The organism is Sorangium sp. So ce375, assembly GCF_051473855.1.
In the GTDB taxonomy this organism is placed as follows: Bacteria; Myxococcota_A; Polyangia; order Polyangiales; family Polyangiaceae; genus Sorangium.
In genome coordinates this window covers 9,463,108-9,924,480 of the sequence record NZ_CP150335.1, presented here as the reverse complement: position 1 = coordinate 9,924,480, position 461,373 = coordinate 9,463,108, and the positions used below count along the sequence as shown (strand labels likewise).

338 protein-coding genes, 1 tRNA gene and 5 pseudogenes (2 of these 344 cut by a window edge) are annotated in these 461,373 nt (G+C 70.9%); 160 read left to right on the top strand and 184 right to left on the bottom strand.

Features of this window, described 5'->3' with window-relative positions; genetic code table 11:
- Together WME90_RS37030 and WME90_RS37025 are read left to right on the top strand one after the other, a co-directional pair.
- Positions 1-511, top strand: the final stretch of a protein-coding gene (locus WME90_RS37030) for a hypothetical protein (RefSeq protein ID WP_437276785.1). Its footprint begins 2,186 nt before the window's first position; only the last 511 of its 2,697 coding nucleotides appear in the window; its start codon lies beyond the left edge, outside the window; it ends in the stop codon at positions 509-511.
- 648 nt (positions 512-1,159) lie between these two features.
- Complete coding sequence (locus tag WME90_RS37025) at positions 1,160-2,581, top strand: carotenoid oxygenase family protein (protein WP_437276784.1); 1,422 nt, start codon at positions 1,160-1,162, stop codon at positions 2,579-2,581.
- A gap of 292 nt (positions 2,582-2,873) precedes the next feature.
- Here the strand turns inward: WME90_RS37025 and WME90_RS37020 are convergent, their stop codons facing one another.
- The gene (locus WME90_RS37020; RefSeq protein WP_437276783.1) at positions 2,874-3,878 is read right to left on the bottom strand and encodes a hypothetical protein; all 1,005 of its coding nucleotides are present in this window, start codon (positions 3,876-3,878) and stop codon (positions 2,874-2,876) included.
- Between the two features lie 45 nt (positions 3,879-3,923).
- Between WME90_RS37020 and WME90_RS37015 the strand changes: the two genes are divergently transcribed.
- The 6 genes from WME90_RS37015 (at position 3,924) to WME90_RS36990 (ending at position 12,582) form a co-directional block, all read left to right on the top strand.
- Positions 3,924-4,889, top strand: a complete 966-nt coding sequence (locus WME90_RS37015; protein ID WP_437276782.1) for a LysR family transcriptional regulator — start codon at positions 3,924-3,926, stop codon at positions 4,887-4,889.
- Positions 4,890-5,364: 475 nt separating this feature from the next.
- Positions 5,365-7,131 carry a sialidase family protein gene (locus tag WME90_RS37010; protein ID WP_437276781.1) on the top strand — a complete coding sequence of 589 codons (1,767 nt, stop codon included), beginning with the start codon at positions 5,365-5,367 and terminating at the stop codon, positions 7,129-7,131.
- A gap of 1,160 nt (positions 7,132-8,291) precedes the next feature.
- The gene (locus tag WME90_RS37005) at positions 8,292-8,936 is read left to right on the top strand and encodes an RNA polymerase sigma factor (protein ID WP_437276780.1); all 645 of its coding nucleotides are present in this window, start codon (positions 8,292-8,294) and stop codon (positions 8,934-8,936) included.
- Complete coding sequence (locus WME90_RS37000; protein ID WP_437276779.1) at positions 8,929-10,281, top strand: FecR domain-containing protein; 1,353 nt, start codon at positions 8,929-8,931, stop codon at positions 10,279-10,281. Before WME90_RS37005 ends, WME90_RS37000 begins: the two co-directional genes overlap by 8 nt.
- On the top strand, positions 10,278-11,429 hold the full coding sequence (locus WME90_RS36995; RefSeq protein ID WP_437276778.1) for a hypothetical protein: 1,152 nt from the start codon (positions 10,278-10,280) through the stop codon (positions 11,427-11,429). The genes WME90_RS37000 and WME90_RS36995 overlap by 4 nt, the downstream gene beginning before the upstream one ends.
- Before the next feature lie 106 nt (positions 11,430-11,535).
- Positions 11,536-12,582, top strand: a complete 1,047-nt coding sequence (locus WME90_RS36990) for a DUF4215 domain-containing protein (RefSeq protein ID WP_437276777.1) — start codon at positions 11,536-11,538, stop codon at positions 12,580-12,582.
- A gap of 91 nt (positions 12,583-12,673) precedes the next feature.
- Here the strand turns inward: WME90_RS36990 and WME90_RS36985 are convergent, their stop codons facing one another.
- The 4 genes from WME90_RS36985 to WME90_RS36970 form a co-directional block, all read right to left on the bottom strand.
- Positions 12,674-13,609: a hypothetical protein gene (locus WME90_RS36985; RefSeq protein ID WP_437276776.1), complete on the bottom strand. Its 936-nt coding sequence runs from the start codon at positions 13,607-13,609 to the stop codon at positions 12,674-12,676.
- Positions 13,610-13,728: 119 nt separating this feature from the next.
- Positions 13,729-14,205 carry a hypothetical protein gene (locus tag WME90_RS36980; protein ID WP_437276775.1) on the bottom strand — a complete coding sequence of 159 codons (477 nt, stop codon included), beginning with the start codon at positions 14,203-14,205 and terminating at the stop codon, positions 13,729-13,731.
- A 10-nt stretch (positions 14,206-14,215) separates the two neighbouring features.
- Positions 14,216-14,959: a hypothetical protein gene (locus tag WME90_RS36975; protein WP_437276774.1), complete on the bottom strand. Its 744-nt coding sequence runs from the start codon at positions 14,957-14,959 to the stop codon at positions 14,216-14,218.
- On the bottom strand, positions 14,956-17,625 hold the full coding sequence (locus WME90_RS36970; RefSeq protein ID WP_437276773.1) for a TonB family protein: 2,670 nt from the start codon (positions 17,623-17,625) through the stop codon (positions 14,956-14,958). The genes WME90_RS36975 and WME90_RS36970 overlap by 4 nt, the downstream gene beginning before the upstream one ends.
- Before the next feature lie 271 nt (positions 17,626-17,896).
- Here WME90_RS36970 and WME90_RS36965 point away from each other — a divergent pair, with 271 nt between their 5' ends.
- From WME90_RS36965 to WME90_RS36945, 5 genes are all read left to right on the top strand, one after another.
- Positions 17,897-18,313, top strand: coding sequence for a hypothetical protein (locus tag WME90_RS36965; RefSeq protein ID WP_437276772.1), 417 nt, complete (start codon positions 17,897-17,899; stop codon positions 18,311-18,313).
- A gap of 92 nt (positions 18,314-18,405) precedes the next feature.
- Positions 18,406-19,215, top strand: a complete 810-nt coding sequence (locus WME90_RS36960; protein ID WP_437276771.1) for a ParA family protein — start codon at positions 18,406-18,408, stop codon at positions 19,213-19,215.
- Positions 19,190-20,035: a hypothetical protein gene (locus WME90_RS36955; RefSeq protein ID WP_437276770.1), complete on the top strand. Its 846-nt coding sequence runs from the start codon at positions 19,190-19,192 to the stop codon at positions 20,033-20,035. The genes WME90_RS36960 and WME90_RS36955 overlap by 26 nt, the downstream gene beginning before the upstream one ends.
- Positions 20,032-20,949: a hypothetical protein gene (locus WME90_RS36950; protein ID WP_437276769.1), complete on the top strand. Its 918-nt coding sequence runs from the start codon at positions 20,032-20,034 to the stop codon at positions 20,947-20,949. Before WME90_RS36955 ends, WME90_RS36950 begins: the two co-directional genes overlap by 4 nt.
- Complete coding sequence (locus WME90_RS36945; protein WP_437276768.1) at positions 20,946-22,253, top strand: hypothetical protein; 1,308 nt, start codon at positions 20,946-20,948, stop codon at positions 22,251-22,253. The genes WME90_RS36950 and WME90_RS36945 overlap by 4 nt, the downstream gene beginning before the upstream one ends.
- Positions 22,254-22,302: 49 nt before the next feature.
- Here the strand turns inward: WME90_RS36945 and WME90_RS36940 are convergent, their stop codons facing one another.
- The 4 genes from WME90_RS36940 to rfbB form a co-directional block, all read right to left on the bottom strand.
- The gene (locus WME90_RS36940; protein ID WP_437276767.1) at positions 22,303-23,250 is read right to left on the bottom strand and encodes a Gfo/Idh/MocA family protein; all 948 of its coding nucleotides are present in this window, start codon (positions 23,248-23,250) and stop codon (positions 22,303-22,305) included.
- An 88-nt stretch (positions 23,251-23,338) separates the two neighbouring features.
- Positions 23,339-23,746, bottom strand: a complete 408-nt coding sequence (locus WME90_RS36935) for a sugar 3,4-ketoisomerase (RefSeq protein ID WP_437276766.1) — start codon at positions 23,744-23,746, stop codon at positions 23,339-23,341.
- A gap of 19 nt (positions 23,747-23,765) precedes the next feature.
- Positions 23,766-24,671, bottom strand: coding sequence for a glucose-1-phosphate thymidylyltransferase RfbA (rfbA, locus tag WME90_RS36930; RefSeq protein ID WP_437276765.1), 906 nt, complete (start codon positions 24,669-24,671; stop codon positions 23,766-23,768).
- Positions 24,668-25,744 (bottom strand): dTDP-glucose 4,6-dehydratase, encoded by a 1,077-nt coding sequence (gene rfbB, locus WME90_RS36925; protein ID WP_437276764.1) that lies wholly within the window; start codon positions 25,742-25,744, stop codon positions 24,668-24,670. Before rfbB ends, rfbA begins: the two co-directional genes overlap by 4 nt.
- A gap of 494 nt (positions 25,745-26,238) precedes the next feature.
- Between rfbB and WME90_RS36920 the strand changes: the two genes are divergently transcribed.
- From WME90_RS36920 to WME90_RS36910, 3 genes are all read left to right on the top strand, one after another.
- The gene (locus tag WME90_RS36920) at positions 26,239-29,208 is read left to right on the top strand and encodes an acyltransferase domain-containing protein (protein ID WP_437276763.1); all 2,970 of its coding nucleotides are present in this window, start codon (positions 26,239-26,241) and stop codon (positions 29,206-29,208) included.
- Positions 29,205-29,495, top strand: coding sequence for an acyl carrier protein (locus tag WME90_RS36915; RefSeq protein WP_272104098.1), 291 nt, complete (start codon positions 29,205-29,207; stop codon positions 29,493-29,495). The genes WME90_RS36920 and WME90_RS36915 overlap by 4 nt, the downstream gene beginning before the upstream one ends.
- Before the next feature lie 132 nt (positions 29,496-29,627).
- Positions 29,628-30,917: a glycosyltransferase gene (locus WME90_RS36910; protein WP_437276762.1), complete on the top strand. Its 1,290-nt coding sequence runs from the start codon at positions 29,628-29,630 to the stop codon at positions 30,915-30,917.
- A 144-nt stretch (positions 30,918-31,061) separates the two neighbouring features.
- On the opposite strand, the gene WME90_RS36905 is transcribed toward WME90_RS36910, so the two are convergent.
- Positions 31,062-38,408 carry an SDR family NAD(P)-dependent oxidoreductase gene (locus WME90_RS36905; protein WP_437276761.1) on the bottom strand — a complete coding sequence of 2,449 codons (7,347 nt, stop codon included), beginning with the start codon at positions 38,406-38,408 and terminating at the stop codon, positions 31,062-31,064.
- Positions 38,409-38,828: 420 nt separating this feature from the next.
- On the opposite strand from WME90_RS36905, the gene WME90_RS36900 reads away from it, so the two are divergent.
- Both WME90_RS36900 and WME90_RS36895 read left to right on the top strand, forming a co-directional pair.
- A complete protein-coding gene (locus WME90_RS36900; protein WP_437276760.1) occupies positions 38,829-39,563 on the top strand; it encodes a class I SAM-dependent methyltransferase in 735 nt (244 codons plus the stop codon).
- Between the two features lie 100 nt (positions 39,564-39,663).
- Positions 39,664-40,350 (top strand): dienelactone hydrolase family protein, encoded by a 687-nt coding sequence (locus WME90_RS36895; protein ID WP_437276759.1) that lies wholly within the window; start codon positions 39,664-39,666, stop codon positions 40,348-40,350.
- Between the two features lie 17 nt (positions 40,351-40,367).
- Here the strand turns inward: WME90_RS36895 and WME90_RS36890 are convergent, their stop codons facing one another.
- From WME90_RS36890 to WME90_RS36870, 5 genes are all read right to left on the bottom strand, one after another.
- Positions 40,368-42,149 (bottom strand): hypothetical protein, encoded by a 1,782-nt coding sequence (locus tag WME90_RS36890; RefSeq protein WP_437276758.1) that lies wholly within the window; start codon positions 42,147-42,149, stop codon positions 40,368-40,370.
- A gap of 196 nt (positions 42,150-42,345) precedes the next feature.
- The gene (locus WME90_RS36885) at positions 42,346-43,743 is read right to left on the bottom strand and encodes an MFS transporter (RefSeq protein ID WP_437276757.1); all 1,398 of its coding nucleotides are present in this window, start codon (positions 43,741-43,743) and stop codon (positions 42,346-42,348) included.
- Between the two features lie 238 nt (positions 43,744-43,981).
- A complete protein-coding gene (locus WME90_RS36880; protein WP_437276756.1) occupies positions 43,982-45,787 on the bottom strand; it encodes a fatty acyl-AMP ligase in 1,806 nt (601 codons plus the stop codon).
- Entirely contained in the window at positions 45,784-46,050 is a 267-nt protein-coding gene (locus WME90_RS36875) for an acyl carrier protein (protein ID WP_437276755.1), read from the bottom strand. Before WME90_RS36875 ends, WME90_RS36880 begins: the two co-directional genes overlap by 4 nt.
- Positions 46,051-46,154: 104 nt before the next feature.
- Positions 46,155-47,156 (bottom strand): helical backbone metal receptor, encoded by a 1,002-nt coding sequence (locus WME90_RS36870; RefSeq protein WP_437276754.1) that lies wholly within the window; start codon positions 47,154-47,156, stop codon positions 46,155-46,157.
- Between the two features lie 150 nt (positions 47,157-47,306).
- Here WME90_RS36870 and WME90_RS36865 point away from each other — a divergent pair, with 150 nt between their 5' ends.
- Positions 47,307-48,782 carry a serine/threonine-protein kinase gene (locus WME90_RS36865; RefSeq protein ID WP_437276753.1) on the top strand — a complete coding sequence of 492 codons (1,476 nt, stop codon included), beginning with the start codon at positions 47,307-47,309 and terminating at the stop codon, positions 48,780-48,782.
- A gap of 63 nt (positions 48,783-48,845) precedes the next feature.
- Here WME90_RS36865 and WME90_RS36860 read toward each other — a convergent pair whose 3' ends face one another.
- The gene (locus WME90_RS36860) at positions 48,846-49,442 is read right to left on the bottom strand and encodes a DUF2231 domain-containing protein (protein WP_437276752.1); all 597 of its coding nucleotides are present in this window, start codon (positions 49,440-49,442) and stop codon (positions 48,846-48,848) included.
- A gap of 480 nt (positions 49,443-49,922) precedes the next feature.
- Here WME90_RS36860 and priA point away from each other — a divergent pair, with 480 nt between their 5' ends.
- Positions 49,923-52,355 carry a replication restart helicase PriA gene (priA, locus tag WME90_RS36855; RefSeq protein WP_437276751.1) on the top strand — a complete coding sequence of 811 codons (2,433 nt, stop codon included), beginning with the start codon at positions 49,923-49,925 and terminating at the stop codon, positions 52,353-52,355.
- A gap of 53 nt (positions 52,356-52,408) precedes the next feature.
- Here priA and WME90_RS36850 read toward each other — a convergent pair whose 3' ends face one another.
- Positions 52,409-53,014 carry a hypothetical protein gene (locus WME90_RS36850; RefSeq protein ID WP_437276750.1) on the bottom strand — a complete coding sequence of 202 codons (606 nt, stop codon included), beginning with the start codon at positions 53,012-53,014 and terminating at the stop codon, positions 52,409-52,411.
- Between the two features lie 332 nt (positions 53,015-53,346).
- Here WME90_RS36850 and WME90_RS36845 point away from each other — a divergent pair, with 332 nt between their 5' ends.
- The gene (locus WME90_RS36845) at positions 53,347-53,793 is read left to right on the top strand and encodes a helix-turn-helix domain-containing protein (RefSeq protein ID WP_437276749.1); all 447 of its coding nucleotides are present in this window, start codon (positions 53,347-53,349) and stop codon (positions 53,791-53,793) included.
- A gap of 12 nt (positions 53,794-53,805) precedes the next feature.
- On the opposite strand, the gene WME90_RS36840 is transcribed toward WME90_RS36845, so the two are convergent.
- Positions 53,806-54,444, bottom strand: a complete 639-nt coding sequence (locus tag WME90_RS36840) for an RNA polymerase sigma factor (RefSeq protein WP_437276748.1) — start codon at positions 54,442-54,444, stop codon at positions 53,806-53,808.
- A 653-nt stretch (positions 54,445-55,097) separates the two neighbouring features.
- On the opposite strand from WME90_RS36840, the gene WME90_RS36835 reads away from it, so the two are divergent.
- The 3 genes from WME90_RS36835 to WME90_RS36825 all read left to right on the top strand — a co-directional run bounded on the left by WME90_RS36835 (position 55,098) and on the right by WME90_RS36825 (position 60,278).
- Positions 55,098-56,015: a prephenate dehydratase gene (locus tag WME90_RS36835; RefSeq protein WP_437276747.1), complete on the top strand. Its 918-nt coding sequence runs from the start codon at positions 55,098-55,100 to the stop codon at positions 56,013-56,015.
- Between the two features lie 292 nt (positions 56,016-56,307).
- Entirely contained in the window at positions 56,308-58,413 is a 2,106-nt protein-coding gene (locus WME90_RS36830) for a hypothetical protein (RefSeq protein ID WP_437276746.1), read from the top strand.
- A gap of 749 nt (positions 58,414-59,162) precedes the next feature.
- A complete protein-coding gene (locus WME90_RS36825) occupies positions 59,163-60,278 on the top strand; it encodes a hypothetical protein (protein WP_437276745.1) in 1,116 nt (371 codons plus the stop codon).
- Positions 60,279-60,554: 276 nt separating this feature from the next.
- On the opposite strand, the gene WME90_RS36820 is transcribed toward WME90_RS36825, so the two are convergent.
- The 3 genes from WME90_RS36820 to WME90_RS36810 form a co-directional block, all read right to left on the bottom strand.
- Positions 60,555-62,558 (bottom strand): bifunctional metallophosphatase/5'-nucleotidase, encoded by a 2,004-nt coding sequence (locus WME90_RS36820; RefSeq protein ID WP_437276744.1) that lies wholly within the window; start codon positions 62,556-62,558, stop codon positions 60,555-60,557.
- A gap of 91 nt (positions 62,559-62,649) precedes the next feature.
- Complete coding sequence (locus tag WME90_RS36815; RefSeq protein WP_437276743.1) at positions 62,650-63,933, bottom strand: diaminopimelate decarboxylase; 1,284 nt, start codon at positions 63,931-63,933, stop codon at positions 62,650-62,652.
- Positions 63,934-64,154: 221 nt separating this feature from the next.
- A complete protein-coding gene (locus WME90_RS36810; protein WP_437276742.1) occupies positions 64,155-65,090 on the bottom strand; it encodes a protocatechuate 3,4-dioxygenase in 936 nt (311 codons plus the stop codon).
- 1,132 nt (positions 65,091-66,222) lie between these two features.
- On the opposite strand from WME90_RS36810, the gene WME90_RS36805 reads away from it, so the two are divergent.
- Both WME90_RS36805 and WME90_RS36800 read left to right on the top strand, forming a co-directional pair.
- The gene (locus WME90_RS36805) at positions 66,223-66,630 is read left to right on the top strand and encodes a response regulator (protein WP_437276741.1); all 408 of its coding nucleotides are present in this window, start codon (positions 66,223-66,225) and stop codon (positions 66,628-66,630) included.
- A gap of 63 nt (positions 66,631-66,693) precedes the next feature.
- Positions 66,694-67,593, top strand: a complete 900-nt coding sequence (locus WME90_RS36800; RefSeq protein WP_437276740.1) for a dienelactone hydrolase family protein — start codon at positions 66,694-66,696, stop codon at positions 67,591-67,593.
- A gap of 54 nt (positions 67,594-67,647) precedes the next feature.
- On the opposite strand, the gene WME90_RS36795 is transcribed toward WME90_RS36800, so the two are convergent.
- The 3 genes from WME90_RS36795 to WME90_RS36785 all read right to left on the bottom strand — a co-directional run bounded on the left by WME90_RS36795 (position 67,648) and on the right by WME90_RS36785 (position 74,220).
- On the bottom strand, positions 67,648-68,544 hold the full coding sequence (locus WME90_RS36795) for a Uma2 family endonuclease (protein ID WP_437276739.1): 897 nt from the start codon (positions 68,542-68,544) through the stop codon (positions 67,648-67,650).
- Positions 68,545-68,668: 124 nt separating this feature from the next.
- Positions 68,669-69,949: a hypothetical protein gene (locus tag WME90_RS36790; RefSeq protein WP_437276738.1), complete on the bottom strand. Its 1,281-nt coding sequence runs from the start codon at positions 69,947-69,949 to the stop codon at positions 68,669-68,671.
- The gene (locus tag WME90_RS36785) at positions 69,946-74,220 is read right to left on the bottom strand and encodes a VIT domain-containing protein (RefSeq protein WP_437276737.1); all 4,275 of its coding nucleotides are present in this window, start codon (positions 74,218-74,220) and stop codon (positions 69,946-69,948) included. The genes WME90_RS36790 and WME90_RS36785 overlap by 4 nt, the downstream gene beginning before the upstream one ends.
- Before the next feature lie 552 nt (positions 74,221-74,772).
- Between WME90_RS36785 and WME90_RS36780 the strand changes: the two genes are divergently transcribed.
- Positions 74,773-75,474, top strand: coding sequence for a thermonuclease family protein (locus WME90_RS36780; protein WP_437276736.1), 702 nt, complete (start codon positions 74,773-74,775; stop codon positions 75,472-75,474).
- Between the two features lie 590 nt (positions 75,475-76,064).
- Complete coding sequence (locus tag WME90_RS36775) at positions 76,065-77,405, top strand: cytochrome B6 (RefSeq protein ID WP_437283708.1); 1,341 nt, start codon at positions 76,065-76,067, stop codon at positions 77,403-77,405.
- A gap of 15 nt (positions 77,406-77,420) precedes the next feature.
- On the opposite strand, the gene WME90_RS36770 is transcribed toward WME90_RS36775, so the two are convergent.
- Positions 77,421-78,287, bottom strand: coding sequence for a GNAT family N-acetyltransferase (locus tag WME90_RS36770; protein WP_437276735.1), 867 nt, complete (start codon positions 78,285-78,287; stop codon positions 77,421-77,423).
- Positions 78,288-78,480: 193 nt separating this feature from the next.
- The gene (locus WME90_RS36765) at positions 78,481-79,404 is read right to left on the bottom strand and encodes an SGNH/GDSL hydrolase family protein (RefSeq protein WP_437276734.1); all 924 of its coding nucleotides are present in this window, start codon (positions 79,402-79,404) and stop codon (positions 78,481-78,483) included.
- A 418-nt stretch (positions 79,405-79,822) separates the two neighbouring features.
- Between WME90_RS36765 and WME90_RS36760 the strand changes: the two genes are divergently transcribed.
- On the top strand, positions 79,823-80,698 hold the full coding sequence (locus WME90_RS36760; protein WP_437276733.1) for a helix-turn-helix transcriptional regulator: 876 nt from the start codon (positions 79,823-79,825) through the stop codon (positions 80,696-80,698).
- 117 nt (positions 80,699-80,815) lie between these two features.
- Here WME90_RS36760 and WME90_RS36755 read toward each other — a convergent pair whose 3' ends face one another.
- The 3 genes from WME90_RS36755 to WME90_RS36745 form a co-directional block, all read right to left on the bottom strand.
- Entirely contained in the window at positions 80,816-81,946 is a 1,131-nt protein-coding gene (locus WME90_RS36755) for a polysaccharide deacetylase family protein (RefSeq protein WP_437276732.1), read from the bottom strand.
- 66 nt (positions 81,947-82,012) lie between these two features.
- Positions 82,013-83,254 carry a glycosyltransferase gene (locus WME90_RS36750; protein ID WP_437276731.1) on the bottom strand — a complete coding sequence of 414 codons (1,242 nt, stop codon included), beginning with the start codon at positions 83,252-83,254 and terminating at the stop codon, positions 82,013-82,015.
- Between the two features lie 823 nt (positions 83,255-84,077).
- On the bottom strand, positions 84,078-84,623 hold the full coding sequence (locus tag WME90_RS36745; protein WP_437276730.1) for a hypothetical protein: 546 nt from the start codon (positions 84,621-84,623) through the stop codon (positions 84,078-84,080).
- 336 nt (positions 84,624-84,959) lie between these two features.
- Here WME90_RS36745 and WME90_RS36740 point away from each other — a divergent pair, with 336 nt between their 5' ends.
- The gene (locus WME90_RS36740) at positions 84,960-85,439 is read left to right on the top strand and encodes an N-acetyltransferase family protein (RefSeq protein WP_437276729.1); all 480 of its coding nucleotides are present in this window, start codon (positions 84,960-84,962) and stop codon (positions 85,437-85,439) included.
- 342 nt (positions 85,440-85,781) lie between these two features.
- The gene (locus WME90_RS36735; protein WP_437276728.1) at positions 85,782-86,387 is read left to right on the top strand and encodes an HdeD family acid-resistance protein; all 606 of its coding nucleotides are present in this window, start codon (positions 85,782-85,784) and stop codon (positions 86,385-86,387) included.
- Between the two features lie 92 nt (positions 86,388-86,479).
- Here WME90_RS36735 and WME90_RS36730 read toward each other — a convergent pair whose 3' ends face one another.
- From WME90_RS36730 to WME90_RS36710, 5 genes are all read right to left on the bottom strand, one after another.
- On the bottom strand, positions 86,480-87,292 hold the full coding sequence (locus WME90_RS36730) for an HAD hydrolase family protein (protein WP_437276727.1): 813 nt from the start codon (positions 87,290-87,292) through the stop codon (positions 86,480-86,482).
- Between the two features lie 94 nt (positions 87,293-87,386).
- On the bottom strand, positions 87,387-88,781 hold the full coding sequence (gene zwf / locus WME90_RS36725; RefSeq protein WP_437276726.1) for a glucose-6-phosphate dehydrogenase: 1,395 nt from the start codon (positions 88,779-88,781) through the stop codon (positions 87,387-87,389).
- 228 nt (positions 88,782-89,009) lie between these two features.
- Positions 89,010-89,411 carry a hypothetical protein gene (locus tag WME90_RS36720; protein WP_437276725.1) on the bottom strand — a complete coding sequence of 134 codons (402 nt, stop codon included), beginning with the start codon at positions 89,409-89,411 and terminating at the stop codon, positions 89,010-89,012.
- Between the two features lie 26 nt (positions 89,412-89,437).
- Entirely contained in the window at positions 89,438-90,589 is a 1,152-nt protein-coding gene (locus WME90_RS36715; RefSeq protein ID WP_437276724.1) for a zinc-dependent alcohol dehydrogenase, read from the bottom strand.
- A gap of 381 nt (positions 90,590-90,970) precedes the next feature.
- Positions 90,971-92,515 (bottom strand): sigma-54 interaction domain-containing protein, encoded by a 1,545-nt coding sequence (locus tag WME90_RS36710; RefSeq protein ID WP_437276723.1) that lies wholly within the window; start codon positions 92,513-92,515, stop codon positions 90,971-90,973.
- 203 nt (positions 92,516-92,718) lie between these two features.
- Between WME90_RS36710 and WME90_RS36705 the strand changes: the two genes are divergently transcribed.
- The 3 genes from WME90_RS36705 (at position 92,719) to WME90_RS36695 (ending at position 95,202) form a co-directional block, all read left to right on the top strand.
- Complete coding sequence (locus WME90_RS36705; protein WP_437276722.1) at positions 92,719-93,954, top strand: RtcB family protein; 1,236 nt, start codon at positions 92,719-92,721, stop codon at positions 93,952-93,954.
- Complete coding sequence (locus tag WME90_RS36700; RefSeq protein ID WP_437276721.1) at positions 93,951-94,106, top strand: hypothetical protein; 156 nt, start codon at positions 93,951-93,953, stop codon at positions 94,104-94,106. Before WME90_RS36705 ends, WME90_RS36700 begins: the two co-directional genes overlap by 4 nt.
- 334 nt (positions 94,107-94,440) lie before the next feature.
- On the top strand, positions 94,441-95,202 hold the full coding sequence (locus tag WME90_RS36695; protein ID WP_437276720.1) for a high-affinity nickel-transport family protein: 762 nt from the start codon (positions 94,441-94,443) through the stop codon (positions 95,200-95,202).
- A 34-nt stretch (positions 95,203-95,236) separates the two neighbouring features.
- Here the strand turns inward: WME90_RS36695 and WME90_RS36690 are convergent, their stop codons facing one another.
- Positions 95,237-96,826, bottom strand: a complete 1,590-nt coding sequence (locus tag WME90_RS36690) for a cytochrome B6 (RefSeq protein ID WP_437276719.1) — start codon at positions 96,824-96,826, stop codon at positions 95,237-95,239.
- Between the two features lie 389 nt (positions 96,827-97,215).
- Between WME90_RS36690 and WME90_RS36685 the strand changes: the two genes are divergently transcribed.
- From WME90_RS36685 to WME90_RS36670, 4 genes are all read left to right on the top strand, one after another.
- The gene (locus tag WME90_RS36685; RefSeq protein WP_437276718.1) at positions 97,216-97,701 is read left to right on the top strand and encodes a cytochrome c-type biogenesis protein; all 486 of its coding nucleotides are present in this window, start codon (positions 97,216-97,218) and stop codon (positions 97,699-97,701) included.
- A 216-nt stretch (positions 97,702-97,917) separates the two neighbouring features.
- On the top strand, positions 97,918-98,766 hold the full coding sequence (locus WME90_RS36680; protein WP_437276717.1) for an MbnP family copper-binding protein: 849 nt from the start codon (positions 97,918-97,920) through the stop codon (positions 98,764-98,766).
- Between the two features lies 1 nt (position 98,767).
- Complete coding sequence (locus WME90_RS36675; protein ID WP_437276716.1) at positions 98,768-99,301, top strand: hypothetical protein; 534 nt, start codon at positions 98,768-98,770, stop codon at positions 99,299-99,301.
- Complete coding sequence (locus WME90_RS36670; protein ID WP_437276715.1) at positions 99,265-100,437, top strand: MbnH family di-heme enzyme; 1,173 nt, start codon at positions 99,265-99,267, stop codon at positions 100,435-100,437. The genes WME90_RS36675 and WME90_RS36670 overlap by 37 nt, the downstream gene beginning before the upstream one ends.
- 51 nt (positions 100,438-100,488) lie before the next feature.
- On the opposite strand, the gene WME90_RS36665 is transcribed toward WME90_RS36670, so the two are convergent.
- Positions 100,489-101,259, bottom strand: coding sequence for an SDR family NAD(P)-dependent oxidoreductase (locus tag WME90_RS36665; RefSeq protein ID WP_437276714.1), 771 nt, complete (start codon positions 101,257-101,259; stop codon positions 100,489-100,491).
- 121 nt (positions 101,260-101,380) lie between these two features.
- Between WME90_RS36665 and WME90_RS36660 the strand changes: the two genes are divergently transcribed.
- From WME90_RS36660 to WME90_RS36640, 5 genes are all read left to right on the top strand, one after another.
- Positions 101,381-102,073, top strand: a complete 693-nt coding sequence (locus WME90_RS36660; RefSeq protein ID WP_437276713.1) for a TetR/AcrR family transcriptional regulator — start codon at positions 101,381-101,383, stop codon at positions 102,071-102,073.
- A gap of 13 nt (positions 102,074-102,086) precedes the next feature.
- Positions 102,087-102,974 carry a phosphotransferase family protein gene (locus tag WME90_RS36655; RefSeq protein ID WP_437276712.1) on the top strand — a complete coding sequence of 296 codons (888 nt, stop codon included), beginning with the start codon at positions 102,087-102,089 and terminating at the stop codon, positions 102,972-102,974.
- A gap of 465 nt (positions 102,975-103,439) precedes the next feature.
- The gene (locus tag WME90_RS36650) at positions 103,440-104,654 is read left to right on the top strand and encodes a polysaccharide deacetylase family protein (protein ID WP_437276711.1); all 1,215 of its coding nucleotides are present in this window, start codon (positions 103,440-103,442) and stop codon (positions 104,652-104,654) included.
- 224 nt (positions 104,655-104,878) lie between these two features.
- On the top strand, positions 104,879-105,685 hold the full coding sequence (locus tag WME90_RS36645; RefSeq protein WP_437276710.1) for a hypothetical protein: 807 nt from the start codon (positions 104,879-104,881) through the stop codon (positions 105,683-105,685).
- Complete coding sequence (locus WME90_RS36640; protein ID WP_437276709.1) at positions 105,682-106,680, top strand: HupE/UreJ family protein; 999 nt, start codon at positions 105,682-105,684, stop codon at positions 106,678-106,680. The genes WME90_RS36645 and WME90_RS36640 overlap by 4 nt, the downstream gene beginning before the upstream one ends.
- A 73-nt stretch (positions 106,681-106,753) precedes the next feature.
- Here WME90_RS36640 and WME90_RS36635 read toward each other — a convergent pair whose 3' ends face one another.
- On the bottom strand, positions 106,754-107,923 hold the full coding sequence (locus WME90_RS36635; RefSeq protein WP_437276708.1) for an SUMF1/EgtB/PvdO family nonheme iron enzyme: 1,170 nt from the start codon (positions 107,921-107,923) through the stop codon (positions 106,754-106,756).
- 262 nt (positions 107,924-108,185) lie between these two features.
- Between WME90_RS36635 and WME90_RS36630 the strand changes: the two genes are divergently transcribed.
- Positions 108,186-110,879, top strand: coding sequence for a penicillin acylase family protein (locus tag WME90_RS36630; protein ID WP_437276707.1), 2,694 nt, complete (start codon positions 108,186-108,188; stop codon positions 110,877-110,879).
- A gap of 450 nt (positions 110,880-111,329) precedes the next feature.
- Positions 111,330-113,204, top strand: a complete 1,875-nt coding sequence (locus WME90_RS36625) for an ABC transporter ATP-binding protein (RefSeq protein WP_437276706.1) — start codon at positions 111,330-111,332, stop codon at positions 113,202-113,204.
- Positions 113,205-113,421: 217 nt separating this feature from the next.
- On the opposite strand, the gene WME90_RS36620 is transcribed toward WME90_RS36625, so the two are convergent.
- On the bottom strand, positions 113,422-114,408 hold the full coding sequence (locus WME90_RS36620; RefSeq protein ID WP_437276705.1) for an alpha/beta hydrolase family esterase: 987 nt from the start codon (positions 114,406-114,408) through the stop codon (positions 113,422-113,424).
- 270 nt (positions 114,409-114,678) lie between these two features.
- Here WME90_RS36620 and WME90_RS36615 point away from each other — a divergent pair, with 270 nt between their 5' ends.
- A complete protein-coding gene (locus tag WME90_RS36615; protein WP_437276704.1) occupies positions 114,679-116,661 on the top strand; it encodes a carbamoyltransferase family protein in 1,983 nt (660 codons plus the stop codon).
- A gap of 55 nt (positions 116,662-116,716) precedes the next feature.
- On the opposite strand, the gene WME90_RS36610 is transcribed toward WME90_RS36615, so the two are convergent.
- From WME90_RS36610 to WME90_RS36595, 4 genes are all read right to left on the bottom strand, one after another.
- Positions 116,717-117,544: an FkbM family methyltransferase gene (locus tag WME90_RS36610; protein WP_437276703.1), complete on the bottom strand. Its 828-nt coding sequence runs from the start codon at positions 117,542-117,544 to the stop codon at positions 116,717-116,719.
- 65 nt (positions 117,545-117,609) lie between these two features.
- Positions 117,610-126,090: an amino acid adenylation domain-containing protein gene (locus tag WME90_RS36605; RefSeq protein ID WP_437276702.1), complete on the bottom strand. Its 8,481-nt coding sequence runs from the start codon at positions 126,088-126,090 to the stop codon at positions 117,610-117,612.
- A gap of 35 nt (positions 126,091-126,125) precedes the next feature.
- On the bottom strand, positions 126,126-131,537 hold the full coding sequence (locus tag WME90_RS36600; RefSeq protein WP_437276701.1) for an SDR family NAD(P)-dependent oxidoreductase: 5,412 nt from the start codon (positions 131,535-131,537) through the stop codon (positions 126,126-126,128).
- A gap of 3 nt (positions 131,538-131,540) precedes the next feature.
- On the bottom strand, positions 131,541-138,110 hold the full coding sequence (locus WME90_RS36595; protein ID WP_437276700.1) for an amino acid adenylation domain-containing protein: 6,570 nt from the start codon (positions 138,108-138,110) through the stop codon (positions 131,541-131,543).
- Between the two features lie 904 nt (positions 138,111-139,014).
- Between WME90_RS36595 and WME90_RS36590 the strand changes: the two genes are divergently transcribed.
- The 3 genes from WME90_RS36590 to WME90_RS36580 all read left to right on the top strand — a co-directional run bounded on the left by WME90_RS36590 (position 139,015) and on the right by WME90_RS36580 (position 141,983).
- On the top strand, positions 139,015-139,167 hold the full coding sequence (locus tag WME90_RS36590; RefSeq protein WP_437276699.1) for a hypothetical protein: 153 nt from the start codon (positions 139,015-139,017) through the stop codon (positions 139,165-139,167).
- A 98-nt stretch (positions 139,168-139,265) separates the two neighbouring features.
- Positions 139,266-140,309, top strand: a complete 1,044-nt coding sequence (locus tag WME90_RS36585; RefSeq protein WP_437276698.1) for a hypothetical protein — start codon at positions 139,266-139,268, stop codon at positions 140,307-140,309.
- 75 nt (positions 140,310-140,384) lie between these two features.
- Positions 140,385-141,983, top strand: coding sequence for a hypothetical protein (locus WME90_RS36580; protein ID WP_437276697.1), 1,599 nt, complete (start codon positions 140,385-140,387; stop codon positions 141,981-141,983).
- Positions 141,984-142,013: 30 nt separating this feature from the next.
- Here WME90_RS36580 and WME90_RS36575 read toward each other — a convergent pair whose 3' ends face one another.
- On the bottom strand, positions 142,014-143,009 hold the full coding sequence (locus tag WME90_RS36575; protein ID WP_437276696.1) for an amidohydrolase family protein: 996 nt from the start codon (positions 143,007-143,009) through the stop codon (positions 142,014-142,016).
- 255 nt (positions 143,010-143,264) lie between these two features.
- Here WME90_RS36575 and WME90_RS36570 point away from each other — a divergent pair, with 255 nt between their 5' ends.
- Positions 143,265-144,080 carry a hypothetical protein gene (locus WME90_RS36570; protein WP_437276695.1) on the top strand — a complete coding sequence of 272 codons (816 nt, stop codon included), beginning with the start codon at positions 143,265-143,267 and terminating at the stop codon, positions 144,078-144,080.
- A gap of 130 nt (positions 144,081-144,210) precedes the next feature.
- Here the strand turns inward: WME90_RS36570 and WME90_RS36565 are convergent, their stop codons facing one another.
- The 4 genes from WME90_RS36565 to WME90_RS36550 form a co-directional block, all read right to left on the bottom strand.
- Positions 144,211-144,861, bottom strand: a complete 651-nt coding sequence (locus WME90_RS36565; RefSeq protein ID WP_437276694.1) for a LolA family protein — start codon at positions 144,859-144,861, stop codon at positions 144,211-144,213.
- A gap of 48 nt (positions 144,862-144,909) precedes the next feature.
- The gene (locus WME90_RS36560; protein ID WP_437276693.1) at positions 144,910-147,468 is read right to left on the bottom strand and encodes a cytochrome c peroxidase; all 2,559 of its coding nucleotides are present in this window, start codon (positions 147,466-147,468) and stop codon (positions 144,910-144,912) included.
- Between the two features lie 398 nt (positions 147,469-147,866).
- On the bottom strand, positions 147,867-149,327 hold the full coding sequence (locus tag WME90_RS36555) for a C45 family autoproteolytic acyltransferase/hydolase (protein WP_437276692.1): 1,461 nt from the start codon (positions 149,325-149,327) through the stop codon (positions 147,867-147,869).
- 1 nt (position 149,328) lies between these two features.
- Positions 149,329-150,153: a glycosyltransferase family 2 protein gene (locus WME90_RS36550; RefSeq protein WP_437276691.1), complete on the bottom strand. Its 825-nt coding sequence runs from the start codon at positions 150,151-150,153 to the stop codon at positions 149,329-149,331.
- A gap of 12 nt (positions 150,154-150,165) precedes the next feature.
- On the opposite strand from WME90_RS36550, the gene WME90_RS36545 reads away from it, so the two are divergent.
- The gene (locus tag WME90_RS36545) at positions 150,166-151,539 is read left to right on the top strand and encodes an MFS transporter (protein WP_437276690.1); all 1,374 of its coding nucleotides are present in this window, start codon (positions 150,166-150,168) and stop codon (positions 151,537-151,539) included.
- A 12-nt stretch (positions 151,540-151,551) separates the two neighbouring features.
- Positions 151,552-152,535, top strand: a complete 984-nt coding sequence (locus tag WME90_RS36540) for a phosphotransferase enzyme family protein (protein ID WP_437276689.1) — start codon at positions 151,552-151,554, stop codon at positions 152,533-152,535.
- A 60-nt stretch (positions 152,536-152,595) separates the two neighbouring features.
- Here WME90_RS36540 and WME90_RS36535 read toward each other — a convergent pair whose 3' ends face one another.
- On the bottom strand, positions 152,596-154,290 hold the full coding sequence (locus WME90_RS36535) for an adenylate/guanylate cyclase domain-containing protein (RefSeq protein ID WP_437276688.1): 1,695 nt from the start codon (positions 154,288-154,290) through the stop codon (positions 152,596-152,598).
- Between the two features lie 489 nt (positions 154,291-154,779).
- Positions 154,780-155,097 (bottom strand): hypothetical protein, encoded by a 318-nt coding sequence (locus tag WME90_RS36530; RefSeq protein ID WP_437276687.1) that lies wholly within the window; start codon positions 155,095-155,097, stop codon positions 154,780-154,782.
- 671 nt (positions 155,098-155,768) lie between these two features.
- Between WME90_RS36530 and WME90_RS36525 the strand changes: the two genes are divergently transcribed.
- The 3 genes from WME90_RS36525 to WME90_RS36515 are packed head-to-tail and all read left to right on the top strand — an operon-like array spanning position 155,769 to position 156,720.
- Positions 155,769-155,927 carry a hypothetical protein gene (locus WME90_RS36525; protein ID WP_437276686.1) on the top strand — a complete coding sequence of 53 codons (159 nt, stop codon included), beginning with the start codon at positions 155,769-155,771 and terminating at the stop codon, positions 155,925-155,927.
- On the top strand, positions 155,924-156,484 hold the full coding sequence (locus WME90_RS36520) for a sigma-70 family RNA polymerase sigma factor (protein WP_437276685.1): 561 nt from the start codon (positions 155,924-155,926) through the stop codon (positions 156,482-156,484). The genes WME90_RS36525 and WME90_RS36520 overlap by 4 nt, the downstream gene beginning before the upstream one ends.
- Positions 156,481-156,720: a hypothetical protein gene (locus WME90_RS36515; protein WP_437276684.1), complete on the top strand. Its 240-nt coding sequence runs from the start codon at positions 156,481-156,483 to the stop codon at positions 156,718-156,720. The genes WME90_RS36520 and WME90_RS36515 overlap by 4 nt, the downstream gene beginning before the upstream one ends.
- Before the next feature lie 53 nt (positions 156,721-156,773).
- Here the strand turns inward: WME90_RS36515 and dcd are convergent, their stop codons facing one another.
- Positions 156,774-157,337 (bottom strand): dCTP deaminase, encoded by a 564-nt coding sequence (gene dcd, locus WME90_RS36510; protein ID WP_437276683.1) that lies wholly within the window; start codon positions 157,335-157,337, stop codon positions 156,774-156,776.
- A complete protein-coding gene (locus WME90_RS36505) occupies positions 157,338-157,580 on the bottom strand; it encodes a hypothetical protein (RefSeq protein WP_437276682.1) in 243 nt (80 codons plus the stop codon).
- Positions 157,581-158,098: 518 nt separating this feature from the next.
- Here WME90_RS36505 and WME90_RS36500 point away from each other — a divergent pair.
- The 3 genes from WME90_RS36500 (at position 158,099) to WME90_RS36490 (ending at position 162,021) form a co-directional block, all read left to right on the top strand.
- Positions 158,099-159,187: an IS1 family transposase gene (locus tag WME90_RS36500; protein ID WP_437276681.1), complete on the top strand. Its 1,089-nt coding sequence runs from the start codon at positions 158,099-158,101 to the stop codon at positions 159,185-159,187.
- Between the two features lie 156 nt (positions 159,188-159,343).
- Positions 159,344-160,612 carry an nSTAND1 domain-containing NTPase gene (locus WME90_RS36495; protein WP_437276680.1) on the top strand — a complete coding sequence of 423 codons (1,269 nt, stop codon included), beginning with the start codon at positions 159,344-159,346 and terminating at the stop codon, positions 160,610-160,612.
- Positions 160,613-161,781: 1,169 nt separating this feature from the next.
- Positions 161,782-162,021 (top strand): hypothetical protein, encoded by a 240-nt coding sequence (locus tag WME90_RS36490; protein ID WP_437276679.1) that lies wholly within the window; start codon positions 161,782-161,784, stop codon positions 162,019-162,021.
- A 486-nt stretch (positions 162,022-162,507) separates the two neighbouring features.
- Here the strand turns inward: WME90_RS36490 and WME90_RS36485 are convergent, their stop codons facing one another.
- Positions 162,508-163,308 carry a hypothetical protein gene (locus tag WME90_RS36485; RefSeq protein WP_437276678.1) on the bottom strand — a complete coding sequence of 267 codons (801 nt, stop codon included), beginning with the start codon at positions 163,306-163,308 and terminating at the stop codon, positions 162,508-162,510.
- Positions 163,309-163,734: 426 nt separating this feature from the next.
- Between WME90_RS36485 and WME90_RS36480 the strand changes: the two genes are divergently transcribed.
- The 3 genes from WME90_RS36480 (at position 163,735) to WME90_RS36470 (ending at position 168,077) form a co-directional block, all read left to right on the top strand.
- Positions 163,735-164,208: a hypothetical protein gene (locus WME90_RS36480; RefSeq protein ID WP_437276677.1), complete on the top strand. Its 474-nt coding sequence runs from the start codon at positions 163,735-163,737 to the stop codon at positions 164,206-164,208.
- A 564-nt stretch (positions 164,209-164,772) separates the two neighbouring features.
- Positions 164,773-165,582, top strand: a complete 810-nt coding sequence (locus WME90_RS36475) for a class I SAM-dependent methyltransferase (protein ID WP_437276676.1) — start codon at positions 164,773-164,775, stop codon at positions 165,580-165,582.
- A gap of 584 nt (positions 165,583-166,166) precedes the next feature.
- Positions 166,167-168,077, top strand: a complete 1,911-nt coding sequence (locus tag WME90_RS36470) for a thiamine pyrophosphate-binding protein (protein ID WP_437276675.1) — start codon at positions 166,167-166,169, stop codon at positions 168,075-168,077.
- 45 nt (positions 168,078-168,122) lie between these two features.
- Here WME90_RS36470 and mscL read toward each other — a convergent pair whose 3' ends face one another.
- On the bottom strand, positions 168,123-168,572 hold the full coding sequence (gene mscL / locus WME90_RS36465) for a large conductance mechanosensitive channel protein MscL (protein ID WP_437276674.1): 450 nt from the start codon (positions 168,570-168,572) through the stop codon (positions 168,123-168,125).
- A gap of 458 nt (positions 168,573-169,030) precedes the next feature.
- On the opposite strand from mscL, the gene WME90_RS36460 reads away from it, so the two are divergent.
- Entirely contained in the window at positions 169,031-169,636 is a 606-nt protein-coding gene (locus tag WME90_RS36460; RefSeq protein WP_437276673.1) for a 5-formyltetrahydrofolate cyclo-ligase, read from the top strand.
- Positions 169,637-169,652: 16 nt separating this feature from the next.
- Entirely contained in the window at positions 169,653-172,286 is a 2,634-nt protein-coding gene (locus WME90_RS36455) for a hypothetical protein (protein WP_437276672.1), read from the top strand.
- A 427-nt stretch (positions 172,287-172,713) separates the two neighbouring features.
- On the opposite strand, the gene WME90_RS36450 is transcribed toward WME90_RS36455, so the two are convergent.
- Positions 172,714-173,043, bottom strand: a complete 330-nt coding sequence (locus WME90_RS36450) for a PilZ domain-containing protein (protein WP_437276671.1) — start codon at positions 173,041-173,043, stop codon at positions 172,714-172,716.
- 167 nt (positions 173,044-173,210) lie between these two features.
- Here WME90_RS36450 and WME90_RS36445 point away from each other — a divergent pair, with 167 nt between their 5' ends.
- A complete protein-coding gene (locus WME90_RS36445) occupies positions 173,211-173,387 on the top strand; it encodes a hypothetical protein (RefSeq protein WP_159397796.1) in 177 nt (58 codons plus the stop codon).
- A gap of 819 nt (positions 173,388-174,206) precedes the next feature.
- Complete coding sequence (locus WME90_RS36440) at positions 174,207-176,108, top strand: hypothetical protein (protein ID WP_437276670.1); 1,902 nt, start codon at positions 174,207-174,209, stop codon at positions 176,106-176,108.
- A 387-nt stretch (positions 176,109-176,495) separates the two neighbouring features.
- Here WME90_RS36440 and WME90_RS36435 read toward each other — a convergent pair whose 3' ends face one another.
- The 3 genes from WME90_RS36435 to WME90_RS36425 all read right to left on the bottom strand — a co-directional run bounded on the left by WME90_RS36435 (position 176,496) and on the right by WME90_RS36425 (position 180,551).
- A complete protein-coding gene (locus WME90_RS36435; protein WP_437276669.1) occupies positions 176,496-178,550 on the bottom strand; it encodes a M3 family metallopeptidase in 2,055 nt (684 codons plus the stop codon).
- A 272-nt stretch (positions 178,551-178,822) separates the two neighbouring features.
- Positions 178,823-179,962 carry an acyl-CoA dehydrogenase family protein gene (locus WME90_RS36430; protein ID WP_437276668.1) on the bottom strand — a complete coding sequence of 380 codons (1,140 nt, stop codon included), beginning with the start codon at positions 179,960-179,962 and terminating at the stop codon, positions 178,823-178,825.
- A gap of 76 nt (positions 179,963-180,038) precedes the next feature.
- Entirely contained in the window at positions 180,039-180,551 is a 513-nt protein-coding gene (locus WME90_RS36425) for a CAP domain-containing protein (RefSeq protein WP_437276667.1), read from the bottom strand.
- A 446-nt stretch (positions 180,552-180,997) separates the two neighbouring features.
- Here WME90_RS36425 and WME90_RS36420 point away from each other — a divergent pair, with 446 nt between their 5' ends.
- Positions 180,998-182,185, top strand: coding sequence for a hypothetical protein (locus tag WME90_RS36420; protein ID WP_437276666.1), 1,188 nt, complete (start codon positions 180,998-181,000; stop codon positions 182,183-182,185).
- Positions 182,186-182,189: 4 nt separating this feature from the next.
- Here WME90_RS36420 and WME90_RS36415 read toward each other — a convergent pair whose 3' ends face one another.
- A complete protein-coding gene (locus WME90_RS36415) occupies positions 182,190-183,233 on the bottom strand; it encodes an AraC family transcriptional regulator ligand-binding domain-containing protein (protein WP_437276665.1) in 1,044 nt (347 codons plus the stop codon).
- A 77-nt stretch (positions 183,234-183,310) separates the two neighbouring features.
- Between WME90_RS36415 and WME90_RS36410 the strand changes: the two genes are divergently transcribed.
- On the top strand, positions 183,311-184,336 hold the full coding sequence (locus WME90_RS36410) for a Rieske 2Fe-2S domain-containing protein (RefSeq protein WP_437276664.1): 1,026 nt from the start codon (positions 183,311-183,313) through the stop codon (positions 184,334-184,336).
- 92 nt (positions 184,337-184,428) lie between these two features.
- On the opposite strand, the gene WME90_RS36405 is transcribed toward WME90_RS36410, so the two are convergent.
- From WME90_RS36405 to WME90_RS36385, 5 genes are all read right to left on the bottom strand, one after another.
- Entirely contained in the window at positions 184,429-184,899 is a 471-nt protein-coding gene (locus WME90_RS36405; RefSeq protein WP_437276663.1) for a response regulator, read from the bottom strand.
- A gap of 408 nt (positions 184,900-185,307) precedes the next feature.
- Complete coding sequence (locus WME90_RS36400) at positions 185,308-186,690, bottom strand: sigma-54-dependent transcriptional regulator (RefSeq protein ID WP_437276662.1); 1,383 nt, start codon at positions 186,688-186,690, stop codon at positions 185,308-185,310.
- Between the two features lie 131 nt (positions 186,691-186,821).
- Positions 186,822-188,312 carry a sensor histidine kinase gene (locus WME90_RS36395; protein WP_437276661.1) on the bottom strand — a complete coding sequence of 497 codons (1,491 nt, stop codon included), beginning with the start codon at positions 188,310-188,312 and terminating at the stop codon, positions 186,822-186,824.
- 138 nt (positions 188,313-188,450) lie between these two features.
- Positions 188,451-189,455: a flavin-nucleotide-binding protein gene (locus tag WME90_RS36390; protein WP_437276660.1), complete on the bottom strand. Its 1,005-nt coding sequence runs from the start codon at positions 189,453-189,455 to the stop codon at positions 188,451-188,453.
- Positions 189,452-190,075: a glutathione S-transferase family protein gene (locus WME90_RS36385; protein ID WP_437276659.1), complete on the bottom strand. Its 624-nt coding sequence runs from the start codon at positions 190,073-190,075 to the stop codon at positions 189,452-189,454. The genes WME90_RS36390 and WME90_RS36385 overlap by 4 nt, the downstream gene beginning before the upstream one ends.
- A 147-nt stretch (positions 190,076-190,222) precedes the next feature.
- Between WME90_RS36385 and WME90_RS36380 the strand changes: the two genes are divergently transcribed.
- Positions 190,223-191,125 (top strand): LysR family transcriptional regulator, encoded by a 903-nt coding sequence (locus WME90_RS36380; protein WP_437276658.1) that lies wholly within the window; start codon positions 190,223-190,225, stop codon positions 191,123-191,125.
- 45 nt (positions 191,126-191,170) lie between these two features.
- On the opposite strand, the gene ahpF is transcribed toward WME90_RS36380, so the two are convergent.
- The gene (gene ahpF, locus WME90_RS36375; RefSeq protein WP_437276657.1) at positions 191,171-192,733 is read right to left on the bottom strand and encodes an alkyl hydroperoxide reductase subunit F; all 1,563 of its coding nucleotides are present in this window, start codon (positions 192,731-192,733) and stop codon (positions 191,171-191,173) included.
- 87 nt (positions 192,734-192,820) lie between these two features.
- Positions 192,821-193,384 (bottom strand): alkyl hydroperoxide reductase subunit C, encoded by a 564-nt coding sequence (gene ahpC / locus WME90_RS36370; RefSeq protein ID WP_437276656.1) that lies wholly within the window; start codon positions 193,382-193,384, stop codon positions 192,821-192,823.
- A gap of 133 nt (positions 193,385-193,517) precedes the next feature.
- On the opposite strand from ahpC, the gene WME90_RS36365 reads away from it, so the two are divergent.
- Entirely contained in the window at positions 193,518-194,480 is a 963-nt protein-coding gene (locus WME90_RS36365) for a hydrogen peroxide-inducible genes activator (RefSeq protein WP_437276655.1), read from the top strand.
- Between the two features lie 157 nt (positions 194,481-194,637).
- Positions 194,638-195,468: an EI24 domain-containing protein gene (locus WME90_RS36360; protein WP_437276654.1), complete on the top strand. Its 831-nt coding sequence runs from the start codon at positions 194,638-194,640 to the stop codon at positions 195,466-195,468.
- Between the two features lie 158 nt (positions 195,469-195,626).
- Here WME90_RS36360 and WME90_RS36355 read toward each other — a convergent pair whose 3' ends face one another.
- The 6 genes and pseudogenes from WME90_RS36355 to WME90_RS36330 form a co-directional block, all read right to left on the bottom strand.
- Positions 195,627-197,279: a hypothetical protein gene (locus WME90_RS36355; protein WP_437276653.1), complete on the bottom strand. Its 1,653-nt coding sequence runs from the start codon at positions 197,277-197,279 to the stop codon at positions 195,627-195,629.
- Positions 197,280-197,562: 283 nt separating this feature from the next.
- A complete protein-coding gene (locus WME90_RS36350) occupies positions 197,563-198,726 on the bottom strand; it encodes a prohibitin family protein (RefSeq protein WP_437276652.1) in 1,164 nt (387 codons plus the stop codon).
- 85 nt (positions 198,727-198,811) lie between these two features.
- On the bottom strand, positions 198,812-200,719 hold the full coding sequence (locus WME90_RS36345) for a PAS domain-containing protein (protein WP_437276651.1): 1,908 nt from the start codon (positions 200,717-200,719) through the stop codon (positions 198,812-198,814).
- A 115-nt stretch (positions 200,720-200,834) separates the two neighbouring features.
- The gene (locus WME90_RS36340) at positions 200,835-201,620 is read right to left on the bottom strand and encodes an ABC transporter permease (RefSeq protein ID WP_437283707.1); all 786 of its coding nucleotides are present in this window, start codon (positions 201,618-201,620) and stop codon (positions 200,835-200,837) included.
- Positions 201,621-201,625: 5 nt separating this feature from the next.
- Complete coding sequence (locus WME90_RS36335) at positions 201,626-202,432, bottom strand: ABC transporter permease (RefSeq protein WP_437276650.1); 807 nt, start codon at positions 202,430-202,432, stop codon at positions 201,626-201,628.
- A pseudogene (locus tag WME90_RS36330) lies at positions 202,429-203,367 on the bottom strand (ABC transporter ATP-binding protein); the annotation flags it as partial. The gene WME90_RS36335 and the pseudogene WME90_RS36330, both read right to left, overlap by 4 nt.
- Before the next feature lie 257 nt (positions 203,368-203,624).
- On the opposite strand from WME90_RS36330, the gene WME90_RS36325 reads away from it, so the two are divergent.
- On the top strand, positions 203,625-206,027 hold the full coding sequence (locus WME90_RS36325) for a protein kinase domain-containing protein (RefSeq protein WP_437276649.1): 2,403 nt from the start codon (positions 203,625-203,627) through the stop codon (positions 206,025-206,027).
- An 80-nt stretch (positions 206,028-206,107) separates the two neighbouring features.
- On the opposite strand, the gene WME90_RS36320 is transcribed toward WME90_RS36325, so the two are convergent.
- Positions 206,108-207,292 carry an FIST signal transduction protein gene (locus WME90_RS36320; protein ID WP_437276648.1) on the bottom strand — a complete coding sequence of 395 codons (1,185 nt, stop codon included), beginning with the start codon at positions 207,290-207,292 and terminating at the stop codon, positions 206,108-206,110.
- A gap of 133 nt (positions 207,293-207,425) precedes the next feature.
- On the opposite strand from WME90_RS36320, the gene WME90_RS36315 reads away from it, so the two are divergent.
- Together WME90_RS36315 and WME90_RS36310 are read left to right on the top strand one after the other, a co-directional pair.
- Complete coding sequence (locus WME90_RS36315; protein WP_437276647.1) at positions 207,426-208,181, top strand: PP2C family protein-serine/threonine phosphatase; 756 nt, start codon at positions 207,426-207,428, stop codon at positions 208,179-208,181.
- Positions 208,182-208,214: 33 nt separating this feature from the next.
- Positions 208,215-208,478 carry a hypothetical protein gene (locus tag WME90_RS36310; protein ID WP_437276646.1) on the top strand — a complete coding sequence of 88 codons (264 nt, stop codon included), beginning with the start codon at positions 208,215-208,217 and terminating at the stop codon, positions 208,476-208,478.
- Between the two features lie 69 nt (positions 208,479-208,547).
- Here the strand turns inward: WME90_RS36310 and WME90_RS36305 are convergent, their stop codons facing one another.
- The 4 genes from WME90_RS36305 to WME90_RS36290 all read right to left on the bottom strand — a co-directional run bounded on the left by WME90_RS36305 (position 208,548) and on the right by WME90_RS36290 (position 214,238).
- Entirely contained in the window at positions 208,548-210,605 is a 2,058-nt protein-coding gene (locus WME90_RS36305) for a PrkA family serine protein kinase (protein WP_437276645.1), read from the bottom strand.
- A gap of 264 nt (positions 210,606-210,869) precedes the next feature.
- Positions 210,870-212,069 carry a YcbK family protein gene (locus WME90_RS36300; protein ID WP_437276644.1) on the bottom strand — a complete coding sequence of 400 codons (1,200 nt, stop codon included), beginning with the start codon at positions 212,067-212,069 and terminating at the stop codon, positions 210,870-210,872.
- A 368-nt stretch (positions 212,070-212,437) separates the two neighbouring features.
- On the bottom strand, positions 212,438-213,427 hold the full coding sequence (locus tag WME90_RS36295) for an L-threonylcarbamoyladenylate synthase (RefSeq protein WP_437276643.1): 990 nt from the start codon (positions 213,425-213,427) through the stop codon (positions 212,438-212,440).
- A 160-nt stretch (positions 213,428-213,587) separates the two neighbouring features.
- Entirely contained in the window at positions 213,588-214,238 is a 651-nt protein-coding gene (locus tag WME90_RS36290; RefSeq protein WP_437276642.1) for a hypothetical protein, read from the bottom strand.
- 836 nt (positions 214,239-215,074) lie between these two features.
- On the opposite strand from WME90_RS36290, the gene WME90_RS36285 reads away from it, so the two are divergent.
- From WME90_RS36285 to WME90_RS36275, 3 genes are all read left to right on the top strand, one after another.
- Positions 215,075-215,920 (top strand): hypothetical protein, encoded by an 846-nt coding sequence (locus tag WME90_RS36285; protein ID WP_437276641.1) that lies wholly within the window; start codon positions 215,075-215,077, stop codon positions 215,918-215,920.
- Positions 215,921-216,617: 697 nt separating this feature from the next.
- Entirely contained in the window at positions 216,618-217,361 is a 744-nt protein-coding gene (locus WME90_RS36280) for a PaeR7I family type II restriction endonuclease (RefSeq protein ID WP_437276640.1), read from the top strand.
- A 5-nt stretch (positions 217,362-217,366) separates the two neighbouring features.
- Positions 217,367-219,061: an Eco57I restriction-modification methylase domain-containing protein gene (locus WME90_RS36275; protein WP_437276639.1), complete on the top strand. Its 1,695-nt coding sequence runs from the start codon at positions 217,367-217,369 to the stop codon at positions 219,059-219,061.
- A gap of 257 nt (positions 219,062-219,318) precedes the next feature.
- Here the strand turns inward: WME90_RS36275 and WME90_RS36270 are convergent, their stop codons facing one another.
- From WME90_RS36270 to dnaB, 3 genes are all read right to left on the bottom strand, one after another.
- Positions 219,319-222,249: a CehA/McbA family metallohydrolase gene (locus WME90_RS36270; protein ID WP_437276638.1), complete on the bottom strand. Its 2,931-nt coding sequence runs from the start codon at positions 222,247-222,249 to the stop codon at positions 219,319-219,321.
- Between the two features lie 70 nt (positions 222,250-222,319).
- Positions 222,320-222,748, bottom strand: a complete 429-nt coding sequence (locus tag WME90_RS36265) for a hypothetical protein (protein WP_437276637.1) — start codon at positions 222,746-222,748, stop codon at positions 222,320-222,322.
- Between the two features lie 149 nt (positions 222,749-222,897).
- The gene (dnaB, locus tag WME90_RS36260; protein ID WP_437276636.1) at positions 222,898-224,400 is read right to left on the bottom strand and encodes a replicative DNA helicase; all 1,503 of its coding nucleotides are present in this window, start codon (positions 224,398-224,400) and stop codon (positions 222,898-222,900) included.
- A gap of 442 nt (positions 224,401-224,842) precedes the next feature.
- Here dnaB and WME90_RS36255 point away from each other — a divergent pair, with 442 nt between their 5' ends.
- Complete coding sequence (locus tag WME90_RS36255; protein ID WP_437276635.1) at positions 224,843-225,811, top strand: PfkB family carbohydrate kinase; 969 nt, start codon at positions 224,843-224,845, stop codon at positions 225,809-225,811.
- 83 nt (positions 225,812-225,894) lie between these two features.
- On the opposite strand, the gene rplI is transcribed toward WME90_RS36255, so the two are convergent.
- From rplI to WME90_RS36225, 6 genes are all read right to left on the bottom strand, one after another.
- On the bottom strand, positions 225,895-226,347 hold the full coding sequence (gene rplI / locus WME90_RS36250; RefSeq protein ID WP_437276634.1) for a 50S ribosomal protein L9: 453 nt from the start codon (positions 226,345-226,347) through the stop codon (positions 225,895-225,897).
- Between the two features lie 10 nt (positions 226,348-226,357).
- Positions 226,358-226,678, bottom strand: a complete 321-nt coding sequence (rpsR, locus tag WME90_RS36245) for a 30S ribosomal protein S18 (protein ID WP_272104372.1) — start codon at positions 226,676-226,678, stop codon at positions 226,358-226,360.
- Positions 226,679-226,681: 3 nt separating this feature from the next.
- Positions 226,682-227,221 (bottom strand): 30S ribosomal protein S6, encoded by a 540-nt coding sequence (rpsF, locus tag WME90_RS36240; RefSeq protein WP_437276633.1) that lies wholly within the window; start codon positions 227,219-227,221, stop codon positions 226,682-226,684.
- A 109-nt stretch (positions 227,222-227,330) separates the two neighbouring features.
- The gene (gene pth, locus WME90_RS36235; RefSeq protein ID WP_437276632.1) at positions 227,331-228,002 is read right to left on the bottom strand and encodes an aminoacyl-tRNA hydrolase; all 672 of its coding nucleotides are present in this window, start codon (positions 228,000-228,002) and stop codon (positions 227,331-227,333) included.
- Between the two features lie 108 nt (positions 228,003-228,110).
- A complete protein-coding gene (locus WME90_RS36230; protein ID WP_437276631.1) occupies positions 228,111-228,794 on the bottom strand; it encodes a 50S ribosomal protein L25/general stress protein Ctc in 684 nt (227 codons plus the stop codon).
- Between the two features lie 198 nt (positions 228,795-228,992).
- Positions 228,993-229,937: a ribose-phosphate pyrophosphokinase gene (locus tag WME90_RS36225; protein WP_437276630.1), complete on the bottom strand. Its 945-nt coding sequence runs from the start codon at positions 229,935-229,937 to the stop codon at positions 228,993-228,995.
- Positions 229,938-230,111: 174 nt separating this feature from the next.
- On the opposite strand from WME90_RS36225, the gene ribF reads away from it, so the two are divergent.
- The 3 genes from ribF to WME90_RS36210 are packed head-to-tail and all read left to right on the top strand — an operon-like array spanning position 230,112 to position 234,415.
- Positions 230,112-231,113: a riboflavin biosynthesis protein RibF gene (gene ribF / locus WME90_RS36220; RefSeq protein WP_437276629.1), complete on the top strand. Its 1,002-nt coding sequence runs from the start codon at positions 230,112-230,114 to the stop codon at positions 231,111-231,113.
- Positions 231,114-231,144: 31 nt separating this feature from the next.
- Positions 231,145-233,376, top strand: coding sequence for a hypothetical protein (locus tag WME90_RS36215; RefSeq protein ID WP_437276628.1), 2,232 nt, complete (start codon positions 231,145-231,147; stop codon positions 233,374-233,376).
- A gap of 58 nt (positions 233,377-233,434) precedes the next feature.
- Complete coding sequence (locus tag WME90_RS36210) at positions 233,435-234,415, top strand: hypothetical protein (RefSeq protein ID WP_437276627.1); 981 nt, start codon at positions 233,435-233,437, stop codon at positions 234,413-234,415.
- A 38-nt stretch (positions 234,416-234,453) separates the two neighbouring features.
- On the opposite strand, the gene WME90_RS36205 is transcribed toward WME90_RS36210, so the two are convergent.
- The 3 genes from WME90_RS36205 to WME90_RS36195 form a co-directional block, all read right to left on the bottom strand.
- Entirely contained in the window at positions 234,454-235,383 is a 930-nt protein-coding gene (locus tag WME90_RS36205; protein ID WP_437276626.1) for a hypothetical protein, read from the bottom strand.
- Between the two features lie 116 nt (positions 235,384-235,499).
- Positions 235,500-236,894, bottom strand: coding sequence for a protein-disulfide reductase DsbD family protein (locus tag WME90_RS36200; RefSeq protein WP_437276625.1), 1,395 nt, complete (start codon positions 236,892-236,894; stop codon positions 235,500-235,502).
- A gap of 64 nt (positions 236,895-236,958) precedes the next feature.
- Positions 236,959-237,657: a tetratricopeptide repeat protein gene (locus WME90_RS36195; protein WP_437276624.1), complete on the bottom strand. Its 699-nt coding sequence runs from the start codon at positions 237,655-237,657 to the stop codon at positions 236,959-236,961.
- Positions 237,658-238,314: 657 nt separating this feature from the next.
- On the opposite strand from WME90_RS36195, the gene WME90_RS36190 reads away from it, so the two are divergent.
- From WME90_RS36190 to WME90_RS36170, 5 genes are all read left to right on the top strand, one after another.
- Positions 238,315-238,590, top strand: a complete 276-nt coding sequence (locus WME90_RS36190) for a hypothetical protein (RefSeq protein WP_437276623.1) — start codon at positions 238,315-238,317, stop codon at positions 238,588-238,590.
- Entirely contained in the window at positions 238,587-238,922 is a 336-nt protein-coding gene (locus tag WME90_RS36185; RefSeq protein WP_437276622.1) for a hypothetical protein, read from the top strand. Before WME90_RS36190 ends, WME90_RS36185 begins: the two co-directional genes overlap by 4 nt.
- A 205-nt stretch (positions 238,923-239,127) precedes the next feature.
- Positions 239,128-240,225, top strand: a complete 1,098-nt coding sequence (locus tag WME90_RS36180; RefSeq protein ID WP_437276621.1) for a hypothetical protein — start codon at positions 239,128-239,130, stop codon at positions 240,223-240,225.
- 112 nt (positions 240,226-240,337) lie between these two features.
- Positions 240,338-241,993: a DUF2254 family protein gene (locus tag WME90_RS36175; protein WP_437276620.1), complete on the top strand. Its 1,656-nt coding sequence runs from the start codon at positions 240,338-240,340 to the stop codon at positions 241,991-241,993.
- Positions 241,994-242,177: 184 nt separating this feature from the next.
- A complete protein-coding gene (locus WME90_RS36170; RefSeq protein ID WP_437276619.1) occupies positions 242,178-243,797 on the top strand; it encodes a serine/threonine protein kinase in 1,620 nt (539 codons plus the stop codon).
- Between the two features lie 75 nt (positions 243,798-243,872).
- Here WME90_RS36170 and WME90_RS36165 read toward each other — a convergent pair whose 3' ends face one another.
- Positions 243,873-245,429 carry a helicase HerA domain-containing protein gene (locus tag WME90_RS36165; protein ID WP_437276618.1) on the bottom strand — a complete coding sequence of 519 codons (1,557 nt, stop codon included), beginning with the start codon at positions 245,427-245,429 and terminating at the stop codon, positions 243,873-243,875.
- Positions 245,430-245,564: 135 nt separating this feature from the next.
- Positions 245,565-246,248 carry an FxLYD domain-containing protein gene (locus WME90_RS36160; RefSeq protein ID WP_437276617.1) on the bottom strand — a complete coding sequence of 228 codons (684 nt, stop codon included), beginning with the start codon at positions 246,246-246,248 and terminating at the stop codon, positions 245,565-245,567.
- Between the two features lie 1,371 nt (positions 246,249-247,619).
- Here WME90_RS36160 and WME90_RS36155 point away from each other — a divergent pair.
- Complete coding sequence (locus WME90_RS36155; protein ID WP_437276616.1) at positions 247,620-249,161, top strand: DUF1592 domain-containing protein; 1,542 nt, start codon at positions 247,620-247,622, stop codon at positions 249,159-249,161.
- A gap of 14 nt (positions 249,162-249,175) precedes the next feature.
- On the top strand, positions 249,176-250,774 hold the full coding sequence (locus WME90_RS36150; protein ID WP_437276615.1) for a DUF1552 domain-containing protein: 1,599 nt from the start codon (positions 249,176-249,178) through the stop codon (positions 250,772-250,774).
- A gap of 435 nt (positions 250,775-251,209) precedes the next feature.
- Here the strand turns inward: WME90_RS36150 and WME90_RS36145 are convergent, their stop codons facing one another.
- Positions 251,210-251,782 carry a hypothetical protein gene (locus WME90_RS36145; RefSeq protein ID WP_437276614.1) on the bottom strand — a complete coding sequence of 191 codons (573 nt, stop codon included), beginning with the start codon at positions 251,780-251,782 and terminating at the stop codon, positions 251,210-251,212.
- A gap of 490 nt (positions 251,783-252,272) precedes the next feature.
- Between WME90_RS36145 and WME90_RS36140 the strand changes: the two genes are divergently transcribed.
- Positions 252,273-253,145, top strand: a complete 873-nt coding sequence (locus WME90_RS36140; RefSeq protein ID WP_437276613.1) for a sulfurtransferase — start codon at positions 252,273-252,275, stop codon at positions 253,143-253,145.
- Positions 253,146-253,151: 6 nt separating this feature from the next.
- Here WME90_RS36140 and WME90_RS36135 read toward each other — a convergent pair whose 3' ends face one another.
- The 6 genes from WME90_RS36135 to WME90_RS36110 all read right to left on the bottom strand — a co-directional run bounded on the left by WME90_RS36135 (position 253,152) and on the right by WME90_RS36110 (position 258,503).
- Positions 253,152-254,279, bottom strand: coding sequence for an arginase family protein (locus tag WME90_RS36135; protein WP_437276612.1), 1,128 nt, complete (start codon positions 254,277-254,279; stop codon positions 253,152-253,154).
- Positions 254,280-254,301: 22 nt separating this feature from the next.
- Positions 254,302-254,955, bottom strand: a complete 654-nt coding sequence (locus WME90_RS36130) for a histidine phosphatase family protein (RefSeq protein WP_437276611.1) — start codon at positions 254,953-254,955, stop codon at positions 254,302-254,304.
- Between the two features lie 18 nt (positions 254,956-254,973).
- Complete coding sequence (locus tag WME90_RS36125; RefSeq protein WP_437276610.1) at positions 254,974-255,741, bottom strand: adenosylcobinamide-GDP ribazoletransferase; 768 nt, start codon at positions 255,739-255,741, stop codon at positions 254,974-254,976.
- On the bottom strand, positions 255,738-256,826 hold the full coding sequence (cobT, locus tag WME90_RS36120; RefSeq protein WP_437276609.1) for a nicotinate-nucleotide--dimethylbenzimidazole phosphoribosyltransferase: 1,089 nt from the start codon (positions 256,824-256,826) through the stop codon (positions 255,738-255,740). Before cobT ends, WME90_RS36125 begins: the two co-directional genes overlap by 4 nt.
- Before the next feature lie 232 nt (positions 256,827-257,058).
- Positions 257,059-257,131 (bottom strand) — tRNA-Ala (locus tag WME90_RS36115).
- Positions 257,132-257,333: 202 nt separating this feature from the next.
- A complete protein-coding gene (locus tag WME90_RS36110; protein WP_437283706.1) occupies positions 257,334-258,503 on the bottom strand; it encodes an acyl-CoA dehydrogenase family protein in 1,170 nt (389 codons plus the stop codon).
- A gap of 318 nt (positions 258,504-258,821) precedes the next feature.
- On the opposite strand from WME90_RS36110, the gene WME90_RS36105 reads away from it, so the two are divergent.
- The 3 genes from WME90_RS36105 to WME90_RS36095 are packed head-to-tail and all read left to right on the top strand — an operon-like array spanning position 258,822 to position 263,731.
- Positions 258,822-259,874 (top strand): RimK family alpha-L-glutamate ligase, encoded by a 1,053-nt coding sequence (locus tag WME90_RS36105; RefSeq protein WP_437276608.1) that lies wholly within the window; start codon positions 258,822-258,824, stop codon positions 259,872-259,874.
- Positions 259,871-260,626: an enoyl-CoA hydratase/isomerase family protein gene (locus tag WME90_RS36100; protein ID WP_437276607.1), complete on the top strand. Its 756-nt coding sequence runs from the start codon at positions 259,871-259,873 to the stop codon at positions 260,624-260,626. Before WME90_RS36105 ends, WME90_RS36100 begins: the two co-directional genes overlap by 4 nt.
- Before the next feature lie 12 nt (positions 260,627-260,638).
- Complete coding sequence (locus WME90_RS36095) at positions 260,639-263,731, top strand: ATP-binding protein (RefSeq protein ID WP_437276606.1); 3,093 nt, start codon at positions 260,639-260,641, stop codon at positions 263,729-263,731.
- 59 nt (positions 263,732-263,790) lie between these two features.
- Here WME90_RS36095 and WME90_RS36090 read toward each other — a convergent pair whose 3' ends face one another.
- Together WME90_RS36090 and WME90_RS36085 are read right to left on the bottom strand one after the other, a co-directional pair.
- The gene (locus WME90_RS36090) at positions 263,791-264,552 is read right to left on the bottom strand and encodes a Uma2 family endonuclease (RefSeq protein WP_437276605.1); all 762 of its coding nucleotides are present in this window, start codon (positions 264,550-264,552) and stop codon (positions 263,791-263,793) included.
- A gap of 95 nt (positions 264,553-264,647) precedes the next feature.
- A complete protein-coding gene (locus tag WME90_RS36085; RefSeq protein ID WP_437276604.1) occupies positions 264,648-265,769 on the bottom strand; it encodes an AAA family ATPase in 1,122 nt (373 codons plus the stop codon).
- 187 nt (positions 265,770-265,956) lie between these two features.
- On the opposite strand from WME90_RS36085, the gene WME90_RS36080 reads away from it, so the two are divergent.
- Positions 265,957-266,571, top strand: coding sequence for an RNA ligase family protein (locus WME90_RS36080; RefSeq protein ID WP_437276603.1), 615 nt, complete (start codon positions 265,957-265,959; stop codon positions 266,569-266,571).
- On the opposite strand, the gene WME90_RS36075 is transcribed toward WME90_RS36080, so the two are convergent.
- Together WME90_RS36075 and WME90_RS36070 are read right to left on the bottom strand one after the other, a co-directional pair.
- On the bottom strand, positions 266,560-267,168 hold the full coding sequence (locus WME90_RS36075; RefSeq protein ID WP_437276602.1) for a hypothetical protein: 609 nt from the start codon (positions 267,166-267,168) through the stop codon (positions 266,560-266,562). The genes WME90_RS36080 and WME90_RS36075 overlap by 12 nt on opposite strands.
- Positions 267,169-267,442: 274 nt before the next feature.
- Positions 267,443-268,009 carry a DUF2127 domain-containing protein gene (locus WME90_RS36070; protein WP_437276601.1) on the bottom strand — a complete coding sequence of 189 codons (567 nt, stop codon included), beginning with the start codon at positions 268,007-268,009 and terminating at the stop codon, positions 267,443-267,445.
- 389 nt (positions 268,010-268,398) lie between these two features.
- On the opposite strand from WME90_RS36070, the gene WME90_RS36065 reads away from it, so the two are divergent.
- The 3 genes from WME90_RS36065 (at position 268,399) to WME90_RS36055 (ending at position 273,926) form a co-directional block, all read left to right on the top strand.
- Positions 268,399-268,959 (top strand): hypothetical protein, encoded by a 561-nt coding sequence (locus WME90_RS36065; RefSeq protein ID WP_437276600.1) that lies wholly within the window; start codon positions 268,399-268,401, stop codon positions 268,957-268,959.
- Positions 268,960-269,307: 348 nt separating this feature from the next.
- Positions 269,308-271,809 (top strand): beta-glucosidase, encoded by a 2,502-nt coding sequence (locus WME90_RS36060; protein WP_437276599.1) that lies wholly within the window; start codon positions 269,308-269,310, stop codon positions 271,807-271,809.
- 362 nt (positions 271,810-272,171) lie between these two features.
- Positions 272,172-273,926, top strand: a complete 1,755-nt coding sequence (locus WME90_RS36055; RefSeq protein ID WP_437276598.1) for a protein kinase domain-containing protein — start codon at positions 272,172-272,174, stop codon at positions 273,924-273,926.
- A gap of 207 nt (positions 273,927-274,133) precedes the next feature.
- On the opposite strand, the gene WME90_RS36050 is transcribed toward WME90_RS36055, so the two are convergent.
- Positions 274,134-274,733: a hypothetical protein gene (locus WME90_RS36050; protein ID WP_437276597.1), complete on the bottom strand. Its 600-nt coding sequence runs from the start codon at positions 274,731-274,733 to the stop codon at positions 274,134-274,136.
- Positions 274,734-274,865: 132 nt separating this feature from the next.
- On the opposite strand from WME90_RS36050, the gene WME90_RS36045 reads away from it, so the two are divergent.
- The 3 genes from WME90_RS36045 to WME90_RS36035 all read left to right on the top strand — a co-directional run bounded on the left by WME90_RS36045 (position 274,866) and on the right by WME90_RS36035 (position 278,310).
- Positions 274,866-275,831, top strand: a complete 966-nt coding sequence (locus tag WME90_RS36045) for a hypothetical protein (protein ID WP_437276596.1) — start codon at positions 274,866-274,868, stop codon at positions 275,829-275,831.
- 134 nt (positions 275,832-275,965) lie between these two features.
- Positions 275,966-276,895: an alpha/beta hydrolase gene (locus tag WME90_RS36040; protein ID WP_437276595.1), complete on the top strand. Its 930-nt coding sequence runs from the start codon at positions 275,966-275,968 to the stop codon at positions 276,893-276,895.
- Complete coding sequence (locus tag WME90_RS36035; protein ID WP_437276594.1) at positions 276,892-278,310, top strand: pyridoxal phosphate-dependent decarboxylase family protein; 1,419 nt, start codon at positions 276,892-276,894, stop codon at positions 278,308-278,310. Before WME90_RS36040 ends, WME90_RS36035 begins: the two co-directional genes overlap by 4 nt.
- A gap of 42 nt (positions 278,311-278,352) precedes the next feature.
- Here the strand turns inward: WME90_RS36035 and WME90_RS36030 are convergent, their stop codons facing one another.
- The 16 genes from WME90_RS36030 to aroA all read right to left on the bottom strand — a co-directional run bounded on the left by WME90_RS36030 (position 278,353) and on the right by aroA (position 295,846).
- Positions 278,353-278,967, bottom strand: a complete 615-nt coding sequence (locus WME90_RS36030) for a PDZ domain-containing protein (RefSeq protein ID WP_437276593.1) — start codon at positions 278,965-278,967, stop codon at positions 278,353-278,355.
- 284 nt (positions 278,968-279,251) lie between these two features.
- Complete coding sequence (locus tag WME90_RS36025; RefSeq protein WP_437276592.1) at positions 279,252-280,856, bottom strand: FAD-binding oxidoreductase; 1,605 nt, start codon at positions 280,854-280,856, stop codon at positions 279,252-279,254.
- Positions 280,857-281,188: 332 nt separating this feature from the next.
- A complete protein-coding gene (locus tag WME90_RS36020; RefSeq protein WP_437276591.1) occupies positions 281,189-282,802 on the bottom strand; it encodes a SulP family inorganic anion transporter in 1,614 nt (537 codons plus the stop codon).
- 53 nt (positions 282,803-282,855) lie between these two features.
- Positions 282,856-283,524, bottom strand: a complete 669-nt coding sequence (locus WME90_RS36015) for a carbonic anhydrase (protein ID WP_437276590.1) — start codon at positions 283,522-283,524, stop codon at positions 282,856-282,858.
- A gap of 114 nt (positions 283,525-283,638) precedes the next feature.
- Positions 283,639-283,938 (bottom strand): hypothetical protein, encoded by a 300-nt coding sequence (locus tag WME90_RS36010; RefSeq protein WP_437276589.1) that lies wholly within the window; start codon positions 283,936-283,938, stop codon positions 283,639-283,641.
- 244 nt (positions 283,939-284,182) lie between these two features.
- Positions 284,183-284,608 (bottom strand): HIT family protein, encoded by a 426-nt coding sequence (locus WME90_RS36005; protein WP_437276588.1) that lies wholly within the window; start codon positions 284,606-284,608, stop codon positions 284,183-284,185.
- Between the two features lie 82 nt (positions 284,609-284,690).
- Positions 284,691-285,632, bottom strand: a complete 942-nt coding sequence (locus WME90_RS36000; protein ID WP_437276587.1) for a hypothetical protein — start codon at positions 285,630-285,632, stop codon at positions 284,691-284,693.
- A gap of 124 nt (positions 285,633-285,756) precedes the next feature.
- The gene (locus tag WME90_RS35995) at positions 285,757-286,704 is read right to left on the bottom strand and encodes a hypothetical protein (protein WP_437276586.1); all 948 of its coding nucleotides are present in this window, start codon (positions 286,702-286,704) and stop codon (positions 285,757-285,759) included.
- A 117-nt stretch (positions 286,705-286,821) separates the two neighbouring features.
- On the bottom strand, positions 286,822-288,285 hold the full coding sequence (locus tag WME90_RS35990) for an AI-2E family transporter (RefSeq protein WP_437276585.1): 1,464 nt from the start codon (positions 288,283-288,285) through the stop codon (positions 286,822-286,824).
- Complete coding sequence (locus WME90_RS35985) at positions 288,282-288,833, bottom strand: HIT family protein (protein WP_437276584.1); 552 nt, start codon at positions 288,831-288,833, stop codon at positions 288,282-288,284. The genes WME90_RS35990 and WME90_RS35985 overlap by 4 nt, the downstream gene beginning before the upstream one ends.
- 94 nt (positions 288,834-288,927) lie before the next feature.
- Entirely contained in the window at positions 288,928-289,320 is a 393-nt protein-coding gene (locus WME90_RS35980) for a hypothetical protein (protein WP_437276583.1), read from the bottom strand.
- Positions 289,321-289,509: 189 nt separating this feature from the next.
- Positions 289,510-291,528, bottom strand: coding sequence for a 30S ribosomal protein S1 (locus WME90_RS35975; RefSeq protein WP_437276582.1), 2,019 nt, complete (start codon positions 291,526-291,528; stop codon positions 289,510-289,512).
- Complete coding sequence (locus WME90_RS35970) at positions 291,494-292,654, bottom strand: hypothetical protein (protein WP_437276581.1); 1,161 nt, start codon at positions 292,652-292,654, stop codon at positions 291,494-291,496. The genes WME90_RS35975 and WME90_RS35970 overlap by 35 nt, the downstream gene beginning before the upstream one ends.
- 4 nt (positions 292,655-292,658) lie before the next feature.
- Complete coding sequence (locus tag WME90_RS35965) at positions 292,659-293,633, bottom strand: hypothetical protein (protein WP_437276580.1); 975 nt, start codon at positions 293,631-293,633, stop codon at positions 292,659-292,661.
- On the bottom strand, positions 293,617-294,429 hold the full coding sequence (gene cmk, locus WME90_RS35960; RefSeq protein ID WP_437276579.1) for a (d)CMP kinase: 813 nt from the start codon (positions 294,427-294,429) through the stop codon (positions 293,617-293,619). Before cmk ends, WME90_RS35965 begins: the two co-directional genes overlap by 17 nt.
- 40 nt (positions 294,430-294,469) lie before the next feature.
- Positions 294,470-295,846, bottom strand: coding sequence for a 3-phosphoshikimate 1-carboxyvinyltransferase (gene aroA, locus WME90_RS35955; RefSeq protein WP_437276578.1), 1,377 nt, complete (start codon positions 295,844-295,846; stop codon positions 294,470-294,472).
- Between the two features lie 166 nt (positions 295,847-296,012).
- On the opposite strand from aroA, the gene WME90_RS35950 reads away from it, so the two are divergent.
- From WME90_RS35950 to WME90_RS35930, 5 genes and pseudogenes are all read left to right on the top strand, one after another.
- Positions 296,013-296,915, top strand: a complete 903-nt coding sequence (locus tag WME90_RS35950; protein ID WP_437276577.1) for a nucleotidyltransferase domain-containing protein — start codon at positions 296,013-296,015, stop codon at positions 296,913-296,915.
- Positions 296,916-296,987: 72 nt separating this feature from the next.
- Positions 296,988-297,269: a cupin domain-containing protein gene (locus WME90_RS35945; protein WP_437276576.1), complete on the top strand. Its 282-nt coding sequence runs from the start codon at positions 296,988-296,990 to the stop codon at positions 297,267-297,269.
- 125 nt (positions 297,270-297,394) lie between these two features.
- Positions 297,395-297,691, top strand: a complete 297-nt coding sequence (locus tag WME90_RS35940) for an ArsR/SmtB family transcription factor (protein WP_437283705.1) — start codon at positions 297,395-297,397, stop codon at positions 297,689-297,691.
- A gap of 45 nt (positions 297,692-297,736) precedes the next feature.
- Positions 297,737-298,210 (top strand): ArsI/CadI family heavy metal resistance metalloenzyme, encoded by a 474-nt coding sequence (locus WME90_RS35935; RefSeq protein ID WP_437276575.1) that lies wholly within the window; start codon positions 297,737-297,739, stop codon positions 298,208-298,210.
- Positions 298,194-298,403 (top strand): annotated as a pseudogene (locus WME90_RS35930) (aquaporin); the annotation flags it as partial. The gene WME90_RS35935 and the pseudogene WME90_RS35930, both read left to right, overlap by 17 nt.
- Positions 298,404-298,836: 433 nt before the next feature.
- Here WME90_RS35930 and WME90_RS35925 read toward each other — a convergent pair.
- Positions 298,837-299,658 carry a hypothetical protein gene (locus WME90_RS35925; protein ID WP_437276574.1) on the bottom strand — a complete coding sequence of 274 codons (822 nt, stop codon included), beginning with the start codon at positions 299,656-299,658 and terminating at the stop codon, positions 298,837-298,839.
- A 584-nt stretch (positions 299,659-300,242) separates the two neighbouring features.
- Between WME90_RS35925 and WME90_RS35920 the strand changes: the two genes are divergently transcribed.
- The 3 genes from WME90_RS35920 (at position 300,243) to WME90_RS35910 (ending at position 303,500) form a co-directional block, all read left to right on the top strand.
- Positions 300,243-301,148: a hypothetical protein gene (locus WME90_RS35920; RefSeq protein ID WP_437276573.1), complete on the top strand. Its 906-nt coding sequence runs from the start codon at positions 300,243-300,245 to the stop codon at positions 301,146-301,148.
- Positions 301,142-302,572, top strand: a complete 1,431-nt coding sequence (locus WME90_RS35915; RefSeq protein ID WP_437276572.1) for a protein kinase — start codon at positions 301,142-301,144, stop codon at positions 302,570-302,572. Before WME90_RS35920 ends, WME90_RS35915 begins: the two co-directional genes overlap by 7 nt.
- 373 nt (positions 302,573-302,945) lie before the next feature.
- Positions 302,946-303,500, top strand: coding sequence for a hypothetical protein (locus tag WME90_RS35910; RefSeq protein ID WP_437276571.1), 555 nt, complete (start codon positions 302,946-302,948; stop codon positions 303,498-303,500).
- 20 nt (positions 303,501-303,520) lie between these two features.
- Here the strand turns inward: WME90_RS35910 and WME90_RS35905 are convergent, their stop codons facing one another.
- The 5 genes from WME90_RS35905 to WME90_RS35885 all read right to left on the bottom strand — a co-directional run bounded on the left by WME90_RS35905 (position 303,521) and on the right by WME90_RS35885 (position 307,758).
- Positions 303,521-304,675, bottom strand: coding sequence for a hypothetical protein (locus WME90_RS35905; protein ID WP_437276570.1), 1,155 nt, complete (start codon positions 304,673-304,675; stop codon positions 303,521-303,523).
- Positions 304,675-305,349, bottom strand: a complete 675-nt coding sequence (locus WME90_RS35900; protein ID WP_437276569.1) for a hypothetical protein — start codon at positions 305,347-305,349, stop codon at positions 304,675-304,677. Before WME90_RS35900 ends, WME90_RS35905 begins: the two co-directional genes overlap by 1 nt.
- A 78-nt stretch (positions 305,350-305,427) precedes the next feature.
- Positions 305,428-305,859: a hypothetical protein gene (locus WME90_RS35895; RefSeq protein ID WP_437276568.1), complete on the bottom strand. Its 432-nt coding sequence runs from the start codon at positions 305,857-305,859 to the stop codon at positions 305,428-305,430.
- A 112-nt stretch (positions 305,860-305,971) separates the two neighbouring features.
- Entirely contained in the window at positions 305,972-307,087 is a 1,116-nt protein-coding gene (locus tag WME90_RS35890) for a hypothetical protein (RefSeq protein ID WP_437276567.1), read from the bottom strand.
- Positions 307,084-307,758, bottom strand: coding sequence for a hypothetical protein (locus WME90_RS35885; RefSeq protein ID WP_437276566.1), 675 nt, complete (start codon positions 307,756-307,758; stop codon positions 307,084-307,086). Before WME90_RS35885 ends, WME90_RS35890 begins: the two co-directional genes overlap by 4 nt.
- Positions 307,759-308,246: 488 nt before the next feature.
- On the opposite strand from WME90_RS35885, the gene WME90_RS35880 reads away from it, so the two are divergent.
- Positions 308,247-309,356, top strand: coding sequence for a hypothetical protein (locus WME90_RS35880; RefSeq protein WP_437276565.1), 1,110 nt, complete (start codon positions 308,247-308,249; stop codon positions 309,354-309,356).
- Positions 309,357-309,443: 87 nt separating this feature from the next.
- Here the strand turns inward: WME90_RS35880 and WME90_RS35875 are convergent, their stop codons facing one another.
- Complete coding sequence (locus WME90_RS35875; RefSeq protein ID WP_437276564.1) at positions 309,444-311,042, bottom strand: ATP-dependent DNA ligase; 1,599 nt, start codon at positions 311,040-311,042, stop codon at positions 309,444-309,446.
- Between the two features lie 759 nt (positions 311,043-311,801).
- On the opposite strand from WME90_RS35875, the gene WME90_RS35870 reads away from it, so the two are divergent.
- On the top strand, positions 311,802-312,839 hold the full coding sequence (locus tag WME90_RS35870) for a D-alanine--D-alanine ligase (RefSeq protein ID WP_437276563.1): 1,038 nt from the start codon (positions 311,802-311,804) through the stop codon (positions 312,837-312,839).
- A 591-nt stretch (positions 312,840-313,430) separates the two neighbouring features.
- Here the strand turns inward: WME90_RS35870 and WME90_RS35865 are convergent.
- The 3 genes from WME90_RS35865 to WME90_RS35855 all read right to left on the bottom strand — a co-directional run bounded on the left by WME90_RS35865 (position 313,431) and on the right by WME90_RS35855 (position 320,550).
- A complete protein-coding gene (locus tag WME90_RS35865) occupies positions 313,431-317,465 on the bottom strand; it encodes a Kelch repeat-containing protein (protein WP_437276562.1) in 4,035 nt (1,344 codons plus the stop codon).
- Between the two features lie 54 nt (positions 317,466-317,519).
- Entirely contained in the window at positions 317,520-318,005 is a 486-nt protein-coding gene (locus tag WME90_RS35860) for a hypothetical protein (RefSeq protein ID WP_437276561.1), read from the bottom strand.
- Between the two features lie 151 nt (positions 318,006-318,156).
- A complete protein-coding gene (locus tag WME90_RS35855) occupies positions 318,157-320,550 on the bottom strand; it encodes an alpha-amylase family glycosyl hydrolase (RefSeq protein WP_437276560.1) in 2,394 nt (797 codons plus the stop codon).
- 569 nt (positions 320,551-321,119) lie between these two features.
- Between WME90_RS35855 and WME90_RS35850 the strand changes: the two genes are divergently transcribed.
- Together WME90_RS35850 and WME90_RS35845 are read left to right on the top strand one after the other, a co-directional pair.
- A complete protein-coding gene (locus tag WME90_RS35850) occupies positions 321,120-326,270 on the top strand; it encodes an AAA family ATPase (protein ID WP_437276559.1) in 5,151 nt (1,716 codons plus the stop codon).
- A 163-nt stretch (positions 326,271-326,433) separates the two neighbouring features.
- Positions 326,434-326,793 (top strand): immunity 8 family protein, encoded by a 360-nt coding sequence (locus tag WME90_RS35845; RefSeq protein WP_437276558.1) that lies wholly within the window; start codon positions 326,434-326,436, stop codon positions 326,791-326,793.
- A gap of 68 nt (positions 326,794-326,861) precedes the next feature.
- Here WME90_RS35845 and WME90_RS35840 read toward each other — a convergent pair whose 3' ends face one another.
- Both WME90_RS35840 and WME90_RS35835 read right to left on the bottom strand, forming a co-directional pair.
- A complete protein-coding gene (locus tag WME90_RS35840; RefSeq protein ID WP_437276557.1) occupies positions 326,862-328,049 on the bottom strand; it encodes a NosD domain-containing protein in 1,188 nt (395 codons plus the stop codon).
- A gap of 638 nt (positions 328,050-328,687) precedes the next feature.
- On the bottom strand, positions 328,688-329,269 hold the full coding sequence (locus WME90_RS35835) for a glycoside hydrolase family 16 protein (protein ID WP_437276556.1): 582 nt from the start codon (positions 329,267-329,269) through the stop codon (positions 328,688-328,690).
- A 590-nt stretch (positions 329,270-329,859) separates the two neighbouring features.
- Here WME90_RS35835 and WME90_RS35830 point away from each other — a divergent pair.
- Together WME90_RS35830 and WME90_RS35825 are read left to right on the top strand one after the other, a co-directional pair.
- Positions 329,860-330,627 (top strand): helix-turn-helix domain-containing protein, encoded by a 768-nt coding sequence (locus WME90_RS35830; RefSeq protein WP_437276555.1) that lies wholly within the window; start codon positions 329,860-329,862, stop codon positions 330,625-330,627.
- Between the two features lie 224 nt (positions 330,628-330,851).
- Positions 330,852-331,862 (top strand): sialate O-acetylesterase, encoded by a 1,011-nt coding sequence (locus tag WME90_RS35825; protein ID WP_437276554.1) that lies wholly within the window; start codon positions 330,852-330,854, stop codon positions 331,860-331,862.
- Between the two features lie 69 nt (positions 331,863-331,931).
- Here WME90_RS35825 and WME90_RS35820 read toward each other — a convergent pair whose 3' ends face one another.
- Positions 331,932-333,017 (bottom strand): sigma 54-interacting transcriptional regulator, encoded by a 1,086-nt coding sequence (locus WME90_RS35820; RefSeq protein ID WP_437276553.1) that lies wholly within the window; start codon positions 333,015-333,017, stop codon positions 331,932-331,934.
- A gap of 363 nt (positions 333,018-333,380) precedes the next feature.
- On the opposite strand from WME90_RS35820, the gene WME90_RS35815 reads away from it, so the two are divergent.
- Together WME90_RS35815 and WME90_RS35810 are read left to right on the top strand one after the other, a co-directional pair.
- Positions 333,381-333,722, top strand: coding sequence for a DUF2934 domain-containing protein (locus WME90_RS35815; protein WP_437276552.1), 342 nt, complete (start codon positions 333,381-333,383; stop codon positions 333,720-333,722).
- Between the two features lie 263 nt (positions 333,723-333,985).
- Positions 333,986-337,864 (top strand): protein kinase domain-containing protein, encoded by a 3,879-nt coding sequence (locus WME90_RS35810; protein ID WP_437276551.1) that lies wholly within the window; start codon positions 333,986-333,988, stop codon positions 337,862-337,864.
- Positions 337,865-337,909: 45 nt separating this feature from the next.
- On the opposite strand, the gene WME90_RS35805 is transcribed toward WME90_RS35810, so the two are convergent.
- Positions 337,910-338,497, bottom strand: a complete 588-nt coding sequence (locus WME90_RS35805; RefSeq protein WP_437276550.1) for a hypothetical protein — start codon at positions 338,495-338,497, stop codon at positions 337,910-337,912.
- 738 nt (positions 338,498-339,235) lie between these two features.
- On the opposite strand from WME90_RS35805, the gene WME90_RS35800 reads away from it, so the two are divergent.
- Positions 339,236-340,504 carry a pectate lyase family protein gene (locus WME90_RS35800; RefSeq protein ID WP_437276549.1) on the top strand — a complete coding sequence of 423 codons (1,269 nt, stop codon included), beginning with the start codon at positions 339,236-339,238 and terminating at the stop codon, positions 340,502-340,504.
- A 187-nt stretch (positions 340,505-340,691) separates the two neighbouring features.
- On the opposite strand, the gene purL is transcribed toward WME90_RS35800, so the two are convergent.
- Both purL and WME90_RS35790 read right to left on the bottom strand, forming a co-directional pair.
- Positions 340,692-344,621, bottom strand: coding sequence for a phosphoribosylformylglycinamidine synthase (gene purL / locus WME90_RS35795; protein WP_437276548.1), 3,930 nt, complete (start codon positions 344,619-344,621; stop codon positions 340,692-340,694).
- Between the two features lie 225 nt (positions 344,622-344,846).
- A complete protein-coding gene (locus WME90_RS35790; protein ID WP_437276547.1) occupies positions 344,847-345,344 on the bottom strand; it encodes a PaaI family thioesterase in 498 nt (165 codons plus the stop codon).
- Between the two features lie 690 nt (positions 345,345-346,034).
- Here WME90_RS35790 and WME90_RS35785 point away from each other — a divergent pair.
- The 3 genes from WME90_RS35785 (at position 346,035) to WME90_RS35775 (ending at position 348,697) form a co-directional block, all read left to right on the top strand.
- Entirely contained in the window at positions 346,035-346,715 is a 681-nt protein-coding gene (locus WME90_RS35785) for a DJ-1/PfpI family protein (protein ID WP_437276546.1), read from the top strand.
- A gap of 262 nt (positions 346,716-346,977) precedes the next feature.
- The gene (locus WME90_RS35780; protein WP_437276545.1) at positions 346,978-347,913 is read left to right on the top strand and encodes a hypothetical protein; all 936 of its coding nucleotides are present in this window, start codon (positions 346,978-346,980) and stop codon (positions 347,911-347,913) included.
- A 346-nt stretch (positions 347,914-348,259) separates the two neighbouring features.
- On the top strand, positions 348,260-348,697 hold the full coding sequence (locus tag WME90_RS35775; RefSeq protein WP_437276544.1) for a CBS domain-containing protein: 438 nt from the start codon (positions 348,260-348,262) through the stop codon (positions 348,695-348,697).
- An 18-nt stretch (positions 348,698-348,715) separates the two neighbouring features.
- Here WME90_RS35775 and WME90_RS35770 read toward each other — a convergent pair whose 3' ends face one another.
- Entirely contained in the window at positions 348,716-349,609 is an 894-nt protein-coding gene (locus tag WME90_RS35770; RefSeq protein WP_437276543.1) for a sigma-70 family RNA polymerase sigma factor, read from the bottom strand.
- A gap of 136 nt (positions 349,610-349,745) precedes the next feature.
- On the opposite strand from WME90_RS35770, the gene WME90_RS35765 reads away from it, so the two are divergent.
- Together WME90_RS35765 and WME90_RS35760 are read left to right on the top strand one after the other, a co-directional pair.
- Entirely contained in the window at positions 349,746-350,225 is a 480-nt protein-coding gene (locus tag WME90_RS35765; RefSeq protein ID WP_437283704.1) for a carboxymuconolactone decarboxylase family protein, read from the top strand.
- Between the two features lie 51 nt (positions 350,226-350,276).
- Positions 350,277-350,438 carry a hypothetical protein gene (locus WME90_RS35760; protein WP_437276542.1) on the top strand — a complete coding sequence of 54 codons (162 nt, stop codon included), beginning with the start codon at positions 350,277-350,279 and terminating at the stop codon, positions 350,436-350,438.
- A 20-nt stretch (positions 350,439-350,458) separates the two neighbouring features.
- Here WME90_RS35760 and WME90_RS35755 read toward each other — a convergent pair whose 3' ends face one another.
- On the bottom strand, positions 350,459-350,641 hold the full coding sequence (locus tag WME90_RS35755) for a hypothetical protein (RefSeq protein WP_437276541.1): 183 nt from the start codon (positions 350,639-350,641) through the stop codon (positions 350,459-350,461).
- 24 nt (positions 350,642-350,665) lie between these two features.
- On the opposite strand from WME90_RS35755, the gene WME90_RS35750 reads away from it, so the two are divergent.
- Positions 350,666-351,391 carry a LysR family transcriptional regulator gene (locus tag WME90_RS35750; protein ID WP_437276540.1) on the top strand — a complete coding sequence of 242 codons (726 nt, stop codon included), beginning with the start codon at positions 350,666-350,668 and terminating at the stop codon, positions 351,389-351,391.
- 32 nt (positions 351,392-351,423) lie between these two features.
- Here WME90_RS35750 and WME90_RS35745 read toward each other — a convergent pair.
- The 3 genes and pseudogenes from WME90_RS35745 to WME90_RS35735 form a co-directional block, all read right to left on the bottom strand.
- A pseudogene (locus WME90_RS35745) lies at positions 351,424-351,600 on the bottom strand (RNA polymerase subunit sigma-70); the annotation flags it as partial.
- Between the two features lie 47 nt (positions 351,601-351,647).
- Complete coding sequence (locus tag WME90_RS35740; RefSeq protein ID WP_437276539.1) at positions 351,648-352,601, bottom strand: DMT family transporter; 954 nt, start codon at positions 352,599-352,601, stop codon at positions 351,648-351,650.
- A gap of 267 nt (positions 352,602-352,868) precedes the next feature.
- Entirely contained in the window at positions 352,869-354,080 is a 1,212-nt protein-coding gene (locus tag WME90_RS35735) for a hypothetical protein (RefSeq protein WP_437276538.1), read from the bottom strand.
- A gap of 1,357 nt (positions 354,081-355,437) precedes the next feature.
- Between WME90_RS35735 and WME90_RS35730 the strand changes: the two genes are divergently transcribed.
- Both WME90_RS35730 and WME90_RS35725 read left to right on the top strand, forming a co-directional pair.
- Positions 355,438-361,404, top strand: coding sequence for an AAA family ATPase (locus tag WME90_RS35730; protein WP_437276537.1), 5,967 nt, complete (start codon positions 355,438-355,440; stop codon positions 361,402-361,404).
- Positions 361,401-363,575: a response regulator gene (locus WME90_RS35725; RefSeq protein WP_437276536.1), complete on the top strand. Its 2,175-nt coding sequence runs from the start codon at positions 361,401-361,403 to the stop codon at positions 363,573-363,575. The genes WME90_RS35730 and WME90_RS35725 overlap by 4 nt, the downstream gene beginning before the upstream one ends.
- 119 nt (positions 363,576-363,694) lie before the next feature.
- Here WME90_RS35725 and WME90_RS35720 read toward each other — a convergent pair whose 3' ends face one another.
- Positions 363,695-365,221, bottom strand: a complete 1,527-nt coding sequence (locus WME90_RS35720; RefSeq protein WP_437276535.1) for a hypothetical protein — start codon at positions 365,219-365,221, stop codon at positions 363,695-363,697.
- Positions 365,222-365,534: 313 nt separating this feature from the next.
- Between WME90_RS35720 and WME90_RS35715 the strand changes: the two genes are divergently transcribed.
- Positions 365,535-365,954 (top strand): GFA family protein, encoded by a 420-nt coding sequence (locus WME90_RS35715; RefSeq protein ID WP_437276534.1) that lies wholly within the window; start codon positions 365,535-365,537, stop codon positions 365,952-365,954.
- A gap of 63 nt (positions 365,955-366,017) precedes the next feature.
- Here WME90_RS35715 and WME90_RS35710 read toward each other — a convergent pair whose 3' ends face one another.
- Positions 366,018-367,364 (bottom strand): hypothetical protein, encoded by a 1,347-nt coding sequence (locus WME90_RS35710; RefSeq protein ID WP_437276533.1) that lies wholly within the window; start codon positions 367,362-367,364, stop codon positions 366,018-366,020.
- Between the two features lie 332 nt (positions 367,365-367,696).
- Between WME90_RS35710 and corA the strand changes: the two genes are divergently transcribed.
- The gene (gene corA / locus WME90_RS35705; RefSeq protein ID WP_437276532.1) at positions 367,697-368,908 is read left to right on the top strand and encodes a magnesium/cobalt transporter CorA; all 1,212 of its coding nucleotides are present in this window, start codon (positions 367,697-367,699) and stop codon (positions 368,906-368,908) included.
- A gap of 26 nt (positions 368,909-368,934) precedes the next feature.
- Here corA and WME90_RS35700 read toward each other — a convergent pair whose 3' ends face one another.
- Positions 368,935-370,044: a glycosyl transferase gene (locus WME90_RS35700; protein ID WP_437276531.1), complete on the bottom strand. Its 1,110-nt coding sequence runs from the start codon at positions 370,042-370,044 to the stop codon at positions 368,935-368,937.
- 183 nt (positions 370,045-370,227) lie between these two features.
- Here WME90_RS35700 and WME90_RS35695 point away from each other — a divergent pair, with 183 nt between their 5' ends.
- Entirely contained in the window at positions 370,228-371,301 is a 1,074-nt protein-coding gene (locus tag WME90_RS35695) for a PHP domain-containing protein (protein ID WP_437276530.1), read from the top strand.
- Between the two features lie 34 nt (positions 371,302-371,335).
- On the opposite strand, the gene WME90_RS35690 is transcribed toward WME90_RS35695, so the two are convergent.
- Genes WME90_RS35690 through WME90_RS35680 form a run of 3 tightly spaced genes read right to left on the bottom strand, consistent with a single transcriptional unit; the run spans position 371,336 to position 374,496 of the window.
- Positions 371,336-372,556 (bottom strand): DUF790 family protein, encoded by a 1,221-nt coding sequence (locus tag WME90_RS35690; protein WP_437276529.1) that lies wholly within the window; start codon positions 372,554-372,556, stop codon positions 371,336-371,338.
- Complete coding sequence (locus tag WME90_RS35685) at positions 372,543-374,030, bottom strand: DEAD/DEAH box helicase (RefSeq protein ID WP_437276528.1); 1,488 nt, start codon at positions 374,028-374,030, stop codon at positions 372,543-372,545. Before WME90_RS35685 ends, WME90_RS35690 begins: the two co-directional genes overlap by 14 nt.
- A 55-nt stretch (positions 374,031-374,085) precedes the next feature.
- The gene (locus WME90_RS35680) at positions 374,086-374,496 is read right to left on the bottom strand and encodes a 6-pyruvoyl trahydropterin synthase family protein (protein ID WP_437276527.1); all 411 of its coding nucleotides are present in this window, start codon (positions 374,494-374,496) and stop codon (positions 374,086-374,088) included.
- A gap of 162 nt (positions 374,497-374,658) precedes the next feature.
- Between WME90_RS35680 and WME90_RS35675 the strand changes: the two genes are divergently transcribed.
- Both WME90_RS35675 and WME90_RS35670 read left to right on the top strand, forming a co-directional pair.
- Positions 374,659-375,255, top strand: coding sequence for a YqgE/AlgH family protein (locus WME90_RS35675; RefSeq protein WP_437276526.1), 597 nt, complete (start codon positions 374,659-374,661; stop codon positions 375,253-375,255).
- Positions 375,256-375,564: 309 nt separating this feature from the next.
- Entirely contained in the window at positions 375,565-376,035 is a 471-nt protein-coding gene (locus WME90_RS35670) for a Dps family protein (RefSeq protein ID WP_437276525.1), read from the top strand.
- Positions 376,036-376,058: 23 nt separating this feature from the next.
- Here the strand turns inward: WME90_RS35670 and WME90_RS35665 are convergent, their stop codons facing one another.
- Entirely contained in the window at positions 376,059-376,916 is an 858-nt protein-coding gene (locus WME90_RS35665) for a CvfB family protein (protein ID WP_437276524.1), read from the bottom strand.
- A 60-nt stretch (positions 376,917-376,976) separates the two neighbouring features.
- On the opposite strand from WME90_RS35665, the gene WME90_RS35660 reads away from it, so the two are divergent.
- Complete coding sequence (locus WME90_RS35660; protein ID WP_437276523.1) at positions 376,977-377,768, top strand: penicillin-insensitive murein endopeptidase; 792 nt, start codon at positions 376,977-376,979, stop codon at positions 377,766-377,768.
- Positions 377,769-378,099: 331 nt separating this feature from the next.
- Positions 378,100-379,836 (top strand): hypothetical protein, encoded by a 1,737-nt coding sequence (locus tag WME90_RS35655; protein ID WP_437276522.1) that lies wholly within the window; start codon positions 378,100-378,102, stop codon positions 379,834-379,836.
- 68 nt (positions 379,837-379,904) lie between these two features.
- Here WME90_RS35655 and WME90_RS35650 read toward each other — a convergent pair whose 3' ends face one another.
- On the bottom strand, positions 379,905-380,912 hold the full coding sequence (locus tag WME90_RS35650) for an aldo/keto reductase (RefSeq protein ID WP_437276521.1): 1,008 nt from the start codon (positions 380,910-380,912) through the stop codon (positions 379,905-379,907).
- A 57-nt stretch (positions 380,913-380,969) separates the two neighbouring features.
- Between WME90_RS35650 and WME90_RS35645 the strand changes: the two genes are divergently transcribed.
- Both WME90_RS35645 and WME90_RS35640 read left to right on the top strand, forming a co-directional pair.
- Positions 380,970-381,881 carry a LysR family transcriptional regulator gene (locus tag WME90_RS35645; RefSeq protein ID WP_437276520.1) on the top strand — a complete coding sequence of 304 codons (912 nt, stop codon included), beginning with the start codon at positions 380,970-380,972 and terminating at the stop codon, positions 381,879-381,881.
- Positions 381,882-381,932: 51 nt separating this feature from the next.
- Positions 381,933-382,352 (top strand): hypothetical protein, encoded by a 420-nt coding sequence (locus WME90_RS35640; protein ID WP_437276519.1) that lies wholly within the window; start codon positions 381,933-381,935, stop codon positions 382,350-382,352.
- 39 nt (positions 382,353-382,391) lie between these two features.
- Here the strand turns inward: WME90_RS35640 and WME90_RS35635 are convergent.
- The 5 genes and pseudogenes from WME90_RS35635 to WME90_RS35615 all read right to left on the bottom strand — a co-directional run.
- Positions 382,392-382,529: pseudogene (locus WME90_RS35635) on the bottom strand (barstar family protein); the annotation flags it as partial.
- Between the two features lie 40 nt (positions 382,530-382,569).
- Positions 382,570-383,004, bottom strand: a complete 435-nt coding sequence (locus WME90_RS35630; protein ID WP_437276518.1) for a YciI family protein — start codon at positions 383,002-383,004, stop codon at positions 382,570-382,572.
- Positions 383,005-383,028: 24 nt separating this feature from the next.
- The gene (locus WME90_RS35625) at positions 383,029-383,694 is read right to left on the bottom strand and encodes a dihydrofolate reductase family protein (protein WP_437276517.1); all 666 of its coding nucleotides are present in this window, start codon (positions 383,692-383,694) and stop codon (positions 383,029-383,031) included.
- Positions 383,695-383,928: 234 nt separating this feature from the next.
- Positions 383,929-384,417 (bottom strand): hypothetical protein, encoded by a 489-nt coding sequence (locus WME90_RS35620; protein WP_437276516.1) that lies wholly within the window; start codon positions 384,415-384,417, stop codon positions 383,929-383,931.
- An 11-nt stretch (positions 384,418-384,428) separates the two neighbouring features.
- Positions 384,429-386,129: a DUF2330 domain-containing protein gene (locus tag WME90_RS35615; RefSeq protein WP_437276515.1), complete on the bottom strand. Its 1,701-nt coding sequence runs from the start codon at positions 386,127-386,129 to the stop codon at positions 384,429-384,431.
- A 399-nt stretch (positions 386,130-386,528) separates the two neighbouring features.
- Here WME90_RS35615 and WME90_RS35610 point away from each other — a divergent pair, with 399 nt between their 5' ends.
- The 7 genes from WME90_RS35610 to WME90_RS35580 all read left to right on the top strand — a co-directional run bounded on the left by WME90_RS35610 (position 386,529) and on the right by WME90_RS35580 (position 393,304).
- Positions 386,529-387,506: a DUF4202 family protein gene (locus tag WME90_RS35610; protein ID WP_437276514.1), complete on the top strand. Its 978-nt coding sequence runs from the start codon at positions 386,529-386,531 to the stop codon at positions 387,504-387,506.
- Entirely contained in the window at positions 387,503-388,612 is a 1,110-nt protein-coding gene (locus WME90_RS35605) for a CgeB family protein (protein WP_437276513.1), read from the top strand. The genes WME90_RS35610 and WME90_RS35605 overlap by 4 nt, the downstream gene beginning before the upstream one ends.
- Positions 388,600-389,328: a sugar phosphate nucleotidyltransferase gene (locus WME90_RS35600; protein WP_437276512.1), complete on the top strand. Its 729-nt coding sequence runs from the start codon at positions 388,600-388,602 to the stop codon at positions 389,326-389,328. The genes WME90_RS35605 and WME90_RS35600 overlap by 13 nt, the downstream gene beginning before the upstream one ends.
- Before the next feature lie 11 nt (positions 389,329-389,339).
- Positions 389,340-390,143 (top strand): TIGR04290 family methyltransferase, encoded by an 804-nt coding sequence (locus tag WME90_RS35595; protein WP_437276511.1) that lies wholly within the window; start codon positions 389,340-389,342, stop codon positions 390,141-390,143.
- Entirely contained in the window at positions 390,140-391,024 is an 885-nt protein-coding gene (locus tag WME90_RS35590) for a beta-xylosidase (protein ID WP_437276510.1), read from the top strand. The genes WME90_RS35595 and WME90_RS35590 overlap by 4 nt, the downstream gene beginning before the upstream one ends.
- A 367-nt stretch (positions 391,025-391,391) precedes the next feature.
- Entirely contained in the window at positions 391,392-392,258 is an 867-nt protein-coding gene (locus WME90_RS35585; protein ID WP_437276509.1) for a PIG-L deacetylase family protein, read from the top strand.
- A complete protein-coding gene (locus WME90_RS35580) occupies positions 392,249-393,304 on the top strand; it encodes a glycosyltransferase family 4 protein (RefSeq protein WP_437276508.1) in 1,056 nt (351 codons plus the stop codon). Before WME90_RS35585 ends, WME90_RS35580 begins: the two co-directional genes overlap by 10 nt.
- 78 nt (positions 393,305-393,382) lie before the next feature.
- Here WME90_RS35580 and WME90_RS35575 read toward each other — a convergent pair whose 3' ends face one another.
- From WME90_RS35575 to WME90_RS35535, 9 genes are all read right to left on the bottom strand, one after another.
- On the bottom strand, positions 393,383-393,853 hold the full coding sequence (locus WME90_RS35575) for a hypothetical protein (protein WP_437276507.1): 471 nt from the start codon (positions 393,851-393,853) through the stop codon (positions 393,383-393,385).
- Between the two features lie 68 nt (positions 393,854-393,921).
- Positions 393,922-394,305: a DUF4150 domain-containing protein gene (locus WME90_RS35570; protein ID WP_437276506.1), complete on the bottom strand. Its 384-nt coding sequence runs from the start codon at positions 394,303-394,305 to the stop codon at positions 393,922-393,924.
- 6 nt (positions 394,306-394,311) lie between these two features.
- Entirely contained in the window at positions 394,312-394,962 is a 651-nt protein-coding gene (locus WME90_RS35565; RefSeq protein WP_437276505.1) for a DUF3540 domain-containing protein, read from the bottom strand.
- Between the two features lie 7 nt (positions 394,963-394,969).
- Complete coding sequence (locus WME90_RS35560; RefSeq protein WP_437276504.1) at positions 394,970-396,061, bottom strand: pentapeptide repeat-containing protein; 1,092 nt, start codon at positions 396,059-396,061, stop codon at positions 394,970-394,972.
- Positions 396,054-399,203, bottom strand: a complete 3,150-nt coding sequence (locus tag WME90_RS35555; RefSeq protein ID WP_437276503.1) for a DUF2169 family type VI secretion system accessory protein — start codon at positions 399,201-399,203, stop codon at positions 396,054-396,056. The genes WME90_RS35560 and WME90_RS35555 overlap by 8 nt, the downstream gene beginning before the upstream one ends.
- Before the next feature lie 82 nt (positions 399,204-399,285).
- Positions 399,286-401,703, bottom strand: coding sequence for a type VI secretion system Vgr family protein (locus WME90_RS35550; protein WP_437276502.1), 2,418 nt, complete (start codon positions 401,701-401,703; stop codon positions 399,286-399,288).
- Between the two features lie 265 nt (positions 401,704-401,968).
- Positions 401,969-402,802, bottom strand: a complete 834-nt coding sequence (locus tag WME90_RS35545) for a hypothetical protein (protein WP_437276501.1) — start codon at positions 402,800-402,802, stop codon at positions 401,969-401,971.
- A 1-nt stretch (position 402,803) separates the two neighbouring features.
- Positions 402,804-403,268: an ABA4-like family protein gene (locus WME90_RS35540; protein WP_437283703.1), complete on the bottom strand. Its 465-nt coding sequence runs from the start codon at positions 403,266-403,268 to the stop codon at positions 402,804-402,806.
- 79 nt (positions 403,269-403,347) lie between these two features.
- Positions 403,348-404,019 (bottom strand): TetR/AcrR family transcriptional regulator, encoded by a 672-nt coding sequence (locus tag WME90_RS35535; protein ID WP_437276500.1) that lies wholly within the window; start codon positions 404,017-404,019, stop codon positions 403,348-403,350.
- Positions 404,020-404,217: 198 nt separating this feature from the next.
- On the opposite strand from WME90_RS35535, the gene WME90_RS35530 reads away from it, so the two are divergent.
- Complete coding sequence (locus tag WME90_RS35530) at positions 404,218-404,445, top strand: hypothetical protein (RefSeq protein WP_437276499.1); 228 nt, start codon at positions 404,218-404,220, stop codon at positions 404,443-404,445.
- A gap of 41 nt (positions 404,446-404,486) precedes the next feature.
- On the opposite strand, the gene WME90_RS35525 is transcribed toward WME90_RS35530, so the two are convergent.
- From WME90_RS35525 to WME90_RS35485, 9 genes are all read right to left on the bottom strand, one after another.
- Positions 404,487-405,452 carry a hypothetical protein gene (locus WME90_RS35525; RefSeq protein WP_437276498.1) on the bottom strand — a complete coding sequence of 322 codons (966 nt, stop codon included), beginning with the start codon at positions 405,450-405,452 and terminating at the stop codon, positions 404,487-404,489.
- A 124-nt stretch (positions 405,453-405,576) separates the two neighbouring features.
- Positions 405,577-406,587 carry a UDP-glucuronic acid decarboxylase family protein gene (locus WME90_RS35520; protein WP_437276497.1) on the bottom strand — a complete coding sequence of 337 codons (1,011 nt, stop codon included), beginning with the start codon at positions 406,585-406,587 and terminating at the stop codon, positions 405,577-405,579.
- A gap of 46 nt (positions 406,588-406,633) precedes the next feature.
- Positions 406,634-407,740, bottom strand: coding sequence for a CgeB family protein (locus WME90_RS35515; protein WP_437276496.1), 1,107 nt, complete (start codon positions 407,738-407,740; stop codon positions 406,634-406,636).
- Positions 407,737-408,873, bottom strand: coding sequence for a CgeB family protein (locus WME90_RS35510; RefSeq protein WP_437276495.1), 1,137 nt, complete (start codon positions 408,871-408,873; stop codon positions 407,737-407,739). Before WME90_RS35510 ends, WME90_RS35515 begins: the two co-directional genes overlap by 4 nt.
- Positions 408,870-410,006: a CgeB family protein gene (locus tag WME90_RS35505; protein ID WP_437276494.1), complete on the bottom strand. Its 1,137-nt coding sequence runs from the start codon at positions 410,004-410,006 to the stop codon at positions 408,870-408,872. Before WME90_RS35505 ends, WME90_RS35510 begins: the two co-directional genes overlap by 4 nt.
- Positions 409,997-411,205 carry a glycosyltransferase family 4 protein gene (locus WME90_RS35500; RefSeq protein ID WP_437276493.1) on the bottom strand — a complete coding sequence of 403 codons (1,209 nt, stop codon included), beginning with the start codon at positions 411,203-411,205 and terminating at the stop codon, positions 409,997-409,999. The genes WME90_RS35505 and WME90_RS35500 overlap by 10 nt, the downstream gene beginning before the upstream one ends.
- Positions 411,198-412,499 carry a TIGR04295 family B12-binding domain-containing radical SAM protein gene (locus WME90_RS35495; RefSeq protein ID WP_437276492.1) on the bottom strand — a complete coding sequence of 434 codons (1,302 nt, stop codon included), beginning with the start codon at positions 412,497-412,499 and terminating at the stop codon, positions 411,198-411,200. The genes WME90_RS35500 and WME90_RS35495 overlap by 8 nt, the downstream gene beginning before the upstream one ends.
- Entirely contained in the window at positions 412,496-413,626 is a 1,131-nt protein-coding gene (locus tag WME90_RS35490; RefSeq protein ID WP_437276491.1) for an SDR family NAD(P)-dependent oxidoreductase, read from the bottom strand. The genes WME90_RS35495 and WME90_RS35490 overlap by 4 nt, the downstream gene beginning before the upstream one ends.
- The gene (locus WME90_RS35485) at positions 413,623-414,741 is read right to left on the bottom strand and encodes an NAD-dependent epimerase/dehydratase family protein (RefSeq protein WP_437276490.1); all 1,119 of its coding nucleotides are present in this window, start codon (positions 414,739-414,741) and stop codon (positions 413,623-413,625) included. Before WME90_RS35485 ends, WME90_RS35490 begins: the two co-directional genes overlap by 4 nt.
- 493 nt (positions 414,742-415,234) lie before the next feature.
- Between WME90_RS35485 and WME90_RS35480 the strand changes: the two genes are divergently transcribed.
- The 5 genes from WME90_RS35480 to pssA all read left to right on the top strand — a co-directional run bounded on the left by WME90_RS35480 (position 415,235) and on the right by pssA (position 419,589).
- Complete coding sequence (locus WME90_RS35480; protein ID WP_437276489.1) at positions 415,235-415,591, top strand: antibiotic biosynthesis monooxygenase family protein; 357 nt, start codon at positions 415,235-415,237, stop codon at positions 415,589-415,591.
- Positions 415,592-415,922: 331 nt separating this feature from the next.
- Complete coding sequence (locus tag WME90_RS35475; RefSeq protein WP_437276488.1) at positions 415,923-417,326, top strand: selenium-binding protein SBP56-related protein; 1,404 nt, start codon at positions 415,923-415,925, stop codon at positions 417,324-417,326.
- Positions 417,327-417,332: 6 nt separating this feature from the next.
- Positions 417,333-417,971, top strand: a complete 639-nt coding sequence (locus WME90_RS35470; protein ID WP_437276487.1) for a hypothetical protein — start codon at positions 417,333-417,335, stop codon at positions 417,969-417,971.
- A gap of 81 nt (positions 417,972-418,052) precedes the next feature.
- Positions 418,053-418,523 carry an MgtC/SapB family protein gene (locus WME90_RS35465; protein WP_437276486.1) on the top strand — a complete coding sequence of 157 codons (471 nt, stop codon included), beginning with the start codon at positions 418,053-418,055 and terminating at the stop codon, positions 418,521-418,523.
- A gap of 139 nt (positions 418,524-418,662) precedes the next feature.
- The gene (pssA, locus tag WME90_RS35460; protein WP_437276485.1) at positions 418,663-419,589 is read left to right on the top strand and encodes a CDP-diacylglycerol--serine O-phosphatidyltransferase; all 927 of its coding nucleotides are present in this window, start codon (positions 418,663-418,665) and stop codon (positions 419,587-419,589) included.
- A gap of 12 nt (positions 419,590-419,601) precedes the next feature.
- Here the strand turns inward: pssA and WME90_RS35455 are convergent, their stop codons facing one another.
- The 3 genes from WME90_RS35455 to WME90_RS35445 form a co-directional block, all read right to left on the bottom strand.
- Positions 419,602-420,015 (bottom strand): hypothetical protein, encoded by a 414-nt coding sequence (locus WME90_RS35455; protein WP_437276484.1) that lies wholly within the window; start codon positions 420,013-420,015, stop codon positions 419,602-419,604.
- 464 nt (positions 420,016-420,479) lie between these two features.
- The gene (locus tag WME90_RS35450) at positions 420,480-421,967 is read right to left on the bottom strand and encodes a lamin tail domain-containing protein (protein ID WP_437276483.1); all 1,488 of its coding nucleotides are present in this window, start codon (positions 421,965-421,967) and stop codon (positions 420,480-420,482) included.
- 175 nt (positions 421,968-422,142) lie between these two features.
- Positions 422,143-423,528 carry an STAS domain-containing protein gene (locus tag WME90_RS35445; RefSeq protein WP_437276482.1) on the bottom strand — a complete coding sequence of 462 codons (1,386 nt, stop codon included), beginning with the start codon at positions 423,526-423,528 and terminating at the stop codon, positions 422,143-422,145.
- Positions 423,529-423,878: 350 nt separating this feature from the next.
- On the opposite strand from WME90_RS35445, the gene WME90_RS35440 reads away from it, so the two are divergent.
- A complete protein-coding gene (locus WME90_RS35440; RefSeq protein ID WP_437276481.1) occupies positions 423,879-424,712 on the top strand; it encodes a tetratricopeptide repeat protein in 834 nt (277 codons plus the stop codon).
- Between the two features lie 51 nt (positions 424,713-424,763).
- On the opposite strand, the gene WME90_RS35435 is transcribed toward WME90_RS35440, so the two are convergent.
- Together WME90_RS35435 and WME90_RS35430 are read right to left on the bottom strand one after the other, a co-directional pair.
- On the bottom strand, positions 424,764-426,020 hold the full coding sequence (locus WME90_RS35435; RefSeq protein ID WP_437276480.1) for a hypothetical protein: 1,257 nt from the start codon (positions 426,018-426,020) through the stop codon (positions 424,764-424,766).
- Between the two features lie 193 nt (positions 426,021-426,213).
- Complete coding sequence (locus tag WME90_RS35430; protein WP_437276479.1) at positions 426,214-426,726, bottom strand: hypothetical protein; 513 nt, start codon at positions 426,724-426,726, stop codon at positions 426,214-426,216.
- Positions 426,727-427,088: 362 nt separating this feature from the next.
- On the opposite strand from WME90_RS35430, the gene WME90_RS35425 reads away from it, so the two are divergent.
- Positions 427,089-428,555 (top strand): formylglycine-generating enzyme family protein, encoded by a 1,467-nt coding sequence (locus WME90_RS35425; RefSeq protein ID WP_437276478.1) that lies wholly within the window; start codon positions 427,089-427,091, stop codon positions 428,553-428,555.
- Positions 428,556-428,584: 29 nt separating this feature from the next.
- On the top strand, positions 428,585-431,587 hold the full coding sequence (locus tag WME90_RS35420) for a glycosyltransferase (protein ID WP_437276477.1): 3,003 nt from the start codon (positions 428,585-428,587) through the stop codon (positions 431,585-431,587).
- A gap of 489 nt (positions 431,588-432,076) precedes the next feature.
- Here WME90_RS35420 and WME90_RS35415 read toward each other — a convergent pair whose 3' ends face one another.
- From WME90_RS35415 to WME90_RS35400, 4 genes and pseudogenes are all read right to left on the bottom strand, one after another.
- Entirely contained in the window at positions 432,077-434,044 is a 1,968-nt protein-coding gene (locus WME90_RS35415; RefSeq protein WP_437276476.1) for an ATP-dependent nuclease, read from the bottom strand.
- 211 nt (positions 434,045-434,255) lie between these two features.
- Positions 434,256-435,692, bottom strand: coding sequence for a phosphorylase family protein (locus tag WME90_RS35410; RefSeq protein ID WP_437276475.1), 1,437 nt, complete (start codon positions 435,690-435,692; stop codon positions 434,256-434,258).
- Positions 435,693-435,802: 110 nt separating this feature from the next.
- Positions 435,803-437,053: a hypothetical protein gene (locus tag WME90_RS35405; RefSeq protein WP_437283766.1), complete on the bottom strand. Its 1,251-nt coding sequence runs from the start codon at positions 437,051-437,053 to the stop codon at positions 435,803-435,805.
- A gap of 537 nt (positions 437,054-437,590) precedes the next feature.
- A pseudogene (locus tag WME90_RS35400) lies at positions 437,591-437,782 on the bottom strand (helix-turn-helix domain-containing protein); the annotation flags it as partial.
- A 999-nt stretch (positions 437,783-438,781) separates the two neighbouring features.
- On the opposite strand from WME90_RS35400, the gene WME90_RS35395 reads away from it, so the two are divergent.
- Together WME90_RS35395 and WME90_RS35390 are read left to right on the top strand one after the other, a co-directional pair.
- A complete protein-coding gene (locus WME90_RS35395) occupies positions 438,782-438,958 on the top strand; it encodes a hypothetical protein (protein WP_437276474.1) in 177 nt (58 codons plus the stop codon).
- Positions 438,958-439,110, top strand: coding sequence for a hypothetical protein (locus WME90_RS35390; protein WP_437276473.1), 153 nt, complete (start codon positions 438,958-438,960; stop codon positions 439,108-439,110). The genes WME90_RS35395 and WME90_RS35390 overlap by 1 nt, the downstream gene beginning before the upstream one ends.
- 243 nt (positions 439,111-439,353) lie before the next feature.
- Here the strand turns inward: WME90_RS35390 and WME90_RS35385 are convergent, their stop codons facing one another.
- Positions 439,354-440,220 carry a hypothetical protein gene (locus WME90_RS35385; protein ID WP_437276472.1) on the bottom strand — a complete coding sequence of 289 codons (867 nt, stop codon included), beginning with the start codon at positions 440,218-440,220 and terminating at the stop codon, positions 439,354-439,356.
- 711 nt (positions 440,221-440,931) lie between these two features.
- On the opposite strand from WME90_RS35385, the gene WME90_RS35380 reads away from it, so the two are divergent.
- From WME90_RS35380 to WME90_RS35365, 4 genes are all read left to right on the top strand, one after another.
- Positions 440,932-442,383: a spondin domain-containing protein gene (locus tag WME90_RS35380; RefSeq protein ID WP_437276471.1), complete on the top strand. Its 1,452-nt coding sequence runs from the start codon at positions 440,932-440,934 to the stop codon at positions 442,381-442,383.
- A gap of 309 nt (positions 442,384-442,692) precedes the next feature.
- Positions 442,693-443,802: a M23 family metallopeptidase gene (locus tag WME90_RS35375; RefSeq protein WP_437276470.1), complete on the top strand. Its 1,110-nt coding sequence runs from the start codon at positions 442,693-442,695 to the stop codon at positions 443,800-443,802.
- 95 nt (positions 443,803-443,897) lie between these two features.
- Complete coding sequence (locus tag WME90_RS35370) at positions 443,898-444,215, top strand: hypothetical protein (protein ID WP_437276469.1); 318 nt, start codon at positions 443,898-443,900, stop codon at positions 444,213-444,215.
- 182 nt (positions 444,216-444,397) lie between these two features.
- Complete coding sequence (locus WME90_RS35365) at positions 444,398-445,168, top strand: hypothetical protein (protein WP_437276468.1); 771 nt, start codon at positions 444,398-444,400, stop codon at positions 445,166-445,168.
- 115 nt (positions 445,169-445,283) lie between these two features.
- Here the strand turns inward: WME90_RS35365 and WME90_RS35360 are convergent, their stop codons facing one another.
- From WME90_RS35360 to WME90_RS35345, 4 genes are all read right to left on the bottom strand, one after another.
- Complete coding sequence (locus tag WME90_RS35360) at positions 445,284-446,177, bottom strand: SDR family oxidoreductase (RefSeq protein WP_437276467.1); 894 nt, start codon at positions 446,175-446,177, stop codon at positions 445,284-445,286.
- 504 nt (positions 446,178-446,681) lie between these two features.
- The gene (locus WME90_RS35355) at positions 446,682-447,908 is read right to left on the bottom strand and encodes a glycosyl hydrolase 53 family protein (RefSeq protein WP_437276466.1); all 1,227 of its coding nucleotides are present in this window, start codon (positions 447,906-447,908) and stop codon (positions 446,682-446,684) included.
- Between the two features lie 291 nt (positions 447,909-448,199).
- Positions 448,200-451,469, bottom strand: coding sequence for a glycosyl hydrolase 115 family protein (locus WME90_RS35350; RefSeq protein WP_437276465.1), 3,270 nt, complete (start codon positions 451,467-451,469; stop codon positions 448,200-448,202).
- A gap of 806 nt (positions 451,470-452,275) precedes the next feature.
- Entirely contained in the window at positions 452,276-452,527 is a 252-nt protein-coding gene (locus WME90_RS35345; RefSeq protein WP_437276464.1) for a hypothetical protein, read from the bottom strand.
- Between the two features lie 432 nt (positions 452,528-452,959).
- On the opposite strand from WME90_RS35345, the gene WME90_RS35340 reads away from it, so the two are divergent.
- The 6 genes from WME90_RS35340 to WME90_RS35315 all read left to right on the top strand — a co-directional run.
- Entirely contained in the window at positions 452,960-453,958 is a 999-nt protein-coding gene (locus tag WME90_RS35340; protein WP_437276463.1) for an ABC transporter ATP-binding protein, read from the top strand.
- Positions 453,955-454,800: an ABC transporter permease gene (locus tag WME90_RS35335; protein WP_437276462.1), complete on the top strand. Its 846-nt coding sequence runs from the start codon at positions 453,955-453,957 to the stop codon at positions 454,798-454,800. Before WME90_RS35340 ends, WME90_RS35335 begins: the two co-directional genes overlap by 4 nt.
- Positions 454,801-454,846: 46 nt before the next feature.
- A complete protein-coding gene (locus tag WME90_RS35330; RefSeq protein ID WP_437276461.1) occupies positions 454,847-455,653 on the top strand; it encodes an ABC transporter permease in 807 nt (268 codons plus the stop codon).
- A gap of 327 nt (positions 455,654-455,980) precedes the next feature.
- Positions 455,981-456,823 carry a hypothetical protein gene (locus tag WME90_RS35325; RefSeq protein WP_437276460.1) on the top strand — a complete coding sequence of 281 codons (843 nt, stop codon included), beginning with the start codon at positions 455,981-455,983 and terminating at the stop codon, positions 456,821-456,823.
- A gap of 68 nt (positions 456,824-456,891) precedes the next feature.
- Positions 456,892-458,277, top strand: a complete 1,386-nt coding sequence (locus WME90_RS35320; RefSeq protein WP_437276459.1) for a sigma 54-interacting transcriptional regulator — start codon at positions 456,892-456,894, stop codon at positions 458,275-458,277.
- Positions 458,277-461,373: the 5' portion of a CHAT domain-containing protein gene (locus WME90_RS35315; protein WP_437276458.1), read on the top strand. The gene runs 77 nt beyond the window's last position; 3,097 of the gene's 3,174 nt are visible here — the first part of the coding sequence; its start codon is at positions 458,277-458,279; its stop codon lies off the right edge, out of view. The genes WME90_RS35320 and WME90_RS35315 overlap by 1 nt, the downstream gene beginning before the upstream one ends.

Genomic DNA, 461,373 nt, shown 5'->3' with positions numbered 1-461,373 from the left:
CGACCCCGCAGGCACCTCATGCGGTCAGTGTAAGATGTGTAATGAATCTGGCTCTTGTTCAGTGAATAAAAGCAATGGCATGTCTTGTGGTAGCGACGGGACCTGTCAGGATGGGGTCTGCAAAGTCAACGCCTGCGAGTATTCGTGGTCCGTGGTTGCTCCTGACTACACCTGCGCCGGTGGCGTAGTTATGAACATTGCCGGCTCAGTGGACAACTCCGGGAGCGTAACTATCAGCGCCACCAAGAGGGACGGCAGCGGCCTAGGTGACGGAACTTATTATGTTCGCGTGTTCGACCCCGACAGTGGCGATCCGGGACAGCATTGCAAATACTTCAACGTGACGAAGGCGGAGGTTGTGGTGTCTGGGTCTCCGACGAGAATCACGTTCCCGGCATTTGCGTCACTGCTGGAGTGCGGTGGGCTACACAAGGGCTATTGCGTCACGAAACTCGACGGAGGAGACGGGGCATTCTGGTGCAGTAACACGCTTGAAGCGCAGTATGAATAGGCCAAGGCGCGGCTACCCCGCTTGTGCGCACAATGCGCGCACGCCGCGCACAAGGTGACATCCATCTGCTGGGGCACCTGGGAGCATGGGCCGCGTGGGATATTGCTGAGCTCGACAGTGGCGTCCTTCGCGCTCGGTACGCCCCCGGTTGTGACTGGGGTGGATGCCTCAAACTGGGCCGGGTTATCTTCGGAGACCCGAGGCTCAGGCTCCGGGCGGGGGCTACCGCAAGCGGCGCCACCGCTTGAGCACGGCAGCAAGGCGGCTGCGGCCTCGGCGGATCCGCGAGAACGCCGTCCCGACGGGCAGCACGAGGCTCAGGGCAACCTCGCTCACCTGCTGCCCCTCCCCGCCGAGGATTAGCACCCGGCGCTCCCGGGGCTCCACCAGCCAGAGCAGTTCCAGGAGGGCGCGCGCCTCTACCTCGCCGTGGGGGGACGGCACCCGGCTGGCGACGTAGGCCCGCGGGTCGGCGACGGCGACCCTCGCCGGGCGGAGCCGCGCTCGCCGCTTGATCTGCGAGGCGCCGCAGCGTAGCGTCCGGGGCTGCGAGCTCGCCGTGGGTCGCGCGGGCGTCGGGGCGACTCCCCACGTCGCGAGCGCTTCGCTCGCCGGTCCAGGGCGCGCGGCGGCTGGGAGGTGAGCGCGATGGCCGAGACATCAGCACCGAGCAGGCCTTATCTCGAGGGGAACTACGCGCCGATCCTCGCCGAGATCGACGCTCCTGACCTTGATGTAACCGGCGAGATCCCGCGCGACCTCGAGGGCATGTTCGTTCGCAACAGCTCGAATCCGCGCTTCGAGCCGAAGGGGCGATATCACTGGTTCGACGGCGACGGCATGCTCCACGGCGTGCATTTCCAGGGCGGCAAGGCGACATACCGCAACCGCTGGATCCGGACGAAGGGCTTCCTCGCCGAGCAGGAGGCGGGGGGACCTCTGTGGACCGGCGTGACCGAGCGGCCGGATTTCACGAACCCGCGCGGGCCATTCAAGGACACGGCGAACACGGACATCGCGCTCCACGGCGGCCGGCTCCTCGCGCTCTGGTGGCTCGGGGGCGAACCCTACGCCATCGGGCTCCCCGGCCTGGAGACGTGCGGCACCGAGACCTTCGGCGGCCGCGTCCCCACGATGTCGGCCCACCCCAAGGTCGATCCGGTGAGCGGCGAGCTCCTGTTCTTCGATTACAAGCCCTTCCCGCCCTACCTGAGCTACGGCGTCGTCTTGGCCGGCGGCGAGCTCGTGCACCACACGACCATCGATCTTCCGGGGCCGCGGCTCCAGCACGACATGGCGATCACCGAGCGTTTCGCCATCTTCCTCGACATGTCGATGATGTGGGATCCGGCGAAGCTCGCCCAGGGACGCACGAAGGTCGGATTCTTCCGGGACAAGCCCACCCGCTTCGGCGTCCTGCCGCGCCGGGCGCAGGGGTCCGAGATCCGGTGGTTCGAGGCGTCCCCTTGCTATATTTACCACACCATCAACGCCTGGGAGGACGGCGACACGATCGTGGTGCTCGGATGCAAGATCGACGATCCGCTCGTCGACGACCCGGAAGCGCCGCCGCGGCGGGCGGCCGTGCCCGCGATCGGATTCCTGCGGCTCGAGCCGACCCTCTATCGATGGACCCTCGAGCTCGGGAGCGGCCGTGTCCGCGAAGAGCGGCTCGACGACGTGCTCACGGAGTTCCCGAGCATGGACAGGCGCCTGCTCGGCCGGCCGTCGAGGTACAGCTACAACCCGCGCCTCGCGCCCGCGCCCACGCTGCTCTTCGACGGTCTGGTCAAATATGATCACCAGACCGGCCGCTCGTGGACGCACGCCTATCCGCGCGGCTTTTACGGCGGGGAGGTCGCGTTCGCGCCGCGCGTGGGGGCGCGGGGCGAGGACGACGGCTATCTCGTCACGTTCGTCGTCGAGGAAGCGACCGGCGCCTCGGAGCTCCACGTGCTCGACGCGGCGAACGTCGACCGCGCCCCCATCGCCCGGCTGCGGATCCCGCAGCGCGTCCCGACCGGCTATCACGCCGCGTGGGTGCCCGCGGATCGGCTCGCGGCGAGGTAGTCGGCGAGGCCCTGCCCAGCCCGGACCCGAGCCGCCCCGGTGCTATCGCCGTGACATCGAGCGGCCCCGCGGCGCGTGAGACGTTCCGTCGGGCGTACCGAGCGCAGAACGCCGGAACGACGAGCCATCGTGCGGTCACGATGGCGACGCGTTCGTCTGCGCGATTGCCGGACGCCAAGGGACGCCCAATGCAAATGCAAGCGAGGCTTATGAGGTTCATTGCGAGCGCAGCCAGCGCCGCAGGTGGCCGCGCCGTTTGGCGCGACGAGCCGAATCCGACGAAGGACAGCGCCTAGAGGCGGCGGATCCAGGAGCGCAGCGCCGCGAGCCCGGCCTCGTCGACCACCTCGGTCCCGAGGGGCGGCATCGAAGGCCAGTCGGGATCGCGCCGCCGGGCGCGCTCCACCACGTCGCTCTCCTCGGGATCGCCCGGGTCGATCACCTTGCCCACGGCGGTGCGGTACGTGGCCGTCGCCTCGACGGAGGCGAGGTCGCCGACCCGGAGCGTGAAGTCGAAGCTGCGCTCCGGGTCGTAGCAGCGCGCGCCGTCGCTCTGCGGGCGGCGCTTGTTGTGGCAGTGGCTGCAGTTCGCGTGCAGCCACCCGAGGGCGGCGCGCGCCGCGGCGTCGCCGGGCAGCTCGACGGGCGTGGGCGGAGGATCCGAGAGCATCCCGCGGGCGGCGACCTCGTCGAGGTCGACCTCGCCGGGGCTCGCGGCGAGCTGGATCGCGGAGAACCCGAGCACGCGGCTCTCCGTGCCGCCGTGGCAGCCCATGCACTCGGCCGCCGCGGGCACGTCGTGTGATGTCCCGCGCGCGTCCACGGCGCCTCCGGGCGTCGCGAGCGCGTCGGTGCCGTCCGCGTTCCAGACGTAGGCGAGCGCGGCCCAGTCCTCGGGGGCGGAGCCCACCTTGGCGAGCACGCGGGTCTCGACGAGCACGCCGTCCCTGCGGAACTCCTTCCAGAGATGGGTCCCCTCGGGGAACTGCCATGCGTCCTGATCGCCGGTGTCGATCCGCGCGCCGGGCGGCAGCCGGATGAACCGGCGCTTCTCCGCGCCGTCGCTCCAGAGCCCGAATCCGGGCTCGTAGGCCACCACGTCGCTCGCCACCGTGCCCGCGGCGATATCGGCGTACAGGCCGGTCTGCGACAGCGCGGCCGGCAACGCGGACTGACGCGCAGGATCGGGCGCGTCGCATTGGCGGAAATCCTCGCAGCCCGCGGCGGCGAGGCCCGCGGCGGCGAGGCAGAGAAGGGTGGCTTGAGGGGGAATCCGGCCTCTCTCTCGGTTGGGCATGGCCGTATCTAGGCAGGCGCGGTGTGCCACCTCCAGTGATGGTTCGTGATAGATGTCATCATCGTGGTGAATCTATCGAGCATCGACCTCAACCTGCTCCACGTCCTCGCGGTCACGCTCGAGGAGCGCAGCGCGACGCGCGCGGCGCGGCGGCTCGGCGTCACGCAGTCGGCGGTCTCGAACGCGCTCGCGAGGGCGCGCGAGCTCCTCGGCGATCCGCTGCTCGTCCGCGACGGCCACGGCATGGCGCCGACGCCGGCGGCGGAGGAGCTGCTGCCGGAGCTCGCCGCGGCGATGGGGCAGCTACGGGCCATGATCGAGCACCGCCGGACGTTCGATCCGCGCACGTCGAAGCGGGAGCTCACGATCGCCTGCGCCGACAACGCGCAGATCGCGGACGTGCCGCCCGTCGTGGCGGCGCTCGCGCGGGAGATGCCGCTCGCGCGGCTTCGTGTGGTGAGCATCGATTACCTGGTGGCGGCGGGGGGCATGTCCGCGGGCGGGATCGACGCGGCGATCGGGCTGCGGAAGCGCGACCCTGGGCTGCGCGTCGCGCCGCTCTACCGGGACCCGACGGTCGGGATCGTCCGCCACGATCACCCGATCGTGCGCCAGCGTCTGACGCGGGGCTCCTTCCCGCGGCTCGGCTTCATCGACGTGCACATCCCGCTCGGCCGTCCGGGCCGGGGTCACGCCATCGTCGAGGAGGCCCTCCGCGCGCGGGGCCTGGTCCGCCGGATTGCCCTGGTGGTCCCCGGGTTCGCGGCTGCGGCGATGGCGGCGGCGGGCAGCGACCTGGTGGCGTTCATGCCTCGCCGCGTCGCCGTGGCGCTCGGGTCGCACCTCGCGGTCCGGATCGTGGAGCTGCCGGTGAAGGACCTCGGGCACGAGATGTGGCTCGCGTGGCATGAGCGGACACACAAGGATCCGGCGGCGGCGTGCCTGAGGAGGGTGATCCTCGATACGCTGCGCGCGGTGGACGGGCCTGTGGTTCGACCCGACCCGGGTTGAGGCAGGCCGTCGTCTACCTGGGCGAACGTACGCAGCTCCACGCCCGGGACTGCCTCACTGTCGGCGCCGCCGGAGAGCGCGAATGCGCAGTGGGCGGGTGATGATCGTCCCAGCGCCTCTTCCAACGGCCGCGACGGTGACGAGGGCGTGCGCGCTCCCCCGGCCGGGACGACAGCGCGGTGCCGCCGGTTCAAAGGCTCGCGCCAACGCCGCGGACGTGCCTTGTCCAAAGTAGGCCAAAGAAGGCCAAAGTAGAAAGGCGCGCGAGAAGCGGATTGGGCGACTAGGCGTAAGAAGTTGACGTTGAATCGTCGTGCGCTATAGCAGCGCCTTACATCTGCGGCTCCCAGGTCCCGCAACCCACGATAGCGGTGCGTCGAGGCGGGATTTCTCGGTGCGCCTTGTCGCGGACGCGACTTCGCGTCCACGTCCGCGTTCACGTCGACAGTCGATTCATCAAGAGAAAGGATCGGTCATGCAACACCCACGCATAGCCCGCCATCTCGGAGTGGTGCTCTACGCACATCTGACGCTGGGGTTGGCGGCCCCCGCGTTCGCGCAAGGGGGTGATACGCTCGTCTCTGTCGGCAGGCCGGACTCGCCTTTTTCGCAGAACAAGCAGAATGAACCGGCGGTCGCGGTGGATGCCAACCATCCGAACGTGGTCGCGGCCGGGGCGAACGACCTTATAGATTTGGAGGCGTGCAAGGCCGGCGATCCGACGACCTGCCCGTTCACCCAGGGGGTCGGCACCTCCGGGGTCTACTTCTCCTTCGACAGCGGCCAGACCTGGACGCAGCCGACCTACAGAGGCTGGACGGCCAGAAATTGTCTTGGACCCGGGGAATGTACACCGGATGTCGGGCCAATCGGCACGCTGCCCAAGTACTACGAGAACGGGCTGGTCTCCGACGGCGATCCGGCGGTCGCCTTTGGTCCTCGCCCAGGTCCGAACGGATTCTCGTGGAACAACGGCTCGCGTCTGTACTATGCCAATCTGACCGCCAACTTCAGCGCCGAGCGCGGCGAGCAGGCGTTCAGGGGCTTCGAAGCCGTCGCCGTGTCCCGCATCGACGGAGACCCTGCGCTCACTCCCGAAATAGTAGCCGACCAGAACAACTGGCTGCCTCCTGTCATCGCTTCGCAGCGTCAGAGCTCAACGACGTTCTCCGACAAGGAGCAGATCTGGGCCGACAACGCCGAGAGCAGTCCGTTCTTCGGCAATGTCTACGTCTGCTTTGCCCAGTTCCGAGGTCAACCGGGCGCGGCGGCGCCGCTGACAGTGATACGCTCGACCGATGGCGGCGATACCTGGGAGCAGAAGCAAGTCACCCCTGCGCACAACGTCCCGTCGACGATGTGGGGGCAGTCCGGCTGCACGATCCGCACCGATAGCACCGGCGTGGTTTATGTATTCTACGAGCAGTTCCAGTCACCCTTCCGGTTCTTACCTCCGCACGGCGCGCACATGCTGGTCAAGTCGTTCGACGGCGGGAGGAGCTTCACGAGGCCGCGGGAGCTCTTTCGGATCACCGATCCGTGCTTCTTTGTCGATCCTGTGATCGGCCGCTGCGTCATGGATGGCATCGCGGGCGCGCGCAATGATCTCGCTGGCAGTCCCAGCGTCGATATCGCGAACGGTGCTCCGACCGGGGACGACGCCACGGACGAGATCGTGGACACGTGGGTCGACGGCCGAGATGGCTTGAACTTTGAGCGTGTCATGCTCAGCCACTCGACCGATGGTGGGGCGACCTGGTCCGGTCCGACGGCGATCCAGAGCCCCGGCGACCGCGGGTACTATACTGCGCCTGCCCTCTCTCCCGATGGAACAGATCTCTACATCGTCTATAACGCATTCCTCACCCCGTTCCGCAACAACACGACAGATCCGCGGAGCCTCGTGGGCGTGGTGCTCCACGCCGACATCGGAGCGGGAGGCGCGCCGACAGGATTTTCTGAGTTGCATCGCGGTGCTTCAGGCGATCCCCGCGGCTCCAGCCAGAACGACCTCGTGGCCGAGTTTCTGGGCGACTACGTGTACGCGGCGGCGACGAGGGACTTCGGCGTCGCTGTCTGGAACGACGTGCGTGACGCCGCAGACTGCCCCGCGATAGACGCCTTCCGTCAGTCGCTGAGCAACGGCGGCACGGTTCCCACGCCGAGGCCCAACACCGACTGTCCGCTCACCTTCGGCAACTCGGATATCTTCGGAGGATCCTTCGCTGACCCGACGCCGTAGAACGCCGCGCCGAACGGCCCGCGCACGAGCCTCGGGTCGGCCGGTTCTGGTCCGCAGATCCCACCACGGACCATCTCTGCGAGGAGCGCGTCAGTGCACTGCATCGGTGGCGCGAACACGCTCGTCGAGGTCAGAAGGTGGCGCACCTGACGGTGATGTCGCCGTTGGCGTCCACGCTGCAGTTGAGGACATCCATGCACTCATTCGACTGGTCGACGCACTCAGTGCAGCTGGCAATGCCGCAGCCTTGGGGCAGGTCGCGGCACTCGTGCTGGGGGAACCCGCAGCCGTCGGGTTGGGTCTCGATACATATTTGTGCCGCCTTCTCGCAGAACAATTCGCCGCACGCGAAGCGCCCTTCAGGCGCGGGCCCACAGTTTCCGAGGCTCGACGTGCCCACGCCGGCGGAGTCCGCGAGACACGCGTTGTCGTAGACCTTGCCGTCGCAGCCGCAGACAGGTGGACCGCCAAGGTCGCTGCACGAAACGGGCACAGCACAGTAGCCCTCCGTCGGGCAGGAGGCGTCGGGCGGGCTCGTCCCGCACGCATGGTCGCCGAACAGGCAATGCGACCCCGGCTCGCAAGGCCCATTCACCCCACACGCCTCGCCAGCTGTCTCGGAGCCGGAGCTCCCGCTGGTGCCGGCGGTCGACGTGGACCCGCTGGCGCCGGCGGTCGACGTGGAGCTCGGGGTATCCTCAACGGTGACAGAGCCGCACGCCGCAAGCAGTGCGGCCGTCAGCAGCGCGACGGTGACAGCAGCCCATGATCTTCGCATCGATGATTGATGTGGCATACGTTCGCCCCAGGCAAAGCCTGCGCCAGGCGCGTTGTGCCCCGATCTCCGTTGTTTCTCCAGCCGGCGAACGAGGTTCGTGTCGCGTTGTGCCGAAGCTGGCCATGGCGTGCCCCAGTGCCTCCGGAGGGTGTCCACCGCCCGGGAGACTGAAAACCTGGGGCCGGCTGTGGAGGGCGTGTGGGAAGCGGCGCGACGGCCGTCGCCAGGACGACGCGAGCTTCGTCAGCGCCAGCGAGCTGCTCGGTCACCGCGCCCACGCTGGAGGTGAGCGGGGCGCCCTTCGCGAGGTGAACGCGGTGTTCGCCCCCGTCGCTTTTGTGAGCCGCCGCGACCCCCCTCGTGACCACCTATTCGAGCTCCCGTGCCCTTGCCCAGCTCAGCCCTCGCTCCCCGGCTCACGCTCGTCCGCCCGAGCCCCCTGGCCGATCTGGACGACGCCGGCCTCGCCCGCGCGGCGGCCGAGGGCCAGCCAGGCGCCGCCGGCGCGGTCTGGGATCGGTACGGCGCCCTGGTGCACGGCCTGCTCCGCCGCGTGCTCGGCCCGGGCGGCGACGTCGAGGACCACGCCCAGGAGACGTTCCTGCAGTTCTTCCGCGAGGTGAAGAACCTGCGGGATCCCGCGGCGCTGCGGCCGTTCCTCCTCGGCATCGCCGTGCGCGTCGCGCGATCGGCGCTGCGGCGCCGGCGGTTCCGGCGCTGGTTCTCGCTCACCGACAGCGGGGCGCTGCCGGACGGGCCGGCCGAGGGCGTCGACGAGGGCGCGCGCGAGGCGGTCGCGCGGCTCTACGCGCTGCTCGACAGGCTGGACGACAGGGCGCGGCTCCTCTTCGTGCTGCGCCACATCGAGGGGCTGGAGCTCGCGGAGACCGCGCAGGCGAGCGGGATGTCCCTGGCGACGACCAAGCGCCACCTGGTCAAGGTGACCGCGCGCGTCCACGCGATGGCCGAGCGAGATCCGCTCCTCGCCGCCTACGCCGTGCCCGCGGAGGAGGCGAGCGATGGCTGATCCGAGGCCCAGGGTTTCGCCGGAGGTCGCCCTGCGGCGGCTCGCGGGGCTGGCGCGCGACGCCGGAGCCGTGGAGCGGACCGATCGCGCGCTCGTCCGCGGGCGCGCGCGGCTGATCGAGGAGATCGAGCGGGTCGCGCCGCCGCGCGCGCCGCGGCGGGGCTGGGTCATCCCCGCCGCGCTCGCGCCGCTGCTCGTGATCGTCGGCCTGTGGGCCCTCCGCCCGGCGGCGCGGCTCGATTACCGGATCGACGGGGCCGCGCCCGCCGACAGCTACGTGGGCGCCGGCGAGAGCGGGGCCACGGCGCGCTTCAGCGAGGGGACGACCGTCCGCTTCGCGCCGGGGGCGCGCGGGCGTGTCGCCGCGGTCACGGCGCGCGGCGCGCAGATCCACATCGAGCACGGCGCTGCGCACTTCCGGGTCGTGCACCTGCCGGGCGCCGAGTGGATCGCGGAGGCGGGGCCGTTCACCGTCACCGTGACGGGCACGGAGTTCGACCTGAGCTGGCAGGACGAGCGCATGGATCTGACGATGCAGAGCGGCTCGGTCGCCGTGCGCGGCCCGCTGGCCGAGGGCGGCATCGCGGTCCAGGGCGGCCAGCGCCTGGTCGCGGACGTCGTCCGCGGAGAGCTCACCATCGCCGATCAGAAGACAGCCGCCGATCTGCGCGCGCCCGCGGGCGACGATCCGCGCGAGGCCGGCGCGACGGACGAACCCGAGGCAGAGGTCGATCCCGGTGCGCCCGGCGCGAAGGCCGATGTCGACACGAAGGCCGATGTGGACGCGAAGGTCGATGTCGACGCGAAGGCCCGCCCCGGCGCCACGGCCAGGCGCGGCGCGGGCGCCGTCGCCCCGCGTTCCGGCCAGGACCGCGCGCCCGCGCCGCAGAGCTACCGCGCGCGCGTGGCCCGCGGCGACTTCGCCGGGGCGATCGCGGACGCGGAGTCCCGGGGGATCGACGCGACCATCGCGGCGAGCCCGCTCTCCGAGCTCGCCGCGCTGGCCGACGCCGCCCGCTACGCGGGGCGAAACGATCTGGCGAAGCGGGTCCTGGTCGTCGAGCGCGCGCGGTTCCCCGGCTCGCCCGAGGCGCGCTCGGCCGCGTTCCTGCTCGGGCGCATGGCCGAGCCGAGCTCGCCCGCGGCGGCCATCGGCTGGTACGATCAGTACCTCTCCGAGTCGCCCGCTGGCTCGCTCGCGGCGGAGGCGCTCGGCCGGAAGATGGTCGTGGTGCGCGCCTCCCGGGGCGACGCCGCCGCCCGGCCGGTCGCCGAGGAGTACCTCGCGCGTTACCCGGGCGGGGCCTTCGCGGCCGCCGCGGCGGAGATCCTCGGTCGCCCATGAGGGCGCGCGGGCTCGCGCTCGCGCTCTGCGCGGCGCTCCTCGTGTCTCGGGAGGCGCGCGCGGCGGAGCGGACCGCCGAGGTGGTGCTGGTGCGCTCGCCGCGCGCCGGGAAGGTGATCGAGGAAGCCACGGTCCGCCTCGCGGGCGAGCTGCGCGCCGTGGGCCTCTCGGCCCGCTTCCTGGACGGCACGCCGGGCGTCGAGGGGCGCGCGGCGATCGAGGGGGCAGGGGGCGCGTTCGCTGCCATCGCCATCGTCGAGACCGACCGCGGCGCGGTCGCCGACGCGTGGGTCGCGGATCACACGACGAAGGAGACCATCGTCCGCCGCGCGGATCTCGGCGACCCCGACGCGACGAACGCGGCGAGCGATCTCGCCGTGCGCTCGGCCGAGCTCTTCCGCGCGAGCCTGCTCGGCCTGAGCGACGAGGAGCGGAGGAAGCTGCCGGAGCAGGTGGCGCGATGGATCGCCGAGGCCCCGCGGCCGGCGGCTCCCGCGCCCGTGGCGCCCGCGGCCGAGCCGGGGCGCGCGCAGGCGCCGGCCGCGCCCCGAGATCGACCCGCCGCGGCGGGCGCGCGCGCCGCACCGCCGCGGCGCGCGCCAGGCAGCGCAGCGCCGCGCGAGCGCGCCGCCCGGGAGCTCGGGCTGAGCCTCGAGGCGGGGCTCGCGGTGGTCGCCGGCGGCGTCGGCGCCGTGCCCGGCCCGTATCTCCGCGTCGAGTACGGCCTGCCGGCGGGGTTCTCGCTCGGCGGGACCTTGGTGCCGGCCGTCGTCGAGAGGCGCCTCGAGGCGCCCGCCGGGAGCGTGGCGCTCGGCCAGACGCTGGCGCTGGTCGGCGCCGCGTACGCTGCCGGCGCAGAGACGTGGGGGATCCATCCGGTGCTCGCGCTCGGCGCGGGCGTCTACGATCTGACGATCGACGGCCGGGCGAACCCGCCGCACCGGGACAGGCGTCAGCGCTGGCTCACCGTCGGGATCTCCGCGGGGGGCGGCCTCGGCGTCCGCGTCCTTCCGCGCCTGACCGCGCTCCTGAGGCTCGATGTCCTCCTGCTCGCGAGAGAGCCGGTCGTGACCATCGCGGGCACGGAAGTGGGCCGGACAGGGCGCCCGGCGCTCCTCCCGAGCCTCGGGCTCAAGCTGGGCTTCTGACCTGCGGACTCCTGCGGGAGACTCGATTTTCATGAGCTACGGAGAGCGCGTCACACCCACTTATCCGAGCGAGGCTTCGGGTGGCTTCGCATCGAGAGGGAGAACCATGAGCTTTCCTATTTCTGCGCGCCCGCGGCTCCTCGCCGCGGCGGCGCTGCTCGTCCTGCTCTACGCGTGCGACATCAGCAGGCTTGAAGGGCTCGATACGACGGAGCAGCGGGTGAACACGGAACCGTGCCCGCCTTCGAGCTTCTGTCCGGACCTGGGTAGCCAGGACGAGGGTGACCCGGACGAGGGTGACCCGGACGAGGGCTATCTCGGAGCGGGGGGAGCCCCGCCGGAGGTGGAGTGCGGCAACGGCGTGGTGCAGCGGCCGTCGGAGCAGTGCGACGACGGCAATACCGACGACGAGGACGGGTGCACCAGCGCCTGCACGCTCACCGAGTTCTCGGTCGACGCGGTGTGCGGCGACGGCGTTGTGCAGACCCCGGTGGAGCAATGCGACGACGGCAATACCGATGATGACGACGGGTGCGCCAACGACTGCCTGTTCAGCACCGTCGCGTTCGAGTACAGCGGCGTGGTCACCGCCGTGAAGCAGGCGGGCGCCGCCACTGACCCCCAGGGGCCGCGGGACACGGGGGTTCAGGTCGGCGATACCTTCAGCGGGATCTATTATTTCGATCCGCACATGCACGATTACGACGGCCATCCGGACTCGTCCCTCTATTCATTCTACAATGCGCCGGGCTTCTTCGGGCATCAGGCGCAGGTCGGTCCGCTGACCGTCACCTCGGCTCTGCACGCTCCCCAGGAGATCTCGTCTGGATCCCCTACGACGATCTCGCTCACCGACGGCGCCGTCGGTCGAGACGATAGCTACCAGGTGAACTGCTCGCTCAATGAAGTCGCGGGCCTCCCCTCATGGGATGTCGATCTCATTTCCCCTCACTGGAGCCTATCCCTATTGAGCCTGAGCGACCCGTCGGCGATCACGTCCACCGCGCTGCCGGACACGCCGCCTGATCTCAGCAAGTTCGAGGTGGCGAGCGTCGTCCTGAGGCTCACGTACCAGGCCACGCCTTCGCCCTTCCAGAGTACCATTTACATCACGGCCGAGCTGACCTCGCTCACGCGCGTGGCGAGCGACTGACCTCACGGCGCGAGCGGCGGCGCGCGCCGCCGCCCGGGCAGGCGCGCCGGCCACCGAGCGACGGCCGGCGCGACCCACCCCCTTCACCCGATCACGGCAGCACCGCGCGCCTCGGGCACTCGCCGTCGCCCTGGAAGTCGCCGAGCGTGCGCGCCTGCGCGACCACGTAGTCGTACGCCGTCTCGATGGGGCCGCCGGGCGCGCCGGCGAGGTTGTACTCCTCGCCGAACACGTCGGCGGCGTTCACCTGCTTGAGCTCGTCGAGCGTCGTCTCGCCGTCGCCGTCGAGATCGCTGTCCGCGATGTACTGCGCGTAGCGCTTTGTCAGCTCCACGCCCGCGGTGATGTTGTCGAAGAACCAGTGGTCGCCGTGGATGGTCGGCTTCACCGCGACCGTGCCGCTGGTCGGCACGCTGAACCCGTTGATCCCGTCCTCGGTCGCGCAATCGTCGAACGACGTGCCGGCCGAGAGGCCCCAGCTGAAGCGCACCCGGGCCGCGGGGACACACGCGTCGCCGGGCGGCGGGCACGACTGCCCATCCTCCTTCTCGATGAAGCCCTCGAAGAACAGCGAGTAGCCGCCCTCGACCATCCTGTCCACGTCGGCCGCCGTGGTGGGCGGAAGCGTCTTCACCCCCGGCTTCGCGTTCGGGAGATCGAACCCGAAGCGGTCCCAGCGCACCGCGCTCACGTCTTGGAACTCCGCGATCACGTACCTCGTCGCCGGGGCGTTCTTGAGGTCGAGCACGAACACCGAGTCATCGCCGAGCGTCTCCTCGGCGTCCGAGCGCGCGGCGCGCACGTTGCCGATCGTCACGAGGAAGCGCTCGTACGTGACCTTCCAGCCGTCCGCGATGTTCTCCTCCCCCGCGCCCGGCTCGAGGCCCTCGGGGATGGTGTCCTCCGGCTCCACGAAGATCTGCACGGCGCCGGTCTCGGACGTCGCGCCGCTGTCATCGCCGCACCCCGCGACGAGCGCGAGCGCACACGCCGCCACCACGAACCCTGTCTTCTTCAGTCTCTGCATGATCAAGCTCCTGAGTCGTCTCGAAATCCCGACGAGCGCGCCCAAGCGCGCCCGGCGAGCGCAGGCCCGCGCCGCTCGCGCGCCCAGCGCCCGCATCCCCCTCTGGCCTCGTGAGATGCTCAGGCCGCCGGCGGGGAGCTCTTCGGCGCCAGGATGAGCAAGGGGATGGGCCGGACCTCGGGCGAGGGCCGGATCGAGGCGAGGCGGACCACCTCGATCAGCGTGGCCTCCGCCACGCGGTGCACGGGCGCGCCGAGCTGGCCGCGCAGCGCGAACGCGTCGCAGTGCTCGTCGCCCTCGTGGCGAGGCGCGAGCGCGTCGCACTGGTCGTCGCCCCCGCCGGGCCGCGCGCCGAGCCGGTCGCCGGGAGGACGGCGATGCGCCCGGCGCGTCGACGCAGCGACGGCGACGGTTGCCGCGTGGACGAGCTCACCGTGCTCGCAGCGGGCGTGCCGGACGAGCAACGCGTGCGCCAGGCTGCACAGCTGGGCCGCGAGCGCGAGCGCCACGAGCCATCGCGCTCGCCACCGGCAGAGGCGGCTCCGGCCAGGCCGCCGCTGCGCTGCGGCCGTCACGCGGGCCGGACGGCGGCTCACGGAGATCGCCTCATGGCGACGTCGACCAGACGAACTGCGGCCGGTGTACCGAGATCATGTCGTAGCGCAGCCGCTGGTGCGCGGGCGACCCCGGCGCGATGGAGACCTGGGTCGCTCCTCCCTCGGCCAGGGCGTCGAAATCGACGCTCGCGAGCCACTCGTCCACGACGTCGAAGCGGACCGCGAGGCGGACCGGCTCCGCGCCGACGCTCGCGGCGACCGCGAGGCTCGGGACGGCGAGCAGCCCCTGGCGCTGCGGCACGGCGTCGACGTCCGCCTCGAAGTCGAGCGCCTCCGCGCCCCGCGTCGCGCGCCCGCGCAGGTGGACGGAGCTGACGCCGGGATCTTCGGGCGCCGGCGTGGGCGACGACTCGGTCGAGAACCAGTGGATGCCGTAGTTGAACGACACGCTCCGGATCTCGCCCTCGAAGCCGTGGACCAGGCCGAGCGGCTGCGGAGCGGGGTCGAGCAGGTCGACGCGCGTGATCGTGGTCAGCTCGGCGATCGCGGTCTCGCAGAGCGTCGACGCGCCGGACTCCGCGGCGCAGAAGTAGGCCGGGCCGAAGGCGACCGTCGCCTCGTCGAGCGCGATCGTCCACGCGCCCGCGGCGATCTCCCCGGGGACAGCGGCCTCGGCGTGCGCGGCGTACGTGACCTCGGGCTGGCCGGTGCCGGCGCAGGCGGACGCGGACGACCCGAGGAGGAAGGCGGCGAGGAGGGGGCGCGCGGCCAGCGGGAGGCTCGGGTCGTTCATAGCGAGAGCGTCACGTTCGCGAGGATCGAGCGCGGCGGTCCGGCGCTGATGTGCCGGGCCGGAAGCTCGGAGGGGATCGACGGCTGCGACGCGCCCGCGGCGCGCGGCCAGTACGACTTGAACGAGTACTCGGTGTCGGCGTAGTCGGCGTCGAGCAGGTTCTGCGCCTCGACCCCGACCTCGATCCAGGGGCCGCCCTGCGCGGCGCCGCGGCCGACACGCAGGCTCCGACGCAAGGAGAGGGACGCGTCCGCCACGAAGACCGGCGCCGCGACCTGCGCGTACGGCAGCGGGCGCGGCGAGAGGAACGTCGCGCCATAGCCGAGCCGCCCCTCGACGGGCGCGCCGGCGAGGGTGAAGAGCGGCCGCTTCAGCGCGAGGTCGGCGCGGACCACGACGGGCGGCACGAACGGGAGCTGCTGTCCCTTCACGTACGGCGGCGACGGGTTCGCGGGCGTCGGCGGGGGCGGCTCGTCCAGCGTGGCGTGGACGAACGTCGCGCTCACGCCCGCCGTGAGCGTGGGGCTCGGCGCCGCCTGCAGGTAGGCGACGAGCCCGCGGCGGGTCGTCCGGCCGATGCGCACGAGCGCGCCCTCGGCCGCGTCGAACGCGAGATCGTAGGAGAGGCGCGTCTCGTAGGCGGCCGCGGTCACGCTGAGGCCGCCGCCGGGGCGCAGCGTGGCGCCGGCCTCGTAGCTCCTCACGGTCGCGAACGGCGCGTTGTCCCCGTCCTCGAGCAGCCGCGCCTGCGGCGAGCGGTAGCCGTGCCCGTACGAGGCGGACACGCGCAGCTCGGGCAGCGGGTCGATCTCCAGCGTGGCCCGCGGGCCGGCGGCCAGGCCCGCCGCGGTGCGCCGGAACCCCTCGATGTGCGTCTCCTTCTGCGCCGCCGGGATGAAGTTGCCGATGCGGTCGTCCACGTCGAAGACCAGCAGGTCGGCGCGCAGGCCGCCGCGGAGGCGCGCGTAGCGCGACAGCTCGAGCAGCGCGTCGGCGTGGGCGCCGATCCCGATCAGCCGGATCGACGCGTCGATGCGCTGATCCCAGGTCTCGTTCTGGGGCGGCTGGAGGAGGTTCTGCGCTTGCTCGATGCCGTCGGTCTGCACCTCGGCGCCGACGGCGATCTGGCCGGTGAGCCAGGGCGCGAGCGGGATCCGCGGCGTGCGGTAGGTGAGGCCGCCGCCGAGCGCGGCGTCCTGGTTCGCCTGCTCGATGAGGTCGCCCCTGCCGACCCAGTCGGGCCGCCGGCGCGAGCGCAGCGTGTAGCCGGTGAAGTTCATCCGGCTCCGGTACCCGGACGTCGCGGCCCAGAGCCAGGCGCTCTTCTGAGAGCCGTCGTCGGAAGGCCGCTCGACGCTCAGCGCGACCTCCAGCCGCGTCGACGCGGCCGACTGCGCGCGCGCCGCGAGATCCGGGTAGGCGTCGTGGAAGTCGACGCGCCCCGCCTCGATGTCGTCGCGCCGGAGCACGCCGGCGAGGTTCGCGCGGCTGCCGTGGGCCGCCACGTGCAGCAGGGCCGAGTACTCGTCCGGCAGCGGCACGCGGTACTGGCCGACGGCGCCCCCGGAGATCGCCCCGCGCGTGCCGTCGCCGAAGCCGTCGGTCGCGCGCACCACCGCGGCCCCGAACGTGTCCTCCGACTCCGCCTCCGGCGCCCAGATCGCGAGCAGCCGCCGCGTGCCGAACGAGCCGAGCGTGCCCTTGAGCTGTAGCCCGCGCTCCTCGACGCCGAGGTCGAAGTACGCGCTCCCCGCGACCGCGAAGTCGCCCTGCTGCGGGTCGTACACGCCCTCGACGACGCGGAGCGACCGCACCACCTCCGGGATGATCACGCTGAGATCCGCGTAGCCCTGGCCGTGGACGTGCGAGCGCTGGTTCAGCGGGATCGGCCCGACCCGGAGCTCGACGTCCTGGCCGTGCTCGGCGTCGAAGCCGCGGAGGAAGATGCGCTGCGCGACCGCCTCGCCCTCGGGGTGCGCGACGTGGACGCCGGGCGCCGTGCGGAGCAGATCCGCGGCGGTCGCGTGCGGCGCGGCGGAGAGCGCGGCGCGGCCGATCCGGAAGTCGCTCGCGGCGCGGCGCGGCGGGTTCGGGCGGCCCTGCACGTGGATCTCGATCGGCTTGCCGGGCTCGGCCACCGCGTGCGGGCCCGCGACGCCCCCGGCGAACTCCACCGGCTTCGGCGCCGCCGGCGGGGGCGGCGGGGGCGCCGCCCGCTGATCCGCCGGCTCCGGCGCCTCCGCCGGCGCCGGCGCCGGCTGTTCCTCGTGGGGGCCCGGCGCGAAGTGGAACGGCACCCGGATCCGCGCCCGCACCGGCGCGCCGCCGCGCATGGCCGGCGAGAAACGCCACCGCCGCACGGCCTTCATGGCCGCGTCATCGAACGCCGCGCCGCCGGACTCGGCCACGACCGCGTCGCTGACCGTGCCGTCCTTCTCGACCGTCACGAACAGCGTGACCGTGGTGTCGACGCCCTCCGCGAGCCGATCGGGCGGGTACTCCGGATCCACGTGCTCGAGGATCTGCGGCGCCACGGGCGCTTCCGGGTGCGGCTCAGGCTGCCCGAGCGCCGCCGGCGCGGCGAGCGCGATGGCGGAGAGGCAGCAGAAGGAGAGCCAGCGTCCCCTCGACGCGAGGGCTCTCCGGATGTTGACGGCGTTCTCCATGGCGCTCGCGGCGGTGCACGTGCGCGGTGCGCCTGCGCGAGGCGCCTGTCTCTCGTCCAGACGCGCGCAGGAGCGACCGAGCTCAGGGCGACTACCACGCCGCACAGCGGTGCCGCAAGCGCCGCACCGCGAGCGCCGCGGCCGCGCAAACGGCGCAAACGACGGCGACGGAAGCGCGAGACGTCCCACGCGCGCGCGACTTCTCGGCGACCCATTGCGCCGGTCCAGCGGCGGTCTCGCCGCGGGGCGCGGGGCCGTGTATCGTCACGTCATGCCGAATGAGACGCTCGTCCAGGCGGTCAAGACCATCGTCGCCCTCGCGCGCGGGGGCGATCTCGAGGCGGCCTACCGGGGATACCGTGAACTCTTCCAGAAGCCGGAGTTTCTCAAGCACCGTCCCGAGGATCAGCGGCAGGTGCTGCGGCTCATGATCCTCGCCAAGGGCGTGCCGTCCACGCCGACCGACGCGATGATCGAGGCCCACCGCGCCGCGGTCCCCGCGCTGACCGAGCTCGTGTCGATCCACGGCGATCCCGGGGACCACGAGCTCCTCGGGCTCTGCCACGTCGTGCTCGGCAACCTCGAGAGCGCCGACAAGATCTTCCGCGCTGGCCTCACCATCGAGCGCGAGCGCAACCCCCAGAGCGATCTGTGCGGCACGCTGATGAAGCGGATCTCGCTCCTCTAGCGCGCGCTCGTCAGGGACGGGACTAGTTTCCAGCAGCTCCCGTCCTGGTAGGATGGCCCTGGGCGCAATGGCTGCGCGCCGTCAGGGAGTCCATGTACGTCATCGCGGTCGCGAGCCAGAAGGGCGGCGTGGGAAAAACCACGATTTCCCTCAACCTCGGGCTCGCCCTTGCGCGCGCGGGCAACCGCGCGTTGATCCTGGAGCTCGACGCGCAGGGGAGCCTCGGGCTGTCGCTGGGCCTCGCCGATCGCGCGCGGCCGGGCGTCGCGGAGCTGCTCACGGGCGCCGAGCGCCTCGAGTCGGTGCTGCTCCGGACGCGCGAGCCGCAGCTCCAGGTGCTCACGGTCGGCCGGGTCGATCCCACGACCGTCGCGGGCTTCGAGGACGCGCTCGCCCGCGGGCCCGTGCTCCCGAGCGTGCTCGCGCGGCTCTCGCCGGACTTCGACATCGTGGTCGTCGATTGCCCCGCGGGGCTCGGCAAGGTCACCACGCGGGCGCTGGAGGTGGCGACGCACGCGCTATTGCCGCTCCAGGCCGAGCCGCTCGCGCTCCGCTCGGTCGGCCAGCTGCTCGCGGTGATCGATCGCGTCCGCGCCGAGAAGAACCCGCACCTGTCGATGATCGGCATGGTGCTGTCGATGTTCGACCGGCAGGCGTCCGCGTCGCTCGACGTCGCCGAGACGCTCTGGACGAAGTTCCCCGACGGGATCATCCTCGATACCGTCATCCCGCGCGACGAGGCGTTCCTCGATGCGTCTCTCCGCGGGGCGCCGCTCCTGCTCATGCAGAAGCGCCCTCCGCCGCTCGCGCGCGTCTTCGATCAGCTCGCGAACGACGTGCTGGTTCGCCTGGACCCCACCTCGCCGGACGACGACGATGGCCCGATCTCGCTCCTCCTTTGATGTCGACGGCGCCGTCGTCACCGCGGCGGCGCTGGTCAAGCGGTCGAAGTCGCGGAGGCCGCGGGCGGCGTCGGTCGCGCCCGCGGCCGCGCCGCTCGTGTCGTTCGAGTCGCGGCCGCCTTCCTCGCGGGCGGAGCCGGAGCCGATGTCCTCGTCGCCGCTCTCTCCGTCGTTCGAGGAGCTCGCGCCGTCGAGCGATCTCCTGCCCCTGTCGAGCCCCCTGTCGAGCGCGGGCGTGGGCGGCGAGCTCGGGCTCCGGGGCGCGCTGCCCTCGTCGGCCGACGACGTCGACTCGCGGCGCGGCGCGTCGCTCGATCTGCGGCCTCTGGCCTCCCCGCCGTCGTTCGCGGCGTCGCGCGAGCCGTTCGAGGAGGGGCTCGACGTCGCCGTCGAGGCGCTCTCGACGGGCCGCGCGCCGCGCTTCCCGGACCTCGCGGCGGCGGGCGGGCCGGTCGCGCGCTGCGAGCGGGTGCTCGAGTGGATCGCCGAGGCGACGGGCGCCACGGACGTGTTCCTCGCGGACGCGGCCGGGCTCCCGTTCGCCGGCGCGATCCGCGACACGGAGGCGAGGCTCGCCGCCTCGGGCCTCATCGCGTCGGCGATCGGCTCGCTCGTCGCGGCGCTGCCCGGCGCCCCGTCGCAGCGCTTCGATCTCTGCGTGGGCGACGGGCCGTTCTTCCAGCTCATCGGGTTCCAGGTGCGCTCCGCCGCGTACATCGTCGGCATGATGCGCCCCGGCCCGCTCACGCCGCGCGAGGCGCACGCCGTCCGGATCGCGTGCCGGCACGCGCTCGACGCCGCGGTCGGGGTCGTCGGTTGAGCGCGGAGCACGGCGAGCCCTCGTTCGGTCGCGGCATCACGGCGGGCGCGGGCGCGCTGGACGACGACGATCCGCTCGCGCCGATCGCGCTCGACGGCATCGGCTACGGCGTCGGCGGCCTCGACGCCATCGTCGTGTTCCACCTCGGCGACGCGCGCGTCCACGCCGTGTTCGTCCGCGAGGGCGCGGCCCTCTCGCCCGGCGACGTGGCCGCGGGGCTGCGCGACGCGTACCTCGGGAGCCAGCTCGCCGCGCAGCGGCTCGTCCCGGAGCGCGAGGGCTCGATCCGGCCCGCCCGGGGCCGCGGCGCGCGATCGTCGAGCAAGCCGCCGCGCTCGCAGGGCCGCGCGGAGGAGCTCCCGGACCCGGTGGTCACGCTGGAGCTGAGCGGCCGGACCGTGCTCCTGCGCCGCGTCCGCGCGTGCGTCGTCGCGAGCCTGTTCGACGGCACGATGCCGCTCGGCATGGCGCGGCTCGTGGCGCAGCGGATCGCCGCGACGCTCGCGCCGGAGCTGCCGCTCGAGGAGCCGTCCGAGGAGATGCTGAGCGACCCGTCGGGGCTCTTCGAGGAGCCGCTCAGCGCGGACACGGTGGACGATCTCGTGCGGGGCGTCGCGCGCTCGGCGCCGCCGAGGGGCTCGTCCAGCATCCCGGCGCGCCGGACCGGCGGGACGCCGCCGCCCGCCGACGCGCCGTCGGCCGAGGCCGCGCGGATCGAGCGGCTGCTCGCGCTGCTCGAGGCGCGCGCGCCGGAGCCGCACGTGGCGCGGCTCCGGCTCGCCTTGCGCGCCGGGCTGACGCCGCTCGCGCTCGAGCACCCCGACGGGCTCGGCGCGGAGGCGATGGTGCTCGTCGAGACGGCGGTCGCGGACATCCTCGGCCTGGACCGCGCCGCGCTGCGGAGGCTCCTGTGACGGCGCTCCGGCACGGCCTGCGGGGCCGCATCGAGGGCCCGCTCGGCGATCTGGTCGGCCCGATCGTCCCGTACGGCCTGCTCCACGTGGCGGATCAGCTGGTGATCGCGCACTCGCACCACTTCGCGCTCTTCCTGGAGCAGACGATCTTCGACGCGCTCGGCGGGGAGAGCCGCGGCGTGCGCCGGCAGGCCGCGTTCGAGGCGGCGCACGCGCTGCTCGGCCCGCTGTACGAGGACCGCCACGGGGCGTCGCCGCGGGAGAAGCTTTCGCTCGCGGGCGAGCTGTTCGCCGCGATGGGGCAGGGCCGGCTGCGGTTCGAGGTGAGCGCGGAGGGCGGCTCGGTGCAGGCGCAGTCGCTCTTCCATGGGACGAGCTTCCTCGCGAAGTACGGCGGTCGGATCCAGAACCGGCTGGTGATGGACGCGTTCGCCTCGGGCTACTGCGCGGCCGCGGCGAGCCTCGCGTTCCCTTCGGACTGGGGGCGGCTCGACGCCGACGAGGTGACGTGCGTCGCGCGGGGCGACGCGGCCTGCACGTTCCTGCTGACGCGGCGATCGGAGCGGCCGCGCTTCGGCGAGGCGCTGACGCGCAAGCAGGTCGAGTCGGCGCGGGTGCGCTGGGAGCCCGACGGCGGGCCTCTCTCCCGGGCGCAGCGCGTGGAGGGCGCGATGCTCGAGGAGCTCGGGGCGCTGCGGTCCGACGAGCGCGGGCTCATCTCGGCGTACGGGGTGAACCTGGCGCTCTTGCCCGCGGGGTACCTCGACCAGAAGACGTTCGACACGGTGCACCTCATCGAGCGGCGGTCCCCGGAGCTCGTCCCGGTGTTCGAGGCGCTCGTGCGCGAGGCGGCGCAGACGGGCGCGTTCCACCTGCTCGGGGGGATGCTCTCGTCCGCGTCGTTCGAGGCGGCGTGTGGTCCGGTGGGCAGGGACCAGCACGAGCGCCTGGAGCAGCTGCTCGGGCTCGCCCGCACGCTCGGCTGGGGGGCGTTCTCCGCGCCGGAGTTCCAGCCGGGCCGGGTGCTGGTGCTGCGGGCGCCGATCACGCACGAGAGCGCGTATTACGCGATGAAGCACGGGTCCACGGCGCGGGGGCGGCTCCTGTTTCAGCAGGGGACGGCGCTCGCGATCATGCAGCTCCTGCACCGGGTGGATTTCGGGACGGAGCGGCCGATCGACGCGGAGACGTATGGTGGGCTGTTCAAGATGGGGACGCGGTTCCGCGCGCAAGAGACGAAGTCGCCGCTGAGGGGCGATGACGCGTGTGAGGTGCGGGTGGAGGCGGTCGAGGACAGGTGGTGACGTTCACGTCCGCCGAGCGCCTGGGGGCGCGGTCGGCGAGGCCGCGCGCTCAGAGCGCCGCGCGGCGCAGCTCCTCGAAGAGGATCGCGTCGGCCAGCAGATCCCTGGCGAGCTCGTCGTGCTCGCCGCGCGCGATGGCCTCGAAGACGCCGCGGAAGAACTCCGCGAAGCTGTCCGCCGGGGAGACGTCGACCGTCCTCCGATGGTTGCGCTCGCTCACGCCGAGCTGGATGGGCTGATCGGCGGGGGGCGAGAACGCACGGTCGATGGTCACGACCACGTCCGGGCCGAGGACCTCCAGGCGGTTCTGGTATCCGGTCGTCATCCCGTAATGGCCGACCATGGAGCGGCCGCCCGGAAAGGTCATGAGCACGCTGAAAGACGACTCGACCTCGCCGGCGCGCTCGACGACGCGGCAAGCGATCGACTCCGGCGCCGCGGAGGCGAAGAAGAGCCGCCCGAGGGTGACCGCGTACGGCCCGAGATCGAGCAGCGATCCGCCGCCGAGCGCGGCGCGGTAACGGTAGTTGTCCGCCGGCAGAGGAGGAAAGCTGAACGTCGCCGTGAGCCGCGTGGGCGAGCGGCCGGCGTCGCCGAAGATCCGGCGGACCTCGCGGTAGAGCGGGTGATACCCGTAGACCGTGGCCTCCGCGAGGCACCGCCCCTTCTCGCGGGCGAGCCGCACGAGGCGGCGAGAGGCCTCGGCCGACAGGCAAGCCGGCTTGTCGACGACGACGTGAAAGCCCCTCTCGAGGGCGCGCTCGGCGAGCTCCTCGTGGGTGGAGTTGATCGTCGACACGTACACGAGGGCGGCGTCGCTGCGCGCGAGCGCCGCGCTGTAGTCGTCGTAGCAGCGGCCCGCCGCGCCGGGCGGCAAGGCGACGTCGGCGCTCCGGGAGACCGACGCGACATCGATGTCGCGCACGCCGAGGCGCGCGAGAGCCGGCAGCACGCGCCTCCGCGCAAGGCTGGAGTTGCCGAGGAGCAGGACCTTCATTCGACGCTCTCCTCGCCGGTGCGCCGCCCGAGCCGGCCGCGGCGCAGGGCGCCGCGAGCGCCGCCCCGCGGCCTCGTCGCGCGCACCGTCACGCCCCCTTCACCTCCTGCGCGTACTCCTCCCAGGACCGGATCGAGCGGGACTTGTCGTAAAGGGTGCTCGCCAGGACGAGGACGACGGTGCCGGGCGCGAAGTCGAGCAACCGGATGAAGAGCATGGGCACGATGTGGACCCCTCGCGTGGGGGAGTCGAGCGCGAACCGCCGGCTCTCTACCCCGTCCGAGAGCTCGAGGACGAAGCGCCCCGCGAGCGGGACGATGACCTGCTGCGTGTCGCGGTGGGCGTGCCCTCCCCGGTCCTGGCGGACGTCGTACAGGTAATAGGCCCGCTTGATCTCGAACGGGATGTCCTTCATCCCTTCGATGAACGTCAGCGCCCCGCGCTCATCCACCACGGAGCGAAAATCGATCCAGCGTACGATATCGAGCCGACTCATCTCCACCCTTCCCGCTGTTTCACGCAGGCTCAACCGCTCCTGTGCCCTGGCGGCGCACGGGGGGGTCTCTCAAGAGATTGCGCAGGTAATCCGAATACTCGCCCGGCAGCTCGTCCGCGAGCGCGGCCAGCGCGTCCCTGCCGATGAAGCCCATGCGGTAGGCGACCTCCTCGGGGCAGGCGATCATCAGCCCCTGGCGCAGCTCGACCGTCTGCACGAAATTGGACGCCTGGAGCAGCGACTCGTGCGTCCCCGCGTCGAGCCAGGCGGTGCCCCGCCCGAGCATCTCGACCCTGAGCTCCCGCCGCGCGAGGTACACGCAGTTGAGATCGGTGATCTCGTACTCGCCGCGGGCCGAAGGCTTGAGCGACGCCGCGATGTCGCACACCTTGCTGTCGTAAAAGTACATCCCCGGCACGGCGAAGTGGCTGCGCGGCTCGCGCGGCTTCTCCTCCAGGCTGATCACGCGCCCTGACGCGTCGAACTCGACGATCCCGTGCCGGTGCGGATCGCTCACGGGGTACGCGAAGGCGACCGCGCCCACGTCGAGCCGCGCCGCGCGGCGGAGCGTCTCCGGGAACCCGGTGCCATAGAAGATGTTGTCCCCGAGCACGAGCGCGACGGGCTCGCCGGCCACGAAGTCGCGGCCGATGCGGAACGCGTCGGCGAGCCCGCGCGGCTGGTCCTGCTCGGCATAGGCGAGCGTGAGGCCCCACTGCCGGCCGTCGCCGAGGAGCCGCTGGTAGAGCGGCAGGTCCTCCGGCGTGCTGATCACGAGGATCTCCCGGATGCCCGCGAGCATCAGTATCGAGAGGGGATAATAGACCATCGGCTTGTTGTAGACCGGCAGGAGCTGCTTGCTCACGCCCCGGGTCACTGGGTGGAGGCGCGTGCCGCGGCCCCCGGCGAGAATGATTCCCTTCACTGGTCCGCTCCTCGCTTCGTGTAGTTCCGCTCGATCCAGCCGTGGTAATCGTCGCGCCGCCCGATCGCGGACAGCCACTCCGGGTTGGCGAGGTACCACTCGATGGTCTCGCGCAGCCCCTCTTCCAGGGAGAAGCGCGGTTGCCAGCCGAGCTCGCGCTCGATCTTCCGGAAATCGACCGCGTACCGCCGATCGTGCCCGGGCCGATCCGGTACGAACCGGAGGAGCCTGCTGTACGGCCGATAAGGCGATTCGGGGAAGCGGGTGTCGAGGTACGCGCAGATCTGATGGACGATCTCGAGGTTGGTCGGCTGATTGCCGCCGCCGATGTTGTAGCTCTCTCCGGCGCGGCCGCGCTCGAGGACGCGAAGGGTGGCCTCGCAGCCGTCGATGACGTAGAGCCAGTCGCGCACCTGGGCGCCGTCGCCGTAGACGGGCAGCGGCTTGCCCGTCAGCGCGTTCAGGATCATCAGCGGGATGAGCTTCTCGGGGAACTGCCTCGGGCCGTAGTTGTTGGAGCAGTTCGTGATGGTCGCCGGCAGGCCGTACGTGTGGACGTAGGCGTTGACCAGGTGATCGCTGGCGGCCTTCGACGCGGCGTAGGGCGAGTTCGGCGAGTAGGGTGTACCCTCGTGGAACGCGGCGTCGGTCGGCCCGAGGGAGCCGAACACCTCGTCGGTGGAGATGTGGTGAAAGCGCTTGCCTTCCGCGGCGCCGCGGCCGAGCCACGCGGCGCGCGCGGCCTCCAGGAGGCGCAACGTGCCGACGACGTTCGTCTCGATGAACGCCTCCGGGCCGGCGATCGAGCGGTCCACGTGGGACTCGGCAGCAAAATGAACGATGGTGTCGATCCGCCGCTCGGACAGGAGGCGCTCGACGAGCTCCCTGTCGCGTATATCGCCGTGTACGAAGGCGTGCCGCTGCTCCGGCAGCCCGGTCAGGCTCTCGCGGCGCCCCGCGTAGGTCAAGGCGTCGAGGGTGACCACCTGCACCCCGGGCCTCTCCGCCAGCACATACCGGATGAAGTTCGAGCCGATGAAGCCCGCGCCCCCCGTGACAAGGATGTTCTTCATGTCTGCACCTGGCGCGCGAGCGCCTTCCACGACACCTGAAAGCCAGCGAGGGCCCGCATCACCCGGCCGCAGACCAGCCGATTCGGGGCTGCGATCCGGCGTACGGATTCTGGTTCGGACCCAGAGTCTGTCAACCCTCGATCGCCTCGATCGGGCGTTTCACGGTCGCGGCGATCCCGCCGTGTCCCGAATCCCGCAATCGGACGGCGAAACACTCTCGTGCGCGTGCATGAAGCTTTGGCTTATTCATTGTGAAGTATTGTAAAGATTCCGGGAGGTTTCGTCGCGCCATTGGCCATGAAACGGAAGGCATCTCGCATACTTACGTGAACACGTAGCAAAAATTGCGCGAGGGGCCCCGCGGCGAATCCCTGCTTCCAGATCACTTCTCGTCTTGCGATGGAGATCGTTTTCGGGGAGACTCCGCGCGCGCTGGGCTTGGGCGGTCATTCCGTGGCCCGGGCGCATCGAGGCAAGGGAGCCAGTTGACACGAGTGGCATCCATCGCAGAGGAGCCGCCGATCCAGGCCGGCGACACGCCGGAGGCGCGCGGCGCGGAGGCCCGTGGGGCGCATTCGGCCCCTGTCGCGCCTGCTCGGGACACGGCGGAGCTGTTCCTCCTGTCCTCCTCTGACGGCGCGGGCTTGACGCGCGCGATCGACGCGCTCATCTCCCGCGCGGAGGCGGAGCCCTCGGTCTCCCTGCGCCGGCTGGCGCGCGACAATGCGCGCCAGCCGGTCGACGAGCGCCGCCTCGCGGTCATCGCGCTCGATCGCCGCGATCTCGCGAACAAGCTCCGGCGCGGCAAGGCCGCGCTCGCGCGCTCGGGGGAGGGGCGCCTTCGCGTGCGGAGCGGCATTTATTGTGGGAGCGGCGCTCCGGCAGGCCAGGTAGCGCTCCTCTTCCCGGGGCAAGGCTCCCAGTACGAGGGGATGCTGGAGCAGCTCTACCACCACTGGCCGGCCTCCCGCGCGTGGTTCGACGCCCTCGATGCGGCGTACGCGAGCGCGCGGGAGGCGCCGCCGAGCGAGATCGTGTTTCCGCGCGAGCCCGCGGCGAGCGAGGGCGAGCGGCTCGCCCGGGAGCGCCGGCTCGTCGATATGGAGCGCGGGGCGCAGGTGGGTTTGATCGCCAGCCTGGCCTCCCACGAGATGCTCCTCTCGCTCGGCGTGCGCGCCGACGTCATGGTGGGCAACAGCAACGGCGAGCACGCCGCGCTCATCGCGGCGGGCGCGATCCAGGTGTCGACCCGGCGCGGGCTCTGCGACGTCATCGCTCACATCGGCCTCAGCGGCCGGGCCGTGCCCGCGCCGCCGCTCCCCGAGCGCATGGTCGCGGTCAACGCCTTCGAACGGGGCCTCCTCGACGCGCTGCTCGCGCGCCACGAGGGCCAGCTGTTCATCGCGATGGACAACTGCCCGAGCCAGGTCGTGATCGCCGGGACCCTGCCGGCGGTGGACGCGGCGGTGGACGCGCTGGGCGGCGCCGGCGCCGTCTGCATACGGATGCCCTTCGAGCGCGCCTATCACACACCGCTGTTCGGCGAGTGGCAGCGCGCGCTGCGCGTCCATTACGATCGCTTCAAGACGGGCGTGCCCCATACGCCGGTGCGGTGCTGCGCCACCTGCAGCCCGGTGCCGGACGAGCCGTCTGCGGCCCTCGATCTCCTGGCCGCGCAATGGTCCTCCCCCGTGCGTTTTCGGCAGATGATCGAGGACCTGTACGACGGCGGGACGCGGACGTTCATCGAGGCCGGCCCGAACAACCGGCTCACCGCGTTCGTGGAGGACACCCTGCGCGGGAAGCCGCACCTGGCCGTCCCCGCCTCCTCCCAGCACCGGGGCGATACCCTGCAGCTGAAGCACCTCGTTGGCGAGCTGTACGCCCATGGCCTCGCCATCCGGGTCGAGCCGCTCGATCTGCTGTGTGATGCGGTGCTGCGGGGCACCCCCGCGCCGGTCGAGCCCGGCGGCCGCGAGGCGAGCCGCGGGCGAGCCCCCGCCCTGGAGCCGCGCGGATCGCCAGCGCGCGCCGCGCAGGCCGCGGATCCTGCGCGCCGCGCGCAGGCGATCCGCGCGCTCCATGCTGCGCTCATGGCCGAGGCCGGGGAGCGCGAGGCGCGCGTCCTCACGGCGGCCCGGCGTGCGACGCGGTTCGCGGGCGCCGCCCCGGCGCCGCTGCCGGCCGCGCGGCCGGGTGGACCGGCGGCGGCGCAGGCCGCGGCGGCGGCGCGGGCGGACTGCCCCCTGCTCGGCGATGTCTTGCGGCTCGACAGCCGCGAGCTGCACGCCGAGCGGCGCTTCGACTGGCGGCGCGACCCGTTCGTGCTCGATCACAGCCTCGGGCCGCCTTCACCGCAGCGCCGGGCGGGCGGGGCTCACTTGCCCGTGCTCCCGTTCACGCTCAGCCTGGAGATCCTCGCAGAGGCAGCCTGGCGGCTCACCGGCGTGCCGCCCGCGTCCTTCTCGGACATCCGCGCGGGGCGATGGCTTGCGCTCGACCGAGGGAGGCTCACGGTGGCGGTCCACGCCGAGCGCATGCCCGAGGACGGGGGTGATGCCCGGGTGCGGGTGAGGCTGTTCGAGGTCGGCGGCCCGCGGCGGCACCTGGCGTTCGAGGGCACGGTGCACGTCTCCGCCGCTCCTCTGCCCGCCCCGCCGCCTCCGCTCCCGCCCGAGCCAGGCGCGCTGCCGCCCCGCGTGTGGTCGGCGGAGCGCTTCTATTCGGGCTTCGCCTTTCACGGGCGCTCCTACCGCGGGATCGAGCGCGTCCTCGCGGTCGGAGAGCGCAGCATCGAGGCCGAGCTGGCGATCACCGCGCTGCCCGGGCTCGACGCCCTGGAGCTCCGGCTCGACCCGGCGCTCCTCGACTGCACGGGTCAGCTCGTCGCGTTCTGGCTCCTCGAGCGGGGGGAGCGCCAGTTCGGGGTGTTTCCGTTCGAGGCCCGGCGCGTCGTCTGGTATCGCCGGTCGCTGCCGCGGGGCGGGCGCGTGCGCTGCCGCGGGCACGTCCGCCTCGATCCCTCGGGCACCACGGAGGCGACGTTCGAGATGGTCGACGGCAGCGGGGCGCAGGTGGCCCGCGTCGAGGGCTTCCAGCAGCGGTTCGTGCGCTTCCCCGGGGCGATCCATCGCCTGCTGTTCGGCGGCGGGCCGCCGGAGAGCGGCGCACCGCGGGGGGCGCTGGAGGAGGCGGGGGCGACGGCCGGCGCCGTCGACGCGCTCGATCGCTCCTTCCTGAGCGCGAGCTGGGGTATCTGGGCGCGGGCGCTCGCGCACGTGATGCTCGACGAGCGTGAGCTCGACGCCTGGTATCGTCTCGGCGACGACGGCGAGCGCCGCGTCGCCAGCCTGCTGTCCCGCGTGGCAGCGAAGGACGCCCGCGCGCCGCGGCCGCGGCTCTCCGGTGGGCGTCCGATCCATGAACATCCCGAGCACGGGTTGGAAGCAAAGGAGCGAGAATGAAGGTGCGTACGAAGGCGGACGTGTGGCGTTGCGTTATCGAGACCGTCGAGGAGCTGATGGCGGATCTCGACCAGGAGCCCGGCGAGCTCACGCCTGACGTCACGTTGATGGGCGACCTGGGGATCAAGTCGATGGACGTGATCCACCTCGTGCTCTTGCTCAAGGACCGCATCGGCCGGTCGCTCACCTACAAGGACGTCTTCGGAGAGGACCAGCAACCCCCGAGCGATCTGTCCCTCGCGCAGCTCTCCGATCTCGTGTGCAGGGGACTTCGAATCACGGCGTAGCCTGCTGGATCGGCCCGGCGCGCCCTCTCGACTCGCCGCTCTCCCGGAGGGGAGCGGAGGGCGGAGCCGTCACGCGCCGCCGGGCCACGTCGGGAGAGGGGCCGCTCGAAGGAGACGGCCAGGAGAATTACGATGCATTACACGGTAGTCGCGAGCGGTTCACGAGGAGACGTCCAGCCGCTCGTCGCGCTCGCGGCCGGCATCAAGGCTGCCGGGCACGAGGTGCGGTTCGCCACACAGGTGGATTTCGAGCCGTTCGTCCGCAAGTGCGGGCTGGAGTATGTACAGCTCGGCGGCAGCGCGGAGGAGTTCTACTCCAGCCGCCTCGCCGTCGCCCTGCGCGAGCAGTCCGGTCACGCGGGCGAGTTCAGCAAGTTTCTCAGTGAAAATCTGCAAACGTACGTCGTCAACCACCTGCGCGAGTGCTGGAACGCCGTCCGGGGCACCGACGTGTTCCTGTGCTGGCCCTGGCTGCAGGTCGGCCCGTCGATCGCCGAGAAGATGGGCATCCCTTACGTCGTCGTCAGCCCCAATCCGGTCCCGCACATCCCGACGTGGGGATTTCCGAACCCGTTCCACGCGCCGGTGTGGAAGCTGGGGCCGCTCTACAACCGCCTGACCTGGCTCCTCGCCGAGTCCGTCTCACGCACGGGCTCGGACCAGATCAACCGGTGGCGAAAGGAGGAGCTCGGCCTGCCCCCGAGGCACTGGCGGGACGAGCTGCGGACGATCCGGAACACGAGCCACCTGTTCGGGTACAGCCCCGAGGTCCTCCCCAAGCCGCGGGACTGGGCGGACTGGATGCACGTCACGGGCTACTGGATCTACGATGAAGGCCGCGACTACCAGCCTCCCGAGGAGCTGAAGGAGTTCCTCGCGGCCGGGGACCCGCCGGTGGCCATCGGCTTCGGCAGCATCGTCGGGCGCAATCCGAAGCAGCTGACGCAGGAGGTCGTCGCCGCGCTGGAGCGCGCCGGGCAGCGCGGCATCCTGATCGCCGGGTGGGGAGGGCTCAAGGACATCAAGCTCCCGAAGACCGTCCTGAAGGTGAAGACGGTGCCCTACGACTGGCTGCTCCCGCGGGTGGCGGCGATGGTGCACCACGGCGGCTCCGGCTCGTCGGCGGCCGCGATGCGCGCGGGGATCCCATCGATGGCCGTGCCGTTCGGCTACGATCAGCCGCTCTGGGGGCAGCGGATCGCCGACCTCGGCGTGGGCGTCGCGCCGCTGCCGATCAAGAAGCTCACCACCGACAAGCTCGCCAAGGCCATCTCACGCCTGGCGCGCGACGGCGCGATGCGCGAGCGGGCGCAGCGGCTCGGGGAGAAGCTCCGCGCCGAGGACGGCGTCGGGCGCGCCGTGGCGGCCCTGGAGAAGACGGTCGCCGAGGCTCGCAAGCGCGCGCCGGGCCCGCGTCGGTAGGGCGGGGCGCGCGGGCAGGGGGCGCCCGCGCGAAGCCGCCGCCAAGCGGCGCCGAAGTCCGGCCATCCCCTGGCCGGACTTCGGGCGGGCGGACCCAGACGCTCGAGGCGCGCGGCGGCGCCGCCACGAGCGTCGAGCCGGCGGCTACCCGGCGTCGGAGGCGCTGCTCGTCGCGTGACCTGCCCGCGGCTCGGCCGGCAGCGCGGCGTCCTGGCCCGAGGGCGAGGTGCCGGCCGCGTCGCCGCCGTGACGCCACGGCCCCTCGCCGGCGACGACAACGACGTCGCCCTTGGGACCATACGAGAGCTCCTCGGAGAAGAAGCCGCACCCGGACTCCACGTCGACGGGCACGATCCCCTGCGCCGAAAGCCGCCGGAGGACGCCCTCGCCGGCCATCCCGACCTCGCTCCAAGGCCCCCATCCGATCGAGACCACCCGCGTCGCGGGCCAGCGCGCGTCGAGCTGAGCCGCGAGGCGGCTCATGACCTCGTTGGCGGCCGCGTAATCGGATTGACCGCGGTTCCCGAACCGCCCGGAGATCGAGCTGAACAGGACGCACCATTTCAGCTCGTCCGGGCGCAGCGCCTGCCCGAGGAGGAAGGTGCTGTCGGCCTTTGTGTCGAAGACCCGGTCGAACGAGTCGGGGCGCTTGTCGGCGAGGAGCTGGTCCTCGATGACGCCGGCGCCGTGGACCACCGCATCGATCCGGTCGAAACGACGGTACACGCCGGTGAGCAGGTCCTGGAAGCGATCCTCGTCGCGCACGTCGATCGCGTGGTACTCCACGGCGGCGCCGCGCCGGCGCAGGGAATCGAGCGTGGCGCGGCGCTCCCTCGCCTGCCGCTTGCTCCTGATCTCGGCCTCGATCGCGGCGGGCAGCAGGTCGCGCCCCGCGCTCCGCATGTCGAGGATGGCGCGCCGGCGCAGCGCCTCGACATCATCGCTGCCCTCGTCCTGGAGATCCCCCTCGGGGATCTCGGACCGCCCGACAAGGATCAGCCGGACGCCCGGACGGGCAAGCCGGGCCGCGATCGCCGCGGTGATGCCGCGCGCACCGCCGGTCACCAGGACGACCCAGCCGGGGCCCGGCTCCCAGTCGCGGCGCTCCCCGGCGAGCTCGAGCGGCGCGGGCGCGGTGGACACGACCGTCCGCTGGCCGTTCAGATAGCTCACCTCGAGATCGTCCGGCGCGCGCGACAGCTCGTCGAGGATGTGGCTCGCCATGGCGTCGCGCGGCAGCGCGTCGTCGAGCCCGACCACCTTGGCGACGGTGCGGGGGTGCTCCTGCGCCACGCACCGCAGGACGCCGTGGCAACCGGCGCTGGACGCAGATCCGTCGAGGCTGCCCTGCTCGAGGCTACCCCCGATCAGCGTGGCGGCCACGATCCGCAGGGGCTCGCCCCGCGCCTCGGCCAGCTCGCCGGCGCAGGCTTGCGCGGTGTAGAACAGGCTCTTCACCTGTACCCGGTTGCCGCGCCGGAACGCGGCGAGCCCGTCGACGGCGCCGCGGTGGAGGGACGCGACGTGCACGATCCCGCGCACGGCGCCGTGCTCGTGGCGCGCGGCGGCGACATGGCGCGCGATGCGCTCGGGCTCCTCGAGCGCATCGCGCGGGATCACGACCGGTCTGGCCCCGCGCTGCGCGAGCAGGGCGCACAGGCGCGCGCCGACGCCCAGGCCGTCCTCGGTCACCAGGAAGAGCCCCTCGAGCCGCGCCGGCGGATCGTCGGGCAGCGCCTTGCGCTCGGCGCGCATGACAAAGCGAGGGCACGCCCCCGCCCGCGCGCCGCCGGGGGAGGCGGAGCCCGGGAGGGGCACACCGCCGTCGGCGCCCTCAGCGGCCTGGCCAGGGCCGACGGCCTGCGCCGCCGCACCGAGGTCCGCGCCGGCAGCGCCAGCGCCGTTGCGCGGCCGCGCCGGTGCGCCCTCGCCCGTCTCGCCGGCGGGCAGCGCCGCAGCTTCGCTCGACACGACGTCGACGAGGCCGTTCATCGACCGGATCCGGGAGAGCCGGTCCATCGACGACCGGAGCCGCGCGGCCACCGGCTGCGGGAGCTCGCGCAGCAGCGTCTCCAGGATCTCGATCCGCTTGATGGAGTCGATCCCGAGCTCCCCCTCCATGTCCTGGTCGAGGCCGAGCATGTCCTCCGGGTAACCCGTCCGGCGGCTGACCAGGGTGGTGAGCGTCTTTCGCAGCGCCGCCGGCTTGAGCATCGCGGGCGCCTGGCCCCGCTCCTCCGCGCCCGCCGCCGCGAGCGCCGCGCGCGACGGCGTGGGCGCGCCGAGCGCCGCGGACGGCGGCGGAGGCGGCGACGCGCTTGGCGCCGCGAGCGGGGCGGCCTGGCCGTTCAGCCGCGGGGCCGGAGGCGGAGCGAGCGCAGCCCCGTCCCCGTCGCCGCCGAGCCGGAGGAGGAACTCCGTGGTGATCCGCTCCTGCATCGTCAGGAACCGGCGCATCGTCTCCTGGTGCTCGCGGTAGGCGAGGAGCGGGATGTCCCCGGCGCCGGGGCCGGCCTCCGGAAGCAGGTCGTCGACCTCGACCGTGGGGGCGGTGTCGTGATCGAGGAACGGGCGCTCACCGAGGAGGCCCGCGGGCTCGTCGGCGCGGCGGAGGCGCCCGCCGTCGATGCGCCACGCGGGGAGCGGAGCCTCGGGACGGTCGGCCGCGAGCGCGCGGAGGTCGAGCCGACCGCAGGGCCGCCCGGCGAACAGCGCCGGCAGGTCGAGCCTGACGCCAGCGACGCCGAGCGAGGCGATCGCCTGCAAGAGACCCTTCAGGCCGCCCCCGGCGCCGTCGAAGCCGACGGCCAGGTGCGGCTGCCCGTCGAGGATCCGCCGGACGAGGCCGGTCAGCGTGGCCTTCGGCCCGAGCTCGACGAAGGTCCGCGCGCCGTCCTCGTACATCCGCCGGACGTGCGCGACGAAGTCGACGGGGGCCTCGAGCTGCGCCGCGAGGAGCTCGCGGACGCCCGAGGGATCGCGCGGATACGGGCGGCCGCTCGCGTTGGCGTGGACCTCGATCTGCGGCGGCGCGATCGCCGTGCGCTCGAGGGCGGCGGTGAAGGGGGCCCGGACGGCGCGCATGAGGGGCGAGTGGAACGCGCTCGACACCGGGAGCCACTGCGCGCGGATGCCCTTCGCGGTCAGCGCGTCGACGGCGGCGCGCACCGCGCCCAGCTCGCCCGAGACGACGCACTGCTCCGGCGCGTTGTGGTTGGCGATGCAGACCGCCGGGAACGCCTCGAGGAGGGGCTCGAGCTCGGCCCGGGAGAGCATCACAGCCGCCATCGTGCCCGGCTCCGAGGGCACCTCTTCCATGAGCCGCCCGCGGGTCTCGGAGAGCGCGAGCCAGTCCTCGCGCGACAGGGCGCCCGCCGCGCGCAGCGCGGTCAGCTCGCCATAGCTGTGGCCGGCGAGCACGTCGGGGCGAAGCCCGAGGCGAAGCGCGATGTGCAGCATCCCGTCGCTGATCACCCCGATGGCTGGCTGCGCGATCCGCGTGGCCGTGAGCTCGCGGCGCTGCCGCTCCTTTGCTTCCTCGGAGAACGCGGCCGGCGGCAGGATGAAGCGGCTCAGGCGAGCGGGCAGGAGGCCCTCGAGGCGAAGGTCGGCGAGCTCGAGGGCGCTCCGCATCTCGGAGAAGTACAGGGCGACCTCGCGGCCCATCGAGGGGTACTGCGAGCCCTGCCCGGGGAAGAGGAACGCGGTCTTGCCAGCCTCCGGGCAGGGCGCGATCCGGAGGTGGATGTGGGCCGGCAACGAGCCTTCCGGCTCGCGCGCGGACTCGAGGTGGAGACGGAGGCGCGAGAGCACCTGCTCGACCGCGCCGAGGAGGTGCTCGCGGTCGTCCGCGACGATGTAGACGGCCGCGCGCGCGACGCCAGCAGCGCGCCGCGCGCGTCCATCGAGCGCCGCGAGCGCGCAGGTGAAGGCGACGTCGCGGAGGCTCACGGCGTCGCGCCCCGGCCGGAGCGCGCGCTGCAGCTGCTCCAGCTCGGCGACGAGCGACGGCGCGTCGGGGGCCTCGACGGCGACCAGCTCGTGAGGCCAATCGGCGGCCCCGAGGGCGGGCGCCGCGAAGTCGCCCTGGTACTCCTCCAGGACTGCGTGGAAGTTCGTCCCTCCGAAGCCGAACGCGCTCACGCCGACGCGTCGAGGCGCCGGCCCCGCGAGCCAGGGCTGCGGCTCGTCCAGCAGGACCATGGGGCAGTCCTCGGACGTGAGCGGATCCATCGGGGTGTCCACGCCGGCGTGGGGCGGCAGGACGCGGTGCCGGAGCGCGAGGAGCCCCTTGAGCACGCCGACCAGGCCCGCGGCGTTCCTTGTGTGGCCGAGGAGAGACTTCACGGACCCGATGGCGCAACGCTGGGGCGGCGCTCCAGCGTTGCGGAGGACGCCCGCGATCGTCTCGATCTCGGCGCGATCGCCGACGGCCGTGCCGGTGCCGTGCGCCTCGTACATCCCGATCGTGGCCGGATCGATGCCCGCCCGCCCGTAGGCCCTCTCGAGCGCGATGCGCTGGCCGGCGGGCTTGGGCGCGGTGAGCCCCATCCCCTTGCCGTCGCTCGAGCCGGCGACGGCCTGGATCACGGCGTCGATGCGGTCTCCGTCGCGCTCCGCGTCCGCGAGCCGCTTCAGGATCAGGACGCCGATGCCCTCGCTGATCACGATGCCGTCGGCCTTGGCGTCGAACACGCTCGCGCGGCCTCGCGGGGAGAAGGCCCTCGTCTTGCTGAAGGCCAGGTACCCGTGCGGGGTCTGCTCGACCTCGACGGCGCCGACGACGGCGACGTTGGACCGGCCGGAGACGAGCTCCGTGACCGCGAGATCGAGCGCCGCGAGGGACGAGCCGCAGGCCGCGTCGACGGTCATGTTGGGCCCGCGCAGATCGAACGAGTTGGCGACCCGCCCGGCGATGACGTTCGCGAGGATGCCGGCGTAGCTCTCCTCCGACCACGTGGGGAGTCGCGCGAGGGTCGCCTGCGCTGGGCGGCCCACGCTCAGCGGGAGGAGGCCGCGCGCCACGTACGCCTGCTCGAGATCGGCCGTGCCGTTGGCCGCGAAGATCACGGCGGTGTTCTCGCGATCGAAGCCCCCCGAGGTGTACCCCGCGTCCGCGAGCGCGCGTCGGGTCACCTCCAGGGCGAGGAGCTGGGCCACGCTGATCGACCCCAACGAGACGGGCGGGATCCCGTAGCGCAGCGGGTCGAAGGGGAGCTCGTCGATGAAGCCGCCCCACTTCGAGTAGATCTTGTCCTCCGCCCGCGGGTCGGGGTCGTAGTAGAGGCGATAGTCCCAGCGTTGCGGTGGGATCTCGCGGATGGCGTCGACCTTGCCGAGGACGTTCCGCCAGAGCTCCTCCGGCCGCTGCGCCTTCGGCAGCAGGCACGCCGCGCCGATCACGGCGATGCGCGCGGGCTCCGCCGCGCGGCGCGGCACGTGCTCCACCGAGGCCTGGACGAGGCCGCCGAGCGCCCTCCGGCTGCCCGAGGACACCTCCTCGTGCAGCGACGAGATCTCGACGATGTCCGAGCGCAGCGACGCGACGTCGCCCATCATGTAGAGGCCGCGGGCCGTCTGCCGCTCGTCGTCGGCCGCGTCGAGCTGGCCGCCCTCGCCGCGCTCGACCCCCTTGGACGCGATCCGCAGGCGGCCCAGCGTCAGCTGCTCGAGCGCCGCGCTGATCGCGGCCGCGGCCTGCCCCTCCCGCCGCATCCGGTCGTGGGCGGCCTGGAACTCGCCCACGAAGGGCGTGGGCGCGCAGCGGATGACGTGCCCCGGCCCCGTCTCGATCGTGACGGTGCCGTCGCAGGCGAGCGCCTCTCGCTGGAACCTCGGCGCGATCGCGCCGCTCGCGACCGCCTGCGCGGTGAAGAGGTACGCGGTCCCCATCAGCACGCCCACGCGGAGCCCGGCGGCCGCGAGGGGAGCGGCCATCGCCGACACCATCGCGGCCGAGCGCGCGTCGTGGATGCCGCCCGCGAACAGCACGTGGACGGCCTCCGCGTCGGGCGTCTTCTCGTCGAGCAGCGCGTCGATCATCGCATCCCACAGGGCGAAGCTGGTCAGCGGGCCGACGTGACCGCCGCACTCCGCGCCCTCGAACACGAACCGCCGCGCGCCGCGCTCGAGGAAGGTGCGCAGGAGCGCGGGCGTCGGCGCGTGGAGGTAGGTGGGGATCCCCTGCGCCTCGAGCTCGGCGGCCTGGTCCGGCCTGCCCCCCGCGATGAGCGCATGGCGGGGCCGGACCTCCGCGACGGCGGCGAGCTGCTCTTGTCGGATCTCCGGCGGAACGAAGCCGAGGATCCCGACGCCCCACGGGCGGTCGCCGAGCCGCTCCCGGGTCGCCCGGAGCAGCTCGTCCACCTGGGGGCGGCGCAACAGCGCCAGCGCGAGGAGCGGGAGCGCGCCGCCGTCGGCCACCGCCGCCGCGAACTCGGCCCGATCGCTGACCCGCGTCATGGGGCCTTGCACGATGGGATAACGGGTGCCGTGCGAGCGGGCGAGCGGGCCGTCCTGCGCGAGCACGTCGTGCTTTCGCGCGAGCTCGAGGTGCCCGGACGCGGCGCCTCGCAGCGCGCGGAAAAAGCGCCCTGTCGTCGCGTACTTGCGGGCGTACTCGGCCCCCCTGCCGGCGGCATGGCCGAGCGGCAAGGCGCAGCGGTCAGGCCGATCCCACCCGAGGAGCGCGCGCGCCCCGGCGACCCAGGCGCGGCGTCGCGCCTCGGGGTCGAGCTCCTTCCGCTCGAGCTCCTCCGCGAGCCGCACGACCTCCTGGCTGCCCGGCAGATCGGGGCGCGCTGCGATGCGGAGCGGCGCGCCCAGGCGCTCGCCCACGATCACGGTATCGGTGCTGCCCAGGCCGGACAGGCTCGCGCGGGCGCGCTCCGGCAGCGGCGATTCACGCAGCAGGAGGAGCTGGTCGTCGACGACGACACCCGCCGCGCCGGCGGCGCGGCAGGCGGCGGCGCTGTGCAGGCCGATCCCGCCCTGGACCAGGAACGGGCGCGGCTGCCGGGCCAGCCGCTGCGCGAGCAGGAACGCCGATTCCTTGCCGATGAAGCCGCCGCTCTCGCGCCCCTTCGCGAGCCAGCCGTCGAACGAGAGCGCGCCTGCGGCATCGAGCCCCTCGCCGTCCCGTAGCTCGAGCCACAGCGTGCGTCCGTCGCACGGCGGCAGGGCGGCGAGCGCCGCGCGCGCCGAGGCGTCCTGCCAGTCGCAGATCACGAGCCAGTGCGGGCGCGGCTCCAGCGGTGAAAGGAGCTCCGCGCTCGCGGCGATCTGGTCCGCGCGAAGGCGGAGCCCGACGGGGCAGCCCGGGGGCGCGTTGTCGACGAGGAGGCGGAGGTTCTCGCGCGCCAGCGGGAGATCCGGCTCGCCGCACAGCTCGCGATCCAGCACCGCAATGCCGCCGGCGCGCGCCGTGGCGACCGCGACGCCGGGATGGGGCCAATGGACTGGTGACAGCGATACGCAATAAAAATCACTCATGGAAGTCATGCAACGTCCACCAACGTCTGCCGAGGAACGGTAACGAATGAGGCAGCTCCGCTGCCTGGCGGGTCGTCAGCCTGCCTCCTCGGGACACAGCGACCCGCGGCGCCGCAACTCTAGCGGACCTGGCGTACCGGGCCACTCCAAGTCCATGCCGTGCCGCGCGGGTCGCTGGCGCTGCAGCTGTATTAAGAAACATGAAGAAGGCGACGCGCTCCCTTCACAAATGGGAAACGTTGCAGTATGCGGGTGCGCGCCGGTGGACGATTGACCGCGCCGCCCCGGTAGCGCGCTTGACAGGCCGGTTCGCGCCAGCCAAATAGAGCAAATCGTCGCCTTGGGGTGCCCGGGCACATGAGTGCGCGACGTCCCCGGTCGAGCGCGGAAGCTCCGGAAGGTTTCACGAGGTCGACATTCATGATCACTGATCAGATCCAAACGGTCGAGTTGTTGGATCATGCGCCTCCGTACTCGGAGGCCTTCCTTGCGGCGCGGGGGCTCGTGGGCCTCAACGTCGGGTGCGCCTTCTGGAACCTCAGGCCTGCCTGCGTGAACATCGATCTCCTGAAGGTGGAGACGCTCGGCGGCCAGGCGACCGAGTATGGCCGCATCGCGATCCTCGATAACCGTGCCCACTACCTCGAGTACGACGTCACGACGCCCATCCCCCTGCCCGACGCGTCCTTCGAGTGGCTCCACTCGGAGCACCTCATCGAGCACATCTCGCAGGAAGGCGCGATCCGGTTCTTGAAGGAGGCGCACCGCCTGCTGAAGCCCGGCGGGGTGCTCCGCATCTCCACGCCCGACCTCGCGATCTACGTCGAGGGCTACCGGGACCCGGCGCGGACGTTCTTCAACAAACACGCGCGGATCATCGAGCAGCTCGGCAGGATGTACCCCGAGGCGGGCAGCGATGCTTTCCCCGAGGTGCAGCGCCGGCCGGCGTGGATGGTGAACCAGATCTTCAAATACTGGGGTCACCAGTGGATCTACGACTTCGAGGAGATGGTGTACGTGCTCCGCGAGGCAGGGTTCGACGAGAAGTCGATCGAGCGGTCCTCCTTCCGGCGCGGGAGGGCCCCGAAGGTGGCCGAGATCGATCTCGTCATGCACCGAGACGAGACGCTGTACGTGGAGGCGATCCGGACCTGACCGAGCGCGGCGCCTCTCCCCGGGCGTGCGCCGCGCGCGCCGCCGGTCAGGCCCCCTCGGCGCCGCGCGCCCTGGCTGTTCTCATCGAACCAGGAGAACCATGCCTCAGAAGGTCTCGTTTCCTGCGATCCTCGGAGGGCAGGGCATGGGAGAGATCGCGCTGCCGGAGCGGGAGGACAAGGCGCCGGCGGTCGTCCTCCTTCACGAGTGGTGGGGGCTCAACGGTCATGTCCGCGCCACCATGGAGCGGCTCGCCGAGGCGGGCTTCGTCGCGCTCGCGCTCGACCTCTACCACGGCAAGGTCACCGACGATCCGAGCGAGGCGAGCCAGCTGATTCACGCGCTCGACTGGTCGCGCGCCCTCCTCGAGATCTCCGGCGCGGTCTATTATTTCCTGGCCGAGCACGAGCGCGTCAACGGCAAGATCGGCGCTGTCGGCTTCTCGATGGGCGGCGCCTTCTGCTTCGCCGCGGCCGCCACCATCCCGAGGCTCGCGGCAGCGGTGCCGTTCTACGGCATTCCTGGCCAGGCGACCGACTATACCAAGGTGAAGGCCCCGATCCTCGCCCATTTCGCGGCGCGGGACACGTGGGCGAAGCCTGCGCTCGCCAGGGCGATCCAGAAGGAGCTCACGGCGTGCGGGCAGCCGATGGAGCTCCACGTCTACGACGCGGACCACGCCTTCATGAACGACACGCGCCCCGAGGCCTACCACCCGCAGGCGGCCCACCTCGCGTGGGCTCGGACGATCGAGTTCCTCCGCACGCACCTCGGCTCGGCGGAGTGATCGTCCGAGCGAACCCCTCACCCCCCCGTGAACGCCTTCTGAAGATCGATCGCCTGGAGGACCCGCTCACCCCCCACGGGCGGCAGCTCGAAGCGCTCGAATCGCGTGTCGACCCACGTGACCCATACGAACCCCGGATCGTCGAGCGGCCGATCGAAGCGGAACTCGACCCGCTGGGGCCATTTGCCGTCCGGGGTGAGCGAGAGGACGGTCGCCGTCATCCCGGCGAGCTCGACCCGTTCGCCTGCTCGCATGGGCGACCGCGCGGTCCGGTGGATCGTGCTCATCGAGTTATGGAAGAACCCCTCCGAGAGCGTCGCGACGAGCGTTCGCTCATCGCTCCGCAGGAGGTGCATCGTCCCGAGGCTCGTCACCGCGAGCTGGCGAATGGTGGCCGGCATGCGCTCGCCCCGGATGAAGCGGGTGGTCACGCCGAGGCCCGCGGCGATGGTATCCGGCGCGTTCACGACGACGAGCGTGCGGTCCGCCATCTCCGCCGCGGGCGGCAGGCTCGCGGCGGCCCGCCGGACGAGGCCGTCGAGCATGCGGGCGTTCGAGAGCGAGCGAGGGATCACGAGGAGCGGTGCGAGGACGAGGTGGAAGGCGATCATCGCCGCCGCCCCGCCGCGGGCGAGCCTGCGCGCCCCGCGGCCGAGCCCCTCCCGGGGCGCCGTGATGAGGCTCGCGATGAGCCCGAACGCCCCGAGGCTCGAGAAGAGCAGCAGCCGGTCGTTCGGCCAGGTGGCGCAGGCGGGCAGGAGCGAGAGCACGGCCCCGGTGGCGAAGAAGCCGGACATGCGCGCTCGCGGGACGCCGGCCCAGAGGGCGGCGGCGACGAGGCCGACAAGGACGACGACGACGGCGACCGCGGCGGCGATATGCTGATCGGGGACGAAGATCCAGAGGCTGGACGTCACGAGGGTGAACTGCGCGAGCAGGAGCACGGGAAGCCGCTCGCCGACGGCGGCGATGTACGCGGTCGGCTCGTGGACGGGATCGACATACAGCCCCCCGGCCGCCGCTCCATAGCCGAGCGCTCGATAGGCGATGGCCCACACGATCGCGATCGCGGCGTAAGGCAAGAGGACGCGCGCCCTCGAGAGGAGGGTTCCGCGCTCGAGCCAGACGGCGTGGGCGAAGAGGTACGCGAGCGTCGCCGCCGCGGCCTCCGCGGAGAGCATGCCGAGCGCATAGGCGGCCGGGCCGAGGACGGCGCCGGGCTTCCAGCCGTCGCGCCTCCACCGGTCGTGTGCAAGGAGGGCGGCGAAGCCGAAGACGGCGGCCCAGAGGGCGTTCCGGTTGGCGATCCAGGCGACGGTGAACGCGTGGGCGTCGTCGATCGCGAACATCAGCGCGGCGAGGCCGGCGCAGACCGTGGCGCCGAGGGAACGGCGGTAAATGGCCGCCGCGAGGAGCGCCAGGATCGCGTAGAGGGCGAGGTTCTCGGCGTGCATCACGACGGACGCGTCCGGCCACAGGCGATAATCGAGGGCGTGGTTGAGGGACGCGACGGGCCGCAGGAACGCGAGGCGAAAATCGGGCGCCGTCCACCAGGGCGTCGCGCCCCGATCCATGGCCTGGTGGAGATGGCCCCGATCGGCGTCCTGGAAGCGGAAGATATCCCAATCCCCCCACGGGCCGCCCTGCGCCCGGATCTCGGGGTCGAAGGAGATACGGTGGATGTAGTCGTCCATCATGTAGCCCGTGCCGAGCGTGGGCGCGAAGAGGACAGCCGCGAGCAAGGCGACCACGAGGGGGGCGTGGCGCGAGGAGAGGAGGCGCCTCAGCCGATCGATCATCGGCTGGCACCAGGGCGAGAGGGGGCGCCGACGACGCGAGGCGAGACGACGATATCGAAAGAAGGGGCTCTTTCAGTAAGCCAGCTCATGCGCATATAGAATGCACCTGCAATCGATATGTCAAGTTCGATCCTCGTAGCAATACGAGGTCGAACTCCCGAGCAGGCGAGATCGCTACATCGGCGTTCGCGCCGCGTCAGTGCGCCGCTGCGTGCCGCGCGGGCCGCGCGTTCCACACGCGGGTCGCCAGCGCGAAGCCGACGAGCGCGACCGGGAGCATGGCAGCGGGCCATGGCATCCAGTTCCCCGGGTGCTTCGCCGCGTCGCCCGAGGGCAGGATGCTCCCGTAGAGGAACGATTGCGCCGCGGTGCCCAGGTAGACGAAGCCGTCGATGATGCCAGTCGCGACGCCCGCGTTCCTCTTGCCGCCGAAGTCCATGCTCGCGGTCCCGGACAGCATGCCGTGGACGCCGATCACGCAGAGGGACATGAACACCACCGTCCACCCGGCGATGGGGAAGCTCAGCGTGAAGAGGACGACGACCGCGCCGAACACGAGGCCTGCGTACAGCACCGAGGCCACGGGGCCCCGGCGCGACTCGAAGACATGATCGGAGATGAAGCCGGCGAACACGCCGCCCAGGATGCCGGCGATGCAGAGGAGCACGCCCCAGTGCGTCGACACGAAGCCCTTGAGCCCCGTCTTGTCGGCGAAGACGAGGTACCACTTCATGACGGCGTTGCGGAGGAAGCCGCTGCAGAACTCGATGGCGACGATGATCCAGATGACCCGTTGCGAGAACATGCGCCGCGCGACGTCGATCGCCCCCGATCGCTCGCCGGTGTCGCCCGAGGACGCGTCGGCGGTGTCGAAGTCCTGGAATCCCGCCTGGCCTGGCGTATCGCGGATGAGGAAGAGGTCGAGCGCCAGGAACCCGAGCAGCAGCAGGGCGGGGACGTGGAAGACCCACGGCATCGGCAGGTGTTTGGCGATGAACCGGCTCCAGTCGTAGGCGAAGTAGAGCCCGAGCGAGATCAGGATACCGAAGACGCCGCCGAGCATCCCGCGCTCGCGGACGTGGAACCAGGGCGCGTTGACCTTGACGATGGATACGGCGCCGAAGCTCTGGAAGTACATGTTGGCGGAGAAGAGCACCGTCATCGCGGTGACGGCGGTGGGGTGATCGAGCTGCCCTTCCTGGGCGAAGCGGACGGCCACGCCCATCAGCGCGTTCATGAGCGCGGATCCGCCCGCGGCGAGCAGGATGGTGGCGCGCCCGCCCCACCGGTCGGTGAGGGGCCCGTTCAACAGGAAGGCGACCCCGTAGACGGCCGAGCCCCAGCCGTCGATGTTCCCGAACTCATGCTTGCTGACGAGGTGCAGCGCGTCGAGCTCCGGCGCGTTGGCGGAGAGGTTGTACCGCCCCATGTAGAGGAAGGCGTACGTGAGCCCGAGCGGAAACCAGTTGAAGAACCGCCGGCGCCGGAACTCCTCCGAGTGCCCGAGATCGATCTTCGGCAGCCGCCGCATGACGACCGTGATGGCCGCGAGCAAGAGCAGGATCGGCAGCAGCTGATTGAGCCACGCAGGCATGGATGCCCTCCGCCTGCGGACGATAACGGCCCCCCGCATCAGCGGCCATGCCTTAGCGCTCCCCCCGATCGCCCGCTCGCTCGAACTCCGTCCCTGAGGTCGCGGCGCATGTGGTGACGCGTTGCTGTCCTGAGAGACATCCGACGGAGCCGCGGTCAGCCGCGGTCGGCCGCCGCGGGATCGATCTCCTGTCCTGAGAGCTGCCGGAGGGGGCCCTCCGCGAGGGCCCCCTTCAGGATCACCCCCCCCGCCCGCGGAAGATCGCGTGGCGGAAGAAGTTGATCTGGCTCTTGGCGAACTCCTTCGCCGCGTCCAGCCGGTCCCCGTCGCGCGACGAGCTGCGGATCAGGAGCTCCCCGTTCTCGTAGAGCTCCCGCGTCTTGCTCCGCTGGAGCTTCCCGCTGGAGGTCTTCGGCAGCACGCCCGCCCCGACCGCCACCACGTCATCGACCGTGAGCCCCATGGCCTGCTGGACGACGCGGCGCACCTCGCCCTTCAGCGCCTGCTTCTCCTGCTCGTCCGACGCCGGGGTCTCGAAGACGACGACCACGCGCTCGCGATCGTTGTGCGGCTTCATCGTCCCGAACGCGATCACGTTGCCCTTCCGGACCCCGGAGACGCGGCTCGCCTCCCACTCGAGATCCTGCGGGTAGTAGTTGCGCCCGTTGACGATGATGACCTCCTTCGAGCGCCCGCAGATATAGACCTTGCCGTCCGCGAGGTACCCGAGATCGCCGGTCCGCAGCCAGCCGCCCGCGAACGCCTCCTTCGTGAGATCCGGCTCGTTGAAATAGCCGGGCATCACGCTCGGGCCCCGCAGCCGGAGCTCCCCGACCTCGCGATCGCCGAGCGGGCGCGCGCTCTCCGCGTCGTCGGACGCGAAGACCCCGATCTCGTGCCCCTCGAACGCCGAGCCGCACTGCACGAGCGACGACGCGCCCTCGCTGTCGGCCGGGACGGGCTTCGCCTTGCCTTCCTTCCACAGCGTCTCGCCGTCCACCGCGTCGGTCTGCAGCCCGGCCCCGAGCGCGCTGAACGACACCGCCAGCGTGCTCTCGGCCATGCCGTACGAACAGACGAACGCCCTCTCGTCGAAGCCGACCGGCGCGAACTTCTCGGCGAACGCGCGCAGGTTGTCGGCCCGGATCGGCTCGGCGCCGCACCCGGCGACCCGCCACGTCGACAGATCGAGCCCCGCCATCTCCTGCTCTCGGATCCGCTTCACGCAGAGCGCATAGGCGAAGTTCGGCCCGAACGACACGTTGCCCCGGTGGCGCGTGATCGTCTCCAGCCAGCGCACCGGGCGCTTCAGGAACAGGAGCGGCGGCAGGAACGTGACCGTGTTGACGTAGTACAGCGGCGCGATCACGAAGCCGATGAGCCCCATGTCGTGGTAGAGCGGCAGCCACGATACGCCGGTGTCGACCGACTCGCGCACCGCCAGGCCGAGATCCACGATCGCCCGCACGTTCGCCGCCAGGTTCGCGTGCGTGAGCACCACGCCCTTCGGGCGCGACGTCGAGCCGCTCGTGAACTGGAGGAAGCACACGTCGTCGAGCTCGACCTTGACCGGCTTGAGCTCCTCGCGGGAGCCCCGGATGCCCTCCACCGCCACGATCTGCTCGAGCTCCGGCGCCTGCGCCTGGATCGTGCCGAGCATCCGCTTGATCTCGGCGCTCGTGAGCAGGACCCTGGCGCCGCTCTTCGCGACGGTGTGCAGCGTGTTCTCGAGGTAGCCGGTCAGCTTGCCGAGGCCGGTCGGCGGGTAGATGGGCACCGGGACGATGCCCGCGCGGATCGCGCCCAGGAAGGCGAAGATGAAGTCGGCGTTGTCCGGCAGGATCAACGCGACGCGATCGCCCTTGCGGAGCCCGAGCGCCTGGAGCGCGCCGCCGAGGCGCGCGCTCGCCCGCTCGATGCCCCCGTGCGTGAAGAACGGCTCGTTCTCGCTCGACTCCTCGATGAAGCGATAGCCCGTCTTCGTGCTCGCCGCTGCGTCCTCGATCGCCTGCGCGACCGTCCGCGGTTTCCAAACAGCCGTCATCCCGAGAGCCTTCCTTCGTTCTTGAGCCGGAGCTCGATGGCCGTGACGACGTCGGCGACCGTGTCGACCTCGCGCAACATATCGTCGGGGATCGAGAGGTCGAACTTATCCTCCATATCCGCGACGATCTCCATCACTCCCAGCGAGTCGAGGCTGAGATCGGCGACGAGATGGCTCGACTCCTCGATCTTTACCTCGCCGGCCGTGTGTCCTTCCAGGAGCTGGATGATCTCTGCCCGCAACGTCTCCCGTGTCCACGTCATCCTCCGTTCCTACCCCAACTGCGGCGTGGCGAGGAGGGGCTTGCTCGGCCGCGAGGCCGCACGAATGCGGCCCCGCGCTCCCTGAACAGGCGGTCGCGCGTGCATCAGGGACGGGCGGCGTCGACGATCTCGCGCAGCCGACTGAGCCCCTCGATCGCCCGCGCGCCGTACCACATGAGGTCCTTGCCGTCGCACCTGATCACGTGGCCACGGCGTGCAGCGGGGATGTCAAGGGAGCGAAATATTGCCGCGTCGGCGTCGCTGAAGGCGTGCGGCTCATCGGGGAGCAGGACGAGCTCCGGGGCGCGGGCGATCACCTCGTCGAGGGTCACGCGGGGGTAGCGGAGGTCGCGGCCCTGGACGCGCTCGGGCGGGAGCGGCGGCGCCTTGCCCAGGTCGGCCGCGAGCGGGTAGCGCCGGGGCCGATCCTCGAAGACGTTCTGCGCGCCCACGAGGTCGAGCATGTCGGAGACGAACGTGTCGCCATGGACGGTCATCAGCGGATCCATCCAGATCGGGACGAAGGCGCGGATCGGCGGGCGCTCGCGGCGCCTCGCCTCGGCCGCGGCGTGGGCGCGGTAGGCGGCCGCGACCTGCTCGCGCGCGGCCGCCGGCGGCCGCGACACGCCCGGGGCGCCGCCCTCCGCGTACGCCGCGGGCGCGGGAGCGCCGGGCCCCGCCGCGGCGTGCCCGAGCAGGCGCGCCAGCCGGGCGAGGTGCGCCATGCCGTCGGCGACCCGCTTCGGGAACGAGACGAGCACCCGGAGCCCCGCGTCGTCGAGGCGCTCGATGTCGCGCTTGCTGTTCTCCTCCTGGTTCGCGACGACGACGTCGGGGGCGAGCGCGGCGATGCGGTCGACGTCGGCGTCCTTCGTGCCGCCGACGAGCTCGATGCCCTCGACGTCCTCGGCGGGCGCGACGCAGTAGCGGGTGCGGCCGACGAGGAGATCCCGGGCGCCGAGCCGGAGGAGCGAGTAGGTGTCGCTCGGGACGAGCGACACGATGCGCCGCGGAGGGGTGCGCCACTCGTGCTTGCGCCCCCGGTCGTCGACGATGCGGATGAACGACCCGGCAAAGGCCGGTCCCCAGCCTGCGCTGAACGCCATGCGCCGGGTGTAGCCCGCCGCCGCGCGCGCTGCACGCGAACTGACGTGGACCGCGCGGCGCCGCGCCCGAGCGGCACGGCGCGGGGGCTGGACCGCGCGGCGTGCGTCCACTTAGTTGGCCCACGCGGGCGAAGTCTGCGACGACGGCTCGTGCAGATCGATCGCCTCGATGTGCGTCGCGGAGGCACGCTCCCGTACCCGCCTTCCGGCCTGCCCTCTCTTCCCCGCGGCGCCGCGCGCGAGGACGCTCCGCTGCGCCGGGCCGCGCCCCGCGGAGGGCGGCTGCTGCCGTGCCGGATCGGCCGCTACACGCTGTTCGATCACATCGGCCACGGAGGGATGGCCGATCTCTACCTGGCCCGGGTGCGCACGGACCTCGGCGCCGCGCGCCTCGTCGCCATCAAGGAGGTCGCCCCGCGGTTCGCGCACGACCCGCGCTTCATCGAGATGCTCGCGAGCGAGGCCAGGCTCGCGGCGGGGCTGCGCCACGCGTCCGTCGTGCAGGTCGAGGACCTCTGCCGCGAGGACGGCTCGCTCTTCATCGCGATGGAGTACGTCGAGGGCCTCGACCTGCGCGAGCTGCTCCGCCGCTGCGCGCGCCAGAAGGTGAAGTTCCCCGTCGCGTTCACGCTGCTGATCCTCGCTGAGGCGCTCCAGGCGCTCGCGTACGCCCACCGGAAGGGCGTCGTGCACCGCGACGTCTCGCCGTCGAACGTGCTGCTGAGCTTCGAGGGCGAGATCAAGCTCTGCGACTTCGGCATCGCCCGCGCGCACGAGCGCTGCGGAGGAGGGGCGATGGACGAGGCGCTGCAGGGCAAGGCCGGCTACATGAGCCCGGAGCAGGCCCGGGGCGAGGCGCTCGACGCGCGATCCGACGTCTTCGCGGCGGGCATCCTGCTCTGGGAGCTGCTCGCCGGCCGGCGGATGTACAGCGCGGGCCCCGGGGCGGCGCTCTCCAAGGAAGCGGCGCGGGGCGACCTGCTCGAGCTCGCGCGGCGCGCGTCGATCCCGCCGCTCGCGGAGCGCGGGCTCCCCGATGAGGCGGTGCTCCACGCGATCGTGGCGCGGGCGCTCGCGGCGGCGCCCGACGATCGCTACCCGAGCGCCGCGGCGATGCTCCAGGACATCGCCGCCTACGCGGCGGCGGCCGAGCTGACGGCCAGCCCGCTGCGCTTCGGGGCGTGGCTGCGCGACAACTTCGGCACGGAGCTCGTCGCGGCCCGCCGGGCGCGAGAGCGCGCGGTGCGCGCGCTGGAGCTCGGCCCGCCCGTGGTGATCGAGCCGATCGCGACCGCGGCCGCCACGCCGCGCGCGATCGAGGCCGGCGCGCACGGCGCGATGGCGGCGGCGGCGCCGGCGGCGATGGAAGCCGCCGCGCAGCTCGCGATGGAGGCGGCAGCGCCGGCGGCGATGGAAGCCGCCGCGCAGCTCGCGATGGAGGCCGGCGCGCACGGCGCAGAGCTTGCCGCGCGGGCCCTGGCCGAGCCGCCGTCGCCGTGGGCCGGGGTGCAGCCTCCGCTCGCTCGCCCGCGGCAGCGCTGGCACGTGCCGCTGCTCGTGCACGGCGCGCTGCTGTTCGCGCTCGCCGTGCTCGTCATCGCGGGCTGCTATCTCGCGGCGCGCTAGCGCCGGCTCGGGCGACGCGAACGTCGCACCTCGCCCCCGTCCGGCGCACCGCCGCCCGTCGCGTCAACCCGCGTGGGCGATCGGCGCTTCGGGCACGGGCACCTGCGCCTCCGGCCTCCGCGCGCACGCGTCGTTGCCGATGCCGACGCCGTAGCGGTAGATGAGCTCTCCGCCGAGCCAGCCGCTCGCCCCCGCGAGGCCGAACCCCGTTGTCGACAGCGCGATCCCGAGCGGCCGCAGCCCGACCGCCCGGGAGGCGAGCGAGGCGCCGTACAGGCCGGCGATCGCGAGGTTCATGGCGCCGTGGACGAAGCCGACCCGCTTCGCGGGACCGAAGGTGGTGCTCCAGTCGGCGAGCCCGGCGAAGGTGGCCACGAGCGCCCCGCCGAGGCCGATGGCCACGGTCGCGTCCGCTCCCCGATGGAAGCGCCGCTTGCGGCCGATGCCGGCGAGATCGAGCACGAGCCCGCAAGTCCAGGCGCCGAGGGGGATGGTCACGAGCACCGGGTGCAAGGGATGCCCGAGGAATTCGCCGTGCAGCACCTTGGCGACCGTGGGCGCTCGCCTCAGGACGGATTGGATGCCGCGCTGAAGCGGGTCGGCGATCCGGTCGATCCAGTCCTGCTCCTCGATTCCCCCCAAGACTGCGGTTCCGATCATGTCCCCTCCTCCGAGGCGCGTGGTCGCGCAGATGTCCAGCGCATGGCGCCCGCCCCGCCGGCCGTCCAGCGGTGAACCCCGGATCCCGAGCAATCGGCGGACCCCGCGGAAGCGAGTCGAGCGTTCCCATCCTCTCCCGCTCCCGCGGTGTGTGCCTCTGCGACGCGCGAGCAGGCCGCGCAGTTCGCTTCTGCAACGGTGCTCTACCGAAATTTCAGGTTCGAAATTGGCGAGCGCCCCAACTGAAGTGAAATACGTTCGGATCGCGAACATCTCGGATGGCACGGACGGTGCTCTATGTCCGGACAGCGCTGCCGGCGCGGCCTTCCCCCCCCCCGAGGCCCCGGCGGCGCGTTTTTTTTGGACTCTTTCCTTTGCGTGCCCGGCACGGGGCCCCCGCGTACGTCCTGCCTTCCTCGTCCCGGGCGGCGTTCTCTGGTATCTCGCCCGTGCCGCGCCGCGCGCGGCCTTCCCGGAGCGATGCCCCTCCTCGCCGACGTCGCGGTGCCCGTCCCGCTCTCGCAGGCCTTCACCTACGAGGTCCCTGCCGCGCTCGCCGGCGAGGTGCGGCCGGGGGCGCGCGTCCTCTGCGAGTTCCACAGGCGCAAGCTGCTCGGCGTCGTGCTCGCCGTGAGCGAGCGCAGCGCGGCCATCGATCCGTCGAAGATCAAGCCGCTCGCGGCGCTCGTCGACGCGCGCCCCGCGCTGCCGGCGGAGCTGCTCTCCTTCCTGCAGGAGCTCGCCGCTTACTATTTCGCGCCGATCGGCGAGGTCCTCCGCCTCGCGCTGCCGGCGATCGAGCGCGAGCAGGTGCGCGCGCTCAAGGCTCAGGCCGAGCTCGACGGCGTCCTCGACCTCGGCCGGGCCAAGCAGGTGGGCGGCCGCAAGGTCGCGTACGCGAGCGCGACCGACGTGATCGAGGAGCCCGGCACGCTCCGCGGGCAGGCCGCGGCGGTGCTCGCGCTGCTCCGGGCGAACGGCGAGCAGCCGGTCGCGCGCATCGAGGAGCGCTTCGGCAACGCGCGCAACGCCCTGAAGAAGCTCGCCGAGCGCAACCTCGTCGCCCTGGACGAGCGCGAGCCGCCGCGCGACCCGTTCTTCCGCCGCGCCGAGGAGCGCGACGTGCCGCCCGAGCTCAACGCGGCGCAGGCCGAGGCCGCTGCGCGGATCGACGCGGCGCTCGCGGCGCTGTCGCTGCCTGCGCCGCCCGGGGGAGGGGAGCACCGCGCGAGCGGTCAGCAGGAACCGCGGCGCGTCGCGCAGGAGCCGCGGCCGAGCGCGTTCCTCCTCTTCGGCGTGACCGGCTCCGGCAAGACCGAGGTGTACCTGCGCGCCATCAAGAGCTGCCTCGAGCGCGGTCGCGGCGCGCTCGTGATGGTGCCGGAGATCGCCCTCACCCCGCAGCTCGTCGCGCGCTTCCGCGCCCGCTTCGGCGACGAGCTCGCCGTGCTGCACAGCGGGCTGAGCGACGCAGACCGCCACGCGATGTGGGCGAGCCTCCACGGCGGCAAGGTGCGCGTCGCCATCGGGGCGCGCTCCGCGCTGTTCGCGCCGGTGCCGGACCTCGGCCTCATCCTCGTCGACGAAGAGCACGACGGCTCGTTCAAGCAGGAGGAGGGCGTGCGCTACCACGCGCGCGACATGGCGCTGCTCCGCGCGCACCGCGCCGGGGCGGTGTGCGTGCTCGGCTCCGCGACGCCTTCCATCGAGTCCGTCGCGCTGGTGCGCCGCGGCAAGCTCGTCGAGCTGCGCCTGCCGGACCGCGCGCACCGCGAGGCCAGCCTCCCCGAGGTCTCCCTCGTCGACCTACGCCGCTTCGGCGCCGGCCCCTCGGGCGACCCGCTGATCTCGCTGCCGCTGCACCGCGCGCTCGAGAAGACGCTCGCGGCGAAGGAGCAGGCGATCCTCTTCCTGAACCGCCGCGGCTTCGCGCCGAGCGTCGTCTGCGGCTCGTGCGGGACGCTGACCACGTGCGAGGCCTGCTCCGTCGCGCTGACGTACCACCGCGGGCGGCGCCGCGACGCGCGCCCGCCGTCGCCGGCCGGCGCGCCCGCGCCGATGGCGCCGCCCGACGAGCGGCCGGAGGGGGGCCGGCTGCGATGCCACTACTGCGACTACGCGGGGCCGCTGCCGGACCGCTGCGGCGCGTGCGGCGCGCGGAACCTGCTGCTCGAGGGGCTCGGCACCGAGCGGCTCGAGGCCACGATCGCCGGCTCGTTCCCGGAGGCGCGCGTGGCGCGCCTCGATCGCGACGTCGCCGGCAAGGACCGATCGCAGGCGATCCTCGCGAGGATGCGCGAGGGCAAGATCGACATCCTGGTCGGGACGCAGATGGTCACGAAGGGCCACGACCTGCCCAACGTGACGCTCGTCGGCGTGGTGAACGCCGACGCCGCGCTCGGGCTGCCCGACTTCCGCGCGTCCGAGCGCGGCTTCCAGCTGCTCGTGCAGGTCGCCGGGCGCGCCGGGCGGCGCGACCGCCCGGGCCGGGTGCTCATCCAGACGCGCAACCCCGAGCACCCGGCGATCGCGTTCGCCGCGGCGCACGACGTGCCCGGCTTCCTCGAGCGGGAGATCCGCGACCGCGAGGAGGTGGGGTATCCGCCCGCCACGCGCCTCGCGCTGCTCCGGATCGACGCGGTCGACGAGGGCGCGGCGCGCGGCGCCGCGGCGAAGCTCGCGGCGCACGCCCGCACCTGTCCGGAAGGGCTCGCCCGGCGCGTCGAGGTGCTCGGCCCGTCGGCGGCGCCGATCGCGCGCCTGCGCGCTCGTTACCGGTTCCGGGTGCTCCTTAGGGCGCGCGATCGCGGCCCGCTCCGGGGGGCGCTCGCGGCGCTGGCCGGGCTGATAAGGGACGGCCTGGACCGGAACGTTCGGGTGATCATCGACGTGGATCCTGTCGCCATGTTGTGAAGGCGATCCGCGTGGAGACGGGCGCGCTCGCCGCGCCCGCGGCGCGCTGCGCGCTATCTGAGTGCGGTGTGGCCGGGCGCGGTGTGGCCGGGCGCGGTGAGCTCGCCGAGCTCGTCGCGCGACGCGCGCGAGAGCCGCTCGAACTCCGCGCCCAGCCAGTCGAGGAACGCCGCGTCCCACGTCGGCCCCTCCGGGCGGGAGGCGACGGCCTCGGCGAGCTCGCGGTCCCAGCGGCCGTAGACGTCGCGGAGGAGCGCGTGCGCCCGGCGGCTCCCGGCGGACGCGGGATCCGCCTTGCCGTCCGTGCGCTCGGCGAAGGCGTCCTCGCAGAGGAAGTAGTTGCACGTCGCGGCCCGCCGCTCGGCGGGGACAGTGCAGCCGCGCGCGCCGTGATAGACGCACTTCGACTGCCGCGGGGCCGTGCGCGCCTCGCGCTTCCGCACGCGCCGGAGCTCGAGTCCGCGGCTCACGGGGACCAGGTTGCCGGCGGCGATCTGCTCGAGCAGCCAGCCGCGACCGGCGAGGGAGACGATGCGCCCGATGTCCGTCCAGTCGAGCTCTGGCGGGCTGACGCAGCACCCCGCGGGGCCTTGCGGGCACTGCGCGCACAGCGTCGAGTGCAGCCGGGTGTGCTCTCCTGAAAGCTCCAGACGGATCATCCAACCCCTTGCCGACCCCCGAGGGGCCGAGACACGCGCTCGCTACAGCGCACATCCTGCCAGCGGACTCGCCAGCAATGGCAGAAGCGCCCCGCGGTTGCAACCGACGCAACCGACGCTGACCCCGCGTCGGCCCGAGCGGCGACCAAGCGCCCCTCCTCACCGGCATAGCGCTCGCGAAGCGCGAGAACTCGCACTCCCGGGCGCTCTTGGAGGAGCTGAATCAGTTATAGTAAGTAATGGACATCGACGCGTACCCCCGCGCGAATGCCGAGAGAAGGGTGCGATCGTCCTTTTCCGGCCGCAGCGGGAGTTGATAGGCTGCGCCGGCCATGAGCGATGCGCTTCCCAAGGAGGTCGGTCGGGCCATTCGCGTGCTCCGGCAGCTGCACGGGCTCACTTACGCCGAGTTTGCCGAGAAGGCGCGCCTCTCGGCGACGTACCTGCGGCAGGTCGAGCGCGGCGAACGCGATCTCGGGCTCGGCGCGCTGGCGCTCATCGCACAGGGGCTCAACTGCGATGCTCGGCTCCTCCTGCCCGGCGACGGGAGGAGCCCGGTCTCCGCGGTCGTCGCCGATCGCTTCGATCGCGCGCCCGAGGCGCTCCAGGAAGCGCTCCTCTTCCTGCTGATCGAGCCCGACGACTCGCCGAAGAAGCAGGCCATCCTCGCGCTCATCAACGAGGATCCGGAGCGCGCGCGGCTCCGCTCCCGGCCTCGGTCGGAGGAGCGCGGGTCGCGGGGCTCCGCCCCCTCGTCATCGAACCGGCGCGGGCGATGAGCCCCTGGGCCCTCAGGGCCCGGACCAGATCGTGACGCGGGGTGGCCCTGCGCCGGACTCCGGACGGGCGCTGCCCCGCGCCTCTGTCCCGGGCATCGACGCGAGGCGCCGCGCGGCCAGGTGCTGAAACGCGGCGAGCGCTCGGCTCCGCCGTTTGTACGCCGTCGAGAGGGGGATTCCGGCCTGGCTCGCGAAGTCCGCCATGGGGACGCCCTCGATGTCGTGGGCCATGAGGATCGCGCCGAACTCGCCGTCGAGCTCGTGCAAGACCGAGCGCACGAACAGGCGATCGCACGCCGAGATGATCTGCTCCTCGGCCGAGGGCTCATCGAGCTCCGCGTCGAAGTCGTCCGGCAAGGGATCCTCCTTCCGGCGCCGCTCGCGCAGCCCGTAGTGGGATGCGGCGTGGACCGCGATCTTGTTCAGCCAGCGATCGGGCGGCCCGAGCATCGGATCGTAGTTCCCGAAGCTCTCGTGCGCCGCGAGCATGACGTTCTGCGCGATGTCCCAGCGATCGCGGCGCGGGATCCCCAGGAGGCGAAGCCAGCGGCGCACGAGCACGATCGTTTTCTTGTTGAAGATCCGCCAATAGGCCCCTTCCCTGTCGTTCGGCGGCCCTGAACCGTGGCCTCCACGCCCCGTTCCCGACATCGCGTAACGATCGTTATCACAAGAAACGTAACTTGCAAAAACTGGTCGACGCGATCGCAGGCAGAATTTGATCGAAAGAGTGGGCTGATGTGGGTCGAGGTGGGCGCCTCCTGTGGCGCCCTCCGCCTGCGGTTTGCGCGGATGCAGGCAGAATCGCTCGGAAAAGCGCCGCTTGACGATGGTTCCTGAGGTGTAACGATCGTTCCTCCCCAGGACCTGCTTGAGGCGGCCCTCTCCCGGACCTGCTTGAGGCGGCCCTCTCCCGGACCTGCTTGAGGCGGCCCTCTCCCGGACCTGCTTGAGGCGGCCCTCTCCCGGACCTGCTTGAGGCGGCCCTCTCCCGGACCTGCTTGAGGGGGCTCCTGTCGTCGTCGGCCACGCTCCGCGCTGGAGAGCTCCGGCCCGGGCCCTGCGGCTCGAGCCCCGCGGTCGGGCTCGGCGTCGGCCTTGTGCAGCGGAGGCAGCCGGGGCCTCCTCGCCGAGGGCGGGCGCGGCCGCTTTCCTCGCTGGACGCCGCTGCACCGCGCCGGTAGACAGGCGGCGCTCGATGCACAGCTTCCACAGAAGGATGCCGGCCTCACGGCGGAGCGGCGCGCCCTGCGGGGGGCGTGTCGCGATCGTCCGCGCTGGCGCCGGCGAGGCGCCCATTGCCCATGTCGGCTGACGCGGGGAAGCCGGGGACGGCGCGCGGCGACGCGGCGGCCCCTGGGGCAAGCGATGCGGCAGCGGTCTCGGCGCCGCGCCAGCGGATCGCCTACTTCGGGCGGCCAGGGACGTTCAGCCACGAGGTGGCGTCCCGGCGCTTCGGCGCGAGCGCGGATCTGACGCCCCGGCGCACCATCTCGGAGGTGTTCGACGCCGTGGCCGGCGGCGACGTGACCTACGGCGTCGTGCCGATCGAGAACGCGGTGGGCGGCCCGATCTACGACACCGTCGATCAGCTGATCGGCCGCGAGGGCACGGGCGCGGCGCTCTTTGTGTGCGAGGAGCTCTCGCTGCACGTCACGCTGTCGCTCCTCGGCAGAAAGGGCGTGGCCCCGAAGCGCGTCTATTCGCACTTCGTCCCGCTCAAGCACTGTGGCGACTGGCTGCGCGAGACCTACCCCGACGCGCAGATCCTCGAGGCCGAGAGCACCGCCGAGGCGGTCGAGCGCGCGGCGCAGGACGGCGAGGCCTTCGCGGTCGGCAACAAGGGCGCGGCGGCCATCTACAAGCTGGAGATCCTCGTGCCGAAGCTCGGCGTGAAGGGCGAGAACATCACGCGCTTCTTCATCGTCGGGAAGGCCGCGGAGCCGCCGGCCTCGGGGGGGCGGACGCTGCTCCTGTTCGGGCTGGACCACCGCCCGGGCTCCCTGGTCGCGGCGCTCTCCGCGCTCGGGAGACACGACATCAACCTCACGCGCATCGTCTCTCGCGCGCTCCCGGACAGCCCCGAAGAGTACCTCTTTCTCATCGAGTGCGAGGGCAGCACGGAAGAGCCCGCGTTCAAGGAAGCCCTCGCGCTGCTCGAGCAGCACGCGACCGGCGTGCGCTCGCTCGGCTCGTTCCGCGTCAGCCAGAAGTACGAGTAGGGCGGGGCGCCGGGCCGACGCGGTGGAGCCCGCGGAGCCGCGGGGGCCCGGGCGCGGAGGGCGGCGCGGCCGGCACGCCTGATGGCCGCGAGTCCACCGGGGCGGACGTGGGCCTGTCGCTCGTCGCGTAGGCGCCCCCACGCGCGGCGCCAACAACACCGCTGCGAAGCTGGGAATATCTTCATGCAGGGTATCCCGCGTGACTCATGCGCTCTTTTAAATATCCAGTGACCCCTCGCCTGTGACTAGAACGCTCAGGTGCGGTCTCGCACTCCTCAATAGGCAGGGTGACATGGATCTACATTGGCGATGGCTCTTCGTGGTGGTGCCGGCGCTCATGGGCTCTCTGGAAGCGTGTGATGTGGGCCCATGGACGTCGGAGTTGACGGTCGACAGCGGTGTGCAGAGCGGAGGGGCGAGCCAGAAGCGCCGCGGGATCGGCGCGAGCTGCGGCTGCGACGCGGACTGCGATGGCGAGGCGGCGGTCTGCATGCTGGGCATCTGCATGCAGCGCGCGGAGGGGCGGTGTACGGCGCCGAACAGCGAGGAGGGCTGCGCGCCCGGCGCTCGCTGCTTCAACACGGACGTCCTGACCGACACGGGGGTGTGTTATCCCCTCTACGATCCGGAGACCTGCGATGGCGTGCAGAGCCGTCATGGCCTCTGCTCTCCTCGGCGCGGCGAGGGGTGCAACACGGCCTGCGGCGGCGCGTGCGCGGCGGACACGGTCGGCGCCGGGGACATCGGCGCGGCCTGCGACTCCGACGAGGCGTGCTCGCTGTCCGGCGCCACCTGTTATCGTGACGAGGACCCCTCGGCGCCGAGCGGCTGGGTGGAGGGGTACTGCCTCGCCTTCGACTGCGAGAGCGACGACCAGTGTGGGCCAGGCGCGGGCTGCTTCGCCGCCGCGAAGGGCGGAGCGCCCGTGTGCATGAACACCTGCGGCAGCGATCTCGACTGCAGGCCCGGCTACGTGTGCCACAGCGTCGACGGCGCGGGCGGGTCGGCGTGCTTCGCCGGCTGCGACGCCGCGTCGACCTGCCCTGAGGGCACGACCTGCCTCGGGGAGCGCTGCGTATCGGACGATGTCGCGTGTTCACCCGATGTCCCGTCCGGCTGGTGTCCGGAGGGCAGCTCCTGCGATCAGGGCGAGTGCCGCAAGGGCCCCTCCGCCTGCGGGGCCGAGGGCGACGCGCTCGAGCCCAACGACGATCTGGAAGCCGCGGTGATCGCGCCCATGGGCGTCACGAAGGACCTCTCCCTGTGCGAGGGGGACGAGGACTGGTTCAGGATCGTGGTGCCGGAGCGGACCATCGTCCGCGTGGGCATCCGGTTCCGCCAGGCCGCCGGGGACATCGATCTGGTGGTCTATGACGGCGAGGGCCGCCTGCTCGGCTCGCGCGAAGGCGGGCAGTACCCGTACTCGTACCGCGATCAGGAGACGGACACCGAGTTTTATGGGTTCTACTCCGAGCGGGGCGGCGCCGAGTACTTCGTCCGGGTCCTCGGCTATGACGGAGCGCAGAACGTCTATGGCCTGGACGTGACATCGTATCCTTATGTCGACGGCCCGAGCTGCGTGGACGCCGGCTTCTCGTTCGACGAGTGCGCCGGCTTCGGCGAGCGCGGCGGCGGGCTCTTGCCGTTCCCGTTCGCCGATCCGGACGACTCGGTGGTCGGCGGCGGCTACGTCTGGGAGACGTTCAGCAACTACCGCTTTGCTCGGCGCGAGCTCATCATGCTCGTCCGGGATGCCCTCGCGGAGACGCTGCGGGCGTTCCCGGGCACGACGCCGCTCTCGCTGATCGACGTCTGCCAGATCAACGGCGTCACGCCGGGCTACGACGTCGACAGCCCGCGTCACCCCGAGTCGACGCACGACCAGGGCGGCAACATCGACATCGCCTATTTCCAGACGGATGGATCGAACGATGGGGAGATCATCTGCGGAGACGGGTCGACTCACGAGGATGGGTACTGCTCCCCGGCGGCGAAGACGAAGCACATCGTCGACCTCGAGCGAGAGGCGTTCTTCATGGCCAGGCTGTTCCGCTCGCCCCGCACGCGCGTCATCGGCGTGGACAAGGTCATCGCGCCGTTCCTGTCCAGGACCGCGGCCAGGCTGAACGCTCTTCCGGCCCGGGATCGGCGGAAGATCACCGACGACGAGCTCGAGAGCTTCTCGGACCGGATGGCGTACGGCGAGGGGTGGCCGTATCACCATCATCACATCCACCTCAGCATGAACTGGTGGCCGAGGAAGGCCGTGGCCGGCGGCGGCCCTGCGGAGGCGTCGTTCGCGGCGTCGCCCTCCATCCACCGTTCGCCCGCGATCGCGGCCGAGCAGCGGATGGTGTGGCCGCCGCTGCCCGATCGTGGTCGTGCGGTGAACGACTAGCACCGCATCACCAAGGTCATCCCTGCTCGAGCGTGAGGTCGTGGCGAGCTGCCGCTCCGCGTCGAGGGAGCTCGCCTCGCGGGGCGGGGATGGCGCCCGTGGTCGACGCGGCGGCCCGCGTCGTTCACGAGGCGGTCGGTTCATCTGCTCGGCCTGCCGGCGAAGCCGGAGGCGCGAGCCCGCTCACGCCCGCGCTTTCGCAGCTCTGTCTAGGCTGCAAGCACCTCGTACACATTGGGTGCTGACATCGCTTGCGGTAGAGCCCGCCCTCCTAGCCTCCTCAGATGACAGAAAGTTCCTTAACGCGTTAACGCGATCAGCCTCCCTGCTGGAAAAGTGCGCTGTGTCAACAACTCATTCAGGCATCGAAGGGACCGCGCTCACGCCACAGCCACTGGCGCTCGGGCCTCGTCACCCTGGGTTCTTGACGCGCTGATCCGTGTGAACGTTCACTTAACGCCACTGGCGCTCGGCCTCGCCACCCTGGATTCTTGGTGCGTTGATTCGTGTGAACGTTCACTTAACGCTGCTGGCGCTCGGCCTCGCCACCCTGGATTCTTGACGCGCTGATTCGCGTGAAACAGCGGAGGATAACTACATGAGGATAGGAATGTGGGTTCGGCTCGGGTCCCATCTTCCACGCTCCCCGTCGCCATGCTTTAATGCGCCCGTTCTTGGGAAGATGCTGCCTTTTAGGCGCCTTGTCCGGACGGACGGACAGGTCATCGGCCACCTGAGGAGAGCTGCTTATGAGCAAGGAACGAGATACCGAGACCCAGGGCCCGTCGTGCGGGGTCGTTGATCGTCGGCGTGCCCTCCTGGGGCTGGGGGCGATCGCCATCACCGTGTCGTGCGGAGATGGCGGCGAGTCGGACGACACCACCGGCTCCGGCACCGGAAGCTCCACGAGCTCCGGGGGCAGCGGGACCACGAGCGCGGGCACGGGAGGCGGCGGGCCCGACCCCTCCTCCACCACGGCAGGCACCGGTGGCGAGGGACCGGGCGCCTCCACCACGGCGGGCGTGGGCGGCTCGGGCGAGGGAGGCTCCGACCCGGGCGCGGGAGGCGCGGGAGCGGGAGGTGGCGGCGGCGGCGGCGACGGCGACGGCCTCAAGGCGCCGCCGTTCGATAATGTGCCGATGTGCAAGGCGGTCAACAAGACGGACGGCGCTGGCCAGGGCCCGTTCTTTATTCACGAGCTCGAAAAGAACGACGACATCTCCCTGGTCCGACAGGACATTCGCGGTCGCTACAATGAGAGCGCAGCGCCCGGCGTGGAGATGCACCTCCACCTGCGCGTGCTCGACATGAGCAAGCCCGACTGCGACGGCAAGGGCGTAGGCCTGGCCGGTGTGGAGGTCTACATCTGGCACACGGACGGGCAGGGGTTCTACAGCGGCTTCGGGACGAGGGGTGGCGCCAACGAGCAGAAGCCCGACGCGCCGTACGCGGGCAGGCCGGGGCAGAACGATCTCAACAACACGGACCGTTTCTGTCGCGGCGTGCAGACCACGGACGAGAACGGCGTCGTCTCGTTCCGGAGCATCTTCCCCGGCTGGTACAACGGCCGCGACGTTCACATCCACTTCGTCTGCTTCAAGAAGGGGTCGATGTCGAAGGGTCGCACCACGTACCAGGGTGGAGACCACATTTTCACGACGCAATTCTACTTCGATCCCGCCTTCACCGACTCCGTTCATACAAAGTACGATCCGTACAAGGCGCGCACCACCGGCAACCTGGCGAACTACTACCAAGGCGCCATCAAGGCCGACGAGGCGGGCAACAGCGGCCTTCGTGCCAAGGCCGTGATGGACGGGGACATCGTGATCGCTCAGATGCAGATCGCCGTGAATCCGGGCTAGCGCCCGCCCGAAGCCGACCTCCCACACCGCGCGCAAACCCGCAGGGGAGAAGCGCACCACCGGCTCCGGCTCCGGCCTGCTGCGCGATCCACAGGATCGCGCAGCGTCATTCCTCTCAGGACATCTGCAGGCCGGAGCGCGCCAAACGGTCGCTCACGTCGTTCATCGCGACGCAGCGCTCGCAGCGAATCGACGCGTATTGTTCGTCGTCGCCCACGAGGTATGCCTCGGGCGACGAGGTGCCAGCAACGTGAACGATCTATCCCGGAGGCCCGATCAGGGCACGACCGTGATCCGGTCGAGCGCGGGCGGGGAGATGGGCGAGCTCGCCGCGAAGTAGTCCCGCAGCGCGTCCAGATCCAGCGCGCCGCCGAGCCGATCGGTGCCGTCGTTGAGCACGGTGAAGCCGTCGCCGCCCGTCGCCAGGAAGCTGTTCACCGTTACCCGGTAGGTCCGCGTCGCCTCGATCGGGACGCCGTTGATCCGGATCGAGGCGACATCGACCTTCGCTCCGACGGGCGCGCTCTGGCTGTAGGTGTACGTGAAGCCGTTCGAGACCTGCAGGATCACGCTCCGCTGCACGCCCCCCGCGTCCAGCCGGAACTGCTGTTCCAGCAGCGTGTGGATCTGCGCCCCCGTGAGGGTCATCACGACAAGGCTGTTGCCGAAGGGCTGCACCGCGAACACCTCACCAAACGTGACCACCCCGTCGAGGGGCTCGCTGGGAGAGGCCGCGTAGGTGAGGTCCGTGCGGACGCCGCCCGGGTTCATGAACGCGATCTCGGCCCCGCCGGTCCTCGCGTCGCGCGTGGCGGCGAGCTGGGCGTCGGCGATGACCGCGCCCATCGTGAACAGCCCCGCGCCCATGGCCGGGACCGCGCGATCGAGGTTCGCGGTGATCGCGCCGACCTGCTCGTTGGCCAGCGGCGCCGCGAGGTCCTTGTAGCGCGTCACCAGGGTGTTCACCCCCGCGTCGGGCGCCTCGCGCGTCACGATGACGTTGTTCGCCGCCTTCGCCGTCACGTCGCCCGTGCTCTTGCTGATCTCCAGATCGATGTCTGTCACCAGCCGACCGAACGAGGCCGCGCTCGTCACGATCTTGTCGCCGAGGATGCAGTTGTACGCCTGGTGGGTGTGCCCTGAGGCGATCACGTCCACGGCGGGATCGAGGTTCATGGCGATGTCGACGATGGGGCCGGAGATGCCCGGGCACTCGTTGAAGCCGCCGGTGGGGAGACCTCCCTCGTGGAGCAGCACGACGATCGCCTCGATGCCCTGCGCCTGGAGCTCCGGGACGATGTCGTTCACCGTGTCGACCTCATCCATGAACGACAGCCCCGCGACGCCGATCGGCGTCACGATGGATGGCGTGTCCTCGAGCGTCATGCCGATGAAGGCGATCTTCACGCCGTCGAACTCGCGGACGTCGTAGCGCGGGAAGAGCGTCCTGCCGGTCGTCGTGTCCACGACGACGTTGGCAGAGAGGAACTTGAAGCTCGCGCCCGGGAAGAAGGTGCCATCCGCGCAGCCGTCGGTCGGGCTGCACCCGCCGTACTGCATCCGGAGGAGCTCCGCCGTGCCCTTGTCGAACTCGTGGTTTCCGACGCCGTTGATGTCGAGGCCGAGGAGGTTCATGGCCTCGATCGTGGGCTCGTCGTGGAACAGCGCCGACACGAGCGGGCTCGCGCCGATGAGGTCGCCGGCCGAGACCACCACGGTGTTCGGGTTCGTGGCGCGGAGCGCGGCGACTCGGGACGCCAGGTAAGTCACGCCGCCGGCGTCCACGGTGGTGCTGGTGGGGGTGCCAGGCACGGTGATCCTGCCGCTGCTGCCACCGGGGGGCTCCAGGTTGCCGTGGAAGTCGTTGAAGGCGAGGATCTGCACGCTCACGGTGTCGCCGCCCGCGCCGCCCGCGCCGCCGGAGCCGCCCGCGCCGCCGGAGCCGCCCGAGCCGCCGGCGCCACCGGAGCCAACCGCGTCGCTGCCGCCGGAGCCGCCCGAGCCGCCGGCGCCACCGGAGCCAACCGCGTCGCTGCCGCCGGAGCCGCCCGAGCCAGCCGCGCCGCCACCGGAGCCGCCCGAGCCAGCCGCACCGCCGCCACCCGAGCTGGTGCCCGTCGCGCCGCCGCTGCCGCTGGACGCCGCGGCGGGGGAAGTCGCCCCGTCATCGCCGCAGCTCGCGCTGGCGACCGGCGGCAGGCACAGCCCGGCTCCGAGGAGCGTGACCCGCCACGCTCGCGTGCATCGCCCGAGGACCCAGGAAGCTCCGCTCGATCTCATCTCTGCTCCTCCACGCCGCAGCGCTCGCCGCTCCATGCTCTCACATGCTGGGTTCCCGTGGAAACGGCCGTGTGAACGCCGCGCGGAGGGCTCATGGCCGGCCGCGACCGCGGCTCCAGAACGCGACGACGTCCTCGGGCAGCTCGCGCTCGCGCAGGACCTGGAGGGCGCCGGCGTCGACGCCGAGCACCGCGGGGATCCCGCGGCTGCAGTGGCGGGACCACATGCTCAGCGTGTAAGCCCCCGTGTCGCGGATGAGCACGAGATCGCCGGGCGACAGCTCCGGAAACGCGAGATCGCGGGCCAGCACGTCGCCGCCGAAGCAGAGCGGGCCGCCGAGGGTGCACGGCGAGAGCGGCCCCTCCTTGGGTGCGGCGTCGGGATCGAGCGCCACGAAGTCATGGTGCCAGTCGTCCGGGTGATAAGCGCGGCGCAGCAGGAAGTCGGCCCCGACATGCAGGATCGCGGTGCGCCCCGCCGAGTCCTTCTTCACGTACTCCACCCGCGAGACCGCGAAGCCGCAGCCCGCCTGGACCCAGCGCCCGAACTCGGTGATCAGCGTGGTCCCCTCCTCGAAGAGCGTCGGCGCCTCGATCCGCAGCGCGGCCGCGTAGTCCTCGAGCGCCGGGGGGCGGTCCGCGCTCCGGTAGGCGACCGGCAGACCGCCGCCGATATCCATGGTGCCGGCGGCGAGCGGCCCCATCGCGCGCCGGAGCTCCTGCCGCAGCGCCTCGACGCGGCGGATGCCGTCGACGAGCTGCGAGAGCGCGCACCCCTGCGAGCCGACGTGCACGTGCAGCCCGGCGAGCCACGGGTACCGCGCGAAGGCGGCGCGCACGGCGTCGGCCTGTTCAAGGGGGACCCCGAACTTGGACCGCCGATCCGCGACGCTGGTCAGGGCGATGCTGGAAGCCCCGACCTGCGGGTTGATCCGCAGCCCGATGCGGCTGGTCGTCCCCCGGGCGCGGACGAGCTCGTCGATGCGCTCGAGCTCATCGAGGTTGTCGGCGTTGATCCGCACGCCCAGGCGGAGGGCCTCCGCGATGTCGGCGCGGGACTTCGCGGGAGAGTCGTAGACGACGCGGCCGGGCGGGCAGCTGGCGGCGAGCGCGAGCTTCACCTCCTCGAGCGAGGCCGCCTCGAGCCCCGCGCCGCACTCGACCGCCGCCCGCAGGACCTCGACGAGGGGATTCGCCTTGATCGCCACGGTGTGAAGGGCGCCTGCCGGGAACGCCGCGCCGATCCGGCCGATGCGCGCCCGCATGCGCCCCAGGTCGTGGAACAGGACCGCGGGCTCCACATCCATCCCGAGGCGCCGCGCCTCGCGGAACGCATGCGCCATGCTCGCGGGATCCAGCCGGTCCGTGTCGCTCATGAAACCTCCCTACCGCAGTCTGGCGCCCTGGAGGGAGATTGTCCCCCCCCCACGCCGGTGCGGCGGACAGGAGAGGCGCGCTGTTTCTCGGAATTTCGCGACGTTCGGAAGCTCGGGAGGCAGAAGCGCAGGCGCCGTCCCGGCTTGCTCAGGGATCCCCGGGTCGAGCTGGGGGGCGGTGATGCACAGGCCCCCAGCTCGACCCGGGAACACCCGTGCGCTCAGGCGTTGACGATGATGTTCAGAATGCCGGTGACCAGCCCCGAGGTGTACGTCGTCCTCGGCATGGGCACGTCGCCTGGCGGCGGATTGAGGCTGGACGCCGGGATGTTCGTCGAGCGAGCCGCGTAGGCGGGCTCGTTCTGGAAGACCTCCGCGCTGAGGTCCGCATCGAAATGGAGCTGCGTCGTGATCAGCCTGGTCGCGGCTCCGTTGATGCGAGCGACCATGTTGACGTGGACCGGCCGCCCCGCGTCCCACCCGGGGTAGATCGACGTGAAGCCCACGATCCCGTTGCGGTCGGAGAGCTGCACGCCGCGGCAGAACCGGTCCAGGTTCTCCGGCGTACGGTCGGCGACGCCCGTGTACGACGTGGAGGGGGGTTGATTCTCGAAGCTGCTGTAGTGCCCATCCGCGTCACAGTGCCAGACGTAGACCTCGGCATCGGCGATGGGCTCGCAGTTGTTCCGGGCGTCGAGCAGGCGGATATAGAGCCGGAGCTCGCAGCCGGGGTGGTCGTCCCGGATGTCGCTGCGAAACAGGCTGATGTCGTTCGGGATCTCGCTGTCGTCGATGAAGAACGGACCCCCGATGTCCGTGGCGGTCAATCCGCAGCTGCCGGCGTGCTCGAAGATCGACGGAGCCAGCGCGTCGGCGCCGTCCGCGCCCACGCCGCCACCGGTGCCTGCGCAAGCGCTGCTCGAGCTCGCGCCGAAGGGGCCGGTGGTGCTGGTGCCGTTTGTGCCAGGGCGGCCCCATGCGTCTCCTCGGTCGCCGGTGCCGCGCCCGCTCAGGTCGCCGTCCGTGTCGCCGTCCTCGCGGCAGGACACGAGCACGGGCGCGATGATGGCGAGCGCCCCGAGCTTGACGAGGGGCTGCCGACGGTTGAAGACCCAGTCGAGCAGATCTCGCGGCACGGCTCCTTGCCTATTCCCCATACAACCGTCTCCTTCGATAAGTCGCTGATCTGACCCGTGGAATCACCGTGATTTGACTGGACAGGGATCGGCGCCCCGCCCTCGATCGAAGGGCGAATGAGCCCCAGCTGGTCGGCTGGGAGCCCCACGCCACAGCGCGGCATCGTCTGCTCGTCGGAGAGGACGAGGACGGTCTCGCCGTGGTGGGAACCTTGTGCTCGTCCGGCTCGCCGCCATGGCGAGCGGCGGGATGAGCGCGCCGAAGACGGGTCGAGGGGCACGGTCACCGAAGCTGCTCGAGGACAGGCTGCCCCACCCGCTGTTCACGGTGAGACAGGGCTTCAAGGACATACCGGCTTGCCCCTCCTAAGTAAGAACCGAGCGACGCGCCGAGGTACGCGGTCGCAGAGCGACGGACGGCAAACGGGAATATCGTCGCTCGATTTCGTCGTCAAAAGGATAGATTCATCTTCTGGACGCGGGAGAATCGGGCGCTTCGCTGTTGACGCCGAGTCGACTCGCGGGGGGCTGGTGAGGACAGGACCGAGCTCCCAGGGAGGATTTCACTCCGTATTGCTGAGCACGGACCGTGCCCTTGCCGCCGGGCTCGTCGCATCTCGTCCTTTTCCCGCCTCGTCTAGATATAGAGTGAAAGAGCCGGGGCTCTCATCGAAGCAGCCCTGGCGAATAAGTGCAGCGCGCGCAAGATCGCTGTGTGACTCAGACGAATTCCCGGACCGGGCCGATGTGATCACGCCGCGGGGCTCGAGGAGGGCCCATGCCGGCCCTGGGAGGCCGCCGTGGGGCACTTGACTGGCGCTGATCCCGTCGGTCGGAGCGGCGGCCGAGGGGGGCGGGGAAGGCTCGGGTCCTTGTGGTTGCCCGTGCTGGTCGGCTCGTGACAGCGGATGAGCCCGCTCGCTCGGGCTGCAGCCAGCCCCTGCCCGGGGGACGGCGAGGCGCGATCACCGCGCTCCCGCTCGGTGTGGGACCTCGTTGCGGGCGGTGGCGGTGCTGGCGCAGCCGGGCCCTGGAGGGCACGAGGGCCCAGCGTACAGGACACGCCCGGTGTCGGAAAGATGACAACCTCTTCTGATTTTGTCGATTGTGTTGTACTAGGCGCCCCCTCGAGAGCCCGAGCCGGACCCCCTGCATGACCCGCATCCTTCTCATCGACGACTCCGCCGCGATGCGGGCGCACATGCGAGCCGCGCTCGAGGGAGCGCCGGCGCTCGGTCCAGCGGTGGAGATCGCCGAGACGGCGAGCGGGTTCGAGGCGCTCCGGCGGATGCACGGGAGCGCCTACGACGCGGTGATCATCGACATCCAGCTGCCGGACATCGACGGCCTGGAGCTCATCCGTTTCATCCGGCAGAGCCGGCACCACCGCGACGTCGCGGTCGTCATCGTCTCGTCGATGTCCTCGTCGCGTGAGCGCGAGCGCGCGTTCCGGCTCGGCGCCCATGCGTTCGTCGCCAAGCCGTTCGCCCCGGAGACGCTCGCGTCCGCCGTCCGGCGGGGGCTCGCGTCGAGCCAGCTGCGCCTGCGCGTCGCGACGTAAGCGAGCGCGACGCCTCGCGTCGAGGCTTCCGGCGCAGCGCTCCGAGCTGGTAGGGTGCCGGCCATGACGCTCCTGTCCCACCTCTGCCGCTTCCGCCTGGCTGCGCCGCTGGCGCTGCTCGTCGCGACCGCCTGCTCTGCCTCGTCTCCCGCGCCCCATGTCGAGCCGCCGCCCGGGACCGCGGCGCCGGCGCCTGCATCGCCCGGCGCCGCGGACGGCCCGACCGGGCTGCTCTCGGAGGAGGACTTCAAGGCGCTCCACGAGCTCAGGACCGACAAGGCCCCGCCCGCGCGAGGACAGGCGGTCGAGGTGGCCGGCACGCGGGCGTACCTGAGCCTGCCGCGGGACGCGAAGCCGCCGATCCCGGGCGTCGTCGTCATCCACGAGTGGTGGGGCCTGAACGAGCACATCAAGCACTGGACCGATCGCCTCGCGGAGGACGGGTATGCGGCGATCGCCGTGGACCTCTACGGCGGCAAGGTCGCGACCACGCCGGACGACGCGATGGCGGCGATGAAGGCGGTCGACGAGGCGAAGGGGCTCGAGACGGTGCGCGCGGCGCACCGCTTCCTCACGACGGACGCGCGCGTGATGGCGCCGCGCACCGCCTCGATCGGGTGGTGCTTCGGCGGCGCGTGGTCGCTCAAGCTCGCGCTGAACGAGCCCGAGCTCGACGCGGCCGTCCTCTACTACGGCCGGCTCGTCACCGATCCCGCGCAGCTCAAGGCGATCAAGGCGCCTGTGCTCGGCATCTTCGGCAATCAGGACAAGGGCATTCCGCCCGAGGTCGTCAACGAGTTCGACAAGGCGCTCCACGAGGCCGGCATCGAGCACGAGGTGCTCCGGTACGACGCCGATCACGCCTTCGCGAACCCGTCGGGCGAGCGGTACAACACGAAGGCCGCGGCGGATGCGTGGGAGAAGGCGCGGCGGTTCCTGGCGGCGAAGCTGAAGGGGCAGTGAGCGGCGTGGCGGGGGCCGTTCGGTCGGGCGGCCTCCCCCTCGGCGGCCAGGCGCTCAGCGGGCCTTGAGCCGCTCTATCTCTGCGCGCGCCTGCTCCAGCTGCCTCTCTGTCTCCTCGCGCAGGCGCTGCTCTTCCTCGCGCAGGCGCTGCTCTTCCTCGCGCAGGCGCTGCTCTTCCTCGCGCAGGCGCCGCTCCCTGTCGAGCTCCGCGGCCAGCTCCTCGGCGACGCGCTGCGCGTCCTCCTGGTGGGCGATGACTTGATCGAGCATCCCGCCGAGGCGGGCGATCCTCTCATCGGCGTCCTCGAGAGGGGCGTTGCCCGCGAAGAAGCGGAGGCGCGTGCCGTCGAGCAGGAGATCGAGGCCGAGCACCTCGGACGCGAACCGGCCAGCTTGAGGCACGATCCGCTGGTAGGCGCGCGGTCGTGAGGGGTCGCCTTCCTGGGCCGCGGGCAGCCTGTAGGCGTGCAGGCGCAGGCGGGCGCGGTCGAAGAGGAAGTACTCGCGGATGCCGAGCCGCGCGTACCTGTCGACGTTGGTCTGGTGATCCTTCGTGCGGCTGCCGGCCACGTGGACCTCGATCACCAGATCGAGCCCCTTGCCCTCGTGGTCGACCACCCACTTCATCCGCTCGTGAGGCTCGACGTCGACGACGGCCAGCAGGTCGGGCGCGAACCCCGGCTCGCCCGGGTAGAAGACGGCGAGCTCGGAAGAGAGATAGATCTTGCGGGCGGTGCGGCGGAAGAAGCCGTCCAAGGCGTCCAGCGCGTCGCGCTTCGCCTTGCGGTGCGCGTCCCCCTCGGGAGGCATGAGCTCCAGCGGGACCTCGGCGGGGAGCATGTCCACGACGCGCGCGCGCTCGGCCGGGGTCATCCGCGCCCACTGCTCGCTCGTCGGCGCGCGCGGGTCCGCGGGGTCGAAGAGATAACCGGTAGGGAGGGCCTGAACCACACGCAAAGCCTAGCTCAACCCACCTCGCTCGGGGAGGCTTCGAGGGCGCCGCGCACCAAGGTGACCCCTTACGGTCACGCCTTGTTCCACGTTCGATTTTCAGCGGCAGCCGTCGCTCATCGCTTCACCGGAGCTCGCGCAACGCTGCGATGAGCTCCGACAGCGACGTCGCGTCGCTCCGATCGAGCGCCGCCGAGCCCGCGGCGAGCGCCTCGGCGAGCGCGCGCGAGCCCCCGGCCTCCGGCGCGGCGGCGGCGACGGCCGACTCGGCGTGCGCGATCTCCGTCACGAGCGCGCCGATCGCCGCCGGGTCGATCGCCGCGGCCCTCGCCGTCGTAGAGAGCGCGCCCGCGGCGCTCTCGACCTGCTCCACCGAGGCGCGCGTCGACGCGTGGAGCTCCGCCAGGCGCAGCCGATCGAGCAGCGCGCCGTACGCCGACTCCATCGCGGCGAGCTCGCGCAACGCGAGGGCCGCCGGCCCCTCCGCCGCCTCCGGGCCTGTCGCGTCGTCTTCACCGGGCGCGCCGGGCGCGCTGTCGACGGCGCCGGGCGCGCCCGACGCGCGCTGCTCCGCGATCGCGACGACCTCGGCGCGCGCCGCCCGCACCTCGCCGAGGAACGCCTCGATCGACGCCGCCGCCGGCGCGAGCGCGCCCGCGCCCAGGGTCGCGAGCGCCTGCGTGGCCTCGCGTGGACGCCGCCGCAGCAGCCTCCGGAGCGGCGCGTTGCACGCGACCCGCAGCGCCGCGGCCTCCGCGGCGGCGAGCACCCGCTGGCCCATCGACAGCTTCAGCGCGGCCTCGTCGCACGCGCGCGCGAGGTCCTCGGCCATCGCGCTCGCCTCCGGTCGCTGCGGAGGCCCCGGCCCGTCCTGCGCGCCGCCGCGCTTCGCCTCGAGCGCTGCGCGCGCGTCGTCCAGCGCGCCGACCGCGGCGCGCAGCCGCGCGACGGCGGCGTCGGCGGCCGCGGTCTCGGCGGCGAGGTCTTCTCCCTCGTCGTACGCGCGCCGGCTCGCCGCGAGCAGCCGGCGGCGCTCGTCGCCTGCGCGCAGCGCCGCGGCGCTCCGGCGGGCACGCGCCGCCCCGAGCGCCGCCGCGCCGCGCGCGCCGAAGGTCCACGCGCACGCCGCGGTCGCCCCGATGGCGGCCGCGGCGGCGATCCCCACAGCGGCCGTCGGGAGGGCCGCGCCTGCGCCCACGCCCACGCGCAGCCCGACCATCCCGGCCGCGAGCGCGCAGGCCGCCGCGCCCGTGCCGATCGCGCGCGCGCCGCGCTGGCGGGGCGCGGCCTCGAGCGCCGTCACGCCGATGTAGGCCACCGAGCCGAGCGCCACGAGCAGCAGGACGAGCGACAGCGGCGAGGTCAGCGTGACGAGGAGCCAGCCGAGCAGCGAGACGTCGATCATGGCATCGCGCCGCTCGCGAGCGTGACCTCCCGGTCCCTCGCGCCGATCGACCCCGGCGCGCTCGTCACCCGGAACGACGCGCCGTCCCACACGATCGTCGTCACCACGAAGCGCACCTCCCGCCCCGGCGGATCGCTGCGGAACCGGACGCGCCACTCGAGGCGCGCGAGCTCGGAGGTCGGCAGCTGCACCGCCGCGAGCCCGACCGCCGGCGCGAAGGTGCCGTCGCCGAGCGCCGCGTCCACCTGGCCGTCCCGCGCCGCGAGGGCGAGCTCCGCCGCGTAGTCCTCCCAGAGCAGGACGCGCAGCGCCCCGGGCCCGCTGAACAGCTGCAGCTCCTTCAGCTTGCGGGCGAGGCTCTCGGCCTCGGCGCCGGCCGCGGGGCCGCCGTCCCCGGCGAGCAGCCGGCCGATGCGCGCCGCCGACAGGAGCCGCGCCCACGCGCGCGGATCGTCGGGCCCCGGCGTGCCCTCCGCGGCGGCGACCTTGCGCTGGATGCGGAGCGCCTCGTCGACGCGCCCGCCGCCCGCGGCCGCCGCGGCGAGCCTCAGCCAGCCCTGGGGATCGGCAGGCGCGAGATCCGTGAGCGTCGTGTACTGGCGGTACGCCGCCGCGTACCAGCCGTGCCGGAGGTAGACGTCGCCGAGCATCGCGCGCGACGCGGGGCTCGCCGGATCGAACTCGACGACCTCCGAGTACGTGCGCAGCGCGTCCGCCTCGAAGCCGCTCGACGCGAGCACGTCGCCGAGCTCCAGCGCGAGCGTCGGGCTCATGAAGCCGCGGTCGCGCAGCCGCCGCCCGTAGGCGAGCGCCTCGTCCTTCCGCCCTGCCTCCGCGAGGAGGCGCACCCGCCGGATCTCTCCCTCCGGGTCGTCGGGCCGCTCGGTGAGCGCCTGCCGCACCACCGCGAGCCGCTCGTCCACGCTCGGGATCGCCGCGAGCCGCTCGTCGACGAGCGTCCAGCTTGCCTTGGGATCGACGCCCCCGAAGAGCGTGCGCCGCACCGCCGCGGAGATCGCGGGATCCACGCTCCGCCTGAGGAGCGCGTGCGCGATGAACCGCTGCGCCTCGGGCTCGCCGGCGAAGCGAGCGAGCAGCGCCTCGGCGCCGCCCTCGGTGGACACCCTCGCCTGGAGGAGCGCGAGGAGCGCGGCCCTCGATCGCCAGTCCGGCAGCTCGCAGGTCGTGAGCGCGCCCTCGTAGCGCGCGATGAGCTGCTCCGCCGTCGTGGCGCGGGCGAGGCGCTTCGACCAGACGACGATGCGCTCGGCGAGCGGCCGCCGCGCGGTGTCGCTGCAAGGCGCCATCGCGACCGGCGGGCGCCGCGGCGGCGGAGAGGTCCGGGAAGCGGGGCGCACCGCCGCGGGCGCTGCCTTGCGGGCCTTGTCCAGGCGCGGGATGGCGTCGGACGGCGCGCTTGCTACGCCGCCGCTCGTCCCCGTCGTGAACCCGAGCGTGCCGCCCGCCGGGGCGCTCATGGGTGCAGCTAGCCGGCGAGGGGCGGCCGGCTGGTTCGCCGCGGCCTCTTGCTTCAGCAGCTCCGGCTCCTGCTCCGCGTCGGCGTTCTCGGCCGGGCGCGCCGCCGTCGCGGCGGGCGCGGGGGGCGGGGCGTCGTCCCCCCCAGGGCTCTGGTCGCGCGCGTTGCCCTGCTCCGCGATCGCCGGCGCCATCGCTGGCGCCGGCGCTGCCGCCGCCTGCGCCCTCGCGCCGTAGCCGCCTTCCTTCGCCGAGCTCTCCTCGTAGGCCGCGCTCGGCTCGCTCCTCGCGCACCCGGCGGCGACGGCCGCGGAGGGCGGCGCGAGCAGCGCCGCGAGCTCGCGCTCCCGCTGGGGCGTCAGCGCCGTCAGCCGCTCGCCCCGCAGCGGCGAGCGCCGCCGCCGGATCCCCTGGTTCAGGTAGGCCTGCTCGCTCTCGAGCGCCAGCGTGCTCGTGAACGGCGTGATCAGCCCGTAATCGAGCCCGAGCTCCACCACCTTGCCGCGGTGCGCCTCGATGTCGTCGCCGTCCGCGAGCAGCCGCCGCATCTTCTCGGCCGCCCAGAAGCGCGGCACCAGCGCCGCGCCGACGCCCCGATCGAGCTCGATGGGGTGCTCGCGGGCGTACTCCTTCCCCGCGAGCCGCCCCTTCACGATCGCCTTCGTCGGCAGCGCGTGGTGCGTGCGCGCGAGCAGCACCACCTCCTCGCCGCGCGACACCTTGCCGCTCGCGGTGAGCATCGGCTCGTCGAGCCCTGCGCCGAGGTCGATCGAGAGATCGGTGATGGTCGGCGTCTTGATCGCGCCGGCGAGGCGCAGCACCTCGGACGTCGAGCCCTCGGCCTCGTCGATCCGGAACGCCTGTCCTCCTCCGGCGCGCGCGAGCTCGCGGAGCAGCGCGTGGTTCGCGTTCTCGCCGACGCCGACCGTGAAGAAGCGCGCGCGCGAGGCCGTGAGCGAGCGCCGGAGCCGCTCCGCGAGCCGCGCGCCCGTCACCTCGCCGCTCGTCGCGAGCCCGTCGCCGATGTAGATGACCGCCGGCTGCTCCTTGCCGTGCACGCGCCCGAGCGCCGACTCGAACAGGGCGCCGAGGTCGGTCGCGCCCCCCGTCGCGTGCTCGGCCAGCCGCGTGAGCGCGGCGGAGATCTCCTTGTCCGACGCCTCGGCCAGCCCGTCCTTCGGGTGCAGGACCGCAGGCGCCGAGTCGAGCGCGATCAGCGCGAAGTGGTCCGACGGCGACATCGCCCGCAGGATCGCCTCGGCCGCCGCCGCCTTCTGCTGCCGCGCCGACTCGTCCGCCGACGCCGACGTGTCGACCACGACGACGAGGTCGGCGGGCAGCTCTTTGAGCTCGGTCCAGTCCACGTCGGGCACGTACCGGGCCATCACGTAATCGGCGCGGTCCTGGCCCGCGGCGAAGCGCGACACCCGCAGCGCCGACGGCTTCGCCTTGACGGAGGCCTCGAGCTGGAAGTCCGCGCGCGGCTCGTAGCCGCTGCGCCGCATGCTCACCCGACGCCCGCCGTCCTCGATCACCGCGTCGGCGAGCGTCGCGATCTGCAGGCCCTGGCCGGCCTGGCCGAGATCCACGGAGAGGGAGAACTCGCCGATCTGCACGGGCTCGCTCCCGCGCATCGGGTAAACATAGGTCAGCTTGCCTGTCGGCGCGCCGAGCATCTCCACGTAGCGCAGCACGACGCGCCGGGAGCCGCTCGCGGGCACGGGGAAGATGCGGGCGCGGTAGCTGTGGCCGTCGACCCACTCGAGCAGCGCCGGCTCGTGGCCGGTCTGCACGGCGGTCTGGTACCGCTGCGCCGCCTCCTTCCGCTCGATGACCTCGCCCTCGACGAGCACGCCGTTGGTCTCCACGGCGAACGAGCTCACGATCGCCCGCTCGGGCACGGTGAACCAGTACCAGCCCTCGACCTGGCGTCCGCCGGGGTTCGAGAAGGTCTGGTCCACCTCGGTCTCGGCGAGGCCGTCGCGCAGGACGGCCCGCACGGCTTGCCGGCTTATCTCGAGCGTGCGCGCCTGCGTCCCTGGGGCGCCCTGCAGATCGACGCCGTAGATCCGGCCTGATCCGCTGCCCTCGCCCGCGAGCGGCCGGTGGTCGCCCATGCCTCCGGTCCAGTCCTCCCAGTAGGCGAGCGGCGCGACCTTGGGCGCGGCGCTGCCGGCGACGGTCGCCTGCTCCCCTGCGTGGACCTCGACGCGCCCGCCGGGGGCCGCGACCACGGCGAGCCCCCGCGCCACGTACACGCTCACGGCGTCGCCCGAGCGCCTCATCGACAGGCCGGCGTCGGCCGCCGAGACGTTGACGTCCCCCAGCGCGTGCGAGAGCCCTACGCGCCCCTCGGGCGGCGCGTCGAGCCACACCTCGCCCTGGGCGACCGAGAGCCCCTCTGCGCCGAGCGCGATCTCCGAGTCCGCGCGGAGGAACACCGCCGAGCCGTCCGCGAGCCGGACGAGCGCCCGCGCGCCCTTTCCGGTCGCGAGCTTGGCCCCGACCGGGACCGGGATCCCGGACACCACGGTCGATTTCCTGTCGCCCTGCGCGTTCGCCGTCAGCGTGACCTCCCCCGAGGAGAGCTCGAGCCGGGCGCCGATGGCGCTTGTCTTCTCGGGCTTCGTCTCGTGGCTCAGGACGAGCGCGGTCACGCTGGCGGCGAGCGCGAGCGCCCCGAGCGCGAGCCGGAAGCGCAGGCCGCGTCTGCGGCGCGCAAGCTCGGCCCCCGCCCTCGCTGCGCCCTCTCCTGCCGGCGCGTCGGCCGGCTCTACCTCTTCGTGCGACGACATCCAAGACCTCCTCGCCGCGGTGGCCCTCGCCCCCGGGAGCCAAGTGCGGGGCCGCATGCAGACGTCTCACCCCCCGCAGCGATCTACCGAAGCGATCGCGTCGGTCATCGTAACGGGAAAGCGCGGAGGAAGCGTAGCCCCATCCCGGAGCGGGACGGCGAGCCGCGCGCATCCGGCTGCGGTCTGGTCTGAGACGCGCTTCGAGCCGCCCTGACGCCAAGAGAAAAAAGCTCGTGAGGGCGCCGGAAGAAAGTTTGAAATCCGGCGCGCCAAGGGAGCGAAGGAGGAGAGAATTTATCCCTCTTTGTCTTTTTGCGTCTTTGCGTCTTTGCGTCTTTGCGTCTTTGTGTCTTTGCGTCTTTGCGTTCCTGTTCTCGCCATTCGATGCCTGCTTCAGGCCACCTCGTGCCCCGCGGGTCAGGCGCGGCGAGCGCTTTCAGAGGGCCAGGGCCCTCTCTATATCTTCATGGAACAGGCCGCCTGGACAGGGCGATAGTCCACGCGGTGCGCGAACGGCGGCTTCTGTGGGGCTTTCCATCATAGGAGGGGGCGATGGCAGGATTGCTTCCGGGGTTCCGGAGGTTCATCGACTACGTGTCTCTTGTCTCCCGGAGGCGGGGGCTGCGCCGAAATCTGCCGGGTGACCGCTTCCTCGCCGAGGTGGTGAGGACGGTCGACGGGGACACGCTCCGCGTGCGCGACGAGGAGGGCGTGACCTATCCTGTCCGCATGCTCTCGATCGATACGCCGGAGACACACTTCCTCGGCACCTCGCAAGGTTACTGGGCCGAGGTGGCCGCCGCGCGGCTCTCAGAGCTGCTCCCCGATGGCGCCGAGGTCGAGATCCAGACGGACGAACAGCCGTTCGACGCTTACGGTCGCGTGCTCGGATACGTCCTGTCGCGAGGTCGGCTCGTCAACCGGCAGATGCTCGAGGAGGGCCTGGCGACGACCTACATCGTCGCCCCGAACCTCCGTTACGCGCGAGAGCTCTCCGAGGCCGCGCGGCGAGCCTTCGCCGAGCATCGCGGCATGTTCGGCGACCGCGGCGTCCTGCTCCCGTACGAGTTCCGGTGGAGGATGCGAGGCCGGTCGAGCGCGGAGCTCGTCGGCAGCCTGTCCCGAGGCGAGGTGTACGATCTGGCGGAGCGGGAGCGCGTCCCCGCCTGGGATCGGGTGTTCTTCTTCGACGCGCGGGACGTCAGGGCGCCGTTCTTCCGCGCGACGCCGGGGCGGCGCGGAGGAGACGGCTGACAGGACTCCCATGTCGCGCGAGCTGGCCGTGGCGCCCTGGTCGCGCAGGCGGCCATGATGCCACGGATCGTGGCAGTTTGCCTCGCGTCGCCCGCTCCTCGACTGGACGGAGCGCGCTCGTAAGCCCCGTGCGCACCGCGATGCGCGATGGCGCGAGGTGTGCTCGTTTGCCGATCCGGGCGAGGAGGCAGGACTTCCCGCGCAAATTGCCCCGCTCCGCTCCTGGTCAGGAACGGAGCGCACATCGCGCACCCCCCCTGGCACAGAAGTCGCCTGCGGGCGGAATCGCTCATGGTGTCTCGGCTGTGTGCCCGGTGAGTCGCCATTCGTGTGCGCCGGGCGGGAGCTCCGCGCTGGGAGGCGGGGTGCTCGGCCGGCCATTCCTGACGACGTACCCTCGTGAAGGAGCCGCTCGTATGCCTGTGAAGAGAATGGATATCTCGTGCATGGTCGCGTGCACTGCAGCGCTCTCGCTCGGCCTCGTGCACTGCGCCTCGACGCCGGCGGCGGGACCTCTGGAGCCCGTCAGCACACGTGACGCGCCGCCGGGGACGGCCGAGGCGGTCGCGCCGACGGGCCCGAGGGCGCCCATGAACGCGAATCCGCCGCCCGGCCCCGCCACGCCGCGCACGAGCTACCTGCCTGTCGACGACAAGGAGCCGTTCGCCGCGCTGCTCGCCCGGATGAAGGCCGACAAGCCGGCGGTGATGAAGCGCCACCAGACGCTGCTCGAGGCGCGGTACGACCTCGCGAACCGCCCTGCGCCGGGGGTCACCATGTCGCGCGGCAAGCCCGTCCAGGGTGGCGTCCGGGTGAAGCTCGAGAAGGGGACGACGTGGGAATCGCTGGCGGCGCTCACGCCCGACGCCATCCGGGATCAGGGGCTCTGGCCGAAGGGCTTCCTGCCTCTTCCGCACCCGAACCAGCCGGAGGGGGGGATGGTCTTCCCGAAGCTCCAGATCGAGGAGCTGAAGCGCCAGACCGGGCGCGATCTCACGCGCTTCGATCTCGACTTCGATCTTCCGGATCACCTCATCTCCGAGTTTCCGGCGCCGATCTACCTCACGACGCGGCCTGACCTGGGCGACGTCTCCAAGGGGCAGCTCGTCACGATCGACAACTTCTACGAGCTCTTCAACGGCATCCTGAACCCGAAGCAGCTCGAGGGGCTCCGCCTCCTCGTCACGCCGTTCCCGCAGATGCAGTTCAACGCGACAGCGGACCGGCGCTCGGAGAAGGCGAGCCTCGGCGTCGCCTGCTTCGATTGCCACGCGAACGGGCACACGAACAACGCGACCCACCTCGTGGGCGACATAAGGCCGCAGGAGTTCCGCCACCGGGTCGACACCCCCTCGCTGCGCGGCGTGAACATCCAGCGCCTCTTCGGCTCGCAGCGCGCGCTCAAGACCGTCGAGGACTTCACCGAGTTCGAGCAGCGAGCGGCGTACTTCGACGGTGACATCGTCATCGCGGTGAAGAAGGGGATCAACATCCTGGACCGCGGGCACCAGGTACAGGCGATGTCCGAGTTCCAGGAGATCCTCGACTTCCCCCCGGCGCCGAAGCTCGCGCTGAACGGGCGCCTCGATCCCGCGAAGGCCACGCCGGAGGAGCTCCGCGGAGAGCAGGTCTTCCACGGCAAGGGCCAGTGCGGGACGTGCCATGCCGCGCCGTACTACACGGACAACCTGATGCACAACCTGCGGGCAGAGTGCTTCTTCAAGCCCGAGCTCATCAACGGCCGGATGGCCACCGCGGACGGCCCCATCAAGACCTTCCCGCTGCGCGGCATCAAGGACAGCCCTCCCTACCTGCACGACGGGCGCCTGCTCACGCTGGAGGACACCGTGGAGTTCTTCAACCTCGTGCTCGGCACGAAGCTGACGGCCCAGGAGAAGGCCGACCTCACGGCGTTCCTGCGGGTGCTCTAGCCAGCGGCGTCCCCCTCAGGCGCCGGCGAGCAAGAAGAGCCCGTACTCGCCGACGAGCGTGAACCCGAGCGACGTGTAGGCGGCGATGGCCGCGCGGTTCTCGGCTCCAGTGAAGAGGATCGCGCGCGCCGCGCCGCCGTCCCGCGCCGCGAGCAGCGAGCCCGCGACGGCCGCGCGCGCGTAGCCGCGGCCGCGCAGCTCCGGCGGAGTCCACACGCCGCCGACTTGCACCATGTCCGGCAGGCGCGCGTTGAAGAACGTGCACGACACCGTCTGTTCGCCCGCCGCCAGGACGTAGGCGTCACCGTCCTCGTGCTGGCGCGCGACCTGCTCGCGCGACGACGCGTCGAGCGCGGGGCCGGGCGACCAGCCGAAGAGCTCGATGGAGTAGGCGGCGCGCCAGCGGGCGAGCCGATCGACGTCGGCGGACTCGGAACGGCGGCAGAGCACCTCGCCGGAAGCCAGCGAGGCGGGCACGCGGAGCGCCCGGAGATCGAGGGCGAACAGCTTCTCGCGGCCGTCGCGGGCCGCGGCGTGCTCGGGCAGGCCGAGCGCCTCGCGGGCGCGCTCGACCTGCCCGTACGGGCCGGAGACACCGAGCCGCTTGGCGCGACCGGAGCGCTCGACGGCGGCGCGCGCGACGTCTTCCGTGTGGACGGGCGCCTGGACGAGCACGAGCCCGTTCCAGCAATGCGCGGCGACGGCGACGATGCGGTCCTGCTCGAACGCGGCCACGTAGGTGGCTTGATACGGTCTGCCGCGGTCGGAGAGGCCCGCGGCGCGCACGTTGGAGCGCAGAAACATCGAGCTGTCGGCATGCCGGACGAGGAACGTCTCGAGGGCGGCCTCGTCGCCTGTAGCGAGGGTCCGGAGGTTGACCATGACAGCGCGACGATAGCCGACCCGGCGTGGGAAGGGGCGGCCTCGAAGGGCCGCTACGCCGGATCCTGCGCGGCGCGGGTGAAGACCTCTGCGATGAGCCCGATGGCGCGCTCGTCGAGATCGAGGGCAGCCGTCAAGGGATCCTCGGCCGCTCAAGGTGCCGAGGGGCGCTCGCCTCCGGCCCGAGGCCGGCTCACCTCAGGTAGTCGGAGATCGCGTCGTACCAGACGCCCGCCATCCGGGCGTAACCTGCCTTGTTGGGATGGACCCCGTCGCCGAGCTCGGACGTGGGGAAATCCTTGAACTGATCGACGAAGATGACGTGCGCGCCCTTGCTGGCTCGCTCCTGGACCACCCCGGGGACCTTGGCGTTGTACGTGCTGACCGCGTTTGCGCCGTTCGGGAAAGGGATGATGTTGCTCACGACGATCAGCGCGTCGGGCGCGTTGGCGATCAGCTCGTCGATGAGAGCGCCCAGGCGGGTGTCGGCGCCGTTCGGGGTTTGATACATGTCATTGGTGCCGGCGTGGAGCAGCACGATGTGCGGCATGTCCCGGAGCCCCGGGGTCGGGATACGATTGGCGATCTGCTGGATGGTCTCTCCGCTGATGCCCTCGTGATTGCGGGGGAACGGCTTGCCATCGACCATCGCGGGGCCGTTCATCTGCTGCGTGCCCGTGAAGGTGATCTCGTGGCCGTCTTGCGTGGCGAGGTGGAAGAGCTCGACCCGGTATCCGCCGTCGAAGCCGAGGCCGAAGGTGATCGAGTCCCCGAGGGGCAGGACCTTGCAGGCGCCCGTCGCAGGGCAAGGCTGGAACCCTGTCTCCGGCGAGCCCCCGCTTCCGCTCGATGCTTCCGCCGAGCCGCCGCCGCTGCCGCCCGCGCCCCCGGCCCCTCCGGCGCTGCTCGAGCTGCTGGTCGAATCCCCACCGCCCGAGCTCGCGGTTCCCGTCGTGCTGCTCGCTCCGGCCGTGGTCGACGAGACCCCCGAGCCCTCACCCGCGCTCGTGGTCTGGGCGCCGCCGGAGGTAGCCCCTCCTCCGGAGCCACCCGAGCCATCGGACGACCCATCAGAAGCGCTGGAGCAGGCCAGGGCGTTGACCAAGAGAAGTCCCAAGAGCGGAATCCCGCGGGCGAAGCTACCGAATGCACCACGGCGGGCGAGCAGCGGAGAGGTAGAGGTGGACATGTGAGCACAGCTCCCGGTCGGTGACCAAAGGATAATTATGTTTTGGGCAGAATCGGCAGGGCTCGGCTCGATGCCACACACCCGCGCGGATTCTGCGAGGAAGTGGCAGGACGGTACGCAGCGCTCGCGGCGACGTCGTTCAAATTCTCGGCGAAGCTTTTCAGGATCCCGACGCGCGGGATCCGAGCCGTGCGTCACGCGCCACGGGCCACTCGCCACGGGTCACGCGCCACGGGCCACGCGCCACGCAGAGAGTAGAGGTGTGTGCTCGGACACACGCTCGGCGCACGAGGAGCTTGACCCCCGTGTTCCTCGACGTCGACGATGTTCCGGGGCGATCCTAGGCATGACAGCGGAGTTTTCAGCGAAGTACGGGGCAGCCCTCACCGGATCGGACTGGGTGGGGCTGCCGCTCCGGATCGGGCACGTGCCCGAGAGCGGCCGGCTCGAGGGACTCTCCGCGGAGAGCGATGCAATCTTGGTCTGGACGGGAGGCCCTTCGCAGGTCGCCATCCGCTTCGAGGAGCCGACCTCGGGCGAGGTCCGGGAGCATTCCTTCGAGCGGCTCTCGGGAATGATAGACCTCTTGCCTCGGAGGACCAGGCTTCACAGCGTCGAGTGGCTGGGGCGACCGTCGGTGTGCACCTCGGTGAACTTTCCCGAAGCGTCCATGTTGGCTCTTTGTGCGTCTCCGTCGGCCGTCCTGGTCCCGGAGCGGGGTCCGCGGTTCGGTCTGGTCGACGCCCATGTGGTCGACCTGGTTCATCGCCTGCAGGCCCAGGCCGAGGCGCACGAGTACTTTGGAGCCGTCTACGTGCAGTCGCTCTGCCTGACGCTGGCTTCCTACGTCTCGGCCCGCTACGGAGCGGGCGCGGCGGCGGAGAGCTCGCTGCGCAACGCGAGCCTCTCGAGGAGCCAGCGAACCCAGATCGAAAAGTTCGTGGACAGCGAGCTCTCCTCGAACTTCGGGCTCGTCGACCTGGCGGGGCTGGTGGGCTACTCGCCGGACCATTTCTCGCGCTTGTTCAAGCACGCCTTTCACCAGACTCCCCATCAGTACGTCATTTCGCGCCGCATCGAGAAGGCGATGGCGATGCTCCGGGACGAGCGGCTGTCCATCGCGGAGATCGCTCTGGAGTGTGGCTTCTCCAATCAGGGGCACCTCACGACGGTGTTCAAGCGCCGCACGGGGACGACGCCGGGCGCGTACCGAAGGAAGTGACCGCCGGCCGGCCAGGACCGGCGCGGGCGCTGGCTCGAAGGCAGAAGAGCGATGACCGGAAGGGATGCCCGAGCGCCGGGGGAGATCGGCGACATCCGATCTCCCGTCGGCCCACGATCACTCGCCCGGCGAGGCCGACGGGCCCTGGGCTTCGTCCTGAGATCCATCGAGCATCGGGCCCGGAACGACCGGCGCAACCACGCGCCGCAGGGCGAGCTGCTGCTGCAGCGCGTGCTTGGTCCGCAAGCCGCCCGACACCGAGCGGACGAAGCTCCGGTGGTCCTCGCCGAAGTCGATCCGGGGCACCGAGAACGGCGCGTCCGGCGAGCTCCGGAATCCGCCGACTGTCGCGTAGTCGCCAGGCGAGCTGGTGACGGCCCCCACGAAGCCGAGCCGGCGCAGCGTCGCGCACTCGCGAGGACCGAAGTCCGTCCCCACATGCCCGTTCGGATAACAGAAGATGGGGACCGGGCGCCTGGCCTCCGCGCGCAGGCGCGCCCAGGACTCGTGGATCTCGTGCTTCGATTGCTCCTCGCTCGCCCTGGAGAGCACCGGATGGGTGACCGTGTGCGGACCGAACGTGATGCCGCGCGCCTCGCACGCGCGGACGTCATCCCACGACATGGGCGCATAACGCGCGGGCGGGCGCGCCGGGAGCTCGACCTCGGCGGCGGCGGCGAGCCGCTCGATGGCGCGGAGCTTCTCGATCTCGGGGACACGCGTGCACCGATCCACGAAGCGCCGCGCGTGCTGCGCCCGCGGGGCGCCGTCGTTCAGGCGGATGATGTGGCGGAGGCCGGCCACCATCACGCTGAACTCACGGTGACGCGTCGTCTCGAACACGTACTCCACGCGGTGCCACCAGCACCACAGCGCGCCGTCCAGATAGCCTGTCACCACGAAGATGGTGGCCGGGCAATCGAGCTCTTCGAAGATCGGCGCGGCGACCGTCGCCTGATCGATCGTGCCGTCATCCATCGTGAAGGCGACGGCTCGATCGATGGGCGGCGCCTCGCCCGTGAGGCCCTGGAAGAGCCGCTCGAGCGACACGATCGGATACCGCTCGCTCCTCAGGAACTGCAGCGCGCGCCGGAGGGCGCGCGGATCGAGGCCCGTGATGCCGCGATCCGGGTCCGCGAACCGATGCATCACGAGGATGGTCGCATGGCCGTACATCATCGGCGTGAATGGGCGCGCCCCCCACGGCTCGGCCCGCAGATCCGAGGGCCATCGCGTTGCGTTCGACATGAGTCCTCCCCCTCGAGAGCCTTCGGCAGCAGCAGCAGAGTTCGGTGACGGCGCCGCCCCGCCTGCTCAGCTCGCGATCGCCGCCGGCGAGGGCGACGATGGGTGTTCGCCGTGAGGCAGCCGGTCGCCGAGGTACGCTGCGCTCGTGAGGGTGGACGGCGTCTGGCTCGCGCCCCAGACCCGGGCGAGCAGGGCGCTCGGGCGGACCGATGTGACGCGCCTCGGACGCCGCACGAGGAGCAGCGCGTACAGGTCCATGTAGCGCTCGGCCATCCGGACGGCGGAGTAGCGCCTCAGCGCGGTCATCCGGCCGCGCTGGCCCATCTTCGCGGCGCGCGCGGGATCGGCGTGGAGCTCCGAGAGCCTCGCGGCGAACGGCGCGACCTCGTCGGACGGCACGAGGAAGCCCGCCTCCCTGTCGATGAGCGCGGTGGACACGCCGCCCACGTCGGTCGCAACGACCGGCAGCCCCGTGGCCATCGCCTCCAGGAGCGCGATCGGCAGGCCCTTGGCCAGGGACGGCAGCGCGAACACATCGAACGCGGCGAGGAGCGCCGGCACGTCGCCGCGCTCCCCCGCGAACAGCACGCGATCGGACACGCCGAGCTCGCGCGCGAGCGCGACGAGCCGCCCGCGCTCGTCGCCCTCACCGACGAGCACGAGCCGACCGCTCCGGGGCAGCGACCTCGCGGCCGCGCGCACGAGCAGCGCGTGGTTCTTCACGGGAGCGAGGCGCCCGACGCTCCCGATGACCCAGGCGTCCTGCGGGATCGCGAGCTCCGCGCGCACCCGGGCCCTCGCCGCCGGATCCGGCCCGAACTCCCATAGATCGATGCCGTTCGCCACGACATGCAGCTTCTGCGGGTCGACCTCGCGCTGGCGGAGGGCGACCGCGGCGGTCGACTGCGACACCGCGACATGGGCGTCGACGAACGCGGACGCGACGCTGCGCAGCCATCGCCGCCCTCGCATGTCCTGAGACACCCCGTGGTTCGTGTGGATGGTGGGGACCCGGTGCATCCACCCGGCGGGCGCCGCGTAGATGAGCGGCAGGTGGTTGTGCGCGTGGACGAGCATGACGCCCCTCGTCGCGAACAGCGCGGCGAGGCGGGCGGTGAGCGTCGCGTCGAACCCGGGGCACTTCGGCACGAGGTGCACCTCGACCCCGCGCCGCCGGAGCTGATCCGCGCATGGGCCGTCGGGCTCTTCGGCGATCGCGACCGCCAGCACGTCGTGACCCGCGCCGCGCTGGAACCCCGCGAGATCGACGACCACCTGCTCTACGCCGCCGGCCTGGAAGCTGCTCACCACATGCGCGATGACGAGCCGCCGGGAAGCCCGCGATTCCGCGTGAGCAAGATCCTCGATGCCGACAAAAGCCTGTACAGCCATACCCCTCCCCATCGAATGGACTGCCGAGCATCCGACTCGCCTGCGCATCCAGCGCCGGCCACGCCTCGCTGTCGTCCCGTCGCGCCGTGGCCATCCGATACGGCAACGTCGTCCAGGGCATCATCGGCGCGGACCTGGGACCGTCGGTGCATCGACCTGGCGGACCGACACGAGCGCGATAACACGTCGCACGATTACATTGCGGACGGTAAGGGCGCGACTCAAATCACTATACGACGAATTCGCGAGCTGACAAGTAGATCATGCAATGAATGGCAAGGGCGAAGTACAGGGCTGTGCAGCCCGATAAGGACATGGGCGCGGCGCCGAACAGAGGAGATCCGTCCCAGTCTTCGACTGGCCACGTCCGTCGAGAGCGACGCCTCGCCGGGCGAGGAGCCCGGCGGGGGCGTGCGAGGGCGGCGGGGCCTCAAAACCGTCCGCGTTTCATTCAGTTGCAATTACAAGGATCGTCGCGGCCGGTCACGAAAGATGAGCCGCGCGTCGCGGGCCCGAGCACTGTAGAGGGCGTGCCGCGACCCGCACTGGGCCAATCTGCGACGGAGCGTGGGTGGCAGCCCTTCGCCCTAAGGCGGCGCCGGACGGCGATTTCGGAGCTTCGTCTCATCACGGAACGGGGGGACACCGCGATGGAGTTCGCTGGAGGGAGGATGCCTCGATGAAGAACACGAACGGCGCCCGGTGTACGCCGGCGGTGCTGCGCTGGCGGTGGCCGGCGTCAGCGGCTACGCGTCGGCGCTTCGCGGAGGTAATCGAGCAGCCGGGCCTCGTCGCTGCCGATCATCCGGTCGATGCCGTCCTCGCGGACATGGCGTTGGATCTGCAGCGCCCCCGCGGTCGTCCGCACGAGGATGGCGACGCGCCGGAAGCCGCCCATCACGATCGGCCGCAGCCGCTGCATCGCTGCCTCGAACTGCGGCTCGTTCCGCCCCGTCGCCGCGCGCAGGTCGACGAGCAGACACAGCCCGTTGCGGCCGGCTCGGTCCAGCGCGCGGCTCACCTCCATCCACCGTTCCTCGAACTGCGCGGCAGACTCCGACGGCAGCGCGCTCCGCGTGACCCGCGCGAGCTGCGAAGCCGGGTCGATCGTCACGGTGTAGTGCGCGTTGCGGAGGATCTCGAGCATAGCCCATGAGCATGATATCAGGATCAGAGAACCAGGGCAGCCGGCGGGCGAGCCGAGCGTCCTTGGGAGGCGCTGCCGAGCTCGCCGCTCCTGCTCGATCGTTTCGTCGGCGCTTCCGGGAAACCACGTCTCGGACACGTACCGGCAACATGCACGGCGAGCGCCTCTTGAATGGCTTTGACGCGCAGTGACAAATTCCGGAGGGCAGCAGCAAGGGCACGCGTCCAGCTGTCGAAGTCAGCCGTACGACACCTGCCCATGCTGTCCCTTCCTGAAGGATCGAACGGCTCCTCGCGCTCGCCGCGGCATCGAGCGCGACCCACAATGTGCGATGCAAGGTGAAGTCGCGATGTGTCACCCGCTTTCGATTGCTGACGAGTTCGACGATGTGCGATGCAAGGTGAAGCCGCGATGCGCCACCGGCTTTCCGATGCGGCGTGGGCCCGTGGCTCCTTCCGGCGAGGGTCTTGCGGCATGACGGATCTGCCTGTTGCCTTGCGGCCGCTCGATGTCACCGAGCTCGATGCGTTCCTCGATCTCGTGGTCTCTTCGTACGCCAGCGAGCGCGCGAGCGCCGTGGACGCCCGGCTGGAGGAGGCGCGGCGCAACGGGCGCTCCCAGGTGGAAGCGCTCCTGCCGCAGGGGCTCGCCACCCCCGACCATCACCTCTACTCGGTGCTGGAGGGGAGTGTTGCGGTCGGATACCTCTGGATCGGGATGAACGACGTCGACGGGTTTCGAAGCGCGTTCGTCTACGATATTCACCTTCGTGAGGAGGCCCGCGGCCGGGGCCTCGGGCGCCGGGTCATGGTCCTCGCCGAGGAGGCCGCCCGCGCCCTCGGCGGGCGGGATATGGAGCTCCACGTCTTCGCCCAGAACACGCGGGCGCGGCGGCTCTACGAGTCGCTCGGCTACCGGATGACGAGCCTGAGCATGAGAAAACACCTCGGCTGACGTCGAACGCGCTCGCCACGCGCGAGGCCCGGACGCGGCCGATGTCCCGGTGAGCGCTCACCTCCACGAAGCGCGCGCCGCCGAGGCTGCCCTCTCGGCCTCCTCCCTCTCTCCCTCTGAGCCCACGAGCGCACGCTGCCGCGCGTCGCGCGCCTGCGCACTTGCGCCACCGGGGCGGCGCGCACAAATGCTCGTAGAGGACGGAGACGGAGGACGGAGAAGGAGTGTCTGCCGATCGTCGACGAGCGGCTCCACGTCGTGGGGATCGTCACGTCGGCGAGGCGCCGGACTCTGCGCGCGAAGAAGGTCCGGACCCAGGAACAGAAAGAGGAGGGGACGAACATGGCTGATCGCTTGGAGGACCCTGGCCGCACGACGGGCTTCGGATTGGGATTGGTCGAGCTCCATACCTTGCGGGAGAGCCGCGGTTCGTTCATCGGGCTCGGCATTGCCCTCGTGGTGCTCGGCGCGCTCGCGATCCTCATGCCCATGATCGCCTCGCTGGTCACGGCGGTCGCCATCGGGGCCGTGCTGGTGGCGAGCGGCCTCTTCGAGGGAATCCACGCCATCCGGAACCGGCGATGGGCCAACTCCGGCTGGTCGATCCTGAGCGCCCTGGTCCAGCTCGTCGCGGGCGCCCTCATCGTGGCTTTCCCGGTGACGGGCAAGGTCACGCTGACCCTGATCCTGGCGGCGTTCTTCTTCGCCGAGGGCGTCCTCAAGATCATCCGCGCCCTCCAGCATCGCGCGATGCCCGCATGGGGTTGGCTCCTGTTCGATGGCCTGCTCTCGCTGGCGCTCGGGGTCCTGATCTGGTGGCGCTGGCCGAGCACGGCGGCCTGGGCGATCGGCCTGCTCGTCGGCGTCAACGTCCTCATCGGCGGCGCGTCGATGCTGCTGATCGGGCTCAGCGCGCGATCCCGGCCCATCGCCAGCTTGCGCGTCTGACCGGCTCGCGCCGGCGCCGGATGCGATGATCTCCAGCTCGCCTCCGGCGCCCGCGCTCGCGGGTGATCTCGTGCCCCGGAATCGCCTGACCCTTACGGGCCGCCGCTCGCCGGCAGGAGCCACGTCTCCACCGCGTGCGCGAAGCCCTCGTCGGCGTTCGACGTCGTGATGTGATGCGCTTGCCGCTGCACGACGGCGCGCGCCTGGCCCATGGCGATGCTGAGCCCGCTCTCCCGGAACATGAACACATGGTCCGGCATCCCGCCGATCGTGACGATGGCTTCGCCGGGGATGCCGAGGAGCGTCGAGAGCGTCCTCACGACCTCTCCGCTGTTGGCCCGCGAGTGCGTCACGTCGAGGAAGCGGGGCCGCTGGCGTGCCACCGAGAAGTGCGCGTCGGCGCCGTGGAGGTCCGACTCGCAGCGCGCCAGCACCCTGGCGTCGTCGCTCACGCCCGCGATCATGACCGCGCGGTTCACGGTACCTTCCCAGCGCTCGACGACGCGGGGCGCACATTGCACGGCCGCCTGCTCGCGCGCGACGTCCGGCGCGTCGCCGCAGCGCACCAGCCAATCGTCGCCCTGGTAGACCCAGACGTCGGCGCCGCGTCGCTCCAGGGTCGCGATGACGACCGCGGCCACGCCGTCGTCCAGCGTGTGCTGCTCGATCACGACGAGGTCCGGCCGAACCATCACGCCCCCGCCGAGCGCGGCGATCGGCGTCGTGATCCCGAGCCGCTCGATCAGCGCGCGCAGGCCGCGCGGCGGCCGCCTGCTGGTGAGCGCGAGGCCGATACCCGCCCCGCGGAGCCGCTCCACCGCCCGCTCCACCCTCGGGGTGAGCACGCCGTCCGGTGTGAGGAGCGCGCCTTCGACGTCGGCGAGCACCAGGAGAGCCCTGCTCATGCGGCGAGCGCCTCCCAGGCGGCGCGGACGAGCGGGTGGAGGCCGCCCTCCGCGGCGGCGGCAGCGCGCTCGGCCGAGCCGCGCCCGCGCGCCTTCACGCCGCCCTCCTCGCCGGCGCCGAGGCCACGGAAGGCGCGCGCCACCGGCCGAGGGCGGCGACGAGGCGGTCGGCTTCCGCCGGGCCCCACGTGCCGGGCTCATAGGGGGCGAGGGGGGTCGCCTCGTCCAGGACCGGATCGACGACGGCCCACTGCGCCTCCACCTCGGACTGGCTCGCGAACAGGGTCGGATCGCCTACGAGCGCGTCGCCGAGGAGCCGCTCGTAGGGCGCCAGCGCCTCGGACAGGTCGCTCGTCACGAGCAGCTCGGTCGGCTGTCCGATCATCTGCTCGCCGGGCGCCTTCACCCGCAGCCCGACGGCGAGCTCCGGCGCCGGATCGAGCCGGATGCGAACGTAGTCCGGGTCCGCGCGCCGGACGTCGCTGAACACGGCGTGCGGCGGCCGCCGCAGCTGGACGAGCACCTCGGTCGCCGTGACCGCGAGGCGCTTGCCCGTGCGTATGCAGAACGGCACACCCGCCCAGCGCCAGCTGTGGATGCGCAGCCGCGCGGCGCAGAACGTCTCCACCTGGGAGCTCGGCGCGACGCCCGGCTCGCCGCGGTACCCGCGGTACTGGCCGCGGACGACGTCCTCCGGCTCGAGGGGCGCGATCGATCGCAGCAGCCGGACGCGCTCCGCCCGCACCGCGTCCGCGTCGCCGGACGGGGGCGGATCCATGGCGAGGCACGCGACGACCTGCAGGAGGTGGTTCTGCAGCATATCGCGGATGCTGCCGGTGGCGTCGTAGAACCGGCCGCGGCCCTCGATGCCGAAGCTCTCGGCCTTTGTGATCTGGACGCTCTCGATATGGTGGCAGTTCCAGACCGGCTCGAGCAGCGCGTTCGCGAAGCGGAAATAGACGATGTTCTGGACCGGCTCTTTGCCGAGGAAGTGGTCGATTCGATAGATCTCCTCCTCCGGAAAGATGCTCGCGAGGGCGCGGTAGAGCGCCCGAGCGGACTCCAGATCGTGGCCGAACGGCTTCTCGACGACGAGCCGCCCGTGGCGAACGCACCCGGAGCGGTCGAGCGCCTTGACGACCTCTTCGAACAAGGTCGGCGGCACGGCCATGTAGTGGAGCGGCCGCTGGGCGGCGCCGAGCCGCTCGCGGAGGCCGTGGAACGTCGCCGGATCGGCGTATTCGCCGCTCACGTACGAGAGCCGCGCGCACACCTCGCGATAGACGCCGGCGTCGAACGCTCCGGCCCGCTCGAGGCTCTCGCGGACGCGGGCGCGGACCTGATCGAGGGTCCACTCGCTCCTGGCAACGCCGATGATCGGCACGTCCAGCCGGCGCCGGCGGATCAGCCCGGCCAGCGCCGGGAAGATCTTCTTGAAGGCCAGATCGCCTGTCGCTCCGAAGAGCACGAGCGCATCGGCGTCGCTCACGCCGCCCGCTCCGCGGGACCACCGGGCGCGCGCCGCATCGCCCCGATCGCCTTGTCGTTCATCCGTCCAGCGAGCATGCGCTCGGCTCCTCTCGTGACGGCCCTCGGGCCGCACGCGCCCGGTCCGGGCATCGCGTGTGCCACGCTGGCCCGGCACCCGAGCGCGCGCCGCCCGCGGCGAACGATCGGCCGCGTCGTCTCTACCCTCCGCGCCTCCTCGGAGCCTCCGTCACGCGTGCTGTGACGCCGCGCGCCTGCGCCTGCCTGCCCTGACGGCCCGCCTCTTGAACGGGTTGAGCACGAGAGGGAGGTTCTGGATCACATCGACCCGATCCGCGAGGAACAGCGCGATCCAGTGGGAAAGCCGGTGATCCGGGGCCGTGTACGCGACGCGGCGCAGCGCGCCGCTCGCGCCTCTCGGCGGCAAGGCCGTGCTGAACACCGGCGTGGGACGGGCGCGCCCTGGGTGCCTGAGCACCAGCCCCTCGATGGGCTGCTGCTCGGGCTCCAACCAGTGCGCGGACTCCAGGAGGCGGGGCGGCACCTCTCTCGGGACGCCCGGCCTGTCCTCGAGGCAAAGATCGACTCCCCAGTACGGCAGCTCCTTGGGCCGCAGGATCTCGGCTTCCATGATCACCTCCTCTTCGGCGAGAGAGCTCATTTGGCACCCCGCGGAATGAGCACGCATTTGATGATCCCGTCGGTCCTCGCCGCGAACACGCGGTACATCTCCGCGGCCGCCTCGAGCGGGGCGCGGTGGGTGATGAGCGCCTTGGGATCGATGTTCCCCCTGCGGATGTGCTCGAGCAGGCGGGGCATGTAGCGCTTCACGTCGCACTGCCCGGTTTTGATCGTCAGGCCCTTGTTCATCGCCGCGCCCACGTCGACGAGGTTCCACGGCGGCCCGTAGACGCCGATGATCGAGACCCTCCCGGCGCGGCGGACCGACTGGATGGCCCAGTTCAGGGCGATGGGCGAGCCGGCCTCCAGCATGAGCGCCTTGCCCAGCACGTCGTGCAGCACGGAGCCGTTCGCCTCGAGGCCGACCGCCTCGATGCAGACATCCGGCCCGCGGCCGTCGGTCATGTCCCGGAGGGTGGACACGACATCAGGCGTCTTGCTGAAATCGAGCGTCTCTGCCTGGTTGTACCGGCGCGCGAAATCGAGGCGGTAACCGACCGAGTCGACGGCGATGACCCGGCGCGCGCCGAGGATCCAGGCGCACCGCTGGGCCACGAGGCCGACGGGCCCGCAGCCGAAGACGGCCACCGTGTCCGCGGGGCCGATGTCTCCCATCTCCGCGGCCTGGTAGCCCGTGGGGAGGATATCCGAGAGAAAGAGCACATCCTCGTCCGAGAGGTCGTCGGGGATCTTCATGGGGCCGACGTCGGCGAAGGGGACGCGGACGCGCTCCGCCTGGCCGCCCTGGTAGCCGCCCGTGGTGTGCGAATACCCGAAGATTCCGCCGGTGATCGTGGTGAGCGGGTTCGTGTTCTCGCAGGCGGAGGTGCGCTCTCGCTGGCAGAAGAAGCACGTCCCGCAGGCGATGTTGAAAGGCACCACGACGCGGTCGCCGCGCTTCAGGGTCTGCACGGAGGGCCCGAGCTCCTCCACGACACCGGTGAACTCATGGCCGAAGATGGACCCGACACGCGTGTCGGGTACGTAACCGTGATAGAGGTGCAGATCGGAGCCGCAGATCGTGGCGCGACTCACGCGCAGAACCACGTCGTTCGGATGTTGAATCCGAGGCTCCGGACTTTCCTCGATTCGGACCAACCGCGGCCCATGGTATGTGAGCGCTAGCATTTGCACTACCTCCCGCCCTGCTCAATGGGCAATGCAAGGGGTGAACCAGGCGCGCGTGCTCGTGGGTGGACCTGACGTGGGCATCGGCGCTCCGGGCGCTCCGACGCCCCGAGCTTCAGGACATCGTTCTCTTCTTCTCTCTGTTCGCTCGCGGCGGCAGCTTCATCTTCTTCGGATCCTCGATCGCCCGCGGTCCTGACCGCTCCCGTGCAGCCTGCGCATGTGGCCGTTCGGGTCCGAGGATCGCTCGAGGTGACTTCTTGCTCGATCGAGCAATTGCCTAGCTGATTGCTCGATCGAGCAATTGCCTAGCTGAGGGCGCAGGGCATACCATTCCGTCTCTCCAGCCATCCATCTCCCGGGCCGCTTTCCGGTCCTGAGCTACGCGCCCTTGCGGAGGTGATAAGCCGCCATCTTGCGCTTGAGGGTGTTCCTGTCGACGCCGAGCGCGCGCGCCGCGCGCGAGAGGTTGCCCTTGTGCACCTCGAGGGCGCGCCCGATCGCGGCGCGCTCGGCCGACGCCACGGCCTCCGCGAGCGGCGCGACCACCTCGCCGGCTGCCGCAGCCTCCGTCGGGCGCGCGATCCCGCCCGCGCCGCCGCCCGCCGGCCGGGCCGCCGGCGACGCGATCTCCGGCGCGAGGTCGCCCACGTCGACCGTGTGATCGCAGAACACGCCCCACCGCTGCACCTCCGCGCGCAGCTCGCGCACGTTGCCGGGCCAGGCGTGCTGGTAAAGGTGTCTCAGCGCCTCGCGCGTCACCTTGAGCCCGCGCCCCTTGCGCCGCGCCCGCACCTCGTCGAGGAACGCGTCGACGAGCACCTCGATATCTCCACCCCGGGCGCGCAGCGGGGGGACCTCGATGATCGCGCCGCGGAGCCGGTAATACAGATCCTCGCGGAACGTCCCTTCCTCCACCATCGTTGCGAGATCGCGGTGGGTGGCCGCGAGGACGCGCACGTCGAGCTCGATCTTCGCCTCGCCGCCCACCCGCCGCAGGGTCCCGTCCTGGAGCACGCGCAGCAGCGACGCCTGCACCCGCGGCGACAGCTCGCCGATCTCGTCGAGGAACAGCGTCCCGCCGTGCGCCTGCTCGAAGACGCCGCGCCGCCGCCCCGCGGCCCCGGTGAACGCGCCCGCCTCGTGGCCGAAGAGCTCGCTCGCGAGCACGCCCTCGGCGAAGACGCCGCAGTTCTCCGCGATGAACGGGCCTCGCGCGCGCGGGCTGTGCTCGTGGATCGCCCTGGCCGCGAGCTCCTTTCCGGTCCCGGTCTCGCCGACGATCAGCACCGGCACGTCGGTCGCGGCGACCCGGGTGATCCGGGCGCGCAGGAAGCGCATCGGCTCGCTCTCGCCGACGAGCACCGTGTCGCGCGTGCGCGCCTCGGCCCGGAGGCGCACGACCTCCTCGCGCAGCGCGCGGATCTCGGGGAAGCCCTCGATATCGAGCCGGACCTCGCGCACCGGCCGCGGGTGCGGGTGCGGCACGAACGCCGCCGGGATCACCTGGAGCATGCGCGCCGGCAGGATCCCCGCCTGCACCAGGATGACCCAGAGCGTCTGCGCCTGCGGCGTGCCGGCCGAGAGCAGGACGTCCATCGCCCACGCCGCCGGCGGAAACGCGCGCTTGAGCTGCGCCGAGAGCTTCCCGAGCGCCCGGAAGAGCTTCGCGTGATCGGACGGATCGTCGACGTCCACGACCCGGAGCTCGATCCGCGGCGCCCGGGCGCGCGCCCGCTCGACGAGCGCCCGCGACGGCGCCTCGCCCGCCGGGATGGTGAGGACCACGATCGCGTCGTAGCGGCTCTCTTCCTGGTCCAGGAGCCGCAGCACAGGCCCGCGATCGCCCTCGGGCCTGCGGCCGTGGTGCGCCGGCGCCGGCCCGAGCGTGCCCGCGTCCGACCACGTGAGGAGGAGGCGATTCACCGGTGCACCGTACACCAGGCATGGTGCGCCGTGTATCAGCAACTCTGGTGCGCAGTGCACCATGTCGAGCCGTTCTGCCGGCGTTTCGGCCGGCCGCGCGCTGGCACGGAAGCCGCAGGTCTCTGCCGCATTCCCATGGGCATCCGCACCCGCGTTCGCGCCCGCGTTCCCGTCCGTCTTCGCCGCCTGCCCCGGAGATCTCGATGAAAGCCCCCGCCGACAGCGCCGTCCTCCCTGCCCATGCCCGCCTCGTCGCCCGCGACGACGTCTGGCTCGAGGGCAACGCCGTCCAGCAGCTCGCGCGCGTCGCGGCGCTGCCCGGCTGCGTCCGCGCCGTGGGCATGCCGGACCTGCACGCGGGGCGGGGCATCCCCATCGGCGCGGCCTTCGCCTTCGCGGACCGGGTCGTCCCGGAGCTCATCGGCGGCGACGCCGGCTGCGGCGTGCGGCTCGTCGCGACGTCGATCGGCCGCGCGGCGCCGGACGTGCTCGAGCGCCGCGCGCGGCAGGCGATGGAGGACGAGCCGCTCGCGGAGTGCGACCCGCGGGCGGTGTTCGAGCGGGTCTGGGAGCGCGGCGCGCGCGGCCTCGCCGAGATCGACGGCGTGCCCGAGGCCCTCGCGCGGCTCGCGGCGGCGGAGCCCGAGGACGGCCTGCGCCCGAGCGGCGACGCGTCGCCGTACCGCGCGGGGTACGAGGGCGCGCTCGGCTCGATCGGCGGCGGGAACCACTTCCTCGAGGTCGCCCGGGTCGGCGCGCTGCGAGATCCTGCGTCGGCGAAGGCCCTCGGCCTCTCCGCGGGGGAGCTCGTCGTCGTGGCCCACTCCGGCTCGCGCGGGCTCGGCGGCGCGCTCGGGCAGCGCTGGGGCGGCGCGGTGCTCCAGGGGGACGCGGCCGAGCCGTACCTCGGCGAGCTCGCCGGCGCGTGCCGCTTCGCGCAGGCCAACCGGCTCCTGCTCGCCTACCGGATGCTGCGCGCGCTCGGCGCCTCGCGGGCGTCGACGATCACGGGCGGGCTCGACCTCACCCACAACGACGTCGCGCGCGAGGCCGTGGGCGGCGAGCTGGCCTGGGTTCACCGCAAGGGGGCGGCGCCCGCCCGGGGCAGCGATTTCACCGTGGTGCTCGGGTCGCGCGGCGCGCCGTCGTGGGTGATGCGCGCGCGCGACGCCGAGGCGGGGCTGCGCTCCGTCGCCCACGGCGCGGGCCGCAAGATGGGGCGCGGCGAGGCGCGCGAGAAGATCGCGGCCAGGTACCGGCGGCGCGAGCTCGCCCGCACGGAGCTCGGCGGACGCGTTGTGTGCGACGACGCGGCGCTGCTGCTCGAGGAGCACCCGGACGCGTACAAGCCGATCGAGCCGGTGATCGAGAGCCTTGTGGAGGCCGGCCTGGCGACGCCTGTCGCGCCGCTCGTGCCGGTGCTCACGGTGAAGCGATGAGCCGGTCGTGGGTGCAGATCAGCGCGGGGAGGGGGCCTGTCGAGGTGCGGCGCTTCGTGGCGCGGCTCGCCGAGCGGGGAGAGCCGGTGAGGACGTACCGGGTGGGGCGGAAGCGCGCGCTCGAGGTGGCGGACGTGCGGCAGGCGCGGTGACGGGGATCGGCCCCGCGACCCTTCGCGGGCTCGCGGTGGCGGCGAGCGGCGAGATCATCAACGTCGGATCCGGGACGGGACGCCGGTGAAGAGTCGGGTGGACACCGACCTCTCGAGCTCAGGGCGCGTGCTCTCGAGGTGCGTCGAGCCGTCGGACTGGACGGCGGGGGCTCGCGCGTCGCCGATGTCGGGAGGGCGCGGAGGTTGCTAGGCGCGGAGGTCGCTGGGGTGGACCGCGACAAGCCCTCTTGAAGCGGGGCTGGCGCGCTTCTTCCGGTGGCTCGCCGCAGCGAGCGATCGATCAACAGACAGAAAGCCAGTGAAGGAACACTCGATGGTCTCCTTGCTCTCGATATTGGTTCTCGGGTTCTTCCTGGGGATGCGCCATGCGACTGACGCGGATCACGTCGTGGCCCTCACCACCATCGTCAGCCGTGAGCGCTCGCTACGCGCGGCCGCGCCCATCGGCGTGATCTGGGGCATCGGCCACACCATCACCATCCTCGTCGTGGGCGGCGCCATCATCCTCTTCGGCATCGTCATTCCCCCGCGCATCGGGCTGACGATGGAGCTCTCGGTCGGCTTCATGCTGATCCTGCTCGGCGGCCTGAACCTCGCCGTCTCCATGCGCAATGCCCGCGCCATCGCGCGCCGAGAGGCGCAGGCGCACGCGAGCAGCACCACCCCGCACGATCACGCGGAGGATGCTGGACACCACGCCACCGTGGCGCGTCTCGATCGTCGCCTCGGCCGGTTCGGCGCATATCGGCTCGTTCGCCCGCTCCTCATCGGCGTCGTGCACGGGCTCGCGGGCTCGGCCGCCATCGCGCTCCTCGTCCTCGGCACGATCCGCGATCCCCTCTGGGCGCTCGGCTACCTCGTGGTGTTCGGCGTCGGCACCATCGCCGGGATGCTGCTGATCACGACGGCTCTCGCGATGTCGTTCTCGTATGCAGCGCGCCGCTTCGACCGCCTCCACGGCGGGATCGGCGTCGTGTCGGGCTTTCTGAGCCTCGCGTTCGGCGCCTTCCTCGTCTACGACATCGGCTTCGTGCAAGGGCTGTTCACGAGCCATCCGCAGTGGACCCCGGGGTGATCCCCCCGCGCGCTCGCAACAGCTCGCCTGGCGGCTACAGCTGCCGCATGAAGGCGGTCAGATCGTGCTTCTCCTCGAGCGAGAGGTTCAAGCCGAGCACGATGTTGAAGAGCTCCACGGTGTCCTCGAGCGTCAGGCAACGCCCGTCGTGCATGTACGGCGGGCTGTCCTTGATGCCGCGCAGCGTGAAGGTCTTGATCGGGCCGTCCCCCGGCTCGTCCTTGAGGAAGCGCTCGAGGTGCAAGTCGTGCATCTGGTTGTCCAGATAGAAGGGCGCCGTGTGGCAGCTCGCGCATTGGCCCTTGCCGAAGAAGATCTGCTCGCCTCGCAGCTCGCTCGGGGTCGCCTTCGTGTGGTCCAGGCGGCCGGTATCCAGGACGAGCTTGGGCGCCGGCGGGAAATCCAGCATGTTCTGCAGCTGCGCCATGTGGCTGACCTGGATGCGGTCGAGGATGTTCATGCCCTTCTTCATGGCGTGGATCGGATCGCCGTTGAAGTAGGCCGTGCGCTGCTCGAACTCCGTGAAGTCTTCGACGGATCGCAGGCTCCGCTTCGAACCGTGGATCTGCTGGTTGAACACGCCGCGCAAGCTCACCGTGTCGAGGCGGAGGCGCCGCTCCTGCGGGCGCGTGTCCGGGTTCAGGTGGAACTGCCCCGTCGTATGGCCGTTGATGTGGCAGTCGAGGCACGTCACGCCGAGGCTCGGCTCACGGGTCTTGCGATCGTCGGTCGGGTTGAACTCCTCCTGCGGGAACGAGGTCAGGAGGAGCCGGAGCCCGTCGAGCTGCACCGGCGTAAGGATGTCCTTGAAGAGCCGGTAGTAGTTGTTGATCGACACCACCTCCCCGCGCGACACGTCGCCGAGCTCCGGCCGGTTGCTCAGGAAAATCGCGGGCGGGAACTCGGGCAGGAACGCCTCCGGCAGATCGAAGTCCACGTCGAAGCGCTCGAGCCGCGGGAACATCTCGATCTGCATCTTCGGGAAGACCTGGCCGCCGTTCGCCTGCAGGGGGTGGGGCAGCGACGGATACGGGAAGACGCCCTGCCGCTTGATCTCCAGGGGAGGCATGGCGGCCAGCTTCTCCCAGGTCAGCCCGCCCTGGAGGCGCGCCGTCGGGCCTACGCAGAGCGGCTTGCCGCGCGACATCGTGGCGGTGGGGTCGAGGTGGGGCGTGAGATCGTAGCGCTGCTCGAGGAGCTTTTGCTGAGCGCGCATGACATTGGGTTTGTTCGCGATCTCCCGCTTCATGATGGCGGCGGGATCCTCGTACGGTTTGTCCGCGTTCAGCGGATCCCGGTAGAAGTCGAACCCCGAGACCCTGCCCTGCTTCGGTTGGCCCAGGAATACGGGAGACGACGGGTCGGCGCTCCGCGCGTTGAAAATGTCGGAGAGGTCGTGGGCGGTCTTCCTCTGCTCCGGCCGTTGCACCGCGACGTGGCGAGCCTCCATCGCGCGGGCGATCGCGTCGGGCGGAGGCGCGGTCGCACCGCTCGTCTGCGCCCATCCGCTGGCGATACCGAAACCGATCAGCGATGTCGTGACGAGCGCGGCGACGCCGTGGCAAATCGGCCTCTCTGCGAGCACGGCAGCCGTCCGTGACAAGGCTGGTCGGATCTTGCGCATGCTCGTCCGTTTGCAACCGCTATACCGATCCTCGAGCGGTCTCGGGCGGCGCGGGCTACCTCGCGGGCAGAATCAAATGTTGATGGCCCCGACAAACCGCGGAATTTGAACAACCCGGCCGAGCCTCGGCCGGGCCGCTCCCGGGCTACTTTTTCGGTTTGGCGGCACTTTGCTTCGAGGCCCCGCTTGCGCTCTGCGCCGCGCGGCGACGAGCGCGACATCGTGTCGCAGGACGCTGGCGGCGGGTGAGGCTAGCCTGTTTCGCGATGATCCAGCGAGACCAGGGCGGGTCTGCCAGGGACCCGGCCCGTTTCCCTCACGGCGTGCGGAAGGTGAGCGGACCGGCGGGGCTCCGGTCGTTGCGGAGCTCGCGCTGGCGCCGTGTGGCAATGCTAGCCGTCGCCGTCGCGGGTGTGGCGTTGAGCGGCAGGGCCGAGCCCTCGCCGCCCAGCCAGGCCGCCGCCGAGCTCGTCGACTCGACCCCGGCGCCCGGCGAGAGGGCGCTCGCTGCGCGTCTGCTCGCGCCTTGTTGCTGGGATCAGACGCTCGATGTCCACGAGTCCGAGGTGGCGCGCGATCTTCGTCGCGAGATCCACGCGCGTCTCCGTCGGGGGGAGGTGGCCGACGCCATCGAGCAGGACCTGGTGGCGCGTTACGGCGAACGCCTCCGCGCTGCGCCCTCGTCAGGCACGCTGGGCAAGGTCGCGCTGGGGTTGATGCTGGGCATCGCGGTGACCTTCCTCGGGATCTTCGCCCTTCTGCGATCGTGGCGGAGCAGCGCAGCGCGAGCCGCTCCGTCCGGAGGCGCCATGGCGGCTGCCCGCGACGAGTACGACGAGCGCCTCGATCATGAGCTCCGCGAGCGCGACGCGTGAGCGCACCCGCCCTCCCGGTTGTGATGACGTGTGATCGAGGAGGGGCGCGCCGTTAACTTTTCACCTGGATGCGGCCGGCTCTCCATGAAGGACGGCCGCGGGGTGCGACAAATTGCTGCATCCCAGGAGAGCCGAGTTTCGCGTAAGCTGCGCTCCGGTGCGGTGGTGACGACTTTGTGACCTCGTAGCTTGAAAGGTTGTCCGATGGTTCGTTCAATGGCTCGTGCCACGCTCGTCAGCGTGGCCTGTCTTACGGCTCTCAGCGGGTGCGGCGGGAGCGATGAGGGCGTCCTCTCGAAGACATTCGCGCTGAGCTTCGCCGCCAAGGTCGGCGACAAACCGTTCTCCTGCGCCGGCACGTTCGATGGTGTCGGTACGACCGGATCGACGGTGAATCCGCTCGATTTTCGCATGTACGTCTATGACGTGCGGCTCGTTCGCGACGACGGGTCGGAGGAGCCCCTCTCGCTGGAGCAGGATGGCCAATGGCAGCGCGACAAGGTCGCGTTCCTCGACTTCGAGGACGGCACGGGCTCCTGTGAGACCGGCAGCCCGGAGACGAGGACCGAGGTTGTTGGCACCGCGCCCGCCGGCGAGTACGCCGGCGTCAGGTTCAACGTGGGTTTGCCCCCGGAGATGAACCACCTGGACGCGGCGACGGCCCCGGCGCCCCTGAACATTCCCGGTATGTGGTGGTCGTGGAAGGGCGGCTACAAGTTCGTGCGCCTCGATCTCGTCTCGACGATGAACCCGACGTACTTCTTCCACCTCGGGGGTACGAACTGCCAGGGGACCGTGAGTGAAGGCTTCTCGTGCGCCGCTGACAACCTCGCCGATATACGCATCGACGGGGTCGACCCGGAGTCGAGCGTCATCGTCTTCGATATCGCCAGGTTCTATGCTGAATCCGACCTCGACCACCAGGTCGACGGCACGACGGATCGCACCTCCGGTTGCATGTCGTCCGAGGGCGACCCGGAGTGCCTGCCCGTCTTCAAGGCGCTCGGAATGGCCTTCGATGGCGTGAGCCCGTCCGCTGCGCAAACCGCCTTCCGGGTGGAGTGAGATGGTCATCCTCAGAACAGCGACCTACCTGCTCGCGCCGCTCCTGGTCTGTGCGATCGCTGGCTGCGGTGCCTCCGACGAGGACATGGAGGACCCGAGCGACGCCGAGATCATCCCGGGCGATCCTCGCTTCGAGCGTGATCCGGCGCTCAACGTGGAGAACGTCAGCGCCGCCGTGGAGAAGCGCAGCCACAACATGGGGCAGAACTGCATGGGCTGCCACCAGCCCCATGGGCCTGGCAAGGGGCTCTTCACCGCCGCCGGGACGGTGTACGCGCCGTCGGGCACGCCGGTGACCGGCGGAACCGTCGAGCTCCGCACCGCCGGCGACGGTGAGGGAGATCTCGTGCTCTCCGTTGCCATCGACGGGAACGGGAACTTCTTCACGACCGAGCCGCTGCCCTTCCCGGACCAGGCGCTGTTCTTCTTCGTGCGGTCACAGGACGGCGAGGGGACGAACACCATGCCATTTCCAACCATCTCTGGAGCGTGTAATCTGTGTCACAACGAGCAGCGCCGCATTCTGCTGGAGTAATCCGCGCGAGCACGTCGGCGGCGCTCGTCGCGCTCGCGGTGGCGTCGTGCGGGGGCGAGACGGAGGAGACCTCGCCGGTCGACAGCTACGCGTTCGCCTTGCCCGTCGGCTTCCCGACGCCGTGGGTGCCGCCCGACAACCCGATGACCGAGGCGAAGGTCGCGCTCGGACGCGCCCTGTTCTTCGAGGAGCGCTTGTCGGGCAACGGGACCATGGCGTGCGCCTCGTGTCACGAGCGGGACAGGGGGTTTGCCGACGGCAAGCCTACCCCGACCGGCTCGACAGGGGACGCGATCCCGCGCAACGCGATGGGGCTGGCCAACGTCGGCTATTTCCCGCTGCTCACGTGGGGCAACCCCACGCTGTCGTCGCTCGAGGAGCAGGCGCTCGTCCCGATGTTCGGCGAGAACCCGGTCGAGCTCGGGATCACCGGTGCCGAGGACGTCGTCCTCGGCCGGCTCCGCGGCGACGATGCGTACAGGGCGGCGTTCGTCGCCGCGTTCCCCGGGGAGAGCGAGCCGATCACGTTCGATACCGTCGTGAAGGCGATCGCGGCGTTCGAGAGGACGCTCATCTCCGGGCGCTCCGCGTACGATCGGTATACCTACGGAGGAGAGGCGGGCGCGATGTCCGAGGCGGCGTTGCGCGGCATGGACCTCTTCTTCTCCGAGCGGCTCGAGTGTTATCATTGCCACAGCGGGATCAACTTCACGACCGCCTTCCGGAGCGCCGAGACGAAGCAGGCGGAGATGGATTTCCACAACACCGGCCTCTACAACCTCGGCTCGGACGGGGACTATCCGCCCGGCGGAGAGGGGCTGTTCGAGTTCACCGGCGACCCGGCGGACAAGGGGAAATTCCGCGTTCCTTCGCTGCGCAACATCGAGCTGACGGCGCCCTATATGCACGACGGGAGCGTGGCCACCCTGGAGGAGGTCATCGACCACTACGCCGCGGGAGGCAGGACGATCGAGGATGGGCCGTTCGCCGGCGTGGGCAGCGAGAACCCGAACAAGAGCACGCTCGTCAGGAAGTTCACCATCACGCCGGAGGAGAAGGCGGATGTCGTGGCCTTCATGAAGAGCTTGACCGATCCGGAGTTCGCAGCCCTGGCGGACGGCGCGCAGGCGCCATAGCCCGTCGAGCGCCACATTCGCCGCGAGTGGGCCCTTTACGGCTCCGCCCGGTCACATCGGCCGGCCCCCGCTCGCGCGGACGATCTCCCCCGTGACCGCGGTGTTCGCCGCGGAGCACAGGAACACGATCGTCGGCGCCACCTCCTCGGGCCGCAGCAACCGCCCCACGGGATACGCCTTCCCGCGCTGCGCGACGAGCTCCGGTGATACATGCGCGCTCATCTTGTCGGTCAGCGTCAGGCCCGGCGCCACCACGTTGGTCAAGATGCCGTGCGGCCCGAGCTCGCGCGCGAGCACGGACGTGAGCCCGTGGAGCGCCGCCTTGGCGGCGGCGTACGGCCCTGCGCCCACCACCCCGTCGAGCGCCACGCCCGAGGAGATGTTGACGATCCGCCCCCAGCCGCGGGCGCGCATCGAGGGCACCGCGGCCTGGATGGCCGCGAAGGCGCCGTCGATGTTGTCGTGGATGACGCCCTGCCACTCCGCGAGCGGGATGTCCTCGAAGCGCGGCGCTTCCCAGGGCAGGCGCTCGCTCCAGCGGACCGCGTTGTTGACGAGCACATCCACCTGCCCGAAGCGCGCCACGGTGGCCGCGACGGCAGCCTTGACGGACTCGACCGACCCGAGGTCGAGCTCCAGCGCGAGCGCCTCGCCGCCTCGCCGCTCGATCTCCTGGACGACCTCCCGGGCCTTCTCCCGCTCGCTCCGGTAGGTGAGCGCCACGCGGGCCCCCTCGGCCGCGAGCTGCAACGCCACCTCCCTGCCGATCCCCTGCGAGCCACCTGTCACCAGCGCGGCCCTCTTCTCCAGCCCCAGATCCATGCGACACCTCGCTTTCGACAGGAAGGTAGACGAAATGGAAGAAACTTCCAGGATGAATTTGGAAGAATCCTCCAGTTGGGCCGGCTGGCCAGCGGTGCGTGGCTGGGGTAGGGGAGGGGCCATGGCCGTGGCTCGACAGAACGGCGTGGCCCGCCGGGAGGCGCTCCTGGACGCGGCGCTCCGCTGCTTCGAGCAGCGGGGCGTCCTGCGCACCGGCATCGAGGACGTCCGCAAGGAGGCGGGCGCGAGCCCTTCGAGCGTCTACCACCTCTTCGAGGACTTCCCGGCGCTCGTGGCGGCGCTTCTGGAGCGGACCTTCGAGCGGCTGGTGGGGTACGTGACCGCGCGCGTGCTCGCCGCCAGGACGGCGCGCTCGGCGGTGCGGACGCTGGTGGAGGCGCACTTGACCTGGGTGTTCGACCATGAGGCCGAGGCGCGCTTCATGTACCAGGCGCTCGCGCTGGAGCTCGACGGGCATCACCGCGCCGCGCTCCGGGAGACCAAGGCGCGGCTCAAGGCGGAGGCGATGGCGCACCTCTCGGAGCTCGGCGTCTTCCCCGGGGCGCGCTCGTCCGAGGTGATGGTCGACGTCGTCCTGCTCGGGCCGGCGCACCAGGCCTGCCGCGTCTACCTCTCCGCGCCCGGCGCCGTGGACCCCACGTGGATGAGGGCGACCCTGCCCGAGCTCGCGTGCGGCGCGATGGGCAAGGTCGACCCGGCGCGACGGGCGGCGAGGACAGGGCAGCGCGCCGCCGGCGTGGAGCCGCGTCAGCGGGCCGGCGGGAGAAGGAAAGGCAAACGCGAGATCGGCTAGGCTCATCCGTCGAATGAGCATCGAGGACGACGCCCTCCTGGTGCGGGTGATGGGCCATCTCGGCCTGACCCGGGGTGCGCTGCTCGGCATCGGCGGTGAAGCCTGTGTGTTTGCGCTGGGCAGCGAGAGGATCGCGCGCATCCACCATCCCGGGGCCGTTCGAGACGCGGTCGTCCGGCGAGCCCAGTTGCTCGAGGGCTTCCACCAGACCGCGAGCGCGGTGCCGTTCTCGATTCCGCGTGTCCTGGAGATGACCGAGCTGCACGGCCGCCTCATCACCTTCGAGCCGCGGCTCCCCGGGCGGCCCCTCTTGCACGTGCTCGGCGAGGTGGCGGGCGCCGAGCGTGAACATCTCATCACCCGCTTCCTCGAGGCCTCGACGCGCCTGCGGGATCTGCGCGTGAGCCCTGCGTGGTACGGCGACCTCTGCGAAGCCGAGCCGATCCGGACGCCCTCGTACCGCTCTTACCTCGAGCAGCGCGCAAAGAAGAGCCTGGCCTGCGCCGGGAGCGCGTTCGACGGCCTCGATCCAGCGCGCCTGGCCGCCGCGCTGCCCGAGCCGGAGCGACCGAGCTTCGTTCACATGGACTTCTATCCAGGCAATGTGCTGGTCGAGGGCCAGGAGGTGAGCGCCGTGATCGACTTCGGGGGCCCAGCCATCGTCGGAGACGCTCGGCTCGATCCGCTGTCTGCCGTCATCTACCTCACCCCGTTCATCACCACGACGGCCACGGATCGGGATCGACGCCTCGCCCGGGAGTGGCTGAAGGCGCAACACCTGGACGCGCTGGTCGAGCCCGCCGAGCGATGGATCGCCGCCCGCTGGTCGTTCGCGACCGACGACGTGCGCTTGCACCGATGGTGTCGACGCGTGTTGCTCGGACACCAGGGGGATCCGTGAAGCGGACCGTTGGACGCTCGCGGCGGGCGGTCCCTCCGGCCGTCTACACGGGGCCGCTCGTCTGCTTTGCCGATCGTCCAGGCGGGGTGGAATACACCTGGCGAGTCACGGTGACAGCGATGCACATGAGGCCGACGCGAAGCCAGGTACGCTCCGGCAGTCGCCGCGTCGCTAGAAAGATACGGCGGAGCGCTTCGTTGGCGCGGCCCTCGCTACTTTTGGTAACGTGTGAGCCGCTCGCCACGTTGGGTGACGTGTGAGCCGTTCGCTACTTTTGGTAACATGTGCGCCGCTCGCTACGTTTGGTAACATGTGAGCCGTTCGTGCGATGCGTCGCCCCACATGCGCCTTGACCATTTGAGTTCTTCGCAGGAATTTGTATCCTTAACCCATATGATAAAATCATCACGATTCCTCCGCGTCGGAAATTTTCCTGCGTCATCGTCACTGGCGCTCAGTGCGCTGGTGTTGCTGGGCGCGCTGCACGTCAGCGGCTGCGGCGATGACGAAGGCGGTACCACCACCGACGGCACCACCGGTGGCCAGCAGACGACGAGCAGCAGCAGCGGCGGCACGACGGGAAGCACCTCCTCCGGCGGCGAAGGCGGGGAGGACGGCACCACCTCGGCGTCGACCGGGGGCGACGGCGGCTCGGGCCCGGCCGGCACCGGCGGCTCGGAGCCCAGCACCGGCGGCTCGGACCCCGGCACTGGCGGAACGGGTGGAGGAGGCGCGGGCGGTGGCGACGGAGGCGCGGCGCCCGAATCCGGCCTTCCGACGCCGCCAGGCGCCGATGTGCCGAAGCCGTCCGGCGCGGCGGGCGGGCTCAAGGTCATCGACTGGGCCGGCTTCGCGGGCGCCGTCACGTACAGCTTCGACGACGTGAACCAGACCCAGATCCAGAACTACGATGCGATGAACGCGCTCGGCGTGCCGTTCACCTTCTACGTCTGGACCGGCAAGCAAGAAGCGAACAATGCGGTGTGGAAAAAGGCGCTCATGGACGGGCACGAGCTCGCCAACCACACGAGGAGCCACGGGGCGAGCGACAACGGCTCTGATACGGACGCCGGGACGAAGGACATCAAGGACAAGTTCGGCATCACGCCGTATACGATGGCGGCCCCGATGGGCGCGGAGGCGTACGTCAACATCGCCCAGTCGCGCTTCATGATCAATCGCGGCGTGTCCGACGCCCTGATCGGCCCGAACGATAACACCAATCCGTTCAAGCTGCCCACCTACATTCCCCCGCAAAACGCCTCCAAGGCGCAGATGGACGCGGAGGTCACGAGCGCGCGAAGCGGCAAGAAGTGGCGCACCTTCTGCATTCACGGCTTCACCGGCGGCAGCGACGGCGCCTACCAGCCCATTCCGTTCCAGGCCTGGGTCGATCACGTCAAGGGTGTCAAGGAGTTCGGCGACGTGTGGATCGGCACCATGGAGACCATCGGCGCCTACTGGCGCGGCCAGAAGGCGATCTCGGAGGGCACCAACACAAAGAACGGGAACGACACGACGTACAACTGGACGCTCCCCCAGAACTTCCCGCCGGGCAAGTTCGTGCGCGTGACGGTCACCGGCGGCACGCTCAAGCAGGGCGGCGTCGCGCTCAAGTGGCACCCGAAGGGCTACTACGAAGTGGCGCTCGACGCGAAGTCCGTCACGCTGTCGCCCTGACGCGAGCCGCCCGAAGCCCCGCGCCGTCATCCTGGCATGAGCGCGCGGCTTCGGGCGAGCGGGCTCTTCAGCTCGTAGGCAAGCTGTTGATATCGACGTCGGTCTTCCACGAATCGGGCAGCTCGGGTAGAAGGCAGTTCTGTCGACCCGGGGCAGGTCCCGCAGCTGGGGCTTGACGTCTCCGAAGCGTTTGGATTTCCTCTCCCCCAACGAGAGCGCGTCCCATGCCTGACTCCAGCGGGAGCTTCGCTCGGTTGCTCCGCGAACCGGTCATTCATTTCCTCTTCATCGGCGCGCTGCTGTTCCTTGGACACCGGCTCATCGCCGGCGATCCGAGGGAGATCGTCGTCAGCGCGGGGCTGAAGGCCGACGTGGAACGGCGGTTCCGCGACGAGGTGGGGCGGGCGCCGACGGAGGCGGAGCTGACGGCGGCGCTCGACCGCTGGAAGCGGGAGGAGGCGCTCTACCGTGAGGCGCTGCGGGAGGGGCTCGACCGGGAGGATGCGGCGGTGCGCACCGTGCTGGCCGACAAGCTCCGAGCGCGGGCGGCTCAGCCCATGGCAGCGCGGCAGCCGACGGACGCAGAGCTGGACGCGTGGCTGGCTTCTCACCGGAGCCAGTACGAGATGCCGCTGCGGTACGATTTCGAGTTCGTAGCTTTTCCCAGGAGCGACTCGGCCGCAGAGGAGCAGCGGTCGAAGTATCGGAGCGCGCTGGCCGACGGCGCTGACCCGAGGACGCTCGGTCGTCCGATCGTGGGTGGCAACTTCACCCGCGACAAGCTCGCTGAGAAGTTCGGGCCTCAGGTCTCCGACAGCATTTGCAAGCTGCCGCTCGCGACGTGGCAGGCCCTGGAGACCGACGACAGCCTGCTGCTCGTGCGGGTCAACCAGGTAGATGGCGGGCTGCCCAGCCGTGAGTCACTGCGCCCGATCCTCGCCGTCGACTGGGTCTCCGCGATGAAGAAGAAGGCCGCCGACGAGTTCGTCGAGAGCGTCCTCGCGCGGTACAGATTCAAGGAGAGCCCTTGAATCGTCCGTCGCTGCTCCGGCTGGCTCGGCTCCTGCCGTTCTTGCTCGTCCTGCTCCTTTCGCCTGCCCCCGCGGCGGGGCACGCGCTCAACTCGGCGATGCTCTCGCTGACGGAGGTGGAAGGACACGACGGGCGGTTCCTCCTGCGCTGGGAGGCGAGCTCGTCCGCGCTCCAGGCCGATCTCGCGACGCCCGCCGTCTTTCCCCCGGCCTGCAAGCTCGACGGGGCATTCCTCGACTGCGGTCACTCCGGCCTGGTCGGCACCATCGATCTCCCGTGGCTCGAGGGCACCGAGACCAACGTGATGGTGGTGATCGAGTGGCGGAGCGGAAGCCGGCTCGTCCGGGTGTTGAACGGCAGCGACCCGAGCCTTTTGGTCTACGGCATCCCCGCCTCCGCCGGGCTCGGCGCGCTGAGGCCGATCGCGGTCGATTACACGTGGCTCGGTATCGAGCACATCCTGACCGGGTTCGATCACCTCCTCTTCGTCATCGCGCTCACGCTCCTCGTGCGCGGCGGTCGGAAGCTGCTCGGCGCCGTCACGGCCTTCACGGTCGCGCACAGCCTGACGCTGGCCTGCGCCGTGTTCGGCTGGCTGACGCTGCCGGCCCCGCCGGTCGAGGCGGCCATCGCGCTCTCGATCGTGCTTGTGTGCGGCGAGTGCATCCGGTCGACCGACTCGCTCACCCGCCGGGCCCCCTGGGCCGTCACGTTCGCCTTCGGGCTGCTCCACGGGCTCGGGTTCGCGTCGTCGCTGCTCGACATCGGGCTGCCGGAGAGGCATGTGCCGGCCGCGCTCCTGTTCTTCAACGTGGGCGTGGAGACAGGCCAGCTCGGCGTGATCGCGCTGGTGGTCGCGCTGCGCCTCCTCGCCGCGCGGGTCCCCACGCAACCGGCGACGGTGCGGCGCGGCGTGGTGTATGCGATGGGCGGAATGGCAGGCTATTGGTCGATCGAGCGTATCGTGGCGATGCTGACGGACGTCAGATTGTAGCGGAGCCCGCCGGCCGCGGCGTGGAGGCGGCCCCTTCGCGCTCCTCCGGCAGGCCCGGCAGGCACCTCGCCGCTCACCGCTTCTCGCCGCTGCCCGTCGCCGCGGGATCGCGCCCCGGCGTCGCGTCCACCGCGCCCGGACCGAGCAGCGTGCCGCACATCGTCTTGCACCGGATGTCGGTCGGCTTGCACTCGCACTTGCCTTGCTGCTTGAGCTCGAGCTTCCCGCGCATCTCGTCGACCGTGAACTGCGCCATCCGCTCGACCCGGGCCATGTCCCACCCCTCCTGGACCTGCCGGGGCGTCCGCGGCTCGGTGGCCTTGCCGTCGGGCTCGGCGCAGCAGCGGAAGCTCAGGAAGTAATAATAGAACCCCTCGTCGTGGGTGTAGATCTTCGGCCGGCACTGGTTGCGCACGCCCTTGTACCAGGGGCCGCCGGTGTGGACGCTGTCGAACTTGCCGCGCCAGCCGCCGCTCGTCTCGCTCGCCACGACCTCGTCGGTGTTCGCGGGCAGGTCCGCGACGCCATAGTCGCTGATGCACTCGGGTTGCGATCCGCTCCGCACGCCCTTCCAGAGGCGGGCCAGCTCGCCCGGGTCGCGCTTCGCGACCTTCTTCATGTCGGGATCGTCCCAGAGGTGGTCGCCGTTGCACTTCGTCGCGTCGCGCGAGTACCCGTAAGGGAACGGCTTCATCTCGGGGCCCTCGCACGCGAGCGTCCACTCCGACTCGGTGCAGAGGCGCTTGCCGACGGCGGCGCACTTGACCTGCGCCTGGTGGAAGCGGTTCATCACCTCGGGCCGCTCCCCCTTCTTGTTCGGCCACTCGTACGTGTCGATGCAATAACGCTTCTTCGTCTTGTCGCCGGTGCAGCGGGCGGGAGCGGGGGCGAACTCCTCGCAGATCGTCTTCTTGTTCGACTTGTCGTACCAGCTGCGGAGGCAGCTGTGCTCGACCTCGCTGCAGTACTCGCCCTCGACGAGCTTCATGTCGGCCGGGCACGCCTGCTCCTCCTCGGCGGCGCCCTCCCCGCCGGCCGTCCCCGCCTGGGCGGCGGGCGCGCCGGTCTCCGGGGTGGAGGTCGCCGCGGCTCCGGTCTCGGCCGTGGAGGGCGCGGCCGCGGGCGGGCGGCCGTCGTGCGCGCGCGGGGACGGCGGCGGCTGGGCGGGCTCCGGGGGAGCGCCGGAGCAGGCGGCGGCGAGCGTCAGGGCGGGGAGGGAGAGGGGGAGCAGGAGGCGTCGCATGCCGGGCGTCATAGTCGAGATCGCGGCGAGGGGAACCAGGCGTCGCGCGCTCGGAGCGACGCCTCGCGCCCCGGCGGCGCCGGAGACGGTCCGGCGGGGGCCGCGCGCGGGGGATCTGTCAGGCTGCGAGCTGATGACCGCCGCGGGATCAGGTCCTTGGCCATCTCGCCGCCTGCCGCGGCAGGCTATCGACGCGCACAGTTCGCCGATCCCGCCGAAGGCGCGTGATAGCGTGCGCCCGAAGGTGGAAGGAGTGTCGTTCATGGTGCGTACGGCTCGTCTCGGCTCGCTGGCTCTCGGTCTCGTCCTCGCCGCTCTGGCGGCGGCCGCTTCGTGCGGCGACGACGGCGAAGCCCCGTCCAGCGCGGCAGGCAGCAATGGCGGTGAAGGCGGCGGGGGAGCAACGGGGGGCGGGGGCGCGGCGGGCGGCGGCGCGGGGGGATCGGCGGCCGGCGGCGTGGCGATTCCCGATCTCGACGGGGAGGTCCGCGCGGTGACCGACGAGCTCGGGGTCCTTCACCTCGAGTGCGGGTCCGACAACGACTGCTTCGCCGCGCTCGGTTACTTCCACGCTCAGAACCGCTTCTTCTTCATGGATTTCATCCGCAACCTCGTCGAAGGGTCGCTCGGCGGGCTTGTGAAGGCGGGCGCGCGGGTGCTCGAGCAGGACTATCGAAATCGCCACTTCTTCACGACGCGCGAGGGCGAGCCGCTGGAGAAGGCGCTCTACGAGCAGGCGAGCCCGAAGGTGAAAGGGCATTTTGAGGCGTATGCGCGCGGCGTGAACGCGTGGCTCGCCGACATGCGCAGCAAGAGGAACGGCGCGACGCTGACCGTCGAGTACGACCTCGCGCTCATGGTGAAGGACGCGATCCGCGACTGGAAGCCGGAGGACAGCGCCGCCGTCGGGCTCTACGTGCTCAACGACCTCTCGAACAACAGCGAGGGAGAGCTCGAGCTCGCGGCGCAGGTACCGCTGTTCGACGCGGCGCTCGCCGCCGACCTGTTCTCGCCGGCGCCGGTGTTCGACGCGTCCACCGTGCCCGCCGCGCAGACGGCGGACCTCGTTCGGCCCTTCGCGCCGTCGGCCGTGTCGCGGCTCTCGCCGCACCGGGCGCTGTTCGCGGGCGCGGCGGAGCGCGCGGCGAAGCTCGGCGACGGCCGGCGCAAGATGGCGGGCGACGCCGGATCGAACAACTGGGCTGTGGGCCCGGGGCGCACCGAGAGCGGCCACGCCATCCTGGCGAACGATCCGCACCTGTTGCTCGGCAATCCGAGCATCTGGTTCCCCGTCGAGCTCGACGCCAAGAGCAGGGGCGACGGCGAATACCACGTCGCCGGCGGCACGTTTCCGGGCATGCCGAGCGTGATGATCGGACAGAACGAGTCCATCGGCTGGGGCGTGACCACGGCGTACTACGACCTGGCGGACGTCTACCTGGAGACGCTCACCGGAGATGGCAAGTCGGTCGCCTTCAAGGGGCAAGACGTGGCGATCGTCGAGAAGACGTTCTCGTTCAAGGACGCGGATTCGGGCGAGACGATCGAGAAGACCTTCCGCTGGGTGCCGCACCACGGGCCGATCGTGAGCGAGGACGCGGACGCCGGGACGGCCGTGACCATCCGCTGGCGCGGGCACGACGGCGGGACGGACCTCGACGCGTTCTTCGCCCTCGGGCGCGCCGGCAGCGTCGACGAAGCCAGGAGGGGGCTCGAGGCGGCCAGCTCCGCCAGCCAGAATTTCGTCGTCGTCGACACCGAGGGCAACATCGGCTGGTTCCCGTACAGCAAGGTGCCGGCGCGGCCCTGGGCGTCGCCCGAGGTGCCAGCGTGGCTGCCGCTCCCGGGTGACGGGAGCGCCGAGTGGGGCGATCCGGTCCCGCTCTCTTCGTTGCCGCAGCTCCTCAACCCGCCTTCGGCCGCGATCGCGACGGCGAACGGCGACATGACGGGCGCGAGCGTCGACGGCGATCCCACGAACGACGGGCAAGCCGCGCTCCAGGCGTGGGACAAGGCCGACGGGACGCGCGAGCAGCGGATCCTCGATCTGCTCGCCGAAGGAGGCGACGCGCATTCGCCCGACACCATGACGGCGATGCAAGGCGACACGTACTCGCTCTATGGCAGCTTCGTCGTGCCTGCCGTGCTTTCGGCGGCGGAGTCGGCGACGTTGACGGACGATGAGCAGGCCGTCGTCGACGCGCTCGCCGCCTGGGACACCACGTGCCCGACCGGGCTCGACGGTCACGATCCGGCGCGCGCGGGCAAGGTGGACGACGCGGCGATCGCCGCCGCGTCGATCGGCTGCACGGCGTTCCACGCGACGTTCTATGCGATCGTGGGCGAGGCCCTGGGCGACGAGGCGGCGGCCGCGGGCCTCGATGAGCCCGGGTTCGGGCTGACCGTCGTGGCGCGCGCGCTGCGCGATCCGGCGCGCTTGAGCTCGGGCGCCCTGCTCTGGGACGACGTGACCACCGACGGCGTGACGGAGACGCAGGACGACATCGTGCTCCGGGCGCTCACGAAGGCGGCCGCGTCGCTCGCGGTCCTTGGACCGGCGGACGACTGGCGCTGGGGCCGCGTCCACACGCTCTCGCTCCGCAGCATCTTCGATAACTTCGGCCTCGCCGTGTACAACTACGGGCCTTATGCCGCGCCGGGCGGGCTCTTCACCGTCAACGTCGCCAACCCGAGGACGCGCGCGCTCTCGCCGGACGGTAAAAAGCCCAGCTTCGCCTTCGTCAACGGGCCGTCGATCCGCCTCGTCATCGACGCGGATCCGGAGGGCCCGAAGATGCGGTTCGGGCTCCCCGGCGGGTCGGACCTCCACCGCGAGAGCGAGTTCTACAACAACCTCCTTCCGCAATGGCTCGACAACGAGCCTCTCGAGTTCCACTTCGGGCCGGGCGCGGTGACGGATCCGGCGAGCGTGGTGGACGTCTCGCCGGCGCGCTGACCCCTGCGTGAGCGCGCGGGTCGTCGCGGCCGCCGCCCGCGCCGGCGCGTGATCCGGATTCCCAAGATCCCGAGAACAACGATCACATCAGGGCCTCGGGAAACTAGCAGAAAGAGAAGAAAAACCGCAAGGGCGCGAGGGGCGCAAGGGAAGATACAAATATCTCATCTCTCATCCCTTGCGCCCCTTGCGCCCTTGCGGTTTTTTCTTTCCCGCATTCCCTTGCCCCTTGGAGCTTGGTCCCCGGCGGATCGTTGGGTTTCGCAATCCATTAAATTTAGACGACTTTCAACCTGTTCGGCCTTCTGGGCTCCGCAGGTTCTTGGGACACCGACGTTTCCATTGGAACGCGCAGAGAAGACCGTTGCGCCTAGGGCTATCCCCTGCTCGTATCCGGGCGCGCCCTAGCGCTCCTCCTGCGCTGCGAGGGGGCGCGAACGAGCATTGGCCGTGAAGCGATCCCTGATTCGTGACCTGCGCCGGAGTCTGAATTACCTCTCCCCCCACCGCGCGCGACTTTCCGTGTGTCTCGCGCTCACGCTCGTCTCGGGCGGCCTGCCCGCGCTCGAGCCGCTCGCGCACCGCGCGATCTTCGACCAGATCTCGGCGAGCGCTGGGGTCTTCGCCCCTGGGCGCGGGCCGGCCGCGCCCGAGGAGCAGGGCGTCCGGGCCCTCGCCTGCGTGACGCTCGCGCTGTGCGCGCTCGTCGTCCTCCGGCAGATCGCGGAGGGCCTGGGGGCGCTCGCCGTGTGGCGGGTGCGGCTCCGCATCAACCGCGACCTGCTCGACGAGACCACCGCGCGGCTGCACGCGCTGCCCCTCTCGTACCATCAGGAGAGGGGCGTCGGAGAGACCATGACGCGGGTCGATCGCGGCATCACGTCGCTCATGGACTGCCTCTCTTCGGTCGCGTTCCAGCTCGTCCCGGCGCTCGTCTACCTCGTCGTCTCGCTCGGGATCATGCTCCGGTTGAGCCCGCTGCTCGCGCTTGTCGCGGTCGGGTTCATCGTGCCTCCGCTGCTCTTCGGCAGGGCGACCACCGCGCGCCTCGTGGAGCGTGAGCGCGAGGTGCTCGACCGCTGGTGCGGTATCTACAACCGCTTTCAGCAGGTGCTCTCGGGCATCAAGACGGTCAAGGCGTTCGCGCGCGAGGCGGACGAGCACGCCCGGTTCATCGGTTCCGTCGAGGAGGCGCAGGGCGAGGTGCTCCGGAGCATCGGGCTCCAGACGCGGCTCTCCGCGGGCAGGAGCGTGTGCGTCAACATCGGCCGTGTGGCGCTGCTCGGCGTGGGGGGCCTGCTCGTCCTCCGCGGGGAGCTCGGCGTGGGCACGCTCGTCGCGTTCCTCGGCTATGTCGGCGGCCTCTATGGCCCTGCGCAGACGCTCCTCGGCGTCTACGAGACGGCGCGCCGCGCTGAGGTCGGCCTGGCGGCGATCTTCGGGGTGCTCGACGCCGAGGTCGCGGTCGCCGATCCGGAGCGCGCCGTGAGCCCGGAGCACATCCGGGGCGACCTCGAGCTCGACAAGGTGAGCTTCCGCTATCAGCGCGCCGCCGGGCGGGCGGTCATCGACGGGATCTCGCTCTCGATCCAGGCCGGCGAGTTCGTGGCGGTCGTGGGCCCGAGCGGCGCCGGGAAGAGCACGCTCGCCGATCTGCTCCTGCGGCTCCACGATCCGACCTCCGGGGCGATCCGCATCGACGGGCTCGATCTCCGGGCGCTGTCGCAGCGCGCGCTCCGGCGGAAGCTCGGCATCGTCACGCAGGAGCCGTTCCTCTTCGAGGACACCATCGAGGCGAACCTCCGGTATGGCTCGCCCGACGCGACGAGCGAGGCGCTCCGCGCCGCGGCGCGCGCCGCCAGCGCGGAGGAGTTCATCGAGCGGCTCCCTCTCGGGTATCAGACCCTGATCGGCCGTGGCGGAGTGGCGCTCTCCGGCGGCGAGCGGCAGCGCCTCGCGATCGCGCGCACGCTGCTGAAGGACCCGTCGGTCGTCATCCTCGACGAGCCCACGAGCAGCCTCGATATTGAGAGCGAGACCGCGGTGCAGCGGGCCATCGAGGGGCTCTCGCGGGGCCGCACCACGCTGCTCATCGCGCACCGGCTCTCGACCACCACGCGCGCGGACCGCGTCGTCGTCATCGACGGCGGGCGCGTCGTCGAGCAGGGCCCGCCCGCGGCGCTCCTCCGCCGCGGCGGGGCGTACCGCCGGATGATGGATCTCTGGCGGGCGCACGAGCCCTCCGGCGCGAGAGGCCTGGGCTGGGCAGGAGCGCTGGAGCCAGCGCTGCTCGAGGCCGCGGCGGTGCCCGGCGCGGTCGCGTGAGCAGCTCCCGAGGCGCCCGGTCAAAGCAGGATCCAGAGTTCGCCTCCGCACGCCGAGCGCGCCTGTCAGAGCGTCGAACTGACAAATCCAACATTGGGCCGGTATTTAGAGGAAAATTGAACAGGGAGGCGGGGAGACAGGGAGATAATTGGGACTTTATTCCCCGTCTCCCCGCCTCCCTGTGAATTCATCTCCTCGAAAAATTCGAGGGGATGCTTCAGAGCTCCGAGAACAGGCTCCAGAACGCGCCAGGGGCGAGCGCGTCCTGCCGGTCGTGGCCCTTGCCGCTCGTCTCGCACCAGATCACCGGATAGCCCGCGTCGCAGCCCTGATAACGAGCGCAAGGCGCGGGGGCTTCCGGCACCGGCGCGGCGTCAGCGTTGCAGTGGTTCAGCTCGAGGAGGCGATCGCGCTCGGCATAATTGTTGTCGATCGTGTTGTCCTTGTCGTCCGCATCATGGATGAAGATGCGCGCCACCCTCCCCACGCAATCGCGCGGCGTGCCGGGCGTGCCGCCCGAGACCGTGCCGGTCGCGCGGAGTTTGTCGCCGCGCTTGCACTCGAGCATGTTGATGAGCCAGGAGCCGCTGCTGTAGCCCGCCGCGAACACGCGCGACGTGTCCGCGCAGGTGTTCGCGAGCACGTCCGCCAGCATCTCATCGAAGAAGGTCAGATCCGGGCCATTCGACGAGGCATCCCAGCATATGCCGTCGGAGACGCCGGCGCCGCGCACCAAAATCGCGTCGTCGCCGGTCACGTTTTGCATCGGGACGTTGTTCGTGTCGCTCGAGCAGCCGTGGAACATGAAGACGACGGGATACGCGCGCGTCGGCTCGTAGCCCTCGGGCAGCCGCACCCACCAATGCCGATCGACCGACGCGATGTTCTTCGCGGGCTGCTCGACCCACTCGTTCAACGCCTGGCTCGGCGCGTCTCCGCAGCCCGCGCTCGGCGTCGCGCTCGCGCCCCCGCCGCCCCCAGCGCCTGCGCCGCCGGAGCCCCCGCCTGTCACGCCCGATGAGCCCCCGTCGCCTGCGCCGCCGCCGCTCGAGGCGCTGGCCGTAGCGCCCCCGCTGCCCGCGCCGCCACCTGCTCCGGACGTCCCGTCTGGCGAGATCGGCGAGTCGTCCCCTTCACAGCCCACCGCGCTCGCGGCGGCGAGCGACATGGCGAAAAGCGCGCTCCACCTGTTTCGGATGATCATCGAGCTCGGCTCCTTTCTCGTCGCCCCTGATCCGCGGCGAGCAGCCCGAGGATAACCGAATCGAAACGACAGAAAGTCGAACAATCGTGGTTCGGCGACATTGACGCCAGTCTGCGACCTCGCCATACAGATCGCTTCCTGCAAATGAGAGTAGCCCCGTTCGGCGCGTCGATTGCGCCGCTCGAATCTCGCATTGATCGCCGTGTCAGCGCGCCGATTTTGCACCATTGGTGCGCTTTACTTATCGCATTCGAAGGCTAACCTCCCTTCATGCGAATCCTTGGAATTAGCGGCGGCCACGAGCCGGACCACCTCGGTTATCCGAGACCAGCGTTCAATGCGGCGACGTCGCACGACGGCGCCGCCGTCCTCCTCGAGGACGGCGAGGTCGTCGCGGCGATCGAGCAGGAGCGGCTGAACCGCCTCAAGCATTCGAACAAGGCCCCTTTTCAGGCAGCTCGCTTCTGCCTGGAGAGCCGGGGGCTCCGCGTCGACGACGTCGATTACCTCTGCTTTTACATCAGCGAAGACTGGTGCAACGCCCAGGTGAAGCGCGGGCTCTTCTCCGCCGACCCCGAGCTGCGCACTGCGAACGACGTCATGAGGCGCCTCGTGCTCGCCGAGTTCGGCGTCGACGTGGCGCCCGAGCGCATCCAGTTCGTCAAACATCACACGGCCCACGCGATGAGCGCCCTGATCGGCTCGGGGTACGAGAGCAGCCTCGTCCTGACGCTGGACGGCTGCGGCGACGGCGAGTCGGGGTCCGTCTCCGTCGGCTCGGGCGGAGAGCTTCGCTCGTTGAGAGACATCCCGGAGCGGGACTCGCTGGGCAATTTCTACGTCCAGGTGATACGGTTCCTCGGATTCTCGTTGTTCGACGAGTACAAGGTCATGGGGCTCGCCCCCTACGGCGATCCGCGAAGGCACCGGGCGCTGTTCCAGACCATGGTGACGCTGCTCCCGGAGGGCGCCTGGGCCATCGACTTCGACAGGATCGTCGATCTCCACGGCGTGATCCGGCCGCGCGCGCCGCGGGAGCCGATCACGCAGGACCACAAGGACCTTGCCGCCTCGCTCCAGGAGGCGCTCGAGACCATCGTCTTCCACTGCCTGCGGCATTTCCAGAAGGAGACCCGGCAAGCGAACCTCTGCTTCGCGGGCGGCGTCGCGCACAATTGCACGTTGAACGGGAAGATCCTCCGCTCCGGGCTCTTCGAGCGGGTGTTCGTCCAGCCGGCCGCGCACGACGCCGGCTGCGCCCTCGGCTCCGCCATGGCTGTGCACATGCAAAAGGCCGCAGAGCGGCGGCCGCCCGCGATAAGCCACCTTTACTGGGGAAGGCACATCGGCGAGCGGGGCGAGGTCCGGAGAGCGCTCGACGCGTGGCGCGATTTCATCCGCGTGGAGGAGCTCGCCGACGCGCCGAAGGCCGCCGCCGAGCTGATCGCGGCGGGCAGCGTGATCGGGTGGGCCCAGGGGCGGTCCGAGTTCGGGCCCCGCGCGCTCGGGAACCGCAGCATCCTCGCGGATCCCAGGCCGGCGGCGAACAAGGACATCATCAACGCGATGGTGAAGAAGCGCGAGGAGTTCCGGCCCTTCGCGCCCGCCGTCACCGAGGAGGACGCGCGCGACTATTTCGATCTCGGCGGCGCGGAGACCATGCCCTTCATGATCTTCACGGTGCCCGTCCACGAGCACAGGCGACAGCAGCTCGGCGCCATCACCCATGTGGACGGGACCGCGCGGGTCCAGACGGTCTCCAGGCGCACGAACCCGCGCTTCTGGCAGCTCATCCGGGCCTTCGGCGACATCACCGGCGTGCCGGTGGTGCTCAACACCTCCTTCAACAACAACGCCGAGCCGATCGTCGATTCGGTCGACGACTGCGTGACCTGTTTTCTGACGACGCGGCTCGACAAGCTCGTCGTCGGCGACCACCTCGTCCACAAGGAGCCCGCGCCGCTGTCGGCCTATGCGGAGCTCGTCCCCTCGTTTCCGACCTTCGTGAAGCTGTGCTCTCTGCGAGGGCCCACGCCGGGCGGCTACGAGGTCGAGCGCGCGATCGTCACGACCTACAATGACGCCCGAACCCCTGTCTCCGCCGAGGCGTTCGAGGTCCTGTGGCGGGCCGACGGCCGGAAGCGGCTCCGCGAGCTGCTCGACGGCGTGGAGGACCGGGAGGCGGTGATCGCCGAGCTGATCGAGCTCTGGTCGCAGCGCGTGGTGCGGCTGCTGCCGGCCATCGGCCATTGACGGCGGAGGAGGGGGGGAGCCGCCGAGCGCCCCGCGGCCGGCGCTCCCCCGCACTCTACCGGTACCCCGCCATGGTGATGATCACGTCCTCGGGGCAGATCTGGTCGGTCTCCACCTCGAACCCGTGATCGCGCAGCATCCGCCGGACGCGCTCTCCTCTCCCGCCGAAGTCGTGAAGCTCGAGCACGACCGCCCGGATCCTGCCCCAGTCTCCGGGGCGAATGCCTTCCAGCACGTCGATCTCGGCCTTCTCGGCGTCGATCTTCAGCAAATCGATGCGCTCGATCCGCTCCCGTTCGATGAGCTCGGACAGCGTCGTGAGCTCGCACTCCACGCGCCTCATGCCGCGCCTCATCCACCAGGAATGACCGTCGATGAGCAGGGAGTTCACCGCGCGCGGAAGGTGCTTCATGTAGGCCGGCAGATCCGCGTGGTGCTTCTCTCGGATCCGTTCGTCGTAGATGGCCGCGAGCGTGGCCTGTTTGTCGTCGCTCGCCATCATGTCGTACATGCTCGAAATGGCGCTCTGGCGTGGCGCGTAGTGGAACGCCGCGGTGCCCGCGGCTCGACCCAGGCCGGCGCGGTGCAGGCGCACGCGCTCCGATCCGTACGATCCCAGGTTCATCCGGAGCAGCTCGAAGGTCTCGGGGATCGGCTCGAAGCAGTGGATCCGCGCCCGCCCGCCGGCGCGCTTCAGCACCTCGAGCGCGAAGAGGCCGATGTTCGCGCCGACGTCGATCACGGTCGCCTCTCCGCCGGCCAGGAGGCTCCGCACGCGAGGCCTGAAGTAGCCCTGCACCTGGAGGTGCAGCGTCCTCGCCATGTCGGGGACGCGATCGTGAACGACCCTCTGGTCCGGCAACTCGATTGCGAACGTCTTCATGTTGTCTCACCCAAACGTGGTGTGTCCGTCCCTCGCGCCGCCGCGCACACGAGCGCGGGCGCCGCTCACCCGCACGCGCGCGCGATCGCCCGCAGATCGTCGATGACGTCGTCAGCGACCCGCTGCACCGTCGCCGGCGCATGCACGTTCGCGCTGTAGCGCCACCGGAACGTCAGGGCCCCTCCGCGGACGAGGACGTGGCACTCGAACAGGTTGAACCGCAGGTTCGTCGCTGCCTCGTCGTACCCCGTGGACTCGCTCGCCACGCGGAGGATCGAGCCCTGCGCGGGTGGCTCGACGCGGCCCTGGTAGTTGAACAGGATCCCCGGGCGCTTCCGGAGCCGCCCGAGCTCCGCGCTGAGCCGGGCGTCACCGCCGAGGTACCTGAGGAGGTTATAGCCGTGGCCCCCGTTCGGGGTGCGATCGATCTGCCGGCTCGTGTCGAGCAGCGCGGCGAGGGGCTCTCGCTCGCTCGAGCGCCGGAGCACGAGCACCCGCTCGGCGCTCAGCCAGCCCACCGTGCGCGACGCGTCGAGCTCCGCGCGATGAGGTATCAGATCACGCCCCGAGTTCAGGACCATGATGTCTTGCCAGCTCCGGCCCGTCCAGGCGGTCACACCGCGGAGGACCGCGGCGATGAGCGCGTTCTCCGTGCTCACCCCGAAGCGCGCCGGCAGGTCCCGCAAGAGGACCTGAGCGTCCTGCTCGGGGAGCGACGCCCAGTGATCGCGGACCGACGCGACGGTATAGAGATGGCGCGTCGCCGGATGGTCCGCCGGGAGGGGGTCGATCTCATCCCAGGGCAGCGAGAGCCAGTAAGCGCGTTCGTTCGGCAGGATCTCGTCCTCGACCCACCGCTCGAGCGCGCGCGTCCAGCGGCCGGGCGAGGCGCCTTTGGGCGGCAGGCGGGGCGCGGACGCCGTCGCGAGCTGATCGTAGATGGATTGCAGATCCAGGGCGGCGATCATCATCGACATCCAGTCGACGACGAGGTGGTGCGCGTTCAGCCACAGCCGGCCTCGCCCCTGCTCGTCCCACCGGAAGAACACGATCCGGAACAGCCGCCCGTGTTCGAGCTCGTATTCATCCTGCATGCGATCGCAATGCCGCTCGAGCTCGGCCGGGCGCCGATCCTCCGGGACGCTGGAGAGATCCACGCAGGTGAACGGCGCCTCGGTCCAGGGCTCGTCGATCACCTGACGACAGCCGCTCGGAGCGCGCTCGAAGCGCGCGCGGAGCGCGTCATGGTGGTTCACGAGGATCAGCGACGCACGCGCGAGCCTGTCGAGATCGAGCGGCGCCAGCGCCTCGAGCAGCAGGTTCACGTTCCAGCGCGCCGGGCGGGTGCGCTCGCGGGCCTCCTCCAGGTACCAGCGCTGGAGGGCGGTGAGCGGCCGCTCCCCGATCTCTCGCTCGGCGCCCTCCTCCGCGCGGTCCGGGGCAGCGCAGGCGGTCACCAGGCGCGCGACCGTCTGGTGCTGGAAGAGCTGCCTCGGCGTGACGTCGAGCCCCGCCTCCCGCGCCCGCTCCACCAGCGCAATGCCAAGGAGCGAATCGCCGCCGAGCGCGAAGAAATTGTCGTCCACGCCCACCCGATCCAGCTTGAGGACGGCGGCCCAGAGCGCGGCCATGCGGCGCTCCGCCTCCGACGACGGCGCCCGGTACGCCGCGCTCGCCCCCTGGCGGTGCTGGAGGGCGAGATCGAGGAGCGCCCTCCGATCGACCTTGCCGTTGGCCGTCAGCGGCATGCGCTCCAGCGCGACCCACGCGCCGGGCACCATGTACTGCGGCAGCCTGGCGGCGACGGCGTCCTCCAGGACGCGAGGATCGAGCGCAGCGCCCCGCTCGGCCACGTAACACGCGACGAGGCGCCTGGCCCCGCTCGGGGTCGACTCCACGCACACCACCGCTCGCTGGACCTCGGGGTGCTGCGCCAGCGCGGCTTCAATCTCCCCGAGCTCGATGCGGTTTCCCTGGATCTTCACCTGGAAGTCCTCCCGTCCGATGAACTCGATGTTCCCGTCCGGAAGGAATCGCCCGAGATCGCCCGTCCAGTAGAGCCGCTCGCCCGTCTCCGGGTGCTCGAGGAAGCGCTCCGCCGTCTGCGCAGGATCCCTGTAGTAGCCGCGGGCGAGGCAGATCCCACCGACGTACATGCGGCCGACGACCCAGTCGGGACACGGCTGCATGCGCTCGTCGAGCACGTGGACTCGCTGGTTTCGGAGGGGCTTGCCGTAAGGGATGCTCTTCCAGGTCGGATCCACCTCTCCGATGGGATAGAAGATCGACCAGATCGACGTCTCCGTCGGTCCCCCTGCCCCGATGACCCGCGCCTCCGGGCAAGCGCGGCGGATCTGATCGGGCAGCGACACGGGGATCCAGTCGCCGCTCAGGATGACCCAGCGCAGCGAGGGATACGCCGGAGGAGCGCCGCCGAGGTGCTCGACGAGCATCTGAATCAGCGCGGGCACCGAGTTCCACACGGTGACCCGGTGGGTCTCGACAAGGCGCCGAAAGTAGGCCGGATCCCGCGCCCCCTGGGGCGAGGGGATGACCAGGGCGCCTCCCGCGCCGAGCAGCCCGAACACGTCGTACACGGAGAGATCGAAGTGAACGGCGGAGAGCGCGAGGGCGCGATCCGATGCGGAGATCTGGAAGCGCTCGTTGATCTCGAGGATCGTGTTCAGCGGGCCGCGGTGATCGAGCGCCACGCCCTTGGGCTTCCCCGTCGAGCCCGACGTGAACAGCACGTAGGCGAGATCGTCCGGGCCCTGGACCACCTCGACAGGGCTGTCGTCCTCCGACGCGAACGCGCTCTCGTCGTCGACCGCGATCAGGCGCAAGGCCTCGGGCCAGGCCAGCGAGGAGGCCAGACGCGCCTGCGTAAGGACGATCTCCACCTGGCCCTGATCCAGGGTCGTGCGGATTCGTTCCATGGGCCACTCCGGATCGATGGGCAGGTACGCCGCCCCCGATTTGAGGGCCGCAAAGAGTGCCACGATCTGCGCCCACCCCTTCGCCGCGGCCACCGCGACGGGCGCGTTCGGTCGGGCTCCGAGCGCGCGGAGGCGCCGGGCGAGCGCGCTGCTCTGCCGATCGAGCTCCCCGTAGGTGAGCGTCCTCTCGGGGCTGATGACCGCCGGCGCGGAGGGCCGGAGCGCCGCTTGCCGCATGAACCCGCTGTGCAGGAGGTCGCTCGAGACCTCCCGTGTTGTGTTGTTGACGCCGGCGCGGACAGCGCGCTGCCGCTCCGGGAGCTCGATGATCGCCGCCCTGGTCCAGGGTGCGTCGCCGCGAGAGAGGCGGTTCAGGAGCGCCTCGTACGCCTCCAGGAGATCTGACGCGAGGCCTTCGGGAAACAGATCGTCGGCGAAACCAGAGCTCAGCACGAAGCCCCGCTCGTCCTGCTGGATCTCGTGCTCGATGCAGGGCGCCTGCGGCTCGGATCCGCCTTGCTCGGACCGCAAGGGCGCGGGGACGCGCAGCCTGACGGCCGTCGCGCCGGGGTGACGCACGCCTCCGTCCGGCGCTCGCGTCCCGGACGCGGCGATTGCGATGACCTCGTCGAAGGACCGGGCGACGTCGACGAACGGCGCCTCGCCGCCGCGGCTCACCTCGAGCTGGCCGCTCCCCGCGCCAAGAGAGATAGACAGCGCGCCGTCCGGCGTCTCGCCCGGTGCGCTTACAATGACGGCCAGCGGCGACGTGCTCCACGCGGCGATCGTCTGCGCGAAGGCGGCGGCGACGGCCGCCCCTGGGCTCACGCCGAGGAGCGCCGCGCGCGCCTCGAGCCCGCGGAGGAGCTCGGCGTCGACGCGCCGGGCGTGTCGGACGAGCCGAGGAGGCGCCACCGCGGGGTCGCTGCGCACGAACGGGAGCGCGGGCGCCGAGAGCGCTGGGCGCGCAGCCGCCGCCGTCGCGGATGGGAGCGCCTCGCCGCGGAGGAGCGCCGAGAGCCTCGTGTCGGGCTCACGCGCCGCCTCGGCAAGGAGGCGCTCGAAGAGCTCGGCATACCGCGCGATCGTCCCCTCGCGGAACAGCGCCGTGTCGTACTCGATATGACCGCTCAGGGTCGCTCCGTCGTGCTGCATCGACAGGGTGATGTCGTACTGCGATGTCCCGGGATCGAGGTCGATCGGCGTCACCCGCGCCCGGCCCAGCGCGACCGGGGCGGGCACCTTGGGCTGGAACGCGAACATCACCTGGAACAGCGGGGTCCGGCCGAGGTCCCGCTCCGGTCGAACGGCGTTGACGAGCCGCTCGAAGGGGATGTCCGCGTGAGCGAACACGCGCACCGCGGTGCCGCGCACCCGCGTAAGGAGCGCGCTGAACGGCGGGTCGTCCCGGAGATCACCGCGGAAGACAAGGGTGTTTACGAAGCACCCGATGACGCCCTCGAGCTCGCGGTGATCACGCCCCGCGATCGGCGTCCCGACGAGGAGGTCCGACTGCCCGCTGAGCCGGTGGAGCAGCGCGAGGAACCCGGCCATCAAGGTCATGAACTGCGTCACGCCGCGCTCGCGACCGAGGTCCTCGACGGCCTCCGTCAGCGCTCGCGAGAGGCGGAAGTGGTGCCGCGCCCCTTGATATCGCTTCTCCGCGGGGCGAGTGTGATCCGTCGGGAGATCCAGCGTCTGGCTGGCCCCCGCGAGCTCGGCCTTCCAGAACGCGATCTCCTCGCCCCGCGCCGCCTCGTCCCAGCGCTGCCGCTCGTGGACCGCGTGATCGCCGTGCTGGACCGGGAGCGCTTCCCAGCGCGGGCGCTCGCCCGCCGAGATCGCTCCATAAGCGGCGGCGAGCTCGCGCACGAAGATCTCGTGCGACCAGCCGTCCGTCACGATGTGGTGCATCGCGAACGCGAACAGGTACCGCTCGTCGTCGATCCGCGCGAGCTCGGCCCGCACCAGGGGGCCTCTCGCGAGGTCGAACGGGCGCCCGGCCATCCGCCGGAGCCGCGCGAGCGCCGTCGCCTCGCGCGCGTCCGGAGCCAGCGCCCGGTGATCGATCTCCTCGAAGTCGAGCTGCGCCGACGGCTGGACGATCTGGACGGGAGCCCCGTCCACGACGCGGAACACGGTGCGGAGGGCCTCGTGCCGCTCGATGACGGCGTGGACCGCGCGCTCGAGGGAGCGCGCGCACAGAGGCCCCGCGATCTCGGCCGCTCCGCCGACGTTGTAGGCCCCTGTTCCGGGCGCCAGCCGGTCGAGGAACCAGAGCCGCGTCTGCGCGTACGACAGCGGGATCACCGCGCCCGGGTCGCGGCGGCGCAGCGCCGGGCGCGTCGACGGACGCGCGATCTGCTCTATCCGCTGGGCCAGGTCGGCGAGCATCGGCGCGTCGAACAGCCACCGGAGCGGCACCTCGGCGCCCGCTCGCTCGCGAATGCGGGAGACGACGCGCATCGCGAGCAGCGAATGGCCCCCGAGCTCGAAGAAATTGTCGGTCCTGCCAGGCGCGCGCCCGAGGAGCTCTCCCCAGACGGCGGCCACGAGCCTCTCCATTTCGGTCGCCGGCTCCTGCCGATCTCGCGCCGGCGTACACGCCAGCGCGTCCGGGCTGGGGAGCGCCTTGCGATCGATCTTGCCGTTCGGCGTCTGCGGCAGCCGGGGCAGCTCGACGAAGCGCGCCGGGAGCATGGCCTCGGGCAAGAACGCGCGCGCGTGCGCCCTGAGCGCCTCGGGGCTCACCCGCTCTGCCGCGGGCGCGTGCCCCGTCGCGGACACGTAATAGGCCACGAGCACCGCCTCGCCCACCGCGTCCCGGTGCGCCGCGCAGACGCACTCCCTGACGCCGGGGTGGCGCGCCACGGTCGCCTCGATCTCGCCGAGCTCGACGCGGAAGCCGCGGATCTTGACCTGATGATCGATCCGGCCGAAGAACTCGATCTGCCCCTCTTGCGTGATCCGCGCCAGGTCGCCGGTGCGGTACATCCGCGCGCCCGGCGCCGCCGAGAACGGGTCGTCCAAAAACCGCTCCCGGGTCAGGTCGGGCCGGCCGTGATAGCCGCGGGCCAGGCCTGCTCCGCCGATGTACAGCTCCCCGGCCACGCCGATCGGGAGCCGCTCGCGCCGCTCATCCAGGATGTAGATCCGCGTGTTGGCGATCGGGGCTCCCAGGGTGATCTCGTCGGGGTCGTCGACGCGCGCCGCCGCGGACCACACGGTCGTCTCCGTCGGGCCATACAGGTTCCAGAGGATGCGCACGCGCGCGGTGAGCTCCCGGGCGAGGTCCGGCGGCAGCGCCTCCCCGCCGGAGATCGCGCGGAGGTGCGGGCTGCCGGTCCACCCCGCCGCGAGCAGGAGGCGCCAGGTGCTCGGCGTCGCCTGCATGACCGTCGCTCGCGAGCTCTCCAGCGCTCGCAGGAGCGCGGCGCCGTCCCGCGCCTCGGCGGCGGACACGAGGACCGTCGTTCCGCCGGTGCTCAGCGGAAGAAACAGCTCCAGGACGAAGATATCGAATGACGCCGTGGTCACCGACAGCATCACGTCGCTGGCGTCGAGGCCGGGCTCGTCCCGCATCGCCTCAAGGAAGTTCACGACGCTGCGGTGCTCGACCTGTACGCCCTTGGGGTGCCCGGTCGAGCCTGACGTATAGATGACATAGGCGAGGTCCCGGCTGCGGGGCGGAGCCGCGAGCGGCTCCTCGGCCAGGCCGGAGTCCGCGGTGAGATCCTCGAAGAACGCCGTCCGCTGCGGCTCGCCGGCGAGCGGGAGCCGCAGCGTGCGCTGCGTGAGCAGGACGGCGGCCCCGACGTCGCGCAGGATATAAGCGATGCGCTCGCCCGGCAGCGCGGGATCCAGGGGCACGTAGGCGCCGCCCGATCTCAGGATCGCGAGCAGCCCTATGACGAGATCGATCGATCGCTCCATGCAGATCGCCACCGGGACGTCCGGGCCGACGCCCATAACGCGCAGCCGGCGCGCGAGGCGGGCCGAGGCGCGGTCGAGCTCTCCGTACGTGATCTCGTTATCCCCGAACGCGAGCGCGACGCGCTCCGGATGGCGCCGCGCCTGCCGCTCGAAGAGCTCGTGTACGCAGAGATCCTCGGGGAAAGGTCGCTCCGTCCGGTTCCATCGCTCGAGGAGCAGCGCGTCGTCCTCGTGTACGACCGGCAGGTGGAGCACGCGCGCGTCGGGGCGCGCGGCCGCCGCGCGCAGGAGCGCCTCATAACTCCTGAGCACCCGGTCGGCCGTCTCGCGGCGGAACAGATCGGTGTCGTACTCCAGATCGAGCCGGATGCCCTGCGGGCGATCCCAGGCCTCGACGGTCCAGTCGAACTTCGATGTCGTCACCGGCACCTCGACCGGATCGAGCGTGAGCCCCGTGAAGGCCGGCAGATCGGCCGCCGCGGTCTGCTGGATGAACAGGGTCTGGAACAGCGCCGCGTGGGACGTGCTCCTCTCGGGTTGCAGCGCCTCCACCAGCAGCTCGAACGGCAGATCGTCGTGCGCGAAGGCGTCGAGCGCGTCGCGCTTCGTCCGGCGGAGGAGCTCGACGAAGCTCGGGTTGTCCGAGAGGTCGGCGCGGAGCGCGAGGTTGTTGACGAACATGCCGGCGAGCGGCTCGAGCTCCCGCCGCGTCCGCCCGGCGACGGGCGACCCGACGACGACATCGAGCTTCTGCGTGACGCGACAGAGGAGCAGCTGGTAGGCGGCGAGCAGCGCCATGAAGAGGGTGACGCCCTCCCGCTGGCACAGCGCCTTCACCGCGGCGCTGAGCCGGGGTGACAGCGTGAGCGACGCCTTCGCTCCCCGGTGCGCCTGCGAGGCCGGGCGCGGCCGATCCAGCGGAAGCTCGAGGAGCGCCGGCGCGCCGTGCAGCCGCTCCTTCCAGTACGCGAGCGCTCGCTGGTGGCGCTCCTGGCCCCGCTGGCTCCGCTGCCAGACGGCGTAATCGCCGTACCGGATGGGCAGCTCGGGCAGCCGCGGCGCGCGCCCCGCGACAAGCTCGTCGTAGAGCGCGCCGAGATCCCGGAGCAGCACGCCGAAGGTCCAGTGATCGCTGGCGATGTGGTGAGTCGCCATGAGCAGGACGTGCTCCTCTGCGGTCAGGCGGAAGAGGGCTGTCCGGAGGAGCTCGCCTCGCTCGAGGGCGAACGGCGCGTGGGCGATCTCTGCGCACCGGACGGCGAGCTCGCGCTCGCGCTCCGCCGGATCCATCGTGGAGAGGTCCGTGACCGCCAGGGCGGCGCCGGACGGCGGCAGCACCGCCTGGTAGGCCTCCTCGGCGTCCTCGCCGAAGCGCGTCCGCAAGATCTCGTGCCGCTCCACGAGGAGCGATATCGCCCGATCGAGCGCCGCCACGTCGAGCGAGCCCCGGAGCCGCGCGGCCCCATGGAGGTTGTACGCGGCGCTTTCGGGCTCATACCGGTACAAGAACCAGAGCCGCTGCTGCGCGAACGACAGGGGGAACCTCGACCGCGTCCCCGTCCGCTGCGGCCCCGCCGCCGCTCCGTCTCCGGACGGGCGTTGTCCCTTCAGCTTCGTGACGAGCGCCTTGAGCTCCTCGGACGACAGGCCTTTGATCCGCTGCGCTAGCTCGCTCACTCGACGCTCCTCTCCTGGTTCCGGTGCGTTACGGCTCAGGACGGCTCGCCGGGCGCGGCGGCGTCTGCCATCGACTCGAGCATCGCGAGGCGCTCGGCGAGAGCGCTCGTGATCTTCTCGGCGAGCCGGGCGACGGTCGCCCCCTCGAACATGTCCTGTTTCGGCAGATCGACGTCGAACGCCTCCTTGATCCGCGAGAGGATCTGGATCGCCAGGAGCGAGTGGCCGCCGAGGCCGAAGAACTCGTCGTGGATGCCGATAGGCCGCCGGCCGAGCAGCTCTTCCCACTGCGAGCACACAACGCGCTCTATCTCGTCGCGAGGCCGCTCGTCGTCGCCGAGCGTCCGCTGCGGACCCCGGGAGGGCTCCAGCCGGGCGCGGCGCTGCTGCTCGGCGAGGGCCGGGAAGTCGCCCGGCGAGACCACGATCTGCTCGGGCCCGGTGAGGGCGAGGATCTGCTCGATGGCCCTCATGCCGTCTTCCGGGTCGATGCCGCGCGACGTCCTCTGCGACCGCGCGGCGAGGGCTGCTCCGGCGCCGCCGTGCACGCGCTGGAGGACGAAGCGGGTCACGTCGGCGATGACCCGCCCCTGCTCGTCGAGCAGCGTCACGTCCGCGGAGAGCACGCGGCCAGGCTCGGTCTCCTCCCGGCGCAGGCGAACATGGCTGAACAGCCTCGATGGCGTGGACGCCAGGCACACCACGCGGCCGTACCCCGCGGGCAGGTAGATCCCTCGAGGGTCGAGCACCGCGGTCACCGAGGTGGCCACGTCGAGCAGCGCCGGGTGCAAACCGACCACGGACAGGTCCGCCGCGAGCTCCGGGCGAAGACGGAGCTCGGCGAGCGCCTCGTCCTCCCCGACATGGAGCGATTCGAGGCAGTCCCAGCGAGGCCCCCACCGGAGCAAGCCGCTCGCGTTGACGGCCTCGAAGAGCTGCCGCGCGGCCGCCGGGCGGCAGCGCTGCCGGATCGCGTCGACCGGCGTGCGCTCGCGCGCCTCGTCGAGAGCGGGAGTCCAGCAGCCCGACGCGAGCCGCTCCCTGGCCTGGGCGGGGCCCTGCGCGAAGATCGTGAACTCGGTCCGCGTCCCGCTCTGCTCGCTCTCTAGACAGACGTCCTGCGGCGCCCCGTCCTCCACGCGGCACGGCGCATGGAAGCGGACCTCATGGAGCTCCACGGCGCCCATCCCCGCGAGCGTGGCCGCGGCCCGCGCCATTTCGAGCAGGGTCGTCCCGGAGACGAGCCCGGCGTGCTGCGTCCGGTGCTCCGCGACAGGCCAGTCGCGCGCCAGGCTGAACCGCTTGTGGAACGCCCGCGGCCCGGGCGCCGCGCCTTCCACCCGGTCGATCAGCGGGTGCAGCCCGCTCGGCGTCGACGTCGGACCAGGCGGCAATGGGCCTGGCCGCGTGATCCCGGCCCGCGCCGCCATACCGATCTGCTCCCAGCCGTCCCACGCGATGGCGAAGCTCGGGTTGCCGGTCGTGCTCTGGTGCGCCCCGGCGAAGGCGTCGAGGTACGCGTTCGCGGCAGCGTAGTCCGCCTGTCCGATCGCCCCGAGATGGGAGAACGTCGACGAGAACAGCACAAGGAAGGGCTGCTCTCGCTCCTGCCCGAGCTGGTCGGCGAGGTTCCGTGTCCCGGTGGTCTTCGGCGACAGCACCCGGCAGATCTCCTCGTTCGTCCGCGCCTGGAGCGGGCCGGCGCCCGGGATCCCGGCCCCGTGGAAGACGCCGTCGATTCGCCCGAAGCGGGCCCTCGCCTCCGCGAACGCGCGCGCCACGTCCCGCGGCTCGGCCACGTCCCCGGTGGCGACCGCGATCTCTGCCCCCTGCGCCGCCATGCGCTCCATCGCCTCGAGGACCTCGGCGATCGCGGCCATCGCCCCGTCGCGCTCCCGGTAGCTCGGCCAGTCCGATCGCGGCGGGAGCGGCGTCCTGCCCATCAGCACGAGCCTGGCCGACCAGGCGCGCGCGAGGTGCTCGGCAAGGCGCAGCCCGATCCCGCCGAAGGCGCCCGTGATCACGTAGACGCCCCCGCGCCGCAAGCGCGACGCCTCCGGGGCTGGCGACGGAGGGATCGCCTGGAACGCGGGGACCCAGCGCTGCTGGGCGCGCAGCAGCACGAGGTCGTGCTCCGGCTCGCCCGCGAGCTCCCGGAAGACGGCCCGCGCCCACGGCGTGGTGGTCTCCCGGTCCCGCGGCGGGATCACGTCGACGACGCGACAGCGGACGCCGGCGAGCTCGTTGCGCAGGCTGCGGCAAAGGCCGACGAGCGCGGCATGGTCCGGCGAAGGGGTCACCTCGCCGGCGATCGCGTGGGCTCCCCGGGTCACGATCGCGAGCTCGATCCCGGCCCTCGGCGGCGCGGCGCCGAGGCTCCGCGAGACGGCGCACACGCTGAGCAAGCCCCGCGGCAGGATCTCGTCAGCGCCCTTGCCCGGCTCCCCCAGCGCGCTCCACAGGTGGACGATGCGCCGGGGAAAGAGGCCTTGTCCATCGAGGGTCGAGAGCAGCGCCCGGAGATCCTCGTCGCTGTCCGGGCGCAGGGCGAACGCGAGATCGCCCGACGCGGCGAACGCCGGCCCGGGGCGGGCGGTGATCACGCGGGCGCCCGAGCCGCGGATCTGCGCTTCCAGCGCGCCCGCGGCCTCGTCTCCGTCGGTGAGGAGCAGCCACGGCCCTTCGTCCGCTGGACTGGATACCGGGGCGGCCTCGTGGAGACGGGACCAGCGGAGCCGGAACAGCCGCGCTCCTCCGGCGTCCTCCGCGCCCTCGGGGGCCGTCGTCTCCGCCGTGCTCGTGGACGGCGGAGGCACGCTGTCCTCGACCGCGTGGCGCCTCCGCTCGAAGGGGTAGGTCGGCAGCGGGACTCGGCGCGCCCGGGCGTCCGGGAACACCGCGTTCCAGCGCAGGTCGGCGCCGCGCGCCCACAGCTCGCCGGCCGCTTCGAGCAGCGCGCGCCGGCCCTTCCCGGCGTCGCCCGGCCCGGGCAGCAGCGGAACGGCCGCGCTCTCCGGGCTCCCCCCGAGCCCCGCGCGCACGAGCGAGCACAACGTCGAGCCGGGCCCGACCTCCACGAAGAGGTGCGGTCCCCCGCGCTCGAGCACCGCTCTGACCCCGTCGCCGAAGCGGACCGCGCGCCGCAGGTGATCGGCCCAGTACTGGGCGCTCCGCGCCATCGAGCCCGTCATCCACCCGCCGGTGACGTTGGAGAGAAGGGGAATCCGGGGCTCGCGCAGCGTGATCCCCGCCATGGCCCTGCGGAACTCGTCCAGGATCGGCTCGGTCGCGGCGGAGTGGAACGCGTGGGAGGTCTGGAGACGGCGTCCCTTGATCCCGCGCGCGCCGAGCTGCGCCTCGTACCTCGCGATGGCCGCCTCGGCGCCGGAGACGACGCACAGCTCCGGCCCGTTCACCGCGGCGAGCGACAGCGCGGGCGGCAGGCTCTCGAGCGCCGCCCCCTCGGACAGCGGCACCGCGAGCATCGCCCCGCTCGGCAGCGACTGCATCAACCGCGCGCGCACCGCCACCGCCCGGAGCCCGTCCTCGAGCGAGAACACCCCCGCGACGCAGGCCGCCACGAGCTCGCCGACGCTGTGCCCGAGGAGCGCGTCGGGGCGCACGCCCCACGATTCGAGCAGCCGCGCCGCCGCGTACTCGACGGCAAACAAGGCGGGCTGAGCGACCTCGGTCTCCCGGAGCTCGTCGGCCGGGCCGCTGAACAGCAGCGCTCGCAGGTCGCGGCCAAGGAGCGGCCGGAGCCTCTCGGCGCACTCATCCACCGTCTCCCGGACGATGGCGTGCTCCTCGTACAGCGAGCGGCCCATTCCAGGGTGCTGGCTCCCCTGTCCGGTGAACAGCATCACCACGCCGGCGGCGCCCGTCCGCGCCCCTCGCCCCGGCCCGGGCTGGCGCAGCCGCGCGATGGCGTCGGGCGACGAGGACGCGACGACGAAATCGCGGTGCTGGAACCTCCGCCTCCCCTCGAGCAGGGTGAAGGCCGCGTCGCGCAAGGAGATCTCCGGGTGCCCCTCGAGGTGCTCCGCGAGGCGCGATCGCACCTCCGACAGGGCCGCGTCGCTCCGGGCCGACAGCACAAGGATCTCGCTCTCTCCCGCGGGGGTCGGCTGGTAGGCGGGCCCTTCCTGGAGGACCGCGTGTACGTTCGCCCCCCCGATCCCGAACGAGCTCACGCCGGCTCGCCGAGGGCCGTTGTCCCTCGGCCAGGCGCGGAGCTCCGTGTTCACATAAAAAGGAGAGCTGTCGAAGTCGATCTCCGCGTTGGGCCGCTGATAATGGAGCGTGGCCGGGATCTGCGCGTGCCGGAGCGCCAGCACCGTCTTGATGAGCCCGACGATGCCGGCCGCCGTGTTCGAGTGGCCCACGTTCCCTTTCACAGATCCGAGGGCGCATTTGCGGAGCGGGGCGGCGGCGCGCCGGAAGGCCTGTTCCAGGGCGCGGACCTCGATCGGATCGCCCAGCGACGTGCCGGTCCCGTGCGCCTCGACGTAGCCGATGGTGTCCGGCCGGACGCCGGCCACCTCGTGCGCCATCACGATCACCGAGGCCTGCCCGTCGATGCTCGGGGCGGTGTACCCGACCTTGGCCGATCCGTCGTTGTTCGTCGCGGATCCGAGGACGATCGCGTGGATGAAGTCGCCCTGCTCGATCGCGTCCTCCAGCCGCCTCAGGACGACGACCCCGACCGCGTCGCCGAACACCGTCCCTGCGGCGTCGGCGTCGAAAGGGCGGCAGCGGCCGTCGGGAGAGCACGGCCCGCCCTTCTCGTAGAAGTACCCGCGCCGCTCCGGGAACATCACCGATGCCGCGCCCGCGATCGCCATGTCGCACTCGACGGCGCGCAGGCTCTGGCACGCTTGATGGACCGCCGCGAGCCCGGTGGAACACGCCGTCTGGACGCTGATGCTCGGGCCCTTGAGGTTGAGCTTGTACGCGACGCGCGTCGTCAAATAGTCCTTGTCGCTGGCGATAAGGAGCTGCATCGCCTCCGAGGACTCGAATTTGTGGAGCAGCGCGCGGTGGTGCGAGAGGAGATACGAGTTCATCTTCGCGCCGGCGAAGACGCCGATCCAGCCGGGGAACCGCTCGGCGTCGTAGCCTGCGCCCTCGAGCGCCTCGTACGCGCACTCGAGGAACAACCGCTGCTGCGGATCGATCCACTGCGCCTCCCGCCCGCTGTATCCGAAGAAGTCGGCGTCGAACCACTCCGGCCTGTCGAGGCAAGGTCGTGCCTTGATGTAGCTCGGGTCCCTCACCTGGGCGCGAGGGACCCCGGCGGCGAGCAGCTCCTCCTCCGTGAAGCGGGCGATGGACTCCCTGCCATCGCGCAGGTTTCTCCAGAACGCCTCCGGATCGTCCGCCTGCGGGAACCGCCCGCTCAGGCCGACGATCGCGATGGCGTCGCGCAGATCTCCGAGGTCCTGCATCGCTCACTCCTCCGGCTTGCCCTGGTGGGAGGCCCGCTCCGGCGCGAGCGCGCGCCGCTCCAGGCCTCGCTCGCGCTGCCGCCGGGCGCGCGCGGTGATGGCGTCGAACCGGCCGCTTTCTGCCGCGCCCGCGCCCGCGCCCGCGCCCGGCGCGGCCCCGGCCGCCGCGGCGTCCTCGCCTTTGGCCGAGGGGGGCGCGTTCACCCCGAGCTTCCTCAGGTAGGCCGCCTGCTGGGACACCGTCGGATGCTCGAACAGGTGCACCAGCGGAACATCGCGGTGGAAGCGCTCGCGGAGGCTGCGCGCCATGCTGACGAGCAGGAGCGAGTCGCCCCCGAGGTCGAAGAAGTTGGCGTCGTGCCCGACGTGCGGGCGCCTCAGCACCTCGGCCCAGATGCGGGCGATGGCGCTCTCCAGCCCGTCGCTCGCCACCGCGGCGGGCCTCGGCCTGGCCCGCTCCGCGCGCGGCGGCGCGTCCTCCGGGACCGGCTGCTGCGCGTGTTGCGCGCCCTCCGCCGGGCCAGGGAGCCTGTCGACGACGACCACCCTGACGGGCTGCTCCGTCCAGCGCTCTGCGATGTACGACGAGAGCGCTCGCGCGAGCCGATCGCGCGGCCGCTCCGGCCTCACCAGGGCGGAGCCGTGCGAGGGTGCGGCGCGCGTCGCGGCGTCGACCATGGCCGCCAGCGCGGCCGACTCGCGGGCCAGCGCCTCGATGGTCGTGTCCGAGTCCGAGATGGCCCCCCCGACGAGGCCGTGGATGTATTCGTAACGCGGGCCGACCTGGAAGAGGTGGGCGACCTGCGCGAAGTCGAATCCGCCCGTCTGGCAGAGGCCGAGCTGGTGATCCGGCGCCGTCGACTCGAGCAGATGGGCGATGACGCCGGCCTCCATGAGGCACAGATCCCGCGCCCGGCTGCCGTATACCGGCTCGATGGCGCCGAGATCCGCCACGAGGTACACGCTGAAGGCCGAGCTGTCGAACGCCTGCCCGTTGGGGCCCCCGTGGACCGAGCGATCGATGCGTGCGCCGGCCTGGATCGTGACCAGCTGCTCGCGCTCGGGGTGGAAATAATACGTGCCTCCGGGGACCCGCTCGATCCGATCCGGCTTCACGTACAGATACACGTGCACCGGATACAGGTTGCCCGCCGAGGCGTAGAGCTGCTTGCCGAGCGGATACCCTGGCAGCCGCACCGGAGACAGCTGCCTCAGGAAGCGCGCCAGGCGCTCGAAGGCGATGGGCTCGCTCAGGAACTGGCGATAGCTGCGCCGCCGCGCGAACGCCGAGAGCTCCTCGTCCGTGCGCGCGCGGGCGATCAGGGGGATGGCGGCCCCGGAGAGATCATCGCGCTGCGCCGGCTTGCTCAGCTTGAACTGCAGCTTCGCGATCGGATCCTGGAGCAAGGATATGTCCGAGTCCGCCGCGCCCTCCCGGGCCGTCACATACGCGACGACTCCGCCGCGCTCGCCCGCCGCGCTCTCCACCCTTGCCGCCGTGACGCTCGGGTGCTCGCGGAGCAGCTCCTCGAGCCCGGGCGCGCGCGCCGGATCGGCAAGGGCGCCCTGCCGAGGCGCGCCGACCGGCGCTTCCACGCCGGGCTCGCGCGCCGGATCCGGGAGCGCGCTGCGATCGACCTTGCCGTTGCTGGTGAGGGGGAGGCCGTGCACCTCCACGAAGGCGCTCGGCACCATGTAGTCCGGGAGCTTCGCGGCGATGAACGCCCGCAGCGCGGGAGCATCGAGCGCCCTGCCAGGGGCCGGAACGACATGGGCGATGAGCCGCTTTCCACCGCTCGCCGTGCTCCCGACCGAGACAGCGGCGCTCGCCACGTCGGGGTGCTGGAGCAGCGCGGCCTCGATCTCCTCGAGCTCGATCCTGTGCCCTTGAATCTTCACCTGGAAGTCTTCGCGTCCCAGGAACTCGATGTTCCCGTCCGGCAGACAGCGCCCCAGGTCGCCGGTCCAGTACAGCCGCTCTCCGGTCTCCGGGTGCGTCACGAAGCGCTCGCGCGTCCTCTCCTCGTCCCGCCAGTAGCCGCGCGCGAGGCCGATTCCGCCGATGTAGAGTCGCCCGGGCACCCCGTCGGGACACGGCTCCATCGCCCCGTCGAGCACGTGGAACCGCTGGTTCGCGAGCGGCTTGCCGTAAGGGATGCTCTTCCAGCTCGGATCCACGCCCGTGATCGGGTAGGCGATGGACCAGATCGACGCCTCCGTCGCCCCGCCGAGGCTCAGCACCGACGCGCCCGGGAACACCTCGCGGATGCGATCGGGCAGCGTCACGGGGATCCAGTCCCCGCTGAGGAGCACGGCGCGCAGGGGCGCGGGGGCGCCCGAGCGGAGCGCCCTGTGCTCGACGAGCATCTGCATGAGCGCCGGGACGGTGTTCCACAACGTCACGCCGTGCCGGGACATCAGCTCTTCCCAGTGGCCGGGATCGCGCAGCCGGGCCGGCTCGGGCAGCACAACCGCGCCCCCCGCCGCCCACAGGCCGAAGAGGTCGTAGACCGACAGATCGAAGGCGAGCGACGAGAGCGACAGGACACGATCCGAGGCGCTCACGCCGAGGCGCGCGTTCACGTCCGAGAGGGTGTTCACGGCGCCGCGGTGGTCGATCGCCACGCCCTTGGGCCTCCCCGTCGAGCCCGAGGTGAAGATGACGTAGGCCAGATCGTCGGGCCGCTGAACGGCCTCGAGGGGCGACTCGTCCTCTGACAGCCCGCCCGGCGCGTCCAGGGCCACGACGATCGTCCCCGCGGGCCACCGGGTTGGCTCCGCGAACCGCGCCTGGGTCAGGACGATCCGTACCTCGCCCTGCGCCAGGATTCCCCAGCTCCGCTCTCGGGGCCACGCCGGATCCACGGGAAGGTAGGCCGCTCCGGACTTGAGGACGCCGAGCGCCCCGAGCGCCTGCGCGATGCCCTTCTCGCAGGCGACGGCGACGAGCGTGTTGGGGCGCGCGCCGCGGGCCCGCAAGGCTCGGCCGAGGGCGTTGCTCTGCCGGTCGAGCTCCCCGTAGGTGATGCTCCCCTCGGGCGCGATCACCGCGGGCGACTCGCCGTCGGCCGCCGCGCTCTGGAGGAACGCCGCGTGGAGCAGCTCCTCCGGCGCGGCCCGCTGCGTCCGGTTCACCTCGGCGCGCGCCGCCTGCTGCGCGCTCGGGAGCGCGGCCCTCGCCCGCTGGAACGCCTCGTCGCCGCGCGCCATCCTGGCGAGCAGATCCAGATAGGACTCGAGCATCGCTTCGACCATCCCCTCGGGGAAGAGCGCCTCGACGACATCCCAGGAGAACACGAGGTCCCCTTGGTCCTCGGTCACCTGATGATCGAGCCACACCTGCGGCGTCTGGGTGATCATGAAGACCTCCTCGCCGAGCCAGGAGAACAGCGACTGCGGCTCGGCCCCTCCCTGGCCGAGCAGGCTCGTGAACACCACGGGGACGCTCGGCGCGCGCGCCTGGCGGAGCGCCGGGATCGCCCCCGCGCGCCGGTGCTCGATCGCCCTCCAGATCTGGTCCTGGGTGGCGCGGGCCAGCTCGGAGACCCCCCTGTGCCGGCCCACGTCGAAGCCGAGGAGCACCACCGTCGTGAAATCGCCGACGATCTCCGGGACGTCCTCGTGCAGCGGCGGACGCTCGAACGACGTCAGCGTGAGCGAGAACTCCGGGCGTGCGCTCCACTTCCCGAGCACCTGCGCGAACGCCGCGAGGACGACGGCCGAGGGCGTGAGGCGGCTCGACTTCGCCCGGCTCTTCAGCGATCCCCACGCGGATCGGTCGAGGCGCCCCCTGTGCCGCACGAACCGGGGCGGCGTGACGTCTCGAGGCTGCCTGGCGAGCGGCAGGTCGGGCGCGGGCGGGAGGCTCGCCACGCGCTCGCGCCAGTACGCGAGCGAGCGCTCGTGATCCGGTGTCTGTCGATGGCGCTCCGCGTCGACGATGCAGTCCCGGAAGGTCACGCCGAGCGGCGGGGGCTCGAGCTCGGGCTGCTCGTAGAAGCGCTCCAGATCGCGCGAGACGATCCCGCAGCTCCAGGCGTCGAGCGCGAGGAGATCCAGGTTGATGTGCACGCGGCGCCGGCCGCCCGGCAGGAGCGACACGCCCACGTCGAACAGGGGCCATTCCATGGGCGCGAACACGCGGTGGGACAGCCGATGACGGATGTCGTCGAGCGCCCGGCCGGCGTCGGCAGGCGACTTCGCGCGGAGGTCCCAGATCTTCGGCTCGAAGCGGGGCACCGTCCGCTGCACCCGCTGGAGCCCGTCTCCGGTGAACACGGCCCGGAGCATCCCGTGCCGTGTGATGACCCGGTTCCACGCCCGCGCGAAGCGCTCGAGATCCAGCCCATCACACTCCCGCTCGAGGTAGCCGTGACAGCCGACGCCCCCGAGGTCGAAGGCGCTCTCGCGCCCGACCAGATACGCCCGTTGAACGTCGGTCTGGGGAAAGGAATCTCCCGGGTCGTCGTCGCCCGGGCTGATGGCGCGGGACTCCGCCTCACGGCCGCCCGGCGAGGGCGGCTCGGCGAGCAGGCGCGCGAGCTCGGTCAACGTGATCCCCTCGATCAAGCTCACCGGCGAGATCTGCCTGCCGCTCTGCCCGGCGATGCGCTCCGCGAGCTGGATCGCCTTGACCGACTCGAGCCCGATCTCGACGAGCGGCACGTCCCAGCGCAGCTGCGCGGCGTCCACCTGGAGGATCTCTCCCACGAGCGCCCCGAGGCGCGCGGTACAGCTCGCTCCGTCGGGCTGCGCGCCTCCCGCCGCGGAGGCCCCGTCCTGGGCCGCGGCCGCGCCCGGCGCGCCGTCGCGCGCCGTCGCGCCGTGGAACACGCCGAGGATCTCCAGCTCACCGCGCAAGAAAGCCGCCTTGCACGCCCTCCGCTGCACTTTCCCGCTCGTGGTCTTGGGGAGGCGCCGCGGGGGGAGGAGCACGACCGCGTGTACCGGCAGCCCGAACTGCTGCGCCACGGCGCGCCGAGCGGCGCGCGCGAGCGCCTCGAGATCGAGCCCGCGCTGCCCGCGCTTGATCTCCTGGCAGACGACGATCGCCTCCGGCTCCTCGACAGGGAGGCTCAGCCCGTCCGCGAGGCCCACGGAGAAGGCGGCTCCCCCGTCGGGGGCAAAGGCCTCATGGGCGGAGCTCACCGCGAGCTCGATGTCCTGCGGATAGTAATTGCGCCCCCGGACGATGATGACGTCCTTGAGCCGCCCTGTGATGAACAGCTCCCCATCCTGCAAGAACCCGAGATCGCCGGTTCGCAGGAAGCGCAGGTCGCCTGCCTCGCGCAACCGGGCGCCGAACGAGGCGCTCGTCGCCTCCGGGTTCTTCCAGTAGCCGCTCACGACCGCGCTGCCTTCGACCCACACCTCGCCTACCTGCAGATCCGGCGCGGGCTCTCCGCTGGCTGGATCGACGATCGCGACGCGCGTGCCGGGCAGCGGCCGGCCGCAGCTCACGAGCTCCTGTGCGTCGGACTCCGCGGCGGAGCAGGCGCGCACCCGCCCTCGTTGCAGCTCCGTGGAGCTCACCTTGACGACGCGCGGCGGGCGCCTCGGCGAGACGCTGACCCCCAGCGTCGCCTCGGCAAGGCCATAAGAGGGTCGCAGCGCGTCGGGCCGGAATCCGCTCGGCGCGAAGGCCGCGGCGAACCGCGCGAGGGTCCCCGCGCGGACGGGCTCGGCCCCGTTGATCACCGTCTTCCAGGCGGAGAGATCGAGCCGGGAGCGCTGCTCTGGGGTCGAGCTCGTCACGCAGAGATCGAAGGCGAAGTTCGGAGCCGCGCTGTGGTGGCCGCGGTGGCGCGACAGCGCCTCGAGCCAGCGCATGGGCCGGAAGATGAACGACGCCGGAGGCATGCTGTAGCACCTCCCGCCCACGAAGAGCGGCAGCATGATCCCGTGGATCAGCCCCAGATCGTGGAAGTGGGGCAGCCAGCTGACGAAGGTGTCGCCGCGCTCGATCCCGAACCCCTCGGCGAGCATGCGGCAGTTCGAAAGGACGTTGCGATGGCTGACCATCACGCCCTTGGGGCTGGAGGTCGATCCGGAGGTGTATTGCAGGTACGCGACGTCGTCTGTCGTGCCGCGCGCGGCGCGCGTGCCTTGCGCGGCGCCCGCGCGTCCGGCGCACGAGGAGCACTCCTCCAGCGTGTGAACGGCGAGCCCGGAGCGCGAGGTCGACGCGCTCCGCTCCCGCGGCGTGGGTTCCGCGGCGAGCGCGCACGCAGGGGCACAGTCGGCCGTGATGGCGTCGAACCGAGACTCCACCTGATTCGGCCGCGGACGCGAGGTGGGGACAGCCACCATGTCCGCCAGCAGGCAGCCGAAGAACGCCTCGACGAACTCGAGCCCGGGGGGGAACAGGAGGAGGACGCGGCTCTTCGGAGGATAGTGCGCGCGGAGGAAGGCGGCGATCGTTCGAGCGCGGTCGTGGAGCGCGGCGAACGAGAGCGCCGCCGTCTCCTCCTCGCCTTCGTGGAGATGGATGTACGCGGGCGCGTCGCCGAGCTCTTCCGCGCGGCGAGCGAGCAGCTCAGGCAGTGACGTTATCGTGCTCCGAGGCCCAGACAAATCATCCTGTGCGGCGCTGGGCGCACGCCCAGAAAAAGTCATGCCAAGTGTCACGAACGGTTCCTTTCGGTGCAAGCGCGCAAGACCACCTGCGCGCGCCCAGGCGCTTCACCCATTGAATCGAGGCATGCGGCCCGCAGCGCATCGAAGGCTTTGCGGGAGATGCAGGGGGCGCCAATGGTCGAGATGATCCACCGGGCTCGGCGCTCGCGCCGCTGCGAGCCCGAGAGGATCGTGGGTTATGGGGAACGCTCGAGCAACGGGGCAGGTCATGCCACGAAGGAGAGGCCTTGTCTAGCCCACCAATCGACGGGACATGCCGTCCCCTGGCGGTGCGCAAGGAGCCGGTGCCGTGGTGATGCGCGAGGCGCGCTCACTCCATGATCGCCGCGCAGGGATCCAATTGTGAAATAGTGTTATTTATTGTTTAGAACGACGCCGGGCGGTGGGGCCGGTCGCATCAAGCGATCTCAAGCTGGAGCTGTTGCAAACTGGCGAACGGTCCGCGCGGCGCTCAGGCTTACTGTGGTGCCCGCGTTGATCGCTGATGACACGCACCGTGCGTGGCGAGCGGAAGCGTCGGTAGATCCAGTGCGTCGGACCAGGCTGGCCGTGCTCCGGAAGCAGGGCTGATCGGATCTCTTCGTGGCGCGCGACGGGCGCGTCGTCCACGAAGAGTCCGCGCGCGTTCATGCCTACGGAACGGCGCATCGCTCATGGAGTCTCTTCTCTTGTCGGCGGGCGCCGCCGTGCCCGCGGGCCGCGCCCGCCCGCTGCGGGTGCCCCGCGCGGTCCCTCGCGCGCCAGCGCTCACGCATCAGCTCGTCGAGCGGGCGTGCAGGGCGACGCAGCACGTCCGATCTGAGCCGTTGCGGCGGGGGCCGGCCATCTTAGAGGCTACCCGATGTCCGCGCACCTCCGCGTCGTTCGAGAGCCCCGTCCACCGGACCGCCCTGCCGGCGCGCAGCTCACCGCACCCGACATCCTGCGCAGGCGCCGCTGGCTCGACGGCGCCCACGCCGGGCTCGCGGCGACGCTCGCCCATGGGGCCGATTGAGGTATCCGTTCGGCAGCCTGCGCGCTGGAATCAGCCTGCGCCCGCGGAGGTCGTGGCCGCCACGCCGGCGCCGCCCGCGCTCGCCGGGAGCGCGCGCCGTGGCGAGCTCGATCTGCTGCGCGCTCGTCGCGTTCCTGGCGTTCTGCGCGCTCGCGGCGCCGTGCTCCGCCGACGACGCGCCGCCGATCACGGTCGTCGCCGGCGCGCGCGGGGCGCTGGCGTACCGGCTCTCGCAGGAGCTCGGAGCGGCGGGCCTGAAGGTACGGGTCGAAGCGAGCCCGGCGGCGGCTGGTTCCGGCGGGCTGCTCATCGTCATCCCCGAAGGCGACGAGGGAGCCATCGAGATCTGGTCGGAATCGGGCGGGCGCGCGGACCTTGTCGCGAGCGTTGCGCCCGACGGCCCGCTCGACACCCGGGTGCTCCGCGCGGCGGAGCTGGTGCGGGCGCTCCGGTCGACGGCCGGGGTCCCCGCCGGAGCCGTCGGACCGGAGCCGTCGGCCGTCGCGCCGGCTCCGGTCCAGCCCTCTCCCGTCGCGCCTCCTGCCGCGTTGCCCGGTGAGGCGTGGCGGAGCCCGCCGGTCCGCGCCTGGGCGCCGCCCTCGCCGCCGTTCGCGGTGCCCGCGGCGTCCAGGGCCCCGCCCGTCGAGGTCGGCGTCGCGATCGCCGTGGGATGGCAGGCGCCTGGCGCCTCGCTGGCGCTCGACGCCTCGCTCCGGATCTGGCCCTCGGCCCGGATCGGCGCCGGGCTCCTGGCGGACCTGGCGGTCATCGGTCCGGAGCTCGCGGCGTCGGAAGGCAAGGTTCGCTTTCGCTCCTCGCTCTTCGGCGCCGAGCTCGCCCTCGCGCCCATCGCGAGGAGCCGTCGGTTCGGACTCGTCCTCTCCCCCGGGGTGGGTCTCGGTTACGTGATCGCGTCCGGCGATGCGAGACCGCCCTATATCGACAGCGACGAGTCCACGTTCACCGCCCTCGTGTATGGGCGAGGCGAGGCGCGTTTCCGGCTCATCGACTCCGTTTATCTCACGGCGGGCGCGGTCGGCGGCGCGTCGATCCCGCCTGTCGACGTCCGGCTCGCAGGACGGGTGATCTCGACGTTCAGCCCGCTCGCGTCGTTCTCGCTCGGGGTCGTCGTCCAGCGGTGAGCCGCCGCCACGACCAGCGGCCATTCATAGGAGCAAGCCACGCCCACTTCCTCAATCGAGATCGGAGAGGCCTCCTTGAAACAGCTCCTCGTACCTGGATGCACCGTGCTCATGACGCTCGTCGCCGCGTGCGACAGAATCCCGCTCGATCCCATACGCGATGATGACGCCGGAGGTGGCGCGACGGGAGAGGGCGGTGCCGGCGGCAGCGGCGCCGGCGCCAGCGGCAGCGGCGGTGCCGGCGGCAGCGGCGGCGGCGGTGCCGGCGCCAGCGGCGGCGCAGGCGGCAGCGACGCCGCCGTCGGCAGCGGCGGCGCAGGAGCCGGCGGCGCCGTCGGCAGCGGCGACTCTCTGTGGAGCCGGCACTTCGCCGCGAACCCACGCCAACCCTTGGTCTGGGCGGGCAGCCGCATCGCCGTGGACGAGGCCGGCAACCTCGTCGTCGCGACGGCGGTCGCCGATGGTGTCGACTTCGGCGACGGTCCGCTCTCGACCGGGGGCAACCTGGTCTTCGCCCTCGCGAAATTCGACGACGAAGGAGAGCACCTCTGGCACAAGGAATTCTCCGGTTCCGTCTACCCCCGTGACGTCGCGGTCAACCAGGCGGGCCTCATCGCCACGACGGGGGTGTATTACGGGACGGGCGTCGACTTCGGAGGTGGGTTGCTGGTGGGGCAGGAGTCGGGCAGCGACGCCTTCGTGGCCGTCTTCACGGCAGACGGAGAACACGTCTGGTCGGCTCGAATCGGCGTCGAGGGTGATCAATGGGCGGACAGCCTCGCCATGGATGCAGCCGGCAACGTCGTCGTGGCAGGGACGTTCACGGGCCAGATCAGCGTCTGCGGCGCCTCGCTGACAAGCGTCGGTGACATGGACTCGTTCATCGCCAAATTCGACCCTGCGGGGAGCTGCCTCTGGAGTAAGCAGCTCGGTTACACGGAGATCCACAACGTCGCCCTCGACGCCTCGGGCAGCGTCGTTCTCGCCGGCAGCTTCGGCGACTATTTTGCCGAGGCGATCGATCTCGGCGGTGGGCCGCTGACCACCGCGGGCAGCGAGGATATCTTCGTGGCGAAGCTCGATGCTGCCGGTGAGCACGTCTGGAGCAAGCGGTTCGGCGACGCGTCGCTCCAGAGGGCGTACGGCGTCGCGGTGGACGGCCCTGGAAACGTCGTCATCAGCGGGACGTTCCTCGGGAGCGTGGATTTCGGCGCAGGTCCGCTGGTGAGCGCAGGAGGGTACGGTCCTCTCGAGCCCGGCTCTGTCACGTGGGGCGGCAACGCCTTCGTGACCAAGCTGAACCCGGCAGGCGAGCTCCTCTGGGCCAAGCGCCTCGGGCAGCACGGACCACAGGCGGCGCTGGACGTCGCGACGACCGTGGACGGCGAGCTCGCGATCACCGGCCTGGCGTACGGCGACGTCGACCTCGGCACGGGCCTGATGGACTGCACCTACGGCGATGCCTTCGTCGCGAAGCTCGATGCGACGGGCACGGTCCGCTGGGTGAAGCACACCGGCGGCAGGGGGCAACAGTACGGCTATTCCACGGCCATGGACGCGACCGGCGAGGTGTACGCCGCCGGGCCGTTCCTCGGCACCATCGACTTCGGCACGGGGCCGCTCGTGGCTCCGACGTCCACCCGGGCTATTTTCCTCGCGAAGTTCGGCCGCTGAGGCCGCGGACGGCGGTCCGCGAGACGGCGCTCAGCGCAGGCAGGCGCCGAGCCATCGCGCGGCGTTCTGTCCGAGGGCGGGGCCCAGGAGCTCGGGGGGCAGGTGAAGGCCCTGATAGGTGCCGATGGTGCGGGCCGATTGATGATCGGCGGTTTGACGAAAGAAGCGAAAATTGTCCTCTTTCAAGAGACCCATGTTCGACTCCACCTGCAGGTCCCACAGCTCCTTGGACATGGGGTCCAGCCCGCTTGTCACAAGGTCGGTCCCGAACAGGAAGCGCTCGGGCCAGCGAGAGAACAGCCTGAGGAGCTGGGCGCGCTCCCGCTCGAGGCTCGCGAACCCCTCTGTCGCCGGGCCGGCAGAGCCATGGCTCGTATCCACGAGGAGGCGCGGAAACGCCTGCATCAGCGACTCCATGCGCGCGAGGTCGGTGCGGCTGCCGCAGAGGTGCGCGCACACGAGCCGAAGGTCGGGGAAGGCGCGCAGGACCGCCTCGAGCTCGCTCCTGTAACGGACGGTGTTGGCATGAAGGAGAACTGGGAGCTCCTGATCCGCGAGCGCCTGCCACATCGCCTGGTGCGAGGGGTCGTCGAGCGGACGCTCATGGAAGAGGTTGTGCCCCTGGTAGAGCTTCACGCCGCAGGCGCCTCGGCGGCGCAGCTCGGCGAGGTACGCGAGGTCGTCGTGACCCAGATCCAGGGTGACGAAGGGAATGAGCTTTCCGCGGTGAGCCGCTGCGGCGTCGAGGACGACATCGTTGCCTGCGCGGTAGCCCGAGAGGCCAGAGCCGCCGCGGCCGCTGGTCAGGTCCGGGCTCGCCAGGACGACGGCGCGATCGATGTGGTGCTTGGCCATGTGCGCGAGCAAGGGGGCCACCGCGTTGGCCTCCGTCAGGTGCACATGGATGTCGATGACCTCCTGGCGGGCCGGCGGAGCCGGCGACGAACGGCACCCCAGGACGGCGGCGAGCGCAGCGCCCCACGCGATGCTCCGGAAGCGAGCCCCGCGGACAGCGCGCGAGCGCATCGAATGAGGGCGATGAGAACGGCGGCGACCACCAGAGCGATGAGAGGCGATTGAATGATGAGGATCCATCGCCGACAAGGATATGCCGTGGCAGGGGCGCCGCCATAAAAAAGGAGGGAGTCGTGAGAGCGTGAAAATGATGTGAGCTGATGGCTCGCTTGTGAGCCTGCTTTGCGCGAACGCTCGGTGTTCGCGCCTCCAGGGCGAAGTTTCGCCCTGGAGGTCGTTGTTCATTCGTGCCCAGTGGAGTTATCTATGTCGCTCATTCGTAGCTCGGTTCGTCTCATGGGGTTCGCGGCGCTCTACGCGTCTTTGCTTGGAACGACATCTTGCTCGCGCTGGCTGGACGACGGCGCGGGCCCAGGCGCCGAAGGAGGCGGCGGCGATGCCAGCGGCAGCGGCGGTTCCGGCGTCAGCGGCAGCGCCATCAGCGGCAGCGGCGGCAGCGGCGGCAGCGGCGGCAGCGGCGGCAGCGGCGGCAGCGGCGGCAGCGGCGGCAGCGGCGGCAGCGGCGGCAGCGGCGGCAGCGGCGGCAGCGGTATTGGTGGGGCTGGTGTCGGCGGGGCCGCGACCGGGAGCGGCGGACCGTCCGTCTGCGCAGACGACGCCTACGAGGCGAACGACGCGTCCACGTCTGCGGCTCCGCTCGCCTATGACGACACCGACGACAGCCTCGGTCCCAGCGCGTGGTTTTCCAAGATCGATTTCGTCCTCTGCCAAGGCGACGAGGACTGGTACCTGCTCGACACCACCTCTCTCGGGATCGAGGAGGTCAATTGGAGCCTCCGCGTCCTGGCCTCTGGGGCAGAGCTGTGCGGCGGGGGTTGTGAGCAGTATACTCCGCCCCCCGGCCCAGAGAACACGTTGATCGTGGAGGTCTACAGCGCTGCCACGATGGAGCTCCTCGGGGCTGAGGAGAGCGATCACGGACGGGTGTGGCTCGACGGAGGGGGCGCGGGTTCGGCGAACGATCTGCTGCTCCGCATCTATGGGCCGCCCGAGGCGAGCTACCCGTACGACATGAGCTTTGTCGCCAAGTCCTATGAAGGGGAGGACGAGTGCGAGTGCTGATCTTCGCCTAGCGCCGCGGCGCCGGCGCTCCTCTCTGCGCCCGTGTCCCAGGGGGGCCGGGCGGCTCGGCGCTGCCCCGCGCGCCGCGCGCCGCGCGCCGCGCGCCGCCAGGAGCGAGCTCGGCGCCCGCTCAGCCCTGCTTCGGCGCCTTCATCCGCGCCGGATCCACGCTCACGTCGCGCGCCACCTTGCCGAACGCGATGACGCTCCGGTCGCCGTTCCGCTCCTCGATGACCACGCGCCGCACCGACCACAGCTCCGGCCCCGAGACCATCTCGAGGCTGCGCACGTGCTTCGCGACCTCCTCGGCCCGCGGCCGCGCCGCCAGCGTGATCCCGTCCGCGCGGCTCGGGATCGACAGGTCGTAGCGCGCCCGCAGCCTCTCGAGGTCGCCGCCGAGCAGCACAAGGAGGTCCGAGAGCACCGCCCCGAAGCGCCCCGCCGCGCCGCGCCCCGCGCCCGCCGCGCCCTTCGGCGTCGCGAAGCCGAACCCCTCGGGCGTGATCCAGTAGGTGATCGCGTCCGGCGGCTTCAGCTCCCACCGGAGGCGGTCCGGCAGCACCAGCGTCATCTCGCCGTCGCTCTTCACCGCCGTCGCGAGCAGGCCGATGCTCCGCTCCTGCGTGAACGGCGCGACCAGCGTCTTCACCGACGCGCGCGCCCGCGTGATCTCCGCGAGCGCGTCGCCCACCTCGTCCGCCTCCGCGCGGCGCGCGTGGCTGCCGACCGACAGCGCCCCCCCGCACGCCGCGAGCCCCATCAAGAAAGATCGTCGCTGCATCCTCGCCTCGTCGCCTCGTCCTCTTCATGTCAGACGAGCGCGCCGCGCTCAATCCGCAATGGGCTTCGGCGTGTTGGCCCCGCTCTCCGGCAGGTCGGGCTTCGCGATGTAGTCCTTCGGGAGCTCGCCCGTCAGGCTCTTCAGCCAGACGACGATCTGCTCGACCTGGGCGTGGGACAGGTCCTTGCCGAGCTGGTGCTTGCCCATGAGCCGCACCGCCTCCTGCAGCGACGAGACCGACCCGTCGTGGAAGTACGGCGCCGTCATGGCCACGTTGCGGAGCGTCGGCACCCGGAAGACCATGAAATCGGCCTGCTTCTTCGTGATCTCGAAGACGCCGCGGTCCATCGTGTCGGGCCACGACCGCACCAGGCCGAGCTTCTGGAACATCGTCGCCCCGACGTGCGGGCCGAAGTGGCACGTCACGCAGCCGACCTCGACGAACGTGTTGAACCCTTCCTTCTCCGCGTTGGTCAGCGCCTCGGGCTCCCCTTCGAGGAACAGGTCCCACCGCCCGCGCGTGATCAGCTTGCGCTCGAACGCGCCGATCGCCTTCGCGGTGTTGTTGACGTTGACGGGCCACGGATCGCTCGGGAACGCCCTGCCGAACGCCTTCACGTACTCCGGGATGGAGCGCAGCGTCGCCTCCAGCCGCACCGGCGTCATCGCCATCTCGCTCGGGTTCATCATCGGCCCGTTGGCCTGCGCCTCGACGCTGTCGAAGCGCCCGTCCCACATGAGCGAGAAGAACCCCGCGGAGTTGTACACGCTCGGCGTGTTGCGGCGGCCGCTCTGGTGCGCGTGCCCGATCGACACCTTCGCGCCGTCCGCGCCGTAGCGATCGAGCGGGTGGCACGAGTTGCACGCGAGGTCGTGGTTCTTCGAGAGCCGCGTGTCGTAGTAGAGCATCCGGCCGAGGTTGATCTTCTCGTCGGTGAGCGGGTTGCTCGAGGACGTGATGACCGCCGGCAGCGGGTTGAAGCTCCCGAGCCGCTCCGGATCGATCTGCACGGCCGGCTCGGCCGGGGCCGCGGAGGCCCCCGGCGCCGCGGTGGCCGCGGCCGGGGCCGCTGCCGCCGGCGCGGGCTGCGCGCCGGACGCCGGGGAGGACGCCGACGCCGTCGTCTTCTGCACGAGCCAGGCGCCCACGCCCGCGCCCGTCGCGGCGACGAGCGCCGCCGCCGCCACGAGCGGGGCCGCCCTGCTGCGACGGCGCACGGAGGCGGTGGGCTGGTCGCCCGCCACGATGATCGTCTTCTGGAACGGCACGTGGGTGCCAGCGACGGCGCTCGACGAGGGGGGGCCGTCCGGGAGCCCGCGGATCAGCACGCCGCGGCCCGGGGTCAGGTGGTGGCCGCTCTGGGTCGCGTGGTGGCCGCTCTGGGTCGTGTGGTGGCCGCTCTGGGAGTGGAGGCCGCTCTGGGAGTGCTGGCCGCTCTGGCCGAAGGGCCCGCTGTGCGTGACGTGCTCGGGCCAGCTGCGGGGCGTGCCCACGGGCGTGGGCGGGCGCCGCGTCGCCATATCGCCGCCGTCCGGCCAGCTGCGGGACGTGCCCGCGGGCGTCGGCGTGCGCCGGGAGAGCTCGGCGCCGCTCTGCCAGCTGCGGGGCGTGCCCACGGGCGTGGGCGGGCGCCGCGTCGGCGCTTCGGGGTTCGGGGGCCCCTGCGAGGGCGGCGGCATGTCGGCCTGCAGCGAGTCGGGGAGGGGCCGCAGCATGCCCTCGTGGATCGAGATGCCGTGCGGCAGGAGCATCCGGCACTCGTCGAGCATCTCCGCCGCGCTCTGGAAGCGCAGGTTCCTGTCGATCTGGAGCGCGCGCTGGACGATCTCGGCGACCTCGTACGGCACCCAGGGCGCCAGGCTCTGGATGGGCGGCGCCGGCGTCGAGCAGATCGCGACGATGAGCTCGCCGAGCCCCCGCGAGTTCCTGTAGGGGGTGCGCCCGGCGAGCATCTTGAAGAGGACGATGCCGAGCGACCAGACGTCGGTCCGGCCGTCCACGTCCCGCAGGTTGCGCGCCTGCTCGGGCGACATGTAGATCGGCGAGCCGATCAGGTTGCTCGTGGCCGTGAGCTCCTTCTGTTGCTCGAAGCTGTCGTCCTGGATCTTGGCGACGCCGAAGTCGAGGAGCTTGACCGCGTACTCGCCCCCGTCGCGCCGCGCCAGGAACAGGTTGGCGGGCTTGATGTCGCGGTGGAGGACGCGCGCGTCGTGCGCCTTGATGAGGCCCATGCACGCCTGCGCCACGATGCAGACCGCGAGCTCGGGCGGCAGGGGGCCGAGCCGCCGGAGCATCTGGTCGACGTCCTCTCCGTTGAGCAGCTCCATCACGAGGAAGGGCAGGCCGGTCGCGCGGTCCCTCCCGCTATCGAGCACGCTCGCGATGTGCTCGCTGTCGATCGCGCCGGCCGCCCTGGCCTCGCGCTCGAAGCGGGCCATCACCGCCTCGTCCTGCGCGAGCTTGCTCGTGATCACCTTGACGGCGACGCGGCGGCCGGTGCCCAGGTGCCGTGCCTCGTAGACCGCCCCCATCCCGCCTTCCCCGAGCAGCCCGAGGATGACGTACCGTTGATCGAGGGTCGTGTTGATCAGGTTGATGTCCGTCATGGTCTGGTCGACCCGGTCGCCGCTCCGATGCCGCGACCTTGGCGCCCCGAATCGCATTGTCGGACGGAAGGTCGCTCTAGGCAATCTTGCGGTAAGGCCGCGCTGGATGAGAGGTGTCCCACCTCCGGTGTACGGGCGAGGGAGAGAGCAGGCCCTGAAACCACGTCGAAACAGTTGCGATTTCGCGTCGGGTGTGTCGTTGCCGCGCTGAAGTGAGGGCCGACGCGCGCGCGGCGCGTTCGTGCTCGACGGGCGCCGCGCTGCCGCGCTCGCTCGCCACGGGAGGGGCCAGCGCAGGTGCGGCGCCGATGTGCTCGCGACGGCGCGAACACGGCATGGAGGCGGCGCTGTCGCGCTTGCGGGAGGGACGGAGCCGTTATTAAGTGAGCTCTGTTTATTTAAGGAGCGTCGCTGCCCCGCTCACCGCCTTCGTGGGGTGAACCGGCGCGCTCCCAGGCGGCGTAGTCGCCGCTCGTGAGCAGCGGATCTTCGGGCAGGGCGCCGGGCTCGGTCGCGTCGAGCGCCGGGTCGAACGCGGGGTCGAGCAGGCGCGCGAGGTCGAAGCGCAGGAAGCGGCCGGCGAGGTGCGGGCCCTCGCTGACCCAGAGGACGCGCGCCGTCGCGTCCATGACGACGCCGTGGGTGGCGATGAGCGCGTCGATCGCGCGCCGGTCGCCGAGCGGCAGCGGCGCGCCGCCGGGCCCGCGCCGGTCGCGCAGGACGTCGATCGCCGCCTCGATCCTGGCGCCGTCGGGCAGCGCCGCGAGCCGCTCGTCGAGGCGCTTGCGCCGCGCGTGGGTCGAGGTCTCGGCCTCGACGCGGAGGTTGCGCGGATCGCCGGCGAGCGGCCCCTCGAAGTGGTTCGTGAGCGGGACCTTGCCGCGGCCGCGGCGCGCGTGGAGCTCCGCGCCCGGCGCCCGCTCGGCGATCGCCGTCTCGCCGCTCGCGTCGACGAGCATCACGAGGTGGGAGACCATCGGCGCGTGCGCCTCGAGGATCGCGAGCGCCTCGTCGACGCCCCGCGCGCGGCCGAGCACCTCGCGCATCGTGTGGACGACCGGCTCGCCTGCCGCGCGCGGCTCGCCGGCGCGCCCGCCGTGGACGACGAGCGCGAGGCCCTCGGCGTTCATCCCCGTCACCGCGCCGACGAGGCCGGGCCAGGACACCGAGGCGTACGGGATCTTCCCCTGCTCGTGGACGAGGAAGACCGCCTTGCCCTCGTCGAAGACGGGCCCGGCCTCGAAGTCGAAGTTGCGGGCGAGCAGCGCGTGCCCGTCCGCCGACGCGGTCCCGGTGAGCGCGAAGCTCGTGCAGCCGATGAGCGGCGAGTGCTCGAACGAGAGCGCGATGTCGTAGAGCGACTGGAGGAAGACGAAGCGGTGGTACGTCGGGAGGACGCCGTCGAACGGGTCGGGCGAGAAGGCGCGGGCCTGCGAGGCGATCTCGCGCCGGACGCCGTCGGTCATGCCGGCGTCCACGTCGCGGAACTCGAGGCGCGACAGGTCCATGATGAGCCACCGGAGCGGGGCGACGGGCACGAAGCGGCGGAACTGCTCGTAGAGCGTCGCCTCGTTCTGGACCATCTCCGGGTAGAAGAGCCGCCCGTGCTGGTGCCCGATCTCCTCCGGCGATCCGGAGAGGCGCGCCTCGAGGATCCGCCCGCGGCGGCGCACGTAGGCCGGGCCGAGCACGCGCAGCCCCCCCGGCCGCACCTCGGGCTCGCCGGCCGCCGCGCCGATCGGCGGCGGCTCGATCCGCGTCGCGGCGGCGATGCCGAGGTGCGCGAGGGCCGGCGCGGCGAGGAGCGCGGCGGCCGCGAGGAGCTTGCGGCGGTGGCGTGCGAGGCGCGACGGCCGCAAATCAGGGGGGCGACGTCGCCGGCTGCGACGGGTGGGGATCGAGCTCCGGGGCGAGCGCGCTCGCTCCGGCCGGGCGGCGCGGGTCCGGCGACAGCTCCGGCGCGGCGGGCACGTGGCGGAGCCCGCGCGTGAGCGCCAGCGTCGCGAGCACCCGGCGGATGATCCGCGCCGGGTCGCGCACGCTGTCGAAGTGGGTGAGCCGCTCGCCCTCGGGCGGATAGATGACCTGGATCGGCACCTCGACGAGGCGGACGCCGGCGGCCACCGCGCGCAGGAGGATCTCCGCCTCGAAGGCGTACCCCTCGTCTCGCCCGCCGAGCGACAGCGTCGTCCGGAGCGGGTAGCGGCGCAGGCCGCACTGGGTGTCCGCGAAGGGGCGGCCGGCGAAGAGGGAGAGGAAGAAGTTCGAGATCCGGTTCGAGATCTGGTTCGCGCGCGGCGCGCCTGCGCCCACGAGATCGCGGATGCCGAGCACCAGCGCCTCGGGGTCGGCGTCGGCCTCGATGAGGCGCCGCGCCTCCTCCGGCGGGTGCTGCCCGTCGGCGTCGATCGTGACCGCCACGTCGAAGCCCGCGGCGAGGGCGAACTCCATCCCCGTGCGCAGGGCGGCGCCCTTGCCCTGGTTCTCCGGGTGGCTCAGCACCGTGGCGCCGGCCGCGCGCGCCCGCTCGGCCGTCCGGTCGCTCGACCCGTCGTCCACCACGATGACGTTGCCGCCCAGGCCGCTCACCCGGAGCGCCTCCCGCGTGACGTCCCCAACGTTGCGCTCGGCCTGGTAGGCGGGAATGATGGCGCAGATCCGCATGAAGCAGAGCGCGATTACCATGGTGTGCCCTGGATGAACAGCGCCAGGCGCCCGGAGCACCGTCCGGGCCTGCTCCGCCGTCGGCCTGCGTTCCGCCGCGTCTGGATGAGCGAGGTCGTCTCGCTGCTCGGCGACTGGATGAGCTTCGTCGCGGTGAGCCTGCTCGCTCTGGGGGGTGAGGGGGGCGGGGTCGTGGCGCTCGCGCTGGTGATGGTGGGGCACCACCTCCCGATCGCGCTGTTCGCGCCGGTGGCGGGCGTGCTCGCGGACCGGCTCGATCGGCGGTGGCTGCTCGTCGCGACGAGCGTTGTGCAGGGGGCGCTCACGGTCGGCATGCTGGGCGCCGCGGTCCTCGGCAGCGTGATCGGGCTGCAGGTCCTCGTCTTCGCGCGCGCGTCGGTGGGCGCGCTGCGTTTGCCGGCGCAGAGCGCGGTGCTGCGCCACGTCGTCGAGGAGGACGAGCTGCTCGAGGCGAACGCGATCGCGTCGGCGACGTGGAGCGTCATGTTCGCGGTCGGGATGGCGGTCGGCGGCCTGATCGCGGGGCTCGGCCCTGCGGCGGCGCTCGCCCTGGACGCGGCGTCGTTCGGCCTGTCGGCGCTGTTCCTCCGCGGGCTCCCGCCGATGGTGGCGGAGGGGCGTGCGGAGGGCGGCATCCTGGCGGCGCTCGCGTCGGTGCGCCGCGACATGGTGCTCGCGTGGCAGCACGCGTGGGAGCGGCCGCGGCTGCTCGACGCGGTCCTCGCGAAGACGCCGGTCCACATGGCGAACGGCGGGGCGCTGCTCTTGCTCAACCTGCTCGCGACGCAGCTCCCCTTCGCGGGCACGGGCGCGCTCACGCTGGGGGTCCTCCAGTGCGTGCGCGGCGCGGGGACCGGGGTCGGCCCGCTGGCCGGCGTCGCGCTGGTCCGTCGCGGCCTGCGGGGCGAGCTCGCGGCGACCGGGGCCGCGTGGCTGACGTTCGGGGCGATCGCGGTGTTCGCGGTGACCCGCCACCCGGCGGCGCTGCTCGCGGTCGCGCTCGTGTGGGGCCTGGGCAGCGGGGCGAACTGGGTCCTGTCGAGCTCGGAGATCCAGCGGCTCTCGCCGGATCGCTTCGTCGGCCGGCTCTCGGCCATCGACAACCTGGCCCTCACGGTCGGCCTGTGCGGGACGTTGCTCGGCGGGGCGGTCCTAGTCGAGCGCGTCGGTGTGCCCGCGGCTTCCGCCTGGCTCGGCCTCGGCGCCGGCGTCGTCGCCTGGCTCGGGGTCCAGTGGGTGCTGCGCCGGCGGGCCGCGGCGGTCCCGGCGGTCCCGGCGGTCCCGGCGGTCCCGGCGGTCCCGGCGGTCCCGGCGGTCCCGGCGCAGCATCCCTTGCCGCCCGAGCCGGGGCCGCATCCCTTGCCGCCCGAGACCGAGCGCGGCTAGCCTCCCGCTCCGATGATCCCGGACGGTTGGGCGTCGCTGCGCGGCCTCTCGGTGCGCCGCTGCGAGGACGAGGGCCTCCTCAACGGCACCTGGCTGGCCGGCGACCCGCCGCGGTACGTGGTCCAGCGGGTGAGCCCTGTCTTCGCCCCCGAGGTCCACGACGACATCGAGGCGGTGACGTCTCACCTCGCCGCCCGCGGCCTTGCGACGCCGCGCCTGCTGCGCGCCGGCGACGGCGCTCTCTGGGCGCGGGATGGCGCGGGCGCGGTGTGGCGGGTGATGGACTTCGTCCCTGGCCGCACGCACCACCGGGTCGGCTCGCCGGCGCTGGCGCGCGCCGCGGGGGAGCTCGTGGCCCGGTTCCACCGCGCGGTGGACGACCTCGAGCACGTGTACCGCCACGTCCGCGCCGGCGCGCACGACACGGCGCTCCACATGGAGCGGCTGGACGGCGCGGCCACGGGCGGCGAGGGGCGGCGGCTGGCGGACGCCATCCTCGACGGCTTTCGCACGTGGCGGGGGCGGCTCGACCTGCCGGTCCGGCACTGCCACGGCGACCTCAAGATCTCGAACCTGCGCTTCTCCGAGGCGGGGGAGGGGATCTGCCTGCTCGATCTCGACACCCTCGCGCTCCAGTCGCTCGACGTGGAGCTCGGCGACGCGTGGCGGTCGTGGTGCAACCCGGTCGGGGAGGACTCGACCGAGACGCGCTTCGACCTAGACGTCTTCGCCGCCTCGGTCGCCGGCTACCGCGAGGCGCGGCCGCTCGGCGCGGAGGAGCGGGAGGCGCTCGTCGACGCGGCGGAGCGGATCGCCCTGGAGCTCGCGGCGCGCTTCTGCCGTGACGCCTTCGAGGACCGGTACTTCGGCTGGGATCCGGCGCGCTTCCCGACGCGGGTCTCGCACAACCTGCACCGGGCGGCGGGGCAGCTCTCGCTGGCGCGCTCGGCGCGGCGGCAGCGCGGGGAGATCGCGCGGCTGCTCGCGGAGGGCTGACGAGGCACGCGCGCCCCGCCGCGCCGAGCGCCTCGATGCGCTATGGCCGCTCGGCGCCCGTCACGGATCCGCCACGGAGTAGGTCATCACCGGCTGCATCCGGCCTTTGACCGTGATCTCGCTGATTGGACGTGTGTTGAAGACGTCCTTCACGAGGACGTGTGTGTCCTCGCTGAGGAGCACGCTCACGCCGAGCTCCTTTGTCGCGCTCTCCAGGCGCGAGGCGAGGTTCACCGCGTCGCCGATGACCGTGTACTCCATCCGGGCTTCGCTGCCGATGTTGCCGGCGACGACCTCGCCGGTGTGGATCCCGACACCGGTCTTCAGCGCCGGGATACCCCGCTTGGCGAGCCGCTCGTTGAAGCGCTCGAGCGCGGCGCGCATGCGGACGGCCGCGCGCACGGCGCGCACGGCGTCGTTCGGCCTGGGGACGGGCGCGCCGAACACCGCCATGATCGCGTCGCCGATGTACTTATCGACGACCCCGCCCTCGTCGAGGATGATGGCCACCATCTCGGTGAAATACTCGTTGAGGAGCCCCACGAGCTCATGGGCGTTCATCCTCTCGCTGATGGTCGTGAAGCTCCGGATATCGGAGAAGAGGATCGAGACGGTGAGCGTCTCTCCGCCGAGCTGCACCTTGCCGGAGAGCAGGTGTTCGAGCACGGACTCGGTCATGTACTTGCCGAAGGTGCTGCGGAGTTTGTCGCGCTCCTTGAGGCCGTCGACCATCGAGTTGAAGCCTGTCGCGAGATCCTCCAGCTCGTCGCCGGTATTCACCGCCTCCACATGGACGTAGTGCTGTTGCTCGAGCTGCTTGAGGGCGACGTTCACGCGGGAGAGCGCGCGCGACATCGTGGTCGCGAGGCGCGCGCCGAGGATCAGCGAGACGAGCGCCGCGAGGGTGAGCACCCCGGCCGCGAACATCAGGTTCTGGCGCACGATTTTCCGGACGTCGCTCACGTCGAGCGCCATGACGATCGAAAAATCGCCGGCCTTGCCCTGCAGCGATCGGGGCGCGAAGCGGGAGAGGGCCCAGAGCGAGCTCGCGTCCTCGACCCTCGTGGGGTGGGCCTCGTCGCCGATGACGGCGCCCTGGAGCAGCTCGGCCGGGAAGCGCGCCGTGCCGGTGATCCTCTTGCCCGACGGATCGACGAGCGCGATCTCCACGCCGAGCCTCGTCGCCGCTTCGTCGAAGTACGTGTGATCGATGGGGATGCAGGCGAGCAGCGATCCGGCGTCGCTCCTCGCGCGCTGGGCGATCATGTACGCAGGCGGCGAGCCTGCTTGTCCATCACACCCATGGACGAGCACGTCCCGCAGGTCGTCCATCTCGGCGATACCCGAGAGTCCCTCTGTGAGCCCGGGGACGTCGTCTGTGCTCCGCGGCGGCGCATCGAGCCCCCTCGCCGCGACCAGCTCGCCGAGCTCGTCGAAGGCGGCGATGGCGACGTTGGGATGAGCGGCGATGACGGCCTCGAGCGCCGTCCCCACGGCCGCCTCGTTCCGCAGCCGGAGCCCCTCGACCAGCTCGCGCGTACGGGACGCCTGGCGTGAGGTCGTCGAGATGGCGCGCTGCTGCTGCCTGAGCTCCAGCCGGAAGTTGCGGATCGCCCGCGGGACACGCTCGCTGATCTGCGCGATGAGCTGCCGGTGCATCACCCAGGACAACACGGGCAGGGCCGCGAGGGTCGCGAGCGAAGAGAGCGCGACGAGGACGGTGAGCTTGGCGCGAACGGTGCTGAGGCGGAACATGAAGACCGCCATCAAAGCAAAGTCCGCTCCCGGTGGACAGCGCTTCGTCCGGGTAGCGCGCCGATCACGTTGGAGTCCTGAGGAAATCAACAGAAGGGAAGAGCAACCGCAAGGGCGCAAGGGGCGCAAGGGGAAGGCAAGAAAATATCTCATCTCTGGTTCCTCTCGCCCCTTGCGCCCTTGCGGTTGCTCTCTTTCCCCCCATTGCTTGCCCTTGGAGCTTGCTTCACGGCAGATCGGTCGGGCCTAGCAGCCCATTGAATTCAGGCAAATTTCAACCTGTTCTGTGCTCTAGGCGATCACCGGCTGCTGGCGAGACCGCTGCGCGGTGCTCGTCATCGACGACGAGGCTGACAACCGCGGCGCAGCACCACCGGGTGGCGGCGACCACATCCACCGGAGATCGATGCCGTCGGCGTCAACCTGGACCGGCCTCTACCAGAGACGCCCATCGCCACCGAGCCTCGTGCTGGAGGGGTGCAGGCTGCATCAGCGGCCGATACACGCGTTCCGGATCTCTGCGACCGTCTCGAGGATGCCGTCGCGAATGCCCAGGATCTCGCACACATCCGCGGCCCCCGCGCGCGGGATCAAATCGTACATGTCGGCCGCGAACCTCTCGAGCTCCCGACATCCGTACGAGCTCTTGAAGAGCCCCTCCACGTACCGCTGTTCCCTCCTTTTCGCGGCATCGTAGTTTCGCAGTGAAGCTCCAATGCTGCACTCCGTGGGCACCGCGAGCACCGTGCTCGTCACGAGCGCCAGCGCCGCACCCAGGCCCGACATGACAACCTTGGCACGATTCATGATCGCCCCCTCCTCTGTGCTGGAGCAGAGATCGGCGCCTTGCCATTCCTGCTGCAACACACCCATCGCATAGGGTCGGCCCGAGGGCATTGCCAGCCGCTGGGTGCGTATCCGACGAGGAAGGTGTGGAAGAGGATCGGAGACGGCTGTCCTCGTCAGGACATCATCCGACCGGGCGGGCGGGAGATGTCGAGACGTGGGTAGGCGCCTCTCTGAGCAGGCGGCAGGACATGGGCGGGAGCCCGCTCGACCACGCCCCGGGAATTGGGGACATGGGCGTGGGCCTCACCGGTCGGGCGGCCAGCATGTCGGACATGGGCGGGTGCCTGCTCGACGAGGTAGTGCTCAACTTTGAGCGGGAGTGCTCAAAATAGCCTGATTCGCGTGGCGAACGTCGATCTCGGTCCGTAGCGTTCGACCCAAGGAAGTGCAGCCCGCGGCGATTGCCGTCGCCCGGGCTGCGTGGCCGAACCCCGTTACAGCGAGGTCCGACGATGCAGTTGTACCTGATCCCTCCCGATGGTGGGCAAGGCGAAGGTGCGCCCGCGCGCCGCCGCCGTGTTTCCCCCTGCCTTTCCCTGACCCCAACCCAGCGCAAGCGTCTCCGGGCGGCATTGCGCAGCCTTCGATCCGCGTACGGCTCGTGGTCCTGCTTGGCCGAGGTGATGGACATGTCCGTCATCGCGGTCGAGAGCATCGCGAACGGACGGGCCAACGGCTCGCCCGCTACCGCGCTGCGGGCTGCGAAGGCAGCGGGCGTCACCGTCGAGCAGCTGCTCGACGGGCTCGCTGTGGTCCACCGCTGCCCGACGTGCGGGAGGAGCGGATGAAGCCCCGGCGGAAGGGGGCGAAGAGCCAGCCAACCGCGCGACACCCGAAGAAGAAGCCGACGATCGAGGCGATCATGGCCGAGCGCGGCATCGTCCTGGCGACGCTCGCCGGCATCCCGAAGCGCGACCGCCGCGACGTGGAGGCCGAGGTGTTGCTCAACGCCTGGAACGCCGTCCGTCGGGGGCTCTACAGACCTGACCCGCGAGACAAGCCCAGGGACGCGCTCCGGAAGTGGCTCCACGGGATCGCGTGGCGCCTCGCCTCGCACTACATCCACAGCGCGTGGTCGCGGCGCGCCGTGCTCCATCCGTCGCCGCTCGGGTTGCTCCGCGAGCCCGTCGGCATCGACATGCACGCCCAGATCGAGGCGCGTGAGGTGCTCGACGCCATGACCGAGCTCCCGGACTGGCAGGTCGACGCGCTCCTCTCCGTCGACAGCCCGGAGAGCCTCGTCGCGTACGCCCGACGGCGCCGGATGAACCCACACACGGCGGCGTCCAGGCTCCGCATCGCTCGGGAAGCGCTCGCTCTGCGGCTCAAGAGGTGGTGCCGATGAGCAACCGCGAGACACGCCGCGCGCTGGCCCCGGAAGACCTCGCCTACATCGCGGAGCGGGCGCGCGCCCTTGATCCGTACATCGTCCACCCCTGGGACCGCAACCGGCTCTGGGCCGCCGTGCTTGTCGCTCAGATGAGCGCTACGACTCGCGCCGAATGCGAGGCCGTGGCCGAAGCGCGCGGCGCCTTGCAGATCCTCGACGCCATCGAGCGGCACTTTGTGCGTCGGGAGTAGGCTCCCCATCGGCGATGCGCTACGCGCGAACGTTTTCGTGTGGCGAGGCGATACTAGGTGGTAGAGCTTTGGCCAGAAAACATTCCGCTGTAGCCCTTCTCAGGCGTTCCAGCCGTCTGTTCAAATATCAACTGGCAAATTTTAAGCCCTGGCGTGAGGCGGATCCTCAGTTGCCCGTGGTTAAAAACCTCTAGTTGTATCTGCCCACTGAAGCCAGCATGAATAGTCGGCGCAGTAACGTGGATTCCGACCCCTAGACGCGCAAGCGAGCTCTTGCCCTCAACCCTTGCGGCAAGTCTCGACTGGTATGGCAGCTCTACAAATTCTCGAGTCCATGCCAAAAGGAACGCGCCAGGCTCTAATACATACCCGTCAGTGGCGATGGTGATGTCAGTCGTGCACTGTTGCACTACCGATTGGTAACTGTAACCATCTGAACCTGGGCATATGATCGGCTGCTCGATCCCTTTTGTGTTACTTGTGTTCCAGCGGCGCGCCTTAGAGTCGAGCGTGAGATCGAGGCTTGTAGACGCATATGACGAGGCGTCTGGCGCAGGTACAATCCGGATGGCGTTAGTGGATAACGCTACCTCGATCTCCCTGTCGGTGAGTATCATTTAGCATACCACCGCGTCTTCTTTGACCCACAACCTCCAATTGCCAGACACAGATTCGCGCGGCAGCTCGATAAGAGCTCGCTTGTCCTTGACAGCTAGCGGCCTAGAAGTCTGGAGGTAGCCGTTTGAGAAGGAGTTCTCATGCACCACAACCTCTTCGCTTCTGCCGTCTGCCGTCGTGACCTTGATCAGTCGTTCATTCGGGCCAGGTCCGTCCATGATCAACTCTGCTCTGATCTTCATGTCTCGAACTCCTCCTACTGAATGAGCGTCCGCTTCGACTAGCTCGGCACAGTCCCGCCGGACAGCAGCCCGCGACTGTCTGTACAGTCGCAGTCTACGGCCGACCGTATAGAGATGTCATCGGTGCGTTGCACTAATTTTCAGTACTTGGTTCGCGGAACATCTCTGGCACGATTTGTGCTATTTCCACAGACGAGCAGGATCGTCAAGGGGAAACTACTGCGACATTTGAGCCGGTCAGGTCGCTCGCTTGTAACGGTTCGGGCGCTCATCAGGACGACAGAGCCAGGCCGTTCAGCACGTTAGATATGACATTGTTCGTCGCACGGGCCGCCTGTTCCAGCAGCCATCGGCGGTTTTCCCCGGCGAAATCGCTATAATCAGAGGACTCTAGACGAAGGCGCCCTGCCCCCGGCTGGTCCCCGGAAGCAGGGCTGCGGAACGCCGAGCGGTAGGCCCGCCCTGCGCACGACGCACGTGCAGCATGGGCCCCCGTTCGGGGAGAGGCAAGGCCCTGCATGGCACACGTGCTGCCGATGGCGAAGCGCGTCGAGGTCGTGGCGCATCTTGTCGAGGGAGCGGGCATCCGGCCCACGTCGAGGCTCACCAGCGTGAGCCAGCCGGCGATCTTGTCGCTGCTGCTCCGGGTCGGCGAAGGCTGCGAGCGGCTCCACAACCGGCTCGTGCGCGACGTCGACTGCCGAACGGTCCAGGTCGACGAGATCTGGTCGTACGTCCAGAAGAAGCAGGCGCGGGTCCTGCCGGGCGACTCGCCCGAGGTCGGCGAAGCCTACGTCTTCGTCGGCATGGCGAGCGCGTCGAAGCGCGTGATCTCGTACCGCGTCGGGAAGCGCGACGAGGCGAATACGAACGCGTTCATAGCCGACCTGCGCGCGCGGCTGGTCACGATCCCGCAGTTGTACAGCGACGGATGGGCGCCCTACGTCGCCGCGGTCGGTGGCGCGTTCGCGCTCGTGGGCTCGGTCGACTACGCACAGGTCGTGAAGCGCTACAACCGGAAGGCGCGCAGGGACGACGAGCACCGCTACGAGCCGCCGCGCGACCCGTTCATCACGAAGACGCCCGTGTTCGGCGTACCCGACTTGCAGCGCGCGAGCACGTCGCACGTCGAGCGGCAGAACCTCACGATCCGCATGCACATCCGCAGGTTCACGCGACTCTGCAACGGCTTCAGCAAGCGTCTCCCGCATCACAAGGCAGCCGTCGCGCTGCACATGTTGTTCTACAACTTCTGCCGCCCGCACGAGGCGCTGCGCGTGACTCCCGCCATGGAGGCCGGGCTGACCGACCACGTCTGGAGCGTGGAGGAGCTCGTCGCCGCAGCGCTCTCCGAGGCGGCAGGGGAGCCGCCCAAGCCGAGGGCGCTCAAGCTCCCGGAGCCGCCCCCGGGGACGCCTACGACGCCCGCGCGGGCGCTGCCGAACGGTCGCGGGTTCCTCCGGCTTGTCGGGAGCGCACCGGCTCAGCCTGTGCCCCCTGCGGCGTCCGGAGCGGCTCCGGCGGAACCGGAACCCCCGCCGTCAGAGCCGCCTCCCTCGCCGAAAACGAGGCGGATGGTGCAGCTCTCGTTGTTCGACGACCCGTAGGTCCCGCTCCGCCCCCCGCCAGCAGACGGTCCGCGGCCGATCCACGGCCGGCGCCGGATTACTATGCGCTTGACGCAGGCGATCGACCATGTACTATGAGCCTTGAGCATGCGTCAGATGTCGAACTAGTACAAGTTCTGCGGCGTACGAGGCAAGATGGCCGACAACAAGGAACATGGAGCCCGTAAGGGTGACCAGAAGTTCAGGGACATTGAATTCAATGCGGGACGCGTCTTCACGCCGTCTGCGCCGATCGACCAGCAACGCCTGTTTGCTGGCCGCTTGAAGCAACTCAGGAAGACGCTAGACGCCATCGGCGCCAAGGGACAGCACGTTGTGCTTTACGGCGAGCGCGGCGTCGGCAAGACGTCGCTGGCGAGCACGGTGACCCACATTCTCAGCGGCCCGTCCAAGATTATGTCCGTACGGCAGAATTGCCATGAAGGGGACACGTATGGCAGAATCTGGAAACGGGCCTTCTCAACAGTCACGCTGACCGTGACTAAGCCAAGAATAGGCTTTTCAAACGACGTCATACAGGAGGTAAAAACCTTGGCATCGTCGCTTTCCGACGAGCCGGAGCCTGACGAAGTCATCATGGCTCTGAGGCAGATAGATGCCAAGATCGTGTTTATCTTCGATGAGTTTGACCAGATCGCCGACAAGCGCGTATCGAACGCGTTCGCAGAGACGATTAAAGCTCTATCTGATTACGCAGTCAGCTCCACGATCGTTCTGGTTGGCGTGGGCGACAGCGTCGATGCGCTGATCGCATCGCACGCAAGCGTCGAGCGCGCCATAGTCCAAATATTGCTTCCGCGGATGCGCTCGGACGAGCTGTCGGAGATTATTGCGAAGGCGATGGTCGCTCTGGGAACAACATGCGACGACGATGCCAAGGAGAGAATTGTTCGGCTTTCGCAGGGCTTGCCGCACTACGTACACTTGCTGGGCCTCCATTCAGTGCGCTACGCAGCCGAGCGCGGATCCACAAACGTGGGTCTCGACGATGTGAACCATGGCATAGAAGCGGCGTTGGCGGATGCGTCGCAGTCAGTTCTTGACGCCTATCTCAAAGCTGTATCGACGCCTCAAAAAACCTTGCTGTTTCGCGACATTCTGCTGGCGTGCGCTCTTACGGCAACAGACGAGCTGGGGTGCTTCACACCTGCATCGATCAGACCCTCGCTGAAGGTCATAGGGCAAGATCTAGATATCCCAGCGTTCGCTGGCCACCTGAACAAATTCGCTAGCGCGGGGCGCGGTGACATCTTGCAGAAAATAGGGGTGGCTCGCCGTTTTAGGTACCGGTTCAAGAACCCACTCCTACAACCGTACGTTGTAATGCGCGGCGTCGCAGAGGGGCTGATCTCGATCAAAGACGCCGAGCGACTTCTCGCCGCTCGCGTGCCGGCGCGGCAGTGACACGGCAGTCGCCCATGGCTGAGACGCTAGCGTCCGATTCCGGTTGGAGGTTCGTAGACCCAGCACGCGATATGGTCCAACGCGCCTTCGTCTATCTGCGCTACCTCGTCAGCAGCGCGGCGCGGAAGACGTGGCGCTCGCGGTCCGCTTGGATCATCTGTGCACTGACGGACGCCTGTCGCCGCCAGAGCCGCCCACCGCCCAGGGACCTTGGCACAAGGCGCCACGATCGATGTTCGATGGGTGGACCCCACGTTCTCCCACCTGAACATGCGATAGGCTGTTCAGCCCTGATCAGTTCAGTGATCAAATCGCTTGATCACAAACCTACATCGGGGTACATGACATCGGTGTTTGATCTATCCGTGCCGCGTACGCGGCCCACGGAGGGGATGAGGGCGTAGCGGAGAGCAGCACCACAAAAAACTTCGGGCCGCAAGGAGCGCGCCAACGCTACCTACGGCCCGGGCCGGTCTCAGTAACCGGCTTGCGCGACACCAACCGGCCCCATGCGGGGAAGGCTAGCGGCACCCAACAACCGCCACCTTACCCGCTTGAAGGGTGCCGCGCAAGCCCCCTTTGGCGACTTTCGCGTCGCAGCGGGGATCGGTGTGCCATGCGATCAAACGATCGCGTCTATAGAGCGTGAGTGGGTGTGCCGGTCGTAGTTACGGCTCTACGCATCGGTGCGCACGGACAACGGAGTCTCGCGACTTGGCGGGCTGGCTCCGCCGAGACAAGCCGTGGTTCACGCTATCGTGCAAGGAGGCCATCATATGGCCGCAGATGAGCCCCGCGCGGGCTACAGATTCGTCTACGTCTCCAGCTACTGGCACTGGGGACTGAAGCGCCGTGTGTATGCGTACGAGTTTGGCTACCGGGCCATTCGGCTGGAGGTGAGGATCGCTGGCCCTCACCGCCTGGCGCCGGACCGGCAGCCGAGTGCTCAGCATGCCACGTCGGCAGCGCCTGTTCCGAGGCGGAGGACCAGTAAGACGCTGCGCCGGTAATCACGCCGGTCGCGGATCGCACCGCCCGGTTGGCCTGTGGCTGACCGGGCGTTTTTGCGCGGTCGGTAGCGAGCGCTGACGGGCGACACCGCGCGCGTGGTAGCCTCATGACGACGGGCCGGAAGCGGACTGGCAGTGCGCCACACGAAGGAGCGTGAGATGAACTGGGGCGACGAAGAAGAGATCAGGGTTGATTTCATCCGGCGCATGACGCTGATGCGCGACGAGTACACTCAGTGGGCGGAGCAGCACGAGCGCGAAGCCAACGATGCGCGCAGGATCGGCAAGGACCCGAGAGAACCCCTTCGTGTCGCAGGCCAAGCGCGTCACGTTGCGAAGTGCTGCCAGGAGACCATCGACAGGCTGCTCGCAGCGCCGATGCCAGCGGAGGACGGATGAACCCGGACATGAACCGCCCGCAGAATGGCGACGTGGTGGAGCACGTCGCCGTGCCTGGGCTTACGGGCATTGTCCACGCCACGCTGTACGAGCGAAGCGGCGGTCTCCTGGTCATATGGACCGACAAGGAAGCCCCCAGGTGTATCTGGGTTCCATGCGCCCACGTTCGCCGCCTCCAGCGAGAGCCGTCCGAGGAAGAGCGTGCAGCCGAGGCTGTGTGGCGGCTTTCGGGCTCGGATCGGCAGGGGACCCGGTGACCGCTGTGTGCCGTCAAGGCTGACCGAGGCCCGTTGCTCAAAATTGAGCACTACCCTCGGCGAGGCTCCCGGGCATGTCGAACATGAGCGGGTGCCTGCTCGGCGGGGCTCCCGGGCATGTCGAACACGGGCCTGTGCCTGGCCGAGCAGGCGCCGGGGATGTCGCGACATCCTCGGCGCCCCGCAGCTCACGCCCCCGGCATGTCGCCGCGAGCCTCGCCGGCTACAGCTAGGGATCGGCGCTCACCACCGGCGCGGCCGGCGCTGAGGCGCTGGGCTCCGTGGGCGGGCCGGGTGGCGTGGGCGCGGCCTGCTCCGGCGCCGCGCGCCCGCGCAGGGCCCGCTCGCGATCGCCGTTGAGCTTGTCGACGTACGCGAACAGCCGCGCCTCGTGGTCCGCCGGCAGCTTGCTGCCCTCTTCCTGGATCTCGTCCCGCAGCGCCTCCCGGAAGCGCCCCAGCAGCCCGACCACGGCGCCGCGGAGCGGGCCGGTGGCCGAGGCGTTCTCGCCCGTCGCGAGGAGCGTGGCGCGCCTGCGCAGGAGCTTGTCGATCTCGTCCCCGGCGGCGACGAACGCCTTGCCCCAGTCGTGCAGGCTACCCCCACCGGGCGTGGCGACGGACTTCAGCTCCGCCTTGAGCCGGGTCAGCTCAGGCCGGTTCTCGAGCGCCGCCGAGGCCTCGTCCGCATAAGGGGCGCGCAGCACGTCGAGCTTCGGGACGAACGCCTGCTGCGCGGCGGCGGCCGCCGTCTTGAGCTCCGGCGGCAGCGAGGGGTGCGCCTCGATGGCCTTCGAGAGGAAGAAGATGGCCGCCCCGAGACCGTCGTGCCGGACGTCGGCCTCGGAGAGCTCCCGGGCGAGCGGCGCCTGGGTGCCAGCGGCCTCGGGGATCGCATCGATCTCCCTCTGCTTCGCCCGGAGCCGCGGCTCGTACAGCCTGCCCGTGGCCGAGAGCCGAAGCTCCTCGGCCCTCTCGTCGAGCAGGTCGCGCAGCGCGAGCTTCAGGTCCCCAATCGTGAGATTGCGCAAGGTCACCTCCGTGAATGGCGTGGTCGGCCGCCCCCTCGCCGCACGGGCGGTCGAGAGGGGAGCCAAGGATTATTGCTTGAGCGTCACAGGATAACGAACTTCTCGGCATCCGGTAGTCCGAATTCGATGGCTCGGAGACGGAGCGCCTGCGGGGGCGTCGAATTCGTGCCCAGAAGAGGGCGGATCTCGCGTATTTCGTGGCGAGGCCGCCCGGTCTGTTATCGTTTGTAATTGCTATTTCGATGTCTTTTGCTCAGCTTGCGGCCGCGGAGGAAAGCGATGGCTCCAGGTGGATGAGACGGGTGTGGCGGCGGTGCGCCGGCTGCGTTCTCTTGCTCATCGAGCTCCACGCCCAGGCATGGACAAAAGCCGCACGGTCACGTGCCCGGTCGACCACATCCCCGTCAAGCGAAGCCGATGCAAGGAATGAAAGAAGTGGACTGCTACGTTTTTACGGATGAGCCAAGAGGGGTCGTGTATGAACAGCTGGTAGAATTTTGTTGTAGGATGGCTCCGACGATGCTCCTGGTCGTACGGGATCCGCACCTAGATCCGGGAGATTCTATCAAGAGCCAGCTGGACCTCCTGAGCCCATTTCTTTTGGGTTCATCCCGGGAAAAAGAATGGCCTGGGACCGCGCTGTATGCCGACGAGGCTACTGTTTATCGGTACTCCTCTGGCGAGGGACTTCAGAAATGGCTGAAGCAACGAGCGGCCAGCTTGTTCAGCTGGATTCATCCCGACGCACCGGAGGACCCCTGCTTCCTCCGCCGCAACGGAGACGCGTTGCTTGTTACGATTTCGCATGAGCGCGAGGCATATATGTTGCTGTCTGCGGACGAGATCCAGATTGCTCGGCGCGGGTTCCCAGAGCTCGCATCCATTCTTCAAAAGGAGTGATGAGGCGCAGGCGGCGAGCGGCGGGGGCACCGTCACCACGTGAGCGGCGAGGAGACGGCGTACCACGACCAGCACCTGCCGCCTGCGGGACGGGCGGTTCATGACGAAGCTCATCGATGCAGGGCAGACGCGGATCGCGAGCAAGATGGATCCGGACTGGGGCCGGGGCCCGCTGACGCCGTACTACCACCCGGGCAGCACGAGCTTCGCGTCGAACAACGCCAGTAGATGGTCGGGAGTATCAACCGCGGGGCCTACCCGCCGATCGACCTGGGGCTTTGCACATACGCCTGGAGCAACCCCGTCCTCTTCATCGACCCGACCGGGCGATGGCCAGGCCAGCCGCGCTGCTGATGCGCTGCTCCCGAGGCAGCAGCGTCGCCCCGCGGCGCCGGTGAACGCGCGGTGTTTGCCGTTGGTACGTCCCGTGCTTGCGTCATCCGCACTCGCGCATCCGCGCCGCCGGCGCGCTCGCTGCCGGCCCTGTGCTCGCAGAGGAGCAGCGTCGACGGCGCGGGCTCGCCGCGCGCGACGCTGGCCTGAGGCCAGGGAGGTGCCATCGCCATGTCAGAACGCAAGCTCTTCTACCCGGAACGCTTCAAGACCGCTTCGCGGTATTACACGACCGGCCGCCCTGCCTATCCAAAGCTCCTGAGCCGCCGGGTGGCCCAGCTGGTCGGGCTCGATCGGGGCGCCAGCGTGCTCGATCTCGGGACCGGCCCGGGGTTCCTCGCGATCGACTTCGCGCCGCACGCCGGGCCGGTGACCGCGGTCGATCCATCACCCGAGATGCTCTCGGCGGCCCGGGAGAACGCCGCCCGAGCGAACGTGTCGATCCGGTTCGTCCACGGCAGCTCGTATGAGCTCGGGCCGCACCTCGGCCGTTTCAACCTCGTGACCATCGGTCGCGCCTTCCACTGGATGGACCGCGTCGAGACCATCAAGTCGCTGGACGCGCTGCTCGAGCGAGGCGGCGCAGTGGCGCTGTTCGGAGAGACCTACCCCGAGGTGCCGGCGAACCTGTGGCACAAGGAGTTCCAGGCGCTCATCGACAAGTACTCGACCGATGACCCAGCGCGCCCGCAGATCCGCGAGGCCGCGAAGAACGAAGCCGTGCTGCTCGACTCGGCCTTCAGCCACCTCGAGCGCATCTCCGTCCTCGAGCGGCGGGAGACGCCCGTCGAGCGCTTCGTCGATCGCGCGCTGTCGTTCGCGGCTACATGGCACGGCCGGCCGGGGTCGCGCGAGGAGGACCTGGCCGTCGACGTCCGCAGAGCCATCGCAAAGTACGCCGGCGCGGACGGCACCGTTCAGGAGGTCCTGGAGGGGCACGCGCTGATCGCCCGCCGCCCGCGCGAGGTGCTGGCCGACTGATCCGGCGGAGCCGCTCGAGCGGGGTATGCGAGACCGCCCCATCTGTAACGAGCAGACGGCAATCGGGCGCTCACACAAATGTGAGCAAGGTGGTTTGGGCGACCCGGAACAACGGCCTATCGAGATCGGTTCTTCTAACGAGCTCGCCTCGACCCTTTGCCCTACGCCCCGGCCCCGTTCTGTCCCGTCGCCGCCGAGCCTACCTCGCTGGCCACATGGATACCCTATGCGTGTCGGTATCCGCCATGTGGGTGATAAGGGGAGTTCCCCCATCCTGCTGGAACGATGGAACCGCCAAGCCGCCATAAGATGCCAAGATCTTTGGGTTTTTCTCGGTGGCCTTGGCGCGCTCGACGGTTCAAAAGACCCTGCGTTCAGCCAACGTACCCATCCCTGCCATGTGCTTGACATCGTGAAGGTTCCAAGTTTTCCTTGTTACCGCGGGGGTCAGGCACGTCGTCGACGTGTCAGGCGTCAGGCGCGCCGCCACGACGACACGTTCATCAGGCCCCCAGACGCTCCGAGCCCGGGGGGCGTCGGCGCGGTACCTCCGATACCCGCCAGATTCGTGAGGAGCCGATCTCATGATAGAGCCGTTCGTTCCCTCTGAATCGCCACAAGACCCTAGCCGCCGGTCGTCCGGGGCCAACTCCAGCATCCTGTCCATCCCCGACGTCGCGCACCTGCCGGAGCCTCAGCGCGAGACCGCCACCGCTCGCATCGTGAGCGCCCTGGCGGCTGCTGGTATCACGACGTATTTCGGTCTTCCCGGTGGGCCGGTGATGCCCGTCTTCGACGCCGTCCTCCGGTCTCCGGGCGTGACCTTGATCGAGTCGCGCCACGAGACCCACGCCGTGTTCGAGGCGATGGGCTACTGGCGCGCGACGGGGAAGGTGCCGGCGGTCGTTGTGACCTCGGGGCCCGGCGCCACGAACGTCGTAACCGGCGTCGTCGCCGCGCACCTGGAGGGCGTTCCGATGCTGCTCATCTGCGGCGACGTCGCCTGGGCGGCGTCCGGCGGGCGGCTCCTCCAGTCGCTCGGCCGCGAGGGCATCGGCTTCGAGGATATGCTCAAAAACGTCACCCGCGCGGTGGTCCGCGTGGCGCTCCCCCGCTCGGCGGCGTCCCAGGCCCTCGGGGCGCTCAGGGCGGCGACGAACCCGCTGAACCCCGGCCCTGCGCTGCTGATCGTCCCCATCGAGCACGGCGGCGCGCAGGTCGAGGTCAAGCAACGCTATGTCGAGGGCGTGCGCATGGCTGTCACGAGCCAGGTCAATGACGACATCGCGATCGAGGTCGCGAACATGCTCGCGACCGCGCAGCGCCCCCTCGTTGTCGTGGGCGCGGCGTGCCGGCGGTACGCGGGCGCGGTTCAGCGCATGATCGAGCAGCTCCGCATCCCCTTCGTGACCACGCCGCAGGGCAAGGGGATCATCAGCGAGCACCACCGCTTCTCGCTGCGCAACTTCGGAATGGCGTCTTCCTGGTGGGCGCGGCGGTACACCGCCCCGGGCGTCGACGTCGCGCTCGCGCTGGGCACGGATCTCGACGATGTTTCGGTGGGACCCACGCCGCCGATCGGCCCGGGCGGCAGCCTTGTTCACGTCGATCTCGACCCGACGGTCTTCAACCGGAACTTCCCCACCCGGCTGGGGATCAACGGAGACCTCAACCCCTTCGTCGAGCGCGTCCGCAGCCTCGCCCTCGAACTAGGGATCTCCAGCCGGAGCGCCGCGCAACTCCACGCCGAGGCGACCCAGGGCTCCCCCTTCGACTGCGAGGGCTTTCGGGGCGACGAGTCGCCGACCCTGGCGCCCCACCGCGTGATCCACGATCTCGAGGCCGCCGCCGGACCCGACGCGACGTACATCACGGACATCGGCGAGCACATGCTCTTTGCGCTCCACTATCTCACGGCCCATGGGCCGAAGAGCTTCAGCATCCACCTGGGGCTCGGGAGCATGGGCTCCGGGATCTGCTCGGCCATCGGCCATGCCATCGGCAACCCTGAGCGCCGGGTGGTGTGCATCTGTGGAGACGGCGGTATGCAGATGTCCGGGAGCGAGCTTTTGGTCGCCGCGAAGCACAAGCTCCCGATCGTGTACGCCGTGTTCAACGACGCGCGCTACAACATGGTCTATCACGGGTACAAGCAGCAGTTCGAGAACGAGGCCGCTTGGGAGACGCCGTGGGTCGACTTCGTCGGATGGGCGAGGTCGATGGGGATGCCTGGCGCGCGCATCGATCGGCCCGGGCAGATCACCAAGGAGCTGCTCGACACGCTCACGGCGCCGCGGCTCCCCGTCGTGCTGGACATCCGACACGACGCCTCGGTGCGCATCAAGGGAGCCGGGCGCGTGGAGTCGCTCCAGCAGATGTCCGCGACGCCGCCGCGCTCCGCCGGCTCGGGCTCCGCGTCGACGCGCTCCTCCCAAGCCAGGAGCGGCCCCTCGGCGGCGCACACAAAGAAGCGAACACCGTTCCCCGGCCTGTAGGGTCGCGCTCGCAGGGTACGCCGCCTGCCCGGGTGGCCTCGCGCGCTACGCGCCCTTCAGCGCCGCCGTGCAGTGCCCGCAGCGCACCGCCTTGATGGGGATGCTCATCGCGCACTCGGGGCACTCCTTCGTCGTCACCTCCTCCTCGTGCTTCCGGTGGAGCTTCCCCATGAGCCGCATCAGCATGAAGACGCAGAGGGCGACGATGAAGAAGCTCACAAGGCTGTTGATGACGACCCCGTACTGGAGGAGCACCGCGCCGGCCTTCACCATCTCCTCGGGGTTCGCGTACGGACCGGGCCCGCTCGGAGGCTTCAGGACGATGTAGTGCCGGCTGAAATCGATGCCGCCCGTCAGGAGGCCTATCGGCGGCATGATCATGTGATCCACGAGCGCCTTGACGATGTTGCCGAACGCCGCGCCGATCACGACGCCCACGGCCATGTCGACGACATTGCCACGAACCGCGAACTTCTTGAAATCCTCCCAGAACATCGCTTCCTCCGGCGTCGGGGGCTCTTGCTCTCGCGGCCGCCCGCTGTCGCCTCGCTGCAATCAGGACGTTGCCAGCCGCCTGCGCGGACCGCGCGGTGGCGCGGCCACCAGGTTCTACGCAGTCCCGCGACCAGCCAACAGCACGATCGATGCCACCGGGCTCGTCCATGCGCTCACCCCGGCTCGCCGCTCGCTTCCGCTTCCTCCGCGCGGTCTTCCCGCGGCTCGTGGGGTCGCCCGCTCCCTCGGCGCGCTCCCTGCCGCGCAGCGCGCTGCCGTCCCTCTCGGTCTCCAGCTCGCCCTGCTCCCGTCCGCTCTCGCAGCAAAGCGGGCCCCTCCCTGCGTGCAAGAGCGCCACACCTGAGGCCAACTGCGCCGCTCCACGCCGATTTCTCACACAGCGGTTCCCCGGCCCCGGGGGGCTCTCTAGGATGCGCGCCGGAGGAACCCACAGAGCCATGGACCCCGATGCCGAGGCCGCCCTGCGCTACCGCGCCAAAGCCGAGCTGCGGAAGCGCGCCCGGGCCGTCCGCAGCTCCATCCCACCCGAGGCCATCCTCGAGCGATCGCGCCGGATCCAGCGCGCGCTCGCGGAGCTGCCGGCCCTCGTCGCGGCGCGGCGGGTCGCGCTCTTCTACCCGATCGAGGGCCGCAACGAGGTCGACCTCCGGGAGCTCGATCCGGTCCTGCGCGCCCGCGGCGTCCGGGTGGCGTACCCCGCGATAGACCCCGAGTCGCGCGCCATGACCTTCCGCTTCGTCGCGGACCCCGAGGCCATGCAGGAGCGCGGCCTCGGCTTCCGCGAGCCCGACCCCGCCGACGAGGAGGCCGCTGCGCTCGACGTCATCGTCGTGCCCGCGCTCCAGATCGACCCTCGAGGGCACCGGATCGGCTATGGCGCCGGCTACTACGACAGCACCCTGCCGCGCTTCTGCCCTCCCGCGCACGGCGTCGGCGTGGTGTTCGACTTCCAGCTCGTCGTCGAGGTGCCGGCAACGCCGGGGGACGTCCCGCTCGGGACCATCGTCACCGACGCGCGCGTGCTCGACGCCGAGCCGATCTAGGATGCCCAGGGGACAGGTGGAGGAGGAAAGCGCGAGCGGCAGGTCCGTCCTCTTCGCGGCCATCGCCTCGGGCGCGATGATCGCCCAGCAGGTCGCCGGCCGGGCGACCCGGGACGCCCTCTTCCTCGCCAGCTTCGGCGCCGCCGACCTCCCCAAGGTCATGGCCGCCGGCGCGGCGCTGTCGTTCGTCGCCGTCCTGCTGCTCTCGCGCGCCCTCCTCCAGCTCTCCCCCGCGCGCGTCGTCCCTGCCACCTTCACCGCGAGCTCCGTCCTCCTCGCCCTGGAGTGGGCCCTCGCCCGGCGCGCGCCCGGCGCCGCTGCCCTCGTCTTCTACCTGCACATCGCCGTCTTCGGCGCGACCCTCATCTCCGCCTTCTGGTCGCTCGTCAACGAGCGCTTCGACCCCCACACCGCGCGCCACTCGATGGGGCGCATCGCGGGCGGCGGGACCCTGGGCGGCGTGATCGGCGGCCTGTTCGCCTGGCGCGCCGGCCACCTCATCGACGCCCCGACGATGCTCCTCGCCCTTGCCGCGGCGAGCGCGCTCACCGCGTGGGCCACCCACCACCTGGGCGCCGGCCTTACGCACGCGAGCGCCGCCGGCGCCGCCGGCGCGGCGGCGCGCACCGAGGTTGGGGCGGCGACCCAGGTTGGGGCGGCGACCCAGGTTGGGGCGGCGACCCAGGTTGAGGCGGCGACCCAGGTTGGGGCGGCGACCCAGGTTGGGGCGGCGACCCAGGTTGAGGCGGCGACCCAGGTTGAGGCGGCGACCCAGGTTGAGGCGGCGACCCAGGTTGGGGCGGCGGCGCACACCGAGGTTGGCACCGGCGGATGGGGGCTCGCCGCGCTGCGCGACAGCAGCCACCTGCGCGACCTCGGCCTGCTCGTCGGGCTCGGCGCCGTGAGCGCCGCGCTGTTCGACGTGGCCCTCAGCGCCGAAGCAGCCGCCGCCATGAGCGACCGCAACGCGCTGCTCTCGTTCTTCGCGCTCTTCCACCTCTCGGTCAGCCTGCTCTCGTTCCTCGTTCAGTCGCTCGCCGGCACCTTCTCGCTCGACCGGCTCGGGCTCGCCGCCACCATCGGCATCCTCCCGGCCGCGGTCGTCGCGAGCACGCTCTCCGTCGCCGTCGCACCGCGGCTCTGGGCCGCCTCCATCGTCCGCGCGACCGAGGCCGTGCTCCGGAACTCGCTGTTCCGGTCGGGCTACGAGCTGCTCTACACGCCCCTGCCCCCGGACCAGAAGCGGGCCATCAAGACGCTCATCGACGTCGGCTTCGACCGCATCGGCACCGCGGCGGGCAGCGGCCTGGCGATGGCCCTGCTCGTGCTCGCGCCGCACGGGTCGCTGCCGCTCCTGCTCGTTTTCGGCGCGGCGGCCGCGGGCGTCACGCTGCTCTTCACGCCGCGGTTGCACCGGGGCTACGTCGCCGCGCTCGAGGGCAGCCTGCGCTCCGGCGCCGTCTCGCTCGATCCGGCGAACGTCGTCGACGCGACCACCCGCCGCACCCTGAGCGGCGCCGTCGACGCGCTCAGCCGCGACAAGGTCCTCGCCGAGCTCGCCGCGCTCCGGAACGCGGGGGCGCGCCCCGACGCCGGGCGCGCCCCCCTCGACGGCGAGCGCGCGTCGCACCCCGGTCCGCCGCTCTCGGGCCGCCCGCCGCTCTCGGGCCGCGCGCCGCGCTCCGGTGACGCGCCGCCCTCCGGCCGGGCGCCGCTCTCCGGCAACGCACCGAGGCCTCCGGCGGGCGATCGCAGGGGCGTCGACGGGCCGCTCTCCGCGCGCGCCGCGTCGGCAGCGCTGGCGTCCGACCCGGTGCTCGCCGCCACGGCCGACCTCCGCTCCGGCGATCCCGAGCGGATCCGCCGGGCGCTCGTCCGCGAGCCGGACCCCGCGTTCGTCCCCCACCTCCTCCCGCTCCTCGAGCGCGAGGGGCTCAACTCGGAGGCAATCCGGGCGCTCCGCGCCGTCGCCTCCCGCGCCACCGGCCAGCTCCTCGACGCCCTCCTCGATCCGGCGGTGAGCGTCGCCGTCCGGCGCCGTATCCCGCGGGTGCTCCAGGCCTGTCCCACCCAGCGCGCCGCCGACGGCCTGATGCTCGGCCTCGCCGACGAGCGCTTCGAGGTGCGCTACCAGTGCGGCGTCGCGCTCGCGCGCCTCCTCCAGCAGCGCGCGCCGATCCACCTGCGGCGCGACGACGTGATCGAGGCGGCGATGCGGGAGATCGCGATCGGCCGCCGCGTGTGGGACGCCCAGCCCCCGAACGTCGCGCCGAACGCCGTGCCCCCGGTCGAGGCGCCGCTGGCCGAGCGATTGCTCGTCGAGCGGACGAGCCGCAGCCTGGAGCACGTCTTCCGCGTCCTCTCGCTCTGTCTCGAGCGTGAGCCGTTAGAGATCGCCTACAGGGCGCTCCACGCCGACGACGCCCACCTCCGCGGTACCGCGCTCGAGTACCTGGAAAACGTCCTGCCGGCGCCCATCCGCGACAGCCTCTGGCCGTACCTGGGCGCCCGCGCGCCTGCCCTCGCCGAGCCGGACGCCGTAGCGCCGCGCCTGCCCGAGCACGCGCTCGACGAGCTTCGCCGCTCCGCCGCGAGCATTCCGCGGGCGTCGATCTCCGCCGCGCGCCGGCGAAGAGAGCCACGCACGTAGAACAGGCCACGGCCCGTCGCTCCCACCGGAGCGACAAAAAGAAAAAGCGTCGCCGGGGCCCGGGGGGGGATAGGCCGCACCAGCAACGCTCGTCCATGAATTAGCAGCTCACGTGCCACCGCGAGAAGATCAAAATTCAGTGAAAATCCGCATAGATGTCCCGGGCGCACCCTCCCGGTGTTGCAGTCCTGCGATTTCACCCTTGCAGGCGAGCATCGTGTCGGGGACGTGCGCGCCGCGCTCCTTCCCATCCGCCTCCGGCACACGCGACGCAGAGCGGCGGTCTCTGGCACACGCGACGCAGAGCGGCGGTCTCCCGCACAGGAGACGGGTCCAGATCGGCGTTTTCGGCGCGGAAGCGCACTCCGGTGCGCTGAGCACCGAAAACGCCGAGATGGGCCCGTATCCGAAGCGGGTGACCGCCGCTCTAGTGGAGAGGCTCGCGGCGCTGGGCGCGCTGGTCGAGGTGCTCTGCGATGGTGAGCCGGTCGGCGTCGCTCATGACCACGAAGCGGACGGCGAGCAGGTTGTCGCGGTCCCAGACGGGGCGGGCGCGCAGCCGGATGGGGCGCCCGACGCCGAGGTCGAGCTCGAACGGGGTGACGGCCGGCAGCGCCCGGCCTGCCAGCGCGGGCGCGCGCTCGACGACCATGCCCGTGGGGGAGAGATCGATGGCGCGGCACCGGTGCCGGTGGCCATCGACGAGCGCCGAGACGGGGAAGTCGACCTGAGCGCGCGCGCCCTGCCTCCGATCCATGTGTGCCTCCTTGGGATCCTCGTGATGCGGCGAGCGTAGGTTGCGGGGCCCGCCCGGGCCAAACATCGGGCGGGCGAGCCGCGCGGTCCGCTCGCGGCGCGGGGGTGCGATCTCTGCGCGCGCGCGATCGGTGCGATATGCTGGCCCGGCGAAAGGAAGGTCTGGCGATGCCCACGTGCCGCGAATGCGATAGCGAGGTCGACGAGCTCAAGACGATCAAGGTCGGAAGCAAGAAGAAGAAGGTCTGTGAGGACTGCGCCGATCGCGCGGCGCAGGAGGGCGCGATCGCCGAGGAGAGCGAGGCGGTGGTGCAGCAGATGATGGGCTTCAAGGGCAGGCGCTGAGCGCTCTCCCGCTCGCCTACCCGCCGATTCCGGCCCATCCCCCCCGCCCGGCGAGCAGCGCGCCCACCGCGCGGACGCCCCCGATCTCCCCGTCGAACGCCGGCCCGTCGTCCCTCTCCGCGATCTCCCGCCAAATCGTGTCGCGCGCGTAGACCGCGCGCTGCGGCTCGCGACCGCGTGGACGAAGCTCACGGCGAGCAGCGCTGAAGCGGCGCTGAAGCGGCCCAGAAGAGCCGCGACCTCGCGCAGCCAGCCCTCGGCGCAGCGCTCGAGCCGGGCCTAGATCCGCTTCTTGCTTGCAACCCAGCCGTGTCGTCGAGGGATCGCGCGACCGCCACCGGGGCCCAAACGCCGCCGCCGAGGCAGTGAATGCGGGGGTTAGGTGGGCAAAGGTCGTCGATTGGCATGGATATAGGGGTCGTATTGAGCGTTTGCCAACATTTCTCGGGGGATTTCGTGTGTGTTCGAGCGAGCAAGCGACCACTTCTCTACACCTTCCTCACCTCGGCGGACGGGCTGTACATTGCGTTTCTGCATCGAAAAATTGCAACCTTGATGTGAAAAGCGGCTCAGGTGTGCGACCTGATTGGGCGTTGGTTTCGTTTTCGAAAGCATTTCGTCTTGACCCGTCGTGTTAATCCAGGAATAAGTTGTTTCACGAGAGCGCCGGTATCCGCCCCTCTGGTGCTGAATGGTCTGCACCGATGGTTCGCGGCGCGAAGGCATGCAGCGGGAGGCTCCTCTTCTGCCCCCTGATGCCTTCGCCCGTTACGGTCCTGTTCACCACAGGGGTTCGACGACGCCGGGGGAGATAAAGCCATGCATTCGATTTCTCAAGGCTTTGGGTCGCGGTCGTTTGCCGCCGGTAAGTTCATCGCCACCCTGATGGCGATGTCGATCGTCGGCGCCGGCTGCGCGCCGCTCGACGAGGACGTGACTGCAGAAGAGCTGGACGCGGAGGAGCAGGCCGCCGGTACGACGTATCAAGTCGGTCCCACGCGCACCTACAAGACCATCGGTGATGTAGCCAGCAGATTGCAGCCAGGCGATGTAGTGGAGGTCGACGGTAACGCGACGTACTCGGGCAACATCAGGCTCACGAAAAGCGGAACGCCGACATCGAAAATCACGATCCGCGGCGTGCGCTCCGGCGGGAAGCGCCCCGTCCTGAAGGGCGGCACCAACACCATCGAGGTCAATGCGAATCACGTCGTCGTCGAGGGGTTCGATGTCACGGGCGGCACGTCGAGGTGCGTCTTCCACCACGGGCACGATGTCACCATCCGTGACTCCGTGATCCACGATTGCCCGGCGCACGGGGTCCTGGGCGCCGACGGCGGTTCAGGTTCGCTGACGATGGAATACGTGGAAGTCTACAACGCCGGGGGCGGTACGACGAAGCACCCGGTCTACATCGCCACGGATGAGACCGCCTACCCGGGCTCCGTGTTCCGGATGCAGCACTGCTACGTCCACGATGCGATCGGTGGCAATGCGGTGAAGAGCCGCGCGGAGCGGAACGAGATCTATTACAACTGGATCGAGGGAGGGCTCTACAAGGACCTCGAGCTGATCGGACCCGACGGGCAGAATCCGGGGCTCAAGCGCGAGGACTCCGATGTTGTCGGCAACGTCTTCCGCAAGACGCACACGCAGTACGTGGTGCGCGTCGGCGGCGACGGCACGGGCGACACGAACGGGCGGTATCGGTTCGTGAACAACACGTTCCTGCTGATGGCGGGGTCGAGCGCGGCGATCCACCTGTTCGATGGCATCGAGAGCATCGAGCTGCACAACAACGTCTTCTATCGCGTCGGGGGCGGGAGCGTCGAGGTCTTCCGCGACGACGCGAGCTGGAAGACCGGCCGCCCGCTCATCAAGGGTGTCAACAACGCCGTGCCCACGGGCACGTCGGTGCCTTCCGGCTTCACGGGGACGCTGATCGTGAGCGATCCCGGCTTCACGGGCATCGGCAACCGCGACGTGACGCTGGCCTCGACGAGCCCGCTGCGGAACGCGGGGGTCAACTCGACGACGGGGATCTCGGGGTACGCGTTCCCGTCGCCGCTGGCGATGCCGCTGTTCCACCCGCCGAAGCGGGCGCTCCAGGCCTACGGCACCGCGGAGCGGCGGACGGCGGTGGGCACCTTCGACATCGGCGCGTTCGAGTATGGCACGGCGACCACGACGCCGACGCCCACGCCGACGACGCCGACGCCCACGCCGACGACGCCGACGCCCACGACACCCACGCCGGCGCCGGTGTGCCCGATCGTCGAGGCAAACAAATGGTTCAATATGGCGCTGCCGTCGGCCCAGCGGGGCACCTTCACGGCGTCCTGGGACGTGACGCCGAGCGCGTCGAAGATCGACGGCGTGATCGGCCTCTCGAGCGGCTCTGCGAGCACGTGGACCCATCTCGCCGCGATCGTCCTCTTCGGTGAGGATGGCAACGTCACCGTCCGGAACGGCGGTAGCTACCAGGCGCTCAGGGCGTACCCGTACACCGGCGGGACGACCTATACCGTCCGGATGGTGGTCGACGTCGTGGCGAAGCGGTACTCGGTGTACATCCAGCCGAAGGGCGGCGCCGAGGTGCAGCTCGCGAGCAACTACGCGTTCAGGTCCGAGCAGGCGAGCGCCGCGTCGCTCGCGAACTGGGCGATGACGCAGACGGTCGGTTCGGCCACGGTGTCGGCCTGTAACTTCAAGATACAGTGATCCCACGGGGGGCCGGCGCGATGAACGCCGGCGCTCCCTCGGGGGGGTCGTCCACGGGGGCCCGGCGCGAGGAGACGGCGTTCTTCGCGCGGCGCGGGGGCCCCGCCGGACTCACCTGAGACAAAGCTCCTCCGGCGAAGCCGGAGGAGCTTTGTCATTTCGGCTCGGACATCGGCCCTCCCCGCGCCGCGCGAAGAACGCCGTCTCCTCGCGCCTACGGAGGTCGAGGGGGGCGTAGGCGTTCACCAAGCTCCGCTCCCTGAGCGTGACCGAACGAGCTTGTTGAATGCCTCACGAATGCGCCGCTCGGTCACATGGCCAGAGAGGGAGTTTGGGGTGGTGCCGTGATGGGGGCGGCGCCGGGCGGCTCGGGGCCGCCCCGGAGGCTCAGGCGAGGCCGCTGCGCTGCAGCAGGGCGTCGAGGGTGGGCTCGCGGCCGCGGAAGCTCTTGTAGAGATCCATCGGGTCCTGCGTGTCGCCGAGCGCGAGGATCTGGCTCCGGAACGCGTCGCCCACCTTTCGGCTGAACAGGCCCTCTTCCTGGAAGCGGGAGAAGGCGTCGGCGTCGAGCACCTCGGCCCACTTGTACGAGTAGTAGCCCGCGGCGTAGCCCACCGGGTTCGAGAAGAGGTGCGAGAAGCCGGCGATCATCGCGTAACCCTCGGGCAGCGGGACGGGCGAGAAGCGGCCGAGGACCTCACGCGCGAACTCGACGACATCGCCGCGCTCAGCGGTCCAGTCCACGTGGAGCGCGAGGTCGATCTCGGCGAAGCCGAGCTGCCGCATCGTCACCGCGCCCGAGCGGAACGTGCGGGCCGCGCGCATCCGCTGGAGCAGGTCGTCCGGGACGGGCGCGCCCGTCTCGTGGTGGCGCGCGAAGAGGTCGAGCGCCTCCCGCTCCCAGCACCAGTTCTCCATGATCTGCGAGGGGAGTTCGACGAAGTCCCAGGCGACGTTGGTGCCGGCGAGGCTCCGGATCGGCACCCGGCTCGAGGCGTGGTGCATCATGTGGCCGAACTCGTGGAACAGCGTCTCGACCTCACGGTGGTTGAGCAGCGCGGGGCGGCCGTTGACCGGCGGGGTGAAGCTGCCCGCGAGGACGGCGAGGTGGCGCGCGTCCTCGCCGGCCGCGCGCCCGTCCTCGCCCGGCGCGCCCGTGACGAGCCCGTGCATCCAGGCGCCGTCGCGCTTCTGCTCGCGCGGCACGAAGTCGAGGTAGAAGGCGGCGCTCTGGGCGCCGCTCGGCTCGAGGAGCCGGTAGGCGCGGACGCTCGGGTGCCACGTGGGGGCGTCCTGCCAGGGCGTGATGCGCACGCCGTAGAGGCGGTGGGCGATCTCGAACAGGCCGGAGACGACGCGATCCAGCGGGAAATAGGGGCGCAGCGCCTCGTCGTCGAAATCGTAGCGGGCGCGGCGCAGCTTCTCGGCGTAGTAGGCGACGTCCCACGGCGCGAGCGGCGGCGCGTTCGGGCCCTCGATCTCGCGGCGGAAGGCGGCGAGATCCTCCTTCTCGCGGGCGAAGACCGCCTCGGTGCGCGCCCGCAGCGTGTCGACGAAGCGGCGCGCCGCGCCGCCCGTCTTCGCCATGCGGTCCTCCAGCACGAGATCGGCGAAGCTCGCGTAGCCGAGCAGCTTCGCCTTCTCGGCGCGGAGCTCGAGGATGCGGCGGATGAGCGGCCGGTTGTCGTGGTCTCCCTCGGTCGCCCGCGTGTTGAAGGCGCGGTAAAAGCGCTCGCGGATCGCGGCGTCGTCGAGGTGCGTGAGCACGGGGATGTAGCTCGGCGCCTGCAGCGTGAAGCGGTAGCCCTCGATGCCCCTGTCCTTCGCGCTCTGGCGGGCCGCCTCGACCGCGCTCGGCGGCAGGCCGGCGAGGCGGGCAGCGTCCTCGACCACGAACTCGAAGGCGTTCGTCGCGTCGAGCACGTTTTGCGAGAAGCGCAGGGTGAGCGTCGCGAGCTCGACGTCGATCTCGGAGAGGCGCTTCTTGCCCGCCGGGTCGAGCTCGGCGCCGCTCCGCCGGAAATCGTCGAGCGTCTTCTTCAAGAAGCGGCGCCGCGGGCCGGTCAGCGCCGCGGCCTCGGGCGTGGCCGCGAACGCCTTGAGCGCGCCGTAGACTCCCTCGTTGAGCGCGATGCCGCTCAGGAACTCGCTGACCTCCGGCTGGACGGCGTTGTAGGCGGTGCGCAGCGCGGGCGTGGTGGACGTCGATTCGAGGTGCGAGACGACGTTCATGGCGCGATCGAGCCGCTCGGTGACGGACTCGAGCGCGGCGAGGGTGTTGTCGTAGGTGCGGGGGCCGGGCGTCGCGACGAGCGCCTCGAGCCGGGCGCGGGCGTCCTGGAGCAGCGCGCGCACCGCGGGCTCGACGTGCTCGCTCCGGATGCGATCGAACGGGATCTCGAAGCCGAGAGTGAGCAGGGGATTGTCGGTCGCTTCGGTCATGATCGTTCCTGGTTGGGCTTGAGGGGCCGGCGGACGGGCGCGGGCCGGCGACGCTCGGCCGATCCGCGCAGCCTTCCCTTGGTAAAGGCGCCGGCGGGGATTGGCTAGTACCTCGTCGCCAAGTTCTTCCCTTGTTGCGCGGGAGGTCGCGCCGAGCCGAACGCCCGCGGGGACAGAGGCCCGCCGCGCGGAGCCCTCGAACGACTCGGGCGATCCGGCATCCGGCCCTGGTGCTGGCCGCGCGAGCCGCGGTCAACCGCGGCGAGGCGCGGTTACACGCCCAGCCACCGCGCGACCACCGTGGCGAGCACGTCCGACGTGCCCGAATGGATGCCTCCGCCGAGGGCGTCGTCCACGGCGGAGGGGAGGCCGCTCTCCTCGAGGTAGCCAGCGCCGCCGCGGAGCCGGAGATCGTCCAGCGCGAACGCCAAGGCCGAGTCCGCCGCGTGCCACTTGGCCAGCGCCGCCTCGGCCTGCCCGCGCTCGCCCTGATCCAGCGCCCATGCGGCGCGGTAGACGAGCAGCCGCGAGGTCTCCAGCCGCAGCTTCATCTGCGCGAGGCGGTGCGCGACGGCCTGGTGGCGCGCGATCGCCTGGCCGCCGATCTCGCGCTCGCGGGCGAAGCGGACGGCCTCGCCGAGGGCGCGCTCCATGGCGCCGAGGCGGAAGGCGAGGATGAGCGCGCGCTCGTAGGTCATCGCGATCTGGAAGACGGCGAGGCCGGCGCCGGCGCGGCCGAGGAGCGTGTCCTGGCCGACCTCGCAGCCGGCGAACGTGACGGGCGCGAGCCGCGCGCCCCGGAGGCCCGCGGTCGCGAGCAGCGGGCCGGGGACGACGCGCGCGGCGGCCTCGCCCTCGGCGCGGGGCACGAGCAGCGCGGTGAGGCCGCGCGCCGGGGCCGCTCCGGCGCGGCCGCCGGCGTCGCGCGCGATCGCGAGGTACACGTCGGCCCGGTCGGCCCAGGTCACGTACCGCTTCTCGCCGGTGAGCCGGTAGCCGGCGTCCGTGCGGTCGGCCCTGGCCTGCACCGACGCGACGTCCGAGCCGGCGCCGGCCTCGGTCGCGGCGACCGTCGCCATGCACGCGCCGCTCGCCATCCGCGGCAGCCACGCGCGCTGCTGCGCCGGGGTGCCCACCCGCGCGAGCAGGAGCGCCACGCCGAAGAGGTGCGCCCCCGCGGCGAGCAGGACGCCGCCGTCGCGCAGGGTCGCGCCGAGGCCCTCGTAGGCGAGCGCCGTCGTGACGAGGTCGAGGCCCTCGCCGCCGAGATCGCGGGCGATCGGCAGGCCGAGGGCGCCGCCGCGGGCGAGGACGCGCATGCGATCGTCCGGGGCCGCGGCGTCGGCCTCGGCGCCGAGGGCGCACATGCGGTCGCGGACGGCGCGCTGGGAAGGGGTCCACCCGAAATCCATCGCCGATGCGATACCAGAGCCGGCGAGGGGAGGGGAGGACGCGAGGCGGCGCGCGCCGCCCGCCCGCGCGCGGGGCTCAGTACGGACGCTGCCCGGAGAAATTGCCGGGAGGGTCGTAGTTGCACACCCAGATTTGCCAGGCGCCGCCGCCGAACGGCGAGTCGGTCGTGCAATCGGCGACCCCGCAGCCGAGCTGCAGGGAGTCGGCCCATACCACCTGGGTGTAATGGCCGCAGGTGGAGCTGCAGGCGTTGCTTGCAAGGTCGTAATTGGCGGACTCGTCGACCCACGAGGCGACAACGTCCTCCGGGGTGGGCGACGAGCCGGTCGTCGCATAGAGGTTCTCTCCATAATCGCTCGCGCTATGGGCGAACACGCACCGGGCGGCATAGGCCTGAGCCACCGCGGCGATCTCGGGCGACCACAAGAGAGGGGGCATCGGCTGATCGGCGGGTGGCTCGACGGCGGCGCGCGCCGCGTTGTGGGCCGCGGTCATCCCGGTCATCCTGGGCGGCTCGCCGGCGGCCTGGCCGCTCGCCGGGCCCTCGTCGTCGGACGAGGCGCCGCAACCGGCCGTCAGGGCGATCATGAGAGAGAGCTGAGCGAACCGGGGGGGCCGTGGGCCGAGCGTCATCACGGGGCCATTGTCCTACGGCTCGGCCGAGCTCTGCAACGGCGATTCGATGATGGCTGTGTGAACCCACGACGTGCCGTGTCATGCGTCGCCCGCTGCCCTCCCTGGACGGCCGAGTCCGGGCGTTCTCCCTGCCTTTGCCATCGATTTGAACATCAACAGATCTCGTCGTGGTTGGCTCGTATGCTGACGGGCATGGCCCTAAGGCGACGTCGAGAGGAGCAACAATTCCGCCGCATGGGCCTTGTCATGCGGGTCGATCTATGAGCTATTGTCGCGCTGCTTCGGAGGCGGCTGCCGTCCGAGCTCGGGGGCGAGCGTCCTCCCTCATGGGGTTTCACCGCTCTCCGTGGCAGCTTGGCACCAGCGGCACGCCCGACAAAGAACCAAGGAGTTTCCTGATGAATATCCGTGTGACGTGGCGAATCGCGGCATTCCCTCTGGCGCTGGCGGGGCTCGCCGTCATTCCGGCGATGGGGTGTGAAAAGGTCGCGGAGCTGCAGAGTGACGTCTGTTGTAGCGACTTCACGCCGGGCGCCGATCTCGCCACGGTGAAGTGGGGGCTCGATGGCGAGGCCGAGCTCAATTATGGTGCCTTCATGCAGTCCGTGTCGGACTTCACCGGTGCCGCGGGCGCCGTCGTGGGGGACGTGTCGAGCGCCTGTCAGGCGATCGCGCTGGATCTCGGCGCGGACGTGGCGACGATCACGGCGACGAAGCCGAGCGAGCGAGCGACGCAGTGGTGTGAGCTCGCCGTCGACATGCTCGGGGACGCGGCGGCCGGCCTGTCGTTCTCCGTCCAGCCGCCGAGCTGCACGGTCGACGCGAGCGTGCAGGCGAGCTGCGAGGCGAAGTGCACCGCCAACGTCGAGTGCCAGCTGACCCCCGCGGAGATCATCACGCGCTGCGATCCTCTTCAGCTCTCGGGTCGGTGCGAGGGAGCATGCACGGGCTCGTGCGAGGGGTCGGCCAACCTGGCTGTCAACTGCGCGGGAACGTGCGAGGGCACGTGCGAGGGCACGTGCGCCGGCGATTGCGCCGTGACGACCGACAGCGGCGAGTGCCGCGGGGCGTGCGAGGGCACCTGCACGGGCCAGTGCCGTGGCTCGTGCTCGTTCGAGGGCAGCGCGGACGTGCAGTGCAACGCCGATTGCTCGGGCACGTGCGACGTCACGTTCAAGGCGCCGAAGTGCAAGGTCGAGCTCGGGGATCCGCCGAGAGCCGAGTGCAAGGCGGAAGGGGAGTGCGGCGGCTCCTGCAAGGCGAGCGCGCGCGCGAAGGCCAGCTGCAAGGAGCCCGCGGTCAACATCGAGGGTGGGGCCGAGGCCGAGGCGGCCATCGCGACGCTCAAGGCGAACCTGCCGCGGCTCCTCGTCGTCGCTCAGGCGCGCGGCGAGCTGCTCCTCTCCAGCGCCGAGGGCGTGGCTCAGGCCGCGGGCAACATCGAGGCTACCGGCAGCGTGAAGGCGGGAGCGTGCCTCATCCCGGCCACCAATGCGATCAGGCAGGCGGTCGAGAACATCGAGGCGAGCCTCGGGGGCAGCGCCAAGGTGATAGCGAAGCTGCAGATCGGCCCCGCGGGGCCGTGAGCGCTCACCGCGGCTCCGCGCCCCTGGTCCGGGCGCGGAACGCCTCCGGCGTCACGCCGGTCCAGCGGCGGAACGCGCGGTGGAACGCGCTCGGCTCGGAATAGCCGAGCAGATACGCCACCTCGCCGATCGCCATGTCCGCATCGAGGAGCGCCGCGGCGCGGCCGCGCCGGACCTCGTCGAGCAGGGCGTGGACCGACGTCCCCTCGTCGCCGAGGCGGCGCTGGAGCGTGCGCGGGCTCATCCGCAGGCGCGCCGCGAGCGCGCCCAGGTCGGCCCCCTCGCGCAGCCGCTCGCCAAGGAGCACCCGCACGCGGTCGGACAGCGCGGGCGTCGCGGCGCCCGGCAGGCGCGCCGCGACGGCGCTCATGTGGCGCTCCAGGAACGCGGCGAGCGCCTCGTTCGCGTGCGGCAGCGGGCGGGCCAGCTCCTCCACCGGCAGGACGAGCTCGGTCGCCGGCGCCCCGAACAGCACCGGCGAGCCGAGCCGCCGCGCCTTCTCCTCCGGATCGCCCGCCGGCGCGTGGCGAAAGCGCACCGCGAGCGCCTGGATCGGGGCGCCGCACATGCGCCCGGCGTTCACGAGCGCGTCGAACGCGAACATCTCCGCGAGCTGGCCGTGGGCCGGCCGGTCGGGCCCGAAGGGCACGAACGCGAGGTGCGCGCGGCGCCCGCGGATCTCCAGCGTGTACCGCTCGCCCTCGTTCCAGATCTGCTGGTAGCGGAGCATCCGGCGGAACGACTCGCCGAGGGTCGGGCTGCTCATGGCCAGGAAGCCCAGCGCGTCGAAGTGCTCCGGCTCGAAGCGCGCCGCGAAGTCGAGGCCGAGGTGTGGATTGGAGGCGGCCGCCACGGCCGCCTCGATGAGCGCGTAGAACGCCGCGAGCGGCACGCGGGCGTCCGGATCGGCGAGCCCCGCGTCGGCGAGCCCCGCGGCCTCGAGCAGCGCCCGCCGATCGGCCCCGCGCTCCGCCGCGTGGTCCGCGAGCTGCGCGGCGGTGCGGGCCCATAGGGTCGGCGCGGGCGCCCGGGGAGCCTGGCGCCGCATGTCAGCCCTTGTGGCGCGCGCCGTCACTGCTCCCCGGCCGCGCGAGCCCCAGGCTTCCGGGCGATCGGAGGAGCATCATGCGAAAGCACGGCATCGAGGAAGGGCGCGGCGCGTTCGTCGAGGGCGCCTGGTACATCATCGCGGACGCTTCCTGTGTGGGCAAGCGGCCGGTCACCGTCGAGCGCTTCGGAGCGCGCATCGTCCTGTTCCGGGACGAGCGCGGCGCCCTGGTCGCGGCGCGGGCGCGCTGCCCTCACCGCGGCGCGGACCTCGGCCTGGGGCGGGTCGTGGACGGGGCGATCGAGTGCCCGTACCACGGCTTCCGGTTCGCCTCGGACGGGCGCTGCGTCGCGATCCCGTGCGAGGGACGCGGCGCGAGCGCGCGGGGCGCGGGCGATGCGCTCGCGCTGACCCGGTACGAGGCGCGGGAGCACCGGGGCTTCGTGTGGCTGTTTTGGGGCGAGCGGCCGGCCGAGCTGCCGCCGGTGCCCTGGTTCGACGGCCTGCCGCCGGACGAGCGGCACGCCCACACGGCGTCGATGGACTGGGATGTGCCGTTCGCGCGCGCGATGGAGGGCATGCTCGACATCCACCACCTGCCGTTCGCGCACCGCCCCTGGTCCCCCGGCGTCGGCGCGATGCTCGATCCCTGCGAGGTCCGCGTGGAGGGCGACGTCATCCACGTCGAGGCGGTGCTGCGCCACGACGACGGGGAGCCCTGGGACGGCCGCCGGGGGTGGAGGTTCGAGCTGGAGGTGCGCTTCCCGGGCGCGCTGCGCCTCTCGTTCGGGAAGCGCGTGGTGGGCATGGCGGGGTGCGCGCCGATCGACGCGGATCGGACGGCGATCGTGGGGCGGTACTACGTGCCGATCCCGGTGATCGGGCGGCTGCTTGCGTGGATCGGGTTGCGGACGGAGTTCTGGCTGATCCAGCCGGGCGATGAGCGGATGCTCGCGTCCTCGGAGCCGCGCGACGCGGATCTGGACGCGTGCCGTTTCGTGCGCGCGGACGCGGGGATCCTCGCGTGGCACAAGCTGCGGCGGGCGCGGCTGACGGCGCAGCGCTCGGGGGAGCCGCGCCGGCTGCCGGTCGAGGCGGGGTGAGGCGGGGCCGGTCCAGAGGTGAAGCGAAGCCCTCGGTGCCGGTCCAATCTCCTGCGATCGTCCGTGGGGCGGGGGTGTGGCTGCGAGGGGTGTCAGCCGCGCATCGAGGCGAGGGTCTGGACCACGAGCCGCAGGTCGTCGAGGTCGAGCGGCTTGTCGAGCACCGCGTCGGCGCCCAGACGGTAGGCTTCCGCGTGGGTCTCCGGGTCGCCGAAGGCGGTGATGAGGACCACCGGTGTTGCCCAGTCGTCGCGGCGCAGCCCGGCCAGCAGCTCGAGGCCGCTCGTGCCTGGCATCCGGATGTCGCTCACCACGACATCGATCGGGGCGCCGTCGCCGGAGGCCAGCGCCTCGCCCATCAACTCGAGGAGGTGCTTGGCGTCGCGTGCCTCCAGGACCTCGTAGCCGTCGCGGCGGAGGGAGGTGGCGAGGAGCAGCCGTAGCTCCCGGTCGTCCTCGGCGAGCAGCACGCGGACGGGGGGCGCGCCGGGGTGGACGCGCGGCACAGGCTCAGGCGCCGCATTCAGCATCGAGGCAAGACCGCGCATCGAGTCGGTGGGCATCGGGCTCTCTCCTTGATGAAGGGGCCTCCTTGCAGGCAGCGTGCCGCCCACGGCCGACCGGCGGGAACGGCCGGAACCGACCCGGGTTGGGGCGGCCGGAAAACCGACCGAGGTTGAGGTAGGCAGCCAGAACCAACCCGGGTTGGGGAAAACCGACCGAGGTTGAGGCAGCGTCGGAAAACCGACCGAGGTTGAGGTAGGCAGCCAGAACCAACCCGGGTTGGGGAAAACCGACCGAGGTTGAGGCAGCGTCGGAAAACCGACCGAGGTTGAGGTAGGCAGCCAGAACCAACCCGGGTTGGGGGGCCGGAAAACCGACCGAGGTTGATGCAGCGACCGAGGTTGATGCAGCGACCGCCGGAAAACCGACCGAGGTTGAGGTTGCCTAGGTTGAGGTTGCCTCGCGCCTCAGCCCCCCTTCGTCCCCCCGGCGCCCGGCTCCCACCGCTCCAGCTTCCGGTGCAGCGTCTTCCGGTCCAGCCCCAGGATCCTCGCCGCCAGCGTCTTGTTCCCGCCCGCCGCCTCGAGCACCCGCAGGATGTACCGCCGCTCCACCTCCTCGAGCGGCACCAGCTCGGACGGATCATCCCCCGCCACGAGCACGTGCGACGGGCGGTGCTCCCGGATCTTCGCCGGCAGGTCCTCCACCGTGATCTCCGGGTACCCCGTGAGCGCCACCGCCCGCTCCATGCAGTTCTGGATCTCCCGCACGTTGCCCGGCCACGAGTACGCGAGCAGCCGCTCGGCGGCCGCCGGCGACAGGCCGACCACCTCCTTGCCCCAGCGCGTGGCGAAGTCCTCCACGAACCGCTGCGCCAGCAGCAGCACGTCGCTGCCCCGCGCCCGCACGGGCGGCAGCTCCACGTGGAGCACGTTGATCCGGTAGTACAGGTCCTCCCGGAACCGGCGCGCCTCGACGGCCTCGTCCAGGTCGCGGTTCGTCGCCGCCACGATGCGCGCGTCGAACGGCACCTCCGCGCTCCCGCCCACCGGGCGCACCCGGCGCTCCTGGAGGGCGCGGAGCAGCTTCGGCTGCAACGCGAGCGGCAGCTCCCCGATCTCGTCGAGCAGCAGCGTCCCCCCGTTCGCCTCGACGAACAGCCCGGCACGCGCCGTACGCGCGTCGGTGAACGCCCCCCGCACGTGCCCGAAGAGCTCGCTCTCGATCAGCGACTCCGGCACCGCCGCGCAGTTGATCGCCACGAACGGCCCCCCCTTGCGGCGGCTCCGCGCGTGCAGCGCCCGCGCGACGACCTCCTTGCCCGTCCCGCTCTCGCCCGTCACGAGCACCGTCGCGTCCGCGTCGGCGATGCGCTCGATCAGGTCCTGCACGCGCCGCATCGCCGCGCTCCGGCCGATCAGGTCGGGGAACCCCCCGGGCCCGGCCACCGCGCGGCGCAGCCGCCGCACCTCGGCCTTGAGCGCGTGGTGCGCGATCGCCCGCTCCAGCGCCAGCGCCAGCGCCTCGATGTCGACCGGCTTTGTCACGTAGTCGTACGCGCCCGCGCGGATCGCCTGCACCGCGGTCTCGATGCTGCCGAACGCGGTGATCACCACGACCGGCACGTCCGGCCGGATCTCGGCCGCCCGGCCGCAGACCTCGATCCCGTCCATCCCGCGCATGTTCAGATCCGTCAGGATGACGTCGAAGCCCTCGTCCGCCTCGAGCAGCGCGAGCGCCTCCGCCGGTGAGGTCCGCGTCGTCGCCTCGACGCCGCGCGAGCGCAGGTCCGCCGAGAGCCACGCGCACATCGCCTCGTCATCGTCGATGATAAGCGCTCTCCTGCCCATCTTTCCTCGATGGCGCGCGCGCGCCCGCCATCTCTCCTCGATCGTTCGCGTAGTACAGCGCCTCGCCCGCGGCCAGCCGCGGTGAGGCGCCCGCCCCGTCCGGCGCGCCCCGGCCCGCCCTCAGCCCACCCTCAGCCCACGGCCGCCGGCCTCGCGTCATCCTGCCCGCTCGGCGCGAGGTACACCGTGAACGTCGAGCCCTTGCCGAGGTCGCTCTCCACGCCGATCCAGCCCCCGTGCTCGCGCACGATCCCGTAGGACACGCTCAGCCCGAGGCCGGTGCCCTCGCCGACGTCCTTCGTGGTGAAGAACGGCTCGAAGATGCGCGGGATGTTCTCGGGCGCGACCCCCTCGCCGCCGTCGGTCACCCGGATGGCGACGTGCTCGCCCTCGGCGCCGCCGTGGTCGGCCGGCGGCCGCGCGCGGGCGCGCTCCACCCGCACGGTGAGCTCGCCGCCCCGCTTCATCGACTGCATGCCGTTCATCACGAGGTTCGTGAGCACCTGCTGCATCTGCCCCGTGTCCACCTCGGCGCGCGCCAGACCGGCGTCCGCCTCGTCGAGGCGGAGCGTCACGCCCCGCTTGCGGGCGAGGGGCTCCAGCAGCGCCAGCGTCTGGCGCGCGATGTGCGCGATATCGGCCGGCGCCTTCTGCGCCACCCGGCGGCGCGCGAAGTCGAGCAGCTGCCGGATGATCTTCGTCATCCGGTCCGCCTGCTCGGCGATGATGCGCGCGCTCTCCGCCACCTCCTCCTGCGGCAGGCCGCGCGCGATCATCTTGGCGCGGCCGCCCACGACGTTGAGCGGCGTGCCGAGCTCGTGCGCGATGCCCGACGCCAGCTTGCCGACGGTGGTGAGCCGATCCGCGTGCCGGAGCTGCTCCAGCGCGGCGATGCGCGCGGTCGTCTCCCGGGCCGCGCGCTCGCGCGCCTCGGCCAGGTGGTCGCACATCGCGTTGATCTCGCGGGCGATCCGCCCGAGCTCGTCGCGCTGCGGCAGGAGCAGCGGCCCGCCGAGGTCGCCCTCGCCGATCCGCCGCGCCTTGTCGACGAGCCGCCGCGTCGGGCGCCCGACGAGGACCTGCCCGAAGGTCATCGCCAGGAGCCCGCTCAGCGCCGCGAGGGCCACGATGGTGGTCACCGTGTTGACCACGCTCGCATGCACGTACGCCTCTTCCTCCTCGAGCGACTCGGAGATCTCGATGGCGCCGACGCGCGAGGGCTCCACGGCGACCGGGGCGTACGTGTAGAAGCGCCCGCTCTTGTCGCCCTCGCGCTGGAGCCGGAACACCTCGGAGCCCCCCGAGAGCTCCTCGAGCTCGGCGGCGGGCAGCGCGGGCGCGAAGCGATCCCCGGCCGGCGCGTCGAGCCAGACCCAGCGGAAGCGCACGCCGTCCTCGCGCTCGTTCGCCTCGTCGAGCAGGCGGAGCGCCTCGTCCATCCCGGCTCGGCGCCACGTCTCGACCACCGCCGCGCGGAGCGCGATGCTGATGAGGTGCTCGTCGCGCCGCATGTCCGCCTCGAAGAGCGCGCGCTCGCGCCGGACGGAGAGGTAGCCGTACAGGCTCAGCACCGCGCACATGACGAGGACGAGGGCGAGGGTGAGCTTGCTGGCGAGCCGCATGGGGTCGCCGGGTAGGATGCAGGACGCAACGGAGTTCTCAAGTGCGCATCCGCGCGCCTGTCGGCCATGGGCCGCCCCGGATCTCCCCGGTGGGGCAAAACTCCCCTGGGCGGCCTCGCCGCGGGCCGCCGCGGGGCGTCACCCTCGCGCCACGTCCTCCCATGAGCCCGTCGCCGCGAGCTGCGGCGCCGGTACCGGCGCAGACCAGCGCAGCGGCACCGCGTCCTCCCTCCAGACGCCCCCGGCCACGCGGAACCGCAGGAGCCGCTGGGCGCCGGCGAAGGCCGAGAGCTCCGCCCCGTCCCAGATCACCTCGGCCTCTCCGGTCAGCGACAGCACCCCTCCGGACGCGAAGTCGACGAAGAGCACCCCGGCGCGCGGGTCGAGCGCCAGGTTGCCGAGCGTGTTGAACGCGAAATTGCCCGTGAAATCCGGCGAGGTCAGGACGGTGCGGCCGTCCTGCTCGGTCACGCGCACGAAGCCGGGCTTGCCGCCCCGGTGCGACACGTCGGCGCCCTCGATCGCGTCGCCCCCGCGCGCGAAAGGCGACGCGGTCGCGATGAAGAACGTGTCCGCGCGGCGGATCAGCGCCGCCGCGCCGGCGGACAGCGCCGCCCCTTCCGCCTGCGCCTCGCGCGGCGCGGCGGCCGCCTCGGGCTCCCTCACGAACATGGGCTCTCGCGCCTGGATGTACTGCGCGCAATTGCCGAAGCTCTGCCCGACCTCGACAACGAAGCCCCGCTCGTCGGCCGCGGTGATCGTCCCGTTCAGCCGGTTTCGACGGCGGGTCTCCAGCTGGACGCCGAGCAGGCCGACGGGCGCGCCGGCCACGAGGTGCGCGCCGAGCGGATCGCCGGCCGCTGGGCGAGCGTTCACCGCGAGCGTCCGCGGATCCGGAGATGCGATGAACCCCGGCCGCCCCGTGACGATCGAGGCCCACGGCCGGCGCTCTTCATCGAGGGCTCCGACGAGCAGAAAAGGCAGCTGCGCGAACAGCTCGCGGTGCTGGTCGGGCATGAAGTCCCGGATGATCCTGCGCCCGGCCTTCTCGGCCCGCTCGCGCGCCCCGGCGCGCGTCTGCACGGCCATCTCGCCCGGGTGATAGGGCGAGCCCTCCCTGGTCCACCCGGGCAGGGAGGTCACGAGAGCGCCCTCTTCATCGGCACGAAGCCGGGCAGCGCCTCCACGCGGGCGAGCCACGCGCGCAGGTTCCCGTACGGATCGAGCGACACGCCGCCCTCCGGCGCGTGCGCCGTGTACGTGTAGATCGCGACGTCCGCGAGGGTCGGCTCGTCGCCGGCCAGGAAGCGCTGGTTCGCGAGGTGCTGGTCGATCACCGTGAAGAGCTGCGCGGCGATCCCCCTGGCCTGCTCTGTATCCAGCTTGCGGCCGAACACGGCCGCGATGCGCGCCGCCGCGGGCCCCGACGCCAGCTGCCCGGCGGCCACGGAGAGCCACCGCTGCACGTGCGCAGCCGCCACCGGATCGCGCGGGAGCCAGCGCCCCGACGGGTCGTACCGCGTGGCCAGGTACACGAGGATCGCGTTGCTGTCGGCCAGCGTCACGTCGCCGTCCTCGATCACGGGCACCTGACCGAACGCGTTCTTCGCCAGGAACTCGGGCGCCTTGTGAGCGCCGCCCTTCAGGTCGACGTCGATCCTCTCGAACGGGAGCCGCAGCAGCGACAGGAAGAGCTCCACGCGGTGCGCGTGTCCCGAGAGCGGATGGCGGTAGAGGCGGATGGGGCTGTCAGAGAGGGGCATCGAGGTGTCCTTTCGGCTGGATGTCAGCGGGGAGCAGCGCGGCCCGCGGGGGCCTCCCCGCGCTCGCCGAGCCAGCATGCCCATTCCCGCCGCCAAGGGTAATGCTCGTCCTTGACAAGGGACCATTCCGGAAATTGGAATAATCCGATGGATCGCCTCGAATCCATGCGCGTGTTCGTCGCCGTCGCCGAGGGGGAGGGCTTCGCGCCGGCTGCGCGCCGGCTGTCCATGTCGCCGCCGGCGGTGACGCGGGCCATCTCCGCGCTCGAGGAGCGCATCGGCACGCGGCTCCTTCACCGCACCACGCGCGTCGTGCGCTTGACCGAGGCGGGCGCCCGGTACCTCGCGGACTGCAAGCGGATCCTGGGCGAGATCGAGGAGGCCGAGGCGTCGGCGGCCGGGTCTCACGCCGAGCTCCGGGGGCAGCTCGGCGTCACGGCGCCGGTCCTGTTCGGACGGATGTTCGTCGCGCCGGCGCTCTTCGATTTCCTGGCTCTCCATCGACGTGTGTCGGCGTGGACGCTGCTCGTCGACCGCATCGTCGACATGGTCGACGAGGGGCTCGACGTCGCCGTCCGGATTGCCCATCTGCCGGACTCGTCGCTGAGCGCGATCCGTGTCGGCTCGGTGCGGTGGGTGGTCTGCGCTTCGGCCGAGTACCTCGCCGCGCGGGGCGAGCCCAGGGCGCCGGCCGATCTGGCGCGTCACGACACCATTGCGTTCTCTTCGACGGGCTCGCCGGTGGAATGGTCGTTCGGGCCGGGCTCGCGGGTCGAGCGGGTCTCTCCGTCATCGCAGCTCCTCGCCAATACGGCCGACGTCGCCATTGCGGCGGCCGTGGCCGGGCGAGGGCTCGCGCGGGTGCTCTCGTATCAGATCGGCCCGGAGCTGCGCGCCGGGCGCCTCTCGATCGTGCTCGCTGCGCACGAGCCTCCGCCGGTCCCCATCCATGTCGTCCACCCGGAGGGCCGGCGGGCGGCGGCCAGGGTGCGCGCGTTCGTGGATTTCCTTGTCGATCGGCTCCGGTCCGAGGCGTGGCTGAGCGGCTGAGCTCGTGATCGCAGACCATCGAGCGAGCTCACCCGGAGGGCGCGTTCAGTCCGCCGGCGCGGTGGCGCGGATGAGGTGCTCGAAGGCCCCGAGGGCGGCCTTCGCGCCGTCGCCGAGGGCGACGACGATCTGCTTGAACGGCGTGGTCGTCATGTCGCCGGCGGCGAAGAGGCCGGGCACCGAGGTCTGCCCGCGGTCGTTGACGACGACCTCGCCGAGGCGGTTGAGCTCCACCGTCCCCTTGATGAAGGCGGTGTTGGGGAGGAGGCCGATCTGCACGAACACGCCCTCGATCTCGATCTGGTGCTGCTCCTTCGTCTCGGCGTGCTCCCAGCGGAGCCCGACGACCTTCTGCCCGTCGCCCACCACCTCGGTCGTGCGCGCGCGCGTGACGATCTCGACGTTGGGCATGCTCTTGAGCTTGCGGACGAGGACCGCGTCGGCGCGGAGCTCGGGGGCGATCTCGAGCAGGGTGACATGGCCGACCACGCCCGCGAGATCGATCGCCGCCTCGACGCCGGAGTTGCCGCCGCCGATGACGGCGACCCGCTTGCCCTTGAACAGCGGTCCGTCGCAGTGCGGGCAGTACGTCACGCCCTTGGTCCGGTACTCGGCCTCGCCGGGGACGTTCATGTCGCGCCACCGGGCGCCCGTCGCCAGGACGACGCTCTTCGCGCGGAGCGTGGCGCCGCTCGCCAGGCGCAGCTCGAACGGCGAGCCGGGCGTGATCGACTCGACGCGCTCGTGCTTGATGAGCTCGACGGGGTACGCGCGCACGTGCTGCTCGAGCGCCGCCGCGAGCTTGGGCCCGTCGGTCTCCACGACCGAGATGAGGTTCTCGATGGCGAGGGTGTCCATCACCTGCCCGCCGAAGCGCTCGGCGACGATGCCGGTGTCGAGACCCTTGCGCGCCGCGTAGATGGCCGCCGAAGCGCCAGCGGGCCCGCCGCCGACGATGAGCATGTCGAACGGCTTGCGCTGGTCGAGCGCCTCGACGCGCTTCTTCACGGCCGAGCCGTCGTCGACCTTGGCGAGGATCTGCTCGATCTCCATCCGACCCTGGCCGAAGGGCTCGCCGTTCAGAAAGACGGTCGGTACGGCCATGATCTTCCGCTGCTCGACCTCGCCCCGGAAGAGGGCGCCGTCGACGGCGACGTGGCGAACCCTCGGGTTCTTGGCCGCCATCAGGTTCAGCGCCTGCACGACGTCGGGGCAGTTCTGGCACGATTGAGAGAAGTAGGTCTCGAACCGGAGCTCGCCGTCGAGCCGCGCGATCTGCTCGAGCACCTCGGCGCTCACCCTCGGCGGATGGCCGCCGACGTGCAGGAGCGCGAGGATCAGCGAGGTGAGCTCGTGACCGAGCGGGAGCCCCGCGAAGATCACGCGCGGCTCCTCGCCAGGGGAGTGGATGCCGAACGACGGCACGCGCTCGGCGCCCTCGCGCCGCTCGTGGAGCTCGACGAGGGACGAGGCGCTCGCGACGTCGCGCAGGAGCGCGCGCATCTCCTCCGACCCCTGCGAGTCGTCGACGAAGGCGGTGACCGCGACAGGACGGGTCAGCCGTCCGAGGACGTCGCGGAGCTGGGTCTTGATGGAGTCTTCGAGCATGGCTGCGTTCCTTCCGGCGAATACGAGCGGGTCACGAGCGCTGTCGGGCGTCGCCGCGGCTCGCGCGCGCGGCGACGCCCGGACACCTCAGATCTTGCCGACGAGATCGAGCGACGGCTTGAGGGTCTTCGCGCCCTCGTCCCACTTCGCCGGGCAGACCTCGCCCGGGTGCGCGGCGACGTACTGGGCCGCCTTGACCTTGCGGAGCATCTCGGCCGCGTTGCGGCCGATGCCGAGGTCGTGGATCTCGCAGACCTTGATGATGCCCTCGGGGTTCACGAGGAACGAGCCGCGGAGCGCGAGGCCCTCCTCCTCGATGAGCACGCCGAAGTTGCGCGAGAGGGTCGTGGTCGGATCGCCGACGAGCGGGTAGTTGACCTTCTTGATCGCCGCGGACGTGTCGTGCCACGCCTTGTGCGCGAAGTGCGTGTCGGTGGAGACGCCGTAGATCTCGACGCCCAGCTTCTTGAACTCGCCGTAGAGGTCCGCGAGGTCCTCGAGCTCGGTCGGGCACACGAAGGTGAAGTCCGCGGGGTAGAACACGAAGAGCGACCACTTGCCGAGGACCGACTCGTGCGAGACGTCCACGAACTTCCCCTGCTGGAACGCGGTGGCCTTGAACGGTTTGATGCGGGTGTTGATGAGCGACATTCTCTTTTCCTCATTTCGAGGCGGAGGCGTCTCGTGCCTCCGCGCCGTCGAGGGGCAACGTGGTCGTTCTGCGCCCGCGGTGCCAATCGAATGATTTTATGAAACGTTCACTTTTTGTGATACTTACAGGGGCATGGACCTCGAGCAGGTGACGCTCACGCAGCTCCGCTACGCGGTGGCGGTGGAGCAGACCCGCAGCTTCCGCACAGCGGCCGAGCGCTGCCACGTCTCGCAGTCCGGGCTCAGCATGCAGGTCCAGAAGCTCGAGGAGCTCCTGGGTGTCGTGCTGTTCGACCGCAGCAAGAAGCCCGTCCTGGTGACCGAGGAGGGGGCGCGCGCCATCGCTCAGATGCGCGAGATCCTCCGGGAGACGGAGCGGCTCGGTCAGATCGTCGCCGGCGACGACGCTCCGGCCGGGCGCTACCGGCTAGGGATCATCCCGACCCTCGCTCCCACCGTGCTGCCCCTGTTCCTCGATCCCTTCGTGAAGGCACACCCGCGCGTCGAGCTGTTCGTCGAAGAGCTGAAGACCGAGGAGATCATCGAGCGGCTCGCGGCCGACACCCTCGACGCGGGGCTCGCTGCGACGCCGCTCCACGCTCCGGGGCTGAGCGAGACGCCCCTCGGACACGAGGCGATGGTCGCCTATCTCCCCGAGGGCGACCCGCTGCTCGACCGCAAGACCGTCACGCAGGCCAACCTCAGCGATCGCGAGCTGTGGGTGCTCCCGGAGGGGCACTGCTTCCGGAGCCAGGTGCTCTCGTATTGCAGGAGCGGCCAGGCGAGGCCCCCGCGCGGCGTTCAGCTCGAGAGCGGCAGCTTCGAGACGTTGATCGGCCTCGTCGACACCGGGCTCGGAGCGACCGTGCTCCCCGCGCTCGTGGCGCAGGGGCTGCCCGCCGAGAAGCGCCGCGCCCGCGTGCGGCCCCTCGCCCGGCCGATCCCGCTCAGAGAGATCGGGCTCGTCACGTCGCGAACCCAGCTGCGCAGGCGCGTCACCGAGGCGCTCGCGGCCGCGATCCGCGAGCACCTCGGCCGCGCGCTCGGGCCCTCGCCCCCGGGCGGGAGCGTGCTCGATCCGCTCCCCGAGGGCTGACGAGGCGGGTTCGGAGGGTATCCACGCATCGAGGTCATCCGCGCATCGACGATGAGGCGGCGTTCACTGCACAGCCGGCAGGAGCTCGTCCAGAGGCGGGCGCCAGCGCGCGGAAGGTGTTGACCGGATGCACGACCGCTGAGACGTTCGTGGCCGGATGATCGGCCCCGATGCTCCCCGCGGCTCTCCCACCGCGCCCGCGCAGGGCCCGCCTGCGGGGCTCGCGCCGCCCGAACGCCCCGGCTTCGTCGCGGGCCTCAAGGCCGTGCTGGGCGGCTACGGTTACCTCTTTCGCACGCCGGACCTCTGGCCGCTCGCGCTCGTCCCCACGGGCATCGCGCTCGTGCTCATGGTCGTGCTCTCCATCGTCGGCGTGAAGCTCGCGCCTTCGCTCGTCGAGCTGATCGTGAAGGAGCCGGGGACGGGGTGGGGCTGGACCGTGCTCATGGCCGCGCTGCGGATCCTGTCGCTCGCGGTGGTGCTCGTGGCCGCCCTCGCCATCTCGTTCGGGCTCGCGAAGCCGCTCTCGGGGTCCGCGCTGGAGCGGATGGTGCGCAGGGCCGAGGCCGATCTCGGGGCGCCCCCGTGGCCGGAGGTCGGCTTCTTCGCGGACATGGGGCGCGCGCTGCAGTCGTCGCTCGTGGCGCTCGCCTTCACGCTCCCGATCCTCGTCGTCCTCGGCGTCGTGGGTCTCCTCTTCGCGCCGGCGAGCGTCGTCGTCGTCCCGCTCCAGCTCGCGGTGACGGCGCTCGCGGGGGCCTGGGACCTCTGCGACTGCCCGCTGTCGATCCGCGGCGTGCCCGTGGCGGCGCGGATCGATTTCGTGCGCCGGAACCTCGCCGCGGTGATGGGCTTCGGCTTCGGCCTCGCGCTGCTCTCGTTCTTGCCTTGCGCGCTGCTCATCGTGCTCCCGGCCGGCGTCCTCGGGGCGGCTCGGCTCGTCGTCGCGCTCGAGCGGTGGGAGGCCACGGAGCGAGCGCCGCGCTGAGCTCGGGCGTGCGGCGCGCGTTCGCCGTTGCCGCGGGCCGTTCGAGCCGATGGGCGCGCCGTCCTCGTTCGAGAGTGCCGAGGGCCGTGAACCGTGACTGACCACGATCCGGTCGGGCGCGCCCGCGCTCCGGAGCGGGGATGTCCGTCGCGCCGTCGCTACATCCAGAGCCGCGCCACGATCCCGTACGTCCCCGGACCTGGCACACCCCCCTGGTTCGCTCCGCAGATCACGACCTTCTGGCCCGGGTAGACCGCGGCACGCTGGATGTCGCCTGAGTCGCCGACATACAAGGAGAGCACCCCGCCGACTCCGAAGTTGGGATCGAGCCTGCCGTCGCGCAGGTAACGCGCGAGCACCGGTCCGGGGGTGGCGCCCTTCGTCGCATTGCCCACGACCAGGATCCGGCCGTCGGGGAGCACGATCGCGTCCGTCGCCGCGTCGTCGCCGTCGGTGATCGGGAGCGCGACGACGCCCCCGGCGCCGAAGCTCGGGTCGGCCGCGCCGTCCGGGAGGAAGCGGCGGACCTCGAAGTCGGCGCTCCCGCCGTGGCTCGCGCTGCCGGCCACGAGGAGGCGGCCGTCGTCGAGGACGGCGATCGCCGCCGTGCTCTCGGCGATCCCGGACGCGCCGAAGACCAGCTGGCCGTCCGTCCCGAAGGTGGTGTCGGGCTGCCCGTTGGCGAGGAAGCGGGCGAGGATGCCGTCGGACTGGCCCCCCGCGTCCACCTCGCCCACGACGAGGATCCGGCCCTCGCGGTCGGCGACCACGGCCCTCGCGGTGGAGGCGCGGTCGAGCGCCCAGAAGCCGTTCGGCGCGGCAAAGGTGGTGTCGAGCGTCCCATTCGAGGAGACGCGCGCCACCATCATGCGCGCGTCGCGAACGCCGGCGACGAGGATCTTGTCGTTGGCCAGGACGAGCCCATCCACGACCGTCTCTTCGCCGCCCGTGTCGACGAGCGCCTTGCCGGTGTTGCCGAACTGCGGGTCCCCGGTCGCGCCGGTCGCGCTGACGCGCCAGAGGGCGATGTCACGCGGCTCCGGGGTCTCGTGCCAGCCGATCGCGATGATCTTGCCGTCGACCTGGCGCCCCACCGCGAACGACTGGGCCTCGGAGCCCGAGCTGCTCCCGATCCTCGTCGACAGCAAGGCGCCGCCGTTGAAGTCGGGATCCAGCGCGCCGGCGCTGGTCAGGCGCGCGATCTTCATCGACGAGCCGCCGAGGCCGCCGATGCCCCAGCCGGTCGCGAGGATCCGCTCGCCGACCACCTCGATATCGGTGAAATAGCCGCCGTCGTCGTTCCCGAAGCGCACCGGCGCGAGGCCGGTCGCCACGCCGAACGACTCGTCCAGGGAGCCGGGGCGGCCCGTCACGAGCGCGTTCGTCACGGCGGCGGTGCTCTCCAGGGCTCCGGAGGTCGCCTTCAGGGTGAAGGAGATCGTGTTGCCCAGGGCGAGCGGCGCCTCCGCGCCTATCACGACCTCTGCCTTCGTGTCCTTGGCGGCGACCGTGATGGGGTCGATGACGAGGCCCACAGCAGGGCTCACCGCCGCCACCGTCACCTCGCCATCGAAGCCGCCGGTGCGGCGTATCTCGATCTCGACAAGGTTCTTCCCCCCGAGAGGCACCGTGACGTTGGGTGTCAGGATGACGAGCGCGAGACCCATGACGTCAGGAGCGTGACCGCCGCCGCCGGCCTCGCCGCCGCCGGCCTCGCCGCCGCTCCCGCCGCCGCCGACCCCGGAGGTCGCGCCCGCGCTGGCTTGAAACGTCTGGCCGTCGGGTCTGCCCGTGTCTGGATCGTCGCTCACATCATGAATGCCAAGAATCTGCTGGCAGCCCGCGAGAGCGAGCGGGAGCGAGGACATGCTCAGAAGCGGGAGCAGGGCGGCGAGCCGCCGGAGAGGACGCATTGCCGCCATCGTCGCACCCCCCCTCGCGACGTCAACCCGGCTCCTCGGACCGGGCGGCTCGGCACGACCCTCCGCAGCCACCACAGCTGCTCTCGCACCGCGCCGCCGCGTCCGGCTCAGCTCACGAAATCGCCGTCTCTGGTCCCGAGCTGGCGGCGCCGCCCGGGCCGCCGCGAGCCGCTCAGGGCGCGCCGGCCGGCGCCTGCCCTGCCGGCTTCTCCGCGGGCTTCGCGCCCTTGCCGCCGTCGTCGCCGCCCGCGCCGGGCGCCGCCCCGCCGCCCGGCGCCGCCCCGGGAGCGGGCGCTGCCCCACCGCTCGTCGCGGCATCACCCCCTGGCGCCGTCTCCTCGAGCAGCGCGGCCAGCTTCTGCTCGGCGTCCTTGTCGAGCGCGCTCTTCATGTCGAACGTCAGCATCGGCAGCGGGCCCTGGTTCATCGCGGGCAAGCGCCCGTTCCAGCGCTCGAGCGCGCGGTACTGCAGCACCGCGGGCGTCGTCGACAGCCGGATGATCGTGTTCGCCTTGGCCTCGGCGCGCGCGCGGATGAGCAGCGCGTCCGCCTCGCCGCGGGCCCGCTCCCGCGCCGACTCGGCCGCGCCGCGCGCCGTCGCGATCGCCTGGTCGGCCTCCGCCCTCACCTGACGCACCCGGTTCTCGGCCTGGATCGACTTCTGCGTCGCCTCCATCGCCTGGTTGATCGCCGCGGCCACGTTCTCGGGCAGCCGGAGCGCCCCGTTGATCGTGAGCTGATCGATCCGGATGCCGTCCTTCGAGAGCACCAGCTCGAGCTCCTTCACCACGTCGTGGATGAGCTTCGTCTTGCCCGACCCGTAGATCTCCTGGACGGGCATCGTCGACGCGACCGAGTTGAACGCCTCGCGCACCGCGTTGCGAACGTAGCGGTCGGCGAGCCTCATCAGGTCGTTCTCGCGGAAGCGCAGGTACAGGTGCGGCGCCTTGTCCGGCTCGATGTGGAACGACATCCCGATGTCCGCGCCGACGTTGACGCCCTCGGAGGACGAGAACGTGATCGACTCGTCGACCGTGCGGCCCTCGTGCGACGACGCCGTCCAGACCACGTTCTGCACGCTCGTCGGAAACTGCACGATCTGCTCGGTCAGCGGGTTGTAGAACACCCAGCCGGTCACGACCGGGATGTCGTCGACGCCGCGGTTCGAGCCGGCCAGCTTGACCCGGATGCCCACGTGCGCGGCGTCGATCCGCGTCACCGTGGTGCACGCGACGAACAGCATCGCCAGGACGAGCAGGAGGCCGAGCGCGATGCCGCGCGCCGCGCCGGCCCCGCCGCCCGAGCGGCCGAACTTGATGGAGGGGATCTTCGCCATGGGCAGGGTTCTACCTCAACCGCCGCGCCTTACGAGGAGGGCGCTCGCGGCGCGGCGAGGGGCGCGAGGACGGGCGCGCCGCCGATCACCCGTCGCGCGGCGCGCGCGTCCCCTTCGCGTCGCCCGCGCGCTCGCGGCCCGCCCTCGGCCTGCGCCGCCGCTTGACCGACACCCCGCTCGACTGCATCGCGTAGAGGAGCGCCTCCCGGAGGTTCGACAGCGTCTTGATGTTCGACAGATCGAGCCCCAGCGACACCACCGTCTGCGCCACCTCGGGCCGGATGCCGACGACGATGCCCTGCGCCCCGAGCATCGCCACGGCGTCGATGAGCCTCAGCACGTGATCGGCGGTGGCGGCGTCCAGGGCGCTGACCCCGGTCAGATCGATGATCGCGTGACGGCAGCGGGTCCGCGCCACGGCCTCGAGCAGCACCTCCATCATCTGCTGCGCGCGCTCCTCGTCGAGGACGCCGAGCACCGGCATCGTCAGCACCCCCCGCCAGACCTCGATGATCGGCGTCGACAGCGCCCGGATCGCCTCCTGCTGCTGCTCGATGATCGCGAGCCGCTCGTTCAGCATGGCCTGCTGGCGCTTCTTCTCCGTGATGTCCGTCGCGCCGCCCGCCATCTGGAACGGCACGCCCTTGTCGTCCCGCTCGGCCATGCCGCGGGCGAACACGTCGCGGTACTCGCCGTCCTCGTGCCGCAGCCGGTACTCCACCTCGAACGGCCGCCGCTCCTCGAGGTGAGCCCGCAGCGCGGCCTGCATCGCCGCCCGGTCGTCGGGGTGCACGCGCTCGAAGAAGCTCGCGAACGTCCCGCCCCACGCCTCGCGGCGGACGCCGATCATCTGGAGCATACGATCGCTCCACTCCACCGTGTCCTCGCGGATGTTCCAGAACCAGACGCCCTCGTTCGACGCCTCCGCGAAGAGCCGGTAGCGCGCCTCGCTCCTCCGGAGGGCGGCCTCGGCGCGGCGCAGCTCGGCCACGTCGGTGGTGCCGCCGATCCACCGGAAGATGTTCCCCGCCGCGTCGCGCTGCGGCAGCGCGCTGACCACGTGCTCCCGGTAGGTCTGATCGCTCGCCCGCCGCAGGCGGAACTCCGTGTCGTACGGCTCGCCCGTCGTGAGGCTCCGGGTCCACGCCGCCACCGTCTTCGGGACGTCGTCCGGGTGCAGCACCGCGAGCCAGCCCTCGCCGATCATCTGCTCCTCCGTGCGGTCGAAATACTCGAGGACGGCCCGGTTCACGAAGTTCAGCTGGCCGTCCGGGCGCGCGGTCCACACCTGGAGGGGCATGGCGTTCCCGAAGAACCGGAGCTGCGCGTCCAGGTCGCTGAGCGGCGTGTCCAGCAGCGCGGCCCCGCTCGCAGGGCCGCCGGCCCCGCGCACCCGGCTCGGCGGCGGCGCGTCCCGCCCGTCCGGCTCCTCCGCCTCCTCCGGCCCCGCCCAGGAGGCGTCCCCGAGCGCGCGGAGGAGCGGCTCCTCCAGGTCGAGCGTGCGCTCCGCGCGGCTCTCCGCGATCCGCGCGCGCACGAGGCGGAGGAGCACCCTCCGCACCTCCTCCTCGATCCGGCCGCGCAGGTAGTCCTTCGCGCCGACCCTCGACTCGGCGAACCTCACCGACTCCGCCGACAGCTCCGTGACGTCCAGGAAGATCCCGAGCGGCGCGCACGGCCTCGGCGTGATGCGCAGCGCGAGGGTCGCGTCGAGCCGGTGCTCCTCCGCCTCTCCATCCGCGTCGACCCGCACCGTCACGGCGTGCGGTATCGAGACATCGAACGCGCCGCTCATGCTCCGCGTCGCCGCCGGGTCGCCGACCTCGAAGTCCACCGTGAGCCGCGACGGCCTGCCGAGGACCTCGAGATCCCGCTCCTCGCGGCGCCCGACCGGGAGGAGGGCGATCACCTGGCGGTGTATCACGTCCTCGGTCATCGCGAGATCGACGATGCTCCGACCCAACTCCTCGTGCGTCAGCCCTCCGTCCGTCACCGCGTCTCCTTCCCGATACCGCTCTCCCCCCGGTGTCCGTTGACCCTCCTCGCGCCAGGAGGGCAATCCTGCGACGTTAACGCGCCGCGCCGCTCGCAGGAAGCCCTCGCGGCGCTCAGCTCGACGCCGATGTATACCGGCCTATCGCTCGCATCCACACCCCTCGCGCGACGGCGCAGAAGACGAGCGCGCCGAGCGCCGCGGCGGCGGCCGTGCGCGGGGCGATGGTGCCGAGCATCGCCTCCGCCGGGTAGGTGGTCATCAGCGCGAGCGGGACGATCACGGTGAAGACGACGCGCCAGAAGCCGCTGAAGAGCGTGACCGGCCAGCGCGCGAAGTCGAAGATGGAGTTGAAGAGGTACGCCAGGTTGTCGAGGCGCACGACCCAGAACGCGGCGGAGATGACCAGGATGCAGATCGAGTAGAGCACCATCGTCGCCGTCACGAGCAGGCAGAGCGCGAGCGCGACGTGGGCAGGCGCGGGGGAGCGCCCCATCGCGGCGAAGGCATAGACGAAGATCGCCACCGCGGCCGCGGCGTCCACGACCTTGCGGATCTCGAACCGGGCGGTGGAGACGAGGAACTGCGCGTCGGCCGGCTTGAGCAGCGTGAAGTCGAGCGTGCCCTTCCGGATCTGGTCCACCACGCTGATGAGCGACGGGTTCACGGCCCCCTCGAGCACGCCCTTGAGGAGCGTGAACCACCCGACGACGACGAGCGCCCGCTCGTACGTCCAGCCCTGGACCGGCGGCCGGGCGGCGAGCGCGATGTGGAGGGGGACGAGCCCGACCACCGTCCACACGACGGTCATCACCGCGCCGAGCAGGAAATCCCACCGGTATTGCGCCCCGAGCGCGATCGACACCCGCAGCTGGGTCGCGAGCAGCCGGAGGTAACGCACGCCGCTCACCCGCCGAACGCCGAGAACCGCCGGACCCCCGCGCGCCACGCGACGAGCGCCGCGGCGGCGGAGGCGGCGGCGAAGGCCCATTGCGCCGCGAGCTCGGTGAGCGCCCGGCCCGGGCCGAGCAGGCCGGTGATGAGCTCGACCGGGAACGCGAGGCTGTACCGGAACGGCAGGACCCGCGCGAGATCGGCGAGCCACGAGGGGAACAGCTCGATCGGGACGAGGTAGCCGGCGAAGATCATGAAGGCCGCGAGGTAGACGTCGAACACCGCGGTCGAGCTGTCGATGACGAACGCGAGCGAGCCGATCAGCGCCATGGTGAAGAAGTTGATCGCCCAGGCGCCGACGAGGGAGACGACCCACAGCCCGAGCTCGAAGGCCGTCGGCTGGAGCCGCTCGCCCGAGGTCGTGGCGAGCGCGATGACCGCGATGGGCACGCAGAGCGCCGCCCGCAGCGGGAGCGCGGCGAGGTTGTCGGCGGCGTACGAGAAGAGCGGGTGGATCGGCTTGAGCAGGCGCTGCGAGAGGGCGCCGCTCTTGATGTCCATGTTCATCTCCCAGACGAGCCACGAGCCGGTCAGCTGCCGGACGATGAGGATGGCCAGGAAGTACGCCGAGAAGTCGCGCGACCCGAAGCGGCCGACAGGGGCGCTCGCGGCCACCGCCGACCAGAGCGCGAGGCTCACGAGCGGCATCGTCGTCGTGAGCATCCAGATCAGCATCTCGGCCCGGTACGCCAGCGCGGCCGCGAGCCCGACGCGGAGCAGCGTCGGGAACGCCCGGGCGGCCCTCCCGATCCCGCTCACGACGAGGCCTCGCGCGCCGAGCCCGAGGGCTCACCGCTCGGCTCCGCGCCTGATTCTGCGCCTGATTCCGCGCCAGCTTCCACGCCCGGCTCCACCCCCGAAAAGAGCTCGCGCATCACCTCTTCCAGGGGAGGATCCTCGACCGTGAGATCCGTGATGTCGGCCTGGCCCAGCAGCCAGGCCATGGCCTCGCGCAGCTCCGCCTGGGGGACCTGCAGCACCGCGTGGCCGGGGTCGAGCGAGAGGACGGCGCCCACCCGCTCCAGGAGCGCCCGATCGACCGGCTTCTTGAAGTGCAGCGCGACCCGCTTGTGGGGCCGCACACTGCGGACGAGCGCCGCCAGGTCGCCGTCGTACCGCAGCCTGCCCTTGTCGATGACGATGACCCGCGGACAGAGCGCCGCCACGTCGTCCATGTAATGGGACGTGAGCACGATCGTCGCCCCCCGCCGCTCGTTGTAGCGGCGGATGAACTCGCGGACGCCGAGCTGCATCGCCACGTCGAGCCCGATCGTCGGCTCGTCGAGGAACAGGATCTCCGGCCGGTGCAGCAGGGCGGCCGCGAGCTCGCACTTCATGCGCTCGCCGAGCGAGAGCTGCCGCGTCGGCTTCGTCGCGATGGCGGCGATGCCGAGCAGGTCTTCCAGCTCACCGAGGGTCTCCTTGAAATCCGCGTCGCCGATCCCATAGATCGCCCGGTTCACCGCGAAGGTCTCGGCGGGCGGGAGGTCCCACAAAAGCTGCTGCTTTTGGCCCATCACGAGGGTGATCCGCTTGAGGAAGGCGGGGTCGCGGTGCCGCGGGACGAAGCCAGCGACCTCGACCTTGCCGCCCGACGGGTGGAGGAGCCCGGAGAGCACCTTCAGCGTGGTCGTCTTCCCGGCGCCGTTCGGGCCGAGGAAACCGACGCGCTCGCCCGGCGCGATCGAGAACGAGAGGTCCTCGACGGCGTGGACGACCTTGGTGCGGCGCCGGAAGACCGAGCGCACGGTGGCCGAGAAGCCGGCGGCGCGCTCGTGGACCTGGTACGTCTTGGAGAGCGACTCCACCACGATGGAGCTCGACGCCTCTGCCATGGGCGGCGGAGACTAGCACCTCCGCGCCGGAGCTCCCGTGACGGTCGGCGCTCGACCTGGCGATCCCGTCGGCTAATCTCGACACGCAAGGGGGCAACTCGCGCCGGACTTCCCCTATGCCGCAGAGCTTCAAGGACGACACGATCCATGACCCTCCGCTCGCGGCGAGCGGCGCCCGGCCGGCTCCCGATCCCGCGGACGCCGTGGCGACCGGCCCGCGGCAGGTCCTCGCCGGCCGGTACGAGCTCCTCGGGCTGGTCGGCGTCGGCGGGATGGGGAGCGTGTACCGCGCCCGCGACCTGGAGCTCGAGGAGGTCGTCGCGGTCAAGATGCTGCGCCGGGAGCTCAGCGTCGCGCCGGAGGTGATCGATCGGTTCCGGCGCGAGGTGCGGCTCTCGCGCAAGGTGACGCACCCGAACGTGGCGCGGGTCTTCGACATCGGCGAGCACGAGGGCGACCGGTTCCTGACGATGGAGTTCATCGACGGCGAGCCGCTCGCGGCGCTCCTCGCGCGCGAGCGGCGGCTCGGCGTGACCCGCGCGCTGGACGTCGTGGAGGGCGTCTGCGCGGGCCTCGAGGCCGCGCACCGGGCCGGCGTCATCCACCGCGACCTCAAGCCGGACAACGTGCTGCTCGATCGCGACGGGCGCGTCGTCCTGACCGACTTCGGGATCGCGCGCGCGATCGCGCCGGACGGCGAGGCCGGCAAGACGCTGGGCGCGGTCATGGGGACGCCGGCGTACATGGCGCCCGAGCAGGTGCAGGGCGTCGCGGACATCGACGCGCGCGCCGACATCTACGCCCTCGGCGCGATGCTCTACGAGATGCTCACGGGCGAGCGCGCGTGGCAGGGCGACGCGCCGCTCGCCGTCGCCGCGGCGCGGCTCTTCACCGACGCGCCGGATCCGCGGCGCCGGCGGGCCGACCTGCCCGACGCGCTCGTGCACGTGGTGCTCCGCTGCATGGCGCGCGAGCGCGACGAGCGGTATGCGTCCGTCGAGCGCGTCGTGCACGACCTCGCCTCGCTCACCCGACCGGCCACGGTGGCGCCGCCGGCGTTCACACCGCCGCAGGAGCGGACGGCGATCTCCGGGGTGAGCTCGGCGTCGAGCTCCGGGGTGGGCGAGCAGGGCGGCAAGAGCGTCGCGGTCCTGCCGTTCGCGAACCAGGGCCCGCCGTCGGACGCATACCTGGCCGAGGAGCTGACGGACGATCTCATCGACACGCTCTCCATGACCCCGGGCCTGCGGGTGAGGCCGCGCGGCGCGCTCGGGCGGCGCTCGTCCCCCGAGCTCGATCCGCGCGAGATCGGGCGCGAGCTCGGGGTGCAGGTGGTCGTCGGGGGCTCGGTGCGGCGGCGCGACGGGACGGTGCGGATCAACGCGCGGCTGGTCTCCGTCGCCGACGGGTTCCAGCTGTGGGCGAAGCGCTTCGACCGCCCCGAGGCGGAGGTGCTGCGGATCAACGACGAGGTGGCCGAGGCGATCGCCGAGGCGCTGACGCTCGACAGCGCCGCCCCGAACCGCACGGCGCCGAGCGATCCCGTCGCGCTCGACCTGTTCCTGCGCGGGCGCCACGAGTACCGCAGGTTCTGGCCGGAGCACCAGGAGCGGGCGATCGCGCTGTTCGAGCAGGCGCTCTCGCGCGCGCCCGAGGACCCGATGATCCTGTCGGCCTACGCGCTCGCGCGCTCTCGCTTCTGGTTCTTCACCGACCGGGGCGGGGACCTGGCCACGGAGGCGGCGTCGCGCGCCGTCGCCGCGGCGCCCGGGCTGCCGGACGCGCGGCTCGCGATGGCGTCGGTGCGGTTCCAGCGCCTCGACGTCGTCGGGGCGATGCGCGAGCTCAAGGCGGCGCTCGCGTGCCGCTCGGGGAACGCCGAGGCAGAGGGCCTCATCGGGCACATCCTGCTCGAGTGCGGCGCCTTCGAGGAGGGCGCGCGGCGCGCGCGGTCGGCGCTGGCGCGCGACCCGGAGGTGGTGCTGGCCGCGCAGGCGCTGGCGCGCGCGTACACGCTGCTGGGCAGGTGGTCGGACGCCCACGAGGTGATCCGGGCGCACCCGACGGTGGGGAGCGGATCGGGCTACACCGTCCTCAGGATCCGCCGCGTGCTCTGGCAGCGCGACCCGGAGGTCGTCGAGATGCTCTCTCAGAAGCGCGTGAGCGAGGCCTTCCCGGACCTCCCCGCGCCGTTCGCGCAGGTGGTCGCGGACCTCATCGAGGGGCGGCTCTCGGATGTCCGGCCCATGCCGGTCGAGGGGGAGCGCCCGCCCGTCACGGCGCTGCGGCGCACGTCGTTCATCCGGCAGCTCCAGGCGGAGTTCGCGGCCTTCCTCGGCCAGCGCGAGCTCGCGCTCGCCGCGCTCGAGCTCTCGCTGGCCGACGGCCTGTTCGATCTGATCTGGCTCGAGCGCTGCCCGGTCCTCGCGTCCCTGCGCGACGATCCGCGGTATGCGGCCGTCCACGCGGAGGTGCACCGGCGGGCCTCCGCGGTGGTCGCGGTCTACCGCGAGCGCTGAGGCGCGGCGTTCGGCCGCCGTGGTTGCGGTCGACCGCGAGCGCCGAGGCGCGGCGCTCAGCTCGGCGCGGGAAAAAACGCTCAGCTCGGCGCGCGGAAGAGCGCGAGCACGCCGGTGTAGAGGGCGAGCTTGGCCTGACCTCGGGCCCAGGGCGCGATCTCGAAGCTCGAGTGCATGCCGGCGATCGGGAGGTCGGCGAAGCGCTGGCGCAGGATGCGCGCCTCGACGTCGGGCGTGCCGTACAGGCCCTGGCCGCGCCCGGCGCAGGTCAGGTAGAGCGCGAAGCGGGGGGCCGACCCGAGCGCGCTCCGGGACACCTGCCGGGCGATCCCCTCGAGCCCGGCGCGTCCGATGGCGGCGTCGCGCACGGCGAAGGCGAGGCGCGCGCCGGGCTTCGCCTCGTCGCCGAGCAGGAGCCCCCGCCGCGTCGGATCGATGCCGCGGACCGGCCGCAGCACGTAACGTACGGAGTGGGCCTGCGGCGCCTCGGCGGCGTCGCCGCGCGGCTCGCCTCCGTCGGCGCCCGGCTCCTGCGGCGGATCGGCCAGCGCGGCGAGGATGAGCTGCTGCGTGCCGGGCGGCTCGCCGAGCGCCGCGGTCGCGGCGGAGAGCAGGTCGAGCGCCGGCCGCCCGCCGGCGCGCAGCACGATGCCGCCGCTTGCTTCCTCGATGCGATGGAAGCCGGAGAGCAGCCTGGCGGCCGGCGACGCGTCGACGAGCGGCGGGGCGAACCCCGTGATGGCGAGGCCCGTCATCGGCCCCTCGAGGAGCTCGCCCTGCGACGTCACGCCGATCGCGGAGCCGGACGCCGTTCCGGCGCCGAACAGGCACGTGCTCGGCGCGGAGAAGGCGAGCGCCTCGATCCGCTCGGGCGCAAACGCCCCGGGCCGGGCGAAGAGGATGGCCGTCGCGCAGCGGTCGCCGACGGTGCGGGCGAGCGCCTCGCGCAGGAGGCGGCTCGGATCCTCGGCGCGCTCGGGCAGCGCGAAGGGGGTGACCTGCCCGCCGGACCACAGCACGCCGCTGGCGCCCGTGTCCCCCTCGATCTCGCCGCGCTCGCTGAGCACGCCCGCGGCCGGCACGACGCAGGCGGGGATGCCGCGCCAGGCGCCACGGACGAGCTCGGCGACGGCCGAGGCGCGCTGGGCGAGCTGTCCGGAAACGAAGAGGACGCCGCCCGACGCCGACGGGACCGCGCTTCGCAGGTCCGCCAGATGGTGAACAAGGCCATCCGGCCCACAGGTCGCGGAGAAGCTTCGTGCCATGGCTGGCCCACCCATCCTAACCGAGCCGCCGACCACTCGACAGGCCCCGCCCAAGAAGTTTATCGTGCGACAGTCGCGCCGGCGCTTCGGGGATTTCCTCACAGGACGGCGAGCGAAGGACCGGGCAAGCTCGATGAGGATCCAATCATTTGGCCGCACCGATGTCGGGCGCCACCGGCGCGCCAATGAGGACGCGTTCTTCCGGGACGACGAGCTCCGCCTCTACATCGTCGCGGACGGCATGGGCGGGCACGCGGCCGGCGAGGTCGCGAGCGCCGAGGCGGTCGAGACGATCTACGGCATGGTGAAGCGGGGCCTCCCCGCCATCGGCGACCCGAACGAGCCGCTGACGCAGCCCAAGGCGCGCGCCGTGCTGCGCATCCTCGAGGGCGCGATCCAGGCGGCGACGTACATGGTCTTCGCGATCGCCGAGCTCGATCGCGACAAGAGCGGCATGGGCACGACGATCAGCGCGGCGCTCATCGTCGGCGGCGCGCTCGTCACGGGCCAGGTGGGCGACAGCCGCATCTACCAGGTCCGCAACGGGACCGCGGTGCAGATGACCGAGGATCACACGCTGATCGCGTGGCAGATCAAGAACGGCCTCATCTCCGTGGACGAGGCCAAGAGCTCGCCGCACCGCAACGTGATCACGCGCGCGGTCGGCAACCGGGACTACGTCGAGGTCGACACCTCGATCGTCGCCGTGGAGGAGGGCGATCGGTACCTGCTCTGCTCCGACGGGCTGCACGGGTATCTCCACGCCGAGGAGGAGATCGCGACCATCGCCTCGAAGGGCGGCGACACAGCGGTCGACCTCTTCATCGACCTCGCGAATCGGCGCGGGGGGCGGGACAACATCACGGCGGTGCTGGTCGAGGTGGGCTGACGCGCCCGCTCGAAAGTCGGCTACGCTGCCCGCATGGCGCTGAAGGACAGACTGGTCACCGAGGGCATGAAGCTCGCCACGAACCCGAACGTGGCGAAGCTGATGCAGGACGAGCGGTTCATGCGGCTGTTCATGACGGCGATGAGCGTGCCCGGCCGGGTCTCCTCGTTCACCGCGGAGCAGAAGGAGACGTTCGCCAAGGCGATGGGCCTCGCGACCGTCGAGGAGGTCCGCGACCTCAAGCGGACGGTGGCCTCGCTGGAGCGCGAGCTCGCGAAGCTCAGGCGCGAAGGCTGAGCCCAGGGGGGCGGGAACGGTGGGGGTTCCGGCGGCGCGGCGCGCGAGGCGCCGCGCCCCCGAGGAGGGTCACTTCGTGTCGCCGCGCGCGTAGATGCTGGCCACGTAGTCGAGCACGTCGCGCGCCGAGACCTCGTTGTACCCGAAGTACTTGATCATCCGGGTCTTGATGATGTCGATCTTCTCCTGCGTCTCCTTGTCGATGACGCTCGACACGAGGGTCTGGAGCTTGATCGCGTCCTTCTGATCCTCGAACAGCTTGAGCTCGAGGGCGCGGCGCAGCCTGTCGTTCGTGTGCCACTCGAACTTCTTGCCGTCGACCGCGAGCGCGCCGATGTAGTTCATGATCTCGCGGCGGAAGTCGTCCTTGCGGTTCTCGGGGATGTCGATCTTCTCCTCGATCGAGCGCATCAGCCGCTCGTCGGGCTCGACGTCCTCGCGGGTGAAGCGGTCCTTCACCTTCTCCTTCAGGGTGTAGGCCTTGATCGAGTCGATGTAGTTCGCGGCGAGCTTCTGGATCGCGTCCTCGTCCGCGCTGATCGCCCGCTGCACCTCGTTCTTGACGATCTCCTCGTACTCGCGCTTCACCATCCCGATGCACTCGGTGAAGCGCTTGCGCTGCTCGTCGTTCGTGATGAGCGAGTGGTGCCTGAGGCCCTTCTCGAGCTCGCTCATGACCATGAAGGGGTTGATCGTCCCCTCGCCGAGGTCGTTGACGAGCGCGTTCGAGATCTTGTCCTGCACGTAGCGGGGGCTGATGCCCTCCATGCCCTCGCGCGACGCCTCCTTGCGGAGCTCCTTCACGGTGTCCTGCGTGTAGCCGGGCAGGACCTTGCCGTCGTAGAGCTTCATCTTCTGGACGAGCGAGAGGTTGTGCTTCTTCGGGTCCTCGAGCCGGGTGAGCGCGGCCCACATCGCGGCGACCTCGAGCGTGTGCGGGGCGATGTGCTTGCCGCGGATCTTGTCCTTGTTGAAGTCCTTCTCGTAGATCCGGATCTCCTCCGACACCTTCGTGATGTAGGGGATATCGATCTTGATCGTGCGGTCGCGGAGGGCCTCCATGAACTCGTTGTTCAGGAGCTTCTTGTACTCGGCCTCGTTGGTGTGGCCGATGATCACCTCGTCGACGTCCGTCTGGGCGAACTTCTTCGGCTTGATCTTGTGCTCCTGCGACGCGCCGAGCAGGTCGTAGAGGAACGCGACGTCGAGCTTGAGCACCTCGATGAACTCGACGATGCCGCGGTTCGCGATGTTGAACTCGCCGTCGAAGTTGAAGGCGCGCGGGTCCGAGTCCGAGCCGTACTCCGCGATCTTGCGGTAGTTGATGTCGCCGGTGAGCTCGGTCGAGTCCTGGTTCTTCTCGTCCTTCGGCTGGAAGGTGCCGATGCCGACGCGGTCCTTCTCGCTGAGCACGAGGCGGCGCACGCGCACGTGCTGCATCACCTTCGACCAGTCGCCGCCGTACTTGTCCATCAGGCGGTTGAAGATGAAGCGGCACGCCGGGTCGAGATCGCCCTCGGTGCGGACGTGGTGCTGCGCGCTCGACAGGCCGAGCTCGCGGAACGCGCGCTCGCGCCACGCCGGCGGGACGAGGCGCAGCGGCTCCTCGTGCATCGGGCACTTGAAGCGGGCGCTCTCCGTCCCGGCCATGCCGACGTCGTCGAGGTTCACCCAGTCGAACGTGTAGAGCGCGCCGTCGGGCGTCGTCGAGTAGTGCTCGATGCCCTTCTTGAGGAGCCGGGCGATCGTCGACTTCGACGAGCCGACCGGGCCGTGCAGCAGGATGACGCGCTTCTCCGGGCCGTAGCCCTCCGAGGCCGCCCGGAGCACGTGGACGAGCCGCATCAGCGGGATGTCGAGCCCGTACACGGCGTCGGCGCCGCCGTGCATCTCGTCCTTGAAGAAGTTGTACCGGATGAGCTTCTTCTTGTTGTCCGTGTACTCCTCGATGCCGTAGCGGATGATCATGTCGTACGCCCGCTGGAACGCGTTGCGCGTCACCTGCGGGTTCTGGCGCACGATCTGGAGGTACTCTTCGAACGTGCCCTCCCACGCGAGATCGCGGTAGAGCGCGAAGTCCTGCATCGCCGCGATCTTCTCAACCATCCCTGTCCGCAACTCGCCCATTTCGCACCCTTTTTCTCCAGGGCGACCGCGGGGCGGCCATGGCCGCCGGAGGTGCGGGGACAGATCTCGGCTCGCCGAGCTCCGCCCCCGTCTCGCGTCGCGCGCCCAGGGGGAAGAAGCCAAGCTTAACACCGATCACGGGGAGGCAAGTCACCGCGCCCCGAGGCTCCGTTCATCCCATCCGGAACGGGAGCGCGCGCGGAGCGGCCGGTCGCGCCGGTGGAAGGCCGCAGGAGGTGCGAGGGCGACCGCGGGGAGGCGACGTCAGCGAGGTGTGGCCCCGCCAGAGCGCGCTCCCTGCGCGCTTCCCCACGTAAGCCCGCCGCTCTCGACGACGCCGGGCCAGGAGTCGACGTACTCCGACGGCTCGCCTGGGGCGGAGATGTCGATCCAGAAGAGGCGCCCAGCGCCGGGGCGGCGCACGTCGACATGGACGAACTTGCTGTTCGGGTAGAACCCGCAGCCGACGTCGTCGAGCGTGCGACAGAACTGAAACAGCGCCGTGTTCGGGACGCCCATCACGTGGATGTCCATGGCGCGCCCCTCGGCGTGCTGGCTGTGATGTGTGCCGGAGGCCCTGCGCGCGCCCGGCGCGTCGCGCGTCGCCGGCGCGCGCGGCCTGTACCCGCTGTAGATGTGGATCCCGCGGCGCGGGAAGGCGTCGGCGATCTGCTGGAGCAGCCAGAGCAGGCGCGGGTGGACGACGCGGACCTGGGGCACCCACTCGAGCGCCCGCTGCCAGGTGTCGGCGTCGGGCTCGTCGGGCAGCTCGTCGCCCGGGTCGGGCGCTTCGGGCGGACGGGCCATGATCGACAGGCGATCGAGCGCGCCGGGCGCGACGGAGCCGTCGCAGCGCACGAGCTCGAAGGCGTCGTGCTGGCCGCCGTACCGGGCGAACTGGACCGGGCCTCGGCGGCAACGCCAGTCGGGCAGCTGCTTCTTCGGCAGATCCCAGAGCACGTCGAAGCCGTTCGAGGCGAGGCTCGGCCCGGTGGTCGCGAGGACCGGCGGGCTCACGATCGGATCGAGCGGGCGGAGCCACGCCGAGGCGGCCGGCTCGATGTGGAGGGGGCCGGGCAGCTCGAAGGGGGCGAACGGGGAGTAGGCGCTCGCGAACGCCGAGGAGCCGAGGGCGGGGTCGGAGAGCCCGCGCTCGCCGAGCGCGTCCGCGGCGTCCGGCCGCGCGCCGCCCCAGGCGAGCTGCCACCACGGCTGCTGCGACCATTTCCCGTAGGCGCTGCTCAGGTAGAGCCGGAACGGTCCGGGCCGCTCGACGGCGGCGTTGCGGAAGGCGCGGAGGAGCGGCAGCTCCGGCGCGAGCGTCTCGTTCAGGTTGAAGCTGGCGCGCCTGGGCGGCTCGTCGAGCAGGCCGGCGCTGGCGCGCTGCGGGGCGGCGACGAGCAGCGCAGCGAGGCCGAGGGCGGCGGCGATGCTGTGGACGGCGGCGCGGGACGTTGCCGGCATGGGGATCGACGAGGAGCGCGAATCGAGCGAGGGAAGGTAGCGCACCCGGCGGGCGGGCGACCCTGATTTGCCACAAACCTCCAGCTCGGGGGATGAAAACGCACCTACGGGGGCTCAGGGGCAAGCCACGGGGCTCATGGGCAGGTCGCGGGGCTCATGGGCAGGCCGCGGGGCCCAGGGGCGGGCCGCGGGGCTCAGGGGCAGGTCGCGGGGCTCAGGGGCAAGCCGCGGGGCTCATGGGCGGGCCGCGGGGCTCATGGGCAGGCCGCGGGGCTCATGGGCAAGCCGCGGGGCTCAGGGGCAGGCCGCGTCCCCGCCCGCGGTGCTCGCTCAGGGGACCGGCGCTCGCTCGGGGGACCGGTGTTCGCTCAGGGGGCGGCGGAGGCGCGCGTCAGCCTGTCCCGCACGGCGTCCCACGCGGGATCCTCGGGGACGGCGGCGATGACGATCACGTCGCAGCCGGCGTCCTCGAGCCGGTGGAGCGCGGCGTAGAGCGCCGCGGCGTAGCCGGCGGGATCTCCGGGGAGGAGCTCGGCGTGCGGCCCGGTCGCGGTGCGGCTGCCGTGCTCGATGGCGCCGGCGCGCGAACCAGCCCGCGCGGCGCGATCGAGCTCGCCGCGGACGGCGTGCGCGGGGACCAGCGCGACCCGCGCGCGCGGGGCGTAGTGGCGCGCGTGGGTCCCCGGGGACGGGGCGCGCTCGGCCGGGGCGGTGATCAGCGCGGCGGCCGCCTGGATCGGCACGAGGGCGGCGATCGCCTCGGCCGTGACGTGCCCGGGGCGGAGCACCCGCGCCGGCGAGCGCGTGACGTCGACGATGGTGGACTCGATGCCGACGTCGGTCGGCCCGCCGTCGACGATCGCGTCGATGCGCCCGCCGAGGCTCTTCTCGACGTGCTCGGCCGTGGTCGGCGAGAGCTCGGTGGAGCGGTTGGCGCTCGGCGCGGCGATCGGCAGCCCGACCGCGTCGAGCAGGGCGCGCGCGACCGGGTGGACGGGCACGCGGATCGCGACCGTCGGCCCGCCGGCGGCGACCACGTCGGCGACGCGGTCGGGCCGGCGCGCGACGATCAGGGTGAGGGGCCCCGGCCACATCGCCCGCGCGAGCCGCTCCGCGTCCGCTGGCCAGCCGTCCGCGAGGGCGCGGGCGGACGCGACATCGGGGACGTGGACGATCAGCGGGTTGCCGGGCGGCCTCCCCTTCGCCTCGAAGATGCCGCGCGCCGCGCGCGCGTCGTCGGCGCGCGCGCCGAGGCCGTACACGGTCTCCGTGGGGAAGGCGACGAGCCCTCCGCGGCGGAGGATCTCGGCAGCCCGTGCGATGGATGCCGCGTCAGCGGCGAGCCGCTCGGTTCGCATGCGCCGCGGTCCATGTTGCCCGGGCGCGCGGGAGGCAAACGAAAACCGACGCGCGCGGTGCGGGGCGCTGGGCGGGCGCCGTCGCGCTCACGGCTCGGCCGTGCGGCCGGACGGCGCGGCTGTCGCCGCCGGCGTCGATCCAGAGCAGCGCCACGCTAGGCTACGGCTGCGCCGGTTCATCCATCTTCTCGCCGAACATGCGCTTCACTGCAGGCGGGGCATCTCGACGCACTCTGATCGACCCGTCCGACTCACGCACGAAGTTGGGCGCCAGGATGATCGTGGACTCGGGACGCCTGAATGCAGCTGGGTCCGACCGCGGTCCGGCATCTGGCCCGGCATACCATCCGATTTGTCCGTTGGGCAACTTGCGACCGATGATCAGTCCATCACCATCGATGGGCCAGTCGTCGGGTTTGTAATAGCCAATGGTTCCATCCGCATGTTGGACGATCACAGCTTCGGATAAGCTGTCCAATCGCTCGCGATTGCGCCTGATCTCTGCGGCGATTTGTGACTCGGTGTCGGACGATGGATCAGGATCGGATTTCTCAGGAGCTTCGGACGTCGGCGTCTCGTGATTCCGGGCGCCAACGCCCATGCAGAAAGCCAGTTGCGCCTTGGTCGAAGCGAGCGCGGTGCGTTCAGCATCGCAGGCATTACCAGCGCCCCCGATGGCGGCAGGTGCGGATGACGCGCTCCGAGCCCCTCGGGCGCTTGGTGCATCGCGTGGCACGAAGCGTCCGACAAAGGCGCCGGCGACGCCGATGGCGGCAATGAGCGCGACTGCGATGGGTCGATGAATTGTCATGAATGCATCTCACTGTTGCCGCTTCGCCGGCTCATCAACCTTTCCGCCGAACATCCGCTGCACCTGGAGTGGAGCAGGCTTTTCGTCGATTGTGATCGTTCCATTTGCGTCACACCCCCAGGTGATTCGACGATCTTCTCACTGAAGCGCGGTGTCAACGGTGAGCAGGGGTACGAGTTATGTCCATGCGCGACCATCGATTGCTCTCGGGCATGCAGGTGCAGACTCGGCGCTGAAAGAGAGCTCATGAGCGCGCGCCAGACAGCGGCTAACCTCGATCGCACCTTGAGGCCCGTCGGCCCGAGCTCGTCTCTGCCGCGTTCCCGCGGGGCCGCGCTGTCGTGCCGGGCGCGCCACGGAGCTCGCCGCGCTCACGGCTCGGCAGTGCGGCCGAGGGAGCGCCCGTCGCCGTCGGCGTCGATCCAGAGCGGCGCCGCGACGAGGTGGATGCGCTGCTTAGCTGGATCGACCGGTGCGCTGCCGATGGGTCTCGACCCCGCCGGCCGCTTGTTCGGATGCCCGCCGCATGGTCTCGACCAATCGGGAGGCTCCTCTTGAGCCGATGGCGTGGTCGGGACCACGCCGTTTGTATGAAAAGATCCATTTTTTTTGATCGGGACCTGTTCCCGAGCCGAAAAGAGCCTCCGGGGTCGATCGCGACCTGTCCGCCGCCTCGCAACGAGCGCCGGCGCTGGTCGTGACCTCTGGAACAGCATCTTTTTGACCGGCCGGATCGGTCTCGCGCCGTCGGAGACCTGCGGATGGCTTGACGGGCTCGGCCGCATCGCCGTGTCCTGGCCGGACACGCTGTACCCCGGTCAAGGAGGTCTTACGCGATGTTGAAGCACCTGATGATCGAAGAGATGGTCGCGCTCGTGTCCCCGTGGGTCGAGAACGCGCAGCGGAAGCGGCTGTTCCTCTCGATCCCCGAGATCGCCGGCCTGCACCCGAAGGCGGTCGCGGCCCACGACGCCGTGCTCGCCGTGCGCCCGATCAAGGCGGGGCCGTCGGGCGAGATGAACGCTTTGAACGACGAGCTCGCGCGGGTCGACGAGCGCCATGATCACCTCGCCAAGGCCGTCTGCTGGGGCATCGACGCGTACCGCGAGCACTGCCTCGGAGCGGACCCTCCGGACAGGGAGCGCGCGGCGACGTGCGACCAGGTGCAGCCGAAGCTGTTTCCGAACGGGCTCACCATCATCAAGGCCTCGCCGACCGCGGAGGCGGGCAACACCGCGCGTGTCGCTCGGCTCCTCGACGAGGAGCCGTCGATCGGCGAGTTCCTGAAGGGGATCTCGGCGCCCGGGAAGACGACGCTGCTCCACACGGCGCAGCGGTGGATCAAGACGGGCAAGGAGCTCGAGGCGATCGAGCACCGGCGGGACGAGCTCGCCGCGAAGGAGAAGACAGCGCCGGTGACCAAGGCGACGATCGCGGCGGCGCGCAGCCAGTGGTTCCGGGTCGTGTCCGCGGTGCTCTCCAACCTGGAGCTCTCCGACGCGCCCATCGAGGCCATCGAGACGATCCGCGGGCCCGTGCTGAAGGCCTCGGCGCGGGCCGGCAAGCGGTATGGCGGGGCGCCCGCGGGCGAGGGAGCGAGCGTGGAGGGGCCGGGGGAGCCGGCGGTCGTCGAAGCAGAAGAGAAAGCGGTGGGCGCGGGGAACGGCGAGCTCGCGAGCTGAGCCGACCCCCGCGAGCGCGGCGCGGGATCAGCCGCCGAGCGGCTTGCTGCAAAACGTCTGGCCTCGCGTGGGCCTGGTCTTCTCATCCCCATCCGCCCGTGATCGATGCAGTCGCCGTGGCCATCCGCGAGCATGCGGAGCTCAGAAAGAGGTGGCCGTAGTAGATCCGCTGCCCCTCGTAGCCTGCCAGCGCTAGGAGCCTCTCCTCACGGAAACTCGCGCCACTCTCGCGGTGCTCCAGCTAGCGCATCCGCAGGAGCGTGCGGTGCTCGTCCTCGTCGAGGTAGATGATGCAGTGACGAAGGTCGCTCGCGTGTTGGGGATCCCGTTGGGACTGTCTTCTCGCGGCCCCGTCGAGGTCGCAACGCCGCCGCGGCCGCGCTTGCTCTGTCGCCTCGCCTGCGCTGCGCCTCTTCGGGCAGCGTCGACGGGCGATCCTTCCACGCTGCGCGCTTTCCGTCCTCCACGAACGGACTTGGAACGGACTTGACGCTGCGCGGGCGTCCAGTAATACAGCGACCAGATGTCGGTGGCCGTGCCCAGCTCCGTCCCCGGGTTCGCTGCTGCGGCACTCCTGGCACCCAGTTCGCGACGGAGCGCCAAAGTCGTGCTTGACAGCTCGCTCGCGGGACGTACGAGCGGGCGGCGCGTCCCTGTGACTTGTTCGAGCTCCAGCCGGCGTCTCCGATCGGCTAGGGTGCCCGACGTGACAGGACTCCCTTCCGGGTACGAGCAGCAGGTACGAGCGGCAGTCGCCCACTACTGGACGACATTGAGCCAACAGGGGGCCAAGCAGCGCTCGGGGGATGCGGACCGCGGTGGGCGAGCTGCCGTCACCGGCGGAAAGCACATGGACGGCTTCTGTCGGCTGATCAACTGGCTTCTCATCGAGAGCGGCATGCCAGAAGCCAACATCTACGTACATAGCAGGCTTGAGCTCCCTGGATATTTTCGGCCGACAAAGGAATGGGACATGCTCGTCGTGCACAACGAGCGCCTCGTTGCAGCCATTGAGTTCAAGTCGCAAAAAGGACCGTCGTTCGGAAACAATTTTAATAACCGCACCGAGGAAGCGGTGGGTAATGCAGTCGACATATGGACCGCGTATCGAGAGGGGGCGTTCGGCCGAAGTCAACCCCGCCCTTGGCTCGGATGGGTAATGCTTCTAGAAAGTTGCCCGGGGTCCACACGCTCTGTCGGTGTCGCCGAACCGCACTTTAAGGTGTTCTCCGAATTTCGCAACACTTCGTATGCACAGCGGTACGAGCTGCTCCTACGAAAGCTGATCCTTGAGCGGCTCTACGAGGGGGCAGCCCTTCTCATGTCGACCGAGCAAAGTGGAATCACAGGCAACTACACCGAGCCAGCGGAAGACCTTTCTATCAAACGGTTTCTTTCGGGGCTCATGGGGCATGTGCAAGGGTACATTGCATCACTCTAGGTACTATGCAAACCAGTTTAGAACTCGCTGTTTCCCTTCCGAAGAGCGTTTACGAGTACGGGGAGCGTTCGTCGGGAGAGACCCACGGCGTCGTCTTGACGAAGCCGCACGTGGTCAACTTGATACTCGACCTCGTCGGGTACACCGCTGCCCGTGACCTCGGCGCACTGACACTACTGGAGCCCGCGTGCGGGCACGGCGCCTTCCTCGTGACAGCAGCCGAACGGCTTGTGGACTCGGCGCGGCTGCACAACCGCGATCCCTCCAAGCTCGACGCCGCGATCCTTGCCTATGACATCGACGCCGAGCACGTCGTCCAATCACGCGATGTAGTTGCGGACGCTCTGGTAAGGCGCGGGCTCACGAGCCGCGCCGCAACGCGGCTCGTGCACTCTTGGATAATAGAGGGCGACTTTTTACTGGCAGGTCGGCTGCAACGGCATTTCGACGCGATCGTCGGAAACCCGCCCTACGTTAGGATCGAGCAACTGTCGCCGAGATTGCAAGAAGAGTACCGGCGGAGGTATGTCTCACTGTATGATCGAGCCGACTTATACGTCGCTTTCATCGAACGAGGGTTGAATCTACTCTCCCCCGAAGGTGTGCTCTCGTTCATCTGCGCCGATCGGTGGATTCTCAATAGGTACGGGGCCCCACTCCGGCGCTTGCTCGCAGAGCGATTTCAAGTCCGATGTTACGTCGATCTGCACAGCGCATCGCCCTTCGAGTCGGAGGTGATCGCGTATCCTTCCATCTTTGCAATATCGCCAGGAAAAACCGAACGCGTTCACGTGGGCAAGCTGGATACCGCATCTCCCGAGGAGTGCGCGGCACTGCTGCCGGCCATGGCGAATCCCGGACTGAAATATGCGGGGGTCACGGTCTCAGAGTATCCGTCATGGTTCGAGGGGGACGCGCCTTGGGTGCTGAGCTCGCCGGCTCACTTAGAAACGCTCCGCGCGCTTGAGGCTCGATTCGCACCGATTGAGGACGTAGGTGGGACGCGCGTCGGCATCGGCGTCGCTACTGGCAACGACAAAGTGTACATTCTCGAGGATGACGTCGACATCGAGCCCGAACGACGCCTGCCTCTCGTGATGCGCGACGACATCGAGCAGGGCCGTGTTCGAGACGCGCGACGGTTCGTCATCAACGTGTTCCGCGAAGACGGGAAACTGGTTGACTTGCGCGACTATCCGAAGCTCGCGCGCTATCTGGACGAGCACGAGGTGCAGATTCGTAAACGACACGTTGCAAAGAAGAACGCCGCGAATTGGTTTCGTACGATCGACCGGGTGTGGCCCGAGCTCGTCAACCTTCCAAAGCTTTTGATCCCCGACATTGCCGGCTCAAATGAGGTTGCGTTTGATGAGGGGAAATTTTATCCGCACCATAACCTGTACTTTGTAATTTCGAAGGAATGGGACATGGAGGCATTAGGAGGGCTGCTGAGTTCGCGCGTCGCTCTCTTCTTTGTCTGGTCTTACGCGGTCAAGATGCGCGGCGGGTATCTCCGCTTCCAAGCGCAATACCTTCGGCGCATTCGACTTCCCTCGCCGAAGGACATTAAACAGTCGCTTATGAAAGAACTAGCCGGAGCGTTCCGCCGAAGAGACTTCGCGAGGCTAGATGAGCTTGCGCTTCGTGCGTACGACATCGGCAAGCTGCCCGAATTCAATTTCGTAGATACTCGGAAGTAGCTGCGCTCGTGGGCGGTGCGCTCGCAAGCATGTGTCTGGCGGACGACCACGTACAGAAGATACATGCACGGGAGGAGGCGTTGGCGTAACGTAAGTGCCCAACCCGGGGCATCGTTTCCGCCCCCGCGCTGCCTGTTATCTATTGCCATCGCGACGAAGGAGGAAGCGATGGCGACGAGCGTGGAGTGGGCCGAGCGGCTAGAGCGTTGGGAGCGGGGCGGGCCGAGTGTCGAGAGTTCGTGTGGCACGAGGAGAGCTCACGGCGCCGCGGCGCGGCCGAGGGAGCGGCCGTCGCCGTCGGCGTCGATCCAGAGCGGCGCCGTCATCGCGAACGGCAGGATCCCGCCCGGATCTCCCGCGAGCACCGGCTCGAGCGGCCGCCGCCCCCGGACGATCGCGACGACGAAGGTGTCCTCAGCGATGGAGATCGCGCCACGCGCGCTCTGCCCGGGCCCGCGGTCCGCGCTCTGCCCGGACCCGCGGCCGCCGCGCGCTGCGTCGGCGCGGGCGTCGGGCCGCGGTGGTCGTCGCCCGCCGCCGGGTCCGAGGACGACGGGGATCTCGATCTCGTCGAGGAGCGCGCCGGCGGGGGTGGTGCGCGCGCCTTCCAGGGGGATCGGCGCGCCGCTCGCGACGCCGCCGACGAGCACGTGGAGCTCGCGCGCGTCGACCCAGGGGGCGCGCTCGACGCGGATCGAGAGCGACTGCGGCCCGCCACGGGTCCCGCGCCGCGCCGAGGCAACGCCGCCCTGGCGGGTGTCGCCGAGGCGCACCGTCACGAACGGCCCGTTCGTGATCACCACGTCGCGCCGATGCCGCAGGCCCGCGACGAGCTCGGCCACGTCGAGCCGGCCCGGATCATCGTCGGCCACGGCGATGTACGTGCGCGGGGTACCCGCCTCCGCGCCGTGCAGCCCGTGGCTGTCGCTCGTCGCCGTCGGCGTGACCGGGCGGGACGCGCGGAGCAACGCCCAGAGCTCCTCGAGCGCGCGGTCCCGCGCGGCCGCATCGCGCCCCGTCCAGACCTCGACGGCGTCGGCGCCGGCGCCATCCCCGACGATCTGCGCGAGCGGGCTCGGGCCTTGATCCGGCGCGACCTGCGGCGCTCCGGATCCGTGCAACGGTGAGCCTCCGCCGTGCTGCCGGCTCACCTGGACGACGCGCTCGCCGGGCAGCGCGCGCACCTCGCGCAGGATCTCGCTCGCGGTCTCGCCCACCCACCGCAGCGCGCCCTCGCGGGGCGCATCCGCCTCGCTGCCGAGCGGGAACACGCTGAGGCTCCCGATCCCCGCGCCGCTCCGGCCGCTCGTGAGCTCCACGCCCGGGAGCATGCGCAGCCGCGCCTCGAGCCGCAGGGCGGCGACGTCCCGCTGGAGATCGGAGGCGAGGTTGTGCTCGCTCGCCACCGCGCACTCCACGCCTTCCGCCGCGCTCCACAGGAGCCGCAAGGCCGAGGGGACGCCCGCGTCGGCGCTCTTCGCGGTGTGCTGCCGGAGGTCGCAGGCGATGTAGCCCGACGTGTCGACAACCCGCTCCAGCGTGAGATCGAGCCGCGACCTGCCGCCGTCGGCGATGTCGACAGTCGCCTCCGCGAGCGCGTACTCGGGCCCGCGCGAGGCGACGACCCGGACTCGCCCAGGGGGCAGGGAGACATCGAGCTCGCCCATGAGCGCGAGCCGCGGCGGCGATACGGCCTTGCCGGTCGCGGCGTCGAACAGGCTGACCTTCGTCGCCGTGAGCGGATCGCGGAGATCCGGGTCCACGGCGGGCGCCGAGGCGCCGCGCTCCTGGATCCGGACGTCGAGCCGGCCTGCGCCGGAGAGCGCGAGCCGCGCGGGGGCGATCTCGCCGGCGCGGATCCGGATCCGCGCGCTCCCCAGCGCGCGGCGGCCGCTCCCTTCGAAGCCGACGAGGTAGAGGCCCGGCGGCGCCTCGGCCGCGAGCGGCGCGCCCTCGTCGATCCGCAGCCACAGATCGAGCGCGGCGTTGGCCGGCGCGGCGCCGTCGTCGGCGATCGGGGTCAGCGTCGCCTTGCCGGCGAGGGGCGGGAGCGGCGCGCCGCGGGCGTCCACGAGCTCGAGCGCGACGCCGCCGGGCGCGCCGCCGCCGAGGAAGAAGAGCTCCGTCTCGACGGCGAGCGTGTCGCCGCGCGGCGCGACCGCGAGGATCCGCCGGTAGTCGGCGCGCCCGCCGGGCGGCAGCGCGGCGGGCCGAGCGAACGTCGCGTCGCTGAAGCCGGCGCCGCTCCGCGCGCGAAGCTTCGCGCCGTCCGCCGGGGCGATCGCGTACGCGACGCCGGTCCCGATACCGGCCAGGTACGGCGCCTCCTGCTCGCCGCGGAGCCCCGGCGCGGCGCCGGGGGCGACGTGCTCCGCCGCGGCGCCGGGGGCGACGTGCTCCGGCGCGGCGCCAGGGGCGACGTGCTCCGGCGCGGCGCCAGGGGCGACGTGCTCCGGCGCGGCGCCAGGGGCGACGTGCTCCGCCGCGCCCCAGTGGACGATGTCGCCGAGGTCGAGCCCCTCGATCGGGCGATCGCCGTCGTTCCGGAGCGACGTCGTGATGAGCAGCGCCCGATCGCGCGGCCCGAGCGCGTAGCGGGTCGTGACCGAGAGCGCGCCGCCCGCGCTCTCACGCCCGCGCACCTCGATCCAGGCGGTGCCGTCCTCGCCGACGCCCGTCGCCAGGTCGCTGTAGATCGCCTGGCCCGGCGAGGCGCCGAGCCGCGTGACGATCTGCCCGAGCTCGTCGCGGCGCGCCCGCGCGTCTGCCGCGTCGATGATGTTGCCGCCGCTCTCGGCGAGGCCTGTGCCGGGGCCGACCTGATCGACGACCACGGCGATCTCGTCGTTCTCGAGCACGTAGTCGCCGGGCCGCCCCGCGGCGAGCGGCCCGGAGAGCGCGTCCGCCGGCCCCGCGATCCGCCGGACGCGCGCCGGCCGCACCGCGCCGCCGGCCGCCGGGCAGAGATCGCCCTGCTCCGCGCCGCCGCGCCCCCACCGGCAGAGCATGCCGAGGCGCTCGGCCGCGCCGGACGACACGACGACATTGCCGCCCTGCACGGGCGGCGCGCAGGTCGCGGAGGAGAGCGCGAGCGCGAGGAGGCCCGCCGAGCGGAGGGCGTGGCGCGCGGCGCTCCCCGCGCGCGCGCGGCTCGTTGGGGGGCGCGGGCACTCGGGCGAGCGGGTCATCGGCCTTCTTCCTTCTTCCGGCGTCGTCCGGCGCCTTCGATTCCGATGCGCGGCCGCGGCGCGGCTTGGGTCAGGAGCGCTCGGTGGCGAGGACGAGGAGGGAGGCGAGCCCCAGGCCGACGCCGAGCGCGCGGCGGGCGGTGAACACCTCCCCGAAGAACAGCGGCGCGAAGAGCGCGGCGAGCGCGATGCCGCCGGCGAACACCATCGGCCCCGTGGCGGACACCGGACCGCCGATGCGAAGCGACATGAAGACGAGCGTGGTCACGCCGCTGATGCACAGGCCGGAGGCACAGGCCCAGAACACCCCCTGCGCCGCGGAAGGCGCCTCCGCGCCGGGGCGGACGAGGAGAAAGACGAGGATCCCGACGGCCGCGGTGCCCTCGACGCACAGCGCGCCAAGGGCGTCTCCGACCCGGCCTGCCGCCGCGCGCAGCATCAGGTAGTGACCGGCCATGCAGAGCGCGGCGAGGAGGGCGGGGACGTACCAGACGGACATGTCGCGCACGCTATAGCGGGGCGGATCTTCGAGCGCTACGGGCTCATCCGGGAGGGGAAAACGCCGGGACGGCGCTTCCTCTCTCCCCTTGGCGACCTTGGCGTCACGGCGGTCTTTCTGCCGAGCCGGGGCAGCTTCCCGCCGTCGTGCTACTCGTCGTCCACCATGTCCGGGTAGTCGCCGGGCGCGAGGTTGTCGAACCGGGTGCACGACGAGGTGAACCGCGTGAGCACCTTGCCCGTCGGCCCGTTGCGCTGCTTGGCGACGATGATCTCGGCGATGCCTTTGTGGTTTGTCGTCTCCGGGTTGTAGTACTCGTCGCGGTAGATGAAGATGATGTTGTCGGCGTCCTGCTCGATGGCGCCGGACTCGCGGAGGTCGGACAGCTGAGGGCGCTTGTCCTTTGTGGTCCGGGTCTCGACCGCGCGGTTCAGCTGGGAGAGCGCGATGACCGCCACCTTGAGCTCCTTCGCGAGCTGCTTGAGCCCGCGGGAGATCTCGCTGATCTCCTGCTCGCGGCTGCTCACCCCGTCCCGGCCCTTCATGAGCTGCAGGTAGTCGATAACGACGAGCCCGATGCGCCGCCCCGGGTTGCCTTCGCTGGGCGGCCGGTCGTACTCGGCCTGGATGCGCCGCACCTTGGCGCGCAGCTCGAGGAGAGAAATGGCCGGCGTGTCGTCGATCCAGAGGGGCAGGGTCGACAGGTACGAGGCGGCCTCGGTCAGGCGGCGCCAGTCGTCGGGCTGCAGGAAGCCTTGGCGGAGCTTGCCGACGTCGACGCGGCCCTCGCTGCAGACCATACGTGTCGCGAGCTGCTCGCGGGGCATCTCGAGCGAAAAGACGGCGGCGCCGAAGCCGGGATCGTGCCGCTCGACGCCGTGCCCCGCCTGGTCGGGCCCGGGGGAGCTCACCGTGCGCGGCGACGCCACGTTCACGGCGACGTTGAGGACGAACGACGTCTTGCCCATGCCGGGGCGGGCGGCGATGATCGAGAGGTCGCCGTCGTGCAGGCCTGCCGTCTTGGCGTCGAGCTTCTCGTACCCGGTCGAGATGCCGGTGATCCTGTCGCCGCGCTCGGCCGCCGCGGTGATCTGCTCGAACGCGGCCTTGAGCACCTGGGCGATCGGCTGGGTCGCCGTCCCCTGGGGCGTGCGCGCGAGCTGGTAGACGGCCTGCTCCGCGCCGTCGATGAACTCCTGCACCACCCCGACGTCGCCGTACCCCTCGGCCGCGACGCGCTGGCACGTGGCGATGAGCTGCCGGACGCGCCATTTCTCGTAGACGACCCGCGCGTGGGCCGCGACGTGCGCGACCGCGGGCGTCGCGTCCGCGAGCTGGGCGAGGTACGCCGCGCCACCCACCTGGGCAAGGCGCTCCCGATCGCGCAGCCAGGACGCGACCGAGACGATGTCGATGGGCGTGCCGGCGGCCGCGAGCTCCTGCGCAGCCTCGTACACGCGGCTGTTCGCCTCGCTGTAGAAATGATCCGCTTTCAGGATCTCGAGCACCCGATCGAGCGCGTCGCGGTGCAGGAGGATGGCGGAGAGCACCGCTGCTTCGGCGTCGAGGTCGTGCGGCGGCACGCGCCCGGCGACGATGGGAGGCTCGATCCTCTGAGGCCGCTGGCCCCGGCGCTCCATCATTCTCATCATCCGTGCTTCTCCTCCCCACCGATTCCCCCCATCCCGCCCCGAGCTTTTCCACAGGCGCCGAAATGGGCGACGCCCCGGAGAGGAAACGGTCCTCCGGGGCGTCGGGGGTAGGGTCGATTTCCGTCTATCAGAACATGGGCAGCCCTGAGAAGTGTTTCTGTTTGCATTGCAGTGAGCGTTCGTGTGGTGGGCATCCCAATGCAGGTTCCATGTCGAGGGGTCGCGCTTCTACGTTCGGAGGCACGCTCGGAAGCTTGCTCGGACGCTTTCGCGGAGGTCTCCGCGGCAGCGGTCGCCGAGGGGCCTCGCGGCGAGGCGCCGCCGCCGGCGGCGAGGTATGGAAATTGAGCAACCCCGGTCTCATCGCCATTTCTTTTCGCGCTTGACTCAGCTGCGATGACGCTGCGCGCCTCGGCGTGAGCCATCGCGGGGAGCCGCCATTGTGGATCACAAAACACGCCATACAAGGATTGCGCCCGCCGAGGTTGTCTGCGTCGGTGAAGCGCTGTGGGATCTCTATGCGCCCGAAGGCATTCCGCTCGAGCAAGCGAAATTGCTGCGCCGCGTGCCGGGAGGCGGGGCGGTGAACACCGCGACGGCGCTCGTCCGGCTCGGCATACGTTCGGAGCTGTGCGCCGCGCTGGGCGATGACGCGATGGGGCGCGGGCTGAGGGACGAGGTCGCGGCGGCCGGCGTCGACGTGGGACGGCTCTCGCTGAGCGCGGCGCGCACAGGCCTCATGCTCGTGGCGATCGAGCGCGGCGAGGCGCGCTTCGCGGGGTACAGGCAGGGCGAGAGCGAGGCGCGGGCGCTGGCCGCGGCGCTGCCCGAGCGATGGCAGAGCCGGGTCGTGCACTTCACCGGGATCGCGCCGGTGCGCGGGGCGAGCGGCGCGCTCGCGCGGGCCGCCGCGAGCGCTCGCCGCGAGGGGTGCGCCGTCTCGGTCGACATCAACGCGCGCCCGCGGATGTGGCCGCGCGCCGAGCGGGCCGCGTCCGTTCCCGGCGCGGGGGCCGGCGCCGCGCCGGCTTCCGACGCCGGTGCAGGCGTGCGCGGCTGCTTCCGGCTGTTCGGGCTGGCGGACCTCGTGAAGTGCAGCGTCGGCGATCTCGACGTGCTGGGGACGACGGCGCACGCGCTCCGCGAGCGGCTCCGCCCCGAGGCGACGCTTGTCGTCACCGATGGCGCGCGGGAGACGCTCTTGCTCGGCCCGGGGGGCGAGCGCGCGGTCGCGCCGCGCCCGGTGCGGCCGCTCGATCCGACGGGCGCGGGCGACGCCTTCTGCGCCGGGATGCTGGCGAGCCTCGTATGGGAGGGGCGAGCGCGATGGGGGGACGCGGCGCTCATGCTGCGCGCGGTGGCGCGAGGGCACGACATCGCGCGGGCGTGGGTAAGGCGGAAGCGCGGCTGAACGAAGCGCGCGAGCGAGGTGGAGGGGGTGAGCGCGGCTGAAGCGCGCGAGAGCGCGGGCGAGCCGCGCTCTCCGGCGCTGCGCTATTTGGCGGCGACCGTGACCTCGACCGACGCCGTGATGGACGGGGCGAGGCGGATCACGACGGGGTGGGCGCCGAGCGACTTGATCGCGTCGGTCTCGATGCGGCGCCGGTCGACGCTGAAGCCCTGCGCGGCGAGCGCCTCTTCGATGTCGCGCGCCGTGACCGAGCCGTACAGCTTGTCGCCCTCGCCGACCGGGCGGGTGATCGTGACCTTGACCTGGTTGAGCTTGGCCGCGAGCTGCTCCGACTCGGAGCGCGTCTTGGCGGCGCGCGACTCGGCGACGCGCTTCTCGTGCTCGATCCGGGACACGTTCTCGGCGGTGGCGCCGACCGCGAGGCTGCGCGGGATGAGGTAGTTGCGGGCGAAGCCGGGGCGAACCTTCACGAGCTCGCCGCTCTTGCCGACGTTGTGGAGGTCCTCCGTGAGGACCACATGGATGTGGGTTGCCATGATCGACCTCCTACGCCGTGACGGTGAACGGCAAGAGCGCGATGTTGCGCGCGCGCTTGATGGAGAGGGTCACCTTGCGCTGGTGGCGCGCGCAGTTGCCGCTGATGCGGCGCGGGACGACCTTGCCGCGCTCCGAGATGAAGTACTTGAGCGCCTGCGGGTCCTTGTAGTCGATGACCAGCGCCTTGTCCGCGCAGTAGCGGCAGACGCGCTTCCGGCCCGTGCGGCGGCGCCCCGGGGCGTCGGCGTTCAGGTCGGGTGTGCGCCCGAAGTCGCGATCGTCGTAGTCAGCGCCGCCGTTGCGGCCCATGTCACTGTTGCGGCCGTTCATTGCTCAGCTCTCCTCCTCGTCGGCGGCGCCTTCCGCCTCACCCTCTTCGGCCTCGTCGAGATCGCTCGGCGGGGCCGCCTCGGAGCTCCGGTCGACGCGGCGCTCCGGCTCGATCAGGCCGAGCTGGCGCTCGCGCGAATCGTCGCGGTCGTCCTCCAGCGGCGCGAGCTCGAGGCGCTCGAACTTCACGTCCTCGTCGGCGATCGTGACGCCCTGGACCTCGACGTCGTTGCGCACGAGCACCGTCTGGTACTTCAGCACGCCGTCGGAGAGGCGCAGGTTGCGCTCGATCTCGGAGACGACCTTCCCGCCCCCGAGGTACTTCAGGTACACGTAAACGCCGCGGCGGTGCTTGGCGATGTCGTACGCGAGGCGGCGGCGCCCCCACGTCTCGACCTTGGTCAGCCGGCCGGACTCGCGACCGACGACCTCGGCGAGGCGCGACCCGATCCGCTCGGCGCCGTCGGCGTCGATGTCAGGTCGCAGGATGTAGATCGTTTCGTACTCTCTGGCGCGCCCGGGCGCCGTTACCTGTCGGCTCATTCAGTCTTCCCTCTCGGCCAATGGCCCCGAGGCGGCGCCCCGGAGCGAGGAAAGGAGCAGCCTGCCAAGCGACGCACCGGCGCGCTCGGCAGGTTGTTCCATCGAGGAATCAGGGCTTGTGCGTCGGGGGGAGGGGACCCTTCCCATCCTTCGCGGCGGGGGCCGGATCCGACGACCCGTCCCCTTCACCCTTCTGCCTCTTGCCCGGCTTGGGCCGGGTGTTTCGAACGTTCATCGCGGCGTCGAAGCCGCGGGCGGCGACTTCTAGCACACTTTGGACAGCTTGCTTCAAGCAGTCGGGCAGGCTCGCGCGCTCGACGGCGTCGAACCCGGACAGGACGTAGTCCGCGACCTCGCCCCGGAAGCCCGCCGGCGGCCTTCCTACCCCGAGGCGGACGCGCCCGAAGTTGCCCGTCCCGCCGTGCGAGATGATCGAGCGCAGCCCGTTGTGCCCCGCGTGGCCGCCGCCGACCTTCAGGCGGACCGTGCCGAACGGCAGGTCGAGCTCGTCGTGGAGCACGATCAGCTCGGAGGGCGCGACCTTGAAGAAGGCCATCGCCGGCTGGACGCTGCGTCCCGACTCGTTCATGTAGGTCATCGGCTTGAGCAGGATCGCCGGCTGCCCTGCGATCTCCGCCCGCGCGTGGACGCCCGAGAACTTCTCGCGGAACGGATCCGCCCGGACCTCGTCGGCCAGCGCGTCGATCGCCATGAAGCCGACGTTGTGCCGGTGAGCAGCGTATTCCTTGCCCGGGTTCCCCAGGCCGACCACGAGCAGCATGACGAGCCGGTTCTGCTGAGTCCCTGGAATCGGGGCAGGCGAGGGGAGGGGGCAGGGCGGGCCGCGCGCGCCTCGCGGTGCGGAGGCGCGAGGCGGCCCGCTCCGGGGTTACTTCTTGTCCTTCTTGTCGCCCGCGGGGGCCGCGCCCTTCGCGGGAGCAGCCGCGCCGGCGGCAGGCGCAGCGGCCGCGGCCGGCGCGCCCGCAGCGGGCTTCGCCTCTTCCTCGGGGCCTGCCTTCTCGGGCGCGTTGATGACCGCGATCGTCTGGTCGTCCGAGAGGAGCGTCTTCACGCCCTCCGGCAGCTTCAGGCCGCTGGCCTTGTACGACTCGCCCATGTCGAGCTCGGTCACGTCGATCTCGATGAACGACGGGATCTTCTCCGGCAGGCAGCGCACGGGGATCGTGCGGAAGATCTGCTGGAGCACGCCGCCGGTGACCACGCCCTTCGGCTTGCCCACGCAGCGGAAGGGGATCTGCACGTCGACGGGCTGGTCGAGCTTCACCTGGATGAAGTCGGCGTGGACGAGCTCACGCGAGATGGGGTGATAGTCGTAGTCGCGCACCATGACGGTGAGCGTCTGGCCGTTCTCGACGGCCAGCTCGACCACGGAGTTCTTGCCGTGATCGGAGCCGAGCACCTGAAGGAGCGCCTTCGGCGAGATGGCGACCGACAGCGGCGCGAGCTCGCGCCCGTAGGCGATGGCGGGAATCTGTCCGGCGCGGCGCAGGCGGCTCGACGCGCTCTTGCCGCTATCCTCGCGCCTCGTGGCGTTGAGCTTGATGATGTCCATGACGACGGCTCCAGAAGTGATCCGGAGGCCCGCGGTGCGCGGTCCACTCCGGCGTAGGGTGCGGCGCTATAGCAGAACGGAGAAGAGAAAGTCGAGCCTTCGTCGCCGGGCAGCGCGTTTTGTGTCTTTTGTGTTCTGGGGAGGGGCGCGGGCGACCTGCGTCGCCGGCGCGCCCCGCCGCAGAACGCGCGCGGCCGGTCAGACGAAGAGCGAGCTCACCGAGTCCGAGTGATGGATGCGGCGGATCGCCTCGGCGAGCAGCCGCGCCACCGAGACGACCTTGAACTTACCGGAGGCCCTCGCCTCATCCGAGAGCGGGATCGAGTTCGTCACAACGACCTCGGTGAGGGGCGACTCCTTGATGCGCTCGACCGCCGGCCCGGACAGGACCGGGTGCGTCGCGCAGGCGGCGACGCTCTTCGCGCCCTGCTTCATCAGGGCGTTGGCCGCGTTCACCAGGGTGCCGGCGGTGTCGATGAGGTCGTCGAGGATGAGGCAGTGCTTGCCGGCCACCTCGCCGATGATGTTCATGACCTCGCTCTCGTTCGCCCGCTCGCGGCGCTTGTCGATGATCGCGAGCGTGCCCTGCAGGCGCTTCGAGTAGGCGCGGGCCCGCTCCACGCCGCCCGCGTCCGGCGAGACGATGACCACCTCCTTGCCGTAGTGCTCGCGGAGGTGGTGCTCCAGCAGCGCGGGCATCGCGAACAGGTGGTCGAACGGGATGTTGAAGAACCCCTGGATCTGCCCGGCGTGCAGGTCGAGCGCGACGATCCGGTTCACCCCGGCGGCGACGATGAGGTCGGCGACGAGCTTCGAGGTGATCGGCGTCCGCGGCGCGACCTTCCGGTCCTGCCGGGCGTAGCCGTAGTAGGGGATGACCGCCGTGATGGAGCCGGCCGAGGCGCGGCGGAGCGCGTCGACCATGATCAGGAGCTCCATCACGCTGTCGTTGACCGGCGAGCAGGTGGGCTGCACGACGTAGGTGTCAACGCCCCGGACGTTCTCCTGGATGACGCAGAACGTTTCCCCGTCGGAGAAGCGCGACACACGCGACTTCCCCATCGGTTGCTCGAGGACCTGACAAATTTCCTGGGTGAGCGCGAAATTGGAGTTGCCGGAGAAGATACTGACTCTCTTGAACACGGCGCGCCTCCAGCCCATTTCGGGGAGCGCGGCTCTATCAGCCAGAGATGGGCACGTCAAGCAACGACTGTACATCGATCGCTGGGCTGCACGTGCGTATCGTATCGGGCGGCTCTGCGCTCACCCACGTCCACCCGCTTTTCGTTCGGCGCTCCTTCGGGTTAGGTAGCGGCTGTGGAGTATTTCGCTGCCGCCGCTTCCGGGCAGGGCGGGCGCGCCGCGGCCGGGCCGCGGGGCAGCCTTGTGATCATCGGCAACTTCGACGGCGTTCATCGGGGGCACCAGGCGCTGCTCGCCGACGCGGCGCTGGACGCGGAGCGGCGGGGGCTCGATCCGGTGGCGCTCACGTTCGCGCCGCACCCGGCGAGCGTCCTCGGCCGCACGCCGCCGGCGACGCTGACGACGCTGCCGCGCAAGATCGAGCTCATCCGTCGCGTGCAGCCGGCGATCCGGGTCGACGCGGTGACGTTCGACCGCGCGTTCGCGGCCCAGACGCCGGAGGAGTTCGTGCGGCGTGTGCTGCTCGATCGGCTCGCGGCGCGCGTCGTCCTCGTCGGCGCGAACTTCCGGTTCGGCCGCGGGCGCGCCGGGGATTTCACGACGCTCGGGCGCCTCGGCGAGGATCTCGGCTTCGAGACGCGATCGCACCCGCTCGTCGGCGACGCCGAGGGGGCGTGGTCGAGCACCCGCGTCCGCGCGGCGCTCGCGCGCGGAGATCTCGAGTCGGCCGAGCAGATGCTGTCTCGCCCGCACATGCTGTCGGGCGTCGTGGCGCAGGGGGCAAGGCGAGGCCGGACGATCGGCTTCCCCACCTGCAACATCGACGAGATCGAGGAGGCGCTCCCCCCGTTCGGCGTGTACGCGACGCTCGTCGATCGGGTGACCTCGTCGGGCCGCGCGATCGCGCTTGCGCGCGGCGTCGCGAACCTCGGCGTCCGGCCGACGGTCGAGGCTTCGGGGCAGGCGCGGCCGAACCTCGAGGTGCACCTCTTCGATGTCGACGAAGATCTCTACGGCGCGGCGCTGCGCGTGCACCTGATCGCCCGGCTGCGCGAGGAGCGGCGGTTCTCCGGTCTGCCGGAGCTCAAGGCGCAGATCGCGCGGGACGCCGAGGCGGCGCGCGCGCGGCTCGCGTCGCTCAGCGCCGATCCGGCGGCGGAGGGGGCGTTTCGCTGAGCGGTCCGGCGACGGTGAGCGAGCGCCGGATGTGGTAGCGTCGGCGGCGATGGAGCGCCGGGAGCTCGACGGGCTGACGCGGGAGGAGCTGATAGCGCGCGCAGAGGGGCTCGGGGTGCCGCGGCCGCGCCTGCTCACGAAGGTCGAGCTCGTCGACGAGATCGTGGCGCGCACCGCGCAGAGCGAGCCGGAGCGGGCCCGCCTGCGCGGCTTCCTGGGGCGGGCGCGCGATCTGCTCTCGCGCGTGGTCGAGCGGGGCCTGCACATGCCGGAGACCGCGCGCGCGCTGCGCGGCGAGGCGCCGCCGGAGCAGTGGCCGCCGCCCGCGCCGCCGCCGCGGTCCACCACGACGCTCGCCGAGATCTACGCGTCCCAGGGGCACACGGAGCGCGCCATCGCGGTGCTCGACGAGATCCTCGCGCGAGCGCCGCAGGACGAGGACGCGCGGCGGCTCCGGGAGAGGTTGATCGAGAGCGCGCCGCGGGGGCAGGCGGCGGGCGTGGGGGCGCGCGGCGCGGACGATGAGGACGCGGACGATGAGGACGCGGATGCGGAGGAAGCGGACGCGGCGCCTGTAGAGCGCGCAGATGCAGACGCGAAGGATGCGGATGCGGCGCCTGTAGAGCGCGCAGATGCAGACGCGAAGGATGCGGATGCGGCGCCTGTAGAGCGCGCAGATGCAGACGCGGAGGACGCGGATGCGGCGCCTGCAGCGCGCGCAGATGCAGACGCCGAGGCCGTGGAGGGCGCTGCCGCGGAGACCGGCCCTGCGCCGATCACGCGGGACGACGGCTCGGGCGAGCCACGCGGGACGGCCCTCGCGGGCGAGCACCAGGGGCAGTCCGCGCCCGTCGCCGGAGCGCCTGGCGACGTTCTGGTGCAGCCGCCGCGCGACATCTCACCCGTGGCGGCCGAAGCGCCGGCGTCGTCCGTCGCTGCAGGCGCGCCGCTGGGCCTCGCGGCGGCCTTTCACGACGAGCGGGCGGAGCTGCCGGCGCGGTACGACGTCGACGAGATCGTCGGCATCGCGGTCGATCCCGAGACGCTCTACCTCTACTGGGAAGTGCGCCCCAGGACGCTCGCTCGAGCGCGGGCGCGGCGCCCGGGAGGGCAGCTCGCGATCCGCCTCGTCGCGGTGCTGCCGAGCTGGGAGCGGCCCGTGGTCGAGCAGCGGGATCTCGCCATCGACGCGCTCTTCGGGGACATGTTCGTGCGCGACATCCCGTCCGGCGCGAACCTCCGGATGTGCACGGGCTGGCTCGCCGGCGAGCTGTTCGAGCCCTTCGCGGTCGGCCTCGAGGTCGCTGTGCCGCGCGCGCTGCCTGCTGCGCCGAGGCCGCCGTCGGAGGAGCCGCCGGCCTCTGCGCCGACGCTGCCGGGGGAGACCTCGGAGGAGCCTCTCGCCTCGGCGCCGCGGCAGACGGGCGAGATCCCGCCGGACAGCCCCACCGCGGCCATGAACGTCGCGGAGCGGCATCCCGAGGTCGAGGCCGGCCATGCGGCATCCTCGACGCCCGGCGTGATCGATGCGGATGCGTCGTCCCCGTCGTTTCCCGGTGCCAGCGGAGACGACGGTGAGCCCGTCGCCGTGGTCGGCGCGAGCGGAGATGCGGTGACTACGGCGCTACCTGCTCCGAGCGCGCCTGCCGCCAGCGTGGATACGGATGTCGGGGCGGCTGCGGCGCCGGCCATCACGGGCAGCGACGTGGAGGCTGCGGCGCCGGTCGTGCGCAGCGACGTGGAGGCTGCGGCGCCGGCCGCGCGCGGCGACGTGGCGACCGAGGTTGTCCGAGCGATCCCGCCTCGCGACCTCGACGCGCTCGCGCCTGGGCACAGCGCGGCGCGCGTCCCGGAGCCGGCGCCCGCGTCGCCCCACGAGGCGCCAGCCCGCTTCCCGTCGGGAACGGCGCCGGCGCCGGAGGCGATCGCGCAGGCAGTCGCGGCGACCCGCGGCGGTTCGAACGAGGGACCACCCCGCTTCCCGTCGGGGACGGCGCCGACGCCGGAGGCGATCGCGCAGGCGGTCGCGGCGACCCGCGGCGGTTCGAGCGAGCTGTTCCGAGAGGGCGGCGGGAACGCCGGACCCGGGCGCAGCGGAGGGCCTCACGCGAGCGAGGCGCTCCGGCGCTCCAGCGCGGAGCGGGGCCTCTCCCCGGGCGGCGGGCCGCGCGCCGGCGCCGATCGGGGCCGGTCCCTGGGCGGTGGATCCGAGCTCTGGCGGAGCTTCGCCACTCGGGCGCGCCTGCCTTCAGGGGGCCGCTGAGCGAACCGGACGACCCGTCGCACGCAACTCGCGGCGCGGGGCGGTCGACCCACCTCGCGTGCACCCGAACCAACGATCTACAGCAAGAGCAAGCTCCGTTCTCTTCCTCCTCGGCGCGATCGCCTGCGCCCTCTTCGCGCCGCAGGCCCGCGCCGAGCTCCCCTTCGATGACGAGCCCACGGCGCTCGACCCGCGCGTGGATCGCCTCGACACCGCGCCCCACGAGCTCTGGGCTCCGTCTCCGGGCAGCGCGCAGCCGCTCTGGCTCGCGGTGGAGCTCGGGATCGCTCGGCTCGAAGGCGGCGAGCGCTCCCTCACCGGCATGCTGCTCGCGAGCATCCCCCTCGAGCGGCTCTCCGCCCGCCCCGGCGCGCCCTCTCCACCCTCCGCCGTCGCCGAAGCTGCAGCGCCTCGGCTGAAGCCTGCCCCCCCGACCCCGAGCCCGCCCGGCGCGCCGGCGGCGATCGAGCTCCCGGAGCCACCTCCGCCCGCACCGCCAGCCGAAGCCGAGCCGCTCCCGGTGCCGGTCCGGGTCACGCCGGCGATGGCCCGCGCGATCGTCGAGGCGGCGCTTCGGCGATCACGCCTCCTCGATCCCGAGGCGCGCATCGACGCGATCGCGTCGCGCGCCCGGACGGCGTCGCTCTTCCCGGAGCTCCGGCTCCGCGTCTCGCGCCTCGTCGACGAGGCGGAGAACCTGGCGCCCACCGAGTACGATCCGGCGCGGAGGACGGCCTCCGGCGGCACGAGCCTCTGGCTCGAGGCGCGCGCGACCTGGCGGCTCGACCGCCTGGTCTTCGCCGACGAGGAGATCGCCCTGGAGCGCCTCCGCCGCGAGCGCGCCGAGCTGCAAACGAAGCTCACGGCGCGCGTGCTCGAGCTGCTCTTCGCGTGGCAGCGCGCCGTCGCGCTCTCGGCCGATCCGGGCCAGAGCCCCGAGGAGCACCGCGCCGCGACGCTCGCGGCGCTCGAGGGGGAGGCGTCCCTCGACCTGCTCACCGGCGGCTGGATGACGCGGTGGCGTGCCGCGCACGAGTGAGCCAGGGCGCCTCTCCGCCCGCGCAGGGCGTCTGCGGGCTAGAGGATCGTCTGCGAGAGCGTCACCGCGCGCCTGCCGGTCCCGACGTCCCCGTCGGGATCGGTGACCGTCACCTCGACCTCCACGACCTTGCCGAGCAGCTCCTCGATCTTCCGCTCGCCATCCAGCCGAAACCGCAGCCCGGCGAGCTTGCAGAAGCCGCCTTCGTCAGGATCCAGGGTGAAGATGACCTCGAGCGGCTCGATCGCATAGCCGAGCTCGGGCACGAGGCCGTTCACCACGGTGAGCGAGCCGGAGCGGCGGAGGTTCTTGAGCCGGATGGCGACGAAGATGTGGTAGCCGCCTTGAGGTCCCGCCTCCACCTGGACCTCGTCGAGATCCTCGAGCGGGAAGTAGTCGGCCTGCCCCTGCCCGACGACGACGACGGGATCGCCCCCGGAGGCCGGCTTGCAGAGGTCCGGCTCGGCGTCCGTGTTCCACGAGGCGCTGTAGGGCTCGAGCTGCCGGGGATCCACGTCGGGGCCGCTGCAGCCGCCGGCCACGCAGGTCTGCGGCGCCGGGCAGGTGGCCGCCCCGGGCGCGACGACGCACTCCCGCTCGAGGCGCACCCGGAGCAGCAGCGTGCGGCCGCCGATCACCCGGGTCGACGCGGTGCGGGCGAGCAGCGGCCTCTCGGCGTCCTCCGCTCCGAACGCCTCCAGGGAGATCTCCACGGCCGTGCCGTCCTCGAGATCGCGGAAGAAGAACTCCCTCGGGAAGAACAGCTGCCCGTTCTTCTGCGCCAGCGCGTCCTCGTGGAGCACGTCTCCGCCGGCCCGCAGGACGACGCGCAGCAGGTCGATGTCGGCGCCTGGACGGAGCTCGCTCGTCACCCCGAACACCACGGTCCCGGTGGTGGGCCCCGGAGCGCCGCAGCCGGCGATGAGCAAGGCGCAGAGCGCGAGGGCGGCGAGCAGGAAGGAGCGCATGTTCGTGGTGGCCTGGCCGCGCGGGGCATGGCGCTCGCCGCTCCATCCTCGCGGAGTTCGGTCGTCCGGGGCCATGCCGACGGCGTGTGCGGCGCGCTGCTGCCAGGCGCAGCGCGCTACTGGATACCCTCGATCGCGGCCAGGAACACGTCCGGGCCGACGAAGTCGTTGAAGCGCTTCCGCTCGGCCCCGGTGGAGTCGTACAGCACCACCGTGGGCAGGCCGACGACCTTGTACTTGCCCTTCACCGCGTCGATCTGCGGATCCTCGTCGTCCGTCGCGTCGACCTTGACCGCGACGAAGTGCGCCGCCTTGGCCATGACACGGGGATCCGAGAAGGTCTCCTTCGCGAGCTGCTTGCAGGCGCCGCACCACTCCGCGGTGAAGTCCACGAGCAGCGGGCGCCCCTCCGCCTTCGCCTTCGAGACGGCCACCGGCTCCTCGTGCAGCCACGTGAGCTGCGGCGACGCGGCCTCGCCGGCCACCGCCGACGGGACGGGCGAGGTGAGCCTCGGCAGATCCAGGCTCGCGACGAGCAGGAAGCTGCTGGTCACGGTGAGCGCGATCCCGAGCCCCTTGCGGGCCTTCACGCCGGCGCCGCCGTCGTCCCAGGACAGGTGGACCGCGCCGAGCGCGAGGCCGAGCGCGACGAGGCCCGCCATGGCGGCCATGAACTGCGGCGTGGGCTGCGCGAGCCACGACAGCGACGGGAAGGTCGTCTTCAGGAAGTAGAGCGCGACGACCATCATCACGATCCCGAAGAACGACTTCACGCCCAGCATCCACTTGCCGCCCTTCGGCAGCGCGAACGCGAACGCGCCGACCAGCCAGAACGGCAGGCCGAGCCCGAGGGAGAAGGTGGCGCCGACCAGCGCGCCGAGGCCGACGTTCTGGGTCTTCCCGATCCAGAGGATGATGCCGGTGAGGACGGGCCCGGTGCACGGCGCGGCGACGAGGCCGCTCACCAGCCCGAGCAGGAAGGCGCCGCCGTAGCCGATGCCCCCGACCTGCGAGAGCCGCTGCATCAGGGTGTCCGGCAGCGTCATCTCGAAGGCGCCGAACATCGACAGCGCGAGCGCGGTGAACACCGCCGCGATGCCGACGATGACCCACCTGTTCGAGAGCACGCTGCCGAACAGGCTGCCGGTGAGCGCCGCGACCACGAGCATCGTGGTGAAGAGCACGACGATCCCGAGCACGAAGCTCGTCGAGAGCAGCATCGCCTCCCGCCGGGATTTCGCCTCCCGCGCCCCGAAGATGCTCACCGTGATGGCGATCATCGGGTACACGCAGGGGGTCAGGCACGTGAGCAGGCCTCCCGCGAGCGCGGCGAGCGCCGCGAAGAGCGGGCCTGCCTCCAGACCGCGGGTGAAGAGGTCGCGCTGATCGCCGGCCAGCGCGATCGCCGGGGACGCGAGCGCTGCGAGCGCGACCAGCGCCGAGAGCGCGCCGCGTCGGACACCCGCCGGCGCGGCGCCGGCGCTTCCCTTGAAACGAGTCGAAGCGGTCATCACGAAGGTTCTATAGCAAAGCGATCGCGGTCGTGCGGCGCGCCGCCGTCCGTTCACGTCGGCGTCAGCGTTCCGCGAGGGACGCCAGCGTCCGGCGCGCTGCCTCGATCTCGGCGCCGAGCGCGATCGCGACCACGGCCCTTCCCGACGTGCTCCGCTGGACGAAGGCTTCCAGGTATTTCTTGGCCTCGTCCCAGCGATGGTCGAAGTAAGCCATCTGCCCGAGCACGAACCGGCCGTAACCCTGGCCCGCTGGCACCTCCGAGAGCCGATCGATCAGCGCGCCGAGCCCCTCCACCGCCTTGCCGCTCTCGCACTGCACGACGGCGAGGTGCCCCTGGTAGAGCGGTTTGTCCCGCGTGCCCCAGCGCGCCGCGCGCGTGAGCGCGCCGATCGCCTCGTCGTACCGGCGCGCCAGGTGATACACGCTCCCCAGGGTCCACCAGTGGAACGCCCTCCGGCTCGCCGGCCCCGTGCGCGCCGCCAGCCGGAGGTGCCCCACGGCGCCATCGATGTCCCCGAGGGCCTGCTTTGCCCGCGCCGCGTCCTGGTGGGCGACGTCGCGCAGCACGCCGAGCGCCAGGATCTGCTCTGCCACCTGGGCTGCCCGCTCGAAGCGGCGCGTCTCGAAATACGCGAGGTAGAGCTGCCGCAGCAGCATGGCCTGCGTCGTCCTGTCGAGCGGGCCCCGGAGCGACAGGCCGCGCCGCGCCCAGATCGCGCGCGACCGCGGCGTCGTGGCGCCCAGCGCGCGCCGCAGCATCTCCTCCGCGGTCAGCGCCGCAGCGGGGGCGCGCCGTCGCGGCGCATTGCTCGGCCGTTTCTCTCGTGGGGCATCGCGGCCAGCGTCATCCCCGCTGCCCGCAACGGACTGCGCCGTCGGCTTCGTGCGTCGCCGCGTACCCCCAGAGCCCGTACGGACGGATCGAGCGCCGCCCACGCTGTCACCGTGCTCGCTCGCCTTGCGCACAGAAAGGAATCCTAACAGACCTGCACACGCGTTCCAGCAAGACGCGACGTTTCCATCTTGACTCGGGCCAGATGGGAGCTGGGGCTGGCTGGAGGCGACAGCGGGCTGCCGGCTGGGGCTGGTCGTGTGCTGCTGCGGGCTGTCGGCTTCGGCTGGACCAGGTTGCGCCCCATCGAGCGCAGCGCCATCGTCGCCGCCATGCGTCGCCGTCCTGGCTCAACTTCCCTTCTAAGGAGTCGGTATTCCGTCTCCACGGTCTCCGGCAACCTGGGTCGGGTCCTCAACCTGGGTCGGGTCCTCAACCTGGGTCGGGTCCTCAACCTGGGTCGGGTCCTCAACCTGGGTCGGGTCCTCAACCTGGGTCGGGTCCTCAACCTGGGTCGGGTCCTCAACCTGGGTCGGGTCCTCAACCTGGGTCGGGTCCTCCTCAGGTCCTGGCCCGCGCCATGCTTGGCCTTGCTCGCCGGCCTGCCGCTTCTGGCCGGGTGCGGGCACCCGGCGAGCCGCGACGAGTGCGAGGCCATCTTCCGGAGGAGCGCCGAGATCGAGCTCCGGGCCCAGAACGTCGTCGACCCGAAGATCGTCGAGGAGCGCACGGCGGCGGTGCGGGACGCGCGCGGCAAGGAGCTCATCGACAGGTGCGTCGGGCGCCGCATCACGGACTCCGCGATGGGGTGCGTCCGGCAGGCAACGACCCCGGAGCAGGTCGATAAGTGTCTGGAGTGACGCGCCCCGCGACCCGCGTCGACGTCCTGGCGACCCTGGCCATCGTCCTGCTCGTGATCGGCGTCCTCGCGGGGCGCGCCGCGCTCCGCCGCGCCGCTCCTCGCCCGTCCGCCGAGGCGTGCGCCGCGCTCCTCGATCGGTATGTCGAGCTCGTCCTGCGCGCGGCCAACCCCGCGCCCGCTGCGTCCGAGGTGGCTGCGAGGACGGCGATGGCGCGCCAGGCCACCGGGCAGCGCGGCTTCGTCCGTTGCGAGGCCGACCTCACGCAGGCGGAGGTGGCGTGCGCCCTCCAGGCGGGTACTGCGGACGACCTGGAGCGCTGTCTGCCCTGACACGACCGGCGCGCGGTCCGCGGAGGACCAGCCCCGACATGCTCCCCTACCGCGGAGAAACGGCGGAGGGACGTGCGGATGGACGTGAAGAAACGCCGGTACGCTGCGAATCGTTCCGGGCGCGCCGCGCTGTGATAGTCTCGGCCGTGGCGAGCGCTCCCCGCTGGCGCGATCTCCTCACCTCCCCACCCTCGGATTGCCTGTCGTGAAAGCCCCGTCGCCCTTGCTCGGCTTCAACAACAACGTCCGGCACAAGGGGCGGTTGTTCCACATACAGACTGAGGACTCGGGCATTCGCCATCCTCACATCATCACGCACCTCTTCGCCGACGGCGGGCGCATCCTCAAGACCACGAAGACCTCGTACGCGGAGCACGTCGGTCAGGACTCGCTCGCGGAGACGGTTCGCGGCCTCATGAAGGAGCAGCACAAGGCGATGTTCATCGCCTTGCGCGACGGTCACTTCGACTACCTCTTCGACGACAGCGCAGCCCCGCCCATGTCTGGAGGCGCCGCCGCCGCCGCGTCGTCTCAGCCCGAGGCGAGCAAGCCCGCGCGGGCGTCGACGCCGTCGTCGCCCGAAGTGACGGGTGCGCCGAAGCCGCCGCCGCCGTCCAGGCCCCTCACGCCCGAGGCGCCGCCGCGCCCGAAGGCGGCCGCCGCGCCGACTCCGGCCGCCGCGCCGACGCCGGCGCCGAGGCCCGCCGCGCAGCCCGCCAGGCCGGCGGCCGCGCCCGTGGCAGCGCCGCCGCGCGCTCCGGCGGTCGAGCCGGCGCCCGCTTCGGCCAGCTCGCGCCCCCGGCTCGAGCTCGATCCGGTCGCGCTCCAGGCGCTCGGCAGCGGGCGCGCGGCGAGCCCGCTCGCCGGCAGGGCCGTGCGCCCGGCGTCGCCCGCGGAGATCAAGCCCGAGCCTTCCATCGATCTCGATCTCGACGCGCTGGAGCGCGCCGCAGCCGAGGCGCAGACGCCGTTCTTTCAGCAGATCCAGGACCTCCCGCCGCCGCCCGCGTCGGTGATCGGACGGCGAGCGGAGTCCGCCGCCTCCGGCGCCGGGGTCTACAGCAACGTCCACCCCGAGCAGCCCGTCGCGCCGCCTGCGCCCCAGGTCGCGGTCGAGCACTTCTCGGGCGGCCCGGGCTCCGGCCGCTACGCGGCCTCGCGCCCGGCCAGCATCTTCGCCACAAACCGGCCGGCAGAGGGGGCTTCGATCTTCGGTGAGGATCTGATCAGCGAGAAATCGCTCGACGAGGTGATCCTCAGCTACCTCGCGGAAGATCTCGACAGCCCCCCGGAGAAGAAGTAGCCGGGCTGCCGCCTGGCGTGGCGGACGCGTGGAGCAGGTGCGTGGGGGGCAGGCGCGTGGAGCGGGCGGGCAAGCGGGTCGGCCAGCAGGTCGACCGAGCGGCGGTCACCTGATGAGACCGGATCGGACCGACGACGCCGACGGACAGCGCCACAGGGGCGTGGCCGTGGCCCGCGTCTGGCTGCGGCCGATGTCGTATCTCCTGGGCGTCAGCATGGCGACCCTCACCATCGTCCACCTGCTCGACGTCGCGCGATACGAGAACGCGCACCTCTCGCTCTGGGAAGTGTTCGCGCGCATGTCGCCGAGCGACGCCGAGCACATCATGGGCGGCATCGGCGAGGTCATCGCCGCCATCCTCGGCATCGTCATCACGGTCGCGTCCATCATCGTGCAGCTCGCCGCGAACCGTTACACGCCGCGGATCACCGAGATGTTCTTCCGCGACCGGACGAACATGGTCGTGATGGGCTTCTTCGTCGTCAGCGCGGTGTTCTCGCTGTGGGTCAACTTCTCGATCCGGGTCGGCGGGGGCGGCTCGATCGAGGACACCTTCGTCCCCGCGTACGGCGTCCTCGTCACGATGGCGCTGCTCACCGCGAGCCTGCTCATGATGGCGCCCTACTTCGGGTACGTGTTCGACTTCGTCGAGCCCGACAACGTGGTCCGGCGGATCAAGAAGAGCGGCATCGAGCAGGCGCTGCGCCCCGCGGGCGGAGAGGGCGACGCCGAGGTCGACGAGCGGCGGGTGACGGCGCTCTCGTCGCTCGAGCACCTCGCCGACGTGGCGCTCAACGCGATCGACCAGAAGGACAAGGGGATCGCGTCGAAGACGATCGACTCGCTGTCGGAGCTCGTCGTCGCGTACCTGCCCCACAAGGCGACGCTCGATCCGCGGTGGTTCCAGATCCGCGATCGCCTCGCGAAGGACACCGACTTCGTGAGCATGAACGCGGAGGCGCTCGGCAAGCTTTCGACCGCGCGGACCTGGCTCGAGTACAAGGCGCTCCGCCAGTTCCTGATGGTCTATCGCGAGGCGCTGACGGCGATGCCCGACCTCATCACGCGCATCGCGATCGACACGCGCTACATCGGGCAGACCGCCATCGCCGCTGGAGACAGGGCGGCCGTCGCGGTCGTGGTGAAGTTCTTCAACACCTACATGCGCCGGTCGCTCAACGCGAAGGACATCGCCGCCGCCTACAACAACCTGAACCAGTACCGCTACCTCGCGGAGGAGCTGCTCAAGGCGGGCTGGGGGGATCAGGTCCTCGAGATCGCGCGTCATTTCAAGTACTACGCGCAGACGGCGCACGCGATGGGGCTCGCGTTCCTCACCGAGACCGTCGCGTTCGATCTCTGCGTGGTCAACGAGCTCGCCTACGACCTGCACGCACCTGCCCGGGACGAGCTGCTCCAGCTCTTCCTCGAGGTGGACAAGGAAGCGGAGCTCGATCAGCAGGAGCCGTCGCTCCGGGGCGTCCGCAAGGCGCAGGTCAAGCTCGCCACGTACTACCTGCAGAAGGGCGAGGAGGGGCTCGCGCGGAAGATCTACCGGGACATGCGCGACGAGCGGCCCGACAGGCTGCGCTCCATCCGCGCGGAGCTCCTGGCCGTGACGAGCAGCGAGTTCTGGGAGATCAGCGACCGGGGCGCCTTGTTCGAGTACATCGAGCCCGAGCGGCGCCAGCTCATCCACCGCTTCTTCGAGTGGTTCCCGGCGACGACCATGCGGGAGCCGATCCGCGAGGAGCACACGCAGGAGTGAGCGGCGCCCTCGCGGTGAGGCGGGACGCAGTCCACGCAGGCTGGATCTGCGCCGGGCATCGACGCGACGATTCCTGCGGCGCGCGGGCGGCGGTAGGATCGGGCATGCCTTGCTTGCACCCTCTCCACCCCGAGCAGGAGGGCTAGCCTCGACGGAGTCGAGATCGAGCGCTGCGCACCACGAGATGTCCGCCTCCCGCCCGCGTCGCAAGAACGCCGAGTCCGATCCTCCGCCGGAGCTGTTTGCCGGCAAGTACCGGCTCATCCGGATGTTGGGCAAGGGCGGGATGGGGGAGGTGTGGCTCGCCGAGGAGGGGCCTCCCGAGCTCCGGCGCCACGTCGCGCTGAAGCGGCTGGTCGCGAGGCCAGGGCTCGGCGCCAGCGCGAGGGAGTCGTTCTTCGCCGAGGCCCTGGTGATCGCGCGGCTCGATCACCCGAACGTCGTCCGGCTGATCGAGTTCGGGGAATTCGAGGGCTCGGTGTACCTCGCGCTCGACTACGTCGACGGCCCCGCCCTCGATCGCGTGCTCAAGAAGGTGGGCGTGTTCTCGCCGCGCGCCGTGGCCTACCTCGGCCGGGAGATAGCGAGGGCGCTCGAGGCGGTGCACGGCCTGTGCGAGGACGACGGGGAGAGCTATGCGGTCGTCCACCGCGACGTCTCGCCGTCCAACATCCTGATCGGGCGGGAGGGCCGCGTTTGCCTGACCGACTTCGGGGTCGCGCGGATACCGGGCCTCGCGGACGAGCAGTCCGACACCAGCGTGTTCAAGGGGAAGCTCCCGTACATGCCTCCGGAGCAGGCGCGCGGGGAGCCGTTCGACGGGCGCGCGGACGTGTTCTCCCTGGGGATCACGCTCCTGGAGGCGCTGCTCGGCAGCCGGGTGCGCAAGGCCGAGACGCAGCGACAGCTGATCATGGGCGTCGCGTCGATGCCGATCCCTCGCGCGCGCGAGCTCCTGCCCGACCTGGGCTCGCGGCTCTCGGATGCGCTCGACGCGGCGACCGAGTTCTCCGTCGAGAAGCGGACCGCCAGCGCGGGCAGGCTGGCCGGCGAGCTGGATCGCGTGCTCTGCGAGATGGGGCACGGCGCCGAGCAGGAGGCCCGGAGCGAGCTGAAGGGGCACGTCGAGGCCTACATCGCGAGGACAGGTTCGCTGAGCGGGCCCGGCTGCCGCGCCTCGCCGTCGCTCCCTCCGGAGAGCTCGCCCAGACAGAGCTCGCCGGGCCTCGCGCGAAAGCCGTCGGCGTCTGCGGCCGCCGATCGCAGGTCGGTCCGTCCATCATCGCCCGATGAGCGGCGCAGCGTGCCTGCGGCGGGCCGGAGCGACGCCCCGCTCCCCCTCGGCGCCGCGATGGGATCGCTCTCGGTGCAGTACCTCGATTTCGACGGCCCGGACGATGTGCCGCAGCGCCCGCGCCTGCACGCGATGCCGACCACGCCGGAGGCCGAGCTCCAGGGAGGGCGGGCCGAGGCCGCGGGCGGCGTGGCATCCACGGCGAGCGCTCCGCCGGCTGCGGGCAAGCCGCCTGGAGCGAGCGCTCCGCCGGCTGCGGGCAGACCCTCCGGAGCGGGCGGGCCGCTCGCCGCGAGCAGGCCGCTCGGAGCGAGCGCTCCGCCGGCAGCCGGCGAGCGGATCGCGGTGCCCGCCGTGCGCACCGGCGGGGAGGTCGCGCCTGGCGAGGAGCCCGCGGCCGCGGGGCTCAGCGCCGAGCAGCTGCGGCGCAAGCGGACGATCTTCTATGCGGGGCTGTTCGTGCTCGGGACGCTCGCGACGATCCGCCTGATCTTCGTCTCCGGCTGCTAGCAGAGCTCGTGCTGCTCGCTGCGCGGCGCGAGCGCCTGGGCGACCGCCAGGGGCTCGGCTCGGAGCCGCCCCTCGTCAGCCGCCCTGGATGGCGCGGAGTATGGCCGCCTCGTTGAGCGCGTGACGGCCGCCCTGGAGCGCGGCGAAGCCCGCGTGGGCGAGCGCCGCGAGCGCGTGCGCGGCGCGCCGGATCTCGATCTGGCTGCGCGAGCCGCCGCGGGCCGCGAGCTCCTCCGCGGTCAGCGCCGCGCCGCGGACGAGCAGCTTCGCGGCCAGCGCGACGTGCGCCACCGATCGGGGAGATCGCCGCCGCGCGTGGCTCCTCGCGGCGCTCACCATCTGCTTGACGCCGCGCACCTCGAGCACCGCGCTGGCCGGCATCGCGAGATCCCGGAGCGACGGGGAGGCAGGCTTCGCGATGACCTTCACGGCCGCGCCGCCCGGCGCCGCAGCCGGCGGGAGCGCGGGCGCCTGCGGGGTGCGGTCCATGGGCGCGCCGGACGCGGGGGCCGCGGGGGCGCGCGGAGCGGGAGCTGCCGGCGCGCGCGGCGCCGGAGCCGGCGGCGCCTGCGCGACCTCGTCCTGGCCAGCGCGCGCCACGATCTCGCGCTGGATCACCACCTTGACGACGCCGGCCACCTGGAGCGCGGTGCGCAGCCGCTCGGCTTCGGCCTCGGCGGCTCTGCGCGCCTCGTCGGCGCGGGCGAGCTGCTGCTGGAGGCGGCGGATCTCAGCCCGCAGCGCGGCGCTCGGATCCGGGGCGCGCTGGCTCGCGCTCTCGGCGGCGAGCGCCTCGCGCAGCTCGTCGATGAGCGTGCTCAGCGTGGCGTCCGCGGCGCGCGGCACATCGCCGGCCTCCCCGGTCCAGCTCGGCGCCTCGCCGCCGTGGGCGGTGTGGCGGGCGCGCCAGCGCTCGAATCGCCCGGCGGCAGGCAGGAAGAACTCGCCGGCCGGGAGCGCGCGGAACTCCTCGAACGTGTGCCCGTCGACGAGCGCCTTCACCGCGTCGTAGTCGCGCTCGATCTCGAAGCCGCCGATCGCGGAGAAATTGAGCTGACTCATGAGCTCCTTCGAGACCGCCTGCGTGCGCTGGCTGGCGACGACGAGGAGGACGCCGCGCTTGCGGCCCTGCTTGGCGAACCGGTGCAGGATATCGGACGTGAGCGACGCGCCCGATTGAGGCGCGAAGATGTGCACCTCCTCGATCACGACGGCCGTCGGGGCGCGGCGCTCCGACAGGAGGACCCAGAGCCGCTCGAGGAACGGGAGCGCGGCCTCTTGCTGGGCGCGGTTCGTCGGCTGATCCGACAGGTCGACGACGAGGCCGAGCCCTTCATCGAGCACCCTCGTGAGCGCCAGCTCCACCGCGCGCTCGCCGGAGGGCATCGGCAGGTCCGCGTGGGCGCCGCCGAGGACGAGGAGGCGGAACCGCTCGCGCAGCGTATAGAGCTCCCCCTCGGGATCGATCGCCACGACGGGGATGCCGGCCGCGAGCAGCTCCTCGCAGAGGACCCCGACGCCGAAGCTCTTGCCCCGGCCGGAGGAGGCCCAGATGCCGACGCGCAGCCCGGTGCGCGCGTAGTCGGAGAGGTCGAGCTGGTAGCCGTCGCACAGGGAGAGGATGGGGCTCACTGGGTCGCTTCGGGTCGGGGGTGGGGTCGGCGCGCTCGGCGGTGGACTGTAGGCGAGCGCGCGGACGCGCGGGAGGCGACGGCAGTATCGCGGCGGCTTTCAAGGCCAGGGGGCGTGCCGGACCTCTCCGCGACCCTAAGGCGGGATCGAGACCGTCGGAACCACGACATAGTCGACGCCGAGGTCGTCCACGGTGGTCGTCTCGAAGGTCCAGGTCCCGCCGGGGGGAATGTCAGCAGCTGCGCTGCTCGTCGCCATGCCGAGCGGCCGTCCGACTCGATTCACCGGAAAGACCGTTACCTTGGCGTCGCTCACCGCCGCATCGAGCCTGTTCTCGAGCGTGCCGGTGTACGCGCCCCCGGCGGCCCTGCTGACGATCTGCACCTCACTGACGGCGATGGCGTCGACAGGAACGATGTCCACCGCGAAGGCCGGAAACCTGTGGGTCAGATACCCGAGCTCCTCGATCACGAGCTCGTCCGGGAGATCCGTTGAGCCAGTCATCGCGATCTCGCCCGGGGCGATGCACGGGATGATCGCGCCGGAGCCGTCGTTCACACGATACAGCCGACCACTCAGCAAGCTACCGCCCCAGGTCGTGACGAGCTGATCGGCCTTGTCGATGAAGTAAAACATCACGCCGGCGTCGCAGGATGGCGTCTCCCCGTCATTTCTGACAGCGGCGTAGAGCTCGGGTCCGGTCGCCCCCTGCGCCAGGGTGAAGGCAACCAGCGTGAGCCCCGCGCCTTCCTCGTCCATCTCGGTGTTGGACAAACCTTCCGGCACGAAACGCAGGCCCTCGCCGCGGCCCCCGCCCATCCCGCCCGAGCCCGTCTCCGAGCCGCTCGATCCAGCTCCCGCCTCGCCGCCGCTGCTCGCGGTTCCGCCGGCTGGCAGGAGGACTCCACCGGTCCCTGCCGCGCCGCCAGGGGCGGTGCTCCCACCGCTGCCGTGCCCGTGCCCGCCGGTGCCCGCCCCATCCTCTGGAGTGCCGCCCGAGCACCCGAGAGGGAGGACAAGAGCGATGGCCCCAATGACGATGAAGGAATTCGATTGCATCGTTGCGCGGAGGGCGAGGACACGGAAAATGTGTTTACAAAAACCTTACGTAGCGTCACGCCGTCCCACAGGCAAGCGCTAACTATCTGGAGCTTGGACCAGGAGCGTTTCAATCCACCATGACGCATGACGACACCCGAGTTCTCCGCCACGGCAGTCCTCGTGTCCCCGGCGGCCGTCGCGCGGATTACCTCGACGAGCGATTCGAAGCGCGCCCGGCAAGTACCCGCACATCTTCGAGCCACATCGCGGTTGAGCGGCTCTGCGCGCCTGCCTTCATGAAGGCCCCGGATGAAGCGAGGGCCGCGCTCTTCACTCGAACCTCATCGACGATCTCGCGAGCCAATCCTGCTTTCCGCGCCGCAGACGACCACCCTGACCGGTCACGACGCTATGGGCGCGGTAGCCCCACGCTGGGTAATGCAGCGCGTTGTCCACGAATGACTCGAGCCTCAGAATGTCATGGCTGCACATTTGGGGGTCTGCTGGATTCGTGAGCGGCGTGTGTTCGCGCAAGAAGCGCCGGCCTCTCGCGGCCGGGCGAGCTCGGGTAGATCACTCATTAACAGCCGCGACCGGTCGCTCGACACCGGTGATCGATGCTCCGCTCCCGTTGTCCCCTCCACTCCGCGCGGTCGCGCTCAACGAGGTGGCCAAGGAAAGGGTGCTTACGTCACCGACCGCACCGCCGCACCGCGTCGCAATGACGCGCTTGGCGGTCCCCGCAGTCGCCCGCGAGCATCGCGTTACAGCATGGGACTCGGCGTCCAGGCGCATCGCGCAGCTTGTCGAGGTCGAAGAGGGCATCAGCGCGCGGCTCGTACGCCGGCGTTTCACTATGACGTCGCCAAAGGAAACGGTCGGCCAGACGCGCGTGATCTCGCGGATGGCAACCTTCGGCTCAGCCATCGCTTTTGCTCCGCTCCCATGATCACTCCGGCGCGGGCCGGGAATAGTGAGGTCATGCGAACGCTGCGGCAACTAGCGTACATTGGTACGACAACATTTTTCACGTCATTAACCTTCCTCGCTGGTTGCACTGGCGAGATAGCGCCCGGCGGTGAACCGGGGACCTCCAGCGGCGGGGAGACCTCTGGCGGCTCCGGCAGCACGGGGAGCGGAGGAGAGGTCGTGGACCCGGGCGACCCGGATGTCTGCACCCCCGGCATCTGGCCGACGTCCCAGATCCCCCGGCTCTTGAACCGGGAGTACGACGCGGTGGTGAGGGATCTGCTCGGCGTGACGAACCTGCCGAGCGCCCCCACTGGCAAGCCGTCCTCGCTCCTCGTGCCCGACTTCGAGGGCAGCATGACGGACATCGCCTGGAACTCCTACCTCGTGGCTGCCGAAGGCATTGCCGCCGAGGTGATGGCCGGGCCGAACAAGTCCAAGTTCATCTCCTGCGATCCGGCGGCGGCCGGGTGCCTCGAGTCGACGATCCGCGATTTCGGCCGCAAGGCTTTCCGCCGCCCGGTGACGGACGAAGATGTGCAGCGCTTCATGCGGTTCAACTCGCTGGAGCCCAAGGGCACGCCCGCAGAGGTCGCCGAGGCCGTCCTCTTCGCCATGCTCGCTTCGCCCTCGTTCATCATGGTCCCCGAGCTGGCGGACGACACGGAGAACGGCGCCATCAAGCTCTCCAGCCACGAAGTGGCGTCGAGGCTAGCGTTCCTGCTCTGGGGCTCCGTTCCGGATGACACCTTGAACACCGCCGCTGACGCTGACCAGCTCACCAGCAAAGAGCAGGTCCTCGCGCAGGCGCAGCGGATGGTCCAGGACCGCAACAAGACGGCGCCGATCGTGGCCCTGTTCCACCGTGCTTACGCGGACATTCGCGATGGTTCGCACTGGGGGACGGTCGAGCACGACGCGACCCAGTTCCCCGAGTATTCCGCGGACATCGTCGCTCCGATGTTGGCCGAGATCGACGCCTTCTTCGAGGAGGTGGCGTTCGATGGTGGTTCGTTCAAGGACCTCTTCCTGAGCAACGTCGCCTACGTCAACAAGGACACCGCTCCGATCTATGGCCTCAACGCCGCGGACTACGGTGCGGAGCTGGAGCGGGTGGAGCTCGACCCGAACGAGCGACCGGGGTTCCTGACCCGCGTTGGGTTCTTGAGCTCCTACTCGTCCTACGGCGCGACGAGCCCGATCCTCCGGGGCGCGTTCATCGCCAACAGGGTGCTCGGGCTCACCCTGAAGCCGGCGCCCGGCGCGGACCAGACGCCGCGACCCCCGGGCCCGTTCTCCACGGAGCGTGAGGCCATCGAGGCTCTGACCTCGCCGTCGGGGTGCGTCGAATGCCACAGCAAGTTCGTCAACCCGCCGGGCTTCGTGTTCGAGAGGTTCAACTCCGTCGGCAAGATGCAGACGAAGGATCCGCTCGGTGGTGACATCAACGCGACGGGCGACGTCTACTTCAGCGACACCAACACCAAGACGATCTCGACACCCATCGAGATGATGACCGAGCTCGGTGCTGGTGAGATCGCCAAGCGTCACTATGCCGAGCAGTGGGTCTCCTGGGCCCGCCGAAGGGTGCCGAACACGAACGACGCCTGCAACGTCGATCAGCTCAGTGACAAGCTGTCCAACGACGGCTATACTATCGTCAATCTGCTTACGGATCTTACCCAGGCCGACTCGTTCCGCCTGCGCGCCTCCGGGAACTGAGAAGGAATACGACCATGACAAAGAACCTTAACCGAAGAGTATTCCTCCGAGGCCTGGGTGGAGCCGTCGTCGCTGCACCTTTCCTGAGCTCTATCGCAGAGCGCTCCGCCGAGGCGCAGTCGGCCGGCGGCGGGGCTCCGAAGCGGCTGATTGTGCTCTTCACGCACTATGGCTGCCTCACGAACCGGTGGTTCCCGAAGAAGTCCCACGGCGAATTGACCGCCGCCGATTACGAGGCGACGACGCTCAAGCACCTCGCTCCCTACGCGAAGAAGCTGATGATGCCCCGCGGCATCCGGGCGATGAACGAGTGGAGCTTCGGGCGGACCCACGGCCAGAACAACGACCCCCACGGCCAGGTCATGGGGTCGTACTTCACCTGCTACCCGGTGACGCCGGAGAGCGACAAGTTCAACGCGAAGTCGACCGGGCGATCGCTCGATCACATCGCCGCGGAGCAGGTCAACCCCAACGGCGCGGCTCCCCTCCTGATGCAGATCGGCGGGGTGCGGCAGGACTCGTTCTCCAATTTCTCGTACGACAAGCCCGGCCAGATCTTCCCGGGCATCGGGTCTCCGACGACGATCTACAACAACCTCACGGGCCTCTTCGGTCAGAGCGGCCCCGTGTCGCAGGATACGTACAAGGTGGCCCGCGGCAAGAGCGTGATCGACGTCGTGCGGGAGGACCTGGAGACCCTCGAGAGGTTCGACATGAGCCGGGCGGACAAGCAGCGGCTGTCCGACTGGAAGGACCTCCTCCACCAGACCACGAACACGGTCAGGGCCCAGTGCAGCGCCGCCCAGGCAGAGGCGCTCGGCTTGACGGCCCAGTCCGTGCAGGCGGCCTCGTCAGGCGGTGGCCTCGGCGTCGACCTGTCGAAGTCGACGAACATCATGATGGACCTCGCGGTGCTCTCGGCCATCTGTGACCAGAACCGCGTCATCTTCATGAAGTTCCCCGGGACCCTCACGTTCAAGTGGGACGGCATCAATCATACGAAGGACTCCCATGGCATCTCCCACCGCATCGGCAACGCCAACATGGGCGGTGACTGCCTTGCTGGTGTCATCGATATGATCGCGGAGATCGACGACTGGTACGCGAAGAAGTTCGCTTACCTCGTCGGTCGGCTCGACAGCATCGATGAAGGCGATGGGAAGCTCCTCGACAACACCGCGACCGTCTGGTTCCAGGAAGACTCCGACGGCAACAGCCACAACCTCAACAACCTGCCGATCCTCCAGGCAGGGAGCTGCGGCGGCTACTTCAAGGTGGGTCAGGCCGTGAACGTCGAAGGTGGCAAGGCTGACCTGTCCGTCGGTAACAGCGAGTCTGCCTGCGGTCCGGGCCAGACGAAGCTCGACTTCGGCGCGATCGACGGCACGGGGACTCCGCCGGATGTCGCCACGCAGCCGATCAACAAGTACTTCTGCAACCTGCTGAACGCCATCGGGGTGAAGGCGGGCGCCGACGGCTTCCCGAAGATCGGCGGCACGGCAGAGGTGACCCACTTCGGCAAGCACGACGACACCAAGCTCTTCGTCAGCGAGAACAATCCAGTGTCCATCAAGGACCCTGGCGAGTTCAAGGCGCTTCGCGCGAACGGCTGATCGTTCGCTCGTGCCGGGTCTACCGGCTTGAGCGATAATGAAAAAGAGGCCCCTCCCTCGGGAGGGGCCTTTTGCTTGGTGCGCCCGACGCGGCGCGACCTTGCAACGGAAGGTCGCGACCACAGAAGACCATCCGGATCGAAGCGAACCGCTCGCGGGCGATGGTCGCGTGGTGGCTCGCGCCGGATGGTGTAGATTCGTGTGATTGCGGGCTCAGCCGCTAGGCAGGTGGGTGGGGCGTACGAAAGTACGCCGGAGCGAGCCGAATGACGTGGCTGAGCCCGTAGGGCACGAAGATGCGCCGCGCTCTAACGAGGCTTCACCGCCGATGTCACGGTACGAGGTGCAACCAGGAACATGCCGGCGGTGGTCTTCCCCACGCGCGCTGGTTGTCAGCTCAGCGGCGAGGGCCCACGCGCACCAGGCATCAGCCGCTCACTGGGGCGCGCCGTCGGCGATCCACTGCTCGATCGCGTCGATGTATGCCTGGGGCAGGCAGGTGTTTTCCGGGCCGGGCGCGGGGTTGCAGCCCCTGGGCATGCGCTCGACGCCCTCGCAGGTGCCATTGATGAGCTTGACGAGGGCGCTCTCTTCTGGCTTGCCGGGGGTGACGACCGGAATGTCGCCGCAGCCCTCGGAGATGTACGTGGTCAGGGTCTCGTAGAGGGCGTCGTCGTCCTGGAGGGTCGGCTTCGCCTCGCCGTTGTGGCAGGTCGCATCGGCGCAGCCAGTTTGCGCGACGACGGCTCGGACCGTTTCAAAGGTTGCGGGGACCGCTGGGTCGCCACCACCCGTTCCAGCGGAGGTCGAGCTCGTGCTCGCTGTCGTGCCCCCGCCAGCGCCATCCCCTCCGGAGCCATCCCCGCCCGTGCCGTTCGAGGTAGACCCACCCGTGGTCGTGCCTCCGGTTTCCGAGCTGCCGGTGGTTTCGTCATCGGAGCAGGCGGCAAGAGATGACAGGGTGGCGACGATTGCTGCTGCAGCGAAGTGTGAGAGTCGAAGTTTCATGGCTCACGATTAAAGTGGTTAGAGAGAAAAGTATAGATCTCTTCACCGCTCGAACAAAGAGAAAGGCTTCGTTCTTCGGGCCTTCGAGGCGAGGCGCGCCCGATGGCTGGATCTTGGTGAGATCGAACTTTTGTGAGCACGTCGCCCGTAGGTCTTGGCGGCTCGCTCGGGAAGAGCTGAGCGAGGCGACGGGGGCCATCCAGCCCATCCAGCGCGGGTAGGGCGATGCAATGCGCCTCGAAAATCAAGCAGTTTGTGGCGGGCACCCTCGCATACAGGGATGCTGTACGCGCCGAGTCACAATCATGCCAGTTGCGTTCAAGCCTGTCTCAATGGTCAAAATGCTTGCAAAAGGCCGCCGCTCTGGGGGTGCTTCGTCGAGCGCTATCGAGGCGAGCGGCTGCACGGCGCCATCGGGGACAGGCGAACACGCTGAGCACAACGAGCGCGCAGTATGGCCCGGTGCGAGCAGGGTGGGTACCCTTCGCCCATGCCCGATCCGCTCCTCGTGCCCCCCGGCCCACTCGTCGATGTCCCCTGGCTCGCAGCGCACGCGGGCGATCCCCGCGTCCGCGTCGTCGACTGCCGCTGGTATCTCGGCGGTCGTCGCGGCGCCGACGAGTACGCCCGCGGGCACATCCCGGGCGCCGTGCACCTCGACGTCGACGCCGATCTCTCGAGCCCGGCGCACGGAGGACCGGGCCGCCACCCCCTTCCCGATGCGGCGGCGTTCGCGCGCGTGCTCGCCCGCATCGGGGTCGCACCGGGCTCGGTCGTCGTCGGCTACGACGACGCCGGCGGCGCCATCGCCGCCCGGCTCTGGTGGCTGCTCCGCTACTTCGGCCATCCAGGCGGGCGCGTGCTCGACGGCGGACTCCAGGCGTGGTCCGCCGCGGGACACCCCCTCTCGACAGCGGAGCCCGCGATCGTCCAAGCGCCCATCATGGAGCTCGCCGCCGGCGGCGCCCCGGTCGCGGACAAGGCCGCCGTCGACAGGCTTCGCCGCGAGCCCGCGGCGGTGATCCTCGATGCGCGCGCCCGCGAGCGCTACGAGGGGCAGACCGAGCCCGTCGACGCCCGCCCCGGCCACATCCCCGGCGCGCGCTCCGCCCCGTTCGTCGAGAACCTCAGCGCCCCGGGGGGCGCCTTCCGCGAGCGCGCCGAGCTCGAGCGGCGCTACCGCGACCTCGGCGCGCTCGATGCTGCCACGGTGGTCTGCTACTGCGGCTCCGGCGTCACCGCCTGCCACGACCTCCTCGCCCTGACGACGCTCGGCCGCGAGGACGCGATCCTCTACGAGGGGTCGTGGAGCGACTGGGCCCGCGACGCCGCCCTGCCCGCAGCCAAGGGCCCCGATCCCTGAGCGGCGTCAGGCGAGCGCGCGGCCGAGCGTGGCCTCGATCGTCTCGCGCAGGTAGCGCACCGCCAGCGCGACCGTGCGCGCCGCGCTCTCCGGCGTCGGCTGGAGCGCCGGCGCGACCTCCATGACGTCGCCGCCGATCAGGCCGACCTCGCGCCCGAGCCGGCGAATGAGCGCCACGACGAACTCGGGCGACAGTCCGTCCGGCTCCGGCGTCCCCGTGGCGTCGGCGTACGAGGCGTCCGTGCCGTCGATGTCGTTCGAGAAATACACGCCCTCGACGCCGGTGCTCTTCACGTGAGCGACGATGGCGTCGAGCGCCGCCGCCGGATCGGCGCGGCACTCGGCCGCCCAGAACTGCCGCACGCCGTAGCGGCTCTCCCAGTGCTCGCGCGGCTTCTGCGACGCGCGGACGCCCACCTGGGTCAGGCGGCCGCTCCGCCCGACCAGCTCGTTCGCGTGGTACGACCACGTGGCGAAGCAGTACGCGACCCCGAGCCGCTCCTCGAGGAGGTCGGTGTGCGCGTCCGGCTGGACGATGCCCCACGGCCGCTTCCGCGCGCTCCGCGCGCGGGCGATCGCGCGCGCGACCGGCAAGGCCGTGGAATGGTCGCCGCCGAGCACGATGGGCGTGACGTCCGGGTTGATCGAGAAGACGAGATCGAGCGCGCGCTCCGCGATGGAGAGCGGCGAGACCGGCAGCCGCGACGCCACGGGCTCGGGCACGCCAGGGTAGAGGGCGCGGCGCGACGCGGCCTTCTGCGCCTCCGAGAGCATGTCGTCGTGCAGGAGCTGCGGCACGACGAACACGTCGCCGATGTCGACGAGCCCGACGTCGCGCGCCCGCTCGGGGAAGTCCGGGAGGGCGTCGAGCAGCGCGGTCCGGATGGCCTGCGGGCCCATGTTGGAGCCGCGGAGGAACCCCGCGCCGACGTCGGAGGGCACGCCGAGCAGGACGGCGCGCGCGTCGGCGATGCGGTCGAACGACGCGCGGAACCGGGCGAGGACCTCCTCCTCGGTCGCGGCGCCGTAGAGCCGCCGCTGGACCTCGAGCTGCTGCGCGCGCCCGGTCGAGACGAGGTAGAGGCCTCCGGCCGCCGGGCGCAGCAGGAGCGCGAGCTCTTCTTGCGGGGTCATGCCCGACGAGGGTACGCGCGCCTCAGGGGGCCGCCAGCGAAAGGGCGGACGCAGGGAGAGGGAAGCGCTCTGCCGTGAGGTGAGGGACCGGCGCGCTCATCGCCGCGGGCCAGCTCTCGCCACACGCGACGACGCGGAGCGCGCGCTGCACCCCGGCGTGCGCGACAAGGAGGTGCGGCCGCGCGCCGGAGGCGGCGTCCGCGCCGGAGGCGGCGGCGTCCGCGCCGGAGGCGGCTTCCGCCCCACACGGCGCGCCGAGCGCGCGCCAGAACGACCGCACGCGGGCCTCGACCTGGACGGCCGACTCGCCCCCGGGCGGCCCGACGCGCTCCCAGCCGTCGAGCCACGCGGCGTACGCGGCCGGGTCGTCGCGCTCGATGTCGGCGAAGGCGCGCCCCTCCCAGGCGCCATAGGAGATCTCCACGAGGCGATCGTCGACCGCGTGCGGCACCCCGAGGCGCGCCGCGAGCCCGGCGGCGGGGAGCGCGCAGCGGGACAGCGGCGACGACCAGACCACGCCGGGGCGGACGCAGAGCTCGCGGAGCGCGCGCTCGATCACGGCCGCCGCGTCCTCCGCAGAGAGCTCCGCGGCGACGTCGAGGCGGCCGTAGCAGACGCCGGAGAGCGCGACAGCCGCGTGGCGGAACGCGATGAGGCCGTGGGCGAGGGGATCCATGCGCGGCGCGCCCGCGGCTCAGCCGCCCCGCACGAGCGCGAGGGCGAGCAGCGCGGCGCACTCGGCGATCTGCTGCGTCGCGCCCAGGAAGTCGCCCGTGAGCCCGCCGGCGCGGGCGCGGAAGCGGAGGCCGCAGATCGCCGCGGCGGCGGCGACCGCGACGAGCATGCCCGCCGCCTCGGCCACCGTGAGGGCCCCGGCGGCGTGCGCTGCGGCGAGCGCGAGCGCCGGCCAGACCGAGCCGAGCAGCGCCTGCGGGAGCGCCGCCTGCGCCACCGGTCGGCTGCGCGAGCCGCCCTGGGTCACGTAAGGCAGCGCGACCATCAGCCAGATCGGCGGGGTGCGCGAGAGGCACTGCGTCAGCACGAGGGCGACGGGCGCCGCGGCGTCGAGCCGCGCGAGCAGGGCGACGCGAAGCACGAGGACCACGATCAGCGCCGCCGCGCCGAACGCGCCGATGCGGCTGTCCTTGAGGATCTCGAAGATCCGCGCGCGATCGAGCGCGCCGCCGAGCGCGTCGGCCGTGTCCGCGAGGCCGTCCTCGTGGAACGCCCCGGTCAGGAGCAGCCCGAGCGCCACGGTGACGCTCGCCGCGACGAGCGCGCCGCCCCGATCGACGAGCAGCCACGCCGCGGCCAGGACGGCGCCGAGAGCGGCGCCCACGAACGGAAACCAGGCCGAGGCCCAGCGCCAGTCCGCCTCGGCATAGGGGAACCCGCCGACCGGAACGCGCGTGAGGAAGGTCGCAGCTGCGCGGGCGCCGCGCAGCACCGGCGGCATCGTCATGGCGTGTCGCGGCGCGCGCGATCGGGCACGCTCGCGCTCGCGAACGTCGCCATGCCGGCGTGGAGGGCGCAGGCCGCGTCGAGGAGGGGTAGCGCGGCCAGCGCGGCGCTCGCCTCGCCGAGCCGCATCCCGAGGTCCAGCAGAGGGCGCGCGTCGAGCGCCGCGAGGACATGGGCGTGACCGAGCTCGGCCGAGCGGTGGGCGAAGAGCATGCCCGCCCGCGCTTCGGCGCTCGTCCGGACGAGCGCGAGCGCCGCCGTCGAGACGATGAAGCCGTCGACGAGCACCGCCATCCGCCGCTCGATCGCCCGCGCCATGGCGCCCACGAGCGCGGCGATCTCCTTTCCGCCGACCGCCTGCACGACGCGGTGAGGATCCGCGCGGAGGCCGCCCGGGGCCTGCTGGACGCGTCGCATCGCGTCGCGCACGACCTCGATCTTGCGCGACAGCGCGTCGCCGGAGATGCCCGTCCCCACGCCGACGACGTCCTCCGGCTCGAGCCCGAGGAGCAGCGCCGTCACGGCCGCCGACGCCGTCGTGTTGCCGATGCCCATCTCGCCGAGCAGGACGACGCGCGTGTCGCCCCCGAGCGCGTCGATCTCGGCGGCACCCGCGCGGAGCGCGCGCTCGTAGACGGCCTCCGAGAGCGCGTCCTCGACCCGCAGGTCGCCGATGGGATCGTCGGCGACCGGATCGCGCCGCAGCTGCGCGCCGTCGCCGCGGTCGACGCGCTCGTACGGGTGGGCCACGCCGACGTCCACGACCCGAAGCTCGACCCCGAGGTGCCGGCAGAGCACGCTGGCGGCGGCGCCGCCGCGCACGAAATTCGCCACCATCGCCGCCGTGACCTCCGCCGGGTACGCCGACACGCCGTGCCGGACAACGGGGTGATCGGCGGCGAAGAGCACCGCCGCCGCAGGCCGGCTCGCGGGCGGCCCGCCCTGGATGCCCGCGAGCGCCACGGCGAGATCCTCGAGCGCTCCGAGGCTGCCGCGCGGCTTGGTCAGCGTCTCTTGCCGCGCGCGCGCCGCGCTCACCGCGCTCGCATCGAGCTCCGGGAACACCCAGTGAGGCGACAGAGCCATGTCCGCGTTCTCTACTCCCCCGTGAGAAGGTGGGGAAGCGCGTTGACCGTCCCGGCGGACCGCAATGGTCGCCCATCCGGTCCGAGAGGACCCCGCGCCTCGGTCGTCTGCCGAAACCATCCTCCGTAGGCGCGAGCCGCTCGCGGCGGCTGCTACGGGATGTTCCGGGCGCGCACGCCTGCCTGCGCGCGCGGCGCGCCGGACTCCTGCGGGAGTCCTTCGGTCCTATCGGTGGAGCTGAGGGGGATCGAACCCCTGACCTCATGACTGCCAGTCATGCGCTCTCCCAGCTGAGCTACAGCCCCGGTCGTTGGGAGCGGCATATCTACAGCCTCCCGCACCGCTTGTCTCTACTTTTTTTCGACCGGCGCGCTTTTGTGTCCAAGGGCGTCGGTTCGCGGCGTGTTTGCACGTGTTTGCGCGTGTTTGCGTCCGTCGGCTGGTGGGTTTGCCCGGCGGAGGGCCCGCGCGGCTTGGCGGCGATGCGGCCGCCGGGCCGCGCGGCCCTCAGAAGTTCATCAGCTTTGCCAGGTAGTACTTCATCGTCTCGGTCGTCCCGCCGCCGATGCGGAGGAGCCGCTGATCGCGCCACGCGCGCGCGATGGGGAAGTCCTCGATGTAGCCCCACCCGCCGTGGAACTGCAGGCACGTGTCCACGACGTCGTTCGCCACGTCGCCGGCCAGGATCTTCGCCATCGAGATGAGCTTCACCGTCTCGAAGCTGATCGGCACCTTCCGCACGTACCGCTCGTCGTTGTAGTGGTCGACGCACTTGTAGGCGAACGCGCGCGCCGCCTCGCAGCGCGTGTACAGGTCCACGAGCTTGTGCTGCCACGACTCGCGCTTGATGATCGGCTTGCCGAACGCCACCCGCTCGCGCCCGTACTCGACCGTGTCGTCGAGCGTCATGAACGAGCTCGCGATCGCGCTCACCGCAGCGACCAGCCGCTCGGTCTGGAAGTTCTGCATCAGGTACGCGAAGCCCTGATCCGCCTCGCCGAGCAGGTAGCGCCTCGGCACCCGCACGTCCTCCAGGAAGAGCTCCGCCGTGTCCGAGGACTTGTTGCCGATCTTCTTCAGCTTCTTCGCGACGTTGAAGCCGCGGAGCGCCGTCGGCACGAGGAAGAACGAGCAGCCGTGGGCGCCCTTGTCCGGCGACGTCTTGGCGAGCAGCGTCACGAAGTCGGCGCGCGTCCCGTTCGTGATGAAGGTCTTCTGCCCGTTCAGCACGTAGTCGTCGCCGTCCTCGCGTGCGGTCGTCCGGATCCCGGCCACGTCGCTGCCGGCCGCCGGCTCGGAGACGCCGAGCGCGGCGATCTTGTCACCCGCGAGCGCCGGCCTGAGAAACTCCTCGATCTGCTCCTTCGTGCCGATGTCGCTGATCACCGGGGTCGCCATGTCGCTCTGCACGAGCAGCCCCATCGAGACGCCAGCCATCGTGCAGCGCACGAGCTCCTCGGCCTTCGCCGCCGAGAACCAGTAGTCGAGCCCGGCGCCGCCGTGCTCCTCCGGGAAGTGCGCGCCCAGGATCCCGAGCTCGCCGGCGCGCTTGAACACCCAGTTGGGAAAGCACTCCGACGCCTCCCACTCCTCCACGTGAGGAGCGAGCTCCTTCTCCGCGAAGGCCCGCACCGTCTTCCTGAACTGCTGATGCTCTTCCGTGAACGGCTGCCACATCGGGAACCCCTCCTCGCCCGCCCAGAGCGAGATGATTCGTACACGAAACATCTTTCCGCGCAAGCGCCGCGCCCTGGCGCTTCTGCCGCGCCTGGTCCGCCGCACGGGGGCCGGCGCGGGGTCGCGCGGGGTCGCGACGGGCCGCCGCGCGGCGCCGAGCGGGCCGCGTGGCGTCCCATGGAAAACCAGGGCCCATGGCGCGGCGCGCGACCGTGCGGGCGGCGGCGCGAGCGCCAGAAGAACCGCCGAAGAGCGAAAAATGAATCGGCACGCGCACCCATCCACGCAGTCTGCGGGCTCTGCTAGCCTCCGGGCCACATGCGATTCCTCGTCCTGTCGCGCAACGCGTCCCTCTATTCGACGAGCCGGATCGTGCTCGCGGGGCGCGCGCGTGGTCACGACGTCAGCGTCATCGATCCGCTCGATTTCCAGATCGTCGTGTCGCGTGGGCGCCCGTCGTTGCTCGTCGGTGGCTCGGCGGTGCCCCGCTTCGACATCGTGATCCCGCGCATCGGCGCCAGCATCACGAACTACGGCCTCGCCGTCGTCCGTCAGTTCGATCTCATGGGCGTCCCCGTCCTGAACGGCGCCGTCTCGATCGCGAGGAGCCGCGACAAGCTGCGGGCGCTCCAGCTGCTCACGCGCCGCAAGCTCAACGTGCCGATCACCGTGTGCGCCCGGAGCCCGGCCGGCGTCGAGGCGGCGCTCTCGCTCGTCGGCGGCTGCCCCGCCATCGTGAAGCTCCAGCAGGGGACCCAGGGCATCGGCACCATGCTCGCCGAGACGCCCCACGCCGTGCACGCGCTGCTCGAGACGTTCTGGGCCATGGGCCAGGACATCGTGCTCCAGGAGTACGTGCGCGAGTCGAAGGGGCGCGACATCCGGGTCATCGTCGTCGGCGGCCGCGTGGTCGCGTCGATGCGCCGCGTCGCCAAGCCGGGCGAGTTCCGCTCGAACCTCCACCGCGGCGGCAAGGGCGACCGGGTGAAGCTGCCGCGCGCCTACCGCAGCGTCGCGATCCGCGCGGCGAAGGCGATGGGCCTCGAGGTCGCCGGCGTCGACATGCTCGAGGCGCGCTCCGGGCCCAAGATCCTCGAGATCAACAGCTCGCCCGGCCTGGAGGGGATCGAGCGCGCGAGCGGCGTCGACGTCGCGGGCGCGATCATCAGCTACGCCGAGCGCTACGCGGTCGAGCAGCGCGGCCTCAGCCGCCGCACGCTCGAGGCGCGGATCGCCGAGGTGATCCACGACGAGCGCATGCCGGCGCCGCGGCGGCTCAGCCGCGCGGCGACGGAGAACGGGGCGGGCGCGAGCCGCCGGAAGGCCGCGGCGCTCACGGGCGGGAGGGGCGCGCGGAGGGTCCTGTCGTGACCCTGCGGGTCGAGGCGGCCGGCGAAGCGGTCGTCCTGACCATCGATCGTCCCGAGCGCAGGAACGCCATCGACAGCGCCTTCGCGAGCCGCCTCGGCGAGGCGCTCCGCCGCGCCGCCTCCGACCCGCGCGTGCGCGGCGTCGTGCTCACCGCGACGAGCAGCGACGTCTTCGTGGCGGGCGGCGACATCCGCGAGCTCCACGCGCTCGCCTCCGGCGGCGCCGACGGGGGCGAGGTCCTCCGGAGGTTCGAGGGCCTCGCCGCCTTCGAGGAGAGCGATGTGCCGATCGTCGCCGCGGTGCAGGGCGACGCGCTGGGCGGCGGCTGCGAGCTCTTGCTTCTCTGCGATTTCGTCATCGTCGAGGAGCACGCCGCGCTCTCGTTCCGCCACGTCAAGATGGGCCTGTCCCCGGCGTGGGGCGGGCTGACCCGGCTCTGCGAGCGGGTGGGGCCGCTCTCGGCGGCGCGGCTGCTCTTGACGGCGGAGCGGATCGACGCCGCCGAGGCGCTCCGCATCGGCCTCGTGGGCGAGGTCGTCCCGACGGGCGCGGCGCGGAGCCGGGCCATCGCGCAGGTCAGCCGCATCGCCGAGAGCCCGCGCGCGTCGGTCGCGGCCATGAAGCGGTCCCTGCACCAGGTGCGCGAGGCGCTGCGCGCCTCCGCCGCCGAGGTCGAGCGGCGGGCGTTCGCCCAGCAATGGAACGGCCCGGAGCACCGGCGCGCGATGGATGCGTTCCTGGGCAAGAAGTGACGGTGGCGCGGCGTGAAGGGCGCGGAGCAGGAGGACCCTGGAGGCGCCACGGACGCGCTGGAGAGCGCTGAGCGAGCGCCCGCGCCGGCGAGCACCGAGGCCGCGCCCGCGAGCGTCGATGCCGCGCCGGTGAGCGCCGAGGGCGCGCTGGCGAGCGTCGATGCCGCGCCGGTGAGCGCGCTGCTCCCGCTCGTGCCGCCGACGATCGAGCACTTCATCGGCCGTCGCCCGCACCTGCGCGCGCTCCAGCGCGCCGCCGAGGGGCTCGCGATGGAGCAGCCCGTCGCCGTGTTCGTGCACGGCGGCGCGGGCATGGGCAAGAGCGCGCTCATCCACCACTTCCTGATGGGGCTGCGCCGCGACAAGGGGACGGTCGTCCTGCGCGGGCGCTGCGCCCTCGCGGGGACCGAGTCCTACAAGGCGTTCGGCGGCGTCATGGAGGCGCTGAGCCGCTTCCTCCGGCGGGTCTCGGACGGCGAGGTGGAGCGCCTCCTGCCGCGCGACGTCCGCGCGCTCGCCCGGGTGTTCCCGGTGCTCTCGCGCGTGCCGGCCGTCGCGTCGGCGCCGCGCCCGAGCGAGTCGCCCGACGCGCAGGAGCTGCGGCAGCGCAGCTTCACCGCGCTCCGCCAGCTGCTCTGGCGGATCGCCGAGCGCAGCCCGCTCGTCGTGGCGATCGAGGACCTGCAGTGGGGCGACATCGACAGCGTGGCGCTCCTGCTCGAGCTCACGCGGCCGCCCGACGCGCCCGCGATGATGTTCCTCGGCAGCTACCGGGACGAGGACGTCGCCACGAGCGCGCCGCTCCGCGCGCTGCTCGAGGGGATGGGGCTCGATCGCCGGCCCGCCGCGGAGGTCGAGGCCGCCGGCGGGCGGGCGCGGATCGAGCCGGCGCGCCGGGAGGGCGCGCCGCGCGAGATCGCGGTCGGCCCGCTCTCGCCGCTCGAGGCCGAGGAGCTCTCGCTCGCGCTCCTCTTCGCGTACGACGAGGTCACCCGCGCGCGGGCGGACGCCATCGCCCGCGCGTCGCGGGGCAACCCGCGGCTGCTCGGTGAGCTCGCCCGCGACGCGCAGGAGCCCTCGAGCGAGGACGGCGCCCGGGGCGACGCCGCGCGGGGCGGGGCGCTCGACGCGCGCCTCGGCCGCTTGCCGGAGCAGGCGCTCCGGGCGCTCGAGGTGATCGCGGTCGCCGGTGAGCCGATCGACGAGGCGATCGTGGCGCGGGCGGCGAAGCTCGGCGACGACGAGCGCGCCACGGCGATGACGCTGCTGCTCACGGAGGACCTGATCGCCGCGCGGCGCGCCGCCGAGGGCGAGCTCGTCGAGGCGTCGCACGACCGGGTGCGCGCGGCCGTGGTCGGCCGGCTCGGCCCGGAGCAGCTCGCGGCGCGGCACCGCAGGCTCGCGCGGGCGCTCGAGGCGCTGGGGACGGCGGACGCGGAGGCGCTCTCGCGGCACTGGCTCGGCGCGGGGGACGCCGCGCGGGCGGGGCGGCTCGCCGAGCGCGCGGCCGAGGAGGCGGCGGAGGCGCTCGCGTTCGAGCGCGCGGCGCGGCTCTACGACCTCGCGCTCGGCCTGCGCTCGCGCGAGGCGGATCTCCCCGCGGCGGAGCGGCGCGCGCTCGGCGTGCGGTGCGCCGACGCGATGGTCAACGCGGGCAAGAGCGCCGAGGCGGCGAGGATCTACGCGGCGGCGGCGGAGGGGGCGGACGGCGCGCCCTCGCTCGAGCTCCGCCGGCGGGCCGCGGAGCAGTACCTGCGGAGCGGGCACATCGACGAGGGGATCGAGCTCGTCCGCGCGGTCCTCCGGGCGGTCGGCCTGTCGTTCCCGGAGACGCCGCGGCGCGCGCTGGTCGCGCTGCTCCTGCACCGGGCGGAGCTGCGCCTCAGGGGCCTGCGGTTCCGCGAGCGGCCCGAGTCGGAGGTGCGACCGGAGGAGCTCGCGCGCATCGACGCCTGCTGGACGGTGACGGTGGGGCTGTCCGGCGTCGACATGGTCCGCTCCGCCGAGTTCTCGGCGCGCGCCCTCTTGCTCGCGCTGCGCGCCGGCGAGCCGTACCGCGTCGGCCGCGCGCTCGCGTTCGAGGCCTCGTCGGCGTGCATGATGGGGGCGCCGGGCCGGGCGCGCGCCGAGGAGCTCGTCTCCGCGGTGCGGGCGCTCTCGGAGCGGCTCGACAGCCCGCACCTGCTCGGCCTGTCGATGATGGTGTCGGGCATGCTCGAGGCGTTCACGGCCGGGCGCTGGAGGGCGGCGTCCGCGTGGTACGAGCTGGCCGACGAGCTCTTGCGCGACCGCTGCGCCGGCGTGTCCTGGGAGCTCGCGACGACGCAGCTGATGGCGTCGTGGGCGCGGTACTACCGCGGGCAGATCGACGCGCTCGCGCGGACGACGCCGGCCGTGCTCCGCGCCGCCGAGCAGCGGGGGGATCTCTATGCGGTGGCGATCTTCAGCGCGCAGGCGGCGTGGGTGGCGCTCGCCTCGGACGACGTGGCGGGCGCGCGCGGCGCCATCGCGGGGGCGCTGTCGAGGTGGACGACGTCGGGCTTCCACCTCGAGCATTTCGTGGGGCTGCTCGGCGAGACCTACGTCGACCGGTACGCTGGCCGCGCGGGCGCCGCGATGAAGCGCCTCACGGACGCCTGGCCGAGGATCGAGGGCTCGATGCTGCTGATGATGCAGAACAGCCGGGTGATGGCGCACGTCGAGCGCGCGTGCACGGCGCTCGCCGTGGCCGAGGCGGCGCCCGAGCCGGAGCCGCTGATCCAGGCGGCGCTCCGGGACGCCGCGGCGCTCGCCCGCGAGAGGACGGCGTGGTCGGACCCGTTCGTTCCGCTCATCCGCGCGGGCGCGGCGGAGCTGCGCGGCGACAGGGAGGCGGCGATCGTGCTGCTGGAGGCGGCGGCGGCCGGGTTCGACGCGGCGGACATGCCGCTCTACGCGGCGGCGGCGCGGCGCCAGGCGGGCGAGCTGCTCGGCGGGGAGAAGGGGCTGCAGCGGCTCCTCGTGGCGGACGCGGTGATGGCGCGGGAGCGGATCAAGAGCCCGGCGCGGTGGGCGGCGATGCTGGCGCCGGGGTTCGGGCGGGGCGAGCGGGTCGGCTGGGGCTGACCCGTGGCGTGCGGCGGCGGCCGTTGCCTTTTTGGCGTGCCGCGGGGCCGAGCGGCCCGCTAGCCCGAGCCGCCGCCGGGCAGCGGACCGAACTGCTTCTCGTAGGCCGCGAGCCGGGCGGCGAGCCGCTTCGCCTCATCGCCGGCGGTACGAGCCTGCTCTTCGGCGGCGCGAGCCTGCTCTTCGGCGGCGCGAGCCTGCTCTTCGCCGGTCGGCACCACGCGCCCATCGCCATCGAGCCAGCGCAGCCAGTCGACCACGAGGCCGCGGTACGTGCCGTGGCGCACCCCGAGGCGCAGGCCGAGGCACGCGCTCACGACGTCGCCGTTCGCCTCGGGCGGCACCGGCACGTAGGACCGCGTGGTCCGATCGAGCGCATAGGCCTCGAGCGTGCCCGAGAACGGATCGAACAGGTAGTACTCGAGCACGCGCAGGAGCTTCGCGTAGATCCGCATCTTGTCGGTGCGATCGACCTGCTCGGTGCTCTCGGAGAGCAGCTCGATCACGACGTCGGGCGTCCTCCCGTCCTCCTGCCAGACGACCCAGGACTTGCGCTCGCGCGCGTTGGTGTCGAGCACCACGAACACGTCGGGGCCCCGGAAGTCGTTCTTCTTCGTCTGGAGCTCGCTGAAATAGATGGCCATGTTGCCGCCGACGTACACGTCGTCGCGGTCGTGCCAGCGCAGCTTGAGCGCCTCGATGAGCAGGTTCATCTGCTGGAGGTGGCGCTCGGACTCCATCGGCTCCCCATCGTCGTACGGGAGCTCGTCCTCGCCGGGCGGGGGGATCGGGATGTGAGACTTCTCGCTCTGGAAGGGCATACGACGCTCCACGCGCAGCGTACCCCATGCCGCGCGCCGGCGCAGCCGGCCGATCGGGGCGGCGCGCTCGGATCGGCGCTGCCTGCTGCCAGGCGTCAGCGCACCGCCAGCACCACCTCGTGCGCCTCGGTCTTCGCCGGGATCTCCCAGCGCTCGGTCATCCGGCGGATGACCGCCTCCGGCACCGCCGCCTCCCGCGCCCGGTTCTGCGCGAGCAGCGTCGACGCGGGAACCTCCACGTAGACGACGCGGATCCTCGCCCCGTAGTCGGCCGCCATCTGCAGCAGGGGGCCGCGCCGCTGCCGCGAGAGGTTCGTCGCGTTCCACACGAACCGCTCGCCGCGCCGGAGGTGCTCCTTCGCCCGCTCGCGCGCGGCCTGGACCACCTGTCCCTGCGTGTCGCCCGGATCGATCTCCAGCTCGCTCCGCAGCGCGTCCAGGGAGACGACCGGCCAGTCGGCGAGGTGGTGGCGAACATAGGTGTCCTTCCCGGCGCCCGGGAGTCCGCTCATCACCACGACCTCGGAGCGCGTGTCGTCGTAGACCTCGACATCGGGGTGGCGCCCTTCGGAGCGGAAGTACACGAAGCGCGTGTGATCCGACGCGAAGCGCCGCGGCGCGGTGTAACACCCCTCCTCGCGGCAGAACTCGCGGAACAGCTCGATGTTGTCGAGCACGCGCCCCATGTCCGCGCAGATGCGCCCTCGGATGTCCGCCTCGGCCACGAGCGCGAGCAGGTCGCAGCGCGCCTGCAGGCTGATCTCGGCGGCGACGCGCCGCGCGTCGTCGCGCTCGATGAGATAGAACGGGATCTGATGGTAGCGCACGAGCGCGCACACCTGCTCGCGCAGCGCGAACGGCGCGCCGAGCTCCCAGAGCAGGCGGCGCGCGAGGAGCTCCCCCGCGCGCGAGTGGCCCTTCGCCGTGACCCGCCCGTCCTCCTCGCGGGTGGTCGCCGGCTTCGCCACGTCGTGGAGGAGGCACGCGAGGTACACGGCGTGCTGCTCCTCGGCCGGCAGCGCCTGCCACTCCGGCAGCCCGAGGAGCGTCTCCAGCACCATGCGGGTGTGGATCCAGACGTTGCCCTCGGCGTGGTGGATCGGGTCCTGCGGGCAGGCCTCGAGCGCACGGACCCAGTCGAAGACCTGGAGCTCGTCCCAGGGGACACGCCCCGGATCGGGCGTGAGGAGGTCGAGGAGCGACGGCGCGGAGGACATGACGGGGGACCCCTGGCGAGCGCGCGGCCGGCTCCGCGTTCGGCGGCGCGCGGCGCTCAGCGCGCGTGAGGGCTGTAGCATGTCCGCTAAAGCACGCCGGTGCTACCCTGGCGCTGCCATGTCCGCCAAATACCCTCGCTCGTTCCACCTGCCGTGGTCCCCCGGCGGAACGTCCGATGACAAGAGGATGGCGGACGTGTCGGGGCTGCTCGGCGTCGAGATCGTCATCACGGAGAAGTGCGACGGGAGCAACCTCACGTACACGCGGGCGAGCGTCTTCTCCCGCTCGCACTCGGGCCCTCCGTCCCACCCGAGCTTCGACCTCGCGAAGGCCACGCACGCGAGCATCGCTCACCTGCTCTCGGAGGGCATGTCGCTCTTCTGCGAGTATTGCTATGCGGTCCACTCCATCGAATACGAGGCGCTCCCCGGGTATTCGCTGGTCTTCGGCGTGCGCGACGACGCGCGGGGGCTCTTCTGGGAGTGGGACATGGTCGTGGCCCAGGCGAACGATCTGGGCCTCCCCACGGTGCCTGTCCTGTTCCGGGGCACCGTCGACGGCGAGCGCGAGCTCGAGGCGCTGACGACCGCGCTCGCGCGCGAGCCGTCCGCGTTCGGCGGCGCGCGCGAGGGCGTGGTGGTGCGGGCCGCCGGCGAGTTCCCGGACACGATGTTCCAGCGCTGCCTCGCCAAGTGGGTGCGGCGCGGGCACGTGCAGACGGACGAGCACTGGATGCACCAGGAGATCCGGCCCCAGCGGCTCGCGCCGGGGTCGGCGCCGGCTTTGGCGTCACCGCCGTGAGGCCAGCGCCGCGAGCCTCTCGCAGAGGCGCTCGCGGATCGGGCCGTAGGCCTCGCGGTACTCCTCCCAGTCGAGGCGCTCGCCCGCGACGATCTCGCGCCAGTACGGGTTCGCGGCGCCGTAGTCGTGGAGGGCGCCGGTCTCGGCGATCTGCACGGCGAAGAGCGGCACCCGGAGGGCGTGGAAGAGCTTCTTCTTCGAGGCTCCCGGCTCCTCGGCGAAGCGGGCGCCGGCCTTCTTGAAGTCGGACGCGGAGCGGCTCGCGGCCGAGGCGGCGAGCTTCTTCCTGTCGAGCTTGAACGGGAAGGGCGGCCTGGCCTCCTTGAGCCGGTGCTCGGGCGGGAGGAACAGGCACTCGAGCGCGAAGACGCTGTGCTCGGCGATGGCATCGCGGAAGGTGTCGAGGCCGTGGACGACGACGTTGACGCCCGGCGCAAAGGCGAGGTCCTGCCGCGCGTCGCGCCGCGCGAGGACGGCGACGAAATCCTCGTCGGACGCCGCGGACGCGGTGCCGTACACGCGCGACCCGGCGCGGAACACGCTGTGGACCTCGCCGTCTGTGCGGCCGAGGACGCGGAGCACGGTGGAGAGGCTCATGGCTGTGGCCCCGCTCGAGGGATCGCGAGCATCGCGCCGTTGCCGTCCCCGCGCAACCGTTGGCGCGCCCTCGACGGCCACGGCGCCGGCCCGCGCCCTCGACCGCCATGGCGCGCGCCCGCGAGCGCGCGCCGCCGGAGCACCCCCGAGGCGCGCGGTGCTCCTCTCCCCTGCTTCCCCATGCTGCGTCGGGCCCGCCGAGAGCGAATCGGCCGCGAGCGACGCCACTGTCGCTCGACATCGCCCCCCGGGATTCGTGGAGCTGGCGGGACGGTTAACCTTCCGTCGTCCGCTCGCCGGCACCAGGGGGGAGTGTCGTGTCGTCACCTGTGGTTGCCGAGCAGCTCCGGTGCTCGCGCCGAGCGCGCCAGCTCAGATAGGCCGCGATGACGATGTTGATCACCAGGATGACGATGCGCGTCAGTCGCCATCCATGGCGGACGAGCTCCATGATCTCGAAGGGGACGAGCGAGGCTGTCGCTCCGACGACCAGCCAGGGGGCCCACCTGTAGCCATGGCGGAGCGACGAGCCCTCGATGAAGCTGAGCAGGGAGTCCGCCGCGAGCGCGGCGCTCACGACGTGGGCGCCGTGCGGCGTCGTCGCCTTCGAGACCACGTCCATCAGCGCGGCGCTCCAGGCGCTCGCGCTCTCCCTGCCCAGCGTGACCGCGAACGCGTGAGCCCTGGCGGCGAGCCCGGACGAGGCCAGGAGGAAAATCGCGATCGCCAGCACGATCTGCAACACCGATTTGGCGAGCTTGTAGACGATGATGGCGCGCACGCCGAGCGCCCGCCGCAGAGCATGGGCCTGAGCGGCTGCGAATCGATCCCTGGCGGCCATGCGCTCCATCCTGGCACGTGTTTCCCGCGCGCGGCGGCCCGTATCGACCTCGAATAGGCCCACCGAACTCAACCATCGGGACGCCATGGAACCCGTCCACGAGGCAAGGATGGGCTCAAACTTTGGGACATGCGCGACCGCGGGCTCGCGGAGCTCGACCTCGTTGACGTCACGCGCGTCGTCGAGGACGGCAGCAGGCGCAACGTGTACGGATATCGGGCCGTGGTCTGCGACGTCCCGGCCGGCTGCGCGGCCTTGCCTCGACGGCGCCAGGCCGCTCCCGCGGCAGCCGCAGCCGCAGCCGCCAGCGTGTATAATCATGGCGCTTCGCCGATGATCTCTTGGTCAGGGAAGAATCCGCGCGAGGCATTCTTGCAAGTGGGGTACACATGGCCGTCGGGCAGCAAGCGGGTCAGCAGAGCCTGTTCATCGATGATTTTTTCTACTTCATCCTGCGGCTTCGAAAATCCCGTATCCAGTCCGTGGTGGCCCGCGTGCGGCGCATGTATCCAGACGAGTCGCCGGAGCAGCACGGGCGCCGGCTGATCGCATCGACCGCGGCGCTCTCTTTCGCCGCGGGCGGCGTCGTCCATGTGCCGTCCATCCTCCCTGGGTTCGGCATCGTGTACGAAGGCGTGGGGTTCGTCGCGGGCACATCCATCCTTACCAGGATGCACCTTTATCTGATCCTCGAGATAGCGCTGCTCTTCGGGAAGGACATCGACGAATCCGAGCGCGTCAAGGAGCTCGCGGCCGTGGTGGCGGCTTGTGCCGCCAGCGCCGCCGCGCCGGCGGCCGTCCTCGCGGTGAGCTTGAACCCGGCCTTCGCCGTGGCGACGGGGGCGCTCGCCGCGGCGGCCGTCTCCCGGGCGATCGGGGAATCGGCGATCCGCCGCTACCAGCGCTCGACGGCGCCCGAGGCGGCGGTCCCCGCGCCAGCGAAGGGATAGCGTCCCGTCCCGCCCCTCGAGGTCTCGACCCCCGCGTGCGGCGGGAGAATTCCCCGACGCGCCTCGTCGCCGTCGCCCGCCTGGCTTCCCCTCCTCGTCCAGCTCGCCGCTTGCCGTCCCGGCGACGGGTCGCTTCGCGACGACGGATTCCGGGCTCGGCTGGCGCGCGGCTGCCGGAGCGAGCCCGACTGCCTCGTGCTGGAGCTCGAGGCGCAGGCCATCCTCTCGGCGGAGCGCGAGCTCTCGGCGAGCGTGACTCTCCTGTGAACCTGGTGTTTCCTTGACCGTGTAAGTACCGTGTTCGCCGCCGCCATCACGGGCGGCGTCTCCGCGCTTCCAGGAGGGTCCATGGCCGTCGCCGACTCGCACGCCGCTCGTTCCCAGAAGACCGATCACCTGCCCGAGGCCGTCGAACGGCGGGTGGCGGACGCCCTCGCCGCGCTGTCGCTCGAGCAGAAGGTCCGCCTGCTCACGGGCGCCGACTTCTGGAGCACGCACCCCGAGCCCGCGATCGGCCTGCGCCGCATGGTCGTCTCGGATGGCCCGGTCGGCGTGCGCGGCGAGCGCTGGGACGAGCGCGATCCGTCGGTGTGCCTCCCTTCCCCCACCGCCCTCTCGGCCACGTGGGATGAGGCCTTGCTGGAGCGCGTCGGCGCCGTGCTGGCGTCGGAGGCGCGGCGCAAGGGCGTCGACGTCGTCCTGGGGCCGACCGTCAACCTGCACCGCAGCCCGCTCGGCGGCAGGCACTTCGAGTGTTTCTCCGAGGATCCCCTGCTGACCGGCCGGATCGGCGCCGCCTACGTCCGAGGGCTGCAGGCCCACGGCGTCGGCGCCACCCCGAAGCACTACGTCGCCAACGACTCGGAGACCGAGCGCTTCACGGTCGACGTGCGGGTCGATCTGCGCACGCTGCGCGAGCTCTACCTCGCGCCCTTCGAGCGGATCGTCACCAGCGCGGGCCCGTGGCTCGTGATGGCCTCGTACAACGCCGTCAACGGGGTGACCTTGACCGAGAGCCCGCTGCTCGAGTCGCCGCTCGAGGACGAGTGGGGCTTCGACGGCGTCGTGATCTCCGACTGGACAGCGACCCGCTCCACCGAGGCCGCGGGGCGCGCGGCGCTCGACCTCGCCATGCCGGGCCCGGGAGGGCCGTGGGGCGAGGCGCTCGTCGCCGCCGTCCGCCGCGGCGCGGTGCCCGAGAAGGCCATCGACGACAAGGTCCGCCGCCTGCTGCGCCTCGCCGCCCGGGTCGGCGCCCTCAAGGACGTCGCGCCGGCCGCCCCTGTCCCGGCCCTGCTCTCCGGCGCCGACGTCGGGAGGTTCGCTCGCGAGGCCGCCGCGGCCTCCATGGTGCTCGTGCGCAACCAGGGCGACCTGCTCCCCCTCGACGCGGCCAGCCTCCGGCGCGTCGCCGTGATCGGCCCCAACGCCGCGACGGGGCGGATCCAGGGCGGCGGCAGCGCCAGCGTCCACCCGCACTACGCGATCTCGCCGATGGACGGGCTGCGCGCCGTGCTCGGCCGGAGCGCCAACGTGGTGCACGCCGTGGGCACCCGCATCCACGAAGGGCTCGTGCCGGTGACCGGGGACCAGGTCGTCGACCCCGTGACCGGGCAGCGCGGCGTCCACGTGCGGCTCCTCGACGCACAGGGCGGCGTCCTGCACGAGGAGCACCGTGAAATCGGTCGCCTCACGTTCATCGGGGACCAGCGCGCGAACGCGGCCGCGACGATCGAGGTGAAGGGGCGGTTCCGCGCCGTCGAGGCGGGCCGCTACCGGTTCGGCGTGGCGGGCGTGGGCCTCTATCGCCTCACCGCCGGCGGGGAGGTCCTGTTCGACGAGGCGGTCCTGCCGGACAAGGACGACCTCGCCGCGGCCTTGCTCGCCCCGCCTCAGCGCGCGGCCGAGCTGTCCCTGGCCGCCGGCCAGGAGGTCGACCTCGCCCTCACGCACACCGTCCCCGCGGGCACGCTCGCGGTGGCGTTCTCCCTGGGCGTCGAGGTCCCCGCGCCGTCCGACGAGCAGGAGCTGGTGCGCGCCATCGAGCTCGCGCGCTCCGCCGACGTCGCGGTCGTGGTCGTCGGCACCACCGAGGCGATCGAGAGCGAGGGCTTCGACCGGACGACGCTCGGGCTCCCCGGCCGCCAGGACGAGCTGGTCAGCGCGATCGCGGCCGTGAACCCCCGGACGATCGTGCTTGTGAACTCCGGCGGGCCGGTGATCATGCCCTGGAGCCACGAGGTGGCCGCGGTGCTCCTCACGTGGTTCCCGGGCCAGGAGTTCGGCGCCGCCGTGGCCGACGTGCTGCTCGGCGAGGTGGAGCCCGGCGGCCGCCTGCCCACGACCTGGCCCGCGCGGGCGGAGGACGTGCCGGTGCTCTCGACGAAGCCCGAGAACGGCAAGCTGGTCTATGCCGAGGGCCTGCACATCGGGTACCGGGCCTGGGCGCGCGCCGGCGTGAGCCCGGCGTACCCGTTCGGCCACGGCCTGGGCTACACGCGCTGGGAGATCGTCGACGTGGAGGCGCCGCCGCGCGTCGCGGCCGGCGCGGCGGTCGAGGCGCGCGTGCGCGTCCGCAACGTCGGGCCTCGCCGCGGGCGTCACGTGATCCAGCTCTACCTGTCGCGGCCGGACTCCGAGGTCGAGCGCCCCGTGCTCTGGCTGGCGGGCTTCGCGTCCGTCGAGGCCGAGCCCGACCAGACGGTCGACGTCTCGATCACCGTGGAGCCGCGGGCCTTCGCGCACTGGGCGGCGGGCCGCTGGCAGGTGGAGCCCGGCGTGTACACGCTGCACGCGGGACACTCGGCCACCGTCCTGACGAGACAGACCGCGGTGCACCTGAACGACTGAGAGCGCCTCTGCGCATCTCCGCGCGCCGCGCGCCGCGCGCGCTCGAAGACATCGACTCGACGATCCCGGGATCGACGCGACGTGCCCGGGATCGACGCTTCGCCAAGGAGCATGGCGGGCGCCTCGCTCCCTCTCGACATGCCTTGGTGCAAATTGCCCCAGCGTGACCGATGCGCGCGGCCGATTCCCGGCCGGAAAGGGCGATTCGTCCTCGTCTTGTCGTGAGCGTGCGCGGGCGAGCGACGAGCTCGCCGTGGACCGCGCGCGCGACAGGGCATCGGCGAGGGGTTTCGCCGCATGGGCGCCCGCGGAGGCGAGGGGGTGGCCCCTGGTTCGCCGCTTGCTTTCCAGGAGGGCGACCCATGATGGACGAGCACCATGTCCCCGGCCAGAGCGGATGGCTCGCGCTCCCCGGGAGAGGCGATGAGAGCACGGGCGGCGTTTCGTCGAGCGTCCGTGGATCGCCGCACAGGGAGCGCGCCGTCGGCGAGGTCCTCGCGGGCAAGTACCAGATCGTGGGGCGGCTGGGCGCCGGGGGCATGGGCACGGTGTGGCGGGCGCGCAGCCTGTGGCTCGACGTCGACGTGGCGATCAAGGTGCTCCACGAGGATCAGCTCGACGCGCACGCCGCCGAGCGGCTGCTGCGGGAAGCGCGCGCGACGGCGAGGCTCGGCCATCCGGCGATCGTGCGCGTGTTCGATTTCGGTGAGACCGACTCGGGCGAGCCGTTCCTGGTGATGGAGCTGCTCGAGGGCGCGTCGCTCTCGAGCTGGCTGGAGGCGAGGGGCCGGATGCCGGTGGAGCAGGCGGTCCAGATGCTCTTGCCGGTCGCGTGCGCCCTCGCGACCGCCCACGCGCAGCGCATCGTCCATCGCGACATCAAGCCTGCCAACATCCTCATCGTGCCCGACGGCGCGGGCGGCCACGTCCCGAAGGTGGTCGACTTCGGCATCGCGAAGGTCGCCAACGTGGCGAGCCCCGCGATCACGCAGCGAGGGATGATCGTCGGCAGCCCCGAGTACATGTCGCCCGAGCAGGCCGACGGCCAGCTGGACGTCGGGGAGCAGACCGACGTTTGGGCGTTCAGCGTGGTGATGTACGAGCTCATCACCGGACAGCGGCCGTTCAGCGGGGAGACGCTGGGCGCGGTGATCACGGCGATCTTCAGCAAGGAGCCGGTGCCGACGACCGAGCTCGGCGCCGGCGACGAGGCGCTCTGGGCGATCCTCCGGCGCGGGCTGGCCAAGTCGCCGGCCGATCGATGGCCCAGCATGCGCGCGCTCGGCCGCGCCCTGGCCGCCTGGGCGCTCGAGCGCGGGGTCACCGCGGACGTGGCGGGCACGTCGCTCGCTCACCAGTGGCTCGCGCGAGGCGTCGAGCCGGCGCCCACGGTGGAGAGGACCGCCCCGAGGGTCGCGCCTGCGGGCGCGTCCTCCGGGGCGGCGGTGGCGGTGCGGCGCCCGGACGGCGCGCGGGGGAGGCCGGTCGCGCTGCCGGCGCCGGCGGCCACGCCCGTCGCGCGCCGGGGCGGCACCATCAAGATGCCCGATGCCTGGCGCGGATCCGCGCTTGGGCTCACGCCCCCGGCGTGGCTCAAGAAGGCGCTCGTGGTCGGGGCCCTCGCCCTCGCCGCTCCCCTGATGGTCCTCCTGGGGCGGGACGCGCGAGGGGGAAGCGCGAGCGCGGGCGCCGTTCGGCCGGCGGTCGCGGCCGCTGCTCCTGTCGTCGTTCCGGGCGCGCCAGTGGTGCTGCGGGCGACGACGACGCCGGCGGCGTCTTCCAGCGACGTCGCACCCGCGGAGGCCGGCGCGCCGCGCGCGGCCGCTTCCGAGACGGCCTTGCGGGGCGCGCCGGGCGACAAGGCGTCCGTTCCGCGAGGCGAGCCGAGCGATCCGCGGGGTGAGCCGAGCGATCCGTGGGATGAGCTGGTCCCGGAACCGGAGCCGGCCGAGCCCCGTGCTCAGCTGGCCGAGCCGCCTGCCAAGCGGGCCGAGCCGCCCGCTCAGCGGGTCGAGCCGCCTGCCAAGCGGATCGAGCCGCGCGCCCAGCGAACTGCATCGCCGCGTCCGCGGCCTGTCTCCACGACCATGCCGCTGCCGGCGGCGCCCGACTTCTGAGGTGGTCATGCGCATTCCGGGGGTGAAGCTCCGCTCCATTCGTGATTCTGGCGATCGACTGCTCCTCTTGGTCACGCTCGCTGCGGCGGTGCTCGGGCCGGGAGGTTGCTCCGCCCTGATCGACGCGGAGCTGTCCGATAAGGCCGATGCAACAGAGGGCGCTGGCGGGGCCGAGGAGCAGGCCGGCGGCGGGCGTGGTGGTGGCGATCACAACGGGAGCAGCGGCGCGAGCGCGAGCAGCACCACCGTGAGCGGCGGTGGCGACGAGGGCGCGAGCAGCGCGAGCGGCGAGGGCGCGGACAGCGGAAGCGGCGTCGGAACGAGCAGCGGCAGCGGCGAGGGCGCGGGCAGCGGAAGCGGCGCCGGAACGAGCAGCGGCGAGGGCGCGGGCAGCGGAAGCGGCGCCGGAACGAGCAGCGGCAGCGGTGCGGGACCGAGCAGCGGCAGCGGCGCTGGACCGAGCAGCGGCGGCGGTGCGGGACCGAGCAGCGGCAGCGGCGCTGGACCGAGCAGCGGCAGCGGTGCTGGACTGAGCAGCGGCAGCGGCGCTGGACCGAGCAGCGGAAGCGGCGCTGGACCGAGCAGCAGCAGCGGTGCTGGACCGAGCAGCGGCAGCGGCGCTGGACCGAGCGGCGGTGGCGGCGAGGGCGGGAGCGCCGGAAGCGACGATGAGGGCGCGAGCAGCGGGAGCGGCGAGGGAGGCGCTGACGCGAGCAGCGGGAGCGGCGAGGGAGGCGCTGGCGCGAGCAGCGGGAGCGGCGAAGGAGGCGCTGGCGCGAGCAGCACAATCAGCGACGCGAGCTGCAAAGACCATCTCGCCGATTGCGACGGAGACCCGGCGCACCATTGCGAGACCAACCTGTGGAACAACGACCATCATTGCGGCGCCTGTGGCAACCGGTGCCCCGAACGCACGCGGTGCCGGCGTGGAGTCTGCTCATGAGCGCACGTTCTGCAGCTCGCTCCGCACGGATCGGCGTCACCCTCGCCGCGGCTTTGCTCATGGCCGCGGTCCCGCGCTCCGCGTCGGCGCAGGGCGCGGGCGATGTGGAGTCCGCGCGCGTGCTGTTCGTCCAGGGGGCCAAGCTGGCCAAGCAGGGGCGCTGGGAGGAGGCGCGCGCGCTGTACTCCCGATCGCTCCAGATCAAGGCGGCTCCCCTCACGCGATATAGCCTCGGCGTCGCGCAGAAGGAGACCGGGCACCTCGCCGAGGCGCTCGCCAGCTTTCGCGCATTCCTGGCCGAGCCGCCGACGCCGACGACCACACCCTATGTCGGGCCGGCGCGGGAGGCGATCGCAGCGCTCGAAGGGCGCATCGGCCGAGCGACGATCGCCGTCAAGCCTGCCGCGATCGACGGGCTGACGCTGGCGCTGGATGGAAGGCCGCTGCGCGCGGCGCCTGATCAGCCCATCGAGCTGGACCCCGGCGCTCACGAGATCGTGGCGAGCGCTCCGGGGTTCCGCGCTGCCGCTGCCCGGTTCAGCGTCGGCGCGGGCGGCTCTGTCGAGGTCCCCATCGCCCTGGCGCGAGCCACGACCGGAACGGAGCGAGCCTCGGTTGCCAGCGGCGGTCTGCCCCCCGTGGTCGACGCTGCCGATGCGTCGTCGAGCCGGGCGCTCCCGGTCGTCGTCCTCGGCGTGGGCGGCGCGCTCTTCGCCGGCGGAGCCGTGCTCGGGCTCTCCGGCGTGAAGCAGGCAGGCGACGCGCGATCGAGCACGGGGGCGGACGCAGGCGCCGCGCGGGCCAAGGGGATCGTCGGCGACGTCCTCGGTGGCGTCGGCCTCGCGACCCTCGGCGTCGGGCTCTACCTTCTGCTGAACGAGCCTGCGCCGAGCACGACCAAGGCGGGCGCTGTGACACCGTGGCTGAGCGCGTCCGGCGCGGGCCTCGAGCTGCGGCTCTGATCCCGCGCGGCCCGCGCCGAACCGGCGCCCGTCAGCGGCGAGCGCTCGACGAAAGGACGCGAGGACCAGAGGCGCAGAGAGAGAAGGCGAGGCGGGTATTCCCGGCGGAAGCGCGGACATGGTACTGCGCGCCCATGCGCTCGCTCGTGACGGTGCTGTCCCTGACCGCGCTCCTGGTCGCGGGCGCACCCGGCTCGGCCAACGGCGACAGCCTGCCCCTTGCGGCCGCGCCCGCGTCGAGCCCGTCCGCTGCGGCCGCGACCCCTGCGGCCGCGCCCGCGTCGAGCGCGTCCCCGGCGGCCGCGCCCCCGGAGGCCGCGGCGGCGGCCCGCTGGTGTGCGCCGGAGCTCGCGTCGCTGCCCGGTGAGGTGTGCGCCTTCCTGCCGGCCAAGGAGGCGCCTGGCCCGCGGGTGCTCATGATCTTCCTGCACGGCGTCGTTCAGCCCGATTCGGGTTGGCAGTGGGCGCAGCAGCGGGGCGCGGCGCGGGCCGGCGCTCGGCACGGGGTCGCCGTGATGATGCCGCGCGGCCGGCGCGGGATCGGTCCGAAGACGATGTCGAACACGATGGAAGACTGGTGGTGCTGGCCCACCGCCTCCGCCGCGCAGGCGGCCCACGAGGACGCCCTGATCGCCGAGTGGGACGCGGCCCGCGCCGAGCTCGAGCGGCGCGCGGGCGGGCGCTTCGAGCGGGTGCTCGTGTTCGGCTTCTCGAACGGGGCCTACTACGCGACGTCGCTGGCGATGCGCGGGCGGCTGCCGGTGGACGGCTACGCGGCGTTCGCGGGCGGATCGGGCGCGCGCTACCTCCAGCGCGCGGGCGCGCAGACCAAGCTGCGCGCGCCCATCTTCGTCGGCTGGGGCGGGAAGGACCCGGCGCACAAGGACCAGGTGGCGCTCGCGAAGATGCTCCGCAAGCTGAAATGGCCTTCGAGGTCGCTCGGCAAGCCGCGCGCGGGACACGCGATGACCGACGACCAGGTCGACAAGGCGTTCGCGTTCCTGAGCGGCAGGCGAGGCGGCGACAAGGCGCCCGGCCAAGGGCACGGAGCGCGAGCGCGATGAAGGACGCGCTCGCGACCGCGCTCTCCCCCGAGTTCCTCGAGCGCGAGGCGGCCCGCCTGGGCGCGCTGCTCGCGGACCACGTGCGCAGGGCGCAGCGCCGGGAAGGGCCGGTGCTCGTGCAGCGCTCGATCGAGGAGATCCTCGCCGCGCTCGACTTCGACCGCACGGTGGCGCACGGGGGCGCGGATCTCGCCGCCCTGGTCGCCACCGTCCTCGACAACAGCAACCGGCTGCACCACCCCCGCTACTTCGGCCACCAGGTGGCCGTGCCGATGCTGTCGTCGTCGCTCGCCGACCTCGTGCACGGCGTCCTGAACAACGGCATGGCCGTCTACGAGATGGGGCCGGCCGGGACGGCGATCGAGCGTGGGCTCCTCCGCTGGATTCGCGGCAAGGTGGGCTGGGGCGCCGAGGGCGATGGCGTCATCACCCACGGCGGGAGCCTGGGCAACCTGAGCGCCCTGCTCGCGTGCAGGGAGCGCGTCGCGCCGGGCAGCTTCAAGGCGGGCGTCCCGCCCGACCTCGTCCTGCTCGCCTCGGAGGCGGCGCATTATTCGGTCGCGCGCGCCGCCGCCATCATGGGCCTCGGCGGCGACGCCGTCGTGAAGATCGCCGTGGACGACGCGCTGCGGATCGTCCCGGCGGCGCTCTCGCGCGCGCACGACGACGCGAGGCGGGCGGGCAAGCGGGTGCTCGCCGTGGTGGCCAACGCGGGCGCGACGCCGAACGGGGCCTTCGATCCGCTGCGGGAGATCGGCGCGTTCTGCCGGCGGGAGGGGCTCTGGCTCCACGTCGACGGCGCCCACGGCGCGGCGGCGCGCTTCACGAGCCGCTACCGGGACCTCCTCGACGGTGTCGAGCTCGCCGACTCGCTGGTCTGCGACATGCACAAGATGCTCGGCACATCGACGCTTGCCTGCGCGGTCCTCGTCAAGGATCCGGCCGCGCTCGCTGGCACGTACGAGCAGTACGCGCCGTACCTGCACGGCGACGACGAGCGGCAGGGCGTCGATCTCTCCAAGCTCACGTTCGAGTGCACGAAAGCGCAGCTGTCGCTCAAGCTGTTCTTCAACCTCGCCCTCGTCGGCGAGGCGGGCCTGTCCGCGCACGTCGAGCGCCTCTTCGACGCCGCCCGGCGCTTTCACCACATCCTCGCGCGGCGGCCGGCGTTCGAGTGCTTCGGCGCCCCTCAAGCCAACATCCTCTGCTTCCGGATCGGCCGCGACTCGGCGACGCAGGATCACATCCGGGCGCAGATCGTGGAGGAGGGGAGCTTCTACATCACGCGAACCACCCTGCGCGGCGAGTCCTGGCTGCGCCTCGTCGTCATGAACCCGCAGACGACGGACGGGGACATCGAGGCGCTCGCGGCGCGCATCGAGGCGCTCGTCGTCGAGCGCGCGCTGCCGCGCTGACGATCCCGCACGGGGCCGCGCCCGCGGGCGGACGCGAGGTGGTCAGCCGCCGCCTTCGGACCTCACCGCCGCGGCCTCTGGGGACGCTGGAGCCTCTCCGGATGGCACCTGGAGCATCGCATAGTTGATCGTGGTCTCGTTGCGGAGCACGGTGAGCACCACCATGTCGCCGGGCACGCTGGCGCGCAGGTAGTCCTGAAGGCCTGCCAGCGAGTGGACCGGCCGCCCATCGACCGCGAGGATGACGTCGCCTGGCTCCAGCAGCGGGGACGTGAAGCTGCGGATATCCATGCTCGCGATCCTCACGCCCTCTCCGGAGGTCGGCTGGATGGTGAGCATCCACGGCGCCGGGACGGAGGTGGCCATCGGCGCGTGGTTCGACCGCTTTTCGCGCTTCTCCGGCTTTGCTGCCGCCCCCGGGCTCGCCGGCGCGACGGCGCGCCGCTGCGTGTCCTCGGCGCGCTGCTGCGTGTCCTCGACGCGCTGCTGCGTGCCCTCTTCGGCGCGCTGCTGCGTTGCCTCGACGCGCGGGCAGTCGCCGCGGCACGCGCCGACCGCCAGCGGGACGAGCGGCGTGAGCACGCCTGAGAGGCGTCGAGCCCACCCGCACGCGCCGCGCGTACGGAGGGGCTGATCCTGCCGTTGACTGCCTTGCATGGCCACTGCGTCCTCCGCGTGTCCTCTGCGCGTTCGCCACGCGTCCTCACGCGTGCTCACGTTGCTCTCCTCTGGAGGTGCAAGATCCCAACCATCGATTCACCACCGCTGTCCGGGCTGTCGTTCGGCGAGCAGCGAAGGCCGAGCCGGGGTGGGCGCGGAAAGGATTCTTCTCTCTATCTCGCCGCGCCGCCCGCTTCCGTCTCTCGCGCGTCCGCGCGCCGTCCTCGCGCCCTGAACTCAGCGGAAAGCGGGGAGGGTGTCCGTCCCCCAGCGCGCCGCGCTCACGGGCGGGCGAGCCGTGGCGTCGCGCCGAAGTGCGCGGGGAACACCCGCTCGAGGAACTCGTTGCGCAGGAGCCCGTCGGGATCGACGAGCTGCTTCAGGCGGACGAACTCCGGGAGCGCGTGGGCGTACATCTCCTGGAGTTGCTCCGCTGTCGCGTGGACGTTCTTCACCAGGTAGACGCGGCCGCCGAGCTCGAGCGCGCGCGCGCTCAGCTCGCAGAGGCGGAGGCGGATCCGGTGGACGCTCTCTTCCTCCGAGGCCTCGAACGCGAGCGTCACCGCGAACCCGTCGATCCCGTGGTTGGCCGAGAGGAGGAACCGGTCGCCCTGGATGTGGAGCACGTCGAGCAGGAGCGGCGGGATTCCGTCTCGGGTCGCGATCTCGTCCACTTTGCCCAGGAAGTCGATGAGCCGGCCCAGGCTGTCCTCCGGGGCGGCCGGGTCGTAGGGGATCATGAACGCCTGCTGCACCGTGACCATCGCCATCCCGAGGGCCTGCGCGATGCGCTTCGCGCGGACGTTGCCGTCCATGAAGAACAGGTAGCCCATGAGCTCATCGACGTACGGGCGTGAGACATCGAAGAGGAAGCGGTCGATGAGCGTCCAGATGCCCCGGCTCACCACGGACGCGCGCATCAGCCACTCGATCGGCACGCGGAGCACGTGCCGGGGGCGATGGGTCAGCAGCGGGCGGAGCTCGTGCGACGTCCCCGAGACGTACCGCGACCGCAGGACGATGCTCCTGCTCCCCTCGAGGGTGTGGAAGGCGATGGAGAAGAGCGCCTCGGGGATCCACCCGTCCTCGTCCGCGGTGCCTCCCTCGGAGCGCAGGAGCAGCTCCGCGCGCGGAAGCAGCGCTCTGGCGAGCTCCTCGAGCGAGGTGCAGCGCGTCGCCTGGGTGACGACCCGGATCGGCGTCCCTGCCGGGGCGATGCGCGCGATGCGGTACGTGACGTCGATCACCGCGCCGAGGTAGCCGAGCCCCCCGATCACCGCGTGGAACAGGGCGCTCGTGGCCTCGTCGCGGCTGAGGGAGAGCAGCTGTCCGTCGAGGGAGAGGAGGGAGAGCCGCTCGACGTAGTAGCCCTCTTTGCCGGCGATGCCCGAGAAGCGGGAGAGGCAGTCCCCCGAGACCGTGCCTCCTGCGGTGGCGTGGCTCGTCGAGACGACGGTGTACGGCACGAAGCCCTGGGCGGCGAGCTCGCGGGCGATGGCTCCCCAGGTGGCGCCGGCGCCCACGGTCATCCGCGCTCCTTCCGTGTCGATCTCGATCGACCTGAAGCGTTCCATCGAGATCACGATGTCGTCGTTCAGCGCCTGCCCATCGAACGACTGGCCTCCAGCGCGGAACGTGATCCTGCGCCCTGTCCGCTTCGCCATGCGGAACAGCACCCTGAGCTCCTCGACCGACGCCGGGCTGTACAGGTCTCCGCACGACCAGTTCAGCCCGCCATAACCCTGGAGCCAGCAGAGCGGCCTCCATGGGATCTCGTCGAGCCGCGGCGGCGGCGGTGCCCCCCCGACGTACGCGAGCCCGGCGCCGCCGCCTTCCTTTTCGCGGGGTGAGCGCGAAGGCGGTTCACCTACGAATCGAGCGACCACGTTCAACCCGACGAGGGGTGGCGGTGCCCCTCGTCCCTCGTACCGGCCCAATCGAGAGCAGCGCGCATCCGGTCAGCTTCGCTCGAACCGCCCCGCCCGGCCAAATAAGCCCTCTCTTTTGCGCTCCACCGGATGCGCTACCCGTCGCCGAGCGACCTTCCCCCCCCAAAACCCGTTGCCGAGCGACGCTCCCCCCAAACCCGTTGCCGAGCGACGCTCACCCGCACAGGAGACGGGCCCAGATCGGCGTTTTCGGCGCGCAGGCGTACTCCAGTACGCCGAGCACCGAAAGCGCCGAGGTGGGCCCGTATCCGCAGCGGGTGAGTGTCGCTCTAGAAGCCGCGAAGCTCGACGTGGATATTTCGCCGGCGCGCCGACTGCTGGAAGCGCCGTACGAGCTCCGCCACATCATGGTCGACGTAGGACACGCCCTGGGCGTCCACGACCACGTGGGTGTCGCTCGGCAGCCGCTCGAGCAGCGTGACGAGCTTGCCCTGGGTGAAGAAGTAGGCCGCCTTGTTGAACCGGATGGTCACGCGAGCTCCCTCGTGGATCACGTCGAAGACGCGCGACATCTGGGCCCGCAGCACGAAGAGGACGCCGACCGCGAGGCCGATGGCGATGCCCTTCAGCAGATCGGTCAGCACGATGGCCGCGATCGTCACCACGAACGGGATGAAGTGGTTCCAGCCGAGCTGGTGCATCTCGGCGAAGATCTTGGGCTTGGCCAGCTTGTAGCCGGTCACGAGCAGGATCGTCGCGAGGCACGCCAGCGGGATGCGCGAGAGCAGCCCCGCGGCGAAGACCACCGCGAGCAGCAGGAGCGCGCCGTGCATAAAGGCGGAGACCCGCGTCCGCGCGCCGGCGTTCGTGTTCGCGCTGCTGCGGACGATGACCGACGTGACCGGGAGACCGCCGGCGAACCCGGAGAGCATGTTGGCGAGCCCCTGCGCGACGAGCTCCCGGTTCGGCGGCGACTTGCGGTGCCACGGATCGATCCGATCCACCGCCTCCAGGTTGAGCAGCGTCTCGAGGCTGGCCACGATCGCGAGCGTCACGCCGAGCACCCACACATCGGCCCGCAGGATCGCGGACCAGTCCGGGAGCTGGAGCGCGCTGACAAGGTCGCCCGTGGGCAGCGTCACGAGGTGCTTCTGCTCCAGGGCGAGCGACGGGATCGCCGCCTTGAACAGCTCGTTGCCGAGCGTCGCGACGAGCACGGCGGCGAGGGGCGCGGGAAGCCAGGAGATCTTCGCGAGGCGCGACTTCTCCCACCCGACCAGGATGGCGAGGCAGATCGCGCTGAGGAGGAACGCGCCCCACTCGATCGCCTGCGCCGCCTGGCCGAGCATCGTGAAGGTGTTGCCGCCGTCGGCCTTGAACGACTCGGAGGCGAAATTGTCCTTGTCGAAGCCGACGGCGTGCGGGAGCTGCTTCAGGATGAGCAGGACGCCGATGGCCGCGAGCATCCCCTTGATGACCGAGGAGGGGAAGAAGTGGCTGATCGCGCCGGCCTTCAGCACGCCGAGCGCGAGCTGCAGGACGCCGCCGATGACCACGGCCATCGCGAAGGCCTGGAAGCTCTGCAGGTTGGTGATGCCCGCGAGCACGATGGCCGCGAGCCCCGCCGCCGGGCCGCTCACGCTGAGCTGAGCGCGGCTGACGAGCGGGATGACGAGCCCGCCCACGATGCCGGCCACGATGCCGGAGAGGAGCGGGGCCCCCGACGCGAGCGCGATGCCCAGGCAGAGCGGCAGGGCGACGAGGAAGACGACGAGACCGGCGGGGATATCGTACTTGAGGTTCGCGGTGAGGCGCGGGTCGAGCGGCGGCGCGCTCTCCGCGGGCGGTGACTCCCGGCTCGCACCCGGGCTCTCGGAACTAAGCTCTACGGTGCCGGCGTGATTCACCCCGGCGCCTGCATGGACGGTATTCGGAAGCTGCATCGAACGGGCCCTCTCGATTCGAGTTAAGACGTGGATCGGCGACGAACAGGCGCTCAGACGGCCCGCCGGTAGACGGTTGTCTCCGGCAGCGCCGACGGGGGCGCCGCCTCGCAGATCGGCCCGAACTGGCCGGTCGAAGCCTCGAATTGAAAGACCTGTCCGGTCTCGATCTTGAAGACCCAGGCGTAGAGAGAGAGCTCGCCGCGCGCGAGCCGCGCGCGGATCGTCGGGTGCGTCCGGAGGTTCTCGATCTGGGCGAGCACGTTCTCCTCGACCGTGATCGTCAGCCGATCCTCCCCCTCGATGTGCGGGTAGTTCTCCTGCACCAGGCGGCGCGTCAGCTCCGCGTGCTGGAGCCACGATTTGACCGCCGGCAGCTCGTCGAGGCCCCCGGGATCGAGCAGCCCGCGCATCGCGCCGCAGTGCGTGTGGCCGCAGACGATGATGTGCTTGATCCCGAGGTGCGCGACCGCGAACTCGATCGCGGCGGACTCGCTGCCGTTGCTGGCACCGTACGGCGGCACGATGTTGCCGACGTTGCGCACGATGAAGATGTCGCCCGGCTGGGTCTGCGTGATGAGGTTCGGGTTGATCCGGCTGTCCGAGCACGTGATGAACAGCGCCTCGGGCCGCTGACCCCTCGCCAGATGGCGGAAGAGGTCTTGATGTGTGGCGCACACCTCGGCATGGAACTTGTGCAACCCGTCAGCGAGCTTCTGCATGGAATAAACCCTCTCGTTGACCGCGCCTCTCCGGCGCGGCGATCGTCGTGAACACCTCCGATTCCAGCGACTCCGAGCCGGACCGCGAGCGGACTCAGCTGCGGAGCTAGCCTGTCAGTTCAGGAAGCGTGGTGGAGGACGACGCAGGGGAGGGTGGGGGACGGGGGACGGGATGCGGACAGGCCGCAGATCGGCGACGAGAACGGCGCGCGGCCGCGCCACGCCGGCGCGCGGCGCCGCGCGCGAGGCGACCGAACGATGGGACGCGTCGCGGAGCGGCGGCTGCAAGGCCTCGAAGACACCCGCGTCGTTCTCGCTGGCTCCGGTACGAAACGATCCCGAAACATCGGAGTTGCTGGCTTCGGTGATGCTGATATTCGCCCGTCCCAGCGTAAGGGGGGCGAGGATCAGCACGAAGAGCAGCGCGATCCGAGGGAAAAATGACCGGAGACCCAGCATCGTTCGAGGGGTGAGAGGCCGTCGGCCGCGGGAACCAGAGAAGCGCCCTGTCTATTCCCTAACCTGGCAGCGGTCTCGGCTTATCGCAAGATGCAACGAGGTGCAGACCCTGTGGGGCAGAATGTCCCGATCAGGGACGGACGTCTCGCGGCCGAGCCAGCACGGCGCCACGTCCAGATACCGGTACCTGCGACAGAATTCAACCCGCTGCCAATGCCGTCACGATGGCGTCGCGGAAGCCGCACATCTCGTGCTCACCCGTATATTTATAACGAGGCCAGAAGAAGCCCTTGAGACCGTCCCTCTGACGGCGCGGGACCACGTGGATGTGCACGTGGGGGACGCTCTGACTGATGCGGTTGTTGATGGCGACGAAGGAGCCCTCCGCCGAGCACGCAGACTCGACGGCGCGCGCGAGGCGCTGCGCGGTCGTGAACAGCGGACCGACGAGCGACGCCGGAATGTCGGTGAGCACCTCGTGGTGCGCGCGCGGGATGAGCAGGCAGTGGCCGGGAAAGAGCGGGTGGTGATCGAGGAACGCCGTCACCTCCGGCTCGTCGAGGACGATGTAGGCCGGCGTTTCGCCCCGGGCGATGCTGCAGAACACGCAAGGGCGGGCGGGCATGGCGGGCCTCGCATCGGATGGCGCTCCGCCTGCCCCGTGTCAATGCCGGCGGCTCGGGCAGCGGCGCGCGGCCGCGCGATCCTCAGTGGCTCGCGAGGATGCTGTCGATCGAGCTGTAGGCGGCAGGCTCGCGCGTCCAGTAGTCGAGGAGCCGGCCGCCGGCCGTCATCCAGGCCCGGTCGAAGCTGCCGTCCTGCGACGTGACGCGCACGATGTGGTCGCCGCCGTGGAAGGCCCAGTGGCGGCCCGTGTGGTCGAAGTGGTCGATGAGCGCGCCCTGCCGCGTCTTGATGTGGAGCGCGTCGGAGGGATCGTCCCACGAGGTGTCGATGATGAGCTCGTAGACAAGCCAGATGTTGCCCGACGGGAGCACACCCCAGTCCACCTGGATCCCGGAGTCGTTCGGGAGCCCGAAGACGAAGCAGCGGGGCATGCGCCGCGCGGCGTGCCAGAGGTCGCCGTTGCGGCTCGGCTCGTGATGGAGCGTGACGAGCGTGTCTCGCGCGAGGCCGAACGCGTCGTTGTCGCCGGGGCTGTCCCACACGCGGCGGAAGAGGTGCTGGCAGAGCTGGTCGGCCCCGGCGGAGAACCCGACGGTGAGCAGGCCGCGCTGCCGGCGCTCGTGCAGGATGCGCCCGAACTTGCCGGGCTCTCCGTCGAACATCGCGCCGAGCTGCTTGTAGCGCCAGAGCCCCGTCGTGCTGTAGCCGCCGCCGAGGATCACCACCTCGGACGTCGCGAGGTAGTGCCAGAGGACGTCGACGTCCTCCTTGCGCAGGTCGCTGGTCCAGTAGAACGGCACGTGCTCGAGGCCGAAGCGCTCGTAGAACCGGAAGAACCAGCTGAAGTTGCCGTACGCGAACTCTTGCCGGTCGCGCTCGTTGCCGTCGCGCGGCGCCTCCGACATCGGCAGGAACAGGATGCGCTTGTTGTCGCGACCCGAGAGGGCCCGCTGCGCGATGTAGTGGTCGTGGATGAAGTTGCAGCGGCTATGGGAGCTGTAGAGCAGCGCGGTCCCTCTCATGAGGGCGCGCATCTGAGCCGCTCGCCGCGCCTCGCGTCAAGGGGGCCGCTCCCGGCGGGCGGGCTCGGCGCCGCGGCGCCTCGACGATTGCGCGCTTTGCAGGCCGGCCTCGGCCGCCCGCCTCTCAGCCGCGCCGCACCTGCTGCATCTTGCGAGGGATGGCGCCCGAGCGCATCAGCATCTCGAACGCTTCCTTCTCGAGCATCGGGTGGACGCCGCGCGGCGGGACGCCCATGGGGCTCTTCTTCTTCGTGACGAAGCCGCTCAGGTACTGCGGGTTGAGCGCGCTCAGGCTCCGCAGCGTGGTCTTCATCTGCTTCGTGTTGTTCGCCCACGCGTACGCGAACGCGCGCGAGCGGAGCAGCTGCGGCTTGAGCTCGGAGAAGGCCTCGTCGTTCGGATCGAAGGTCTCGAGCAGCTCGACCGCCTTCCCGGCCTGGCCGGTCCGGGCCCACGCCTCGCCGACGATGGCGGCCATCATGGCGCGGATCCTCGGCTCCTTGTGGCGGGTCATGTCGATCTTGTCGACGAGCGCCCGCGCCTCGTCCGTCTCGCTCAGGATGAGGTGGATCATGCCGCGCTGGGCGCGCGCCTCGTCGGCCATCGGGGCCATCACCTTGTCGAGGTTGATGGTCTCCAGCGTCCGGAGCGCGGCCCGCGGGTCCTCCTGCATCTGGAGCTGCGCCTTGGCGAAGGTCGCGGCCGTGTCGTCCTTCTTGAACTCCGTGTCGAGCTTGGCGATCGCGTCCTTGCGGGCCTCGGCGGAGTCGGCGGTCTGCACGATCTGCGCGACGGCGCGCGTGCGGGTCGCGAAGCGCAGCGCCCAGACGATGACGCCGCCGACGATGACCGTCAGGACGCCGGCGACCACCTTCGGCCAGATCCCCGGGATGGCCAGGGCGATGGCCCAGACGATGAGCGCCGGGATGCCGACGCGGATGGCGAGCGAGCGCGGGTTCAGCTGGGCGAGCGGGTCGGCCGCGGGCTTTCCGCTGCGGAGGGCCGCGATGGCCTGCTCGCGTTGCTGCTTGGGGCTCTGCTTCTTCGGGGTGGGTTTGCCGGGGGTCTTCATCGAGGTCGTGGAGCTGATTTCCTGGGCGAGGCGCGGGGTCTCATAGCCGGCTTGCGGGGGAGCGGCCAGGGGAGGCGGACGGGCGGGCTGGCCGGCCCCCGGGGGGGCCGACGCGGGCTAGCTCGCGGCCGGGTCGGGGTCGCTGCGGCGCGCCGTGGGGTCCGCTTCGGGCTCGGGGGAGGGGACGGGCGTGGAGGCCGGGCGGGCCGCCTCGAAGCCGCGCAGCGGGGGGAGCGGCTCGATGGCGGGGGCGATGATCGGGGCGCCGCGCGACGGTGGGATCGTGGCCGTCGGATCGGCGAGGCCCAGCGTCGACTCGCGGAAGTGGAGGAAGATCGTCTGCGCGATCGAGAGGCACGGGACCGCGAAGAGCGCGCCGGTGATCTGGAAGAAGTGCTCGCCGACGAGCAGCGCGAGCACCACGAGGACCGGGTGGATCTTCGCCGAGTCGCCGATGATCTTCGGGTTCAGGAAGTTCGCCTCGAGCTGGTGGATGCCCACGATCCACGCGAGGACGCCGGCCGCCGTGCCGAACGACTGCGTGAGGCCGATGAGGACCGCCGGGATCGAGCTCAGGATCGAGCCGAAGATCGGGATCAGCGACATCACCGCCGCGAGGACGGAGAGGATCGGCCAGTACTTGAGGTCGAAGAGCCAGAAGCCGATCGCGGAGAGGACGCCGTTGACGAGGCAGATAAGGAGCTGCCCGCGGACGACGCCGGAGAGCCCGCGGTCGAGCCGGCGCAGGAACCGATCGAACGAGTCGCGCGAGGTCGGATGCCAGAGCTCGCGGAAAAAGCGCAGGATCTTCTCGTGCGTCAGGATGATGTACCCGGCGAGCATCAACGTCATGAAGAGGTTGAAGATGCCGCGCGAGATGGCCGTCGCGATGGCCTGCCCGATCCGGAGGACCGCGAGCGAGTTCTCCTTCAGGTAGGTGGCCCCCTTCTCGTAGCCCTCCTGGAGCATGTTCACGCTGGAGAGCCCGCGGTGCCTCGGGCGCGCCTGCGTGATCTGCCAGACGCCGTCGCGCGTCTCGCGGACCTCGATGTCGTCGGCGATCTGCACGTCGAACGAGCCGTCGGGCGCGGGCAAGACGCGGATCGGCGGGCGCTCGACGCCCTCCTCTCCGCCAGGCGCCGCGGTGGATCCAGGGGCCGCGGTGGAGTCGGGCGGCCGCGCGGCCTGATCGGATTCCTGGGCGGGCGCGGTCGCCGGCGGCTCGTGGCCCGACCAGCGGTTGAGCCGCGCGTCGAGCGCGGGCAGGTACTCCTCGCGGAGGCGCGCGGCGAGGCGCGGCGCCTCGGCGGTGAGCGCCTTCCCCTCGGCGATGAGGCGCGGGACGCTGAGGGCGAAGAAGCCCCCGATCCCCGAGAGCACGAGCGCGTAGACGATGAGGATCGCCGCCCACCGCGGGACGCGCGCGCGCTCGAGCCGGAGGACCGCCGGCGTGAGCACGTAAGCGACGACGAGCGCGAGCACGAAGGGGAGCAGCACCGCGTGGGAGGCGATGAGCAGCGCCGCCGTGAGGACGGCGCTGACCGTCAAGAACACGGTGCGCCGCGAGGGGCCTTCGTTCACAGGGCCTCGCCGCGCGCGGCCCGCCCGTGGGTGCCCTCGTCGACGAGCGACGTGGGGAGGTCGGCGAAGAAGCCGAGCAGGTGGTCGCGCGTCGCCTCGAGCGCCTGCGGGACGACGCGGACGTCGGCGAGCACGGGCATGAAGTTCGTGTCGCCGGGCCAGCGCGGGACGATGTGGACGTGCAGGTGCTCGGCGATCCCGGCGCCCGCCGCGGTGCCAAGGTTGATCCCGACGTTCATGCCCTCGCACTTGAGCGCGGCGCGCAGGCGGGTCGCCGACTCGCGCACGAGGCGGAAGAGCGCCTCGTGGTCGGCCGGATCGAGCGCGTCGAGCGAGGCGACGTGCGCGTGCGGGACGATGAGGAGGTGGCCCGAAGCGAACGGGTAGCGGTTGAGCATGACGAACGCGCGGCGGGTCGTCGCCACGACCAGCCGGTCGCGCTGTTCTTGCTCGGATGCGCGGGGGATGCCGCAGAAGATGCAGTCGGCCTGGCCCTTCGGCGCAAGGATGTACTCGATGCGCCAGGGCGCCCACAGGGGGTTACCCATGTCGCGGAGACGCTAGCACGGCGGCAACGCGCGCGGGACCACCGCTTGCTCGTCATCCCGTCGCGCGCTCCGCCGCTGCGCCGCCGGCGCGGGCTCAGAACTGGATCGGCGTGGCCCCGAGATCGAACCAGAGCGAGAGGCCAAGCCCGGCGGAGGTGCCGAGCACATCCCAGACGAGGTCGCGCACCGAGGGGGTGCCGTACCCGGCGGCGTCGAAGGCCTCCTTCGCCAGGCCGGCGCCGAGCGCGACCGCGGCCCCGACCGCGAGCCGGTGCCGAACGTCGTTGGTCGCGAACGAACCGAGCGCGTACCCGCCGCCGGCAAGGGCGATTGACGCGCAGAAATGGCGCGCCTTGTCATCGCCGAACCACGGGTCGGCGGCCGCGGCGCGGGCGCGGGGGCCGTCGGCGCGGGCAGGAGGAGCGCTGAGCGCCAGGGCGGCGAGGACGGGCGCCGCGAGGGCGGAGCGCGCAAGGAGGCCTCTCATCGCGGCATCGTCCGCGGCCTCGCGGAAAAAGCAAGAGGCGAGACCCTGGGAAGGGCCTCGCCTCTCGTCGACATCGGGTCCACACGGCGAGCCGAGGGCACCGGGGCGCCCGCGGCCCGCCGCACCTGACGTGCGGCGGGTGAGCGCCTGGCGCGCGGCGGCGTCAAAGCCACCGCGCGCCGGGCAACGTCACTTCAGGTCGAGCTTGGCGCCGAACTTCTCCTTGATGAGATCGCCGATCGTCCCGGCCACCGGCTTGTCGTCGTCGTCCTTGCGCTTCTGCTGCTGCTGCCGGACCGGGGCGGGGCGCTCCATGCCGATGTTCTTCATCGTCAGGAAGAGCCGGCGATCGACCGTGTCGAGCGACGAGATCTCGGCCTTCACCTTGTCGCCGACCTTGAGCTTGCCTTCCTCGGGCTCCTGCACGTCGCCCTGGGAGATGAGCCCCTCGACGCCCTCGCGCAGCCGCACGAACACGCCGTAGTCGACGATGCTCACCACCTGGGCGTCGTCGAGGACGCGGCCGGGCGGGTACTCGGTCAGCATGCTCGGCCACGGATCGTCCCAGAGCTGCTTGATGCCGAGGGAGACCTTCTTCTCGTCGTGGTTGATCGAGAGGATGATCGCCTCGACGTCATCGCCCTTGTGGTAGAGGTCGCTCGGGTTGTTGACGCGCACCGACCACGAGAGATCGCTCTTGTGGACCATGCCGTCGACGCCCTCCTCGATCCCGACGAAGACGCCGTAGTCGGTGAGCGACCGGACCTTGCCCGCGATCTTGTCGCCGGGGTGGTACTTGTCCGTGAAGAGCATCCACGGATCGGGCTCCAGCTGCTTGAGACCGAGGCTGATGCGCTTCGCGCGCGCGTCCACCTCGAGCACCTGGCACTCGAGCTCCTGGCCCACCTCGAGCAGCTTCGACGGGTGCTTGACCTTCTTGGTCCAGCTCATCTCGCTGACGTGGATGAGGCCCTCGACGCCCGGCTCCAGCTCGACGAACGCGCCGTAGTCGGTGATCGACATGACCTTGCCGCGGACCTTCTTGCCCGCGGGGTACGCCTCCTCGGCGTGGTTCCAGGGGTCTTCCTGGGTCTGCTTGAGGCCCAGCGAGACGCGCTCGGTGTCGGCGTTGTACTTGAGGACCTTCACGAGGACCTCGTCGCCGACCTGGAACACCTCGCTCGGGTGGTTCACGCGGCCCCACGACATGTCCGTGATGTGGAGGAGGCCATCGATGCCGCCGAGGTCGACGAACGCGCCGTACTCGGTGATGTTCTTGATGGTCCCCTTGACGGTCATCCCTTCCGTCAACGTCTCGAGCGTCTTGGCCTTCATCTCGTCGCGCTCGCGCTCCAGGAGCACGCGCCGCGAGAGCACGATGTTGCCGCGCTTCTTGTTGAACTTGATGACCTTGAACTTGTAGGTCTGGCCGATCAGCTTGTCCAAGTTGCGGATCGGGCGGAGATCGACCTGAGAGCCCGGGAGGAAGGCCTTCACGCCGCCGCGGATGGTGACCGAGAGGCCGCCCTTCACGCGCTGGCTGATCGTGCCCTCGATGAGCTCGTCCGCCTCGCAGGCGTTCGAGATCTCATCCCAGACCTTCATCTTGTCGGCCTTTTCCTTCGACAAGGTCACGAGGCCGTCGTCGTTCTCCCGGCTCTCGATGTAGACGTCGACCTTGTCGCCCGCCTTGACGGCGCTCTGGCCAGCGGCGTCCGCGAACTCGCGGAGCGCGATCACGCCCTCGCTCTTGCCGCCGATGTCGACCACGACGGAGTCGCGGTTCACTGCGACCACGGTGCCGGAGATGATCTCTCCTTCACGCGCGAAATCGCCCCCTTCCACGCTCTGTTCGAAGAGCGCGGCAAAGCTCTCCATGCTCGCCCCGGACGAGCCAGCCTCCATATGGATGTTACTAGTCATGTTGTTCGTTCTTGTTTCCTTTCCTTCCCTGGGATTCGCCGCGCGGGCGTAGGCATGGACCCTAGGTGCCACGCACGAGCGGCGGAGGGGCAGGCACACGCGTACCGATGCACCCGGCCCCTCGGGAGAGGCGAGCCTGTAGTCTGAGGAGGGGCCTCTGTCAATGCAACGACCGAGCCACCAGAGGTTTTTGTAGGTCCCGTTCGTTTTCGTGGGAAGGATGTGCCCGCCCGCCCAAAGCCGAGCGATCTCAGGGGGCGGCGGCCGGCGCGTTTCCTCCGACATCGCGCGCGCTGCGCGCGTCGCGCGCGGCGCGGGCGCGGTGTGCGAGCTCTGCGCAGGCGCGATCGAGGCCCTCGTAGGGCCACTTCGTCCGGATCTCGACGAGCTCGCCCTGCGCCTGGGCCTGGGCTCCCTCGATCGCGGCGCCCGCGCCGGCGACGTCGGGGAGCAGCGCGAGCGCGAGCTTGAGGCTGCCGAGGAACGCCTGGGTGTCCGGCGCGAGCGCCGCGGCGGCCTCGCCCGGCGCGGGCGCGAGGCGCATCGAGAGCGCGGGCTCCGCGCCGAGGGTGAGGGCGCCCGAGGCGTGGGCGATGCGGCGGAACAGCGCTCCGGCCCGCGGCAGCACGCCGGAGGCCGCGGTGGCCGCGCCGGACCACGCGGCGCTCGTGAGCGCGAAGGTGACGGCGCCCTGCTCGGGCAGATCGAGGCGCCGCCACTCGTCCAACTCGGGCGACGCGGGCAGCGCGGCGCTCACGATCGCGGCGTCCGTGCCGAGGACGAGCGTGCCGTCGTCGGCCTGGCCGAGCACGGCGCGCGGCCCGAGCACGAGGAGCTCGCCCTCGCGGCGAACGCCGGTCCAGCCCTCGTCGCGGGCGACCTTCTCCATGCCGGCGACGAACCGGCCCTTCGGGATGCGCCCGCCCGCGAGCGCGACCCAGCTCGCGGCGTCGGTCGACGCGACGACGATCTCGCGCAGATCCGAGGGGAAATCGAGGCCGGTCGCCGCCTCGATGCGCGCCTTTCGCGACGCGTCCTGGGGCGCCCCGTCGAGCAGCGGGAGGAAGTGCTGGCGCACGGGGCCGAAGAGCGCGAGGTCGGCGGTCTCGAGGCGGACCACGATGTTCGCGTCGCCCGGGATGTGCTGCCGGGCCGTCGGCACATAACGCCAGAAGAGGAAGTAGACGCCGAGCGCTGCGCCGGCCAGCAACGCGGCGAGCGCGATCGCGAGCACGAGGCACGCGGCTCCGCGGGGGCGGCCCGGGCGCCGCGGGGCGGCGGGCGCGCCTTCGCCGGGCGGCGTGGGGCGCGCGTCCGCGGCGGCGGGGTCCGCCTCGGGCGCCGGCGTGGGCGCAGCGAGGTCGTCGGTCACGGTCGGTCGGATCGGTTCTTCGATCAGGGTGTCAGGCATCGGCTTAGCCGGGGGAGCGCCCGGACAGCAGGGCGAGCACGAGGGGCGCGGGGAAGAGCCAGCGGAGCCGCACGGTGTCCTCCACCTGCTCGATCGACAGCGCCTTCATGAGATCTGCGTAACGTACATCCTCGACGTTGTCGCGGAGCACCTCGAGGAACCGGCGCGCGTGCGCCGCGCCGGCCGCGTCGACGCCGACGAGCTCCACGTCGAGGCGCACGCCGTCGTCGTGGAGGGACGCCACGGCGCGGACGCGCGCGACGCCGGCGACGAGCGCGCCGAGCGACGGGAAGCGCCGCGCGAGGTAGGGCGGCAGGCGGCGCGCGCGCAGGTCGAGGCTCACGAGCCCGTCGGCGGCCGGATCGCCGCGGCGCGCGTCGGGGCCGTCGCGGAGGACGCGCGCGACGCTGCTCACCTCGACCGCCGACACGAGCGCGACGGCGCGATCGCCGAGCGCGATGATCCGCGCCGTGTCGGCGCGCGACGCGACGTGGACGCCGCCGGCGCCGCCGCGGCGATCGAAGACGGTGACGCGGTCGACAGCGACGCCTTCCTGCGCCGCTCTCGCCGCCTCCCAGCGGCCGGGATCGGGCGCGAGCCCGGCCATCCGGCCCTCCAGGACGACGACGCGATCGCCCTCCTCGAGATCGGCGAGCCGCAGGCCGAGCCAGACGACGTCGGCGCGCTGGAGGGCGCTCTCGAGGGCCTCGTCGGGCACCTCGTCGAGCGCGCGCCGGGCGAGCTCGTCCGAGGCCGCCTGGCCCAGGCCGGCGCGCATGCGGGCGACGTCGACGCGCACGACGAGATCGAGATCGGCCGGGAGGAGATCCTCCGGCTCGATGCGCCGGACGACGCGCGGGCCGGCGGGGCTCGCCGCGTCGCGCGTGGGGTGGCCGCCCGCGGCGTCCCCGCAGGCCGGGACGCCGAGCGCCAGCAGGACGGCGGCGACGGCGGCGCGGACCTCAGCCGCCGCGCGCACGGATCTCCACGAGGTTCGTCATCTCGTCGATGATCTCCTGCGGGCTCCTGTGCCCGGAGTCGACGAGGATCGCGTCGTCGGCCTTGCGGAGCGGCGCGACGGCGCGCTCGCTGTCGGCCTTGTCGCGGCGGAGCACGTCGGCGAGCGTCGCCTCGAAGCTGACCGTCATGCCGCGCGCGACGAGCTCGTCGTACCGCCGCTTCGCGCGGATCTCGGCCGGCGCGGTGAGAAAGAACTTCACCTCGGCGTCGGGGAACACAACGGTGCCGATGTCGCGCCCCTCGAGCACGACGCCGCCGCCCGCGCCGGCCTGCCGCTGCATCGCGAGCAGCGCCTTGCGCACCGCGGGGATGGCCGAGACCCGGCTCGCCCCGAGGCTGATCTCGGGCGCGCGGATCTCGCTGGAGATGTCCTCTCCGTCGAGGCGCACGCGCATGCCGCTGCCCCCGAGGCTCGAGTTGGCCGGGGCGTTCTCGGGCGGGGGGGCGGAGGAGTCGGGCGGTACGCCGTGCGGGCTGCGCTCCAGCGCGATGCGCCCGCCGCGCGCGAGATCCTCGGCGAGCGCGCCGATCGCGCCTTCCTCTTCCCACGCGAGGGTCGCGCGGCGGGCCGCCAGCGCGACGGCGCGGTAGATCGCGCCGGTGTCGACGAGCAGGTAGCCGAGCCGCTCGGCGAGCCCCCGCGCGACCGTGCCCTTGCCGGCGCCGGCCGGTCCGTCGATCGCGACGCGCAGCCGTCGCGGCTCGCCCCAGGTCGGGAGGTGGTGCGCGTCGTCCTGTCTTTGCCGTTCGGTCACCTGCGCTCCTCCTCCTGTGTCCCGCTCCCCGATCGCGCGCTCACGCGGCGCGGGCGCCCTCGACCTCGATGCGCGCGCCCAGGGCGCGCAGCGTCCCGACGAAGAGGGGAAAGCTCGTCGCGATGCAGCCCGCGTCGCGGACGCGCGTGGGCCCGCCCGCGGCGAGCCCGAGCACGGCGGCCGTCATCGCGATGCGGTGATCGCCGCGGCTGTCGACGTCGGCCGCGTCGAGCGGCCTGTCGGGCCTGCCCTCGACGAGGAGCCCGTCGGTGCGCTCCTCGCAGCGCAGGCCGAAGGCGCCGAGCACGGAGGCCATGGCCGCGATCCGGTCGGTCTCCTGCGCGCGCAGCTCCCGCGCGTCGAACACCTCGGTGAGGCCGCGCGCCCGCGCGGCGAGGCCGAGCAGGATCGGCAGCTCGTCGATGGCGCGCGACGCGAGCTCGCCGCCCGCGCGCCCGCCGCGCAGGCCGGCGCCGGAGGCGCCGAACGCGACGTGGACATCGCCGGTGGGCTCGCCGAGGGCCTCTCCCTTGATCTCGACGGCGACGCCGCCGTCCATGTCGCGCAGCACCTCGAGCAGGCCGGTGCGCGTCGGGTTGAGGCCCACGCGCCGCGCGGTCACGCGGCTCCCCGGCACGATCTGCGCGGCGGCGACGAGGAACGCGGCCGCGGAGAGGTCGCCGGGCACGTCGAGCTCGAACGCCGGGAGCGCGCCGGAGAAGCGGGTCGCGTCGAGGCAGACCATCGCGCCGACCGAGTCGATCGGCACGCCGAGCGCGGTGAGCATGCGCTCTGTGTGATCGCGCGAGACGATCGGCTCGCGCACGAACGTGGGGCCGTCGGCGAAGAGGCCGGAGAGGAGGAGGGCGCTCTTCACCTGGTCGCAGGGGACGGGGATCTCGTGCTCGATCGACGAGAGCACGTGCGGCTCGGGGAGCGGCCCGACGTCGAGCGGCGCGGTGATCTCGCCGATCTTGCGCGGATCGAGCTGCCCCTCGATGCGCCCGCCGCGGAGGCGGAGCGGCTTCGCGACGCGCTCCATGGGGCGGCGCGAGAGCGACGGGTCGCCGACGAGCCGCGCGGCGAAGCGCTGGGCGACGAGGACGCCCGCGAGGAGGCGCATCGTGGTGCCGGAGTTGCCGCAGTCGATGGGGCCGTCGGGGGCGCGGAGGCCGGAGAGCCCGGCGCCGTGGATGACGAGGTCGCCCGGCGACGGCTCCTCGACGCGGACGCCCAGGGCGCGCAGCGCGCCCACGGTCGAGAGGACGTCGCCGCCGAGCGTCCCGCCGCGGATGCGGCTCTGCCCGGTGGCGAGCCCGGCGAGGAGGAGGGCCCGGTGGGCGATGCTCTTGTCCGCAGGGACCGGCACGCTCCCGATGAGCGGCCGCTCCGCCGGATGGACGATGAGGTCGGGCACGGGTGCCGTGTAGCAGAACGGCGGCCGCAGGCACAGCGGGCGGGGCGCCGAGGGCGGCTGTGCGCGGGCGGGCCGCCGACTGCGCGCGCGGCGGGCCGCCGGGGGGAGCGCCTCGATGCTACGGTCGGCGGTCGCGGCGGGTCGACAGGGGTCGACAGGAGGCGGGATGGACGAGGCACTGGACGTGGCGGCGCGCGTGGCGGCTCGGCTGGGCGCGGTCTCGGGTGTGGTGGCGGTCGTGCTGGGCGGATCGCGCGCTCGCGGCGCGGGCCACCCGGACTCGGACCTCGATCTGGGCCTCTATTACGAGCCGGAGAGCCCGCCCGACCTCGCTGCGCTGCGCGCGCTCGCGCGGGAGCTCAGCGGGGGCAGCGCCGAGGGCGACGTGGCGGCGCTCGCGCGGGAGCTCCACACGAGCGCCGCCGAGGACATCGTCACGCCGCCCGGCGCCTGGGGCCCCTGGATCAACGGGGGCGCGTGGCTCGAGATCGAGGGGCACCGGGTCGACTGGCTGTACCGCGATCTCGCGCGCGTGCGGCGCCTGATCGGGGAGTGCCGGGAGGGGCAGGTGACGTGCGACTACCAGCCCGGGCACCCTCACGGCTACCTCAGCTCGAACTACCTGGCCGACATCCACGACTGCCGGCCGCTCTTCGATCCGCGGGGCGTGCTGGCTCCGTTGAAGGCGCTCGTGACGCCCTATCCGCCGGCCCTGCGGCGGGCGCTCCTCGACAGGTTCCTGTGGGAGTCCGGCTTCGCCATCGACACCGCGACGAAGGCGGCGAGGCGCGGCGATGTGCTCTACGTGAGCGGCTGCCTGTTCCGCGCCGCGGCCTGCCTGGTGCAGGTGCTGTTCGCGCTGAACGAGCGCTACCTCTCGAACGAGAAGGGCGCCCTGTCCAGGACGCGGTCGCTCCCGCTGTGTCCCGAGCGCTTCGCCGACAGGGTGGAGGCGGCGCTCGCCGCTCCCGGCGAGGGCGCGGAGGCGCTGCTCGCGAGCCTCGGGCGCATGGAGGTGATCGCGCGCGAGGTGCGCGACCTGTGCCGCCGTGACGGGCCGAGCTGCTAGCATCCGCCGCGACGATCGCGGAGGGCGCCGCGGCAGCGGGCCCGGCGGTGCGTCGAGCGAGGACGAGGAGCCATGGAGTCGATCAAGCTGGAGCACGGTCCGTCGGAAGAGCAGCTGGCGAAGCTCGGGGCGCGCGGCTGGCCCATCTGGACGAAGGAGGTGTCGACCTTCTCGTGGCACTACGACGAGCGGGAGATCTGCTACCTGCTCGAGGGCGACGTGATCGTGACGCCCGCGGAGGGCGGCGGCGCGCCGGTGCGGATCCAGGCGGGGGATCTGGTGACGTTCCCCGAGGGGCTGAGCTGCACCTGGGAGGTGCGCTCGCCGGTGCGGAAGCACTACCGGTTCGGCTGAGCGCGGCCGCGGCGCCGAGCTCTACAGCGCTCTCTTTCTTCAGGGCACCAGCTCGTATTTTTATTTATTTGGAAGAAGAGCTTGCGCCGATGCTTCGACATTCTTAGAAGTAAGGCGTGCCGTCGATGCTCGAGCGCCACGCCGAACAGCTCGCCGCGCTCGGTCACCCCGTGCGGCTCTCGGTCCTGCGGTTCGTGGTGCAGGCCGGCGCCGAGGGCGCCTCCGCCGGCGACATCCAGGCGCACGTCGGACTGGCCGCCTCGACCCTGAGCCATCACCTGAAGCGGCTCGTCGATGCCGGCGTCCTGAGGACACGCGGGGAAGGGACGTTTCACTACTACAGCGCCGACTACGAGGCGCTCCGTGTCCTCACAGCGTACCTGTGGGAGGACTGCTGCAAGCGCGGCAAGGGTTGCTGCTGATTTTTTTTGCCCTCTATTTCGACTTTTTTGGAAGGAAGGCGCACGATGAATGTCCTCAAGCCTCATATCTCGCTCAACGTCTCCAATATCGACGCTTCGGTCGCGTTCTATGAGAAGGCCTTTGGCGTGGGTGCCACGAAGCGTCGCCCCGGCTACGCGAAGTTCGACCTCGCGTCGCCTTCGCTGAACCTCACCATGCAGGAGGCGCCGCGTACCGGCGTCAACGCGAGCCATTTCGGCGTGCAGGTAGCGAGCACGGAGGACGTGCTCGAGGCCAAGGGCCGCTTCGAGGCCGCGGAGCTCGAGACCTTCACGGAGGAGGACACGACCTGCTGTTACGCCGTGCAGGACAAGGTCTGGATCGAGGACCCCGACGGCAACTCGTGGGAGGTGTTCGTGGTCAAGGGCGACGCGGCCGTGATGGGGAGTCAGCCCGCGATGCCCTCGAAGAGCGACGCCGCGTGCTGCGCGCCCGGGTGCTGCGTCCCGTCCAAGCAGGGTGATGCCGCCGCGCGCTGATCTCACCCGCAGGGCCGTCGCCGAGGCGCTCGGGACGGCCCTGCTGCTCGCGACCGTTGTCGGGTCGGGGATCATGGCCGAGCGCCTCGCCGGCGGGAACGTGGCGATCGCCCTGCTCGCGAACACGATCGCGACGGGGGCCGCCCTGGTGGCGCTCATCCTGACCTTCGGGGCCATCTCCGGCGCGCACTTCTGTGGCGCCTCGGCGCAAGCGGACTGCCGGCGATCGCCGCCGGGAGGCGTCTAGAAGTAAGATATCTTACCATGGATCGCCGCCGGGCGGCGCCTCGGCGCAGGCGGACTGCCGGCGATCGCTGCCGGGTGGCACTTCGAGGTAAGATGTCTTACGAGAAATCGCCGCCAGGCGGCGCTTTGAAGTAAGATGTCTTACGCTGGATCGCCACCCGGCGGCGATTCAGCGTAAGACATCTTACCGAAATCGCCGCCCGCCACCCATTTCGCGCGAGTGGACAGCCGTGTACCCGCAGGCGGGCGGCGAATAAGGGAAGTTATCTTACTTTCATGGGGTGGAGGGCCGCGGATCGAGCAGGCCGTCTTGCTCCGCGTACCGCGCGCGCGCCCCGGCGCGGGGGACCCGTCGCGCCGCGGGATCGGGAGCGCCCGGCTCAGGCGCCGTCGAAGGAATCGTCGTCGTCGCCGGCGGCGGGCGGCGCGGCGTCGTCGGCCGGCGCGGTCGCGGCAGCGCCCTCGGCGCCGCCCTTGCGAGCGCGCCGGTCGGCCCGGGCGGACTCGCGGTGCAGCCGGCCGAGGAGGCGCTCGGCGATCTCCTCGGTCGCTGCCTTCTCGAGGGCGAGGTTCGTCTCGACGGCCCGGACCGTGCGGATCCAGGCGTTGCGGGCGTTCACCACCTCGCGGGGCGTGGCGCCGTCGGTGTTCGACGGGGCGCTCAGCGCGAGCTGCTCACGCTGCGCCTCCACCTTCTCGATCTCGAGCGCGGCCGCGACCCAGGCGTCCACCACCTGCGCGAGCGGTCCCTCGGGCGTCTTCAGCTTCTTGAGCAGCTTCTCCGAGGCGTCGTCGAGCCGCGACGGGAGCAGCTTGGCGTCGCCCGCCTGGTCGCCGTAGCTCCGCGAGACGGCCCTGAGCCCCGCCGGCGCGAGCCGGTCGCGCAGGTCGAGGATCGCCGCCGCGAGCGCGGGATCGTCGGTCATCTCGGCGAGCGCGCCGAGGAAGTTGTACGCCCCGCGGAGCTTGCGATCGTGCGTGGCGTCGAGCGCGAGGGCCTTCTCCATGAGCGCCTTCGCCTGCTGCTCAAGGCTGGAGCCGAGCCGCTGCGTGGTGAGGATCCGGCCGTGCGCCTCCTCGACGGCGGGCAGGAGCGGCGCGAGCAGCGGCAGCGACGTGAAGACCTTCCGATCCTGCTCCGGATCGAGCCAGGGGCCCGAGATGTTGACCATCGCCTGGGGGCTGAGATTACGAAGACCCATGAGATACCCTCCTTTGTCAGGGGCGCTCCGAGTTTCGGTCCCGCGTTGGCCGGGTGCAACGTCCCGCGCGCCCCGACGGCCGTCGTGATCTTGCTCCGCGGCCGGAGGATCGCCGGTCGCCCCCGGGCCGCTCCGGCGAGCCCGGAGGGGCGGCCAGGGCGTGTGCTCGTCTCCTGAGAGAGGCCCTCTCCTTTCCAAGAGAGCCCTCTTCCTCACCAGAGGCGCGCTCCGCCTCACCAGAGGCGCGCCCCGCCTCACCAGAGGCGCGCTCCGCCTCACCAGAGGCGCGCTCCGTGCCGGTGCACTTCGCCCGCCCAGGAGGGCGATTTGGTGAGAATTTGAGGGCTCGATTTGTAATGCGTTCGCGAGAGCAAATTCGGCCTGTGGGGGATTCAAAGCGCAGGCAGACCTATGTTAATGCACGTGTGCCCGAGGGATGGACGCCGCTCCGGCCGAGGCCGAGCTGAAAAGGCGGTACCGCGCCGGATTGGGCCGGCGCGGCATCGGTCCCCTTCTTAGGGCCGAGGTGCGCTTTGCTGCGTTCTGCGCTGGTCATCTGTTGGTCGCACGTGGTGGCCGTCGCGATGTTCCTCCTCGCGCTCGATCCAGCGTTCGCCGCGCAGCCGCCCCCACGTTCGCCGCGCGTGACAGCTTTGATCAAGGAGGCAGAGGCCGCCCTGGAGCGGCTCGACGTCGCGCGCGCTCGCGACCTGTGGGCGCAGATCTACGATATCGAGCGATCCACGGTGGGGATCTGCCAGCTCGGGCAGCTCGACCGCCGGCTCGGGCGCTGGGTGGACGCCGTGGTGGAGCTCACGCGGTGTGTGCAGGAGATGCGCCCGCCGGCCACGCCCAGGGAGCGGCGGCTCCACGACACGCGGCATGTGGACCTGGCGGCGGCGCGGCTCGAGGTCGCGCAGCTCCACGTGTTCGCGCCCGTCGGGGCGGCGGCCGTGCTCGTGGACGGGCGCCTCGTGGACGAGAGCGGACAGATCTACGTCGCGCCAGGGCAGCACGAGGTCACAGCGATGTTGGCGGATGGCCGCAAGATACGCTCCCTGGTGCACGTCACCGCGAGAGAATCGCGTGTTGTTCTGTTGAGCGCCGAACCGGCGAGCGTGCGCGCAGTCGCTCCGTTGAAGGCGACGGTGGCGGGATTGTCGGCACCACCGGCAAACCCACCGGCGCCGTGGCTTCTTTATACAGGCTCCGCTGCGTCGGGCGCGCTCCTGGTGTCGGGGATCGTGCTGCATATCGTAGCATCGATCGATGACAGCGCCTTGCGGGAGGAGATGTGTAAGCCCCTCTCGGCTGAAAATCCGAAGTTGGTGGAGGATTTGCACGCCATTGAGGCGAAGCAGCACATCAGTACAGCAGCCCTCGTTGCAGGTACCGCGCTGGGAGCCGCGACTGTTGCGATTGCGGTGCTGCCGAGTGGCGCCCAGATCCGCGCGCGCGCGGCTGGCGCGGAGGTGCAGTTCTCGTGGTAGAGCCTGGTACCGTCTGGGAAGGTCACCGGATCCTCAACGAGGTCCATGACGGCATGGTCCGCACGTTCCTCGCCCAACAGGTCGGCGGCGAGGGCGCGATCGTCTGGTTGCATCTGCGCGAGGGTCAACGGATGGACCGGACGGCCTTCGCGGCCGAGCTCCAGCGCCTGCAGGAGGTCGCGCGAGCGGTTCCGCAGGTGGAGCCCGTTCTCTACGGTGACGCTGGCGGCCTCTCTGCCTGGGCCGCGTACCGGCGAAGCGATGGAATTCGCATCACGGACGCGACCCGCGGGGTGGATCTCGGGGTCACTGCGCTGCACATGGTTATCGAGGTCGCCTGCGCGATCCAGCGGTGCCACGCGCTGGGTGCGTGCCATGGGGCGCTCGGGGCCGACCGGGTGTTCATCACGTCGAGGCGGGACTACAGCATCAGCCAGTTCGGTCTGGTCGGGCTATTCCAGATCGAGCCGCATGAGGCCGCTCGGGAGCCGCTGGTGGCGTGTCCGGAGTTGCTGCGCGGCGACCGAGTGAGGCCGCGGACGGACGTCTATGGCCTCGGGATGCTGCTGTATGAGCTCCTCTGCCGCCGGTCGCTCGACGTCGATCAGGCAGGTACGTTGGGGGCGCGGCGGGGCAGGCCCGCGATCCCCGTCGACACACCGCCGGTGGTGGCTGCCGCTATCGAGAAGGCCTTGGAAGAGGACCCGCACCGCAGGTACAGAAACGTGGGCCACTTCATGGCGGTGCTTGAGGGCCTCGTGGACGCCTGGCCCACGTTCGATCGGGCACCGAGGCGCGGTGCAGAGCAGACCACCATTGCCAGTGAGATGCCGTCGACCCTACGCAGCTCCCATCTCGAGAGTCGGCGTTCGTCCGCGCCGGTGACGGAAGCTCCGGACACCCGGACGTCCGAGGTGGCGCCGGTGGTCGCGCCGTCGAGCGACGAGGATCCTTCGCTGCCGCAGATCCCCCCGCTTAGCGGACCATTGCCGACCGCTCCCACTCCGAAGGCGCCGGTGACGCCACCGCTGCCCTCGCTTCGCCGGGAACCTGGAGGAGAGTCGATGATGGTTCGAAGCGACCCCGTCGTGGCGCCGCCCCGCGAACTCGCGAGCCGCCTTGGCGTTTCGCTCGCTGCAACGGCCGCGCTGTGCGCCAGCGCTCTCTACCTTACGCTTACGTGCCCGGTTGCCATCGCGCCCCACGCGGAGAAGTTCGGGACGGTGCTGGTGGAGCAAGTATCGCCGCGGTCTGGGCAGCGGCGTTTGCCGTCGCCGGAAGGGGCGGCAGGGACCGACTCGAAGGAGGCGGACAGCCGCCCGCGTGCTGCGTACACGCAACGAACGGGCGTGACGGTGAAGGCCGAGCTGCGCCGGCCGTACTGCGAGGCCGGCGACTTTAGCTGTGGTCCTGCGATGTACTAGGAGGGCTTCTGTCGATGCGATGCGTTCTTCTGCTCATGGGCGCGAGCGCTGGGCTAGGTTGTGTCTCCGATCGCGGCTGTCCTGCCCCAGGCCCCCACGAGGGCGACCCTGCGGTATGGCTCTGGGATGGCACGCAGAACGAGGCGCCGAGCTGCGCGGAAGACACGGATGTCCTCTGGGACGGGTGGTTGAAAGGGTCCTCTACTGCCCCGGAGTCGCCGACGTTCGCACGCGCTTGCGCCGGCGCTGTTCGAGACGACATCCCGGACGGGTATACACTCTGCGTGATCCCAACCGAGGTGCCGGAGATTTGCTGGGAAGGGTACGAGGATCGTTCCATCTACGTGGAAGAAGATGGCGAAGAGCACGTGATGTGCTGCACCCCAGCGGACAACCCGCCGACGGTGATTCCTCAGAGCTACGGCGCATGCACGACATGAGCGATCCGATGACAAATGCCCTCGCACATGCATTCTCATCCCTGCTCCTTGCTGCCGTGTGTGTCTCGTCGGGCGGATGCATCGCCCATCCCGAGATCTCGGGTAAGGCGATCGTCACGCGGGATGGCGAAGAGCTGGTGATCGACACCGGCGGCAACGGAACCAGGGTCGTGGACGCAAGCGGCGAGGTTGCAGGCGGGTGCATCGTACCCAATCAGGGGGAACTCGGCGTTGTGGTGCAGAAGAAGGGCGCTGCCTTCTCGTTCTTCGATATGATGAACGAGGCCGGTTCGCCTTATGCGTCCGTGACGATCGATGGAGAGCGTTACCAGGGCGCGTGCGAGATCATCGTCGAGGATCTGCAAGGTGACCCGTACGAGGCCGACGTGTCGGCGGGGCCGTGTGACATTATCCGGCTCTTCGACGGTGCAAAGGCGCGCCTGGAGACGGCGGTCTTTCACGTCTCGGACTGCAGCGGAGCCGATTAGGCGGACGGGCTCTCCCGGGGCTATCGCACCCTCTCGGGCGGACTGTCGTCGGCCTGCGCCTTGGCTCGAGCGGCGCGGACCGCTGCGAGCCAGTGCGCCTGGTCCGGGTCGCTGTTCCACGGCGGGGCCTCCCGGTAGAGCGTGTCCCAGTACTCGCGCGCTGCGGCCTCGGCGGTCGCGAGTTCGCTCTCGCCTTCGGGCGCGTCGTCGACGCGGTCCACGAAGGCACGCCAGGGTTCCGAGGCGTGGCGGCTCAGGTTCGGCCACGGCCGGCCGGGCGCCCCGTCGAAAACCCCACCGCTGCTCTGAAGGTAGCCCTCGTAGGCGCTCTGAGCGATGGCGTCGCGCCGGCGACGGTAGACATGCCTGGTGCAACAATCACGAACCGCTTGGGCCCATTCGCGGTCCTCCTCCGGCACGTCCTCGCGCCATGCGCTCGCATAGAGCTCGCGCAGTTCCTGCTGGCGTGTCAGCCACCCCTGTCGATCGCCGGGTACTGGCGGAGCCTGGAGGGCCTGGTCGCGCTCGGCACGGAGGGCTCGCTCGCGCGCGGCGCTCGGTCCGGGGTACTCCGGCAGCCCAGCGCCCCAGTACCACGGCGGTTCCAGCATCGGAGGGATGGGCCTCTTCATGGATCTTGGTGTTCCGCGGAGTCCGAGCTGAAAACCCCTCTGGAAGGCGCGGAGCGCCCTGGGCCGGTGCTGCTCGGCCGTGTCGTCGGCAGAAAGGATCCGCCAGAGGTAGGTACGGTGGAGGCGCGAGGCTGCCCCGGCCGCAGCCTGTTCACTGTCGCCGGTAGGCGCTTCCTCGAACGCGTTAACGAAGGCGAGGAACGCGCTCTCGACGGCGGCGAGCAGCATCGGCCACGGCGGGGTGAACCGACCGGGGACGCGGCCAGCGCCGCTCAGGGGCGGGCTTGGACTTGCCGTTCGGTCGATGGTGCTCGGACGCGGCTCATAGAGCCACTCTCCGAATCTCTCGCGGTGGGCCGCCGCCCATGCGCGGTCCCCTTCCGGCAGGTCGTCGTGCCACACTTCGGCGTACAGCTTGCCCAAATCCTCAAAACTCGACTTCCATTCCTCGGGCTCCTTGGTCGAGAACAGCCCATGTCCGATGGTCGCCTCGCGCATGACGCGAGGTACGAACGCCTTCGTCTCCCCCATCGAAAGATTCATCAGTAATCTCCGGGTTGACCGCCCGTGGGGTTGGTGGGCTCGCCGCCTGTAGGATCGGTGGGACTCGGGGGACATCCCCATCCCGGTCCGGCGCCCAGCGGGCAGAGGAGCGGGACGATCTGAGGAGGAACGGCCCACCCAGGGGGGGGGCCGGGTAGGCTGATCATGGCATCGATGATGTCGTCCGCTCCGATCTCGTCGGGGTCGATCAGCTCAGGCGGTACTTTCTCCGGCTCGTAGCGGAAATCCCACACGAACCGACAATCAATGCTCGCGCCGCCAGGTATTGGTCGGCTGTTTTCGAGATCGGTTTTTCTGAGCTGGCGCTCCAGCGATGCCCATTCGTCCTTGCACATGATGTAGGTCACGGCAAAGGGCCTATGGATGAGACACTCGAGCATGTCGGCAACAGTGTACGTCGGCTCCTGGTCGGACCATTGGCTCCATTGTCCTCCGGCCTGGTAACGGCACTGTAGCTTGCCCATTTGGTCGTTCTCGTCCTTATGCTCGAGCCATCTCATAGCCTTTACGTTCATGACCATCTTCTTCATGAGCGACATTTCGGCCGGCGGCAGAGTCGCGATCCGGCCTCTCAGCTCATCGCGGTCGCTGGGATCCAGGATCGAGCAGCCGCAGGTGAGCAGAACGAGCAGGGCGCAGAGACGATGTCTCATTCGGTTTCCCTCCAAAGCCGACGGACCGGCATTCGCATGGCGACAAGTTGCTGTCAAGCGAGGCGAAGCGAGTCATACTTACCAGAAGATCCGACCTGCCGCTGCCGGCTCCACGCTGACACCAGACCATGCGAGCGTGCTGATGAAGCGGACACCGCACGTCGCCACGATCGCCACATGCTGCGTCGATAGATAGGCCGCGCCGGCCTCCATGGCCGGGAAGAATCCAAGGTACCGCAGGCACAACCCCCATGCGTTGCACACAGGGATGCGCCCGAAGTCGAGCCGCGCCGCGAGCTCGAACGACAGGGGCGCACGGAACGGCATGAACCGGGCGGCCGCCGTGGGGCCGGTCAGCACGCCGAGCCAGTGTGCGTCGCCGCCCAGACCGAAGAGGCCCACGTCGGCGCCGATGCCGATGTCCACGTCGTTGCGGACGGGCCATCGGCGCAAGCCGGTGACCGACGGCATGATGCCACCCGTCGCCCGCGTGGCACGGGGCCCCAGCACGACGTAGGTCGCCTTGACGTCAATCTCCCAGCGCGGCGATGCGCTCTCTTCCGCTCGGGCGCCTGTGGACACGAGCGATAGCATGATGACGGCGCACGGCCTCGTCAGCGCGCTACTTGCCCATCTCCGGCGGATCATCGTCGGCCTGCGCCTTTCTTCGGACGGCGCGGACCGCCGCGAGCCAGTGCACCTTGGCCGGGTCGCTGTCCCACAGCGGGGGCTCACGGTAGAGCGTGTCCCAGTATTCCCACGTTGCTGCCTGGGCCGTCGCCTGCTCGCTCTCGCCTCCGGGCGCCTCCTCGACGCGGTCCACGAAAGAACGCCATGGTTCCGAGGCTTGGTGGCTCAGGCTCGGCCACGGCCGAGCAGGCTCCCCCCCGAAGCGTCCATCGCTGCTCCGGAGATAGCCTTCGTAGGCGTTTTGCGCGAGGGCGTCTCGCCGGCGACTGTTGACCGACATCTTGCACGCGTCGCGGTACGCCTCGGCCCAGATGCGGTCCTCCTCTGGCACGTCATCCCTCCATGCGATCGAATACAACGCGCGCAGCTCCTCCTCGCGGGCCGTAAGCTGGTCTCGATTGGCCGGAGACGGCAGCGCCTTGATGGCTCGCTCGCGCGCGGCGCTTGGCCCGGGGTACTCAGGATACCCGGCTCCCCCCCAGTAGCGGGGCGGCGTCAGCATCGGCGGGATGGGCCTCGTCAGCGTCCTCGGTTTTCCGCGGCGTCCGATCCGAAACCCCCTTCGAAAGGCGCGGAGCGCCTCGGCCCGGTGCTCCTCGGCTGTGTCGTCGGACGTCAACGTCTGCCAGAGATAGGTCCTGTGGAGGCGTGACATTGGGTCGAGCGCAGCAGGTTCACTTGCTTCGGGGCCCTCTTTTTTGAAGGCCTCGATCATGGCAAAGAACGCGCTCTTGACGGCCTCCAGCAGCATCGGCCAGGGTGGCGCAGGCCGCCCATGGCGGCTCTGGAGAACTCCCTCGTTCGCCTCATGACCGATGGCAGGGTGCCCGGAATCCTCAATCCACCTGCTGAACTTCTTGCGGTACGGCTCTGCCCATACACGGTCCTCCTCCGGCAGGCTATCGTCCCATGCTTCGGCGCAGGCCTGGCCCAGGTTAGCAAGATGCCACTTCCATGTATCGGAATTCTTGGTCGTAAACAGACCGTGGCCGAAGGCTGCTTCACGCAGTTTGAGCAATCCTGGGGGAAACTTCGCCCACCACTTCATGGCCGGTCTCCCGGTTCACCGCCCGTTGGATCGGTCGGTTGACCGCCCGTCGGGTCCGTGGGGCTAGGGGGGCAGCCCCAGCCCTCTCCAGCGCCGAGTGGGCAGAGGAGCGGGACGAGTCGAGGGAAGGCCCATCCAGGAGGCGGCGCAGGTAACGCGATCAGGGTATTGATGATGTCGTTTGTGTCGAACTCATCGGGATCCGTCAGTTCGGCCGGCACCTTGTCCGGTTCGTAGCGGAAGTCCCATACGAACCGGCACTCAACGGTCGCCCCACCCGGGATCGGCAGGCTGTTCTCGAGGTCGGTTTTTCTGATTTGAAGCTGCAGCGCTTCCCATTGGTCCTTGCACATCAGGTACGTTACCTCGAAAGGGTCGTCGAGGAGACAGTCGCGCATGTCTTTGACAATAAACGACGGCTCCTGGTCGGCCCACTCGGTCCACTGACCGCCAGCTTGGTAGCGGCACTGGAGTTTGCCCATTTGATCTCCCGGTGGCCTGCCCTTAAGCCAGTCGAGGGCTGCGGCGTTCATGCCCAACCTCTTGAGCCTCGATATTTCTTCGAGTGGCATCGCCGCGATCTGATGTCTCAGCTCGTCGCGATCACTGGGATCCACGATGGAGCAGCCGCAGGCAAACACGACGAGCAGAACGCCGCGCCGATGGTTCATCGGTTTCCCCCCTGATTCACCGATCCACGTACCCGCAGACGGTGGCCGACCTTACCAGCGGTCGCCGCCGCCGGTCAAGCCGCGACGGACCACCTGGAGGACGGTGACCGGCGCCCGCCTTGCCGCCACTGGCCGGGGCTTCGCCTTCGGAGAAGTGGCAGTGATGGTGCCGAACAATTCCATTGAGACGCAAGGGGTTGGTTCGAGTACGTCCTACACGGACGACAGCCTTCCGGCCTCAGGCGATATCATCCCAGGCGTAAGTATCGGGTTTGGGGCGGTGGCGCCGCTCCGGCGCAGGGGTGAAGCGCGGTCCTCTCTTGCACCCGCGTGAGCTCGTTCGGGAACAGCGAGATCTGCAGGCACGCATCGGGAAGGCGCGGCGCGGGGACTGGACGCGCGCATGGCTTGATGCTCACCGCCTGTCCATGGAATCCTGCGGGCGAGAAACCCACCGACCCGACGGGCGGTGAGCCAGGGGATCATCCATGAAGCTCAGAACGTCGCGCGTGTGGTTCCTCATGCAGCGCATCGAGGTCGAGGCGGGCACGGCGAGTTGCCTATTTCCGCCCAAGGATATTTGGGGTCGGAACATGGACCTCGAGACGCTGGGCAGGCTGTGCGCCGAAGCATGGCACGACGACCTGCCCGAGGCGGACCGCGCATGGGCCGAGGCGCATCGCGAGAAATTCGGGAGGTGGGTCGACGATTCGCGGCCCGGGGCCATCCGCCCGAGGGTGGATGCGGGCTCTCCCGAGGGCCTCACGGGCAGGTTCGACAAGGAGCCCGCTCCACCGTGGCCGATGCTGCTCGAAGCCGTCAAGAGCGCGTTTTTTGCGTTCGTCGTGGACTTCGAGCAGACGGTCGAGGGCGAGGGCGAGGGTGCGACGGGCGATCCGACAGCGCGCCTCCACCGGACGTCCATCTGGCGGGCGCTGACGGCCGACGACGCCCCCGAGGTGGACCGGCCCTCGGCGCTCCGCGCTTTTCAAAGGGGGTTTCGGCGCGGGCGCCGCGGGCTCCCGAACTCCATGACGAGGCCCATCGCCCCGAGGCTGGAGCCTGCGCGGTTCTGGCCGGTGAATGCGCTGCTCCATCTCCCCGGGCCGAGCGCGGCGCGCAACCGAGCCCTCTGGGACGCGTCGAGTCACTGCACGGATACAAAGGAGTACCGGGCGCTCCAGCAGGAGCTGCGCGATCTCTATGCGAGCGCCTGGCGAGACGACGTGCCGGAGGAGGACCGCGAATGGGCCGAGTCTTACCGCCACTCCTGCATCAACGAGGTCAACCGTCGCCGGCGAGACGCCGTGGCCCAGAGCGCGTACGAAGGCTATCTCCAGAGCAGCGACGGGCTCTTCGAAGGACAGCCCGCAAGGCCGTGGCCGAACCTGAGAGGCTACGACTCGGACCCATGGCGTGCTCTCGTGGATGCCGTCGAGGATGCGCCCGAAGGCGAGAGCGAGCTCGTGACCGCCGAGGCGGCAGCGCGCGAATTCTGGGACTCGCTCTACCGGGAGGCCCCGCCATGGGACAGCGACCCGGCCAAGGTGCACTGGCTCGCGGCGGTCCGCGCCGCGCGACGAAAGGGGCTGTCATGAGCCTCACCGAGGCACAGAAGGGCGAGGGCTGGAAACACCCCCTCCTCGCGCACCTGCCGCTCTGAGACGGAAGGCTCGCCCCGAGCGTCATCCGTCCTCCAACCCCTCTCCTCCCCCCTCCACCTGCCCCTTCTCGGCCGCCTCGCGCGCCAGCGCTCCCGCATGGATCGCCCGCACCTCCTCCATCGTGCTGACGTTCCCTGCAGCCTTGTCGGGCCGGTACCTCTTCACCCGCGCAAACCGCAGCGCGATCCCCCCGGGGTACCGCGGGCTCGCCTGCACGTCGTCAAAGGCTATCTCGATGACGACCTCCGGCCGCACGTACACCGTGTCTGCGTCGCGGCCGATCTCGAGCTCCAGCAGCCGCCGCGTCTGCCAGGAGAGCATCTCGTCCGTCATGCCCTTGAACGTCTTGCCGATCATGACGAATCCCCCGGACTCGCGATCACGCGCCCCGAGGTGCAGGTTGCTGAGCAGCCCTCGGCGCCGGCCTGTCCCCCAGTCGGCCGCGAGCACGACGAGATCGAGGGCGCGCGCCCGCTTCACCTTGAGCCACGAGCCGCGACGCCGCCCGGCCTCGTAAGGCGCGGCGAGCGACTTGGCGATCACGCCCTCATGGCCGTGGGCGAGCGCGTTGGCAAAGAACGCCTCGGCCTCGGCCGCCGTCGGCAGCTCGATGCGCGGGACGCGCAGCGACCTGTCCAGCACCTGCCGGAGCGCGGCCGTGCGCTCGCTGCCGGGCCGGTCGAGCAGATCCTCGCCGTCGAGGTGCAGCACGTCGAAGAACAGGGCGCGCAGCGGCAGCTCGGCGCGCAGCGCGGCCGCGTCGTGCGTGCGGCCGAAGCGGCGCATCGTGACCTGGAACGGGTGCGGCGCGCCGTCCGCGCGACAGGTGATCGCCTCGCCGTCGAGCACGACCGAGCGGACCGGGAGCGCCCGGACGACCTCGACGATCTCCGGGACCGCCTTCGTGACGGCGCCCAGGCCGCGGCTGAAGACGCGCACCTCGCCGCCGGCCTTGTGCACCTGCACGCGCACGCCGTCGATCTTCCACTCCAGCGCCATCGCGCGGAGCTCGCCCAGCGCCGTGGCGATGTCGTCGGCCGACTGCGCCAGCATCGGCTGCACGGGGCGGAGCAGCTGCAGCGAGAAGCGCTGGAGGCCGAGCGCCCCCTCGAGGAGCGCGGCCTTCGCCACCTCCACCGCGTCCCCGGCGAGCATCACCGCGCGCCGCAGCGAGGCCGGCGGCACCGCCGCCGCGCGCGCCACCGCCTCGATCATGATCGGCTCGAGCCGCTCCTGGCGGAGCTCGCCGGCGAGGAGCCGCGCGAAGAAATCGCGCTCGCGATCGGTGGCGCGCGCGAACAGCCGCCCGAGCGCCGCGCGGCGCTCTCCCCCGGCGCCCGGCCCCGAGGCGCGCGCGATCTCCGTGAAGACCGCGTCGGCCTCCGCCAGGGTGAGCGCAGGCTCGGCGACGGAAGGACCAGCCCGGCGGGCCTCGGCGACCATCCCAGACCCGACGCCGAGCCGTTCCTGACGGAGCCGCCCGGCGAGCCAGTCGACGCCGATCTGCACCTCCGCGCGCGAGAGGCGGCGCAGGAGCCCGGTGAGCGCACCGATCTTCTCGACACGGCGAGAGAGCGTGGCGACACGCTCGGAGGTGGCGACGAGGTCGGTAACGAGCACGCGGGCAACCCTAGCCTGGCACCTCGAGAGCTCACGCTCGACGGGTCATTGGATGAGGCCGCTGCAGGGTGTCCTCCGCAACCGAGCCGGGGAACTCCGCAGGATCGGACCTGGCCCATGGGCGCCAAGTGTTCTCCGCATGGGCCGAGAGAGCCTACCAAAGCGTGTAAGGCGGCGGAGCAGAAAAGCGCTCTCTCGCGCCGGGATGGTGGCCACTTCCGGTTGCAACCACTTCCGGGGAGGGGCGAAGAATTATCATGTCGTCGAGTCCCTCGCTCGGTCGCCGCCCCCCGGCCGCGAGCAGGCGAGAGCGCGATCGTTTTTCAAAATGATCTCGTGAGCCGCTCGTATCGATTCGCCAGGTGCGAAGCGCCTGACGCGCCTGCGCCGCCCCGCGGGGGAGGGAGGGTGCGCGGAGCTGGTCCGCCATGCCCGTGGACTCCCGAACACGCCGCGAGATCGGCCCTGCCGCGCCCGTCTCCTCCGACGGCGCGATCGCTCCGTTTAGTTGACCTCCGACGCGGGCCTTGATACCGGGTTGGCGGTCGGCGCGCCGTGGGCAGGTGAACACGGCGGGCGGGCGCAGATTTCCTCAACCACACAGCTCAGGAATAGCGCCCTCCGCTGACAAGGCCGTCGGTTTTGGCCTTGGGAGCAGCTGGCTTGGTTTTTGCGCAGCACCTCTCCGGCAGCTTGACTGTACTGGAAGGCGCTGACGTGGTGTTGGTGTCCGCACGGGAAGGCGACGGAGGTTCTTCGATGGTGGAACGGCAAGTCCGGAAGCGGGTGGGCGTCGTGATGGGCGGCTCGTCGGGTGAGCGCGACGTGTCCCTGCGCTCGGGCGCGGCCGTCGCCGAGGCGCTCGAGGCGCGCGGGCACGATGTCGTGCGGATCACGCTCGGGGACAGGTTCGGCGCGGAGCTCTGCGCGACCCTCCAGCGCGCGCGGCTCGACGCGGCCTTCCTGGCACTGCACGGACGTCTCGGTGAGGACGGGTGTGTGCAAGGCGTCCTGGAGCTCGCCCAGATCCCGTACACGGGGTCGAGCGTGCTCGCGAGCGCCCTCGCGATGGACAAGCTGAAGGCCAAGGAGATGTTCCGGCTGCACAACGTGCCGACGCCTCCCTACTACACTGTGGGTGCGAATCAGGACCTCGAGGAGCTCGATGCGGTCCATGGCTCGTTCGGGTTCCCCGTCATCGTCAAGCCGCGCGGCGAGGGGTCGAGCCTCGGCGTGACAAAGGTCGGGTCGCTCGAGGAGCTGAAGTCGGCGCTCGCGCTGGCGTTCGAGTTCGACGACGCCGCCATCGTGGAGCGGTTCGTGGCGGGGACCGAGGTGAACGTCGGGATCCTGGACGGGAAGGTCCTTGGTGCGATCGAGATCGTGCCGAAGAAGGGGCTCTACGACTACGAGGCCAAGTACACGCCGGGCATGACCGAGTACCACATGCCGGCGCGCCTCCCGCCGACCCGCTACCGCGGCGTCCTGAACCTGGCGGAGCGGGCGGCCCAGGCGATCGGGTGCACGGGCGCGGTGCGCGTGGATCTGCTCGTGACGGGCGGAGAGAACGAGTACGTGCTCGAGGTGAACACGCTGCCGGGCATGACCCAGACAAGCCTCCTGCCGAAGATCGCGGAGGCCGCGGGCTACGAGTTCGGCGACCTCTGCGAGGCCATCCTGGCGAGCGCCCGGCTACATCAGCCGGTGCGGCGCCGCGCGCCCGCCGCCTCGGAGCTCCGGCTCAGCGAGCGGGGGCAGGCCGAGAAGCGGCTGCGCCTCGTGAAGTCGGCGATCTGAGCCGAGGGGCCTCCTGGCCCGAATTCCGCGCTCCAGCGGTCGTTTCTGCTGACCGTGAGCTTCAGGGCCACCCCGGCCGTGGGCGCCTCGAACCCGTTCTCGACGGCGCCCTCGCTCTTCTCACACACCGTGCTGCCACGCTCGCTGCCGTTGAACGCGCCTGTCCCAGGCGCCCGGCGTCGAGCTTGTCATCTTGCCGAGAAGCTCTCTTGGGCCGCCCGCTGGTCGGCTCCGGGCTCGTTGCTCCGCGTGGCTCCCGAGTCGATAGGAAGGTCAACTCGATTCATGATGCCTCCTGTGCGACGACACTTGCGTTGGATCCACAATCAGAAAGCGCTGGAGCGCCGAACGGGTTGAAGGCTGTTTGAATCGAATGGGTCGCGACGCCCGGTCGAGCTGCCGGGAAGCGAGCTCCAAGGGCAAGGAATGGGGGAAAGAGAGAAACCGCAAGGGCGCAAGGGGCGCAAGGGACCAGAGACGAGATATTTTCTTGCCTTCCCTTGCGCCCCTCGCGCCCTTGCGGTTGCTCTTCCCTTCTGTTGATTCCTCGGGACTCCAATATGCTCGGTGGGGTAGGCGACAGGCGGTGAATCAGGCCGCCTCGCGGAACCTCCTGGACCGCGCGGCGAGCAGCGCGGCGAGGAAGAGCCAGGGCGCGGACGAGCCGCCCGGGTCAGGGCCGGCGCCGCGCGCCAGGGCGCAGCCGTTGCCGTGCGCGCGCAGCGGGCCGCTGCCCTCCGGAGCAGGCGCCGGAGGCGCGCCGCCAGCGCCGCCGCCGGAGCCGCCGGAGCCGGCCATCGCGGCGCCGCCGCCATCGCCCTGGCCGCCGCCGCCGTCGGCTCCGCCACCCTGGCCCTCGCCGCCCGCGCCGCCGCCCGCGCCGCCTCCGGAGCCGCTGGTGGCCTCCGCGAGCAAGCAGCCGCCGGCGATGCACTCGCCGCCGGGACAGGGCGCTCCGTCGAGCTTGGAGCGCCTCTGGCAGGCGCCGGTGGACGGCGCGCACAGGGCGCGCTGGCAGGCGGCGGGGTCGGGCTGCGGGCACACGAAGGGATCGCCGCCAACACAGGCGCCGTTCCGGCAGGTATCGGTCTGCGTGCAGGCGTTGCCGTCGTCGCAGGGGCTTCCGTCGGGCTTGCGCGGGTCGTCGCAATCGCACGCGTCGCCGGTCCCGTCGCCGTTGACGTCGGCCTGGCCGGAGTTCGGTATCAAGGGACAGTTGTCCACCGTATCGCCGACGCCGTCGGCGTCGTCGTCGTCATCGCAGGCGTCGCCGAGGAGGTCACCATCGGTGTCGGCCTGGAGCGTGTTCGGGACCGCAGGGCAGTTGTCGTTGGCATCGGGGATCCCGTCCTCGTCGCTGTCGAGCGCGCAGGCGCCGGCCAGGCACAGCCCGCTCAGGCACTCCTTCGGGAGCGAGCACGCGGCGCCGTCAGGCTTCTTCGGCAGGCAGCCGCCGCCGGTCGTCGCGCAGTAGGCCGCGCCGGCGCACTGGGTGTCGAAGGTGCAGCCCGTGAGGCAGGCGCCCGCGACGCAGCGGTAGTCGCCGCAGGACCGCGTTCCGCTCTCGGCGCAGACCCCGAGCCCGTCGCAGAGGGGGGCCTCGACGAGCTCGGAGGCGTCCTTGCACGAGGCCGCGCCGCAGAGGGTGCCCTGCGCCCGCAGCTGGCAGGCGCCGCGGCCGTCGCAGAGGCCGGTGGCGCCGCAGGAGGAGGCAGGCTCCGCGGCGCAGTCGTCGTCCGGATCGGCGCCGGCCTGGATGGGCCCGCACGCGCCGTCGCGGCCGGCGCCCTTCTTCGCGGCCGAGCAGGCCATGCACACGCCCGCGCAAGGGGCGTCGCAGCAGACGCCGTCGACGCAGGAGGCGCCGGCGCAGTCCGCGTCGGTGTCGCAGCGGTCGCCGGGGAAGGCAGGGGTGTAGAGCTCGGCGCCGATGGTGTAGGCGGCGTAGGGGGCGGGCGACGCGCCGGTGACAAGGACCTTGCCATGGCGCAGCAGGGTCGCTGCGTGGCCAGAGCGCCGGGAGTACATCGTCCCCGCCGGAGACCAGCTGTTCGTGGCGCGGTCGTACACCTCCGCGCTCGCGAGCTCGTCGCCGAGCCCGTAGCCGCCTGCGACAAGGACCCGCCCGTTCAGGAGCCGCGTTGCCGTGTGATCTTGGCGCCTGGTGCTCATGGACGCTCGCGGCGTCCAGCGATCGGCCGTCGGATCGTACTCCTCCGCGCTCCCGAGCACGCCGTCTCGCTCGTTGTTGCCGCCCACGACAAGGACCCCCCCGCCTTCCAGCAGCGTCGCCGTGTGCCCCTGGCGCACGGCGTGCATCGGTGCTGCCGCCGTCCAGACGCGCGTGGCGGGGTCGAAGAGCTCCGCGCTCCAGCCGTCACCGCCGCTCCCGTTGCCGCCCGCGACAAGGACCCGCCCGTCGTCCAGCAGCGTCGCCGTGTGCCGCGGGTGGGCGGCGATCATCGCCTCCGCCGCGCGCCAGGTGCCGTCCGCCGGGTCGTAGAGCTCCGCGCTCGCGAGCTCGCCGTCTCGCTCGTTGTAGCCGCCCGCGACAAGGACCCGCCCATCGCCCAGCAGCGTCGCCGTATGGCCCTGGCGCGCGGTGAGCATCGGGCCTGTCGCCGTCCAGCTGCGCGCGCGCGGGTCGAAGAGCTCCGCGCTCGGGCCGTCACGGCCCGCTCCGCCGCCCGCGACAAGGACCCGCCCGTTGTCCAGCAGCGTCGCCGTGTGCCCCTGGCGTGAGGCGAGCATCGGGGCTTCCGCCGTCCAGGCGTCTTCCGCCGGGTCGTAGATCGCCGCCCTCGCGAGGTTGACGTGGTCGACCCCGAAGCCGCCCGCGACGAGGACCCGCCCGTCGTCCAGCAGCGTCGCCGTGTGCTCCTGATGGATGTCGCGCACCGGCGCCGCTTCCGACCACCGGCTCGCGCCCGACGGGTCGTAGATCTCGGCGTTCGATCCGATGCTGCCCTGATTGCCGCCCGTCACGAGCACGTTGCCGTTCGGGAGCAGCGTCGCGGTGTGCGTGCTGCGGCCCACGGCCATCGCCGGCACGTTCGACCAGGCCTCCGCCGTCGGGTCATAGATCTCCGCGTCCGCCACGGGGGTGGACGACGTGTACCCGCCGGTGATCAGGATCCGCCCGCCGTCCAGCGGCGTCGCCTCGTGGCGAAAGCGCATGACGCGCATCGGCGCAGCCTGCGTCCAGCGGCCGCTCGCAAGGTCGTACAGCTCCGCGCTCGGAAGCTCGCCCGCTTCCTCTACGTTCGCGAAGCCGCCCGTGACGAGGACCCGCCCGCCGTCCAGCAGCGTCGCCGTGTGTCCCTCGCGCGGGGCGAGCATCGGCTGCACCGGTGTCCAGCGGTCCTCGGCCGGGTCGTACAGCTCCGCGCTCGCGAGATCGCCTTCGCCGCCGTAGCCGCCCGTGACGAGGACCCGCCCGTCGCCCAGCAGCGTCGCCGTGTGCCCGTAACGCCCGGCGTTCATGGGCGCGGCCGCGGTCCAGGTGCCCTCCCGTGGGTCGTACAGCTCCGCGCTCGCGAGGTACTTGCCGTTGTTCCAGCCGCCCGCGACAAGGATCAACCCGCTGTTCAGCCGCGTCGCCGTGGGCCCCTGGCGCGCGGCGCTCATCGACCGCGCTGGCGTCCAGCGGTCCTCGACCGGGTCGTACAGCTCCGCGGTCGCCAGCGCGCCCGGGATGTCGGCGCCGCCCACGACAAGGACTCGCCCGGTGTCCAGCAGCAGGGCCGCGTGATCCTGGCGCGGGGCGCTCATCGGCTGCGCCGGCGCCCAGCTGTCTTCCGCCGGATCGTACAGCTCCGCGCTCGCGAGGTAGCTGCCGTCGCCATAGCCGCCCGCGATCAGGACCCGCCCGTCGTCGCCGCCGAGCCACGTGGCCGTGTGCCCGGCCTCCCGCCTCGTGGCCATCGCCCCGACGGGGCGCCACAGCGGATCCACCAGAAGGAGCTCGGCGGACGCCTCGACGAGCAGCGCGATCTCCGCCCCGCGCGCCTCGAGGCGGGCAGCGATCGGTCGCCCGCTCTCCGCGAACGCTCGCGGCGCGGTGACGCGCAGCCGCGGCGTCCCCGCCGCGTCCACCACCTCGACGGCCTCGCCGCGCTGCCGCAGCGCCGCGCCGTCCACCTCCCAGACGGCCGCGGGCTCACCCGCCGGCCCGGCGCCCGGCGCCACGGTGAGCCATTCCTCGATGCCCCCGGCGACCGCCCGCCAGAACGACGCGCCGCCCGCGCGGCCGTAGATCACCGCGCCAAAGGCCACCGCCCCCGGGCCGGACGCGCCGGCCTCCCGCACCCGCACCTCGAAGCCGCCCGCGCCCGAGAGCCGCATCCAGCCGCCGCCGTCGCGCGGCAGCTCGGCCTGGAGGCGCGGCCCGCGCCCCGAAAGGCCAGGCGCGCCCAGCGCGAAGCCGCCGCCGGTCGCCACAGGCGCGCCGGGAGCGCCGCTGCCCAGCACCTCGGCGGCCTGCGCCGGAAACCGGCGCTGCACGAGCGCCGCCGCGCCCGCCGCGCCGTCGCCCCCGGCCGCGCAGCTGAGCGCGCCCAGCAGTCCCAGAACGGCCAGCGCCACGGCGACGACAGCCAGCAGGCGAGAGTCCAACGAAGCTCGCATGCCGGCGAATGTCTCACGCAGTTACGCTCGCAACAACACCGCCGCGAGCGTGGCTCACACGAGCGATGTGCAGATCCCGAACCGGGGATGATAGACCCCGACTCGGCGCTTGCCGCTCCGCGTCTCGGGCGTCACGAGGACCACAACGCTCTTGTCGAGCGGCGCGTCCGCGCGAATCCGCACGTGCTGGCCGGCGACGACGACGTGCCAGATGTTCACCGTCCCGTACCTCGTCACGACGGCCCCCTCGTAGATGTGCGCCGCCGACGGCGCGCCGCGGAGCGCCAGGCGGCACGCGGCATAGCTGCCCAGCAGCTGATACAGGAGCACGATCGGCATGACGGCGTACGAGAAGCCGAGGAGCATCGCGACGAGATCGATGTGCCGGAAGAACGAGCCGACCCCGACGAACGCCGCCCAGAAGAGCAGCGAGTACGCCACGCCAGTCAGCTGGTGCCGGACGTGCCGCAAGGCCGCCCAGCGGCGCGGGGGCGGCGCGCGGAGCTCCTCGGGCAACTGGCTCGCGTTGGGCGGCTGCATGTCGTACCGCTCCGACATACCCGGGGCGGCTGCGGAGCTCAATCGGACAGCGCGCGAGTCGCCGCGTCCTGCCGCGCTCCTCCAGGCGCCTCGCCGCTCCCGTTGCGCCTGCGCTCGCCGCCGGAGCCCGCTCCCGCCGGCCTGCCAGCGATCACGGCGCGAAGATCACCGCCCCGCCCGGCGGGATGCTCATCGAGAGCACGCCGGTCGCGGAGACGATCTCGGTCGCGCCGCCGAGCGCGTCCGTGAGCTCGGTACCGGCGGGCAGGCCGAGCGCCTGAGCGACCTCGACCGAGATGTGCTGCTCCGTCCCCGCGCGCGTCAGCGCCACGATCGCGGATCTCCCCCTGGCGAGCCGGCGGCCGAAGACCAGCGTGTCCTCCGTGGCGGTGAGGTTCACGTAGGCGCCGCGGCGGAGCGCCGGGATGTCCCGGCGCGCGGTCCCGAGCGCGCGCACGAAATCGAGCGTCTCCAGCTCGTCCGCGGTGAGATCCTCCTCCGGGCGCCACATGCTGCGGTTGTTCGGGTCGACGCCGCCCCACGCGCCGTACTCGTCGCCGTAATAGAGCAGCGGCGCGCCCGGGAGGCCCAGGAGCCACGCCATCGCGAGCCGCACGCGCGTGTACACCTCGGGCGACTCCGGCCCTTCCGCGGTGTCCGACCACTGACGGCCCGGGACCTCGCGGCGGCGAGGCCCCGCGTCGTCCCGGTAGTCGGCCAGCGTCGCGAACCGTGCCGTGTCGTGGCTGCCGAGGTACGGCGTCATGATCGCGCCCTCCGGCCACCGCCGCTGCCCGTGCTCGACCCAGTACGCGGCGTGCAGCATGCCCGCGTCGCCCCAGCCGAACGTGCGGTACGAGACCCCGTGATAGAGGACGAAATCGAACTGGCCGTCCAGCCCCTGAGGGCCGATGTATCTCGCGATCGTCCCGTAGTTCTCGTCGTTGCACGGGTCGGCGCAGTCGCTCCAGCCCATCGCCGTCTCGCCCATCAGGAAATAACGGGTGCCGGCCGGCTCGAACGCCTCCCGGACCTCCGCGGCGAGGTTGCGTGTCGCGATCTCCTCCACGTGCTTCACGGCGTCCACCCGGAGCCCGTCGAGATCGAACGCGTCGAGCCAGTAGATCGCGTCCGCCACGAACGCGGCGTTGGCCTCGGGCACCGTGTGGTCCACGTCGGGGAGATAGCTCGCGAACATGCAATCGAGCGCGTGCGACGTCCAGTCGCACCCGTCTGTCCCGCAGACACACCCCGTCCTGAACCAGTCCGGGTGAGACGAGACATACTCGTGATCTTCGTGCACGTGGTTCACGACGAAGTCCTGGAGGACGCGGATCCCATGGCGGTGCGCCTCGGCCACCACCGCGCGGAGCGCCTCGGCGCCGCCGAGCCGAGGATCCACCTGGCGCGCCTTGATGGGCCAGTAACCGTGATACCCGGTGACCTGGTGGACTCCATCGCTCGCCGGGTAGGCGCCGGCAGGGTTCTCCTGGAACGGTGTGAGCCAGATGGCCCGCACGCCCAGCGCGTCGAGGGTGCCGTCCTCGATCGCCTGCCTCAGCCCCTCGAGATCCCCGCCGGCCCAGTCGCCCCGCGGATCGGCGCCCGGCGTGGCGGGCGCGTTCAGGGCCGGATCGCCGTCGCGGTAACGATCGGTGACGACCATGTAGATGAGCGCGTCCTCCCAGGAGAACGGCTCGGCCTCGACCCAGAAGACAAGCCGGAGCGGCTCGCCGGCGCGTCCGCTCCGGGTCGCCCCGCGGAGGGTGACGCGGTATTTGCCGTCGTCGAGGCCCCCCAGGAGGATCCGCACGTCGCCGCGCGCGTCGATCGAGAGCTCCTGAGCCGTGAGCGGGCGCGCGTCGCCGTCCTGGTCCTCCAGCACCGCCTCGAACGCGGCCGCCTCCGGGCCTGCGCCCTCGATGCCGTCCCGGTACACGAGCCGCGCCTCGAAGGCGCCCTGTCCGGCGGCAGGCCGCGTCGCCTGGCTCGACGCGACCGAGAACGACGGAAGGCGGCAGTCAGGGACCTTGACGGCCGAGTTCTCGATCCCGTCGACGTATTTGCGGCGCCCCTCCGCCGGGTCGAGCACCCACGAGGTGTCGCCGCCGTACCGATAGGCGATTTTGTAGCCGTGGAGCCCCGGCGGCAGGTCGATGGTGGCCGCGAGCCGGCCCTGCGCGCCGCCCTGCAGCTGCGGGGCAGAGCCGAGATCGAAGCCGTTCCACTCGCCGGGGACGCGGACATCCGTCGCCCCGGGAGGCGCGATGAACGTGAACGACGTTGGACAGAGGACGTTCCCGTACTGCGCGCCGCCGCCAGCCCCGCCGCCGCCAGCCCCGCCGCCGCCAGCCCCGCCGCCGCCAGAGGCCTCGCCGCCTGACGCGCCCGCGCCAGCGACCTCGCCGCCCGACGCGCCGGCGCTGCTCGTGCCTTTCCCCTGGCCTGCGTCGAGCTCGCGATCGTTTCCACACGCGAGCGGGAGAGCGGGGAGCACGACGGCGCAGACAGCGGCCATCACGACGGCAGAACGGCGGCGCGACATGGCCTCGAGCAGTATCCGATCGCGAGAGGCGTGTCAGCGCGCGCGTCGCGCTGAACCAGCGAAGCAGCCGCGGAGAAAAGCGACGCTCCGCCCACGCTGTCGCGTCGCCAACAAGGGCCTCCCTGGTTCCGTCGGGGCTCCGCCCCGCTCCGCGCTCCGACGTCCGCTTCGCCGCGGCCTTGGCCGAGCGCATCGAGTCGCCTCGCGCGCAGGAACGAGCCGCCTGCAACGGATTGAAACCTGCTGAATAGGGCAGAGATCGAGCCGCCTGGCGCGCCAGGGACGCGAAGAGGCAGACAGATCATGCTCCGGCGATCGTCGCGATCCTCTCGACGTTCGAAGCATCGTCGGAGCCCCTGGCATCTGGCCTCCCGAGAGGCGCGGCTTTCGGCCGAGACAGCTTGGCGACGGCGCCTCGGGTACCGCACGCAGCCGAGCCCGTCGGTCGAGGCGAATTCGCGTCGGATCGCCCACAACGGTGGCCATGATGGGGGGCGGAGAATGGTATACTTCATCGGGCGAGGGGGGCTTTTGCTGCCACTGTCGAGGCTGCCTCACCCAGCGCCTTCATGACGAGCTCGTTTCCTCCCTTTCCCTACACGATCCGCGAGACCATTTACGAGGGCCGCGGTACCGCCGTGTACCGCGCTGTTCGAAACGCCGACGGCCACCCGGTGGTCCTCAAGGTGCTCGACCCGAGGAGCTGCCGGCCGAAGGACCTCGCCCGGCTCAAGAGGGAGTACGAGACGGGCAAGATCCTCGACGTGGGAGCCATCGTCAGGCCCCTCGCGCTCGAGATGTACAATGGGTCGCTCGCCCTCGTCATGGAAGACTCCGGCGCTGAGCCGCTCGATCGGCTGCTCGGCGCGCCGATGGCGATCGGCAGGTTCCTCGAGCTTGCCATCCGCATTGCGGACGCCGTCTCCGACATCCATCAGCGAGGCGTCGTTCACAGAGATCTCAAGCCCGCGAACATCCTTGTCGTTCCTACCACCGGCGAGGTGAAGATCGCGGATCTCGGGCTCGCCTCGCGGCTCTCCCGCGACCAGCTCGCCGTGGAGCCGGCGCGCCTCATCGAGGGGTCGCTACCTTACATGTCACCGGAGCAGACGGGGCGGATGAACCGCGGGATCGACAGCCGCAGCGATCTGTATTCCCTCGGGGTCACGTTCTACCAGATGCTCACGGGGAAGCTCCCATTCGATGCCCGCGATCCGCTGGAATGGATCCATTGTCACGTCGCCCGCGCGTTCGCCGCGCCGTCCGAGGTCGTCCCCGAAATGCCCGAGGCGGTCGAGCGCATCGTGATCAAGCTCCTCGCGAAGATGCCCGAGGAGCGCTACCAGACGGCCCGCGGCCTTGGCCACGACCTCAAGCGGTGCTTCGAACCCTGGCGCTCGGGTGGCAGCGTCGCGCCCTTCCCGCTGGGCGAGCAGGACGCGTCGGGTCGCCTGCAGATCCCGCAGAAGCTCTACGGGCGCGACGAGGCCATAGCGGGGCTGCTGCGCGCCTTCGAGCGCGTTGTCGACACCGGATCGCCGCAGCTCGTGCTCCTATCGGGCTACTCCGGCACCGGCAAGTCGACGCTGGTCCACGCGCTTCACGGGCCTGTCGCCCGCGAGCGAGGGTTCTCCGCGTCGGGAAAATTCGATCAGCACAAGCGCGATATCCCGTACTCCACCATCGTCCAGGCCGTTCAGGAGATCGTGCTCGAGCTCCTCGCCGACAGCGAGAGGATCGCGGCGTGGAAGCAGCGGTTGCTCGAGGTCCTCACGGTCAACGGGCAGGTCATCGTGGACTTGATCCCGCAGCTCGAGCTGGTCATCGGCCCGCAACCGCCGGCTCCCGAGCTGCCGCCGGTCGAGGCGCAGAACCGGTTCCGCATCGTCTTCCGGCACTTCATCGGGGTGTTCGCCCGGAAGGAGCACCCCCTCGTGCTCTTCCTCGACGATCTCCAGTGGGCCGACTCGGCGAGCCTCGGGCTCCTGCAGGATCTGGTGACGCGCCTCGACACGGGCCATCTCCTCGTCATCGGCGCGTACCGCGACAACGAGGTGACCCCCTCGCACCCGCTCATGACGGCGCTGGACGAGGTGAGGCGGGAGGGCGCGCCCGTCCGGGATATCGTGCTCGGCCCGCTCTCCCGCGAGCACCTGTCCATGCTCATCAGCGATATGCTTCAATGCCGCCCCGAGGACGCCGCGCCGCTCTCGGCCTTGGTCCATGAGAAGACGGCCGGCAACCCGTTCTTCGCGATCCAGTTTCTCCTCGCCCTCCACGAAGAGCGGCTGATCGAGCTCGACCAGCGCGCGGGCGCCTTCCGGTGGGACATGGCGAAGATCCGCGCCAAGGGCTTCACCGACAACGTGGTCGACCTGATGGTCGACAAGCTCGCGCGGCTCCCTGCCCGCACCCAGGAGGCGCTGAGGCGGCTCGCCTGCCTCGGGAACGCCGCGGAGGTCGGCGTCTTGACGATAGCGTGCGACCGATCGGAGGAGGAGCTGCACGCGGACGTCTGGCAGGCCGTCCTCGCGGGGCTCGTCCTCTGCCACGAAGGAACGTACAAGTTCCTTCACGACCGCGTGGAGGAGGCGGCCTATTCGCTCATCCTGGAGGATCGCCGGGCAGCCGTGCACCTCGAGATCGGCCGTCGCCTCGTGGCTCACCTGCCCAGCGGGGCCGTCGAGGAGCGGGCTTTCGACGTCGCGACCCAGCTCAATCACGGCGCCCACCTCATCAACGATCCACGCGAGAGGGTGGCGCTCTGCCGGCTCAACCTCCTGGCAGGGATCAAGGCGAAGGCTTCGGTCGCCTACGCCTCGGCGCGCACCTATCTGGCGCAGGCGATGTCTCTCTTGCCACAGGACGCCTGGATCGCGCGGTACGAGGACACGCTCGCGCTCTACCTGGCGCTCGCCGAGTGCGAGTCCGTCACCGGCAACTTCCAGCCGGCCGACGCGCTGTTCGAGCTGATCCTCCAGAACGCCCGCTCCAGGCCCGACCGGGCCAGGGCCCACCGGCTCCGCATGCGGCTCTACCAGATCGCCGGACGACACCGCGACGCCATGGCGATCATGATCGAGGCCCTCCGGCTCTACGGGACGACGCTCCCGGAGGCCGACGAGGAGATCCAGGCGGCCGTGGAGGCCGAGTTCCGGCAAGTCCCGATCTCCCTGCGCGGGCGCCGCATCGCCGATCTCGTCGACGCGCCGGTGGCGACCGATGAAGACGTGCGATCGTTCATCAGCCTTGTCGCCGAATCGAGCCCCCTCGTCTACTCCGTGCGACCGGCGCTCTGGCCGCTGCTCACCGCCAAGGGGGTGAACGCCTCCCTGCAGCACGGACACGCCGAGGAGTCCTCTTTCGTCTATAGTTGTTACGCCGGGGTCATGGTGTCCATCCTCGGAGACGTCCCGTGCGCGTTCCAGTTCTCCGAGATGGCGCTCAGGCTGAACGAAAAATTCAAGGGCATCACGGCCGTGCTGAAGGGGAGGCTGCTCTTCCACCACGCGGGCATCATCAATATCTGGCACAGGCACTACGCGACGAGCCTCCCGCTGATGGACAAGGCATTTTCCGATTGCCTCGACGTCGGAGACTTCGTCTTCGCCGGCTACTTGACATACAACATGGTGTGGCTCGTCCTAGAGAACGGCGATCCGCTCGATCACGTCATCGACGTCGCGCGGAAATACACCGCGTTCGCCCGGCAGACCCACAACGACGTCGTGTACCACGTGGTCCGGCTCGAAGAGCAGCTCGCGGCGAGCCTGAAGGGAGCGACGCGGGGGCCCACGAGCTTCGACAGCGGCGCCTTCGACGAGGCGAGCTCCCTCGCGATCTTGGAGAAGGCGGGCTTCGACCTCGGGATCGCGATGTACCATATCATGAAGCAGATCGCCGCGTTCACGCACGGGCGTCACGCCGAAGCGCTGGAGTCCGCGGCCACCGCCGCGCTGATGCAGGGGCACGCGGCGTCTCTGGCCATGGAAGCGACGCACCAGTTCTACTACGCGCTCACGGTGACGGCGCTCCACGCGGAGGCGCCGGCCGAGCAGCGGCGGCAGTTCGCTCGGACGCTCGAGGAGCAGCTGCAGAAGCTGAGGCGCTGGGCCGATAACTGCCCCGAGAACTTCCGGAGCCGCTACGCCCTGGTGTCCGCCGAGGTCGCCCGCGTCGAGGGCAGGGACCTCGACGCGATGCGCCTCTATGAAGAGGCCATCCGCTCGGCGCGCGAGAGCGGCTTCGCCCACAATGAAGCGCTCGCCTACGAGCTCGCGTCTCGGTTCTACCGAGCGCGGGGGTTCGAGCGCTTCTCCGATACGTACCTGCGCGAGGCGCGCTCGTGCTACGTGCGCTGGGGGGCCGACGGCAAGGTGAGGCAGCTCGAGCAGCTCTATCCGCAGCTCCTCGAGCGACGGCCGCTGGCGCCCACAGCCACCTTCGCGGCGCGCACGGATCTGCTCGACGTGCTCGCCGTCGTCAAGGCGTCGCAGACGATCTCGGGCGAGATCCTCTTCGAGAAGCTCTTGCGGACCCTGCTCGAGTCCGTCCTCGAGCAGGGAGGCGCCCAGAAAGGCTGCCTCGTCCTCGTGCGGGACGGCGACCTGACGATCGAAGCGGAGGCCGCGATAGAGGAGCGACGAGGGACCGTGACAAAGGTTTTACAGTCGTTGCCGGTATCCTCCTCTCCGCTCCTCCCTGCATCGCTCCTCCACTACGTGCGGCTCACAAAGGAGCGCGTGCTGCTCGATGATGCCGCCGCGAAGGCGGGCAGGTTCTCGGGGGACGAGTACATCGTCCAGCGCCGTCCGAGGTCGGTGCTCTGCGTCCCCATCTTGCGGCAGGCCGAGGTGATCGGCCTGCTTTACCTCGAGAACAACCTCACAACGCACGCGTTCACGCCCGAGCGGCTCCTCGCCCTCGAGCTGCTCGCGACGCAAGCGGCCATCTCCCTAGAGAATGCGCTCTTGCTGGCCAGGGAGCGCGAGGCGCGGGCGGCGGCGGAGGCCGCGGAGAGGCGCACGGCGTTCCTCGCCCACGAGCTGAAGACGCCGCTGACGGGTCTCCATCTGAAGCTCGACGCGCTCGCGCGGTCGATAAAGCAGCAAGAGATGGTCTCCTCGTCGTGGCTCTCGTCGTCCCTCACGTCGTTCAAGCGTCAGCTCGGTCGGCTCAGCATGCTGATCGACAGCCTCCTCGACCTCTCGCGCGTCCAGAAGGGGCGGCTCGCCCTGACGCGCGAGCCGGTGGACCTGACGGCCCTCGTGCGGGACGTCGTCGGGCGGCTGAGCGAGCAGGCCGAGCTGGCGGGGTGCGCGCTCCACGTGCAGGCAAAGCGCGCCGTCGTGGGCCAGTGGGATCGGCTGCGGCTCGAGCAGGTCGCGACGAACCTGCTGACGAACGCCATGAAGTACGGCGCCGGGAAGCCGGTTCGGATCGTCGTCGACGCGGACGGGGCCGTCGCGCGCCTCTCGATCTCCGATCAGGGCATCGGGATCTCCGAGGCCGATCAGCGGCGCGTGTTCGATGCGTTCGAGCGCGCGACGGGGCTCCATCAAGCGCAGAGCCTCGGGCTCGGGCTGTACCTGGTCCGGGAGATCGTCCGAGCGCACGGAGGGCGCGTGGATCTGCGGAGCCAGCCGGGCTCAGGGACGACGTTCCTCGTCGAGCTGCCTGTCGAGCCGGAGGGAGAGAGCGGCGTCGCGCAGCCGTCCTGAGGAGAGGGGCGCGCCGTTGCCCCTTGGCGGCCAGCGGGGTCGCGTCGGCGCTCGTGGCTCCGCGCACCACGCCTCGCGCGCAGGTCGAATAGAGCGCCTCACCCGCGAAGCACGCGTGACGCCCTTGACCAGCGGGTCGATTTGCTCTTCGTTTTCCCCGGCCATGAAGCTCGTCATCCGCTCCGCTGGCGTCTGGGGGCATCCCAATCTCCGGACGTGGGCGCCCGACGATCCCGACGTGTTCGCCGAGCTCGTGATGCTGGACATCGGGCCCAGAAAGGGGGCGGGCGCGGATTCCTTCACCGTCAGGGTGGCCACGCCCGCGGGGCTGGACCGGCTGGAGGCGCGCGATGGAATCCTGGCCACCCGCCCGCTCCTCGTGATGCGTCGGTACGACTTCGACGATCTATGGCGCTGGCTCGAGCAGACCGTCGCGTCCTGCGAGGCCGAGACCTGGCCCGCCTGCGTCGAGAACCTCCGGCGTTACTTCGCCTGGGAGTACGAGGGCTACCGGGAACCGTGACACGGCGCTAGCGACGTTGAATGTCTTGCGACCGGTATGTGCCGCTCGCTCACTTGATCGTGACGGAGCTACCAGATGCCGAGGGGCCCGCCGTGGGCGCCTGCGGCGACGGGCTCGGCGCCGTCCTCGCCCCAGCAGCCGGCGGTGAGGGCCGGCGAGCCGCTCTCGACATGGAAGTCCAGCGCGTCCGGGTCGAGGAGCAGCGGGTCTGCCACGATGTTCCCGTCCTCGCCAGGCACGATGACGTTGCCCGTCGCCGTGTTCGCAAAGAGCACGTTGCAGCGCACGCGGCCGCGCTGCACGTGCTCCTGCTCGAGCGCGACGCCGCTGCCGACGATCACGTTGTTGAGGACGTCGAGCGTCGCGGCGTCCGCGATCACCGCGTGCGCGTCGTTCGCATAGAACACGTTGTAGGCGACGACCGAGTGATCATTCAGGTGATTCGCGACGAACGCATGGGTGTTGCCCACGAAGATGTTGTTGCGGATCATCGCCAGGGCGTGGAAGTACAGCATCACGCCGACGTCGTTCCCCTGGATCACGTTGTGTGAGAGCAGCAGCGATGGGCGCGCGCACTCCTCGAAGTTGTCGCCGTAGTGGCCGTCGGCGTAGACGGCCGCCGCGTAATGGTTGCCGGAACAGCCCAGCACTTTGTCGGGGCAGACGTCGGTCTGCCCCACGTTGCCCAGGGTGAAGCCCTGGACCACCGCGTTCTGCGCCCCGGTGTAGTCGATGAGGTTCTCTCCCAGCCCCTGTCCGTCGAGGATCGTCCTTGTCGCGCCCGCTCCGACGAGCTTCACGCCCGAGCGCAGGCGGAGGTGCTCTTGGTACGTTCCGGGCTCGACGCGCACGGTGTCGCCGTACACCGCGTCGTCGATGGCCTCTTGGATGCTCGCGTAGGCGTCCGGGACCACGAGCACGCGCCCCTCGCCGGCGGGCGGCACCGGACACCCCGCGGCGCTCGTCATCGCGTCGACCACCTGGCCGTGCTCATCCACGGCAACGGCGGACGCGAGCGCCGCGCCCGCGGTGGGCACAGAGACGATCGGACCCGTCGCGCTCTCGGCCGTCAGCACCGCGGGCGCGTCCGCGCTCACGTGGACGTTGTCGAGCGTCACCGCGACGCCGGCAGGGACGCGCAGCCGCAGATCAGAGGAGGCTTCCGGCGCGTCCGCTTCACCCTCCGGCAGCGCCTCGTCAGGGGGCGACTCGACCGAGGAACCCGGGGTCGAGCCGCCTCGACGCTCGCGCCCCAAGAAATCATCCGTCCCACACGCTGCACTCCACACGGCCACGCCGACAAAGCCCAATCGAATGAGAATGCGCATCACCGCCACCATTGCAATGGTCGTGCCCTTTTGCCCCAGCGAACATCTCCGCGGCAGCAAGCGTCCGCGGGCGTGAGAAGGCACGCTGTGCGTGCCAGGATGAGCCACTCCGGGGCCCTGCGTGCCACGGAAGCTGCTCCCTGGAGGCTGCCCCTGCCGCAGTCGACCGCTGGTCTCGCCGGCTGAGCGTCGCGTGGGGGCCGCCGTGCTCTTGCCCAGGATCAGCCCGGCCTCGACCACGACGCGCGACCCGGTGCGCTGGCCGCTCTGACGCCGCGCTCCGGAGGAACCCCTCGAGCCCTGTCCTCCCTCGCGATCGAGCCTCCTCGCGGGGTGGTCGATCGTGATTGATGCCAGTAATGTGAGCGCTCACATTTCCCGGACCGGACTCCTTCTCCTCGGGCAATCGACCATGGCGGGCTACCCGAAGGCGCTGGACGCAGACAAGACCGAGAATCCTCGCATCACGGTCCTCGGCTTCGACGCTTGCGCCGCGACCGGGGGAGCGCTTTGTCTACGTCGTCGTCGCTGACGAGGGCTCGTAGCGGCCTGGTCCCGCGACCCGATCAAGGCGTGTACCGATAGAGCTCGATCCAATCGTACGTCGCGCTCGCCCTGCCCGTCTCGGCCGTCACGGCTCCGGCCCACGCCGCGCTCGACGACGCCCAGATCGTCATGAGCACGTTCTGCGGCAGCACCATGAGGTCGATGCGCTCCTTCCACTCGTGTCGGAGCACGTCGTCGACCGAGAAGCGGGCGCCGGACGGTGTCCATTCGATCTGGTACGTGTGAAATTCCTCGCTCGGGTCGAAGCCGAGATCGACCTTCTGCGGGTGCTGAGTCGGGCTGACGGATTGCGTCACCGGGGGCCGTACCGGAGCGCCGGTGTACACCATGGCATTGAACTGCACGTCGTTCGGCTTGGCCCCGAGGCACTCGATGTCGAGCTCATTCCAGTTGTCCGCCGGCCAGGGGGTGTAGATCGTGACCAGGGACGAGACGACCGCCGAGCCTCGGGCCAGCTTGACGCGAGCGCGCACGCGCCCGTACGTGAGCGCGGCGATGGAGCGAACCTCGGCACCGAGGAAGGCCTTGGCCGCTCCAGAGCTGTCGGCGGTGCCCGCCGGGGCCGGCGTGAGCCGAATCACCAGCTGGCCACTTTCGATGGTAGCGGCGGATTGCGAGAACAACGCCAGATTTTCGGTCCAGGAATGTGTCATCAGCTGCCAGCGAGCTGCGTCCAGCCGATCGAAATCGTCGCGGAAGAGCAGGGTGAAGGGCTCTTCGGACGGGGGAGTGCCGCCCGCTGAGCCGCCGTTCCCCGTGGCTGCCGCTGTTGTGCCACCCGCCGTTCCGCCGGCGCCGCTTGGGGCGCCGCCCGCGCCGGCTCCGGCGCCGCCCGCGCCGGCTCCGGCGCTGGAGGCGTCAGCCGCAGGCCCAGCCCCCGCCATGGGGCTATCCGTTCCGGCGCTGGAACCACCGCCGGCCCCCGCGCCGGCGCCGTCCCCGCCAGTCCCCGGCGCCGAGCCCTGGAGCTGGCCAGAGTCGTCACAGGCCAGCGCGCTGAATGCGGAGAACAGAAGCGAAGCGATCGCGTAGCGCGTCGAAGACATCATGCGCTCCACTTGGCGCGCCGGGGGCGAGAGCGCTTCGCATTTTTTGCTTTCGGTGCGCGTCCCCGCTGCCGCACACTGACCTGGCCTTGAGCGCTCGGCCCGCGTTGTTCCAGCCCTTTCCGATGCTCGCGAGCCGGCGCGCCCAGGTCTTCCGTCACCAGCCGCAGTACCGTCGGCCCCGGCACTTCCACGAGGAGCCGGAGATCAACCTCGTCGCTCGCGGCACGGGCGTCATGGGCGTGGGGGAGCGCGTGGTGCCGCTCGTGGCGGGCACGCTTCTCTATTTCGCGCCGGGGCAAGATCATGCGCTCCTCGAGGAGAGCGGTGATTTCGTTCTGTACGTCGCGGCGCTCCGCTCCGAGCTGGCGGCTCGCGTCGCGGGGGCCGCGTCGAAGGTCGCGCTCGACGCCGTGCAGCTCACGCCGGCCGTGCTCGCCGAGGAGCTCGCGCTCCTCGGCGCGCTCGATCGAGCGCGCGATACCTCGGTGGTGGAGCATCGCCTCGCGGGGCTCTTCGAGCGGTCGCTGTCGAACGTGCCGCTCCCTCACGTGGTGAGCCGCCGCATCGTCGAGCTCTTGCGGCTCGATCCGAGTCTCCCCGGGGCGGCGCTCGCGGCGCGCCTGCACACGGGCGAGAGCGGGATCAGCCGGCGTTTTCGCAGGGACGTGGGCGTGAACGTCGTCGAGTACCGTGCGCGGCTCAAGCTGATGAAGTTCGTCGCCGAGGTGGATCGCGGCGCGAGCTTCGCGCGCGCGGCGTACGCCGTCGGGTTCGGGAGTTATGCGCAATGCCATCGTGTCTTCACGCGCGCCCTCGGCTGCGCGCCTCAGGCCTATTTCGGCGGCCAGCGCGCGGTGCTGACCGAAATGACCCTGCCGATGCACGGATGAGTCGTCCGAGGCTGGAGCCCCGGCGCCGGACATCGCCTGCCACGACAGCCCGAGCCGACTAGTCAGCTCCTCCATCGGGATCGGGGTGGCCACGAGCTCGTCGATTGGAGTTGACGTTGGCCATGTGAGCGTTCACATTTGGTGCGCGGTCGCGCTGCGCCAGCGCCGGGCGCGAGATCTCCACTCGTCATGGATAAGCCGCAGCTGTCGGAGAAAATCCTCGCATGAAAGACATACTTCGGTGTTCTCCCGGGCTCACTCTGTCGCGCATCGCGTTCTCGCTCATCGGGCTGATTGCCTGTGGCGAAGCCGATGTCCCGGCCGGGGAGCCGGGACCCGTTGGCACCGGCGGGGCAGGCGGCGCGCCTTCCGATGTCGTGTCGTCGGCGTCCACGGGGGCTCTCACGGGCGGAGGGCCCGCAGAGGGGGGCGGGGGCGCTCAGAGCACAGGTGGGGTAGGCGGAGAGGCCTCCGGGGCTGGCAGCGCGGGTGACCCGGGCGCCGGCGGGAGCGGCGGCGGAGCGCCGGCCGAGCCGGTGTTTCATGTCTTCCTCCTCCTCGGGCAATCGAACATGGCCGGGTACCCGAAGGCGCTGGAGGCAGACAAGATCGAGAACCCCCGCATCAAGGTCCTCGGCTTCGACGCTTGCGGCGCGACCGGGCGCGCCGAGGGCGCGTGGGACATCGCTGCTCCACCGCTGCACGAATGCTGGAACGGAGCGATCGGACCCGGCGACTATTTCTCCAAGACGATCCTCGACCATTACCCCGCCCAGGACAGCGTCGGACTCGTCCCGTCGGCGATCAGCGGGGAGAAGGTGGAGACGTTCATGAAGGTGGGGGGGGCCAAGTACAGCTGGATCCTGTCGCGCGCCAAGGCGGCGCAGGAGATCGGGGGCGTGATCGAAGGGATCCTGTTCCATCAAGGCGAGTCGAACTGCGGCGACCCCGCGTGGCCCGGAAAGGTGAAGACGCTCGTCTCGGACCTGCGCGCCGACCTCGGTATCGGTGACGTGCCGTTCCTCGCGGGAGAGCTCCTCCATTCGGGGTCGTGCGCACGCCACAATTCGCTCGTGAACCAGCTCCCAGGCATGATCACCAAGGCCTATGCCGTCTCGGCGCAAGGGCTCGCCATCGATCCCGCTGACACCTGGAATCTCCACTTTGGTCACGACGCGCAGGTCACCCTGGGCACCCGCTACGCCGAGACGATGATCGGCGCCCTCGGTCTGTGAGCGCTCCCATCCCGGGCCCGTCATCGCGGCGCCGGCAGCGGCTCCAGGCGGGATCCCTGACGCGGGGCGCTAATCGCTGCTCAGCGGCTCCTTGCCGCGCGCGTCCGCGGCGAGGTACTGGCGCAGGTGCCGGCGGAGCGACACCCGCGTGATCCCGAGCGCGCTCGCCGTGCGGGTCACGTTGCCGCCCTGGGCCGCATAGACCGCCAGGATGTGGCGGCGCACGGCCTCCCCGAGCGACGCGCTGCCCCGCGCCGGAGGGGACGGCCGCGGCGCGCCCGCCCGCGGGGGGACGCTCGCCGGCGGCGGCGCCCGGAGCTCCGGCGGCAGGTGCTCCAGGTCGAGCGGCGCGCCGTGGGCCAGGAGGAACGCGCGCTCGACGACGCTCCGGAGCTCGCGCACGTTCCCCGGCCAGGGATACGCCTCGAGCTGCGCGAGCGCGCGCGGGGTGAGCCCGGCGCTCGCGAGCCCCGCCGCGCCGCTCTGGAGCTGGAGGAAGTGATCGACAAGCCTGCGCACGTCGCCGTCGCGCTCGCGCAGCGGCGGGAGCGAGAGCCCGAGCCCGCCGACGCGCCGGTGGAGCTCCTCGTGGAACGACCGCCCGAGGACGCACGCCGAGAGATCCTGGCTCGTCGCGGCGATGACGCGCACGTCGGCGACCTGCGCCTCCACGCCGCCGATACGGAAGAACGGCTCACCGTCGAGCACGGCCGCGAGCCGCGGCTGGAGCTCGAGCGGCAGCGCGCCGATCTCGTCGAGGAACAGCGTGCCCCCCTGCGCGAGCTCGAGCAGCCCGGGGCGCGCCGCGGGCCGCCCGCCCGCGCCCGCCGCCACGCCGAAGAGCTCCTCCCGGAGGCGCTCGGCCGGCAGGCGCGCCGGGCTCACCGCCACGAACGGGCCGCCCGCGCGCGGGCTCGCCGCGTGGAGCAGCCGCGCGCAGAGCTCCTTGCCCGTGCCAGGCTCGCCCGTGATGAGCAGCGGCGCGCGCTCCTGCGCCGCCAGCCGGCGCAGCTGATCCATGGCGCGCGCCCAGCGCTCCGAGGCGCCGACGAGCCGCACCTCGCTGCTGTCCTCGACCCAGACGACGCGCGTCATCCCGCCGCCGGAGGAGCAGAGGTGTTCCGTGCGCCGGGAAGGGGCTGCGGTTTCTTCCACATCGCATCTCCTCGATTCATGGGCAGACGGCGAGCGACGCGTCTGCCGTTTTCTAGATTACCGAGCTGTGCTCAGCGCAGGCAGCGACCAGGGATGGGCCGCCATGAACGACGGTGGGAACGATGATGGACGAGGGCGGGTGACCGGCGGCCACGACGCGACGAAACAACGAGGGATGATGGCTGACACATGCCGGGTGATCTCACCCGGTCAGCGACATCCACTCTACCGCGAACCACGGTCTCTTGGAAGGGAGATCCCGACGGGCGGCGGCGCGGCGTCCGAGAACTACGTGCTCAAAATTTGTGCGTACGCGCGGACCTGGGTTAGTCGACCCGTGTACCCGAAAGGAGAGACGACGAGATGAGCTCGAAGCGCAAGACCCCGGCCCGCACGAAGACCACCCGGGCCACGAGCCAGGTCGCTGCCCCGGTCGCCTCGGCGCAGCCCGAGAGCGCGGTCTCTGCCCCCGCCGCGGTCGAGATGCCGTCTCCGGCCGCGAAGCTCGCCGCCGAGAGCGCGGGCGCCCTGGCCTCGAAGGCCGCGCCTCCGCCGCGGCGGCCGTCGCGCGAGGAGCGCCACGGCCTGATCGCCAAGGTGGCCTATGGATATGCCGAGAGGGCCGGCTTCCGGAACAACCCCGTTGAAGACTGGCTGAACGCCGAGCGCGAGGTCGACGCGCGGCTCGAGCGCCTCGCCAGCTGACGTCTCCGCCGCGGCGGTGCCGGCGGCGCGCCGGCCCGCCCCCGTCCCCGCGGGCGCGACAGGCGCGCTCGCGCCGGGCCCGGCGCGGGGGCCGCGGCCCTGCTCCTGGCGGCCCGGCGGCTGCGCCGGGGCCTTTCGAGGCTCGTAGCCACGCCGCCGGATGAGTATCCTCGCGCCCCGCGTGGGCGATGGGCCCACGGTCCGCGGTCCGCGCGCGCCCTGGCCGCCTGGACCGCAGAGGTCTGCACACCGATACTTGCGCCATGCACTCAGGTCACGTCCTCGCCAACCGCTTCCAGCTGGAACGCCTCGCAGGCTCCGGTGGGATGGGCGCGGTGTGGCGGGCGCTCGACCGGCAGAGCGGCCAGGCGGTCGCGCTCAAGGTGATCTTCAACCAGGGCAGGGAGCACGTCGTGCGCTTCCAGCGGGAGGCGCGCCTGCTCGCCGAGCTCGAGCACCCCGTCGTCGCCCGCTACATCGACCACGGCGTCACGGCCGACGGGCTCTACTACCTCGCCATGGAGTGGCTCGAGGGCGAGGACCTCGGCGCGCGGCTGTCGCGCGGGCCGCTCGGGATCGAGCACAGCCTGATGCTCGTCGGCCGCGTCGCCGAGGCGCTCGCCGCCGTCCACGCGCGCGGCATCGTGCACCGCGACCTCAAGCCGACCAACGTGTTCCTGCCCGGCGGCGACATCGGGAACGCGAAGCTCATCGACTTCGGCATCGCGCGCCAGGCCGACGCGACCTACGAGCTCACCCTCACCGGCTCGGCGATCGGCACGCCCGCGTACATGGCGCCGGAGCGCGTCCGCGGCGACGTCGACGTCGACGCGCGCGCCGACCTCTATTCCATCGGGTGCCTCCTGTTCGAGTGCCTCACCGGGCGGTCGCCGTTCGTCGCCCAGCACCCGCTGTCCGTGCTCGCCAAGGTGCTCTTCGAGGCCGCGCCGCGCCCGAGCGCCTTCTGCCCGAACATCCCGCCCCCGCTCGATCTGCTCGTGGCGCGGCTGCTCGCGAAGAACCCCGCGGAGCGCCCCGCGGACGCGGGCGAGGTCGCCGCCGAGCTCCGGATGCTGAGCGTCGTCGAGGGCAACATGTCCTCCGGCAACGGCCTGCCGACGCCCGCGCTGACGAAGAGCGAGCGGCGGCTCGTCAGCGTCGTCCTCGCCGCCGAGATGAGCGCCGGCAGGCGCGGCCCGCCGTCGGCCCGGCCGCACGCGCTCGCGGGCCTCGAGCGGGCGAGCGACACGATGCTGTCGGGGCACCACGCGACCGTCGTCTCCGGCAGCAAGGAGGCGCTGCCCGAGGGCCTGCTCGTCCCGGCGCCGCAGGTGAAGCCGCGGCCCGCCCCGCCGCCGACCACGCCGTTCCACGAGGTCCGGCAGGCAGCGCAGGCGCACGGCGCCGTCCTGGAGGTGCTCGCCGACGGCTCGGTCGCCGCGGTCGTCGCCGGCGCCGGCTCGCCGACCGATCTCGCCGGCAACGCCGCCCGCTGCGCCCTCTCGATCCACGCGCTCCTGCCCGGAGCGTGGGTGGCGCTGGCGACAGGCTGGGACGTCATCGCCGGGACGCAGGCGGTGGGGCAGGTCATCGACCGCGCGGGCGCGCTGCTCGACGCGCGGGTCCGCCACGCGACGGAGGATCCGTCCTCGGGCCGGCCGGTGCTCATCGACCAGATGACGGCCGCGCTGCTCGCCGATCGCTTCGAGATCGCGGTGGGCGGCCAGGGCCCCACGCTGCTCGGCGCGCTCGAGCCGCAGGACGGCGGGCGCAAGGTGCTCGGGAGGCCCACGCCCTGCGTGGGGCGCGAGCGGGAGCTCCGCGCGCTGGAGGACGTGCTCGAGGAGTGCGCCACCGAGGGGGTGGCGCGCGTGGTGCTGGTCACGGCGGGCGCGGGCGTCGGCAAGTCGCGCCTCGGGCACGAGCTGATCCGGCGGGTCGAGGCGCGCAGCGAGCCGGTCACGGTGTGGCGCGCGCACGGCGATCCGCTGCGCGGCGGGGCGCCGCTCGGGCTGCTCGCGCAGACGGTGCGGCGCGCCGCGGGCCTGCTCGACGACGAGCCCGCCGAGGCGCGGCGGGAGAAGCTCGCGGCGCGGGTCGCGCGGCACGTCGGCGAGGCCTCGCGGGAGCGGGTGACGGAGCTGCTCGGCGAGCTTGTCGGGGCGCCGTTCCCGGAGAGCCCGGCGCTGCGTGCGGCGCGGCAGGATCGCGCCGTGATGGAGGAGCAGTCGCGGCGGGCGTGGCTCGATTTCCTGCGGGCCGAGTGCGATGCGCAGCCGGTGCTGATCGTGCTGGACGACCTGCACTTCTGCGATCGCGCCACGGTGGAGACGCTCGACGCGGCGCTCCGGTTCCTGCGGCACCAGCCGCTCATGGTGCTGGCGCTGGCGCGCCCCGGCGTGCGCGAGGCGTTCCCGGGCCTGTGGGAGGATCGCGAGGCGACGGAGATGCGGCTCGGGGAGCTGTCGCGCCGCGCGTGCGAGCGGATCGTGCGCGACGTCCTCGGCGACGCGCTGCCGGCGGCCGAGCTCGCGGCGCTCGTCGACCGGTCGGCGGGGAACGCGTTCTTCCTCGAGGAGCTCGTGCGCGCGACGGCGGACCGGCGGGCGGGGCAGGTGCCGGAGACGGTGCTCGCGATGATGCAGTCGCGGATCGCGGCGCTCGAGCCCGAGGCGCGCCGCGTGCTCCGGGCCGGGGCGGTGATGGGCGAGGTGTTCTGGCGTGGGGGGCTGGAGGCGATGCTCGGCGGGGGCGGGCAGGTGCCGCAGCTCGAGTCGTGGCTCTTGACGCTGGAGAAGCGCGAGCTGCTCGAGCCGCGGTCGGAGTCGATGCTCCGCGGGGAGACGGAGCTCGCGTTCCGGCACGAGCTCGTGCGGGACGCGGCGTACGAGATGCTGACGGACACGGATCGGGCGCTCGGCCACTGGCTGACGGCCGACTGGCTGGAGCGCGTGGGCGGGGACGATCCGGCGGTGCTCGCGCTGGTGGACGAGCACCTGGGTCGCGCGGCGGACGGGGCGCTCTCGCTCGGGAACGCGGACGGCGCGGCGGGGCACCTGGCGCGCGCGGCGGGGGTCCGCGTGCGCCGCGGCGAGTTCGACGCCGCGATCGCCGCGATGACGCGGGCGTTCGAGCTGTCGGACGTCGCGCGGCGCGATCCGGACGAGCTCGGCCGGTGGGTGGCGATCCTCTCGAAGGCGGTCGGCCACGCGCGCCGCGCGCCGTCGCTGCCGGCGGCGTCGGACCGCATCCTCGCGCGCGTCGATGCGGTCGGCTCGCTGGAGCTCCGGGTGAAGCTGCGCGTCGAGCTCGCCCGCGCGCTCGGGGCGACCAACCTGTTCCGGCTGTCGCACGACCTGCTCGACGGCGTCTTCGAGATGACCGTCGGGCACCGCGAGCTCCTGCGGGAGGCGCTGACGGTGGACGTGGAGGTCTCGTGCCTGCAAGGGCAGTTCGCGCGCGCGCGTCGCGCGGCGCTCGACCTCGACGCGCTCGGGCCGATGGATGATCCGCGGGAGCTCCAGTCCGTCGCCCTGGCGAGGGCGATCTCGGGCGACCGGGCCGGGGCGCTGGAGGCGCTCTCGCGCTCGGAGGCGGCCGCGGCGCCGGGCGATCGGGCCGCGGAGGCCGCGCGGGCGAAGCTGCTCGTGATGATCGAGCTCTACGCGGGGGATTTCCGGGCCGCGGCGCGGGCGTGCGAGCGCGCGATCGAGCTGGATCGGGCGCTCGGGCTGCGGTTCGACGGGGTTGTGAACCTTCACAACCTTGCGTACGCGTGCGTGCGGCTGGGCGAGCACGAGCGGGCGAGGTCGCTCTTCGCGGAGTCGCTGGAGCGGGCGGACGAGGCGGGGTACGACCGGGTGGCGGCCTCGAATCGGATGTTCCTCGCGTACCTGGACGGGGTGGCGGGGGCGGGGGACGCGCGGGAGCGGCTGCAGGCGCTGATCGCGCGGGCGGAGGAGCAGGGCTACTGGCACGACGTGCTGCAGGGCCGGTGGGCGGCGGCGATGCTGCTGAAGAACGCGCGCAACGACGCGCTCGCGCGGCGGGAGTTCGAGGACCTGTTGGAGCTGTCGGTGCGGCTCGGGGATCCGCTGCTGGAGAAGGACGCGCGGGCGTGGCTCGACCGCGTGGACCGGTGAGGGGAGGGTGGGCGGGGTGGTGAGGCGCGGCGTTCCTCTCGCCTTCTAGCCGCCGCACGCGGAGCCGGTGGCGACCCACTGCCTGTCTCGGCAGTCATAGAGCTGGTAGTCGGCGCCGCAGACGCTCTGGCCGCATGAGCGCGACACGGGGTTGCCGAGGTAGTCGGTGCCGCCCGTACACTGGCACGACCCTCCGCACGCGATGCCGGCGGCGACCCACTGCCCGTCTCGGCAGTCATAGAGCTGGTAGTCGGCGCCGCAGACGCTCTGGCCGCACGAGCCCGTCACGGGGTTGCCGAGGTAGTTCGTGCCGCCCGTACACTGGCACGATCCTCCGCACGAGGCGCCGGTGGCAGCCCACTGCCCCAGCGAGCAGTCATAGAACTGGTGGTCGGCGCCGCAGATGTTCTCGCCGCACGTGGCCGAGACGGGGTTGCCGAGGTAGTCCGTGCCGCCCGTGCACTCACACGGGCTCGGGCACGCGAGCGCGGTCGGACACGCCGGCGGCCATGTCCCCGTTTTCTGGCGGTAATAGCAGGCCTCGCGCGGCGTGGCACGAGTGAACTCCACCTTGACGTCGTCCACGGGTGTCACGAAGCACAGAGGGCCGTGATCGTTGAGGTAACCGCTCATCAAGCAATCCATGTATTGCTTGTTTTTGCACAGGCTGTATTCGTTCATGGGCAGGTTTAATCTGTTGCAGTTCGTGCAAGTATCAAGGGCTCGTTTGTACCCGAAGCACGCGTAGTCTCCAGTGGGCTCCCGGTCCTTGTCCCAGTCGATGCTCTGACAGCTGATCGGATCGACGGGCTCGTTGCAGTTGCCGAACGGTAGAGGAAAAGAAACGCTGCAATCCTGCTCCGTGAGCGCATCCGCCGACACGGATACGTGCTCGCTGAGAGCGGCGTCCTCGGCGGTGGTGCAGCCCGCGGTGAGGAGGAGCGTTGCGGCGATTCCCAGTAGCGGATTTCTCATTCTCATTCCTTTGCGTGGCGTTCAGGCGTTCGACGTCGCGCGCAGGCTAACAGATCTGGTGTGACGGATGAGTTCATGAAAAATGGCGATGCCGCTTCATGGTGAAGGACGCTACCGAGCGGTGACGGCGCACCAGGCGAGCGTCGCCGCGCCCAGCCCGAGGCGCCGGGCGATCACGCACGCTCGCGCGTGGCGCGCACCCCGAGCCCCGCCCGCGAGCGGCGACAGTGCGACGGCGAGCCCCGCGGCCCCCCTGGTTTTGCGAAGGCCGAGCTCGGCCTCCCAGAACTCGACGCGGATCGCGGCTCGGAGCGTCCTGGCGATTTATGACGGCTGGCGCGGGCGCCGCGCAACCTGGGGGAAAGAAGCTTGCCTTCCATCACCCGCAGAGGAGCCATGACCCACTCGTATCGACTCGCCTCCTTCTCGATTCTCGGCTTGCTGATCGCTTGCAGCTCGACGGATCCCGACGTCACGCCGGGCGCAGGCGCGGACCCTGGAGGAACCACCGGCGCGGCGGGGACGACCGGCGGCGGTGGGGGGACGGCCACCGGCGGTGCCGGTACCACCACGGGTGGAACGGGCGGCGCCGGAGCCACCACCGGCGCAACGGGCGGCGTCACGGGGGGCGCGGCCGGCACGGGTGGCGCCGGCGCTGGTGGAGCGGACACGGGTGAAGCGGCCAGCACCGGTGGAACGGGCGCTGGTGGCGGGGGCACCGGCGGGTCGACCCCGGTCGGAGACCTCCGCATCACGGATCCGGTCCCGGGCTTTGCGAGCGTCGCTGGCGGCACGACCGGCGGCGGCACGGATCTGAGCTCGGCCATCACGGTGGACTCGATGAGCGCGCTCCAGAACGCGGCGAAGGGCTCGACCCCGGCGATCATCCTCGTGAAGCCCGGCAATTACAGCGGGACGCTCGCGCCAGGCGCCAACAAGACGATCATCGGCGTCGGCCCCGGGGTGACCATCATGGGCAACATCCGGATGAGCGGCGACGGCGTGCACAACATCATCCTCCGCAACCTCGCCGTGCGGGGCGCGCGCTGCGCCAGCTACGAGGAGTGCAAGGCGGGCGCAGACGCCGTCTACACGGGGAACGGCGCTCACCACGTCTGGCTGGACCATCTGGACATCTCCGACGGCCAGGACGGCAACTGCGACATCACCCAGGGCGCCGACTACGTCACCGTTTCCTGGGCGCGCTTCTACTATACGTACGACAAGGAGCACCGGTTCTCGAACCTGATCGCCGGCAGCGACGACGAGCCCGCGAGCGTGGGCAAGCTGCACATCACGTACATGAACAGCCACTGGGGCGAGCGCGTCGATACACGCCAGCCCCGCGGGCGGTACGGCAACGTCCACATGCTCAACAACTACCACAACACCGGCGGCGGGCAGATCCACGGCGTGGGCAAGGACATGGCGCTCATCGCCGAGAACTGCGTCTACGATGAGAACAGGTCGATCTGGACGGACATGGGCAGTCCAAGAGGCTGGAAGGGGATCGGCAACCAGGGGAGTGGCGACGACCTGAACGACTCGAGGGGCACCGTCTTCGAGATCCCGTACCGCTACACGCCGATGCCGGCGTCCCAGGTCGTCGCGGCGGTCACGTCCGAAGAGTGCGGAGCCGGCAACACCTGCACGCTCGCTTACTGATTGAAGGTGGGGGAGCTGGTTTCTGCCCGTCGTGCCTCGACCGGTGCGTGCGCGTGACGGCGGTGACCGGGAGCTTCCCCGCGGCCTTCACGCTGTCGATTCATGAGCCTCCGCCCGAGGAGCCGCTCAACGGTCTTGGCGGCTCGCTTCCCAGCCCGGCTTCCCGCGGTAGCGCTGGAAGAGACCCTCAGCCCACGAACGCCCGCGCGCTCTCGAAGAGGCGCAGCCAGGGGCCGCGTTCCGACCACTCGCGGGGAGCCCAGCTGTGCTGCACGGCGCGGAAGACGCGCTCGGGGTGCGGCATGAGAATCGTCACACGGCCGTCGTCGGTGGTGAGGCCGGTGATGCCGTCGGGCGAGCCATTGGGGTTGGCAGGGTAGCGCGTGGCCACCTGACCGCGGCCGTCCACCCAGCGGGCCGCCACACGCGCCGCGCGGCGATCGGCGTCCCTGGCGAAGTGGGCATAACCCTCGCCGTGGGCCACGGCGACGGGCAGGCGCGCGCCCACCAGGCCGCGCAGGAGCACCGAGGGGCTCTCCAGGATTTCGACCTGGGCGAGTCGGGCCTCGAACTGCTCGGAGCGGTTCTTGACGAAGCGCGGCCAGTGCTGGGCACCGGGGATGATGTCCTTGAGACCGGCCATCATCTGGCAGCCGTTGCAGATGCCCAGGGCGAAGGTGTCGGGGCGCGCGAAGAAGGCCGACAGCGCCTCGCGCGTCTCGCTGTGAAAGAGCGCCGAGCGGGCCCAACCCATGCCGGCGCCGAGCACGTCGCCGTAGGAAAAACCGCCGCAGGCGGCCAGGCCGCGGAAGGTTTCGAGCGACACGGCGCCGCTCATCAGATCGCTCATGTGCACGTCGTGGGCGGCGAAGCCGGCGCGATGGAAGGCGGCGGCCATCTCGATCTGACCGTTGACGCCCTGCTCGCGCAAAATGGCCACCTTGGGCCGTTCGCTGGCGGCTTCGATCAGCGGACGAGCCAGCGATCGTTCGACGTCGAAGGGCAGGTGCGGCGAGAGGCCCGGATCCCCGGCGTCGAGCAGCGCGTCGAACTCCTCGCGGGCCTTCTCGGGGTTGTCGCGCAGCGCGCGCATGCGATAGCTGGTCTCGGACCAGGCGCGGCGCAGGTCCACGCGCGACTCGTCGAGCACGGTCTGGCCGCCCGCCGTCACCACGAGCCGATCGTCGCTGCGGAGCTTGCCGACGACGTGTACCGCTCCCTCGAGGCCGGCGCGGGCGAAGGCCGAGATGACCTCGGGCGCGTCCTGGGCACGCACCTGCAGGAGCGCGCCCAGCTCTTCCGAGAACAAGGCTGCAGCCTGAGCGGCCGGGAGCGAGGCGTCCGGCGCCAGCGCATCGAGCGACAGCTCCGCGCCGACGCGGCCGGCGAAGCTCATCTCGGCCCAGGTGACGAACAGACCGCCGTCCGAGCGATCGTGGTAGGCGAGCACCAGCCCCCGCTGCCGCAGGCTCTGCACGGCCTCGAAGAAGGCGCGCAGATCGGCCGGCGAGTCGACGTCCGGCACGCTGTCGCCCACCTGCTCGCTGACGGTGGCGAACGCCGAGAGGCCCAGGCGGTTCTTGCCGCGTCCCAGGTCGACGGCCACGAGCACGGTGTCCCCGGCGTCGGTGCGGAGCTGGGGCGTGAGCGCGCTGCGCACGTCCGGCACACGGGCAAAGGCCGAGACGATGAGCGAGATGGGAGCGACGACGCTCTTCTGGCCGCCATCCCAGACGGTGCGCATCGACATGCTGTCCTTGCCGACGGGGATGGCGAGGCCGAGCGCCGGGCACAGCTCGAGGCCCACCGCCTTCACGGCTTCGTAGAGCTTGGCGTCCTCGCCGGGGGCGCCGGCCGCTGCCATCCAGTTCGCCGACAGCTTCACGCGCTCGAGGCTCTCGATCGGAGCCGACGCCAGGTTTGTGAGCGCCTCGCCCACGGCCATGCGCGCCGAGGCCGCAGCGTCGAGCACGGCGAGCGGGGTGCGCTCGCCCATGGCCATGGCCTCGCCGCCGTAACCCATGTAGTCGGCCAGCGTCACCGCTGCATCGGCCACGGCCACCTGCCAGGGCCCGACCATCTGATCGCGGTGCACGAGGCCGGTGATGGTGCGGTCGCCGATCGTGATGAGGAAGGACTTGTCGGCCACCGTGGGCAGCCGCAGCAGGCGATAGACGGCCTCGCGCAGCGGCAGCTTGGCGGCGTCGAGCGCCTGCCTGGGCGAGGGCAGGCTGCGGACGTCGCGCGTCATCTTGGGCGGCTTGCCGAGCAAGACCGAGAGCGGCATGTCGATGGGCTGGCCGCCCAGCGCGGCGTCGTCGAGCACCAGATCTCTCTGCGCCGTCGAATGACCGACCACGGCGTAGGGACAGCGCTCGCGCCGGCAGATTTCCTCGAAGATCTCGAGGCGCGAGCCGTCCAGAGCCAGCACGTAGCGCTCCTGCGCCTCGTTGCACCAGATCTCGAGCGGCGACATGCCGGGCTCGACCGAGGGCACACGGCGCAGCTCGAAGCGCCCACCCACGCCCGCGTCGTGCACCAGCTCGGGCAAGGCGTTCGACAAGCCGCCCGCGCCCACGTCGTGGATGCTGAGGATGGGCGAATCGGCGCCCAGGGCGTTGCAGCGATCGATGACCTCCTGGCAGCGCCGCTGCATCTCCGGGTTGTCCCGCTGCACCGAAGCGAAATCCAAATCGGCGGACGACGACCCCGAGGCCATCGACGACGCCGCGCCGCCGCCCAGGCCGATCAACATGGCCGGCCCGCCGAGCACGACGATGGGCGCCCCGGCCGAGAAGGTCTTCTTCAGCGCCAGCTCCGGCCGCACGTTGCCGAGCCCGCCCGCCAGCATGATGGGCTTGTGATAGCCGCGCACGCTGGAGGCCGAGCTGCCGTCGCCCGGCACCTTCTGCTCGAAGGTCCGGAAGTAGCCGGCCAGGGCAGGACGCCCGAACTCGTTGTTGAAGGCGGCGCCGCCGAGCGGCCCGTCGATCATGATGTCGAGCGCCGAGACGATGCGATCGGGCTTGCCGATCGACTCGGCTTCCCAGGGCTGCTCGAAGCCGGGAATGCGCAGGTTCGACACCGAAAAGCCGGTGAGCCCGGCCTTGGGCTTCGCGCCTCGCCCCGTGGCACCCTCGTCGCGGATCTCGCCGCCGCTGCCCGTCGAAGCGCCGGGATGCGGCGAAATGGCCGTGGGATGGTTGTGGGTCTCCACCTTCATCAGCACGTGCGCCGGCTCACGCCGCGCCTCGTAGAGCGCGCCGGCCCCCGGCTGCGGAAAGAAGCGCTCGGCGTCGAGCCCCTCCATGACCGCCGCGTTGTCGCTGTACGCCGACAAGACATGGCGCGGCGTCACCGCGAAGGTGTTCTGGATCATCTTGAACAGCGAGAGCCCCTGCACCTCGCCGTCGATCACCCAGTCGGCCTTGAAGATCTTGTGCCGGCAGTGCTCGCTGTTGGCCTGCGCGAACATCATCAGCTCGACGTCGCTCGGATCCCTCCTCAGCTCCGTGAACGCAGCCAGCAGGTAGTCGATCTCGTCCTCGGCCAGCGCCAAGCCGAGCTCCTTGTTGGCGCGCGTCAGCGAGAGCCGCCCCTCGCGCGACACCGGCACGCGGGAGAGGGGCCGCGGCGTCTCCTCGCGAAAGAGCGCCTGCCCGGCCGCCAGATCGAACGCCACCGACTCGGTCATCCGATCGTGCAGCGCCCCCGCCGCGCGCGTCAGCTCCTCGCCCGTCAGCGGCCGCGACGCCCGCACGTAGTAAGCGATGCCCCGCTCGATCCGCTGCACCGCGGCGAGCCCCGCCACCCAGGCGATGTCCGTTGCCTTCGAGCTCCAGGGCGAGAGGGTGCCGAAGCGCGGCACCACCAGCACGAGCTGACCTTCGTCCTCGCCCGACCCGCCCCCACCCTGCGCGAGCGCGCCGTCGTCCAGGAGACGCGACAGCACCTGCTCGCCGCGCTCGTCGAGCGAGGCCCGCGAGTGCACGAAGTAGATCCAGCGGCTCCCCAGCCCGACCACCTCGGGCACCCGCTGCTTCAGCTCGGTCAGGCGCTTGTCGGTGCGAAACGGAGAGAGGGCGGGCGCGCCGCGGACGTGTCGGAAAGCAGCCATGGCGGGCTTTTGGCCCAGGGGGGCAGCCGATTCAACCGAAACGGGCAGCCCCGGGGCTTGGCCCTGGTCTACCCGCGCCGGTGCGGGTGGTTTTCCCCGGGACCGCACCGCCGGCAGCGCCCAACGCCGCGTGGCCGGCCGCGCGGCCTCGGGCGTGGCGGTGGCCGGACCTCGACAGGAAGCCGCGGATTCGGCGCTGCGCGTTCAGCCCGGCGCCGGCGCCGTTCAGCCCGGCCCGCCCTCGCCCGGATCGCGGGCGAAGCGGCGCCACGCCTCGGGGAGCGGGCCGCCGAGCAGTCGCTCGGCCGCCGCGCGGTTCAGGATGGCGAAGGTGAGCTCGCCGGTGAGCGTCTCCATGCCGTCCTGCACGAGCCGCACGCTCACCTGCGCGGAGCGCGGGTTGTGGTGCACGATGCGCCCGCGGCCCTCGAGCTCGACGCCGATGCGCGCCGGGCGGCGCAGCTTGAGCTGCATCGAGGCGGTGAAGCCGAACCGATCGAGCAGCCCGATGACCGCCCAGGCCGCGATCTCGTCGGCGAGCGTGGCGACGAGGCCGCCGTGCATGATGCCCGGCGGGCCCTGGTAGCGCTCACCGGGCACGAAGCGCGTGACGACCTCGTCGCCCTCGCGGGCGAAGCGAAGGTGGAAGCCGATGGGGTGCTCGGGGCTGCAGCCGAAGCAAGGCTGGCCGGGGCCAAACAGGTTGGGATCGAGGTCGGGCATGGGAGCGGACCGGCCGTGGATCGCGGCGGTCGCCGTGTTCTGCGCGGAGCTCGCGAAGGAAGCAAGACCGCGGTGCCAGCGCGCCGCCGGTGCCGCTGTCCGAGCTCGCCTCGGCGCGGCGGCGTCGGCGGCGCCTGGGGCGCCGTCGACGGCGAGATCGGCGCGGGCTCATGACGAACCTGCAGCCAGCACGGGAGAGGCCACCGACCTCGCCGGGGGTCGAGCCCGCCGGTCGCCCCGAGCTGCCCGTCCATGTGGCCGGGTCGTATCGGGCAATGCCATCGAGGCGGCGACCCCCGACAGCTGTAGGCAGCGGCCACCACCACGTATGACAGCGATACAGGATCCGTGGATCTTCCCCATCGCCGTCCTGCATGAGCGCGGACTTCAAATCGTCCGGCGCTCTGGAGGAGATGGTATCTCAGAGGAGGCAAGGTTCGAGGCGCGTCGCCGGCGAATGCCTTCCCCCCGCGACAGACCTCGTACGTGATCTTCCGCACCCCGATCGCGCCTGCCCCTCGCGATCTCGAACACGGCGATCGGGCCCGCCGCGTCGAGCAACTGAGTGCCCGGAGAGACGACGACGCTGGTCGAGCGGGGCATGGCTTGGCAGGAAAGGAGGTAGGTTTGTCCTTTCTGCCAAGGCGCCATCGTGTGATGGTTCAGCGAACTCCGGCAGCGAGGCGCGCGATGGAAAAGCCGTTCACGATCGTCTTCATCCTGTACCCCCGGCTCACGCAGCTCGACTTCACGGGCCCGTTCGAGGTGTTGCAGCGCCTGCCCGGCGCGCGCCTCGTTGTGGCCTCCCGCGAGGGCGGCTCGCTCTCCTCCGACAGCGGCCTCACCTTCACCGGGCTCGCCCGCCTGTCCGACATCACCGAGGCGGACGCGATCTGCGTGCCCGGGGGTTACGGCCTCACGGCGGCCCTCGGTGATCGGGAGCTCGTCGCGCATGTCCAGCGCCTCGGTCGAGCCGCGCGCTACGTCACCTCGGTGTGCACGGGCTCGTTGCTGCTCGCCGCCGCGGGCCTGCTCGAGGGCAAACGCGCCACCTGCCACTGGGCGTTCCGGCCGCTGCTCGCCGAGCTCGGCATACAGACCGAAGCGGCGCGCGTCGTGCGCGACGGCAACGTGATCACGGGCGGAGGCGTCACCGCCGGCATCGACTTCGCGCTCACCCTGGTGGCGGAGGTCGCCGGCGCGGACGTGGCTCGCGCCATCCAGCTCAGCATCGAGTACGATCCGCAGCCTCCCTTCGACGCCGGCTCCCCCGAGACCGCGCCCGCCGAGGTGCTCACCCGTGTCCGCGAGCGCGTCCTGCTCCAGTATCCCGAGCGCCGCGCCGCCCTGCTAAAGCACCGAACAGATTGAAAATCTCCTGAATTCAATGGGATCCGAGGCCGGACCGATCTGCCGTGAAGCAAGCTCCACGGCAAGGAATGCGCGAAAGAGAGAAACCGCAAGGGCGCAAGGGCGCAAGGGACCAGAGAAGAGATATTTTCTTACCTTCCCTTGCGCCCCTCGCGCCCTTGCGGTTTCACTTCCCTCCTGCACAAGCGTCCCCTCCTCCTGGCTGCCGGTTCCATGGGCCCGCCGGATGGCCCCGGCCCCGGAAAATAGATACGCTATCCGCATGCGCCAGCTTGCTTCGTCCTTCGCCGCCCTCTCGCTCCTGCTCTCGTTCGCCCCGCCAGCGCTCGCCGAGGAGACCGTCTCGGAAGAGCAGTGGGCGAAGTCCTATGGCTTCCGTCTCGGCATGGAGGCGGATGTGCTCACCAGCACCATCGAGGCGAACCTCCCCGACTGGGAAGCCGTGAGCGGCGATGGGACGGTCGGCGGCGTGGAGGGGAACTCCTTCGTGGCGTCCTTCGCGCTGGTCGCCCAGATCAAGCTCTTCGGGGGGCTCCACCTCGACGCCGATCTTCCTTTTGCGTACGGGAGCAACCATGCGAGCGCGCCCGCCCCGGGGCAGGGCGACGCGTCGACCATCGCGCCGGAGCTCGCGGGGGTCTTCTTCGGCAACCCCTCGATAGGACTCCACTACGCCGCGAACATTTTTCCCACGCTGATGCTCATCGGCGGACTCTCGGCCTCCATCCCCATCACGCAGGATCCGTCCGACGACACGAAGGCGGCCGCGGCGGCGGCGCTGGCCGTGCGGGGGTACTTCGACACGCAGCGGGCGCTCCTGGAGCACGTCCCGCTGCGGGCCCGCGGCGGCATCGAGCTGCGCCCGATCGAGGCGCTCTACGTGCGGAGCGATCTCGTGGCGATGTTCGCCATCCCCACGGACGGCGGCGACACGGAGTTCTTCATCGAGCAGAGCAACGAGGCGGAGCTGCGCAGCGTGGGCGGGTTCGGGGTCGGCGCGCGGCTCCAGGCCGCGTTCCCGCTGACGCAGACCGACAAGCTGCAGCTCGCGGCCGAGCCCTTCGTCGGGGTGGAGCCACCCTCGTCGGGCCTGTACTTCCGGGCCGGGTTGCTCGTGGCGCTGGACGAGCCCCTCGGGTTCGGTCTGGAGCAAGGGAAGCTCGCGACGGCCCGTGTCGCGCTGGGGGCCAGATTCTGAGTTGGCTGCGGCCCCGTGGGGGCGAAAAGCGGGAGAAATTCATTCTCTTTCTTCCTCCCCGCCTCCCTGCCTCCCTGTGAAAATTCTCCGGGTTTCAACGTAATCGGGGCTGCCAGACATGGGTGTGAATGAAGCGACGGACAGCCGAGCTCAGCGCCGATGCTCTGCAAACGCTCGCATGCTCCCCGAGTGAAGGTCTGCGCGTGCCGCGTCCTCCACGCCGAGGCGAGCCCGGCCGTGAGGCGCGGGAAGCCAGGCGTCCAGGTGAAATGCAGGCGAAAAAGCGCATGAGCACGCCTCACGCGCAATTTTTTCTGTCATGGTTCCGGTCGGGAAGGGGATGACCATGGATAACATCGGCGAAATCCTCAACAGGAAGGGTCGGAACGTCTACACCATCCCGCCGGACGCAACGGTCTTCGAAGCTGTGCAGTCGATGTGCATGCGGCGCGTGGGCGCGCTGCTCGTGAGCATCGACGGGTCCCCGAGCGGGATCATCAGCGAGCGGGACGTGATGGCGCGGGTGATCTTGGCCCGGCGCGATCCGGCGGAGACCCCGGTCGCGGAGGTGATGACGTGCGAGGTCGTCTGCGTCGAGCCGAGCACGCCAGCGCGGCAGGCCATGGCGGTCATGACCGAGCGACGCTGCCGCCACCTGCCCGTGGTCCAGGACGGGCGGGTGGTCGGGATGATCTCGATCGGCGATCTCGTGCACTGGATAAGCCGCGAGCAAGAGTTCGAGATCAGGATGCTGACCGAGTACGTGCAGGGGGTCTACAGCTGAGCGCGCGGCAGGGGCTGTCTAGATCTCCGGGTGCGGTCCGCCGTCGAGGACCGACAGGTCGAGATCGCGGAGCTGCTCGCGGTCGCCCATGACGTCGATCCGGGCGATTTTCCCCTGCGCGAGCGTAAAACGAAGCGCGACGAAGACCCGCCCCCGCGGGGCCACGACGACGCCGACCGTGCCGTCCACGAGGGCAGGGCGGGCGAACTTGGCGCCGCGCGCTGCGGAGATCGCCTGCTTGGCCCAGGCGTGCGCGCCGCGGACCTCGCTCCCGGCCGGGGGCGCGGCCGTGGCGTCGGAGCGGATCACGACGTCCGGATCGAGGATCGCCACGAGCGCGTCGAAGTCGCCGCCGCGCATGGCCGCGATGAAGGCCTCGACGACCTCGCGCTGGCGGCCGACGTCGGCGTCCGGAGACGGGGGCGCGCCCTGCACGCGGCGGCGGGCCCGGCTCGCGAGCTGCCTCGCCGCGGCCGGGGAGCGGCCCACGATGGGGGCGATCTCCTCGAAGGGGACCGCGAAGAGGTCGTGCAGCACGAACGCGAGCCGCTCCGCGGGGGTCAGCGTGTCGAGCACCACGAGCAGCGCGAGGCCGACGGAGTCGGCGAGCACCGCCTCGCGCTCGGGGTCGGTCCCGGCCTCGCGGTCCGCGGTGGGGTCGGGCGCCGCCATCGGCTCCTCGCGCCGCGCCTTGCGTGAGCGCAGCATGTCGAGGCACACCCGCGCCACGACCGTCGTCAGCCACCCGCCCAGGTTCTCGACGCCGCTCGTGTCGGCGCGGCTCAGGTGGAGCCAGGACTCCTGCACGGCGTCCTCCGCCTCGCTCAAGGAGCCGAGCATCCGGTAGGCCACCGCCCGCAGATGGGCCCGGTGCGCCTCGAACCGCTCCGCCAGCCAACGATTTTCATCCATCGGTCACACTCCCTCGTCGTGCTTCGTCATGGCTGTGACGAACGAACCCTAGCCGATGTGACGACGCGAACGGACGTTCGGCGCCTCGTCACGGTTGGCGAGCACACCCGAACCTCTCGAAAGGAGCACGATCATGTTGAAAGCACGGATGAAGAACCCCGCGATGGTCATCCCCGACGTCATGCAGCCCATCTACGCCCTGATCGGCGCGGTGAAGAAGAGCGGCGTGCCGGCGCGGACGCTCGAGCTCGCCCACCTGCGGGCGAGCCAGATCAACGGGTGCGGCTTCTGCGTCGACGTGGGCGCGCGCGACATGAAGAAGACGGGCGAGACCGACGAGCGCCTGTTCGCCGTGGCGGCCTGGCGCGAGGCGCCCTATTTCACCGACGCGGAGCGCGCCGCGCTGGCGCTCGCCGAGGCCGCGACGAGGCTCAGCGATCGCTCGGATCCGGTGCCCGACGACGTCTGGGAGGAGGCCGCGAGGCACTACGACGAGCCGGCGCTCGCGGCGCTGACCCTGCACATCGCGCTGACCAACTTCTTCAATCGCATCAACGTCACCACGAGGCAGGTCGCCGGCTCGGTGAGGCTCGACGCGCGCGCGGACAACCGCTGAGGATGCGGAGGCTCGCCCAGGAGGGCGCGCTGCGCGTTGACGCGCCTCTTCGTGGACAGCGTAGAGCGGTTCTACAGCGAGCACGCCGTGCGCCGCGCCGCGCGCGGAGCTGCCAGGACCGGGGTCGTGATGGTCGTGCAACGCACGTCCATCGACCTCCGATTGAACCCGCACCTGCACGTTCTTCCGGCAATGACCCTGTTCGCCGGGTGACGGCCGAGCGACCTGTTTGCTCACCGAGGGGGCGTCCCTCGCGCGATCGCGGCATCGACCGACATGTCCCGGCGCGCGGTGAGCCATACGGTCCCGGCGGCGGCCAAAAGCGCGGCGGCGCCGAGGAGATAGAGCCGGCGCAGGGCGAGCCCCGTCTTGTCGGGATCGAAATCGGTGAGCGAGCTCCGCGCGCTGCGCGGCAATAGCTTGTTACACCAGGCTGCACAATGTTCGACTTCGACGCGATGGCGACGTTCGTGGAGGTGGCGCAGCTCGGGAGCTTCAGCGCGGCGGCGAAAGCGCTGCGGCTGCCGCGTTCGACGGTCCGCCAGCGTGTGGCCCGCCTCGAAGCGTCGCTCGGCGTGCGACTCCTCGAGCGCACGACGCGTGTGGTGCGACCGACGAGCGCAGGCGCCGCTTATCACGAGCGCTGCGCGCGCATCCTGTTCGAGATGGAGGAGGCCAACGCTGCGGTGAAGGACCTCGAGTCCTCCCCACGCGGCGTGTTGCGGGTGGCAACGCCGCTTCTGTTCGGCCAATCGTTCCTCGCCAGCGTGGCAGCGGCATTCACGCAAAGCCATCCCGCCGTGGAGATCGAGATCGTCGCCTCGGACCGTCGCGTGGACCCGATCGAAGACGGCTTCGACGTGGCCATCATGGTCTTCGCTTCCGACGACGACTCGAGCCTGATCGCGCAGCGGCTGAAGGGAGGTGACCTGTGGCTGTGCGCGACGCCGTCTTATCTCGAGGCGCGCGGCAGGCCGAAGTCGCCTGCCGACCTCGACGAACATGCGTGCGTCGTCTACGGCGAATCGCGCGTGACGCACTGGACGTTCGAGCGCGGGCGTGAGGTGCGTCCCGCAAGGCGAACGACGAAACGAGATGAGCCGCGCGGCGAGAATGTCTATCTCTGGTGGCCCGTGCTCACGACGTGGTCATGTCGGATTTGCTAGCAGAGCGCCTGGCCGAGCACGCCTCGTCCGCACCCGCGCATGGCGGCGAGGAAGGCCTCGACGACCTCGCGCTGGCGGCCGACGTCGGCGTCCGGAGACGGGGGCGCGCTCTGCACGCGGCGGTGGGCCCGGCTCGCGAGCTGCCTCGCCGCGGCCGGGGAGCGGCCCACGATGGAGGCGATCTCCTCGAAGGGGATGGCGAACAGGTCGCAGGTCCGGCGCGGCCAGATGCCTGATGGGGGCCAGCTCTACGCAATCAGTGCAGAGGTTGGTCCCCGTTCGCTTCCTTCAGGCTCGGCGCCGGCGAAAGGTCAGAGACGACCGACGCGGCGCGCTCGGACAGCACCACCCCGATCATGATCGCCGCGCCGCCGAGCAGCATCGTCCCGGTCACGGCCTCGTCCAGGAACAGCGCGGCGCCGACCACCGCAGAGATCGGCTCGATATTCTGGATGACGGCCACCCGCGATGCAGAGATGTGCTTCAACGCGTGGCTGTTGAGCAGGTATGCGGCAGCGGTGCAGATGAGGCCGATGGCGAGCAAGCAGCCCCACCCCAAGGCGCTGACCTGCCCCAGCTCGCGCCACCCCTGCTGCGCGAAGAAGAAGGGGAGGGTGAACAACAAGCCGAAGAAGAACATCCCGGCAGTCACCAGCACCGGCGGCCGATCGGCGACCACGCGCCTGTTCAGGATGGTCAGCGCGGCCCACGCGACCGAAGAGAGCAGGATCAGGCCGTTTCCCGGCGTGCCCAGGCTACCGCGGAGAAGCGAGCCCAGGTCGCCGTTCGTGGAGACCAGGAGCGCGCCGCCAGAAGCGAGCAGCAGACCGAGCACCTGCCAGGCCCTGAGCTGCTCGCGCAGCAGGAGCGCCGCCAGGAGCACCGTGAACGCCGGGGCCATGGCCGCCAGAAAGGCCGCCACGCTGGCGTCGGCCGTGACCTGCCCGCTGACCTGGAGTAGCTGCTGCAGGGTGATGCCCACCACGCCGAGCAGCGCGATACCCGGCACGTCGGTGAGCCGCAGACTCGCGAAATCTCCGCGCTTCCACGCGATGGCGCCGAGCACCAGGAGCCCCATCCCGAAGCGCACCACGATGAGCGTCGTGGCGGAGACCTCCCGCAATGCGACCTTGATGAAGAGGAAGGATACCCCCCACAGGGTGATTGCGATGATAGACTCGATGAGTGCGATGAGCTCAGTGCGTTTCATGTGAAGCTTCTCTCGGGCAGGAGATCATCCAGGCAGACTCGCCGGTTGGGTCGGAGCGCGACCCGTCCCCGGAGCGCTCCGCACGATAACACAAGCAGAATTTTCATACAAGTGAGGGGGCGAGGCGACCCCGCCCGAAGCGAGTGTTCGCCATCTTTGAATCTTTGAATCTTTGAATCTTCGAATCTTCGAATCTTCGAATCTTCGAATGTTTGAGCGCCTCGGTCGGTTCAGCACGTCGAATCCGACGTGGCGACGTCGCGGCGGCTAGGAGAAGATATAGCACGTGTCCAGCGGCAGATCCGACGACCGCGCGCACACTTGGCTCGTGAACTCTCCGATCGTCGCCTCGCCGTCGTTGCCCGCGCCCAGATACGTCGCCAGGAGCTCCGCTGCGGGCTGGACGTCTGCCACAAGGATGGCCCGGACCAGCTCGTGGGCCAGGGCGAGCATGCCACGCCGTAGCGAGCCCACCGAGACCTCGATCTGGTCCCCTCGCAAGGTGGCATAGCCGTGCCGCGCGAGGAACGTGAGCTCGAGGACAGCCGCCTCGGTGTCATGGAAGAGCGCTCTGCCACGCGTGATAAAGCGGAGCATCTCGCCGAGGAAGCAACCGGCGGCCAACTCCTCGCTCAGGGCGAACTTGCCGCGGATCAGCGGCGAGCTCACGAGCAGGTAACCGACGCAATCGGCGAGCGCCTCCTCGAGGATGCCAGCATCGAACTCGCCGAGGGTGCTCCGGAGCCTGGGTATGCTCGTCCGTGGCAGCCGCACGGAGTGCCCGAGGTCATGCCCCTTCATCCAGGTGAGCAGGCACGTGGCCACCTGAGCCGGGGTCGGAGCATGGGGGAGGCTCGCGGGGACGAAGCGCCGTAGCAGCGGGAAGCTGCTGTTGAAGAAGCGGTGCGTGTAGAAGTTCCGGAACGCCACGGTGCGAGCGATATCGGAGTCGATCAGCTCGTCCTCGGGGAAGAAGTACGCAAAGTGCTTGGGATCTAGGTTCGCTTCGCCGCCGCACGCGACGATGTCGAACACGCTGAAGCCCGGAGCCGGAGCGAGGTAGATGTCGTTGTTGCCGAGGGCGGCACGCAGCTCCTCCGCCGCCGTCGCCTCGTTCAGCAAATCCAGCGTCTCGTTCATCGCGCGGACGGGCACGCCGCACACGAAGGAGTGGAAGGCGCGCTTCGATTTCTTGACCCAGGTCTTCAGCGGGCCGCAGAACAGGAAGAGCTCCTGCTCGCGCGCCCCGTGCAACCGCTGGATGACCGCGCGGTCGCTCAGGGAGGCCTCGCCGCGGAGCACACGGCAACGGGTCAGCAGCGCCTCGCGGTCGCTCGATGACCGCAGGTGGGTGCCGATCTCCTGGATCAGGTCGACGGACTCGCGCACGAGGCCCCGCTTCAGGGCGTCGGCGTTCGCCCAGCCATTCAGCTCTTCAAGCTCCCGGACGGCGTTGGCGAGGAGCGAGAGCTTCGTCAAACTGCCCGGTATGACGCGTAGGTGCTCCGGAAGAGAATCGGATACGCAGATGGGCAGGCTCGCTACAGAATAGACTGATTTGGATGGCCAGGGCCAAAGACTCTCTGCCTCAGGCCTGAGCTGAATGTCATTGATCAAGTTTGGCATCGTGCATTCCATTGAACGGTCGACATGATGAAGCCTCACGCCCCGAAGAGCGTTGGGCGCACCTGAAGAGCGCCTGGCAGCAATGAAAAACATGCCTGCGCGAGCTAGCGCGGCTGAAGAAGTGACTGAAGTGCCCTCGTCGGACACGGATATCGTCGGGGGCACCGTCCCCGCACCGCGGCGAGGAGCCTACGGGTCGACACCAGATGGTATCGAAAAATAACGGCGTGGAGGTCTCCCCACGAAGAATCCTCTCAGCAATACAAGCGTCGTCTCCAAGCGATGGAGACATTCACGAATCTGTAGACCGTGAACCGTAGTGGGGAACACTAAGCTGGTCAACTGTATTTTATTTGTGCGGGTCTGCGCAGTCCGATGCCTGCACGGGCGTGTGGTTGCTGTGGGGACGTGTTACTGTAACATTTGAGTGATGTTGAATGATTTGCAGCATGCCATGCACGCGTGGCGTGCAACGGGCAGCGTCCTGGCGGCGATTACCGTCGCAATGGATCGATGACAGGTTTGGCCCATGTTCGGTGCCGGTGTCCCGATCGCAGGAGCGCTGGCGTCCGGCGCGCTTCGGCACCCACGTCTCCTAGGTCAACCAGGGGGAGAGCTTGTAACGCAATGCCGGAGTGATGCGGGCGCGGAGCGGCGGCGGCGACGCGTCGGTCGCCATCGCCGCAGAGCAAGGAGCGCCGTCCGGCATCGCCCTCGACTCGAGCCGCGCGTATTGGACCAACGGGCTCCGCAGGAACGGCACCACCGTGAGCGCCTCGAAGTCACCGGCACCGATTCAACTTCATTCAGTGGAATCAGCGCCCGGAATACTCCGGGCTGGTGTCCGGAATGTGGCTGGTGTCACTGTGGTCGGGACATGACCAGACGTCTGGCCACGGAGAGCCAGACGCCCCGAGACGCTACGGTTGAGCTCTAGCGCCGCGTCGCGTCCTCAGGAGTACCACAGTCCTGCTTCGTCGAGCGGCCTGCTGTGCTCATCCCGCTTACCGTCCCCGAGGTGGGCCGCCTGCCCTGGGCGCCGCAGCGGACCGCGCCAGTCGGGAAGCGCGGGGACGAGCACGGCTTTGTCGTGCGGCAGAGGTTGCCCGAGAGATTCCCCAGAGGGCGGATCGCCGGTCGCATTCCGCACCGCTCGATACTACGATGATGCTCGGATACCAGCGCCCCCGAAGGCGGCGAGGGGAAAACGATGGAGCTGCGGGATTACACGCTGGAAAAGGTAATCTACGACGGCAACGAGACACGGGTATGGCGCGCGGTCCATGTCCCCTCGGGGGCGCGCGTGGCAATCAAGATCCCGGTGGCCGAGGTGCCCAGTCCGCGCGTGCTGGGGCGGCTGGTCCACGAGCACCAGGTGCTCGTGCAGCTCGCGGAGGTGCCCGGGGTGGCGCGCGCACGGGCGCTGGAGCAGCGGGGCGGCACGGCGGCGCTCGTGCTGGAGGATCCCGGCCTCGGCTCGCTCGATCGGTTGCTCGCCAGGCAGGGACGCTTGCCTGTCGGGGCCGCGCTGCGGCTCGGCCGGCTCCTGTCACGGGTGCTCGAGGGAGTACACGCCGCTGGCGTGATGCACAAGGACATCAAGCCGCAAAACGTGCTGGTGGACGAGGCGTGCGAGAGGATCACGCTGCTCGACTTCGGCATCGCCTCGCTGCTCTCCCAGGAGGCGACCGAGGCGAGCATTCCCGAGGCGCTGGAGGGGACGCTTGTCTATATTTCCCCCGAGCAGACGGGGCGCACGGCGCGCGCGCTCGATATGCGCACGGACCTGTACTCGCTGGGGGTGACGCTCTTCGAGGTGATGTCGGGGCGGCTGCCGTTCACGGAGCGCGATCCGCTCTCGCTTGTGCACGCGCACCTGGCCAAGGACCCGCCCCCGCTCGACTCCGTCGCCCCGGAGGTGCCGAGGGCCGTGGCAGCCATCGTGGCGAAGCTCCTGGCGAAGGATCCCGAGCGACGCTACCAGACGGCGCGCGGCGTGGCGGAGGATCTGGAGGAGGCTCTCCGGCAATGGGGCGAGCGGGGCACGGTGGAGCCGTTCGGCCTGGGAAGAAAAGACTTCTCGCGCAGGCTCCGGCTGCCGCAGGTGCTGGTGGGGCGGGAGCGCGACGTCGAGCGGGTGGGCGAGTCCTTCGCGCGCGCCGCGCAGGGCATGACGGAGCTCCTGCTCGTCGGCGGCCCCTCGGGCATCGGCAAGACGGCGCTTGTGCGCACGGTCTACAGGGATATCGCGCAGGCGGGGCGCGGGCTCTTGATCGCGGGCAAGCACGATCAGCTCGCGCGGTCGACGCCTTACGCGGCGCTGGCGCAAGCGTTCGGGGCGCTGATGAGCCAGTGGCTCTCCAGCTCGGAGGCGGTGCTCGAGGCCTGGCAGGAGCGGATCCGGCGCGAGGTCGGGGACAACGCGCGGCTCATCGCGGACGTGGTGCCGGAGCTCGATCTGGTCATGGGCAAGCTGCCGCCGGTGCCGCCGGTCGAGGGCGAGCAGGTGCTCAACCGGCAGAAGCTGACGTGGCTGAATTTCGTGCGAGCCGTCACGGCGCCGAACCCGCCGCTTGTGATGTTCCTTGACGACATGCAGTGGGCCGACAGCGCCACGCTGATCATCCTGCAGACGCTGCTGACGGACGTGGAGCGCAAATCGCTCCTGGTGATCGCGGCGTACCGCGACAACGAGACGCCGCCCGAGCACCCGCTGTGGAAGCTCGTGGAGGCGGTGGAGAAGAGCGAGGCGAAGGTCTCGCGAATGACGGTGGGCCCGCTGTCGGGAGAGCAGGTGCAAAAGTGGTGCTCGCGGACGCTGGAGAGCGAGCCGGCGCGGGTGGAGCCGCTCTCGCGCGTGCTCTCGCACAAGACCCGCGGAAACCCCTTCTTCCTGGAGCAGCTGCTGCTCTCTCTGCACAGGCAGAAGCAGGTGGTGAGGGACCCGGAGAGCGGGGCGTGGCTGTGGGACCAATCGTCGCTGGAGAAGGCGGGCGTCACCGACAACGTGGTGGCGCTCTTGACGGACAAGGTGCGTGAGATGCCCGAGCCGACGCAGCGGCTCCTGGGGCTCGCGGCCTGCGCGGGCCACACGTTCCACCTGCAGGACCTGGAGCGGCTCAGCGGGTGGGAGCGCGCTCCGGTGACGGGGGCGTTATGGCCGGCGCTGGACGCGGAGCTGGTGGTGCCGGTCGACGGGGCCTACCGCCCCGCGCAGGCGCTCGGAGGCATTGGCGCGGCGGCGCTGGACGCGGCGTACCGGTTCCTGCACGACCGCGTGCAGCAGGCGAGCTACGAGCGGATCTCGCCGGAGCAGCGGGTGCTCGCGCACCTGGAGATCGGCCGGCGGCTAGAGGCGCGTTATCGTGCCGAGGGGGGGACAGCCCCGCAATTCCTGGAGCTCGTGCGGCACCTGAACCTGGGCTCGGCGCGGATCGAGTCCGTGAAGGAGCAGAAGGAGCTCGCGCGGCTGAACCTCGAGGCCGCGCGCACCGCGAAGTCCGCGAGCTCGTACCGATTGATGGCCAACCTGCTGGACAGCGCGCGGGCGCTCCTCGGCGAGCGGGCCTGGGAGCGCGAGCGCGAGCTGTCGGCGGAGATCGGGCTCGAGCGCCTGGAGGCCGCCTATCTGCTGCGGGAGTTCGACGATGTCGAGGCGCGGGCGCTCGCCCTGCTCGACAGGTCCCTGCCGGAGGTCGCCTGGCTCTCGGCGCAGGAGATCCGCACGCGCTGCTGTGTCGCCACGGGTCAGTACGCGCGGGGAATCGGGCTCGGGATGGCCGCGCTCGCGAAGCGGGGCATCACGTTCCCCGACACGGACGAGGCGTGTCAGGTGGCGCTCCTGCGAGAGTCCAACGCGCTGGATCAATGGCTCGAGCACGACCCGGACGGGTTCGAACGAATGCAGGTCGATCCGTCGCTGGAGCACCGGCTCATCGATGCTCTGATGACGCAGGCGCAGCTCTGCGCGATCTATGGTGGCCGGCCGATGTTGTATTCGCTCGTCATCGCCCGCATCGTGTCCGAGGCGATACGGCGGGACGCGCTCACGCCTGCTGCCACCTTCATGATCTGCAGCTTCGCCAACGCGTGGTCCGTGGCGACGGGCATGTATCGCCGTACCATGCGCTGGCTCACGCCCGGCGTGCGCGCCGCAGAGCGTGTGGGCTCCCCGATGCTCCCCGAGTGCCTCGCGCTCAAGGGCATCTACCTGGGCCACTCGAGGCCCATCGATGAAGCGTCCCCCGTTTACGAGCAAGCGATCGCGGCCGGCCTGAAGATCGGGTCGTTTCAAGGCACGAGCTGGGGCCTGCTGTGCGACCTGCTCTACTACCGGGTGTGGCGCGGCCTGCCGCTCGGCCAGGTCGATGCGCAGCACAAGGCTCGCTGGGAGCTGGTGCAGCGCGCGGGGGACGCGGTCGGGCGACACCATTTCGAGCTTGTCGCGTCCTTCTGCGAGGTCTTGATGTCTCCCGACGGCGCCAAGGACCTCCTCGAGGAGGAGCCGTTGCCGCGAGGTTCTCGCTCCCTCCTGGCCGATGGGGACAGGTACACCGGCGGGTTCGCTCGGATGCTGGAAGGGTATCTCTTCTGTGCTGTCGGCAAGTGGGAGCGGGCGCTGTCGAGGATGCGGGAGGCGGAGCAATTCCAGGCAGATGTGCTCGGGATCCCGATGGTGACGGACATCGCGCTCTTTCTCGCGCTCGCAGCGGCGAAGCGCTGGCCCGACGCCGCCACGAACGAGGAGCAGGCGCGGCTGCGGCAGCACATCGAGCACAGCCTTACGCGATTGCGCTACTTCACCGAGGGCTGCGAGGCGAATTTCCTCCACAAGCTGCGCCTCGGCGAGGCGGAATACGCCCGCGCCCTGGGCAAGCCCGAGGAGGCAGCGGCCAAGTACGACGAGGCCATCGAGCTGGCCCGCGAGCACCGCTTCCTGCACATCGAGGCCCTGGCAGCCCAGCTCGCCGCCGAGTTTCGACTGGAGGCGGGCAAGAGCCACGTCGGAGCGATGTACCTGCGAGAGGCCCGCGATGCCTACACGCGCTGGGGCGCTCACGCCGTGGTCGCCCATCTGGGCGCGAGGTATCCCGCCGTGCTCAACGTGTCCATGCCCGAGTCGGCCTCCGATCGGACGACCGTGACGGCGACCACCACGACCACGGGCGGGTCCACGGGCGCGCATTTCGACGTGAAGACCGCGGTGCGCGCGGCGCAGGCGCTCTCGGGCGAGCTCGACCCGGGGCGCGTGGTGGGCCGGCTGATGGAGCTCACGCTGGAGAACGCAGGGGCGCAGCGCGGCGCCCTCGTGCTCAGCGAAGGGGAAGCGCTCTCGGTCGTCGCCCGGCTACGGGTGGAGGGGACCCGCATCGAAGCGGGGCTGTCGGAGCCCCTCGGGCAGAGCCACGACGTGCCGGTCTCGGTGGTGCAATACGCGGCCCGCACGGGCGAGCCGGTTGTGACAGGCGACGCGAGGTCCGACGCGCGCTTCGCGCGCGACCCGTACCTGGCATTGCACGCGGTGCTCTCGCTGCTGGCGCTGCCCTTGACGCATCGGGGCCACGTGGTAGGCGTGCTGTACCTGGAGCACCGCGACGTACCGTCGGCGTTCCCTCCAGCGCGCGTGGAGCTCTTGTCGGTGCTCGCCTCGCAGGCAGCGATCGCGGTCGAGAACGCCGTGCTCTACCGGGACCAGGAGGTCAAGATCCAGGAGCGCACGGCCCAGCTGCGGCTCGCCAAGGAGGCGGCCGACCGCGCCAATCGAGCGAAGAGCGATTTCCTCTCGAGCATGAGCCATGAGCTACGCACGCCCCTCAATGGCATCCTGGGTTACGCTCAGTTCCTCATGCGAGCGCCCGAGCTCTCGCCGAAGAGCCGCGAAGGCGTGCAAATCGTGAAGAAATCGGGCGAGCACCTCTTGGCGTTGCTCAACGACCTCCTGGACCTGGCGAAGATCGAGGCCGGCAAGATGGAGCTCGTCCCCCGGAGGTTCGACTTTCCCTCCTTCGTGCACAACGTGGTGGACCTCTGCAGCGTGCGCGCCGAGCAGAGGGGCATCGCCTTCACCCACGAGGTGCGGGGCGCGGCGCTCGCCGCCGTGCACGCCGACGAGAAGCGCTTGACGCAGGTGCTCCTGAACCTGCTCGGCAACGCCATCAAGTTCACCGAGCGCGGCGCGGTCACCCTGCTCGTGGACGTGCTGGACGACGGCGGCGATGGGCAGCGCGAGGTGCGCTTCCGGATCGAGGACACGGGCACCGGCATCGCCCTGGAGCACCTGGCGCGCATCTTCGACCCCTTCGAGCAGGTGGGAGACCAGAAGGTGAAGAGCGAGGGCACCGGGCTCGGCCTCGCCATCAGCAAGAGGATCACCGAGCAGATGGGCGGAACCATCGATGTCGAGAGCGAGCTCGGCAAAGGCAGCGCGTTCACGGTGACGCTCACGCTCGCCGAGGCGCTCCCCCTCTCGGCCGCCGACGAAGCCCCGGGGTGGGACACGATCACCGGCTATCGCGGCGAGCGCCGCAAGATCCTCGTCGTGGACGACAACCCCGGCAACCGCGCGTTGTTCCGCGATCTGCTGGTCCCCATAGGCTTCGACCTCGTCGAGGCGGACGGCGGGGAATCGGCGCTGCGGCTGGCCCTGGAGCACAGGCCGGCGCTGATCCTGATGGACCTGGCCATGCCAGGCCTGGACGGCTACGAGACCACGCGCCGCCTGCGGCAGATGCCCGAGCTCGACGGCGTGGTGATCCTGGCCTCGTCGGCGAACCTCACGGCCGCCGAGCAGCCGAAGGGGGCCCACGCCGGCTGGGACGACTTCCTGCCCAAGCCGGTGCATGCCAGCGTGCTCTTCGAAAAGATAGCGCGTTTCCTGGGCGTGCAATGGACGTATGAGCCGGCGCGAGCCGCGGCCCCCACCGCGGCGAAGGGGGACAGCGCGCTGGTGCCGCCCTCGACCGAACAGCTGTCGCGGCTGTCGTGGCTGGTGGCGTCGGGCCGCATCCGGAACGTGCTGGCGGAGGCGGAGCGGATGCAGCAAGACGAGCCGCGGCTCGGCCCCTGGCTCGATCAGCTGCAGACGCTGGCGCGGACCTACCAGATGCGGAAGCTGCAGGAGTTCGTCGAGGAGCACGCCGCGGTGGGCCAGGCGGTGGCCGATGGTCAGCGATCATGAGCAGAGCCTCCGCGCCCGGCGCTCGTGAGGGCACGATCCTCATCGTGGATGACATGCCCGCCAACCTGGCCTTGCTCGTGGATCACCTGGAATCCGCAGGTCATGAGGCGCTCGTCGCCGAGGACGCGGAAGCCGCCTTGAAGCGGGCCAGCCTCATGAAACCCGACCTGATCCTGCTCGACGTCGTGATGCCCGGGATCGACGGCTTCGAGACCTGCCGGCGCCTGAAAGCGGCCGAGAGCACCCGAGACATCCCGGTGATCTTCATGACCTGCCTCGGAGAAGTGGCGGACAAGCTCGTGGGGTTCGAGGCGGGGGGCGTAGACTACATCACCAAACCGTTCGAGATCGAAGAGGTGCTCGCGCGGATCAGGACGCATTTGAGCTTGCGCGCGGCACAAAAGGAGCTCGAAGCGAAGAACGCGCAGCTCCAGCGGGCCCATCAGGAGCTGGAGCAACGGGTGCGAGCGCGCACGGTCGAGCTGGCGAGCGCGAACGCCGCCCTCAAGGTGGAGAACGCCGAGCGCCGGCGCGCGGAGGTCGCGCTGCGCGAGAGCCAGCGTCTGCTCCAGGCCATCGTCGACAACGCCACCGCGGTCATCTACGTCAAGGACCTCGAAGGCCGCTATCTGATGGTCAACCGCCGCTACGAAGAGGTATTTCATGTGACCACGCGGTCGGTCATCGGCAAGACCGACTATGACTTGTTCCCCGTGGAGCGCGCCGACGCATTGCGCGCATCCGACCGGCGGGTGGCGGCGGCCGGGGAGCCGCTGGAGATGGAAGAGAGCGTGCCCCAAGACGATGGGCTCCACACGTACCTCTCGATCAAGTGCCCGCTCCTCGACGAGTCGGGCCGATCGTATGCGGTGTGCGGGTTTTCCACGGACGTCAGCGATCGAAAGCGGACGGAGGCGGAGCGGGAGATGCTCCTCTCTCGCGAGCAGGCGGCGCGGGCGGAGCTCGAGCGTACCGGGCGGCTGAAGGATGAGTTCTTGGCGCTGCTGAGCCACGAGCTGCGGACGCCGCTCACCGCGATCCTCGGCTGGTCGCACTTGCTCCGCATGCGCGGCCCATCGGACGAGATCCTCGGCCGGGCGCTCGGGACGATCGAGCGGAACGCGCGGGCGCAATCCAAGCTCATCGACGACCTCTTGGACATGTCGCGCATCGTCAGCGGGCGGCTGAGCCTCGACAGGGAGGTGGTCGATCTGGGCGAGATGCTCGAAACGCTGCTGGAATCGGCGGAGCCGACGGCGAAGACGAAGGGGATCCGCCTGGAGCTCAGCGTCGGGTCGGCTGGAGAACAGGTCATGGGCGACCCGAATCGCCTCCAGCAGATCGTGTGGAATCTGCTCAGCAACGCGATGAAGTTCACGCCGCAGGGCGGGCAGGTGAAGTTATCGCTGCGTCGCGAGGGGTCGTACGCGCACCTGTCGGTGAGCGACACGGGGGCCGGCATCGATCCGGCGTTTCTGCCGTACGTATTCGAGCAATTCCGGCAAGAAGACGCTTCGACCACGCGCGAGCACGGCGGGCTGGGCTTGGGTCTCTCGATCGTGCAGCACCTGGTGGAGCTGCACGGGGGGACGGTGGAGGCGGCCAGCGCAGGGAAGGGTCAGGGGGCGAGCTTCACGGTGAAGCTGCCGCTCGAGGCCAAGCGCGCCGAGGCCCTGGCCGGAGGAGAGGCGCCATCGACACCGCAGCGCCGGCCATCATGGCACCGTGGTGGGGAGCTCGTGAATTTGAAGGGGGTGCGGGTGCTGGTGGTGGACGACGAGCCGGACACGCGAGAGCTGCTCCTGCGAATACTGGCGGAGTGCCAAGCGGAGGTGCGGACGGCGGGTTCGGTCGTGGAGGCCCTGGCAGAGCTGGAGCGAGACCAGCCGATGGTCCTTGTGAGCGACATCGGCATGCCGCAAGAGGGCGGGTATGAGCTCATCCGGAAGGTACGGCAATTACCGCAAGAGCGTGGGGGGGGCGTGCCGGCGCTGGCGCTCACCGCGTTTGCGCGCGCCGAGGACCGCGCGCAGGCGCTCATGGCCGGATACCAGATGCACCTGGCCAAGCCGGTGAAGCCGCCGGATCTGGTGGCGCACGTGGCGACCTTGGCCGGGCGAATCCACGGTGGGGGCGAGGTGAGCCCCGATGGCCGCGTCCGCTCAGTGTAGCAGCGACGGTGCCGCCGCGGGCTGTACGGCACCGCCGGTTCGCACCGCCGCGAAGCCTGGAACACCGACAGAGAGCAACATGGAGGCGGGCGCTGCGGCCTCGAACTACCTTGCAGCCTTCACCGCTTTGCGGCGCTCCCCAGCTCAGCCGGGAGCGCAGCGTCGAGCCAGGCCTCGAACGTGCTCGAGAGCGCGCAGGTCGCCGCGCCGCCGCAGAGGTCGGCGCGCTTGGCCGCAAGCTCGCTCGCGAGCGCGTCCCGCGCGGCTCCGAGCGCGCGCGCGCAGACGAGGTTCTTCGCCGTCTGAGCGACGTTGACGCCGCCGCCGGTCGTCACGACGATCGCCGCGGGCTTCTGGCCGCACGCGCGGCCGAGCGCCGCCGTCGCGGCGGCGTCGGTCGCGGAGAACGAGCCGTCCTGCGCCGAGTGGAAATAGAACTTCGGCCCGGTCACGCGCGACGGGCAGCTCTTCACGCCGCAGTCCGCGCCGAGCCACGCGACGAAGGGACCGTAGCTCCCGAGATCCGGCCGCATGTCGTGGTCGAGGTGCTCGATGCCGAGTCCGCCGGAGGTGCTCGGGGCCTTCGAATAGGCGGACACCGCTCCATTCGAGAACGTCCAGATCGGGCTGGGCGCCGCCGGCTTCGCGCCCGCGGCAAGCGCATTGAGCTCGTAGGGGACGATGAGCTCGTCATTGCCGTCGTCGTCGAAGTCATAGACGTTGAGCGCGGAGATCGCGAGTCCCCCGGGCGCGACCTCGATGGTCCCGAGCGGCGCCGCGGAGCGCTTCCCCTCGAGGTCGATCCGCACGACCTCGATGTCGAAGGCGAGCGCCCGCGCCGCGCCCTCGCCGGCCCCCGCGAACCGCGTCAGCGACAGCGCCCAGGAGCCGAGCCCCGCCGGCTGGCAGACCCCGAACTTCGGCAGGCGCGTCGCTTCGGCCGCCGAGATCTTCTCGGGCCCTTCGAGCTTCTGCGCGTCGGAGATGCGCGCTCGGTTCTCATCGAGGAGCGTCTGGCAGGCGCGCCGGTGCGACACAACGGAGCCGGCCCAGTCGAGCTTCGCGTTCGTCCCGTCGATCTGGAGCTCGTAGCGCGTATCGGTCCACTCCAGCGTGACGGTCTGCTTGGCTCCGGCCCGGAGCGGTACGACGAGCCGGAGCTCGCCGCGCTCGTCGGCGCGGACCTCGTTCGAGGGGCCCGCGTCGGGGTCCTGGCCGGCGCCGTCGGCCGCCACGGGCTCGCTCGGCTTCTCGGCCGCGGCCTCCGGGCTCGGATCCTGGATCACGGCGCGAACGGGGTGGCCTCCGGTCCCGTTCTTCTTCCGGCAAAGGAGCTCGAGCCAGCCGTCGAGGCTCTTCGCTTCGCAACCGAGGCCGACGGCGCTGGCGATCGACTCGCTGCGGCCGTCCTTGAACGACGCCGGCGCGGTCGACGATGGAGCCGGCTCGGCGGGAGCCGGCGTCGCGGGCGCGGCGGCCGACGGCGCTGCCTCCGCGGCCGGCGAAGCCGTCTCCGCAGGGGCCGCCGCGGCCGGCGCGCTCGAGCCGGCGCTCGGTCCCGAGCTCGCCGCCGGCAGGCCAGCCTCCTCGGATTTCTGGCAGCCAACGAGGATCCCCAGCAGCAAGCAAGCGCTCAATGTCTTCATGGTCGGGTGCGCTGGATCTAGCAGCCTGCGTACCACGCCGGAAGCACGGCGAAACGCCGCTGCCGGCCCAAGGAGCGGCCCCGGCGCGTGTCGGTGCGGCCACGGCGCCGTGTTCCCCTCATCCCGAAGTGTCGACACGGCGGTTGACCGACGGCTAAGCTCTCCCCACGGTCGGCGCAGGAGCGCGCGGGCAGACGCGGCTCGGCCGTCGAGCGAGGCGGCGCGCCGCAGCGGCTCGCGACCTCCAGTCTGAATCACATCGATAAACCGTGCATTCCACTCAATCGCGGCGTCAGGCGCCTGGAGAGAACAGATGAGCGAGTCCAGCATTCACGGTGGTTGTCTTTGCGGGACGGTGACGTTCGAGGTCGATCCGCCGTTCAAGCTCATGGCCCATTGCCACTGCTCGCGGTGTCGCAAAGGCACGGGCGCGGGGCACGCCACGAATCTCGCCGTTGATCCCAGCCAGCTCCGATGGCTGTCAGGGGAAGAGGCCATCACACGCTACGATCTGCCCACGGCGAAGAGCTTCGGCAAGTGGTTCTGCAGCCGCTGCGGGTGTCCGGTGCCGCGCCTGAGGCGCAACGGCGGGTTCATGGTCGTCCCGGCCGGCTCGCTGGACACGGCGCCGCCCATGTCTCCGACGGATCACATCTTCTGGGGATCCAGAGCGCCGTGGAGTTGCGACAGCGGAGGCCTTCCAACCCACGACGAGTATCCGGCGTCCTGGTAGGGCTCCCCCGCGATAGAGCGAGGGGCACGGCGGAGCTGACAGCGACTGGGGTGCGGCCGCCGGTCAGCGGGTCACGCTTTTGTCCGGTCCGTCTCCCTTGGGCGGCTCGTACGGCTCGGGGCTCTTGCCGACGGTCCTGAGGTTCACGAGCTTGTTGAGCAGGTCGAACCAGAACGGCGCGCCCAGGGAGGCGGCGGCCGCGGTGATGAGGATGCCGGGGGTCAGGATCCTGTCGAGCACCCCGCGGATCCAGCCGACGGCGCCCTCGCCGAGGATCGCCTCGAGCGCTTTCCAGAGCTTCGAAGCGCTCTTCTCCTTGGGAGCCTCCACGCCCCAGGTGATCTCGGCGTCGAGCCCCGTGAGCCGGGAGCGGGCGCTGCTGGCCTCGGCGAGCGCTGCCAAGACGTCCTCTTGCTTGTCGACTTGCTGGTCGACGCCGCCGGCTTGGGGCGCGGCGCGGGGCGCCGTCTTCGCCAACTCCTGCGCCGTCGCGACCAGCCGGGCGCGCACCACCGCGTCGCTCGAGAGGGCGCGCGCGAGCCGGATGCTGTCGACATTGAACCCGACGCACAGGCCGAGCGCCGTCGCGCTGATGATCAGCTGCGCGCGGCGCTTGTACCGGCCGGCGGCCCGGTCCATGGCGTCGTTGAACCAGCGCTCCAGCCGGATGTTGGCCTCGCGCATGTCCTTGACCGTCGAGTCGACGATCGTGGCGAGGGCGCGCCGGAGATCGCTCTCCTTGGGCATGCTCTGGATGATGCGCTTCAGCTCGTCGAGCGGGTCCTCGTCGCGGCTCGGCGCTGCAGCCAGCTCGCCCGTCGCAGGCGCGGCGCTCGCCGGGGGCGGCGGGACGCCGTCGCTCGCCTGCTGCGAGGGCGCGGAAGCGGCGCCGGCCGTCGGCGAAGGCGCGCCCGCGGCGTCGGGCCGCGGGACCGGCGGCGCGGCGCCGGCCTGCGGGAGCGGCAGCGCGCTGCGCTCGGGCGAGGTGATGTACCGCAGGGTGTCGACGAGCGCGGCCACGAACGCGTGCGACGGGATGTAGGACGGCCCCACCCAGCCGTACTTGAGATCCTTGATCAGCGGGTGCTGGCGGAGCGCCGTCGCGAGCGGGGTCGCGTACGGGCCAGGCATCACCCGGGTGCGCACGAACGCGATGGCGCCCCGCAGCGCGCGCTTGATCACGCGCTCCAGCGGGTTGCCCTCGGGGGCGGCGGCCTCAGGGGCGCCGGGCGAGCGTTTCACGAGCGGGTCGAGCGCGCGATCGGCCAGCATGATCTCGATGCTCTGCGCCAGGTTGAGCGCGCGCAGCCGGAGCACGCCGGCGAGCGCCTCGTAGATGGCCGAGCAGAGGACGCTGAGCAGGAAGAAGACGCTGACGAGGCCGATCGCGATGTCGAGGGTCGTTCCCATGGGCATCCGGAAGGGCAGGGCGCGCGGTGGCGCGAGGCGGAGGCCGGCGCGCCTCGCGCGCTCCCCCGGCCCGCAGGGACAGGGAGGAAGAGGCGGCCCTGCGAGCGCCTTCTCCCCGCCGCGGATCGACCAGCATACCCCCTCCGCGGCCCGATCAGCATACGCCACGCGGCGCCGCGGAGCGAGCGCGAGAGCGCCGTCGCTCCTGCGCTCGATCTCGTGACCGTTCCTGCGCTCGATCTCGCGCCTGATCTTGCGCTCGATCTCGCGCCTGATCTTGCGCCTTATCTTGCGCTCGATACCGCGGGATATTGGTCTACCATCACGCCCCCGTGACGAGCTCCACGCTACCCCCCGAGTCGCGGCGCAGCAGCGCGCCGCAGCCGCGCGCCTCCTGGGTCCAGGAGAGGGCCGACCTCGACCGGACGACGCTGCGCCCCAGGCGCGACCGGCTTGGGCACGAGCCGCCGCCGGCGTCGCCGCCCGGGACGCTCGTCATCGATGACACGCGACGGCCGAAGATCTTCGTCATCGACTACGACGCCGAGGTCGTGTCCGAGAAGGAGATCGAGCGCGTCGACGAGTGCATCCCGTACCTCACGGACGACCGGCCCTCCATCACGTGGGTCGATGTCCGGGGGCTCGGGCACAAGGCGACCTTCGAGCGGCTGGGCGAGATCTTCCGTGTCCACCCGCTCGCGCTGGAGGACATGGTGAACGTGCCCCAGCGGCCGAAGGCCGACGTCTATGGGGGCGAGCACATCCTCATCATCGCGCGGATGGCACAGGTCCACGAGCGCTGCGTGCTGCGCACCGAGCAGCTGGCCATCCTCGTCGGCAGGACCTTCGTCTTGACGGTGCAGGAAGAGGCCGATTGGGACGTCATGGAGGTCGTGCGGGAGCGCATCCGCGCCGGGCGGGGCAAGATCCGGGAGCGGGGCGCCGACTACCTCGCGTACGCGCTGCTCGACGCGGTGGTCGACGGCTTCTTCCCGGTGCTCGAGCGGCTCGGCGAGCACATCGAGGACCTGGAGATCGAGGTCCTCGACGCGAAGCGCCGGATGTCGAAGCCGATCCACGATCTGAAGCGGGATCTGCTCACGCTGCGGCGCGCCATCTGGCCGCAGCGCGACCTCGTGAACGCGCTGCTCCGCGAGGACAACCCGCTGATCTCCAAGGACACGCGGCTCTACCTGCGCGACACGTACGATCACGCGGTGCAGCTGATGGACATGGTCGAGACCTACCGCGAGCTGAGCTCGGGCCTCATGGATCTCCACCTCTCCGGGATATCGAACCGGATGAACGAGATCATGAAGGTGCTCACGATCATCTCGACGATCTTCCTCCCGGTCACCGCCATTGCAGGCATCTACGGGATGAACTTCCACCACGAGAGCTCGCCGTTCAACATGCCGGAGCTCGACTGGTATTACGGCTATCCGTTCGTATGGGGCCTGATGCTTGCGAGCGTCGTCGGGCTGCTCACGTACTATCGCCGGAAGGGCTGGCTCAGGAAGGACAAGGACGACGACGGCGCCTGAGCGGCGGCGGTGGCGAGCGCGGCGCGTCAGCGCTTCTTCGCGGGCGTGTAGAACGCGAGGTTCCCGAGCAGGCGCGGATCGCCCGGGCGGAGCGCGAGGGCCTTGCGCAGCGCGGCCTCGCCGGCGGCGAGCTCGCCGACGTAGAACGCGCTGGTGGCGACGAGATCGAGCAGCTTGTGCTCGTAGACCTCCGCGTCGACGAAGAGGGTGGCCTGCGCGGGGAAGGGGAGGGCGGCGCCGCGGGAGGCGAAGAGGTAGGTGAGCGGCCAGCACTGCTGCCCGTACCAGTGCCAGGCGACGGCGAAGAGGGGCTCGGCGCGGTGCGGGCTGTGGGCGTGGGCGTCGAGGTAGCGCTGCTGCACCTCGGGCCAGGGGCGCCCGAGCGCGGCGGCGGTGCGCGCCATGCGGAACAGCGATTCGTAGACCTCCTCCTGCCATCCGCCGAGCGCGGCGCGCCGCTCGTAGGCCTCGAACGCCTCCTCGTGCCGGCCGAGGCACTCCAGCGTCTGCGCGAAATAGAAGGCGGCGCGGCCGTCGCGGGGGGATCGGGCGAGCGCGGCGGAGAGCAGCTCCAGGTCGCGCTGCCACCTCCGGGTCTGGGCGGCGGCGTCGCGGCGGGAGAGGTCGTGGACGATGTGGGCGTCGGGGACGCGGATCGACGGGGGCGGCTCGCCCTCCCTGGAGAGCACCTCGTGGGTGGCGCCGACATAGCGCCACCCGGCCGAGGCGCGGGCGAGCCGGGCGGAGTCGTAGAGGGCATCGCCGTAGCGCACGCGGACGTGGTAGGCGCCATGTCCCGGGCCCGACGCGTCGCGGCGCTCCTCGCAGAAGCGACGTAGCGCGTCGCCCGCGACGAGGCGCTCGTCGCCGCTCAGCATGAGGGTGAACACGGCCGCGCCACCCGCGAGGTCGAGGGCGCGGCTGCGCGTCGCGCCGAAGTCGACGAAGGGCTCCTCGATGAGGTCGCCGGGGACGCCCGCCATGGCGGAGCGCGCGAGGGCCTGCGTGCCGTCGGTGGAGCCGGTGTCGAGGAGGGTGAATCTGTCGATGTGGGGCCTGACGGAGGCGAGGGTCTGGCAGATGGAGGAGGCCTCGTCCTTGACGATCATGACGAGCGCTAGCAGGGGGGGCGTCACGGGAGGCAGTATGCCGCTGGACGCGGGGCTGCCGGGGTCATTAAAAATTGAAGAAGAGACGGGCGCAGGCGGGGCCCGCCGGAGAGCGGGAGAGGTAACGCGCGGCGGCGGAGGCGAGGGCGCGATTTGCGAATTGGTCGCGGCCCTGGCGTTCTGTATACTGTCCTTGTCATCGCAATGAGCATGCGCGGACGCTGGAATGCTCTCCTGTTCATCGGCGCAGCAGCGGTCCTCGCGCTCGCCTGCAGGGCGGAGCGCGCCTCGCCCGACTCGGACTCAGCTCAGCGCGGGGACGGGCTGTCGCATCGGCTGCGCTTCGAGAAGGCGCTCGACGTGGAGGTGTTCCAGCGAGGGAACATCCACACGCACACGTCGCAGAGCGACGGGGACAGCGAGCCGCGCGATGTCGTCCGCTGGTACCGCGAGAACGGGTATTCCTTCGTCGCGCTGACAGACCACAACCAGCGCGTCGATCCTGCGATGTTCCAGGACCTCACGTCGGCGTCGAAATTCTCCGTGATCCCGGGGGAAGAGGTCACGATGTGGGCGCAGGGGAAGCCCGTGCACGTGAACGCGCTCTGCACGCGGACGGCGATCGGCGGGGGTGACTTCCCCACCAAGGGGGATGCGCTGAGGTGGGCGATCGGGCGTGTGCGCGCGGAGGGGGGCGTGGCGCTCATCAACCATCCGAATTTCGACTGGACGTTATCCGAAGGCGACCTCCTGGCGGCGCCCGGGGCGGAGCTGCTGGAGATCCACAGCGGGCACCCGTACGTGTACACGGACGGCGACGCGACGCGCCCGTCTCACGAGGCGCTGTGGGATGCGGTGCTGACGGCGCGCGGCGCCGCGGGAGGCGGGATCGTCGGCGTCGCGGTGGACGATCTGCACCAGCTCATGGCCGGGTCGAGCGCGCCGCCCGCGGGGCCTGGCCAGGGGTTCATCGAGGTGTTCTCGCGAGAGGCGTCGCGCGCCGCGATCTGCAGCGCGCTCGCCAAGGGACGGCTCTACGCGTCGTCCGGGGCGAGGTTGCGGCGGATCGCGATCGCCGGGGACGCGTTCTCGGTCTGGCCGGTGGCGGCGGGCGCCGTTGTCGAGTTCGTCGGGCGGGGCGGGCGCGTGCTGGAGCGGCAGCTGCCCACGGCGGGGCGGGCGACGTACCGGCTCCGCGGCGGGGAGCGCTACGTGCGGGCGCGGATCACGAGGCCGGACGGGAAGCGGGCGTGGACGCCGGCATACGCGACCGTGGAGCCGTGAGCGCCGCGCGCCTCCGCTCGCCCTCCGCGGCGGCTCACGCCCCCCCGCGCTTCCCGTCGAGCCGCGCCAGCACCGCGCGCGGCGACATCGTCGCCTTGTAGACGTAGATCTCCCCGGCCTCGTCGTCCCCCAGCACCTCCTCGCTCACGCGGAGCTGCTTGCCGACCGCGAGCAGGATCCTCGCAGGAAATCCCTTCCGGATCAGCTCGACGCGCCGCCACACCGCGGCTCGGCTCCAGAACCCGAAGGCCTCGAGGTACACCTCCTCCCCGGTCTCCTCGTTCTGGAACACGAGATCCGGGACGCACACGACCTCTCCGGGCAGCGCGAACAGCCGCTCGTTCGGCCCGACGCGCCAGGGCGACCCGAGCTTCCTGAACCCCTCGCAGAACGCCTCCAGCTCGGGCGTCGTCTCCGCGAGCTCGCGCCCGTGGTAGAGGAGCCCGTCCGCCGGGCCGATCTCGACCGCGAGCGGCTCCTTGTCGCGCCCCCAGCGCAGGTCGGCGCGCAGCCGGAACGAGGCGCACGAGAGCACCGACGGCAGGAACATCGCGAGCCGCAAGCCGTAGCGCTGCACCGCGTCGAACAGGCTGAACGGGCCGTCGAGCGCGATCGTGTAGCCGGAGGCCGGATCGCCCTGGACCACATGGATGAGCCCGTGAAAGCGCGCCGCCCGGAAGATCCGCCGGTACTGCTGGGCGCTCTCCCCCTCGATGTGGATCGTCACCTGGGTCGCCCGGAGGAGGATCGACTGCGCCAGCGCCAGGTTGTACCGATCCAGCACGATCTCGGGCGCATCCGCGGCCGCGCGCCGGAGGAGCTCGGCGCCGCGCAGGTCGGCGTAGAGGCCCGCCTCGATCGCGGCGGGCGTCGTGCCGAGCCGGGCGGCCACCTCGTCGAGCACGGCGGCTCGGTCGAAGCGGGCGCGCACGTCGAGGGCGCGATGCGCCGCCGCGGCCGCGTGGAACAGCTCGCGCCGGAGCGCCTCGGGGTCGACGCCCTCCTGCACCTCGTACTCGCAGCCGTCCTCGAGCACCTTCCTCAGGCCGAGCGCGGCCACGCGATCCCGCGCGGGCACCTCGATGGCGTCGAGCGCGGCCTCGACGTCGTCGCGGCGCTCGCCGACGCGCTGCGAGAGGATGTCGATGTACGCGCGCGCGACCGGGAGCAGGCGCTCGGCCGCCGCCCCGCGGAGGTACTGCGGCACGACGAGCCCGCCCCGGCGGCGGACGCGGACGAGGTCACTGGTAAGCAACGTGCTCCCGGCGCTTGTCGCTCACCCGCTGCTCGCTCGTGCCGAGGGCCACGAGCTCGTAGAGGATCGCCGTCTTGTTCTCGCTCCGGCGCAGGATGCGGCCGAGCCGCTGGACGTGCTCCCGCACCGAGCCGCTGCCCGACAGGACGATCGCCACGTTGGCCTCGGGCACGTTGACGCCCTCGTTCAGCACCTTCGAGGTGACCACCGCCGACAGCGCGCCGCGGTTGAAGGCGTCGAGGATGGCGCTGCGCTCCTTCACCTTGGTCTGGTGGGTGATCGCCGGCAGCAGGAACTGCCGAGAGATCTGGTAGACGGTGGCGTTGTCCTCGGTGAAGACCAGGGTGCGATCGGCGCGGTGGGCGTGGAGCAGCCGCGCGAGGACGTCGATCTTGCCGGGCGCGCACAGGGCGAGGCTGCGCTGGCGGCGGTACGCCTCGAAGGCGCGGCGGCCGGCGTCGGACTGCGAGCTCAGCAGGATGAACTGGCCCCACCCCTCGGGCATGCGGATGCCGTTCGCGCGCAAGAAGCCGATGTACACGGCGCGCGCCGCCTCGTACGCGGCGCGCTCGGCGTCCGAGAGCGGCACGTCGAGCCGGACGACGTCGTAGGCCGCGAGGTACTGCCCGGAGAGCTCGGTGATCTCCCGGCGGAAGACGATCGGGCCGATGAGGTCGTCGTAGCCCCGGCCGTCGGCGCGCTCGGGGGTGGCGGTGAGGCCGAGGCGGAAGGGCGCCAGGCACATCTTCGCGGCGAGCGCGTACGAGGGGCTCGGCAGGTGGTGGCACTCGTCGAAGATCACGAGGCCGAAGCGGGCGCCGAGCCGGTCCATGTGGGCGTGCGCGGAGTCGTAGGTGGTCACCGTCAGATCGAGGACGTCGTGATAACCGCCGCCGAGCAGGCCGATCGGGACGCCGAACGCGGCGGAGAGCCCGTCGTACCACTGGTTCAGGAGGTCCAGGGTCGGGACGACAACGAGCGCGCTGCGCTGCCGCGCGGCGATCGCGAGCGTCGCGACGAACGTCTTGCCCGCGCCCGTCGGGAGCACGACGACGCCCCGGCTGCGCCGCCCGGCCCAGGCGTCGAGCGCCTCGCGCTGGTAGGGGAACGGGTCGTGCTTGGCGAGCGGCGCGAGCGGGAGCGCCTCGTACCTGCGGGCGGCGTCGGTGAACGGGACGCCGCGGGCCCGGAGCCGGAGGATGAGCTCGGCGTAGTCGATCGCCGGCACGCGGTAGACGCGCTCGCGCGCGTCCCAGCGGCAGGACGCGGGCAGGCACGCGGGGTCGAGCGCCGCGCCCTCCGCGGGATCTCCCGCCCCGGCGCCGCCGTCCGGCTCGTCCGCGCTCGACGCCAGCGCGCTGCAGTCGAGCTCGTCCGTCGCCGCGAGCGCCGGGCGCGGGGCGAGGCCTTCGATGCGGAGGGTGCCGCCCTGGAAGCTCAGGACGATCGGCGCTGTGTGGACCGGCTCGGTCATCGGCGCCCTCTTTTGCCGCGTGCCGGGCCCCGTGCCAAGCGGAGACCGCGGGCGATCAGGCCAGCTCGGTCGGCATGATCGACGCGCCCCGGAGCGGCGCGCGGTAGCGCACCCAGACGAGGGGGGACTCGTTCAGCGTGATCGTGAGGGCGCTGCCGGCGCTCACCGGGAGCTTGCGGCCGAGCTCGCGGTGGATGTAACGCGCGATGAGCTCGGGCGTCGAGCGCTTGCCCTCGAACGCCGGGTGCTCGTCGAGGTTTCGGTAGTCGATCTCGGCGAGCACGGCGCGCAGGCTGTCCCGCAGCGCGCTCGTCTCGACCACCTGGCCGAGGGGCGAGAGCTCCTCGCGCTCCACCTCGACGCTGACCGTGTAGGTCGCGCCGTGCAGGCGCTGCGCAGGGCCGAACTGCACGCCCTTCAGGCTGTGGGCCACCATGATGTGATCGCGGACGCCGACGGTGTACATGGCCCCACTATACCCGCCGCTCCGGCGCGGGAGGGAGATCCCAATCGCCTGTCACGGCACACCGGAGTAATGTGGGGGCGGCCCTCCCGTCCTGCCTCACCGCGGCGGACGGGTTCGTGCGGGACGCAGTGACCGGTTGGCCGTTTCCAGGGAGGATCGCCGATGAACAGCGAAGCGAGCGTGCTGGCCCCAGGGTTCCTCATCGCGTCGCCGCCGCTCGGCGATCCGAACTTCGACAGGACGGTCGTGCTCTTGGCGGTGCACAGCGAGGGTGGGGCGCTCGGGTTCGTGGTCAACCGGCCGGCGCCGATGACGCTGGGGGAGCTCCTGTCGTTCGCGGGCTACGGCAGCGACCTGAAGGACCCGGCGCCGGTCTACCTCGGCGGGCCGGTCCAGCCGAGCTCGGGGTGGATCCTGTGCCTCGATCCGGCGCTCGGGGCCGAGGAGACGGGCGTGATCCCGGTGGGCACGCGGGTGCGGGTCACGTCGTCCCGCAGCGCGTTCGACACGCTCGCGGCCGACGCGGTGCGCGGCACCGCCGCCGCGGACTCGCGGCGCAGGACGGTGCTGCTCGGCTACAGCGGCTGGGGTCCGGGTCAGCTCGAGCGGGAGATCGCGGCGGGCGCGTGGCTGCCCGTGGCGCTCGACGAGCGGATCCTCTTCGACGTGGAGGCGGACCAGCGCTGGGAGCAAGCGTATGCGCTGCTCGGCCTGCGCCCCATCGAGGTGATGACAATGCGCACCATCGGCGAGGCGTGAGGGGCAGACCCGCTGCGGATACGGGCCCATCTCGACGTTTTCGGTGCTCGGCGTACAGGAGTACGCCTCCGCGCCGAAAACGCCGATCTGGGCCCGTCTCCTGTGCGGGTCTGCCCCGCTTGGGCCCTCCTCTGGGAGAGAGAGACTGGGAAAGAGTGAGAGAGAGCAAGGGGGGCCCGATTGACGCGGCGGGCGCGAGGACGAACGTTGACGGGCCGTCACGACCGGGCAGGGAGGGCGTTGTTTAGGGCTCTCCCGGCGCCGGATTCGGCCCTTCGAGCGAAGAGCTGACGACCTACGAGAGGAGCCATGATGGAGATCAATATCGGAATCGATGTCAAGAACCGCGAGCTGATCGGGGCCGGACTGGGACGCGTCCTCGCCGACACGTACACGCTCTATCTGAAGACCCACAACTTCCACTGGAACGTCACGGGGCCCATGTTCCAGACGCTCCACCTCATGTTCGAGCAGCAGTACAACGAGCTGGCGCTCGCCGTGGACCTGGTCGCCGAACGCATCCGAGCCCTCGGCCTCCCCGCACCCGGGACCTACAAGCAGTTCGTCGCCCTCTCTTCCATCAAGGAAGACGACGGCATCCCCAAGGCCACCGACATGATCAAGCGCCTCGTCGAGGGGCACGAGACGGTCGCACGCACGGCGCGCGAGCTGTTCCCCGTGGCCGAGAAGGCCAACGATCAGCCCACCTGCGATCTGATCACCCAGCGCCTGCAGGTCCACGAGAAGACCGCCTGGATGCTGCGCAGCCTGCTCGAGTAACCCGCTTCCGCCTTCCGGTCGGCTCAGCGCGCGCTCTTGATGAGAAACCCCTCTCCGTCGATCGCGACCGAGCGCTCCTTCAGCAGGCGGCCCACGGCCCGCTTGAACGCCTTCTTGCTCAGGCCGAACAGCGCCCTGATCTCCTCCGGGCTCGAGCGATCGCCGACTTTCGGCGCGCCCGGGCGCGAGAGCCGCGCGAGGATCGCCTGCGCGTCGCTCTCGACCTCCTCGTGCGCGTGGCCGCGGAGCGAGAGCTCGATCCTCCCGTCGGGCAGCACGCTCGCCACGCGGAACCGCGCCGCCTGGCCGCGGGCGAGCGCGTGCGGCTCGTCGGCGGGGAGCAGGCCGACGAAGCTGCGCTCGACGATGACGAAGAGGCCGATCCCCGGCTCGTTACGCCACGCCTCGCCCTCGACCCACTCGTCGAGATCGAACTCGCCCTGGTCGCGCAGCATCTCGCTCACGCGCATCGTCCCCGCGAGGCGGCCGGTCCTGTCCACGAGCAGCCCCACAGGGTGCCGCTGGCCGACCCGCAGGTCGCGGGTCTGCTCGGCGCGGGGGACGAGCAGCTCCTTGGGCAGGCCCCAGTCGACGAAGGCGCCGAAGGGCGCGACGTCGGTGACCGCCAGAAAGGCGACCTCTCCGAGCTCGACCTTCGGCCGGCGCGTCGTGGCGATGGGGCGATCCTCCGAGTCGAGGTGCACGAAGACCTCGAGCGCGTCTCCCTCCCTGGTGCCCTCGGGCACCTCGCCGCGCGGCAAGAGGAGCACCGGCGCGTCCGGCCGAAGGTCGTCGGGGTCGGCCGAGAGGAAGGCGCCCGGCGGGCCGAACCGCCGCACCGGCAGGGTCACCACGCGCCCGAGGAGATGGTCGTACGGCATCGACGCGCAGTCTTGCACAGGGCCGGGGAACGACGGGATCGATAATCTGGGGAGCCGAACGTGGTGAAGCTCCTCCAGGTTCAACGGGGCGCGCCGCCCGCTGCGGCTCCGCCAGCGACGAGCGCGTCGCGCCGGTGGTGGAAGCGACTCGCGGTCGCCGCGGGCCTTCTGCTCGTCGCGCCCGTCGTCGTGGCGCACGGCCGCGTCTGGCTCGACGGCGCGGCGCCGTCGGAGAGCGCTGGCAGTCCAGCGCACGGCCGGCTGCTGCACGGGCACCCGCTCCGCCCCTCGGGGCCCGGCTATGTGACCTACTCTTACCTGGGCTCCAGCCTCGGGCGCCAGTACGTGCACGGCGCGGTGCGCGACGTGCTGGAGGAGGCGTTCGCCGCGTGCGCGGCCGCGAAGCCCGGGCGGCGCTTCGTCGTGGGGGAGACGGGCCACCGCCAGGGCGGCCCGTTCTGGCCGCACCGCACGCACCAGAACGGGCTCAGCGTCGACCTCTTCGTCCCGCTGCGCGACAGCGCGGGGCGGCCCGCGGAGGTGTCGACCTATCCCTGGAACAAGCTCGGTTATGGCCTCGAGTTCGACGCGCAGGGCCGGCAGGGCGAGCTAGCGATCGACTTCGACGATCTCGCGCGGCTCCTGTCGGCGCTGGACGAGAAGGCCAGGCCAAGGAAGCTCCGGATCCAGCGGATCATCCTCGCGCCGGAGTACGTGCCGCTGCTGCTCGCGAGCCCCGCGGGCCGCAAGCTGGGCGCGCTCTCGGGGGTGATCCCCCGCGGCCCGGTGTGGTGGAGACACGACGAGCACGTGCACATCGATTTCGCGCTCGCGGCCGGCGGCCCGCGCTGAGCGAAGCAATCGACGGCAACCGACGGCAATCGACGGCAATCGACGGCAATCGACGGCAATCGACGGCAATCGACGGCAATCGACGGCAATCGACGGAGCGATAACGCCACAGTCGATCGCACAACGCCCCCTTCCTGGCAGCCGGCCCCGTCCGATGCATGCCTGTCGTTCCCGCCCCTACACGAAGCCGACGGCTTGACGAACCGGTCCCATTTACGTTACCGCTGGGAAAGTCCGTTCGCGGCGGCTGCCGCGTCGACGCAAGGGGGAGAGCCATGGGGGGAGACGCGGCGCCCGAGAGTCGGCGAGCTGTGAGGCGCGGAGTCCAGCCGTGACCGCCAGCTCCGGATACAGCATGTACGTGTTTCGCAGCGGCCGCCGCGACATCCCGGGGCGGCGGCTCGTCGACGAGCTCGCGGACGACCTCCGGGCGATCGCCGTCCCCGAAGGCGCGGAGCGCCCCCGCGACGTCGTGCTCCGCGCCTTGATCCGCGCTGGCGAGCTCGAATCCATCCTCACCGACGCCGGTTTGGAGAGCGCCCCGGCGCTGGCGCAGCTCACCGACGATCTCGCCGCCTTGCTGATCGGCAGTGACGACGCGGGCGCGCTCGCGATCGCGGACAGCCAGACCTCCGGCCATGGACAGCCAGACGTCTGGCCACGGACGGCCAGACGTCTGGTCACGCCCAAGGTCCTCACCTCCGTCGAGGTCCCGGCGATCATCTCGACCTCCCCACCCGAGGGGTTCTCGTTCTACGCGCTCCACCCGCTCGATTTCGCCCGGCTGGCCGAGCGGCTCGCGTCCGCGCGGGCGCCGGTCCGGGTCGTCGGCATCCGCAGCATCGGCACGACCCTGAGCGCGGTGACGGCCGCGGCGCTGCGAAGGCAGGGGATCCGGGCGGGGCGCGCCACCGTGCGCCCGTCCGGGCACCCTTACGATCGCCGCGTCGAGCTCGACGCCCGGCAGCTCCGCTGGGTCCAGGAAGGCATCGCCGAGGGAGCGCGGTTCTGGGTCGTCGACGAGGGGCCGGGCCTCAGCGGCTCCTCGTTCCTCGCCGCCGGCGACACCCTGGTCCGCGCGGGCGTCCCGCGCGCCAGCGTCGTCTTCCTCGGCTCCCGCGCGCCGGACCCCGACGCGCTCGTCGCGCCGGACGGCGGCCGCCGCTGGCGGTCCTTCCGCTCGGACCGCGCCGAGGGCGGAGTGCAGCTCCCCGGCGACGCGGGCGAGCCCATCGGCGCCGGGGCATGGCGCCGCCGCTGCTACGAGGACGAATCGCGCTGGCCGCCCTCCTGGACGTCCATGGAGCGCCTCAAATACCTTTCCCGTGACGAACGCCGGATCCTCAAGTTCGAAGGGATGGGCCGCTATGGGGCCGAGTGCCGGGAGCGGGCTCAAGGCGTCTTCCAGGCCGGCTTCGGGCCTGCGCCGCGCGACGAGGGCAAGGGGTTCCTCTCGTATCCATGGCTCCCCGGCCGGCCGCTCCACGCCGATGACCTCTCGTCCGTAGAGCTCGAGCGCCTCGCCGACTACTGCGCCTTTCGCGCCTCGGCCTTCCCCGTCCCGAGCCCTGCAGCCGACGAGCTCATTACGATGGCACGCACCAATTTCTCGCTGGAGATGCGGAGGGAGCTCCCGGGCGAGCTCCACCTGGAGATCGCGCGTCCGGTGATCGTCGATGGCAGGATGGATCCCCACGAGTGGCGCAGGTCCGCCTCGGGCGAGCTCGTCAAGGTGGACGCGTGCGGCCACGGCGACGATCACTTCCTCCCCGGCCCGACGGACATCGCCTGGGATCTCGCCGGTGCCATCGTCGAGTGGCGGATGCCGCGAGGCGTCCGCCGCGCCTTCCTGGAGCGGTATCGGCGCTGCTCCGGCGATGATCCCGAGCGGCGCCTGCCGGCGTATCTCCTCGCCTACACGCTCCTCAGGCTGGGTCACGCCGCGATGGCCGCGGCGTCGCTCGCGGACGAGGGCGAGGCGCTGCGCCTCTCCGCGGCGCGGCACCGCTATCGCGCGGCCCTGATCGAGTGCCTCCGCCCCGCGACTGCCTCGGGGGCGTTTGGCTAGGTCCGCGTGTCATGGATCCCGCCAGAGACACCGGTCGATGACGGACCCGGGCAGCCGGGGCCGCCCGGTCACTTCTCGCTGTCGAGCATCGCCATCATGGGCGCGGGGTAGCGGGTTCCGGCGACCTCCTCCGCGGGGACGGCGGCCTCGATCTCGGCGACCTCGGAGGGCGCCAGCGCGATCTCGAGGCCGGCGAGGGCATCCGCGAGCTGCTTCCGCGTGCGCGCGCCCATCGTCGGGATCACCGTGACACCCTGCGCGGCGCCCTTGGCGCGGACCCAGGCGATCGCGAGCTGCACGGGGGTGACGCCGCGCCTCTCCGCGAGGCGGACGAGGGCGTCGACGAGAGCCTGGTTCTTCCGGGCGTTCTCGCCCGAGAAGCGCGGCATGTGGGCCCGCATGTCGCCCGCGCCGGCCGGCTTGCTCCCGGCCAGCAGGCCGCGCGAGAGCACGCCGTACGCGGTGACCGCGACGCCGAGCTCGGCGAGCGCGGGGAAGATCGTCGCCTCGGGGCCGCGGGTCACGACCGAATACTCGATCTGGAGGTCCACGATCGGGTGAACCTTCGCGGCGCGGCGGATCGTCTCCGCGCCCACCTCGGAGAGGGCGATGTGGCGGACATAGCCCGCCTTCACCATGTCGGCGATGGCGCCGATCGTGTCCTCGATCGGGACCGCCGGGTCCAGGCGCGAGGGCCGGTAGACGTCGATGTAGTCGACGCCGAGGCGCGACAGGCTATGGGCGAGGAAGCTCTTTGTCGCCATCGGACGGGTGTCGAAGCCGAGGAAGGCGCCGTCGGGCGCGCGCAGGGCCCCGTACTTCACGCTGAGCACGGCCTTGTCGCGCCGGTCCTTGATCGCCCGGCCGACGAGCATCTCGTTCTTGCCCATGCCGTAGAAGTCGCCTGTGTCGAGCAGGCTCACGCCCCGATCGAGCGCCGCGTGGATGGTCGCGATGCCCTCCGCCTCGTCGCTCGCGCCGTACATGCTGCCCCCGCCCATGCTCATGCAGCCGAGGGCGAGGGGGGAGACGGAGGGGCCAGTCTTGCCTAGCTTGGTGGTGTTCGTCGTCGTCATGCCGTCACCCTAGGCACTCGCGTTTCATTGCTCCAATGAATAGTATCTATTCTCGACATGCCTGATGTTTATGGAAGGAACCTCGACCTCAACCTGCTCCGCGTCTTCGCCGTCGTCGCCGACGCGGGCAGCGTCACGGAGGCGGCGAGCCGGCTGTACCTGACGCAGCCGGCGGTCAGCGCCGCGCTCCGGCGCCTGACCACGACGATCGGCGCGCCGCTCTTCGTGCGGAGCGGGCGCGGGCTCGCGCTGACGGGCCGCGGCGAACGGCTGCGCGCGTCGCTGAGGCCGCACCTCGGCGCCCTGATCGAGGCCGCGCTGGCGCCCGCGGCCTTCGACCCGACGACGTGCGAGCGCACCCTGCGCCTCGGGCTCTCCGACACGGCCGAGGCGTGGCTGCTCCCGCCGCTCCTGCGCGTGCTCGAGCGCGAGGCGCCGCGCATGCGCGTCGTCGCCGTGCCCGTGCAGTTCCGCACCGTGGGCGCGGCGCTCGCGGGCGGCGTCGACGCGGCGATCACGGTCGCCGACGATCTCCCTTCGAACGTCTGCCGGCAGCGGCTCTTGAAGACCGGCTACACCTGCCTGTACGACCCGCGCCACGCGCGCCTTCGCAAGCTGACGGAGGCCCAGTACTTCGCGCACGATCACGTCATCGTCTCGTACAACGGGGACCTGCGCGGCTTCGTGGAGGATCTGTTCGGCAAGACGCGGAGGATCCGGTGCTCCGTCGCGACCTTCTCCAACCTGGGCGCGCTGATCGACGGCACCGCGATGCTGGCGACCGTGCCCGAGATCGTCGCCGCCGACATCCGCGCCGTCAGGCCGCACCTTCGGACCAAGCCCCTGCCGTTCGAGATCGAGCCCGGGTACATGGAGCTGCTCTGGCCCGCCGCCACGGACGACGACGAGGCGTGCAGGTTCGCGCGGGAGAAGATCGTCCAGATCGCGCGGCCGCTGAGCAAGGGATGACCGGCCTGCCAGCCGTTGCCGCCGGCAGACTGGCTCGTGTAGTATTCGACGATGCGAGCGGTGCTCTCGAACTGCCTCTTGGTTGTCTTTGTCGTGCTCTCCAGCACCGGCTGCAAGCGGCTCAAGACAGGCGCCCGCGAAGATTTCGCGGAGAGGTACAGTTGCCCGGAGGAGAGGGTCGAGGTGCGCGAGCGTACCGACGTCAAGTGGAGCACGGTCGTGCTCGGCGCCGGGACGCAGGAGGCCCCGCCGGCCGAGGTGAAGGACGACCCGGCACGGCTCGCCAAGTGGAACGCGGACCGCACCGAGAAGGACGCGGAGACGAGGAAGTCGCTCGACAACCTCGACGTGTTCCAGGTGAGCGGGTGCGGGCACGACGAGCTCGTCGCCTGCGCCCACCCGAGGGACGGCGAAGGCGTGGCGACCGACAGGGTGGTGTGCTTCCAGGGGCCGAAGCGAGCCAACCCCTGACCGGATCGGCCGTGCTCGCTCACCCGGCCACCCAGGGCCGCCGTTCAGGCCGTCACAGAAGGCGTCGAGGTTCCGACCAAAGTACCCCGCACCTTCCGGCTCTGCCGCCCTGATATACGCGGACCAGAAGTCTGCTTCTGTCTGGACGCCGTCGCAGTCGACAACGATAGATCGCACGCCTTCTAACCATCCGTCGATCGATCTGCCCGCCGCTCCTTCAGAATTTTTGCTGCCGCTCGATCTCGGCCCGCAGGCGTCGATCCTGCGCGCGCAGCTCCGGCGTGAACTCCTTGCCGAAGTCGTCCGCCTCGAAGATCGGTCGAACCTCGAGCACCCATTCCCCGCTGGGCATGTAGTCGGCGCAGCGCCTGACCCACTCGACCGCCTCGTCCAGCGACCTCACCTGCCAGATCCAGTATCCGCCGACGAGCTCCTTGGTCTCGGCGAAGGGACCGTCGATGAGCGTCTTCTTGCCGTCCGAGATGTGCAGGCGCTTGCCTTTGCTGCTCGGGTGTAGCCCCTCTCCGGCGAGCATGACACCGGCCTGGACGAGCTCCTCCTTGAACTTGCCCATCTCGGCGATGACCTTCTCGTCCGGCATCACCCCCGCCTCGGACTCCTTCGTGGCCTTGACGAACACCATGACTTTCACGGCGCTCTCCTCCCTGGTGTAAGGCTACTTCGTCAGGACAACATGGGTGGCGAGGTCCGAGGAGGCGTGCTCCGTGCATTTGTAGCCGAGGCTCACCGTGTCGATCCCGGCGAGGAGGTGCTCGCCCCGGCCGAGGAGCACAGGGGAGATCACGAGGTGGAGCTCGTCGATCAGCCCCGCGGCGAGGTACTGGCGAACGGTGGCGACGCCGCCGCCGAGCCGGATATCCTTGCCCAGGGCCGCCTCCTTCGCGCGTTTCAGCGCGGCATGGATGCCTTCGGTCACGAAGTGGAACGTCGTTCCGCCCTCCATCGTGATGGGCTCACGAGCATGGTGCGTGAGCACGAAGACGGGCACGTGGTAGGGCGGGTTCTTGCCCCACCATCCCTTCCACTCATCGTCGGTCCAGGGGCCCCGCACCGGCCCGAACATGTTGCGGCCCATGATCCAGGCGCCCAGGTTCTCGAAGCCGCGCGCGGCGAAGTCGTCGTCGACGCCTTCTCGGCCGACCTTGTCGCCGATCAGCGAGCCAGCGAAGTCGGCGGATATCTTCTGGAACGTCTTCGTGCCCAAGACCCACTGGTGCAGCGCCATCCCCCCGACGCCCATCGGATTGGCCAGATCTTGGTCGGGACCGGCGCCATGACCGTCGATAGAGATTGAAAATGCGTTTACCCGAAGCCTCGACATGTGCGTAACCCCTTTCGGCACAGGCGTCGCCTGCGACCCTCGACGACCGTTCTTCTGAAGCGGCGACGAACGAGCCGGGGCCGGATCGACACGCCGGCGAGATTTTTTTCCTCCGCTCGGCGATTGTCACATGAAAGCGCTGTTTATTCAATGACTTAGGAGGTCCAGACGGGCGGACCGCCGCTCACGAATCGCGCTTCGAAGGGAGCGCGCTCACCCCACAGACTGCGGGCCCTACGGCCGTCCAGCACACGCTTCGTCGCTGGCCCATCGAGGGAGCACCAGCCGCTCGGCGGCCGCAACCGTGCCTCGCGCGTCCGTGACCACGCCCCTGAGCTGGAGCGCGTGGCCGATGGCACAAGCGGGCTCGCCGAGCACGGCCGGCCATCCGATGAACTCGCACCGGCCGTCCTCGAGCTCCGTCAGCTCGATCCTCCCCCGGCTGGTCGTCGCGGACGATGGGTCGCCGACCACGGTCGTCGTGACCTCGAGCTGGACGCCCTCGGGCTCGAGACCGAGCGTCCGGACGCTTGTCCACAGGTGCCAGCCTCCCTGCGCGCCGTGGGCGAGCTCGACCTCCTGGCCGTCGGCCAGCGGCTCGAACTGCCACTCGCCGGTGCCGAGCTCGGCAATGCCCTGCGCCGGCGGCTCGCCCCCGCCGCCGCATCCGGGAGCGAGCGCGAGCAGCACGACGAGACCGGCGGCGGAGGTCGAGCAGGCCATCGAGCGAAATCCTAGGAGCGCCGGCGGCGGCGCACGCCGAACAGCAACCCGAGCAGCGCGCCGCCGAGGCCGGCGGCGCTGCCAGCATGGCCGCCGGCGTTGCAGCCTCCAGTGGCGGCCGTGACGACGGGCGGCGGCACGTCGACCGGTCGGCCGCCCGGCAGCGAGTCGGGCAGGCTCGGGACGCGCCGGTCGTAGAAGGACGCGGGGACGGGCTCGTCGGGGAGCACGCAGGTCGTCTGCCGGCTGCCGTCGCCGGCGATGGCGCCTACCGCCACATAACCGGTCGAACAGCGGCACGTCGGCGTCATGTTCATGGGCACGCACTCGCCGTTGGATCCGCAATCGAACGTCGCACAAGGATCCGCGAGCGGCGGCGCGTCGGGGAGCGCCCGGTCACCCGGGTTGAGGAACGACATGCGCAGATCCTGGCAGGTCACCGTCGGCCGACCCGACGGATCGAACGTGGTGCGCGCGGTCGTGCCGGGCACGCACGCGCAGCCGGCCACGGGCTCGGCGCCGCCTGCGCCCTCGACGACGCGGCACAGACCACCTGCGCCGCACGCCGCAAAATCGCACGCCGACGCGGCGGCAGACCCGGCGCTCGGAGCGCCCCCGCACAGATCGCGGCCCTCGACGTAGCGCGGGAGCACGCGGACGTTCGATACCGCGGGACCGTCGGTGCGCCGGAAGATCGGATCGACGGTCATCTCCTCGGGCGAGAGGCGGGTATAGAGCCGGGTGATGGTCGCGTTGCCCTCCAGGAGCGGCAGCAGCGCGTCGCGCGCGGCCATCTGCTGCTCGTCCGAGCTCATCACATTGCGGACCTGCTCGGCGATGGTGGTCGTCGGTCCGCTCATCTCCGTGACGAAGCCGCGACCGCCGGCCTCGTCGACGCCGCGCGCGACGAGCGCCGTCCAGTTCGTCTGCACCGGCCAGTCGTCCGGTCTCCACACGATCTGGTCGTCGTCGATCTCGACGTCCGGCCAGTTGGCCGGCCCATAGCGCCGGTCGCCGAGGATCATCACGGTGATGCCCATCTCCGGCTCGGCCGCGACCGCCGTCAGCCGGATCGGAATCGACGGCGACCCCGACGGAAGCGTGAAGCGGAACGGCTGGATGTCGCTGACCTCGGCGTCCGGCTGGAGCCGCAGCGCGAGGAACTTCATCCCCTCGCTCGTATAGGTGCGGATGTACGGCGCCATCGCGTCGTTGACGCGGAAGTTGTTGTCGCGAAGCCACGCGATGAGCGCCGTGGGATCTGTCGACTCGATCACGGCCACGTCGTACGGCCCCACCTCTTCCCGGATGTGCACCGTGACGTCGCCGTCGTCGACGCCGCCTCCGGTGGCCCCGCCCGCCGTGGGGGCGAAGATGGGGGGGGAGCAGCCCGGGTCGTCGGGCCACTGGAACTGCGGGCCGGTCGCCGTATCGAGGGCGGTGAGCGCGAGCTGCGGGAACACAGCGAGGCTCTCCACCGCCGGCACCTCGGCGAGCGGAACCACCCAGGCGAAGTCCGGCGCCGCGCCCGCATACTGGATCTGCGTCACCATCGTGACCGAGCCGTCCTGGTTCGTCGCGAACAGGATCCGCTCCGCGGTCTGGTCCACCGGCTGTTGGCCGCAAAAGAACCCGCCGCACGCCTCGACGGGTCGTGGCGCTGTCGTCAGCGCTGCCGCCGCCATCACCGTAGCTGCCCACAGCTTGCGCATAGTCCAAAGCCTCCTTGCCCGACCGAGCGGGCGAACGCCCCAAGCAAACCAGGTGCCACGCTGGAAAGAAAGGCGATTCCGGGGTACCACGCCGGCGGCGACCGCCCCGGGGAAACAACGCTGGGATCGTCCGCGCGAAGCCGCCGCGAGGCGGTGCAGAGGCCCGGCCAGCCCATGGACGGCCTTCTGACGGGCGGGATCGACGCCGCCGGCGCGGCTACGGCGATCCCACGTCTCGCGCTCATTTCTTTCCCGACGTTGCTCTACGGAATTTCCGCGATGGTGCGGTGAGGGTCATGGCGATAGGTTCACCGCCAGCGAGCCCGGTTCGTCCGCGGCAGCCTCTCGCGGAAGCTGTGTCGAGCTCTACGCCCGTGCCTGACGGAAGAGCGCACGCTCATGCTCAAGCGCCTGATCCTCACTGACGGCTCCCCATCGACCAGCGATGTGCCATCCGTCTGCGGGACACCGCTCCTCTCCCCGTCCGACAGGGCGGCGCTCTTGAGGGAGTTCCCCGACGTGGAGGTGGAGAGCCGCGCGCCGCGCCCGTCCCGGGATGCGCTCCAGGTCGCCGTCGACGCGCGCGCGTGGCGCTCCTCGGCGCTCGACCTGTGGGCGCTCGACACCCGCCTGCACGCGCTCGACGCCCGCGGCCCCTTCGACCTCCGGATCGAGGCGCTCGATCGAGCGGGCGCCGCGCGCGCGGCCTACGAGGTCCTCACCCGGTGCCAGCGCTTCATCCGCAGGAGGAATTTCGCCTCCGCGACCGCCGTCTTCGCCCGGGTCCTCGGGCGCCATCGGGAGCTCCACGATCTCGACAGGCCGCTCGTCCGCGCCGATTACGATCATGCGATCGACGTCTGGCAATGGATGCTCCGCCTCGAGCCGCGCGCCGGTTTCGCCGTCCAGGCGGCGGCGCTCTTCCACGACGTGGAGCGGCTCGTCTCCGAGGCGGACGTCCGGATCGAGCACCGCGCCCCGGACTACCAGGGTTTCAAGGACGAGCACGCCCGGCGCGGGGCAGCCCTGACGCGCGCCGCGCTCGCCGGCGTCGGGCTCCCGCCGGAGGTCCTCGACCGGATCGGCGCCCTGGTGGCGTCGCACGAGCGGCCCGGGGGCGACGCCGAGCTCACGTTGCTCAACGACGCCGACGCGCTCTCGTTCTTCTCGCTGAACAGCGCCGGTTTCCTCGACTGCTACGGGCCCGAGCACACCCGCGCCAAGGTGGTCTACACGCTCCGCCGCCTCCGGCCCGAGGCAAGGGCGCTCCTGCCGCGGATCCGCTGCCGTCCCGAGGTGGAGGCGATGATCCTCGACGAGGCGGGCAGTCCGCCGGCGCCGGAGACGCAGGCATCGAGGAGGTCCGCTCTGCCATGAGGCTCGTCATCTTCGGTCTGACGATCAGCTCGTCCTGGGGCAATGGTCACGCCACGCTGTGGCGAGGCGTCGTCTCCGCGCTCGGGCGGGCCGGACACCGCGTCACCTTCTTCGAGCGCGATGTGCCCTATTACGCCGCGCACCGGGATCTGAATTCGCTCTCGCACGGCAACGAGCTCCGGCTCTACACCTCGTTCGAAGACGTCCTCCCCGAGGCCCAGCGCGCCGTCCGGGAGGCCGACGCGGCGATGGTGACGTCGTACTGTCCCGACGGCGGCCCCGCGACCGACCTCGTCCTCGAGTCGCGCGCTCTCAAGGTCTTCTACGATCTCGATACGCCGGTGACGCTGGATCGGATCCAGGCCGGGCAGCCGGTCGGCTACATCGGGCCTCGAGGCCTCGTCGATTTCGACTGCGTGCTCAGCTACACCGGCGGCGCGGCGCTCGATCAGCTGAAGGCGAAGCTCGGCGCCCGGCGGGTGTTCCCGCTCTACGGCAGCGCGGATCCGGCGGTGTACCGCCCGGTCCCGCCGCGGGACGGCTTCCGCGGGGATCTCTCGTACCTCGGCACGTACGCCGCCGACCGGCAGGAGGCGCTCTCGCGCCTCTTCCTCGAGGCGGCCAGGAGGCTGCCCGAGCGGCGGTTCGTCATCGGGGGCTCGCTCTATCCGGCGGACTTCCCGTGGGCGCAGAACGTCTATTACGTGCGCCACGTGGCGCCGCCGGATCACCCGGCGTTCTATTGCTCCTCGCCGCTGACGCTCAACGTGACCCGGGGGGCGATGGCGGCGATGGGCTACTGCCCTTCCGGGCGGCTCTTCGAGGCCGCCGCCTGCGGGACACCCATCCTGAGCGACGGCTGGGAGGGGCTCGACAGGTTCTTCATGCCGGGGAAGGAGATCCTCGTGGCGACGACGACGGACGAGGCGGTCGCGGCGCTCTCGCTCCCGGCGGGCGAGATCGCGGCCATCGCCCGCGCGGCGCGGGAGCGGGTGCTCGCGGAGCACAGCGCCGCGCGCCGCGCGGCGGAGCTCGTGGCCATCCTCGAGTCGGTCTCGGCGAATGGAACGGAATGCAACGAAGGGAGAAGGCGATGTGGGGAGTGATTCCAGCGGCGGGCCTCGGGAGCAGGATCCAGCCGCTCGCGTTCTCGAAGGAGCTGCTCCCGGTGGGGACGCGCAGGGACGGCGACGTGGAGCGGCCGCGCGCGGTCAGCGAATACCTCATCGATCGGATGATCGTCGCCGGCGCGACCCGGCTGTGCATGGTGATCTCGCCGGGCAAGTCGGATATCGTCGAGTACTACGGCGCGAGCGTGGGGCCGGCGCACATCTGCTATGTGGTGCAGCCGGCCGCCGCCGGGCTCTGCGACGCCATCTTCCGGTCGCTCCCCTGGATCCGGCCGGAGGAGGACGTCCTCGTCGGGCTCCCCGACACGGTGTGGTTCCCTGAGCACGGGCTCTGCTCGCTCGGCGGCGGGGGGCTCTCGTTCCTGCTCTTTCCGGTCGAGCGCCCGGAGCTCTTCGACGCGGTCGTCACCGACGAGGAGGGCCGGGTGCGCGAGATCCAGGTCAAGCAGCGAAACGCGTGCTCGCGGTGGGTCTGGGGCGCCTTCAGGCTCACGGGGGCCGTGATGCAGGAGCTCCACGACCTCTGGTGCGAGCGCGGGCGGGAGGACCCGTACATCGGGACGCTGGTGAACGAGTACCTCGCGCGCGGCGGCAGCGCGCGCGCCGTGCGGGCCGGAGAGGCCTATGTCGACGTGGGGACGCTGCACGGCTACCACGAGGCGATCCAGCTCCTCAGCGGCATCGCCGCGTGATGGGAGGCGCCATGGAGAGGTGCGTCGGGGAAGCGGCGAAGTGGACGCGGGAGCAGATCGAGGAGCGCGTGCGCGGGCTCGGGCCGTGGTTCCACAACATCGATCTCGGCGGGGTGAAGACGGCGCCCGATCATTTCCTGGGCGACTATCCCGCGTTCAAATGGCGGGGCTTCGCCCACGCCGTCCCGGCGGATCTCACGGGCAAGACCGTCCTCGACATCGGCTGCAACGCCGGCTTCTATGCGCTCGAGATGAAGCGGCGCGGGGCGGCGCGCGTCCTCGGGATCGACAGCGACGAGGACTACCTGGCGCAGGCGCGCTTCGCCGCGGAGGTCTCCGGGGCGGACATCGAGTTCCGCAACCTCTCCGTGTACGACGTCGGCAGCCTCGGAGAGCGCTTCGATCTCGTGCTCTTCATGGGCGTCCTGTACCACCTCCGCCACCCGCTCCTGGCGCTCGATCTGCTCCACGAGCACGTGGTCGGACACACGCTGGTCTTCCAGAGCATGCAGCGCGGCAGCGCGGAGGTGGCGCCGCTCGAGGGAGATTTCCCCTTCTCCGAGGAGCGGATCTTCGACGAGGCAGGTTATCCCAGGCTCCATTTCGTGGAGCACAGCTATGCGCACGACCCGACAAACTGGTGGGTGCCCAACCGGGCCTGCGCGGAGGCGATGCTGAGGAGCGCCGGCTTCGACATCGTGGACCACCCCGAGCCCGAGGTCTACCTGTGCCGCCGGCGCGAGAGAGGCGACGGCCGTCCGCCTGGCGCGGTCTACCCGGCGAGGCGAGCTTTGGTGAAGGGAGAGCGGGCGTGATCGAGGCGGTGATGCTCTGGAACGAGCCCAACAACAAGTCGCACTGGGATTTCGAGATCGATCCCGAGTGGACGACGTATGGCTCCATGGTGAAGCTCGCCGCGGACGCGATCCGGAGCGAGCGGCACTGGCTGCTTCGGGTGCTGGGCGGCATCTCGCCGATCGATCCTGGGTTCATCGCCAACATGGACAGGCAGGGCGTGCTCGAGCACGTCGATGTGGTCGCGGTGCACGGCTTCCCCCTCGACTGGAACCACTGGCAGATCCACGAGTGGCCCAGGAAGCTCGACGAGATCCGCGCGGTGACCGACAGGCCGCTCTGGATCACCGAGATCGGCGTCTCGACGTTCGGCGCAGAGGAGGTGCAGGAGTTCGGTCTCAGGCGGAGCGCCGAGCTGCTCCGTGGCAAGGTCGAGCGGATCCACTGGTACAGCCTCTATGATCTGCCGCGCGCGTGGCCGGCGACGACCCGGCACCGCGAGGCCGAGGGCTCGTCGTATTACCGGCATTTCTACATGGGCCTGCTCCGCGAGGACGGGACGCCCAAGCGCGCGCTCCGGCTCTTCCCGGAGTACACCCCTGAATTCGGTCTATGCCAGTGGTTCCACTTCGAGGACCACCGGCTCGACGACGCGGTGGCGTGGCTGAAGGAGCTCGGGGTGCGCCACCTCCGCACCGGCCTGAGCTGGGCCGACAGCTTCCGCCCGGGCGCCGAGGCGTGGTTCGACCGGCAGATGAAGGCGCTCGAGCCGTTCGAGGTGACCCTGACCTACTGCTTCACCCCGGAGCACGCCGGCATCCGGCCCCACCACACGAGCCCCCCGCAGCGGATCGAGGAGTTCGCCGAGTTCTGCGCCCGCATGACGCGACGCTACGGATGAGACGACGCCATGCGTAACCATGCGTAACTACGCGTAAAGACATGCGTCATCTGCGTAAAAGGTGCGTAAAATATGCGTGATTCATGCGTAAAATGTGCAAAAATGTGCAAAAGAGACGAGCTTCGGGCACGTGCCCGCTCGTCTGTCCGCGTCTTACGGGCCCGTCTGGCGCGCCGCGTCGCCGTTTGGTAATGTGAAGGTCGCTGAGTCCTGCGTCAGGACGACCTGACCGGTTGCACTCCAGGTGGCTCATGTCCCACGTCGCGAGCACGCCGAAGCGAAAGAGAAGACCCGAGGAGCACCGCGGCACCCCGGGGGGACGACCGGGGCCGCGCAGCCGGCGCGCGGGGGCCGTGGAGGCGCTGCGATGAACCTCGCCGTGCTGCGTCGTCAGGGCCCCTCCGCCCAGGAGCTCGCGTGGCCGCCGTTCTCGTGGCTCTCGTCGGGGCGGGCGCCGCGCTGTCTCGTCGTGCTCGCCCATCCGGACGACGAGACCATCGGGCTCGGCGCGAGGATCGGCCGGCTCAGCCCGATCGAGGTGGTCCACGTGACCGACGGGGCGCCCCGCGACGAGCGCTTCGTGCCGGCGGGCCTCGCCGGCATCGGGCGCGAGCGCTACGCCGCGCTCCGGCGCGACGAGGTGACTCGCGCGATGGCGGTCGGCAACCTGCCCGCGGGGCGGCTCAGGTGCCTCGGCGCGGTCGACCAGGAGGCCATCGAGGAGGCGCCGAGCATCACCCGCCGGCTCGTCGAGCTGTTCGCCCGGACGCGGCCCGAGGTGGTGTTCACCCACCCGTACGAGGGCGGCCACCCGGATCACGACGCGGCGGCGCTCGCCGTCCACGCGGCCGCGGTGCTCGCCCTCTGGAACGGCGTCACCGCACCGCTGATCTTCGAGGCGGCGTCGTACCACGCCGCGCGCGGCCGCCTCCTCACCGGCGAGTTCATCGCGCACCCCGGCGTCCCCGAGATCGCCCTCCGCCTCTCGGACATAGAGGCGTCGCGGAAGCGCGCCATGCTGGCCTGCTTCGCCAGCCAGCGGGAGGTGCTCGCCCCGTTCGGCGCGGAGGCCGAGCGCTTCCGGCCGGCGCCTGCCTACGATTTCCGCAGGCCCCCGCACGAGGGCCCGCTCCATTACGAGCGCCTCGGCTTCCCGATCGACGGCGCGCGCTGGCGGCGGCTCGCGGCGAAGACGCTCACGCTGCTCGGCCTCGAGCGTGAGCTGTGCCTCTGACGGTCCTGCTCGTCGGTTATCCGCTCGCCCCCGTGGGTCCGGACGCCGTCGGCGGCGTCGAGCAGGTGCTCTCGATGCTCGACGAGTCGCTCTCGCGCGGCGGCCACCGGTCGGTCGTGGTCGCCCCGGAGGGCTCCGCGTGCGCGGGGACGCTGGTCGCCACGCCGGCGCCTCCGCCGGCTGCCGTCCTCGACGAGGCCGCCAAGGAGCGGGCGTGGATGCATCACCGGAGCGCCATCGCCCAGGCCCTGGACAGGTATCCGATCGACCTCGTCCACATGCACGGCGTCGATTTCGAACGCTATCTCCCCGAGCCGGGCGTGCCGGTGCTCGCGACCCTCCATCTCCCGCCGAGCTTCTATTCGCCTGCGGTGTTCTGTCTCGAGCGGCCGGGGACGTTCCTCCACTGCGTGTCCGCGACGCAGCGGCGCGCCTGTCCCGAGGAGGCGCGGCTCCTGCCGGAGATCACGAACGGCGTCCGGCTGGAGCACTACCGGCCGAGGCGGTACAAGCGCGGCTTCGCGCTCGCGCTGGGCCGGATCTGCCCGGAGAAGGGCTATCACGTCGCGGTCGAGGCGTCGGTCCGCGCCGGCGTGCCGCTGCTCATCGCCGGCCAGGCGTTCGGGTACGAGGAGCACACGCGCTATCTCCGGGAGGTCCTGCTGCCGATGCTGCGCGGGCCCGGGCCTGTGCGGCGCTTCATCGGCCCGGTGGGCCTCGCCCGGAAGCGCCGCCTGCTCGCGGCGGCGCGCTGCCTGCTCGTCCCCAGCCTTGTGCAGGAGACCAGCTCGCTCGTGGCCCTGGAGGCGCTGGCCTCGGGCACGCCGGTGATCGCGCTGCGCGGCGCCGGCGCGCTGCCGGAGATCGTCGAGCACGGCCGGACGGGGTTCCTCGTGGACGGCGCAGCGGAGATGGCCGACGCGATGGCGAGGGTGGACGGGCTCGACCCGGCGGACTGCCGTCGCGCGGCCGAGGAGCGCTTCTCGGCGGCGACGACGGCGGCGGCGTATCTCGAGACGTACCGCCGGATCCTGCGCGAGGGGTGAAGCGTCAGGTCACCGTGCTGGAGGATGGAGGACGACGCTCGCGGCCTCCGGCCCCGCCGCGGGCATCCCACGAGCCCCTCAGCGAGCGTTGCAGGCGAAGACGTGTTCGATGGCGTCCACGCACATCTGCTCCGCCACCTCTCGGGTGACCCGAGACAGCACCCGGAACCGCGTGAGCTCGGTCAAGGTCTGGTACACGTTGACCTCGGCGATCACCTCTCCGTCACCCGCGGCCTCGGCGCTGTAGAAGAGGCGGATCAGGTTGTTCGCGTTCGCCGGCACGCCCCGGAGCAGGAGGTGAAACTCGATGCTGGGGGTCTTCTCGCCCACGTCATGCTCGATCCGGTAATCGTGGCCTGACGAGGCGAGCTCACCGCCGATGGCCTCGAACGTGGGAACGAAGATGTCGGCCAGGATCCGACGGAATTCATCAATGAAGATCTGGCGCCGATCCGGCGGGTTGGAGCCGCGTGTGCCCCGGCCCAAGCGATCGCCGAATTTCTTTTGAATGATCCCGAGGCGGATGCGGGTAAGCTCATCGATGGCCACGTGGGTGTCCCTCAGCGGTCAGAACAGGGCGGGATCTTGAGGCGCTCTCGCGGACGACCGAGCGGCCGTCATTTGAGCAACAGAACCTTGAACTGGCTCGGGACGATGGTCGTCCCGTTCAGATTGATCTGATTCTGAAGGCCCGTACAGCTGAGTCGCACCGCCGGTTTTCCCTGGAAGATCACCCCGCGAACGGGGACGAGGTGCCTCCGGGGGCCCATGTTGCGACGGGAGACCACGCCACCGAGGATCCCAGGGTTATCGCCGGAGGATAGGGGGATGCTGGTCGTCACGGTGTGGGCGAAGCCGCGCCCCAGGACCACCTTGTACGCGACGCCCGTCGCCATGCTATTGGATGCAAAGTTCGGATAGGGGACAGGGATGTTCGGCGGATTGAGGCAGACATCCGGAATGCCAAAGTTGAGCCCACCGCCCGAGGTCGTGGCAAACATGTCCTGTCACCCTACCTGGATCTGGTCGCCGTCGATTTTGACGAGGTGCGACGCGGTGATCTTGGCGTTCTCGCTGTGGATGGCGAGGTTGCCCTTCGCCGCATAGTCGATGCGCTCGGCGCGCACATGGTCCGCCTCTTCCACGATGCGGTAGGAGCGCTTCACCCTCTGCGACAGCCGTTCGAGCGCCGAGTCGAGGCTCCGGCCGATCAGCTTGGCCCGGTCGACCTCCCCGCGCGCCATCTTGCTGACGAACGAGAACAGCTCCAGCGCGACGTGCCCCTCCTTGGCCTCGACACGGAAGGTCGACGCGGCCATCGAGAGGTCTTTGCCGGACACCACGTGGACACCGTCGGGCGCCGCGAGGTCCAGCGAGCCGCTCCGCGAGCGGATCTGGAGATCCCCTTCGGCGACGAGGCGCGAGGGAGCGCCTTCCTCCCGCTCGAGCACGGCGAGGATGTAATGCGTGCCGTTCACGGAGGTGAGGAGCACCAGGTCTCCGGTGGCAGGCTCCAGCAGGCAGCTCGTCGCGCGCCTCGCGCGGACCTCGCCGTGCTCGGTCTCGACGATGTACGCGGAGCCGTCGAACCGGAGCACGGCGCCGTGTTCACCGTCGGCTTCCCGCTTGTATTGTCTCGTTCTTGCTGCGCTCTGCATGGTTTCCTCATCCGTGAGGGGTGCGTTGACTGCCGGCAGGCCTGCCAAGCACGTTGGCCTGCCAGTCTTCTGCTTCCTTGAGCTCCTGGTCGTCGCCGTAGGCCAGCGCCTTGTCCGCCGGCCAGATCGTGTCCTTGTCCGTCACACGATGGAGCCGCGCGCGCGCCACCGTCGCACCGGAAAAATCGGCGAGAGACACGTCGGCATGGGAGAGGTCTGCATGGCGCAGGTCTGCCTGGCAGAAGCGGGCCCCCGCGCAGATCGCCCGGTGCCAGACGCTCATCTCGAGCCGCGCGCCTGAGAGGTTCGCGGCGCTGGCGCGCGCGTCGACGAAGATCGACTGGCTCAGGTCGGCCTGGGTGAGGCTCGCGTTCATCAGGGTCGCTTCGACGAAGTCCGCCTGCTGGGCGATGGCTCCATCCAGTCGCGCCCCGGTCAAGTTGGCGCCCTTGAAGCTGCAGTTCGTCAGGGTGGCCCCTGAAAAGTCGCAGCCGTGCAGGTCGGCGTTGGTGAACAGCGTCCTCGTGAGGTCCATCCGCCGGAGGTCCTTGGGCCCCAGCCGCACCTCGATCAGGATCGCCTCCACGAGGGTGATCCCCGTGAGGATGGCGTGGGACAGGTCCTGACGGAACAAGACCACCTTGGTCAGGTTGGCGTGGGAGAAATCGGCGCCTTCGACCTCGGCCTGAAACAGGCTGGCGTCGGTCAGGTCGGCGCGGACCAACCGGGCGTTCTTGAGCGTGGCATGGTCGATGGTGGCCGACGAGAGGTTCGCTCCTGTCAGATCGGCCGATTCGAGGTCCACGCCCGCGAAGCTCGCTCCGACGAGCGAGGCGTCGGCGAGCACGGCCCCCGCGAGCGTGCAGTCCATGATGGTGCCAAGGTGGAGATCCAGTCCCTTCAGGTTGGCTCCCGCGAGGTCACAGCGGTGAAAGATCGCCTCGCGCACCTTGACGCCCGCGAGGTTCGCGTCGGTGAAGCGGACGTCCTCGAAGATGCCGCCGGAGAGGTCGAGGCCCGACAGGTCGAGGCCCGACAGGTCCAGCTCCGAAACGACCTCTCCCTGTTCAATCAGCTTGCACAGCGCTTCCCTATCCATGCTGCCTCTCGGCCGGTATCACCCTGAGTCGCTTGAGGTTGGCGCCGGCAAAGCTCGTGTCGTCATCTCCGACCATCCGGTCGGCGCACACGCCAAACAGGTTGGCTCTCACGAACCTGGCCCCCCGGACACAGGCATGGTTCATGATGCTCAGCCGCAGGTCGGCGGCGTAGAGCGACGCCTTTGTGAGGTTGGCTCGGGTCAGCACGGCCTCGGTGAGGTTCGCGCGATCCAGGCTCGCCTCCGTCAAGTCAGCCTCATCGAGCAGCGCGCCCCGCATGTCGGCGTCAGAGAAGTCGCTTCCGACGAGGCTCGTCCCCATCAGGTTCGCGCCGGTGAGCGTCGCGCCGGCGAAGTCTGCGCCCGCGAAGGACGAGCCCTGCACGCTCACGAGGTCCTTCGCCATCGCGTTTCGGAAGACGGCGCGGTCGCCCTGGGCGGCGATGAAGGTGGCGGCGCGCAGATCGACGCCGGTGAAATCGACCTCTGTCACATTCACCTCGTTGAAGGTGCACTCCGAGAGCCGCGCGCCCACGAGGCGCGTTCCCGTGAGATCCACGTTCTGGAACGTCGCCTTTTCCGCGACGACGTACTCCAGGTTTGTGTCGCAGAGATTGGCCTCGGAGAGGTCCGCGCCCGAGAGGTTGGCGCCGGCGAGATCCGCTCCCCAGAGGTCAGCCTTGACGAGCACGGCCTCGCCGAAATCGACGCCTCCCGTGGCCTTCACGTCGCGCAGGCACGCCGAACCCAAATTGGCCCCATCGAGCCTGGCCTCCGAGAGATCCGCGGCCTCCAGGGTTGCGTGCGCCAAGATGGCCCTCGTGAGCTTCGCCTTTCGCAAGATGCTCCCGGTGAGGAAGGCCGACTCGAGATTGGCGTCCTCGAGGTCGATCCCCTCGAGGTCGAGGTGAGAGAGGTCGGCGCCCGCGAGGTCGCACCCCGCAAAGCTCCGCCCCTCCTTGAGACCGGCCTCCACCTCGCGGCGAAGTCGCAGGGACTCTTCGCTGCCCAGGGGCGCGGAGGCCGCCAGGAGGTGCGCGAGCCGCGGCCCGTCTTCGCCCCACCCGCCGAAACGCGAAGCCTTCTCGTCGAGCTCCTCCGCAAACGCGAGGTCATCCTCGTCCGCGGGCTCACCGCCCCAGGCCTCGTCCCCTGCCAGGGGGGCTCCGGCTGGCTCCTCGGGCAGGGCGTGGGCCATCTCTGGCGCCTCGTCGGGGAGGTTGTATGTGGCGTCGAGGTCCGCGTCACCGGCGCCCCGGGTCTCGTCCTCGAACGCTCGCCAGTCCAGCGATGACACGAGCTCTTCGGTGTTCTCTGGCGCAACGCCCTCGCTCGTCAGCGACCGCCGCACGCGCTCGCGGACCTCAGACATCCTGAGCTCGCCCGGGCGCTCGGCGGCGTTCTGGCGCGCCTTCGAGAGCAGCGCCCCCATGTCGACCCCGTGCGCCTCTAGCCCGCTGCCGAGCTTGCTCTCGAGCAAGCTGACCAGGGCCTCGTCGGGTTCGTCCGATTCCTCGAGGGACGCAAGGTCGTCGGAGGGGTCTTCCTGGCCGAGGTGCGCCTCTGGATCGATGCCATGGTCCCGCAGCTGCTTTTTGCCCCATTCCATGAGGGCATCCTGCTGGCGAAGCGCTTCGGCGTCCTCGGCGTCGTCTTCCAGGGTGGGGATCGCCGCCGAGGCCGCAAACGCGATGGCCTCCGGGTCGTCCTCGTGGCTCACCCCCGTGTCCGCCCGGGGCCACGCGAGGCGCTCCTCTGCCTCCATGCCCTCTGGGATGTTCGCGGGTTCCTCCGCCTCTTCCTCGTCGCCTGTGGCGTCGAGCCGTCCGGGGTCGCTCTCCATCTCGGCGAGCTCGGCGTCGATCGCCTCGACGTCGAGGTCGCCTTCGAGCTCGGCCTCGGTCGGCTCGGCCTCGGGCTCCGCCATGGCTTCGCCTTCGTGGACACCCGCAGCGACGACGCCGGCGCCGGCCGCAACGGCGGCCGCGCGCCTGACGGATCGAGCCGGGGTACCTCCCAGAAACCCGTGCCGCCTCAGCCTTGACGCAAGCCCGGAGAGCTGGTCATCGGGCAGCGGCGGCGCCTCCGGATCCTCGGGCTCGGGCATGAGCACGTCATCTTCGTCGTCCGGGAGATCAGGATTTCGGGGCCCGAGCCGGGGGGTCAGGTAGTCATGGTAATACGCGGCGGGCCTGGGCGCGCCCATGGCTTCGCAGGCGACCAGCACGGCCACCACGTCCTTTGCGTCGTCCTCGGAGATCTCGATGCCGCCGCGAAAGAGAGCGACTCCCCGCTCGCGGTGCGGGAACAGACGCACTGTATCGAGCTTCATCGCGGGCTCGCGGATCACCACGCCGTCGCTCGTCTCGAGGCAGACGAAACATCGGCTCGCCACCGCGGGGAGGGAGCCCTCGATCCGAGGCTTGTCGGGGTGCATGTTCTCGACCACGAAGGCCTCGTCGCCCCGGAAGAAGCCGTCGATCTGCTGGTCGTCCGGAGCCATGCTGAAGAACGCTGGGTCCAGATCCCGCGCGAAGCCAGGGAAGCACTCGTTACGCCACGCTGCGTCGTGGGTGCCGATCTTGGAGAACCTCTGGGGCCAGGTCAGGTCGTAGCCGTCGAGACCGGCGGGCGTCGGCGAGTCGCTGCGCGCGTGAATGAGGTGCTTGGGCGACTCGATGTTGGGGAGCGCCGCGCTCCTGTCGCCGTGGCCCTTGCCCAGCGGGTTCCTGGCGAGACCAGCCCCGCCAAAGGCGTTCTTCCAGGTGACGGGCATCTCGGTGAACGGCGCCGGATCCGACATGCCGAGCACACCCCACGTCCGGTCGCCGATGACGTAGAGGCTCTTGTCGATGGGCCCGAGCTGGACGCGGACCGAGCTCGCGGGGCGAGCGGCGCGCCCCGGCGGATAGCAGCGGCCCGTGACGAGGAGCTCGCCCCGCGTCTTGGGGTTGAACTCGTCGAGGCGGCCATCGTCGCCGAGCTCCTCCGTGACCATCTTCCAGACCGACGGCTCATAGAGCAGGCGGGCCGGTCGGTCGTAGGAGAAGCCCACGAACGTGGTGACCAGGAGGTGCGGGGTGCGCTGGTTCATGAAGACCCTCGGCACCACCCCGAGGCGCATGGGTTTGACGATTTTCATCCGACGGGCTCCAGGGTAGCGGGCTCGATGGATCCTATGACTCGGCGGTGGGCGCGAGCCTGTTCCTCGCTCGATGGGCGGATTATTTCAGGATGTGCAAGTCAGCGTTCGAGAGGCCGAGTCGAGCCTTGATCGTCAGTATCTCGGCCGAGGCCTTGTAGCCCTTTGCCGAGATCTCTGCTGCGTTCAACTTCTTTATCTCCAAGGGGGCACGCTTGAACGCCAGCCCCTTGATGTTCTCGTACTTCGTTCCGTTGATGACCTCGACGCGCGACCCGATCTTGGTCGTGTAGAGGCCTGTTATCTTGCTCTCGGCGGGGCCTTGGATGGTGCTCGAGCTCGGTCCATAGACCGTGGTTTTCCGGGGGCCATAGATCTTGGCGGTGTTGCCGCCTCTGATCGTCTTCGAGCTCCCCCCCGCGTGAACGGTGGTCGTTCGCCCTGCGTAAAAGTTGCTGGTGGCATGGCCGCGGACGTCCGTGCGCCGGGTCCCGTTGACATCGGTCTCGCTGGTGCCGTTGATCGTCGATTTGTTCGATACGAAGACCGTCGTCTCTCGCCCGTTGAAGAAGGTGCTGTCGTCCTTGCCTCTGATCTGGGTGTTGCGCTTCCCCATGATGCGCAAGCCGCTGTTGCCCCTGATGGTGGCGCTGCGATCGCCCACGAGCATGAACGTGTCATCGCCCCCGATCTTCGTGGTCCGGTTTCCCTTGATGGTGGTTTTCCGGTTTCCAGCGACGGTCGTCTTTTCACTGCCAAAGATGGTCGAGTGGCGATAGCCCAAGATCACGTTCTGCGCGTATCCGGCGATGAAGTTTCCGGCGTATCCCCCGGTGATGCTCAGGCGGAACCCGCCCACGATGTTCTCGGAGATGCCCACGGTGATCGCCGTTCGGTTGCCGCCCACGATGTTCTCGGAGCTGCCACCGATCCACGTAAAAGCGTGCCCTTCCGACTTGACCTCGTACGACGATCCGCCGTTGGGCGCCCCCATCCGGATGTAGGTGTTGTCGTAAGGCGTCGACAGCGTGACCCGCTCTTGCCCGGCCTGGTCTTCGAGCTCGAGCCGGTTCCGCCCGCCCGTCTGGATCACGTTCCGCGTGTTGTTCCCCGACGTGACCGGGCTCGGCGTGAGCGCGTTGGGCGCGACGCCGACGATGGCCGGCCTATCGGGATCGCCCCCCTCGAACGCGCACATGACCTCGACGCCAGCGCGCAGCGGGAAGTGGAAGCCCTCGATGCCGCCGCCGTGGGGCTGGAGCATCCGGACCCAGGTCGACGCCTTTCCCCCGCTCAGGTCGCTCTCGTCGAAGTGGAACTTGATCCGGTAGCGACCATGGGTGTCGATCTGCGCGTACTCGCTCACCGCCGCCCCCTCGACGATCGCGATCTCGGTGCCGTAGATGCGCGGCCACTCGGTGACCTGCGGCGCGCGGAACTGCGTCGTCACGGGGATGGCCTTGGCCTCCATGCGGTAGTTCTCGGTCCACGTCGCGAAGTCGCGGAGCTCGGGCATGTCCGGGGCCTGGTTGGACCAGTGCTCGACCTCGATGGTCAGGTACTTCGTGTTGAACGCGGCCCGCGGGTGGTCCTCGATCTCGAAGGTATACCCGGGGACCACCGTCGCTGCCTTGCCCATCGCCTGGTACACGACGCCGGTCGCGGAGAGGCTCTCGGCCTTGATCCGCGCGAGCCGCGCCCCGTCGCCCGACGAGAAGAACCGCGCGCCGTACAGGCTGACCTCGCCGAAGCCGCTCGGGCTGACAGACGCCTGCCCGGTGACCGGTACGGCCGGCGTGGCGTAGTTGTAGTCCTTGAGGCGGACGGTGCCGGGCATGGCGTCGTGCCGGCAGGTGAAGGCGTGGAAGGTGTCCTTCGCGGTGTTGGCGCCGCCGGGTTGCGGGTAATACCGGATGGGCTTGCCGCCGTGCGGCTGATGGGCCGACTTGTCATCGACCAGCACCAGCGTCTCGCCGCCCTCCCCATGCTCGAAGTAGTAATAGATGCCTTCGCGCTCCATCCACCGGGCGACGAAGGCATAGTCGCTCTCGCGGTACTGGCAGACATGCTCTTCGGCGGTGTAGGAGCCCTGGAGCTGGAGGGCGCAGTCCGTGACGCCGCCCTTTTGAAGGACGGCTTGAATGATCGTCGGGATGGCCTGCAAGGTGAAGACACGGCTGTGAAACGACATGGCCAGCATGGCGAGGCGCGGGACCATGGTGGCCCGGAAGACGGACCGACCGGCGAACTCGTTGATGAGCTCGATGCTTCCGAGGACGCCGCTTCGAAGGAAGGGCTCGCCGCCGTCGCTCCGCTCCAGGGAGATGCTCACCGGCTGCCCCACGGCCGCGGCCATATCGAAGCTCTGGCCGACATCGTTTGTCATCACCAGGTAGAGCTCGAAGCGATAGGGCTTCGAGACACCCTCGGTGCCATGAAAAGCCACAAGCTTGGTGGAAGAGGGCAGGGCGCTGGATTGGACGACAAAATTGTCGGGCATGGCGAGCCTCACGGGTCAGGAAAAGCGGCAAGCGCAGACGAGCTGGAGAGTCTAGACGGAATTTGTGTCAATTGTGTGGCGTGGCGCCTGCTTGTTGTTGTCTATCGGTGACAATGGCGCGACGGGCGCGTTGCAGGCGACGTCATTGGCTTGACGGCCCCCTGCTCGCGCCCATCGTTACGCGCCATCGTCGGCGGTCCGCGCCGGCTCGCCTCTTCGCCTCTTCACCTCCAGCCGCGCAGGACCGCCGTCCTCGCGCGGCGCGCTACATCCGAATCAGCGGTCGCCCTGCGAGGGCCGTCAGGAAGAGCGCCAGGGCGACGGCGCCGTAGCCGACGCCGAACGCGAGGACCCATCGCACCGCCCGCCGCGGGCGCGTCGCCGACCCCGACGCCCGGGCCGACAGCCAGGCGCCGAACAGCGGGACGGCTTGCAGCGCGTGCATCCCGAAGAAGTGGGCTATGCGCAGGTCACCCCCGCGCGTGCTCCAGTTGACGACGGGGAGCCCTGGCCCGCCGTCCGCGACGCCGACGCTGTGCGCGTTGTGCGCCGACATGAAGCCGCCTTCAGCGCAGGCCAGCAGGAACAGGAGGAGACCCAGCCGGATGCCCCAGAGGTAGGGGGCCGGCAGCGGGGGCCGCGTCGTCCAGAACCTGTACGCGAGGTACGCCGCGAGCGCCGTGTTCACAAGGATGGCGATGCCCATGAGCGCGAAGATCACGCCGTCGAACGGGGTCGATTGATTGAAGTGCGACGCCACTCCCCGCGCTGCCTGCGCGGTGATCGCGATCATCTCGAAGCTCACCAGCGCCACCGTGCCCCAGACGACCGCTCGCCGGCCTCTCGGCGGGAGCGCGACGTCGCCGACGAGCCAGTTGATCGTCAGCAGGTAGACGGCGATCGACGCGGCGAATTTCGCCGGCTTGATCCACGGGTTCACCCCCATCACGAGGCGCGCGTCGAGCGGGGCGACGGCGAGCAGCAGGACGAGCAGCGCGACGTGGGCGACGGCCGCCGTGAACAGGACGGGGCTCCGCCGGACGAGCTCCTCGATCGAGCGAGGGAGCTGGAGCGAGGTGCTCAGCGAGCGCGCGCTCATGTCAGGCCACCTCGGCGCGGCGCTGCCCCGCGGTCTCGCCGGCGGCGCGCGCCGACCGAGCGGCCATCGCGCGGACGGCGAGGTAGAGCGAGAACCCCAGCGGCCCGAGCATGAGCGTCAGATAGAGCACCGGGGCCATGAGCCACGGCGAGAGATCCCGATCGCGGCTGTCGAGGTACACCCACCGGCCCACGAAGAGGTCGAACGCGAGGAAGTGAACCCAGCCGATCGTGGCGCCCGCGGGCGAGCCGAGCAGCGCGGCGACCGCCGCGAGGCTCGGCTGGTTGACGATCGGCAGCACCTCGCGGAGGACCGGGATGACGAGCGCCGTGTAGAGCAGCGCGGGCGCGAGGACCACGAGCGGCGACTCCATGATCCGCCGCGTCCATCGAGCGCGGGGCAGAAAAATCATCAGGAACCAGAACGGCATCACGAGGAGGCCACTCAGTCCAAAGACCCTATCCATCATACCCTCCACCGGCTGCGGTTTGTAACGATGAAACTATTAGTAACAGTGTTAACTTCGCAGGAAAAAAAGAGAGCGATCAGGGGCGCAGGCCGCGGACCATCATCTTCATGGCGATCTCCATGGTCCGGGCGACGTCGTCGGCCGTGAAGCGGCCGCGGTCGGCCAGCCCGAGGGCGGTGATCCCGTGGACGAGGGCCCAGACCACCTGGCTGTGGCGCTCCACGTCGCCGCGCTGCATCGCGCCGGCATCCATCGCCGACGCGACCGCCTTTTGCAGCACATCGAACGAGTCGATCATCGGCTGCTGCCGCGCCTTCCGCTGGTCGAAGACGAAGTCGAAGCGCTGCATGAACATCAGCCGGTAGTGCACCGGGTTGTCCATGCCGAAGCGAACGTACGCGGCGCCGAGCGCCTCGATCCGCTCGATCGGGTCCGCCGTGCTCTCGGCGGCCGCGACGAGCGCCCGCTGGAACTCGGTGAATCCCTCGTGGACGATGGCGAACAGGAGATCGTCCTTGTCCTCGTAATAGCGGTAGATCGTCGTCGCCGAGTAGCCGATGCGCTCGGCCACCTGGCGCATCGAGAACGCCTCGTACCCCTGCTCCAGAAACAGCTCGCCCGCCGCCGTCAGGATCGCGCCCCGCAGGTTCTCCTTCTGCTGCTCGCGGCGCTGCAAGCTCGACGCCTGCAGGCGCTCGGCCTGGGTCGTGTCGCGGGTCTTCGTGGTCCTCGGGCGCGTGTTCGCCATGTCGGTGTCGTCCGGCCGCCGGGCGGCGCCGTCGCCGCTCCGCGGGTCGTCGTTCGTAACAGTGTTACTTTTTATAACAACAAACCGTAGGCCGTCAAGGATCGTTTCTCGAGCGCCTTGCGTCGATCTTCCAGGCCTCGCGAGCCCACGGTCACCGAGCGAGCCCCCACGCCTCTCCGAGGTGGCGCTGCCTTCGGGGTGCGCTGGTACTGGATCGTCGATCCGCAGCTCCGGAGCATCAAGGTCCTCGAGCGCGGGGCAGATGGGCGCTATACCCACGCGCTCGACGCGACCGATGGGAGCGTCGATGTGCCCGGGTGCGAAGGACTCCGCCTGGGTCTCGGTGCGTTGTGGGAGGAAGTCGACCTGCTCGGCGCCGAGGAGGGCGGAGCTCCGGAGGAAGAGCAGGAGAGCTCGCCGCCGTAGCCTGCCGGCGGCGCCTCACGGCGCCGCCGAGCCGCCCCTCGTCAGTTCACGGTGGGCTCGAACTCCACACACGCCTCTTCGATCGCCGCGAAGGCGTTCGTGAGGCCGTCCTCGAGGTGCCCTTCGCAAAGATCCCAGAAGAAGCCACGGCCGTCGGCGGCGAAGCTGTTCACGAGCTCCTGCATGGCATCGGCTTCTTCCGCGTCCCCATAAGCGCCCGCGCACTCTCGCTTCCCGGCGATGCCGAGGAACACGACGTTCTTTGCGTCGCCCTTCACGGCGACGAGCCGATCGTGGATCTGCTGCGGCCTCTGGCGCGGGATGGGCTGCTCGTCCTCGTCGGTGATCGCGACCACCACGAGCAGCGCGTCGTTGCGCACGAACCCAGCGTTCTCCTCGGTCGAGAACGGCGGCTCCAGCGCGGCGGCGACGGCGGACGCGGGCTGTTCGTCGTCGCTGTCGCCGGTGCACTGGACGTCGTCCGCGTAGAGATCCGCGACGCACTGGAACTCGCGCGTGAGGTCCGTGCTGGTGCTCTCCATCCACGCCTTTCCGCTCTGGAACGAGCACTCGCCCGCGGCGCCGCGCGTGTGGAAGTTGGCGGGAAGGGGACAGGCGTCCAGCACGGCCGCGCGGAAGTCCAGGATGCCATCGATATTGAGCAGCGCCTGCGCGAAGGCCGGGAATACGACGTCGCGCATCGACGCCTTCTCCTCATCCATGCTCGATGAGTTGTCGAGCGCGAACACGACATCGACGTGCTCGCACCCCTTGCGGTTCGCGCCGTTGCCTCCCGCCCCGCCGGTCGGGCTGCCGGACCCGCTGCCGGAGCCGACCCCCTCGCCGAAGTCACTACCGCCTTGGCCGAAGGGACCACCCTCCTGTCCGCCGCCCGAGTTCGACCCGGTCGGCGATCCGCCGGTATTGCTCGTGCCCGAGTCGCCGCCGCAGCCCACGAGACCCACCGTCGCCGCGCAGAGCGCTGCACACCATGCCCTGAGATCCATCCCGCTCTCCTTCTCCTTCAGGGCGCCGTGCCCCTGCCGTTCGCCGCACGGCCATGTGCGACAATCGGGCGTCAGAGCGCTGACGGTATCATGAGCGCCGCACCGACTCCACGGCCGGTTCAGCTCATCCGTTCGCCGCTCGAGGCAGCGGTGCGTCATCGTCGGATGCCGGGTGCCCAGGTGCGCGATGGCCCAGCCCGAGGGCCGTCCGGAAGCCCTCTATCGTGCGGCGCAGACCCGTCCTCAACGGCACCTTCGGCTCGAACCCGAGGACCCGCCGCGCGCGGTCGATCACCGGCTGCCGCTGCCGCGGATCGTCCTCCGGGAGCGGACGGAACACCACCCGACCGCGGCTCCCGGTCAGGTGGAGCACCTCCTCGGCGAGCTCAAGCACCGTGAACTCCTCGGGATTGCCCAGGTTTACCGGGCCTGTCTCGACAGGGTGCTCCATGAGCAGGACGATGCCCTCGATGAGGTCGTCTACGTAGCAGAAGCTGCGTGTCTGTGAGCCATCGCCGTAGACTGTGAGATCCTCGCCCTGGAGCGCTTGTACGATGAAGTTTGACACCACCCTACCGTCATCGAGCGCCATCCGCGGACCGTACGTGTTGAAGATCCGCGCCAGCCGGACCTCGACGCCGCGGCGACGGTGGAAGTCCATCACAAGCGATTCGGCGCAGCGCTTCCCCTCGTCGTAACAGGAGCGGATCCCGATCGGGTTCACCGCGCCCCGGTAGCTCTCCGGCTGGGGGTGGACCTCGGGATCGCCGTAGACCTCGCTTGTCGACGCCTGGAAGACCCGCGCCCCGCAGCCCTCGGCGAGCTTCAGCGCGTGGAACGCGCCGACCACGTTGACCATCGTGGTCCGGACCGGATCGCGCTGGTAGTGCGGCGGGCTCGCCGGCGAGGCGAGGTTGTAGATGCGGTCGACGTCCAGCTCGTACGGCTGCGTGACGTCGTGCTCCACGAACCGGAAGCGCCGGTGAGAGAGGAGATGGGCGACGTTGACCCGCGAGCCCGTCGAGAGATCGTCGAGCGCGACGACCTCGTGGCCCTCCCGGATCAGCCGATCACACAGGTGGGAGCCGACGAAGCCGGCGCCCCCCGTCACCAGGATGCGCAGCGCAGCGCTCATGTGTCTCTGACCTTTCTCTCCAGGTCGACTTCCCACGTCGACGTCATCATCCCCGGTCCTCTGGGCGCTCCTGTTCGCCCCGCTCGTCGAGCAGCTCCCGTGCGTACCTCTCGAGCGCCTCGGCGCGGTGCGCCGCGGTGTGCCGGGCGAGCACGCGCTCGCGCGCCCGCTGGCCGATCGCGATCCGCTCCCGCTCCGGGAGCTCGCGGAGCAGGTGGAGCACCTCGTCCGAGGAGCGGGCCACGAGGATCTCCTTGCCGGGCTCGAAGAGCTCGTCGAGCCCCGGCCAGTCGTCGCTGATCACCGGCACCCCGCAGGCCGCGGCCTCGAAGAGGCGCACGCTCGGCGAGTACCCGGCCTCGATCATGTCGCGGCGGGTGACGTTGAGCGTGAAGCGCTGCGCGCCGTAAAAGCCGCGGTGCTCGCCCGGCGGGACGTGATCCGTGCGGTCGACGTTGGTGGGCCAGCCGAGGTCCGCCGGGTACTGCGGCCCGGCGACCACGAAGCGACCCCGCCCCCAGCGGCGCGCCGGCGCGACGAGGAGGCGATCCAGCGTGGGCTGGCGATCGGCGCTGTAGGTGCCGAGGTAGCCGAGATCCCACCGGGGCGACGCGCGCTCGGGGAAATACTCGTCCGGATCCACCGAGCAGTAGAGCGGGCGCGCCCGCTTCGCGCCGTGGCGGCGCTCGAGCCGCTCGAGCGTCGGGCCGCCGGTGAACGAGAGGTACAGGTCGTACCGCGGGATCAGCGCCGGAGACAGGTACGCGGCGCCGCCGCGCTCGATCTGCTTGAGCGTCACCGGCGTGTCGATGTCGTAGAACGCGGTCTTCCCGCGCGCCGTCGCCGTCACCCAGGCGCCGATCTCGGCCCCGTCGGGCACGTAGGATCCGACGACCACCATGTCCGCGTCGCGGATCGCGCCCGCGAAGCGCGCGCGGAGATCGTCGAGCCCAAGGTAGAGCTCGGTCCGGCCGTACGGCGGGCTCGGGAGGTCGCGGTTCTCCGCGTAGAACGAGAGGTCCCGCTCCAGGAACAGCACGCTGTGCCCCCGTTGGGCCAGCCGCCTGAGCAGCCCGCGGTAGGTCGTCGCGTGGCCGTTGCCCCACGACGAGGTGATCGACAGGCCCAGGAAGACGAAGGAGATGGGCTTCACGGGGCGATCGCGGTGAGGGTTCTGCCGTCGGGGCGCGCCAGCAGCGCCTCGACCTGCCTCGCGCGCTCGGCGTACGTGTGCTCCGCGAGCACGCGCTGCCTCGCCGCCCTGCCGATGGCGCGGGCCCGCTCGGGCGTGAGCGTCCGCAGGATCTCCGCGACCTCATCGCCGCTCCTGGCGACGAGCACCTCGCGCCCGGGCGCGAGGAAGAGCTCGATCCCCTCCCACGCGTCGGTGATGAGGCACGCGGCCGCGCCCGCGGCCTCGAACACCCGGGTCGCCGGGGAGAAGCCGACCGACGCCATGCTGTCGCGGGCCACGTTCAGCACCGCGCGGGCGCCGGCGTTGAAGGCGTTGTGATCCGCGGTGTAGACGTGCCCGACGTACCGGACGTTCGGGGGCATCACCTTGTCCTGCCAGCCGCTGCCGCCCAGGAGGAAGCGGAGCGCAGGGAGCGCGGCCGCGGGCCGGAGGAAGAACTCCTCGACGCGCCGCTCCCGGTCCGGGAGGCGGTTGGCGAGGAGCGCAAAATCGCAACAAAATCGAGGGTCTGGCGCGACCTCGAAGTGGGTCTCGGGGTCGAGCGCGTTGTAGATCGGCACGCAGCGCCGCGCGCCGAGCGCCTCGTAGCCGCGCACCACCGGGTCGCCGCCGCCGTAGGTGAAGACCAGGCCGTAGCGCGGGATGAGCGCGCGGAAGGGATCCGACGGCGCGGCGCGGACCCGCTCGAGCGTGGCCGGGGCGTCGACGTCCCAGAAGATCGTCGTGAGCCCCGGTCGATCGAGCGCGGCGACCTCGGCCTCGAGGAGCTCGTCGAAGACGCCGACGCCGCTGGCCTTGACGACGACGTCGGCGCTCCTGGCCTGCTCGACGAGCCGCCTGGGCTCCGCCGGGTCCGTGCCGGAGTAGACAACGACGCGGGCCCACGGCGGATCCTCGATGTCGCGGTGCTTCTGCCGGTCGTAGGCGTCCGGCTCGTGAAAGGTGATGCGGTGCCCTCGCGCCGCGAGGGCGCGGAGGACGCCGCGGTAGTAGGTGGCGGCGCCGTTCCAGTAGGCCGAGACGAGGCTCGATCCGAAGAAGGCGATGTCGAGCGATCGGCTCGGGGTCGGGCGTCGGTTGCGTCGGTTCATGACGTGGCTCGCTGGGTTGAGGCGGTGGGCGCGGGGCGGTCGACCTCGACGCCGAGATCGGCGGAGATGCCGAGGAGCTCGTCGACCCGGTGGGCGCACGTGTGGCGCGCGAGGATCGTCCTGCGCCCCCGCTCCGCCAGCTCGGCGGCCAGGGCGGGCTCGGCGAGGAGGGCCGCGAGGTGCCGCTTCATCTCGTCGCCGTCCCGGGCGACGAGGTAGTCGAGCCCGGGTGAGAACAGCCCCTCGGCGTCGCTCCACGGCGAGCAGACCAGCGGGATGGCGCACGCCATGGCCTCGAACGGCCGGATGGTCGGTATCCCCGGGAGCGAGGCGACGTAAGGCCTCCTCGGGACGTGGACGGTCACCTTGGCCCGCGCGAACGCCTCGGGCGCGCGGTAGTTGGGGAGCCAGCCCCGGTGCTCGATGCCGGCCGCGTCGAGCGCGGCGCGGGCGTGCTCGGGGTAGCGCACCCCGTACACGCGGGCGGAGAGGCCGAGATCGCGCGCCGGGCCGATCAGGAACGCGTCGAGCTCCCGGGTGCGTTCCTCGTCGCCCCAGTTGCCGATCCACACGAGATCGCGCTCCGGCCGGGCCCCGCGGACCGGGCGGAACACCCGGACGTCCGCGGCCTCGTGCCAGACGAAGGCCCGCCGGGCCCAGCGGCGCGCGAGGTAGATGTCGCGGATCACCCGGCCGAAGGCGAGGACGCCGTCGTAACGGGCGAGGTCGTAGCGGGCCATGGCCCCGGGATCCGTGATCGACCGGTGGTGCGTGTCGTGGAAGAGCAGCCGGTACGACGCGCGTGCCCGGTGCGCGCCGATGCGGGCGACAAGCTCGGGCTCGCTCCACTCGTGGACGATGACAAGCGAGGCGCCCTCGAGCGCTTCGTCCAGGTCGAGCGAGGCGAGGTCGTAGCGGATCGGAGCGACGCGCGGGTAGACCTCCCTCACCTCGCGCAGCGGCGCCTCGCCGTGATCGGCGACGAGGTTCTGGAGGCTCCAGGCGTCCCTCGGCTCGAAGGCGCGGACCTCGTGCCCGCGCTCGGCGAGCTCGGTGACGACGCCGCGGAGGAAGTGCGCGTTCCCGTGGTTCCAGTCGGAGAGCAGCGAATGGCAGAACAGGGCTATGCGCATGGCGCGCTCGCCTTCCTCTGCCTCTCGGGGGTCGCGGCGGCACCCGACGCGGTCTCGCGCGTCTCGCGCGACGGCGAGCGCTCCCCGCCGGGCCCACGCCGGAGGAGCTCGCCGTAGAGGCTCAGGTAGCCGCGGGCCATCCGCCGCGGCGAGAAGTCGAGGGCGCGGGCGCGGGCGCGCGCGGCCATCTCGCGCCGCGCGCCGGGCGCGTCGATGAGCGCCCGGAGCGCGCGCCGGAGGGCCTCCGTGTCGCCGGGATCCACGTAGAGGGCCGCGTCCCGCCAGACCTCGCGCAGGCTGGGGATGTCGCCCAGGACCAGGGCGCACCCGGAGAGCGCCGCCTCCAGGACCGACAGGCCGAACGGCTCGTAGCGGGCCGGGTGAGCGTAGATCGACGCGTGGCCGAGCGCGGCGGCGACGCCGGACGGCGAGAGCACGCCGAGGCGCTCGAGCGAGGGGAGGGGTGTCGCGCCCGCGTCCCCGCCGGGGCGGACGTCGCTCCCGGCCACCTGGACAGGCCAGGGCAGGTGAGGGGCCACCTCGCCGAGCGCCTCGATGTTCTTGGCCTGGTCCCAGAGCCGCCCGACCGCGAGGACGAGCTCCTCCTTGGGGCGCGGGGCGAACCGCTCGGGATCGGCGGCGTTCGGGATCACCACCGCCCGCGCGCCCTCGGGGAGCGGGCCGTGGTGGTGCAGGAGGGCGTCGAGCATCGCCCGGGTCGGCGCCACAACCGCCGACGCGGCGGCGAGCCCCCGCGCGACCTCGCGCCGGTAGCGATCGTACCGAGGCGGCGCCTCCCCGCCGAGGACCGCGGCCCACCAGGAGAGCACGCACGAGTGGGCCACCACGACCTTCGGGGCGCGGAAGCCGAGGGCGCCGTGCGCATAGCCGTTCAGGTGGATCACCGCCGGGCGGACGCGCTCTTCGAGCTCGAGGAGCCAGTCCCCGGCGCGCGCGACGTCGTCCCAGGGATCGTCCATCCACTCGAGCCGGAAGGAGCTCTCGAACACGGCGAGCCCCGGCACGCGGCCGGCGGCCTCGCGCTGGGACGCCGAGAGCGGCCCGCCCAGCGTGGCGAGCGACGTCCGGACCCCGCGCGCCGCGAGCGCGCGCGAGAGCTCGATCGCATAGGAGAAGACGCCTCCCACCGTGTCGGCGGTCATCAGGACGGAGCCTGGGCCGTGCGGGAGGTCAGCCATGGCCGGGGGGCGCGATCTCCAGCGCGGAGAGCGGGAGAGGGCGGCTGTCCTGGAGATCGCTGAAGCGATCGAACCGATCGAGGTAGTGCGCGACCGAGCGCTCCCACGCATCATCGTCGGGGGCGCCCCAGCGCGTTGTGTACTCGGGCGAGCCCGGGTAAGGGAACATCGGCACCGGCTCGTTCGCCCACACGCCGTGCTGCTGGAGCCGCTCACGGAAGGCGGCGACGTCCGCGGGCTCGTCCGTGGGCGACAGGATCAGGTTCGCCTGGACGAAAGGGACGCTCTTCTTGGCGTGGATCAGCAGATCACCGAGCTGCTCGGTCGAGAGCTTGCAGCGCTTGGCCAAGAGGCTCCTGCCCTCCGGGGTGACGCTCTCCACCCCTGCTTCGATCGACACGCACCCTGCCCTCCCGAGCAGGTCGAGCATCTCCCGGCTCCAGTTGTCGACGCGCATCTGGACGCCGAACGACACCGGGCGATCCACGAGCGCCTCGAGCAGCGGGCGATCGGGGAGGAAGATCTCGTCGATGAAATAGACATAACGAACGCCCTGGGCGATGAGCCCGTCGAGCTCGTCGAGGAGCACCTCGAGGGGGCGTTTGCGGTAGCCGTCGCGGAAGTTGTCCTTCGCGCAGAAGGTGCAGTGGTACGGGCACCCTCGGGACGCCTCGATCTCGGCGCCTGGGCCGATCGGCGTCGTGTCGAAGCGGTGGTGGTGGTGGGCGTGGCGCGCCACCGTGGCCTCTTCCCAGCGGACGGCCGGCAGCCGGCCCATGTCCGACGCGCGCGGGCCGCCCTGCACGCGCGCCTCCTCGCCTTCCAGAGATGCGATGGAGTCGATCTCGCCCCAGCGCGATCGCGGGCGATCGGCGAGCTCCACAAGCACGTCCTCGCACTCGCCCATCACCACCGCGTCGACCCCGAGCTTGCGCAGGGTGGCGCGTGGGGTGGTGGAGGCGTGGGGCCCCACGGCGAGCCGGAGCCCTGGCAGACCGCGGAGCGCATGGAGCGCCTGCTGCGGGACGCGGAGCTCGGGCGGGGCGCAGCGCCAGAAGAGGTAGCTCGGCGCGGTGGTCACAACGATGGCGTCGGCGCGGAGCGCGGCCACCTCGCCGCGGAGGGCGTCGTGGGTGAGGCTCCGGGCCTGGGCGTCGACGATGGTCGCCTCGTGCCCCGCGGCCTCGAGCAGCGCCCTGGCGTAGCCGTACTCGAGCGGCAAATGAGGCTCGCGGCAGCCAAAGTAAATGCTCCCCTCGAAGCTCCACGCCGGGTTGACGAGCGCGAGCCTCACGGGGCGCCTCGCGTGCACGGCTCCGTCGCGGCCTGGCCGGCGGCGGCCTTCCCGGCGCCGGTCGCCTCCGCCATCTCTCGCAGCCAGCCGTGCAGCCTGCGCACCCCTTCGCGGACCCGGACGCGCGGCCACCACCCCGTGGCGGCGGAGAACCGGCGGCAATCGGAGACGTAGTACCGCTGATCGCCCGGCCGCCACGCCTCGAAGCCGATCGCGGGGCGCTTGCCGTCGAGCTCCTCGATGAGGTCGAGCAATTCGAGCAGGCAGAGGGTGTTCTCCGGGCCCCCGCCGATATTGAACGCCGACGCGGAGATCTGCCGGATGTCCCTGCGGGCGAGGAGGAAGGCGTCGACGAGGTCGTCGATGAAGAGCACGTCCCGGACCTGCATCCCGTCGCCGTAGAGGGTGATCGGCTCCCGCCGGAGCGCCTGGAGGAGGAAATGAGCGACCCACCCCTGGTCCTCTGTCCCGAACTGGCGAGGACCGTAGATACAGCTCATCCGGAACACCGCCGCGGGGAGCCCGAACGTGCGGGCATAATCGATGACGTACTGGTCCGCCGTGCCCTTCGAGCAGCCATAGGGGCTGTGGAAATCGAGCGGGCGGGCCTCGGAGACGCCGGAGGCCCGGAGCTCGGGATCCGCCGGCTCGTATCGCCGCGCGCCGCACGAGAGCGGGACGTCGGGGAGGCCGCCGTATACCTTGTTTGTGGACGTGAAGAGGAGCGGCGGCGGGGCGCTCTCGGCGCGGATCGCCTCCAGGACGTTGAGCGTCCCCCGGGCGTTGATCTCGAAGTCTTCCACCGGCTGGACGAGGCTCGTCGTCACGGCGACCTGGGCGGCGAAGTGGAAGACGCTGGAGGCGCGCCGGACCGCGGCGGCGACCGCGCGGGCGTCCCTCACGTCGCCGGTGATCAGCGTGACGCGGTCGCCGTGCGTGCGCCTCAGCCACTCGACGTTGCGCGCCACCGAGGGGCGGGAGAGGTTGTCGAAGAGGATCACCGCCTCTCCCGCCTGGAGCAGGCGGTGGGCCACGTTGGCCCCGACGAAGCCGGCGCCGCCGGTGATCAGCGCCGGGCGTCCTTTCGCTCCGGTCGCGCCGCCCGGGTCGAGGGCCGCGGCGCTCATACCGTCAGCCCCCGGGATTCCAGCTCGGCGCGGGCCTGGGCGACAGCGTCCTTCGCCACCTGCCCCTCGAGCCAGTCGGCGAGATCGCGGAGCCCCTCCTCGAGCGAGACCCGGGGCGAATACCCGATCTTCTGCTGCGCCGCGCCGATGTCGGCAAAGCAGTGTCGGACGTCGCCCAGCCGCGCTCTCCCGACGATCTCGGGCTCGATACCGTCCTTCCCCATCGCCTCGCGGACGCGCTCGGCGACCTCGCGCACGGTGTACGACCGCCCGCTGCCGATGTTGAGCACCTGGCCCACCGCGGCGTCGGCGCCGAGGGCCAGCACGCAGGCGCGGGCGACGTCGGTGACGCTCACGAGATCGCGCCGCTGCAGCCCGTCCTCGAAGATCACGGGGGGACGGTCGTTGAGGAGCCTGGCACCGAAGATGGCGAGGACGCCGGTGTACGGGTTGGAGAGGGCCTGACGGCGGCCGTACACGTTGAAGAAGCGGAGGGCGACGGTCGGGATCTGGTAGGCGCGCCCGATCATCAGGCAGAGCCGCTCCTGGTCGTACTTGGAGAGCGCATAGACCGACTCGAGCGACGGGGGCTTGGACTCGGGGGTCGGGATGGGCACGAGCGCCTCGCCGGCCTCGCTCCGGACCTCCCAGTCGCCGCGCCTGAGCTGCTCGAGCGGCCGGCTCGCGCCGGGGACCACCGCGCCGGAGGCCGTCCGGTAGAGCCCCTCGCCATACACGCTCATGCTGGAGGCGACGAGCAGCCTCGAGACAGGCTTCTCGGCGAGCTCCTCGAGGAGCACGGCGGTGCCGACGTTGTTGATCGCGGTGTACTCCGCGATCTTGTACATGCTCTGTCCGACCCCGACCATCGACGCGAAGTGGATCACCGCGTCCACGCCGCGGAGCGCCGATTTCACCACCTCCCGGTCGCGGACGTCGCCCACGATGAGCTCGACTTCCGGGTCGAGGTACGCCGGACGGCGGCGCTCGGGGCCGTGCACCTGGGGAACCAGGCTGTCGAGCGCCCGGACGCGAACCCCCTGGCGCAGGAGCTCGTCGGCCACGTGAGAGCCAATGAACCCCGCTCCACCGGTGATGAGGACGTGACTGGTCATATGCCTCTATATCATGGTCGGCGCGCGGCGAAGGCGCCGCGCGCCCAGGCGGAGCAGGCGAGGCGAGCGAGGCCAGGTGAGGCCGGAGGATGAGGTCCCCTCGCCATGAGATCGTGCTCCAACGGATCGCTGCTCTCGTGTCCGGTTCCGTTGACTACGGATATCGTAGGATCGCTGCCCCGGACGCCATCCGAGTATCATGTAGCTCACAATCACGCAAGCATGGTTCACTAGGATGGTCGATAAGACCTACTCCGTGTGATTTCTCGATCTCCGCTCGGAAGTACGCGAGCTCTCGCAAGCCCATCGGGGATTTTCGGACGGTCGATTAGGCGAGCGCCATTGTGCTGAGCTCCAAAAAATTCTCGGATGATTGGGTTCGAGCGGGGGCAGCGAGCGCGGCGTTGCCCCGGCGGGGCGCGAGCGCTGCTAAGCTCGCCGTCGTCCGCGCCGTGCGGGCCTCCCGTACGAGCAACCAGCAAGGAGAGGAGCCATGATCGTCGTCACAAACCGCATTCCCGTCGCCGAGGGCCACGAGGCTGACTTCGAGGATCGCTTCAAGAACAGGGTCCACCTGGTCGATCAGGCGCCCGGCTTCATCCGGAACGAGGTCCACCGGCCGAAGCCGATGAAGCTGGATCACGCCACCGGCGCGTGGAGCCCGGACCCGGACGCGCAGGGGTTCTACGAGGTGAAGACCTGGTGGCGGTCCATGGACGACTTCATCGCCTGGACGAGGAGCCCCGCGTTCGCGGAGGCGCACAGGAACCGCGCGCCGAAGGAGATGTTCGCGGGCCCGAGCAAGCTCGATATCCACGAGGTGTTCCTCAGCACCGATCTGCAGGGGTAAGCCCGGAGGGCGCCGGCGCGCGATCGACGGATCGCGCGCCCCGCCCGTCTCCGCCCGGCGCCTTGAGCCGCGCATCGACCCCTGCAGCGAAGACGCGGCGCGAGGCCTCTGCCGGGACGGTAGACCCGGTCCGGCGTATCTGTTATAACGGATTCACGTCGACGGTCTGATCGGGTCCGGCCCGATGCGCGGAGCTGCCCGGGGGGTGAAGCGCATCGGCCAGGTCGCCCGCTGCCCTCCACGGCTTCACGCCGCGGGCAGCGCGCGCTGGTCCTCGCCGGCGGCGCCTGGAAGAACACGCGAACGCACCGAACTCAAGGAGACGCAGCGCATGCGGTTTCGTCCGGATCCCACCTTTTATCCGTCGCCGCGCCTGGCGATGGAGGCGCCGCCCGAGCGGCTGGCCTACGTGACCGCGCTCGACGCGGGCGCCGCGCTGAAGCGCCAGGGCGAGCTGCGCCATGACGCGCTGACGGTCGTCGATCTCGATCCGACGTCGCCGGCGTACGGCACCCTTGTCTCGGTCAACGAGCTGCCGACTTACGGCGACGAGCTCCACCACTCCGGCTGGAACGCGTGCAGCGCCGCCCTGTGCCCCTATGCGCCGCACCCCCACGTCGAGCGCCGCTTTCTCCTGCTCCCGGCGCTCCGCTCGTCGAACATCTACGTCTTCGACGTCAAGGCCGATCCGCGCCGCCCCGAGCTCGTCCACACGGTGCGCGCCGAGGAGATCGCGAAGCGGGCGGGCTACTCGCGCCCGCACACGCTGCACTGCGGCCCCGACGGCATCTACGTGAGCGCGCTCGGCAGCCCTGACGGCGACGGGCCGGGGGGCATCTTCGTGCTCGACTGCGAGAGCTTCGATGTGCTCGGCCGCTGGGAGATCGATCGCGGGCCCCAGTTCCTCCACTACGACTTCTGGTGGCACCTCGGCCACGACACCCTCCTGACGAGCGAGTGGGGGACGCCGAGGATGATCGAGGACGGCGTGAATCCGGAGCTCCTGCTCGGCAAGAAGTACGGCCACAGCGTCCATGTGTGGGACCTGAGGAAGCGCAAGCACGTCCAGGCGCTGGATCTGGGCGACGAGCACCAGATGGCGCTGGAGCTCCGGCCTGCCCACGACCCGACCAAGGCGTATGGGTTCGTCGGCGTCGTCGTGAGCGTCAAGGATCTCTCCGCCTCGATCTGGCTCTGGCACCGCGACGGCGATCGGTGGGCGATCCGCAAGGTGATCGAGGTGCCGGCCGAGCCCGCGGATCCCGACCTCTTGCCGCCGCTGCTGAAGGGCTTCAAGGCGGTGCCGCCCCTGATCACCGACATCAACCTCTCCCTCGACGACCGGTTCCTCTACGTGTCTTGCTGGGGCACAGGCGAGCTCCGCCAGTACGATGTGTCGGACCCGTTCCACCCGAAGCTGACCGGCTCGGTGCACCTCGGCGGGATCGTCCGCAGGGCGGCGCACCGCCGCTCCGGGCCGCTGCGGGGCGCGCCGCAGATGGTCGAGGTGAGCCGCGACGGCCGGCGCGTCTACTTCACGAACTCGCTTTATGCCTCGTGGGACGAGCAGTTCTATCCGGAGGGCGTCGGGGGCTGGATGGCCAAGGTCGATGTCGCGGCCGGCGGCGGCATGGCGCTCGATCCCGAGTTCTTCGTCGATTTCGGCGCGCTGCGCCCTCACCAGGTGCGGCTCGAGGGGGGCGACGCGTCGTCCGACTCGTTCTGCTATCCGTAGCCGGCCATGATGCCCTGGCTCACGCTGGCGCTCCTCGGCGCCTATCACGGCATCAACCCCGGCATGGGCTGGCTGTTCGCGGTCGCCCTGGGCCTGCAGGAGAGGAGCAGCCGCGCGGTGCGGCGGGCGCTCGTGCCGATCGCGCTCGGCCACGCGGCGTCGATCGGCCTCACCGTCGCGTTGTTCGGGGTCGGGCTCGCGAGCGTCCCCGCCGCGGCGCTCCGCTGGCTCACGGCGGCCGCGCTTGTCGCGTTCGGCGTGCTCAAGCTCGTCAGGCCGCGCCACCCGAGGTGGGTCGGGATGCGCGTCGGCTTCCTCGACCTGACCTGGTGGTCCTTCCTGATGGCCACCGCGCACGGCGCGGGGCTCATGCTGCTCCCGGTCTTCCTGCTCGGCGAAGGCGACCCGGCTCCGTGCCACGGGGGCGGGTGTCACAACGCAGCTGGCCTGTCGCTGGCGAGCCCTCTGGGCTACCTCGCCGCCGTCCTCGTGCACACGGGCGCCATGATGGCGGCGGCCGCCGCGGTCGCGCTCGTGGTCTATCACAAGCTCGGCGTCGCGATCCTCCGCACCGCCTGGTTCAACCTCGATCGGGCCTGGGCCGTCGCGCTCATCGGGGCCGGCGTCATCGCGGCGCTGGTCTGAGCGCCTCGCTGGACCCGTCTCCCCGGGAACGGGCGGGATCCGCCCTTGCGTCCGGGCGCTGAGCCCTTTACGGCGTTGGGCATGAGCCCGCTGGATCCGTCCCGGAGCACCTTGTGGAATCTCTTCTTCCGGCTCGGTCTCGCGCTCATCCCGGGCGCGCTCATCGGCTGGGAGCGCCACGCCGCCGGCAAGCCGGCCGGGCTGCGGACGCACATGCTGGTGAGCGTCGGCGCCGCGATCTTCGTCATGGCCGCGCTGGACGCCTCGGAGGACTCGGCCAGCCGCGTCGCCCAGGGCATCGCGGCGGGCATCGGTTTCCTGGGCGCGGGCGAGATCTTCCAGCTATCGCAGCGCGCCAGCGACAAACCGAGGGTGACAGGGCTGACCTCCGCCGCGGCCATCTGGGTGTCCGCCGGGCTCGGCGTCTGCGCCGGATACGGGCTGTGGCGGCTCGTGGTGGCCGCGAGCGTCATTACCCTGTTCATCCTCACCGTCGCGAAGCGGATCGAGCGCCTCATCCCGACGCGGGATGACGAGAACGGCGCCGCGTAACCGCGTTGCCACGCGCCGACGTGGCCCGCGCGCTCTCGGCTTGAAGGCGAGCGGTCTTGTGTACTACGAGGCCAGCCGAGCGCGCTCGTCGGGCCGCGGCCTTCGGCCGCGCGACCCCGATGTCCCGCGGGATCGCCCCATGTCAGAACATCATCCAGCAGCGTGGGACACCGGCGTCGGGCCGCGGTGTCCCGCGGGCTCGGGGCAGGGGCCGAGGGCGCGCCCGGAGCGCCCGCGCGGCGAGGCGGCGCTGGAGCGGCCGAGGCCTGCGCCGCGGCGGCACCTCTACCTGCTCCCCAATCTGATCACCCTGTCTTCGGTCTTCTGCGGCTACGACGCACTACGGATCTCGGCGTCCGCGCGGTCCGACGACGACTTCCAGCGCGCTGCGCTGCTCATCCTCTTCGCGATGCTCTTCGACACGCTCGATGGCCGCGTCGCGCGGATGACCCGGACCGAGAGCGCGTTTGGGGTCCAGCTCGACTCGCTGGCCGATCTCGTCTCCTTCGGCGTGGCCCCGGCGCTCCTCGTGTACCAGTGGGCGCTCCACCGCCTCGGCCTGGCCGGCGTGCTCGGCGGGTTCGTGTTCGCCGCGTGCGGCGCGATCCGGCTCGCCCGCTTCAACGTCCTCTCCAGGGGCGAGGCGGGCAGGCCGCCTTCGCCCGCGAGGTACATCGTGGGCCTCCCGGTCACCGTCGCGGCGGGGATCCTGCTCGCGATCGTCATGAACCATCGCGGCCCGGACGGGCAGCCCGGAGGCGTCGGCGTCGAGCTGGCGGTGCTCGCGACGACGCTGCTCCTCTCGTTCCTGATGGTGTCGACCCTCCGGTTCCGGTCGTTCAAGGATCTCCGCCTCGATCCCCGCACGCTCCTGGCGATCGCGCTCGCGGTCGGATCCAGCGCGCTCCTCTCCGTCCGCTGGGGGCCCGCGCCCGTCCTCGCCTGGGCGATCAGCGCTTATGTCATGCTCGGCGTCGTCGAGTCGCTCTGGCGCCTTCCGGCGTGGCGGCGCGGCGATCCGGCCGCGCTCGCGGCGTGCGCCCGGGGAGGCGAGGAGCGGTCGTAGCGCGGCGCCCGATCACGGCCTCCCCGACTGCCAGTATCCGTTCCCCTGCTGCTTCCACCACCGCACCTCGGCGCTCTGGGGGTAGGGGGCCCCCGGCCACGAGCGGTACATGTAGATGCCGTCGTCGAGGAGGCAGAGGGGGACCAGGCGCTCGTGCCTCAAGCAGACCTTCCCGGGCGATCGCTCGTACTCGACATAGTAATCCACGCGTTCGGGCTCCTGCAGACCATCGTTCCAGATGTTCTTCGTTCGTTCCTCCCACTTGCCCATCGACAGGTAGGTGTACGTCCGGTGGGTGGTCCCGGCGACACCGCCAGCCCTGGTGACGGGTCCGGAGTGCGCATAGACCATCATCTGCGCATAAGCGGCTGCCGACGTGAACGATACGACGGCCAGGGTAGCGAGACCGCAGCGTAGCCTGCTCATGGATCACCCCTCCTGCCATTGATAGATCGATGCTCGCCTCGAACGATCGGCTGGGCGTCAGGTCCCTCTCCGGCCTTGACGCGGTTCACCTTCTAGAGCCCTGGCGCTGACCGTCAACCCTGGGATACCGGCCTCTGAGGCAGCCTTTGCGTGGTTGCGAGCAGGCTCGTGCTGGAGCGTCGAGCAGGTTGAAAGTCGCCTAAATTCAATGGGTTGCGAAAGCCGATCTGCCGGGGAGCAAGCTGCAAGAGCATGCGGGAAAGAGAAAAACCGCAAGGACGCAAGGGGCGCAAGAGATGAGAGATGAGATGTTTTCCTGTCTTCCCCTGGCGCCCCTTGCGTCCTTGCGGTTTTCTTCTCTTCTGTTGATTTCCCCGAGACTCTGATGTGATCGGGGTTCTAGCGGCGCACTCGGCGCTTCAGCGCTCGGCCTCGACCTCGATGGGGTGTGTCCGGGCGGCGCCTCAGAACGCCGTGCCGTTGGCGCGGAGGCCCGGAGAGGCGCTGGCGCCAAGGGTGCTGTGCAGAACGAACGGCGCTCCCGGGGAGGCGTCGGGGCTGCGGTTCATCGAGACGCCGTCCTGCGCCGCGAGCCCGCTCGCGTAGGTGACGGCATCCACGGTCGCGCCCGAGGCGCTCCGCAGCGTGACCGTGTCCCCGCCATTGCCCAGGTTCAACATCCCCGTGGACGCCGCGACGGCCCCGCTGCCGCTCGGCACGGCGGACGCGCCGCCGTACACCACGATGGCGGTGAAGGGCGCGAGCGACGCGCCGGCCGGGAAGGTGTGCCGCGTCGACGTGCCGTCGGAGATCGTCCACCCGGCGAGGGCCGCCGCCGCTGTGCCGACATTGACGATCTCCACGAACTCGCCGGCCGTGTTGCTGCCCGGCTCGTTCGCGAGGACCTCGTTGATGATCACGGCGGCCGTGCCCGTACCGCCGCCGCCCGCGCCGCCCGCGCCGCCCGCGCCGCCCGCCCCGCCCGCGCCGCCCGCGCCGCCCGCCCCGCCGCCGTCAGGGACCAGGAAGTCGCGCACGACGCCCATGTGCTGCATGTTCGATGCGCCGCTGTCCGCCGAGAGGGCGGGGTTGATCTCGGACAGCGGCGAGTAGACGCGCGTGTCCGCCACGAGGCCGTTCGCGAAGCTGCTCCCGCCGATCACGACGGCCGTCTCGTACGCCTCCAGGTCCCCGTCGACGAGCACCCAGTCGTACGGCTTCGTCCTGCCGGCGTTTGTGTTCGCGTTCCCGTTCCTGTCGGCGGGATAGGGCCCCGCCGTGACGACGACGTCCGAGAGGCTCGAGACGCACGCCTCGGTCCGGCTCCCCGTGTTGAAGTCGCCGCCGATCACCAGGTAATCGCCCGCGGCCACGTTCGCCTCGATGAACGAGACGAGGTGCTGCGCCTCCGTGTCGCGCGCCGTCGCGCTGGACGTCAGGAGGTGGACGCTGATCGCGAAGACATGGCCGGGACCGGGGATATCGATGCGCGCCCAGGCGAAGTCCCGGTTGCCCACCGACGTGTCGTCCCACTCGCCGGACGCCACGATCGGCCACCGGCTCACGATCCCGTTCGGGATCTGCGCCCCGCTCTCGCGGTAATAGCTGAACCCGGTGCCGAACGTCGCGTCCACGAAGGTGCGGAGCTCGGACGGGGTGTTGCCGCCGTAATTGAACTCTTGCAGCAGGGTGATGTCGGGCTTGATCCCCTGCAGGAGGCGCTTGCCGTGCCCGGGATCGTAGCTCTGGTTGTTGCCGCTCGTGAGGTTGGCGGCCATGAGCCGGACGCGCGTCGACAGCGCGTCGCTGCGCTCCCCGACGAGCTCCGCCTCGGGGCCCACCTCCTCGTCGATCTGTAGATCGCCCACGCACGCGGACAGGGCGAGCGCCGACGCGAGCAGAGGCAGTCGGACCCATAAGCACCGCTTCAGGAGGGAAGACATCGATAGCATATCGCTGCACCGGACCTTTCTCAGGGTCGTCCCATTACAGCACGGAACGAGGGCGCGACGGCGGCCCGTTCGCGCCTGTTCGTCGCTGTTCGTCCCTGTTCGTCCCTGTTCTATGCAGCGATGATGCCGTTCCGGTTGCAAACGGGCGACAACCACGTCTGGCGCCGAGCGGGCCTCAGCGGCTCGCCATGGCGAACGCGATCCCGCTCTGGAGGGAGCTCATCACCGCGCAGCGGCCGACGTCCGCGCCGCGCTCCGCGAGGCGGTGGGCGACCTCGGGGCGGATCCCCGTGAGCACCACCCGCGCGCCGAGCAGGCCCGCGACCCGCACGGCCGCGAGCAGCGCATCCATCGCCTGGGGATCGATCTCGTCCACGCCGGTCAGGTCGATGATGGCGATCCGCGTGCGGCGGTTCGCGACGCCGAGCGAAAGCGCCTCGCTCATGCGGCGCACCCGCCCGGCCTCGAGCGGGCCGATGAGCGGCAGGACGACAACGTCGTCGCGGATGGGGATGAGCGGCACGGACAGCTTCGCCAGCGCGGCGTCCTGGGCCTTGATCACCTCCTCCTGCAGCCGCGCGCGCTCCTCCTCGGCGCGCTTGCGCTCCGTCAGATCGATGCCGGTCATGATGACGAACCGGGCCCTCGCGTCCCTTCCGCGCAGGACGGCGCCCGACCACGCGGTCACCCGGCGGGCGCCGTCCGCCGCCGTCCACGAGACCTCCACCTGCCTCTTCGTCCCGCCCGAGCCGAGCTGCTCGAAGAGGCCTTTGAGCTGCTCCGACGCCTGCGGATCGGGCGTGAGGTCCCAGAGGAAGCGGGCCTCCCGGAGCCCCCGCGCGCTCTTCAGCGCCTGCTCGGCGGCGCTGTTCGTGCGGACGATGCGGCCGCGCGCGTCGAGCACCACGATGAGGCCGTCGACGAGGTCCATGACGCCCGCCACGAAGTCCCGCTCCCTGCTCAGCATCTCCTGCCCGTGCTTGCGCTCGAAGATGCGGCCGAGCTGCCGCGCGATGCGGCCGATGGTCGCCGTGAACTTCCCGTCCTCCGCGTGCTCGGCCTCGGAGAAGAACTCCAGCACGGCCACGACCTCCGCGCCGACCACCACGGGGAACGCGAACCCCGCCTTCACGCCCAGGTTCTTCGCGAGCCTGGCGCGCGGGAAATTGGCGTCCTCCGTGACGTTGCGCACCCACACGGGCTGCTTGGAGGCGAGCACTCGCCCGGGCAGGCCGATCCCCGGGGTGAACTGTGACGCTTCGGTGACGGCCTTGAAGGTCGCGAACTTCACCTCATCGTTCAGGTACCAGAGCGCCGTGGGAAGGAGCAGAGACGCATCGTCCGCGGCCGGCATGTACGCGTGTCCGACCGGCCATCCGAGATGGCTGCAGATGTGCGTGATCGTACGGTGCAGCGCGTCTTCGACGCCCGCCGCCTCGTGGACGTCGACGGTGACCACCCGGAGCAGGTCCATGAGCGAGCGCTCGTCGGACAGGAGGTTGTCGAGCCGCGACCCGGCTCTCGTCGGCGGTTCCTCCGGGCGGTTGAGGCGACAAGTCATGCCTGCAGGCGTAACATGTGCAATGTATCGACTCCGTTTCGACGCGGCGTCGTCGTCGGCCCCGCTCATCGGCCATTGACGCGCGCGGCGCGCGCGGTCCCCGGCCGCTTCCGCGGCGTCGCGGGGCCCTCGTCGGCCAGGCGGCGGGCGCGCCGGGGATCCGGGGCGATCTCGGCGCGGGTCGTCCGAGTCATCGCTGGACGATGGCGTGCGCTTCCCTTTAAGGTACCGACCGCCGCCGCGGCGAGGTGGCGTGTGCGGGCGCGCGGGGCCGTGAAGCAGGCGCGGCCGCCGCGCCCTCTCCGGCGCCTGCGCCGGGCTCTGGCGGCTTCTGACGGACAAGGATGATGATGCTCTCGAACAGTCTTCGCCGGTGCGCGTTCGTTGTGACGTTGCTGGCTGCAGCGCCGGCGCTCGGGGCGCAGCCGCCGGCCGGAGCGCCCGCGGAGGCGCAGCAGGCCGCCCGGACCAAGGCGCACGAGGGGCTCAAGCTGTACGGCGCGGACCGCTGGCAGGAGGCGCTCGAGGTCTTCCAGGAGGCGGATCGGCACTATCACGCGCCGACGCTGGTGCTCTACATGGCGCGGTGCCAGCGCAAGCTCGGCCGCCTGGAGGCCGCGCGCGACCTGTACGAGCAGGTCCTCGGCGAGCCGCTCCCGGAGGATCCGCCGACGGCGTTCCTCGAGGCGCGGCAGGACGCCGAGACCGAGCTCGCGGGCGTGCGCGCCGCGCTGGAGGCGACCGCGGCCAAGGCGCCGCCTCGCGCCGCGCCCGCGGCGCCGGCAGGGGCGGAGGGCGGCGGCTCGCTGGTGCCCGCCGGCGTCGCCTTCGGGCTCGGGGCGGTGGGCCTCGGCGTCGGCGCCGTGACCGGCCTCATGTCGCTGTCGCAGGTCTCGGACATCAGGTCGCGCTGCGAGGGCCGGCGCTGCCCGGCCGACCTCCAGGGCGACGCCGACGCGGCGGCCACGCTGGGCCATGTGTCCACCGTGGGCTTCGTCGTTGGCGCGGCGTCGGCCGCGGCGGGCGTCGTGCTGCTCGTGATCCGGCCCGGCGGCGGCAGCGGGCCCGAGGCCGCGGGCGCGCTCGCGGCTGCAGCTGCGGGCGCGCCGCCGCGAGCGCCGCGCGGCGTGGTCTGGAGCGCCGGCGTGGGCCTCGGCCGGATCGAGGTCCAGGGGAAGTTCTGAACCAGGATCGCCGCGGAGCGGAGCCGCCCCGCGGCGCCCATCATCGCGACGTCAGACGCACGTCGCGGCCTGGCAGGCGTCCATCGCCGCGGCGCACGCCGTGCCGATGCACGTGTTGCAGGCGTCGCCGTCCTCGCCGCTGCACGCCTCGGTGCAGGCGCCGTTCCCTGCCGTCATCTGGCAATTGAGCGCCGCCGAGAGCTGGGGCCCGACGTTCGCGCAGCTGTTCACAACGCAGCCGAAGGTCTCGGCGTCATCCCCGTTGGGGACGTTGCTGAGGCACTCGAACGCTTCGGCGCACGTGGTCGTCCCGCTGCCGATCCACGTCGCGGCGGACAGGCCATCGTCGGTCTCGCAGTTCTCGTAGGCCGGGGAGCGCGGGAAATACGGCCCGATCAGCATGCACATCTCGTCGCGGGTGGTCAGGCCCTGCGCGACGGTGTGATCCTCGACGTTGTTGTACTCGCAGCGGTAGTCCAGGGACTCTCCCGCCTTGAGCTCGAGGAGCGGAGTGAACTCCTTCGACGGGACCCCCTCCCACCTGTCGTGGGCATAGAGCTCGGTCATCGTGCCGTCGATACCGACGTGGTTCGCGACGTAGCCGACGCCGCGGCGGTGCATGTGCGACTGCATCCTCACGATCGAGATGTCGTGCTCGGCGACGCAACGCATCCGCGCCGTGGACTTTCCGTGCGCGGGGACGCTGATGAAGGGGTTGTAATGGAAGAGCATGCCCGCCTCGACCTCCACCTCGTCGTCCGGGATCGTGTAGAGGTTGATGCGCGCGTCGGTCTCGACGGGCCCAGGCGACGAGTTCAGGTAATGGGTGTTCATGAGGAGCACCGTGCCCGGCGGGACCTTGAGCGCCACGCCCTCCGGGAGCTCGTCCATGAAGGAGTCGCCGTCGGGGGACTGGGAGCCGGCGATCACGCCGGTGACCTTCCAGTCGGCCTGGGGGCCGTCGTTGCAGTCGTGGATCTGGCTCGCGTCCAGGGCGACGCCGCGCCGCGTCTCGGTCGGGATCGAGGTGTAGGGCGTCGTGTACAGGAGCACGTGGTGGCTCCCGCCGGAGAACCGCACCTCCCCCCGGTTGACGTTGAGCCCCTCCGGCGGCGCGACGAAGAGCTGACAGCGCTCGATCTCCTGCGCCGGCTGGAGGGTGGAGACCATCCGATACTGCACGCCGGCACCTTCGGCCGGCGGCGCCAGCAGCTCGTCCTCGGAGGTGTTCGGACCGGCGTCCGAGGAAGAACAGCCGAAGAGCGCGACTGCACCGAGGAGAGCGATGAGTGAGGTCGTTGTTCGCATAAGGTGATCCCTGCCGTGTGTTGGTATCGCATCTCGCGCGCGCCGGTCGTGTCGCGCGCGCATGGCTCCCGGGGGCTCGCGGAGGGCGTGCGCACCCGAGGAAATCGATCGACGCCGGCTGTTCGGCGCCGGCACGTCCGCGGCCGACCTCATCCCATCGAGGGGCGGAGGCGGACGGATAATGAAGTCATCTTCAGGATCGAGGGCGGCCGTGCCAGCTCGGCCGGCCCCGCGAGCCCCTTCTCGGGGAGCGGCCGAGCAGCGTGTCGATGGCGAGCCGCCCCTCGAGGCGAGCCAGCGTCGCCCCGATGCAATAGTGATCGCCACCGCCAAAAGCAATGTCCATGTCGGCGCCGCGCTGCAGATCAAACGCGGACGCGCGGGGGTAGATGATCGTCTCGCTCACCACGCAGACGCTTACGCTCAGCGCTGCGTCGAGCTCCCCGCTGTCCTCGCTGCTGTCCTCGCTGCCACCCGCTGCGGCGATGGGCTCATCGACGACGCTTGCTCGTGCAGCTGCTCGAAGCTCGATGTTCAAGGCGAGCTGCGGGTCGTTCGTCGTGAGCTCCCACGCTGAACGATCGATCGTGAGGCGGCCATCACACAGCAAGGATACGACGTCCTCGGAGCCGGAGGACGAGCCCCGCGCCCCGCGCCCGCCCGCTCGCCATGGCACATCGAACGTCCCGGCCGACAGTGTGTACATCCTTTCGCTGTGAGTCGTGGCCGGGGCGCGTGAGGCCGTTGTTGCGTCCGGCATCGAGCATCGTTGGATGCCACGCAGAGGGGCGCCTGTCGAGCCTCGATCCCGACTCCGATGTGTCACCCTGATCGGCATAAACGGCGTGTTTTCGGGCCCGTGCGGCTCAGATCACGTGTTGAGTGAAGAAACGTAAAACGCTCTTGAGCGACGCGATGTCGCGACCTCGGCGCGGGGGAGGGGGCGCGCCGGCGCGCCGCTGTTCCGGCGCGGCGAGGGCGATCCAGGCGTTCACCGCCGCTCGGGCGCCTGCGATGCTGCGGTCTTTGCAAGCTCGCCTCGGCGGCGCGGTCTGGTAGCCTGGGCCGGTGCAGCTCCGCGCCAGCGCCAGCATCCGCCGCCTCCCTCCTGCGCTCGTCATCGGGGCGGCCGTCACCCTCCTCGCCCCGGCCGCGGCGCACGCGGCGGACCCGGCCCCCGCCGTCGCGATCGACCTCGGGGGGGTGCAGCTCGAGCTCGTGCTGGTGAGGGCGGGTCGCTTCCGCCAGGGCTCGCCGCCCGCGGAGGTCGGGCGCGGCGACGACGAGGCGGTCCGGGAGGTGACCCTCGGCCGCGACTTCTACCTCGGGAAGTTTCCGGTCACGGTCGGGCAGTTCGCGCGCTTCGCCGCGGAGACTGGCTACCGCACGGAGGCGGAGGTCGGCGCCTCGGGCGGGTTCGGGTTCGACGGCAAGGGCCTCTCGCAGCGCAAGGAGTTCACCTGGAGGACTCCCGGCTTCCCGCAGACCGACCTGCACCCGGTGACGCTTGTGACCTTCAAGGACGCGGGCGAGTTCACCCGCTGGCTGACGCAGAAGACCGGCCGCGCCTTCGACCTGCCGACCGAGGCGCAGTGGGAGTACGCCGACCGCGCGGGCACGCAGACGCGGTTCTATGCGGGCGACGCCGACAGCGCCGCGGCCGCCATCGGGTGGTTCAAGGGCAACGCGGGGAGCGGGACGAGGCCTGTCGGGCAGAAGCAGCCGAACACCTTTGGCCTGCACGACATGAGCGGCGATGTCTACGAGTGGTGTCGCGACTGGTACGGCCCCTATGCGCCGGGCCCTGCGGTCGACCCCGAGCAGACGGCGCCCCCGGCCGGCGACAAGCCCCGGCGCGTGCTGCGCGGCGGATCGTGGCTCAAGGACGCGAAGCACCTGCGCGCCGCGGCGCGGTACCGCAACGACCCCGGCAGCCGCAACGCGGACAACGGCTTCCGCGTGGTCGCCGCGCTCACGGCGGGCGCCCCTGCCGCCGCGCCCGCGCCGACCCCGCAGCCGGCGGGGACCACGGCGCGCGCGCCGGGATCGAGCTCCTGGTCGACCGCGGCGACGGTGGGGTTCGTCGGCGGCGGCCTCGTCCTCGCCAGCGCCGTCGTCGGCCTGATCGGCCTGCTCGTGCACCGCGCGGTCGGCCGCAGGCCCGTGGGCGGGGCGCCCCCCGGCGTCACGTTCCGGCCGCAGGGTGACGGCTTCTGGCTGCATGCGCCGCCGCACCTGCACGGGTCGACGCTCCACTACCGCTGCCTCGTGAAGGGCGCGATGCGGCGCGCGTCGATCCCGATCGAGCCGAGCGCGCGCGGGCAGTTCGTGTACACGGGCGGTCCCCCGTCCGCGGTGGAGGTGGAGCAGCTCGGCGCGGCCGCGTGGGCCGCTCCGCGCGCGGCCGGGTGGGCCGCGGCGCCGTCCGCCGCGCCGCGCGCGGGCGGCGCGGGCCGACGCGGGCGGGACCGCATCTCGAGCGCGCCGGACGTGGCCGCCGCTGCGCCGTTCCGCGGCTATCCGTCGGCTTACTGAGGCGCGCCGCGCGCTCTCGCATGTTTCGCATGTCCCGCATGTCCCGCGTGCGCCCCCCGCTCTGCGCCGTCTTCGCCGAAGCGCCCGCGCACCGCGCCCGCGCCGGCCGCACGCTGCGCGCGCTCCGGCTCGCCGGGCTCGCGCCGGTCGACCTCACGGCGGCGCCGCTCGCGGCCGCGGCGGAGGCGCTCGCGGCGGGGCCGGTGTGGCTCGTGCGCGCGGGCGCGTGGCCTGCGTTCTTCGCTGCGCTCGAGCCCGACCCGTTCCCGCCGCCGAGCGACACCGGGCTGCCGCTCTGCGCGCTCGGCGCCGTCCTTGCGCCGTTCGACCTGGGCGCGCTCTCCGCGCCCGAGCCGGACGCCGCGGCGTGGGCCGAGCTGCTGCGGGCGACCGGCGGTGAGCTGAGCCGCGCCGCGCGCGCCCGGCGCGCTCCGGGGCTGCCCCGCGCGGCGAGCGTGTACCTCGACGGGGTACTCGCCGCGGGCGTCGCGGCGCGCGTCCGCGCGGGCGATCCGCTCGACGTCGCCCTCCAGGGGGAGCTCGGCGCGCGGCGGGCGCGCGTGGTGCGGCACGCGCCGCTCGACGTGTGCGACGACGCGGCGCTGCGGGTCGCGCAGGTGGTGACCAGCCTGCAGCAGGGCGGCGCCGAGCGGATCGCGATCGACCTCGCGAGGGAGCTGCCGCGGCGCGGCGTGCGCTCGCTCGTCTGCGCGGTGTACCGGCCGACCCGCGCCACGTTCGCCGCGCCGCCCGGGGCGCTCGACCTGTCCGAGGCGCGCGGCGATCGGGAGGCGCGCTTCGACGCGCTGGCCCGAGGGCTCGCCGCGTGGGGCGCGGATCTCGCGCACGCGCACCTGTTCGACGCCGAGGACCTGGCGCGCCTCTCCGCGCGCGGGTACCGCCCGCTCGTCACGGTCCACAACGTGGCTGCGGGCTGGCCGGCGGGGCTCGATCGCCTCGGTCCGGACGAGGCGGCGCTGCTCGTCTCGTGTGCGCGCGCGGTCGAGGCGGAGCTCGCCGAGCGCGCGCTGCCGATCCCGGCGCGCACGGTCTGGAACGGGATCGAGCTTGCGCCTGCGGGGATCGCGCGTGGGGTCGGGTCGGCGGAGGGCCATCGGTCCGGGGCTGCGGAGTTCCATCGGTCCGGGGCCGCGGAGGAGCATCGGTCCGGGTCGGCGGAGGAGCATCGGTCCGGGTCGGCGCAGGCCCATCGGTCCGGATCGGCGGAGGCCGCGGCGTGGCGGAGGCGCCTCGAGATCGCGCCTGACGATCTCGTCCTGCTCGCCGTGGCGAACCCGCGGCCGCAGAAGCGGCTGCACCTCTTGCCGGCGATCCTCGCGGCCACGCGGGCCGCGCTGGCGGCGGCCGGCGATCCTCGGGCGGCTCGGCTCGTCATCGCGGGGAGCGCCTCGCCCGGTAGCGAGCAGGCGCAGGCCGCGGAGGCGGAGATCCGGCGCGAGGTCGACCGGCTCGGCCTGCGCGCGGAGGTGCGCTTCGCGGGGGCGGTCGGCGACGTGGCCGGCCTGCTCGCGGCGGCCGACGTCCTCGTGTCGCCGAGCGCCCACGAGGGGCTGAGCCTCGCGCACCTGGAGGCGCTCGCGGCGGGCCTCCCGGTCGTCGCGACCGGCGCCGGCGGCACGGCGGAGATCGCGGCCGAGACGCCGGCGATGGTCCACCTGCCGCTCGACGCCGCGCCCGAGCGGTTCGCCGGGGCGATCGTGGCGGCGTCGCGCGCTGCTGCCGCGCGCGACGCGTCAACGGGCGGCCGGGAGGTCGTTGCGCGGCACTTCAGCCTCGCGCGGATGGCCGAGGGGTATGCGCGGCTCTACCCGCGGGCGATCGCGAGGAACCGCGGTGTGCGCCGGGGAGACGGGTTGCTGCTCGTCACGAACAACTTCTCGACCGGCGGCGCCCAGTCGAGCGCGCGCAGGCTGCTGCTCGGCCTCGCGGCGGCGGGCGTGCGCGGCCGGGCGGCCGTGATCGAGGAGCAGCCGGAGTACCCGACGCCGGGGCGGCGCGCGCTCGCCGCCGCGGGCATCCCGGTGCTGGCGGTGCCGCCGCCGGCCGACGTCGAGCCGGCCGAGGCGGTGGAGCGCCTGCTGCGCGCGATCGAGGAGGACCCGCCGGAGGCCGTGCTGATGTGGAACGTGATCGCCGAGCACAAGGTGCTCCTTGCCGACGGGCTGCTCGACGTTCCGCTCTTCGACATCAGCCCAGGAGAGATGTACTTCGCCTCGCTGCGCCGGTATTTCGCGTCGCCGCGCCGCGGGCTGCCGTACCGCGCGCCACGTGACTATGGCGCTCGTCTCGCGGGGGTGATCGTCAAGTACGGGGCCGAGGCGGCGCTCGCCGCCGAGGTGCTCGGGGCGCCGGCGCACGTGGTGCCGAACGGCGTGGCGCTCGGCCCGCGCCCGATGGGGACGCCCGCGGCACCACGCGTGCGCGCGTCCAACGAGCGCCCGCGGCTCGCGATCGGGACGGCGGCGCGCATCCACCCGCACAAGAAGCTCGACGAGCTCCTCGCCGCGCTCCGCCTCGCGGCGCCGCGCCTGCCGCCGCACATGCTGCGCATCGCAGGCGGCGTGGAGCGCGGCGCCGAGGCGCATGCAGAGGAGCTGCGGCGGATGGCGGCGGGGCTGTCGGTCGAGTGGGTCGGCGAGCTCGCCGACACGCGCGCGTTCCTGCGCGAGCTCGACGTGTTCGCGCTGATCGCCGAGCCCGCCGGGTGCCCGAACGCATCGCTGGAGGCGATGGCCGAGGGGCTGCCGGTGGTGGCCACCGCGGTCGGCGGCATGGCCGAGCAGGTGGACGACGGCGTGACAGGCCGGCTGGTGCCGCCGGGCGACGCGGAGGCGCTCGCCGAGGCGCTCGTGGAGCTCGGCGCCGATCCGGCTCGGCGGGCGCGCATGGGGGCGGCGGGGTGGGAGCGTGCGCGGGAGCGGTTCTCGCTTGAGAGGATGGTCGCCGATTACGTGGGCGTGTGCCTGGGCGGGGGAGGTGAGGCGAGACGCTGGTACAGCGTTCCTGAATGACGAATCTGCGGTGGCGAGCCGGTGCGATCCGTCGGATCCCCCGGGATGTGGCAGGGGCGTGACGACGGATCGCATCGCCTCAGAAGGCATGGACCCAACGTGGGCCCAACCGGCGAACCCAGGATCCGGGAGCTTACGCCGGCCGACCCATCGCCTCGCGCCGTCGTGCTCGCAGCGCTCGCCCGCGCCCTCAGCTGCGCCGTCGCCCTTGGGGACCACGTTGCGGCTCGGGTCGTTAACGAGGCGCTCGGCCCACTGCTCGGCCTGGCGCCAGCACCGGAGGGTCGAGCAAGGTCGCGCCGACGGTAGCAGGCCGCATTGACGAGGCGCCCGGATAGGCCAAATGCGGAGCTCCGCAGAGGCCGAGCCACGTCGGCTCGGTCCGCTAAAGATGCCCTGCGGCACAGCCGTGCCGCGAAGCGGCGTTGGCCGATGCCCCTGGTTGGGCGGCAGGCTTGCCGGTCTACGCGATCCCACTCGCCCAGCGCCCTACCGTGGCGAATTCGCCGACGGCTGCAGTGGTGTACTCGCCGAGGCCGTCGTGGCGCTCTGCGGTGCGCTCGGATGACCGGATGCATGGCCTGCCTGATATCCGAACATAAACGCCGCCCAAACGAGCCATACCACTATACCAAGCAGCATTACCGCTGAAAACGTCACCTTGTCGCGAAGAGCCCTAACCAGCTCGCGGGAACGATTCGCCAATCGTAGGTTACGGCTCTGAACAGAGTCCCGAGAACCTGCAGAAGACATGGGCTTTCGAAAGATGCCACTCAGCGCGTGGCTAACGAATTTGCGCGCTTCGGCGAGTTCATCCGCATCAGGCGCATATCGCTCCATCACTGCCACCACCCACCCTGGACCGTGACCAGAGATTGATCGAGCAAAACCCTCCAATTCACCCACAGGAACAATAAATATGTTAAGTAGCGCGAGCTTAGAGAAAAGTTCATTCGCGGCGCGCGACGCGGCACCCCCCGGAAGTGCCGCAAGCCCAGACCTCTTCAAGAGCGACCAGCCGGACTCGATTCGTGCCAACTGCCTAACTCGATCGACGAGAGTGTCCGTGACAAACTTGTTATCATATTCTGCGAATAGCTTCTTTATCTGTGTAAGCAGATCATCCTTAGCAACTGTAGTGCCGAGCCGGACAGACGCATCATTGATCTCCCGCCAGAGAGGAAACAAAGATTTCCAGTCACCGCCGGCCGACCTCACGAGCGACGAAAGCGTCTGAGTATCCCGAATCGCATCAGCGTCAAGAATTGCCGCGCACGGCACCCCTAATGCGCGCAATGACGCCATTACACTTGCAACTCTGGCCTTGCCTCCGGTAGGCAAGAACATCACATCGCCTGTCTTGGTCGCGCTAGGGCTAGAGACCCACTGGTAGAAACGACAGTCTGCGTCAGCTTCGCAGATCACCACTGCATCGTGAAACAGCGCATCTAATACGTTTGAATATTGAAGGGTAGGGTCATTCCATAATTTAGCGATCCGTTCAGGGGACACACTCGCAGCCTCGGGGCCGTCGTCTCCTCTAGACAGCCGAATGACGCGTACAGAATCGGGCTTGGCCTCAAGGGCTCCTCTAAGGAAATCAGCGCTATGAGTTGCAACGAACAACTGTTGACCCCTCTCGCGTTCGCCGGCCAGCGTCCGGCCAAGCAACCGAGCCTGCGGCGGGTGAAGGAACACTTCAGGCTCATCGACGATGGTTACAAATGGCTTGGTGGTCAGCACTTCAAGCAGGCACCCGACGTAAGATTTAAGCCCATCGCCCTGTCCCGCTAGCCTTGGATGGCTGCGAAGCCACTCAAGATATCTTAGATCGACACGATTCGTAGTGGGCGCCGACTCTCTGTCGCGAACGCAATAACCGTGAAACTCGGACCCCGCTGCTTGATCAATTACAATACTGAGCCCGAATGCGTCAGTGACAAGTCGCGCAAGCCGGTCGTCCAACTCTGGACGTTTAAGCAAAAAGTGAAACGGATGCTCAGGAACACCGTCAAGCGGATCAAAGGCCTTACACGATTCCACGGCAGCCATCCGCTTTCGATATGTGACATACGTGTGCAACTGAGACAGGAGAGGTTTGGAGAGGCGGCGCTTTAGCCACGTGTCGAAGTCGGATTCACCGATCGGGCCACCCCACCCCAAAAGTACCCTTTCGCGCGGGCCACCCGAGTATTCCTGCTTGTACGCCGGACGAGGGTCTACCCAGTCACGAAGAGCTCCTCGCGATCCGTTTCTGCGTACATTTGCGGATCGCAACACGAGGCCATCCTGAAGCGAGCCACCTAGTGCACCTAACAATTCACGCAGCATGGTCGATTTGCCAGCGTTATTAGGTCCGATGATCAGAACCAGCTGCCCGGAGGCCAGTTCGACGTCTAAGCCGCCTTGAAATTGTAACGAAGAAACGAAGAACGCAAGAGGCTCGTTCGAATCCATGTTGATGCGCTTCCAGATCGTACTGAATATTCTCTGCCAGAGGCCGCGATCCTAGTTCAAGATCTTACGACTACGCAAGCCCGACGGGTTACTGAACGAGCGCTCGGCACAATGCCGCCCAACTATGCGGTCTGCTGCGGGCGCGGGGAGGAAGCTCGAAGGACGCCCGAACCCGCTCGTCAGCAGCAGACCGCATAATTAGGCGCCCGGCTCATGCTTTTCTACATCCAGTTTCTTCAAAGGGAGTGTTTACCACGCTTTCGTGGGAACGCTTCCCCGGTTCAATGGGTTCCGTGCGCAGATAGGCACGGGCGAAAGCCGCGGCACTCGCGCAGGCATACCTCGTCCACTGCTCGTCCCGCCGGAATCCGACGACGTCGCTGATGCCGCGGATTGCAAGCATCGCGCAGCGCTCTCGCGCCGCTCGATAGACCCCTCCTGACTCCATCTCAACAGCCAGGAGATGGCGTGCAGTTTGCAACCATGGAATCAGAATGCGAGTGTCCTTGATAAGGCGGTCGCTTGACGCAATGACTCCCGAACAGAACTTCGGGGGGCGAGTCTTGGACGCGAAATGATATTCAAGCGATTCGCGAACGTTATTGTTCCAATCTGCCGGTCCGTATAGGTCTCCGTCCTCCACGAGAACCGAGGGTCGTTCGGGCAACCCCTTAGTCCAATCGCCGATGTCCTGCGACCGCGCTCTGAGGTTCGCGACGTGATGCTCGATTCTTTTCCCCACCGGCCCTCCCGCCATTGCATATGTGGGGTCATGACTTTCGTGCCGAGCCTCCACAGTGTAGTCGTGGACGCGCAGAGACAGGACGACATCTCCCAAGGTAACGTCCTTGCTGGGGAGTGCGCCAGCAATACCGACGACAAGAATCAGACGAGGAGACAGATCCTCGATGAGGTCGCGCGCGGCGCTCTGGGCCTCACCGTTGCCTTGCTCCGACTGGCGCATGATGGCCACTCGGTAGGTCGCCCCGCCAGCGGCTTCTGTAATCCGCATGTTGTAGTGGCGGTGGGTTGCGGGGCTGACGTAGACATCGGAACCGTCCGGGAACGCTTGCAGTACTGCTTCGAACTCCTCGTCCTTAATCGTGAGAATACCGACATCCACCTGGCGCTGGGCAAGCGTGGTCAAGTTTTCTTCAAGCCCAAGCGCTTTCTTTGCCGTCGAAGCGCCGATTTTGGCGATGACTCCTGCGATGCTCTCGCCGTCGGGTTTTGGCAACGTAGGCAATATCGCTCCGAGACGCCTGGCAGCACGTTCTGTAAATGGGGTCTCGCGGAGCACATGCTCAACTATGGATGGAATGGCCGCAACGTCCCAAACATCTACCCGCGACTGGAGTAGATTGACGAGGTTCTGAGCCTTCGCTTGGTGGTCCGGTGACGCTGTTGAGCCGGCCGGAGTATCATGGTACCGCATCACAGCCGTCGCCAGCCGAAGGAGTTGCGCACCGCCCTCGGCATCATAGGGCGAGGCCGCCACCGCTAGACAGGCACGGCGTAGGGCATCGATCTCGTCTCCATATCGCAGCGGGTGATCTGGTGCCGAGTAGAAGTGGACGGCTTCGGCCAGTTCGCGCGCAGCACGTCCCACAGCTTCCAGGAAATCAAAACACGCGTCACTCAGTGCCATCGTCAGTTCTCGTATGGGGGCGAACGCTCGTCCGAACCAAGCGGCAAGTGCACCTAACGCCAAATTGTGCTGTGGGCAGGCTGCGCCCGACCACGAGCATCAATTTGATGTTATCCGGTCTTTCGCTCATCTCGCCGTACCTGGCTGAAATAGAAAGACTCAAAAGCGTTTCGAAGCAGGGTATGTCGAGAAATAACCCGAACGGTTGATCCGGTGTTCTCCTCGATAAGGCGATAATTCTGATCGTCCTTCTCGAGACGCATGCGGAGCGAATTGGTTATGAGAGCCTCCAGGACAACAGCGCACTGCTCAACAGAGCGAACCACGAGTATTCCGTTCAGTACACCAGTACTTAGGATCACCTGAAGTGCCAGCGGATGGATCTCGCGAAAAAGATGCGCACGGCGTTCGAAGCGTGCGGCAACCGCTACGAGAATCCCATCGATGTGCCGCCTTAGCGTGCTGGGTACCGCTGCCGTCCGCGCCTCGACGACGTCTTCGATCCAGCGCCGATACTCCTCGCGGTTGCTCTCGGGGACGCGCTCAGCCTCGGCAAGCAAGTCGAAGTCCGCTGCGTGCTCGCGCAAGACTTCGATCAATTCGCCATCTTCCAGCGTCGCAAGGCGGGCCTGGAGAATTCGGGAGAGGAGGGCTTCGTCATCGACCGAGTCATCCAAGTCCTCGAGAAGAGCGCTGTCCACTGCGCGGAGTATCTCGATTCGGTCTGACCGCGACTTGCGCGCTAGTTCCTCGGAATCGATCTTCGCCGACGGGACGTGCAGCTTTGGGACATACACAACGACCGGCTTGCCTTGGCCGAGGGCAACAGATGCTTCCGAGTCCTTTCCGAAGGAGTCCGCCTTTTGGGCCATATAGATGGTGACGTCAGCTCGGCGAAGCATAAGGGCCTCAACAAGGCCTTTGGCAATGCGGTCGTCGATCCACGATTGCGTCGGATTGAAATACCGAAGATTGAGTGCCTTCACCCGTGAGTGGCCAAATAGCGCTTTTGCGAAACGATTGACGGAGATGAAGTCTGCGTCTGACCTCATCGAGGTTGCTACATAGACGTCAAGGTAGTCGGCACTAAGATAATGGCTGAGGTTGCGCTCGGCGATTGCTTGGGTTTCACTAATTCGAGCAATCTCGGTGTCCGTCTTCGGCGCGAGGCGAGCAGCCTCACGCTCGATGGCATCAGGGTCCGGTTGAAAAAGAGGAGAAAAAAGACCATTCTCGATCGAGCTGTTGAAGCGCCTGAGCAGGGAGTCCATCCGGCGCTTCGTCTTCTCATTCTCTTGGTCGAGCGCTGCGCGCCCGTCTTTTCGTACGTTGGCTGCCAGGCGTTCAAGAAAGGTCTTCAACGCTTGCCGCTCCTTCGTCTCTTGTCGAACCCGTTCAGCCGATATATATCCGAGATCCGGTAAGCGGTCGTCGGGTATTTGCTCAATGTGATGCCAGTCTGAGCGGTTCGTGTAAAGGGACAGGTTCCTCACTTTGAGAGGGGAAAGGTATTGCGTGATGTCGGACGCAGAAGACAACGTTACAAATGCTTCGCCAAAAGTGCTAAATAGCCGGATCGCATCGTTCTGATACGCCTGGATATGTTGTTCAAGAAGCTCCAGGGAGCTGCATGCTCTTGGACCAAGGTACTTGTCAAAGAATGATGCCGATACCGGGTGTTGGCCATAGTAAATAAGTATTGAATTGAATAGATCGTGCGTCTGTCTCTCAGACAGGCGACCGTCTAGGAGCTGCGAAATGAGACGTTCGCATGCGTCGCGCGACTGCTCAGTCAACTGTACCAGAGAGACTGGACGACCAACTAATTCGGACAGTTGCTCTTCGAACCGGAGCCGTTGAAGGGAAGATTCATTTGCGTACTCCTCCCAATAGGTTCTCGGGATTCCGAGGAACGAACAGACGGTTTCGAGGACTGCTGGCTTTGGGAGTCGGACTGCTTGCTCGATATGAGCAATAGTGCTCCTGTTTGCTGGAGGGCCGGCTTGTTCTGCAAGCTGCTGCTGAGTAAGTCTACGCTGTTCACGGTGCGAGCGTACGAGATCGGCTAGTTGCTCTCTGGATGCTCTCATAATGGCAAGATTCCTCGAACTATGTGATGGTTCTTTGCACCCGGCTGAATATCAGTCGATTGGTCAACCGACGCCGCCGGACCAGGTCTGTCTAGATCGTCGCCTTCTGTGACTTCCCCCCATGGAAAGTCTCATGGATCGGCCCTGCGCCGCAAGGCTCAAATGCTGTCCGGCGCCATAGGGTAGCTCCGTCTAGCACCGGCGGCAGTCGCCGCCTTTCCGGGGCCGGCGGCGCGGCGGACGCGCAGCCGGAGGCGTCTCGCATGGGGGACACGGCGCGGGCTGCGTCATCGGGAGGTTACCGGACACATACCGGTCCGTTCACAACCTCGGACCGAAGGGGTCGTCGAGGGGGCTGCGGACGGCCAGGCCGCCGCGGCTCAGTACGTGCTTCGCAGTCGAGAATTGACCCGCCTCTGATCGCGAAAACCGGTTCACCCCCCGGCTGACGGTGGTCGCGTTGAGCGCGCCGCCGGCGCGTTCGGGATCGAGCCGGTGGTGAGCGCGCGGCCGCGACGGGGGGCGAGATGCGACGCTTTGGGGATGCGTTGCGCGGCCGTGCCGGGTCTGCCGTCGGTGCTTTCATCCTGATCCTCGCGTTGGCGATCGGCAGCACGTGTGCTCATCACGGTCGTGCCAGGTGGCGAGGCGGAAGAAGACGCACGGGTCGTGGCCGGAGCGCAACCCGGACTTCTTCGTAGCGCGGTGGCTGAAGCAGCGGACGGCGATGGCGTGGCCGCCGCCTGCGCCGCTGCGGGCGCCGCCGACGCCCGACCGACTTCCCTCGGACATCGCGCAAGACTAGCTCAGGGGCCAAGGCGCTGATTTCCTTGGGGTATTCGGCCGAGTCCTGGTGGGCGCCGCGCAAGACCAGAGGCAAACTCAAGTCATGGATACTTCATGAGAAACGGGCGGACACCCGGGGGGGCGCCGAAAAGACCCGAGCCGGGCTGTACGAGGGTCGGCCTGCGCGCCGGAGTAGCGGCGCTCCGGTGCCCGATGGATAGGGAGTTCCACCAACTCAACCTTCGCTACGAAGAACTTCTCAGCCGCAGCCCGGCGCGGGAGCGGCGCCTGTTCTCGTCGCTCGCCGAGGTCGGACAGCACGCGCCGATCGTCGTGGTGAGCCCGGCCTCGTCCGAGCGGCCCGCGACGTCTTCACCGCGGACGCTCTGATGCTGCTCCACGAGGCGGCTGGCTCGAGCCTGCGCGAGATCGACCGCATGGCCATCGCCGCGCTGCGCGAGGCGGCGCGACGGAAAAAGAAACTCGTCGAGCGTGACGTGATAGCGCGCATCGTCGGCGACCTGGGGACGGACGGCAGCTGACGCTGACCGACCCGACGAGCGCCCCGTCGGCGCCGGCGAAGGAACACTTCGCCGGCGCCGACGGCCACGAACGACGATGGCCATTGCGAGCCGCCCCGCGGCGCGCGTCCGAGCGATGGCCATCGCTCTTCTTGACCGCAACCGCGCACGCCCGCGATCGCCATCAAGCGGCCTGCTCGGCGGGCCATCAGCCCCCTGAGCGTCAATAGGCTTGAGGAACCGTGACCTCAGGTCGCGCGAGGTTCACGGCGACGCATCCGCGGGCTCCTCGCCTGCCTCGTCCTCGCCAGCCTCTTCCTCGTCGACTTCCTCCTCGTCGACCTCTTCCGTCGCCGCGGCCTTGACGACCCGCGACTGGAGCTTCGGGGTGACGTCCTCGAAGGCATCGCCATGGAAGTAATAGCCAATCTTCCGCAGGTCCGCGTGCCGCCGGAGCAGGAGCGTCCAGAGCCGATCGCGCATCGCCTCGGCCTCGCCGCGCTGCTTCGCGGCGGGCCGGCGGGCGCCGTCGGGGGTGAGGTTGTCGAGCAGCCACTCGCTCGCTTCCCGCAAGAGGTCGAACTCCTCCCGCGTGAAGGGGTGTTTTCCGCGGAGCGCGTCCGCGTGCTCGTCATACAGGTGGGCCAGCGCCATTCCGTCGCTGGCCATGTCGTACTTGCCGCTGCCGGCGCGGATCTCCGCCACGACGTCCCTCGGCAGGAGGCCTCGCCTGGCGAGGGTCTCGGCGAGCGAGAGCATCGGCTCCCGCAGCTCGGCCACGACCTTGAGCTTCGCCTCGACCTCGCGGCTGCTGGCCGGCCTGGCGGTGACGCGGGTCGAGGCGAACACGAGCGCCCGGCCGAGATCCGGCAGCGCGAGCACGTCGTCGAGCGGCAGCTCGGGCAGCGCCCTGCGAACCCGAGCCGGATCGGCGCAGGCCGCCGCGACGCCCTGCTTCACGTTGGCGAAGGCGATCCGGACGTCGGCGCGACAGAGCTCGACGTCCCGGTCCGGAAGCGCGAGGGCCTCCGGGGCGAAGCGCTTGTAGCAAGCGCGGTAGGAGTGCTTCCCCGTGGGAGGCGACGCAGGCGCCTTCCCCATGTCTTTGTTGTTGGTCTTGGCTTTGGCCATCCTGCCGTTGTACCCGCAGCCGAGCTCGGCCGTGAAGCTCGGCCTGGGCCGGCCGCCGCCGAAAGCACGAAAGGGACGCAGGCTTCGTCGGCAGGAAGGCTCCGCATCCTCTCCGATCGGGTGCGCAGGTCCACCAGCACCCCACGCTGCAAACGCATGGGGTCACGTAGTGTCATTTTGGATGCTCTCCTGTAAACGTCCGGGCACACGTAGTGTCATTTTGGATGCTCCCCTGTAAACGTCCGGGCACACGTAGTGTCATTTCGGATGCTCCCCTGTAAACGTCCGGGCACACGTAGTGTCACTCCGTCCGGTGCCGGGACGACGCGGCCGTCGACACGCGTCCCCACACGCGGTCCCGGCCTTCACGACCGCCCCGGTTCCGCTCGTCCAAGATCCCTGGCGGGACTGTTGCTGCACAGGGGACGTCTGGCCCACCGGGTGCACAGGCGACCGCCGGCCGCGCCAAGATTCCTCCCGACAACGATCGTGCAGGCGCGTGAGAGGGCAGCGAAACCGACCTGCACCCGACGCGTAGGACCAGCGGACGACGCGCCACGGGCCATCGCAGGTCGAGGCGCGCGCCGTACGGGCGCCTGCGGCCGCTCCGGTCTCCGGGGCGCGTCGGCGGAACGATCGCTGCCACGCGGCTCGCCGCGGCGGGGGCGAGCCAGGTCGCGCCGTCTTGTTCATCGCTTCTGGAGGATCGTTATGAAGGTTCGGAATCGCGCGCTCTCGGCCCTGTCGCTCATCCTCACCCTCGCCGCTGCTTGCAGCGATGGCGAAGGCGCCGGCACCACCGGCGCCGACGGCATGGGCGGGGGAGGCGCCGGCACCACCGGCGCCGACGGCATGGGCGGGGGAGGCGCCGGCGGGTCCGCTGGCGGGGATGCGGCCGTGAGCTTCGAGGTGACCATCGAGAACGTGACGCCCGGGCGGGATTACCGGGTGGCCGGCGTGTTCAACACGCCCGTGGGCGAGAGCACGCCCGGGCCGCTCCTCCCCGAGAAGAGCTTCGAGTTCCGCGTCGGCGCCCTCCCGGGCGACAGGCTGTCGTTCACGACGATGTTCGGGCAGTCGAATGATCTGTTCTATGCGCCCGATGGCGCCGGGATCGCGCTCTACGACGAGGCGGGCAAGCCGGTGAGCGGGGACGTGACCGACCAGGTCCAGCTGTGGGACGCGGGCAGCGAGGCCAACGAGGAGCCGGGCGCGGGGCCGAACCAGGCGCCCCGGCAGGGCAGCGCGAACACAGGCGCTCCGGACCCGGACAAAACGGTTCGGGTGGTCCAGGATGGCTATACCTACCCGGCGGTCGAGGAGGTCATCCAGGTGACGGTGACGCCGGAGCCGGGCAATGAGTTCACGATCCGGATCACCAACATGTCGGAGGTGGGGACGCTGATGCCCGAGGGCGGGGAGCCGGCCGCCGTGCCGCTGTCGCCGGGGCTCTTCGTCGTGCACACGATGGGCAACCCGCTGTTCACGGTCGGGCAGGCGAACCCCGGCAACGGGCTGGAGGCGCAGGCGGAGGACGGGAACCCGATGATGCTGTACGCGACGGCCATGCCCCGCGCGGGGCTGACCTCGCCGGCGGCGCCGGGCGTCGCGGTGGTGCACGGGGCCGCGGCGCCCCTGTTCAGGTCGGGCGAGGCGGACCGGGGCGAGGGCCTCGAGAGGCTGGCCGAGGACGGGAACCCGACCACGCTCGCGGGGTCGCTGGAGGCCGAGATCGGAGGCGAGCGCGGGATCTCGTCGGTGCTCGTCTACGACACGCCCGTCGACGCCTCGATGCCGGGGCCGTTGCTGCCGGGCGCGAAGTTCAGCTTCACGGTGACCGCGCGGCCCGGCGAGCGGCTGAGCTTCGCGTCGATGCTGGGGCAATCGAACGATCTGTTCTTCGCGCCGAGCGACGAGGGGATCGCGCTGTTCGACGCGGGCGGCGAGCCGGTGAGCGGCGATGTCTCCGACAAGGTCTCGATCTGGGACGCGGGCACCGAGGCCAACCAGTGGCCCGGCGTGGGCCCCGACCAGGCGCCGCGCCAGGCCGGGCCGCAGATGGGCGCCGACGATCCCACGGACCAGGTGCGCCCCGTCGACGACGGTTATCTGTACCCTGCGTCGAACGAGATGCTGAAGGTGACCATCACCCCGGCGCGGTAGCGGGAGCACCGGCGGCAGCGCTGGCCGCTGGCCGCTGGCCGCTGGCCGCTGCTCATCATCGACCGGTGTTTCTGGCGGAACGATTCCGCGGGGGCGAACCGGTGCGATCCGTCGCATCCTCGGGGATCTGGGGAGGGCGTGGCGACGGATCGCAGCCCCGAGGAGACCTGCCGCGCCAGCGATGCGTCTGCGAAGGCCGCCCGCCGGGCGGCCGGGGTTGACGCGAGCGACGCTCGCGCGTAGCGCATGTCTCGTGCCCCTGTCGCTGCCGTCGAGGCTCGCCGGCGCCATGGCGCAAGGTGATCTCTGATGCCCGGTGGAAGCCCCAAGCGACCCGAGCCCACGTTCGACGGCTGGTCGCCCCGCACCGAGGCCTCGGTGTGGCTCGGGCTCGGGCTGCTCGGCGTCGGGGTCGTGTGGTTCGCGGTGCGCGCCGTCGAGATCGACAGGTCGCTCGACGCCGCGAGCCGGCAGCGCGCGAGCGCCGGGCCTCCGGACGCGCCGCCGCCGCCGCCGGCGCCCGACGCGGGCGCAGAACCGCACCTCGCGCTGGCCTGGACGGTGGGAGCCCCGGGCGAGCCGGCGGAGCCGCTGGCGAGCGTGCGGCGGGCAGCCGAGGAGCTGCTCGCGCGGCGCCTCCCTCACGGGCCCCGTCGCGGGGCGGTGATCCGCGCCGTGGCCGAGGCCGCCAGGGCGCCGGAGGCGCCTCGTGTTCTGGCGCTCGACGTGCGGGCGGCCGGGCAACCGGAAGCCCGCTTCTACCGGCTCGACGACGACGCCACGGGGCGGCTTGTCGACGAAGATGGACGCGGGCCGGTGCCGAACCCGTGGCAGGCGCCGCTCGCCACGCTGCGTCGGACGTCGCCGTTCAACCCCAAGCGGATGCACCCCGTCTTGCACCGCGTGAGGCCGCACGAAGGCACGGACTACGGCGCGCCGTCGGGAACCCCGGTCTATGCCGCGCTCGAGGGCAGCGTCTCCTGGGTGGGGCCGCACGGCGGTCACGGCAACTGGGTCGCGATCCAGCACGACAACGGTGTCGAGACAGGCTACGCGCACCTCTCGAGGTTCGCGGCGGGCCTGAAGCGCGGGGACCACGTGGCGACCCATCAGGTCGTCGGCTACGTGGGGTCGACCGGGCGGTCGACGGGGCCGCACCTGCACTTCAGCGCGAGCCGCAACGGCGTCTACTTCGACGCGGAGACGCTGCTCGCGATGCGCTTGCAGGAGCTCCCTGCCGATCAGCGCGACGCGTTCCGCACCGAGAAGGGCGAGCTCGACCGCGAGCTCGACGACATCGGGGATCCCCTTCCCGCCGCGTCGCGGCCCGGCGGCGGGGACGAGCCGGCGTCGCCGGCGAACGATTCGGTGTCGCAGCCGCGCGCGGCCGCGTCGGGCGCCCGGCGCCAGCGGCGGTGACCGCCGGCGAGGCTGTCCGGCGCCAGCGGCGGTGACCGCCGGCGAGGCTGTCCGGCGCCAGCGGCGGTGACCGCCGGCGAGGCTGCCCGGCGGCCTTGTCTCCCCCGCAGGTCGGCGTGCTCGCGCTCACGGCGCTCCGCCGCTTCGAGGACAAGGACGACCGCAGCACCCGTCGACGGATCGCCCTCGTCCTGGGCGAGGAGTCGGCCGGCGTGGCTGACATCATGAAGGCGCTCGAAGCGCTCGGCGCCGTCGTCTCGGACATGGATTACGAGCGCCGCCTCGACGACAAGCGGCGCGTCAACGTGACGCTCGACGCGAGGATCCCGAACACGATCGGCGTGGAGACGCTGATTGACCAGCTCGCAAAGCAGCCCGGGGTCCGGCGAGTCCACGTCCGGGCGCCCACGTGATGGAAGCCGCTCCGCGCACGGTCGAGCGGCGGCGAGGTCCCGGCGCAGTCCCGTAAACATCGGGCTGGACCGGGTGCAGCTCCCGTCGGGCATGCGATGGCGTCGAGGGCTTCTGCCGGGAGCGCTTGGTCTGGTATTAGACTGAGCGAGGCCCTTTATGAGGGCAGGCCATGGAGGGCCACATGAACAGACTTGCCTATCGAGGGACACTCGCCGCTCTCGCCCTGCTCGCCGCCGCTTGTGGCGGGCCGTCGGACGACACGCCCGGCGGCGCGGGCAGCGGGACGACCACGTCGGGCGGCGGGGGCGGCGGGACGACCGCGTCGGGCGGGACGACCGCGTCGGGCGAGACGACCGCGTCGGGCGAGACGACCGCGTCAGGGAGCGAGATCCTGGCGCTCGAGATCGTCGAATGGTACCAGAGCGAATCGGCGCTGCGGGTCTCGTTGATCCTGAGGAATCAGGATACGTTGCCGTTGCCCGTGACGCCGGTGAGCTTCTCCGTGGAGAGCACGGATGGGTTCACGCTCGGTTCGGAGCCCTTTGCGTGGCTCACGCAGCCGTGCCCGTCGGTGAACCTGTCGTCCTCGGCCTCCTTGCGCTGCGAGCTGGGCTTCAGAAAGAGCGCCGCCCAGGAGCCGGCGCGCCTTGTGTTCGCCGCGCTCGACGGGCGCGAGGCCGAGGCCTCGTTTCCGGCCGAGTCCCCCATCACGCAGGACAACTTCTGCTCGCACTTCGACTTCGACAGGTCTTGCCTGGATTGCACGGCCGATTGCGGACTGTACGAGTCTGCCTGCTCCTCGGAAGACGATACGATCAACCTGTTCTCTGCCATCGATCCGGGGGGGGACTATTGCGCTGAAGGTGTTCTTGCCCTGAGCGCCGCCTGTTACGACGCGCTGTTTTCGTGCGTGCGCAACGAGTGCGCCGACAGCTGCGAGTTTTACCCATGATCCACGGGGCGCGGAGCCGCGGGAGCGCGCCCCGGCTCCCCGCCTGCCGCGAGGTCGCGCGGTCCTTTTCCTGAGCAGGGCCCTGGCCGGTGCCCGCGTCTCGCGCGGGGCCGGGTCAGCGCGGGCGGCGGTCGTGGAAGGTGCGGCGCTCGAGGTCGGCGAGCAGGCCCGCCTGCTCGGGCTTCCAGCCGAACCGCGCCTGCGTGAGCGCGCTCGACGCGGGGGTGTCGAGCGCGAAGAACGCGCCGATCCAGCCGAAGTGCTCCCTGGGGACCGACTCGACCGGCAGGCCGAGCTTGCGACCGATGACACCGGCGATGTCGCGGGTCGAGATACCCTCGTCGCCGACCGCGTGGAGCCGCGCGCCGGCCGGCGCCTTCTCGAGCGCGAGGACGAACAGCCGCGCGGCGTCGAGCCGGTGCACCGCGGGCCACCGGTTCTCGCCGTCGCCGATGTACCCGGAGCGCCCCGTCTTGCGCGCGAGCTCGATCAGCATCGGGACGAACCCGTTGTCGCCATCGTCGTGGACCGACGGCGGCAGCCGCAGCGAGGACACGCGCACGCCGCGGCTCGCGAACGAGAGGGCGAGCTGCTCGGAGGCGGCCCGCGGGCCACCGGTCGACGCATCGAGCGCCTCGTCCTCGGTGAGGACCTGCCCCCGCGTGAAGCGCGCGGTGCCGGCGGTGACGACGAGCGGGCGATCGGTGCCGACGAGCGCGCTGCCGAGCGCCTCGATCGCGCCCCGGTCCATCTCGCAGTTCCCGGCGAAATCGTTGAGGTCGTCGTGGGAGAACGCGCAATGGATCACCCCGTCGCAGGCGGCGGCGCCGCGGCGCAGGCTATCGAGATCCGTGAGCGCGCCGCGGTGCACGTCGACGCCGGCGGCGGCGAGCTTCTCGGCGGACGCGTCCGACCGCGCGAGGCCGAGCACGCGGTGGCCGGCGCGGATGAGCTGAGGGACGAGGGCAGAGCCGATGAAGCCGCTGGCTCCCGTGAGGAAGATACGCATAGAAACCCCTCGTTGGTTCGGGAGCCTTCATGGCACCGCCGCGGCACGCGCCGAATACTCCCGCGGCAGGCGGTGCTAGACCACCGATCACATTAGATCACGGGAAAATCAGCAGAAGAGAAGAAAAACCGCAAGGGCGCGAGGGGCGCAAGGGAACAGAGAAAACTCTCTCATCTCTCATCTCTCATCTCTCATCTCTCATCTCTCATCTCTCATCTCTCATCTCTCATCTCTCATCTCTCATCTCTCATCTCTCATCTCTCATCTCTCATCTCTCATCTCTCATCTCTCATCTCTCATCTCTCATCTCTCATCTCTCATCTCTCATCTCTCATCTCTCATCTCTCATCTCTCATCTCTCATCTCTCATCTCTCATCCCTTGCGTCCCTTGCGCCCTTGCGGTTTTTCTTTCCCGCATTCCCTTACCTTGGAGCTTGGTCCCCAACCGATCGTTGAGTTTTGCAAGCCATTAAATTGAGACGACCTTCAACCGGTTCGGCGTCCTAGAAATCCCGGTAGTCGACCTTCATCTGATCGTACGGCGCGATCATGCTCTCGATGACATCGCCGTTCGGCGCGAAGATCCGCTCGTGCCACTCGGTCGGCTCCCAGATGAAGGTGCCGAGCCCGCGCTTGTCCGGAAGGTTGAACATCAGGTCGTTGGCCGCGCGCTTCTCCCATGAATACTCCGCCACCACGAACTTCAGGTCGGGATAACGCTTCACGAGATCATCGAAGTTCGCCCTCCACCCCGAGGGCGGTCCCTGGTACTCGGTGTAACAGGACTGGCCGAGCACATCGAATTTGACGCCCTGCCCGAGCACCCCGTCGACCCACCAGCGCGTCGCCGCGTTGTCGTCGCAGCGGTCGAGGTGCAGCATGACGGTGATCGTGTCGTCGGCGTCCTTGACGCCCTGGATCCCGGCCTTCAAGAGCGAGCCGAGCCCCTGGAACGCCTGCCCCGTGACGAAGCCGTCGGGCCACAGCAGCCCTTGCGGGATCTCGTTGCCGATCTGGACCATATCCGGGCGCGCCCCGGCGGCGCTCAGCCGCTCGATCGCGTCGCGCGTGAACTCGCGCATGGCGCTCGCCAGCGCGTCGCCCTCTAGGTCGGTCCAGGCGACGGGCTTGTGTTGATCGTCCGGGTCGGCCCACACGTCGCTGTAGTGAAAGTCGAGCAGGAAGCCCATGTTCGCCCGCTTCACGCGCCGCGCCATCTCGATCGTGTGCTCGAGATCGCAGAAGCCCTGGGGCGAATACGGGTCGTCGTCGACGGCCGCGTCGGCGTACACGGCCGTCGGGTCGTTGAACAGGCGCAGGCGGATCCAGTTGAACCCGTGCGCCTTCAGGATCTCGAGGATGTCCTTCTCGACGAGCTTACCCGTCGCTGGATCGATGTCGCGGAACACCTTGCCTCCAGCCTCGCGCTCCTGCACCCAGGAGATGTCCGCGCCGAGGATGAAGCCCGAGGGCGCGCCCGGCGCCTCATCGCCTCCGCTCCCGCCGGTCCCAGCGCCGCCCGCGCCGCCCCCGCTCGCGGAGGTTCCACCCGCGCCGCCTCCGGCGCTGCTCGTGCCGCTGCCGCTCGTGCCGCTGCCCGCGCCGCCTGCTCCGCTCCCCGTGGACGCCTCGGCGCCCGTCGTCGCCGCGGCCTGACCGGCGCCGCCCCCGCCGGCCGCCCCGGCGCCCGAGCTCTCACCGCACGCGGAGAGCGCCGGAAGCAGCGCCACCACACCGATCCATCCCAGCTTCTGTCGCAGCATGCCTGACCCCGGCGACAATCCTACCACCGACCCTTCGCTCGATCACCGCGCACGGAGAGGGCGCGTCCACGATCGCGGCGCCGCCGGCAGAAAGATCCGTTGTCGATAAGCACGCGGCCGGCGGCTGGATGGTTGCGGCTCACGCCGCCGAGCCCGTGCGGCCTCGGCACATCGCTCGCGCGGGGCGTACAAACGGCGAGAGCCCGCCGCACAGCTCGTGCGCGGCGGGCCCTCGGACCGCGAACAGCAGACGATGCTTTACTGCTGCTCCGGCCCCCTGCCCATCCAGTAGCTCTCGGGCGGGCCCAGGAGGCTGTCCTTCATGCCACCGGCGTCGACCACGACCTTCTGGACGATCACGCCCGGATGGACCATCCACACCTTCACCGTGTGGTCACCCGCCTTCGCGATCGTGTGCGTGGTGCGCATGATGTTGGCGTTGTCCGAGGTGTGCCGCTCCCAGATCTTGTTGCCGTTGCCGTTGAGCTCGACGGCGTAGCTCGTGTTGACCTTCTGGATCGGACCGTCGTCGATCGACACGGCGTACTGCAGGCCATCGGCCCAGTTCTGGAAGTTGTTCCTCGGCGACACGTAGACATACACGTTCACCGGGCCGCTGCTCGTGAGGTGCACGTCGTACTCGAGGCGAGGCGACGCGGCGCCGGGCTTCTGGGGCTCGGCCGTCACCGGGGACGGCGTCATCCCCGACCCGGTGCGCCCGATCTCCGGGAGCAGCTTCCACGACACGTCATCCGTGCCGATCGCGCGGCTGTAGTGATCCGCTTCCATCGAGACAACGCCGTTCGCCTCGATGAAGCGGTTCGGCTTCCACGCGATCGGCCGCGGGTCCTCGACGCGGGCCGTGACCACCACCGTGCTCCCGTCCGAGCCCGAGACCGTGATCGGGACCTCGACCGGGAACGTCAGGTCCGTGGGGGCCATGACCCAGTCGACCCTCACCGTCGCGCGCACCTCCTTGTCGACGACACCGTGGCTCGGGTAGACGTTCAGCCACTTCGGGCACGGCGTGTTCGCGGCCCAGCCGGTGGGGCACTCGACCGGGAGGTCGACGTCGATCGTGTACTCGAGCGGCTCGCGGCCGCGGTTGAACACCTCGATGTACTGCTCGGGCTGCGTCTGATACCGGCTGAACGCAGGCAGCTCGGCGGCCGCCTCGCCTTCCACGTCACCCGTCCAGAAGCTGTTCGAGCCGTCGATCGCCACGCCGAGATCCGACGCTTCCGGGACGTCGACCGACACGAGCTCCGGCCAGATGAACTCCTGGATGTTGTTGTACTGGAACTCGGGCTGCTGCCACGACGGGTTCCCCGGAGCGCCGTAGCCGATGTGAGGCTGCGTCTGGAAACCCTCCCACTTGCCGCCGGCGAGATCGTGATTGTAGTAGGACGCGAGCTCCAGATCGTCCTGGAGCCGCGCCTCCGCGGCGGCCGCCATGTCGTTCGTGGCCGCGCGCCCCTGCGCCGCATAGAGCTTGTTCTTGAACCCTGCCAGGCGCAGCGCATACAGGTTGGCTGTCGCCTTCACCTGGTAGTACACGAGCTGGAAGTAGGCGTCCTGCGCCTCCTGCGGCAGGAGCCTGGCCGCGAACTCCGCCTGCGACGCCAGCGCCTCCCACTCCTCCGTGACGCTCTCGAGCTCGCGGTAGTTCGTGATGCTGAACGGGCTCGCGCCGTCGTCGTACGTGACCGCGGACGTGTCAGGATCCGGGACCTCGGTCGTGGGCTGGCTGACCAGGACATCGTAATCGACGGTGATCTTCCGGTTGGTCAGCTCCGGCTTGCGATCCGACTGGAGCAGCGAGTAGCTGTGCAGGATGTCGGCGATGATGTCCGCGTGCTCGGAGCCGAACTGCTTCTCGGTCCACCGCCGCTCCCACGCGCCGATGTCCTCGACCTGCATCTTCTCCGGGTTCCACGCGTAGTCGAGGAAGAACTGGAGCGGGAGCTCCTCGCTCTTGAAGTCGCCGACGTTGACGACCCAGAGCCGATTGACGCCGTAGTTGTAGGCAAGGTTGAGCTGCTCCCAGACGTTGGGCAGGAGGATCGTGTCGACCCACTTGTAGTTACGGCCGCCGCCGACGTAGTCGAAGTGGTAGTAGAGGCCGAAGCCGCCGGCCCGCTGCTTGCCGAGCTCCGGCAGGCGCTTCATGTTGGACCAGTTGTCGTCGCAATAGACCACCGTGACGTCGTCCGGCACGGTGATGCCGGCGTCCCAGTAGCCCTGGATCTCCTTGTACAGCGTCCAGACCTGGGGGATGGTCGTCACGTCCTTGCCCGTCACGTCGGCGAGGATCTTCCGCTGGGACTCGACGATGTTCTTCATGAGCGGGATGCCGTCTGCCGGGGGCAGGCTGACGTCGCCGGGGCCGCGCATGCCGAGCGTGACGACGCCCTCGATGTTCTGGTCGACCATCCGCTGGATGCCCTTGGTCCAGTGCTTCTTCAGCGCGTCGGAGTTCACCGAGAAGCGCCACTCGCCGGTGCCGCCGTACGGATCGTTCCCTGGAGTGGTGATGGCGCCTGCCGCGTCCCTCTTCGCCGCGACCGCGTGGCGATTCCACTCCTCGATACCCTGCATCATCGGGGCCTCATGCGAGGTCCCCATCACGATGCCGTACCGCGAGGCCGTCGCGTGGTTCTCCGGATCGTCCTCGGCGAACGCCCGGCCCCACACGGCGGGCCAGATGTAGTTCGCCTTCATGCGGAGCGCGACCTCGAAGATCTTCTCCCAGTAAAGGTGGTTGAGCCCCCCGGGGAAGCCCTCCGCCTTGCCAGGCCCGAACATCTTCGCCGCCCAGTTGCCCGTCGCGGGGTTCTCGTCGTTGATGAAGAACCCGCGGTACTTCACCTTCGGCTCGCCCTGGGTGTGCAGCCCGGGGAGCACGTACAGCGTCTGGCTCTTCTGGGCAGGGACGTCGTCCCACCAGTACAGGGGCGACACGCCGATCTGCGAGGAGAGATCGTACGCGCCGAAGATGGCGCCGCGCTGGTCGCTGCCCGCGATGACGAGCGCTCGATCCACGCCCTCCACCGGCTTGTCGACGATCTGCGTGACGAACGTCTCCCACTTTCCCGTCACGCCGGAGACGTCGAGCTTGTTGGCCTGCACCAGCTGATCGATGATCGGGCTATTGCCCACCGTCCCGATCAGGACCACCTCTTTCGCCGACGCCGGGATCTCGTCGCTGACGACGGCCGCAGTGCCGGTCACCCGCTGGAGGTCCGCCGCGAGGTCGTCCACGACGCGGATGACGCCCGCATAGTCGCTCTCGCTGACGACCAGCGGAGCGACCTGGCCGCCCACGGCGAGGGGGAAACGACCCGCTCCACCTTCGGTTGAAACGTACTTGTCCAGGGAGCCCGCCGGCGTGTCGGCCGGCGGCACCTCGGCGTCTTGGCCGGGCGCCCCATCCGCCCCATCCGCCCCATCCGCGCCGGGCTCGCCCGGCGGGCCCGCGGGGCCCTGCGCTCCATCCGACCCGCAGGCGGCCAACGAAGCGAGCGACATGGGGAGCAGCAAGCAGAGTAGCGAGGATCCGATTCGACCCTTCCTGATGACCATGCGTGCGTAACTCATAACGGTGTTTCCCTCGTTGATGCGGCTGACCGGCGTCGTCGACGCGCCCGCGCTGGACACGGGCCGTGACCTCCGGCGCTGAGGCCGGGCGCTCCTATGCAATCGTCCAAATCTCTGCGGCGATCCGCGCCACCGCGATCGTGATCCCGGTGATCACGAGGCGTTCTTCCGAGCGATCACGCCGCGGCGATCCCGGTGATCACCACGGCGTGACGTGCGCACCGACGGTCCCGAGGCCCGGCGAGCCCGACCCGCGCCGGCTGCGCCGGACAGGACGTGCCCGCTCGGGGCCGCTGGAGACGCGCGGGAGCGAGGTGCCGTCGATGCGCGGACACGGTCCGGCGCGAAGGGCCACTCGCTGCACGCCGCGTCGGCTGCGGTCGGGCTGGGTTCCGTGGTTTATGGCTGTCGACAGATGAAGCTCGGAGGCGGAGTACGCCTTCTCTGCACAAGTTAGCTGGGTGTCACCCAGGTTGCACCTCGCTGGTGTGGCCCGACAGAATTCCCGCGGCGCGCCGCTGTGATCACGCGATCGCCGCGATTTTTCGGGTCGGAAGCTTGTTTCGCCATCATGGCGCAGAGGCATGCGCCTCCGTGCGTCGAGCCTCTCGCGGCGCGGCGGATCACAGTATCTATGGAGTTCTTCAATGGGTTTGAAGGCGGGCCGTGCGCCCCTGGCGGCGGTCCTGGCAGGCGGCGCTGCGCTCAGCGGAGGAGGGGATCGCATCGCGCGCGCTTCAGGCGAGGAGCCTCTTCGATCGAGCGGGGTTCATGCGAGCGGGGTTCGTGAGCCCACTCCGCGAGGTCGCCGGGCTCGACGACGGGCTCACCAGGCCGAGGACCGCTGTCTCCTCGATGCCCTTCGCCATCACCACGAGATGGACCGGCGCGTCGTTGTCCCAGCGCGTGAGGTCCTCGGTGCCGTGGATGGTGGCGCCGGTCCCGTACATCACATGGCTAAAGTCAAAGGGATCGAACTCGATATCCACATCGCCCCCACGCGACGCCGTCGATGTCCTTCGTGTGCTCGTTGCTCGGGTCCAGTCGCATAACTCACCCTGGCCCAAAGCAAACGAGGATAAGTAATACACTTTACAAATAAACCAACGAAGGGGTACGGCCAGGCTGGCTCGTTCGGCCGCGATACTGCTTCAAGAACAGCACTATTGCAAGAGGAGGCTTTCGGGCGCTCCAGCAGAGCTTCGAGGCACGCGGATTGCGTCATCGTGTGCCGCGCAGCGAGCTTGATGGCTTGGTTGTGCCATTCTCGGCCAGGTTCGAGGGGCTCAGCGCCCAACTCCGGGATTGACGGCGGGCAGCGCGCGGCGAAGGCGGCGCGGGAGCCCGCGTCCGCGCGCCGCTGGCCGTCAGGCAGAGGTCCTGTATGCTCCCGGGCCGCCCGTGAGACCCTTGCCGCCGCCATGCCGCTGATCGTCGTCGAGGACCTGCGCAAGGCGTACCGGGTGGCCGAGCGTCGGCCGGGCGCCCTGGGCGCGCTCGCCGGGCTCGTGCGGCCGCGCTACCGCGCCGTGGACGCGCTCGCCGGCGTCTCGTTCTCGCTCGAGCGGGGCGAGCTCGTGGGGTACATCGGGCCGAACGGCGCCGGCAAGTCGACGACGGTCAAGATCCTGGCGGGCATCCTCGTGCCGGACTCCGGGCGCTGCGAGGTGGCCGGCCGCGTCCCGTGGCGGGAGCGCGTCGCGCACGTGCGGCGGCTCGGCGTTGTGTTCGGCCAGCGCACCCAGCTCCTGTGGGATCTGCCGGTGCTCGACTCGTTCGAGCTCCTCCGGGACATCTACCGCGTCGGCGCGGCCGAATACGCGCGCGCGCGCGACGAGCTCGTCGCGATGCTCGACCTGGCGCCGCTGCTCGACACGCCGGTGCGGCAGCTCAGCCTCGGCCAGCGCATGCGCTGCGATCTCGCGGCCGCGCTGCTCCACGCGCCCGACCTGCTCTTCCTCGACGAGCCCACGATAGGCCTCGACGCCGTCTCGAAGCTCGCGGTGCGGCGCTTCGTCCAGCGGCTCAACCGCGAGCGCGGCGTCACGGTGATCCTGACGACGCACGACATGGACGATATCGAGGCGCTGTGCTCGCGCGTCATCCTCATCGCCGGGGGGCGGGTGCTCTCGGACGGCTCGCTCGAGGCGCTGCGCGCGCAGGTCACCGCGGAGCGCTGGCTCATCGTGGATCTCACGGACCCCGCGGCGGAGATCGCCGAGCCGCGCGCCGAGGTGATCCGCCGCGAGGGCGCCCGCGTGACGCTGCGCTTCGACCCCGCGGCGATCTCGACGGCGGAGCTCGTCGGGCGCGTGACGGCCCGCTACCCCGTGCGCGACCTCCTGGTGCAGAACCCGCCGATCGACGAGATCGTGGCGCGGCTCTACGGCGAGGGCGGCGAGGCGGGCGCGCGGCCGTGAGCGCGCTCGTCGCCAGCTTCGCGGGCAATCTCGCCGCCTGCGCCGCCGTGTTTCGCGCGCGCTGCCGCGCGCTCCTGCAGTACCGCGCGGCGGCGGTGGCCGGGTTCGGCACGCAGCTGTTCTGGGGGCTCATCAAGGTGATGGTGCTCGAGGCGTTCTACGGGAACGCCGCGCACCACACGTCGACCGCGCCGCTGCCCATGGCGCTGGGGCAGGCGGTCACGTACACGTGGCTCGGACAGGCGTTCTTCCAGCTGCTGCCGTTCTCGACGAACCCCGACCCCGAGGTGCGCGAGCTGATCCGCACCGGCGCGGTGGGCTACGAGCTGGCGCGCCCGCTCGATCTGCACGCGCTCTGGCTCGCCCGCGCGCTCGCCGCGCGCGTCGCGCCGACGCTGCTGCGCGCGGTCCCGATGTTCGCGGTCGCGGTGCCGCTCCTCGGCATGGCGCTGCCGCCGTCGCTGGCCGCCGCGGGCGCGTGGGCGGCGGCGATGGTCGGCGCGGCGGCGCTCGTGGGCGCGTTCGCGACGGCGGTGACGTCGACGATGCTGTGGACCACGTCCGGCGACGGGATCGCGCGGATCGTGCCGTCGCTCGTCCTCGTCGCCTCCGGCATGATCGTGCCCTTGCCGCTGTTTCCGCCGTGGATCCAGCCGTGGCTCGACGCGCTGCCGTTCCGCGGCATGGTCGACGCGCCGTTCCGGCTCTACCTCGGGCACCTGCCCGCGGCGGCGCTCCCGGGCGTGCTGCTGCACCAGGCGCTGTGGACCGCCGTGTTCGTGGCGCTCGGCAGAGCGATGGTCGCCCGCGGCCTGCGTCCGCTCGTGGTGCAGGGCGGCTGAGGGGCGAGGAACGGACGCGGAGACGAGGACACGAGGAACAGGCGAGATGTCGCTCGATGCAGCAAGGCTTTACCTCCGGCTCGCCGCCGCGTCCTTGCGGGCGCAGATGCAGTATCGCGCCTCGTTCGTGATGTGGTCTGTCGGGCAGTTCATCACGGTGGGCATCGAGCTGCTCGGCGCGTGGGCGCTGTTCGACCGGTTCGGCGCGGTCCGGGGGTGGCGCTTCGCGGAGGTGGCCCTGCTGTTCGGCCTCGTCAACGTCTCGTTCGCGCTCGCCGAGGCGTTCGGCCGCGGGTTCGACACCTTCTCCATGAGGGTGAGGTCGGGCGATTTCGACCGGCTCCTCCTGCGCCCGCGCTCCACGGCGTTCCAGGTCGCCACCGGGGAGTTCCAGTTCCTGCGCGCCGGGCGGCTCGCGGTCGGCCTCGTGATGCTCCTGTGGGCCGGGAGCGCGCTGAGCGTGGGGTGGACGGCGGCCAAGATCGCGCTGCTCGCAGGCGCTGTCGTCGGGGGAGCCTGCGTGTTCTACGGGCTCCTCGTGCTCCAGGCCACGCTGTGCTTCTGGACGGTCGAGTCGCTCGAGATCATGAACGCGTTGACGTACGGCGGCACGGAGGCCGCGCAGTACCCGCTGACGCTGTACCGCGACTGGTTCCGGCGCTTCTTCACGTTCGTCGTGCCGCTCGCGTTCGTGAGCTACATCCCGGCGGGCGCGCTGCTCGATCGCCCCACGGTCCCCGCGCTGCCCGAGGCCGCGCGCTGGGCGTCGCCGCTCGTGGGCGTGGTGTTCCTGCTCGCGTCGCTGCGCATCTGGCGGTTCGGGGAGCGGCGGTACCAGTCCACAGGGTCCTGAAGCAGCGGGCGTGACGCCGGTGCAAAAGCCAAAGGCCGCCGCGCTGTCAGCGGGCGCTGTCAGGTGTCATCGATCGCTGACAGCTGTCGACGGTCGCTGACAGCCGGAGGCGGTGCGCGATGGCGCGCTCCGCAGGAATGCGGGCGCGGCGGGCTCGGCACGCTGCCTGCAAAAGCGTTGACACGCTGAGACGCTGAGGCGTTGAAACGCCAAAGCGCCAAAGCGCCCCGGCGTCCAGACGGCAGCGAAGAACGGGCTTCGCGCGCTGGAGATCGACGGAAACCGGCGAGGCGGCCGCGCCGCCGCGCCGACAATGGAGGATGTTCCATGCTCTCTCTCAACAAGACACTCGGTCACCTCGGAATCGCTCTCTGCAACTCCACCCTCGCGCTCTCGCTCCTCGGCGCCGCCGCGCTGATTCCAGGGTGCGTCGCCGGCTCGGACGAGCCGTGCAGCGACGGCGCCTGCGAGGGCGAGCTGGGCGACGGCCTCGACGTCGGCTCGGGCGAGGCCGAGGACGTCGGTGAGGCCGAGTCGGCGCTGGGGGTGAACGACGTCGGCGTCATCCCGGCCAGCGCGTGCCCCTCCAACTTCGAGCAGATCACGATCTTCATGGACGACGAGGACACGAGCAACGGCAACGATCACGGCGGCTGGATCGGCGCGACGCAGAGCAACAGCAACACCAGGTTCATCTTTTGCCGCGTTGCGGGGAGCTCCTTCAAGCCGCTCAACACCGGGGAGCCGTACGCCGTGCTCAAGCTCGGCGGCACCTGCCCGGCCGGCTCCGAGGCGTTCTCGCGCACCTTCGACAACGAGGACACGTCGAACAGCAACTCGTCCACGGGGAACATCTTCCCCAACACCTCCACGCAGAGCCCCTCGAAGACCACGCTCGCATTCTGCCTGTTCCGCGGCAGCGCCAGCGCGATGAGCACCTTCCCGAACCTCGGCTTCAACTACGGGATCCTGGCGCGCGCAAACCTGTCGAAGAGCGTGGGGGTAGGCTGGGATGGCTGGATCGAGACGGACGACGAGGACACCGCGAACGGGAACAGCATGTCTTTCTCGTGGTCGGCGCTCGACTTCGCCAAGACCAATGACGCCCTCCAGATCGTGAGCAACGAGGCCGACTCCAAGACAAGGCTGCGCATGACCCGCGTGCAGTGAGATCCGCGCCGCGCGCGGAGGGCCGCGCGCCGTAGCTTTCGCGGGGCGATCCACGTACCGTCGGGTGCATGAAGCCAGCCAGGGACGAGCCCGAGCCCTGCACGCTCACGAGCGTGGACCGAGATCGCTCGCTCCGCCTGCCCTCCCTCCGTGTCCGCGTCACCTCGCCGCAAGGGCACGTGGCAGAGGCGCTCCTCGACATGAGCCCTGTGAGCGTCGGGACCGGTCCGGATTGCACCCTGGTCGTCCCCGACGCCCGGGTCTCACGCCGGCACTGCGAGCTGCGGCTCACGCCCGAGGGGATCTTCCTCCGCGATCTCGGCAGCAAGAACGGCACGCTGCTCGGCCAGACGGCCATCCTGGAGGCGCGCCTCGCGCCCCGGGCGGCCGTGCTCATCGGCGACTCGGAGCTCGTCGTCCACCCGGCTGGCGAGCCCCGGCTCGTGCCGATGTCGCCGACTGGCACGTTCGGCGGCGCCATCGGCAGGAGCTTCGCCATGCGCGCGCTCTTCGCCAAGCTCGAGCGCGCCGCCGCCACGGATCAGACCATCCTCCTGCTCGGCGAGTCCGGGACCGGCAAGGAGGTGCTGGCCAGGGCCATCCACGAGAACAGCCCGCGCAAAGGCGGGCCTTTCGTCGTCTTCGACTGCGGCGCGACCACGGCCAACCTGGTCGAGTCCGAGCTGTTCGGCCATACCCGCGGCGCGTTCACCGGCGCCCAGACGGCGCACGCCGGGCTGCTCGAGGAGGCGAGCGGCGGCACGCTGTTCATCGACGAGATCGGCGAGCTGCCGCTCGAGCTCCAGCCCAAGCTGCTGCGGGCGCTGGAGGCGCGCCAGATCCGGCGGCTCGGCGCCAGCGATTTCCGGCCGTTCGACGCGCGCATCATCGCCGCCACGCACAGGAACCTGCGCGCCCGGGCGGCGGAGGGGCAGTTCCGCGAGGACCTCTATTACCGGCTCGCCGTCGTCGAGGTGCAGGTCCCGGCGCTGCGCGAGCGCAAGGACGATCTGCCCGCCCTGGTGGAGCGCTTCCTCGCCGCGCACAGCCCGCCTCGCTCCCTGGCCGATCTGCCGCCGAACGCCCTCGCGCTGCTCGCCGCCCACGACTGGCCGGGCAACGTGCGCGAGCTGCGCAACGTGGTCGCGCGCCTGCTCCTGTTTCCCGAGGCGGTCGACGAGCTGCTCCGGCCGCTCAAGGAGGGAGCCGCGGCGGCGCGGCCGACCGCCCCGGCACCCGGGCCCGCGGCGGCGCGCCTGGACCCGCTGATGGAGATGCCGCTGCTCGACGCCCGCGAGATGGTGATAGAGCAGTTCGAGAGGAGCTATCTGACCGCCTGGCTGAGCCGCCACAAAGGCAACATCTCGCGCGCGGCCGGCGCCATGGGCGTGTCGAGGCAGCTCGTCCACAAGCTCCTCGACAAGCACGGAATCCGGCCGAAAGGGGAGCTCTGATGCCGGCGTCTCGCGGTGACAGGCGGGGCGCCGCCGTCCGCCGCGCGCCGTGGCTCGCGGCGAGCGCGGCGCTGCTGCTCGCGCTCTCGCCCGGCGTCGCCGCGGCGCAGGGCCCGGCGGGGCTCAACGCCGCGCTGAACGAGGCGGACGCCGCGCACCACGGGACGGAGCGGCTCTTCGAGGAGGAGCGGCTCGCCGAGGCCCTCGCGCTCGCCGAGCGCGACGTCGCCCTGCACGAGAAGGTCGTCGCCCTCTACAAGGGCCGGCTGCCGAGGCAGCACACCCCGGCCACGCCGTCGCCCGAGCAGCTCCTCGCAGGGGCGCTCGATCAGCTCGGATGGGTCCTGATCGAGCTGGGCCAGCACCGGCGCGCCGAGGAGGTGTTCGCGCGCGCGCACGCCATCTACGGGCGCATCCTCGTCGCCGGCGACGAGGAGCTCGGGGGCCTGGCGATCGCCGGGCTCGCGCGCCTCGCGGCCATCCGCGGCGACGGCGCCGCCGCCGAGGGGCTGCGGCGCGAGATCGGCGCGTTCGACGACCTGCTCGGCAGCCCGTTCCCGTGCCTCGCCTACAGCGAGGTCGGCCGCCTGTTCGCGATGAGGGCAGAGTACGACGTGGCCGAGGCCATGCTCAGGCTCGCCGCGGAGCGCTATCAGGGCAAGAACGCCCTGCAGGCCGAGCTGCTCCGCAACCTGGCCGATCTGGCCCTGGAGAGGGGAGAGCCCGACGCCGCCGAGCCGCTGCTCGTCGAGGCGCTCGAGACCGCCAGCGCCCGCGCGCGCTCCGCCGGTACGCCGAGCCCGCGCCTCGCCCGCGTCCTCGACAGCCTGGGCCGCCTCCACCTGGCGATCGGCCGCCCCGACCGCGCCGTGCAGGCGTTTGCGCGGGCGCTCGCGTTCCAGGAGCAGGCGCTCGGCCCCGGGCACCTGGCGGCCGCCGAGTCGCTCGACGGCCTCGCGCTCGGACACATGCAGCGCGGCGAGCCGGCGCGGGCCGCGCCGCTGCTCGATCGCGCGCTCGCCATCCGCGAAAAGGTGCTCGGGCCGGGGCACCCGGCCACCGCCGCGCTGCGCCTGCACCTCGGCGACCTGCGGCGCTCGACCGGCGACGACGGCGCCGCCGCCGCGCTCTACCAGCGAACGCAGGCCGATCTCGAGGAGGCGTCGGGGCCGGATCACCCCGCCGTGGCCGAGGCGCTGCTGCGGCGCGCCGCCCTGGCCCGCGGCGGCGGCCGGCCCGATCCGGGGCTCTCGGAGGCGCTCTCCCGGCGGGCCCTCGCGATCCTCGAGAAGGTCTTCGGCCCCGCGCACCCCAGGGTGGCCGAGGCGCTCGATGCGCTCGCCGAGGGCCACCTGCGCGCAGGGGACATCCCGAGCGCGGCGCAGGCCCTCGCGCGGAGCACGGAGATCCGCGACCGCCGCGCCGCGGCGTTGCTCACGGACAGCTCCGAGGAGCAGAAGCTCGCCGCCGTGGAGGCGCTGCGCGGCCAGACCGACCTCGTCCTGGCGCTGCCCGCGGCGGCGTCGCCGCAGGGCGGCGCCGCGGTGGACCTGGCGCTCACCACGATCCTGCGGCGCAAGGGCCGCGCCCTCGACGCGCTGGCGACGAGCCGCGCCGCCGTGCGCGATCGGCAGAGGCCGGAGGACGCGCGCCTGCTCCGCGAGCTCGTGGCGATCCAGGGCGCGATCGTCGACGCCATCGTGCGCGGCCCGGGCGCGGTGCCGGCCGCGGAGCACGACGCCGCGCTGGCCGAGCTGGAGCGCCAGAAGGCCCGGCTCGAGGCGGAGCTGGGCAAGCGCGGCGCGACCGTCGCGCGCGACGACCGGCTGGTGACGCTCGCCGAGGTGAAGGCGGCGATCCCGGAGGACGCGGCGCTCGTCGAGATGATCGTGCGCCGTCCCGTGGGCGAGGCCGCGGAGGCCCCACGCCTCGCCGCGTACGTGCTGCGCCGGCGCGGCGCCGCCCGCTTCGTGGATCTCGGCGAGGCGCGCGCCGCCTTTGGCCTGGTGGACGAGCTGCGCCAGGCGCTGGCGAGCCCGCAGCGCGATCCGGCGCCGGCCGCGCGGGCGCTCGACGAGCGCACGCTGCGGCCGCTGCGGCCGCTCCTTGGCGACGCCCGCCGGATCCTGATCAGCCCGGACGGGGAGCTCAACCTGATCCCGTTCGGCGCCTTGCTCGACGAGGGCGGGCGCTCGCTGATCGAGCGCTTCACCTTCACCTACCTGTCGAGCGGGCGCGACCTGGTGCGCTTCCTCCACGATGAGACGCCGCCGGATCCCGGTCCGGCTGCGGTGCTGATCGGCGCGCCCGACTTCGGCGATCCCGATCGGCAGCGCTCGCGTTACCGCCCGGGGGCCAGCGCCGATTGGGTCGAGCTCGGCGACATCCGCTTCCGCCCGCTGCCCGGCACGGCCGAGGAGATCGCGGCGATCGGCGCGGTGATCCCGGGCGCGAAGGCGCTCACCGGCGCCGCGGCGAGCGAGGAGGCCGTGCAGGCCGTAGCGCACCCGCGCATCCTCCACATCGCCACGCACGGCTTCTTCCTGCCGCCCGTCGTCGCGTCGGCTGGGCGGGCCCTCGAGAGCCCGCTGCTGCGCGGCGGCCTGGCGCTGGCGACGGCCAACCAGCCGGTCCCGGGGCGAGAGGACGGGATCTTGACCGCGCTCGAGCTGGCCGGCCTGGACCTCTATGGAACACGGCTCGTGGTGCTCTCGGCCTGCGAGACCGGGGTCGGCGCGGCCCGCAGCGGCGATGGCGTGTACGGCCTGCGGCGCGCGGTGCTGATGGCGGGGGCCCAGACCCTCGTGATGAGCCTGTGGAAGATCAGCGATCAGGAGACGCGCGATCTGATGGTGGACTACCACCGCCGGCTCCAGGGCGGCGGCGGGCGCAGCGAGGCGCTGCGCGAGGCCGCGCTTTCGGTGCGCGCCGCGCGCGGCAATCAGCACCCCTTCTACTGGGCGGGCTTCATCAGCGCCGGAGACGGGTCGAGCCTCGATGGCAAGGACGTCCCGCCGCGGCCGGCGCCGCCCCCGCCGGTCGCGCCCGGCCCGCGCGGCTGCGCCTGCGCCCTCGACCCGGGATCGGGCGGCGGCG

Bases quoted from the DNA above. Each gene is read 5' to 3' on its own strand.
- WME90_RS35720 (WP_437276535.1), bottom strand. From the start codon at position 365,221: ATGAAGACATTGAGCGCTTGCTTGCTGCTGGGGATCCTCGTTGGCTGC.
- WME90_RS35470 (WP_437276487.1), top strand. From the start codon at position 417,333: ATGATGCCCTGGCTCACGCTGGCGCTCCTCGGCGCCTATCACGGCATC.
- WME90_RS35750 (WP_437276540.1), top strand. From the start codon at position 350,666: ATGTTCGACTTCGACGCGATGGCGACGTTCGTGGAGGTGGCGCAGCTC.
- WME90_RS35330 (WP_437276461.1), top strand. From the start codon at position 454,847: ATGTCGCTCGATGCAGCAAGGCTTTACCTCCGGCTCGCCGCCGCGTCC.
- WME90_RS35695 (WP_437276530.1), top strand. From the start codon at position 370,228: ATGCGCGGACGCTGGAATGCTCTCCTGTTCATCGGCGCAGCAGCGGTC.
- WME90_RS37010 (WP_437276781.1), top strand. From the start codon at position 5,365: ATGCAACACCCACGCATAGCCCGCCATCTCGGAGTGGTGCTCTACGCA.
- WME90_RS36015 (WP_437276590.1), bottom strand. From the start codon at position 283,524: ATGCAGAAGCTCGCTGACGGGTTGCACAAGTTCCATGCCGAGGTGTGC.
- WME90_RS36775 (WP_437283708.1), top strand. From the start codon at position 76,065: ATGAACGCGAATCCGCCGCCCGGCCCCGCCACGCCGCGCACGAGCTAC.
- WME90_RS35500 (WP_437276493.1), bottom strand. From the start codon at position 411,205: ATGGCTGACCTCCCGCACGGCCCAGGCTCCGTCCTGATGACCGCCGAC.
- WME90_RS36065 (WP_437276600.1), top strand. From the start codon at position 268,399: ATGGCCGTCGGGCAGCAAGCGGGTCAGCAGAGCCTGTTCATCGATGAT.
- mscL (WP_437276674.1), bottom strand. From the start codon at position 168,572: ATGTTCTGGGAGGATTTCAAGAAGTTCGCGGTTCGTGGCAATGTCGTC.
- WME90_RS36230 (WP_437276631.1), bottom strand. From the start codon at position 228,794: ATGGACATCATCAAGCTCAACGCCACGAGGCGCGAGGATAGCGGCAAG.
- WME90_RS36490 (WP_437276679.1), top strand. From the start codon at position 161,782: ATGAACTGGGGCGACGAAGAAGAGATCAGGGTTGATTTCATCCGGCGC.
- WME90_RS35520 (WP_437276497.1), bottom strand. From the start codon at position 406,587: ATGAGCGCTGCGCTGCGCATCCTGGTGACGGGGGGCGCCGGCTTCGTC.
- WME90_RS35615 (WP_437276515.1), bottom strand. From the start codon at position 386,129: ATGCGCAAGCTGTGGGCAGCTACGGTGATGGCGGCGGCAGCGCTGACG.
- WME90_RS36705 (WP_437276722.1), top strand. From the start codon at position 92,719: ATGAAAGCCCCCGCCGACAGCGCCGTCCTCCCTGCCCATGCCCGCCTC.
- WME90_RS36785 (WP_437276737.1), bottom strand. From the start codon at position 74,220: ATGTCGTCGCACGAAGAGGTAGAGCCGGCCGACGCGCCGGCAGGAGAG.
- WME90_RS36700 (WP_437276721.1), top strand. From the start codon at position 93,951: ATGAGCCGGTCGTGGGTGCAGATCAGCGCGGGGAGGGGGCCTGTCGAG.
- WME90_RS36130 (WP_437276611.1), bottom strand. From the start codon at position 254,955: ATGGATCCCCTCGCCCACGGCCTCATCGCGTTCCGCCACGCGGCTGTC.
- WME90_RS35380 (WP_437276471.1), top strand. From the start codon at position 440,932: ATGAAGGTTCGGAATCGCGCGCTCTCGGCCCTGTCGCTCATCCTCACC.
- WME90_RS36110 (WP_437283706.1), bottom strand. From the start codon at position 258,503: ATGTGGCAGCCGTTCACGGAAGAGCATCAGCAGTTCAGGAAGACGGTG.
- WME90_RS35625 (WP_437276517.1), bottom strand. From the start codon at position 383,694: ATGTCGAGGCTTCGGGTAAACGCATTTTCAATCTCTATCGACGGTCAT.
- WME90_RS36590 (WP_437276699.1), top strand. From the start codon at position 139,015: ATGTCCGCGCACCTCCGCGTCGTTCGAGAGCCCCGTCCACCGGACCGC.
- WME90_RS35665 (WP_437276524.1), bottom strand. From the start codon at position 376,916: ATGCCGTACGACCATCTCCTCGGGCGCGTGGTGACCCTGCCGGTGCGG.
- WME90_RS35725 (WP_437276536.1), top strand. From the start codon at position 361,401: ATGAGCAGAGCCTCCGCGCCCGGCGCTCGTGAGGGCACGATCCTCATC.
- WME90_RS35905 (WP_437276570.1), bottom strand. From the start codon at position 304,675: ATGAATCTTTCGATGGGGGAGACGAAGGCGTTCGTACCTCGCGTCATG.
- WME90_RS35685 (WP_437276528.1), bottom strand. From the start codon at position 374,030: ATGACCGAGCCGGTCCACACAGCGCCGATCGTCCTGAGCTTCCAGGGC.
- WME90_RS35680 (WP_437276527.1), bottom strand. From the start codon at position 374,496: ATGTACACCGTCGGCGTCCGCGATCACATCATGGTGGCCCACAGCCTG.
- WME90_RS35435 (WP_437276480.1), bottom strand. From the start codon at position 426,020: ATGCGAACAACGACCTCACTCATCGCTCTCCTCGGTGCAGTCGCGCTC.
- WME90_RS36290 (WP_437276642.1), bottom strand. From the start codon at position 214,238: ATGACAATTCATCGACCCATCGCAGTCGCGCTCATTGCCGCCATCGGC.
- WME90_RS35395 (WP_437276474.1), top strand. From the start codon at position 438,782: ATGGATAGGGAGTTCCACCAACTCAACCTTCGCTACGAAGAACTTCTC.
- WME90_RS35585 (WP_437276509.1), top strand. From the start codon at position 391,392: ATGAACCTCGCCGTGCTGCGTCGTCAGGGCCCCTCCGCCCAGGAGCTC.
- WME90_RS35375 (WP_437276470.1), top strand. From the start codon at position 442,693: ATGCCCGGTGGAAGCCCCAAGCGACCCGAGCCCACGTTCGACGGCTGG.
- WME90_RS36395 (WP_437276661.1), bottom strand. From the start codon at position 188,312: ATGCGGCTCGCCAGCAAGCTCACCCTCGCCCTCGTCCTCGTCATGTGC.
- WME90_RS36770 (WP_437276735.1), bottom strand. From the start codon at position 78,287: ATGGTCAACCTCCGGACCCTCGCTACAGGCGACGAGGCCGCCCTCGAG.
- WME90_RS36665 (WP_437276714.1), bottom strand. From the start codon at position 101,259: ATGGATCTGGGGCTGGAGAAGAGGGCCGCGCTGGTGACAGGTGGCTCG.
- cobT (WP_437276609.1), bottom strand. From the start codon at position 256,826: ATGGCTCTGTCGCCTCACTGGGTGTTCCCGGAGCTCGATGCGAGCGCG.
- WME90_RS35975 (WP_437276582.1), bottom strand. From the start codon at position 291,528: ATGTCGGAGGAAACGCGCCGGCCGCCGCCCCCTGAGATCGCTCGGCTT.
- WME90_RS36730 (WP_437276727.1), bottom strand. From the start codon at position 87,292: ATGAGCAGGGCTCTCCTGGTGCTCGCCGACGTCGAAGGCGCGCTCCTC.
- WME90_RS35880 (WP_437276565.1), top strand. From the start codon at position 308,247: ATGAAGCTCAGAACGTCGCGCGTGTGGTTCCTCATGCAGCGCATCGAG.
- WME90_RS36030 (WP_437276593.1), bottom strand. From the start codon at position 278,967: ATGCAAGGCAGTCAACGGCAGGATCAGCCCCTCCGTACGCGCGGCGCG.
- WME90_RS36610 (WP_437276703.1), bottom strand. From the start codon at position 117,544: ATGAAGACGTTCGCAATCGAGTTGCCGGACCAGAGGGTCGTTCACGAT.
- dcd (WP_437276683.1), bottom strand. From the start codon at position 157,337: ATGATACTCACCGACAGGGAGATCGAGGTAGCGTTATCCACTAACGCC.
- WME90_RS35525 (WP_437276498.1), bottom strand. From the start codon at position 405,452: ATGGATCTCAGGGCATGGTGTGCAGCGCTCTGCGCGGCGACGGTGGGT.
- WME90_RS35390 (WP_437276473.1), top strand. From the start codon at position 438,958: ATGCTGCTCCACGAGGCGGCTGGCTCGAGCCTGCGCGAGATCGACCGC.
- WME90_RS36530 (WP_437276687.1), bottom strand. From the start codon at position 155,097: ATGAATCGTGCCAAGGTTGTCATGTCGGGCCTGGGTGCGGCGCTGGCG.
- WME90_RS35785 (WP_437276546.1), top strand. From the start codon at position 346,035: ATGGAAAAGCCGTTCACGATCGTCTTCATCCTGTACCCCCGGCTCACG.
- WME90_RS36285 (WP_437276641.1), top strand. From the start codon at position 215,075: ATGTTGAAGCACCTGATGATCGAAGAGATGGTCGCGCTCGTGTCCCCG.
- WME90_RS35940 (WP_437283705.1), top strand. From the start codon at position 297,395: ATGCTCGAGCGCCACGCCGAACAGCTCGCCGCGCTCGGTCACCCCGTG.
- WME90_RS36740 (WP_437276729.1), top strand. From the start codon at position 84,960: ATGACGGATCTGCCTGTTGCCTTGCGGCCGCTCGATGTCACCGAGCTC.
- WME90_RS36845 (WP_437276749.1), top strand. From the start codon at position 53,347: ATGAGCGATGCGCTTCCCAAGGAGGTCGGTCGGGCCATTCGCGTGCTC.
- WME90_RS35730 (WP_437276537.1), top strand. From the start codon at position 355,438: ATGGAGCTGCGGGATTACACGCTGGAAAAGGTAATCTACGACGGCAAC.
- WME90_RS36020 (WP_437276591.1), bottom strand. From the start codon at position 282,802: ATGCAGCTTCCGAATACCGTCCATGCAGGCGCCGGGGTGAATCACGCC.
- WME90_RS35925 (WP_437276574.1), bottom strand. From the start codon at position 299,658: ATGGGTCTTCGTAATCTCAGCCCCCAGGCGATGGTCAACATCTCGGGC.
- WME90_RS35505 (WP_437276494.1), bottom strand. From the start codon at position 410,006: ATGCGCATAGCCCTGTTCTGCCATTCGCTGCTCTCCGACTGGAACCAC.
- purL (WP_437276548.1), bottom strand. From the start codon at position 344,621: ATGGCTGCTTTCCGACACGTCCGCGGCGCGCCCGCCCTCTCTCCGTTT.
- WME90_RS35950 (WP_437276577.1), top strand. From the start codon at position 296,013: ATGGACGAGGCACTGGACGTGGCGGCGCGCGTGGCGGCTCGGCTGGGC.
- WME90_RS36990 (WP_437276777.1), top strand. From the start codon at position 11,536: ATGAGCTTTCCTATTTCTGCGCGCCCGCGGCTCCTCGCCGCGGCGGCG.
- WME90_RS35770 (WP_437276543.1), bottom strand. From the start codon at position 349,609: ATGGATGAAAATCGTTGGCTGGCGGAGCGGTTCGAGGCGCACCGGGCC.
- WME90_RS35320 (WP_437276459.1), top strand. From the start codon at position 456,892: ATGAAGCCAGCCAGGGACGAGCCCGAGCCCTGCACGCTCACGAGCGTG.
- WME90_RS35830 (WP_437276555.1), top strand. From the start codon at position 329,860: ATGCTCGCGAGCCGGCGCGCCCAGGTCTTCCGTCACCAGCCGCAGTAC.
- WME90_RS35970 (WP_437276581.1), bottom strand. From the start codon at position 292,654: ATGCCTGACACCCTGATCGAAGAACCGATCCGACCGACCGTGACCGAC.
- WME90_RS35600 (WP_437276512.1), top strand. From the start codon at position 388,600: ATGTGGGGAGTGATTCCAGCGGCGGGCCTCGGGAGCAGGATCCAGCCG.
- WME90_RS36005 (WP_437276588.1), bottom strand. From the start codon at position 284,608: ATGCCCGCCCGCCCTTGCGTGTTCTGCAGCATCGCCCGGGGCGAAACG.
- WME90_RS35365 (WP_437276468.1), top strand. From the start codon at position 444,398: ATGAACAGACTTGCCTATCGAGGGACACTCGCCGCTCTCGCCCTGCTC.
- WME90_RS35945 (WP_437276576.1), top strand. From the start codon at position 296,988: ATGGAGTCGATCAAGCTGGAGCACGGTCCGTCGGAAGAGCAGCTGGCG.
- WME90_RS35850 (WP_437276559.1), top strand. From the start codon at position 321,120: ATGACGAGCTCGTTTCCTCCCTTTCCCTACACGATCCGCGAGACCATT.
- WME90_RS35445 (WP_437276482.1), bottom strand. From the start codon at position 423,528: ATGACTTGTCGCCTCAACCGCCCGGAGGAACCGCCGACGAGAGCCGGG.
- WME90_RS36825 (WP_437276745.1), top strand. From the start codon at position 59,163: ATGAGCAAGGAACGAGATACCGAGACCCAGGGCCCGTCGTGCGGGGTC.
- WME90_RS36940 (WP_437276767.1), bottom strand. From the start codon at position 23,250: ATGAAGGTCCTGCTCCTCGGCAACTCCAGCCTTGCGCGGAGGCGCGTG.
- WME90_RS35550 (WP_437276502.1), bottom strand. From the start codon at position 401,703: ATGCCCGACAATTTTGTCGTCCAATCCAGCGCCCTGCCCTCTTCCACC.
- WME90_RS35855 (WP_437276560.1), bottom strand. From the start codon at position 320,550: ATGTCGCGCCGCCGTTCTGCCGTCGTGATGGCCGCTGTCTGCGCCGTC.
- WME90_RS36515 (WP_437276684.1), top strand. From the start codon at position 156,481: ATGAGCAACCGCGAGACACGCCGCGCGCTGGCCCCGGAAGACCTCGCC.
- WME90_RS35995 (WP_437276586.1), bottom strand. From the start codon at position 286,704: ATGAAGACCCCCGGCAAACCCACCCCGAAGAAGCAGAGCCCCAAGCAG.
- WME90_RS36080 (WP_437276603.1), top strand. From the start codon at position 265,957: ATGGCGGACGTGTCGGGGCTGCTCGGCGTCGAGATCGTCATCACGGAG.
- WME90_RS36070 (WP_437276601.1), bottom strand. From the start codon at position 268,009: ATGGCCGCCAGGGATCGATTCGCAGCCGCTCAGGCCCATGCTCTGCGG.
- WME90_RS36300 (WP_437276644.1), bottom strand. From the start codon at position 212,069: ATGCCGGCAACGTCCCGCGCCGCCGTCCACAGCATCGCCGCCGCCCTC.
- WME90_RS35985 (WP_437276584.1), bottom strand. From the start codon at position 288,833: ATGGGTAACCCCCTGTGGGCGCCCTGGCGCATCGAGTACATCCTTGCG.
- WME90_RS35420 (WP_437276477.1), top strand. From the start codon at position 428,585: ATGTCCCGCATGTCCCGCGTGCGCCCCCCGCTCTGCGCCGTCTTCGCC.
- WME90_RS36385 (WP_437276659.1), bottom strand. From the start codon at position 190,075: ATGCCCCTCTCTGACAGCCCCATCCGCCTCTACCGCCATCCGCTCTCG.
- WME90_RS36675 (WP_437276716.1), top strand. From the start codon at position 98,768: ATGGTCATCCTCAGAACAGCGACCTACCTGCTCGCGCCGCTCCTGGTC.
- WME90_RS36500 (WP_437276681.1), top strand. From the start codon at position 158,099: ATGGCACACGTGCTGCCGATGGCGAAGCGCGTCGAGGTCGTGGCGCAT.
- WME90_RS35650 (WP_437276521.1), bottom strand. From the start codon at position 380,912: ATGACGACGACGAACACCACCAAGCTAGGCAAGACTGGCCCCTCCGTC.
- WME90_RS36565 (WP_437276694.1), bottom strand. From the start codon at position 144,861: ATGCAGCGACGATCTTTCTTGATGGGGCTCGCGGCGTGCGGGGGGGCG.
- WME90_RS35815 (WP_437276552.1), top strand. From the start codon at position 333,381: ATGAGCTCGAAGCGCAAGACCCCGGCCCGCACGAAGACCACCCGGGCC.
- WME90_RS35805 (WP_437276550.1), bottom strand. From the start codon at position 338,497: ATGAGCGGTTACCTCAACGATCACGGCCCTCTGTGCTTCGTGACACCC.
- WME90_RS36560 (WP_437276693.1), bottom strand. From the start codon at position 147,468: ATGACGGACATCAACCTGATCAACACGACCCTCGATCAACGGTACGTC.
- WME90_RS35535 (WP_437276500.1), bottom strand. From the start codon at position 404,019: ATGGCGAACACGCGCCCGAGGACCACGAAGACCCGCGACACGACCCAG.
- WME90_RS36430 (WP_437276668.1), bottom strand. From the start codon at position 179,962: ATGGATTTCGGGTGGACCCCTTCCCAGCGCGCCGTCCGCGACCGCATG.
- WME90_RS35570 (WP_437276506.1), bottom strand. From the start codon at position 394,305: ATGTTTGCCACGACCTCGGGCGGTGGGCTCAACTTTGGCATTCCGGAT.
- WME90_RS36140 (WP_437276613.1), top strand. From the start codon at position 252,273: ATGCCCGATCCGCTCCTCGTGCCCCCCGGCCCACTCGTCGATGTCCCC.
- WME90_RS35415 (WP_437276476.1), bottom strand. From the start codon at position 434,044: ATGGATTCGAACGAGCCTCTTGCGTTCTTCGTTTCTTCGTTACAATTT.
- WME90_RS36545 (WP_437276690.1), top strand. From the start codon at position 150,166: ATGAACAGCGCCAGGCGCCCGGAGCACCGTCCGGGCCTGCTCCGCCGT.
- WME90_RS35900 (WP_437276569.1), bottom strand. From the start codon at position 305,349: ATGAGACATCGTCTCTGCGCCCTGCTCGTTCTGCTCACCTGCGGCTGC.
- WME90_RS36970 (WP_437276773.1), bottom strand. From the start codon at position 17,625: ATGGAGAACGCCGTCAACATCCGGAGAGCCCTCGCGTCGAGGGGACGC.
- WME90_RS36315 (WP_437276647.1), top strand. From the start codon at position 207,426: ATGAGGATCCAATCATTTGGCCGCACCGATGTCGGGCGCCACCGGCGC.
- WME90_RS35865 (WP_437276562.1), bottom strand. From the start codon at position 317,465: ATGCGAGCTTCGTTGGACTCTCGCCTGCTGGCTGTCGTCGCCGTGGCG.
- WME90_RS36975 (WP_437276774.1), bottom strand. From the start codon at position 14,959: ATGAACGACCCGAGCCTCCCGCTGGCCGCGCGCCCCCTCCTCGCCGCC.
- WME90_RS35740 (WP_437276539.1), bottom strand. From the start codon at position 352,601: ATGAAACGCACTGAGCTCATCGCACTCATCGAGTCTATCATCGCAATC.
- WME90_RS36480 (WP_437276677.1), top strand. From the start codon at position 163,735: ATGAAAGAAGTGGACTGCTACGTTTTTACGGATGAGCCAAGAGGGGTC.
- WME90_RS37025 (WP_437276784.1), top strand. From the start codon at position 1,160: ATGGCCGAGACATCAGCACCGAGCAGGCCTTATCTCGAGGGGAACTAC.
- WME90_RS36575 (WP_437276696.1), bottom strand. From the start codon at position 143,009: ATGCGCTCGCGCGCTGTCCGCGGGGCTCGCTTCCGGAGCATCGCGTGG.
- WME90_RS36135 (WP_437276612.1), bottom strand. From the start codon at position 254,279: ATGACCCCGCAAGAAGAGCTCGCGCTCCTGCTGCGCCCGGCGGCCGGA.
- WME90_RS36320 (WP_437276648.1), bottom strand. From the start codon at position 207,292: ATGGCACGAAGCTTCTCCGCGACCTGTGGGCCGGATGGCCTTGTTCAC.
- WME90_RS35385 (WP_437276472.1), bottom strand. From the start codon at position 440,220: ATGGCCAAAGCCAAGACCAACAACAAAGACATGGGGAAGGCGCCTGCG.
- WME90_RS36620 (WP_437276705.1), bottom strand. From the start codon at position 114,408: ATGATCATCCGAAACAGGTGGAGCGCGCTTTTCGCCATGTCGCTCGCC.
- WME90_RS36635 (WP_437276708.1), bottom strand. From the start codon at position 107,923: ATGCGACGCCTCCTGCTCCCCCTCTCCCTCCCCGCCCTGACGCTCGCC.
- WME90_RS36755 (WP_437276732.1), bottom strand. From the start codon at position 81,946: ATGTCGAACGCAACGCGATGGCCCTCGGATCTGCGGGCCGAGCCGTGG.
- WME90_RS36895 (WP_437276759.1), top strand. From the start codon at position 39,664: ATGCCTCAGAAGGTCTCGTTTCCTGCGATCCTCGGAGGGCAGGGCATG.
- WME90_RS35555 (WP_437276503.1), bottom strand. From the start codon at position 399,203: ATGAAAATCGTCAAACCCATGCGCCTCGGGGTGGTGCCGAGGGTCTTC.
- WME90_RS36830 (WP_437276746.1), top strand. From the start codon at position 56,308: ATGGATCTACATTGGCGATGGCTCTTCGTGGTGGTGCCGGCGCTCATG.
- rpsF (WP_437276633.1), bottom strand. From the start codon at position 227,221: ATGAGCCGACAGGTAACGGCGCCCGGGCGCGCCAGAGAGTACGAAACG.
- WME90_RS35920 (WP_437276573.1), top strand. From the start codon at position 300,243: ATGTTCCTCCTCGCGCTCGATCCAGCGTTCGCCGCGCAGCCGCCCCCA.
- WME90_RS36900 (WP_437276760.1), top strand. From the start codon at position 38,829: ATGATCACTGATCAGATCCAAACGGTCGAGTTGTTGGATCATGCGCCT.
- ahpC (WP_437276656.1), bottom strand. From the start codon at position 193,384: ATGTCGCTCATCAACACCCGCATCAAACCGTTCAAGGCCACCGCGTTC.
- WME90_RS36175 (WP_437276620.1), top strand. From the start codon at position 240,338: ATGAGACCGGATCGGACCGACGACGCCGACGGACAGCGCCACAGGGGC.
- WME90_RS36840 (WP_437276748.1), bottom strand. From the start codon at position 54,444: ATGTCGGGAACGGGGCGTGGAGGCCACGGTTCAGGGCCGCCGAACGAC.
- WME90_RS35465 (WP_437276486.1), top strand. From the start codon at position 418,053: ATGAGCCCGCTGGATCCGTCCCGGAGCACCTTGTGGAATCTCTTCTTC.
- WME90_RS35860 (WP_437276561.1), bottom strand. From the start codon at position 318,005: ATGCAGCCGCCCAACGCGAGCCAGTTGCCCGAGGAGCTCCGCGCGCCG.
- WME90_RS35350 (WP_437276465.1), bottom strand. From the start codon at position 451,469: ATGTCGCTCGCTTCGTTGGCCGCCTGCGGGTCGGATGGAGCGCAGGGC.
- WME90_RS36780 (WP_437276736.1), top strand. From the start codon at position 74,773: ATGGCAGGATTGCTTCCGGGGTTCCGGAGGTTCATCGACTACGTGTCT.
- WME90_RS35885 (WP_437276566.1), bottom strand. From the start codon at position 307,758: ATGAACCATCGGCGCGGCGTTCTGCTCGTCGTGTTTGCCTGCGGCTGC.
- WME90_RS36525 (WP_437276686.1), top strand. From the start codon at position 155,769: ATGTCCGTCATCGCGGTCGAGAGCATCGCGAACGGACGGGCCAACGGC.
- WME90_RS36860 (WP_437276752.1), bottom strand. From the start codon at position 49,442: ATGATCGGAACCGCAGTCTTGGGGGGAATCGAGGAGCAGGACTGGATC.
- WME90_RS36195 (WP_437276624.1), bottom strand. From the start codon at position 237,657: ATGCTGCGGCGCGCGCTGGGCGCCACGACGCCGCGGTCGCGCGCGATC.
- WME90_RS35890 (WP_437276567.1), bottom strand. From the start codon at position 307,087: ATGAAGTGGTGGGCGAAGTTTCCCCCAGGATTGCTCAAACTGCGTGAA.
- pth (WP_437276632.1), bottom strand. From the start codon at position 228,002: ATGCTGCTCGTGGTCGGCCTGGGGAACCCGGGCAAGGAATACGCTGCT.
- WME90_RS36660 (WP_437276713.1), top strand. From the start codon at position 101,381: ATGGCCGTGGCTCGACAGAACGGCGTGGCCCGCCGGGAGGCGCTCCTG.
- WME90_RS36170 (WP_437276619.1), top strand. From the start codon at position 242,178: ATGTCCGCCTCCCGCCCGCGTCGCAAGAACGCCGAGTCCGATCCTCCG.
- WME90_RS36915 (WP_272104098.1), top strand. From the start codon at position 29,205: ATGAAGGTGCGTACGAAGGCGGACGTGTGGCGTTGCGTTATCGAGACC.
- WME90_RS35595 (WP_437276511.1), top strand. From the start codon at position 389,340: ATGGAGAGGTGCGTCGGGGAAGCGGCGAAGTGGACGCGGGAGCAGATC.
- WME90_RS36275 (WP_437276639.1), top strand. From the start codon at position 217,367: ATGCAAACCAGTTTAGAACTCGCTGTTTCCCTTCCGAAGAGCGTTTAC.
- WME90_RS35790 (WP_437276547.1), bottom strand. From the start codon at position 345,344: ATGCCCGACCTCGATCCCAACCTGTTTGGCCCCGGCCAGCCTTGCTTC.
- WME90_RS36960 (WP_437276771.1), top strand. From the start codon at position 18,406: ATGTACGTCATCGCGGTCGCGAGCCAGAAGGGCGGCGTGGGAAAAACC.
- WME90_RS36600 (WP_437276701.1), bottom strand. From the start codon at position 131,537: ATGCAGGACCTCGGAGATCTGCGCGACGCCATCGCGATCGTCGGCCTG.
- WME90_RS36000 (WP_437276587.1), bottom strand. From the start codon at position 285,632: ATGAGAGGGACCGCGCTGCTCTACAGCTCCCATAGCCGCTGCAACTTC.
- WME90_RS36460 (WP_437276673.1), top strand. From the start codon at position 169,031: ATGGACCCCGATGCCGAGGCCGCCCTGCGCTACCGCGCCAAAGCCGAG.
- rpsR (WP_272104372.1), bottom strand. From the start codon at position 226,678: ATGAACGGCCGCAACAGTGACATGGGCCGCAACGGCGGCGCTGACTAC.
- WME90_RS36870 (WP_437276754.1), bottom strand. From the start codon at position 47,156: ATGGCGTTCAGCGCAGGCTGGGGACCGGCCTTTGCCGGGTCGTTCATC.
- WME90_RS36695 (WP_437276720.1), top strand. From the start codon at position 94,441: ATGGTCTCCTTGCTCTCGATATTGGTTCTCGGGTTCTTCCTGGGGATG.
- WME90_RS36200 (WP_437276625.1), bottom strand. From the start codon at position 236,894: ATGACCGCTTCGACTCGTTTCAAGGGAAGCGCCGGCGCCGCGCCGGCG.
- WME90_RS36305 (WP_437276645.1), bottom strand. From the start codon at position 210,605: ATGGGCGAGTTGCGGACAGGGATGGTTGAGAAGATCGCGGCGATGCAG.
- WME90_RS36060 (WP_437276599.1), top strand. From the start codon at position 269,308: ATGGCCGTCGCCGACTCGCACGCCGCTCGTTCCCAGAAGACCGATCAC.
- WME90_RS35455 (WP_437276484.1), bottom strand. From the start codon at position 420,015: ATGAGCAGGCTACGCTGCGGTCTCGCTACCCTGGCCGTCGTATCGTTC.
- WME90_RS36435 (WP_437276669.1), bottom strand. From the start codon at position 178,550: ATGACCGAAGCGACCGACAATCCCCTGCTCACTCTCGGCTTCGAGATC.
- WME90_RS36450 (WP_437276671.1), bottom strand. From the start codon at position 173,043: ATGGATCGGAGGCAGGGCGCGCGCGCTCAGGTCGACTTCCCCGTCTCG.
- WME90_RS36205 (WP_437276626.1), bottom strand. From the start codon at position 235,383: ATGCGCTCCTTCCTGCTCGCCGCCCTCGCGCTCTGCGCCTTGCTCATC.
- WME90_RS36965 (WP_437276772.1), top strand. From the start codon at position 17,897: ATGCCGAATGAGACGCTCGTCCAGGCGGTCAAGACCATCGTCGCCCTC.
- WME90_RS36325 (WP_437276649.1), top strand. From the start codon at position 203,625: ATGCCGCAGAGCTTCAAGGACGACACGATCCATGACCCTCCGCTCGCG.
- WME90_RS36790 (WP_437276738.1), bottom strand. From the start codon at position 69,949: ATGATCGACGTCTCGCTGCTCGGCTGGCTCCTCGTCACGCTGACCTCG.
- WME90_RS36125 (WP_437276610.1), bottom strand. From the start codon at position 255,741: ATGACGATGCCGCCGGTGCTGCGCGGCGCCCGCGCAGCTGCGACCTTC.
- WME90_RS35485 (WP_437276490.1), bottom strand. From the start codon at position 414,741: ATGACCAGTCACGTCCTCATCACCGGTGGAGCGGGGTTCATTGGCTCT.
- WME90_RS35715 (WP_437276534.1), top strand. From the start codon at position 365,535: ATGAGCGAGTCCAGCATTCACGGTGGTTGTCTTTGCGGGACGGTGACG.
- WME90_RS36760 (WP_437276733.1), top strand. From the start codon at position 79,823: ATGACAGCGGAGTTTTCAGCGAAGTACGGGGCAGCCCTCACCGGATCG.
- WME90_RS36270 (WP_437276638.1), bottom strand. From the start codon at position 222,249: ATGACCCGCTCGCCCGAGTGCCCGCGCCCCCCAACGAGCCGCGCGCGC.
- WME90_RS36540 (WP_437276689.1), top strand. From the start codon at position 151,552: ATGATCCCGGACGGTTGGGCGTCGCTGCGCGGCCTCTCGGTGCGCCGC.
- WME90_RS35545 (WP_437276501.1), bottom strand. From the start codon at position 402,802: ATGAGCGCGCGCTCGCTGAGCACCTCGCTCCAGCTCCCTCGCTCGATC.
- rfbB (WP_437276764.1), bottom strand. From the start codon at position 25,744: ATGAAGAACATCCTTGTCACGGGGGGCGCGGGCTTCATCGGCTCGAAC.
- WME90_RS35675 (WP_437276526.1), top strand. From the start codon at position 374,659: ATGAACAGCGAAGCGAGCGTGCTGGCCCCAGGGTTCCTCATCGCGTCG.
- WME90_RS35340 (WP_437276463.1), top strand. From the start codon at position 452,960: ATGCCGCTGATCGTCGTCGAGGACCTGCGCAAGGCGTACCGGGTGGCC.
- WME90_RS36615 (WP_437276704.1), top strand. From the start codon at position 114,679: ATGCGAATCCTTGGAATTAGCGGCGGCCACGAGCCGGACCACCTCGGT.
- WME90_RS36905 (WP_437276761.1), bottom strand. From the start codon at position 38,408: ATGAGTGATTTTTATTGCGTATCGCTGTCACCAGTCCATTGGCCCCAT.
- WME90_RS35605 (WP_437276513.1), top strand. From the start codon at position 387,503: ATGAGGCTCGTCATCTTCGGTCTGACGATCAGCTCGTCCTGGGGCAAT.
- WME90_RS36535 (WP_437276688.1), bottom strand. From the start codon at position 154,290: ATGTTCCGCCTCAGCACCGTTCGCGCCAAGCTCACCGTCCTCGTCGCG.
- WME90_RS36955 (WP_437276770.1), top strand. From the start codon at position 19,190: ATGGCCCGATCTCGCTCCTCCTTTGATGTCGACGGCGCCGTCGTCACC.
- ahpF (WP_437276657.1), bottom strand. From the start codon at position 192,733: ATGCTCGAAGACTCCATCAAGACCCAGCTCCGCGACGTCCTCGGACGG.
- WME90_RS35810 (WP_437276551.1), top strand. From the start codon at position 333,986: ATGCACTCAGGTCACGTCCTCGCCAACCGCTTCCAGCTGGAACGCCTC.
- WME90_RS36360 (WP_437276654.1), top strand. From the start codon at position 194,638: ATGATCGGCCCCGATGCTCCCCGCGGCTCTCCCACCGCGCCCGCGCAG.
- WME90_RS35410 (WP_437276475.1), bottom strand. From the start codon at position 435,692: ATGGCACTGAGTGACGCGTGTTTTGATTTCCTGGAAGCTGTGGGACGT.
- WME90_RS36805 (WP_437276741.1), top strand. From the start codon at position 66,223: ATGACCCGCATCCTTCTCATCGACGACTCCGCCGCGATGCGGGCGCAC.
- pssA (WP_437276485.1), top strand. From the start codon at position 418,663: ATGTCAGAACATCATCCAGCAGCGTGGGACACCGGCGTCGGGCCGCGG.
- WME90_RS36445 (WP_159397796.1), top strand. From the start codon at position 173,211: ATGCCCACGTGCCGCGAATGCGATAGCGAGGTCGACGAGCTCAAGACG.
- WME90_RS36885 (WP_437276757.1), bottom strand. From the start codon at position 43,743: ATGCCTGCGTGGCTCAATCAGCTGCTGCCGATCCTGCTCTTGCTCGCG.
- WME90_RS37000 (WP_437276779.1), top strand. From the start codon at position 8,929: ATGGCTGATCCGAGGCCCAGGGTTTCGCCGGAGGTCGCCCTGCGGCGG.
- WME90_RS36735 (WP_437276728.1), top strand. From the start codon at position 85,782: ATGGCTGATCGCTTGGAGGACCCTGGCCGCACGACGGGCTTCGGATTG.
- WME90_RS36495 (WP_437276680.1), top strand. From the start codon at position 159,344: ATGGCCGACAACAAGGAACATGGAGCCCGTAAGGGTGACCAGAAGTTC.
- WME90_RS35480 (WP_437276489.1), top strand. From the start codon at position 415,235: ATGATCGTCGTCACAAACCGCATTCCCGTCGCCGAGGGCCACGAGGCT.
- WME90_RS36850 (WP_437276750.1), bottom strand. From the start codon at position 53,014: ATGATCCGTCTGGAGCTTTCAGGAGAGCACACCCGGCTGCACTCGACG.
- WME90_RS35620 (WP_437276516.1), bottom strand. From the start codon at position 384,417: ATGGCCTGCTCGACCTCCGCCGCCGGTCTCGTCGTGCTGCTCGCGCTC.
- WME90_RS36310 (WP_437276646.1), top strand. From the start codon at position 208,215: ATGGCGCTGAAGGACAGACTGGTCACCGAGGGCATGAAGCTCGCCACG.
- WME90_RS36835 (WP_437276747.1), top strand. From the start codon at position 55,098: ATGTCGGCTGACGCGGGGAAGCCGGGGACGGCGCGCGGCGACGCGGCG.
- WME90_RS36440 (WP_437276670.1), top strand. From the start codon at position 174,207: ATGCATTCGATTTCTCAAGGCTTTGGGTCGCGGTCGTTTGCCGCCGGT.
- WME90_RS35610 (WP_437276514.1), top strand. From the start codon at position 386,529: ATGCTCAAGCGCCTGATCCTCACTGACGGCTCCCCATCGACCAGCGAT.
- WME90_RS36995 (WP_437276778.1), top strand. From the start codon at position 10,278: ATGAGGGCGCGCGGGCTCGCGCTCGCGCTCTGCGCGGCGCTCCTCGTG.
- WME90_RS36145 (WP_437276614.1), bottom strand. From the start codon at position 251,782: ATGAAACTTCGACTCTCACACTTCGCTGCAGCAGCAATCGTCGCCACC.
- WME90_RS36415 (WP_437276665.1), bottom strand. From the start codon at position 183,233: ATGCGGCGCCAGGCTCCCCGGGCGCCCGCGCCGACCCTATGGGCCCGC.
- WME90_RS35440 (WP_437276481.1), top strand. From the start codon at position 423,879: ATGCTCTCGAACAGTCTTCGCCGGTGCGCGTTCGTTGTGACGTTGCTG.
- WME90_RS36420 (WP_437276666.1), top strand. From the start codon at position 180,998: ATGAATATCCGTGTGACGTGGCGAATCGCGGCATTCCCTCTGGCGCTG.
- WME90_RS35825 (WP_437276554.1), top strand. From the start codon at position 330,852: ATGAAAGACATACTTCGGTGTTCTCCCGGGCTCACTCTGTCGCGCATC.
- WME90_RS36265 (WP_437276637.1), bottom strand. From the start codon at position 222,748: ATGTCCGTCTGGTACGTCCCCGCCCTCCTCGCCGCGCTCTGCATGGCC.
- WME90_RS36075 (WP_437276602.1), bottom strand. From the start codon at position 267,168: ATGAGCCTCTCCACCGTGCTCCGCGTCCTCGGCCGCACAGACGGCGAG.
- WME90_RS36090 (WP_437276605.1), bottom strand. From the start codon at position 264,552: ATGCCCTTCCAGAGCGAGAAGTCTCACATCCCGATCCCCCCGCCCGGC.
- WME90_RS36985 (WP_437276776.1), bottom strand. From the start codon at position 13,609: ATGCAGAGACTGAAGAAGACAGGGTTCGTGGTGGCGGCGTGTGCGCTC.
- WME90_RS35510 (WP_437276495.1), bottom strand. From the start codon at position 408,873: ATGAACCGACGCAACCGACGCCCGACCCCGAGCCGATCGCTCGACATC.
- WME90_RS35475 (WP_437276488.1), top strand. From the start codon at position 415,923: ATGCGGTTTCGTCCGGATCCCACCTTTTATCCGTCGCCGCGCCTGGCG.
- WME90_RS36470 (WP_437276675.1), top strand. From the start codon at position 166,167: ATGATAGAGCCGTTCGTTCCCTCTGAATCGCCACAAGACCCTAGCCGC.
- WME90_RS36935 (WP_437276766.1), bottom strand. From the start codon at position 23,746: ATGAGTCGGCTCGATATCGTACGCTGGATCGATTTTCGCTCCGTGGTG.
- WME90_RS36425 (WP_437276667.1), bottom strand. From the start codon at position 180,551: ATGATCGCCCTGACGGCCGGTTGCGGCGCCTCGTCCGACGACGAGGGC.
- WME90_RS36645 (WP_437276710.1), top strand. From the start codon at position 104,879: ATGCCTGACTCCAGCGGGAGCTTCGCTCGGTTGCTCCGCGAACCGGTC.
- WME90_RS36630 (WP_437276707.1), top strand. From the start codon at position 108,186: ATGGTGCGTACGGCTCGTCTCGGCTCGCTGGCTCTCGGTCTCGTCCTC.
- WME90_RS36875 (WP_437276755.1), bottom strand. From the start codon at position 46,050: ATGACGTGGACACGGGAGACGTTGCGGGCAGAGATCATCCAGCTCCTG.
- WME90_RS36160 (WP_437276617.1), bottom strand. From the start codon at position 246,248: ATGGGCGGGGGCCGCGGCGAGGGCCTGCGTTTCGTGCCGGAAGGTTTG.
- WME90_RS36570 (WP_437276695.1), top strand. From the start codon at position 143,265: ATGTCGCTCATTCGTAGCTCGGTTCGTCTCATGGGGTTCGCGGCGCTC.
- WME90_RS35935 (WP_437276575.1), top strand. From the start codon at position 297,737: ATGAATGTCCTCAAGCCTCATATCTCGCTCAACGTCTCCAATATCGAC.
- WME90_RS35360 (WP_437276467.1), bottom strand. From the start codon at position 446,177: ATGCGTATCTTCCTCACGGGAGCCAGCGGCTTCATCGGCTCTGCCCTC.
- WME90_RS35775 (WP_437276544.1), top strand. From the start codon at position 348,260: ATGGATAACATCGGCGAAATCCTCAACAGGAAGGGTCGGAACGTCTAC.
- rplI (WP_437276634.1), bottom strand. From the start codon at position 226,347: ATGGCAACCCACATCCATGTGGTCCTCACGGAGGACCTCCACAACGTC.
- WME90_RS36655 (WP_437276712.1), top strand. From the start codon at position 102,087: ATGAGCATCGAGGACGACGCCCTCCTGGTGCGGGTGATGGGCCATCTC.
- WME90_RS36350 (WP_437276652.1), bottom strand. From the start codon at position 198,726: ATGGCGAAGATCCCCTCCATCAAGTTCGGCCGCTCGGGCGGCGGGGCC.
- WME90_RS36910 (WP_437276762.1), top strand. From the start codon at position 29,628: ATGCATTACACGGTAGTCGCGAGCGGTTCACGAGGAGACGTCCAGCCG.
- WME90_RS35670 (WP_437276525.1), top strand. From the start codon at position 375,565: ATGATGGAGATCAATATCGGAATCGATGTCAAGAACCGCGAGCTGATC.
- WME90_RS36505 (WP_437276682.1), bottom strand. From the start codon at position 157,580: ATGAAGATCAGAGCAGAGTTGATCATGGACGGACCTGGCCCGAATGAA.
- WME90_RS36295 (WP_437276643.1), bottom strand. From the start codon at position 213,427: ATGCGAACCGAGCGGCTCGCCGCTGACGCGGCATCCATCGCACGGGCT.
- WME90_RS36880 (WP_437276756.1), bottom strand. From the start codon at position 45,787: ATGACGGCTGTTTGGAAACCGCGGACGGTCGCGCAGGCGATCGAGGAC.
- WME90_RS36810 (WP_437276742.1), bottom strand. From the start codon at position 65,090: ATGGGGAATAGGCAAGGAGCCGTGCCGCGAGATCTGCTCGACTGGGTC.
- WME90_RS35870 (WP_437276563.1), top strand. From the start codon at position 311,802: ATGGTGGAACGGCAAGTCCGGAAGCGGGTGGGCGTCGTGATGGGCGGC.
- WME90_RS36690 (WP_437276719.1), bottom strand. From the start codon at position 96,826: ATGCGCAAGATCCGACCAGCCTTGTCACGGACGGCTGCCGTGCTCGCA.
- WME90_RS35540 (WP_437283703.1), bottom strand. From the start codon at position 403,268: ATGGATAGGGTCTTTGGACTGAGTGGCCTCCTCGTGATGCCGTTCTGG.
- WME90_RS35645 (WP_437276520.1), top strand. From the start codon at position 380,970: ATGCCTGATGTTTATGGAAGGAACCTCGACCTCAACCTGCTCCGCGTC.
- WME90_RS36085 (WP_437276604.1), bottom strand. From the start codon at position 265,769: ATGTCCTCCGCGCCGTCGCTCCTCGACCTCCTCACGCCCGATCCGGGG.
- WME90_RS35800 (WP_437276549.1), top strand. From the start codon at position 339,236: ATGACCCACTCGTATCGACTCGCCTCCTTCTCGATTCTCGGCTTGCTG.
- WME90_RS36720 (WP_437276725.1), bottom strand. From the start codon at position 89,411: ATGGAAGCCGAGATCCTGCGGCCCAAGGAGCTGCCGTACTGGGGAGTC.
- WME90_RS35780 (WP_437276545.1), top strand. From the start codon at position 346,978: ATGCGCCAGCTTGCTTCGTCCTTCGCCGCCCTCTCGCTCCTGCTCTCG.
- dnaB (WP_437276636.1), bottom strand. From the start codon at position 224,400: ATGATGAGAATGATGGAGCGCCGGGGCCAGCGGCCTCAGAGGATCGAG.
- WME90_RS36405 (WP_437276663.1), bottom strand. From the start codon at position 184,899: ATGCCCACCGACTCGATGCGCGGTCTTGCCTCGATGCTGAATGCGGCG.
- WME90_RS36400 (WP_437276662.1), bottom strand. From the start codon at position 186,690: ATGGGCAGGAGAGCGCTTATCATCGACGATGACGAGGCGATGTGCGCG.
- WME90_RS37020 (WP_437276783.1), bottom strand. From the start codon at position 3,878: ATGCCCAACCGAGAGAGAGGCCGGATTCCCCCTCAAGCCACCCTTCTC.
- WME90_RS36105 (WP_437276608.1), top strand. From the start codon at position 258,822: ATGCGATTCCTCGTCCTGTCGCGCAACGCGTCCCTCTATTCGACGAGC.
- WME90_RS36365 (WP_437276655.1), top strand. From the start codon at position 193,518: ATGGACCTCGAGCAGGTGACGCTCACGCAGCTCCGCTACGCGGTGGCG.
- WME90_RS36035 (WP_437276594.1), top strand. From the start codon at position 276,892: ATGAAGGACGCGCTCGCGACCGCGCTCTCCCCCGAGTTCCTCGAGCGC.
- WME90_RS35430 (WP_437276479.1), bottom strand. From the start codon at position 426,726: ATGTACACACTGTCGGCCGGGACGTTCGATGTGCCATGGCGAGCGGGC.
- WME90_RS36715 (WP_437276724.1), bottom strand. From the start codon at position 90,589: ATGCTAGCGCTCACATACCATGGGCCGCGGTTGGTCCGAATCGAGGAA.
- WME90_RS36055 (WP_437276598.1), top strand. From the start codon at position 272,172: ATGATGGACGAGCACCATGTCCCCGGCCAGAGCGGATGGCTCGCGCTC.
- WME90_RS36815 (WP_437276743.1), bottom strand. From the start codon at position 63,933: ATGAGCGACACGGACCGGCTGGATCCCGCGAGCATGGCGCATGCGTTC.
- WME90_RS36820 (WP_437276744.1), bottom strand. From the start codon at position 62,558: ATGAGATCGAGCGGAGCTTCCTGGGTCCTCGGGCGATGCACGCGAGCG.
- WME90_RS36475 (WP_437276676.1), top strand. From the start codon at position 164,773: ATGTCAGAACGCAAGCTCTTCTACCCGGAACGCTTCAAGACCGCTTCG.
- WME90_RS36550 (WP_437276691.1), bottom strand. From the start codon at position 150,153: ATGGTAATCGCGCTCTGCTTCATGCGGATCTGCGCCATCATTCCCGCC.
- WME90_RS35640 (WP_437276519.1), top strand. From the start codon at position 381,933: ATGCGAGCGGTGCTCTCGAACTGCCTCTTGGTTGTCTTTGTCGTGCTC.
- WME90_RS36380 (WP_437276658.1), top strand. From the start codon at position 190,223: ATGGATCGCCTCGAATCCATGCGCGTGTTCGTCGCCGTCGCCGAGGGG.
- WME90_RS35980 (WP_437276583.1), bottom strand. From the start codon at position 289,320: ATGAGAGGCCTCCTTGCGCGCTCCGCCCTCGCGGCGCCCGTCCTCGCC.
- WME90_RS35845 (WP_437276558.1), top strand. From the start codon at position 326,434: ATGAAGCTCGTCATCCGCTCCGCTGGCGTCTGGGGGCATCCCAATCTC.
- WME90_RS35490 (WP_437276491.1), bottom strand. From the start codon at position 413,626: ATGAGCGCCGCGGCCCTCGACCCGGGCGGCGCGACCGGAGCGAAAGGA.
- WME90_RS36680 (WP_437276717.1), top strand. From the start codon at position 97,918: ATGGCTCGTGCCACGCTCGTCAGCGTGGCCTGTCTTACGGCTCTCAGC.
- WME90_RS36040 (WP_437276595.1), top strand. From the start codon at position 275,966: ATGCGCTCGCTCGTGACGGTGCTGTCCCTGACCGCGCTCCTGGTCGCG.
- WME90_RS35325 (WP_437276460.1), top strand. From the start codon at position 455,981: ATGCTCTCTCTCAACAAGACACTCGGTCACCTCGGAATCGCTCTCTGC.
- WME90_RS35710 (WP_437276533.1), bottom strand. From the start codon at position 367,364: ATGGGAACGACCCTCGACATCGCGATCGGCCTCGTCAGCGTCTTCTTC.
- WME90_RS35450 (WP_437276483.1), bottom strand. From the start codon at position 421,967: ATGCTATCGATGTCTTCCCTCCTGAAGCGGTGCTTATGGGTCCGACTG.
- WME90_RS36685 (WP_437276718.1), top strand. From the start codon at position 97,216: ATGCTAGCCGTCGCCGTCGCGGGTGTGGCGTTGAGCGGCAGGGCCGAG.
- WME90_RS36890 (WP_437276758.1), bottom strand. From the start codon at position 42,149: ATGATCGATCGGCTGAGGCGCCTCCTCTCCTCGCGCCACGCCCCCCTC.
- WME90_RS35565 (WP_437276505.1), bottom strand. From the start codon at position 394,962: ATGCAGAGCGCAGCAAGAACGAGACAATACAAGCGGGAAGCCGACGGT.
- priA (WP_437276751.1), top strand. From the start codon at position 49,923: ATGCCCCTCCTCGCCGACGTCGCGGTGCCCGTCCCGCTCTCGCAGGCC.
- WME90_RS36150 (WP_437276615.1), top strand. From the start codon at position 249,176: ATGACAAAGAACCTTAACCGAAGAGTATTCCTCCGAGGCCTGGGTGGA.
- WME90_RS36410 (WP_437276664.1), top strand. From the start codon at position 183,311: ATGCGAAAGCACGGCATCGAGGAAGGGCGCGGCGCGTTCGTCGAGGGC.
- WME90_RS36520 (WP_437276685.1), top strand. From the start codon at position 155,924: ATGAAGCCCCGGCGGAAGGGGGCGAAGAGCCAGCCAACCGCGCGACAC.
- WME90_RS35560 (WP_437276504.1), bottom strand. From the start codon at position 396,061: ATGGATAGGGAAGCGCTGTGCAAGCTGATTGAACAGGGAGAGGTCGTT.
- WME90_RS36800 (WP_437276740.1), top strand. From the start codon at position 66,694: ATGACGCTCCTGTCCCACCTCTGCCGCTTCCGCCTGGCTGCGCCGCTG.
- WME90_RS36045 (WP_437276596.1), top strand. From the start codon at position 274,866: ATGAGCGCACGTTCTGCAGCTCGCTCCGCACGGATCGGCGTCACCCTC.